The 461,373-nt window shown below is 31.0% G+C and carries 423 protein-coding genes, 1 tRNA gene, 1 other RNA gene, 2 pseudogenes and 1 riboswitch (2 of these 428 running past the window's edge); of the genes and pseudogenes, 211 read left to right on the forward strand and 216 right to left on the reverse strand.

The genetic code is table 11. The features are described from left to right. The 4 genes from ACVC3Y_RS10790 to nfsB all read right to left on the reverse strand — a co-directional run. Nucleotides 1-127 carry the start of an enoyl-CoA hydratase/isomerase family protein gene (locus ACVC3Y_RS10790; RefSeq protein WP_452226890.1) on the reverse strand. The gene continues 719 nt to the left of window position 1, outside the view, so the window shows 127 of its 846 coding nt (coding positions 1-127); its start codon is at nucleotides 125-127; the stop codon falls past the left edge of the window. Nucleotides 128-260: 133 nt separating this feature from the next. Then, on the reverse strand, nucleotides 261-1,124 hold the full coding sequence (locus ACVC3Y_RS10795) for an AraC family transcriptional regulator (protein ID WP_452226891.1): 864 nt from the start codon (nucleotides 1,122-1,124) through the stop codon (nucleotides 261-263). 114 nt (nucleotides 1,125-1,238) lie between these two features. Then, the gene (locus tag ACVC3Y_RS10800; protein ID WP_452226892.1) at nucleotides 1,239-2,078 is read right to left on the reverse strand and encodes a DUF4437 domain-containing protein; all 840 of its coding nucleotides are present in this window, start codon (nucleotides 2,076-2,078) and stop codon (nucleotides 1,239-1,241) included. Nucleotides 2,079-2,105: 27 nt separating this feature from the next. Further along, on the reverse strand, nucleotides 2,106-2,765 hold the full coding sequence (gene nfsB, locus ACVC3Y_RS10805) for an oxygen-insensitive NAD(P)H nitroreductase (protein WP_303423429.1): 660 nt from the start codon (nucleotides 2,763-2,765) through the stop codon (nucleotides 2,106-2,108). A gap of 246 nt (nucleotides 2,766-3,011) precedes the next feature. Here nfsB and ACVC3Y_RS10810 point away from each other — a divergent pair, with 246 nt between their 5' ends. The 8 genes from ACVC3Y_RS10810 to ACVC3Y_RS10845 all read left to right on the forward strand — a co-directional run bounded on the left by ACVC3Y_RS10810 (nucleotide 3,012) and on the right by ACVC3Y_RS10845 (nucleotide 13,107). Next, on the forward strand, nucleotides 3,012-3,356 hold the full coding sequence (locus tag ACVC3Y_RS10810) for a winged helix-turn-helix transcriptional regulator (protein WP_303423431.1): 345 nt from the start codon (nucleotides 3,012-3,014) through the stop codon (nucleotides 3,354-3,356). Nucleotides 3,357-3,570: 214 nt separating this feature from the next. Continuing rightward, entirely contained in the window at nucleotides 3,571-3,957 is a 387-nt protein-coding gene (locus tag ACVC3Y_RS10815) for a hypothetical protein (protein WP_303423433.1), read from the forward strand. Next, a complete protein-coding gene (locus ACVC3Y_RS10820) occupies nucleotides 3,941-5,578 on the forward strand; it encodes a hypothetical protein (RefSeq protein WP_452226893.1) in 1,638 nt (545 codons plus the stop codon). Before ACVC3Y_RS10815 ends, ACVC3Y_RS10820 begins: the two co-directional genes overlap by 17 nt. Nucleotides 5,579-5,593: 15 nt before the next feature. After that, nucleotides 5,594-6,973: a hypothetical protein gene (locus ACVC3Y_RS10825; protein WP_452226894.1), complete on the forward strand. Its 1,380-nt coding sequence runs from the start codon at nucleotides 5,594-5,596 to the stop codon at nucleotides 6,971-6,973. A gap of 7 nt (nucleotides 6,974-6,980) precedes the next feature. Further along, nucleotides 6,981-8,459, forward strand: a complete 1,479-nt coding sequence (locus tag ACVC3Y_RS10830; protein ID WP_452226895.1) for a hypothetical protein — start codon at nucleotides 6,981-6,983, stop codon at nucleotides 8,457-8,459. Further along, complete coding sequence (locus tag ACVC3Y_RS10835; RefSeq protein ID WP_303423436.1) at nucleotides 8,452-9,468, forward strand: M56 family metallopeptidase; 1,017 nt, start codon at nucleotides 8,452-8,454, stop codon at nucleotides 9,466-9,468. Before ACVC3Y_RS10830 ends, ACVC3Y_RS10835 begins: the two co-directional genes overlap by 8 nt. A gap of 8 nt (nucleotides 9,469-9,476) precedes the next feature. After that, the gene (locus ACVC3Y_RS10840; RefSeq protein ID WP_452226896.1) at nucleotides 9,477-10,925 is read left to right on the forward strand and encodes a tetratricopeptide repeat protein; all 1,449 of its coding nucleotides are present in this window, start codon (nucleotides 9,477-9,479) and stop codon (nucleotides 10,923-10,925) included. A 1-nt stretch (nucleotide 10,926) separates the two neighbouring features. Continuing rightward, complete coding sequence (locus tag ACVC3Y_RS10845; RefSeq protein WP_452226897.1) at nucleotides 10,927-13,107, forward strand: sel1 repeat family protein; 2,181 nt, start codon at nucleotides 10,927-10,929, stop codon at nucleotides 13,105-13,107. A gap of 215 nt (nucleotides 13,108-13,322) precedes the next feature. On the opposite strand, the gene ACVC3Y_RS10850 is transcribed toward ACVC3Y_RS10845, so the two are convergent. The 19 genes from ACVC3Y_RS10850 to ACVC3Y_RS10940 all read right to left on the reverse strand — a co-directional run bounded on the left by ACVC3Y_RS10850 (nucleotide 13,323) and on the right by ACVC3Y_RS10940 (nucleotide 31,127). Further along, nucleotides 13,323-17,012: a metallophosphoesterase gene (locus ACVC3Y_RS10850; RefSeq protein ID WP_452226898.1), complete on the reverse strand. Its 3,690-nt coding sequence runs from the start codon at nucleotides 17,010-17,012 to the stop codon at nucleotides 13,323-13,325. 75 nt (nucleotides 17,013-17,087) lie between these two features. Next, on the reverse strand, nucleotides 17,088-17,753 hold the full coding sequence (locus tag ACVC3Y_RS10855) for an SCO family protein (RefSeq protein WP_452226899.1): 666 nt from the start codon (nucleotides 17,751-17,753) through the stop codon (nucleotides 17,088-17,090). 4 nt (nucleotides 17,754-17,757) lie between these two features. Further along, nucleotides 17,758-18,375 carry a toxin-antitoxin system YwqK family antitoxin gene (locus ACVC3Y_RS10860; protein WP_303423445.1) on the reverse strand — a complete coding sequence of 206 codons (618 nt, stop codon included), beginning with the start codon at nucleotides 18,373-18,375 and terminating at the stop codon, nucleotides 17,758-17,760. Further along, a complete protein-coding gene (locus ACVC3Y_RS10865) occupies nucleotides 18,376-19,266 on the reverse strand; it encodes a YHYH protein (RefSeq protein ID WP_452226900.1) in 891 nt (296 codons plus the stop codon). It abuts the gene before it with no gap. Nucleotides 19,267-19,332: 66 nt separating this feature from the next. Continuing rightward, complete coding sequence (locus tag ACVC3Y_RS10870; RefSeq protein WP_452226901.1) at nucleotides 19,333-19,686, reverse strand: EF-hand domain-containing protein; 354 nt, start codon at nucleotides 19,684-19,686, stop codon at nucleotides 19,333-19,335. Between the two features lie 19 nt (nucleotides 19,687-19,705). Beyond that, nucleotides 19,706-20,836, reverse strand: a complete 1,131-nt coding sequence (locus ACVC3Y_RS10875; RefSeq protein ID WP_452226902.1) for a YHYH protein — start codon at nucleotides 20,834-20,836, stop codon at nucleotides 19,706-19,708. 114 nt (nucleotides 20,837-20,950) lie between these two features. Next, the gene (locus ACVC3Y_RS10880; RefSeq protein ID WP_452226903.1) at nucleotides 20,951-22,153 is read right to left on the reverse strand and encodes a YHYH protein; all 1,203 of its coding nucleotides are present in this window, start codon (nucleotides 22,151-22,153) and stop codon (nucleotides 20,951-20,953) included. 12 nt (nucleotides 22,154-22,165) lie between these two features. Continuing rightward, nucleotides 22,166-22,708, reverse strand: coding sequence for an EF-hand domain-containing protein (locus ACVC3Y_RS10885; protein WP_452226904.1), 543 nt, complete (start codon nucleotides 22,706-22,708; stop codon nucleotides 22,166-22,168). A gap of 3 nt (nucleotides 22,709-22,711) precedes the next feature. Beyond that, nucleotides 22,712-23,314 carry a hypothetical protein gene (locus ACVC3Y_RS10890; protein WP_303423457.1) on the reverse strand — a complete coding sequence of 201 codons (603 nt, stop codon included), beginning with the start codon at nucleotides 23,312-23,314 and terminating at the stop codon, nucleotides 22,712-22,714. A 1-nt stretch (nucleotide 23,315) separates the two neighbouring features. Beyond that, the gene (locus tag ACVC3Y_RS10895) at nucleotides 23,316-24,293 is read right to left on the reverse strand and encodes a YHYH protein (RefSeq protein ID WP_452226905.1); all 978 of its coding nucleotides are present in this window, start codon (nucleotides 24,291-24,293) and stop codon (nucleotides 23,316-23,318) included. Beyond that, entirely contained in the window at nucleotides 24,290-24,901 is a 612-nt protein-coding gene (locus ACVC3Y_RS10900; protein WP_452226906.1) for a hypothetical protein, read from the reverse strand. The genes ACVC3Y_RS10895 and ACVC3Y_RS10900 overlap by 4 nt, the downstream gene beginning before the upstream one ends. Nucleotides 24,902-24,931: 30 nt before the next feature. Further along, a complete protein-coding gene (locus ACVC3Y_RS10905) occupies nucleotides 24,932-25,930 on the reverse strand; it encodes a YHYH protein (RefSeq protein WP_303423463.1) in 999 nt (332 codons plus the stop codon). Nucleotides 25,931-26,001: 71 nt separating this feature from the next. After that, nucleotides 26,002-26,754 carry a DUF6090 family protein gene (locus ACVC3Y_RS10910; RefSeq protein WP_452226907.1) on the reverse strand — a complete coding sequence of 251 codons (753 nt, stop codon included), beginning with the start codon at nucleotides 26,752-26,754 and terminating at the stop codon, nucleotides 26,002-26,004. A gap of 100 nt (nucleotides 26,755-26,854) precedes the next feature. Further along, complete coding sequence (locus ACVC3Y_RS10915; protein ID WP_452226908.1) at nucleotides 26,855-27,142, reverse strand: EF-hand domain-containing protein; 288 nt, start codon at nucleotides 27,140-27,142, stop codon at nucleotides 26,855-26,857. 117 nt (nucleotides 27,143-27,259) lie between these two features. After that, entirely contained in the window at nucleotides 27,260-27,790 is a 531-nt protein-coding gene (locus ACVC3Y_RS10920; RefSeq protein ID WP_452226909.1) for a Spy/CpxP family protein refolding chaperone, read from the reverse strand. 5 nt (nucleotides 27,791-27,795) lie between these two features. Further along, nucleotides 27,796-28,107, reverse strand: coding sequence for a hypothetical protein (locus tag ACVC3Y_RS10925; RefSeq protein WP_303423471.1), 312 nt, complete (start codon nucleotides 28,105-28,107; stop codon nucleotides 27,796-27,798). A gap of 36 nt (nucleotides 28,108-28,143) precedes the next feature. Further along, nucleotides 28,144-28,722, reverse strand: coding sequence for an RNA polymerase sigma factor (locus ACVC3Y_RS10930; protein WP_303423473.1), 579 nt, complete (start codon nucleotides 28,720-28,722; stop codon nucleotides 28,144-28,146). 37 nt (nucleotides 28,723-28,759) lie between these two features. Continuing rightward, a complete protein-coding gene (locus ACVC3Y_RS10935) occupies nucleotides 28,760-29,878 on the reverse strand; it encodes a DEAD/DEAH box helicase (RefSeq protein WP_303423476.1) in 1,119 nt (372 codons plus the stop codon). A 22-nt stretch (nucleotides 29,879-29,900) separates the two neighbouring features. After that, nucleotides 29,901-31,127, reverse strand: coding sequence for a class I SAM-dependent rRNA methyltransferase (locus ACVC3Y_RS10940; protein WP_452226910.1), 1,227 nt, complete (start codon nucleotides 31,125-31,127; stop codon nucleotides 29,901-29,903). Between the two features lie 153 nt (nucleotides 31,128-31,280). Here ACVC3Y_RS10940 and ACVC3Y_RS10945 point away from each other — a divergent pair, with 153 nt between their 5' ends. Then, nucleotides 31,281-31,589, forward strand: a complete 309-nt coding sequence (locus ACVC3Y_RS10945; RefSeq protein ID WP_452226911.1) for a hypothetical protein — start codon at nucleotides 31,281-31,283, stop codon at nucleotides 31,587-31,589. A 134-nt stretch (nucleotides 31,590-31,723) separates the two neighbouring features. Continuing rightward, on the forward strand, nucleotides 31,724-32,578 hold the full coding sequence (locus ACVC3Y_RS10950; protein WP_303423482.1) for an OmpA/MotB family protein: 855 nt from the start codon (nucleotides 31,724-31,726) through the stop codon (nucleotides 32,576-32,578). Nucleotides 32,579-32,645: 67 nt separating this feature from the next. Here the strand turns inward: ACVC3Y_RS10950 and ACVC3Y_RS10955 are convergent, their stop codons facing one another. Then, nucleotides 32,646-35,510, reverse strand: a complete 2,865-nt coding sequence (locus tag ACVC3Y_RS10955; RefSeq protein WP_452226912.1) for a M16 family metallopeptidase — start codon at nucleotides 35,508-35,510, stop codon at nucleotides 32,646-32,648. Nucleotides 35,511-35,638: 128 nt separating this feature from the next. On the opposite strand from ACVC3Y_RS10955, the gene ACVC3Y_RS10960 reads away from it, so the two are divergent. The 3 genes from ACVC3Y_RS10960 to ACVC3Y_RS10970 are packed head-to-tail and all read left to right on the forward strand — an operon-like array spanning nucleotide 35,639 to nucleotide 39,361. Further along, the gene (locus ACVC3Y_RS10960) at nucleotides 35,639-37,831 is read left to right on the forward strand and encodes a T9SS type A sorting domain-containing protein (protein ID WP_452226913.1); all 2,193 of its coding nucleotides are present in this window, start codon (nucleotides 35,639-35,641) and stop codon (nucleotides 37,829-37,831) included. Nucleotides 37,832-37,872: 41 nt separating this feature from the next. Then, on the forward strand, nucleotides 37,873-38,160 hold the full coding sequence (locus ACVC3Y_RS10965; RefSeq protein ID WP_303423488.1) for a DUF3817 domain-containing protein: 288 nt from the start codon (nucleotides 37,873-37,875) through the stop codon (nucleotides 38,158-38,160). A 28-nt stretch (nucleotides 38,161-38,188) separates the two neighbouring features. After that, a complete protein-coding gene (locus ACVC3Y_RS10970; protein WP_303423491.1) occupies nucleotides 38,189-39,361 on the forward strand; it encodes a TlpA disulfide reductase family protein in 1,173 nt (390 codons plus the stop codon). 1 nt (nucleotide 39,362) lies between these two features. Here the strand turns inward: ACVC3Y_RS10970 and ACVC3Y_RS10975 are convergent, their stop codons facing one another. The 3 genes from ACVC3Y_RS10975 to ACVC3Y_RS10985 form a co-directional block, all read right to left on the reverse strand. Continuing rightward, a complete protein-coding gene (locus ACVC3Y_RS10975) occupies nucleotides 39,363-40,724 on the reverse strand; it encodes a T9SS type A sorting domain-containing protein (protein ID WP_452226914.1) in 1,362 nt (453 codons plus the stop codon). Between the two features lie 118 nt (nucleotides 40,725-40,842). Continuing rightward, entirely contained in the window at nucleotides 40,843-41,232 is a 390-nt protein-coding gene (locus tag ACVC3Y_RS10980; protein ID WP_303423495.1) for an acyl-CoA thioesterase, read from the reverse strand. A gap of 3 nt (nucleotides 41,233-41,235) precedes the next feature. Continuing rightward, a complete protein-coding gene (locus tag ACVC3Y_RS10985; RefSeq protein ID WP_452226915.1) occupies nucleotides 41,236-42,126 on the reverse strand; it encodes a DUF72 domain-containing protein in 891 nt (296 codons plus the stop codon). Nucleotides 42,127-42,254: 128 nt separating this feature from the next. Here ACVC3Y_RS10985 and ACVC3Y_RS10990 point away from each other — a divergent pair, with 128 nt between their 5' ends. Then, on the forward strand, nucleotides 42,255-42,671 hold the full coding sequence (locus ACVC3Y_RS10990; RefSeq protein WP_303423499.1) for a glyoxalase: 417 nt from the start codon (nucleotides 42,255-42,257) through the stop codon (nucleotides 42,669-42,671). 58 nt (nucleotides 42,672-42,729) lie between these two features. On the opposite strand, the gene ACVC3Y_RS10995 is transcribed toward ACVC3Y_RS10990, so the two are convergent. The 8 genes from ACVC3Y_RS10995 to ACVC3Y_RS11030 all read right to left on the reverse strand — a co-directional run bounded on the left by ACVC3Y_RS10995 (nucleotide 42,730) and on the right by ACVC3Y_RS11030 (nucleotide 48,085). After that, nucleotides 42,730-43,407: a DUF2461 domain-containing protein gene (locus tag ACVC3Y_RS10995; protein WP_452226916.1), complete on the reverse strand. Its 678-nt coding sequence runs from the start codon at nucleotides 43,405-43,407 to the stop codon at nucleotides 42,730-42,732. Nucleotides 43,408-43,514: 107 nt separating this feature from the next. Further along, nucleotides 43,515-44,069, reverse strand: a complete 555-nt coding sequence (locus ACVC3Y_RS11000; protein ID WP_452226917.1) for a hypothetical protein — start codon at nucleotides 44,067-44,069, stop codon at nucleotides 43,515-43,517. Nucleotides 44,070-44,124: 55 nt separating this feature from the next. Beyond that, a complete protein-coding gene (locus tag ACVC3Y_RS11005) occupies nucleotides 44,125-44,325 on the reverse strand; it encodes a hypothetical protein (protein WP_452226918.1) in 201 nt (66 codons plus the stop codon). A 57-nt stretch (nucleotides 44,326-44,382) separates the two neighbouring features. Beyond that, nucleotides 44,383-44,547 carry a DUF1328 domain-containing protein gene (locus tag ACVC3Y_RS11010; protein WP_303423507.1) on the reverse strand — a complete coding sequence of 55 codons (165 nt, stop codon included), beginning with the start codon at nucleotides 44,545-44,547 and terminating at the stop codon, nucleotides 44,383-44,385. A gap of 55 nt (nucleotides 44,548-44,602) precedes the next feature. Further along, nucleotides 44,603-45,508, reverse strand: a complete 906-nt coding sequence (locus ACVC3Y_RS11015) for a mechanosensitive ion channel family protein (protein WP_303423509.1) — start codon at nucleotides 45,506-45,508, stop codon at nucleotides 44,603-44,605. A gap of 54 nt (nucleotides 45,509-45,562) precedes the next feature. After that, the gene (locus tag ACVC3Y_RS11020) at nucleotides 45,563-46,063 is read right to left on the reverse strand and encodes a Dps family protein (protein ID WP_303423511.1); all 501 of its coding nucleotides are present in this window, start codon (nucleotides 46,061-46,063) and stop codon (nucleotides 45,563-45,565) included. 123 nt (nucleotides 46,064-46,186) lie between these two features. Further along, complete coding sequence (corA, locus tag ACVC3Y_RS11025; protein ID WP_303423513.1) at nucleotides 46,187-47,269, reverse strand: magnesium/cobalt transporter CorA; 1,083 nt, start codon at nucleotides 47,267-47,269, stop codon at nucleotides 46,187-46,189. Between the two features lie 33 nt (nucleotides 47,270-47,302). Then, a complete protein-coding gene (locus tag ACVC3Y_RS11030) occupies nucleotides 47,303-48,085 on the reverse strand; it encodes a tRNA pseudouridine synthase A (RefSeq protein WP_303423515.1) in 783 nt (260 codons plus the stop codon). Between the two features lie 99 nt (nucleotides 48,086-48,184). On the opposite strand from ACVC3Y_RS11030, the gene ACVC3Y_RS11035 reads away from it, so the two are divergent. Next, on the forward strand, nucleotides 48,185-48,601 hold the full coding sequence (locus tag ACVC3Y_RS11035) for a hypothetical protein (protein ID WP_303423517.1): 417 nt from the start codon (nucleotides 48,185-48,187) through the stop codon (nucleotides 48,599-48,601). A gap of 64 nt (nucleotides 48,602-48,665) precedes the next feature. Here the strand turns inward: ACVC3Y_RS11035 and hisIE are convergent, their stop codons facing one another. The 19 genes from hisIE to ACVC3Y_RS11130 form a co-directional block, all read right to left on the reverse strand. Then, the gene (gene hisIE / locus ACVC3Y_RS11040; RefSeq protein ID WP_452226919.1) at nucleotides 48,666-49,265 is read right to left on the reverse strand and encodes a bifunctional phosphoribosyl-AMP cyclohydrolase/phosphoribosyl-ATP diphosphatase HisIE; all 600 of its coding nucleotides are present in this window, start codon (nucleotides 49,263-49,265) and stop codon (nucleotides 48,666-48,668) included. Nucleotides 49,266-49,367: 102 nt separating this feature from the next. Then, entirely contained in the window at nucleotides 49,368-50,123 is a 756-nt protein-coding gene (hisF, locus tag ACVC3Y_RS11045) for an imidazole glycerol phosphate synthase subunit HisF (RefSeq protein WP_303423521.1), read from the reverse strand. A gap of 4 nt (nucleotides 50,124-50,127) precedes the next feature. Continuing rightward, entirely contained in the window at nucleotides 50,128-50,844 is a 717-nt protein-coding gene (hisA, locus tag ACVC3Y_RS11050) for a 1-(5-phosphoribosyl)-5-[(5-phosphoribosylamino)methylideneamino]imidazole-4-carboxamide isomerase (RefSeq protein ID WP_303423523.1), read from the reverse strand. 93 nt (nucleotides 50,845-50,937) lie between these two features. Further along, nucleotides 50,938-51,519, reverse strand: a complete 582-nt coding sequence (gene hisH, locus ACVC3Y_RS11055; RefSeq protein ID WP_452226920.1) for an imidazole glycerol phosphate synthase subunit HisH — start codon at nucleotides 51,517-51,519, stop codon at nucleotides 50,938-50,940. A gap of 18 nt (nucleotides 51,520-51,537) precedes the next feature. After that, complete coding sequence (gene hisB, locus ACVC3Y_RS11060; protein WP_452226921.1) at nucleotides 51,538-52,674, reverse strand: bifunctional histidinol-phosphatase/imidazoleglycerol-phosphate dehydratase HisB; 1,137 nt, start codon at nucleotides 52,672-52,674, stop codon at nucleotides 51,538-51,540. Beyond that, nucleotides 52,674-53,720 carry a histidinol-phosphate transaminase gene (gene hisC / locus ACVC3Y_RS11065; RefSeq protein ID WP_452226922.1) on the reverse strand — a complete coding sequence of 349 codons (1,047 nt, stop codon included), beginning with the start codon at nucleotides 53,718-53,720 and terminating at the stop codon, nucleotides 52,674-52,676. The genes hisB and hisC overlap by 1 nt, the downstream gene beginning before the upstream one ends. Nucleotides 53,721-53,770: 50 nt before the next feature. Further along, a complete protein-coding gene (gene hisD, locus ACVC3Y_RS11070) occupies nucleotides 53,771-55,054 on the reverse strand; it encodes a histidinol dehydrogenase (protein WP_303423531.1) in 1,284 nt (427 codons plus the stop codon). Between the two features lie 36 nt (nucleotides 55,055-55,090). Then, complete coding sequence (hisG, locus tag ACVC3Y_RS11075) at nucleotides 55,091-55,948, reverse strand: ATP phosphoribosyltransferase (protein ID WP_303423533.1); 858 nt, start codon at nucleotides 55,946-55,948, stop codon at nucleotides 55,091-55,093. Nucleotides 55,949-56,206: 258 nt separating this feature from the next. Continuing rightward, nucleotides 56,207-57,019: a prohibitin family protein gene (locus ACVC3Y_RS11080; RefSeq protein ID WP_303423535.1), complete on the reverse strand. Its 813-nt coding sequence runs from the start codon at nucleotides 57,017-57,019 to the stop codon at nucleotides 56,207-56,209. A 9-nt stretch (nucleotides 57,020-57,028) separates the two neighbouring features. Then, a complete protein-coding gene (locus ACVC3Y_RS11085; RefSeq protein WP_452226923.1) occupies nucleotides 57,029-59,062 on the reverse strand; it encodes a VWA domain-containing protein in 2,034 nt (677 codons plus the stop codon). Nucleotides 59,063-59,104: 42 nt separating this feature from the next. Next, nucleotides 59,105-59,851: a 3-oxoacyl-[acyl-carrier-protein] reductase gene (fabG, locus tag ACVC3Y_RS11090; protein WP_452226924.1), complete on the reverse strand. Its 747-nt coding sequence runs from the start codon at nucleotides 59,849-59,851 to the stop codon at nucleotides 59,105-59,107. Nucleotides 59,852-60,030: 179 nt separating this feature from the next. Further along, the gene (gene sucD, locus ACVC3Y_RS11095; RefSeq protein WP_303423541.1) at nucleotides 60,031-60,903 is read right to left on the reverse strand and encodes a succinate--CoA ligase subunit alpha; all 873 of its coding nucleotides are present in this window, start codon (nucleotides 60,901-60,903) and stop codon (nucleotides 60,031-60,033) included. A gap of 120 nt (nucleotides 60,904-61,023) precedes the next feature. Next, nucleotides 61,024-61,416 (reverse strand): nuclear transport factor 2 family protein, encoded by a 393-nt coding sequence (locus tag ACVC3Y_RS11100; RefSeq protein WP_303423543.1) that lies wholly within the window; start codon nucleotides 61,414-61,416, stop codon nucleotides 61,024-61,026. Beyond that, complete coding sequence (locus ACVC3Y_RS11105; RefSeq protein WP_303423545.1) at nucleotides 61,417-62,352, reverse strand: UDP-3-O-(3-hydroxymyristoyl)glucosamine N-acyltransferase; 936 nt, start codon at nucleotides 62,350-62,352, stop codon at nucleotides 61,417-61,419. 70 nt (nucleotides 62,353-62,422) lie between these two features. Continuing rightward, nucleotides 62,423-62,989 carry an elongation factor P gene (gene efp, locus ACVC3Y_RS11110; RefSeq protein ID WP_303423547.1) on the reverse strand — a complete coding sequence of 189 codons (567 nt, stop codon included), beginning with the start codon at nucleotides 62,987-62,989 and terminating at the stop codon, nucleotides 62,423-62,425. A gap of 42 nt (nucleotides 62,990-63,031) precedes the next feature. Continuing rightward, the gene (gene lpxA / locus ACVC3Y_RS11115) at nucleotides 63,032-63,817 is read right to left on the reverse strand and encodes an acyl-ACP--UDP-N-acetylglucosamine O-acyltransferase (protein WP_303423549.1); all 786 of its coding nucleotides are present in this window, start codon (nucleotides 63,815-63,817) and stop codon (nucleotides 63,032-63,034) included. A 92-nt stretch (nucleotides 63,818-63,909) separates the two neighbouring features. Then, nucleotides 63,910-65,316, reverse strand: a complete 1,407-nt coding sequence (locus tag ACVC3Y_RS11120; protein ID WP_452226925.1) for a bifunctional UDP-3-O-[3-hydroxymyristoyl] N-acetylglucosamine deacetylase/3-hydroxyacyl-ACP dehydratase — start codon at nucleotides 65,314-65,316, stop codon at nucleotides 63,910-63,912. Further along, entirely contained in the window at nucleotides 65,303-66,331 is a 1,029-nt protein-coding gene (lpxD, locus tag ACVC3Y_RS11125; RefSeq protein WP_303423553.1) for a UDP-3-O-(3-hydroxymyristoyl)glucosamine N-acyltransferase, read from the reverse strand. The genes ACVC3Y_RS11120 and lpxD overlap by 14 nt, the downstream gene beginning before the upstream one ends. Before the next feature lie 49 nt (nucleotides 66,332-66,380). Then, complete coding sequence (locus ACVC3Y_RS11130) at nucleotides 66,381-67,610, reverse strand: HD domain-containing protein (protein ID WP_452226926.1); 1,230 nt, start codon at nucleotides 67,608-67,610, stop codon at nucleotides 66,381-66,383. A 35-nt stretch (nucleotides 67,611-67,645) separates the two neighbouring features. Here ACVC3Y_RS11130 and porX point away from each other — a divergent pair, with 35 nt between their 5' ends. The 5 genes from porX (at nucleotide 67,646) to ACVC3Y_RS11155 (ending at nucleotide 71,036) form a co-directional block, all read left to right on the forward strand. Then, a complete protein-coding gene (porX, locus tag ACVC3Y_RS11135) occupies nucleotides 67,646-69,199 on the forward strand; it encodes a T9SS response regulator signal transducer PorX (RefSeq protein WP_303423557.1) in 1,554 nt (517 codons plus the stop codon). Between the two features lie 95 nt (nucleotides 69,200-69,294). Then, nucleotides 69,295-69,699 (forward strand): tRNA (adenosine(37)-N6)-threonylcarbamoyltransferase complex ATPase subunit type 1 TsaE, encoded by a 405-nt coding sequence (gene tsaE, locus ACVC3Y_RS11140; RefSeq protein WP_303423559.1) that lies wholly within the window; start codon nucleotides 69,295-69,297, stop codon nucleotides 69,697-69,699. 195 nt (nucleotides 69,700-69,894) lie between these two features. Continuing rightward, nucleotides 69,895-70,041, forward strand: coding sequence for a hypothetical protein (locus ACVC3Y_RS11145; RefSeq protein WP_452226927.1), 147 nt, complete (start codon nucleotides 69,895-69,897; stop codon nucleotides 70,039-70,041). After that, complete coding sequence (locus ACVC3Y_RS11150) at nucleotides 70,001-70,528, forward strand: hypothetical protein (protein ID WP_452226928.1); 528 nt, start codon at nucleotides 70,001-70,003, stop codon at nucleotides 70,526-70,528. The genes ACVC3Y_RS11145 and ACVC3Y_RS11150 overlap by 41 nt, the downstream gene beginning before the upstream one ends. 148 nt (nucleotides 70,529-70,676) lie before the next feature. Continuing rightward, nucleotides 70,677-71,036: a hypothetical protein gene (locus ACVC3Y_RS11155; RefSeq protein WP_452226929.1), complete on the forward strand. Its 360-nt coding sequence runs from the start codon at nucleotides 70,677-70,679 to the stop codon at nucleotides 71,034-71,036. Nucleotides 71,037-71,044: 8 nt separating this feature from the next. On the opposite strand, the gene ACVC3Y_RS11160 is transcribed toward ACVC3Y_RS11155, so the two are convergent. Beyond that, nucleotides 71,045-71,671 carry a hypothetical protein gene (locus tag ACVC3Y_RS11160; RefSeq protein ID WP_452226930.1) on the reverse strand — a complete coding sequence of 209 codons (627 nt, stop codon included), beginning with the start codon at nucleotides 71,669-71,671 and terminating at the stop codon, nucleotides 71,045-71,047. A 2-nt stretch (nucleotides 71,672-71,673) separates the two neighbouring features. Next, nucleotides 71,674-72,276 carry a hypothetical protein gene (locus ACVC3Y_RS11165; RefSeq protein ID WP_452226931.1) on the reverse strand — a complete coding sequence of 201 codons (603 nt, stop codon included), beginning with the start codon at nucleotides 72,274-72,276 and terminating at the stop codon, nucleotides 71,674-71,676. Between the two features lie 117 nt (nucleotides 72,277-72,393). Between ACVC3Y_RS11165 and ACVC3Y_RS11170 the strand changes: the two genes are divergently transcribed. Both ACVC3Y_RS11170 and ACVC3Y_RS11175 read left to right on the forward strand, forming a co-directional pair. Further along, a complete protein-coding gene (locus ACVC3Y_RS11170) occupies nucleotides 72,394-73,593 on the forward strand; it encodes an alanine dehydrogenase (protein WP_303423569.1) in 1,200 nt (399 codons plus the stop codon). Nucleotides 73,594-73,596: 3 nt separating this feature from the next. Beyond that, entirely contained in the window at nucleotides 73,597-73,965 is a 369-nt protein-coding gene (locus tag ACVC3Y_RS11175; protein ID WP_452226932.1) for a hypothetical protein, read from the forward strand. Nucleotides 73,966-74,020: 55 nt separating this feature from the next. On the opposite strand, the gene ACVC3Y_RS11180 is transcribed toward ACVC3Y_RS11175, so the two are convergent. Continuing rightward, on the reverse strand, nucleotides 74,021-75,541 hold the full coding sequence (locus ACVC3Y_RS11180) for a T9SS type A sorting domain-containing protein (protein ID WP_452226933.1): 1,521 nt from the start codon (nucleotides 75,539-75,541) through the stop codon (nucleotides 74,021-74,023). A gap of 442 nt (nucleotides 75,542-75,983) precedes the next feature. Here ACVC3Y_RS11180 and ACVC3Y_RS11185 point away from each other — a divergent pair, with 442 nt between their 5' ends. The 10 genes from ACVC3Y_RS11185 to asnB (ACVC3Y_RS11230) are packed head-to-tail and all read left to right on the forward strand — an operon-like array spanning nucleotide 75,984 to nucleotide 88,779. Next, entirely contained in the window at nucleotides 75,984-77,078 is a 1,095-nt protein-coding gene (locus tag ACVC3Y_RS11185) for a glycosyltransferase family 4 protein (protein ID WP_452226934.1), read from the forward strand. Next, entirely contained in the window at nucleotides 77,079-78,026 is a 948-nt protein-coding gene (locus ACVC3Y_RS11190) for a glycosyltransferase family 2 protein (RefSeq protein WP_452226935.1), read from the forward strand. Between the two features lie 4 nt (nucleotides 78,027-78,030). Then, nucleotides 78,031-79,368, forward strand: coding sequence for a murein biosynthesis integral membrane protein MurJ (gene murJ, locus ACVC3Y_RS11195; protein ID WP_452226936.1), 1,338 nt, complete (start codon nucleotides 78,031-78,033; stop codon nucleotides 79,366-79,368). Continuing rightward, nucleotides 79,365-80,480: an O-antigen ligase family protein gene (locus tag ACVC3Y_RS11200; RefSeq protein ID WP_303423578.1), complete on the forward strand. Its 1,116-nt coding sequence runs from the start codon at nucleotides 79,365-79,367 to the stop codon at nucleotides 80,478-80,480. The genes murJ and ACVC3Y_RS11200 overlap by 4 nt, the downstream gene beginning before the upstream one ends. A gap of 2 nt (nucleotides 80,481-80,482) precedes the next feature. Further along, a complete protein-coding gene (gene asnB / locus ACVC3Y_RS11205) occupies nucleotides 80,483-82,327 on the forward strand; it encodes an asparagine synthase (glutamine-hydrolyzing) (RefSeq protein ID WP_452226937.1) in 1,845 nt (614 codons plus the stop codon). After that, a complete protein-coding gene (locus ACVC3Y_RS11210) occupies nucleotides 82,327-83,421 on the forward strand; it encodes a glycosyltransferase (RefSeq protein WP_452226938.1) in 1,095 nt (364 codons plus the stop codon). Before asnB (ACVC3Y_RS11205) ends, ACVC3Y_RS11210 begins: the two co-directional genes overlap by 1 nt. Then, on the forward strand, nucleotides 83,411-84,820 hold the full coding sequence (locus ACVC3Y_RS11215; protein WP_452226939.1) for an MBOAT family O-acyltransferase: 1,410 nt from the start codon (nucleotides 83,411-83,413) through the stop codon (nucleotides 84,818-84,820). Before ACVC3Y_RS11210 ends, ACVC3Y_RS11215 begins: the two co-directional genes overlap by 11 nt. 5 nt (nucleotides 84,821-84,825) lie before the next feature. Further along, nucleotides 84,826-85,761, forward strand: a complete 936-nt coding sequence (locus tag ACVC3Y_RS11220; protein WP_303423585.1) for a hypothetical protein — start codon at nucleotides 84,826-84,828, stop codon at nucleotides 85,759-85,761. Beyond that, nucleotides 85,754-86,905 carry a glycosyltransferase gene (locus ACVC3Y_RS11225; protein WP_452226940.1) on the forward strand — a complete coding sequence of 384 codons (1,152 nt, stop codon included), beginning with the start codon at nucleotides 85,754-85,756 and terminating at the stop codon, nucleotides 86,903-86,905. The genes ACVC3Y_RS11220 and ACVC3Y_RS11225 overlap by 8 nt, the downstream gene beginning before the upstream one ends. Continuing rightward, the gene (gene asnB, locus ACVC3Y_RS11230; RefSeq protein ID WP_303423589.1) at nucleotides 86,893-88,779 is read left to right on the forward strand and encodes an asparagine synthase (glutamine-hydrolyzing); all 1,887 of its coding nucleotides are present in this window, start codon (nucleotides 86,893-86,895) and stop codon (nucleotides 88,777-88,779) included. The genes ACVC3Y_RS11225 and asnB (ACVC3Y_RS11230) overlap by 13 nt, the downstream gene beginning before the upstream one ends. Here the strand turns inward: asnB (ACVC3Y_RS11230) and ACVC3Y_RS11235 are convergent. Both ACVC3Y_RS11235 and ACVC3Y_RS11240 read right to left on the reverse strand, forming a co-directional pair. Then, nucleotides 88,776-89,702 (reverse strand): ATP-grasp fold amidoligase family protein, encoded by a 927-nt coding sequence (locus tag ACVC3Y_RS11235; protein WP_452226941.1) that lies wholly within the window; start codon nucleotides 89,700-89,702, stop codon nucleotides 88,776-88,778. The genes asnB (ACVC3Y_RS11230) and ACVC3Y_RS11235 overlap by 4 nt on opposite strands. Nucleotide 89,703: 1 nt before the next feature. Beyond that, nucleotides 89,704-90,657, reverse strand: coding sequence for an ATP-grasp fold amidoligase family protein (locus ACVC3Y_RS11240; RefSeq protein ID WP_452226942.1), 954 nt, complete (start codon nucleotides 90,655-90,657; stop codon nucleotides 89,704-89,706). 81 nt (nucleotides 90,658-90,738) lie between these two features. Here ACVC3Y_RS11240 and ACVC3Y_RS11245 point away from each other — a divergent pair, with 81 nt between their 5' ends. The 4 genes from ACVC3Y_RS11245 to ACVC3Y_RS11260 are packed head-to-tail and all read left to right on the forward strand — an operon-like array spanning nucleotide 90,739 to nucleotide 94,605. Continuing rightward, nucleotides 90,739-91,833 carry a glycosyltransferase gene (locus ACVC3Y_RS11245; protein ID WP_303423595.1) on the forward strand — a complete coding sequence of 365 codons (1,095 nt, stop codon included), beginning with the start codon at nucleotides 90,739-90,741 and terminating at the stop codon, nucleotides 91,831-91,833. A gap of 5 nt (nucleotides 91,834-91,838) precedes the next feature. Continuing rightward, nucleotides 91,839-93,044 carry a DegT/DnrJ/EryC1/StrS family aminotransferase gene (locus ACVC3Y_RS11250; RefSeq protein WP_452226943.1) on the forward strand — a complete coding sequence of 402 codons (1,206 nt, stop codon included), beginning with the start codon at nucleotides 91,839-91,841 and terminating at the stop codon, nucleotides 93,042-93,044. After that, a complete protein-coding gene (locus ACVC3Y_RS11255; RefSeq protein WP_452226944.1) occupies nucleotides 93,041-93,631 on the forward strand; it encodes a sugar transferase in 591 nt (196 codons plus the stop codon). The genes ACVC3Y_RS11250 and ACVC3Y_RS11255 overlap by 4 nt, the downstream gene beginning before the upstream one ends. Beyond that, nucleotides 93,628-94,605 carry a polysaccharide deacetylase family protein gene (locus tag ACVC3Y_RS11260; RefSeq protein WP_452226945.1) on the forward strand — a complete coding sequence of 326 codons (978 nt, stop codon included), beginning with the start codon at nucleotides 93,628-93,630 and terminating at the stop codon, nucleotides 94,603-94,605. Before ACVC3Y_RS11255 ends, ACVC3Y_RS11260 begins: the two co-directional genes overlap by 4 nt. Here the strand turns inward: ACVC3Y_RS11260 and ACVC3Y_RS11265 are convergent. Beyond that, nucleotides 94,602-95,834: a GNAT family N-acetyltransferase gene (locus ACVC3Y_RS11265; RefSeq protein ID WP_452226946.1), complete on the reverse strand. Its 1,233-nt coding sequence runs from the start codon at nucleotides 95,832-95,834 to the stop codon at nucleotides 94,602-94,604. The two genes, ACVC3Y_RS11260 and ACVC3Y_RS11265, sit on opposite strands and share 4 nt — an antisense overlap. Nucleotides 95,835-96,220: 386 nt before the next feature. Here ACVC3Y_RS11265 and ACVC3Y_RS11270 point away from each other — a divergent pair, with 386 nt between their 5' ends. The 4 genes from ACVC3Y_RS11270 (at nucleotide 96,221) to ACVC3Y_RS11285 (ending at nucleotide 102,399) form a co-directional block, all read left to right on the forward strand. Continuing rightward, the gene (locus ACVC3Y_RS11270; RefSeq protein ID WP_452226947.1) at nucleotides 96,221-97,309 is read left to right on the forward strand and encodes an aminotransferase class V-fold PLP-dependent enzyme; all 1,089 of its coding nucleotides are present in this window, start codon (nucleotides 96,221-96,223) and stop codon (nucleotides 97,307-97,309) included. A 199-nt stretch (nucleotides 97,310-97,508) separates the two neighbouring features. Next, nucleotides 97,509-99,200: a polysaccharide biosynthesis protein gene (locus tag ACVC3Y_RS11275; RefSeq protein ID WP_368389412.1), complete on the forward strand. Its 1,692-nt coding sequence runs from the start codon at nucleotides 97,509-97,511 to the stop codon at nucleotides 99,198-99,200. A gap of 30 nt (nucleotides 99,201-99,230) precedes the next feature. Next, nucleotides 99,231-100,019 carry a polysaccharide biosynthesis/export family protein gene (locus tag ACVC3Y_RS11280; protein WP_303423609.1) on the forward strand — a complete coding sequence of 263 codons (789 nt, stop codon included), beginning with the start codon at nucleotides 99,231-99,233 and terminating at the stop codon, nucleotides 100,017-100,019. Nucleotides 100,020-100,029: 10 nt separating this feature from the next. After that, the gene (locus ACVC3Y_RS11285; RefSeq protein ID WP_303423611.1) at nucleotides 100,030-102,399 is read left to right on the forward strand and encodes a GumC family protein; all 2,370 of its coding nucleotides are present in this window, start codon (nucleotides 100,030-100,032) and stop codon (nucleotides 102,397-102,399) included. A 79-nt stretch (nucleotides 102,400-102,478) separates the two neighbouring features. Here the strand turns inward: ACVC3Y_RS11285 and ACVC3Y_RS11290 are convergent, their stop codons facing one another. Then, nucleotides 102,479-103,651: a proline dehydrogenase family protein gene (locus tag ACVC3Y_RS11290; RefSeq protein WP_452226948.1), complete on the reverse strand. Its 1,173-nt coding sequence runs from the start codon at nucleotides 103,649-103,651 to the stop codon at nucleotides 102,479-102,481. A gap of 90 nt (nucleotides 103,652-103,741) precedes the next feature. Between ACVC3Y_RS11290 and aroB the strand changes: the two genes are divergently transcribed. Further along, nucleotides 103,742-104,809 carry a 3-dehydroquinate synthase gene (gene aroB, locus ACVC3Y_RS11295; protein WP_452226949.1) on the forward strand — a complete coding sequence of 356 codons (1,068 nt, stop codon included), beginning with the start codon at nucleotides 103,742-103,744 and terminating at the stop codon, nucleotides 104,807-104,809. An 81-nt stretch (nucleotides 104,810-104,890) separates the two neighbouring features. Beyond that, entirely contained in the window at nucleotides 104,891-105,163 is a 273-nt protein-coding gene (locus tag ACVC3Y_RS11300; protein ID WP_303423617.1) for a hypothetical protein, read from the forward strand. Here the strand turns inward: ACVC3Y_RS11300 and ACVC3Y_RS11305 are convergent, their stop codons facing one another. From ACVC3Y_RS11305 to ACVC3Y_RS11315, 3 genes are all read right to left on the reverse strand, one after another. Beyond that, the gene (locus tag ACVC3Y_RS11305) at nucleotides 105,164-105,679 is read right to left on the reverse strand and encodes a DinB family protein (protein WP_303423619.1); all 516 of its coding nucleotides are present in this window, start codon (nucleotides 105,677-105,679) and stop codon (nucleotides 105,164-105,166) included. A gap of 55 nt (nucleotides 105,680-105,734) precedes the next feature. Beyond that, on the reverse strand, nucleotides 105,735-106,214 hold the full coding sequence (locus ACVC3Y_RS11310) for an Lrp/AsnC family transcriptional regulator (RefSeq protein ID WP_303423621.1): 480 nt from the start codon (nucleotides 106,212-106,214) through the stop codon (nucleotides 105,735-105,737). Nucleotides 106,215-106,278: 64 nt separating this feature from the next. Continuing rightward, a complete protein-coding gene (locus ACVC3Y_RS11315) occupies nucleotides 106,279-107,436 on the reverse strand; it encodes a M14 family zinc carboxypeptidase (protein WP_452226950.1) in 1,158 nt (385 codons plus the stop codon). 304 nt (nucleotides 107,437-107,740) lie between these two features. Between ACVC3Y_RS11315 and ACVC3Y_RS11320 the strand changes: the two genes are divergently transcribed. The 4 genes from ACVC3Y_RS11320 to ACVC3Y_RS11335 all read left to right on the forward strand — a co-directional run bounded on the left by ACVC3Y_RS11320 (nucleotide 107,741) and on the right by ACVC3Y_RS11335 (nucleotide 110,831). Beyond that, complete coding sequence (locus tag ACVC3Y_RS11320) at nucleotides 107,741-108,196, forward strand: helix-turn-helix domain-containing protein (RefSeq protein ID WP_452226951.1); 456 nt, start codon at nucleotides 107,741-107,743, stop codon at nucleotides 108,194-108,196. Between the two features lie 128 nt (nucleotides 108,197-108,324). After that, on the forward strand, nucleotides 108,325-108,693 hold the full coding sequence (locus ACVC3Y_RS11325; RefSeq protein ID WP_452226952.1) for a DNA topoisomerase IV: 369 nt from the start codon (nucleotides 108,325-108,327) through the stop codon (nucleotides 108,691-108,693). 63 nt (nucleotides 108,694-108,756) lie between these two features. Continuing rightward, a complete protein-coding gene (locus ACVC3Y_RS11330) occupies nucleotides 108,757-109,542 on the forward strand; it encodes a TerC family protein (protein WP_303423629.1) in 786 nt (261 codons plus the stop codon). 110 nt (nucleotides 109,543-109,652) lie between these two features. Then, nucleotides 109,653-110,831: an IPT/TIG domain-containing protein gene (locus tag ACVC3Y_RS11335; protein ID WP_452226953.1), complete on the forward strand. Its 1,179-nt coding sequence runs from the start codon at nucleotides 109,653-109,655 to the stop codon at nucleotides 110,829-110,831. Here ACVC3Y_RS11335 and ACVC3Y_RS11340 read toward each other — a convergent pair. From ACVC3Y_RS11340 to ACVC3Y_RS11365, 6 genes are all read right to left on the reverse strand, one after another. Beyond that, nucleotides 110,828-113,551, reverse strand: a complete 2,724-nt coding sequence (locus tag ACVC3Y_RS11340; RefSeq protein ID WP_452226954.1) for a DNA gyrase/topoisomerase IV subunit A — start codon at nucleotides 113,549-113,551, stop codon at nucleotides 110,828-110,830. The two genes, ACVC3Y_RS11335 and ACVC3Y_RS11340, sit on opposite strands and share 4 nt — an antisense overlap. Next, complete coding sequence (locus tag ACVC3Y_RS11345; protein ID WP_452226955.1) at nucleotides 113,551-114,033, reverse strand: hypothetical protein; 483 nt, start codon at nucleotides 114,031-114,033, stop codon at nucleotides 113,551-113,553. Before ACVC3Y_RS11345 ends, ACVC3Y_RS11340 begins: the two co-directional genes overlap by 1 nt. A gap of 30 nt (nucleotides 114,034-114,063) precedes the next feature. Next, nucleotides 114,064-115,923 carry a DNA topoisomerase IV subunit B gene (locus tag ACVC3Y_RS11350; RefSeq protein ID WP_303423637.1) on the reverse strand — a complete coding sequence of 620 codons (1,860 nt, stop codon included), beginning with the start codon at nucleotides 115,921-115,923 and terminating at the stop codon, nucleotides 114,064-114,066. Nucleotides 115,924-116,063: 140 nt separating this feature from the next. Then, the gene (locus ACVC3Y_RS11355; RefSeq protein WP_452226956.1) at nucleotides 116,064-116,963 is read right to left on the reverse strand and encodes a DMT family transporter; all 900 of its coding nucleotides are present in this window, start codon (nucleotides 116,961-116,963) and stop codon (nucleotides 116,064-116,066) included. A gap of 238 nt (nucleotides 116,964-117,201) precedes the next feature. After that, entirely contained in the window at nucleotides 117,202-118,296 is a 1,095-nt protein-coding gene (gene ychF, locus ACVC3Y_RS11360) for a redox-regulated ATPase YchF (RefSeq protein WP_303423641.1), read from the reverse strand. Between the two features lie 179 nt (nucleotides 118,297-118,475). Beyond that, entirely contained in the window at nucleotides 118,476-118,829 is a 354-nt protein-coding gene (locus ACVC3Y_RS11365; protein ID WP_303423643.1) for a 4Fe-4S dicluster domain-containing protein, read from the reverse strand. A gap of 180 nt (nucleotides 118,830-119,009) precedes the next feature. On the opposite strand from ACVC3Y_RS11365, the gene ACVC3Y_RS11370 reads away from it, so the two are divergent. From ACVC3Y_RS11370 to ACVC3Y_RS11410, 9 genes are all read left to right on the forward strand, one after another. Beyond that, nucleotides 119,010-120,068, forward strand: a complete 1,059-nt coding sequence (locus ACVC3Y_RS11370; RefSeq protein ID WP_452226957.1) for an acyl-CoA reductase — start codon at nucleotides 119,010-119,012, stop codon at nucleotides 120,066-120,068. Nucleotides 120,069-120,175: 107 nt separating this feature from the next. Continuing rightward, nucleotides 120,176-121,240 (forward strand): 3-phosphoserine/phosphohydroxythreonine transaminase, encoded by a 1,065-nt coding sequence (gene serC, locus ACVC3Y_RS11375; RefSeq protein ID WP_303423647.1) that lies wholly within the window; start codon nucleotides 120,176-120,178, stop codon nucleotides 121,238-121,240. 77 nt (nucleotides 121,241-121,317) lie between these two features. After that, on the forward strand, nucleotides 121,318-122,274 hold the full coding sequence (locus tag ACVC3Y_RS11380; RefSeq protein ID WP_452226958.1) for a D-2-hydroxyacid dehydrogenase: 957 nt from the start codon (nucleotides 121,318-121,320) through the stop codon (nucleotides 122,272-122,274). Nucleotides 122,275-122,411: 137 nt separating this feature from the next. Next, nucleotides 122,412-123,050, forward strand: coding sequence for a DUF937 domain-containing protein (locus ACVC3Y_RS11385; protein ID WP_303423651.1), 639 nt, complete (start codon nucleotides 122,412-122,414; stop codon nucleotides 123,048-123,050). A 76-nt stretch (nucleotides 123,051-123,126) separates the two neighbouring features. Then, entirely contained in the window at nucleotides 123,127-123,558 is a 432-nt protein-coding gene (locus ACVC3Y_RS11390; protein WP_303423653.1) for a DUF6146 family protein, read from the forward strand. A 35-nt stretch (nucleotides 123,559-123,593) separates the two neighbouring features. Beyond that, a complete protein-coding gene (locus ACVC3Y_RS11395; RefSeq protein WP_303423655.1) occupies nucleotides 123,594-124,085 on the forward strand; it encodes a DUF6787 family protein in 492 nt (163 codons plus the stop codon). A 3-nt stretch (nucleotides 124,086-124,088) separates the two neighbouring features. After that, nucleotides 124,089-124,424 (forward strand): hypothetical protein, encoded by a 336-nt coding sequence (locus ACVC3Y_RS11400; protein WP_303423657.1) that lies wholly within the window; start codon nucleotides 124,089-124,091, stop codon nucleotides 124,422-124,424. 33 nt (nucleotides 124,425-124,457) lie between these two features. After that, a complete protein-coding gene (locus ACVC3Y_RS11405; RefSeq protein ID WP_452226959.1) occupies nucleotides 124,458-126,860 on the forward strand; it encodes a TonB-dependent receptor in 2,403 nt (800 codons plus the stop codon). A gap of 18 nt (nucleotides 126,861-126,878) precedes the next feature. Further along, entirely contained in the window at nucleotides 126,879-127,448 is a 570-nt protein-coding gene (locus tag ACVC3Y_RS11410) for a type 1 periplasmic binding fold superfamily protein (protein WP_452226960.1), read from the forward strand. 84 nt (nucleotides 127,449-127,532) lie between these two features. On the opposite strand, the gene ACVC3Y_RS11415 is transcribed toward ACVC3Y_RS11410, so the two are convergent. Together ACVC3Y_RS11415 and folE (ACVC3Y_RS11420) are read right to left on the reverse strand one after the other, a co-directional pair. After that, complete coding sequence (locus ACVC3Y_RS11415) at nucleotides 127,533-127,820, reverse strand: hypothetical protein (protein WP_303423663.1); 288 nt, start codon at nucleotides 127,818-127,820, stop codon at nucleotides 127,533-127,535. Between the two features lie 86 nt (nucleotides 127,821-127,906). Continuing rightward, on the reverse strand, nucleotides 127,907-128,503 hold the full coding sequence (gene folE / locus ACVC3Y_RS11420) for a GTP cyclohydrolase I FolE (RefSeq protein ID WP_303423665.1): 597 nt from the start codon (nucleotides 128,501-128,503) through the stop codon (nucleotides 127,907-127,909). A gap of 211 nt (nucleotides 128,504-128,714) precedes the next feature. On the opposite strand from folE (ACVC3Y_RS11420), the gene ACVC3Y_RS11425 reads away from it, so the two are divergent. The 3 genes from ACVC3Y_RS11425 to ACVC3Y_RS11435 all read left to right on the forward strand — a co-directional run bounded on the left by ACVC3Y_RS11425 (nucleotide 128,715) and on the right by ACVC3Y_RS11435 (nucleotide 133,658). Further along, on the forward strand, nucleotides 128,715-131,150 hold the full coding sequence (locus ACVC3Y_RS11425; RefSeq protein ID WP_452226961.1) for a DUF5916 domain-containing protein: 2,436 nt from the start codon (nucleotides 128,715-128,717) through the stop codon (nucleotides 131,148-131,150). 51 nt (nucleotides 131,151-131,201) lie between these two features. After that, nucleotides 131,202-131,870: an ABC transporter ATP-binding protein gene (locus tag ACVC3Y_RS11430; RefSeq protein WP_303423669.1), complete on the forward strand. Its 669-nt coding sequence runs from the start codon at nucleotides 131,202-131,204 to the stop codon at nucleotides 131,868-131,870. Nucleotides 131,871-131,960: 90 nt separating this feature from the next. Next, complete coding sequence (locus tag ACVC3Y_RS11435) at nucleotides 131,961-133,658, forward strand: LIC_10190 family membrane protein (protein ID WP_452226962.1); 1,698 nt, start codon at nucleotides 131,961-131,963, stop codon at nucleotides 133,656-133,658. Between the two features lie 12 nt (nucleotides 133,659-133,670). Here ACVC3Y_RS11435 and ACVC3Y_RS11440 read toward each other — a convergent pair whose 3' ends face one another. After that, the gene (locus tag ACVC3Y_RS11440) at nucleotides 133,671-134,180 is read right to left on the reverse strand and encodes a DUF3124 domain-containing protein (RefSeq protein ID WP_303423673.1); all 510 of its coding nucleotides are present in this window, start codon (nucleotides 134,178-134,180) and stop codon (nucleotides 133,671-133,673) included. 154 nt (nucleotides 134,181-134,334) lie between these two features. Here ACVC3Y_RS11440 and ACVC3Y_RS11445 point away from each other — a divergent pair, with 154 nt between their 5' ends. Further along, on the forward strand, nucleotides 134,335-134,904 hold the full coding sequence (locus ACVC3Y_RS11445; protein ID WP_452226963.1) for a hypothetical protein: 570 nt from the start codon (nucleotides 134,335-134,337) through the stop codon (nucleotides 134,902-134,904). Between the two features lie 13 nt (nucleotides 134,905-134,917). Next, nucleotides 134,918-135,691, forward strand: coding sequence for a TIGR02757 family protein (locus ACVC3Y_RS11450; protein ID WP_452226964.1), 774 nt, complete (start codon nucleotides 134,918-134,920; stop codon nucleotides 135,689-135,691). Here the strand turns inward: ACVC3Y_RS11450 and ACVC3Y_RS11455 are convergent, their stop codons facing one another. Then, nucleotides 135,692-136,024 (reverse strand): DUF6799 domain-containing protein, encoded by a 333-nt coding sequence (locus ACVC3Y_RS11455; protein WP_303423679.1) that lies wholly within the window; start codon nucleotides 136,022-136,024, stop codon nucleotides 135,692-135,694. A 189-nt stretch (nucleotides 136,025-136,213) separates the two neighbouring features. Here ACVC3Y_RS11455 and ACVC3Y_RS11460 point away from each other — a divergent pair, with 189 nt between their 5' ends. After that, nucleotides 136,214-137,410 (forward strand): sensor histidine kinase, encoded by a 1,197-nt coding sequence (locus tag ACVC3Y_RS11460; protein WP_303423681.1) that lies wholly within the window; start codon nucleotides 136,214-136,216, stop codon nucleotides 137,408-137,410. A gap of 55 nt (nucleotides 137,411-137,465) precedes the next feature. Here ACVC3Y_RS11460 and ACVC3Y_RS11465 read toward each other — a convergent pair whose 3' ends face one another. Next, on the reverse strand, nucleotides 137,466-139,355 hold the full coding sequence (locus tag ACVC3Y_RS11465) for a M61 family metallopeptidase (RefSeq protein WP_452226965.1): 1,890 nt from the start codon (nucleotides 139,353-139,355) through the stop codon (nucleotides 137,466-137,468). A 132-nt stretch (nucleotides 139,356-139,487) separates the two neighbouring features. On the opposite strand from ACVC3Y_RS11465, the gene ACVC3Y_RS11470 reads away from it, so the two are divergent. The 5 genes from ACVC3Y_RS11470 to ACVC3Y_RS11490 all read left to right on the forward strand — a co-directional run bounded on the left by ACVC3Y_RS11470 (nucleotide 139,488) and on the right by ACVC3Y_RS11490 (nucleotide 144,735). Continuing rightward, a complete protein-coding gene (locus ACVC3Y_RS11470; protein WP_452226966.1) occupies nucleotides 139,488-140,495 on the forward strand; it encodes a glycosyltransferase family 2 protein in 1,008 nt (335 codons plus the stop codon). 62 nt (nucleotides 140,496-140,557) lie between these two features. Then, nucleotides 140,558-142,480 (forward strand): BatA domain-containing protein, encoded by a 1,923-nt coding sequence (locus tag ACVC3Y_RS11475; RefSeq protein WP_303423685.1) that lies wholly within the window; start codon nucleotides 140,558-140,560, stop codon nucleotides 142,478-142,480. Beyond that, nucleotides 142,477-143,730 (forward strand): dihydroorotase, encoded by a 1,254-nt coding sequence (locus tag ACVC3Y_RS11480; RefSeq protein WP_452226967.1) that lies wholly within the window; start codon nucleotides 142,477-142,479, stop codon nucleotides 143,728-143,730. The genes ACVC3Y_RS11475 and ACVC3Y_RS11480 overlap by 4 nt, the downstream gene beginning before the upstream one ends. Before the next feature lies 1 nt (nucleotide 143,731). Beyond that, the gene (locus ACVC3Y_RS11485) at nucleotides 143,732-144,079 is read left to right on the forward strand and encodes a hypothetical protein (protein ID WP_303423689.1); all 348 of its coding nucleotides are present in this window, start codon (nucleotides 143,732-143,734) and stop codon (nucleotides 144,077-144,079) included. Next, a complete protein-coding gene (locus tag ACVC3Y_RS11490; protein ID WP_452226968.1) occupies nucleotides 144,079-144,735 on the forward strand; it encodes an alpha/beta hydrolase in 657 nt (218 codons plus the stop codon). Before ACVC3Y_RS11485 ends, ACVC3Y_RS11490 begins: the two co-directional genes overlap by 1 nt. 72 nt (nucleotides 144,736-144,807) lie before the next feature. Here the strand turns inward: ACVC3Y_RS11490 and ACVC3Y_RS11495 are convergent, their stop codons facing one another. Both ACVC3Y_RS11495 and ACVC3Y_RS11500 read right to left on the reverse strand, forming a co-directional pair. Then, nucleotides 144,808-145,311 (reverse strand): hydrolase, encoded by a 504-nt coding sequence (locus ACVC3Y_RS11495; protein WP_303423693.1) that lies wholly within the window; start codon nucleotides 145,309-145,311, stop codon nucleotides 144,808-144,810. An 11-nt stretch (nucleotides 145,312-145,322) separates the two neighbouring features. Further along, nucleotides 145,323-146,084: an MBL fold metallo-hydrolase gene (locus ACVC3Y_RS11500; protein ID WP_452226969.1), complete on the reverse strand. Its 762-nt coding sequence runs from the start codon at nucleotides 146,082-146,084 to the stop codon at nucleotides 145,323-145,325. 95 nt (nucleotides 146,085-146,179) lie between these two features. Between ACVC3Y_RS11500 and ACVC3Y_RS11505 the strand changes: the two genes are divergently transcribed. Next, nucleotides 146,180-147,634 carry a TonB-dependent receptor gene (locus ACVC3Y_RS11505; protein WP_303423697.1) on the forward strand — a complete coding sequence of 485 codons (1,455 nt, stop codon included), beginning with the start codon at nucleotides 146,180-146,182 and terminating at the stop codon, nucleotides 147,632-147,634. Between the two features lie 61 nt (nucleotides 147,635-147,695). Here the strand turns inward: ACVC3Y_RS11505 and bcp are convergent, their stop codons facing one another. Beyond that, entirely contained in the window at nucleotides 147,696-148,148 is a 453-nt protein-coding gene (bcp, locus tag ACVC3Y_RS11510; protein WP_303423699.1) for a thioredoxin-dependent thiol peroxidase, read from the reverse strand. A gap of 31 nt (nucleotides 148,149-148,179) precedes the next feature. Here bcp and ACVC3Y_RS11515 point away from each other — a divergent pair, with 31 nt between their 5' ends. Then, on the forward strand, nucleotides 148,180-148,833 hold the full coding sequence (locus tag ACVC3Y_RS11515; protein ID WP_303423701.1) for an endonuclease III domain-containing protein: 654 nt from the start codon (nucleotides 148,180-148,182) through the stop codon (nucleotides 148,831-148,833). A 284-nt stretch (nucleotides 148,834-149,117) separates the two neighbouring features. Here the strand turns inward: ACVC3Y_RS11515 and ACVC3Y_RS11520 are convergent, their stop codons facing one another. Beyond that, nucleotides 149,118-149,702 carry an RNA polymerase sigma factor gene (locus tag ACVC3Y_RS11520; RefSeq protein ID WP_303423703.1) on the reverse strand — a complete coding sequence of 195 codons (585 nt, stop codon included), beginning with the start codon at nucleotides 149,700-149,702 and terminating at the stop codon, nucleotides 149,118-149,120. A 237-nt stretch (nucleotides 149,703-149,939) separates the two neighbouring features. On the opposite strand from ACVC3Y_RS11520, the gene uvrA reads away from it, so the two are divergent. Further along, nucleotides 149,940-152,726 carry an excinuclease ABC subunit UvrA gene (uvrA, locus tag ACVC3Y_RS11525; RefSeq protein WP_452226970.1) on the forward strand — a complete coding sequence of 929 codons (2,787 nt, stop codon included), beginning with the start codon at nucleotides 149,940-149,942 and terminating at the stop codon, nucleotides 152,724-152,726. Here uvrA and ACVC3Y_RS11530 read toward each other — a convergent pair. Continuing rightward, nucleotides 152,723-153,814 (reverse strand): DUF3667 domain-containing protein, encoded by a 1,092-nt coding sequence (locus tag ACVC3Y_RS11530; protein WP_452226971.1) that lies wholly within the window; start codon nucleotides 153,812-153,814, stop codon nucleotides 152,723-152,725. The two genes, uvrA and ACVC3Y_RS11530, sit on opposite strands and share 4 nt — an antisense overlap. A gap of 169 nt (nucleotides 153,815-153,983) precedes the next feature. On the opposite strand from ACVC3Y_RS11530, the gene ACVC3Y_RS11535 reads away from it, so the two are divergent. The 5 genes from ACVC3Y_RS11535 to ACVC3Y_RS11555 all read left to right on the forward strand — a co-directional run bounded on the left by ACVC3Y_RS11535 (nucleotide 153,984) and on the right by ACVC3Y_RS11555 (nucleotide 157,765). Beyond that, nucleotides 153,984-154,685, forward strand: a complete 702-nt coding sequence (locus tag ACVC3Y_RS11535; RefSeq protein WP_303423709.1) for a hypothetical protein — start codon at nucleotides 153,984-153,986, stop codon at nucleotides 154,683-154,685. 180 nt (nucleotides 154,686-154,865) lie between these two features. Beyond that, complete coding sequence (locus tag ACVC3Y_RS11540) at nucleotides 154,866-155,909, forward strand: GMP reductase (protein ID WP_452226972.1); 1,044 nt, start codon at nucleotides 154,866-154,868, stop codon at nucleotides 155,907-155,909. Between the two features lie 79 nt (nucleotides 155,910-155,988). Further along, nucleotides 155,989-157,281, forward strand: a complete 1,293-nt coding sequence (locus ACVC3Y_RS11545) for a DEAD/DEAH box helicase (RefSeq protein ID WP_452227132.1) — start codon at nucleotides 155,989-155,991, stop codon at nucleotides 157,279-157,281. Between the two features lie 6 nt (nucleotides 157,282-157,287). Next, nucleotides 157,288-157,500, forward strand: a complete 213-nt coding sequence (locus tag ACVC3Y_RS11550; RefSeq protein WP_303423715.1) for a DUF6500 family protein — start codon at nucleotides 157,288-157,290, stop codon at nucleotides 157,498-157,500. 37 nt (nucleotides 157,501-157,537) lie between these two features. Beyond that, nucleotides 157,538-157,765 carry a VF530 family protein gene (locus ACVC3Y_RS11555; protein ID WP_452227133.1) on the forward strand — a complete coding sequence of 76 codons (228 nt, stop codon included), beginning with the start codon at nucleotides 157,538-157,540 and terminating at the stop codon, nucleotides 157,763-157,765. 52 nt (nucleotides 157,766-157,817) lie between these two features. On the opposite strand, the gene ACVC3Y_RS11560 is transcribed toward ACVC3Y_RS11555, so the two are convergent. The 6 genes from ACVC3Y_RS11560 to ACVC3Y_RS11585 form a co-directional block, all read right to left on the reverse strand. Continuing rightward, nucleotides 157,818-159,518 carry a phytoene desaturase family protein gene (locus tag ACVC3Y_RS11560; RefSeq protein WP_303423717.1) on the reverse strand — a complete coding sequence of 567 codons (1,701 nt, stop codon included), beginning with the start codon at nucleotides 159,516-159,518 and terminating at the stop codon, nucleotides 157,818-157,820. Nucleotides 159,519-159,566: 48 nt separating this feature from the next. Further along, complete coding sequence (locus tag ACVC3Y_RS11565; RefSeq protein ID WP_303423719.1) at nucleotides 159,567-159,935, reverse strand: methylglyoxal synthase; 369 nt, start codon at nucleotides 159,933-159,935, stop codon at nucleotides 159,567-159,569. Beyond that, entirely contained in the window at nucleotides 159,935-160,798 is an 864-nt protein-coding gene (locus tag ACVC3Y_RS11570) for an N-acetylglucosamine kinase (protein ID WP_303423720.1), read from the reverse strand. The genes ACVC3Y_RS11565 and ACVC3Y_RS11570 overlap by 1 nt, the downstream gene beginning before the upstream one ends. A gap of 61 nt (nucleotides 160,799-160,859) precedes the next feature. After that, a complete protein-coding gene (gene gap, locus ACVC3Y_RS11575) occupies nucleotides 160,860-161,861 on the reverse strand; it encodes a type I glyceraldehyde-3-phosphate dehydrogenase (protein ID WP_452226973.1) in 1,002 nt (333 codons plus the stop codon). A gap of 60 nt (nucleotides 161,862-161,921) precedes the next feature. Then, the gene (gene pfkA / locus ACVC3Y_RS11580) at nucleotides 161,922-162,908 is read right to left on the reverse strand and encodes a 6-phosphofructokinase (RefSeq protein WP_303423724.1); all 987 of its coding nucleotides are present in this window, start codon (nucleotides 162,906-162,908) and stop codon (nucleotides 161,922-161,924) included. Nucleotides 162,909-163,061: 153 nt separating this feature from the next. Beyond that, nucleotides 163,062-167,465, reverse strand: a complete 4,404-nt coding sequence (locus tag ACVC3Y_RS11585) for a translocation/assembly module TamB domain-containing protein (RefSeq protein ID WP_452226974.1) — start codon at nucleotides 167,463-167,465, stop codon at nucleotides 163,062-163,064. 102 nt (nucleotides 167,466-167,567) lie between these two features. On the opposite strand from ACVC3Y_RS11585, the gene tsaD reads away from it, so the two are divergent. The 9 genes from tsaD to ACVC3Y_RS11630 all read left to right on the forward strand — a co-directional run bounded on the left by tsaD (nucleotide 167,568) and on the right by ACVC3Y_RS11630 (nucleotide 175,182). After that, nucleotides 167,568-168,590, forward strand: coding sequence for a tRNA (adenosine(37)-N6)-threonylcarbamoyltransferase complex transferase subunit TsaD (gene tsaD / locus ACVC3Y_RS11590; protein ID WP_303423728.1), 1,023 nt, complete (start codon nucleotides 167,568-167,570; stop codon nucleotides 168,588-168,590). Between the two features lie 37 nt (nucleotides 168,591-168,627). Next, nucleotides 168,628-168,954, forward strand: a complete 327-nt coding sequence (locus ACVC3Y_RS11595; protein ID WP_303423730.1) for a TfoX/Sxy family protein — start codon at nucleotides 168,628-168,630, stop codon at nucleotides 168,952-168,954. A 100-nt stretch (nucleotides 168,955-169,054) separates the two neighbouring features. Then, nucleotides 169,055-169,678, forward strand: a complete 624-nt coding sequence (locus ACVC3Y_RS11600; RefSeq protein WP_303423731.1) for a peptidylprolyl isomerase — start codon at nucleotides 169,055-169,057, stop codon at nucleotides 169,676-169,678. Beyond that, complete coding sequence (locus ACVC3Y_RS11605) at nucleotides 169,678-170,385, forward strand: 16S rRNA (uracil(1498)-N(3))-methyltransferase (RefSeq protein WP_452226975.1); 708 nt, start codon at nucleotides 169,678-169,680, stop codon at nucleotides 170,383-170,385. The genes ACVC3Y_RS11600 and ACVC3Y_RS11605 overlap by 1 nt, the downstream gene beginning before the upstream one ends. Further along, nucleotides 170,375-171,079 (forward strand): DUF4159 domain-containing protein, encoded by a 705-nt coding sequence (locus tag ACVC3Y_RS11610; protein ID WP_452226976.1) that lies wholly within the window; start codon nucleotides 170,375-170,377, stop codon nucleotides 171,077-171,079. The genes ACVC3Y_RS11605 and ACVC3Y_RS11610 overlap by 11 nt, the downstream gene beginning before the upstream one ends. A gap of 92 nt (nucleotides 171,080-171,171) precedes the next feature. Continuing rightward, nucleotides 171,172-172,347 (forward strand): MFS transporter, encoded by a 1,176-nt coding sequence (locus ACVC3Y_RS11615; protein WP_452226977.1) that lies wholly within the window; start codon nucleotides 171,172-171,174, stop codon nucleotides 172,345-172,347. A gap of 5 nt (nucleotides 172,348-172,352) precedes the next feature. After that, nucleotides 172,353-172,883, forward strand: coding sequence for a TrmH family RNA methyltransferase (locus ACVC3Y_RS11620; RefSeq protein ID WP_452226978.1), 531 nt, complete (start codon nucleotides 172,353-172,355; stop codon nucleotides 172,881-172,883). 21 nt (nucleotides 172,884-172,904) lie between these two features. Then, nucleotides 172,905-173,993, forward strand: a complete 1,089-nt coding sequence (locus ACVC3Y_RS11625) for an AI-2E family transporter (RefSeq protein ID WP_452226979.1) — start codon at nucleotides 172,905-172,907, stop codon at nucleotides 173,991-173,993. A gap of 7 nt (nucleotides 173,994-174,000) precedes the next feature. Then, the gene (locus ACVC3Y_RS11630) at nucleotides 174,001-175,182 is read left to right on the forward strand and encodes a THUMP-like domain-containing protein (RefSeq protein WP_452226980.1); all 1,182 of its coding nucleotides are present in this window, start codon (nucleotides 174,001-174,003) and stop codon (nucleotides 175,180-175,182) included. Nucleotides 175,183-175,217: 35 nt separating this feature from the next. Here ACVC3Y_RS11630 and ACVC3Y_RS11635 read toward each other — a convergent pair whose 3' ends face one another. The 3 genes from ACVC3Y_RS11635 to ACVC3Y_RS11645 all read right to left on the reverse strand — a co-directional run bounded on the left by ACVC3Y_RS11635 (nucleotide 175,218) and on the right by ACVC3Y_RS11645 (nucleotide 179,778). After that, nucleotides 175,218-176,477 (reverse strand): aminotransferase class I/II-fold pyridoxal phosphate-dependent enzyme, encoded by a 1,260-nt coding sequence (locus tag ACVC3Y_RS11635; protein WP_303423742.1) that lies wholly within the window; start codon nucleotides 176,475-176,477, stop codon nucleotides 175,218-175,220. A gap of 136 nt (nucleotides 176,478-176,613) precedes the next feature. Then, entirely contained in the window at nucleotides 176,614-177,654 is a 1,041-nt protein-coding gene (locus ACVC3Y_RS11640) for a PLP-dependent cysteine synthase family protein (protein WP_452226981.1), read from the reverse strand. A gap of 63 nt (nucleotides 177,655-177,717) precedes the next feature. Next, complete coding sequence (locus ACVC3Y_RS11645) at nucleotides 177,718-179,778, reverse strand: S9 family peptidase (protein ID WP_452226982.1); 2,061 nt, start codon at nucleotides 179,776-179,778, stop codon at nucleotides 177,718-177,720. 82 nt (nucleotides 179,779-179,860) lie between these two features. Between ACVC3Y_RS11645 and ACVC3Y_RS11650 the strand changes: the two genes are divergently transcribed. Next, nucleotides 179,861-180,184, forward strand: coding sequence for a YbaB/EbfC family nucleoid-associated protein (locus ACVC3Y_RS11650; protein WP_303423748.1), 324 nt, complete (start codon nucleotides 179,861-179,863; stop codon nucleotides 180,182-180,184). 68 nt (nucleotides 180,185-180,252) lie between these two features. On the opposite strand, the gene ACVC3Y_RS11655 is transcribed toward ACVC3Y_RS11650, so the two are convergent. Continuing rightward, nucleotides 180,253-181,929 carry an OmpA family protein gene (locus ACVC3Y_RS11655; RefSeq protein WP_368389414.1) on the reverse strand — a complete coding sequence of 559 codons (1,677 nt, stop codon included), beginning with the start codon at nucleotides 181,927-181,929 and terminating at the stop codon, nucleotides 180,253-180,255. Between the two features lie 211 nt (nucleotides 181,930-182,140). After that, nucleotides 182,141-183,160: a threonine aldolase family protein gene (locus tag ACVC3Y_RS11660; protein ID WP_303423750.1), complete on the reverse strand. Its 1,020-nt coding sequence runs from the start codon at nucleotides 183,158-183,160 to the stop codon at nucleotides 182,141-182,143. Nucleotides 183,161-183,251: 91 nt separating this feature from the next. Between ACVC3Y_RS11660 and prfB the strand changes: the two genes are divergently transcribed. The 4 genes from prfB to ACVC3Y_RS11680 all read left to right on the forward strand — a co-directional run bounded on the left by prfB (nucleotide 183,252) and on the right by ACVC3Y_RS11680 (nucleotide 187,656). Then, nucleotides 183,252-184,362, forward strand: a protein-coding gene (gene prfB, locus ACVC3Y_RS11665; RefSeq protein ID WP_452226983.1) for a peptide chain release factor 2 whose coding sequence is annotated in 2 segments (ribosomal slippage) — nucleotides 183,252-183,314 and nucleotides 183,316-184,362 — 1,110 coding nt in all. Because the reading frame shifts where the segments join, the coding sequence is not laid out codon by codon here. A 13-nt stretch (nucleotides 184,363-184,375) separates the two neighbouring features. Continuing rightward, the gene (arsC, locus tag ACVC3Y_RS11670; RefSeq protein ID WP_303423754.1) at nucleotides 184,376-184,720 is read left to right on the forward strand and encodes an arsenate reductase (glutaredoxin); all 345 of its coding nucleotides are present in this window, start codon (nucleotides 184,376-184,378) and stop codon (nucleotides 184,718-184,720) included. A 51-nt stretch (nucleotides 184,721-184,771) separates the two neighbouring features. Next, nucleotides 184,772-185,134 carry an ArsC/Spx/MgsR family protein gene (locus tag ACVC3Y_RS11675; protein ID WP_303423755.1) on the forward strand — a complete coding sequence of 121 codons (363 nt, stop codon included), beginning with the start codon at nucleotides 184,772-184,774 and terminating at the stop codon, nucleotides 185,132-185,134. A 113-nt stretch (nucleotides 185,135-185,247) separates the two neighbouring features. Next, nucleotides 185,248-187,656, forward strand: coding sequence for a TonB-dependent receptor domain-containing protein (locus tag ACVC3Y_RS11680; RefSeq protein ID WP_452226984.1), 2,409 nt, complete (start codon nucleotides 185,248-185,250; stop codon nucleotides 187,654-187,656). Nucleotides 187,657-187,818: 162 nt separating this feature from the next. Here the strand turns inward: ACVC3Y_RS11680 and ACVC3Y_RS11685 are convergent, their stop codons facing one another. Then, nucleotides 187,819-187,992, reverse strand: a complete 174-nt coding sequence (locus tag ACVC3Y_RS11685; protein ID WP_303423758.1) for a hypothetical protein — start codon at nucleotides 187,990-187,992, stop codon at nucleotides 187,819-187,821. A 309-nt stretch (nucleotides 187,993-188,301) separates the two neighbouring features. On the opposite strand from ACVC3Y_RS11685, the gene fumC reads away from it, so the two are divergent. From fumC to ACVC3Y_RS11705, 4 genes are all read left to right on the forward strand, one after another. Then, the gene (fumC, locus tag ACVC3Y_RS11690; RefSeq protein ID WP_303423759.1) at nucleotides 188,302-189,699 is read left to right on the forward strand and encodes a class II fumarate hydratase; all 1,398 of its coding nucleotides are present in this window, start codon (nucleotides 188,302-188,304) and stop codon (nucleotides 189,697-189,699) included. 97 nt (nucleotides 189,700-189,796) lie between these two features. Then, a complete protein-coding gene (locus ACVC3Y_RS11695) occupies nucleotides 189,797-191,224 on the forward strand; it encodes a T9SS type A sorting domain-containing protein (RefSeq protein WP_452226985.1) in 1,428 nt (475 codons plus the stop codon). Nucleotides 191,225-191,309: 85 nt separating this feature from the next. Further along, nucleotides 191,310-192,545 (forward strand): imidazolonepropionase, encoded by a 1,236-nt coding sequence (gene hutI, locus ACVC3Y_RS11700; RefSeq protein ID WP_452226986.1) that lies wholly within the window; start codon nucleotides 191,310-191,312, stop codon nucleotides 192,543-192,545. Further along, nucleotides 192,529-193,098, forward strand: a complete 570-nt coding sequence (locus ACVC3Y_RS11705; protein WP_303423764.1) for a hypothetical protein — start codon at nucleotides 192,529-192,531, stop codon at nucleotides 193,096-193,098. The genes hutI and ACVC3Y_RS11705 overlap by 17 nt, the downstream gene beginning before the upstream one ends. A gap of 56 nt (nucleotides 193,099-193,154) precedes the next feature. On the opposite strand, the gene ACVC3Y_RS11710 is transcribed toward ACVC3Y_RS11705, so the two are convergent. Continuing rightward, the gene (locus tag ACVC3Y_RS11710; RefSeq protein WP_303423765.1) at nucleotides 193,155-194,039 is read right to left on the reverse strand and encodes a chromosome partitioning protein ParA; all 885 of its coding nucleotides are present in this window, start codon (nucleotides 194,037-194,039) and stop codon (nucleotides 193,155-193,157) included. A gap of 131 nt (nucleotides 194,040-194,170) precedes the next feature. On the opposite strand from ACVC3Y_RS11710, the gene ACVC3Y_RS11715 reads away from it, so the two are divergent. Together ACVC3Y_RS11715 and ACVC3Y_RS11720 are read left to right on the forward strand one after the other, a co-directional pair. Then, complete coding sequence (locus tag ACVC3Y_RS11715; protein ID WP_303423767.1) at nucleotides 194,171-195,193, forward strand: formimidoylglutamase; 1,023 nt, start codon at nucleotides 194,171-194,173, stop codon at nucleotides 195,191-195,193. A 340-nt stretch (nucleotides 195,194-195,533) separates the two neighbouring features. Then, nucleotides 195,534-196,010 carry a GNAT family N-acetyltransferase gene (locus ACVC3Y_RS11720; protein WP_452226987.1) on the forward strand — a complete coding sequence of 159 codons (477 nt, stop codon included), beginning with the start codon at nucleotides 195,534-195,536 and terminating at the stop codon, nucleotides 196,008-196,010. A gap of 16 nt (nucleotides 196,011-196,026) precedes the next feature. Here ACVC3Y_RS11720 and ACVC3Y_RS11725 read toward each other — a convergent pair whose 3' ends face one another. The 3 genes from ACVC3Y_RS11725 to aceB all read right to left on the reverse strand — a co-directional run bounded on the left by ACVC3Y_RS11725 (nucleotide 196,027) and on the right by aceB (nucleotide 200,567). Beyond that, nucleotides 196,027-197,202 carry a pyridoxal-phosphate-dependent aminotransferase family protein gene (locus tag ACVC3Y_RS11725; RefSeq protein ID WP_452226988.1) on the reverse strand — a complete coding sequence of 392 codons (1,176 nt, stop codon included), beginning with the start codon at nucleotides 197,200-197,202 and terminating at the stop codon, nucleotides 196,027-196,029. 58 nt (nucleotides 197,203-197,260) lie between these two features. Continuing rightward, nucleotides 197,261-198,883 carry an isocitrate lyase gene (locus ACVC3Y_RS11730; protein ID WP_452226989.1) on the reverse strand — a complete coding sequence of 541 codons (1,623 nt, stop codon included), beginning with the start codon at nucleotides 198,881-198,883 and terminating at the stop codon, nucleotides 197,261-197,263. An 85-nt stretch (nucleotides 198,884-198,968) separates the two neighbouring features. Next, complete coding sequence (gene aceB, locus ACVC3Y_RS11735; protein ID WP_452226990.1) at nucleotides 198,969-200,567, reverse strand: malate synthase A; 1,599 nt, start codon at nucleotides 200,565-200,567, stop codon at nucleotides 198,969-198,971. A 127-nt stretch (nucleotides 200,568-200,694) separates the two neighbouring features. Between aceB and ACVC3Y_RS11740 the strand changes: the two genes are divergently transcribed. Then, on the forward strand, nucleotides 200,695-202,170 hold the full coding sequence (locus ACVC3Y_RS11740; RefSeq protein WP_452226991.1) for a helix-turn-helix domain-containing protein: 1,476 nt from the start codon (nucleotides 200,695-200,697) through the stop codon (nucleotides 202,168-202,170). A 17-nt stretch (nucleotides 202,171-202,187) separates the two neighbouring features. On the opposite strand, the gene ACVC3Y_RS11745 is transcribed toward ACVC3Y_RS11740, so the two are convergent. The 12 genes from ACVC3Y_RS11745 to ACVC3Y_RS11800 all read right to left on the reverse strand — a co-directional run bounded on the left by ACVC3Y_RS11745 (nucleotide 202,188) and on the right by ACVC3Y_RS11800 (nucleotide 214,967). Then, nucleotides 202,188-202,649, reverse strand: a complete 462-nt coding sequence (locus ACVC3Y_RS11745) for a VOC family protein (protein WP_452226992.1) — start codon at nucleotides 202,647-202,649, stop codon at nucleotides 202,188-202,190. Between the two features lie 197 nt (nucleotides 202,650-202,846). After that, on the reverse strand, nucleotides 202,847-203,497 hold the full coding sequence (locus ACVC3Y_RS11750; RefSeq protein ID WP_452226993.1) for a peroxiredoxin-like family protein: 651 nt from the start codon (nucleotides 203,495-203,497) through the stop codon (nucleotides 202,847-202,849). A 204-nt stretch (nucleotides 203,498-203,701) separates the two neighbouring features. Next, complete coding sequence (locus ACVC3Y_RS11755) at nucleotides 203,702-204,178, reverse strand: DinB family protein (RefSeq protein WP_303423782.1); 477 nt, start codon at nucleotides 204,176-204,178, stop codon at nucleotides 203,702-203,704. Nucleotides 204,179-204,331: 153 nt separating this feature from the next. Beyond that, nucleotides 204,332-204,775, reverse strand: a complete 444-nt coding sequence (locus ACVC3Y_RS11760; protein ID WP_452226994.1) for a GNAT family N-acetyltransferase — start codon at nucleotides 204,773-204,775, stop codon at nucleotides 204,332-204,334. 130 nt (nucleotides 204,776-204,905) lie between these two features. Beyond that, nucleotides 204,906-205,661: a YoaK family protein gene (locus ACVC3Y_RS11765; protein WP_452226995.1), complete on the reverse strand. Its 756-nt coding sequence runs from the start codon at nucleotides 205,659-205,661 to the stop codon at nucleotides 204,906-204,908. Between the two features lie 62 nt (nucleotides 205,662-205,723). Beyond that, nucleotides 205,724-207,436 (reverse strand): hypothetical protein, encoded by a 1,713-nt coding sequence (locus tag ACVC3Y_RS11770; protein WP_452226996.1) that lies wholly within the window; start codon nucleotides 207,434-207,436, stop codon nucleotides 205,724-205,726. A gap of 94 nt (nucleotides 207,437-207,530) precedes the next feature. Beyond that, complete coding sequence (locus ACVC3Y_RS11775; RefSeq protein ID WP_303423788.1) at nucleotides 207,531-208,076, reverse strand: hypothetical protein; 546 nt, start codon at nucleotides 208,074-208,076, stop codon at nucleotides 207,531-207,533. A 43-nt stretch (nucleotides 208,077-208,119) separates the two neighbouring features. After that, nucleotides 208,120-209,355 (reverse strand): DUF6638 family protein, encoded by a 1,236-nt coding sequence (locus ACVC3Y_RS11780; protein WP_452226997.1) that lies wholly within the window; start codon nucleotides 209,353-209,355, stop codon nucleotides 208,120-208,122. Nucleotides 209,356-209,472: 117 nt separating this feature from the next. After that, on the reverse strand, nucleotides 209,473-210,054 hold the full coding sequence (locus ACVC3Y_RS11785) for an NUDIX domain-containing protein (protein ID WP_452226998.1): 582 nt from the start codon (nucleotides 210,052-210,054) through the stop codon (nucleotides 209,473-209,475). A 123-nt stretch (nucleotides 210,055-210,177) separates the two neighbouring features. Beyond that, nucleotides 210,178-212,133, reverse strand: a complete 1,956-nt coding sequence (locus tag ACVC3Y_RS11790; RefSeq protein WP_303423791.1) for an AAA family ATPase — start codon at nucleotides 212,131-212,133, stop codon at nucleotides 210,178-210,180. Between the two features lie 244 nt (nucleotides 212,134-212,377). Continuing rightward, nucleotides 212,378-213,415 carry a hypothetical protein gene (locus ACVC3Y_RS11795; protein WP_303423792.1) on the reverse strand — a complete coding sequence of 346 codons (1,038 nt, stop codon included), beginning with the start codon at nucleotides 213,413-213,415 and terminating at the stop codon, nucleotides 212,378-212,380. A gap of 205 nt (nucleotides 213,416-213,620) precedes the next feature. Continuing rightward, nucleotides 213,621-214,967: a microtubule-binding protein gene (locus ACVC3Y_RS11800; RefSeq protein WP_452226999.1), complete on the reverse strand. Its 1,347-nt coding sequence runs from the start codon at nucleotides 214,965-214,967 to the stop codon at nucleotides 213,621-213,623. Nucleotides 214,968-215,139: 172 nt separating this feature from the next. Between ACVC3Y_RS11800 and ACVC3Y_RS11805 the strand changes: the two genes are divergently transcribed. The 3 genes from ACVC3Y_RS11805 to ACVC3Y_RS11815 all read left to right on the forward strand — a co-directional run bounded on the left by ACVC3Y_RS11805 (nucleotide 215,140) and on the right by ACVC3Y_RS11815 (nucleotide 216,458). Continuing rightward, nucleotides 215,140-215,925, forward strand: a complete 786-nt coding sequence (locus ACVC3Y_RS11805; RefSeq protein WP_303423794.1) for an MBL fold metallo-hydrolase — start codon at nucleotides 215,140-215,142, stop codon at nucleotides 215,923-215,925. Between the two features lie 80 nt (nucleotides 215,926-216,005). After that, a complete protein-coding gene (locus tag ACVC3Y_RS11810) occupies nucleotides 216,006-216,254 on the forward strand; it encodes a hypothetical protein (protein WP_303423795.1) in 249 nt (82 codons plus the stop codon). Beyond that, nucleotides 216,255-216,458 (forward strand): hypothetical protein, encoded by a 204-nt coding sequence (locus ACVC3Y_RS11815; RefSeq protein ID WP_303423796.1) that lies wholly within the window; start codon nucleotides 216,255-216,257, stop codon nucleotides 216,456-216,458. It abuts the gene before it with no gap. A gap of 55 nt (nucleotides 216,459-216,513) precedes the next feature. Here ACVC3Y_RS11815 and ettA read toward each other — a convergent pair whose 3' ends face one another. The 6 genes from ettA to ACVC3Y_RS11845 all read right to left on the reverse strand — a co-directional run bounded on the left by ettA (nucleotide 216,514) and on the right by ACVC3Y_RS11845 (nucleotide 220,693). After that, nucleotides 216,514-218,205 (reverse strand): energy-dependent translational throttle protein EttA, encoded by a 1,692-nt coding sequence (gene ettA, locus ACVC3Y_RS11820; RefSeq protein WP_303423797.1) that lies wholly within the window; start codon nucleotides 218,203-218,205, stop codon nucleotides 216,514-216,516. A gap of 71 nt (nucleotides 218,206-218,276) precedes the next feature. Next, nucleotides 218,277-218,459 (reverse strand): CAL67264 family membrane protein, encoded by a 183-nt coding sequence (locus ACVC3Y_RS11825; protein ID WP_303423798.1) that lies wholly within the window; start codon nucleotides 218,457-218,459, stop codon nucleotides 218,277-218,279. Nucleotides 218,460-218,536: 77 nt separating this feature from the next. Beyond that, on the reverse strand, nucleotides 218,537-219,259 hold the full coding sequence (locus ACVC3Y_RS11830) for a pirin family protein (protein ID WP_452227000.1): 723 nt from the start codon (nucleotides 219,257-219,259) through the stop codon (nucleotides 218,537-218,539). A gap of 16 nt (nucleotides 219,260-219,275) precedes the next feature. Continuing rightward, nucleotides 219,276-219,713: a MarR family winged helix-turn-helix transcriptional regulator gene (locus tag ACVC3Y_RS11835; protein WP_303423800.1), complete on the reverse strand. Its 438-nt coding sequence runs from the start codon at nucleotides 219,711-219,713 to the stop codon at nucleotides 219,276-219,278. Nucleotides 219,714-219,715: 2 nt separating this feature from the next. Then, the gene (locus ACVC3Y_RS11840; protein ID WP_452227001.1) at nucleotides 219,716-220,246 is read right to left on the reverse strand and encodes an NADPH-dependent FMN reductase; all 531 of its coding nucleotides are present in this window, start codon (nucleotides 220,244-220,246) and stop codon (nucleotides 219,716-219,718) included. A gap of 90 nt (nucleotides 220,247-220,336) precedes the next feature. Then, the gene (locus ACVC3Y_RS11845; RefSeq protein ID WP_303423802.1) at nucleotides 220,337-220,693 is read right to left on the reverse strand and encodes a DoxX family protein; all 357 of its coding nucleotides are present in this window, start codon (nucleotides 220,691-220,693) and stop codon (nucleotides 220,337-220,339) included. A 145-nt stretch (nucleotides 220,694-220,838) separates the two neighbouring features. On the opposite strand from ACVC3Y_RS11845, the gene ACVC3Y_RS11850 reads away from it, so the two are divergent. Then, the gene (locus tag ACVC3Y_RS11850) at nucleotides 220,839-222,467 is read left to right on the forward strand and encodes an acyl-CoA carboxylase subunit beta (protein WP_303423803.1); all 1,629 of its coding nucleotides are present in this window, start codon (nucleotides 220,839-220,841) and stop codon (nucleotides 222,465-222,467) included. 52 nt (nucleotides 222,468-222,519) lie between these two features. Here ACVC3Y_RS11850 and ACVC3Y_RS11855 read toward each other — a convergent pair whose 3' ends face one another. The 4 genes from ACVC3Y_RS11855 to ACVC3Y_RS11870 form a co-directional block, all read right to left on the reverse strand. Further along, nucleotides 222,520-224,718 (reverse strand): YfbK domain-containing protein, encoded by a 2,199-nt coding sequence (locus tag ACVC3Y_RS11855; protein ID WP_452227002.1) that lies wholly within the window; start codon nucleotides 224,716-224,718, stop codon nucleotides 222,520-222,522. 95 nt (nucleotides 224,719-224,813) lie between these two features. Continuing rightward, a complete protein-coding gene (locus ACVC3Y_RS11860) occupies nucleotides 224,814-225,887 on the reverse strand; it encodes an AMP-binding protein (protein WP_452227003.1) in 1,074 nt (357 codons plus the stop codon). Further along, entirely contained in the window at nucleotides 225,887-226,852 is a 966-nt protein-coding gene (locus tag ACVC3Y_RS11865; RefSeq protein ID WP_452227004.1) for a CPBP family intramembrane glutamic endopeptidase, read from the reverse strand. Before ACVC3Y_RS11865 ends, ACVC3Y_RS11860 begins: the two co-directional genes overlap by 1 nt. A 2-nt stretch (nucleotides 226,853-226,854) precedes the next feature. Beyond that, on the reverse strand, nucleotides 226,855-227,889 hold the full coding sequence (locus ACVC3Y_RS11870) for an o-succinylbenzoate synthase (protein WP_452227005.1): 1,035 nt from the start codon (nucleotides 227,887-227,889) through the stop codon (nucleotides 226,855-226,857). Nucleotides 227,890-227,970: 81 nt separating this feature from the next. On the opposite strand from ACVC3Y_RS11870, the gene ACVC3Y_RS11875 reads away from it, so the two are divergent. Then, complete coding sequence (locus ACVC3Y_RS11875) at nucleotides 227,971-228,888, forward strand: sterol desaturase family protein (RefSeq protein ID WP_452227006.1); 918 nt, start codon at nucleotides 227,971-227,973, stop codon at nucleotides 228,886-228,888. A 36-nt stretch (nucleotides 228,889-228,924) separates the two neighbouring features. Continuing rightward, nucleotides 228,925-229,716 carry an SDR family oxidoreductase gene (locus ACVC3Y_RS11880; protein ID WP_452227007.1) on the forward strand — a complete coding sequence of 264 codons (792 nt, stop codon included), beginning with the start codon at nucleotides 228,925-228,927 and terminating at the stop codon, nucleotides 229,714-229,716. Here ACVC3Y_RS11880 and ACVC3Y_RS11885 read toward each other — a convergent pair whose 3' ends face one another. From ACVC3Y_RS11885 to holA, 3 genes are all read right to left on the reverse strand, one after another. Beyond that, nucleotides 229,717-230,481, reverse strand: a complete 765-nt coding sequence (locus ACVC3Y_RS11885; protein ID WP_452227008.1) for a GIN domain-containing protein — start codon at nucleotides 230,479-230,481, stop codon at nucleotides 229,717-229,719. It abuts the gene before it with no gap. A 71-nt stretch (nucleotides 230,482-230,552) separates the two neighbouring features. After that, nucleotides 230,553-230,918, reverse strand: a complete 366-nt coding sequence (locus ACVC3Y_RS11890) for a cupin domain-containing protein (protein WP_452227009.1) — start codon at nucleotides 230,916-230,918, stop codon at nucleotides 230,553-230,555. Between the two features lie 76 nt (nucleotides 230,919-230,994). Next, the gene (gene holA, locus ACVC3Y_RS11895) at nucleotides 230,995-231,999 is read right to left on the reverse strand and encodes a DNA polymerase III subunit delta (RefSeq protein ID WP_303423812.1); all 1,005 of its coding nucleotides are present in this window, start codon (nucleotides 231,997-231,999) and stop codon (nucleotides 230,995-230,997) included. 123 nt (nucleotides 232,000-232,122) lie between these two features. On the opposite strand from holA, the gene ACVC3Y_RS11900 reads away from it, so the two are divergent. From ACVC3Y_RS11900 to ACVC3Y_RS11915, 4 genes are all read left to right on the forward strand, one after another. Then, nucleotides 232,123-232,572, forward strand: coding sequence for a type I restriction enzyme HsdR N-terminal domain-containing protein (locus tag ACVC3Y_RS11900; RefSeq protein ID WP_303423813.1), 450 nt, complete (start codon nucleotides 232,123-232,125; stop codon nucleotides 232,570-232,572). 51 nt (nucleotides 232,573-232,623) lie between these two features. After that, the gene (locus ACVC3Y_RS11905; RefSeq protein WP_452227010.1) at nucleotides 232,624-232,944 is read left to right on the forward strand and encodes a hypothetical protein; all 321 of its coding nucleotides are present in this window, start codon (nucleotides 232,624-232,626) and stop codon (nucleotides 232,942-232,944) included. A 49-nt stretch (nucleotides 232,945-232,993) separates the two neighbouring features. Next, a complete protein-coding gene (locus ACVC3Y_RS11910) occupies nucleotides 232,994-233,971 on the forward strand; it encodes a glycosyltransferase family 2 protein (protein ID WP_452227011.1) in 978 nt (325 codons plus the stop codon). Nucleotides 233,972-234,076: 105 nt separating this feature from the next. Continuing rightward, nucleotides 234,077-234,937 (forward strand): OmpA/MotB family protein, encoded by an 861-nt coding sequence (locus ACVC3Y_RS11915; RefSeq protein ID WP_303423816.1) that lies wholly within the window; start codon nucleotides 234,077-234,079, stop codon nucleotides 234,935-234,937. A 152-nt stretch (nucleotides 234,938-235,089) separates the two neighbouring features. On the opposite strand, the gene ACVC3Y_RS11920 is transcribed toward ACVC3Y_RS11915, so the two are convergent. Beyond that, complete coding sequence (locus ACVC3Y_RS11920; protein ID WP_303423817.1) at nucleotides 235,090-235,440, reverse strand: VOC family protein; 351 nt, start codon at nucleotides 235,438-235,440, stop codon at nucleotides 235,090-235,092. A gap of 98 nt (nucleotides 235,441-235,538) precedes the next feature. After that, nucleotides 235,539-236,159 carry an L-threonylcarbamoyladenylate synthase gene (locus ACVC3Y_RS11925; protein WP_452227012.1) on the reverse strand — a complete coding sequence of 207 codons (621 nt, stop codon included), beginning with the start codon at nucleotides 236,157-236,159 and terminating at the stop codon, nucleotides 235,539-235,541. 29 nt (nucleotides 236,160-236,188) lie between these two features. On the opposite strand from ACVC3Y_RS11925, the pseudogene ACVC3Y_RS11930 reads away from it, so the two are divergent. Continuing rightward, nucleotides 236,189-237,073 (forward strand): annotated as a pseudogene (locus ACVC3Y_RS11930) (alpha/beta hydrolase fold domain-containing protein); the annotation flags it as partial. Nucleotides 237,074-237,111: 38 nt separating this feature from the next. Here ACVC3Y_RS11930 and ACVC3Y_RS11935 read toward each other — a convergent pair. Further along, nucleotides 237,112-239,454 carry an ATP-dependent helicase gene (locus ACVC3Y_RS11935; protein ID WP_452227013.1) on the reverse strand — a complete coding sequence of 781 codons (2,343 nt, stop codon included), beginning with the start codon at nucleotides 239,452-239,454 and terminating at the stop codon, nucleotides 237,112-237,114. Nucleotides 239,455-239,605: 151 nt separating this feature from the next. Here ACVC3Y_RS11935 and ACVC3Y_RS11940 point away from each other — a divergent pair, with 151 nt between their 5' ends. Beyond that, nucleotides 239,606-241,153, forward strand: a complete 1,548-nt coding sequence (locus ACVC3Y_RS11940) for an FMN-binding glutamate synthase family protein (protein ID WP_303423820.1) — start codon at nucleotides 239,606-239,608, stop codon at nucleotides 241,151-241,153. 180 nt (nucleotides 241,154-241,333) lie between these two features. Beyond that, complete coding sequence (locus ACVC3Y_RS11945) at nucleotides 241,334-242,362, forward strand: T9SS type A sorting domain-containing protein (protein ID WP_452227014.1); 1,029 nt, start codon at nucleotides 241,334-241,336, stop codon at nucleotides 242,360-242,362. 74 nt (nucleotides 242,363-242,436) lie between these two features. On the opposite strand, the gene ACVC3Y_RS11950 is transcribed toward ACVC3Y_RS11945, so the two are convergent. The 9 genes from ACVC3Y_RS11950 to ACVC3Y_RS11990 all read right to left on the reverse strand — a co-directional run bounded on the left by ACVC3Y_RS11950 (nucleotide 242,437) and on the right by ACVC3Y_RS11990 (nucleotide 255,839). Next, complete coding sequence (locus ACVC3Y_RS11950) at nucleotides 242,437-243,177, reverse strand: LytR/AlgR family response regulator transcription factor (protein ID WP_303423822.1); 741 nt, start codon at nucleotides 243,175-243,177, stop codon at nucleotides 242,437-242,439. A 2-nt stretch (nucleotides 243,178-243,179) separates the two neighbouring features. Continuing rightward, nucleotides 243,180-246,125: a histidine kinase gene (locus tag ACVC3Y_RS11955; protein WP_452227015.1), complete on the reverse strand. Its 2,946-nt coding sequence runs from the start codon at nucleotides 246,123-246,125 to the stop codon at nucleotides 243,180-243,182. A gap of 98 nt (nucleotides 246,126-246,223) precedes the next feature. After that, a complete protein-coding gene (locus ACVC3Y_RS11960; RefSeq protein WP_452227016.1) occupies nucleotides 246,224-246,550 on the reverse strand; it encodes a hypothetical protein in 327 nt (108 codons plus the stop codon). Nucleotides 246,551-246,553: 3 nt separating this feature from the next. Beyond that, nucleotides 246,554-247,006 carry a hypothetical protein gene (locus tag ACVC3Y_RS11965; RefSeq protein ID WP_452227017.1) on the reverse strand — a complete coding sequence of 151 codons (453 nt, stop codon included), beginning with the start codon at nucleotides 247,004-247,006 and terminating at the stop codon, nucleotides 246,554-246,556. Between the two features lie 37 nt (nucleotides 247,007-247,043). Beyond that, nucleotides 247,044-247,706 carry a hypothetical protein gene (locus ACVC3Y_RS11970; protein ID WP_452227018.1) on the reverse strand — a complete coding sequence of 221 codons (663 nt, stop codon included), beginning with the start codon at nucleotides 247,704-247,706 and terminating at the stop codon, nucleotides 247,044-247,046. A 157-nt stretch (nucleotides 247,707-247,863) separates the two neighbouring features. Beyond that, on the reverse strand, nucleotides 247,864-248,292 hold the full coding sequence (locus ACVC3Y_RS11975) for a hypothetical protein (RefSeq protein WP_452227019.1): 429 nt from the start codon (nucleotides 248,290-248,292) through the stop codon (nucleotides 247,864-247,866). A gap of 116 nt (nucleotides 248,293-248,408) precedes the next feature. Next, nucleotides 248,409-250,796 (reverse strand): DUF7619 domain-containing protein, encoded by a 2,388-nt coding sequence (locus ACVC3Y_RS11980; protein WP_452227020.1) that lies wholly within the window; start codon nucleotides 250,794-250,796, stop codon nucleotides 248,409-248,411. 275 nt (nucleotides 250,797-251,071) lie between these two features. Continuing rightward, nucleotides 251,072-253,684 carry a T9SS type A sorting domain-containing protein gene (locus ACVC3Y_RS11985; protein ID WP_452227021.1) on the reverse strand — a complete coding sequence of 871 codons (2,613 nt, stop codon included), beginning with the start codon at nucleotides 253,682-253,684 and terminating at the stop codon, nucleotides 251,072-251,074. Nucleotides 253,685-253,898: 214 nt separating this feature from the next. Beyond that, nucleotides 253,899-255,839, reverse strand: a complete 1,941-nt coding sequence (locus ACVC3Y_RS11990) for a T9SS type A sorting domain-containing protein (protein WP_452227022.1) — start codon at nucleotides 255,837-255,839, stop codon at nucleotides 253,899-253,901. Nucleotides 255,840-256,092: 253 nt separating this feature from the next. Between ACVC3Y_RS11990 and ACVC3Y_RS11995 the strand changes: the two genes are divergently transcribed. Next, nucleotides 256,093-256,614: a DUF7935 family protein gene (locus ACVC3Y_RS11995; RefSeq protein WP_452227023.1), complete on the forward strand. Its 522-nt coding sequence runs from the start codon at nucleotides 256,093-256,095 to the stop codon at nucleotides 256,612-256,614. Here ACVC3Y_RS11995 and ACVC3Y_RS12000 read toward each other — a convergent pair. Together ACVC3Y_RS12000 and ACVC3Y_RS12005 are read right to left on the reverse strand one after the other, a co-directional pair. Then, on the reverse strand, nucleotides 256,611-257,522 hold the full coding sequence (locus ACVC3Y_RS12000) for a patatin-like phospholipase family protein (protein WP_303423831.1): 912 nt from the start codon (nucleotides 257,520-257,522) through the stop codon (nucleotides 256,611-256,613). The two genes, ACVC3Y_RS11995 and ACVC3Y_RS12000, sit on opposite strands and share 4 nt — an antisense overlap. Before the next feature lie 14 nt (nucleotides 257,523-257,536). Then, nucleotides 257,537-259,516, reverse strand: a complete 1,980-nt coding sequence (locus ACVC3Y_RS12005) for a M1 family metallopeptidase (RefSeq protein ID WP_452227024.1) — start codon at nucleotides 259,514-259,516, stop codon at nucleotides 257,537-257,539. Nucleotides 259,517-259,653: 137 nt separating this feature from the next. Between ACVC3Y_RS12005 and recG the strand changes: the two genes are divergently transcribed. After that, the gene (recG, locus tag ACVC3Y_RS12010) at nucleotides 259,654-261,756 is read left to right on the forward strand and encodes an ATP-dependent DNA helicase RecG (RefSeq protein ID WP_452227025.1); all 2,103 of its coding nucleotides are present in this window, start codon (nucleotides 259,654-259,656) and stop codon (nucleotides 261,754-261,756) included. 132 nt (nucleotides 261,757-261,888) lie between these two features. Here recG and ACVC3Y_RS12015 read toward each other — a convergent pair whose 3' ends face one another. The 3 genes from ACVC3Y_RS12015 to ACVC3Y_RS12025 form a co-directional block, all read right to left on the reverse strand. After that, nucleotides 261,889-263,109 carry a TlpA disulfide reductase family protein gene (locus ACVC3Y_RS12015; RefSeq protein WP_452227026.1) on the reverse strand — a complete coding sequence of 407 codons (1,221 nt, stop codon included), beginning with the start codon at nucleotides 263,107-263,109 and terminating at the stop codon, nucleotides 261,889-261,891. Between the two features lie 86 nt (nucleotides 263,110-263,195). Then, a complete protein-coding gene (locus ACVC3Y_RS12020) occupies nucleotides 263,196-263,693 on the reverse strand; it encodes a hypothetical protein (protein ID WP_452227027.1) in 498 nt (165 codons plus the stop codon). Then, nucleotides 263,680-263,889: a hypothetical protein gene (locus ACVC3Y_RS12025; RefSeq protein ID WP_452227028.1), complete on the reverse strand. Its 210-nt coding sequence runs from the start codon at nucleotides 263,887-263,889 to the stop codon at nucleotides 263,680-263,682. Before ACVC3Y_RS12025 ends, ACVC3Y_RS12020 begins: the two co-directional genes overlap by 14 nt. Before the next feature lie 104 nt (nucleotides 263,890-263,993). Between ACVC3Y_RS12025 and pheT the strand changes: the two genes are divergently transcribed. Next, nucleotides 263,994-266,420: a phenylalanine--tRNA ligase subunit beta gene (gene pheT, locus ACVC3Y_RS12030; RefSeq protein WP_452227029.1), complete on the forward strand. Its 2,427-nt coding sequence runs from the start codon at nucleotides 263,994-263,996 to the stop codon at nucleotides 266,418-266,420. A 13-nt stretch (nucleotides 266,421-266,433) separates the two neighbouring features. Beyond that, nucleotides 266,434-266,625 carry a hypothetical protein gene (locus ACVC3Y_RS12035; RefSeq protein ID WP_303423838.1) on the forward strand — a complete coding sequence of 64 codons (192 nt, stop codon included), beginning with the start codon at nucleotides 266,434-266,436 and terminating at the stop codon, nucleotides 266,623-266,625. Between the two features lie 91 nt (nucleotides 266,626-266,716). On the opposite strand, the gene ACVC3Y_RS12040 is transcribed toward ACVC3Y_RS12035, so the two are convergent. After that, on the reverse strand, nucleotides 266,717-266,911 hold the full coding sequence (locus ACVC3Y_RS12040; protein ID WP_303423839.1) for a cold-shock protein: 195 nt from the start codon (nucleotides 266,909-266,911) through the stop codon (nucleotides 266,717-266,719). 190 nt (nucleotides 266,912-267,101) lie between these two features. Here ACVC3Y_RS12040 and ACVC3Y_RS12045 point away from each other — a divergent pair, with 190 nt between their 5' ends. Next, nucleotides 267,102-267,356 carry a DUF2007 domain-containing protein gene (locus tag ACVC3Y_RS12045; RefSeq protein WP_452227030.1) on the forward strand — a complete coding sequence of 85 codons (255 nt, stop codon included), beginning with the start codon at nucleotides 267,102-267,104 and terminating at the stop codon, nucleotides 267,354-267,356. A gap of 105 nt (nucleotides 267,357-267,461) precedes the next feature. Here ACVC3Y_RS12045 and ACVC3Y_RS12050 read toward each other — a convergent pair whose 3' ends face one another. Next, complete coding sequence (locus tag ACVC3Y_RS12050) at nucleotides 267,462-269,078, reverse strand: ABC-F family ATP-binding cassette domain-containing protein (protein ID WP_303423841.1); 1,617 nt, start codon at nucleotides 269,076-269,078, stop codon at nucleotides 267,462-267,464. Between the two features lie 221 nt (nucleotides 269,079-269,299). On the opposite strand from ACVC3Y_RS12050, the gene ACVC3Y_RS12055 reads away from it, so the two are divergent. Next, nucleotides 269,300-270,733 (forward strand): TlpA family protein disulfide reductase, encoded by a 1,434-nt coding sequence (locus tag ACVC3Y_RS12055; protein ID WP_452227031.1) that lies wholly within the window; start codon nucleotides 269,300-269,302, stop codon nucleotides 270,731-270,733. A 4-nt stretch (nucleotides 270,734-270,737) separates the two neighbouring features. On the opposite strand, the gene ACVC3Y_RS12060 is transcribed toward ACVC3Y_RS12055, so the two are convergent. From ACVC3Y_RS12060 to ffs, 3 genes are all read right to left on the reverse strand, one after another. Next, nucleotides 270,738-273,185: a choice-of-anchor L domain-containing protein gene (locus tag ACVC3Y_RS12060; RefSeq protein ID WP_452227032.1), complete on the reverse strand. Its 2,448-nt coding sequence runs from the start codon at nucleotides 273,183-273,185 to the stop codon at nucleotides 270,738-270,740. Between the two features lie 21 nt (nucleotides 273,186-273,206). Further along, the gene (locus ACVC3Y_RS12065) at nucleotides 273,207-274,010 is read right to left on the reverse strand and encodes an SDR family oxidoreductase (RefSeq protein WP_303423844.1); all 804 of its coding nucleotides are present in this window, start codon (nucleotides 274,008-274,010) and stop codon (nucleotides 273,207-273,209) included. 124 nt (nucleotides 274,011-274,134) lie between these two features. Continuing rightward, nucleotides 274,135-274,233, reverse strand: an RNA gene (gene ffs, locus ACVC3Y_RS12070) — signal recognition particle sRNA small type. Nucleotides 274,234-274,321: 88 nt separating this feature from the next. Between ffs and ACVC3Y_RS12075 the strand changes: the two genes are divergently transcribed. The 4 genes from ACVC3Y_RS12075 (at nucleotide 274,322) to ACVC3Y_RS12090 (ending at nucleotide 277,988) form a co-directional block, all read left to right on the forward strand. Next, complete coding sequence (locus tag ACVC3Y_RS12075; protein ID WP_452227033.1) at nucleotides 274,322-275,356, forward strand: glutaminyl-peptide cyclotransferase; 1,035 nt, start codon at nucleotides 274,322-274,324, stop codon at nucleotides 275,354-275,356. A 1-nt stretch (nucleotide 275,357) separates the two neighbouring features. Continuing rightward, nucleotides 275,358-275,747, forward strand: a complete 390-nt coding sequence (locus ACVC3Y_RS12080; RefSeq protein ID WP_452227034.1) for an acyl-CoA thioesterase — start codon at nucleotides 275,358-275,360, stop codon at nucleotides 275,745-275,747. Nucleotides 275,748-275,959: 212 nt separating this feature from the next. Beyond that, complete coding sequence (locus ACVC3Y_RS12085; RefSeq protein WP_303423847.1) at nucleotides 275,960-276,349, forward strand: acyl-CoA thioesterase; 390 nt, start codon at nucleotides 275,960-275,962, stop codon at nucleotides 276,347-276,349. Between the two features lie 85 nt (nucleotides 276,350-276,434). After that, complete coding sequence (locus ACVC3Y_RS12090) at nucleotides 276,435-277,988, forward strand: hypothetical protein (protein WP_452227035.1); 1,554 nt, start codon at nucleotides 276,435-276,437, stop codon at nucleotides 277,986-277,988. A gap of 86 nt (nucleotides 277,989-278,074) precedes the next feature. On the opposite strand, the gene glyA is transcribed toward ACVC3Y_RS12090, so the two are convergent. Continuing rightward, nucleotides 278,075-279,349 carry a serine hydroxymethyltransferase gene (glyA, locus tag ACVC3Y_RS12095; RefSeq protein ID WP_303423849.1) on the reverse strand — a complete coding sequence of 425 codons (1,275 nt, stop codon included), beginning with the start codon at nucleotides 279,347-279,349 and terminating at the stop codon, nucleotides 278,075-278,077. 231 nt (nucleotides 279,350-279,580) lie between these two features. Between glyA and fahA the strand changes: the two genes are divergently transcribed. Then, complete coding sequence (gene fahA / locus ACVC3Y_RS12100) at nucleotides 279,581-280,873, forward strand: fumarylacetoacetase (RefSeq protein ID WP_303423850.1); 1,293 nt, start codon at nucleotides 279,581-279,583, stop codon at nucleotides 280,871-280,873. A 66-nt stretch (nucleotides 280,874-280,939) separates the two neighbouring features. On the opposite strand, the gene ACVC3Y_RS12105 is transcribed toward fahA, so the two are convergent. Further along, complete coding sequence (locus tag ACVC3Y_RS12105) at nucleotides 280,940-281,785, reverse strand: DUF2911 domain-containing protein (protein WP_452227036.1); 846 nt, start codon at nucleotides 281,783-281,785, stop codon at nucleotides 280,940-280,942. Between the two features lie 285 nt (nucleotides 281,786-282,070). On the opposite strand from ACVC3Y_RS12105, the gene ACVC3Y_RS12110 reads away from it, so the two are divergent. From ACVC3Y_RS12110 to ACVC3Y_RS12170, 13 genes are all read left to right on the forward strand, one after another. Continuing rightward, nucleotides 282,071-282,727 carry a TetR family transcriptional regulator C-terminal domain-containing protein gene (locus ACVC3Y_RS12110; RefSeq protein WP_303423852.1) on the forward strand — a complete coding sequence of 219 codons (657 nt, stop codon included), beginning with the start codon at nucleotides 282,071-282,073 and terminating at the stop codon, nucleotides 282,725-282,727. Then, the gene (locus tag ACVC3Y_RS12115) at nucleotides 282,727-284,037 is read left to right on the forward strand and encodes an ABC1 kinase family protein (protein WP_452227037.1); all 1,311 of its coding nucleotides are present in this window, start codon (nucleotides 282,727-282,729) and stop codon (nucleotides 284,035-284,037) included. The genes ACVC3Y_RS12110 and ACVC3Y_RS12115 overlap by 1 nt, the downstream gene beginning before the upstream one ends. Before the next feature lie 5 nt (nucleotides 284,038-284,042). Beyond that, nucleotides 284,043-285,467: an SDR family oxidoreductase gene (locus tag ACVC3Y_RS12120; protein ID WP_452227038.1), complete on the forward strand. Its 1,425-nt coding sequence runs from the start codon at nucleotides 284,043-284,045 to the stop codon at nucleotides 285,465-285,467. Beyond that, entirely contained in the window at nucleotides 285,464-285,736 is a 273-nt protein-coding gene (locus ACVC3Y_RS12125; protein ID WP_452227039.1) for a TIGR03643 family protein, read from the forward strand. The genes ACVC3Y_RS12120 and ACVC3Y_RS12125 overlap by 4 nt, the downstream gene beginning before the upstream one ends. Before the next feature lie 53 nt (nucleotides 285,737-285,789). Further along, complete coding sequence (folE, locus tag ACVC3Y_RS12130) at nucleotides 285,790-286,482, forward strand: GTP cyclohydrolase I FolE (RefSeq protein ID WP_452227040.1); 693 nt, start codon at nucleotides 285,790-285,792, stop codon at nucleotides 286,480-286,482. Between the two features lie 3 nt (nucleotides 286,483-286,485). After that, nucleotides 286,486-286,710, forward strand: a complete 225-nt coding sequence (locus ACVC3Y_RS12135) for a hypothetical protein (RefSeq protein WP_303423857.1) — start codon at nucleotides 286,486-286,488, stop codon at nucleotides 286,708-286,710. A gap of 2 nt (nucleotides 286,711-286,712) precedes the next feature. Beyond that, nucleotides 286,713-287,396: an SDR family NAD(P)-dependent oxidoreductase gene (locus ACVC3Y_RS12140; protein WP_452227041.1), complete on the forward strand. Its 684-nt coding sequence runs from the start codon at nucleotides 286,713-286,715 to the stop codon at nucleotides 287,394-287,396. Nucleotides 287,397-287,513: 117 nt separating this feature from the next. After that, nucleotides 287,514-288,032, forward strand: coding sequence for a glutathione peroxidase (locus ACVC3Y_RS12145; RefSeq protein WP_452227134.1), 519 nt, complete (start codon nucleotides 287,514-287,516; stop codon nucleotides 288,030-288,032). 4 nt (nucleotides 288,033-288,036) lie between these two features. Then, nucleotides 288,037-288,207 carry a Lacal_2735 family protein gene (locus ACVC3Y_RS12150; RefSeq protein ID WP_303423859.1) on the forward strand — a complete coding sequence of 57 codons (171 nt, stop codon included), beginning with the start codon at nucleotides 288,037-288,039 and terminating at the stop codon, nucleotides 288,205-288,207. 1 nt (nucleotide 288,208) lies between these two features. Beyond that, complete coding sequence (locus ACVC3Y_RS12155) at nucleotides 288,209-288,664, forward strand: TspO/MBR family protein (RefSeq protein ID WP_303423860.1); 456 nt, start codon at nucleotides 288,209-288,211, stop codon at nucleotides 288,662-288,664. Then, a complete protein-coding gene (locus tag ACVC3Y_RS12160; RefSeq protein WP_303423861.1) occupies nucleotides 288,664-289,128 on the forward strand; it encodes an SRPBCC family protein in 465 nt (154 codons plus the stop codon). Before ACVC3Y_RS12155 ends, ACVC3Y_RS12160 begins: the two co-directional genes overlap by 1 nt. Then, a complete protein-coding gene (locus tag ACVC3Y_RS12165) occupies nucleotides 289,128-290,438 on the forward strand; it encodes a cryptochrome/photolyase family protein (protein ID WP_452227042.1) in 1,311 nt (436 codons plus the stop codon). Before ACVC3Y_RS12160 ends, ACVC3Y_RS12165 begins: the two co-directional genes overlap by 1 nt. Before the next feature lie 65 nt (nucleotides 290,439-290,503). Then, on the forward strand, nucleotides 290,504-290,866 hold the full coding sequence (locus ACVC3Y_RS12170; protein ID WP_303423863.1) for a SnoaL-like domain-containing protein: 363 nt from the start codon (nucleotides 290,504-290,506) through the stop codon (nucleotides 290,864-290,866). A gap of 80 nt (nucleotides 290,867-290,946) precedes the next feature. Here ACVC3Y_RS12170 and murA read toward each other — a convergent pair whose 3' ends face one another. The 3 genes from murA to ACVC3Y_RS12185 all read right to left on the reverse strand — a co-directional run bounded on the left by murA (nucleotide 290,947) and on the right by ACVC3Y_RS12185 (nucleotide 293,282). Continuing rightward, entirely contained in the window at nucleotides 290,947-292,263 is a 1,317-nt protein-coding gene (murA, locus tag ACVC3Y_RS12175) for a UDP-N-acetylglucosamine 1-carboxyvinyltransferase (RefSeq protein ID WP_452227043.1), read from the reverse strand. A gap of 6 nt (nucleotides 292,264-292,269) precedes the next feature. Next, nucleotides 292,270-292,923, reverse strand: coding sequence for a DUF4290 domain-containing protein (locus ACVC3Y_RS12180; protein WP_303423865.1), 654 nt, complete (start codon nucleotides 292,921-292,923; stop codon nucleotides 292,270-292,272). Between the two features lie 65 nt (nucleotides 292,924-292,988). Next, the gene (locus ACVC3Y_RS12185; protein WP_303423866.1) at nucleotides 292,989-293,282 is read right to left on the reverse strand and encodes a DUF493 family protein; all 294 of its coding nucleotides are present in this window, start codon (nucleotides 293,280-293,282) and stop codon (nucleotides 292,989-292,991) included. Nucleotides 293,283-293,373: 91 nt separating this feature from the next. On the opposite strand from ACVC3Y_RS12185, the gene ACVC3Y_RS12190 reads away from it, so the two are divergent. From ACVC3Y_RS12190 to ACVC3Y_RS12210, 5 genes are all read left to right on the forward strand, one after another. After that, on the forward strand, nucleotides 293,374-293,916 hold the full coding sequence (locus ACVC3Y_RS12190) for an ATP-binding protein (protein ID WP_303423867.1): 543 nt from the start codon (nucleotides 293,374-293,376) through the stop codon (nucleotides 293,914-293,916). Then, a complete protein-coding gene (locus ACVC3Y_RS12195) occupies nucleotides 293,916-295,817 on the forward strand; it encodes a RecQ family ATP-dependent DNA helicase (protein WP_303423868.1) in 1,902 nt (633 codons plus the stop codon). The genes ACVC3Y_RS12190 and ACVC3Y_RS12195 overlap by 1 nt, the downstream gene beginning before the upstream one ends. Further along, the gene (fmt, locus tag ACVC3Y_RS12200; protein ID WP_452227044.1) at nucleotides 295,817-296,764 is read left to right on the forward strand and encodes a methionyl-tRNA formyltransferase; all 948 of its coding nucleotides are present in this window, start codon (nucleotides 295,817-295,819) and stop codon (nucleotides 296,762-296,764) included. Before ACVC3Y_RS12195 ends, fmt begins: the two co-directional genes overlap by 1 nt. Before the next feature lie 187 nt (nucleotides 296,765-296,951). Next, nucleotides 296,952-297,227 carry an HU family DNA-binding protein gene (locus ACVC3Y_RS12205; RefSeq protein ID WP_303424035.1) on the forward strand — a complete coding sequence of 92 codons (276 nt, stop codon included), beginning with the start codon at nucleotides 296,952-296,954 and terminating at the stop codon, nucleotides 297,225-297,227. A 122-nt stretch (nucleotides 297,228-297,349) separates the two neighbouring features. Next, entirely contained in the window at nucleotides 297,350-297,910 is a 561-nt protein-coding gene (locus ACVC3Y_RS12210; protein WP_303423870.1) for a YqgE/AlgH family protein, read from the forward strand. Here the strand turns inward: ACVC3Y_RS12210 and ACVC3Y_RS12215 are convergent. Beyond that, nucleotides 297,903-298,748 carry an aminotransferase class IV gene (locus ACVC3Y_RS12215; RefSeq protein ID WP_303423871.1) on the reverse strand — a complete coding sequence of 282 codons (846 nt, stop codon included), beginning with the start codon at nucleotides 298,746-298,748 and terminating at the stop codon, nucleotides 297,903-297,905. The two genes, ACVC3Y_RS12210 and ACVC3Y_RS12215, sit on opposite strands and share 8 nt — an antisense overlap. Nucleotides 298,749-298,805: 57 nt before the next feature. Further along, on the reverse strand, nucleotides 298,806-299,192 hold the full coding sequence (locus ACVC3Y_RS12220; protein WP_055442267.1) for an START-like domain-containing protein: 387 nt from the start codon (nucleotides 299,190-299,192) through the stop codon (nucleotides 298,806-298,808). Nucleotides 299,193-299,318: 126 nt separating this feature from the next. On the opposite strand from ACVC3Y_RS12220, the gene ACVC3Y_RS12225 reads away from it, so the two are divergent. The 6 genes from ACVC3Y_RS12225 (at nucleotide 299,319) to ACVC3Y_RS12250 (ending at nucleotide 315,540) form a co-directional block, all read left to right on the forward strand. Beyond that, nucleotides 299,319-299,392 (forward strand) — tRNA-Met (locus ACVC3Y_RS12225). A gap of 190 nt (nucleotides 299,393-299,582) precedes the next feature. Continuing rightward, nucleotides 299,583-301,118, forward strand: a complete 1,536-nt coding sequence (locus ACVC3Y_RS12230) for a T9SS type A sorting domain-containing protein (protein ID WP_452227045.1) — start codon at nucleotides 299,583-299,585, stop codon at nucleotides 301,116-301,118. A gap of 75 nt (nucleotides 301,119-301,193) precedes the next feature. Next, nucleotides 301,194-305,306 (forward strand): LamG-like jellyroll fold domain-containing protein, encoded by a 4,113-nt coding sequence (locus ACVC3Y_RS12235; RefSeq protein WP_452227046.1) that lies wholly within the window; start codon nucleotides 301,194-301,196, stop codon nucleotides 305,304-305,306. 196 nt (nucleotides 305,307-305,502) lie between these two features. Further along, on the forward strand, nucleotides 305,503-308,064 hold the full coding sequence (locus ACVC3Y_RS12240) for a M14 family zinc carboxypeptidase (RefSeq protein WP_452227047.1): 2,562 nt from the start codon (nucleotides 305,503-305,505) through the stop codon (nucleotides 308,062-308,064). Nucleotides 308,065-308,241: 177 nt separating this feature from the next. Then, entirely contained in the window at nucleotides 308,242-314,355 is a 6,114-nt protein-coding gene (locus ACVC3Y_RS12245; protein ID WP_452227048.1) for a choice-of-anchor D domain-containing protein, read from the forward strand. Nucleotides 314,356-314,694: 339 nt separating this feature from the next. Next, the gene (locus ACVC3Y_RS12250) at nucleotides 314,695-315,540 is read left to right on the forward strand and encodes a T9SS type A sorting domain-containing protein (protein ID WP_452227049.1); all 846 of its coding nucleotides are present in this window, start codon (nucleotides 314,695-314,697) and stop codon (nucleotides 315,538-315,540) included. 55 nt (nucleotides 315,541-315,595) lie between these two features. Here the strand turns inward: ACVC3Y_RS12250 and hisS are convergent, their stop codons facing one another. Then, the gene (gene hisS / locus ACVC3Y_RS12255) at nucleotides 315,596-316,978 is read right to left on the reverse strand and encodes a histidine--tRNA ligase (RefSeq protein ID WP_303423877.1); all 1,383 of its coding nucleotides are present in this window, start codon (nucleotides 316,976-316,978) and stop codon (nucleotides 315,596-315,598) included. Nucleotides 316,979-317,173: 195 nt separating this feature from the next. Here hisS and ACVC3Y_RS12260 point away from each other — a divergent pair, with 195 nt between their 5' ends. Next, complete coding sequence (locus ACVC3Y_RS12260) at nucleotides 317,174-318,415, forward strand: ABC transporter permease (RefSeq protein ID WP_303423878.1); 1,242 nt, start codon at nucleotides 317,174-317,176, stop codon at nucleotides 318,413-318,415. 26 nt (nucleotides 318,416-318,441) lie between these two features. Next, nucleotides 318,442-318,798 carry a bleomycin resistance protein gene (locus tag ACVC3Y_RS12265; protein WP_303423879.1) on the forward strand — a complete coding sequence of 119 codons (357 nt, stop codon included), beginning with the start codon at nucleotides 318,442-318,444 and terminating at the stop codon, nucleotides 318,796-318,798. A gap of 13 nt (nucleotides 318,799-318,811) precedes the next feature. Here ACVC3Y_RS12265 and ACVC3Y_RS12270 read toward each other — a convergent pair whose 3' ends face one another. The 5 genes from ACVC3Y_RS12270 to rpsF form a co-directional block, all read right to left on the reverse strand. Beyond that, on the reverse strand, nucleotides 318,812-319,279 hold the full coding sequence (locus ACVC3Y_RS12270) for a DUF6495 family protein (RefSeq protein ID WP_303423880.1): 468 nt from the start codon (nucleotides 319,277-319,279) through the stop codon (nucleotides 318,812-318,814). A gap of 49 nt (nucleotides 319,280-319,328) precedes the next feature. After that, on the reverse strand, nucleotides 319,329-320,231 hold the full coding sequence (locus ACVC3Y_RS12275; RefSeq protein ID WP_452227050.1) for a glycerophosphodiester phosphodiesterase family protein: 903 nt from the start codon (nucleotides 320,229-320,231) through the stop codon (nucleotides 319,329-319,331). A 109-nt stretch (nucleotides 320,232-320,340) separates the two neighbouring features. Further along, nucleotides 320,341-320,784, reverse strand: a complete 444-nt coding sequence (gene rplI / locus ACVC3Y_RS12280) for a 50S ribosomal protein L9 (protein ID WP_303423882.1) — start codon at nucleotides 320,782-320,784, stop codon at nucleotides 320,341-320,343. A 12-nt stretch (nucleotides 320,785-320,796) separates the two neighbouring features. Beyond that, nucleotides 320,797-321,096, reverse strand: coding sequence for a 30S ribosomal protein S18 (rpsR, locus tag ACVC3Y_RS12285; protein ID WP_055442298.1), 300 nt, complete (start codon nucleotides 321,094-321,096; stop codon nucleotides 320,797-320,799). Nucleotides 321,097-321,098: 2 nt separating this feature from the next. Next, nucleotides 321,099-321,437, reverse strand: a complete 339-nt coding sequence (gene rpsF, locus ACVC3Y_RS12290) for a 30S ribosomal protein S6 (protein ID WP_303423883.1) — start codon at nucleotides 321,435-321,437, stop codon at nucleotides 321,099-321,101. Between the two features lie 208 nt (nucleotides 321,438-321,645). Between rpsF and ACVC3Y_RS12295 the strand changes: the two genes are divergently transcribed. Further along, complete coding sequence (locus ACVC3Y_RS12295; protein WP_303423884.1) at nucleotides 321,646-322,341, forward strand: LytR/AlgR family response regulator transcription factor; 696 nt, start codon at nucleotides 321,646-321,648, stop codon at nucleotides 322,339-322,341. Between the two features lie 51 nt (nucleotides 322,342-322,392). Here ACVC3Y_RS12295 and priA read toward each other — a convergent pair whose 3' ends face one another. From priA to ACVC3Y_RS12315, 4 genes are read right to left on the reverse strand one after another with little or no spacing between them, the layout of a single operon-like run. Next, nucleotides 322,393-324,846 (reverse strand): replication restart helicase PriA, encoded by a 2,454-nt coding sequence (priA, locus tag ACVC3Y_RS12300; RefSeq protein ID WP_452227051.1) that lies wholly within the window; start codon nucleotides 324,844-324,846, stop codon nucleotides 322,393-322,395. Between the two features lie 58 nt (nucleotides 324,847-324,904). Then, a complete protein-coding gene (locus tag ACVC3Y_RS12305; RefSeq protein ID WP_452227052.1) occupies nucleotides 324,905-325,789 on the reverse strand; it encodes a hypothetical protein in 885 nt (294 codons plus the stop codon). Between the two features lie 20 nt (nucleotides 325,790-325,809). After that, nucleotides 325,810-326,241 carry a hypothetical protein gene (locus tag ACVC3Y_RS12310; protein WP_452227053.1) on the reverse strand — a complete coding sequence of 144 codons (432 nt, stop codon included), beginning with the start codon at nucleotides 326,239-326,241 and terminating at the stop codon, nucleotides 325,810-325,812. A 29-nt stretch (nucleotides 326,242-326,270) separates the two neighbouring features. Beyond that, a complete protein-coding gene (locus ACVC3Y_RS12315) occupies nucleotides 326,271-327,407 on the reverse strand; it encodes a T9SS type A sorting domain-containing protein (RefSeq protein ID WP_452227054.1) in 1,137 nt (378 codons plus the stop codon). A gap of 162 nt (nucleotides 327,408-327,569) precedes the next feature. Between ACVC3Y_RS12315 and ACVC3Y_RS12320 the strand changes: the two genes are divergently transcribed. Together ACVC3Y_RS12320 and ACVC3Y_RS12325 are read left to right on the forward strand one after the other, a co-directional pair. Continuing rightward, entirely contained in the window at nucleotides 327,570-329,660 is a 2,091-nt protein-coding gene (locus ACVC3Y_RS12320; protein WP_452227055.1) for a tetratricopeptide repeat protein, read from the forward strand. Continuing rightward, complete coding sequence (locus ACVC3Y_RS12325; protein WP_452227056.1) at nucleotides 329,661-330,398, forward strand: LytR/AlgR family response regulator transcription factor; 738 nt, start codon at nucleotides 329,661-329,663, stop codon at nucleotides 330,396-330,398. Here ACVC3Y_RS12325 and ACVC3Y_RS12330 read toward each other — a convergent pair. The 3 genes from ACVC3Y_RS12330 to nadC all read right to left on the reverse strand — a co-directional run bounded on the left by ACVC3Y_RS12330 (nucleotide 330,395) and on the right by nadC (nucleotide 332,709). After that, nucleotides 330,395-330,823, reverse strand: a complete 429-nt coding sequence (locus ACVC3Y_RS12330; protein ID WP_303423891.1) for a DUF2147 domain-containing protein — start codon at nucleotides 330,821-330,823, stop codon at nucleotides 330,395-330,397. The genes ACVC3Y_RS12325 and ACVC3Y_RS12330 overlap by 4 nt on opposite strands. Continuing rightward, the gene (locus tag ACVC3Y_RS12335; RefSeq protein WP_452227057.1) at nucleotides 330,816-331,763 is read right to left on the reverse strand and encodes a YihY/virulence factor BrkB family protein; all 948 of its coding nucleotides are present in this window, start codon (nucleotides 331,761-331,763) and stop codon (nucleotides 330,816-330,818) included. The genes ACVC3Y_RS12330 and ACVC3Y_RS12335 overlap by 8 nt, the downstream gene beginning before the upstream one ends. Before the next feature lie 85 nt (nucleotides 331,764-331,848). Next, on the reverse strand, nucleotides 331,849-332,709 hold the full coding sequence (nadC, locus tag ACVC3Y_RS12340; RefSeq protein ID WP_303423893.1) for a carboxylating nicotinate-nucleotide diphosphorylase: 861 nt from the start codon (nucleotides 332,707-332,709) through the stop codon (nucleotides 331,849-331,851). A 92-nt stretch (nucleotides 332,710-332,801) separates the two neighbouring features. Between nadC and rlmH the strand changes: the two genes are divergently transcribed. After that, nucleotides 332,802-333,275, forward strand: a complete 474-nt coding sequence (gene rlmH / locus ACVC3Y_RS12345; RefSeq protein WP_452227058.1) for a 23S rRNA (pseudouridine(1915)-N(3))-methyltransferase RlmH — start codon at nucleotides 332,802-332,804, stop codon at nucleotides 333,273-333,275. A gap of 23 nt (nucleotides 333,276-333,298) precedes the next feature. On the opposite strand, the gene hpf is transcribed toward rlmH, so the two are convergent. After that, nucleotides 333,299-333,598 carry a ribosome hibernation-promoting factor, HPF/YfiA family gene (gene hpf, locus ACVC3Y_RS12350; RefSeq protein WP_303423895.1) on the reverse strand — a complete coding sequence of 100 codons (300 nt, stop codon included), beginning with the start codon at nucleotides 333,596-333,598 and terminating at the stop codon, nucleotides 333,299-333,301. Between the two features lie 158 nt (nucleotides 333,599-333,756). Then, nucleotides 333,757-334,770, reverse strand: coding sequence for a DUF4421 family protein (locus ACVC3Y_RS12355; protein ID WP_452227059.1), 1,014 nt, complete (start codon nucleotides 334,768-334,770; stop codon nucleotides 333,757-333,759). Nucleotides 334,771-334,811: 41 nt separating this feature from the next. Here ACVC3Y_RS12355 and ACVC3Y_RS12360 point away from each other — a divergent pair, with 41 nt between their 5' ends. Further along, nucleotides 334,812-335,390, forward strand: a complete 579-nt coding sequence (locus tag ACVC3Y_RS12360; RefSeq protein WP_452227060.1) for a non-canonical purine NTP diphosphatase — start codon at nucleotides 334,812-334,814, stop codon at nucleotides 335,388-335,390. On the opposite strand, the gene ACVC3Y_RS12365 is transcribed toward ACVC3Y_RS12360, so the two are convergent. Further along, a complete protein-coding gene (locus tag ACVC3Y_RS12365) occupies nucleotides 335,387-336,430 on the reverse strand; it encodes a flavin-containing monooxygenase (RefSeq protein WP_452227061.1) in 1,044 nt (347 codons plus the stop codon). The two genes, ACVC3Y_RS12360 and ACVC3Y_RS12365, sit on opposite strands and share 4 nt — an antisense overlap. A 374-nt stretch (nucleotides 336,431-336,804) precedes the next feature. Here ACVC3Y_RS12365 and ACVC3Y_RS12370 point away from each other — a divergent pair, with 374 nt between their 5' ends. Then, nucleotides 336,805-338,676, forward strand: a complete 1,872-nt coding sequence (locus ACVC3Y_RS12370; RefSeq protein WP_452227062.1) for a DEAD/DEAH box helicase — start codon at nucleotides 336,805-336,807, stop codon at nucleotides 338,674-338,676. Nucleotides 338,677-338,763: 87 nt separating this feature from the next. Next, nucleotides 338,764-339,546 carry a carboxypeptidase-like regulatory domain-containing protein gene (locus ACVC3Y_RS12375; protein ID WP_303423900.1) on the forward strand — a complete coding sequence of 261 codons (783 nt, stop codon included), beginning with the start codon at nucleotides 338,764-338,766 and terminating at the stop codon, nucleotides 339,544-339,546. 66 nt (nucleotides 339,547-339,612) lie between these two features. Here ACVC3Y_RS12375 and ACVC3Y_RS12380 read toward each other — a convergent pair whose 3' ends face one another. Then, nucleotides 339,613-340,272 carry a TrmH family RNA methyltransferase gene (locus tag ACVC3Y_RS12380; RefSeq protein WP_452227063.1) on the reverse strand — a complete coding sequence of 220 codons (660 nt, stop codon included), beginning with the start codon at nucleotides 340,270-340,272 and terminating at the stop codon, nucleotides 339,613-339,615. An 82-nt stretch (nucleotides 340,273-340,354) separates the two neighbouring features. Between ACVC3Y_RS12380 and ACVC3Y_RS12385 the strand changes: the two genes are divergently transcribed. Beyond that, nucleotides 340,355-341,032, forward strand: coding sequence for an SIR2 family NAD-dependent protein deacylase (locus tag ACVC3Y_RS12385; protein ID WP_303423902.1), 678 nt, complete (start codon nucleotides 340,355-340,357; stop codon nucleotides 341,030-341,032). Between the two features lie 15 nt (nucleotides 341,033-341,047). On the opposite strand, the gene ACVC3Y_RS12390 is transcribed toward ACVC3Y_RS12385, so the two are convergent. Genes ACVC3Y_RS12390 through ACVC3Y_RS12405 form a run of 4 tightly spaced genes read right to left on the reverse strand, consistent with a single transcriptional unit; the run spans nucleotide 341,048 to nucleotide 344,814 of the window. Further along, on the reverse strand, nucleotides 341,048-341,431 hold the full coding sequence (locus ACVC3Y_RS12390; protein ID WP_303423903.1) for a VOC family protein: 384 nt from the start codon (nucleotides 341,429-341,431) through the stop codon (nucleotides 341,048-341,050). 24 nt (nucleotides 341,432-341,455) lie between these two features. Next, the gene (locus ACVC3Y_RS12395) at nucleotides 341,456-343,024 is read right to left on the reverse strand and encodes a serine hydrolase (protein WP_452227064.1); all 1,569 of its coding nucleotides are present in this window, start codon (nucleotides 343,022-343,024) and stop codon (nucleotides 341,456-341,458) included. A 36-nt stretch (nucleotides 343,025-343,060) separates the two neighbouring features. Beyond that, entirely contained in the window at nucleotides 343,061-344,296 is a 1,236-nt protein-coding gene (locus ACVC3Y_RS12400) for a glycosyltransferase family 4 protein (RefSeq protein ID WP_452227065.1), read from the reverse strand. A gap of 44 nt (nucleotides 344,297-344,340) precedes the next feature. After that, nucleotides 344,341-344,814: a heme-binding domain-containing protein gene (locus ACVC3Y_RS12405; protein WP_452227066.1), complete on the reverse strand. Its 474-nt coding sequence runs from the start codon at nucleotides 344,812-344,814 to the stop codon at nucleotides 344,341-344,343. A 37-nt stretch (nucleotides 344,815-344,851) separates the two neighbouring features. On the opposite strand from ACVC3Y_RS12405, the gene ACVC3Y_RS12410 reads away from it, so the two are divergent. Together ACVC3Y_RS12410 and purB are read left to right on the forward strand one after the other, a co-directional pair. Beyond that, nucleotides 344,852-345,412: an adenylosuccinate lyase gene (locus tag ACVC3Y_RS12410; protein WP_303423907.1), complete on the forward strand. Its 561-nt coding sequence runs from the start codon at nucleotides 344,852-344,854 to the stop codon at nucleotides 345,410-345,412. A 175-nt stretch (nucleotides 345,413-345,587) separates the two neighbouring features. Beyond that, on the forward strand, nucleotides 345,588-346,931 hold the full coding sequence (purB, locus tag ACVC3Y_RS12415; RefSeq protein WP_303423908.1) for an adenylosuccinate lyase: 1,344 nt from the start codon (nucleotides 345,588-345,590) through the stop codon (nucleotides 346,929-346,931). Between the two features lie 75 nt (nucleotides 346,932-347,006). On the opposite strand, the gene ACVC3Y_RS12420 is transcribed toward purB, so the two are convergent. The 4 genes from ACVC3Y_RS12420 to ACVC3Y_RS12435 form a co-directional block, all read right to left on the reverse strand. After that, nucleotides 347,007-347,549, reverse strand: coding sequence for a DUF4252 domain-containing protein (locus ACVC3Y_RS12420; protein ID WP_303423909.1), 543 nt, complete (start codon nucleotides 347,547-347,549; stop codon nucleotides 347,007-347,009). Between the two features lie 13 nt (nucleotides 347,550-347,562). Further along, nucleotides 347,563-348,153: a DUF4252 domain-containing protein gene (locus ACVC3Y_RS12425; protein WP_452227067.1), complete on the reverse strand. Its 591-nt coding sequence runs from the start codon at nucleotides 348,151-348,153 to the stop codon at nucleotides 347,563-347,565. A 101-nt stretch (nucleotides 348,154-348,254) separates the two neighbouring features. Further along, nucleotides 348,255-348,692 carry a hypothetical protein gene (locus tag ACVC3Y_RS12430; RefSeq protein ID WP_452227068.1) on the reverse strand — a complete coding sequence of 146 codons (438 nt, stop codon included), beginning with the start codon at nucleotides 348,690-348,692 and terminating at the stop codon, nucleotides 348,255-348,257. Further along, nucleotides 348,679-349,188 (reverse strand): RNA polymerase sigma factor, encoded by a 510-nt coding sequence (locus tag ACVC3Y_RS12435; protein WP_303423912.1) that lies wholly within the window; start codon nucleotides 349,186-349,188, stop codon nucleotides 348,679-348,681. Before ACVC3Y_RS12435 ends, ACVC3Y_RS12430 begins: the two co-directional genes overlap by 14 nt. 134 nt (nucleotides 349,189-349,322) lie before the next feature. Between ACVC3Y_RS12435 and ACVC3Y_RS12440 the strand changes: the two genes are divergently transcribed. Beyond that, nucleotides 349,323-350,744, forward strand: a complete 1,422-nt coding sequence (locus ACVC3Y_RS12440; protein WP_452227069.1) for a S41 family peptidase — start codon at nucleotides 349,323-349,325, stop codon at nucleotides 350,742-350,744. 65 nt (nucleotides 350,745-350,809) lie between these two features. On the opposite strand, the gene ACVC3Y_RS12445 is transcribed toward ACVC3Y_RS12440, so the two are convergent. Beyond that, the gene (locus ACVC3Y_RS12445; RefSeq protein WP_452227070.1) at nucleotides 350,810-351,874 is read right to left on the reverse strand and encodes a YncE family protein; all 1,065 of its coding nucleotides are present in this window, start codon (nucleotides 351,872-351,874) and stop codon (nucleotides 350,810-350,812) included. Nucleotides 351,875-351,877: 3 nt separating this feature from the next. Continuing rightward, complete coding sequence (locus ACVC3Y_RS12450) at nucleotides 351,878-353,713, reverse strand: TonB-dependent receptor plug domain-containing protein (protein WP_452227071.1); 1,836 nt, start codon at nucleotides 353,711-353,713, stop codon at nucleotides 351,878-351,880. A 27-nt stretch (nucleotides 353,714-353,740) separates the two neighbouring features. Further along, nucleotides 353,741-353,936: riboswitch (cobalamin riboswitch) on the reverse strand. 192 nt (nucleotides 353,937-354,128) lie between these two features. On the opposite strand from ACVC3Y_RS12450, the gene ACVC3Y_RS12455 reads away from it, so the two are divergent. From ACVC3Y_RS12455 to ACVC3Y_RS12495, 9 genes are all read left to right on the forward strand, one after another. Further along, the gene (locus ACVC3Y_RS12455; RefSeq protein ID WP_452227072.1) at nucleotides 354,129-355,286 is read left to right on the forward strand and encodes an ABC transporter substrate-binding protein; all 1,158 of its coding nucleotides are present in this window, start codon (nucleotides 354,129-354,131) and stop codon (nucleotides 355,284-355,286) included. Next, a complete protein-coding gene (locus ACVC3Y_RS12460) occupies nucleotides 355,287-356,303 on the forward strand; it encodes a FecCD family ABC transporter permease (RefSeq protein WP_452227073.1) in 1,017 nt (338 codons plus the stop codon). It begins immediately after the preceding gene. After that, entirely contained in the window at nucleotides 356,303-357,097 is a 795-nt protein-coding gene (locus ACVC3Y_RS12465) for an ABC transporter ATP-binding protein (RefSeq protein WP_303423918.1), read from the forward strand. Before ACVC3Y_RS12460 ends, ACVC3Y_RS12465 begins: the two co-directional genes overlap by 1 nt. Nucleotides 357,098-357,214: 117 nt before the next feature. Next, nucleotides 357,215-358,942: a tetratricopeptide repeat protein gene (locus tag ACVC3Y_RS12470; protein ID WP_452227074.1), complete on the forward strand. Its 1,728-nt coding sequence runs from the start codon at nucleotides 357,215-357,217 to the stop codon at nucleotides 358,940-358,942. An 81-nt stretch (nucleotides 358,943-359,023) separates the two neighbouring features. Then, complete coding sequence (gene rmuC, locus ACVC3Y_RS12475; RefSeq protein WP_452227075.1) at nucleotides 359,024-360,409, forward strand: DNA recombination protein RmuC; 1,386 nt, start codon at nucleotides 359,024-359,026, stop codon at nucleotides 360,407-360,409. 12 nt (nucleotides 360,410-360,421) lie between these two features. Then, entirely contained in the window at nucleotides 360,422-360,787 is a 366-nt protein-coding gene (locus tag ACVC3Y_RS12480; protein WP_303423921.1) for a 6-phosphogluconate dehydrogenase, read from the forward strand. 1 nt (nucleotide 360,788) lies between these two features. Continuing rightward, nucleotides 360,789-361,352, forward strand: coding sequence for an acyl-CoA thioesterase (locus ACVC3Y_RS12485; protein WP_452227076.1), 564 nt, complete (start codon nucleotides 360,789-360,791; stop codon nucleotides 361,350-361,352). Between the two features lie 179 nt (nucleotides 361,353-361,531). Then, a complete protein-coding gene (locus ACVC3Y_RS12490) occupies nucleotides 361,532-362,146 on the forward strand; it encodes a transcriptional regulator (protein ID WP_303423923.1) in 615 nt (204 codons plus the stop codon). After that, nucleotides 362,143-362,847, forward strand: a complete 705-nt coding sequence (locus ACVC3Y_RS12495) for a DUF3307 domain-containing protein (RefSeq protein WP_303423924.1) — start codon at nucleotides 362,143-362,145, stop codon at nucleotides 362,845-362,847. The genes ACVC3Y_RS12490 and ACVC3Y_RS12495 overlap by 4 nt, the downstream gene beginning before the upstream one ends. A 55-nt stretch (nucleotides 362,848-362,902) precedes the next feature. Here ACVC3Y_RS12495 and carB read toward each other — a convergent pair whose 3' ends face one another. Both carB and rpmH read right to left on the reverse strand, forming a co-directional pair. After that, a complete protein-coding gene (gene carB, locus ACVC3Y_RS12500) occupies nucleotides 362,903-365,755 on the reverse strand; it encodes a carbamoyl-phosphate synthase large subunit (RefSeq protein ID WP_303423925.1) in 2,853 nt (950 codons plus the stop codon). A 100-nt stretch (nucleotides 365,756-365,855) separates the two neighbouring features. After that, nucleotides 365,856-366,017, reverse strand: a complete 162-nt coding sequence (gene rpmH, locus ACVC3Y_RS12505) for a 50S ribosomal protein L34 (RefSeq protein WP_034059443.1) — start codon at nucleotides 366,015-366,017, stop codon at nucleotides 365,856-365,858. Between the two features lie 188 nt (nucleotides 366,018-366,205). Here rpmH and ACVC3Y_RS12510 point away from each other — a divergent pair, with 188 nt between their 5' ends. Beyond that, complete coding sequence (locus ACVC3Y_RS12510; RefSeq protein WP_452227077.1) at nucleotides 366,206-366,784, forward strand: DUF2892 domain-containing protein; 579 nt, start codon at nucleotides 366,206-366,208, stop codon at nucleotides 366,782-366,784. A 60-nt stretch (nucleotides 366,785-366,844) separates the two neighbouring features. Here ACVC3Y_RS12510 and ACVC3Y_RS12515 read toward each other — a convergent pair whose 3' ends face one another. Both ACVC3Y_RS12515 and ACVC3Y_RS12520 read right to left on the reverse strand, forming a co-directional pair. Next, nucleotides 366,845-367,774: a lytic transglycosylase domain-containing protein gene (locus tag ACVC3Y_RS12515; RefSeq protein ID WP_303423927.1), complete on the reverse strand. Its 930-nt coding sequence runs from the start codon at nucleotides 367,772-367,774 to the stop codon at nucleotides 366,845-366,847. Between the two features lie 55 nt (nucleotides 367,775-367,829). Further along, nucleotides 367,830-368,492, reverse strand: a complete 663-nt coding sequence (locus ACVC3Y_RS12520; protein WP_303423928.1) for an alpha/beta hydrolase family protein — start codon at nucleotides 368,490-368,492, stop codon at nucleotides 367,830-367,832. Between the two features lie 116 nt (nucleotides 368,493-368,608). Here ACVC3Y_RS12520 and ACVC3Y_RS12525 point away from each other — a divergent pair, with 116 nt between their 5' ends. After that, the gene (locus ACVC3Y_RS12525; RefSeq protein WP_303423929.1) at nucleotides 368,609-368,905 is read left to right on the forward strand and encodes an N-acetyltransferase; all 297 of its coding nucleotides are present in this window, start codon (nucleotides 368,609-368,611) and stop codon (nucleotides 368,903-368,905) included. 50 nt (nucleotides 368,906-368,955) lie between these two features. Here the strand turns inward: ACVC3Y_RS12525 and mtaB are convergent, their stop codons facing one another. Both mtaB and ACVC3Y_RS12535 read right to left on the reverse strand, forming a co-directional pair. Then, nucleotides 368,956-370,281, reverse strand: a complete 1,326-nt coding sequence (gene mtaB, locus ACVC3Y_RS12530; RefSeq protein ID WP_452227078.1) for a tRNA (N(6)-L-threonylcarbamoyladenosine(37)-C(2))-methylthiotransferase MtaB — start codon at nucleotides 370,279-370,281, stop codon at nucleotides 368,956-368,958. Nucleotides 370,282-370,371: 90 nt separating this feature from the next. Then, nucleotides 370,372-371,232: a T9SS type A sorting domain-containing protein gene (locus tag ACVC3Y_RS12535; RefSeq protein WP_303423931.1), complete on the reverse strand. Its 861-nt coding sequence runs from the start codon at nucleotides 371,230-371,232 to the stop codon at nucleotides 370,372-370,374. Between the two features lie 53 nt (nucleotides 371,233-371,285). Between ACVC3Y_RS12535 and ACVC3Y_RS12540 the strand changes: the two genes are divergently transcribed. Beyond that, nucleotides 371,286-372,869, forward strand: a complete 1,584-nt coding sequence (locus ACVC3Y_RS12540) for an ABC transporter substrate-binding protein (protein WP_452227079.1) — start codon at nucleotides 371,286-371,288, stop codon at nucleotides 372,867-372,869. Nucleotides 372,870-372,872: 3 nt separating this feature from the next. Here the strand turns inward: ACVC3Y_RS12540 and ACVC3Y_RS12545 are convergent, their stop codons facing one another. The 4 genes from ACVC3Y_RS12545 to ACVC3Y_RS12560 all read right to left on the reverse strand — a co-directional run bounded on the left by ACVC3Y_RS12545 (nucleotide 372,873) and on the right by ACVC3Y_RS12560 (nucleotide 376,250). Continuing rightward, nucleotides 372,873-373,595, reverse strand: coding sequence for a lysoplasmalogenase family protein (locus ACVC3Y_RS12545; RefSeq protein WP_452227080.1), 723 nt, complete (start codon nucleotides 373,593-373,595; stop codon nucleotides 372,873-372,875). A 136-nt stretch (nucleotides 373,596-373,731) separates the two neighbouring features. Next, nucleotides 373,732-374,649: a TolB family protein gene (locus ACVC3Y_RS12550; protein WP_452227081.1), complete on the reverse strand. Its 918-nt coding sequence runs from the start codon at nucleotides 374,647-374,649 to the stop codon at nucleotides 373,732-373,734. A 21-nt stretch (nucleotides 374,650-374,670) separates the two neighbouring features. Then, entirely contained in the window at nucleotides 374,671-375,849 is a 1,179-nt protein-coding gene (locus tag ACVC3Y_RS12555) for a GlmU family protein (RefSeq protein ID WP_452227082.1), read from the reverse strand. A gap of 149 nt (nucleotides 375,850-375,998) precedes the next feature. Then, nucleotides 375,999-376,250 carry a type B 50S ribosomal protein L31 gene (locus ACVC3Y_RS12560; protein WP_303423936.1) on the reverse strand — a complete coding sequence of 84 codons (252 nt, stop codon included), beginning with the start codon at nucleotides 376,248-376,250 and terminating at the stop codon, nucleotides 375,999-376,001. 252 nt (nucleotides 376,251-376,502) lie between these two features. On the opposite strand from ACVC3Y_RS12560, the gene ACVC3Y_RS12565 reads away from it, so the two are divergent. The 7 genes from ACVC3Y_RS12565 to ACVC3Y_RS12595 all read left to right on the forward strand — a co-directional run bounded on the left by ACVC3Y_RS12565 (nucleotide 376,503) and on the right by ACVC3Y_RS12595 (nucleotide 383,435). Then, complete coding sequence (locus ACVC3Y_RS12565; RefSeq protein ID WP_303423937.1) at nucleotides 376,503-377,018, forward strand: DUF4199 domain-containing protein; 516 nt, start codon at nucleotides 376,503-376,505, stop codon at nucleotides 377,016-377,018. A gap of 3 nt (nucleotides 377,019-377,021) precedes the next feature. Further along, nucleotides 377,022-377,978, forward strand: coding sequence for a glycosyltransferase family 2 protein (locus tag ACVC3Y_RS12570; protein ID WP_303423938.1), 957 nt, complete (start codon nucleotides 377,022-377,024; stop codon nucleotides 377,976-377,978). A gap of 51 nt (nucleotides 377,979-378,029) precedes the next feature. Further along, nucleotides 378,030-379,760, forward strand: coding sequence for a phospho-sugar mutase (locus tag ACVC3Y_RS12575; protein ID WP_452227083.1), 1,731 nt, complete (start codon nucleotides 378,030-378,032; stop codon nucleotides 379,758-379,760). Next, nucleotides 379,760-381,586 (forward strand): ABC transporter ATP-binding protein, encoded by a 1,827-nt coding sequence (locus tag ACVC3Y_RS12580; protein WP_303423940.1) that lies wholly within the window; start codon nucleotides 379,760-379,762, stop codon nucleotides 381,584-381,586. Before ACVC3Y_RS12575 ends, ACVC3Y_RS12580 begins: the two co-directional genes overlap by 1 nt. Nucleotides 381,587-381,899: 313 nt before the next feature. Beyond that, entirely contained in the window at nucleotides 381,900-382,442 is a 543-nt protein-coding gene (locus ACVC3Y_RS12585) for an RNA polymerase sigma factor (RefSeq protein ID WP_303423941.1), read from the forward strand. Nucleotides 382,443-382,486: 44 nt separating this feature from the next. Next, entirely contained in the window at nucleotides 382,487-382,981 is a 495-nt protein-coding gene (locus ACVC3Y_RS12590) for a hypothetical protein (protein WP_452227084.1), read from the forward strand. 10 nt (nucleotides 382,982-382,991) lie between these two features. Further along, nucleotides 382,992-383,435 (forward strand): sensor of ECF-type sigma factor, encoded by a 444-nt coding sequence (locus tag ACVC3Y_RS12595; RefSeq protein WP_303423943.1) that lies wholly within the window; start codon nucleotides 382,992-382,994, stop codon nucleotides 383,433-383,435. Between the two features lie 67 nt (nucleotides 383,436-383,502). Here the strand turns inward: ACVC3Y_RS12595 and ACVC3Y_RS12600 are convergent, their stop codons facing one another. Continuing rightward, entirely contained in the window at nucleotides 383,503-384,576 is a 1,074-nt protein-coding gene (locus ACVC3Y_RS12600) for an oxidoreductase (RefSeq protein ID WP_452227085.1), read from the reverse strand. 113 nt (nucleotides 384,577-384,689) lie between these two features. Next, on the reverse strand, nucleotides 384,690-387,482 hold the full coding sequence (locus ACVC3Y_RS12605; protein WP_452227086.1) for a CotH kinase family protein: 2,793 nt from the start codon (nucleotides 387,480-387,482) through the stop codon (nucleotides 384,690-384,692). Nucleotides 387,483-387,707: 225 nt separating this feature from the next. On the opposite strand from ACVC3Y_RS12605, the gene ACVC3Y_RS12610 reads away from it, so the two are divergent. The 13 genes from ACVC3Y_RS12610 (at nucleotide 387,708) to ACVC3Y_RS12670 (ending at nucleotide 407,272) form a co-directional block, all read left to right on the forward strand. Continuing rightward, nucleotides 387,708-388,922, forward strand: coding sequence for an RsmB/NOP family class I SAM-dependent RNA methyltransferase (locus tag ACVC3Y_RS12610; protein ID WP_452227087.1), 1,215 nt, complete (start codon nucleotides 387,708-387,710; stop codon nucleotides 388,920-388,922). 6 nt (nucleotides 388,923-388,928) lie between these two features. Next, on the forward strand, nucleotides 388,929-390,056 hold the full coding sequence (locus ACVC3Y_RS12615; protein WP_303423947.1) for an endonuclease: 1,128 nt from the start codon (nucleotides 388,929-388,931) through the stop codon (nucleotides 390,054-390,056). A gap of 169 nt (nucleotides 390,057-390,225) precedes the next feature. Beyond that, nucleotides 390,226-393,897, forward strand: coding sequence for a phosphoribosylformylglycinamidine synthase (gene purL / locus ACVC3Y_RS12620; protein WP_452227088.1), 3,672 nt, complete (start codon nucleotides 390,226-390,228; stop codon nucleotides 393,895-393,897). A gap of 208 nt (nucleotides 393,898-394,105) precedes the next feature. Further along, the gene (locus tag ACVC3Y_RS12625) at nucleotides 394,106-394,906 is read left to right on the forward strand and encodes a helix-turn-helix domain-containing protein (RefSeq protein ID WP_303423949.1); all 801 of its coding nucleotides are present in this window, start codon (nucleotides 394,106-394,108) and stop codon (nucleotides 394,904-394,906) included. Between the two features lie 254 nt (nucleotides 394,907-395,160). Further along, a complete protein-coding gene (locus ACVC3Y_RS12630; protein ID WP_303423950.1) occupies nucleotides 395,161-396,933 on the forward strand; it encodes an AMP-dependent synthetase/ligase in 1,773 nt (590 codons plus the stop codon). A 110-nt stretch (nucleotides 396,934-397,043) separates the two neighbouring features. Beyond that, entirely contained in the window at nucleotides 397,044-397,499 is a 456-nt protein-coding gene (locus ACVC3Y_RS12635) for a MarR family winged helix-turn-helix transcriptional regulator (protein ID WP_303423951.1), read from the forward strand. 1 nt (nucleotide 397,500) lies between these two features. Continuing rightward, complete coding sequence (locus tag ACVC3Y_RS12640) at nucleotides 397,501-399,909, forward strand: 3-hydroxyacyl-CoA dehydrogenase NAD-binding domain-containing protein (RefSeq protein WP_452227089.1); 2,409 nt, start codon at nucleotides 397,501-397,503, stop codon at nucleotides 399,907-399,909. 6 nt (nucleotides 399,910-399,915) lie between these two features. Continuing rightward, a complete protein-coding gene (locus ACVC3Y_RS12645; protein WP_452227090.1) occupies nucleotides 399,916-401,106 on the forward strand; it encodes an acetyl-CoA C-acyltransferase in 1,191 nt (396 codons plus the stop codon). Between the two features lie 26 nt (nucleotides 401,107-401,132). After that, nucleotides 401,133-402,941: an acyl-CoA dehydrogenase family protein gene (locus ACVC3Y_RS12650; RefSeq protein WP_303423954.1), complete on the forward strand. Its 1,809-nt coding sequence runs from the start codon at nucleotides 401,133-401,135 to the stop codon at nucleotides 402,939-402,941. A gap of 79 nt (nucleotides 402,942-403,020) precedes the next feature. Next, nucleotides 403,021-403,761, forward strand: coding sequence for a sugar-binding protein (locus tag ACVC3Y_RS12655; RefSeq protein ID WP_303423955.1), 741 nt, complete (start codon nucleotides 403,021-403,023; stop codon nucleotides 403,759-403,761). A 19-nt stretch (nucleotides 403,762-403,780) separates the two neighbouring features. Beyond that, entirely contained in the window at nucleotides 403,781-405,424 is a 1,644-nt protein-coding gene (locus ACVC3Y_RS12660) for a M1 family metallopeptidase (RefSeq protein ID WP_452227091.1), read from the forward strand. A 5-nt stretch (nucleotides 405,425-405,429) separates the two neighbouring features. Then, a complete protein-coding gene (locus ACVC3Y_RS12665) occupies nucleotides 405,430-406,002 on the forward strand; it encodes a YdeI/OmpD-associated family protein (protein ID WP_452227092.1) in 573 nt (190 codons plus the stop codon). Between the two features lie 58 nt (nucleotides 406,003-406,060). Further along, nucleotides 406,061-407,272, forward strand: coding sequence for a bifunctional alpha/beta hydrolase/OsmC family protein (locus ACVC3Y_RS12670; RefSeq protein ID WP_452227093.1), 1,212 nt, complete (start codon nucleotides 406,061-406,063; stop codon nucleotides 407,270-407,272). 56 nt (nucleotides 407,273-407,328) lie between these two features. Here ACVC3Y_RS12670 and ACVC3Y_RS12675 read toward each other — a convergent pair whose 3' ends face one another. The 3 genes from ACVC3Y_RS12675 to ACVC3Y_RS12685 form a co-directional block, all read right to left on the reverse strand. Next, nucleotides 407,329-408,795: a magnesium chelatase gene (locus tag ACVC3Y_RS12675; protein ID WP_452227094.1), complete on the reverse strand. Its 1,467-nt coding sequence runs from the start codon at nucleotides 408,793-408,795 to the stop codon at nucleotides 407,329-407,331. Nucleotides 408,796-408,867: 72 nt separating this feature from the next. After that, the gene (locus tag ACVC3Y_RS12680) at nucleotides 408,868-409,995 is read right to left on the reverse strand and encodes a vWA domain-containing protein (RefSeq protein WP_303423960.1); all 1,128 of its coding nucleotides are present in this window, start codon (nucleotides 409,993-409,995) and stop codon (nucleotides 408,868-408,870) included. A 54-nt stretch (nucleotides 409,996-410,049) separates the two neighbouring features. Continuing rightward, the gene (locus ACVC3Y_RS12685; protein ID WP_303423961.1) at nucleotides 410,050-410,727 is read right to left on the reverse strand and encodes a Crp/Fnr family transcriptional regulator; all 678 of its coding nucleotides are present in this window, start codon (nucleotides 410,725-410,727) and stop codon (nucleotides 410,050-410,052) included. A gap of 106 nt (nucleotides 410,728-410,833) precedes the next feature. Between ACVC3Y_RS12685 and ACVC3Y_RS12690 the strand changes: the two genes are divergently transcribed. From ACVC3Y_RS12690 to ACVC3Y_RS12745, 12 genes are all read left to right on the forward strand, one after another. Beyond that, nucleotides 410,834-413,212, forward strand: coding sequence for a heavy metal translocating P-type ATPase (locus ACVC3Y_RS12690; protein ID WP_452227095.1), 2,379 nt, complete (start codon nucleotides 410,834-410,836; stop codon nucleotides 413,210-413,212). An 85-nt stretch (nucleotides 413,213-413,297) separates the two neighbouring features. Next, nucleotides 413,298-413,486: a cbb3-type cytochrome oxidase assembly protein CcoS gene (gene ccoS / locus ACVC3Y_RS12695; protein WP_303423963.1), complete on the forward strand. Its 189-nt coding sequence runs from the start codon at nucleotides 413,298-413,300 to the stop codon at nucleotides 413,484-413,486. 5 nt (nucleotides 413,487-413,491) lie between these two features. After that, nucleotides 413,492-415,669 (forward strand): cytochrome-c oxidase, cbb3-type subunit I, encoded by a 2,178-nt coding sequence (gene ccoN, locus ACVC3Y_RS12700; RefSeq protein WP_303423964.1) that lies wholly within the window; start codon nucleotides 413,492-413,494, stop codon nucleotides 415,667-415,669. A 10-nt stretch (nucleotides 415,670-415,679) separates the two neighbouring features. Further along, a complete protein-coding gene (locus ACVC3Y_RS12705; protein ID WP_303423965.1) occupies nucleotides 415,680-415,871 on the forward strand; it encodes a CcoQ/FixQ family Cbb3-type cytochrome c oxidase assembly chaperone in 192 nt (63 codons plus the stop codon). Continuing rightward, the gene (locus ACVC3Y_RS12710; protein WP_303423966.1) at nucleotides 415,868-416,755 is read left to right on the forward strand and encodes a cbb3-type cytochrome c oxidase N-terminal domain-containing protein; all 888 of its coding nucleotides are present in this window, start codon (nucleotides 415,868-415,870) and stop codon (nucleotides 416,753-416,755) included. The genes ACVC3Y_RS12705 and ACVC3Y_RS12710 overlap by 4 nt, the downstream gene beginning before the upstream one ends. 20 nt (nucleotides 416,756-416,775) lie before the next feature. Then, nucleotides 416,776-418,200, forward strand: coding sequence for a cytochrome c oxidase accessory protein CcoG (gene ccoG, locus ACVC3Y_RS12715; RefSeq protein ID WP_303423967.1), 1,425 nt, complete (start codon nucleotides 416,776-416,778; stop codon nucleotides 418,198-418,200). A gap of 173 nt (nucleotides 418,201-418,373) precedes the next feature. Then, nucleotides 418,374-418,820, forward strand: a complete 447-nt coding sequence (locus ACVC3Y_RS12720; RefSeq protein ID WP_303424036.1) for a FixH family protein — start codon at nucleotides 418,374-418,376, stop codon at nucleotides 418,818-418,820. Beyond that, on the forward strand, nucleotides 418,821-419,522 hold the full coding sequence (locus ACVC3Y_RS12725; RefSeq protein ID WP_303423968.1) for a sulfite exporter TauE/SafE family protein: 702 nt from the start codon (nucleotides 418,821-418,823) through the stop codon (nucleotides 419,520-419,522). 58 nt (nucleotides 419,523-419,580) lie between these two features. Further along, nucleotides 419,581-421,008, forward strand: coding sequence for a pyridoxal phosphate-dependent decarboxylase family protein (locus ACVC3Y_RS12730; protein ID WP_452227096.1), 1,428 nt, complete (start codon nucleotides 419,581-419,583; stop codon nucleotides 421,006-421,008). A 95-nt stretch (nucleotides 421,009-421,103) separates the two neighbouring features. Beyond that, entirely contained in the window at nucleotides 421,104-421,523 is a 420-nt protein-coding gene (locus ACVC3Y_RS12735; protein WP_303423970.1) for a CBS domain-containing protein, read from the forward strand. 178 nt (nucleotides 421,524-421,701) lie between these two features. Then, the gene (locus ACVC3Y_RS12740) at nucleotides 421,702-422,523 is read left to right on the forward strand and encodes a universal stress protein (protein ID WP_303423971.1); all 822 of its coding nucleotides are present in this window, start codon (nucleotides 421,702-421,704) and stop codon (nucleotides 422,521-422,523) included. A gap of 42 nt (nucleotides 422,524-422,565) precedes the next feature. Then, nucleotides 422,566-423,000, forward strand: a complete 435-nt coding sequence (locus ACVC3Y_RS12745; protein ID WP_303423972.1) for an RrF2 family transcriptional regulator — start codon at nucleotides 422,566-422,568, stop codon at nucleotides 422,998-423,000. 316 nt (nucleotides 423,001-423,316) lie between these two features. Here ACVC3Y_RS12745 and ACVC3Y_RS12750 read toward each other — a convergent pair whose 3' ends face one another. From ACVC3Y_RS12750 to hemN, 11 genes are all read right to left on the reverse strand, one after another. Next, nucleotides 423,317-423,769 (reverse strand): hypothetical protein, encoded by a 453-nt coding sequence (locus ACVC3Y_RS12750; protein ID WP_303423973.1) that lies wholly within the window; start codon nucleotides 423,767-423,769, stop codon nucleotides 423,317-423,319. Nucleotides 423,770-423,781: 12 nt separating this feature from the next. After that, the gene (locus tag ACVC3Y_RS12755) at nucleotides 423,782-424,564 is read right to left on the reverse strand and encodes an ABC transporter permease (RefSeq protein ID WP_452227097.1); all 783 of its coding nucleotides are present in this window, start codon (nucleotides 424,562-424,564) and stop codon (nucleotides 423,782-423,784) included. Beyond that, a complete protein-coding gene (locus ACVC3Y_RS12760) occupies nucleotides 424,557-425,264 on the reverse strand; it encodes an ABC transporter ATP-binding protein (RefSeq protein ID WP_452227098.1) in 708 nt (235 codons plus the stop codon). Before ACVC3Y_RS12760 ends, ACVC3Y_RS12755 begins: the two co-directional genes overlap by 8 nt. Then, nucleotides 425,258-426,493 (reverse strand): nitrous oxide reductase family maturation protein NosD, encoded by a 1,236-nt coding sequence (locus tag ACVC3Y_RS12765; RefSeq protein WP_303423976.1) that lies wholly within the window; start codon nucleotides 426,491-426,493, stop codon nucleotides 425,258-425,260. The genes ACVC3Y_RS12760 and ACVC3Y_RS12765 overlap by 7 nt, the downstream gene beginning before the upstream one ends. A gap of 4 nt (nucleotides 426,494-426,497) precedes the next feature. Beyond that, nucleotides 426,498-426,935, reverse strand: a complete 438-nt coding sequence (locus ACVC3Y_RS12770; RefSeq protein WP_452227099.1) for a nitrous oxide reductase accessory protein NosL — start codon at nucleotides 426,933-426,935, stop codon at nucleotides 426,498-426,500. Nucleotides 426,936-426,961: 26 nt separating this feature from the next. Then, nucleotides 426,962-427,582, reverse strand: coding sequence for a hypothetical protein (locus tag ACVC3Y_RS12775; RefSeq protein ID WP_452227100.1), 621 nt, complete (start codon nucleotides 427,580-427,582; stop codon nucleotides 426,962-426,964). Between the two features lie 151 nt (nucleotides 427,583-427,733). Continuing rightward, complete coding sequence (gene nosZ, locus ACVC3Y_RS12780) at nucleotides 427,734-429,704, reverse strand: Sec-dependent nitrous-oxide reductase (RefSeq protein WP_303423979.1); 1,971 nt, start codon at nucleotides 429,702-429,704, stop codon at nucleotides 427,734-427,736. A gap of 28 nt (nucleotides 429,705-429,732) precedes the next feature. Continuing rightward, the gene (locus tag ACVC3Y_RS12785; protein ID WP_452227101.1) at nucleotides 429,733-430,302 is read right to left on the reverse strand and encodes a fasciclin domain-containing protein; all 570 of its coding nucleotides are present in this window, start codon (nucleotides 430,300-430,302) and stop codon (nucleotides 429,733-429,735) included. A 6-nt stretch (nucleotides 430,303-430,308) separates the two neighbouring features. Further along, entirely contained in the window at nucleotides 430,309-430,812 is a 504-nt protein-coding gene (locus ACVC3Y_RS12790; protein ID WP_303423981.1) for a c-type cytochrome, read from the reverse strand. A 190-nt stretch (nucleotides 430,813-431,002) separates the two neighbouring features. Then, on the reverse strand, nucleotides 431,003-431,836 hold the full coding sequence (locus tag ACVC3Y_RS12795) for a universal stress protein (protein ID WP_303423982.1): 834 nt from the start codon (nucleotides 431,834-431,836) through the stop codon (nucleotides 431,003-431,005). Between the two features lie 21 nt (nucleotides 431,837-431,857). Next, nucleotides 431,858-433,222, reverse strand: a complete 1,365-nt coding sequence (hemN, locus tag ACVC3Y_RS12800; RefSeq protein ID WP_303423983.1) for an oxygen-independent coproporphyrinogen III oxidase — start codon at nucleotides 433,220-433,222, stop codon at nucleotides 431,858-431,860. A 153-nt stretch (nucleotides 433,223-433,375) separates the two neighbouring features. On the opposite strand from hemN, the gene ACVC3Y_RS12805 reads away from it, so the two are divergent. The 5 genes from ACVC3Y_RS12805 (at nucleotide 433,376) to ACVC3Y_RS12825 (ending at nucleotide 437,485) form a co-directional block, all read left to right on the forward strand. Beyond that, nucleotides 433,376-434,005, forward strand: coding sequence for a YceI family protein (locus tag ACVC3Y_RS12805; RefSeq protein WP_452227102.1), 630 nt, complete (start codon nucleotides 433,376-433,378; stop codon nucleotides 434,003-434,005). An 85-nt stretch (nucleotides 434,006-434,090) separates the two neighbouring features. Then, nucleotides 434,091-434,642: a superoxide dismutase family protein gene (locus tag ACVC3Y_RS12810; protein ID WP_303423985.1), complete on the forward strand. Its 552-nt coding sequence runs from the start codon at nucleotides 434,091-434,093 to the stop codon at nucleotides 434,640-434,642. 107 nt (nucleotides 434,643-434,749) lie between these two features. Continuing rightward, entirely contained in the window at nucleotides 434,750-435,280 is a 531-nt protein-coding gene (locus ACVC3Y_RS12815; protein ID WP_303423986.1) for an RNA polymerase sigma factor, read from the forward strand. Nucleotide 435,281: 1 nt separating this feature from the next. Then, complete coding sequence (locus ACVC3Y_RS12820) at nucleotides 435,282-436,088, forward strand: anti-sigma factor (RefSeq protein ID WP_452227103.1); 807 nt, start codon at nucleotides 435,282-435,284, stop codon at nucleotides 436,086-436,088. Nucleotides 436,089-436,114: 26 nt separating this feature from the next. After that, nucleotides 436,115-437,485, forward strand: a complete 1,371-nt coding sequence (locus ACVC3Y_RS12825; protein WP_452227104.1) for a hypothetical protein — start codon at nucleotides 436,115-436,117, stop codon at nucleotides 437,483-437,485. A gap of 257 nt (nucleotides 437,486-437,742) precedes the next feature. Here ACVC3Y_RS12825 and ACVC3Y_RS12830 read toward each other — a convergent pair whose 3' ends face one another. From ACVC3Y_RS12830 to ACVC3Y_RS12840, 3 genes and pseudogenes are all read right to left on the reverse strand, one after another. Continuing rightward, nucleotides 437,743-439,971 (reverse strand): TonB-dependent receptor, encoded by a 2,229-nt coding sequence (locus ACVC3Y_RS12830; RefSeq protein ID WP_452227105.1) that lies wholly within the window; start codon nucleotides 439,969-439,971, stop codon nucleotides 437,743-437,745. A gap of 24 nt (nucleotides 439,972-439,995) precedes the next feature. Then, nucleotides 439,996-441,288, reverse strand: coding sequence for a tetratricopeptide repeat protein (locus ACVC3Y_RS12835; RefSeq protein WP_452227106.1), 1,293 nt, complete (start codon nucleotides 441,286-441,288; stop codon nucleotides 439,996-439,998). Between the two features lie 95 nt (nucleotides 441,289-441,383). Then, nucleotides 441,384-442,634: pseudogene (locus ACVC3Y_RS12840) on the reverse strand (DUF4331 family protein). Nucleotides 442,635-442,771: 137 nt separating this feature from the next. On the opposite strand from ACVC3Y_RS12840, the gene ACVC3Y_RS12845 reads away from it, so the two are divergent. Further along, nucleotides 442,772-443,947, forward strand: coding sequence for an LETM1-related biofilm-associated protein (locus ACVC3Y_RS12845; RefSeq protein WP_452227107.1), 1,176 nt, complete (start codon nucleotides 442,772-442,774; stop codon nucleotides 443,945-443,947). A 2-nt stretch (nucleotides 443,948-443,949) separates the two neighbouring features. On the opposite strand, the gene ACVC3Y_RS12850 is transcribed toward ACVC3Y_RS12845, so the two are convergent. The 6 genes from ACVC3Y_RS12850 to ACVC3Y_RS12875 all read right to left on the reverse strand — a co-directional run bounded on the left by ACVC3Y_RS12850 (nucleotide 443,950) and on the right by ACVC3Y_RS12875 (nucleotide 449,638). Continuing rightward, the gene (locus tag ACVC3Y_RS12850; RefSeq protein WP_303423992.1) at nucleotides 443,950-444,705 is read right to left on the reverse strand and encodes a LytR/AlgR family response regulator transcription factor; all 756 of its coding nucleotides are present in this window, start codon (nucleotides 444,703-444,705) and stop codon (nucleotides 443,950-443,952) included. 25 nt (nucleotides 444,706-444,730) lie between these two features. Then, nucleotides 444,731-445,075: a 2TM domain-containing protein gene (locus ACVC3Y_RS12855; protein ID WP_303423993.1), complete on the reverse strand. Its 345-nt coding sequence runs from the start codon at nucleotides 445,073-445,075 to the stop codon at nucleotides 444,731-444,733. Between the two features lie 10 nt (nucleotides 445,076-445,085). After that, nucleotides 445,086-445,403: a 2TM domain-containing protein gene (locus ACVC3Y_RS12860; protein WP_303423994.1), complete on the reverse strand. Its 318-nt coding sequence runs from the start codon at nucleotides 445,401-445,403 to the stop codon at nucleotides 445,086-445,088. A 2-nt stretch (nucleotides 445,404-445,405) separates the two neighbouring features. After that, nucleotides 445,406-446,743 carry a 2TM domain-containing protein gene (locus ACVC3Y_RS12865; protein ID WP_452227108.1) on the reverse strand — a complete coding sequence of 446 codons (1,338 nt, stop codon included), beginning with the start codon at nucleotides 446,741-446,743 and terminating at the stop codon, nucleotides 445,406-445,408. A 25-nt stretch (nucleotides 446,744-446,768) separates the two neighbouring features. After that, nucleotides 446,769-447,389, reverse strand: coding sequence for a tetratricopeptide repeat protein (locus ACVC3Y_RS12870; RefSeq protein ID WP_452227109.1), 621 nt, complete (start codon nucleotides 447,387-447,389; stop codon nucleotides 446,769-446,771). Nucleotides 447,390-447,487: 98 nt separating this feature from the next. Then, a complete protein-coding gene (locus tag ACVC3Y_RS12875; RefSeq protein ID WP_452227110.1) occupies nucleotides 447,488-449,638 on the reverse strand; it encodes a TonB-dependent receptor in 2,151 nt (716 codons plus the stop codon). A gap of 139 nt (nucleotides 449,639-449,777) precedes the next feature. Between ACVC3Y_RS12875 and ACVC3Y_RS12880 the strand changes: the two genes are divergently transcribed. Both ACVC3Y_RS12880 and ACVC3Y_RS12885 read left to right on the forward strand, forming a co-directional pair. Beyond that, nucleotides 449,778-450,488, forward strand: coding sequence for a hypothetical protein (locus ACVC3Y_RS12880; protein WP_452227111.1), 711 nt, complete (start codon nucleotides 449,778-449,780; stop codon nucleotides 450,486-450,488). Nucleotides 450,489-450,563: 75 nt separating this feature from the next. After that, nucleotides 450,564-451,508, forward strand: coding sequence for an alpha/beta fold hydrolase (locus ACVC3Y_RS12885; RefSeq protein ID WP_452227112.1), 945 nt, complete (start codon nucleotides 450,564-450,566; stop codon nucleotides 451,506-451,508). Nucleotides 451,509-451,604: 96 nt separating this feature from the next. On the opposite strand, the gene guaB is transcribed toward ACVC3Y_RS12885, so the two are convergent. Both guaB and ACVC3Y_RS12895 read right to left on the reverse strand, forming a co-directional pair. Continuing rightward, nucleotides 451,605-453,077: an IMP dehydrogenase gene (gene guaB, locus ACVC3Y_RS12890; protein ID WP_303424000.1), complete on the reverse strand. Its 1,473-nt coding sequence runs from the start codon at nucleotides 453,075-453,077 to the stop codon at nucleotides 451,605-451,607. Between the two features lie 71 nt (nucleotides 453,078-453,148). After that, nucleotides 453,149-453,853: an Insecticidal toxin complex protein gene (locus tag ACVC3Y_RS12895; RefSeq protein ID WP_452227113.1), complete on the reverse strand. Its 705-nt coding sequence runs from the start codon at nucleotides 453,851-453,853 to the stop codon at nucleotides 453,149-453,151. Between the two features lie 182 nt (nucleotides 453,854-454,035). On the opposite strand from ACVC3Y_RS12895, the gene ACVC3Y_RS12900 reads away from it, so the two are divergent. The 3 genes from ACVC3Y_RS12900 to ACVC3Y_RS12910 all read left to right on the forward strand — a co-directional run bounded on the left by ACVC3Y_RS12900 (nucleotide 454,036) and on the right by ACVC3Y_RS12910 (nucleotide 457,845). Continuing rightward, nucleotides 454,036-455,256, forward strand: coding sequence for an imelysin family protein (locus tag ACVC3Y_RS12900; protein WP_452227114.1), 1,221 nt, complete (start codon nucleotides 454,036-454,038; stop codon nucleotides 455,254-455,256). Between the two features lie 89 nt (nucleotides 455,257-455,345). Further along, entirely contained in the window at nucleotides 455,346-456,758 is a 1,413-nt protein-coding gene (locus tag ACVC3Y_RS12905) for a di-heme oxidoreductase family protein (protein WP_452227115.1), read from the forward strand. 4 nt (nucleotides 456,759-456,762) lie between these two features. Next, entirely contained in the window at nucleotides 456,763-457,845 is a 1,083-nt protein-coding gene (locus tag ACVC3Y_RS12910; RefSeq protein ID WP_452227116.1) for an imelysin family protein, read from the forward strand. Between the two features lie 158 nt (nucleotides 457,846-458,003). Here the strand turns inward: ACVC3Y_RS12910 and ACVC3Y_RS12915 are convergent, their stop codons facing one another. Continuing rightward, nucleotides 458,004-460,433: a TonB-dependent receptor domain-containing protein gene (locus ACVC3Y_RS12915; protein ID WP_452227135.1), complete on the reverse strand. Its 2,430-nt coding sequence runs from the start codon at nucleotides 460,431-460,433 to the stop codon at nucleotides 458,004-458,006. Further along, on the reverse strand, nucleotides 460,414-461,373 hold the 3' portion of the coding sequence (locus tag ACVC3Y_RS12920) for an HTTM domain-containing protein (RefSeq protein ID WP_452227117.1). 405 nt of this gene lie beyond the right edge of the window; the window shows 960 of its 1,365 coding nt (coding positions 406-1,365); its start codon lies off the right edge, out of view; its stop codon occupies nucleotides 460,414-460,416. The genes ACVC3Y_RS12915 and ACVC3Y_RS12920 overlap by 20 nt, the downstream gene beginning before the upstream one ends.

A 461,373-nucleotide genomic window follows, 5' to 3' on the forward strand; every position in this document is an offset into this window, starting at 1 on the left:
AGCAAAGACTGCTTAAATCTGCTAGCATTTCTTGTCCCTGTACGTTTACTGGTCCGAAGTTAATGTCAACCGTTAATATTGCTCCTTTTTGAGTTGCGGTAAATGTTTGAAAGTTCTTGTAGTTCATGATGTTATTTTTAAATTATTGTGTGTTTATTAATTACACTGCAAATTTAAAATAGACACCAAGCTTTTATTTGGTAGAAAACAAAGTGGTATTAGTAAAAAAAGAGGTTTCTTGTAAAAAACTAAGCTAAAAACTAGGCTAAACTCGCTTTAAAAGCACTTAAACTGGTGCCTTTATAGGCTTGAAAGGTTTTGTTTAAATGACTAGAATCTGTAAAACCGAGTTCTGCAGCAATTTCAGAATATTGCAAATCGGTATACTTCAACCTTGTTTCTACTAATTTTAATTTATAATTAATGATGTATTTTTTTAACGACACATCGGTATGTTTTTTAAAATATTCACTGATGTAATTATCTGCCATATGAAATTCTTCTGCCAAACTTTTGGTAGATAATACTTCGGAATTATAAATATTAGAATGAATATAATTGATGATTTGCTGAATTTTTGAAGACTTTACTTCCTTTACCGAATCTGAAGTATTTATAAACTGAATATTTCTGGCAATTAAATGAAGGATTACCGATAATGAATTTTCAATAATAAAAATATCGAAAGATTGTTTGTTTAAATATTCGGTAGCCACCATATTAATTAAGGATACTAAATGTGATCTGTCTGCATCGGTTTCTAATTGCATTTCACGAAGTTCGTGACTTTCGCTATTTAGAATTTCCTCAATTTTACGAAACCAATCGTTTACTGGAAGATTCGAATTTTGCGAACTTGTTTTTCTGAAAAAGCTCTTTAAAAACTTTATAGCTACTGTAGTTGTAGCCGATTCGGCATTAACGATATAAATATCATCTGGAATAAAAACAAAGACACTCTTTGGTTTGTAATTTACCGTTTTACCATTAATTTTTATGGTTCCTGTACCTTTTTCAAAATAAAGAATTTCGAAAAAACGAATGGTAGTATATTTACAAAACTCAAAAAATGTTTGGTCTTTGTATTGCGCAATGACAATATTTTCGATAATCGTTCTTGGCATGTAAATCTTTTTTTAAAGGTACTAAATATTTAAAATAGAAGAAGCCACAACATGGTGACTTCTTCTTGCTATTAATCCATAATTAGGGATTCAACTATTTTTTTAATTTAATATTTATTTTGAAATCACTTTATAATTTCCATTACTTCTAATATATAGAACCGTTTCTTTTTCTGCTGAAATTATTGAAGTAGCATTTTCTTCTGCTCCAAAATAAGATGGTGCGTTTAATTCCTTTTTGGCTTCTTTTTTAGAAAACTGGTGTAAAATTCCACCAGAAATAACTACAGCTCTAAAATTTGGACTTAAATTTTTAATTTTTCCTTTAAAACCAGCTGGTAATTTTATTAAAGAAGCACGTAATTGATTTTTTTCGTGGCTTCCCCATAAAAAAGCAGTTTCTACATTACTTTTTTCTGAAATCCATTCCATGTCCTTAGCGTTTAACCATACTAAATTGGTTTTATCTACATTAATTGGTCGTTCCCCATTATCAAAAGCTTCTTCTGTTGGTTGTACTAAATATGGTCCTTCTTGTATATCTAAAAAAGCCATATTTTCTTCACCATCTGCTGCAGTAATATGCGCTTCTCCTGCTGGTTGTTGCCAGTAAGATCCTGCTGGTAGCCATTGTTTCTCTGCATTTTCATCATCATTATGCAATAAACCTTTAATGACCACACCACGATACGTAATGTTGTGAATGTGTGGTGGCGAAGAAAACCCTTTATTGAATTTTACTAAAAAACCTGCTGGTTCATTTTTGGTTCTGTCTCCCCAAAGTTTTCCTGCGGCTGGACTTTTATCGCCTCGTAACGGATTTAACCATCCCCATTCTACAGCATCTGCAGTTACTACTTCGTTTATAGACTTAATATTGTCTATTGTTGGTGTCTGTGCGTTTACAAAAACTCCTGAGACTAGTGCTAATGCGATTAAAATATATTTTTTCATAGCGTTTGATTTGAATAGAAATAAGAATTATATTTCTGTGAATAATTCACTTTCTGGTAACCTAGATTTCGGTGTTTTATCAGTTGAATTAAAGTCAGATTCTGCTCTGTAACCTATTGAAACGGCAACTAAAGCAGTGAAACCTTTTTCTCTTAAACCAAATTCTTCATCTAAAGCTTTTACATCTATACCTTCCATTGGAGTAGCATCAATACCTAAACTAGCAACGCCTAATAAAAAGCTTCCTATATTTAAGTATACTTGTTTTTCCATCCAGTGTTGCTGGTCTTTTAAATCGTATTTATGAATACCTGCAAAAGCTTTTACTGCACCTAGGAATCCGTTTTTTATGTCTTCATTTGGAAATCTTCCATTTTTATCTTCAGTATCTGCAATATGATTAAAATACGTATCGTCAGCATCAGTTTTAACACAAAATAATACAACGGCTGAAGCGTTGGTTACTTTAGGTTCATTAAAATGAAAAAAACCCTGTGTTCCTTTTGCTATACGTGCTTTACCTTCTGTAGTTTCTGCAACAATAAAATGCCAAGGTTGCAAGTTTACACTCGATGGACTCATTCTTAATAAGTTTTTGACTTCCCCCATATCTGCTTCAGATATTTTCTTAGTTGCGTCATATTCTTTAGTTGTGTACCTCCAGTTTAATGTTTCTGATAAATTCATTTGTATATGTATTTTTTAGTTGACTAATAATTATACTATAAATAGTATAGTGCAAATGTAATTGTAGTATCTATTTCTCACAATAACGGTCAAAAAGGATAGTATAAAATATTGCACTTAAAAAAAATGTAAACCCAACAATATCAACACTTTTAGTCGAATGTTAAATTTACTATAAAAAGTATAGTTGTATAAATAAGTATAGTATTCTATCTTTGCTAAAGATTTAATACTTAAAAAATAATTATGTATACGTTTAAAGGAAAGGAATATCCATGTTGCGCCAGTTTAACCATGGGAATTATTGGAGGAAAATGGAAAACGGTAATTATGTTTCATTTAATTGATAAAACACTTCGTTATAATGAATTAAGAAAAGAAATGCCATCTGTTACCGAACGTACATTGAGTTTACAATTAAAAACTTTAGAAGAAGATGGAATAATTAAAAGAAAGGTTTACACCACTAAACCTCCTTTAAAAGTCGAATATTCGTTAACCGAATTTGGTAAAACATTGATTCCGGTTGTGCAATCTATTGCAGATTGGGGCGTTTATGCTGTTTCAGAAAAAGTTGCTATTATGGAATAACCTTTTTTAATAATAGTGTACTTCCCTTGCTTATAACCTAAATAAAACTGTTTTTCTATTTTTTTAAAAAATTTAAATAAAACACTAATAAACAAATAGATACATGTAATTTAGGTGGTGTTTTACATTTAATAGTCCTTCTACAGCACTAAAACTATTTTATTATTCTAATAATATATATATCTTAGTAACGCTATTAAATCAATTTACACTTATGAAAAACGTACTTTTAACGTACTGTTTGTGCCTTTTTTCCATCCTTTCATTCTCTAAAAACAAACCAGCTTCGGGTCTGTTATTTGATTATGATGTTTACGAAAAAACACCTACTAAAGCAAAAAACGTCGCATTTCAAGATGCGGATGCAAAACAACCTTCTACTTCTTTAAAAGAATTTGTACCAGAAATAAATAATAAAAGTGATTACGATGCATTTTTGGGTGGGTTTTCTACCAAAGAATTCCCATTAAAACACAATACTACACGAGCAAATATTTTTGTAGATCCAAATAAAGCATTGATATCCTTTATTAATCTAGATAGTCAAAATATGATATCTATAGCTACTAAATTAGAAACGTCCCTTGAAAAAATTCAATAAACATATATCTCATCTAATTCTTGCTTTTTTGGTTTGTACCTTTTCTTCTGCACAAGAACTAAAAATGTGTGGCTATTTAGGATATCAAACCATAGACGAAGTTAATTCTGCTTGTGATTTACAAGGTTTTAAAACAGGAGATAATAACACGACGGCTGCTAGTAATGCGGTAGACGAAATATTAAACAAACTCGGTCTTTTTAGGAATTTTAAAATTGAAGAATGCACCAACATCAATAATGCAATTGCAGTAACCATGCCGGATGCTACTGGAGGATTTGAGCGCTATATTTTATACGACAATAACTTTTTTGATGCTGTGTCCTCTTCTACAGGAAATGACTGGGGAAAAACAAGTATATTGGCGCACGAAGTTGGTCATCATTTAAACGGACATACTCTTACTGGAAAAGGAAGCTCGCATAAAGTAGAATTACAAGCAGATGAATTTGCTGGTTTTGTATTAGCAAGAATGGGATGCTCTCTAGAAAACGCCCAAGCAGCCATTAGTAATTTACTTCCCGATAAAGCTTCCGCATCGCATCCTGCAAAAAAAGATCGATTAAATGCCATGGGGGAAGGCTGGAGTCGTGGTTATGGTAATGCATTTGACCCATCTGATTTTAACCGTAAAAAAGGAAGTATTCTAGAGTCGGATGAATATATAAATGCTTCCGAAGAAGTACGAAAACAAAATGCCATCAATGCTAAAGAAATACTAAAAAATGAAGAAGCTATTTCAGATTCTAGCATGAAAAACAATATCATTATTGAAAAGCTTTCTAATAGTGATGCGCTAATTCAGGAAATGACTGCCTCATTAGTTTTAGCAAATTATATTGAAGCTATTGGCGGTTTTGATAGAATTTCTAAAGTAAGAACGCTGTACAAAAAATCGAACATAAAAGAGCAATACATAACGGTTGAAGAAGAGCAAACTTTTTTAAATCCGCAAACCTATAAAATTGTTACTTACGAAAATGATTTAAGTCTAATAAAAGAGTTAACAAAAATTATTAAAGACGGAAAAATCTATGAAAGAGAGGCTCATAAAATGAGCAAGAAAAAGAAAAAAGATATTCAAGATTATGTTTTCGAAACCAAAAAATTGGAAGGTAGTTACCAAACAGATGTGAGTTACTTTAAAGAATATGGAGCCATTATTAGTAATGCAGATATTCAATTAGATGGTGTATATAATGTACAAGGAGATTTATGTTTTCTAGTAATAATGCCATCTCAAGAAACTATTTTAACAGGTGTTAAAGGAAGAATAAACAAAAGAGTTCAAGCTGAATTAGGAGATACTCCTATTAAAAAGTACGAGCTAATTTCTACCTACAATTATTACCATATAGAAACTGGCCTACTAACTTGTAGCCAAGAAGTTAAAGGTTCTTTATATAGAAATGAAGAAGGCAAGGAAAAAGAATCTAATATTAAATCGAAAACAACAACCTTTTTTGATGCTTATGATACTTTTGAAGGCATCAAATTCCCAACCACAAAAATGGACCTAGGAAGATATACAAGTTACAATAAGACACACACATTAGTTGAGATTAATATCAATCCAAGAGTACATCCAAAAGATTTTAAAACCATAAAACCACAACCCTAACTAAATCCATTATTTATGAAAAAATTAAAATTATTTTTTGCAGTAGCTTTTCTTTTTACTACCATGACCACTACGCTAGCCCAAGAAGTTAGAATGTGTGGCTTTTTAGGATACCAAACTGTAGAAGAAGTTAATTCTGCTTGCGACTATCAAAACGCAGAAGCAGGTGGAGATTCTACTGAAGCAACAAAAGTAGTAGATCTAATTCTAGCTAAAACGGGCCTTATTAGAAATTTTAAGGTAGAACAATGTAACGATATTAATAACGCACTTGCTGTTACTATGCCTAATGATGGTGGTATGGATCGTTATATTTTATTTGATAGTGCTTTTTTTGATAAAGTTTCAAGCACCACAGGATCTGACTGGGGAAGCACTTCTATTTTAGCCCACGAAATCGGGCACCATTTAAATGGACATACTTTAAACGGCAGCGGAAGTAATCATGCTATCGAACTAGAAGCAGATGTGTTTTCAGGGTTTGTATTAGGAAGAATGGGATGTACTTTAGAAGATGCGCAAGCTGCAATTTCTAAAATTTTGCCAGACGAAGGTTCTAGCACACATCCTGCAAAACAAGATCGATTAGATGCTATTGCTAAAGGATGGGAAAACGGAAAAAATAAAATTATTGAAATACCCATGCCAGAAGATGTTGCAGAAGATGCAATTACTGCCCGCATGATAATGGCAAAATATATTGATGCTATTGGGGGTCAAGAACTAATAGGAAATGTAAAAAGCATAAGAAGTGTATCGGAATCCTCTATTGCTAAGTATGGTAGCAGTACAGTTCTTAAACAAACCTATGCTTCACCACATTTATGGCGACAAGATATAGATATCTTTGTTAAAGGAAAAAAATCAGCAACAACAGGAGGTTTATATAAAAATGGTTATGGCTATAGTTTAAAATTAGATGGTAGCGGCTGGGTTAAAGGCGCTAGACTTTCCGATTTTTATATCAACGATATTAGTTTTTTCCCTGAGTACTCTGCATTATTAAGTGATAAAGGGGTTAGCTATGAAGGTGTTGAAGATATTGCTGGTACACTTTATTACAAAATAAAGTTTGACCCTTTAATTACTGTGGTTAATATATCGAACGGTCAAAGCACTAGTAATACCACACAATACAAATTCTATAATATGGAAACAGGATTATTAGAACAAACTGAAACATTGGTTAAAATCGTAACTGTTTCTGGTAAAAAGAAAAAAGAAAATATTGTTGAGAGTGCTCAATTAATGACACACTCCGAATACACAGAAGTGGATGGTGTTTTATTTCCTTTTAAATCAAGCCTAAAGCTACCACAATTTGAGTCTATTACAATTGTTAAAGAACAAGAAGTGAACCCAGAAGTAGATATGACACTATTCGATTTAAACTAAACCAATAATGACGCATTCTAAAACAAAGTTTCTAAAATACACCATCTTATTTTATTTTTTAAATGTATTTGCATTGCAAGCACAAGAAATAAAAATGTGTGGTTACCAAGGTTATCAAACTGTAGACGAAGTAAACTCTGCCTGCGATTTACAAGGTGCAAATGCTTCTAGTTCTAGCACAGAAGCTGCCACTATGGTCGTCGACAATATTTTAGATAAAGTAGGTCTTTTTAGAAACTTTTTAATAGAAGAGTGCGAAGATATAAACAACGCTCTTGCGGTTACTATGCCGCTAGAAGGTGGTGATATAGAACGCTATATTTTATACGATCAAGATTTTTTCAGTAAAGTATCTGCATCTACTGGTACAGATTGGGGAAACACAAGCATTTTAGCTCACGAAGTTGGGCATCATTTAAATGGACACACCTTAAAAAGTGGTGGCAGTAATCATAAAATAGAATTACAGGCCGATGAGTTTTCGGGTTTTGTTTTAGCAAGAATGAAATGCTCATTAAAGGACGCACAAAGTGCAATTAGTAATTTATTACCCGATGAAGCTTCATCTACACATCCTGCAAAAAAAGACAGATTAAATGCAATAGAAAAAGGCTGGAATCGAGGTAACGGAAAAGTAATTCCAATTAAAAAAATTGAAGATGTAAAAAAGGAAATTGAAGAAATTATTGTTGAAGAGAAAAAAGAAGAAAATAATAATGATGAAAATGAAGTAGAAGAAATCATTGCTAACACCGAAGAAGAACTTATTCAAGCTATTCTTGGTCGTTATATTGAAGCTATTGGAGGTCAAGAAAAAGTATCTCAAATAAAAACCTTTTATCAAGAACGCAAAATTATTTCTAATATAAAGATAAATGGTGAAGAAATGAAATCTGAATTAACGAGCAAACTACACTTTTTAAAACCTTCACGATTGTACCAAAAAATGACAACTAAAACAAAAGAAAATGAATCCGAATTGGAGAGTTTAATTGTTGATGGCAAAACTTATATTAAAATGAATTTAAATAAAGATTGGGTTTTTCAAAAGGATATCCAATCTACTTTTGTAAAAAATAGTACCAGTTATGTCATAGAATATTCGCAACTAATAAATAATGCAAAAGCTACGTATCTTGGAATAAAAACAATTAACAATATTAAATGTCATGCCGTAGAATTCGATAAAATAGAATTAGCAACAAACATGGAAATGATATCCACCAAATATTTTAATTTAGAAAGCGGATTATTGTATTATGAAGATCAAATAATTATAATGAAAACTACTTCAACTGAAACAGTTTCTAAAATAACCTATACTGATTATAAAGAAGTAGACGGTATTCTTTTTTCGTTTAGACAAGAACAAGAAATGGAAATAAAAACGCAAAACCAAAACATGAAATCCAACGCTACTACCCTATTTAGTGATATACAAATTAACCCAACAATGGATACTTCAAAATTTGAAATAGATGATTAAAAAGTTAACACTAATAGGCTTATTTTTTACTAACATTGCGTTTTCACAAAACTACCAAACCACAGAAGAAATAGACAATGCTTGTGCACAATTAGGATTTATGGCAGATGAAGAAGCTGAAATTGCTGTCGATAGAATTTTAGAGCAAATTGGTTTGTTTAGAAACTTCGTTCTACAACAATGTCCTGATATAAATAATGCAGTAGCTAAAAACATTAAAACATCAACGGGTGATGTTATGCGCTACATTTTATATGATAATGATTTTTTTAACCGTATCAATGACAAAGCAGCTAACGATTGGGCAGCAATAAGTATTTTAGCACATGAAATTGGACATCACTTAAACGGACATTCACTTAACAATAAAGGTAGTAACCATAAATACGAGTTAGAAGCAGATTATTTTAGCGGTTTATCTCTTGCCAAAATGGGAGCTACTTTAGAACAGGCTCAAAGTGCAATTAACACTTTAAAATACGAAAAAGCTACACGAACACATCCTGCTAAAAAAGACCGATTATTACAAATAGAAAAAGGTTGGAGCTTTGCAAATGATATTGAAAATCAAGAGGAAGAAGAAGAAGTGGTTTCTAAAAATATAATTGAAGATTTCCCTGTATATCCAGGATGTTCAGGAACCAATTCTGAATTAAAAAAATGCTTTAATTTAAGTCTTAGAAATCATTTAGTTAGTAATTTCAATGCAGGTATAGCAAATGAAATTGGTTTAACCTCTAGATGCATTAAAAAAGAAAAAGAATACAATGAAACCACCAATGAATATACCGAAAAATGTACTAAATATCAACCCATAAAAATTCATAGTATGTTTAAGGTTTCTAAAAATGGCGACGTCGTATTTATTGGAGCAAGAGCTCCACATACAGAATTGCAAAATGAAGCAGAGCGAATTATTAATTTATTACCAAAGATGATTCCAGGAAAACTAAAAGGTAAAAACGTTAGTGTTCCTTTTTCTTTACCCATCGCATTTATAATTCAATAATTAGAAATATGAAACTAAAATTATTATTTTTTCTGCTTCTTTGTACACAAATTACTATTTCCCAAAACTACCAAACCATCGAAGAAATAGACGATGCTTGTGCACAACTTGGCTTTAGCAGTAATGAGGAAGCAGAAATAACAGTCGATAAAATATTAGATGCTGTTGGATTGTTTAGAAATTTTATCATTCAAGAATGTCCCGATATTAATAATGCAGTAGCAAAAGTTATTGAAATATCTGAAGGATATAAAGAACGCTACATTTTATATGATAATGGCTTTTTCAACAAAATTGATAATACAGCCAAAACAGATTGGGCTTCCATTAGTATTTTAGCGCACGAAATTGGGCATCACTTAAACGGTCACTCATTAAATAATGAAGGCTCTAATCATAAATTTGAATTAGAAGCAGATTACTTTAGTGGCTCTGCCCTAGCAAAAATGGGTGCAAGTTTAATAGAAGCGCAAAGTGCCATTGCAACCTTAAGATATGAAAAAGCAACACGTACACATCCTGCTAAAAAAGATCGTTTAATTGCCATTGAAAATGGTTGGAAAAAAGCAAACCATATAAAAAAGGTTGTAGTTAATACTAAAGAAAACGATAACATTATTGTTTTTGATTTAAACAAAGATTTACAAGAAAAAAATCTCAAAAAAGGTTTAGATTTATATAATTTAAGCCAATATATTAGTGCTGCAGAACACTTTGTAAAAGCATTTCAATATAGTAATGGTAAAGAAACAATATACTTATATTATGCAGCTTCGGCATATGTTTCAGAAAAAAATTACGATCAAGCACTAAAGTACTATTTAACTATTTTAAGAACTGGAATAGAAACATTAGATGCTGAAAAACAAAATTTAGTATATAAAAATATAGGCTTAATTTATAGTATTCAAAATCGTAATGATGAAGCATTAAAATTCTTTGATTTTATATTGCGAAAAAATCCAAATGATGTTATTATTCTTCAAAATAAAGCTAATGTATATTATAATTCTGGTGACCTTGTAACCTTTGAAAAGGAGCTAAAAAAAATAGAACGTATCACTCCTGAAAATATAAATGTTATATATAATCTTGGTGTACTGTCTATGGAAAAAAAGAACATAAACGATGCCATTACATATTATAAAAAGGCACTAAAAATTAACCCAGAACACAAAAACTCCCTATTAAATATTTCTGCCGCTATTTTATCTCAAGAATTGCCAATTGTTGAAGAAATGAATAACCTAGGTACTACTCCTTCCGAAAACAAACGTTATGACGAATTAACAGTAAAGCGCATAGCGCTATATAAAGAGGCAACAGTGTATTTAGAGCGCTATATTGCTGTTGATAGCAGTAATATGGAAGTATTAAACACCACATTAAACGTGTATAAAACAATTGGAGATCAAAAAAACATAAAACGCATAATGAATTTGCAAAATCAACAATAATATGAATGTTACGCATCAATTAAAACTATTTCTTTTTATTAGTATCCTATCAAGTATTAGCATTGCTTATTCACAAAATTACCAAACTATTGAAGAAGTAAACGATGCTTGTTCTCAACTAGGTTTTAATAGTGATGAAGATGCAGAAATTGCTGTAGATCGCATTTTAGATGAAATCGGTTTATTTCGAAATTTCACCATTCAAGAATGCCCTAATATTAATAACGCAGTAGCTAAAAACATTGAAATATCTCCAGGTCAGAAAGAACGTTATATCTTATATGATGCAAACTTTTTTGACAGAATTGAAGAAAAGGCAAACAATCGTTGGGCAGCAATAAGTGTTTTAGCACATGAAATTGGGCATCATTTAAATGGGCATTCTTTAAATAATGAAGGTTCTAATCATAAGTTTGAATTAGAAGCCGATTATTTTAGCGGACTAGCTTTAGCTAAAATGGGTGCCTCTAAAGAAGAAGCACAAAGCGCTATTATGACGATAAAATACGAAAAAGCTACAAGTACGCATCCTGCTAAGAAAGATAGGTTAATAGCTATAGAAAACGGATGGAACAAAGCAAAAGGTATTACCAATGTAAAAACGGTAGAAGAAGAAAACGAAGACATTGCATTTGATTTGTATAGAAAAGGTGAAAAATCATTTGAAAACCATGAATTTAGTAAAGCTTTACAGTTTTTTGATGAAGCGAAATCATTAGGCTATAAAGATGCGTATTATTATTTATCACATATCTATTATACAGGATTATCTGTAAAAGTAGACTATAAAAAAGCATATACCTATGCAAAAGAAGGCTACGATTTAGGGTCTATTCCTGCAACCTATCAGTTAGGTAAGTATTTGGCAAACGGAACAGGTGTTTCTAAAAATAAAACTGAAGCAAATCGCTTGTTTCAAAAAGAATATCAAATAAAATGGTTTAAAGATCAATACAGTAAATACAAAACACCTTTTCATGCCTATGCTATTGGTTATATGTATTCTGAAGGATATGGAGGTGTACAAAAAGATGAAGAAATTGCCGTAATGTGGTATAAACATGCAGCTGTTAGTGGTAGTCTTACTGCCATTGGTAATTTAGGGGTATTATATGAAGAAGGTAATGGAATATCAAAAGATATAAACGAAGCTGTAAAATACTATAGAAAAGCAGCAGAACTGGGACATGTTAACTCCATGACTAATTTAGGCTCTAAATATAGAGCTGGTGAAGGAGTTACAAAAAATATAGAAACTTGTATTTATTGGTATGAAAAAGCGCTAGAAAATGGAAGCCCAGAAGCCATGGCGAAATTAGGTAGTATGTATATTAAAGGGAAAGAAATAGAACAAGATATAACATTGGGACTCTCCTATTATGAAATGGGATTAGCTTATAAAACATCTTTATATGGCGATATTGGAAATTATTATTTTAATAACTTTAATAGACAAAAAGCATATGAATATTATAAACTTGGTGCAGATCTAAATGACGTAACAAGTATGTCTAATTTAGGATTGTGTTATGATGGAGGTTACGGAACAGAAACCAATTGGGAGAAAGCTGTTTATTACTATAAAAAAGCAGCAGCGCAAGGTAGTGCTTTTTCCATGCGAAACTTAGGCGAATTTTATTACTTTGGTGTAGGTGGTTTATCTCAAGATACCTATAAAGCTAAACGCTTGTTTCAAGAAGCTGCCGATTTAGGTAATGATTTGGCAAAAACCTATCTTAAGGTTATTAAACATATAGAAAATAGAGATTACGTGTTGGTTTCTAATTCTAATTATGATAATCGTTTATATATTACTGAAGAAGAAATTGCTGAAGAATACCCAGCTTATCCGTACGTTTATGAGAACTATTATGGCAATTGGGTTCTTAAAGTAAATTACCAATTTGGTAGTAATACGCGAGCGGTTCAAATTTTTCCAATTACGCAAGAAACAGAAGATAATGATGAATTATATTTTAAAAATTATTCTCCTTGCGCTCCTTTATATAAACCAAATGGATCGCATGATGTTTCTATTAGAAATGTAGATAGCAATGGATATAGAGCAATAAAATATCTTTATTATCAAGGAATATTTCATCTAGATTCTGGTAAAGATAAAGTAATGATAAAAGCACCTGTTGCCTTATGTTGGGTACCTAAAGAAAAGACTATAGACTAATGAAGATTTCTAAAACCAGAAAACTACATATTTAGGACACGATACAAAACCAAAGTTGGTATCGTTTTTAGAACTAACAATTTGGTTTTATTAGAACCCTTTAATAGTGTAAAATTATATTCTTAGGAAACAAAAGAAATACTTTGTAGCTATTGCAAATGTACTGTTAATTAAAAGCACTACACTTCTAGTTATATTCTTTTGTTTCCTAAGTATTAAAACCCGAAACCAAGTTTAAAAGCTACACGCGTTCCATCATCACTATTAAAGGCAGAAACATTTGCAGTAAACATATCTATCATTGTTACAAAAACACCACCTCCAAAAGAAGTATTCCAACGATCATTATTATAAGTAGTATTGGAAACTAAATCATTATCTACCCAAATACGACCGTAATCTGCACCACCATAAACACCTAGACTTATTGGTATTAATTTTGTTTTAAGGCTTAAAAATTGAAGACGTAAATCGGTACTTTGCACCAAAGCACTTTTACCAGTAAAGCGTTCGTTTCTATATCCACGTAAACCTGTGTTTGCCCCTAATGTTGCCGCTTGATAAAACTCAAAATTATTCCCTAAATTAAAATGTCCAGAAAAATTAGTAGCTAAAACTAATTTACCACTTGGTATTAATTTATAATCAAAACCTAGTTCTGGTATAATATAACCAAAGCCTTTACCAGAGTCTACATTATTTTTAAAACCGATTTGTAAGCCAAATTGCATACCTAAAGTAGGAAATGCTTCATTATCTTTATTTTCAAAAGAATATGTTGCATCTGCACCATAAAATGCATCACTTACTTCATTCCCTTCACCAATAAATTGATTTATAAACCTTCCGTTAGTTCTTTCTACTTCATTCGATTCGTACAAAATTCCTGCTTTAAAATAACCACCTAACTGCCCTCTCCATATTAAAGCTGGTTGTATTCCAAAAGATCTTATTTTAACACGATTATAATCCATATTTACGATGTCATCTGCTTCAAAATTAGGAGTAGAATTACCATAATCAAAAAAGTTGATTGCATAATTTGGACTATTAAAATGCATATCTAATCCAAAATTTAAGCCTTTAAAAACATTAGCAAATTCTCCATTATAATTTAATTCAAAACCATTGGTAGCAAAATAATACGCTGCTGAAACGGTATGCTGAGCAGTAAATGGGTTTCGCTCAAAACCATAAACAGTATAAGTGTTTGAAAGTCCTATTTTTAAACCATCATCTGGATTAGAACCAATGGTAGGCAAAAGTTCGTTTACATTATTTTTTAATTTTTTATAATCGTACACATTGGTTTCATAATCATCTGTGAATTTTTGGTGTCCATTTTTAGTTAGTATGGTGCTTTCTTTAGACTTATAATCATAAAAAGTTATTTTTTTTCCTTGTTCAATATTATAAACATCGTGGTTTTGCCCTCCAATTAATCGCACTCGCATTTGATTTTTAGTATCGTTTCCATATACATGAAACGTATCATCATCATCTAAACCATAAATCCATACTTCTTTTGTTTGCTTATTATCATAAATGCATTCATGGAAAACATCTGCTTTTTCCCCTCCTTTAATTCTATATGCAGTAACCTTTGTTTTTCCGTTAGGTAAACGCTCAATATCAAACCAATCGTCTTTATTTGTTCCTTTTAAAACTGCATATTTATTCACTAAATTGAAATAACGATCTGCTATTTTTTGAAGATTTGCACGACGTGCTTTTAAGGTTTGTTTAATTTTATCGGTTACAGCACCTCTAACTTCTTCCGGGAAATTTAAAAAAGCTTTGTCTATAACTTCATCTGTAATTCCTTCTTGAATAGTTTTTACTTGTGCATTCCATACTGCTTTATCCGATTGCACAATAAACTCCATATCAAGCGGGTACGGTTCTACATTTACCCCTTTAACATCTACTAAATCATCATCATATTTTCTTAACAATCTGGCCATTGGTAGCACTGTTACAGCTGATGTAAGTAATGCTCCGTCGGACATGATAGAAAAAACCTGATCTCTATCTCTTGGTAAAGGTCGGTATATTTTTTTTCCATTTTCTTTAAACTCTAACCAACGCCATTGATCTTGGTGTCTATCCCAATCGCCAATTAACATGTCGAATAATCTTGCTCTAATATAAGCAGCTTCATCCATTACTAAATCTTCATCTTTATGCAACATAGCCATAACATCCGAAGTACTTAAAACCGTATTTGAGAACCCAAAACTAGCTTGGTCTCCATGCCCATCAGAGGCATGTTCTTCAATCATATATAACTCATCACCAAACTGTGCATTAAAGTCACCTAAAGCATTTTGTTTTGGCACATAATATAATTTTGGATTTAAATGATATACTCCAATAGCATCCGACAAATCACCAACTGTAAGAAGTGCATAAGGATGTGAACCTGTAAATACATCTAGAATTAAATCTTCGGCTGCAGTATCATCAAAATTCCCGTCCAAATACTGGTCTTTAAAAAAGGCAGCTTGTAAATACTGTGTACCTTGTTTACGAACCGCACGCATTACATATTGTTTTTTACCATCTTTTGTAATTAAACGAAGGGATTTAGACTGTGTTCCTCCTCCTCTTCTACCAACAGTTACACCTCCAAAAAGTGTATCTAAATTTACTGTTGGAGCAGTAACTTTAGTACTATAAGTATCTCTATACCTTTCTCCCCAAAGAAACTTAGTAAAACCTGATTTATCGGTTTCTTCTTCGGTGTAAATTGAAGCTGTTTTTTCTTTCGGAAAAGTTTCTGGGTATATTGTATCTATTGTATTAACATCTGGCTTTAGCACTTGGGTTTCAAATACTATTTTATCCTCTTCAACCGAATAAAAACGTACATACGAAGAACCATCGTTAAACACATCAAGTCTTGCATACCCTGGAGTTCCATATGAGAATTGCCCGCCTCCAACGTTTCTAGTTGGTGTTACTTTAGAACCAGAACCACTAACTATTTGACGCATATTGTCTTGCACCAAATATTGTAAATTATGTTCGTGACCGGAAACAAAAATGATTTTACTATTTTCTTGCGAAATAGTAACCAGACGTTTTCTTAGTTCGTTATATCTTTTGTTTTGTATATCGGCATTAGAAACTCCTGTGGTAATACGCAATAAGTTTTTTAGCGAACCTAAAACTGGAATTGGAGACATATGACTTTTAAAGCTATATTGCCCTCCATGTAAACCATTAGTATAGATAGGATGATGTAATGCAACAATGGTAGTTTTACCTCTAGCTTTTTTTATTAAGCTACTGTATTCGTTAAAAAAAAGTTCTCTGGTTTTAATTTCACAATCATCATTAATTGTAGGATGATTATTCCAGTTTGTTACAAACCATTGTGTATCTATTAAAATTAATTCCACATCATTAGATACATGTACTTTTTCTATAGGGCAACCATTTTCTGGTAAAAAGGTGTCTTTTCCTAAAGCTTTTTCAATAAACTTTTCTTGACGTTTTAATCCTTTGAGACCATCACTATACCAATCATGATTACCAGGTACAAAAATGGTGTTTCCTTTAAAATCTGCAGTAGTTTGTGTCTGCATATTTAATTGATGCTCTGCAAACTCTCTTTCTTTATGGTCTTTACTCGGTAAGCCTTTTGGGTAAATATTATCGCCAAGAAAAATAGCTGTACTGTTTTTTGAAGCTTTAGATAACTCTTTTTTAAATACTTGCAGTGTTTTTGAAGATGTACCTAAAGGAGAATTGCCTCCATCACCTATTAAATAAAAAGAATGTGAAATTTCTTTATTTGGGAAATTGGTTTTTACTATTGTAGTGTCGTACTGAGGTTTAAATGTAGCACAAGAACTTATCAGTAAAAAACAAAATAATTTATAGAGGGATTTTTCAGTCATTTATCCATAGAATTTAAAGCTCTAAGATAAAGATAACTGCGCTTTAAAAATATGCAAATACTAAATAATTATGTTTTATTCGGCTTTTAGTGATTTAATATCTGTAATCAGTTGAGCTACAGAAGCTCTGTTTAAACCATTATAGATTCCACGTATATGCTTATTCTTATCAATTAACAAAAAGTTTTCGGTGTGCAGAAAATCATCGATACTTTTTGGTTCACCTAAATCGTTTTCAACAAAATAATGATCTCTTCCTAGGTTATAAATTTGATTTTTATCGCCTGTAACCAGATGCCATTTATGGTCTATAACGTCGTAGTTTTTAGCATAAGTTTTTAAAACTGAAACGGAATCTGTATTTGGCATTACCGAATGCGAAAGCAATAAAACATCCTTATCCTCTTTAAAAACTTCTTGTACTTTTGCCATGTTTCCTGTCATTTTTGGGCAAATACCTGGGCAACTAGTAAAAAAGAAGTCTGTTATATAAATTTTATTTTCGAATGTTTTTTGCGTAACCTTTTCACCTAATTGATTCGTTAATGAAAAGTCTGGAATTTTATGAAACGCTTTTTCTCTAGCTGTGTTAGGAGTTATCCATTTAGGAGTAAAAGATTCTTCATCGTAATATGGTAGATACTCTACCCTACTATTTTCGACTACTTTAATATTTTCTTTTTTCAACTCTTTTTTACAGCTGAAACACATTAAAACAAAGAGGATAGGTAGGTATTTCATCTTATTATTTCTTTTTTCTAATTACAACCTCATCTTTTAATTGGTAACAAGAATTTGCTCGTCGCATACCAAAGATACGACCATTTTTTGCTTCGTAGTTTACATAAAGTTTTCCGTTTTCTAACCAAGCTTGTTGCAAACCATCTTCTTGATCGTTTAACAGGTTTCTTTTTTTAGAAAGTTTACCATTATAAAACCACTGACGCTGTAGACCTTGTTTTTTTCCGTTAACGTAATTAGATTCTGAGGCTAAATTACCGTTATTCCAAAATGCTTTATAAGTTCCTTGCAATACATTCTGATTGTAGAATGATTGTAATTTAAGCGCTCCTGTTTTATACCAAACACGATATACTCCTTCTTTTTTTCCGTTATAAAAACCCGTTTTTTCTTTTATAGAGTCGTTGGCATAATACTTAACAGCGAAACCATTAAACGGACTATTATTATAATACCAAACCCCCTTATTTCCATTTAAAACTAAACTATCTTTATGTACAATATTTGCTTGTATCTCTATGGTGTTTTTAGAAATAGTGCTCTCCTTTTTTGTTTTAGTTGCAGAATTACAACCAATACAAAGTAGGACACTTATACATAAAAATAGTTTAATAACTTTCATTTAGTAACCTTGGTAAGGTCCAGCAAATGCAATATATGAACCAGTGTTAGAGTATAATTCATTTATAATATGATAGTGATATTCTTCAGCACCATCTGTATATTGTGTTGTACTAGTATGACCTCCTGAAGTATCTAGATCTGTAGGATATGCTCCTGTTGAAATACATTTTCTTCCGTAAAGAAAAACACCATCTAATAATACACCAACTAAGTTATCATCGTCATCTGAAAATGCAACAGGTTCTAAATGATAATGATACACTCCAGGGCCTATATGAGCTCCTGTCCAATCTAAACTAGCAGCAGCAGCATCTAATGTTCCTCCGCCTTCTTGATCATTAAAAATAGACGCACCACTAACTGCAATTCCAATAGTATCAAAATTTGTACTAACCGAACTACCAGATAAATCTGGAGTTGCATCTACTGTAATTGTTACTGCATTATTATTACTTGACATGATAGAAGGTGTCCTTTCTACATCTGGTTCTTCTCTATATAATTCATTTCCTTCTCCCCAATATACGGTTTCATGATCTGGCAAACCTGTAGTTTCAATGATTACAGATTGTCCATCATTAGACAAATATATGTCTGTTGCGTCTGTATTAAATGCTCCAAATGCTGCATGTAAAGTTGCCGCTATTCCATCTTCAGAGTCGGCATCAGTATCGTCTGAATCGGAACTATTACTAACATAACCATCTGGTTGGGTTGCTGAAGTAATTGAAACATTTAGATTACCAAAACCATCTCCATCTAAATCTTGATACCAAGTAAACTCTACTATTTCTTCGTCTTCACTAGAACCATTATCGTCACTTGAGCATGCAATAAACCCTATTACTAAAAATAAGGATAGCAGGGTAATTTTAAATAGGTTTTTCATCTTATAAATATTTAGTGTTTTATTTTTAGATGCATTAAACAAAAAAAACTTGCGCTATTTTAAAATTTAATTTCTGCCTCCTTGTGGTCTTCCGCCCTGACCACCTCCTCTTTCTGGCTTTGGAGCATTTTCTAATTCTTCTTTAGAGATATAATTATCTTGGTTTGTATCTATTTTTGAAAACTGTTCTTGTAAAGGACCTTTTGCTTCTTCTTTAGAAATTTTTCCGTCTTTATCTGCATCCATTTGAGCTAATATTTGTGCTGTATCTGGGCGTTCTCCCCTTTCTTTTTGCTGTTCTTTCTTTTCTGTTTTTTCAGTAGTGTTACTTTCTATATTTCTTTTGTCATTACTTGACTTGCAACTTGTAAATATTACTATTGAGGCAACTATTACTAAGTTTAAAAATTGTTTTTTCATATACTCTTTTTTAATTATTTTAAGGTCTATTCCTTTTTTGTGTTTTTTCTATTTCGGCTTTAGATAAGTAACCATCTTTATTAGCATCCATTTTATTAAAATCTTGTTTCAATGGTCCTTTTACTTCTGTGGCCGAAAGCTTTCCATCTTTATTGGTATCCATTTTTTTTATAATTTCGGATGCATCGGGTCTTCCTGCTGTTTGATTTCCTTTTGGCCCTCTTCTTTCTCCATTAGGTGGAGGTCCTTGCTGTTCTTGTTCCACTTCTCCCATTACACAACGACCAACATATGGAAATTCGTTAGTTACTAAATACATATAATTACCATCTATTTCTATACCGTTGCATTCGTCTAAATCTCCATAACCAGCTACATATTCATAATCGGAACCATAAGTACCATCATGATGCCCTTTAGCTTCGATAGTGATAGTTCTATGTGTAGTATAAGTACAATCTTCACCTTCTCTATCGCCATCTACAAGTTTAAAGCTTGACTTGTATTTACCACTTTTAGAATAATACATAGGGAATCCATCATGAGCAAAACCAATATGTACTAAATCCTTTCCTGTATCAAATGTTTCAATCATTGAAGTTGGTGTACCATGATAATGGTATTCTCCTGTAGGTTGAACATGTGCATGATTAAAATCTAAGCCTAAATCTATTACATTCTGTATGGCTTCTACTCGATAATTTTCTCCTGTTTCACATACTACAACTTCGGCTGTTTGTGGTTCAAATTTCACTCCATTTAAGGCGATTCCAGGTTCTCGCATCCATTGAGATTTCCCTGTGTATTTTGGTTTTATTGGAAAGCTATAAGTCTTGTTTTGCTTAGAAATGGTATTGGGATTTCCTGGGTTTGGAAAATCTCCCGTTTTATGATTCGGTAAGGAATTAGTTATCATGACACGTTGATCGCCAACAATAGTAACCTTAGTTTTTGTTCCGTAGGCTGTATCTTCTACTTCATAATCACCAAAATAATCTGATGTACTACCTGTATTAATACTGTGTTTATGATTCTCTTCTTCATGCGAATGACTCTCTAACCCGTCATGACTATGTGAGCTACTGTTACTTTTACAACCAATAAAACCAGTCACTAAAAGAATACCAAGGAATGTATTTAGGTTTTTCATTTTAATATATTATAAATTTATCTCTTAATTACACTTTTTCACCATTCTCTTCTTTAATATCATTATTAAAGAAAGAGTATAACGAACAGTTTCTTTTTTGTTATTTGATGTGTGTTAGCCTTTTACCGAAATTGACCCAGAAACACCATGTAAACATCCTAATATTTGGTTACTTCCAGCATCTCCTGCATGGTAATGGTAACCTCTAATATCATCATAATGTCCATTACAAGTATCTAGATCTTTATAGTTATTACCATTTTTATCTTTATGTGCATAAATACCAAATCCATCCATTGCATAACCAAGCATAGGTGCATGAGTATCTTTTTGTTCTATCTCTTTTGTTGCACCAGTTACCGCATGATAATGATAGCCAGCATGTGGATTTACATGACCTCCATGATCATCTAATGGAGCAAGCGTATGCGCAGCAAGAATAGCGTGTGTTGGTGCTGGAGCTTCGAAATTAACACCATTAAAAGCGATACCTATTCCATCTCTTCCTAATTTAGAAGATGTTTCTAAATACAAAGGTTTTACAGGTATAATGTATGTAGATTGTTTTTCGCGATAATATTCTGGCATACACTCTACACAATAATTATGGTATTTTTCGTCTACATCAGGTTTTGCAGCACCTTCACATTCTTCTTGCGTTTTTGTGACTTTTATAGATCCATCCTCTCTAAATAAAGCCCACTCTTCATCACTATAAAATTCTTTAAGGTTTGCTATAAAATGACCATCTACATCATATACTTTTCCATCTTTAAACCAAATACCTCCTTTATCATTACCATCATTAATATGCGTAGGACACCAAGGCCCCATTTTATGTTCTTGAGGTTGAGAAGCTGTTGTAATTACATAGCAAAGTGCTTTCGTTCCATTAGATAATGTACGTTCTTCTTGAGTTATTTCGTTAAGTAAACTCTCTTTAATAAATAATGTAGGATTAACATTAATAGTTACATCAAAATCTTTTTGTACATTATTTACTGTATTAATATCATTAGGTGCTCTTCTTTCAGGTCTGGGAGCATTTTCTAATTCTTCCTTAGAGAGAAAACGATCGTTATTTTTGTCTATTTTAGAAAAGTCGTTTAATAGAGGTCCCTTTACTTCTGAATTAGATAATTTACCATCTTTATCGGCATCCATTTCGTCTAAAAGATTTTTAGTAGTTGGTCCTTGATTTTCTTCCTTTTGTGGCGCAATTTCTTCCACAGACTTTGTTGTATTTTGCTTACAGTTTACTAATAGAATACTAAACAGTAGTAAGATTACAAATTTTAACTTTTTACAATAATTCATATTAATTGATTTTTAATCTCTTTGTTTTCTTTTTTTCTTAGGAATGTCATTTTTCTCGAAAAATATCTTTAATTCTTCTACATCTAATTCTGCATCCTCATTAGTATCTATTTCATTAAATTTTTCGGATAGGTCTTTATTTCCTTTTGCAGCAATTTCTAATTCATTTAATTTTCCATTTCCATCATCATCAATCTGTTTTATTAATTTTTCAGGATCCATTTTTTTTGGTTTTTTTCTATTATTTAATGAATCTTCAAGTTCTTCTAAATCTATAAACGTATCACTATTTGTATCTATCTCATTAAAATCTTCCGCAATTTTTCCTCTTTCATCATTTGACGCTTCCTCTATATCAATAAGGTTATCTTTATTTGTGTCTAACTTTGATAAAATTTGTGAGGCATCTGGTTTACCACCTTCTCGATCCCCTCTTCCTCCTCCTTGTCCTCTTCCTCCACCTTGCCCTCCTCCTGGAGGTCCTTGAGCAAAAACACTAATTGTAAGCAGTAATGTAAAAAGTGTAAATGTTATTTTTAAGTAGTGTGTTTTCATATTTTATTTATTTAAGTTGTTCGTATTTTTTTTCCAAATAAGAAAAATAGGTATCATTAAAAATGGCCATAAATAGTTTTTATTAAACACCTTTTCTCCTTTAACCATAATATTATTTTTAAATACTACTGTAGTTTTATAGTTATTGATTTCGTTTAAAATTACTTTACTAGTATTTTCATTCAATACCAATGAAAAAACAGTTTGATGATGCTTATTTTGAACAAATGCTTTTATCTCTACATCTAGACTTTCAAAGTTTTTAGGAAGTTGCGAAAGGATGAATTTAACATCTGTTTGATGGTTTCCAAGTTTTATTCCACCATCTAGTAGTGCTACCGATTTATTATTTATATTTAAATTAAAATTTTCTTTTAAATATTTTATAGCTAATTGTTTGTATTCTATACTAGATAATGTTTCCAAATCTATATTCGAATAGTGTTTTTTTAGAGCTTCATTTAAACCACTTTGGCTTAAACTAATATTTAAAACACTTACACCTTCATTAACCTCTAGATAATACATTGCTGACAAGGGATTATGAGCAAATACACTATGTAAAGTAGCAAAAAAAACAAATATAAAAATTCTATATTTTTTCATTTTATTCCAATCTAAAGTTATTTGTTGCTGCAACACCTTTTAAGCATTTTGGTACATTAGGAGCTTCAGTATTACTTGCAACATAATGGTAGACACCATCTGGAAACTCTGTTGTACTTCCTGTAATCCCTCCACATTCATCTAGATTAGAAGGTTCCACTTGATACGCATATATAGGAAAACCATCTTTTGCAAAACCTATGAGCTTAGTTCCTGAAACTTGATTTACTAAAGTACAGCTAACATCATCTATTTCATTAGCTTCAAGAACTTGATTCATTGTTTCAGCAACAAAATGCCAGTGATAATATCCCACAGGATCATGATGTCCTCCACACGGGTCTAATGAAGGTATATTTCCTGCAATTTCATTTCCAGGATTAGCTACAGAAGGCGGATCTCCATTAATTGGTACACCATCCACAGAAACACCAATTAACTCTACGGTATCTATAGTGTTATTACTCGAAGCTAATATTGGTGATGCAGGAATTAAAAATATTAATAATAAATTATTATCTGGAGCTGCTTCAAGGCAATAGGAATAATCTTGATTCACTGGCCCAGAATTAAAATCATCTATATTAATATTACCAGCGTCATCAACAATGTCATAACCATCAGTTTCCATGGCATTAAAAAGACTAGCTTTCATTACTTGAAAACCTGGGTTTGTAGCTCCATCATAAACTCCTAAGCCTCCAATATCATTAATAGTTGTAGGACAATAAGGACCATTATCAACAGGGTTACTAGTAAAAACTAACTGATAGCAATCTCCAGTAGACCCGTCTTCTAAAGAGCAGTCTATTTTTTCAAAAGAAACAAGAGATGTAGCATTAAAATACGCTTCCTGTAAGATATCTTCAGACAAGTCTACCTCATAACTATTAATACCATTATCGTCACTACTACATCCAATATAAGTAAAAATGGATAAGAAAATGCTTGTGATTCGCATTATTTTCTTTGAATTCATAATTGTATTTTTTTGAAAACTAAAACTTTTAACAACAAGCTAGCGCCTAACATAACGAGTAAAACAAGTAACAATTTATATGAAAAAAGGCTAGCCTCTTTTATTGTTTCAACAACAAATTTATTTTCATTTACTACTAATTTTAAAGTATGCTTGTTTTTATTATTAAGTATAAAATGTTCTTTATTAAAACCGTTTTTTAAAAGTACTAAAGCGCTTTTATTATTATAAACATCTTGGAAAGTACTATTTTTAATGGCTACATTTTTAAACTCTGAAGGCACACCAAATACTTCAAAAACCACTTTTGTTTCATGTCCTAATTTGACAATTCCTGGACTTAATGTTATGTTTTGATTATTATCAAATTTAATTTCTAAATTATTTTTAACAAGATCTAAAACCATTTGCTGAAACTCTTCAGGTGTTTCATACGATGCATAATGAGTTTTAACTTCGTATTGAAAAGCGGTTAATGATGCACTAATTTGAAGTATCCATGTATTATTTTCTTTTTCAACCAACAAGGTTGTAGATGTTTCTGGCTGATGTGCAAAAACGGAAATATTAAGAAATAGGAAAATAAATACTATTTTTTTATAAAGCATAATTATAGTTTTTAAAATGGTTTTAGCTATTTAATCCATTGCATAAGCACCTTGTAAGCCATTAATAAAATTGTTATTACCTGCATAATCTACGTGATAATGATAACCACGAGTATCATCGGTATGCCCAAGTAAGGTGTCTAAGTCATTATATTCGTTACCATCTGAATCTAAATGCTCATAAATACCATGACCATCTAATGCATAACCAATTAAAGCTGCATGTCCATCTGTTTGTTCTATTTTAGTACTAAAACCAGTTGCAGCATGATAATGGTACCCTTGATTAACATTAATATGACCTCCAGCATCATCAAATGGAGCTAAAGTATATGCACCAAGGATGTTGTCTACAGGTGCTGGTGCAGAAAACTCAATACCATTTAGTGCAATTCCTCGAGTTGAAGGAACTGTATTAGCTTGTCCTCCAGGGCCTGTAGCAAAAAACACAGCATTATCTTGTAATACAGGAGTTATAGGTATAAGCCATGTTTGTGTTAAATCTGCTATATAAGAAGGTAAACACTCTACACAAAAGTTTTCGTATTCATCACCAACATTAGGATTTGCTGCATTGATACAATCTTCTTCAGTTTCAGTAATATAAATATCACCATTAGCATCATACATTTGCCAAGTTGTATCGTTATAAAATGTTGCCATATTTTCTACAAAAGCACCATCTACATCATACACTTCACCATCTTCTAACCAGATTCCTCCAGCTGAAGCATCGTCTGAAATATTATCTGGACACCAAGGCCCCATTTCATGATCTGAAGGAGCACTACTTGTTACTATTTGGTAGCAATTTGTAGAAGTACCATCGGATAAGGTACAAGGAACTGTTGTTATAGTTACAGATCCATCAGCAGTTGAAAAATAAGATGCATCAACTAAAACTACAACATCATCTGTGTTTGTATCCTCTTCTAAATCGGATAACGTATTACCATCGTCACTACTACAAGATAGCGTGCTAGATATTAGTATAATTAATAATAAACTTTTAAAAAATAGCTTTTCCATAATTTTAGTTTTTAAGTGTTTTATATTTAGATGAATTATTATAAAAATACTTGCGCTTACAATTTGTATTTTTATAAACTGCTTAATTCTTTATTCAATTTAAAGGCAATAGTTTCTGTTTTAATCTTTAAAACTTTACTATTTAACAACTGTATTTCTGTTTGCAAAAGTCTATCTATCAATGCGTTTTGATATGACCTGCTGTTTAAAAGGGATAAATAATTAGATTCTTGAGAAAAAGATTTCGCTTTTTTAAAATCTAAACCACGTTTCGAAATGATATCGATTAAAGACACATGTGATTCTATTGCTGGCTGTAAACGGTTAACAATAATGTTTTCAATTTTATTTTCTTGACTTTCAAAACTATCTAATTCGTTAGGATAAGAAGCGATAAGATCTTTTAATAAAATACTTTCAATAAATTCGAACTTATTGGTGCTATTTACAGAGTTTATTGCGCCATTATGTAATTGTGTTGTTTTATAATTTAGCGCAACAATTCCTTCTTTTATTTCATTTGTTAAATCTTTTTCTTCTAATCCGATACTTTTAATAGTTGTATTTATACTTTCTAAATCCTTTGTATATCTTGCAATAGAAGAATCTAAAAGAATTAAATTAGAATTTAACTCTTCATTAAGGGATTGATAAATCTTAAACTCTACAATTTTATTTTTTCGTATTTCATTTAAGTTATTAATTTTCCATGCAATTAAAATACCAATAACGATTAGAATAATTTCTCCTAACGCATAAGCTATATAGCTTTTTGTTTTGCCAGAAATCAAGACGATACGTCTAATTTTTCTAAAAATCTTCATATTTAAAACTCTTTTTTAGTTATGGTTATAAGTATAAAAAAAGCTTCATATTTACGTATGAAGCCTTTTTTTTAACTAACTAATTCAAAAAAACTATACTTTATTTTCTTTTCCCTCTTCCTTTTGGTTTAGGAGCTTCTTCTAATTCTTTCTCTGAAATAAAACCATCTTCATCTGTATCAATTGTAGAAAATTCATCTTTTAAAGGTCCTTTTACTTCATCTTCAGAAAGCTTACCGTCTTCATTGGCGTCCATTTCTTCTAACATTTCACTAAATGTAGGAGGAGTTCTTTGCTGTCTGTCTTGCGATTGTGCAAAACTAGAGTTCGACATACATACTGTTAATGTAAATACGAATACTATTGTTTTAAATGTGTTACTTTTCATAATTAAAATATTTTATTGTTATGTAGTTTTAGATGCTAGTATATGGATTTACTTGTGGTGTTTATTGTTAAATAAAAGCCAAAAAAAAACACCTCATTACGAAGTGCTTTTCTATTTTTATTTAAAATCTTTAGGAGGCGGAGGTCTATGGCCATCTTTTCCTTCTGGACCTCTTTGCCCATTTCGAGGTGGAGGTCTATTTTCTCCCTCTCCTCTACGAAGCGCATCTTTTAATATTTTTTTTAATTTTTCTTTTTGTTTATCATCACATAAATCTTGAAGACTTTTAAAGTGGTAGAATATTTCTGTCTCAATGGCTTTTTGCTTGTTTCCAATTAACGATGTTATAGAGTCTACAGTTATTTCATTTACTACGGAAGCATTAGACATATTATTAAATAAAGCATCTTTTAGTCCTCTTAAATCGTCGTTAATTTGCATCATTTTAGCATGATGTTTATTATTTAAGATTTCAAAATCTTTAGATTGAGAATCACTAAAATTCAGTTCTTTTTTTATAAAACGAATAGGGTCTTTAGCTCCTTTATTTTGGTTTGTACTAGAATTATTCAAAAAATTAAATAGGAAAAATCCATTTACTAGTATTAAAAAAGCAAGTAAAATATATAAAATGGTATTTTTTTTCATGTTAATTAATTTAATAGCGAATTGTCTTCATTAACAGATAAACCATACGATTCTGCAAACTGATTTACATTTTCATCATAGGTTGTTACTTTTAACTTGGTAAAAGCGATTACATTTATTGCAACGACACAAACCAAAGTCGCAAATTGCAGTTTTGGTGAAAACCAAGACCAAGCAATATTTTCTTCTTCCTTTTGAGAAAACAATCGTTGCATGGTTTTATCCTTAAAAAAAGGGGAAACAGTAACTTGTTCAATAGACGTAGCTGCTTTTAGCGTACTATCAATCTTTTCTTGTATGTTATTATTAGCGTTCATATATATTAAGATGCAAAAAAATTAAAAAACTTGCGCTTATTTTTCATTTTTATAAAAATGTTCTAATGATACTTGTAAATTCTTTTTAGCTCTAAATAATAAAGACTCGATAGAGCTAATACTCTTTTCTGTAATCTCACTAATTTCTTTATAGCTTTTATCGTCAATTTTATTTAATGTAAATACTATTCTTTGTGCTTCTGGCAATTTATTGATAGCGTAAAACAAAGTATTACTAGTTTCTTTTTGCTCTAGTACAATTCCTGGATGGTTTATTTCTGTAAAATAGTTGGTTTTATCTATTTCTATATCGTTTCCGGTTAGAGATTGCAAAAAAGCAAAACGTTTTTTAGTATTCTTTTTTCGAATAAACTCTAAGCATTTATTGGTTGTTATTCTATAAATCCAAGTAGATAACTTAGAATTCCCTTTAAATTTATGAATGGAATTAAAAACTTCTACAAAAACATCTTGTGCTATGTCTTCGGCATCTTCTTTATTAGGCACAAAGGAGATACAAGTAGCAAATACTTTTTGCTGAAAAAGATCCATAAGCTTTCCATAAGCAAATTGCTTTCCTGCTCTTAAGTCATTAATAAAATCTTGTTCTTCCAAATACTTATATTAAAAAGTGTAAAGTATAAAAAATAACTTAAACTGTTTTTTGTTTTATTTTAATCCCTAGTTTTTTTTCTATTTCTTGTACTCTAGAAAACTCATTAGCTAGTATTAAAGCTATAGATTCGCCTTTTTTACCTGCTCTTGCAGTTCTTCCAGATCTGTGTGTGTAATATTCTAAATGTTCAGGTAATTGGTAATGTATAACAAAACCTAAATTATTAACATCAATACCTCTAGCAGATACATCTGTAGAAATTAATATTTGCAAACTAGTATTTTTAAAAGCACGCATTACTTTTTCACGATCTCTTTGTTGCATATCTCCTTCAAGAGCACCAACATTAAATCCTTCTTGTTGTAATTGATGTGTTAAGGCTTGTGTACCAGCTTTAGTTTTACAAAAAATAATACCACGTTCTTCCGTTCTTTCTTCTAAAACAGATACTAATACATTTATTTTATTTTGCAAGGTAGTTTCAACAAAAAAGTGTGCAATATTGGCATTAACAAGGCTGTTTCTATTTATTTCCAGTCGTACAGCGTCTGGTTTTATATAACGTTTTACAATATCTTTTAAGGTTTCTGGCATGGTTGCAGAGAATAACCAAGTGTTTTTTGATCCTTTAGTTGTTTTTAAAATGGTTGTTAAATCGTCTTTAAACCCCATGCTAAGCATCTCGTCAGCCTCGTCTAAAACCAAAGTTTCTATGTTTTTTAAATCAATAATATCTCTATTAATTAAATCCACCAAACGCCCAGGAGTTGCGACAATAATATGCGTGGTACGCTTTAGGTTTTTAATTTGAATATCAATTTTTTCACCACCATAAACACCTTCACAAAATATTTTTGTATCGTTATACTTTGTAAATTTAAAAAGTTGTTTTTTTATTTGTTGCACTAGTTCTCTGGTTGGCGACAAAATTAGTGCCTGTATCTCTTCTTTTTTGGGGTTAATATTATGGAGAACAGGCAATCCGTAAGCTGCAGTTTTCCCTGTTCCTGTTTGTGCTAAACCAATTAAATCTGTTTTAGAATTAATTAAAATAGGAATTGCTTGTTGCTGAATTTCTGTAGGTTCTTTTATGCCTAATTCTTTTAAAGATTTTACATAATTTTTATGAATACCTAACGCTGAAAATGATGCCATATTTATATATTTTTCTCTTAATTTATCCTTGTAATTTATAATAACCACACTTTAAATAAGCGCCTTCTGGAAAACCTACTGGATGATCTGTATCGTGCTCTGTTTTTAAAATCACTTTATAATTTCGATTAGATGCTCTTAAAACCTGTGCATTTATATCGAAAAAAGTTTGTGCTAGTATTCTGCTAGAACAAGAAGCTAAAACTAATAAACCGTTTTTTGCTGTTAATTCTATACCTAAACTTGCTAATTGCGCATATTTTTTCTTTGCTAAATCTATTTCGCTTTGTTGTTTAGCAAAACTTGGAGGATCTATAACTACAACATCAAAAGTAATGTTATCTGTTATTAACTTTTTCATTGCTACAAAAGCATCACCTGCAATCGTTTTATGTTTGCCAGAATACGTATTTAATTCCCCATTAGCAACCGCCATTTCCAATGCTTGTTTACTAATATCTAAGCTAGTAACTTCTTTAGCTTGATTCGCTAGTGCATGTACCGAAAAACCACCAGCATAACTAAAAACATCTAAAACGGTTTTACCACGACTCCACTCACCTACTTGTTTTCGGTTTAATCTATGGTCTAAAAAATATCCTGTTTTATGTCCATGAATTACATTTGCCGAAAATTGTACGCCATGCTCTACAAATTGTACTACTTCATTTGTTAAAACACCATAAACGACTTCTCCATCTTTTAAATCATGCGCTTTACTTTGTTCTAAGCTTCTGCTTAAACGTAAAACAACCGTATTACAATTGCTTACTTTTATTAAAGATTCTAGAGTATTTTGTAAATAATTTAGCCAAATTTCAGAATATACTTTTACCACTAAAACCGTATCATACACATCGGCAATAAAACCAGGAAAGCCATCATTTTCGCCAAAAAGTAATCTATAACTATTGGTATTCGTTTTTAATAAAGAGCTTCTTTTAAGAAAAGCTTTCTTTATTTTCTGATTAAAAAAAGTAGCATCTATAGCAATGGCTTCCCCATGATGAATCATTTTGATTCGAATAGGTGAAGCTAAATCGAATAAACCAAAGCCAATTATTTTGTTTTTATTCTTCCCAAAAATAATCGCTAAATCCCCAGTTTGTGGTTCTTTATTCGTTTTTATTATACTATCCGAAAAAACCCAAGGATGTTTTTGTATTACAAACCTCTCTCCTTTTGCATTTAATTTTACTGCAATACGTTGACTTGTTTTTAAAGTAGAAAAAGTTCTTTTAAAATGCATAAAAATATTTTTGTAAAAGTATGAAATATGCAGCTAGTGATAGGTAGTAATTTGTAATAGATTTAAAATTGTTAGATATGTTAATTATTGATTTGTACAAGTCTAAAAAATCTGCTGTAACGTATATAAAATATAATTTTAAAAACTTAAAATATGAAAACTCTATTAATTACCCTAGTTACTATTGTGTCTTTATCATTTTCTAATATTCAAGACACGTCTACAGTTCATGCTACATTTGATGGTATTGAAAATGAAGCTTATTATTTTAGTGATGATGAAGATACTGTACATGTTTTTGATACTGTTTCTGAAGAGGTTACAAAAACGTTTGATCTTACAGATGAAAAATATAATGGTATGAAATTTAAAATCACCTATTCTACAGAAACTATTATAGACGAAATGGAAGATGAAATTATAATGCTAACCATTGTAAATTTAGAAACTTTAACAAAATAAATTATCTTTTTAAACTTCTATAAAGCAGCCTTTTATTAGGCTGTTTTTTTTTATCTAATTAAAAACATAGTCGTTAAATAATCTATTACTGCTTTTTATGCGTAGATAAAGAAAACAAAAACGATATATTTATTATGAAAAAAAATTCAATACTATTACTTGTTGCTATTGTTTTAGCTTCTTGTGTTTCTAAAAAAAAATATCTTGCTTTAGAAAATGAAAATGGAGAGATTAAAAGTGAATTAACTAAAACTAAAGTAGAAAAAGAAGACCTTGAAAGTAAGTTTGCAGCGATACAAGAACGTGTAGACCAATATAATACTAAAATAAACACTTTAGCTTCTTTAAATAATTCTTTAAGTGAAGAGAACAACTCTAAAATGGAAAATGTAGCTGGAGTTGCTATAATTTCTAATAACACCAAAACAAAGATGCGTGAAACGCTTACTAAAGTAGATCCTTACTTAGTTAGCCAAGCTAAAACCTTAAAAGACTCTATGGATTTAGCGGTATCGTACAACTTAAAGAAAAAAATGAATACAACATCTTTTGATGAAAGTGATGATATTGCAATTAATATAGATGAAACTGTAGTAATGATTTCAATTTCCGACAAAATGCTGTTTAATTCTGGAAGCTATAAAGTTGGTAATAAAGCAGATGCTCTTTTACAAAAAATTGCAGATGTAATAAATTCGGAGTCTAGTATTGATGTTATGGTAGAAGGTCATACAGACGCTAGAAGTATTAATACAGATAAAATACAAGACAATTGGGATTTAAGTGTTTTACGAGCTACTTCAGTTGTAAGAAAATTACAAAACCAATACCACGTTGCTCCCGAAAAATTAATTGCCTCTGGACGTAGTAGTTATCAGCCATTAGTGAGTAATGATACTCGTGAAGATAGAGCAAGAAACAGGAGAACAAGAATCATTATCTTACCAAATATTGATAAATTCTTTGCATTAATGTCTGCTGAGAATTAAGACCATTTATTTGATAAATAAAAAAGCAACCTAAAACTTAGGTTGCTTTTTTTGTATAATCTATTATTTATAAAATAGATTCTATAACATTTCCATACTTGTCATATTCTACTACATTCCCATTAATATCAAGTTCTATAATTGGTTTTCCTAATTTTTCAATTTCTAGTAGTTGTGTTTTTCTATCGCCAACAATTACATAAATCATTTCTTCTTCGTTTAAATAATTCTTAATAGTAGTTTTATAATCCTCTAAAGTCATATTTACTAATTCGTTTTGTTCATCAACAATATAAGTGTCTGGCTTATGGTATTTACTAATATTTCTTAACACATTTAATTGTGACCCTAAACTTTCGAAAGCTCTTGTGTTTCCTTTTAAAATTTTGTTTTTAGTTAATGCAACTTCGTTATCTGAAAAACTAGCCTGATAATTTGTTAGCATCGCTTTAATAATTTCTAAAGACTTTAAAGTTGCATTTGCTCTCACACTAGATCTAACAGTAAAAGGTGCAACTTCATTACTTGCAGAAAACCCCGAATATGCACCATAAGTATATCCTTTTTCTATACGTAAGGTTTGAAATAATCGACCACTAGATCCTCCTCCTAAAATTTCGTTTGCAAATTCAAGTTTATTTGCATTTTTATCTTTTGTTGAAAGAGCTAATTTACCGATTTGTAAAACCGATTGTTTAGCATCTGGAACATCAATAAAATAGACATTCCCTTTTAAGTTATTAATTGGTAAATTATAATGCGGAACAGCAATTTTATAACCATTCCAGTTATTTAATACACTAACTACATTTTCTGTTTGTTCTTTCGTAATTGCTCCTGCTATATGAAAATTGGCTTCTTTTGGAGAAAGATTATTATAATATGCTTTTAAATCTTTAATTGTAATGTCTTTTGTGCTTTCTAATGTTCCGGAACCAGGTGTGCCAAAACGATGATTTTCGCCATAAATCAATTTATTAAAAGCATTAGCAGCAATTGCATTAGGATTTGCTTCTCTTCCTTTTAGATTCGTTTCTAAAGCTAATTTTAGTCGTTCGAATTCTGCTTCGTCCCAACGTGGTTCTAAAATAATTTCTTTTATTAAAGCCATAGTGCCTTCAAAATTCTTGGTTAAACAAGAACCGGTAATATGAAAATCTTCTTTTGCGCTATACATACCTATAGAAGCTCCTAGCATACCAATTGCTTCTTCTAATTGTGCAGGAGTTTTTGTTGCTGTTCCTTCCATCATTAAATCGCTTAATAAACTTGCGACTCCTTCTTTACCTATTGGATCTAGCAATTGTCCTCCAGGAATAGTAATATCGAACTGTACTAAAGGGACTTCCTTGTTTTCAATGCCAAATAAGCTTAAACCATTTTCAAGGTTACCTGTCCAAACTAATGGTGCTTTAAATAAGGGTAACTCTCCAAATTCTGGTTCGCTTCTATCGTGCTTTGATGGTGTTTTATCATAGACTGCTTCTGCTCCTTGACCTACTTCTTCGTTTGCTACATTATAACGAACTTTTTCTATCCATACCTTGGCAGGTTTAGCATTTGTAACTGCTAAATCTAATTGTCCTTTAGGTACGACACTGGTCATTACATAGTTTTTATCTTTAATATATTTGTTAAATACTCGCATTACGCTTTCTGCAGTAACAGCTTCTGTTAATTTAGCACTTTCTACAATAAAACCAGGGTCTCCTTTAAACTCGTTGTCTTGAACTAATTGAAATGCTTTGTTTAAAACGGTACTTACTCCTTGATACAAATTGGTTTCTAATTCTGCTTTTATACGTTTTAAATCTGTTACATTAACCCCGTTAGTCTCAAATTTGGTTAAACCTTCATCAATAGCGTTTTTTACACTATCCAAATCTACTCCAGCGTTTGCACGAATTCTAAAAATAAATTCGCCTGCTATTTCACTACTAGATTGGTAGGTGCCAACATTTGGTGCTAGTTTTTGTTCTTCAACGATAACATTATATAGAGGTGCATTTTTACTTCCGCTTAAAAGTTGTCCTAAAATTTGCAATGCATATACATCTTTATGGTATTCTTCAACAGTAGGAATTACTATTCTTAATTCCGGTAATTTCGCAAAATTATCTTCAAAATATAGAGATTTAGTCTCTTCTAAAACAACGGGGTCTGCTTTTAATTCTGGTACTTCTGGTCCACTAGGAATTTCACCAAACCATTTTTCTACAAGTGTTTTAGTTTCTTCTATATCAATATCTCCAGCAATTACTAAAGATGCATTACTCGCTCCATAATACTGCTCGTAAAATTCTTTAACGTCATCTATAGTTGCTGCTTGTAAATCTGGAAGCGCTCCAATAACTGTCCAACTATAAGGGTGTCCTTCTGGATAGAGATTTTTTCTAATAATTTCGTCTGTATATCCATAAGCTGCATTATCTACACGTTGTCGTTTTTCGTTTTTAACGACTTGTTTTTCGCGTTCTAAAGCTTCTTTTGTTACCGTATTAATCATATAACCAAAACGATCGGAATCTATCCATAAAATTTTCTCGAAAGCATCTTTAGGTACTACTTCATAATATACGGTTCCATCACTCCATGTTCCTCCATTTCTACTTCCACCCCATTCTGGAATCATTTTTCTATTTGCTCCTACAGGAACATTTTCAGAATCGTTAAAACTCATGTGTTCAAAAAAGTGAGCAAAACCTGTTTTCCCTGGTTTTTCTCTATTAGACCCAACATGCATCATCGTAGCAACAGCTACTATAGGATCACTATGGTCTTGATGTAGAATAACTTCTAATCCATTATCTAAAACAAATTTTTCGTAGTCGATTTTAAACTCTGTGGTTTCTTGAGAAATAGGTTCTGGTTCTTTTTTACAGGAAATAAATACAAATGCAATAAGCATCAATATTAGCTTAATTATTTTCATAAGATTAGTTTGTGATTAATACGTTGCAATAAATATACTAAATCTAGTATAATTGTTTTTCAATGATGCATTAAACTTATACACCTATCCTAATATTATTTTCTTATTTTTGGTGAAATTTATTATAAATGAATAAAGAAATCGTAATATTTTATTGTTTCCTATTTCTAATTCCTACAATTAATTTTGCTCAACATTCTGTGGCTAGAGAGTGGAATGAAGAAGTATTAAATGCAATACGGTCTGATTATGCAAGACCAACAGTACACGCAAGAAATCTATTTCATACCTCGTCACTAATGTATGATGCTTGGGCTATATTTGATGAACAAGCCGAAACTATTTTTTTAGGAAAAACTTATGATGGATTTGACTTTAGTTTTAGCGGTATTACTACTCCTGCAAATGTAAACTTAGCTAGACAAGAAATCATTAGCTATGCTATTTTTAATTTAATAAAGCATCGATTTCAAAACTCCCCTAATTATGGAACAGAAATTTATCCTTCAATAGAAAACCTCTTTCTTAGTTATGGTTATGACATTAATTATACCTCTATAGATTATAGCACTGGATCTTATGCTGCTTTAGGAAATTATATGGCAGATCAAATGATCACTTTTGGTTTACAAGATGGATCTAATGAGGGAAATCAATATGCGAATATTAATTATTCGCCTACTAACGAGCCTTTAATTTTAGATTTATATGAAGATAATACAGATATTAACCCTAATGTATGGCAACCTTTAGCATTTGATGTTTATATAGATCAGAGTGGAAATCCTTACCCTTTAAATACTCCGGGGTTCTTAAGCCCAGAATGGGGAGAAGTTAGTCCGTTTAGCTTAAAAGCTTCAGATCTAGATATATATAATGACCTAGGCTATGATTGCTATGTGTATAAAGATCCGGGTCCTCCTGTATATATTCAAAACTCTAATGAGGATGGAATAGATGATGCATACAAATGGCATTTCGCGCTTGTTGCATCGTGGTCATCTCACTTAGATCCTAATGACACTACACTAATAGATATTTCACCGGGAGCAATTGGAAATTTTGATTCTCAAAATTTCCCTGAAACATTTGAAGAATATAAAGTATTCTATAATTTTGAAAATGGTGGAGATTCTAGTTCGGGACACACTGTAAACCCGTATACGGGTAGCCCATATGAGCCGCAGATAGTTAAACGTGCAGATTATGGTCGTGTGCTAGCTGAATTCTGGGCTGATGGACCAGATTCTGAAACTCCTCCTGGACATTGGTTTACTATCTTAAATTATGTAAGTGACCATCCACTTCTTGAAAAAAGATTGCATGGAGAAGGCCCGATATTAGATAACTTAGAATGGGATGTTAAAAGCTATGTAACCTTAGGAGGTGCAATGCATGATAGTGCTATTAATACCTGGGGAATAAAAGGTTATTATGATTATATAAGACCAATATCTGCAATAAGATATATGGCAGGAAAAGGGCAAAGTACAAATGCATCTTTACCTAGTTATGACCCACATGGTTTACCATTAATCCCTAATTTTATAGAACTTATTGAAACAGGAGATCCACTTGCAGGTGCTAATGATGAGAATGTTAATAAAATTAAAATATATTCTTGGAAAGGTCCTGATTATATTAATGATCCAAATACAGATATTGCTGGTGTAGATTGGATATTAGGCACACATTGGTGGCCTTACCAAAGAGCAACTTTTGTAACACCTCCTTTTGCCGGTTATGTTTCTGGTCACTCTACCTTTTCTAGAGCTGCTGCTGAAGTTTTAACCTTATTAACTGGAGATGCTTTTTTCCCTGGAGGAATGGGAACTTTTGACATTGAGCAAAATAATTTTTTAGTTTTTGAACCTGGCCCTACTCAAAACATGACATTACAATGGGCAACATATCGTGATGCTTCAGATCAAACAAGTTTATCTCGTATTTGGGGAGGCATCCATCCACCTATTGATGATATTAGAGGTCGAATTATTGGTGAAAGTATTGGTGTACAATCTTTTGATTTAGCCACTCAATATTTTGATGGATCCTTACATACAGACAACATATCTGACACAACTACTTTAATAGATGTTTTTCCTAATCCAGCACATAATGTAATTCATATTAACACTTCTATTACAAGCCCTCTACAAATGGAAATATACAGCATTGACGGTAAGTATCTATTTGAAAAAAAGTTACGTAATTCAACAAATAATGTGGATATATCATCGCTAAACTCTGGACTATATTTTATTAAAATATGGAATAAAAATTCGGAAGATTTTATAATTAAAAAAATAATTAAAAATTAACAAAAGAGCTTCTATCATTTTGTTTTAAACAATTGACTACTATGTTTTCACTTAAAAATATTTTCCGTTTAATCGCTTTATTAGAAGGTGTTTCTTATCTTTTATTAATGGCTGCTGCTATTTATAAACGTATGCCAAATGGTAACGATTACTTTGTAAAGCTACTAGGAATGCCTCATGGCTTACTTTTTGTTGCTTATATTGTTTTGGCTATTTTATTTGGAATGGAACTTAAATGGAATAAGAAAACCATGTTTATCGTACTCATTGCTTCTATTCTTCCTTTTGCTACTTTTTATGTAGAAAAGAAATATCTGAAAAATATTTAGTAATATAGCATAATAAACATACTTTAATATGCTAAAAAAATTCCCTCATTTTCTAGTTCTTTCTTTTGTTTTATTGATCTTATCAAATTGTACAAAGGAAAAATCTTTAAAAGTAAATGAAAACCATGAAGCCCCAGAAGCTTTATTGGCAAACGAATTTATTGTTCGAGGAACCACTTTTGATTCTAATTTAAATACAGCTTACATATATAAAATAGAAATGGATACACTTACTTTAATGGATACAATCTCTATTAAAGAAAAGGCATTTTCATTTAAAGGTATTTCTAATCAACCTGAATTTTATGCTATTAAAGTAGATGAAAGTGATGTCATGTATAAATTTTTAGTAGATGCATCCGAAATAAGCATGTTTTTAAATACCAATTTATTTCTTTCTTCTACTTCTTCCAATTCGGAAACACAACAGGTTTATTTTGATTATAAATCTAAAATAGATGCTTTCGATTATAAAGAGCGGGAACTATTTTTAAAATATAAATCTCCACAAACAGCAAGTAAACGAACTTCTATATTGAATACGGATTTAGAAAACTTACAAATTGAAAAAATTGATTTTGTTAAAGAATTTATTGAAAAAAACAATAACTCCCACTTCACTCCTTTTGTACTAAAAGAGAATTTTCATAGTTTTTCTACAGAAAGCTTACGAAAACTTCATGATACATTATCGGATGGCATTAAAAACTTACCTTCGATGAAGCTAATACATAATAATATTATTACTCTTGAAGAAAAAGAAATACAGCAAAATGTAAAAACTACAGAATATAGACCAAAGGCTTATTCCTTAAGTGGTCCTAATTCTAATGGGCAAACGATATCTTTGGCTGCTTTAAAAGGAAAAGTAGTTCTTGTCGATTTTTGGGCAAGTTGGTGTGCTCCATGTAGAGCTACAAATCCAAATCTTGTACAGTTGCACAATAAATACAAAAACAAAGGATTAGTTATTTTAAGTGTTAGCGAAGACAAAGGTGAACCAGAATGGCTAAGCGCAATACAAGTAGATAATTTAACATGGAATACGCATATACTTGATAAAAATAAGACGATAGCTTTTAGGTATGGTGTAGAATCTATACCATTTAAAATGCTTGTAGATAAACAAGGTAGAATTGCAAGTGGCAAAATTTCTGGCAGTAAATTAGAAAACAGAATTATAGAATTACTTAACGAGTAACCTATTGTACTACTAATTTTTTATTTATTATAGTATCTTCCGTTTTAATAGTTGCTACATATAAACCAGAACTTAAATTAGAAATATCCAGTGTATTGTTGCCTAATTTTATTGATTTTTCGAAAAGAAACTGACCATTTATAGTAAACAGTGTAAGCTTTGCAACTGGTGCTTTTAAATTAATTGTTACTTGCGTAGTTGCAGGGTTTGGATACATTTTAAAATCTGCTTCTAAGACAGCATCTACAGATAATGTTTGGCATTCACTTTCATCTGCAACAAAATTACAAGAATCATCTACTTCCCAAGAATGTAAATAACTAGCAGAAGTATTATCAACAAAAACACAACTTAAACCTAGGTTTTGGGTTACCACAAACTCATTAATACGATGGTTATTATTATTTCTTACATCAATAATGCTTAACATATTATTTTCTGCTCTTACATATTTTATATCTGGATTATTAGAAATATCAAGGCTTTGAATTTGATTATTTTGCGCATATAATAAAAACAAATCATGAGCAGTACTTAAACCTAAACTTGTTAGATTATTATTATTACAAAGTAAATGTTTTAAATCATCATTCCCACTAATATCTAAATTACTTAAATTATTATTAGAACAACTTAAATAACGTAAGGAATGGTTATTAGATACATCGATATTATTCAAGTTATTATTATCGCAGGTTATTGTTTTTAAGTCTGAATTTGCAGAAATATTTAAAGAATTTAAATTGTTCTCAGAAATAAATAATTGTTCTAAATTTAAATTATTTGCAAAATTAATGCTACTTAAATTATTCGAATAACACCTTAAATCTTTTAAATCCGGATTACCTGAGGTATCTAAAACAGCAATATTATTAAGATTACAAGATAAATACTCTAATTCAATATTACTTGTAACATCTAAAGCATTTAGAGTATTATTACTAATATAAAGTCTTTTAAGGGATGTATTAGTAACAATATTTAAAGTAGATAAGTTATTGTTGTCTAAATCTAGAACTTCTAAATGTGGATTATAACTTAAGTTTATAGAAGTTAATTGATTATTATAAGCATATAAATTAACCAAACTTTTAAAAGCGTCAATTCCTGAAAGATCCATAATACCAATATTACCAATAGATAATGTAGTTACAGGAAGTGCATCACTATTTAAAATATTACCATTTAAACCATTGGTATCTATATTTAAGGATATAAGTGCCTGCTCAAAATTTGAGTCAGGAATTAAAGTAGTTTGAGAATGTAGGTTTCTACTATTTAATAAAACAAGCGCAAAAAATATAAGGAGCTTAAAATTAAAAAAATAGCTAAACACTACATTACGAAAAGCGATTAATAGCATGTTTTTTTTCTTAACGTATTGATAGTGTAACACTAAACAATTAATATATTGCAATATGCTAACTTATATTGTAATTTCCACTTATTATCGTTATTATGGTTTTTTACTCGTTTAATTACTAATCACTTAGCCTATCTCCTACAAATTCGACCTTTGTTTTGTTATGAGGTAATGTATTACCGTCTTTATCCAAGTTTACCATTATTATTTTTTCTATGGTAATAATAGTTTCTCTAGTCATCATATTTCTAACTTCACAACGCAACGTTAATGAGGATTTCCCAAAGGTAACAGGTTCAATCCCAATCTCAATAATATCGCCTTGTCTTGCAGAGCTTTTAAAATCTATTTCTGTAATAAACTTTGTAACTACGTGCTGATTTTCTAGTTGTACAACCGCATAAAGTGCAGCTTCTTCATCTATCCATTCTAAAAGTCTTCCACCAAACAAAGTTCCGTTTGGGTTTAAATCTTCTGGTTTAATCCATTTTCTGGTATGAAATCTCATATATTATAATAATTTTTGTTGCAAATCTTGATTAGGTATTTTAAGATTGCTGTTTAATTTTTTGTTTAATTTTTCAATAAAATATGCGGAAAGCAAAGGCGATTCTTTTTCTATATTTTGATGAATAAAAAAATCAATTTCTTTTATTCCTTGGTCGTTCCATATTTTTAACCTTTCAATCCAATCGTCTAATCTGGAATAATCACTTACATGATTTGCGCCAACATAACGAATAAAAGCAGTACTATTAGTTAATCGCATATGCATTAAATCTCTTCTTCCTGCAGTATCCACAATAACATTAGAAATATTATTTTCTTCTAATAGTGGATATAAATCTTCAGCTACAGCTGTATCATTGTACCAATTTGTATGTCTAAATTCTATAGCTAACGGGATTTCTTTTGGCCATGATTCTACAAACTCTACAACTCTATTAAAATCCTTTGGGGAAAAATTACTATGCATTTGCAAAAAAATGGTTCCTAATTTTTCTTGAAGATTTACCGCATTATTTAAGTAGTTATTTACAACCTCTCCTACTTCTTGTAAACGTTTCCAATGGCTAATCTCTTGGTTTAGTTTTGGAAAAAATTTAAATCCATCAGGTGTTTTATTATACCAAGTTGCAAATTGTTCTGCCGAAAAAATCCGATAAAATGTGGCATTAAGCTCAATGGCATTAAACTGACTAGAATAATATACCAATTCATCTTTAGTTCCTCTAGGATAAAAACCTTTTAAGTCTGCTCGATTCCATTTTGCGCAACCAACATAAATTTCAGGTTTTGTTTCTTGTTGTTTTAAATCCTTAAAAAACCGAAAGGAGTCTTTATGATCTTTAGGTAAAGTAAAATCTACTAATTCTGGATTTGTAACGCTTCCAAACTTCATGTTTATATATTAAAAAACTTTAGGTAAAGATACCAAAATATAGCTTGTTAATAAACCCGTTAACAAGTAAAATGCTAATACCATTTTGCCTTTTAAATTATATTTAATTTTAATAAAAACTTTTAATCATGAATACTAGAGACTTAAATTTAAAGCAAGCAAGACCAGAAATTGCATCTATTATTATTAATGATGATATGACAAGTGATGAGCGTTTTCAAAACCTTGTACTTAGACCTATTGCTAAACTACAAGTACCATTATTTGTGGAAGTTTTTAAAAATTATGCTAAGAAACATAAAAATGTTTTTTACGATTTATCTGTTGAAAAACGTATCGTATATATTGAAAATGCACTTCAAAAAGATATGAAACTTAGAAACTCTTTAAAAGGAATGGTAATCGGTTTATTTACTACCGAAGAGTATCTTATTTATATTAAAAACTCTTCTGCTTTAAACAAACGTATGATGGGAATAGTGAAAGACCAATTAGTTGGAAACATTCAATTATTAGAAAAACCAGAGTTGCTAACTGCCGTTTAATTGCTTAAAAGTATTCCTATTGGCGCCATTTCGAAAAAAAATATTTTAATTTAGGTAATTAAATTAATGAAACACCATTTAGATCGGTTGTAAGTACATCACTCATATAATTAAAATAAGGTCTAATTGCTTTAAACGCTGTATCTACTTCTGTTAAAAAATTAGCTGAAGTAACTTCTTTATCTGTATATTTTTTAGTGAAGATAAATTGCTTTTTCTTTATTAAATCGATGGCTTTGTGTTCTTTATCAAAGCCTCTAGGAGCTGTTTTTACTTCGTCTCCAACAAATGTTCCCCAAATATCTTTAAACATTTTATTATCTATTATTTCACGAATTTCATCATCATCTTGTTCAAATTCTTTTCTAATACGCAATAAATCTTCTTTGTTAGGGTCCCAAAAACCAGTGGCAATAAAACTTTCGTTATTAGGTTGAATATGCAGGTAATACCCACCTCTTAAGCTTGGTTTTATACGACTAAACGAGCCTCCAAAATGGGTTTTATATGGTAATTTATTTTTAGAAAAACGAACATCACGATAAATACGAAACATTTTCATTTTATCTATTTCATCATGTATATTAAGCATTTGGAATAATTGGTTATAAACCTGCTTTACCTCTGCTTCTATTTCTTTAAATTCCTTTTTATTTTCATTAAACCAATCACGATTATTATTTTTTTCTAATCGCTTAAAAAAGTCAAAAGTTTCTCTTGGTATTGTTTCGTTCATTTTTCAGTTATTAAATCTGTTTAAAAATACAAAAAGCCTCGAATTTCTCGAGGCTTTTTTGCTATTAATCTAGGTCGTTTATTAAAAACGACTTAGTATCTAAATAATTATTTAGAAATTTTAAACTCTTTAGTTACAAGTCCGTCACTTTCCCCATCATAATATTCAATTACAAAGGTTTTATTTTTGTCAAAATAACCAACACCAGTATATTCATCTGTGGTAACAATATAACTCATATTATTAGCAGAGTATCTTGCTTTACCAAAGGCTTTATCTTTATCCCCATTTTTTACTGCAACGATAAATCCTTTTTCATCTGGAATAAATGCATAATCTGCATTATCAAACTTATAGTAAGTTACTTTTGTTTTGGTTTCGTAATTGGCATCTTTATCATTGTCGACTGAAACTGTTTTTGTAACTTTTATAGGAGTATCCATTCGGTTTCCATTAAGATCATATCTATCTTTTGGGTCTATTTTCACTTCCTGTTTTTGTACAGTATTGACTTTAACTTTCTTTTCTATTAGTTTTCCGTCTTCTTTTACTTTCACTGTTTTTACTTTAGTTTCTTCAATAACATCTACTGGATTATTGCTTTGTGCATAAGCAGTAGTTGTAAATACTAGTAAACTAAATATATATATTAAATTTTTCATTTTTATTTTTCTGTTTTTTAGGATTAAACTTTTGTTAGTTTTTAGTGATAAAATATTATTTCACTTTATCATCTATTTCATCTTTCACATCTTCCATTTTATCTTCTACATCGTCTGCAGCGTCTTCAATGGCATCCCCTGTATCATCTACAGCTTCTTCAATTTTTTCACCTGGTGTTTTCTTTTCTTCTCTACAACTTGTAAATACCGTTGAAATTGAAAACATAAGTACTAGTGCTATTATTAATTTTTTCATGATTTTATTGTTTTTAAATGGTTATTAATGGTTATTAATGGTTATTAATGGTTTAGCTTAGGCTTTTCTTATTACATCTTTAATAAGAGATAGAATAAATAATACTATAAATACAAAGAATAGTATTTTTGCTATTCCTGCCGAAGCTCCTGCAATTCCGCTAAAGCCTAATACTCCAGCTATAAATGCAATTATAATGAATGTGATTGTCCAACGTAACATATCTTTTTGGTTTTAAAATTTTTATAAAATAGAATATACTTTGTATACTCTTACTCTAGTTATTAGAGAATTCTTCTTGAAGTGTTCCTGATTTTTGCAATGCTAATTTGTTATCAAATTGCAGAGTTCTAATAGGAAAAGGAATATTAATATTTTCTTTATCATAAGCCTTTTTAATTTCAATAATGGCTTTACTTTTAGATTTTAGTTTTTCTAATGCGCTATCGGCATCAATCCAAAATCTACATAAATAGTTTATAGAACTACCGCCAAACTCTGTGAAGTAAAACTCTACTTCGTTTGGATCTTTTACTTGGCTAAAAATATTAGCTATAGTTTGTTTGGTTAGTTTTTCAACTTTTTCTAAATCCGATTCGTAACCAACTCCACACTCCAACATAACTCGCATTCTAGTAGTAAGGGAGTAGTTTTTTAAAGGATTTTCTAGAATGGTTTTATTTGGGATAATAACCATATTATTATCGGCTTCTTTTAGGGTGAAATCTTTAAGATTAATATCTATAACTTCACCTGAATATCCATTAGTCTCTACCCAATGACCAATTTCAATTTTCTTTTTAAAGGAAAGCACTAATCCTGCAAAAGTGTTAGAAAGTGTTCCTTGCAAAGCTAGACCAACTGCTAAACCAACAACACCAGCACCAGCTAGTAAAGAAGTTAGCGTTTTTCCGAGGTCTAAGATCCCTAATGCTAAAAATAAACCAGCTACGACTATTGCAACTGCTGCTATTTTACCAATTATTTTACTAATGGAATCTTGTTCTACTTTTTTTGAAACTAATTTTGTTACAAATTTATTGATGTATTTTGCTGTAAAGTAAGCTACTGTCATTACCAAAATTGCAAGTAATAGGTTTGGTAACATTTCTACTGCAGTTGTAAACCACCCTTGAAGTTTTTCTATTAGGGCTTTTATTGCAGTTTCTAATTGCGCTTTCATATGTATAAGTTTTTAGAGTTTATATTGATTTTTGTTTTAGTAAAAACTAAAAACTTAATCCACCATAACACTCTGTAACTTATCGGAAGTTTTTTTAGTCCAAGCATCTAGCATCCAGCTTGCTTTCTCTAATTCTCTAATGTAAGCACCAATAAGATCTATGGTACCTTCATCGGAAGCTTTTTCTGCTTTAACAATGACATTAGACATTTGCTCTAATAAGATTTTATGGTCTTTTAATATTTCGGCAACCATATATTTATCCGATTTTAAAGACTTTGCTTCTTCAATAGAAGAAATTTTTAAATAGTTGCTATACTTACTCATTGGATGAAATCTTAAAGTAAGAATACGCTCTGCAATCTCATCAATTTTTCCTTGAGCATCTTTATATAACTCTTCAAATTTATTGTGAAGATCAAAAAAGTTTTCTCCAAGAATGTTCCAGTGAAAATTTCTTAGTTTCTGATAATAAATGTGGTAATCTGCAAGTAGTGTATTTAGTTCTACAACTACAGGTAATAATTTCTCATCTTTCATATTCAAATAACTCATAATTATATTTTTGGTTAAACAATTTGTTTTGTTCGAACACTATATAAACTATGGGAAATATGAGTTTTGTCAAGTCCTTTAACACCCTTTAACGGTCTTAAGTTTTTTTTAACATAAATTATGTTAAAGCCACTTCTTTCTTCTAAAATAAATTAACATAATTATGAGTATTATTAGCATTACAGCCCAAACAATATAATATCCATACGGACTATTAAGTTCTGGCATATTGGTAAAATTCATACCATAAATACCTGCAATAAATGTAAGTGGAATAAATATAGTAGCAATAATGGTTAGTACTTTCATAACCTCATTCATTTTATTACTAATATTGGTCATATATAAATCCATTAGTCCCCAAATCATTTCACGATATAGATCTATACTTTCGTTAACCTGTATCATGTGATCGTATAGGTTACGAAGATAGTTTTTGGTTTTATCTTCAATAAATTCGATTTCAGATTTTTCCAATTTATTAACTACTTCTCGAAATGGAAAAACGGTTCTTCGTATTTTTAAAATTTCTCTTTTTTGGTCTTGAATACTTGTTGTGGTTGTATTTGTATTAGATTCTTCAATAAAAAGAGTTTCCTCTAAATCTTCAATTTTATCGCCTTCAGCTTCAATAACCGTAAAATAGTTATCTACAACAGCATCTAAAATGGTGTACATTAAATAATCTGCTTTTGCATTTCTAACTCTACCTTTTGCATTTTTAATTCGATCTCTTAACTCATCAAAAACATCACCATCAGCTTCTTGAAAAGTAAGTACATAGTTTTCTCCCACTACCATACTCATATGCTCATAAACAATCTCATCTTCGTTTTTAAAGTGTAGCATTTTAAAAACTATAAAAAGATAATCTTCATATTCTTCTAGCTTTGCTCTTTGGTTTGTGGTTACAATATCTTCTAAAACCAAAGGATGCAAATTATAGTGCGCTCCTAATTTTTCTATCTCTGTAGTATTATTTAAACCATTTAGGTTAATCCAAGTAACGTGTTCTTGTCCCTTAAAATGAAAAGCATCTTCAATATTTTGCGAAGATTTAAAATCACAAGCTTCTTTATTATAATTAACAATATCTATAGTAGTTTCTAAAGTTTGTTTACTACCAGTATACGATACAGTTCCAGGTGCTGTATTTACAGCTTTGTAAGATTTTTTTCTTTTATTTTTACGATTTTTCTGCGCCATATACTATTTTGTTATTCTTAAAAATACTAAAGATTATTCAAATTCTATGTTATTTAATACCAAACCAGAAGCTGGTGCAATATAATCCATAACTTCTGTGCTTTCTGGTAGCAACGTATTTTTAATATAGGCTAAAGTAATATCTCCTCTACCTAATTTTATTAAAGCTCCCATCATTAAACGTATTTGATTTCTACCAAAACCTTTTCCTTTTACACGAAGCATAAATGTTTTTTCTGGAAAAAAATTGGCACTAAAAATCGTGTTTTCTACTAATTCACAAGTTGTTATTTCTCTAGTATATAAACCTTCTTCTGTAGCACGATAACAGTAGGTTTTAAAATTATGAGTTCCTTGAAAGAGCTTTGCTCCTTCTTTCATGATTTCAATATCTAGTTCCTCTAAAATAGTCGTTAAAATTGGAGCACAAAACGGATGACATTTTTCACTATGCGTAAATAAATACAAGTATTCTTTAATTTTTGAATGCTGAATAATATTAAACTTTGCATCTACTTCTTCTATAGCTAGAGCACGAATATCTTGAGGTAAGTTATGATTAAAAAGTGCCAAGAAAGCATCTAAATCTTCAATAGGTTCATAAAGAAACAACTCGAAAGCAGAAGCATTAGCAGAAACCATAGCATCTGTTCTACCTGAAGCTAAAGTTTTAAACTTTGCACCATTTAAAATAAATTTAAAGGTTCTATCTATCATTAAATGCACCGTTTTTAAATTTGGTTGTTTTTGCCAACCATGAAAACGATAGCCTAAATATTGCACTTTTATTAAATAATAATAACGTTTATTAAACATCTTTTAAAATATCTTAGAGTTAGCAAGTAACCTAATTTTATTGCATCTAGCAAAATTTTTATAAATTGTAATTCTAATAACTAACTAAAACTTAAAATTATGAACGAAACAACGACCAGTAAACCACCTATTTGGTTTTGGATTGTAAGTGTTATTGCGCTTATTTGGAACCTATTAGGTGTTGGTGCTTATTTAGCACAAGCATACATGGATGAAGAAACGCGTGCTGCCTTAACAGAAACCGAACGTAGCATGTATGAAAATTTACCTGCTTGGTATACTGCAGTATTTGCTATTGCTGTTTTTGCAGGCACTTTAGGTTGTATTACTTTATTATTAAGAAAAAAATGGGCATACATTATTTTCTTAATTGGAGCAATAGCAGCAATTATTCAAATGAGTTATGTAGCCTTTTCTTTACAAATGGCAAATGCAATGACGCCAATGATTATAATTGTTGCAATTGCACTTCTTTGGCTAGCTAAGCATGCAACCAAGAAAGAATGGATTTCTTAAACAACCACTATTTAACTAACTAACAAAAAAGGCATCTAAAGAATAGATGCCTTTTTTACTACTGTTATTTTTCTCTAGATTTTAAAACGGAAACAATATCCTTTAGTTTAAACCCTTTAGCTTGAAGAAGCATTAAGTAATGAAACAGTAAATCTGCACTTTCATTAAGGAATAAATCATCGTTATTATCCATAGCTTCAATAACCACTTCAACAGCTTCTTCTCCTACTTTTTGTGCTACTTTATTAATACCAGAAGCAAATAAGGAAGCAACATAAGATTTTTCTGAATTGCCATCCTTTACTCTACTTTCGATAGTGTTTTCTAGTTTAGAAATAAATACGAAATCATCTTGATTTTCTTGATTCCAACACGTACCAGATCCTGTATGACAGGTTGGGCCTATAGGGTTTACCTGAATGAGTAAGGTATCGTTATCACAATCTAGTTTCAAATCTACTAGATTTAAAAAATTACCACTCTCCTCACCTTTTGTCCAAAGGCGTTGTTTGGTTCTACTAAAAAAAGTAACCTTGTTTGTTTCTTTTGTTTTCTCCAAAGCTTCTGCATTCATATACCCTAACATTAAAACATTTTTTGTTGTTGCATCTTGAATGATTGCTGGTACTAATCCGTCGTTATTTTTATTAAAATCTATATTCATTGAAACTTATTATTTTCATTTCCGAAATACGGTAACTTATTCCTTTTATTTAAACACTATGGTACTTATTATAAAATCACTTTTTACAAAATAAAATGCCTATTACAATCTTACTGCTATTTTATTAGCTTTTAAATCTTGTTTTAAATCTTTTATTTCAATTTCTGCAAAATGAAACACACTAGCTGCTAAAGCTGCATCTGCATTTCCTTTTTGAAAAGCATCTACAAAATGCTGTATATTTCCTGCTCCTCCTGAAGCGATTATGGGTATATTTAATTCTCTAGAAAGCTTCGCTAACGCATCATTTGCAAAACCATCTTTAGTTCCATCATTATTCATAGAAGTAAAAAGTATCTCACCTGCACCACGTTTTTCTGCTTCTTTTGCCCAAGAAAACAAGTCTAATTTAGTAGGAATACTTCCTCCTGCTACATGTACAATCCAATCTTCATTAATCTGTTTTGCATCAATAGCAACAGTTACGCATTGACTTCCAAATTTGTTAGCCAACTCGTTTATTAACTCTGGACGTTTAATTGCAGATGAATTAACAGAAACCTTATCTGCTCCACATTTTAAAAGCGCATCGACATCTGCAATAGAAGAAATCCCTCCGCCAACAGTAAACGGAATATTTACATGTTCAGCTACTTTTAGGACCATATCTAACATGGTTTTTCTTCCTTCTAAAGTTGCCGAAATATCTAAAAAAACTAACTCATCTGCTCCTTTTAAAGCATATTGTTTTGCTAATTCTACAGGATCTCCTGCGTCACGTAATCCTTTAAAATTTATTCCTTTTACTGTTCTACCATCTTTAATATCTAAACATGGAATAATTCTTTTTGTAAGCATATTGTTACTGTATTTCTAAATCGGATAATTTGATATTTCCTTCGTATAATGCTTTGCCAATAATTACACCTTCGCAACCTATTTTTTCTAATACATTAATATCCTCTAAAGAGGTTACTCCTCCAGAAGCGATTAATTTAATAGCGCTATCTGAACTAGATAAAATATTTTTATATAATTCTATCGAAGGGCCTTCTAACATACCATCTTTAGCAATATCTGTACAAATTACATATTGTATACTTTTTTTCTGATATTCTTTTATAAAAGGAATTACTTCTAAATTGCTTTCTTCGGTCCAGCCACTAATCGCTATTTTTTCGTTTCGACAATCTGCCCCTAAAATAATTTTTTGAGCACCATATTTCGTTATCCAACCATTAAAAGTATCTGTATCTTGTACTGCTATACTTCCACCTGTTATTTGTCTTGCTCCAGAATTGAAAGCAATATGTAAATCTTGATCCGCTTTTAAACCACCACCAAAATCAATTTTAAGGTTAGTTTTAGATGCAATTTGCTCTAACACCTTATAGTTTACAATATGCTTCGCTTTTGCACCATCTAAATCGACTAAATGCAAATATTGAATTCCTGCTGCTTCAAATTGTTTGGCTACTTCTAACGGGTTTTCATTGTATATTTTCTTGGTATTGTAATCCCCTTTGGTAAGACGGACACATTTTCCTTCGATGATATCTATTGCTGGTATTATTCTCATATTCATTTTCCACGAAAGTGGAAATCTATTTTAATTAAACTTTTATTTGTAATGTAGCCTTTCGACTGCCCTCAAGTTGATATTTATCTTTCTTTATAGCTTCAAGAAATTCTTTAAAATTTCTTCTCCTGCTATGCTACTTTTTTCTGGATGAAATTGCACACCATAAAAATTATCTTTCTGCAGTGCAGATGCATAAGCAAGACCATAGTTTGTTGTTGCAATAGCTTCATTGCAGTTTTCTGCATAATAACTATGAACAAGATACATGAACTCTTGGTTTTTAATTCCTTTAAATAAATCCGATTTTAAATCGGAAATCGTATTCCATCCCATTTGTGGGACTTTCACTGTATTTTCAAAGCGTTTTACCTGTACATCAAAAATACCTAAACCTGTGGTATTACCTTCTTCTGTAGCTTTACAAAGTAATTGCATACCTAAACAAATCCCTAAAACAGGTTGTGTTAATGTAGGTATTAAAGCATCTAAAGTACTTTCTTTAAGCATTTGCATAGCACTACTTGCTTCACCTACTCCAGGAAAAATAACCTTGTCTGCGGCTTTTATTTCTTCGGGATTATTAGATAGAATAGCATCATAGCCTAAACGCTTAAAAGCAAATTGTATGCTTTTGATGTTTCCTGCTCCATAATCTATAATTACAATTTTCATTTTTTTGGCTTTTACTTTTTAAAGCATTCCTTTAGTGCTTGGTAAAATCATTTTTTCCACATCGCGTTTTACGGCTACTTTTATTGCTTTTGCAAAAGCTTTAAAGATGGCTTCAATTTTATGATGCTCATTGGTACCTTCTGCTTTAATATTTAAGTTGCATTTTGCTCCATCTGTAAAAGACTTGAAGAAATGCATAAACATTTCGGTTGGCATTTTACCAATCATTTCCCGTTTAAAATCTGCTTCCCAAACCAACCAGTTTCTTCCACCAAAATCAATTGCTACTTGTGCTAAGCAGTCATCCATTGGTAAACAAAAACCATAACGTTCTATACCTAATTTATTACCTAAAGTAGTTGCAAAAAGTTCCCCTAAAGCAATTGCTGTATCTTCAATAGTATGGTGCTCATCTACTTCTAAATCCCCTTTTACTGTAATATTTAAATCTAATTGTCCGTGACGTGAAATTTGGTCTAACATGTGATCGAAAAAGGCAATTCCTGTATCAATATTGCTTTTTCCTGTACCATCTAAATTAAGATCGATTTGTATTTTAGTTTCGTTGGTATTTCTAGTAATTCTTCCTGTTCTAGCATCCGTTTTTAATAAAGCATAAATAGCTTCCCAATCATTACTTTCTAGAGCTATAAAAGCATCTAAAGATTCTCTTTTTACAGTAATTTCATCGGTTCCCAAGTTAGTTTCATCATTAATGAAAATTCCTTTAGCCCCTAAGTTTTTAGCAAGTTCAATATCTGTTAAGCGATCACCAATAACAAAAGAATTTGCTAAATCATAATCTTCAGAAAAATACTTTGTAAGCAATCCTGTATTAGGTTTACGTGTTGGTGCATTATCTTTTGCAAAGGTTCTATCTATAAATTGCTCATTAAAAACAATACCTTCTGCTGCAAAAGTTTTAAGAATAAACTCATGAACTGGCCAGAACGTATCTTCTGGATACACTTCTGTACCTAAACCATCTTGGTTGGTAATCATCACGATTTCAAAATCTAATTCTTTAGCAATTTTACTTAAATATTGAAATACTTTTGGGTAGAATTCTAGTTTTTCAAAACTATCAATTTGTTCATCTGCAGGCTCTTTTATAATTGTCCCGTCACGATCTATAAATAATACTCTCTTTTTCATTATAAACTTTTTAATGCTTGAATTAGTGTTTGGTTTTCTTGCGCTGTACCAACAGTAATACGCAAACAATCTTCGCATAATACTTGATTGCTTCTATTTCTAATTACAATATTTTTATCTATTAATTGCTGGTATCTTTGGTTAGCATCATCTACTTTAAGTAATAAAAAATTAGCATCTGATGGATATATTTTTGAAATATATGAAACGTCTTTAAGCGCAGAAATTAAAAGACTTCGTTGTTCTTTTATATTGTTAATTTCTGAGGTAACCGCTTCCATATTTTGCAAACGACTTAATGCTTTTTGTTGCGTTAATGCATTAACATTATAAGGTGGTTTTATTTTGTTAAGAATGGCTATTATTTCCGCGGAAGCGTAACAAACACCTAAACGAATTCCTGCCATACCATAAGCTTTAGACAAGGTTTGTGTAATAATTAAATTAGGAAACTCTGCAAGTCTTTGCATCCAACTAATGTTTTCAGAAAAGTCAATATATGCTTCATCAATAACTACCAATCCAGGGAAATTATTTAATAATGTTTCCACCTCTGAAGTGTTGAAACTATTTCCTGTTGGATTATTTGGTGAACATAAAAACAAGATTTTACTCTTGGTGTTAGCTGTTTCTAAAACCTGTTTTACTGCGGGTTGAAACTCCTTAGTTAATGCTATTTTATTGTTTTGTATCGCATTAATATTGGCTAAAACACTATACATTCCGTAGGTTGGCGGTAATGTTATAACGTTATCTTGATTAGGCTCACAGAAGGCTCTAAAAATTAAATCTAACACTTCATCGCTTCCGTTACCTAAGAGAATATTAGCAACCGATATGTTATTTATTTTAGATAATTCCTGTTTCACAAGGTTTTGCTGTGGATCTGGATATCGATTTACGTTTGTACTAAAAGGATTTTCATTCGCATCTAGAAAAACCATTTCTTGACTAGAAGCTGTATACTCATCCCTTGCAGAAGAGTATGGTTCTAGAGACTTAATCGTTTCTCTAGTAATGTTATTTATGTTGAAATTTTGTTTCATGTTTTCTTTATATGGAGACCTCTTTACTTTTCTCGAGGTAACAAAAACTCTTATTTTAAATCTTTTAAACGAATAGATACTGCGTTTTTATGTGCATCTAATCCTTCGGCTTCAGCCATTAATTCAATCGTATTACCAATATTTAATAATCCTCTTTTTGTAATTTTTTGAAAAGTAATACTTTTTAAAAAGCTATCTAAATTCACTCCAGAATATGCTTTACTAAAACCATTTGTAGGCAAAGTATGGTTGGTTCCTGAAGCATAATCTCCTGCACTTTCTGGTGTGTAATTACCAATAAAAACAGAACCAGCGTTTGTTATATTATCTACAAAAAAACTGTTATTTTTTGTCGCAATTATAAGGTGTTCTGCTGCATATTCATTTACAAAATCTAAAGCATCCTCTGCTTCTTCTAGTAAAATAGCTTTAGCGTTTTGTAATGCCTGAGTTGCTATTTCTTTTCTTGGTAATTCCTGAAGTTGTTTTTCAATTTCATTAGTAACATCTGTAATCATTGATTTAGTATCTGACACTAAAATAACCTGACTATCAGTACCATGCTCAGCCTGACTTAACAAATCGGAAGCCACATAAGCAGCATTTGCAGATGCATCTGCCATAACTAACAGTTCACTTGGTCCAGCAGGCATATCGATTGCTGTTCCGTATTTTGTAGCCAATTGTTTTGCTACCGTTACGAATTGATTTCCTGGTCCGAAAATTTTATACACTTTAGGAATACTTTCTGTACCAAAAGTGAATCCTGCAATAGCCTGAATACCTCCTACTTTAAAGATTTTAGTTACACCACAAAGTTGTGCTGTATATAAAATTTCGTTTGCTATTTTACCTTCTTTATTTGGAGGTGTACATAGAACAATTTCTTTACAACCTGCAATTTGTGCAGGAACAGCAAGCATTAAAACAGTAGAAAATAAAGGTGCAGTACCTCCTGGTATATATAAACCTATTTTTTGAATGGCACGTTTTTCTTGCCAACAGCTTACTCCTTCTGTAGTTTCTACTTCAACTTTATTGGTTTTTTGTGCAGTATGAAACTTTTTAATATTTGCTTTTGCTTTATTAATTGCTTCCTTTAAATGTTTTGGTACTTTATTAGATGCTTCTTCTATTTCTGTAGTAGAAACCAAAATATTTTCTATGGCTACACCATCAAATTTATTTGTATACTTAGCAATTGCTGTATCTCCATTTTTAGAGATATCGTTAAATATTTCGGTTACTGTAGCCTCAATATCACTTACCTTTTGTGTTGGCCTTTCTTGAATGTCTTGCCAATCTTTTTTATTTGGGTTTTCTATTATTTTCATTGTTTCAACTTAAAAAAATAGTATTAATTAAGATACTTATATTACCATGTTTTCTATTGGGCAAACTAAAATACCTTGTGCGCCTTTAGCTTTTAATTCGTCAATAATTTCCCAGAAATCATTCTTATTAATTACAGAATGAATAGAACTCCACCCAGATTCTGCCAAAGGAAGAATGGTAGGACTTTTCATTCCTGGAAGAATATTTTTAATTTCTTCAACTTTATCATTTGGTGCATTTAATAGCACGTATTTATTTTCTCTTCCTTTTAAAACAGCTTGCAATCGAAATTGAATTTTATTTAAAATGCTTTTATTTTCGTCTGAAATTAAAGGAGAAACTGCAAGAACTGCTTCCGATTTAAGAAGTACTTCAACCTCTTTCAATCCGTTTTTAAACAAAGTGCTTCCGCTAGAAACAATATCTACAATAGCATCTGCTAAGCCTATATTAGGAGCAATTTCAACAGAACCATTAATTATGTGCAATTGTGCATCTACATTATTTTTCTTTAAAAATTGATTTACCGTATTTGGATACGATGTCGCTATGCGTTTGCCTTCTAGATCTTGAATAGATGTGTAAGAAGCAGATTTAGGTATAGCAATAGATACTTTGCATTTTGAAAACCCTAATTTTTCTACTACAGGAATGTCTTCTCCTTTTTCAATTAGTACGTTTTCACCAATAATAGCAGCATCTACGATACCATCTTTTAAGTATTGAGGAATATCTCCATTTCTTAAATAAAACACTTCTAAAGGAAAGTTTCTAGCAGAAGCCTTAAGTTGATCTTTTCCATTATCAATAGAAACGCCAATATCTTTTAAAAGTTTAAGGGAATCTTCGTTAAGTCTACCTGATTTTTGAATTGCAATTCTTAATTTACTCATACTGTTTGCCCACAAAAGTGGATGTTTTTTTAATTAGTTATCTAATTTTGTTGGAGTAAATCGATTGGAAATAAAAAAAACCGTTTGATCTACTCAAACGGTTTTTAAAATATGTTGGTTTTATTCAATACATTTTTAGCTCGCTTGATTGCCAGTAGTAAAATGATGATGATGTAATTGAATAAAATTCATGTTCTTTTTTTGTCTGTACAAATATTTGTAAAATATAATTACAAATCCAAACCTTTTGTGATATTTTTATTGATTACCAAGTATAATAGGCATTCCTGAGTCTCCAGAACCAATAACGATCACTTTGCTATTAGGAGATTCTGATAACTTAACTGTAGCTTCAATACCTTTATCTTGAAGAATTTTGTCGGTTAACGATGCACTTAAAATACGATTAGATTCAGCTTTACCTTTAGCATCAATAATTACTTTTTGAGCCTCTTTTTCTGCTGTAACTAATCTAAATTCATATTCTAAAGATTCTTGTTCTTGTTTTAATTTACGTTCAATAGCTTCTTTAATAGTAATTGGTAATTTCACATCTTCTACTAAAACTCTTTTAACTGTTAAAAATTGACCATCTAGTAAAGTAGTTACTTCTTCTAAGATTTCTTGTTCAATAACATCTCTTTTACTGGAATATAATTGTTCTGGTGTATAACGCCCAACAACACTTCTTGCTGCAGCATTTACAGCAGGATCCAATAACTCTCTTTCGTAATCTGCCCCTTTTGTTTTTATTAGTTTCCCAAGGTTTGAAAATTCTGGTTCATACCATATTGTTCCGTTTACTTTTACTTCTAATCCGTTAACGGAAAGCACATTCATTTCATCGGAAACAGATTGTTGACGCACTCTGTGTACTAACATATCATTCCACGGTGCAACAATATGAAACCCTTCTCCATAAGTACGTTCGGTGTTAATACCATCTCCAAAACGTTCAAATAAAACACCTCCTTCTCCAGGACCAATAGTTACGGCTGATTTAGATATTAAAATAATTAGTAATACGAGCCCTATAATAAAAGGCATTGCAATTTTAGGTAATTTATCCATGTTTGTTTTTTATATTAATCCGTTATATTTTCTTAAAAACCACTCTAAAGCTAAACTTAAAATTAGTAAAACTAGTAGGTATTTAAAATCGATTAAAGGTACAACATTTTTACTGCTTTTCTGTATTGTAGCAAAGCGTTCATCATTTAATAAATCTGTAATCAACGTATTGGTATTTGCAATAAAGTAACTATTTGCCTTTGTATTTTTAGCTACTTGTTGAAGCTTTACGACATTAGCATTTAAAAATTGTTGTTCAATATTATATTCTAAAATTTGAAAAGTACCTGATTTCGATATGTTTTCGTTAGTTGCTTTTACAGTAAAGCTATAATCTCCAGCAGGTAAATTACTTAAATCTACTTGATAATTATTTCCTTTTAAAATTAAAGGAAAGGTATTAGTTGTTTGTGATGTTTTATTTTTTATAAAAATATTTAGTGCTTCTTTTGCATCAAATTCATAGTTTTTATTGAAAAATTGTGCCTTTACAATAACATTTGAGTTTCCTTGATAAAAAGACTCGAAATCTACATTTAATCTGTTTTTTCTTTTATTAGAAGCTAAATACTGAATAATCTTACCCATAAAATTATCAAAACGATTAAAGGTATTATTGTTTAAATAGCTTTGTGCTCGCCATTTCCAGATATTTTCGCCAAAAAGAACAGCTTCTCTCCTACTATTTGTCTCAAAAGTTGCAAGCAAAGGTTCTTGGGTTTCTAGACTTCCTACTTTTTTATTTAACATAGTCTCCATTGGAATAGAAAAAGTAGCATTACCAAAAGAAGATTGTAAAGGAGGAAAAGATTGAAAATCTAAATCGTCAATAATAAATGTATTATAATTGGTGTTTAAATCTGGTTGGTATTCTTCGGTTTGTTTTACAACATCCTGTTCAAAATCACTTTGAATTGCATTTATAAAAGTATAGTCGGTTTTTGTTCCTAAAACTAAAAACGTATTCGCATTGTTTTGTTTTAAACTTTCAAAAACTAATTTAAAGTTATTATTTGGCTGATACAGTATAACTAATTGATAATCATTTTTTTGTAATAAATAATCATTTGGAGACACTATAGATACCTCTCGTTGTTCATTACTTTCTATGCTCTTTTTAAAAGTTCCTAAATCTGGATGCATAATATCGCTAATAATAGCAACATTTGTTTTCTGATCGATCACTTCTACTGCAAAATTCTTATAATTATTAATGGTGTTTTTTTCGTTTTCTATTGGAAGAATTTGCGCTTTATACAATTGTACTCCTACTCGATTAGCAGGCAAAGTAAAGTTTAAAATTTTTGAATTTGATGTTTTATTGAAGCTTAGGTTTTGCGAATACACTGTAGATTTACCAGATGTAACTACAAATTTTGAATCTATATTATTATGGCCATTGAAAGAAATAATAACCTCTACTGGGAATTTATTTTTTAAAAAAGCATATTTGTTTACATTAAGTTGCTGGATTTTTAAATCGGTATATGTAATTGTATCTCCAAGTATAACAGGTAAAATTGGTTGTTTTACTTTTTCAGCTGAAAAAACATAGTCGTTTCCATAGGTTTGATTTCCATCTGTTATTAAAAGTATTGGAGAAGTTGTGTTTTTATAGATTTGCGAAAATTCTTTAAAAGCCTTATCTATATTTGTTTGTTTTTCTACAAAACCTAAAGAGTCTAATGGTTCTATATGGTTTCCGAAGGAGAAAAAATCCAGATTAAACTTTTCGCTTAATGCTGTATTACTTTTAATAGATGCAACGAGTTGCTGCACATTATCTTCCTTATTTAAATGCACAACAGATGCAGAATTATCAATTGCGACTACTAAATTAGGTTTTTCGGTATAGTAGTTTACTTTTTCAAACTTAGGATTGATTAGTAATAATAAAAGTAAAAAAACAGAAATAAACCGCAAAAATGCATAAAGCATATTGTTTTTACTTGTTTTTTTCGCTTTTACCTTATACTGAAAAAGCGCTAGTAATAGCGCTATAATTCCAGATAGTATAATGTATAAAATTGTTTCTGTTTGCATAAAAGATTCTTCGACAAGCTCAGAATGACATTTTCTAATTTATTAGGTTAGCATTCCTCCATCTACGTTTATGGTTTGTCCTGTAACGTAAGCAGACATATCGCTTGCTAGAAAAACACAAACATTAGCGATATCTTCTGGTGTACCACCACGTTTTAAAGGGATTGCATTTCGCCAACCTTTAACAGTGTCTTCATCTAATTTTGCTGTCATTTCGGTTTCAATAAAACCTGGAGCAATCACATTGCTTCTAATGTTTCTAGAACCAAGTTCTAAAGCTACAGATTTTGAAAAACCAATAATTCCTGCTTTTGAAGCGGCATAATTGGTTTGTCCAGCATTTCCTTTAACACCAACCACAGAACTCATATTAATAATAGAGCCTTTACGTTGTTTAAGCATGGTACGCTGTACAGCTTTAGTCATATTAAATACCGATTTTAGGTTTACTTCTATAACCTTATCAAAATCTTCTTCACTAATACGCATTAAAAGATTGTCTTTAGTAATTCCTGCATTATTAATAAGAACATCTATACTTCCAAATTCTTTAACTACTTCTTCAGCAAGTTTTTGAGATTCTTCAAAATTTGCAGCATTACTTTTATATCCTTTAGCTTTAATGCCAAAAGTGTTTAATTCTTTTTCTAATGCATTAGCTGCTTCTACAGAAGAGCTATACGTAAATGCCACATTTGCACCTTGTTGTGCAAAAACCTGAGCAATTCCTTTTCCTATTCCTCTACTCGCTCCTGTTATTATGGCTGTTTTTCCTTCTAATAATTTCATATTTAGTAACTACTTTTAATTAGCTTCCTTATTTTCAAAGGAATGATAATTTTAATATTTAAACTTTAATGTGCTTTTTAAAGTATATTTTTATATTCAAATATAATAAATACAAACTGTATCAAATAAAAAAACCTCACAAAATAATGTGAGGTTTTTAACATGTATATGTATGCTGCTTAGCCTAAAACTTCAGCAACTTTTTTTCCTATTTCTGCTGGTGAATCTACCACGTGAATACCACAAGCTCTCATAATTTTCTTTTTAGCTTGTGCAGTATCATCACTACCACCTACAATTGCTCCTGCGTGTCCCATTGTACGTCCTGCAGGTGCTGTTTCTCCAGCAATAAAACCTACAACTGGTTTTTTACTTCCACTAGCTTTGTACCAGTTAGCAGCGTCTGCTTCTAATTGTCCACCAATTTCACCAATCATTACAACAGCTTCTGTTTCAGGATCGTTAATTAACAATTCAACAGCTTCTTTAGTTGTAGTTCCAATAATAGGATCTCCACCAATACCAATTGCAGTCGTTATACCTAAACCTTGTTTTACTACTTGGTCTGCAGCTTCATAAGTCAAAGTTCCTGACTTAGACACAATACCCACTTTACCTTTTTTGAAAACAAATCCTGGCATAATTCCAACTTTTGCTTCACCCGGAGTAATAACTCCCGGACAGTTAGGTCCTATTAATCTACAATCTCTATCATTAATATAAGCAGCTGCTTTGATCATATCTGCAACTGGAATACCTTCTGTAATAGTAATAATTACTTTAATCCCTGCATCTGCAGCTTCCATAATAGCATCAGCAGCAAAAGCTGGTGGTACAAAAATAATGGTTGTGTCTGCGCCTACTTTTTCTACAGCTTCAGAAACCGTATTAAAAACTGGTCTATCTAAATGTGTTTGACCACCTTTTCCTGGAGTAACACCACCAACAACATTTGTTCCGTATTCAATCATTTGACCAGCGTGAAAAGTACCTTCACTACCAGTAAATCCTTGAACTATTATTTTTGAATCTTTATTTACTAAAACGCTCATTTATATTTAGATTAAAATTGTTTAATATATATTTAAGAATATCTTTACTACGATTTAGAATTCTTACTGCAAAAGTAAGTTTTTGAAAAGAAAATATAAAGTGATTTGTATTTTTATTTCTTAAAAAGAATTTATGCTTTCTGAACTACTATCTGCTAGTTGACTCATTTGAAAACCTTTAATTATTTTGTCTCCTTTTACTTCCCAGATAGTGGAGAAATGAGCCAAAGGCATTTCCTCATTAGGATTTTCAATAGTTGTAACATGCGAAGTATAACGTATAGCTACAAAGTTCCCATCCTGTAACAGATGACTAGTTTCAAAACGTAACGTGTTATACATTTTTCTAACCTCTTCAAAAACTACTTTTAAAGCGTTAAAATCTAAAACATTAAACCCTTTACTACTATGCCAACTTAAAGTGCAATCTTTATGAAAACAAAGATTTACAGCTTCTGAATTATTTGCTAAATCGGAACTATAAAATTTTTGAACAACTTCTTTAGGTGACATTTATTTGTTTTTTAATTGTTTTACAATTTCAGGAATTTTCTTGATATAAGCTAATTCTTTTAATTTAACTCTAGATTCTTCGATTGGAGTACCAAAATAAGATTTTCCGCCTTCAATAGATTTTGTAACTCCAGTTTGACCAAGCACAACAGCCTTGTCTCCAATTGTAATACCACTTGTTGTACCAACTTGCCCCCAAATGGTCACTTCGTCACCAATAATACAGCAACCAGCAATACCAGTTTGCGATGCTATTAAGCATTTTTCTCCAATAATAGTGTCGTGTCCAACTTGAATTTGATTGTCAAGTTTTGAACCTTCACCAATGGTAGTATCTCCTGTCACTCCTTTATCTATTGTACAAAGCGCACCGATGTCTACATGATCTTTAATTACAACTCTTCCTCCAGATATTAAAGGATCAAAGCCTTCTGGTCTTTTTTTATAATAAAAGGCAGAAGCGCCTAAAATAGTTCCTGCATGTATAGTAACATTATTACCAATTACAGTATCATCGTAAATACTTACGTTGGAATGAATGATACAATTTTCACCAACAACTACATTATTACCTATAAAACAATTTGGTTGTATAATAGTGTTTTTTCCAATTTTTGCTGAAGGAGAAATAGCTACATTACTAGATTGAAAAGGTTTAAAGTGTTTTGTGATTTTATTAAAGTCTCTAAAAGGATCATCGCTAATTAGTAATGCTTTTCCTTCTGGACATGCAACTTCTTTATTGATTAAAACAATTGTTGCTGCAGATTCTAATGCTTTATCGTAGTATTTAGGATGATCTACAAAAACAACATCACCAGCTTCAACCACATGAATTTCATTAATCCCAAGAACGGGAAAATCTGCATTACCAATATATTTACAGGTAATTAAATCTGCAATGTTTTTAAGTGTTTGTGGCTTTGGGAATTTCATATATTCAGTTTACAGCTTTCAGTCTCAGTTTTCAGTATTGTTAACTGAGACTGAGACTGTAAACTGAATTTTATTCTTTTACACGTTCTTTATACGTTCCTTTTTCTGTTTCCACTTTTATCTTATCTCCTTCATTAATAAATAATGGCACATTAACAGTTGCTCCTGTTTCAACAGTTGCTGGCTTTGTTGCATTAGTAGCTGTATTCCCTTTAACTCCTGGCTCTGTTGCTGTTATTTCTAATATTACACTTGCAGGTAAATCTACAGACAATGGCATATTGTCTTCTGCATTAATCTGTATAGTAACGACCTCTCCTTCTTTCATTAAACCAGGATTGTCTAGCGCAGACTCTAAAAGTCTTATTTGAGAATAATCTGCTTCATTCATAAAATGATAAAATTCACCATCGTTATACAAATATTGAAATTTATGCGTTTCTACACGAACATCATCTAATTTATGTCCTGCCGAAAACGTATTATCTAATACTTTTCCACTAGTTACACTTTTCATTTTTGTTCTAACAAAAGCTGGGCCTTTACCAGGTTTTACGTGTAGAAATTCAATAATTTTATAAATATCATTATTATATTTAATACAAAGTCCGTTTCTAATATCTGAAGTTGTTGCCATAGTATTTCCCACGAAAGTGGGTATTTTTTTAATTAATAAATTTTAATTTGATTTGAAGTATCCTTTCATAATACCACGATGTGAATTCTTAATAAATTGAAGAATTTCATCACGTTCATGTGTTGCTTCCATTTCTGCTTCAATTAAATCGGAAGCCTGTGTGTTATTATAATTTTTTTGATATAACATTCTGTATATATCTTGTATTTCTCTAATTTTTTCGGTGGCAAAGCCTCTTCTTCTTAACCCTACAGAATTAATTCCTACATAGGATAAAGGTTCCCGACCAGCTTTAACAAAAGGAGGAACATCTTTTCTTACTAAAGAACCTCCAGTTACAAAAGCATGATTTCCAATAGAACAAAATTGATGTACCGCTGTCATTCCTGCTAATACTACATAATCACCAACTGTTATATGTCCTGCTAATGTACTATTATTAGAAAAAATGCAATTATTACCAACCACACAATCATGAGCTATATGACAGTAAGCCATTATTAGACAATTGTCTCCAATTACCGTTTTCATTTTATCTGTAGTACCACGATTAATAGTTACACATTCTCTAATGGTAACGTTATCACCAATTACTGTTAATGTATCTTCGTCTTTATATTTTAAGTCTTGCGGTACACCAGAAATTACTGCACCAGGAAAAATATTACAATTTTTACCTATTCGAGCTCCTTCCATGATAGTTACATTACTACCGATCCAAGTTCCTTCACCAATTATCACATTATTGTGTATGGTTGTAAAGGGATCAATTACTACATTTTTAGCAATTTTTGCTCCTGGATGTACATACGCTAAAGGTTGATTCATTTTATAAATATTTATATTACAAAGCGACAAAATTGGTCGCTTTTCACTTTCAAACTTCAATAATTATTTTGAAATCTGCTAGATTTGTATCGTTATTTTATTTTAGAAATTTGCGCCATTAATTCTGCTTCTGCACATAATTTTCCATTAGCGTACGCATAGCCTTGCATATGACAAATACCTCTACGAATTGGAGTAATCAAATCACATTTAAAGATTAATGTATCCCCAGGAACTACTTTTTGTTTAAACTTAACTTTATCAATTTTCATAAAGAAAGTTAAATAGTTTTCTGGGTCTGGAACTGTACTTAACACAAGTATCCCACCTGTTTGCGCCATAGCTTCCACTATTAAAACGCCTGGCATAACTGGTGCTCCTGGAAAGTGACCTTTAAAAAACTCTTCGTTCATGGTCACATTTTTCATACCAAGTACATGAGAATCACTAAGCTCAAACACTTTGTCTATCAACAAAAACGGTTGTCTATGTGGTAACATATCCATTATTTGGTTGACATCCATTAAAGGTTGTTGATTTAGGTCTACCGCAGGAACATAATTACGCTTTTCGTTTTTTATAATTTTAGCCAGTTTTTTGGCAAATTGTGTATTTACATAGTGCCCAGGTTTATTCGCTATAATTTTACCTCTTATTCTGGTTCCAACTAATGCTAAATCACCTATAACATCTAACAATTTGTGTCTAGCCGCTTCATTTGGATGGTGTAGCGTTAAATTATCTAAAATCCCATTAGATTTCACTGCAATTGCCTCTTTATTAAAAGCAACCTTAAGTTTTTCCATAGTTTCGGAAGACAATTCTTTATCTACATAAACTATTGCATTATTTAAGTCGCCACCTTTAATTAATCCGTTTTCCAAAAGCATTTCTATTTCATGTAGAAAACTAAAAGTTCTGGAATCTGAGATTTGTTCTTTAAAATCTGAAATATGATTTAAAGTAGCATTTTGAGTACCTAAAACTTTGGTGCCAAAATCTACCATAGTAGTAATTTGATATTCTTTAGAAGGCATTACTAGAATTTCACTACCAGTTTCTTCGTCTACATAAGAAATAATATCTGTAACTACATATTCTTGCCTAATTGCATTTTGTGCTACAATTTCTGCTTTTTCTAGAGCCTCAATAAAGAATTTCGAAGAACCATCCATAATTGGTGGTTCGGAAGCGTCTAACTCGATAAGAACGTTGTCTATATCTAAACCTACTAAAGCAGCAAGTACATGCTCACAGGTTTGAATAGTAACACCGTTTTTTTCCATGCAAGTACCACGTTGTGTATTTGTAACATAGTTTGCATCTGCCTCTATTATTGGCTCTCCTTCTAAATCGATACGTTTAAAACCAAATCCGAAATTCTCTGAAGCCGGTTTAAATGTTAGTTTCACATCCTTTCCAGTATGTAAACCTACACCACTTAAAGACATTTCATTTTTTATTGTCTTTTGCTTAATACTAGTATTAACTATTGCCATCTACTTTTTTTTCGATTTCACTTATATTTTTTACAATCTTTGGAAGGTTTTTGAAATATACATATGATTTATTCCAATCTCCATAATTAAAAGAAGGAGAACCTTGAAGCGTCTCATTATCTTTTACGTTTTTACCAATTCCAGATTGTGCTTGTACTCTTACACCATTTCCTATGGTTAAATGTCCTGCAATACCAACTTGACCTCCAATCATACAATTCTCGCCAATTTTAGTTGACCCAGCAATTCCTGTTTGTGCAGCAATTACAGTGTTTTTACCAATTTCTACATTGTGCGCTATTTGTATTTGGTTATCTAGTTTTACACCTCTTTTAATTAAGGTAGAACCTAAAGTCGCTCTATCTATTGTTGTTCCTGCTCCAACATCTACAAAATCTTCAAGAATAACGTTTCCAGTTTGTGGTACTTTAGTAAATTCTCCTTTTTCGTTTGGTGCAAAACCAAAACCATCTGCTCCAATAATTGCACCAGAATTAATAACACAATTTTTACCTATAATACAATCGGAATACAATTTCGCTCCTGCATAAATTATAGAATCATTATCTATTGTAACATTATCTCCTATATATACATTTGGATATATTTTTACATTTTCACCAATAGTTACATTTTCACCAATGTATGAAAAAGCTCCAATATACACCGTTTCTGGATACTTCACAGATTCTGAAATATAAGATGGTTTTTCTACACCTACTTTATTGTTCTTTGCTAAATTGTAATATTCTAACAATTTAGAGAATGCTTTATAGGCATCTGCTACTTTTATTAAAGTAGTATCGATGCTATTTTCAGGCTCGAAAGTTTTATTTACTATGGTTATAGATGCTCTAGTTGAATATATATATGGTGTGTATTTAGGATTAGAAAGAAACGTTAATGATCCTTCTGTTCCTTCTTCGATTTTTGAAAGTTTAGATACTTCAACATCTGGGTTACCAACAATGTCTCCTTCTAAAATTCCTGCAATTTGTTCTGCTGTGAATTTCACACTTTTTTGTTTAGTTTTTTGTAATTCTAGCAAAAATAAGAAAAATGTGCTAAAGTTTTTGTTTTGGATAACATATATAATATTTAGTCACTGGTTTTGAAAGTGCTTTTAGGTTTAATTGATCGGAAGCTTTCACGATATCTTCTATCTTTCCGTTTTTATGTAATATATTAATTTTTTGTTTTTTTTGTTGATATGCTTGATTTGAAATCTCTCCTGTAAACACAAAATAAGAAGCTTCTTCTTCCGAAATTTGAAATTTCTCTATAAGCGTCTGCTTGTGTAAGTTTAAATTTTCTGTTTTAATTTTTTTCTTTTTCAGCTTCACCTTCAGCAAATCTCTATTTATTATCATTTCACATAGATTTTTCAACACAAAATCCTCATGAAACTGCCAAGCTTTCATTGCAGAAATAATATCATAATCATCTAGCATTGCAAAAGTGTTTAATGTTTCCACATTAAAATCATTTAAAGAAATTTCATTTTTTAAAAAGTACTGTAAAGGTTTGCTCGCATCTAATTTTACTCCTTTAAAAGTCAGTTCTTTTGCTCTTTTTAAAACTCTAATCAATAACTGTTCTGCAGCTAAACTCGTTTTATGTAAATACACTTGCCAATACATTAAGCGTCTAGCTACTAAAAATTTTTCGACACTATAAATCCCTTTATCTTCTACTACAAGCACATCGTTTACCACATTAAGCATGGTTATTAAACGTTCACTATTTATATTGCCTTCTGCGACTCCTGTATAAAAACTATCGCGTTTTAAATAATCTGCTCTATCCATATCTATTTGACTAGATATTAACTGGCACATAAACTTTCTATAGTATTCGCCTTTAAAAATTTTAATGGCTAAAGTTAAACTTCCGTTAAACTCTGCATTTAAAGTTTCCATAAAAAGCAACGAAATTTCTTCATGGGATACATTATTAACGATACTATGTTCCATTGCATGAGAAAATGGTCCGTGACCAATATCATGTAATAAAATAGCGACTAACAATGCGTTTTTTTCGTCTTCAGATATTTCAACACCCTTAAAACAAAGCACTTGTATTGCTTTTTGCATTAAATGCATGCAACCTATAGCATGATGAAAACGTGTGTGATGCGCTCCTGGATATACCAAGTAAGACATGCCCATTTGGGTAATTCTACGTAGCCTCTGAAAATATTTATGTTCAATTAAATCGAATATTAGCGAATTAGGTATAGTAATAAATCCGTAAATTGGGTCGTTTAATATTTTAAGTTTGTTTTTAGTATGCAAGCTTTACTTTTTTACAATTATATAAACAAATATACATGAACAATATAAATATTCTTTGGGTTGACGACGAAATCGATTTACTTAAACCTCATATTATCTTTCTGGAACAAAAAAACTACAAGGTAACTACTTGTAAAAGTGGTACAGAAGCACTAGAAATTTTAGATGACACCAATTTTGATATTGTTTTTTTAGACGAAAACATGCCAGGACTTACCGGACTAGAAACTTTAAATGAAATTAAAGAAAGAAGAGATACACTTCCTGTGGTGATGATAACCAAAAGTGAAGAAGAATATATAATGGAAGAAGCTATAGGTAATAAAATAGCAGATTACCTTATTAAGCCTGTAAACCCCAACCAAATATTATTAAGTTTAAAGAAAAATTTAGATCACTCTAGATTAGTCTCTGAAAAAACGACTTCAAATTACCAACAAGAGTTTAGAAAAATTGCTATGGATTTATCTATGGTGAACTCTTTCGAAGAATGGGCAGCACTATACCAAAAGCTAATTTATTGGGAGTTACAATTAGAAGATATTGAAGATATTGGTATGTTTGAAATTTTAGAATCCCAAAAAAACGAAGCAAACACTCAATTTGGTAAATTTATTGATAAAAATTATCCTACTTGGTTTGATGCTCATACAGATGCACCAATCATGTCTCATACTTTATTTAAAGAAAAGATAGCTCCAGAAATAAGCAAAGAACAACCTACCCTATTGGTCGTTATAGATAATTTGCGGTATGACCAATGGAAAGCTTTTGAACCTATAATAAACAACTATTATAAAAAAGAAAAAGAACTTCCTTTTTACAGTATTTTGCCAACAGCAACACAATACGCTAGAAATGCTATTTTTTCTGGTCTAATGCCTAGTGATATGGAGAAATTACATCCAAATTACTGGAAAAACGATACAGATGAAGGTGGTAAAAATTTACATGAAGCTGATTTTCTAAGAGAACAATTAAAACGCTTAGGTTTATCGAACTTAAAACATGAGTATTATAAAATTACTAATTTAAAAAATGGAAAAAAGCTTGTCGATAATTTTAAAGGACTAAAAGACAACGATCTAACTGTTGTTGTTTACAACTTTGTAGATATGCTTTCGCACTCTAAAACAGAAATGGATGTTGTAAAAGAACTCGCTTCTAATGATAAAGCTTACAGGTCTTTAACTCAAAGTTGGTTTAAAAATTCTCCCTTACTAGAAATGATACAACAAGCGCAACAGATGGGCTTTAAATTAATATTAACAACAGATCATGGTACTATTAATGTAAAAAACCCTTCTAAAGTTGTTGGAGATAGAGATACAAGCTTAAACTTAAGATATAAAACAGGAAGAAGTTTAACTTATGAAGACAAAGACGTATTAGTAGCAAAAGATCCCAAGAGCATTCATTTACCCTCTCTATCCATGAGTAGCTCTTTCATATTTGCAAAGAATGATTTGTTTTTTGCTTACCCAAATAATTACAATCATTACGTAAGTTATTTTAGAAATACATATCAACATGGAGGTGTTTCATTAGAAGAAATGATCATTCCGTTTGTAGTATTAAACCCCAAATAACGATAGACGTAATACGTTTTAAATCGATGAAATACATAAAAATTAGTTTTTAATGAAATATTTGCTTAATATTGCATGTTTAATTTAAGATAGGTTTGGAGTTAAACTACACAATTAACGATCTTGATAAAGTTGTTAAAACACTATTAAAAAATAGTGATAGTAAAATTATTTTATTTCATGGTAGCATGGGAGTTGGCAAAACAACACTCATAAAGGCCTTAGTTAAAGCTATAGGAAGTACAGATGAGGTACAAAGTCCAACCTACTCTTTAGTTAATGAATATCGATATAATAATGCAAGTATTTTTCATTTTGATTTATACCGAGTTAATACAATTGATGAACTATACAATTTTGGCTTTGAAGAATACGTACAACAAAACCAATGGGTTTTAATAGAATGGCCAGAATTAGCTGTAGAATTTATGCCTGAAAATACTACAAATGTATTTTTAGAACTAAATGAAAATGAAAGTAGAAAGATTATAATAAAGTAACCTAAATCTATATAAAATAATGATTGAGTAAGTAAATTCTTACGTGTTTTTTATGATTCTTACTTGTTTTATGGATAATCCGTAAGCAAAAAAGCGAATTTTGTTAATTTTAACATAATTTTAACATTTAGCACAAAATTGAGAGTCAGTGTTTATATAATTTTAATGTATTAATTAATTTAATCCCTTATAATTATGAAAACTAAAAAGTATTTAATTGCAATTGCAATTTTCGGAGGAGTATTGTTTACAGCTCAAGCAACAAATCTTATTGACATTGATGGACAAACCACAACAGAAGTTGAAAAAAGTAAAATTAAAATACCAGGAAGAAGCCGTTAAAAATAATGGAGTGGTTTTAGGTAGTATTATTGCTACTTTAATCGCTTTAACTCCTTTTATATTTAACTTATACGAAAGTGTCCCAAATGTAAAAGTTTGGGACACTTATTTTTTTACATATGATAGTTCATATTATGAAAATATTGCTGTTCTTGCATGGACATTAACAGGAAAAGTAGTTCCATTATTTTTAATAATAATTTGGTTCTTCACTTGTCGCCATTGGTGGTACCATACTTTGCTAATTCCAATAGGAATGTTTATTTATCAAATAATCATTGTGCTCGATGATGATTTAAAATTTGCCGATCAAAAAGAATGGTTAATATTACTACCAATAATGGTCATTATTATCCCTTCCATTTATTTAATAAGAGCAAAAATGTTTGACAAATTAAACACAGCAAACAAAACGTTAGAAGACTTAGAAGCAGAATTTACCGTTAGACCTAAAACAGTTTGGGGAAAAGTGAAGCAGTATTTTTAACATTCTTTTTTTAGATAAAACCTACACCAGAAAAGCAATTATTTTAATACAAAAACCTCGTAAATTTACATTACGGTTTTTCCGTAATTATAATTTATTTGTATATTTATAGAATATTTTCTTCGTAAACCGAATACAAATAAATTACATGAGCAAAACAATCCACAGAATAATGCTAGTTATCAAACACTTAGGTATTAGCGCTAGACAATTTGATATTTCTATAGGTACTGCAAATGGCTATATATTACGCATGCAAAAGAACAATGCATCTGTTGGAAGTGATGTTATAGAGCGAATTGTACAATTATATCCACAAATAAATTTAGTTTGGCTAATTACTGGTCAAGGAGAAATGTTATTAGAAGATCCTAAAAAGAAATCCAGTAAAACAAACCTTGAAATTGAGCAATATATAAATGAAAGGTTAAGTGAAAAATGGAGTACTGAAAAAAAACAGCTTTTAGATGAGATTTTAATGGAACTAAAAAACATTGACACGAAATAAACTTATTTCTAATTCGAATTAAAAGAAAAGTCTTCGCGTAATTTTATCAACTTTATTAAATATTCTTTTTTATCTAGAGTTACTTTTTGTTTTCTTAACTCCGATAATTTTCTTTTTAACTCTTTATAATCTTGTTTATTATAATTATAAAATTTGTTTGTCAATAGGTTTATTTCCTCGTCTATTTGTTTATTTATAGTTTTAGATAAAGAATAGTAATTCAATTTTTTAGAGATTAAAAAAAGTGCCATTATTAATGGAAAGCTTAAAATTAAACTATAAAAAATCGTATAGTTTTCTATATCATAATTAAACTCATAAAAAGCCAAAGTGATTTTATTTAATTCAATAAATATTGGCACCAAAATTAAATATTTCCACCAATGTTTACAAGTTAGGTACCAAACACAAAAAATTATTGTAGTCAAAATCTTATAACTAAAATACCACAATAATGTATCTAACTCAAAACCAGTGCCCCTTAGATTTAAATAAAAAAACATTGTTTTCCATTCCATTACATTTTCTGGAAAAAAAGTATATAAATAGAACAAAAAAGGAGAAACTACAATAATCAGTATAATAACAAAATCACTAAAAAAGTTTACTCTACTATATACAAATAGTTTTTTCATATTTATTTTTCAGCTAATTGTTTTCTTAAACGTAATAACTCATTTTTATATTCTACCTTACTTAAAAGTGATTTCTTTTTTTTAAGATTTTTAAATTCTTCTTTCACTAAGCTATTATTATTATACTCTAAATCAGACAATATACTTTCTACTTCATTATTCATTTCATTATACAAATCAATATAATTAGAATAATAATTTATTTTTTTTGAAATAAAAAGAATAAACAAAATGACTGGAATTATAAATGGCAAACCTTGTAAATACTCTATTTCATCAATGACCTCACTTTTTTTATAAAAAGAACTAAACTTAAATAATTCTATAATCAATGGTACCAAAATCACATATCGCCACCAATGTTTACAAGTAACAAACCAAATTGACAAACTAATAATTATTAATAGTTTGGTACAAAACAACCATAAATATAAATTTGCACTTTCCCAGATACCTGAATCTATTAATAACCAACCTGTATCCCAAATTGGAGTATCTGGAGCAAGTTTATACAAATAAAACAAAAAAGGCAAAACCAAAATTAACAAAGCAACAACTACATCTTTTGTTTTTAATGCCTTTATATTTGCAATAATGTTTTTCATATCTAGTATAATAATACAAAAAACAGAGCATATTTTCTACAGAAATCTTTTAATTTTTAATTTTTATATAAATTAAATTTATTCGTAATTTGACTAACCAACTTAATTGGTACATATATGTCTAAACCTTTATCGCCTTTTACTAAGCAACAATTACTTCCGCAAGAAGAAACATTAGAGATTTTTAAACAAAAAGGGAATCTTTTTATAGGTATACCTAAAGAAACTGCTTTTCAAGAAAAAAGAGTTTGTTTAACTCCAGATGCCGTTTCGGCACTTGTTAGCAATGGGCATCGGGTTTTAATGGAAACTGGCGCTGGAGAAGGAGCCAAATTTAGTGATAAAAATTATAGCGAAGCTGGAGCAAAAATCACAAACGACACTGCTAAAGTATATGGATGTCCTATTGTTTTAAAAGTAGAGCCTCCTACTCTAGAACAAATAAACCTATTAAATCCGCAAAGCATTTTAATCTCTGCTTTACAATTAAAAACACAAAACAAGAAATATTTTGAAACCTTAGCAAACAAACGGATTACAGCACTTGCATTCGAGTTTATTCGAGACCAAGATGGCTCTTACCCAGCTGTGCGTTCTTTAAGCGAAATAGCAGGAACTTCTGCAGTACTTATTGCATCTGAGCTATTAAGTAATGTAAATGAAGGTAACGGATTAATGTTTGGTAATATTAGTGGTGTGCCTCCTATTGAAGTTGTTATTATTGGAGCTGGTACTGTTGGCGAATTTGCAGCCAGAAGTGCTATTGGACTTGGTGCAAATGTAAAAGTATTCGACAATTCTATTACTAAATTACGAAGAATGCAAACCAATTTAGGAATGACGATTTACACCTCTACATTGCAGCCTAAAAATTTAGCAAAAGCACTAAAAAGATGTGATGTTGCTATTGGTGCGGTTAGAGGAAAAAATAGAGCTCCAATTATTGTCACAGAAAACATGGTTGGTAATATGAAATCTGGTGCAGTAATTATTGATGTTAGCATTGATATGGGAGGTTGTATTGAAACTAGCGAAGTTACCACACATAAACACCCAACCTTTATTAAACATGGTGTCATTCATTATTGTGTTCCAAATATACCTGCTCGATTTGCTAGAACCGCTTCTATTTCAATTAGCAATATGTTTACTCCATATCTTTTAAAAATAGCAGAAGATGGTGGTTTAGAAAATTCTTTAAGATTTGATAAAGGTTTAAAAAATGGGTTGTACTTTTACCACGGAATTTTAACGAACAAATCGGTTGGAGAATGGTTCGACTTAAAACACAGTGATATTAACTTACTTATCTTTTAAATTTTGAAATTAATACAACGTATTGGTTATTACCTTGGAGGATTCTCTATTGGTTTAGTTATTCTTGCTTTTTTTTTAAACGGAAAAAAAACTTCATGTGCTTATGGTCCTGAAGCAAGAGTTATTAAAAACATAAACACAAAAACATTAGTCTATAGCGAAGCAATTGTTGCTCTTATTGCCAAAAACAAAGCAGATAGCACAACAATTAAAAATGCGCTTTTAAAAGGAGATGTAGATTTTAGCTTGAGTAATACAAGACAAGAACCTTGTGGTATTTACGCTATAGAAAGCTATATTAACGATAAAGAAGTAATGCTTACTGTAGAAAACTGTGATAGCATTGCAACCTTACAAAATATTAAATGGTAAAAAAAAGCTTCCTAATTAATATAGGAAGCTTTTTTTTAATTACCGAAATTGATAATTAATTTCTTATAATTTTCTTCGTTTGCTTCTTTCCGTTAATATTTACAGATAATACATAAACTCCTTTTGGATAAGTAGATAAGTCTATTGTTATTGTATTTTTATTATTAATTACGTTATTAACTAAAGATCTACCTAATATATCATGTAACTGAATTGCAGAAATAGAATTGTTTTGGCCTGAAACTTTAACAGTTACAACATTATCTGTAGGATTTGGAAAAACGGATAACAGATTAGCTTCTACCTCTTGATCTTCTGTACTTAATTGTGTTTGTGGATATTCTAAAACCCAAGCTGGAGGATTAGGATCTGTCATAATGCTACTGTCGTCCCAATTACTTGCAAAAAGTATTTTTGTTCCATCTCTATTTGGCACAGCCATGGTAGAGTGTCCATTACCAGGAGACACATCGTTATTATGTTTTGTATAGCGTTCAATAATTCCGGAGTCATCTAGTTTAATCGCAAATATTTCTCTAGACGCCACATCATGACTTGTACAACATTGCTCACTAACATAAGCCCAACCTGGTCTATCCGTATTTCTACAACTAATATGACCTCCCCAAATTCCTCCCGGATATTGAAATAAAGGAGTAACACCTTGCCCATCCAATCTTGCCGAATAAACATAAGAATCATTGTTCCATCCATTAGGTCCTTCATAAGCAACCATAACATCATTACCTGCTGCATCAATTCCTAAATCACCATGAGCAGTTATGTCGTATAAATGTCTTTCGTTTTCAAAATTCAAATCATACGATTTTAAACCTGCAGTAGGTCCAGAACCATCTGTTCTCCAAGAAACAACCGCAAAGTTTCCAGATTGTGAAACCGAAAACCAATCTAAATCACCACTAGATCCAATATTTTTTGTTCCTACAACTTGATTAGATTCTATATTATAAACGATTAAAGTTCTATCACTTCCATTTTGACCAATTAATCCAACGTATTTATCATCGTTAGATTGATTTCCCTCTCCATAACCAAAGTCTAAACTCGAGTACTCACTAAATGTTTTTAGTGTTACTCTTGTATTATTAAGTACATTAAATTTTACAAATTGATTACCAGGTGTTCCATACATATAATTAGGCTCTGTATTTGCCCATCTTCCATAAGAAGGAATATCTCTCCAAAATAAAAAATCAAAAGTTTCTCCATCCAAAATAGCCGCTGGATAACCAGCCAACTTAATTAAAGAACCGTCAGAATTCCATGTTTGATCTTTTGCATAATTGTGTCGAATTCTTATCGAACTTGTTCCAAAAACATTTTTATCACTTATTCTTGTTATTGTACTTCCAGATAAATCTTCTGTAAAAGATTCTAAATACGCAGGAAGTTCTCCTGTAGGAGCTTGATATGATTGATAATTTACTGTTGAAAGTATAACTTGATTTGGGTAGTTTTGGGCTTTTACATGTACACTACAGGCTAAAAACGCAACCAATAGTGCTTTTGTTAAATTTCTATTGAACAGAAATTTAGTAATTAAAATTTTCTTCATTTCAGGGATTTTGCTATTAATCTTTGACTAAACTATAATTTCAATTTCATTTCTAGGTTAAAGAGTCATTTTTTTCGATGAAATACATATAAAATGTAAGTTTATGCTTACTTATTTTATTATTTGTAAGTGTTTATCTATCATAAATAACAAATAATCAAAACATTAGACTCCTTTAAAAGATAAAATCAAAACCTATATACGCAAGATAATATAGATTGGATTTTTCAAAAAGGAAAAAAATTAAAAAAAAATAAAAAAACTTAAATAACTGACTATCTGTGTGTAAGAAAAATAACAATACAGTTTATATAGAAAAGAGGTATTTCATCTAATAAGTTTAAAGTATTAGCACTACAATCTAAAAAAGCACTATTTTTATTGAGCTATTAATCATGATTATGTATTTCCCTCAGTACCTAATCCTACAATCAAGAATTTCTTGAAAAGAAAAAAACTTGCTTTTATAATACCTAGCCTTAAAGCTGGAGGTGCGGAGCGTGTAGTTTCTACACTTGCAAATCAATTCATTAAAGAATTTGATATCGTTATTGTGGTTTTATACAAGTGCAAACCTTTTTATCCATTAAACACAAACATTAAAGTTGTTTTCTGTAAAGAGACTTACAATAGCGCACCTACTTTTTTTCAATCGATAACGAATCACTTCCATTTAATAAATACTTGTAAAAAAATAATTTCAAAGGAGAATTCAGATATCCTTATTGGTTTCACCACAATTGCAAATATATATAGCGTTTTAGTTGCTAAAAGACTTAGAATTCCTTCTATAATTAGTGAGCGTATTCATCCAAAATTTGGAAGCATTAGCAATTTTTGGGTAAAAACAAGAAAGCTAATATACCCTAAAACCGATACTTTAATAATACAAACCGAAGACATAAAAAGCTATTTCACTTCATTTATAAAAGAAAGTAAAATAAAAATTATCAATAATCCTTTAGCTGAAGAATTGGTAGCAAAAAGGGACCTAGAGGCAAAAAAAACGAATCAAATTATTTGTATTGGCAGATTAGAAAATCAGAAAAACCAAGAACTGCTAATCCGTGCGTTTGGTGCTATAGAAAGAAAAGATTGGAGACTTTTATTAATTGGTGAAGGAAGTAAAAAGGAAGATTATAAAAACCTTGTAAACACTTTAAAACTTAATGACAGTATCGATTTTATTGGTAACATAAAAGATGTATCTTATTATTACAATAATGCAAAAATATTTGTGCTTCCTTCTAACTACGAAGGTTTCCCAAATGCATTAATAGAAGCGATGTTTTTTGGTTTACCTTGTATAGCAACCAATTGTCCTTCTGGACCTTCAGAAATAATTAATGATGGTGAAAATGGTTTTTTAATTCCTATTAACGATCAATTATATTTAGAAAAGAAACTTTCGCTACTAATAAATAACACCGATTTACAAACTCAATTTAAACAAAAAGCAATAAAAAGCACCACCATATTTAAAGCCGATTTTATAGCAAACCAATGGAAAACATTAATTTATAAAATCTTACAATAAATGCAATTAGTTAATTTATTACCAACATATACAAAGCAAGAGTCTCAAAACTTTAGCTATACATTTACGGTTTTTACTCCTGTTTACAACAGAGCAGATACTTTAGAGCGTGTTTTTAAATCATTAAATGCACAAACTTTTAAGGATTTCGAATTGGTGATGATTAATGATGGGTCTAAAGACAACTCACATGAAGTTGCTCTAGAATTAATAAAAACCGCTACGTTTCCGGTAAACTATATAAACAATACAAATAACAAACATAAAATGGCTTGTTTTATGCAAGCAATTCAAGTCGCTAAAGGTACCTTTATTTTACCTTTTGATTCGGATGACGAATGCACAGCAGATGCTTTACAAGTTTTTAAAGACGAATACGATGCTATTCCAAAAGAAAAAAAAGAAAATATTAGTGGAGTAACTTGTTTATGTAACGACCAATTTGGAAACCTAGTTGGAGAACCTTTTAAAGAATCGCCATACTATAGTAACACCTTCAAACAGCAGATGTTACAACCAAATGCATCCGAAAAATGGGGTTTTACAAAAACAGAAATATTAAAAAACATTCAAGTTAATGATCGTATTTTTTCTCGTGGGTATATTCCAGAAGGAGTTATTTGGGAACTAATTGCCAAACAAGGATTTGAAACAAAATATATTAACACCACCTTACGAACTTATTATTTAGATACAGAAAACGCCATCTCTATTCAAAATCATAAAAAAGATGCTTTTGGTATGGCTATTTATTCTTTATCTATTCTTAATTGGTATTACAAAGATTATATATTTAAAAAGCCAACACTTTTTATTAAACGTATCTATACTTTATTAAGAGCATCGCAATATTTAGAATTTAATTTAAAAGATTATCAACAAGCAATTAAAAGTAAACTACTACGATTTTGTTTTACTATAGGTTGGCCTTTAAAAAAATTATTTTAAACTATTGAAATTAACCAACTACATAGAAACGCTTAAAAAAGCAATAAAAAACCCAACAGTCATTAATGTTGTTACGGTTGCTATTATTGCCATTTTTGTAAAAGGCTTAGGTTTTTACAAAGAGATTATTGTTGCTGGATCTTTTGGCTTATCGGAGCTTTTAGATACCTTCTTTATAGCTGCATTACTACCTGGTTTTATAAATGAAGTATTTTTAAATGCCTTTAAATCGGTATTTATTCCTAATTATATTGCCGAAAAAAAATCTACAAATCGCATTGGTGCATTTCAATCCTCAAGTTTCATTGTAACCTTAAGTATTGCATTAATATTTATTGGTATTTCTTATTTATTTACAGACGTATTTTTAGAAACATTTTTTGAAGGACACACAACAGATTACTACCGTTTAATTAAAATACAGTTATACTACTTATTACCATGCATCCTGTTTTGGGGTTTTGCATCCTTATTAAGTGGCTTACTAAATGTATACGACGAATTTAGGTATGCATCTATATATCCGGTTTTCACCTCTATTGCAATGATAATTTGCTTACTATTTTTTAAAGAACAGCTACAAGAAAAAGTACTCGCAATAGGAATGCTTATTGGTAGTATTTCGCAATTCGTCTTTTTATTAATAGTTGCCATTAATAAAGGCATACTAAAAATAGATACTCCAGATTTTTCTGGTTTACATACACAAACCATGTTTAAACAAGTTCCTGCAAAGGTATCTTCTGGGTTTTTAACAGGTCTTATTTCGGTTACAGATCAGTTTTTTGCTGCGCAACTTATTATAGGATCTATTGCCGCATTAAATTATGGTTTACGTATTCCTGCTTTTTTTACAGCTATTATAGTAATGGCTTTAGGCAATGTGCTTCTACCCTATTTTTCTAAATTATCTTTAACCAATAAAGAAGAAGCATTTAAAACCTTATACTATATTTTGAAAAGACTATTTATTGGATTAATTCTAGTTAGTATTGTACTTATCTTTTTATCCGATTTTATAGTTGCCTTATGCTTTGAAAGAAATGAATTTTCTTCAGAAGACACCAAAGTAGTAGCAAATATTCAACGTATGTTTTTAATTGGTTTACCTTTTACCATCTGCGGAAACATTATCGTTCGATTTTTAACGAGTATAAATAAAAATGCTTTTATGGCATATATTTCTTTTGCAACGGTTATCTTAAATATAATTTTAGATGTTGTTTTAATGAAATTTTATGGTGTATTTGGTATCGCTTTATGTACCGCATTACTACAAATGTTTAGAAGTTTAGTATATTTAAAATATACCACAAACCAACAAAAAGTTTTAGCTACATGAAAGAAATACTAAAACATACCATTCTTGCATTAACCATATTAAATCTACCAACTTTTGGTTTAATATCTTTTAACCCTGCTTTAGGTTCTTTAGCAGCAGCGTTATCTTTAGTTTCCTTAGCATTATACTATTTCTTTATTAAAAAAAGCAAACCTTTGTTAGCCTTACTTTTAATAGGAATACTCTACTATTCTATTTCTGGATTCAGTTTTTCTGGAGAATTAGAGACCTTTATAAAAGATATTTTTAGATATTTTTTATTTATTCTATCTGTTACAGAAGTTGCAAAAAACACAACAAATGCAGAAGCTTGTTTTTACTTAGTTATTGGTGCTTTGAGTGTTGTGTTAAACGCGTTGGTTTTTTCAGATGAATACGGTAGATATGCTGGTTTCTACATAAACCCCAATCGCGCAGGATTGGTTTGTATTTTAGGCTTTGCATTTACTTATAGATTAGCAAATAAAAAATATAAAATACTCGCGCAATTAATATGCACTCTGGCGGGAATTGCAACACTTTCCCGTTATTTTCTATTACTTCTATTACTTGTAAATATAACATCTCTATTTGCAAACAAAAAGAATATTATCGGCTTGATGGTTGGTGCAATTGGTATTGTTATAATAATTAATACGCCAGCTTTTAACCTAAATAAAGATCGATTTGATGCACTTAATAGCTTTTTTAGTGAAGGAGAAGTAAAAACTACTACTATTACTAGAGAATCAAGACAAGAAACTTGGGCACTTTATACAGATGCTATTGTTAACAATGCTATAATTGGTAATGGTTACGGGTCCATGCAAGGGCATCAAGGAGACACTTTGGGTATTAAAGTTGGTGTTCATAACACCTATTTAATGGTTTTAGGAGAAGCAGGAATACTTCCTTTTTTACTATTGGTGATTTTTTATACTAGTATGATTTTTAAAAGTCTGAGATACTTTACTACACATCCCGAATACCTCTATATGTCATTAATAATGGCATCCTATTTAATGGTTTCGCATAACTATTTTTATAACTATATCATTCTATTTTTTACTATTTGGCTATATACTCGATTTAGTATGGAAAAAGAAAAAAATGAAAACTTAATAACAGAATAATTATGTGTGGTATATACGGATCTACAATAAAATACACACCTTCACAAGTTAAAGAAAAACTTGCAAGCGCCGCATTTAGAGGTCCAGATGCGACACATTTCACATTTAACGGTAAGGACAAAAACATCATTTTTGGTCACAATAGATTATCGATCATCGATTTAGACCCAAGATCCAACCAACCATTAACATATAAACACATTCATATTGTTTTTAATGGAGAAATTTATAATTTTTTAGAAATAAAAAAACAGCTCCAAACTCAGGGCTATATTTTTAATACAACTAGCGATACAGAAGTACTTTGTGCAGCCTATTTAGAATATGGCGAAGCTTTTATAAACAAGCTAAATGGTATGTTTGCCTTTGTTATTTACGACGAAAAACAGCAACGTTTATTTGGTGCTAGAGACCGAATGGGGCAAAAACCATTTTACTATTATTTGGGTGAAAATGGTTTTGAATTTGCTAGTCAGATTTCCTCCATTCAACTACATAACAGCAATTTATCTATTTCCAGCAAAGCAATCTCTAGTTATTTAACCTGGGGAAACATTCCTGATCCAAACTCTATTTTTAACGAAGTGCATAAATTAGAAGCTGGCTACTCCTTTATCTTAGACTTAACAAATAATAGTTTCAAAAAATCACAATATTGGGATATTTCTAAAAACAATAATTCATTATTTACAGGTTCTTACGAAGATGCAAAACAGGAACTTTCCTATTTAATTAAAGACGCTTCCACTATTCGATTATTTGCAGATGTTCCTGTTGGCGTTTTTCTTTCTGGCGGAATTGACTCTTCGGCAATTGCAGCATTAGCTTCAAAAAGCACAAACAGTAAAATAAAAACTTTTTCTGTAAAGTTTAATGAAAAAGGCTTCGACGAAAGTAAATATGCACAACAAGTAGCAGATCATTTAAATACAGAGCACCATGTAATTGATTGTAATTATTCGGAAGGATTAGATTTAATAGAAAACTTTTGTCAATTTTACGATGAACCTTTTGCAGATGCTTCTGCAATTCCTTCCATGTTATTAGCAAAACACACTAGAAAACATGTAACTGTGGCGCTTTCAGGAGATGGTGGCGACGAGAGTTTTATTGGATATACGCGTTACAAATGGATGAAGCAAGTACAAGCACTTTATGCTGTCCCTTCTGGTTTAAGAAAATTCTCATCCAACCTTATTGGAAGTCTTCCGTATTACAAATTAAAAATGATTGCGCAAGGTTTACAATATGATTCCCTTAACGATTTATACTTAGGGATTAGCAGTGGAATTGATAATTCTTGGCTACAAAACACCAATAATTACACCAATGTTTCCGAAGTAAAATACTTGAAAGAAACCGATAAAAATTTATTAGAACGAATTTCAGATTTCGACCTAAAAACCTACTTAAATTGGGATATAAACACGAAAGTAGATAGAGCAACAATGGCATATTCTCTAGAAGCAAGAGCTCCGCTTTTAGACTATAGAATTGTAGAATTTGCTCGTTCATTGCCTACAGATTTTAAATATCAGAAAAACAATCAAAAACGCATTTTAAAAGATGTTCTTTATGAGCATGTGCCAAAAGAAATATTTAATAGACCAAAAGCAGGTTTTACTATGCCTTTTTCTAATTGGTTTAAAAACGATCTTAAAGATTTTGTGTTAGATACTTTAACCGAAGACACCTTAAAACAAATACCAAACATAAACGTAAAAGAAGTACAATTACGCATTAAACAACACATGGATGGTACTTGGAATAGATATCCACTAATTTGGAAATTATTAGTACTTAAACAATGGTTAGATAAAAACGGCAACACTTTTACTATAAAATAATGAGTAAACAAAAGATTAAAATAACATTTGTAATTCCTTCGCTAGCTGCTGGTGGAGCAGAACGCATATTATCTTTTGTTGCTAAAAACATAGACAAAAACAAGTTTCAACCTACTCTATTAGTTGTTGGTTTTGAGAAAGATACTGTATATGATGTTAGTAATCTTGAGGTTGTTTACCTAAACAAAACTAGGGTTTTAAAAGCTGTATTTGCTATAGTCAAGCATTTTAGAAGCCAAAAACCTCAAATTGTTGTAAGTTCTATTTTTCACCTAAATACGATAATTGCTTATTTATCTATTGGTTTTCCTAAAATAAAGTTTGCAGCAAGAGAAGCTAATGTTTTAAGTGTTTTAGCAGAGCATGATAGAGGTAATAGATTAAGTTTTTCAAAAAAAATTATTGTTAAAGCTTACAAACTCGTGGATTGTTTAATATGTCAATCTAAAGACATGCAAAATGACATGATGGCTAATTATGGGGTTGCACAAAACAAAACGGCATTAATAAACAACCCTATTACCTTTAATGCAGTACCAAAAACAGAAACAAGAAACAGCAATAAACCGTTACAAATTATTACTGTTGGCAGACTAAGTAAAGAAAAAGGACACGCTAGAATTATTGAAGTGCTTTCGAAATTAAAATTTCCCTTTCATTATTTTATGATTGGAGATGGAAATGAAAAAGAATATATTGTAGACTTAATTCGCACCAAAGGAATTGAAAATCAAGTAACCCAAATAGATTACACCAAAGATGTAGAAGGATATTTGAGAAAGAGTGACGTATTTTTACTAGGCTCTTATTCCGAAGGATTTCCAAATGCATTAATTGAAAGTTGCGTAGTTGGCACACCAATTATTGCTTTTAATGCGCCAGGAGGAATTAATGAAATTATTGCTCCAGGCAAAAACGGATTTATTATAAATACAGTAGATGAATGTGTTAAGGAATTAACCAACCTTAACAACAACTATTCATTTTCCCCTAAAACTGTAAACCAAATAGTTGTAAACAACTTTAATAGCAAAAAAATTATTAATCAATACGAAGAACTCTTTATTAAACTAACCACAACCTATGCTATTTAACTCTATTGAATATCTAATATTTCTACCTACAGTTTTTATACTGTATTGGCTGCTAAATAAAGATCTAAAAAAGCAAAATATTTTATTATTAGTTGCTAGTTATTTCTTTTATGCTTATTGGGATTGGACGTTCCTTTCCTTAATTATTTATAGTTCTTTTATAGACTATTATATAGGTATTAAAATCTACGAATCGAATTCCGTGAAAGCTAAAAAAAACTGGCTTCGACTAAGTTTAGTTTCTAACTTAGGACTTTTGGCTGCTTTTAAATATTTCAACTTTTTTACAGAAAGTTTTGCCGAAATGATGCTACTTTTTGGTTGGCAAGTAGATCATGTTACTTTAAATATAATACTTCCTGTAGGTATTAGTTTTTACACGTTTCAAACCTTGAGTTATACCATAGACGTTTATAGAGATAAACTAAAACCAACAAAAGACATTGTTGCATTCTTTACATTTGTTAGTTTGTTTCCGCAATTAGTTGCAGGACCTATAGAAAGAGCTTCTAACCTACTACCACAAATTGAAAATGTACGTAAGTTTAAGCAAAAATGGTTTCATGACGGTATCTTTCAAATTGCCGTAGGTTTATTCCGAAAAGTAGTAATTGCAGATAATTTAGGGGTTTATGTAGACTCTATTTACGCCAGTCCAGACATTCATAACTCGAGTACTTTACTTATTGCTACCATATTTTATTCGTATCAAATATATTTTGATTTTGCAGGATATTCAGATATTGCAATTGGTAGTGCTAAATTATTAGGTTTTAAATTTAACCAAAACTTTAATCTACCTTATTTTTCTAATTCTATTGCAGATATATGGCAACGTTGGCACATATCTTTATCCTCATGGCTCCGCGATTATTTATACTATTCTTTAGGAGGAAGTCGTGGCACCGCATTTATGACCTTTAGAAACCTAATGCTTACCATGATTCTAGGAGGTCTTTGGCATGGAAATACATGGAACTTTGCAATTTGGGGAGCAATTCATGGCTTACTACTAGTTACCGAAAAAATACTTTTCACGGCTTTTAAAATAAAACACACAGGATGGATTGGTTATATATACCCTTTCTGCTTAGTACTTGTTTCTTGGGTTTTCTTTAGGGCTAAAGATTTTGAAGCTGCAGGATTAATCGTGAAAAAATTAATTTTCTTCGATTTTAAAATTCCATTTATAGGAGATACAAATGCTATTGTTACTGGCTTATCTATGTTATTAATTGGTATGTCTTTAGACCTTTACCTGTTTCGATCTAAACAAGATTTAGAAACTTTAGGTCGTAAACTAAGCCCAATAAAACTTGGTGCTGCAGTTTCTGTTATCATACTTCTTATTAGTTTATTCTACTCGACATCTAATAACTTTATTTATTTTCAATTTTAAGTATTATGGATAAGAAACAAATTATAAAATCAGTAAAGCTTATTGCTTTCATTATTGTATTATCTTTTATTATAGATAAAGCAGCATACTTCACTATTACTAAAATTAGCGATACGGTTTTTTCTGGTCAAGCAATTGGAAAATTAAACCATTATTTATCGATAAAAGACACAACAAAACTTATTGTTTTTGGGAGCTCTAGAGCAAATCACCATATTGATGTTAAAAAACTAAAACAGTCTAGTTATAATATGGGTGTGGATGGTAAATTTATAGCATACAGTGCTACATTAATTAAAATGCTACCCAAAGATGTTAAGCAAACAGTTATACTTCATGTAGACCCTAATGTCGCATATAGAGAGTATTATAATAGAGAAGAAACGAAAACGTTAATGGTAAAATACCATACCAACGATATTATAAAAAAAGAGCTTCAAAGATCCGATTTAGTGAACCCCTTACAAGAATTTTATTGGTGTGTAGATTATAATGGGTTGGTTTTAGGTATTCTTAAAAATGCAATTTTTCCTAAATATGACTTAGAAACCTATTATGGGTACGACCCTATGGAAGTACACAGTACTCAAAAAGAAATATTTCAAAATATATTAGCTAGAAACGATAGTATTAAATGTAAAACGGACTTAAAACTCAATCCGTTATTTAATAGTTATCTAAAAGAAATTGACTCTTTTTGCAAACGTAACAACAAGAAGCTTATCACTATAACTACACCTATTTATATCGATAAATGTAAGAACGATAATATTGCGTTGACAAAAGTTTTAAAAGACTTAAACATTGAGTATCATGATTACAGTGATTTTTTTAAAGATAACAACCATGTAGATTACTGGGCAGATATTGCACACATGTCTAATGTAGCTTCTGAAATTTTCTCGAAAGCTTTAAGCGAAGATTTATATATTCATGATTAAGAAAAAAAATATAGCTTTATTTGTTGCTTCTATTGGTTTTGGCGGAACAGAACGTGTGGTTGCAAGGTTAGCGAGTGAACTTGTAAAACATTACAATGTAACTTTGGTGCTTATATACGAAAATATAGACTTACCTATACATAAGGATGTAAATATTATTTGCATGACCACAAAAAAGGAACATTATGATAATTCTTCCTTTTTTAAATTTGGCAGTTTTTTATTAAGTGCTTACAAGTATCCAAAAATCATCAAACAAAATGGTATCGATATTAGCATCTCTTTTCTAATAAAACAAAACATTATTAATGGATATACTAAAATGGTAAATCCAAAATTAGAAACGATAATTAGTGAGCGGTGTTTCCCTTCAAAAACCTATGGCAGCTTTGGGAAACAATTAGTGAAACATTTTTACAATAAAAACGGTTCCCTTTTCTCTAATTCCATACATATTAATCAGGATTTACAAAACAACTTTGAGTTAAAAATTCCTGCACAAGTGGTTTACAACCCAATTTATACACGTGAAGAAAAACCTGCTTTTCTAGATTATTCAAATTCTAAAACACCTTTTCAAATTGTAGCAGTAGGAAGGTTAAACCCTGTAAAAAACCAAGAGAGTTTAATAAAAAGTATTGCACTAATTAACGAATTAGTTTCCTTAAATATTTACGGAATTGGCGCGTTGGAAGAAGAATTAAAAACACTTTCAACATCATTAAACCTTAATAAAACAATAACTTTTAAAGGAAATAGCAATACTATAGACCAAGAAATAGTAAAACACCATTGTTTAGTATTAACATCGCTTTCGGAAGGTTTTCCTAATGTGATTCTAGAAGCTATGTCACTTGGTGTTCCTGTTATTGCAACCAATTGCATGTCTGGGCCTTTAGAGTTATTAAATGACAATGAAGAGGTACAAATTAAGCAAGGAGATTTTTATAAAGCTAAATACGGATTACTAGTAAATGTAAACGATAACAAAGGTTTAGCAAAAGCAATTACCTATTATAAAAACAATAATTCGGTAAGAGAAAACTACAGTGCTTTAAGCTTTAACAAAGCAAAACAATACGATATTTCTGTAATAGGAAAGCAACTAAAAACACTAATAGACTCGCGTGTATGTGTGGAATAAATGGCATAATAAGTAAAGACAATAATCGCGAAGCGATAAGCAATTCATTAAAAAAAATGAATCAGCTCATCTTTCATCGCGGACCAGATGAAGATGGTTTTTGCATAGAAAACCATAAACAAATCACTGTTGCAATGGCAATGCGAAGACTTTCTATTATTGACTTAAGCACAGGAAAACAACCCATTTATAATGACGATAAGAGCATCGTAATTGTATTTAATGGCGAAATTTATAATTACCAAACTTTAAAAGCACAGCTAGAAAACAAAGGTGTTATTTTTAAAACAAAGTCTGATACTGAGGTCATTTTAAGACTATACGAAACAAAAGGGGAACGTAGCTTTGCCGAACTAGATGGCATGTTTGCTTTTAGTATTTATGATAAAAAACGAAACAAGGTTTTTATTACACGAGATTTTTTTGGAGAAAAACCCTTATATTATTATCAAGACAAACAAAATTTCTTTTGGGCTTCCGAATTAAAATCTATCGTTAGCAATCTAGTTACAAAACCTCAAATTTCTAAAGAAGGATTAAACTTATATTTCCGTTTAACCTATACTCCTGCGCCGTTTACCATATATGATAAAATTTTTAAACTAGAAGCTAATCATTACATCGATTATGATTTAAACGAAAAGCAGTTCACTATTCATAAAATAAACGCGGTTAAAAAAGAAAAGCAAGATATCGCTTTCGCGGAAGCTAAAAAGCAATTAAAAAACCGAATGCTTCAAAGTATAGAAAGCCGTTCTATTAGTGATGTTCCAATAGGCACTTTTCTTTCTGGAGGAGTAGATTCTTCCATTGTAAGTTTAGGGTTATCTCAAATGAACAATCAAAAAATAGACACTTTTTCTATAGGATTTGATAAAGCTTCATTTGACGAAACAGACAAATCAAAACTAGTAGCCAAGCGGATTAACAGCAATCATCATGAATTTATAATTTCTGAAAAAGATATTGCAAAAAACATTCATGAAATTCTTTTAAATTTCGATGAACCTTTTGCAGATTCCTCTGCGCTACCAACCTACTTGGTGGCGAATAAAACAAGAGGCTTTGTAAAGGTAGCCTTAACGGGTGATGGTGGCGATGAAGTTTTTGGTGGTTATAATAAATACTATATTGGCAAACTAAACAGCAAGTACACAAGTATAGTTCCAGAATTTTTACATAATGCTTCCAAAAGTGTTTTAAACAAACTATTAAACACCAAAGACGATAATCGAGGAAAGCGATTTAAGCTTAAAAAAGCAGTTAATGCAATACATTATAATAACGAACATTATTGGAATATCATTTCTTTAGGTTTTTCGAACGACACGGAAAAACTTTTAAAACCGGATAGCATTCAGTTAAACACTTTTAATTACTATAAAGAGAAATCTGGTATTAAAAAACCAAAAACCGTTCATGAGTATCGCGAAATAGATAGACACATGAGTCTAGAAGGAGATATGCTAGTTAAGGTTGACAGAACAAGTATGCAAAATTCGTTAGAATGTAGAGCTCCTTTTTTAAACAAAACCCTTTGGGAATTTGCAAACAGTTTACCAGAAGACTATTTATTAAAAGGATATAGCAAAAAGCATATTTTAAAAGAAGCTTTTAAAGAAGAGTTTCCAGAAAATTTTTTAGAAAAATCTAAAAAAGGATTTGTGGTTCCTGTTGGAGATTGGCTACGTTCTGGTTTAAAACTAGAATTAGAAAGCTATATTGAGACTTCGTTTTTAGAAAAACAAAACCTTTTTAACATAGACTATATTAAGCAATTGGTAAAAAACCACTTAACAGGTAAAGAAGATAACAGCTATAAGGTTTGGACGTATTATACCTTTCAGAAATGGTATGTTAATTTGTATGTTTAAGAAACCACTGTTTTATGTAATTGCAATAACTTTCCAAAATCTGCATCATAATGTTCTGGAGTAAAAGCACCACAACCAGACTCGGCATGAAAGGTTAATTCGCCAAAATAAATGGTATCGTTTACGTGATAAAAATCTACTCGTAGATAACAAAAGTCTTTTGCAAAAACTTCACCTAAAGTGACCATTTTATCATATAGTTTCGGTTTTTTCACTTCACTACCTGCTTTATAAACCCATTGTAAATCCATTAAATTCCAATTTATATCATACAAATTTCGTTTATGGTTTTTCTCTCTATCAATATCTACTTGTGTAAAAACAAGTTTTCCATTAAAATAATGCATTTTATAATCAAAAGGAATGCCGCCACTTTTATCCATTAACAATTCCTCAACAACTACTCTACGCTCAATATTTTTGTATTGCCACTCTTTATACCTATAGTAATAATTAATATTTAAAAACTTAGACAGTGTGTTTTGTACATTAATCCAATTATGTTGCGTTTTATCTCTAACAATAATACCTCCAGAACTATCATGATTCGTTTTAATAATAAATGGATAATCTGGTAAGTTTTCTGGTACAATATCTCTAACGTTTTTTGTTTCTAACACTAAAGGAATCAGGTACTCCTCACCTATTTTATCTTTTACATATTCTCGAACCTTATATTTATCGGCACAAATGGTATGCACAGAAGTTCTATCGTTTAATTTTAACCATTGTAGTTTTTCGTTAAAAGTCTTTGGATTCTCTAAATCTGGCACATAGCCTAAATTCTTTATAAACTCACTTTTTATAACAGTTTCATCTGAAACTAAAGCATAACGAAAATATTCATACACGTTTTTAAATGGCTGAATAACAGCAAAACCCAATCGGGTATTATGATAGATATTAGATATAAATTGCTTCATTTTAAGCTTTTGTTTTTATCTTAGTTAAATCTAATAAGTTTCCTAATTCTAGATCATATTTTTCAGGATGAATGGTTTCTAAACCACTACCATGATGAAAAGTAACTTCACCAAAGTACACAGTATCTTCAAAATCATACACATCTATTCTAGCATAGCAAAAGGGCTTCGATAATTTTTCAGCAACACTTATCATTTCGTTTAAATTCTTTGGTTTTTCTAAATCTCTTCCGTTATCCCAAAGTATTTTTCCTTTATTCCATAAAGACCAAGTAAAAGGCAATAGTTTCCAATCGGTATTGTATAAGTTACGTTTATGATTGGTATATCGATCAATATCCACTTGAATCACTTCAACTTTACCATGAAAACAATGAATTTTATAATCAAAAGGAATTTCGTCTGCATCATTAACCAATAATTTTTCTGCAATAATACAAGGCTTTATATTTTTGTATTGCCATTCTTTCCCAGAATAATAATAGTTTTTACTAAGGAGCTTTTTAAAATGTTTTTGTGTTTTTTTCCAATTAACAACTGCTTTATCACGAACAATAATTCCACCAGAACTATCATGATTTGCTTTCATAATAAAAGGATATACTGGAAAATTAGAAGCAATTACATCTTTTGGATGATAACTTTGAAACACTAACGGAATTAAATATTGTGATCCAACAGCCTCCTCTACATACTTCCTAACTTTAAATTTATCTGCACAAGTAGTGTGTAAAGCTGTTCTATCATGTAGCTTTAGCCAATTAATTTTTTCATTTAAGGTTTTCGGATTGTTTAAATCTAACGATCTACCAAAGCGTTTTTTAAAATTTTGTTTTAAAAAAGTAGCATCGTCAAGATAATGCGATCTGTAGTAATGATGTATTTGTTCTACAGAATCGATTACAGTTTTTCCAATCCAAGTATTATGGTATAAATACTTAGCAATCTTTAACATAAATAGCGTTTTGTCCATTCTAAAGTAGCACAAATTTTAGTAAACAAAAAACTTATCTTATTTTAGTTGTAAATTTAATTCATGAATAAAAAAATCTGTCTTGTTGGTGGCGAAGATGTACATAAACGCATAGCCTTATCTAACTATCTTAAAGAAGCCGGTTTTCAGGTTACCATTCTTGGAACAAGTACTCGTGAATTCCCCGATTACATCACTTATGTTCCTTATAATTTGGTTAGAAGCTTCTCTCCTTCAGCAGACAGAAAAACATTAAAATGGTACAGGAAGTTTTTTGCAGAAAACGCATTTGATGTTATTCATACGTTCGATACCAAGCCTGCCTTTTTATTGCCAATTGCTTTAAAAAAAACAAAAACACCAATAACAAGAACAGTTACAGGACTAGGAACGATATTTATGTCTAATAGCTTGTTTAGCTTTGCTTTAAGAAGGGTTTACTATACTCTTCATCGAAGTATAAAACACCGAGTTTTTAAAACTGTTTTTCAAAACTACGACGATAAAGATCTATATAAGTCACATCAACTTATTACAGAAAAAAACTATGAGCTTGTATTTAGTAGCGGAATTGAATTAAAAAACATCAACAAAAAAGCAAAACGAAACAACACACCTTTCACCTTTATTTGTGTTGCAAGATTGGTTTACGAAAAGGGAATTATTAACCTATTAGAAGCTGCAAAAATTTGCAAAAGCAAAGGGTTCGAATTCAAAATACTACTCGTTGGCCCTTTAGAAGAAAATAGCAAACGCTTAAACCAAGAAATACTAGACCAATACAAAGATATTATTGATATTCTTGGAAGCAGAAATGATGTTTTTGAGCTACTTTTATCTTCAGATGCTTTTGTATTACCAACCTTTAGAGAAGGTTTTGCAAGAGTTTTACTCGAAGCTGCAGCAGTTGGGCTACCTATGGTTGCTACTAATGTTACTGGAGTTAGAGAATTTGCGAGACATGAAAAAGAAGCCTTATTAGTAGAAGTAAAAAACTCTATAGCTCTAGCAGATGCAATGATTAGATTAGCTACAGATAAGGATTTAGCCAGTCAATTAGCCGAAAATGCATTAAAACACGTTGAAAAGTTTAGTTTAGAAAACATTTCTAAACAATATATTAATATCTTTAACCAAGCTATTAATCATAAAATATAACGAAGATGAAAATTCCATTTTCACCTCCTTACATTAACAATAATGTAATTAAAGAAATCAAAGAAGCCTTAGATTCTGGATGGATTACTACTGGTCCAAAAGTTAAAAAACTAGAGGAACTTGTTTGCCATTACACAAAAGCACCTAATGCACTTGGTGTAAACTCTGCTACTTCCGGTTTAATGCTAGCCTTAAAATGGTTTGGTATTGGCGAAGGTGACGAAGTAATTATTCCTGCATACACCTATGCTGCAACGGCTTTAGCTGTAATACATGTTGGAGCAACACCAATAATGGTAGACATAGAAGACGATTTTAATATTTCGTTAAAAGGAATTAAAGATGCTATAACAGAAGACACTAAGGCTATTATTCCTGTAGACATTGCTGGTTGGCCTTGCGATTATGATGCTATAAATAAATTAGTTGACAACACTAGAGATTTATTTCACCCATCCCATGAAAATCAAGAAAAACTAGGAAGAATAATAGTTATCGCAGATGCAGCTCATGCTATTGGTGCAGAATATAAAAACAAATGTATTGGAGCAACTACAGATATCACAGTATTTTCCTTTCATGCAGTTAAAAATGTGACTACCGCAGAAGGCGGAGCCATTTGCTTAAACCTTCCAGAGCCATTCAATAATCAAGAAGAATACCTTTTTTTACGCTGTTTTTCATTAAACGGACAAACAAAAGATGCTTTTACAAAGTCGAAAGCTGGTGGTTGGAGATATGATATTATTTACCCTGGCTTAAAAATGAATCTTCCAGACTTACTAGCCGCTGTTGGCGTAGCACAACTACCAGAATACTTTGAAAGTGTTCTAGATAGACGAAAAGAAATATTTACATGGTATCAAGAATATTTTTCATCTAAAACCTGGGCTATCTTACCTCCTTTTCAAAATGAAGAAAAAACATCTTCCTGTCATTTATATGCTTTACGAATTAAAAATGCTTCCGAAACACAACGTGATATAATTATAGATAAAATTTCTAAAGAAGGCGTTTCGGTTAATGTACACTTTCAACCCTTACCATTATTAAGTTTATTTAAATCTTATGGCTACAAAATAGAAGATTACCCAAATGCTTTTAACAATTATAAAGCAGAAATATCTTTACCTATTTATCCGCAATTAACAGGTAAAGAATTACAATATATAGTAAGCACAATTACAAATGCTGTAGAATCTACATTATGACAAAACGATTGTTTGATATATGCTTTTCCTTATTAGGATTAATAATATTATTTCCTGTTTTATTGGTAATTGCTATACTAATTAAACTAGAATCTAAAGGTTCTATTTTTTTTAGACAAATACGTGTTGGGAAAAACAATCAGGATTTTAAAATTTTTAAATTCAGAACCATGTTTGTTGGATCGGACAAAAAAGGCTTATTAACATTAGGAGACAACGATACTAGAGTTACAAAAATTGGCTACTTTTTACGAAAATATAAGTTAGATGAAATACCACAACTTATAAACGTTTTACAAGGCACAATGAGTTTTGTTGGTCCAAGACCTGAAGTACGCAAATACGTTAGCCTGTACTCTAAAGAAGATTTACAAATACTTCAAGTAAAACCAGGAATTACAGACTATGCCTCTATTGCTTTTAGAGATGAAGCAGAACTTTTAAAAGATACAGTAGATCCTGAAAAACTTTATATAAAAGAAATTATGCCTCAAAAAATTGCTCTAAACAAGAAATATATTGTTAACCCTTCTGTGTTTACAGACATTAAGATTATTCTTAAAACATTTTTAAGTATTATAAAATGAAACTCGATCAAGGACATTTAGTAATCTCATTAGACTTCGAATTATTTTGGGGCGTTTTTGATGTTCGTTCTTTAGAAAGTTATAAATCACATCTTGAAAAAGTTACAGAAATTGTACCAAGATTATTAAAGCTAAGTGACAAATACAACATTAAACTAACCTTTGCTTCTGTTGGCTTCCTTCTTGCAAAGAATAAAGAAGAAATCATTCGGTTTAGCCCAAAAATAAAACCTAGTTACAGTAATTCTAATTTTAGCCCTTATCGTTTATTGAATGAAATTGGCAACAACCAACATGAAGATCCTTATCATTACGCAACTTCATTAGTTGATATAATTAAAAAAAATAAAAACCACGAGATTGGTTCACACACCTTTTGCCATTACTACTGCAACGAAATAGGACAAACTGCAAAAGAGTTTGAAGCAGACCTGTTAGCCAGCATAAACATAGCTAAACAACAAGACATTACTATAAAAAGCATTGTATTTCCTAGAAATCAAATAAACGAAACATATCTAAAAATATGTGCAAATCATGGTATTTTAAATTATCGAGGAATTGAAAAACACTGGATGTACAACACAAAAGACACGAAGCAGCTAGGCAAAACAAAAAATAGAATTTATAGATTATTAGATACTTACTTTAATATTTCTGGACATAATACACATGAATTAGAAATACATTATGGTTTAGTAAATATAGCTTCTAGTAGATTTTTAAGACCGTACAGTAATTTTTTGAGCTTTTTAGAACCTATGAAAATCCAAAGGATTAAAAGAGGAATGACATATGCTGCAAAAAAAAAACAAGTATACCATTTGTGGTGGCATCCACATAATTTTGGAGATAATACAGATAAAAATTTTAAAGCTTTAGAAACACTTTTCATACACTATAGCATGTTAAAATCTACGTACAATTTTAATTGTAAAACCATGGCGCATTTATCTAAGCTAACAAAAAATTAATCAAACAACACCATATAACTAGATTTCTCTCCTACAACACAATAACTATCTTTACTTGAATCTTTAATTTCATACACACACAATCCTGAAATCGCTTCTGGATTCTTGTATAATTCATCAAAAACTATTGGTTTCAAAAAAACATAAGTTTTATTTTCTATATCTATTAACCGCATTGCATTAACGTCTGCATACGCTTCTAATTTTTCAATAACATATTTTCTTCTAACAACAGTTTCTGTCTTTTTACCTTTTAATACAAACTTAAGCTTTACGTATTTTTCGTTAACATTTTTATCTCTCAAATATTGCTTAAAAGCATACTTGGTTTTTATAAATTTTGCTATTGCAGACGCTATAATACTAGTAGAATCGTATAAAACATGATTTTCATAAGTATACGCATTGTTAGTCCAACGGTTTTTATACTCATACTCTCCTTTCGAAAAATCATAAATAGTATATCCATTTTCAAAACACCAATGAAACAACTTAATAATTGTAGTATGACCAAGATTAAACCTATAATAATCCGTATCAAAAGATGTTATTGCATAAAACATCGTAGTATCAGACAGAAAACTTAAAGAAACACCTATTGGTTTATCTTTATTACTAATCGTAATTAGTAATGCGCGTTTTTCCTGAAGCATATGAAATATTAAATCATAATAATACTCCCAAGTTTCTAAAATATCATTATCCTTTTGTAATGCATTAAAACGTTTCGTTAATAAAGCTTTAAAACCATTCATAATTACTGAATACGTTTCAGTGTCTATGGACTCGTTATAAATAGAATAGGTAATATCGAAGCATGCTTCTAGCCTTTCTTGGTTTCTCCTAAACTTATATCTTGTATTCGATTTAAATTGACTTTTTGCAAAAGCATCATAACTTTCAAAAGCATTTAATTCTGCTAAAAAACCTTTGTATTGCGGAATCTTAAAACATTTTAAAGAAGAAGGGCGCTGGGTTTTCAAATCAAAATACGTTGGCACATCATGTATTAAAAAAGCTTTTCCCTTAAAGTCTTTTTCTTCTACATCTACAGAATAAGACATCCCATTAGTAATGTTTTTTCCAACATTATAATACAACGGAAACACACTGTTTTTCACAAAACCAACATTTGCGATAGACTTAAAAATCAAACCTTGTTTAGAGGCGTTAAAATGCTTTGACCAAACAGCAGTAAAGGTCCTGGAAACGAATGGATTATTTTTCATAAAATGATTAATAGCAAGCACTAAATTATTATTTAAAAAGAATATATCCTAACACAACACTTTATTAAAAACAAAAAAACAACAACTCTAATCTTATAATTTTGTATATTTATCACCATCTATAACTAGAAGCTATAGAGTCTCTCCTAATAACACATTGATCTAGCAAAAAAGACGAAATAAATAAACTGTTGTTTTATATATTAATAAAGCATAAAAGCGTGTATAAATTTAGATAAAACTTAATACCTTTAGTATTTAAATCAAAGAACGTTTAAATGAGTTCTTTGTCGTATTTTTTTGATTAATACTTTAAAAACAACAATATTTATATGGCTATTAATGAATCTAATCTGAATTCTAGAATCTGGTTATCTCCACCTCATATGAGTGGACACGAACAAGAATTCATAAAAGAAGCATTTAAATTAAATTGGATCGCACCAGTAGGACCTAACGTAAACGGTTTTGAAAAAGACATAGAAACATATCTTGATCAAGAAAGTTACGCAACGGTTCTAAGTTCTGGCACTGCAGCAATTCATCTTGCATTAACATTGTTAAATGTTAAACAAGGTGATGAGGTGATATGCCAAACAAAAACGTTTGTAGCATCTGTAAACCCAGTTGTTTACCTAGGAGCAACACCAATTTTAGTCGATAGTGAAGAACAAACATGGAACATGTGTCCTGTTTTATTAGAAAAAACAATAAAAGACAGAATAAATAAAGGGAAAAAACCCAAAGCTATTATAGCTATTAATTTATACGGAATGCCATACAATGTAAAACAAATACATGCAATATCTAATCAATACAATATCCCAGTTGTAGAAGATAGCGCGGAAGCATTTGGCAGTCAAGTTAACGGTCAAAAATGCGGCACCTTTGGAGATTTCTCTATTCTTTCATTCAACGGAAACAAAATAATAACCACTTCTGGCGGTGGTGCTTTAATCAGTAAATCCGAAACTTTAAAGAAAAAAGCCCTCTTTTTAGCTACACAAGCAAAAGAAGAAGGACTAGAATATGAACACAAAACGATTGGCTACAATTACAGAATGACAAATATTATTGCTGGTGTTGGAAGAGGACAAATAAAAGTACTAGACAAATACGTAGCACTAAGACAAAGAAACTACAACCACTATTGTAAGCAATTACAAAATATAGATGCAATTACATTTTTACAAGAACCAGAAGGTTTTTCCTCAAACAGATGGCTAAGTTGCATGCTATTAGACACAAAACAAACAAGAGACGATTTAATAAAACTATTAAAAAACAACAATATTGAATCCCGACCTTCATGGAAACCAATGCACCTACAACCTTTATATAAAGACGCCCCTGCCTATTTAAACGGAGTATCAAATAATTTATACGAAAAAGGCCTTTGTTTACCAAGTGGATCAAGTCTTACCGAAGCAGAATTAAATAGAATAACAAAATTAATTATATCCTATTTTGATTAATTATAATGACATATTAAGAAAACTAACAGAGCGCTACGCATCAAAATGGCTTGTACTCCTGTTTGACTCTTGCATTGTACTTTTTACTTTTTTTATAGCATATATAATTAGATATAATTTTGTAATAGATTTTAATTTTTACACCTTTTTAAAACAACTCCCTTTCGTATTCACAGCAACAGTAATAAGCTTTCTAACGGTGAGCTCTCACAAAGGTGTGGTTCGATTTACAGGAGTTAAAGACGTAGTGAATGTTGTTATTGGTTTAAACATACTAGCAACCATATTAATAATCACTACATATATAAGTAGAAAATACAATTTTGATAGTGTTTTTGATATTCCAGGCTCTATCATATACATACATTTATTACTTAACATATTCTTTATTATTGGCGCAAAATTCTTTATCAAACACATATATAAAAGCTTATTTCATGATTTTGACAGCCTAAAAACGGTTCTTATTTATGGCGCTGGAAATTCTGGAATGATCACATATGATGCCATAACAAATGATGCAAAAAGCAACATTAAAGTTTTTGGTTTCTTAGATGATAAAGAAGGGAAAATTGGAAAAAAAATAAACATGCTAAATGTTTATAACCCCAAAAAAATCAACAAAGAGTTTGTAGAAAAAAACAAAATTGACGAAGTAATTATATCTATTCAAAGCATTGATTCCAATAGGCTATTAGAAATTTCCGGTTCTTTATTTGCTTTAAACTTGAAAGTGAAAATTGTTCCAGATGTACAACATTGGATTGATGGCGACTTAAGTATTGGTCAAATTAAAGACATAAAAATTGAAGACCTCTTAGGGAGAGAACCAATAAGAATAGATAACCCACTACTAATAGACGAATACAACAACAAAGTGCTACTTGTAACAGGAGCTGCAGGATCTATTGGTAGCGAACTAGTTAGAAAACTAAGCTATTATCAATTCAAAAAACTGGTGATTATAGATAATTCGGAATCTGCTTTATACGATTTACAACAAGAACTTAAAAGAAATAAGATAACAAACATCGAAACCATTATTGCTGATGTAAGAAACAAACAGCGTTTAGATCAAATTTTTAACACCTTCAAACCTGAAATTATTTTTCATGCAGCAGCATACAAGCACGTACCTTTAATGGAAAAAAATCCCTTTGAAGCGGTTAGCGTAAATATATTTGGCACCTATAACACCGCCGAATTAGCAATGAAACATGGCGCCGAAAAATTCATACTAATATCAACAGATAAAGCTGTAAACCCTACAAATGTAATGGGAGCCACAAAGCGAATTGCCGAAATATGTATATTCTGCCAAAAAAATATAGTAAAAGGAAAAACAAAGTTCATTATTACTAGGTTTGGTAATGTATTAGGATCTAACGGCTCAGTAATTCCTTTATTTAAAAAACAAATTGAAACTGGTGGCCCATTAACAGTTACTCATAAAGATATTATACGATATTTTATGACTATTCCTGAAGCAAGTCAGCTAGTATTAGAAGCCGCAGCCATGGGATTAGGTGAAGAAATATTTGTTTTCGACATGGGAAAACCCGTTAAAATAATTGATTTAGCAAAAAATATGATTGCACTTTCTGGATTAAATTACCCAGAAGATATCGATATAAAAATAATAGGATTAAGACCTGGAGAGAAAATTTTTGAAGAACTATTAATAGATGGCGAAAACACCAAACCAACCTACAACGAAAAAATAATGATTGCTCGATGCAAAGATGTTAACGAAAGTCAATTAGAAAAAATCAGAAAATTACTAAAACTAGATTCTACTTCTTCAAATATCGAAATAGTTTCTTTAATTAAAGACATAGTACCAGAATACAACCCTAACAATACCAAATACGAAGTTTTAAACATAAAATAAACTTATAAAAAAAAAAAAAAGCTATTAATCATGAAATCTATCTTTAATCAACCAAAAACTAGTATTATCACCTCCTTACTCTTTGTTTTTCTGTTTGCATCTTGCGCAACCACACAAGAGATAACATACTTTCAAGACGAAACGCTTGCAGACTACCAACCAATAGATTTTGATACAGATATTGTTTACAAAACCAACGACAAAATCTCTATCATTGTATCATCTATAGACCCTGAAGCTGCAAGACCATTTAACCTTCCTACAATTTCAGAAGGACAATCTGCTATTGTAACACAGGGTAGCACTAAAATGCAAACCTACTTAGTAGATAAATTTGGAAATATAGAATTCCCAGTGCTAGGGCAACTAAAAATAGGAGGCCTAAGTAGAACCGAAGCTACAGAATTACTCAAAACAAGATTAAAAGAATACCTAAAAGACCCAATTGTAAATATTAGACTAATAAACTTTACAGTAACTATTTTAGGAGAAGTACGTAACCCAGGAACTTTTGTTTTAGAAGATGAAAAAATATCTTTATCTGAAGCCTTAGGATATGCAGGAGACTTAACTATTCATGGAAGAAGAGATAATGTTTTACTTATTAGAGACAATAATGGCAAAAAACAGTACGCACAATTTGACTTAACATCCATTGCTGTATTAAATAACCAAAGCTACTATTTAGCACAAGACGATGTTATCTATATTTCGCCAAATAAAGCTAGAGTTCGCTCTTCCACTTATAATCAAAATACAGCAGTTGTTATTTCAGCACTCGCTGTTCTTGTATCATTAACTGCCATTATTGTAAATTAAAAAGCCCGTAATGAATAATAACGCTGCAAATCAAAAAGAACATTTTAGAGATTTAGTAGATCCATATTTAAGTAAATGGAAACTAGTAATCCTATGCGTAATTGCTGCAATAGCTTTAGCACATTTATATTTAAGATATGCTACCTACCAATACAAAGCAAGCGCTACAATACAAATTAAAGACGAAAGACAGAGCACAAAATTACCAGAGTTATCTTCTTTACAAAATTATGGTTTATTTAAAAAAGACCTTAATAATGTTTTAGATGAAGCTGAAATTATTGGCTCAAGAGAATTAATAGAGCAAGTAGTTAAAGACTTAAAATTCAACATTCAATATTATGTCGAAGGAAGAATACAAAATCACGAAGTATACGCCAATCCTCCTTTAAACTTAAATTTTAGCGCAACAGATTCTATTCTTTTTCTAGCAGATACTATCATGAATGTAAAAATTCATTCTAAGACTCAATTTCTACTTAAAGGGGTAACCGAAGGTGAAAAAGTCTGGAAATCTAAAGATCAAAACATAGAAGACCAAGGAACATTACACAGTTTTGGTCAACCTATAAAAACAGGCTTTGGAGACATTATTATTACCCCAAATCTTGGACAATACGCTGCAAAAATAGGGTCTAATATTACCATTCAAATTTCTCCAGTCACAAAAATAACAGGTGACTACAAAGGCAACCTACGTATTGAAACAAAAGAATATTCTAGCATAATCAAACTATCTATAACAGACAACAATAGAGACAAAGCTTCTTTGTTTTTAAGTAAGCTAATAGAGGTATATAATAAAGACGTAGTAAAAGACAAACAACAAGTAGTGGAAATCACTTCCGACTTTATTAATAGCAGACTTGAAATTGTTTCAAGAGAATTAGGCCAAGTAGATTTAACAGCAGAAACCATTCAAAAAAGAAACAGACTAACAGATTTAGCTACACAATCTAACATATTCCTACAATCGGAAAGAGATAATGAAACACAGATCATCAATACAAGTAATCAAATTCAGCTAATAGATTACATGAAAGATTTTGTGGATGAAAATAGTGGTTCTTCCGATTTACTACCTGCGAATATTGGTATTGCCGAAAATTCTATTGGAGAAATCACAAGACGACATAACGATTTAGTAATTGAGAGAAACAGATTACTAAAACACTCTAGCGAAAAAAACCCCACTGTTGTAAACTTAACGAACCAAATTAATGAGTTAAAAGGCAATTTAAATCAAAATTTAAACAACATTAAATCCTCTAACGAAATTACGCTAAGTGCTTTAAGCGAAAAAGCAAATAAAATTAGCGGTAAAATTTATACAACTCCAACAAAAGAAAGACAGTTTAGAGACACACAAAGACAACAAAACATTAAAGAATCTCTTTACTTGTATTTACTGCAAAAACGAGAAGAGGCAGCTATTTCTCATGGTATCTCCTCTCCTAACGCAAAAGTTGTAGACAATGGATTTGCTGGAAAAAAACCAATTTCACCAATAAAACCAATCGTTTATTTATCTGCACTTATTTTAGGAGCAAGCTTACCAATTGGCTTAATTTATTTATTTCAATTATTAGACTCTAAAGTTCACACTATAAAAGATATTAAAAAGAATATTGATGTACCTTACTTAGGAGATATTCCAAAATCAAACAATCGAAAAAAACTAATAGAAAAGGTCGATTACTCTGCAAAAGCAGAAGCTTTTAGAATGGTAAGAACAAATATTGATTTCATGCTTCAAGACATCACAGACAGAGCTAAAATCATTTTTGTTACCTCTACAACTAGTCAAGAAGGAAAATCGCATACCTCTATAAACCTAGCCTCTTCCCTTTCTTTTTCTGAAAAGAAAGTCCTTTTAATAGAAACAGACATTAGAGTACCTAAAGCAACAAATTATTTAAAAATTAAAAATGAAACTGGCATAACCAACTACATAGGCAACAAAAAACTTACCGCTAAAGCTGTTACCACAAAGTTAGAAGACAACCCTTTTCTAGATGTAATTCCATCGGGAGTTATTCCTCCAAATCCTTCAGAGTTATTAATGAATGATCGCGTTGGAGATCTTTTTGAAGCTGTTAAAAACGAATACGATTATATAATTGTAGATACTGCTGCTGTTGGTTTAGTTACAGATACTTTACTAATTAGCAAATACGCAGACATGTTTGTTTACGTAGTACGAGCTAACTATATTGACAAAAGACAACTTCACATTGCACAAACAATGTATACCGAAAAACGCTTGCCTAACATGGCTATTTTATTAAATGCTGTAGATCATAAAAAATCTGGAAGTTACACCTACGGTTATGGCAAAAATCCCATAAAGAAAAAATGGTGGAAGTTTAGAAAAAACTAATGAAAGCAATAAAAAATCCCGAAACGTTTCGGGATTTTTTATTTTATATTAGAAATATTCTTTAATTAACGCACACGAACTAACACTTTCTTCGCTTTTTTTCCTGTTTCAATAAAGTAAGCTCTCTGCCTGTCTGTCCTGCAACAGAAGTATTTTCTTCTGCCCTACGAATAAGATAAGGCATCACATCTTTTACAGGCCCAAAAGGAATATACTTTGCTACATTATACCCATAATGCGCAAGGTTATAACTAATATGATCACTCATACCGTAAAGCTGCCCAAACCAAACTCTAGAATCATTATTTGCTATATTTTTTTCTTTCATTAAATCCATAACCAAATAACTACTAGATTCATTATGCGTGCCAACAAAAACTGACATTACATCTAAACGATCCAACATATAAGCTACAGCTGCATTAAAATTCTCATCCGTTGCTTGCTTACTAATACAAATTGGAGAAGTGTAACCTTTCTTTTCTGCTCTTTCATTTTCTTTTTCCATATAGGCACCACGAACCAATTTATACCCAAGAAAGTAATTATTGGTTTTTGCTAAAGCAGTTTCTCTTTTCAAAAAAGCCATCCTATCATGCCTATACATCTGTAAAGTATTATAAACAATAGGTTTTTCAGTATTATAAAGCTGCATCATTTGCGTAACCAAATCATCTGCTGCATCTTGCATCCAGCTTTCTTCACCATCAATTAAAACAACAACATCTTTTTCTTTTGCTACCTTGCAAACAGTATCAAATCTTAGCACGACCCTATCCCATTCTTCTTGCTCTTGTTCTGTTAGTTCCTTCCCTTCTCCCAACTTTTGATATAAATAAAACCTACCAAAACCTGTAGGCTTAAACACTACAATTGGCATGCTTTCTTTTTCATCAGCAAAATTTACAATCTTTAATATTTTTTGCATTGCTGCATCAAATTCTGCTTCATTTTCTTTTCCTTCTACCGAATAATCTAAAACAGAACTCACTCCTTTTGTGTACATGTTTTCTATCACAGACAAACAATCATCTTCATTTACACCACCACAAAAATGGTCAAAAACCGTAGAGCGAATCAAACCTTCAATAGGCAAATTAGCTTTTAAAGCAAAGTTGGTAGCCGCTGTACCAATACGAACCAAAGGCTCATTAGAAATCATTTTAAATAAAAAATAAGCACGCTCTAATTGCGAGTCATTTTTTAATGCGAAAGCAATTTCTGTATTTTCAAAAATTTTATCTGAATGCATATTATTAAAATTAATAGAACAAATATAATTGAAGTCTATCATATTTGATTAATTTCTCCTTATTTTTACATCAAAATAATTTTATTATTAATGACACCAATTACCACTCAGGATTACAATATCTATTTTAATGAAAACGCTTACAGCTCTTTAAATGAACATTTAAAAGCTTCAAATTATTCAAAGATTTTCTTTTTAGTAGACGAAAACACGAACGCAGATTGTATTCCTTTTGTTTTAGCAAATATAGAGGCAGAAATCACATATGACATTTTAGAAATAGAATCTGGTGAAGAAAACAAAAACCTAGACATATGTTTAGGCCTTTGGGAAGCATTATCTGAGTATGGTGCAGACCGAAAAAGCTTAATGATTAATGTTGGTGGTGGTGTGATTACTGATTTAGGCGGCTTTGTTGCTTCTACCTTTAAAAGAGGTATTAGTTTTATTAACATACCAACCTCGTTACTTGCAATGGTTGATGCTTCCATTGGCGGAAAAACTGGAATTGATTTAGGATCTTTAAAAAACCAAATAGGCGTTATTAACACTGCCGAAATGGTATTAATAGATTCTGCTTTTTTAGCAACATTACCAGAAAACCAAATGCGCTCCGGTTTAGCCGAAATGCTAAAGCACGGCTTAATATCTAGTGAAAAATACTGGAACGAATTTTTAAATTTATCGGAACAAACAACCAAAGATTTAGACAGACTGATTTACGAGTCTATAATTATTAAAAAAGATATTGTTGAACAAGATCCTCATGAGGAAAATGTGAGAAAAACTTTAAATTACGGACATACTTTAGGGCATGCAATAGAATCATACTTTTTAAGTAATGCAGACAAAACGGCACTACTACATGGCGAAGCGATTGCTGTTGGAATGATATTAGCTAGCTATATTTCTACAAAACTCACAGGACTAAGCGATACAACTAACCAAGAGATAAAAACCGTAATCACAAACGTTTTTGGCAAAGTGATTTTTAAAGAACAAGACTATACTCCTATTATCGAACTACTTATTTACGATAAAAAGAACGAACACGGAAATATAAATTTTGTACTTCTAGAAGAAATTGGTAAACCTAAAATTAATTGTAAAGTTTCTAACGAGCTAATACTAGAAGCATTTAATTTTTACGCTTCTTAACCTTTTAAATTAAAATTTTTGTAACTTTAATTCGCTTATAAAAGAAAAAACTACGGTTTTATTAACTTAAACACTATAGTTATGCGAAGATTAATTGTAGACTACAAAAAGTTAACTCCAGAACTTTTGGAGTTATTAACACAAAAATTCCCTGATGGCTACGGGGATAATGACATCATTATTTTCGACAATCACAAAAACGAAACGATTGAAGCTGTTGAGGTTAAAACGAAAGACTCCATATACCTAGTAAAAGTGAGTAGTAAACTGCATTACACTATGAATAATTTCGACATTAACGAAGACTTACTTTTAGACGATGCTGGTCATATTGTAATAGAGGAAGAAGAATAATTACAAATACCGCTCTGCAATTATACCGCAATGATGCTTTTCATGTCCAATATTAATAAAGCCAATTGCTCTAACAGACATGCTACCACCACTTGCCATTCCTTTTAATAAAAGCATTTCATTTGTAAAACTTTGAAATAAATTTATTGTAGATTTTCTAACATTAACATACTCTTCAATAAGTGACTCTTTAGTTCTTCGATTTGCTTCACTAGAAGGTGTATATGCATTTTCATCAAAACCGGGTAATTCTGTCGTATCCCTTCTTGAAAAACGCAATGCACGATAAGCAAAAACACGTTCGGTATCTATAATATGTTGTATCACCTCTTTTATAGTCCATTTACCTTCCGCATAAGCATATTCCATTTTATCTTCTGGTAATGCATTAAAAAAGGCAAGGGTTTCCGTAAAACTTTCATTAAAGCCATCTAACAAACTTAAACTAGTTGCTTTACTAATATAAGTTTCATAATAAGTATTATACTCATTAACATTTAAATCTTTTACTTTCATCTTTTAAAATAAAAAAAGCCCTTAAAAAGGGCTTCATTAATATTGAATGTACATTCTATAATTCACTAAAAATAGAGTGCATTAATCGTTTTTTATCATTTATACTTTCTTCTAAAGAAATCATAGATTCTGTTCTGTAAATACCATCAATATCATCTAATTTAAAAATAATATCTTTTGCATGTTCCGTATTTTTAGCTCTTATTTTACAGAAAATATTAAACTTCCCTGTTGTTATATGTGCTACGGTTACATTCGGTATTTCATTGATACGCTCTAACACAAATTTAGTTTGTGAAGTATTTTGTAAAAACACACCAACATAAGCAATAAAAGAATAGCCAAGTTTTTTATAATCTAAAGTTAATGAAGAACCTTTAATGATTCCAGCATCTTCCATTTTTTTAACTCTCACATGAACAGTTCCTGCAGAAATCAATAATTTTTTTGCTATATCTGTAAAAGGAACTCTCGTATTTTGGATCAACATATCCAAAATTTGATGATCTATTTCGTCTAACTTAAACTTTGCCATTTTATTGTATTATTAAATTTAATTCAAAAATAATACATTTTTATTGATTTTTACGCACTAAATATTAAGATTCTGCTAATTTTAGTGAAATAGACTCGCCATTAAGCATCACTAAATCGTTTTCGTAACCCTCAAATATAGGCTCCTTTTTCATTGTCTTTAACACACCACCTCTAGCATCGTATTCTTTATGAGAAAAATACACATTTAATTTAGTAAATTTTTCAATTCTCGGTAAAAATACTACTCGATTATTAATTAATTTCTCTTGATACTGTATTACTACATCTAGCAATTCACCTTCATCTTCGATCCTAGCGCTTCTAATTATAATATCATAAAAGCACTTTTGGTTTTCTGGAATAGCCAAATAACCTACATAAGAATCTCCTAAAACAGCGGTATTAGCAATATAACTCAAAGAAACCAATAAGGATTGAAAAATATATTCCCTAACTATTTCTCGCTTATAATCTCCCTGATAATGACCAGCTTCAAAGAGAATAGTAGGAACATTATACGTTTGAAATGTATCCCCTACACAGTTAATATTAAAAGCATCATCATAAATACCTACTTGATTTGGAATTTGAAGCTGTAAATTATCGTTCATAACAGCAATAACCTCCATCGCTCTCTTTCTATTACTCGTAACAGTACAATTTTCGTCTTGCGCTGGAGCTAAAAAAGATACCGTTGCACTATTATTAGTATTTCCCGCTGAAAAAATAGTACGCTGTCCATGCAAATTATAGCAAAAATCTGGTTTAAAAACATCAAAACAGTTTTTAAGAACCATACTTTCTGGTTGTGTTAAGTTTTGTGCATCTCTATTTAAATCTACTTGATTGGCATTTATACGTGTATACGCTTTTGCTCCATCTGGACTTAAAATAGGAATAATTTGTATTGTACATGCATTTAAAATAGTATTAGAAACTTCGTTTTTATCTATTAAGAGGTTTAATAAATCGAAAATTGCTTTGGTTGTGGTACTTTCATTTCCGTGCATTTGAGACCACATTAATATTTTTTTTGGTCCAGAACCAATAGTTATAGTATAAATATTTTCCTGAAGAACAGATTTTCCAACCACTAAAACTTCACATTTTAAAGCTAGTTTTTCAAGCAAAGGGGTAATGTTTTCGGAGTGAATATATCTATTAAAAAGAGATACTTCTTTGTGTTTTTTAAATAACAATTTTAGGGTTTCTAATCGCATAAACTTTTTGTATTGATTACAAAGGTAAACAATTGATAATTTACAAATGTAAACAAAGAAATACCATCCAATTGGTTACATTGTTAAACAAATATATACCATGCTACAAAGTTGAACAGAGTTTGAAGATAAAAATTTTAACAAATCGCAAAACAAAAGTATAATTATTTATTTTTCAGTGATTTAAGATTAACTATATAAAGCTTTAAGTCAATACCTAAAAGATATAACAAGTAAATATGTTTATAGTACAATAATAATGTTTACATTTGTAACGTTACAAATATAAAAATACTTGTTTACAATGATAAACACACAAGCGTTTACAAAAAGATTACAAAAAGTGATAGATTTTTACGGGGAAAGCGCCTCTTCTTTTGCAGAAAAAGTTGGTGTACAACGCTCCACTATTTCGCATATTCTTTCAGGTAGAAATAAGCCAAGTTTAGATTTTGTAATGAAGGTTCTTTCCTCCTTTCCTGAAGTAGAATTATATTGGTTAATGAATGGAAAAGGAGTTTTTCCAAATGAAAATAAAAACGAAGCGAAAATTCAAGAAATTGAAAAAGTAGAAAAAAAACCAACTGCTTCTAATAATGAAAATATAGAAATTTCAAATTCGTCTCCTCCATCTTCTTCTTCGAATTCGAATTCGAATTCGAATTTAAATTTACCTCTACATTCTTCCGAAGGAAAAAAAATTGAACGCATTGTTATTTTTTACACCGATGGTAGTTTTCAAAATTTTAACAATTCGTAAAAGCGTCCACAAAAAAATTAAATACACGATTCTCAGGAAAAACAAAAAAATGAAGATTTAAACTTCTTTTTACAAAAAGTAACTTATCAAAATATAAAAGATTAGTAATTTTGTATAAAACCTTTTTGATGAGATATTTTCTGTTTGCCTTCATTATTTTAACTTTTTCTAATTGTTACCAAGTAGAAAGAAATTGTAAAGATTTTAAAACTGGTGTTTTTTATAGCGAAGTAACTATTGATAACAAAGTGTACACTTCTAATTTTACAAGAACAAAAGATTTACAAGTTGAGGTTTATGATGGGAAAACAGATTCTACTCAAGTTCGTTGGATTAACGATTGTGAAATGATTTTTAAAACCATTAATCCAAAAAATATGGCTGCACATAAAGATGTGCATTTAAAAATTCTTACAACAACAAAGAATTCATATACATTTGAGTACTCTTATGTTGGCGAAAAAACAAAACAAAAAGGAGAAGCTTTTAAAAAATAATTTTTTAAAACAATTTGATACAATAAGTGATTACATGTTGTATTAATCAACACCGAAATAATTATGTTAGAATTCTTATTTACCAGTGACGCGATTTTTGCATTACTTACCTTAACTTTTTTAGAAATTATTTTGGGTATAGATAACATTGTATTTATTTCAATCGCTGCAAACAAGTTACCAGAACACCAACGCAACAAGGCTACTAATATAGGATTATTGCTTGCCATGGTACAACGTATTATTTTATTATTCTTTGTTTCGTTTTTAGTTGGCTTAAGTAAACCCTTTTTTCATTTTGAAAGTTCTTGGTTACAAATTGCGGTTAGCTGGCAAAGTATTATACTATTTGTTGGAGGTTTATTTTTAATTTATAAAAGCACTTCTGAAATTAGAGAAAAAGTAGAAACTCCTAATCATGATGAAGACGAAGTGAAAAACAAAAAAATCACTTCCCTATCGCAAGCCATAACGCAAATTGTAATTATTGATTTTATTTTTTCTATAGATTCTATTTTAACTGCAGTTGGTATGACTAACGGTTTACATGAAAACCACTATTACACGTTAATTTTAATGATAATAGCTGTTGTTATTTCTATTGGCATTATGATTGGTTTTGCTAACCCAATACGCAAGTTCATAGATGCACATCCAAGTATGCAAATTTTAGGCTTGTCATTTTTAATACTTATTGGTTTTATGCTAATTACTGAAGCAGCACACCTTTCGCACACAAATTTATTTGGAAAAACAGTTGGCGCAATACCAAAAGGATATCTTTATTTTGCAATTGCCTTTTCTTTAATGGTAGAGTTTATTAATTATAAGATTACTAGGAAGAAGTAAAACTCTTGTCTTTGCTGGTGCAAAATTAATAAATGCTTGAAAACAATATTTTTCTAATCTAATATAGTTTGCTTTTTTTATTTACTTTTAATGTTATAAAATTTTCTACTATGAAAAAATATTTCTATTTATTCTTATTATCACTAGTATTTACTTGTGCTAACGATGATGAAACGATAGTTCAAACTAGCACGACTAATTTTCCTGTTATTACAGATCAACAAGATGAATTATTAATTCCGAATACATCCTATCGTATTAATGGATCTGGTTTTAACCAAAACACTTCGTCTTCCTATAGTGTGTATTTTAATACTGTGGAAGCTGAAATTATCGAAGTTACTGAAGAATACATAGAAGTACTTGTTCCTGAAGATGCTATTTCTGGTGATCTTATTTTATTTATAGATTCCGAAGAGTACCATCGCTCCAGTATATTAGTATTTACAGAACATTTTTATGTGTTAGCCTCTATTTCAGATGGATTCTACACCATATTAGAAATCAACATTTTAGATGGTAGTGTAATTCAAGAAATAACCCCTTCTATACTTGGACCAACTTTTTATTACCTTTTTAATTTTGATTATTCCAATACAGATCAAACCTTCTTTTTTAAAACATATTGGGAAGAACATACTGGGATGGGCGGAGATATTTACTATTATCATTCCTATAATAGCCATAATAAAATAACAGGGAGTCAATTTAGAGACAATAACCCCGAATATCCTAATGCTCAATATTTTACAGCTTCTAATGGTGATTTTTACGTACATAGAACTGGATCTGGAGTGGATAATCAAATCTATCATAGCAACGTTTCAGATGGAAGTACAGCTGAAGTAATTCCTAATCCAAATAATTTTTCAGAACCTGTTATGATTTACAATCCGGATGCTAACGAAATGTTAGGACATGGCACAAGCACTAGGTTTTCAAGGTTTAATATAGATACTGGAGAAGTCTTTTATACATATTCTGATGTATTAAGACCTAAAGATTTTGATTATCATAACGGGAGATTATTCATCTTAAATCCATCTACACTTTATGAAACTAGCCCTTTCGATTACAATGCTATCTATTCTAGTGTAGATATGGAAACAAATTACGACAATAGCGTGAGAATGCTTTTTAGTGATTCTACAAATGAAATTTTTATTATAAATTTTGATGATTACACTTTTCATATAAAAAGAATTAACATGAGTACCATGCAAATAGTATCTGAATACGAAGTCCCAACGACGTATTATTATGCTTATTTTACCTTTGGAACTAATTAAAATAAAGTAATCTGACCGTCTTCTCCCTCAGTGAAATCTTTATCCTCCTTAGGTTTTATAGCTTTTTTATTAGAATCTTCTGATTTTGGATTTTCCGTTGATTTTTCTTTTTTAGGTTTTTCATCTGTCTTTTTTTGTGTAACCAATTCTTCGGAAACATTTTCCTCCTCTACAACTTCAATTTCTTCTGTAGGCTTTTCTTCTAGCGCTTCATAAGGCAAAGGATCTAGTAAACTTACTTGGTTTACTTTATCTTTTGTAAGTTGGTTTCCTAAAGCAGAAATTCCTTTTATAGCAATAAACTCTTCTAAATTAACTTCTAAATTATCTTTTCTGTCTTTTCCTCTTTCTTTAGTAAACTCTACCTCAGCCATTGGTTTCCAATCGGTAGAAACAATTTCTAATTGCGATTTTGGGTGTTCAGAAATAAAGGTTTCTTCCTTACCTTCTGTTTCAATTAAAAATCGTTTCACATAGTAAAGTTCTTTTCCTCCATCAAAATAAATGGCAGATATTGGTTTTTTTGGAATCCATTTTTCTAACACAATCATGTCATCATCAAAGTGTGTCGTTATTTCTGGAAGAATTGTTTTAACTGTTCCAGATTGTGTAATAATTAAAAGCCTGTCTTCGCCTCTAAATTCACCAATTAACTCACCTCGTGCATCGACGTTTAACCTTTGTACAGTATCATCAAACCAGATTTTACGTGGTTTTAATGTAGAAACGCCTTTTTCTTTAAGCTCCACTCTTTTAATGGCGTGTTTGCTCACCACATTACCCTTAGACGCTCTTCCTTTTATAAGTACATCGCTAAAGTCTAAATCCCATTTTAGCTTTTTAATACTTCCAACTTGTCGCAGTAAAATAGACACTACTTCTGCTTCTCCATTTGGGTTCGCAGAAAAATACCAAAGAACGGATCCTTTATTTCCATTTGTTAAATCGTATTCTCTGTCTCTAGTCATACTAGTTACAGCAAATCGTTTTACATAAGAAGGACCTCCTTTTCCATCGCGATAAATTAAGTTGTAAATGGTACGTTTGTCTTTCTTTTTAAAGATAGCTACATGTATAATATCTTTACCTATAAAGGTTTTACTGTCTACTTTGGTTACCATCATTTTACCCGTTTTGGTAAAAACAATAATATCATCAATATCACTACAATCGCAAACATATTCGTCTCTACGTAATGATGTGCCAATAAAACCTTCTTCTCTATTAACGTATAGTTTTGTGTTACGAATAATTACTTTTGTTGCATCTACGTCATCAAAAACGCGAATTTCTGTTTTACGTTCACGACCTTCTCCATATTCCTTTTTCAACCTTGTAAAATAAGCAATCGCATAATCTATAAGGTTTGCAAGATGATGTTTAACTTCTGCTATTTGATCTTCTAAAGCATCAATTTTTTGTTGTGCTTTATCGATATCGAATTTTGAAATACGTTTGATTCGAATTTCAGTTAAACGTGTAATATCTTCTTCGGTAACAGCACGTTTTAAATGTTTTATATGTGGCTGTAATCCTTTATCAATAGCCTGAATTACACCTTCCCAAGTTTCTTCTTCTTCAATATCACGATAGATTCTTTTTTCGATAAAAATACGTTCTAAGGAAGCAAAGTGCCATTGTTCCTGGAATTCACCAAGTTTAATTTCTAATTCTTGTTTTAATAATTGTACTGTATTATCTGTAGAACGACGAAGCATTTCAGAAACACCAACAAAATAAGGTTTGTTATCTTCAATTACACAACCTAAAGGAGAAATAGAAGTTTCGCAATTGGTAAATGCATACAAGGCATCAATGGTTTTGTCTGGTGAAATACCGGAAGGCAAATGCACTAAGATTTCTACATTAGCAGCAGTATTGTCTTCAATTTTTTTGATTTTTATTTTCCCTTTGTCGTTTGCTTTTAAAATAGAATCTATTAATGATGAAGTATTTGTAGCAAAAGGTATTTCGGTAATTACTAAGGTGTTCTTATCATATTGCGAAATTTTTGCTCGAACACGAACTTTCCCTCCTCTTAAACCATCATTATAATTTGTAAAATCTGCAATTCCTGCAGTAGGAAAATCTGGTAAAATGGTAAAACGTTTTCCTTGTAAGTGTTTTACAGAAGCATCGATAAGTTCAATAAAATTATGTGGTAATATTTTAGTAGATAAACCAACTGCAATACCTTCTCCTCCTTGTGCTAAAAGCAACGGAAACATTACTGGAAGGTTTACGGGTTCTTTTCTTCTACCATCGTATGAGGCTTGCCATTCTGTTATTTTTGGGTTAAAAACTACGTCTAGTCCGAATTTAGAAATACGCGCTTCTATATAACGAGAAGCTGCAGCTCTATCCCCTGTTAATATATTTCCCCAGTTTCCCTGTGTATCTATTAGTAAATCTTTTTGCCCTATTTGCACCATTGCATCAGCAATACTTGCATCTCCATGCGGATGATATTGCATCGTATGTCCTACAATGTTTGCTACTTTATTGTAACGCCCATCGTCTAGGTCTTTCATGGAATGCATGATTCTACGTTGTACAGGTTTAAAACCGTCTTCTATTGCAGGAACAGCTCGTTCTAAAATAACATAAGATGCATAATCTAAAAACCATTCTTTATACATACCAGTAACTCTGGTAATGGTTTCTTGTGGTTCTAGGTTTTCGTTTTGTTCGTTTACCAAATCATCATTTTCTTCTATCATTAACTAGCTAATTTTTTATTAATCTTAATCATTTTAGTTAAAGATTGTTTAATGTATTTTCGTTTTTTCCTAGAAACTAAAGTAACATTAAACCTTTCTTTTATAGATGCCCCACTTCTATCTTTTATTAGTAATACCAAACTAGTATATACGATATAATTATTAATCTTAAAACCCTTTAAGTCCGTTTTATCAAATTCTACAGTATGCTCTCTATAATTAAATCTATCGGGAAGTAATAAACCTTTATTCGTTACAACTACTTTCATGCCATCGCTATCGTATTCAAAAAATTTAGATACAGAATGTACAATAAAAAACAAAATTCCAAAACTTAATGCTATAATAAAAAATAGTACTAGTGGGTTATTACTAATTGCATTAAATGTTCTAAACATTATTGCAAAAATAATAGCTAAAAATACAAGTATGAAATATACAGAAACTATGAATTTTCTTGCTTTATTATTGTTTGTTCTCATTTATATTATTTTCCTTAAGATATAATTTATTTATTTTTCTTCTTCTATTATATCTAACTCCACTTTTAAATTATTAATAATAAACTCTTGTCTTGTAGGCGTGTTTTTCCCCATGTAAAAATTTAGTAATTCTTCAATAGACATATCTTTATCTAGCATTACAGGGTCTAAACGAATATCTTCACCAATAAAATGTACAAACTCATCTGGAGATATTTCACCAAGACCTTTAAATCGAGTGATTTCTGGTTTTGGTTTTAATTTGTCTATTGCACTTCGCCTTTCGTCTTCGGAGTAACAATAAATTGTTTCCTTTTTATTACGTACTCTAAACAAAGGTGTTTGTAGAATATACAAATGCCCTTCTTTTATTATTTCTGGGAAAAACTGCAGAAAAAAGGTTATTAATAATAAACGAATATGCATACCATCAACATCGGCATCTGTTGCAATTACAATATTATTATATCGCAAATCTTCTATGCTTTCTTCAATATTTAAAGCTGCTTGAAGCAAGTTGAATTCTTCGTTTTCATAAACTATTTTTTTACTTAATCCATAGCAGTTTAACGGTTTTCCTTTTAAACTAAATACAGCTTGTGTATTAACATCACGGGATTTTGTTATACTACCAGATGCAGAATCTCCCTCTGTGATAAACAAGGTTGTCTCAAGGTTTCTTTCGTTTTTAGTATCTCCAAAATGCACACGACAATCGCGTAGTTTTTTATTATGAAGATTGGCTTTTTTTGCTCTATCTTTTGCTAGTTTTCGAATTCCAGAAAGCTCTTTACGTTCACGTTCTGCTTGTAATATTTTACGTTGAATACTTTCCGCTACATCGGTGTTTTTATGCAGAAAGTTGTCTAGATATTTTTTTAGAAAATCGTTAATATAGGTTCTTACCGTTGGTAATTCGCCTCCCATATCTGTAGAGCCTAATTTGGTTTTTGTCTGACTTTCAAAAACTGGTTCCATTACTTTTATAGCAATAGCACAAACTACAGATTTACGTATATCTGAAGCTTCATAGTTTTTACCAAAATACTCTCTTATGGTTCGTACCAATGCTTCTCTAAATGCAGCTAGATGCGTTCCTCCTTGTGTGGTATTTTGTCCGTTTACAAAAGAATGATATTGTTCACTATATTGTGTTTTACTGTGTGTTAGTGCTATTTCAATATCGTCTCCTCGTAAATGAATAATTGGGTATGTACGGTCGGTTTCATTTATGTTTTCGGATAATAAATCTTTTAAACCATTTTCGCTGTAGAATTTTTCGCCATTAAAAACAATTGTTAATCCTGGATTTAAATACACATAATACTTAAGCATTTTTTCTACATACTCGCTTCTATACTTATAGTTTTTGAAGATAATTTCGTCTGGTACGAAAGACACTTTGGTTCCCTTTCGTCTGGAAGTATCCTCTAATAATTCTTGATTGGTAAGGTTACCTTGCGCAAATTCTGCGGAAGCGCTTTTACTATCTCGAGTAGATTCTACTCTAAAAAATGAAGATAAGGCGTTTACTGCTTTGGTACCAACACCATTTAAACCTACCGATTTTTTGAAGGCTTTCGAGTCATACTTTCCTCCTGTATTCATTTTAGATACTACATCTACCACTTTACCTAAAGGTATACCACGACCATAATCACGAACAATTACTTTACTTCCTTGAATAGAAATCTCAATGGTTTTTCCTGCTCCCATAACATACTCATCGATAGAGTTGTCTAATACTTCTTTTAAAAGAATATAGATACCATCGTCTGGTGAAGAGCCATCACCAAGTTTCCCAATATACATTCCTGGACGCATACGTATATGTTCTTTCCAGTCTAATGAGCGTATATTATCTTCGGTATAATTGGTTTCTTGAGACATAATTGAGTGAAAAAGTATGATAAGTTGCTAATATAGTATTTCGCATTAAAAAATGAAATACCCAAGGCACAAAGTAATTAACAATAAAATAGTAATGTTGTTGAGAACATTAATTAAATAGATCGTTGAGTTATAACGTGTTATTTCTTCTTGCTTTTTGAAACCAATAATACTCCTAAAATAACGACTACTGTTCCTAGTATTTGTAAATATGTAAGTTTTTCATTTAAAAAAATAACTGCAAGAATAATTGTTGAAATAGGTCCTATTGCAGCAACTACTGCAAAGTTAGAAGAGTTTATTAATTGTATAGATTTTGAAACTAAAAAAGAGGGTATTACTGTAGCAAAAAAAGCAACACAAAAACCTAAAGCATAAACTTGCCATGGATAATTTAAAATTTCCTTATTTAATGTTATTCCAAAATGAATAAAAACACAAATACAAGATACTATCATGGCATATGCTGTAAAACGTATTACTCCAAACTTAGGTATTAACCAACCACTACCAACTAAATAGGATGCATAAGTTAGAGCACTTAAAAAGACAAATAAACCTCCTAAATAGACATTGTTACCATGCAAACTAACTTCGCTTCCAAAAGTTATTATAATACCAATATAAGTAATAAAAATTGCTAGTTTTTGTTTCTTTAAAATTGGTTTTTTTAAGAAAAACTTATTAAATAATAAGACGATTGTTGGATATACAAATAAAATGATTCGCTCTAAACTAGCTTTAATATATGTTAGTCCGATAAAATCGAAATTACTAGCTAAATAATACCCTACAACACCAAAAAATATAAGCCATAAGTAATCTTTTTGTAGATTGGGTATGTCTGTTTTTTTACTGCTATAAAAATAGGCTATAGCGATATAAAATGGAAAAGAAAATAACATCCTTAAAAATAATGCACTAATAGCATCTATCTTATATTGATACATTAGTTTTACCATGACTGCTTTAGAAGAAAACATAACAATACCTAAAACACCTATTAAAATACCATATGTAAGTTTTTTTCTATCTTTCATAAGATAAAAGTAAATACTTAAATTTTAGACAAAGATATTTATGAGGCTTCTTTACGATAGTCAAACGATTAATATTCTTGTTTTCTATATCTTAAGAACTTATTTCTAAGGAGTAACAGCTTTAGAGTATGTGATTTTAAAACACCATAAAACGCATATAAAATTTTACAAAACAAAAAACGAGATGAAAATTCATCTCGTTTTTTGTTGTATTCTCTACTCTATTTTCTTTAACCTTTTACACGTTAAATAAGAAGTGCATTACATCGCCATCTTTAACTATATAATTTTTACCTTCTACTCGCATCTTACCAGCTTCTTTTACTTTAGCTTCACTACCAAAAGCAACATAATCATCGTAAGCTATTACCTCTGCTCTAATAAAACCTTTTTCAAAATCGGTATGTATAACTCCTGCTGCTTGTGGTCCAGTTGCCCCTACATTAACTGTCCAAGCTCTAACTTCTTTTACTCCTGCTGTAAAGTAGGTTTGCTGATTTAATAACTTATAAGCCGAACGAATTAATTTTGCTGCTCCAGGTTCTTCTAATCCAATATCTTGAAGAAACATTTGTCTTTCTTCATAATCATCCAATTCATTTATATCTGCTTCTGTACCAACTGCAAGCACTAATACTTCTGCATTTTCATCTTTTACAGCCTCTCTAACCTTCTCTACATAATCATTTCCAGAAACTGCCGCTCCTTCGTCTACGTTGCAAACATACATTACTGGTTTGTCTGTAATTAATTGACTAGGCTTAACAAACTCTAGATAATCTTCTTCACTAAACTCTAAAGCTCTAACCGAAATTCCTGCTTCTAAGTTTTCTTTTATCTTTAATAAAATAGCTTCTTCTTTTTGGGCTTCTTTATTCCCAGTTTTAGCGGCTCTTTTTACTTTTTCTAATTTTTTATCTACAGTTTCTAAATCTTTTAACTGTAATTCCATATCTATAGTTTCCTTATCTCTAATAGGATCTACATTACCATCAACATGCACAATGTTATCATTATCAAAACAACGTAAAACATGTAAAATAGCGTCGGTTTCTCTAATATTTGCAAGAAATTGATTCCCTAAACCTTCTCCTTTACTTGCTCCTTTAACCAAACCTGCAATATCTACAATCTCTACAGTTGCTGGTAAAACACGTTCAGGCTTTACCAATTCCTCTAACTTTTCTAATCTTGGATCCGGCACATTTACTACTCCAATATTTGGTTCAATAGTACAAAACGGAAAGTTTGCACTTTGCGCTTTAGCATTAGATAAACAATTAAATAAAGTTGACTTTCCTACGTTTGGTAATCCTACAATTCCTGCTTTCATATGTGTTTTTCCGCATTTGCGGAAACCTTTAAATTAAACTTCTTTTTCCTACTAAAGGCATGTACCTTTAAGGAAACTATTTTTTATTAGCGATTGCAAATATAGTTAATTATATACTTTTTTAAACATAAAAAAACCGAGCAATTGCTCGGTTTTTTTATTAAATATATATTAAATATTTAATCTTCTGGATGCATAAATTTTTGCTTTCCTAAAAGTACTTCTTCAGTTTCTACATGATCATCATCTGGTACACAACAATCTACTGGACATACAGCAGCACATTGTGGTTCTTCATGAAAACCTTTACATTCTGTACATTTATCTGGTACAATATAGTATATTTCGTCACTTATAGGTTCTTGTGCTTCATCTGCATCTACCGATTTTCCATTTGGTAAAACCAATTTACCATCTAAACTTGTTCCGTCTTTGTATCTCCAATCGTCAGCACCTTCATAAATTGCTGTATTTGGGCATTCTGGTTCACAAGCACCACAATTAATACATTCGTCTGTTATTATTATTGCCATAGCGTAATATTTCTATTAAATTTTATAGTGTTAAAAAAAGATTCCAATTGTACAAAATTGAAATTTTTATTGAATCCATTTTATTCCTTTTAAAAAAATAGAATTAAAAAAAATTCGTTCATTTCATTTTTCTAACTTTGCGCAAAAATAACGCCAAAAGTATTCATAACCAAATACAAGATGAATTTAGACCAAAGAATTACCGCTTTTGCAAAATTAGGAGCCTTTTTAAGCCAATTTACTTCTGAAAACTTTCAGAAAAAAGAAAATATTACGCATAATGAATTATTCTACGAAGGATTCAAACATCAAATAAAACTAGCACAAGAACATAATGGCTGGTTTACTAAAAAGAACCTCATTTTTACTTTTAATAATTGGTCTAGATCTTTAACAACCCAAAACATAAAAAGCTGGTTAGGAGTCTATGATCTTAAAGCAGTAAACACACAAAAAGTAGCGATAATCATGGCAGGAAACATCCCGCTTGTTGGTTTTCATGATTTTTTATCTGTTTTAATTTCGGGACATGAAGTTTTAGTTAAGCAGTCTAGTAATGACAAACACCTTCTACCCTTTTTAGCAAAATACATAGAACATGTAGAACCAGGTTTTAAAGGAAAAATAACTTTTACAGAAGAGAAGCTTCAAGATTTTGATGCAGTAATAGCTACAGGAAGTGATAATACTGCACGTTATTTTGAATATTATTTTAAAGGAAAACCTTCAATCATTAGAAAAAATAGAAATTCTGTTGCCATTTTATCAGGAAACGAAACAGAAGAAGAACTTAAAGCCCTATCGGAAGATATTTTTAGATACTATGGTTTAGGATGTAGAAATGTATCTAAGCTTTTTGTACCAAGAGCCTATAATTTTGATAGTTTTTTTAAAGCAATGTATCACTGGAGTCCAATAATAAACGAAAGTAAATACGCCAATAACTACGACTATAATAAAGCAGTATATTTAATGAGCGAATTTGAAATGCTAGAAAACGGTTTTTTAATGATTAAAGAAGATCTAAGTTTTGCATCACCAATAGCTACTGTTTTTTATGAATATTATAATAGTCCAGAAGCGCTTAAAACATATATTGATGCTAACACAGACAACATTCAATGTATTGTATCTAATGGTTTTAACGAAAACGAAATAGTATTTGGTAAAACCCAGCAACCTGAACTTTTTGATTATGCAGATGGTGAAGACACAATTGCATTTTTATTAAAAATTTAGTGAATAATTATCATTTTAATAACATAATTCCCTTCAAAAATTAGCACCTTTGTAACTGTTTAAAAATAAAAATTTCCGGTTTTCGGAAATGAAAAATAAATTTTTCAATGAAAAAACATAATTTTAGTGCAGGACCTAGTATTCTTCCACAAGAAGTATTATTAAAAGCTTCAGAAGCTATAATGGATTTTAACAATGATGGATTATCCTTATTAGAAATATCACACAGAAGTAAATCTTTTGTAGATGTTATGGAGAAAGCAAGATCATTAGCTTTAGAGCTTCTTGGTTTAGAAGGTAAAGGTTATAAAGCTTTATTTTTACAAGGTGGAGCTAGCACGCAGTTTTTAATGGTTGCACTTAACCTTTTAGAAAAAAGAGCTGCATATTTAAATACTGGAACCTGGAGTGATAAAGCTGTAAAAGAAGCTAAGATATATGATGATATTCTAGAAGTAGCATCTTCTAAAGATGCTGGTTATAATTATATTCCTAAAGGATTTGATATTCCTAGTGATCATGATTACTTACATATCACATCTAATAATACCATTTTTGGTACACAAATGAAAACAATTCCTAACTCTCCTATTCCACTTGTTTGTGATATGAGTAGTGATATTTTTTCAAGAACTTTAGATTATTCAAAGTTTGATTTAATTTATGCTGGAGCGCAAAAGAATATGGGACCAGCTGGAACGACTTTAGTGATTGTTAAAGAAGATGTTTTAGGAAATGTATCTCGAAAAATACCATCGATGATGGATTATAAAGTGCATATTAGCAAAAGCAGTATGTTTAATACACCTCCTGTATTTGCTGTTTACACATCTATGTTAACCTTAGAATGGTTAAAAAACCTTGGCGGAATTAAAGCTATAGAAGAAGTAAACGAAATGAAAGCTCGTGTAATGTATTCGGAAATAGATCTAAATCCATTATTTAAAGGATATGCAAACAAAGAAGATCGTTCTAACATGAATGCAACCTTTACACTTGCTAACGAAGACTTAAAAGAAACCTTCGAAACCATGCTTAAAGAAGCAGGTATTAGTGGTTTAAATGGTCACAGAAGTATTGGCGGTTATAGAGCATCTATGTACAATGCATTACCTTTAGATAGTGTAAAGGCATTAGTAGAAGTAATGAGCGAACTAGAAACAAAAGCATAAAATAAATTTTAATTTAAAGTGGAAATGGTAATCGTGTAAAAACGTTTTGTTTTCCACTTTCATATAATATATAAAACATGAAAGTATTAGCAAATGACGGAATTTCTCAAAGCGGAGTAAAAGCTTTAGAAGAAGCAGGTTTTGAAGTTTCAACTACTACAGTAGCACAAGAACAACTAATAAACTACATTAATACAAATGATATTAGCACATTACTAGTTAGAAGTGCAACAACAGTACGTCAAGATTTAATTGATGCTTGCCCAAGCTTAAAAATTATTGGTCGTGGTGGTGTTGGTATGGACAACATCGATGTAGATTATGCACGTAGCAAAGGTTTAAACGTAATTAATACTCCAGCTGCATCTTCACAATCTGTTGCCGAATTAGTTTTTGCACACTTATATGGTGGTGTTCGTTTTTTACATGACTCGAATAGAAATATGCCACTAGATGGAGATTCTAAATTTAAAGCATTAAAGAAAAATTATGCTAAAGGAATCGAATTAAGAGGAAAAACTATTGGTATTATTGGCTTTGGGCGTATTGGTCGTGAAGTAGCAAAAATAGCTTTAGGTGTAGGTATGAAAGTAATAGCTGCAGATATGTTTATTGAAAATGCTGAGGTTGCTCTTGATTTCTTTGATGGACAGTCATTAAAATTTAATATCGCAACACAACCTTTAGAAACGGTTTTAAAAGAAGCAGATTTTATTTCTTTACACGTACCAGCACAAAAAGACTATGTTATTGGTAAAGCACAATTTGAATTAATGAAAGATGGTGTTGGTATTGTTAATGCAGCAAGAGGTGGTGTTATTGATGAAGTTGCTCTAATTGAAGCTTTAGAGTCAGGAAAAGTTGCCTTTGCAGGTTTAGATACTTTTGAAAACGAACCAACTCCAGCCATTCCAGTTTTAATGAACGGAAGAGTTTCTCTTACTCCTCATATTGGTGCAGCAACAAATGAAGCACAAGATAGAATTGGTACTGAATTAGCAGAACAAATTAAAAACATACTTTTAAACGTATAAAAGAAACACTTTATCGTTGATTTTATGTGAATTAAAAAAACAAAGCCTTAACAAAAACGTTAAGGCTTTTTTTGTGTAAATTAGTGGTATACCTTTTGGTATATAAATTTTATTATTAATTTAAATACAAAATAAAAATGTCAGGAATTTTAGACTTATTAAACAGTGACCTTGGAAAAACTATCATTAGTGGTGTATCAGGTTCAACTGGAACAGATCAAAACAAAACTAGCAGCGTATTAACTATGGCTTTACCAGTTTTAATGAAAGCTATGGAGCGTAACGCTTCTACTCCTCAAGGTGCCGAAGGTTTAATGGGAGCCTTAAGTGGTAAACATAATGGAAGCATACTAGATAACCTTGGTGGTTTATTTGGAGGTGGTGTTGATGATGAAGTTACTAATGATGGTGATAAGATTTTAGGTCATGTTCTTGGTGATAAAAAACAAGGAGTTGAAAAAATTCTTGGTGAAAAATCTGGTTTAGATGCTGGTTCTGTTGCCAATATCTTAAAGGTTGCAGCCCCAATTTTAATGGGAGTTATAGGAAAGCAAGCAAGTCAAAACAATGTTAGCTCTTCAGGAGATTTAAGTGGATTATTAGGTGGATTACTAGGTGGTAGCGGAGCACAAGAAGAACAAAGTTTCCTTGAAAAAATATTAGATGCTGATGGAGATGGTAGCGTAATTGATGACGTTGCAGGAATGGTTCTTGGTAATGCCAACAAATCTGGTGGACTTGGTGGTTTATTAGGTGGTCTTTTTGGAGGGAAATAATTATTCCTCATTTAATTTAACTTAAATGCCAAACGAAAGTTTGGCATTTTTTGTATTTTTATATAAATAACTTCATATGAAATCTTTAATCTATATACTATTTATTTGCACTTTATTAGTTGCTTGTAATACAACTAAAAATAAACCTGTTGTACAAGAAACAAAACATGCAATAGAAAACGATACGGTTAGTATAATAAACAAAGAATTAGAATATGAGGTAATAATTATTGAACCTGGTTTTAATACTTGGCTAGTTAGTAGAGCTAAACCAGAAGGTTATTACACACAAAGTTATTTAGAGAATAAAAACATTCTATTTGTAAATGAATGGAATACACGTGTTCTTAACCCAAGTAAGTATGATCCCAATCTATATGAAATGAGAATAAATTACGAATATGGTGTCGATTATGGCTATGAGGTTAATTATAAAATATACAACTACTTTATATTCTTTCAATTACAATATAATCAACAATTAACAGGTTTTATTCCTAGAAATTAAACTCTGTTATGTATTTTTGCATGGAAATAAAATGCATGGAAAAATTTAAACAACGCTGGGAAATTCAAAAAAATTGGCAATTGCTTTTTCCTTTACTAGGTATACTAATAATTTTGTACTCTGCTTTTAAAATTTCTAATAGATTAGCTGCAAATTTTCATACTAGCATTAAAATAGTTCTAACTATAGTTTTAGCTTATGCATTAATGCATTTCTTTTTATATCTATTTAAAAAAGTAAAAAATAAGTGGCAAGTAACCTATAGGTGGGAAATGATTACCATTTTTATTGTTTTTGCAATAACGGGTTCTTCTTCCTTATTTGTTGGAAGACCATTAATGAAGTGGATAGGAATTACTAAAGAAAACCTAAACATATTTGTTTATTGGATTCTTTATATTATTATTGGGCTAATTTTCTATCAAATACTATTAGTAACATTTGGTTGGCTATTTGGACAACATAAATTCTTTTGGGAATTTGAAAAGAAAATGCTAAAACGATTTGGCTTAGGTAGATTTTTATAATACATGAAACCCTTTCAAGAACATAGCGTCTTTAAATTACTATCTATAATCTTGATAGTAACTTTACTTACACCAAGTTTGGTGAAAGTAGGACATGTTTTTGAAAACCATAAACACGATGTTTGTACAGATAATTTAAGTCAAACACACCTTCATGCTCTAGACCTAGATTGCGAATTTTACAAGTTTAAGTTAAATACAAAATATTATACCGTTTTAAATAATTTTAGATTAAGTGTTGAAGAAAACTTCTCTAAAATTAACAATACATTTTATTACTTTCTTAATAATCATCAGCAATTATCTTTTTCTCTTCGTGGACCGCCTTCTTTAGTTTAATAAAAGTAATTATTTAAACTAAATTTATTTACAATGAAATATTATGTAATGATTTTGTGTTGTTTTTTATTCAACATAACACAAAGTCAAAACTGTAATTCTTCTTTATATGGAGAAATACATGATTTTCATGATGGTACAGCAATATCAAATGCTACCATATTTATTGAAAATCTAAACAAATATACAACCACAGATATTGATGGAAAATTTTCTGTAGCTAACCTTTGCGATGGTCAAATTACTATTGTTGTCTCACATCTAGCATGTGAAACCAAGAGATTAGAAATACAGGTTAAAGGAGAAACTTTTAAAACCATTAATTTAGAGCATCATATAGAAGAGCTTCATGAAGTAGAAGTTAAAGGAAGTGCAAACTCCAAATTAACCAAAACCTCTCAAGAAACACTCTTAAAAACAGAAACTATTGAGCGCTATAGTTCTCTTAATCTTGGAGATGCTTTAAAACAAGTTAGTGGTATATCTTCTATTAACACAGGTAGTACTATAGTAAAACCTGTAATCAATGGATTACATAGTAGTAGAATTATTGTAATGACAAATGGTGTTAGGTTACAAGATCAAGATTGGGGTATTGAACACGCTCCAAATATCGACTTAAATACAGCTGGAAGCATTACTGTTTTAAAAGGAGCTAATGCTTTAGCTTATGGAGGAGATGCAATTGGTGGTGTAATTGTAATTGAGCCATCTAAAATTAGATTAAATGATTCGCTTTACGGAAAAACAATTATTAGTGGTCATACCAATGGCAGAGGCTATAGTTTTAATACTTCATTAACCAAAACCTATCAAAAAGGATGGTATCTAGGTGCACAAGCTTCTATGAAACGTTTTGGTGATTTTGAAGCTCCTGACTATAGTTTAACCAATACTGGCTTAAATGCTAAAGGATTTTCTATTAATGGAGGTTATAAAACATTTGAACAAGGTTTTAATGTAAATTACAGCTATTTAGATAATGAAATTGCAATTTTAAGAGCATCTCACATTGGAAACATTGAAGACCTTGTCAATGCCATTAATAGTCCACAACCCCTAGTAATCAATGATTTTAGTTATGATATAGAGGCTCCAAAACAAGAAGTGACACATCAAATTTTAAAAACCTCTTTTTATAAACGTTTTAAAAATTTTGGGAGATTAGAAATACAGTATGACTTTCAAAACAACCAACGCTATGAGTACGACGTAAGACGGGATAGTGATGACAATGATAAGCCTGCTGTAGATTTAACCTTAAAAACACACACTTTAAAAACAAGTCTAAAATTAGATGCTAAAAGTAATTTCACCTATAATTTAGGTGTTAATGCTGGTTATCAAAATAATTTTGCCGACCCAAGTACAGATGTTAGACGTTTAATTCCGGATTATGATAAGTATGACTTAGGTGCTTTTATTATTACGAATTACAGAATAAATAATGACGTGCATTTGGATTTTGGGATTCGATATGATTTTAACCAAATTGATGCAAAGAAATACTATCTAACTAGTCGTTGGGAAGAACGTGGTTATGATGTCGATTTTAATGATATTGTTATAGAAGATTTAGGAACACAATTATTAACAAATCCTAAATTTGAATACCATAATATCTCTGCTTCTGCAGGAGTTTCTTATAAAGTAAACGATAAAAATAGTTTCATTTTAAATTATGGTTTATCCAATAGAGCGCCAAATCCTTCCGAATTATTTAGCGATGGATTACACCATTCGGCAGCAAGAATTGAATTAGGAGACTTACGTATTCAAAAAGAGACTTCTAATAGAATTTCTGGAACTTACCATTATGAAAACAAAGGACTTTCATTAAATTTTGAAGCATTTTACAATCATATAAACGACTATATTTTTATAAAGCCAACTGGAGTTGAATACACTAATCGTGGTGCTTTTCCTGTATGGAGCTATAATCAAACCAATGCTGCTTTATATGGATTAGACTTAACTGCAAACTATAATTTTAACACGCAGTGGTTTTATAAAAACAAATCGTCTTATATAAAAGGAAACGATTTAAGTCAAAACGAAGACTTAATTGACATTCCATCTATAAAGACAGTCAATATTATTGGGTATTCTAATGAAAAATGGTTGCATTTTAATACCGAATTACAAAGCGAGTTGGTGTTGAGACAAAAGGATTATCCAAATAATAATTTTGAAGTTTATATTCCAACAACTGAAGAAATGGTAGAATTAGATATTAGTTCTACTCCACCAACCTATCACTTATTACATTTACAAAGTAATATTACACTAGATCTATCTAAAAAAACAGATGTAAACATAGGTCTTAATATTACCAATATTTTTAATACTAATTATAGAGAAAACCTGAATAGATTACGATATTTTGCTGATGATCTAGGAAGAAATATCATGTTACAATTAAAATTAAATTATTAACAAGTTAAAAAACACAAAATGAAAACATTAAAAAACACATTATTTATATTATTAGCAACTGTAGTATTTTCGGCATGTTCAAGCGATGATGACAATCCTGATCCAGTAAACGAAGAAGAAGTGATTACTACTTTAACTGCAACTTTAACACCTGTTGGTGGCGGTACAACGATTACTTTAAAATCACAAGATTTAGATGGTGATGGTCCAGATGCTCCTGTTATTACGGTTTCTTCTCCTATAGCTGTGAACACTACTTACAATGGAAGTTTAGAATTATTAAATGAAACAGAATCTCCTGCAGAATCTATTAATGAGGAAATTGAAGAAGAAGATGACGAACACCAGTTTTTTTATCAAGCATCTAATAGCATAGCTACTTTTGCTTATCTTGATTTTGATGGTGATGGTAATCCTGTTGGGTTAGAATTTACGGTAACTACGGCTGCAACAGCAGGTTCTGGAAATATTACTATTACATTACGTCATGAACCTAGTAAAGATGCTTCTGGTGTAAGTGATGGAGATATTACGAATGCTGGTGGAGAAACTGATATTCAAGCAGTATTTCCTGTTACTTTACAATAGGTTTTATTTCTTTAAAGTAAAAAATCCTTTCCATTTATTTGGAAAGGATTTTTTGTTTTTATGGTAATTGTTTTCTAATATTCGCTATTCTGCATCGACTTCTATAATGGTATCTTCTGGTTTTGTTTTTTTTATCACATTGGTATAAAACCACATAATAGTAAATGTTGGTATAAAATCTAACCCAGGAATCGCTTCTTCTATAAAAGTAATTATCCCAGCGTATTTTCCTATTTCGCCTTTATATAGCTTTGTCATTATATAACCAGAAAGTGGAGCCCAAACGATATCGATAAAAGGTATTAAACCAATAGCATCTAAAATGATACTAAAAGCTAAAAGTTTGTATTTATTTTTAAATTGTAAATTCATAGTAATTATAGTAAACAAAAAAAGTGCCAAGATTATTTGACACTTTATTAGTATATATTATTACCAAAATGTTACAGTGTAAGCGTTTAAGAAAGACTTGAACTAATCAATTTTAAAAATTCGTTTCTAGTTTCTATTTTTTCAAATTGTCCTCTAAATCCAGATGTTGTAGTTACAGAATTCTGCTTTTGTACACCACGCATCATCATGCACATGTGAGACGCTTCAATAACAACTGCAACCCCCTCGGGTTTTAAAGTATCATTAATACAATCTAATATTTGATGTGTTAATCGTTCTTGTACTTGTAATCGCCTAGCAAAAACATCCACAATTCTTGGTAACTTACTTAATCCAACAATTTGCCCATTAGGTATATAAGCTATATGTGCTTTTCCGAAAAATGGCAGTAAATGGTGTTCGCATAAAGAGTATAATTCTATATCTTTAACAATTACCATATCCTTATAATCTTCTTTAAACATAGCACTTTTAAGAATATCTTCTGGCTCTTGATTATAACCTTGTGTTAAAAACTGCATTGCTTTTGCTGCACGTTCTGGAGTTTTAAGTAATCCATCACGTTTCGTGTCTTCCCCTAAATCTTCAATAATGTTTTTATATTGGTTTTTAATCCCTTCGGTGACTTCAATATTATACTCTTCAAATTGTTTGTATGGCATTTTTTATAAATTATATATGTAAAAATAAGTAAAAATAAATAGTCGTAAATAAACATTCATAATTACGTTTATATCTATATTTAAGACGTTTGTCCAGTTATTTTCAGTATAACAATATAGTTATGTATTTTAGTTTTTTTAGATATACTGTAACATTTATTTTTTTTAATGGTCTTTAGAATATCAATTAAAAAACGAAACACTAAACCAAATGAGACATTTATCTATCTTCTTACTTGCAATGATTACTGCTATTACTTTGCAAGCACAAGAAAAAAAGTCCCTTAACATTAAAAGAACAGATCAAGCACCAAAAATTGATGCCATTTTAGATGATACTGCATGGCAAGATGCTGAGGTTGCAAATGATTTTATTCAATTTAGACCAGATGCTGGAGCTTTAGAAAAAGAATATCAAAAAACCGAAGTAAGGGTGACTTATAATGATAATGCTATCTTTTTCGCTGCATATTTGCATGATAAACCTGAAGAAATTATTAAACAATTTTCGCAACGGGATAATTTTGGTATTTCCGATTTTTTCGGAATTGTATTGAACCCAAATAATGATGCTCAAAACGATGTCGAATTTTTTGTTTTCCCTACAGGACATCAAGCAGATGCAATTGCAAACCCTTCCATAGGAGAAGATTTTGGTTGGAATGCCGTTTGGGAAAGTGCAACTAAAATTGTGGAAGATGGTTGGATTGTTGAAGTAAAGATTCCCTATTCTACCCTTCGATTTTCGAATCAGAAAGTGCAAACTTGGGGTTTACAATTTCATAGAAGATTTAGAACAAATGGTTCTCAATATGCATGGAACCCAATAAATGTAACTAAAGGTAATATTGGTTTATATCATGGTGAAATTAATGGTATAGAAAATATAGAACCTCCTACTCGATTAAGTTTTTATCCTTTTGCCTCTGCAACTTACAATAGTCTTCAAAGTCCCGATTATGGTTTAGGTATGGATCTTAAATATGGAATAAGTGAAAACTTTACTTTAGATGCAACACTAATTCCAGATTTTAGCCAAGCTGGTTTTGATGATGTACAACTTAATTTAGGCCCTTTTGAGCAACAATTTTCGGAGCAAAGACAGTTTTTTACCGAAGGTGTCGATCTGTTTTCTAAAGGAAACTTATTTTATTCTAGAAGAATTGGTAGTGCTCCAATTGGAGAGGTTACTTTAAACGACAACGAAGAAATAATAGAGGAGCCAGAAAGAGTAAATATGCTTAATGCTATTAAGGTTTCTGGTAGAACTAAAAACGGCTTAGGTATTGGTGTTTTTAATGCTATTACAGAAAAAACAAAAGCACAAATAAAAGATAATGTAACCAACGCTACTCGGGAAGAAGTAATTGAACCTTTAGCCAATTATAATATACTAGTTGTAGACCAACAGTTTAATAAAAACTCTTCTGTAAGCTTAATAAATACAAATGTTACAAGAAATGGGCATGCAAGAGATGCAAATGTTACAGGATTACTTTTAGATCTTGTAAATAAGAATAATACCTATGGTTTTATAGCACAAGCTAAAAGAAGTGATTTAAATCTTCCAGATGAAAATAATCAAGTTGGATATAGTACAAATCTTGGTTTTGGAAAAAATAGTGGGAAATATAGATTTTATTTTGAGCATGAAGCTGTTGATAAAAAATATGATATTAACGACATGGGTATTTTATTTAGAAACAATTACAGTAATTTTTATGCAAACGGAAGCTACAGAATATTTGAACCTACAAAAACACTAAATGATTTTCAATTATACGTTAATGCGAATGTGAGTTACTTATTTAAACCACATACGTATACCGGTAAAAATTTTAATGTAAACTTTAACTCCACTATAAAAAAGAATTTAATGGGCTTTGGTGCCTATGTAGCAATTCAACCAGGAAAACAGTATGATTATTTTGGTCCAAGAGCAGAGAATCGCTACTTTATTTCTGAAGATTGGTTAAACATGAATGGATGGATTTCTTCAAATTACAACAAGACTTTTGCTTTAGATGCAAATCTTGGCTACGAAACACTTTTTGAAAGTGGTAGAGATTATACAAGCTACTTCTTTAGTTTATCACCTCGTTTAAAACTTGGAGATAGATTTATTATGCAATATTCTTTTGATTACGATATCGAGTTAAAAGAACGCGGTTATGTAGAAACTCTAGATAATGACGCTATAATTTATGGTCAACGTGATCAAGAAACAATAATTAACAGCATATCTGGAAGCTATAATTTTAATTCTTTTCATGCCTTAAACCTAACGTTTAGAAACTATTGGAGTACCGTTACTTACGAGGACGATTTATATGCGCTACAAGAAAATGGAAGACTAAATCAAGACGATGGTTACACAAAAGAAGATGTTGATAATCCAGATGTTAATTTTGATACTTGGAATTTAGATTTATCCTACTCATGGCAATTTGCTCCTGGAAGTCAATTAACTGCATTGTACAGAAATAATTTGCTTAACTTTTCTAATGCTTCTGAAGAGGATTACTTTACGAGTTTAGACAATTTATTTAAAGAAGACATTAACCACACATTTTCTATTAGAATGGTATATTATATAGATTATAATAATGTAAAAAACATCTTTAAATCGAAACCTAAAAACATTTAAAGTTGCTGGATTAAGCATAAAGTAGTACTTTCATAGCTTGATAAAGAGATCATGATTCAAGCCAAAAATATTCATAAATATTACGAAGATTTACACGTTTTAAAAGGTGTAAATCTTCATATTAAAAAAGGAGAAATTGTATCAATCGTTGGTGCTTCTGGAGCAGGAAAAACTACACTTTTACAAATTCTTGGTACATTAGATAAAGCTTCAAAAAAAGAAGATACAAGCTTTAAGATTAAGGGAACAGATATTCCTTCATTAAACGATAAAGCATTAGCAAAATTTAGAAATGAAAACATTGGTTTTATTTTTCAATTTCATCAACTTTTACCAGAATTTACTGCATTAGAAAACGTTTGTATTCCTGCTTATATAAAAGGAACAAAACCAGCAGAAGCTGAAAAAAGAGCTAAAGAACTGTTAGATTTTCTTGGTTTAAGTCACAGATACAAACACAAACCAAATGCCCTTTCTGGTGGCGAACAACAACGTGTTGCTGTAGCAAGAGCTTTGGTGAATAATCCAGATTTAATTTTTGCCGATGAACCTTCTGGAAATTTAGATAGTACTTCGGCAGAAAACTTACACAATCTCTTTTTTAAATTACGTGATCAATTTGGGCAAACCTTTGTTATTGTTACACATAACGAAGAACTTGCAAATATGGCAGACCGAAAACTAACCATGGTAGATGGAAAAATAGTAGATAGTTTGTAATAGTGATTTAACACTACTTCAAAACATTATATTATAATTGCACTTGTTGGAGTATCTTTTTTATTTTACATTTATGAGCTAATAAAACCTATGTTTTTAATTCTTCTTTCTTGGCTCTATATTCTTGCAATAAGCAGCATTATTGGAATTAGCATAAATCGTTTTTTACAACTTCAAAAAAAAGATAGTATAATCACTATTTTTTTTGGCTTTTTTGGCATTACACTAATTGCTAGTATTTGGGCAATTCCGTTTGCTATTAACAGTTATTTCCATGCTTTATTACTAAGTATTACTATCCTTTTAGGATATAAAATCAGAAAAAAAGTTATCCCATTCTGGCTAGAATTAAAAACAAGCCTACTTAACTTAAACACTTTTTTTAAAATCTTTATAGGTGTTATTAGTATTCTCATTTTAGCGCAAAGTGCTTCTCCTCCATTTATTATTGATAACGAATCCTATTACATACAAACCATAAAATGGCTTAACGAATATGGTTTTGCAAACGGACTAGTAAACCTACATGTGTTTTTAGGCCAAACTTCTGGTTGGCACATTTTACAAAGTGCTTTTAACTTTAGCTTTATTTACAACAGATTTAACGATTTAAGTGCTTTAGCACTACTACTTGCTAACGTATATGCTATTGGATTATTAAACAATTATTTCACTAAAAAAGAAGATTCAAAACTAAACCTAATATTTGGGTTGTTTCCGCTATGGAATGTGTTCTATTTCCAATTTATATCTGTTCCTTCTCCAGATATTGCCATTTATATATTAAGCTTTATTCTTTTACATCAATTTATTTTGTGCTATGCTAGTTATACAAAACAAGCATTTCTTGCCGTTGTAATGCTCTCATTTTTTATGATATTTATTAAGCTTACAGCTTTACCTTTCTGTATTTTCGCTTTGGTTTTATATAAACGATATTATGTATTTACAAGAAGTACATCTTCAATTATTATATTGTTTGGAAGTCTAACCTTATTCCTTTTTGCTATTAAAAATATAATAGTAACTGGAAACTTATTATTCCCACTACAAGGAATAGAAAGTTTGAAAACTTCGTGGAGTTTACCCGAAAATATAGAAACTTATTTTGCTAATTACACAAAGCCTTATGCGTTTCATTTAGCTGCAGATACTTTTGAAAATGCTTCGTATTTAACTCGCTTAAAAAGTTGGTTACTTGCTCCAAGCCTTCATGGTTTTTTCAATAAACTAATCCTACTTTGTTTGGCTATTAGCCCTTATACAATCTATAAATCAAAAAACAAAAAAGCATTTTATACTATATATTTTGTTGCCATTTTAACGATGCTATTCTTGTTTTTAACTTCTCCTCAATATCGCTTTTTCTTTCCGTTTATATTATGTTTTAGTTTACTGTTAGTTTCAAAAATAATACTACATAAAAAAAGCATGGAAGTAGTTTTAGTAGTTTGCACAATACTTACTACTATACCATTGTTTTTTAAAGTAAATAATCAGCAAATAACAAATAATAAGCAGCTTGCAGTGTCAAGTACTTTTTCTTTAAAATACATTATAACTCCGTATAAAAACAGCAAGTATTCTGAAGATTATATAACCATACAACTAAAAGAAACTAATATAAACACACCAACAAATGTTGACTTTTTTTGGGGAACTGGAGATATTCCGTTACCAGCCTTAAACCAAGAACAATTAGATTTTTTTAAAACCTATTTCCATAGGATTCCGCAACAAAGGACAGAAAATTTAAAAGATGGTTTTATTAGCAAAAAAACCAAATAAAGGATTTAAATATTATTTAATTCGTTTCGCTTCTGTAGTAAAAGACAAACCTTGTTTTCCCATTGTTGAAGTCATAATACCTTCAAATAAAGGTTCTGGAGTATTTTTAGGTATCTTCCATTCAAAAATAAAGTTAGAACCAGTTCCGCCAGCAATATCAATTTCATCTATAATAATTTCTGCGGTTTCTAATGGAGCCAAATAAATTGGTGAATCAAAATATTTTCTAACAGATGTTCCATGTGTATCAAAATACTCGGCTTTTAATATATAAATAGTATCTAAATCGCTAATATTTCGCATACTCACCATAACTGTTAAATTATGAGTCTTATGTTCGGATAAACTATAAATTTGCGAATAAGTGCTTAGGTAAGATTTACCATATTGCAAGGAATCTTTAGTGCTAATTTTCGTCATTCTTTTAGACCAGTTCTCGACATTAATAGAACTAACTTCTTTTTGCTCATCACAACTTATCAGGATGAAACTTACTAAAATAAATACGATACCCTTTTTCATTATTACTATTTTGAATTGAATTTTAGAATAAAATGAAAGTTAAATTATTTTCATAGAATTACAAAGAAGAGTAGTCTATATTTATTTGTTATTTTATTTTTTAAGTTGACGCAACCAAAAGCTAAAATTTACATCTAGTAATAAACAAACCTTTATGATTAAGAAAACCATTCAATCTTTTGTCTTTTTTGCACTTTTTCAAGTCTTTATTTTTTCGTGTTGTACAGAAGATTATAATATGTATTATGAATCTTTATATTTTGTTGCAGAAGACCAACTCGATGGAGATACCACAACAGTAAAGTCTGAAGATTTGTTCTTAAATTTTGAAACGTTGTTTGATTATGTAGTTGCATCTAACTACAAAGAATTAAAAAAATTCACAAATGCAGCTTATGCTACTACATGTGATGAAAATTACACTTTAAAAGAACACGTTTCCCAAATTATAATTACTTCAAATGAAGATGTTTTTGGCGTTCCTGCAGGAAATTCTTTAAATAGCAAATTATCGTTTTTAAACCCAGTAACACTAGAAAACGAACCTGTAGAAAATATTATTTCTGTTTTAAATCAAACCGAAGGCTATTATTACAACAGGAAAGATTTTGTATTCAATGAAACTATTCCTGAAGGAACTATACTTGCATTTACCATTACGATTATTATTGAAGAAAACGGCAGAATACTAGAAGCTACAACAGATATGGTTACTATAGAATAACTATATTTGTGCTGTGAAAAAACTAAACCAAAAAGAACTCAAAGAATTTCTTGATACTAAGGTAGCGGAATATAATAACCCTAAGTTTATTGAGAGCGATCCAATTCAAATTCCACACGAATTTTCTAAAAAAGAAGATATTGAAATCGCTGGTTTTTTAACTGCTACAATTGCTTGGGGAAATAGAAAAAGCATCATTAATAATGCAAAGAGAATGATGCAAATGCTAGATCATACTCCTCATGATTTTATTTTAAACCATCAAGAAAGTGACCTAGAAAAATTAGAATCTTTTGTACACAGAACTTTTAATGGCTTAGACTTTATAACTTTTGTAAAAGCTTTACAATACATTTATTTAGAACATGAAGGCTTAGAAACAGTATTTGCTAATCATATAGAAATGGGTTCGATGCAAAAATCGATTCATTACTTTAAAAAAACCTTTTTTGAAATTGAACATCTACAAAGAACTCAAAAACATGTAAGCGATCCGCTAAAAAACTCAGCAGCAAAACGCATCAATATGTTTTTAAGATGGATGATTAGAAACGATAATGCAGGAGTAGATTTTGGCATTTGGCAAAGCCTCTCTCCTAGTCTGTTATCTTGTCCTTTAGATGTTCATTCTGGAAATGTAGCACGAAAACTAGGATTACTTAAACGCAAACAAAATGATGCAAAAGCTTTATTAGAGCTAGATACCGCATTACGGAAACTAGACGCTAAAGATCCTGTAAAATATGATTTTGCGTTATTTGGACTTGGTGTTTTTGAAGGTTTTTAATTACTTTCTATGCTTTTTAAACTTTTTATATAATGCAACATTTAATGCATCTTGACTTTCATAAATTTTACCACTAAAACCAATACATTCTCCTTCTTTTAAAAAAAACTTCTCTTCATTTGTTAATCGATAACTACCATTAGGATAAACAATAGTTCCATTGTTTAACTTGAAAATTTTCTCTAATAAATCAATTTTACCGTTTTGGTTTTTAAAAACTTTTCCGTCTATCGAAATGCAAAAATTAGCATCTTCAATTTCTGTTTTATCTTGAGCAAAAAAACTTCCAGTTGTAAAAAATGCAAGTAGAAATAATAAATAAATATTTTTCATTTTAAATAAAGATTAATTAATAGCGTATTTAAATATAGTATTTTTTCAATTCATTTAAGATATTTTACTAATCTATTCTTAAAATAAGAATATAATTTTAGTAAAAAGAAAAAAAATAGATACATTTACATTACTAGGTTTAAATAAATCATAAAACTCCCTGTTTATTTTTTTAAAACCATTAATAAAATGATTGAACCCAAACTACCAAACAATGAAAAAGAACGCATTAAATGTGTTACAGAGTCTGGGCTACTAGACACTTTACCAGAGAGTGACTTTGATAATATTACAGAGTTAGTAGCTGCAATATGTAATGTTCCAATTTCTTTAATTACGTTATTAGACGCAGATAGAAATTTTTTAAAATCACATCATGGTTTAGATATTTCAGAATCGCCTAGATCCATTTCTTTTTGTGGCCATGCTATTTTACATGAAGAAGATATTTTTATTGTAGAAGATTCAAGAAAAGACAAGCGCTTTCAAGGCAATCCCTTACTAGAAGGCTTTAAAGCTATTTTTTATGCTGGCGTGCCTTTAAGAAATCCGGAAGGGTTGGCACTAGGAACTTTATGCGTATATGACCACGAACCAAGAGAATTAACAAAAAGTCAGATTAATGCATTGATTTCTTTAGGGAAACAGGTAATGAATTTATTTGATTTAAAAAAGAAGAATGATTTACTAGAAGGCCTTCAAAAGGAACTTGCAAATAGAAATAAACATTTAAGAAGTTTTGCAAGTCATGTTTCCCATGATTTAAAATCTCCTCTAGCAAATATTAGTTCTCTAACCGAGTTATTAAAAGATGAAAATAAAGATAAATTATCTGAAGAATCGTTACAATACATTGATTATATTGATGAATCTGCCGAAACATTAAGAGACTATATAGATGGTATTTTAATGCACTATAAAGCAGATGAGCTTGTAAACAAAGAGTTTGAAGATGTCGCTGTACCTAAGCTTTTTGAGAAAATTAAAACCATTTTAATGCTTAAGGATACTAACTTTCAATATTCTAAAGATGGATTTATACATAATCAAAATGTCGCTGCTATAACGCAAGTATTACTTAACTTAGTAGATAACGCCTTTAAATATAATAATAAACCAAACCCATTAATTTCACTAGATTTTTCTAATACGGATAAAGAGTATGTTTTTAAAGTAACAGATAATGGAAAAGGAATTAAGCCTGAAAAACAAAAAGATATTTTTAATCTTTTTAGCACTACCGGAATTAAAGATATACGTGGAAAAAAAGGTACAGGAATTGGTTTGTATACAGTAAAGACTTTAGTAGAAAAACTTGGAGGTACGATAAAACTAGATTCGGAACCAGAAAAAGGAAGTACATTTACTTTTACAATTGCAAAATAAAAAAACGCCTGATATTATTTATCAGGCGTTTTTTTTAATCTTTATTACTTACTTTTTATCCTTTTAACCAAGCTTTACGTAAAGCATTTTGTGCTTCGGTAGCATCTGCTTTTGGTTTTAATTTTTTTCCTATTGTAAAAGATTCTGTAAGTGCAGTATTTATTACTACTTCTTTACCATCTCTTTCTAGAACAACATTAATTTCTTTTCCAGGTTGCCACATGTACATACCTCCAATAATTTGTTGTGCAGAAGCCATTGTTAAAGCAACACCATCTACAGATTTCACAATATCGCCAGCTTTCACACCATTGTCATTCCAAAAGCTATTGTTCGCAACTGCTGGAGAAAAAGCAATAGTTTGTGTTTCTCTGTTTGGAGCAAAAATAAATTCACCATCATTTTGAATATAGTTTGTTTTCACTTTACTTTCTTCAAATGCTAATCCTGCTTTTTCAAAAAACATATTATAATCAATAGGAGTTGTCCCTTCAACATGTGTCTTTAAAAATGTTCCAATAGATGGATATGTCATTGCTGTTATTTCGTCAATAATGGTATCATCGTTAAAAGGTTTGTTTTTTCCGTACTTAGCAGAAAGTTCTTTCATTAAAGTAAGCATACTTCTATTACCATTACTTTCCTCACGCATTAAAATATCAATACACATTCCTATTAAAGCACCTTTCATATACACGTTATAATATTGTGGTGCATAAGGTTCTTCCAATACGTTTTCACTCATTTTGGTGAAACTCATGGTATCGTTCATATTCGCTGCAGTTTTTATCTTACCCAACATTGTTGTGTAAAATTCATCTTCTGTCATTAACCCTTCATATACTTGAAAGTGCTGTGCAAAATATTCTGTCACACCTTCATACATCCATAAATGTTTAGAAAATGTAGGTTGATCGTAATCAAAATAATGTACATCGTCACTATGCACACTTAAAGGTGTTACAATATGAAAAAACTCATGGGCAACCACATCCGTCATGCTTTTTGCTAAACCATCAGCAGGAGAAGATTCTGGCATTACTACAACAGTAGAAGTATGGTGTTCTAAAGCTCCAAATCCTTTTGGAGAATCTTCTTTACCTTCACTTAAATACAAGAAAATATCATAACGAGGTGTACTATTTACATCGCCTAAATATTCTTTTTGAGCTTGCATCATTTTATACATCGTCTCTTTTAATGAAGCTGCCGTATGTACTTTATTTGGTGAGTATACACTTAATACCACTTTAATATCTCCTACTTGAAACTCTTCAACATCTAGATTACCATAAAACATTGGGTTATCTGTAATATCAAAATAACGAGGTGCAAAGTAGCTAGTTGTTGTAGAAGCTCCATCTTTGCTAGTTGTTGCACCTACTTCTTGAATTGCAGAAGAACGTTTAAAACTAACTGGTGCAGTTACATCTAACTTGTATTGTGCATTTTTTAAAGAATCGAAATAACCAATAAAACCATGTAAATTTAATACATAATTTGTAGGTTCAATATTTGTTCCTGCTGGTGAAAATGGATTGTCTCCTCCTATTCCTCCAGAGCTTTCTGTATCGAAAGTATCATTTACATTATAGCTAATTTTGTCTAAAGTAGTTGCATTTGTTATAGTCCAAGAATTATCATCTAATTTAGTTGTAGGTATTTCATTTCCTTTATAGTCAAAAGCTTTAAAATCGTCTACATATTTTCCGAAATCACTTACAGAATATGTTCCTTGCACTACTCTAGGTAATCTATAAGTTACTGTTTCTACCGTAAAACGTCCTGGATTAATTGTTACAGGAACCTTATCGTTAGTAACTTTAGTTAAATCTAATGCCGTTTCAATTGCTGTACTTGTTGCTAAAGCGTCTGATGTCGTTTTAGAAGTTCCACAAGCTACTAACAATGTACTTAAGCCAAAAATGGCAAATACTCTTTTCATAATTAATAATTTATTTTACTCTCTTTTTAAGAGAAATTGGTTTTAGTTAATCTATTGACGTCCAAAAGTACAATGTGTTACAATTTAAATCCTTAACTTTTTGTTAAAATGAAGATTTCCTATATTCGCCATATGCAAGAACCTCTTATTAGTATAATTACTCCTTTTAAAAATACCGAAGCTTTTTTAACTGCTTGCTTAGACTCTATTCTTAATCAAAGTTATACCAATTGGGAACTTATTATAGTCGATGATAACTCGACGGATTTTAGCTATCAACTTGTAGAACATTACGCTAAAAAAGATACTAGAATTAAGCTATTAAAAAATAATGGTGAAGGTATTATAGACGCGTTACAACTTGCGTTTAAAAATAGTTATGGAACGTATATTACCAGAATGGATAGTGATGATATTATGCATCCAAATAAGTTAAAAATTATGTTGTATAGTTTACTAGAAAAAGGAAAAAAACATGTTGCAATTGGATTAGTAAAGTATTTTAGTGAAACTGGTATTAGTAATGGTTATGCGCGTTATGAAACTTGGATAAATGATTTAACTCGTAAAGGAACCAATTATTCTGAAATATATAAAGAATGCGTAATTCCTTCTCCATGTTGGATGTTACATCGTGAAGATTTTATTGCAGCTGAAGCTTTTAATCCTAATCGTTATCCTGAAGATTATGATTTAACGTTTAGATTTTATAAGCAAGATTATAAATGTATTCCTTGTAATCAAGTACTTCATCAATGGCGAGATTATAGTACTAGAACCTCTAGAACGCACGAGCATTATGCACAAAACTATTTTTTAGATATAAAACTCCATTATTTTTTAGAACTAGATTATAATACTAAAAGACCTATAACCATTTGGGGAGCAGGAACAAAAGGAAAAAACATAGCAAAGGCTTTAATCGAAAAAAAAATCCCTTTTTATTGGATTTGCGATAATGAGAAAAAAATTGGAAAACACATTTACAATCAAGAGCTTCATAATTTCGATTACTTAAAACAAATTGAAAATCCGCAATGTATTGTAACCGTTGCAAACGCTGAAGCACAGAAAGAAATAACAAGCTATTTTAATACACACAAAATGAAGTCTATGACAGATTATTTTTTCTTTTGTTAAAACAAAAACAAATTACTCTCAAATTCACAATCATTTTTTATCTTTGACCAATCTAAAATAGTATGCAGTTTAAACACCCAGAAATTCTTTACGCATTATTTGCACTGCTTATTCCTATTATTGTTCATTTATTTCAGCTTCGTAAGTTTCAAACTGAGAAATTTACTAACGTTGCTTTTTTAAAAAAAGTAAACCTACAAACACGCAAAAGTGCCATTATAAAAAAATGGCTAACCTTATTAACTAGATTACTTATACTAGCTGCTGCAATCTTCGCTTTTGCGCAACCATATACTTCAAAAACAAACAGCTTAAATACTAAAAGCGAAACGGTTATTTATTTAGACAACAGTTTTAGTTTACAAGCAAAAGGAGCACAAGGTGAATTATTTAAAAGAGCGATTCAAGATCTCATTACTGAAGTTCCTGAAGACGAAAACATATCTATTATAACCAATAATCAAACTTTTAAAAACACAACACTTAAAGCTATTAAAAACGATTTATTGCAATTAGATTATGCACCAAATCAATTAAGCTACGAAGCTGTTCTATTAAAAAGCAACACCTTATTTACTAAGGAAACTAATCGCAATAAGAATTTGATTTTTATTTCCGATTTTCAAGAAAAAGGAAACAATTTTAATCCAAAGATAGATTCGCTAATACAAATTCATGCAGTTGCTTTAAAGCCTGTAAACACAAATAATGTTTCAATAGATAGTGTTTACATATCCAACACTACAGCAACAAATGTAGATATAAGTGTTCGATTAAAAAATACAGGAATCGCTTTAGAAAATATTCCAGTTTCCTTATCGAATGATGGCAAACTCATTGCAAAAACAGCTGTTGCACTACAAGGCGAAGCGACAACTAGTTTTACTATTCCTATAAATGAAAGTATTCATGGAGAAATTACCATTGAAGACACACAACTGCAATTTGATAATAGTTTCTATTTTAATATCAATAAAGCTTCAAAAATCAATGTGCTTAGTATAGATAATTTTAACGAATCTTATTTAAAACGAATCTTTACAGAAAATGAATTTAACTATTCTAGCTCGAAACTCAATCAGTTAAACTATAGTGTTTTTGACCAACAAAACCTTATCATTATAAACGAATTAAAAGAAATACCAAACGCATTATCTACTGCGCTTACTGCTTTTACAGAGAACGGAGGGTTTCTTATTATTATTCCTAATCAAGAAATAGCGCTTTCCTCCTATAACAATTTACTATTGCAATCTGGTTTAGCATTTAATACTAAAAATACTTCTAAGAAAAAGATAACAAGTATTAATTATTCGCATCCTTTATATACTAATGTTTTCGATAAACAAGTTGCTAATTTTCAATACCCTAAAGTAAATAGTTATTATACGTTTCAAACCGAAAACGCTTCCAAAATACTACAATTTGAAGATGCCAAATCCTTCTTAACAAATAGTAAAAACCTATTTGTATTTGCTGCTGCTTTAAATAGTAAAAACTCGAACTTTGTAAATTCCCCTTTAATCGTTCCTACTTTTTATAATATAGCAAAACGTAGTTTACAAATCCCGAATTTATATTACACCATAGGAAAAGAAAATAGTTATGATGTTGCTGTAACACTACAACAAGATGATATTTTATCATTAGTAAAAGAGGACGTTAATATGATTCCGCAACAGCAATATTTTAACAATAAAGTATCTATTATTACAAACGAAACACCAAACGAAGCAGGAATTTATACTGTAAAAAACAAAGTAGAACGTTTAAAAAACGTAAGTTATAATTTAGATAGAACGGAAAGTAATTTGGTATATCAAGACATTAGTAGCCTTAAAAATATAACCACAAGTAAATCGATAACCCAATTATTTAATACCTTAAAAAGTGACTCAAAAATTAACGAGCTATGGAAATGGTTTGTTATTTTTGCCTTACTATTTTTGATTATTGAAATGGGCATCTTAAAATATTTTAAATGAACGTACTCATAAAATCGGCAACCATTATTGACTCTAAAAGCGAGTTTCATAATACTGTTCAAGATATTTTAATAGAAAAAGGAGTAATTAGTAAAATTGGTAAAAACATCAATAACACTAATGATTACAAAGAAATCATTCTAGAAAACCTACACATTTCACAAGGATGGTTCGATAGTAGTGTGTGTTTTGGTGAACCTGGTTTTGAAGATAGAGAGACTATAAATAATGGTTTGCAAACTGCAGCGCTTTCTGGCTTTACAACTGTTGCCTTGAATGCAAATACGCAACCTGTTTTAGATTCGAGTTCTAATATTGCTTTTGTAAATAATAAAGCACAAAATCATGCCGTACAATTATTACCAATAGGAGCTTTAACAAAAGACAGTAAAGGAGAGCATCTTGCAGAAATGTTCGATATGAAAAATGCTGGAGCCTGTGCATTTCAAGATTATAAAAAACCGATTGCAAATGCCAATATGCTAAAAATTGCATTACAATACGCTAGTAATTTTGGTGGCTTGGTGTACTCTTATCCGCAAGACAATGCTATTAGCAGAAATGGTGTCGTAAATGAAAACATTACAAGTACAACCTTAGGTTTAAAAGGAAACCCTAATCTAGCCGAAGCATTACAAGTAGCTAGAGATTTATTTTTATTAGAATATACCGAAGGTAAATTGCATATTCCAACTATTTCTACTGCAGAAGCTGTAGACCTTATTCGAGAAGCAAAAAAGAAAAAACTAAATGTAACTTGCAGTGTTGCTATACACAACCTGTTTTTTACTGACGAGGTTTTAACAAATTTTGATACGAACTTTAAAGTACAACCTCCTTTACGAATACAAAAAGATGTAGATGCTTTAATAGAAGGTGTAAAAGACGGAACCATAGATATGGTTACAAGTGACCATAACCCATTAAATATTGAACTAAAAAACATTGAGTTCGATTATGCGGACTTTGGAACCATTGGTTTAGAAAGTGCTTTTGGTGCATTAAACACCTTATTTACAACAAAGAAAGCCGTTAGCCTTTTAACCAAAGGAAAAGATCGATTTGGAATAGAAAATAAAACGATTACCGAAGGAAATAAGATGCATGCAACTTTGTTTAATCCGAATACCAAATATATTTTTGGAAAAACGAACATACATTCCAAATCTAAAAATAGTATATTTTTAAACACAAATCTTAAAGGAAGCGTTTATGGTATTATTGCAAACAATAAAATGATTCTTAAGTAAAATGACAGAACAAACAATAGAAGAAGGTAAAAAACTAGCAATTATAGCGTACATAACCATATTTGGTCCTATTATAGCTTATTTTTTAAATAACGAAAAGAAAAACGATTTTTCATCATTTCATATTAGACAAGGATTAGGATTATGGATCTTATTTTTAATGCTAGGAAGAGTCATTTCTTCTTTTGATAGCTGGTTAATAAGTTCTAGTTTCTATTTATGTTTTGCTGTTCTATTTATTTATGGCATTTCGTCAGCAATTTCTGGTAAAATGCAACAAGTACCTTTAGTTGGTGCTTTTTTTCAGAAATTATTCGCAAATATTGGTACATCTGATTCTAATTCATAATGACTACACAAAATCTTTCCCTTTATCATATAATTCGTCAATCCTCTTTAAAAGAAAATGCTCCTTTACTAATTCTTTTTCATGGTTATGGAAGTGATGAAAACGACCTGTTTTCTTTTGCTTCAGAACTACCAGAAGAATTGTTTATTATTTCTGTAAGAGCGCCTCAGGCCATGCAACCTTATGGTAATGCTTGGTACACCATTAATTTTGATGCTACAGGAGCTAAATGGAGTGATGACGAAGAAGCTAAAGCATCTAGAGATCTTATTGCTAAATTTATTGATGAAGCAACTGCTACTTATCCTGTAAATAAAGATAATGTTTCTCTTTTAGGATTTAGTCAAGGTACAATTTTAAGCTATGCAGTAGCATTAACGTATCCCGAAAAAGTAAAAAATATAATTGCTTTAAGTGGTTATGTAAATCCTGCAATTTTACCCGAAAATGTTGCAATTAAAGATTATTCTAATCTTAATTTTTATTGTTCACATGGTAGTGTAGATCAGGTTATACCTGTAGATTGGGCTAGAAAAGCACCAATATTTTTAAAGTCTTTAAATATAAAGCATGAATATAGTGAGTTTCCTGTAGGACATGGTGTTGCTCCACAAAATTTTTATGCTTTAAAAGCATGGTTAGCAACTAAAATATAATAGTAAATAGATTTATTTAATAAAAAAGACCACTAGTTTTAGTGGTCTTTTTATGAATATATCATTCGCTACTTAATTTGTGGGATATAAAAACGAGTCTACAATCTCAAAAGTGAGTTCTCTATTTTCACCTATAGTATATTTTAAAAATAATTCTCCCCAATATTCGCCATCATTAAAATTACAAATTACCCATTTGTGATTTAATACACGAACAGCATTGATAATCATTTTTCCTCCTGGAGACATTGCTGCATAAGGAATTAAAGGGTTTGGTTCTGTTTTTAAATTCAATTCATAAAGAGATTCTTCTATTAACGCTATTAACTGGTCACTTTCATAACCTCGTTTTTCAATATAATTTAATGCTTCCTCCGAATAGCCTAAGCTAAATTCAGAATATTGAAAAGCCTTATCTCCTAATACAGTAATCGAATCTTTATATTTTTCAATTTTCTTTACATAACCATCTAGTTGTACTTTATCTGCTTCAAAAACATTTTTAGAATTTACATATTGAAACACCACAAGTAATGCTGTAAAAATAAACAAGTACATAAAAATCTTATTCTTCATAATAATCTTAATTATAGGTTAATGGTTAATCCATCATAAGCCAGGTAAACGTTTTCTGGAAGTTTTTGTTGTACTTCATCATGAAAACCTAACCAATGACTTATATGTGTTAAATAGGCTTTTTTTGGATTTACTTTTACAATAAAAGCTAATGCTTCTTCTAAATTGAAATGCGATATATGTTCTTTCTCGCGTAAAGCATTAACTACTAAAACATCTACATTTTTTAATTTTTTAATTTCTTCATCTGCAACCGTTTTCATATCCGTTAAATATGCAAAATCTTTAAATCGGAACCCGAAAACTTGCAAATTATTATGCATACCATTTATAGGTATTACTTTTAAATCTTCAAGAAAAAAAGAATTATTTGTAATCCTGTTTACCTGTACACTTGGCGCACCAGGATATTTGTTTTCGGTTTCAAAAATATAATCAAATCTTCTACGAAGAGATTGTAGCACTCTTTGGTGTGCATAAATAGGAATATCCCCTTGTTTAAAAAAGAAAGGTCTTATATCATCTAAGCCAGCAGTATGATCTGCATGTTCGTGGGTAAACAAAATGGCATCTAATTTGGTGGCATTTTGACGAAGCATTTGTGCTCTAAAATCTGGCCCACAATCTATTACATAAACGTTTTTGTTATGCGTAATCATTATAGAAACACGCAGTCTTTTATCTTTTTCATTTTCACTTAAACACACAGGATGTGTGCTTCCAATAACTGGAATACCTTGAGAAGTTCCTGTGCCAAGAAAAGTTACTTTCAATTGTAATAGATTTTAAAAACAAAAATAAGTTTATTTTTTTGTTTGGTATACTAATTTAATACCTTTGTTATAATAGCAAGTAAACCAAATTTAAAATGGAAATAACCATTAAAGGTGATAAAGAGTTTGATGAAATTCCTTCATTAAAAACAAAAGCACTTCGAATAAACTTAAACGAAAATATATACGGAACCTTTGCAGAAATTGGCGCAGGACAAGAAACTGTACGTCAGTTTTTTAGAGCTGGTGGCGCTTCTGGAACTATTGCTAAGGCCATGTCGGCTTATGACAAAGCATTTAGTGATGCCATATATGGTATTGAAGATGATAAGCGTTACGTTACTGAAGCACGTTTACGTAAGATGTTAAACCATGAAGTTCGATTGATGGAAGAGCGTTTAACACGTGATGATAATCCGCATAAACTGTTTTTCTCTTATGCGAATACAGTTGCTACTATTGATTTTGCTAAAAAATACAAAGGTCATGGTTGGGTTGGTATTAAATACCAAATAGAACCAGATCAAGAGTATAATGAAATTATTCTTCATGTTCGTTTTAAAGAAAACGATGCTAGATTGCAACAAGAAACTTTAGGTATTTTAGGTACAAACCTTATATATGGTGCATTCTATAAATTTAATGAACCAAAAAAATTATTAAAATATTTATACGACCATTTAGATAAAGACCAATTAGAAATTGATACTATTAATTTCTCTGGGCCTGTTTTTGAAGATGTTGATAATAGATTAATGAGTTTGCAACTGGTTAAAAATGGTATGACAGATGCTGTCATGTTTGCTCCAGATGGAAATAATGTATTACCAGCAAGAGTATTATACAAAAAAAATATATTAGCACTTCGCGGTAGTTTTAGACCGGTTACTAAGGTGAATATGGATATGTTCCATAAATCTTATGACATGTTTATTAAAGAAAATAAAGTAGATGAAGCAAAAACACAGGTGGTTTTTGAAATTACTTTATCGAACCTTCGTGCAGAAGGTGAAATTGACGAACAAGATTTTATGGATAGAGCTAAACTACTTTGTTCTCTTGGTCAAACCGTTTTAATTTCAAACTTTCAAGAATATTATAAACTAGTAGAGTACTTCTCACAATACTCGAAAGCGAGAATGGGACTTGCTATGGGAGTTAACAACTTAGTAGATATTTTTGATGAAAAATATTATCGCCATTTAAGTGGAGGTATTTTAGAAGCATTTGGAAAATTATTCTTTAAAGATTTACGTGTGTACTTATATCCTATGGAAAATGGAGATGGCACTTTAACTACAAGTGAAGATTTAAAAGTACATCCTAGAATGAAAGAATTATATAAATTCTTTAAATACAATGGAAAAGTAGTAGATATTGCAGATTACGATCCTAAAATACTTTCTGTATTCTCAAGAACAGTATTAAAAATGATTGCAGATGGAGAATCTGGTTGGGAAGGAATGCTTCCTGAAGGTGTATCTAAAATTATAAAAGAGAAAAGTTTATTTAGTTGCGAAACCGAAGAAATTTATAGCGAAGAGCAATAAATTATAACTATATCAAATAAAAAGCGACCATTATTAATGGTCGCTTTTTTTATGATTGCAATTAATCTAAAATCTGCGCTGCGTGATCTTTCGTTTTTACTTTATCAATCACTCTTTCTACTACTCCATTTTCATCTAATAAAAAAGTTTTTCTATGAATACCGTCATAGGTTTTTCCCATAAACTTTTTTTCTCCCCATACACCAAAAGCATTAATCACTACTTTTTCTTCATCTGCTAATAAAGGAAAAGGGAATTCGTATTTATTTCTAAAATTAGTTTGTCTTTTTTCCGAGTCAGCACTTACACCTAGCAATTCATAACCTTGTTCTTGTAATACTTTGTAATTATCACGTAGGTTACAAGCTTCTACTGTGCATCCAGGAGTGCTCGCTTTTGGATAAAAGAAAACAATCAATTTCTTTCCTTTATAATCACTTAAAGATATTGCTTCTCCATCTTGATTATTAACGGTAAAATTTGGAACCGTATCTCCTACTTGTAATGTCTTCATATTTCTTATTTTTGTTACCAAAGATACAATAATGACCAAAAAAGAAAAAGTAGATTTTGTTATAACAACGTTAAACAAGCTATATCCAGAAATTCCAATTCCTTTAGACCATAAAGATCCGTATACTTTATTAATTGCTGTTTTGCTTTCTGCACAATGTACAGATGTTAGAGTAAATCAAATTACACCTTTGTTATTTGCTGAAGCAGATAATCCTTATGATATGGTGAAATTATCTGTAGAAGAAATCAAGGAAATTATTAGACCTTGTGGCTTGTCTCCTATGAAAAGTAAAGGTATTTACGGATTATCTAAAATGTTAATTGAAAAGCATAACGGAATAGTCCCACAAAGTTTTGAAGCTTTAGAAGCATTTCCAGCTGTTGGACATAAAACAGCAAGTGTAGTGATGAGTCAAGCTTTTGGAGTACCAGCTTTTCCTGTAGATACTCACATTCATCGTTTAATGTATCGATGGAATTTAACCAATGGAAAAAATGTTAATCAAACCGAAAAAGATGCGAAACGTATTTTCCCTAAAGAGCTTTGGAATGATTTACACTTACAAATTATTTGGTATGGTAGAGAATATTCTCCAGCGCGTGGTTGGGATTTAGAAAAAGATATTATTACTAAAACGATAGGAAGAGCTTCCGTTTTAAAGGAGTATTATGCTAAAAACTAATACCTACTACTGTTGTAAGAATACAGTATATAGATTCCTGCAGTAACTGGAATAAAAAATCCTGAAAATTAATTCAGGATTTTTTATTTAGTTAAGAACTGTTTCAAAATTCATATTATTAAATTTTAAGACATTCAATGCCTTAGAATAATTAAGAAGAAAATCTACTGTTTCCTGCTTAGGGTTCCTTTTAATTTTTTCCCTTTTGGGGTTTTGAGAGTAAAGTTTTGCCATTTAAAATGTTTTAGTTATACACTGAAAACGAAACAAACTTTATATTATTGTTAGTTTGTTAAAATAATATTATGCTTATCAATAATTTTACGCATATTAATTAATGCATAACGCATTCTTCCCAAAGCAGTGTTTATGCTTACACCAGTTTTTTCAGAAATTTCTTTAAAACTTAAATCATTATACATACGCATTACCAAAACTTCTTTTTGGTCTTCAGGAAGCTCATCCATAACACGTCTAACATCCCGTTCTACTTGTTCTTTAATTAGTGTTTTTTCTGCATCTAAAGCACTATCACTTAATACCGAAAAAATACTAAACTCACCGCTATTACTGAACTTTGGCATTCTGTTACTTTTTCTAAAATGATCAATAACTAAATTATGAGAAATACGCATAACCCAAGGTAAAAACTTACCCTCTTCATTATAAGAACCTCGTTTTAAAGTTCGTATCACCTTAATAAAGGTATCCTGAAAAATATCTTCAGCAATATCTTTATCATATACTTTAGAGTATATAAAACTGTAAATTCGTTGTTTGTGTCTAGTAATTAAAATTCCTAGCGCGCCTTCATCTCCTTTAATGTAGTTACTAACAAGAGTAGCGTCGGTTATAAGTTCTTTTTGCATAATGATTACTTTTTTGCACAGAAGGAAACCTTCTAATACTTGGGGTTAAAATTTAAAAAGTAATGTTATGCTATAAGCTAGTATTTTGTTATTTATGTTAGTATGAGTCAAATATAACAAGAATCATTCCTAAAAAACAAAAAATAAATACTTTTTTTAACATTTTATTACACAATAATCTATTTTTTAAGCTGAACTAGTTATAGTATCTTTGCAGAATTATTCCTTTAAAAGCTTATGAACACTAATATTTCTAAAGTAAATCCAAAAAAAAATATCATCATTAAAGGTGCAAAATTGCATAACCTAAAAAATATTGATGTCGTAATCCCTAGAAATAAATTAGTAGTTATTACAGGTTTATCTGGTTCTGGAAAATCTAGTTTAGCTTTTGATACTTTGTATGCAGAAGGACAAAGACGTTATGTAGAAAGCTTATCTAGTTATGCTAGGCAGTTTTTAGGACGTTTAAACAAACCAAAAGTAGATTATATAAAAGGTATTGCTCCTGCTATTGCTATTGAGCAAAAAGTGAATTCTACAAATCCACGCTCTACAGTAGGTACAACAACAGAAATTTACGATTATCTGAAACTTTTATTTGCTAGAATAGGAAAAACATACTCGCCAAAATCTGGAAAAGAAGTAAAAAAAGATACCGTTGCAGATGTAATTAAATATGTAAAATCTTTCGCTGAAGGCGAAAAACTCTTGCTCCTCGCTCCCATTTTTCTTGAAGAAGGAAGAAAATTACAAGACAAATTGAAAGTTTTAAATCAGCAAGGTTATGCAAGAATTAAAGTGAAGGATAAGATTATTAGACTAGATGAAACTCAAGATATAAAAGAAGATGTAAAAGATATTTTCTTGGTAGTAGATAGAATTATTACTAAAGACGACGAAGATTTTTATAACCGACTAGCAGATGCCGCGCAAACTGCTTTTTTTGAAGGAAAAGGAGAATGTTTTTTAGAAACTTTAAGTGATAATAAACAACAACAATTTAGCAATAAATTTGAACTGGATGGTATTACGTTTTTAGAACCTAACGTGCATTTGTTTAGCTTTAACAACCCGTATGGTGCTTGTCCAAAATGTGAAGGTTATGGTGATGTTATTGGTATCGATGATGATTTAGTAATCCCTAACACAGCACTTTCTGTCTATGAAAATGCTATTTTCCCTTGGAGAGGAGAAACTATGAGTTGGTATAAAGACCAATTAGTCAATAATTCACATCATTTTAATTTCCCTATTCATAAACCTTATTTTGAATTAACTCCAGAACATAAACAGCTTATCTGGACAGGAAACGAACATTTTGAAGGTCTTAACGATTTCTTTGCTGAATTAGAAAGCAAAGCATACAAAATACAAAACCGAGTAATGCTATCGCGTTACAGAGGAAAAACAAAATGCAAAATTTGTAACGGAAAACGTTTACGAAAAGAAGCTGATTTTATTAAAATTGGTAGTGCAACAATTACAGATTTAGTAGAAATGCCTTTAAATAAATTGGCTGTTTTCTTTAAGCAATTAGAGCTCAATGATTATGATGAAACTATAGCAAAAAGGCTTTTAAAAGAAATAAACAACAGGCTTTCTTTTTTATCTAATGTAGGCTTAGATTATTTAACTTTAAATAGAAAATCTAACTCGTTATCTGGGGGAGAAAGTCAACGCATCAACCTTGCAACCTCTTTAGGTAGTAGCCTGGTTGGTTCTATGTATATTTTAGACGAGCCCAGTATTGGTCTACATCCAAAAGATACAGAACGTTTAATAGTAGTTTTAAAAGCACTTCGCGATTTAGGAAACACTGTAATTGTTGTAGAGCATGATGAAGATATCATGAAAGAAGCAGACGAAATTATTGATATTGGTCCAGAAGCTGGAACTTTTGGAGGTAATGTTGTAGCTACAGGAACATTTGCAGATATATTAAATTCAGATTCTTTAACTGCACAATATTTAAATGAAGCGCTAAAAATTGAAGTACCTCAAAAAAGAAGAACCTCAAAATATGCTGTGGAAGTTATAGGAGCAAGAGAAAACAACCTTAAAAATGTAGACGTAACTTTTCCTTTAAATATGTTAACGGTAGTTACAGGAGTTTCAGGAAGCGGTAAAAGTACGCTTGTAAAAAAGATTCTTTTCCCAGCAATACAAAAACATTTAACTGGCTTTGGAGATAAACCTGGACAGTTTTCTGAATTAAAAGGAAACTACACCAATGTTAAACATATTGAGTTTATAGACCAAAACCCAATTGGTCGTTCTTCACGTTCTAATCCGGTAACCTACGTAAAAGCTTATGATGATATTCGTGCTTTGTACGCAAATCAGAAATTAAGTAAAATACGAAACTATGCTGCCAAGCATTTTAGTTTTAATGTAGACGGAGGACGCTGTGAAACCTGTAAAGGGGAAGGCGAAGTTACTATTGAAATGCAATTCATGGCAGATGTGCATTTAGAATGTGAAACCTGTAAAGGAAAGCGTTTTAAAAAGGAAGTTTTAGAAGTTACTTTTGGAAATAAAAGTATCGATGATATTTTAAATCTTACTATAGACGATGCCATAGCTTTTTTTACAGCGCATGAGCAGAAAAAAATTCAAACCAAATTACAACCATTACAAGATGTAGGCTTAGGCTATGTTACTTTAGGTCAGAGCTCTTCTACCCTTTCGGGAGGAGAAGCACAACGTATTAAGCTTGCAACCTTTTTAGGAAAAGGTTCCCGACAAGAAAATGCTTTATTCATTTTTGATGAACCTACTACTGGATTACACTTTCATGATATTCAAAAATTATTAAAATCCTTTTATGCTTTAATTGAAAAAGGACATTCCATTATTGTTGTAGAGCATAATTTAGAATTAATTAAATGCGCAGATCACATTATAGATTTAGGTCCGGAAGGTGGTGAAAATGGTGGCAAACTTGTAGCAGCAGGAACTCCAGAAGAGATTGTAAAAGTTAAAGCATCGGTTACAGGGAAATATTTAAAAGAGAAACTTTAAAATAGCATTACTGCAAACACAAGTACTATACATCCAGCAATTAATGCTACAGGAAAAAATAATAGAGTTATAAGACTTGTTTTTAAATAACTTTTAAACCAACCTTGTTTGTAAAAACGTTTTATTGCTAAAAAAAGGTAAATAAAAGTAGATAGTACAATTAGCCAATCTATCCAATTTGGAATTTCAATTATATAATTCACTCCTACAATAAGGCTAAAAACAGTGAACAAGAAAGAAAAGTAATAAAAACTAAATACCAAATGATGTGAATAGCGACCAGTTTTTCTAAAAAACAACTTGAGTATTAATGCAAAAATTGGTAATATAAAAAACATGGCAATAGACATCGTATCAAAAAAAGATTGAAAAATCCCTCCAACTTTTCGTTGTTTATAAAACTTTACTCCTTGCCTATAAAGACGTTTCGTTAAATTTCCATCGTCTTTTTTTAGTCCTAATTCTTTATAAATAATTGCATCTGGAGTATCTTTTGCTATTAAAGAGTCTAACTTTTTTGTAAAATCAAAAGAAAAATCTACAGCTCTAAAATTTTCACTTGAAACTATAGAATCTATTTGTTTCTCAGAAAATCCTGTATAAATTTTATTTTCTTCTAAAACTTTTTTAACCTCTATTCTATCTATAGAATCTTGTTTCATTCTATCTGCTAACATAATGGAATTAATAGAGTCGATTTTAAAATCTCCTGTATTAGTATCTATATCTTGAACTTGATTTAAAACCTTTCCAATTCCCTTATCAAATTCAGAAGACATCCTATTAATTCTAAAAGAATTTAAAAAGAAAAAAACAATGGCTACAAATAAATACATTTGAGCAGGATGTAAATACAATAAACGTTTACCTGCTATAAATTTTTCAGCTAAAAAACCAGGTTTAAATAGTAATGGGAAAAAGCTTTTAAAAAAACGAGCATCAAAAGAAAAATAATTGCTTATCGTGTTATAAAATAAAAGACCTAAAGTTAAATCGTCTTTATCTTTTTGTCCACAGTGCGGACAAAATTCATAAGCTTCATCAAAAGGTTTTTCGCAATTCTTACAATCTTTTATTTGAACAGACATGGTTTTTGGTAAGTTTTCATAAAAATATAAAAAAGTAAACAATAAAACACACGTGTTAAAATACTAACAATCAAGCTTATACGTTTTTGGCACGACAATTGAAACTAACAAAACAAATAGCGTAAGCCGAAAAGCTAAATGAGTAGGCATAATCTAATACCTATATACTATGAAAAAATTAGTACTATTATTTACAGGAATGTTAATGACATTAACAACTGTAACCGCAGCAGAAAAAATTACTGCAACACAAAAACAAGGTGAAGATTTAAATATTTCACGCTACAGTTTTATACAACCAATTCAGTTTGTAGAGCGTGGTGTGGAGTTCTTAATCTTTCCTGATGGAAGTTTCGATTTTAATACAAATCTTGACTACACACAAGGTGACACATATTATAGAGCGCCTAACCCTAGGACTACAACTACACGTACAAGAAGTGTAAATACCACTTTTGGAGCTCCTGGAACTAGAGTAACGTATAGTAACTCTAGCATTAGACCTACAGGTGGAGTAATTATAACCCATGACAGAGATGGTAAAGTACGTAGAATTGGAAATGTATTTGTTAACTACAACAGAGAAGGTCAAGTAAAACGTTTAGGTTCTGTTTATATCAATTATAACAGACAAGGTTTATTAACACAAGTTGGTGGTTTACAAATACGTTATGACAGAAACAATAATATAATTGCAATTACTGGTCATGTTAATTATAGTAACCAAGGTTATAATGTTTTTAATTCTGGTTACGCTTCCAATAATGATTGGGATAATAACCATAACGATTATAACAATGACGATTTTTACTACTACAAAAAAGATGGTAAAACCGTTAAGCAAGAAAAGCTTAAAACAATAAAGAGATAATATTCTCAATTAAATAAAAGATAACCTCACGAGACAGTCACCCAAGCGACTTCGTGAGGTTTTATTATTTTAAACACCTATCAACACTTGTTAACAATTAATTCTTCCAAAAACGAAATTTCATTTTTACAACTATAGAATATCATTTACATTTGAAAGTAATCCAAAACTTCTACCAAAATGCGCATAGAATACGATATCAAACTCGGTTTTAAAGATGTCATGATAAGACCAAAACGCTCAACTTTAAAAAGTAGATCGCAAGTATCTTTGCAACAAGAATTTAAATTCTTAAATAGTAAAACAATTTGGAAAGGCATACCAATTATGGCTGCAAATATGGATACTGTTGGTACTTTCGAAATGGCTTTAGCTTTAAGTAAAAAAGAATTATTTACAGCGATACACAAACACTACTCTATTGAAGATTGGAAAATATTTTCTAAAAACGCACCAAAAGGAATTGAAGAATACATTGCAATTAGTACTGGAACAGGAAAAAATGATGCTGAAAAATTAGCTGCAATATTTAAAATAAACCCAAACTACAAATTTATTTGCATTGATGTTGCCAATGGTTATTCTGAACATTTTGTAAGTTTTGTAAAACATACTAGAGCACAATATCCTGATAAGGTGATTATTGCTGGAAATGTAGTAACTGGCGAAATGGTAGAAGAACTTCTACTCTCTGGAGCAGACATTATTAAAGTTGGTATTGGACCAGGAAGTGTTTGTACTACACGTGTAAAAACAGGTGTTGGCTATCCGCAACTCTCTGCAATTATAGAATGTGCTGATGCTGCGCATGGCTTAGGAGGACACATAATTAGTGATGGTGGATGTACCATTCCTGGTGATGTTGCAAAAGCCTTTGGTGCTGCTGCTGATTTTGTTATGCTTGGCGGTATGTTAGCAGGACATGAAGAATCTGGTGGCGAATTAATAGAACAAAACGGAAAACAATACAAACAGTTTTATGGTATGAGCTCAAAAACTGCAATGAAAAAACATGTTGGTGGCGTTGCCGAATATAGAGCTAGCGAAGGAAAAACGGTTTCTGTACCTTTTAAAGGAAAAGTAGAAAAGACCCTATTAGATATTCTTGGTGGCATACGAAGTACATGTACATATGTTGGTGCTTCTCGTTTAAAAGAACTTACCAAAAGAACTACTTTTATTCGTGTTGCAGAACAAGAAAACCAAGTTTATACTAAAGAATAAACCAATACACCAAATAAATAAACGTACCTTTGCAACTTATAAAAATGACATATATAATTTGTCATTCAACAATTACTATATGTCATTTAAATCTTTAGGCTTATCAGAAGCCTTATTGAAAGCTATCCAAAAAAAAGGATATACAACTCCAAGTCCAATTCAACAAAAAGCAATACCTCCAGTATTATTAGGAGTCGACGTTTTGGCTTCTGCACAAACAGGAACAGGAAAAACTGCAGGTTTTACTTTACCATTATTGCATTTACTTTCAGAGAATCCGAAACAAAAATACAGACCAATTCGTGCTTTAATACTAACACCTACAAGAGAACTAGCTGCACAAGTATATGCAAATGTTAGAGAATACAGTGAATTTACAAATATTAGATCTGCTGTTATTTTTGGAGGTGTAAATCAAAAACCACAAGTAGCAACCATACGTCAAGGTATAGATGTTTTAGTAGCTACTCCTGGACGGTTATTAGATTTAGAAAGTCAAGGATTATTATCCTTAAAACGTGTAGAAATTTTTGTTTTAGACGAAGCAGATAGAATGCTGGACATGGGATTTTTAAGAGATATTGAACGTGTCATGAAATTAATGCCAGCTAAAAGACAAAATTTAATGTTTTCGGCAACCTTTAGCAAAGACATTAAAAAACTGGCTAATAGTATACTTAATAATCCTGCACAAGTAGAAGCAACTCCCGAAAATTCAACGGTTGATGCTATCAATCAAAAAGTATATCGTGTTGCCAAATCAAAAAAAGCAGCTTTATTATTAAAGCTAATTATTGATGGGCAATGGGATCAAGTATTAGTATTTACACGAACCAAACATGGTGCAAACAACTTGACAAAAAAATTATTAGGAGCTAGTATTTCTGCTGCTGCAATTCATGGAAATAAAAGTCAAGGAGCAAGAACAAAAGCTTTAAAAGGTTTTAAAAGCGGAACTATAAGTGTTTTAGTAGCAACAGATATTGCAGCACGAGGATTAGATATACCTTTATTACCTCATGTTGTAAATTATGAAATACCAAACATTTCTGAAGATTATGTACACCGAATTGGTAGAACAGGTCGTGCAGGAGCAAAAGGAGAAGCGCTTTCGTTAGTTTGCACAGAAGAACTTGGGTATTTACGCGATATTGAAAAATTAGTTGGTATGAAAATACCATCAGAAACATTAGAAGGTTTTGAACCAGATCCAAATGAACCCACAGCTCCTAAAAAGCAAGGTCAAGGAAGAAATAGAAATGCTCGTTCTGGTAATTCTAATTCAAGAGGAAGAAGCAATTCGAATAAAAAAGAAGGAAATAAATCTAATACTAGTAATAGAAACCGAAACTCTAGACGAAGTAGAAATTAATATACAATGACAAAAGCTTTAAAAGATAAAATAATTAAGGTTTGTAATTTAAAAATTCAGCAAAAAGGAGACAATGTAGGTTTGTCTTTTTATGCTTTTTTTGCCAATAAAAATGATAATCCAGAATTACTAATGGAAGCTGCTACTTGGTGGATTATGACGCATAAGTTAGATCATTTTGAAAAAGCAGTAAAAATATTAGCCCTTGTAAATAAATAAAATGAATGAAATTCCTGCATTCACAGGAATGACTGTTATGAGCACACAACCCAACAATCCTTTACATGGTGTAAAACTAGAACAAATTATTAATGATTTAGTTGGACATTATGGTTGGGAATATTTAGGATACACAATAAATATTCGCTGTTTTACACATGATCCTTCTGTTAAATCCAGTTTAAAATTTTTAAGAAGAACACCTTGGGCTAGAACTAAAGTGGAGAACTTGTATTTAAACATGCTTTCTAAAAGAAAAAAATAGAAACTCACACGCTTATAAAAGTTTAACAGAGAGTTAATTTTTAATAATACCTCTATTTTTCAGCACTTGCAAACACGTCATTTTTAGCTAGTCGCAGTTTCTTAACTTCCATTTTTTTAAGCATCCAATCTGGATAATTAGAAGGGTCTTCTGCTTCAAAAATTCGCAATTCTTGTGTAGCATCTTCTTTTAATAAATCATCTTGCTGACAACCTAAAATAGTTGCTGCTGTTTGCACACCAGAATAACCAGCACCTGTAACACCATGAGCAGCAATGGAAGCTCCACACATATATAAATTTTCAATTTCGGTTTTAGGTTTATACGAAAAAGGACCAATATGTCGTAGGCTTTTTTCGGTTCCGTACACACTTCCTTCTGTAGAGTTGATATAATATTCGTTAGTCATTGGTGTACCCAAGTCTTTATGAACAATTTTATTTGAAATTCCTGGAATTACTTTTTCTAAAGTGACTAAAAACTTTTGAATAATTTGCTCCTTAAAGACAAGATATTCTTGAGAACGTTCTTCTGTTTCATTTTTAAATGCTTCAAAAGCATCATAATGAATATAGGTAATTGCTTCTAAAGTGTGATATCGACCATCAAAACTAATTGGATCTTTTAAGGAGGTACAACTAATAAACATTCCAGAGAATTCTTCGCCATCTAAAATGTCTTTCTTTTGCATGTCTTTAAAAGAATCATCCATGTTTTGGTTTGGAATTCGCCAAATATTTCCGGAGTCTAAACCTGCTTTTTTCACATCCATATCTACTGTTAAAAACAGCATTAATGAAGTACAAGAATATGTTGTTTTGTTGAGTTTCTTTAGTAATTTAGTACTTAGATTATCTTTTCCAATAAGATTTAAATAAGTAATTCCTGGATCGGCATTCGAGATTATACGATTTGCATAAATCTTTTCTCCCGAAGCTAATTCTACTCCAATAGCCTTTTTATTTTTTGAGCCTTCTTTTAATAAAATACGTTTAACCGAAGCACTTGTTTTTACTTTTCCTTCATAGGATTTTATTTTATTCGTCATCGCTTTTACTAAAGCTCCACCTCCACCCATTGGGTAAAACCCACCTTCTGCATAATGACACATAATGGCTGCATGCATGATAAAACTTGCTTTTCCAGGAGGCAAGCCATGATTACCAAATTGTATATTTAATATATTTTGAAGTAATGGATCTTTAACGTGCCAATTAATTACACGTTTTAAAGTAAATGGAGAATATTTACCCATATGTTTGGTTCGGAACGGAATAGTTAATTGTTGCCACAACCCTTTAACTTTAGGTATAAGTTGTAATTGTCTACCAACATTTCGAATCAGTTTTAAGTACTTTATAATCCCTTTTTTTTCGTGTGGAAAACGAGTAATAAGATCTTGTTGAAATTCTTCCCAATTTGCAGAATAATTAAAGCGCTCTTCGCCAATCCAACAATGATCAAACCCTTTAGGATTCATTCTATAAAACCCAATGTCATTTGCAATACCTAAACCAGAATATAATTGGTTTGAAGATTCTCCTGGGCTCATTAGACCAACGTAATGTACACCTGGAGTAAAACGGTAACCATTTAAGTAAAAACTGTGACACCAACCGCCAGGAACATCATGCTGTTCTAAAACTAAGACCTTTTGTCCTGCTCTAGCTAAACAAATTGCAGAGGTTAATCCTCCAACTCCGGAACCAATAATTATTGTGTCGTAACTATTTTGAGTAATATTTTCTTGCAAAGCACTTTTTTTTTATGCTTTACAAGATAAATTTAATTTTTAGAATTCTTATAACTTAATTCCTTTTATTAATAATTCTGCTGTTTTAGGATTCGTTGCAAGAGGAACGTCGTGCACATCACATAGACGCATTAACATAAGTACGTCTGGTTCGTGTGGATGTTTTTCTAAAGGGTCTCTAAAAAACAAAACCATATGGCATTTACCTTCTGCCACTCTAGCTGCAATTTGCGCATCACCACCAAGTGGTCCAGAAAGTAATCTGGTAACTTCAAATCCAGCTTTTTTAACTTTTTTTCCAGTGGTACCAGTAGAAATTAAGGAAATTTGCTTTTGCAGTAAAACATCTCTATGTTCGTTTAAAAACTGAACCATTTCTGCTTTTTTTCCATCATGTGCAATAATTGCAATTTCCATTAGCTTAAATTATTTGCGTGAAATTTTAATAAACCTTCAATTGGTCTTCTTTCGAAATTGCCAACAGTAAAACCTAATTCTGCTGCAACTTCTTTTATTTCTTCTTGCGAGAAAAATGCTATAGAACCTGCAAAATGTACTGGAACCGTTTTTAATTCTTCTTTAAATTGAAAAATCATGTTTTTGGCAAAAACACGAATTCCTGATTTAATTAATTCTTTAATATAAGAAGATTCTTTATTTAAAAACATAAACTCTGCAAATGCAGCTAAGTATGCATTTGGGTTTGGTTGTTTATATAAATTGTATTTAATATAATCGGATTCTACATTATACTTACCAGCAAAAGCTACTTTTAAATCTTCTGGCATATGATTAAAATAATAATCACGAATTAATTGCTTACCAAAATAATTACCTGAAGCATCATCCATAAGTGTATAACCTAAAGAATTTACACGCTGATGTAATAGTTGTCCATCAAAAAAACTACAATTAGATCCTGTACCTAGAATACAAACTACAGCAGCTTCGTCTTTAGTATTTAGTGTTGCTCTTACTGCCGCCATAGTATCTTCTTGTACTTCTACAATAGCATTTTTAAAAATAGATTCTAAAACACCCTTTAAGAGCATTTTTGGTTTTTCGGTTCCACAACCTGCTCCATAAAAGAATATATGCGTTACTTCTTTCTTACTTTGCATAAGAACTTCGCTACTTTTTATGGTTTTTTTTAGTTTTTTTTCTGGAAGAATTGCCGGATTTAATCCTTTAGTTCTTACTTTTTCAAAACATTGGTTTCCTTTGTTGTCTACTGCAATCCAATCGCATTTTGTAGAGCCACTATCTACTATTAAAATCATAAGCTAAAAGTAAAAAAAAAGCTGCTCATAATGTATGAGCAGCTTTTTTAAATTATATTAATTAAAGTGAATTAACTTTTAAAGCTAAATCTACTAATTTATTAGAATATCCAAACTCATTATCATACCAAGAAACTAATTTGAAAAATTTTGAATTTAATTCAATTGCTGAATCTGCATCAAAAACACTAGTTCTTGTTTCACTTACAAAATCTTGAGAAACTACAGCTTCTTCGGTATAACCTAAAACACCTTCCATTTCTCCATTTGCAGCTTTTTTAAATGCCGCTTTAACTTCTTCTAAAGAAGTTTCTTTTTTTGTTTTTACAGTTAAATCTACTACAGATACATCTACAGTTGGTACTCTAAAAGCCATTCCTGTTAATTTCCCATCTAATTCTGGAATTACTTTACCTACTGCTTTTGCAGCTCCTGTTGTAGAAGGTATGATGTTGTTTAGTGCAGAACGACCTAAACGATAGTTTTTTCTTGAAGGTGCATCTACTGTAAATTGTGTAGAAGTAGCAGCGTGAATAGTTGTCATTAATGCTTCTTCAATTCCAAAGTTATCTTCTAATACTTTAGCTATTGGAGCTAAACAGTTAGTAGTACAGGATGCATTAGAAACAATATTATCACTTGCTGTTAACTTGCTATCATTTACTCCCATTACAAACATTGGAGCATCTTTACTTGGTGCTGAAATAACTACTTTTTTAGCTCCTCCATCTATATGATATTGTGCGGTTTCTAAAGTTGTGAAAATTCCAGTACATTCTGCAACTACATCTGTTCCAACTTCGTCCCATTTTAAGTTTTTCGGATCTCTTTCTGCTGTTACACGAATGGTTTTTCCATCTACAATTAAGTTACCATCTTTTACTTCGATAGTACCATCAAATCTTCCATGAACAGAATCATATTTTAATAAATAAGCTAAATGTTCTACATCTAGCAAATCGTTTATTGCTACAACATCTACGTTGTCTCTTTTTACAGTTGCACGGAAAACAATTCTTCCAATTCTACCAAATCCGTTAATTCCTAATTTTAATGTTGACATAATTTATTTACTGATTATGTGGTCTTTAATTAGACACACGTTTAATTTTATTTTTTTAATTTATATTGACATGATGTCTGAAACTCTAAGGAGTTCCATATTAATTTTTGATTTACCTTTTACAGCTTGATCAAATGGTGTTATATCTATTACATCATTTTTTAGTCCCACCATATAATTACTTTGACCATCTAAAAGACATTCTACCGCTTTTACTCCCATTCTACTAGCTAGAACTCTATCGAAACAAGAAGGTGCTCCTCCACGTTGTAAGTGCCCAAGAACGGATACTCTTACTTCGTATTCCGTCATATTTTCTTCGACGTAATCTTTTAGTTCGAAAACGCTTTTTCCAATTTTATCACCTTCGGCAACAACGACAATACTTGAAGATTTTCCAGATTGCTTACTTCTTCTTAAAGATTCTAAAAGTCTATCTAATCCTAAATCTTCTTCTGGGATTAGAATTTCTTCCGCTCCAGCGCCAATACCAACATTTAATGCTATATGACCAACATCTCTACCCATTACTTCTACAAAGAATAAACGGTTATGCGAGCTAGCTGTATCTCTAATTTTATCGATTACTTCTACAACTGTATTTAATGCAGTATCGTAACCTAGTGTGTGTGTTGTACCAAAAATATCGTTATCAATAGTTCCTGGAATTCCCATTACTGGAAAGTTGAATTCTTGATTAAAAATCATTGCTCCAGTAAAACTTCCATCACCTCCAACTACGACAAAGGCATCAATACCTGCCTTTATTAGTTGTTCATGTGCTTTTACTCTTCCTTCTTTAGTTCTAAACTCTTTAGATCGTGCCGATTTTAATATGGTTCCTCCTTTATTAATAATTCCTTTTACACTTCGAGCATTCATTTTAATAAAATCGCCTTCGATCATACCTTCATACCCTCTATAAATACCATAACATTCTATATTATGATATGCACATGCTCTTACTACAGAACGTATTGCAGCATTCATTCCTGGAGAATCACCTCCAGAAGTCATTACACCAATTTTTTTTATGGTTTTTGCCATTATTTTCATCTATTATTTAGTAAATCTAATAAAGAAATTTAATAAAAAAGGAAGCTTTTGTCATAATTTAACACAATGTTGAAACTATAACGTTTTAGTTGATAAATTATATGTGAAGTATTTAGTTTTAAGAATAAAAAACTATCAAAAAAGTTAATTTACAGTGTCTTTTTTCTTTTTGAAACCAACATAATCTGGTAGAGCATTAGACTCTTTTTGTTTTGCCTCTTCTTCCTCTTTTTCTTTAGCTATTTTCTTTTTGCCTTTAAAGATAATTTGAATAAGTTCTGAAAAAGTATCAAAATCTACATTATACGCAATACCTAGTCCTTGAGTATACCCAATTTCTTCTCCAAAATTTCGAATACTATTTTCTCTATTAAAAACATTTGCTGTAAAAGTTCCCTCTTCATTTAGTAGAAAATCTATTTGTACATCTCCTGCAACTGCTGTTTGGCTAATCCCACCAATTGGGACACCAACTTTACCATTAATACGAATACGATCGCTAATATTGGTTTGCAGTGTTACTCCTAGTCTATCGTCGGATTGATAATCTGGAGTATTTTCACCAAGTTCTACATTTAAACCTACTTGTAGTTTATTATCGCCATCGGAAAGTAAACCGTTAATTATTCCATTTATTCTTTCTTCTATGGTACCATTTACATTAAGCTCGCTTAAACTACTAGAAAAGGATCCTGTTGCTAATAGATAAAGTGCTTGGTTACTTCTATCGTCTTTAGATTCTAATCTGTAATTTAATTCGGAAATTATTATAGAACTTAAATTTGGAAATTGAAAATTATAATCGATATCTAGTTGTTCTAGTTCTCCTGTTAGTTCTATACCTAGGTTTACAGGAATACGTCTATTTATTGGTGAATCTAATAAAGGAGAAGGATTTGCTTGGGTTTTATAAATTGCTTCGATATCTATTGTAGCCTTTAGTGGATCTCCATTCCAACCTAGAGTACCACCGGGAACTACAGTGAAATCTTTTTGGATAACTCCTCCGTAACGAAATTTATATATTCCTTCAAAAACGGAAAAATCGCCATACATATTAAATTTCCCATTGGTATTAATTTCGGCAAGTAAACCACCTTCACCTCTACCTCTTATAGTACTTCCGCTCTCTTTGTCCATTACAATTTCAATTTCTGCATCTTGTGTTACATCTAAATCGAAATCTAATTCTAGACCAGAAATATCTTCGTTTATTATATCACGTCCTTCTAGTTTTGCTTGTTTTTCTTCTGGGCTTAAAAAATGAATATGAGAATTATCTCCAAAAGATTCGGAATCATTTAAAGGGATTACAAAGACAGTCCCTTTTTTAGTTTCTCCTATAACATTTATCCGTAATTGGCTTGCTGGACCAGAGATACTTGCACTACCTCCTACAAAACCAGTTCCGTAATATAATCTGTCTTCATCTTCTGTAGTATTTAAAACTAAAAGTCTATCGGTTTCTAGATTTAATCGCATTCCCCAATCGCCAAAATTGTTATGGTTTAATCTTCCATCCAATACTGCTTTTGTATTGTAAACCGTATCTGTAATATCGATACTATTAAATATAAAACTTTGGTTTCTTAGAGTAACCGAAGATTTATCTGCGAAACTATAATCTACATTTAATTCTGAAATCCCTAAACCACCTTTATTTAACTCTAATTCACCATCAATACTTGGTTTATTTAAGTTCCCTGTTACTTTAACTTTACCGGTAGCCAATCCTCTAATATCTTTTAAAACACCCTCTAAGAAAGGATTTAAAGGCTGTAAATTAAACTGATTAAAAAGTAATGCTACATCTATACTAGGTGCTTTTGAGGATACATCGATATCTCCTATAGCGCTAAAAGATTTTTTTTCGTCGTCTTTTATACTTGCGTTTATAGTATAGTTAGTTAGTGATTGGTTTCCTTTAATATTTGCTGCAAAAGAGCCTATAATGAGTTCGTTTACTTCTAAGTCATCTATGGTTATACTAGATTCGGGAAGATATTTTCCGTTTTGTTGTATAATATCTAGGTTCCCATTTACTATACCTTTTAAGCTTAAAGATTCAATGTCTGGAGTAATTTTATCTAAAAACACATTCTTAAAATTCAGCTGTAAATCTTTCGTATTATTCCCTTTCATTATTCCCGAAAGTTGAATTTTTTCATCATTATGATTTAGTACAAATTGATCTATATTAAAGTTTTCAAAATTAGTGTCGAAAGTTACTTTGTTAAAATTATTTTTTTCTTCATTAATGTACCATTTATTTCCTTTAAAAGTTACATCCGATTTTTTAAAACCAACTATAGACTGGTTTGCTTCATTTTTAGTATGATAAAAACTTAAATTATATAAATCGTTATTTGTTTTTCCTCCTTTAAATTCGGAACGCATAAATAGCGTATCATTAATAGTTACATTAATTAGATTGAATTTAGAAATATTATAGACATCTGTATGCAAACTATCTACTTCTACGTAGGTGTTAAATAATGGGTTTTTATTATCTACTTGTAACTCAATAGCATTTGCAAAATAATCTAACCATTCTATTTTGGGAGACTTAAATGTTAAAGTAAATTCTTTTTCGTCGCTTTCTACCCTTCCTTTTACAAAAGTGTTTTTACCAAGTTGTAATTCTGGTACAAAAACCTCTATAATCTTATTGTAAATTTTAAAATTGAAGTCTATATATTGATTGGTTGAAACTTCGTAAGGACTATATTTGGTATATAAACTCCCAATAGCATTAATAAATAGCTCGTCGATATTATCGATAAGAAAAACGCCACTCATTTGGCCTTCAATAATATCTGGCGAATTAACATTTATATATCTTACTTTTTCTTTGAAGGAAGAATTTACAGCAAAATCATCGAAGAAGTACTCATCGTTTTCATTTTGATAATAGGTCTTATTAAATTGTATGCTTCCAACAGCATTATCTAAAGTAGTTCCTTGCATTTTCATATCGACGATACCTTTAAACACAGACATGCTGTCTTTTTTAATAAAGTTTAGCGCTTTAAGGTTTGCATAATCTACATTAGCCACAAAATCGAACTTGTTTATTTCTTCAGAAAAATCTGCCAGTCCATTAAATTTAAGTTTAAAATTTTTGTCTTGCGAATCTACCTTTCCATTGAATACTTTATCTTTTAAGTTACCTGAAATATTAATATTTTGATATACATAATCATTATAACTTATAGAATATACATCACCTTTCACTTTAGTATTAAGGTTTTCTTGAGTGAAACCTTTTCCATCCACGTCAAGATTTAAAGAAGCTTTTTTTAAGTTTGGATCATTTAAAAAAGTCCCAATATCAAATTCATCAAAAATGATATTTCCTTTATATGTTGCATTATCTATATCGTCAATTTTTTTCATTTCTAGGTTAGAAATAACATAACCCAAATCTGTATCAATTTTAAGATCTGCTTGTATTGTAGACGTTGTAATAAACGATGTTCCATTGATGCTAAAGTTACCAAGCTTATCAAAAACAGAGGGAATTGCTTCTCCTAAAACATTTGGCAATAATGCTTTTAAATCTTTATAATTAGAAGATAGGTTAGCAAATTTTCCTTTCATAGAAAAATTATTTTCCTCAATATTAAATAAGTTTTTAAAGTCAATATCTCCATATATTCTAGTTCTTGAACTCGTATTTAACTTTAAATTATCTACATGTAAATCATTTAGTGTTCCAGAAATATTTGCATTAAAATTTGCTCGTTGTCCAATACCAAACTCATTATAGAACACATTTAACTCATCTAAAGCGACACTAGCATCTGTAAAATTAGCTTCAACATTTACCTTGTTAGTAAAATCTGAAAAATGTTCTCTGTTATATAAAAATCTTAAATCTCCTTCTAACGACGAACTTGTTGTTTTAAGTTTTAGATTATCCAGCGTAATATCTTCTAACGTATATGCAAAATTTGAAGAAAGATTCTTCATTATTAAACCACGACTATCTTTAAATGCTAATGTGTTTATTCTAGTACTTACATTTGGTCCATTAATTAAAAAGTTAGTTGCATTTATATTGATAGCTGTAAATTCTAAAATTTTTGGTGTTTCTTTATTTTCATCAATAAGCCTGAATATTCCATCATAAATAGAAATATCGCTAGAAGACATTAAAAAGGTATTTACACTTTCTCTTGGATTATCTTCATCAAAACGAGCAACAAAAATGTCTAAATTTGTTTCTTCTTCTCCTTTATACTTTATAATATTAAAAATTAACCCTTCCAAATCAATATCCCCAAAAGCAAGTTTACTATTAGCAAGATTTTTAAAATTTAAAATGGAAGTATTCAGCTCGACTGCACTAATAAGCGTGTCTTTTTTATAATCTCTTATCAGGATTTCTTTAAGTTCGACATCGCCATTAAACTGAAGTCCAACTCTATTAATATTAATATTTGTACCATATTCTGTATTTAACCAATTGGTAGCGTATTTACCAAGCCTTGTTTGAACAGCAGGAATAGAAAGCACCAACACCAATATGATGAAAAGAAGTAGCAATACAGCTACAATTTTTGATGCTATTTTTAAAAATTTTTTGATACGTTTTAAAGTTATAACTTTGAAGTCAAAATTAACAATTATTGTGCCTAATATTTACTAATGTCCTCACAAAATATTTACATACTAGCAATTGAGTCATCTTGTGATGACACTGCTGCCTCTATCTTACTAAACGGCAAGGTTTTAAGTAATGTTGTTGCTAACCAAAAAATACACGAAGAATATGGTGGTGTTGTTCCAGAGCTTGCTTCGAGAGCACATCAACAAAATATTGTTCCTGTTGTACATCAAGCTATTGAAAAAGCAGGAATAACGAAAGAAATGCTTAACGCCATTGCTTTTACAAGAGGTCCAGGATTAATGGGGTCTTTATTAGTTGGTACTTCTTTTGCTAAATCGTTGGCTTTTGGTTTAAATATTCCGCTTATTGAAGTAAACCACATGCAAGCACATATTTTAGCACATTTTATAGACGAAGAAGGATTTAACAAACCTCCATTTCCGTTTCTTGCTATGACTATTTCTGGAGGACATACACAAATTGTAAAAGTTTCCAATTACTTTGAAATGGAAGTTATTGGAGAGACCATAGACGATGCTGTTGGTGAAGCTTTTGATAAGAGCGGAAAAATTCTAGGCCTTGGCTATCCTGCTGGTCCCGAAATAGATAGACGCGCACGACTTGGTAACCCAAAAGCATTTGCCTTTACAAAACCTAAAGTAAATGGTTTAAATTTTAGTTTTTCTGGACTAAAAACGGCTATTCTATATTTTATACAAAAACAAGTAAAAGAGAATCCTAATTTTATTGAAGAGAATCTAAATGATATTTGTGCTTCTATTCAATATACTATTATTGGTATTTTAATAGATAAATTAAAACTGGCAAGCAAACAAACAGGTATTTCACACATTGCTATTGGTGGAGGTGTTTCCGCTAATTCTGGAATACGAGAAGCGTTAAAAAATGGGGAACAAAAATTTGGTTGGACCACTTATGTTCCAAAATTTGAATTCACTACAGATAATGCTGCCATGATTGCTATTGTTGGTTATTTTAAATATTTAGAAGGAAACTTCACTACACAAGGCATTACAGCATCGTCTAGATTGAAAATATAGTTATATTACTTAAGAAATATATTTTATATAATAAGTTATGGCATATAACGAACAATTAGCTAACCGAATTAGAGAACAACTTCAATTTTATTCGGAAGTATTCACAGAAAAGAAAATGTTTGGTGGACTTACATTTCTATATAAAGGAAAAATGACTATTGGCGTTATGAAAGAAAATTTGATGGTTCGAATTATTTCTAATAAAATCGAAAACGAATTGACCAAACAGTTTGTAAGACCTATGGATTTCACAAAAAAACCAATGAAAGAATTTGTATATGTTTCTTTGGAAGGGGTAAGCACCGAAATACAACTTTTACATTTTATAGAATTAGGTTTAGAACACGCAAAAAGCAAACTATAGCTTCTATTGTTGAAATTTCTGTTAATAACCTTATAGAAAATAACACATCTAATCTATAATTTTTGTTTTTTTGCTACTTAAGATTAATTCCCAAACACAAATGAAAAAACTTTTATTACTATCCTTACTATTTACCATTAGTATTTATGCACAAGATGCACAAGTCAAAGATTTTGATTCTATACTCAATATCGAAGATGCTAAAACCTACATTAAAGCAGCGAAGTCAAAAAAAAATAAAATCATTACGTTTAATGAAGCTAAACATCAAACAGGTTTAGCTTTAGAACTTTATAAAAGCGGTAAAGCAACAGTAAAAAGTGATACCGATAAAATAAAATATAAGGTCATTGAAAAATCTACAACTACCAATTATAGAGTCAGTTATATTTTCTTTGATGGGTTAAAAATGACAGTCTCACAAATTAATTCTACCAGAGATAAAATACGTACTAAATACAAAGAAGGAACTCCTTTTAGTCAATTAGCAAAACAATATTCTATGGATGATAATGCAAACCATGGAGGAGATTTAGGCTGGTTTGAAAAAGGTGTGACGCATCCAACTTTTGAAGCAGAGATATCGAATAGTATATATAAAATTGGTGATGTTTTCACCATTGATATTGTACAAAACCAATGGTACTATGTGATTTTAAAAACGCATGATCCAAAAGAAATTCAAGAAATTAAAGTATTAAAAGTTGTAGATCCTTTAAAATAATGCAGTTATTCTATAATCCAGACATTACAGAAAATACCACAGAATTTACTTTTAACAAAGAAGAAAGTAGACATATTATTAAAGTGTTGCGTAAATCTGTAGGTGAAAAATTGCAAATTACAAATGGAAAAGGTTGGTTCTTTAATGCAAAAATTACTATAGCAGATATTAAAAATTGTGTAGTACAAATTTTAGATAAAAAACTACAAGCAAAAAAAGACTACACGCTTCATTTAGCAGTTGCACCAACAAAAATGAATGATCGTTACGAGTGGTTTTTAGAAAAAGCTACCGAAATCGGTATCGACAGGATCACTCCTATTATTTGTGAACATAGCGAGCGTAAAATTATTAAGCCTGAACGTTTTGAAAAAATTATTCAGTCTGCAACCAAACAATCCTTAAACTGTTATCTTCCAAAACTGAATCCAGCAATTCCTTTTAAAGAATTTTTACAACAAGATTTTTCTGGAAACTTATTTATTGCACATTGCGAGGAAACCGCTAAAAAATCACTTAAAAACGAACTACAAGCAAAACAAAATATTACTATTTTAATTGGTCCTGAAGGCGATTTTTCTGTTAAAGAAATAGAAATTGCAATACAAAATAAATTTATTCCTGTAACTTTGGGAGAAACCAGATTACGTACAGAAACAGCAGCTATTGTCGCTTGCCATTCTGTAGCCTTTATAAATGAAGAATAATAACAAAAATTACAACTTATTTCTTTCCCCTCTGGAAAGGTACTTGAAAGGCGGAAAGGGCGTTTTTACTTTTGCCTTTTGCCTTTTTACTTTATACTCATTTTCTCAAGAAATAGCAGTTTTAAAATACAAAGGTGGTGGAGATTGGTATAGTAATCCTACTGCATTACCAAATTTAATTACCTTTTGTAACAACAATATCAACACAAAAATTACAGCAAAACCAGAAACCGTAGAAACTGGTAGTACAGATATTTTTCAATACCCTTTTTTACACATGACAGGTCATGGAAATGTGTTTTTTAGTGCTGCGGAAGCAGAAAACCTTTATAACTACCTAACTTCTGGCGGTTTTTTACATATAGATGATAATTATGGTATGCAACCATACATCGTTAAAGAATTAAAAAAAGTATTTCCAAACCAAGAATTGGTAGAACTTCCTGCAAATCATGAGATTTTTAATATTGCGTATAGTTTTCCAAAAGGCTTACCAAAAATTCATGAACACGAAGGTAAAAGACCACAAGCGTTTGGTGTATTTCACGAAAACAGATTAGTATTACTTTTTACTTTTGAAAGCGATTTAGGGGATGGCTGGGAAGATCCTGCCGTACATAACGATCCTAGAGATGTTAGAGAAAAAGCTTTACAAATGGGAGCAAATATTATTAAATATGCTTTTAGCAATTAGACAATTTGAAAAGGAACTCTTTTACCAAATAAAAGTAAGTTATTATATAAAAAGGAGTCTAAAGTATTTTATATCTTATTGAATTTAATGTATTGAAATCTTTCAAATTAATACTTCCTATCATTGTATTCTCGCAATTTTGCTGTACCTCTCTTTGGTTTGCAGGAAATAGCGTGATACATGATTTAATATTAAACTTCAACTTACCAGCAAATGCTTTAGGCCATTTAACTTCTGCTGTACAATTCGGTTTTATTATTGGTACACTTCTATTTGCAATTTTAACTATTGCTGATCGGTTTTCACCTTCAAAAGTTTTTTTTATTAGTGCTATTTTAGGTTCGCTTTTTAACTTTGCTGTAATCTATGAAGCAAACAACCTAACTAGTTTGCTTTTCCTTCGATTTTTTACTGGCTTTTTTCTTGCCGGAATTTATCCTGTCGGAATGAAAATAGCCTCCGATTATTATGATAAAGGACTGGGTAAATCTCTTGGTTTTTTAGTTGGCGCATTAGTATTAGGAACTGCATTTCCGCATTTATTAAAAGAAATCACAGGCACTTTTCCTTGGAAATCTGTACTAATTGCAACTTCATCTTTAGCATTATTAGGAGGCTTATTAATGGGATTCCTGGTCCCAAATGGTCCTTATTGCAAACCAAATCTGCAAACAGATTTATCCGTTTGTTTTTCTGTATTTAAAAACAAAAAATTTCGATCTGTAGCTTTTGGTTATTTTGGACATATGTGGGAATTATATGCCTTTTGGACATTTGTTCCCATCCTATTAAAAAAATATAGTACAATGCATACAGTAGATTATAATATCCCTATACTATCCTTTATAGTGATTGGAATTGGAGGATTAGCTTGTATAATTGCCGGGTACATTGCGCAAAGAAAAGGAACTCAAAAAATTGCTTTTATAGCTTTATTATTATCTTGTATATGCTGTTTAATTTCACCCTTACTTTTTACTATAGAAAATGAATATTTTTTTATTGGCTTCTTACTTTTTTGGGGAATGGTTGTTATTGCAGATTCCCCTTTATTATCTACACTTGTAGCGCAAAACGCCGAGCCTAAAATTAAAGGAACTGCACTCACCATTGTAAATTGTATTGGTTTTGCAATTACTATTATTAGCATTCAAATTATTACAAAAATGCTAGAAATAACAGACTCGAATATTATTTTTATCATATTAGCTATTGGTCCTATTTTTGGTTTGCTACTACTGAAAAAGAAAAATACATTTAAAATATAATATATTTGTCAAAATTATTTTTTGACGCCAAGTACATGCAACTAAATCATTACAATACAAACTTTAAAAAACGAACTTTCCCAATTACTATTATTTGCGAAAACGTAACCAATGCACCAAATATTGGTAGCTTGTTTAGAACTGCTGATGCTTTTGGTATTGAAAAAATTGTGTTTTGTGGTGCACATATTCCGTTAGGAAGAAAAATGACAAAAACATCTCGTGCTACAGAAAAAGTAATTCCTTTTGAAGTGAAAGAAAATACTTCAGAAGTTGTTTTACAATATAAAAAACAAGGATTTCATATTGTAGCTCTAGAAATAACTAGCAATAGTAAGCCAATTCATTCCTACTCCTTTTCCAAAGAAAAACCAATAGCTATAGTTATTGGAGATGAAAATTTTGGTGTGTCGCAAGATATTTTAAACCAATGCGACGCTTTACTTCATATAGATATGTTTGGACAAAATAGCAGTATGAATGTGGTACAAGCAACCACAATTGCTTTATATGAAATGACGAAGCAAATTATATAACTGTTTTTATATATTTACAGTATGACTTCAAACCAAATATCAAATGGCATTTTAAAAGCACTAGCAATCATTCTTGGTGTCTTTTTAATTCTTTATTTTCTATATCAAATTCAGTCTGTAATTGTTTACATAGCAATTGCAGCAGTAATTTCATTAATAGGAAGACCTATTATTTTATTTTTAAGAAGAAAACTAAAATTTAAAAATACGATTGCAGTTATAGTAACTATGGTATTTCTACTAGGTTTACTTTTTGGTTTGGTACTTTTATTTATTCCTTTAATTATAGAACAAGGTCATAATTTAGCGCTTTTAGATATTAATCAATTGCAAGATAATGTGGAAGGTTTATATCGAGAAGCAATTGCATATTTTCAAATAAACAATATTAATGTAGAGCAGTCTATTAAAGACTCAAACCTACTTTCTAGAATTGATTATTCCCTAATTCCAAACTTCTTAAACTCTTTAGTTAGTGGTCTTGGTAGTTTTAGTATTGGTTTATTTTCGGTGTTATTTATCTCTTTCTTCTTTTTAAAAGACAGCAAACTTTTTGAAAACGGAATCCTTACTTTTATTCCAGATGGAAACGAATCTCGTTGGAAAAACTCTTCCGTAAAGATTAAAGATTTACTATCTAGATATTTTATTGGATTGATTTTTCAAATATTAATTCTCTTTATTATTTACACTATTGGGTTGATGATTATTGGAATAGAAAACGCCATTGTTATTGCTTTTATGTGTGCATTGCTAAATTTAATTCCCTACGTTGGACCATTAATTGGTGCTTTTTTAATGCTAACATTAACGATGACAAGTAATCTTGGCGAAAGCTTTCAAGATGTAGTTTTACCTAAAACTTTCTGGGTTTTTATTGTCTTTTTAATTGGTCAATTAATAGATAATTTTGGTAGTCAGCCCATTATATTTTCAAAAAGTGTAAAATCGCATCCTCTAGAAATATTTTTAATTATTTTAATTGCTGGAATACTATTTGGCATTATAGGACTTATAGTTGCAGTACCAGCATACACAGCTATTAAAGTGATTTTAAAAGAGTTTTTATCGGAAAACAAAATAGTTAGAAAACTTACTAAAGGTTTATAGTTTTATTTTGAACAGCCATCTTTTACATAGAGAAATTCAAGAGTTTATAAACACCAATTTAGATACTAATATTACTTCTTTATTATTTAAGGGTATTACTTTTCCATCTATAGAGACAAAAGAAATGATAGAGCAAATAGAAGCTAAAAAGCGCTGTAAAACGAAGCTTCCTAGTTGGTTTTCTACTAAAGAAATATATTATCCTAACAAACTAAATATTGAGCAAACTTCTTCTGAAACTACAGCAAAGCACAAAGCAAGTTTACTAAAAGGAAATACAATAATAGATATTACAGGAGGTTTTGGTGTAGATTGCTACTATTTTTCGAAGCATTTTAAACAAGTATTCCATTGTGAAATTAATGAGCAACTATCGCAAATAGTAGCTCATAATTATAAACAATTACAGGTTGGTAATATTAAAACAATTGCTCAAGATGGTTTATCCTCTTTAAAAAATATGGAAGCTACTTTCGATTGGATTTATATCGATCCATCAAGAAGGCATGACAGTAAAGGTAAGGTCTTCTTTTTAAAAGATTGCTTACCAAATGTACCTGAGCATTTAAATTTGCTATTTAATAAAGCGAGTAATGTATTAATTAAAACTTCTCCTCTATTAGATATTAGTATTGGTTTAAAGGAATTAGAATACGTTAAAACGATCCATATTATTGCAGTAAATAATGAAGTAAAAGAATTGCTTTGGGTTTTAGAAAAAGATTACAAAGGCAATGTTAGTATAGAAACTTGTAATATTAAGAAAAAAAGTAAGCAAATATTTACGTTTTCTTTAAATGAAGAAGTTTCAGCAAACAGCAACTACTGTTTACCATTAGATTATTTATACGAACCTAATGCTGCAATAATGAAATCTGGAGCTTTTCATACTATTGCAAAAAAACTAGATGTTTTAAAATTACATCCAAATTCACATTTATACACAACCGAAACTTTAATAGATTTCCCGGGAAGGGTTTTCAAAATTGAAAAAGTAATGCCTTACAACAAAAAAATATTAAAAAAAGAAGGGATTGCAAAAGCAAATATTGCGACTCGAAATTTCCCAGAAAGTGTAGAACAAATCAGAAAAAAACACAAAATTAAAGATGGTGGAGATGTGTATCTCTTTTTCACTACAGATTTAGACAATAATAAAATAGTTATTCAAACAAAAAAGGTTGCGTAAATACGCAACCTTTATATATATATTTTCCTTGTAATTTATTCTCCCATTGCTTTCATTAAAGCAGCAGACATACGTTTATACGTTCCGTTTACCAGTCTTTCTCTAATTGCATCAAAAGCATCTAGCGTTTCTGTAACATCTTGTAAAGTATGTGTTGCAGTAGGAATCATACGTAATAAAATTAATCCTTTTGGTATTACTGGATACACAACAATAGAACAGAAAATGCCATAGTTTTCTCTTAAATCTCTAACCAATGCCATTGCTTCCGGAATACTTCCATTTAAGTACACTGGAGTAACACAACTTTGTGTCGTACCAATATCGAAACCACGTTCTTTAAGACCAGATTGTAAAGCATTAACAATAGTCCATAAATTTTGCTTTAGTTCTGGCATTGTACGTAACATATCTAAACGTTTTAAAGCACCAACTACCAATTGCATTTGCAACGATTTTGCAAACATTTGAGAACGTAAGTTATATTTTAAATAATCGATTATCTCTTTATCTGCAGCAATAAATGCTCCAGTACTTGCCATAGACTTTGCAAAAGTTGCAAAATAGACATCTATATCATCTTGTACACCTTGCTCTTCTCCTGCTCCAGCTCCTGTTTTACCAAGCGTACCAAATCCATGAGCATCATCTACAAATAAACGGAAATTAAATTTTTCTTTTAGAGCAACAATTTCTTTTAATCGCCCTTGCTCACCACGCATTCCAAAAACACCTTCCGAAATAACAAGAATTCCTCCTCCTGTTTGTTCTGCCATTTTAGTGGCTCTTTCCAGGTTTTTTTCTAAACTTTCTACATCGTTGTGTTTGTATGTAAAACGTTTTCCCATATGTAAACGAACACCATCAATAATACATGCATGTGCATCAACATCGTAAACAATAATATCATCTTTAGATACTAAGGCGTCTATAGTAGAAACCATACCTTGGTATCCAAAATTTAATAAGTACGCTGCTTCTTTATTTACAAACTCAGCAAGTTCATTTTGTAATTGTTCGTGTAACTCTGTGTGTCCAGACATCATTCGTGCTCCCATAGGATACGCCGAACCATAGTCGGCAGCTGCTTGCGCATCTACTTTACGAACTTCTGGATGATTTGCTAAACCTAGATAATCATTAATACTCCAAGTAATTACATCTTTTCCTTGAAATTTCATTCGGTTAGAAATAACTCCTTCTAGTTTTGGAAAAACAAAATACCCTTCTGCTTGTGCTGCCCATTTTCCTAATGGCCCTTTATCTTTGTAAATTTTTTCAAATAAATCTTTCATCTGCTATCAATCTTAGTTTAGTTGTACAAAATTAAATATTTCTACTCACTAAACACAATATTTTTATGTACTATTTAACAACAAAAAGATAGAAAGCATCTGTGTAGAGACTTTCTATCTTTAATTATGTTATATTTTATTTAACGTATTGAATACTTTCGGCAGCGACTTTGTTTTTACTATCAAAGAAGCCTTGATCTGTCATCCATTTATCGCTATAAATTTTACTCATATAACGGGAACCATGATCTGGAAATAATACAACTACTTTCGAATTTTCATGAAACTCACCTGCTTCATCTAATTGCTTTACAGCTTGCATTGCTGCTCCAGAAGTATAGCCAACAAATAAGCCTTCTGTTTTTGCAATTTGTCTTGCTGTATGTGCGCTTTCTTCATCTGTAACTTTTACAAAAGAATCTATTGCATCAAAATCTGTTGCTGTAGGAATTAAATTTTTCCCTAATCCTTCAATTCTATATGGGTAAATTTCTTTTTCATCAAACTCTCTAGTTTCATGGTATTTTTTAATTACCGATCCAAAAGCATCTACTCCTATTACTTTAACATTAGGGTTTTGTTCTTTTAAATATTTTGCTGTACCAGAAATTGTTCCTCCGGTACCACTACAAGCAACTAAGTGAGTGATTTCTCCTTCTGTTTGCTTCCAGATTTCTGGTCCAGTAGAATTATAGTGGGCATCGATATTTAGTTCATTAAAATACTGGTTAATGTATACCGAACCTTTTATTTCGTTATGTAGACGTTTTGCAACTTCATAATAAGACCTAGGGTCGTCTGCACTAACATTTGCTGGACAAACATAAACCTTTGCTCCCATTGTTTTTAGCATATCGATCTTATCTGCTGAAGATTTTGAACTAACAGCCAAAATACAATCGTATCCTTTAATAATACTAACCATAGCTATACTAAATCCTGTGTTACCAGAAGTAGTTTCTATAATAGTATCTCCAGGCTTTAGAATGCCTTTCTTTTCAGCTTGTTCAATAATATATAATGCAACTCTGTCTTTAGATGAGTGTCCTGGATTAAAAGCTTCTACTTTTGCGTAAAATTCACCTTTAAAAGGAGCTGTTATAGTATTTAGTTTAATTAATGGTGTATTACCTACTAAATCTAAAACGTTATCAAATACTTGATTTTTTTGTGCCATAAATACGTTTTATTCTGCTACAAGAAGTAACATAAACTTGGCAAAAATACGTAAAAATTTTTATTATTCATTAATTCCTTCTAAATCTAATAAAAATGCGTACTCTAAAGCCACTTCTTTTAAGCTTTCAAAACGTCCAGATGCACCACCATGACCAGAATCCATGTCAGTATGTAACAATAATTTTTTATTGTCCGTTTTTAACGCTCTAAGTTTTGCTACCCATTTTGCAGGTTCCCAATATTGTACCTGCGAGTCATGCAAACCAGTTGTAATTAACATATTTGGATATTCTTGTGCTTTAACATTATCATAAGGTGAATAGGAAAGCATATACTCATAATATTCTTTATCGTTAGGATTTCCCCATTCGTCATACTCTCCTGTAGTTAACGGAATTGTATCGTCTAACATAGTAGTTACAACATCTACAAAAGGTACTGCCGCTAGAATACCATGATATAGTTCTGGATTTAAATTTGCAATTACTCCCATTAATAAACCACCTGCAGATCCTCCATTTGCATATAAATGTTTATTAGAAGTGTATTTTTCTTCAATTAAAAACTTAGAACAGTCTATAAAATCATAAAAGGTATTCTTCTTTTGTTTTAATTTTCCTGTTTCATACCAATCTCTTCCTAAATATTCACCTCCTCGAATATGTGAGATAGCGAAAATAAAACCTCTATCTAATAAACTTAATCTAATCGTAGAAAAATATGGATCTATTGTAGAACCATACGAACCATAGGCATATTGTAACAATGGATTTGTACCATCTAATTGCAGTCCTTTTTTATAAACAATAGAAATTGGAATTTTTACCCCATCTCTAGCTGTTGCCCAAATTCGTTTAGAAGTATAATTTTCTTTATTAAATGTACCGCCTAAAACTTCCTGTTCTTTTTTTACTTCTTTCGTTTTTGTTTTAAAGTTATAGTCTATAACAGAACTTGGTGTGGTAAGCGCATTATAACTATAGCGTAATACATCACTATCAAAATCTGGATTATTACCCGTATTTGCAGTATATGTTTCGTTATCAAAAGGCAAATAATAATCTTCGTTACCATTCCAACTAATTATTCTAATTTTATTTAGGCCATTCTCTCTTTCACTTACGACTAAATAATCTTTAAAAATTTCGATATCTTCTAATAACACATCTTTTCTATGTGGAATTACATCTTGCCAATTTTCTTTTTCTGTATGATTTTCAGATGTTTTCTGAAGCTTAAAATTAGTTGCTTTATCTTTATTAGAAATTATAAAAAAACGGTCTTTATAATGTGCTATAGCATAATCTAATTCTCTTTCTCTTTTTTGAAAAATTTTAAACTCGTCATCTGGATTGTCTGCATTTAAAATTTGATACTCGGCAGTTAAAGTACTCGAAGAACCTATAATTAGGTACTTTTTAGATTTTGTTTTGTAGACAAAAGTATTGAAGGTTTCGTCTTTTTCGTGAAATACTTCTATGTCTTCTTGAACTTTAGTATGTAATTTATGTTTAAAAACTTTGAAAGAACGCAAGGTTACTTCATCTTTTCTCGTGTAAAACAACGTTTTATTATCGTTAGCCCAAGTAATACCTCCTGTTGTATTTTTTATTTCTTCGGAATAAATTTCACCAGTAATTAAATTTTTAATTTTTATAGTATATTGCCTTCTACTTACTATATCTGTTGAAAAAGCAGCCATAGTATTATCCGGACTAATAGAAACACCTCCTAATTTAAAGTAGTTAAAATCTTTTGCCATTTCATTACAATCAAACAGCAATTCTTCTGTAGCTTCTAAGGTTTTTTTTCTTCGTGTATAAATAGGATAATCTTTACCTTTTTCATATTTAGTAATGTACCAATATCCGTTTAATTTATAAGGTACAGATGAATCATCCTCTTTAATTCTAGCTTTCATTTCTTTAAAAAGATCTGCTTGAAAAGGTTCTGTATGCGCTAAAACTTCTTTAGTATGTTTATTTTCAGCATTTAAATAGTCGATTACTTCTTGGTCTTCTTTATTATTAAGCCAAAAATAATTGTCTATTCGTTCGTGTTTATGCGCTACAAGTTTTTCTTGAATTTGCTTCGCTTTTGGAGGAGTATGTGCTTTTTTCAAATGAAATAATTAATTCTAAAATTATATTCTTCAAAAATAGAAAAATTAAATAGTTTTGTATGAAATTATAAATTATAAAATTATGTTTGGAGACCTTGCAGGAATGATGGGTAAATTAAAAGAAACTCAGAAAAAAGTAGAAGAAACTAAAAAACGTTTAGATACCGTTTTAGTAGATGAACAAAGCAATGATGCCTTATTAAAGGTTACTATAACTGCTAATAGAGTGATAAAATCGATATCCATTGAGGATACTTTATTAGAAGATAAAGAACAGTTAGAAGATTATTTAATTCTTACTTTAAATAAAGCAATAGAAAAAGCAACACGTGTAAATGAGGCAGAAATTGCTGCCGTTGCTAAAGATGGCATGCCGAACATTCCAGGAATGGATATGTTTAAATAGCGTAAGTTTTATGCAAAAAAAAAAAGGAAGCTAAATTAGCTTCCTTTTTTATTATTATGATACAGTAATTATTGTTGGTTAATTACTCTAAATTGAGTTCTTCTGTTTGCTAAGTGCTCTCTTTCAGTACAAGAAACACCATCAGCACATCTATTTACTAATCTAGTTTCACCATATCCATTAGATACAATTCTTGAAGAATTGATTCCTTTAGAGATTAAGTAGTTAGTTACAGCTTGTGCTCTTCTTTCAGATAAAGATCTGTTAGATGAAGCAGAACCTCTAGAATCTGTGTGAGATGCAATCTCTACAGATACACCATCAGCTAAAGTAGGTAATAATTTAGCGTCAATCTCTCTTTTAGCAGATTCCGTTAAAGTTGCAGAACCTAAGTTCCAGTTTATGTTAAGGTCGTTGTACTCTAATAAAGTACATTCAACTTCTTTCCAAGTAGTTAAACCACCTTTTGTTTGTAAAACTTCTTTAGATACCGTTTTAGTAACAGCAGGAACTGTACTTTCAACTATTTTAGAATCTTCAGCTAAAACTGTTTTCTTTAATGTAGCAGTTTGTTGAGGAATATCGATAGCTCTTGTAGTTGGAGGTGTTACCATTACAGTACGCTTCATCGTTTTAGTTACAGCAGGAATAGAAACAACTTTTGTAGTTTCTGGAATGATTACTGTTCTTGTAACTGTTTTAGTTTCTTGAGGAATATCAATTACTCTAGTTGTTGGAGGTGTTACCATTACAACTCTTTTCATTGTTCTTGTTTGTTGAGGAATCTCAATAACTCTTGTTGTTGGAGGAGTTACCATTACTGTTTTCTTCACGTTAGTTGTTACAGCAGGAATATCAATTACTCTAGTTGTAGCTGGTCTAACAACAGTTTTAACAGTATAAGTAGCCATACCACAATCATCGTTAGAAGAAGATGTATCACAATCTGGAGTTCTTACAAAAGAAGCATCAGCAGATAAATCTGTAGTGTTTATTGTAATGTTTTGAGCAGGAACTGCTTTATAACACCAGTATCTACAATCATTAGGATCAGCAGATTGACATTCAGCAGCTGGAGTATCACTCATTTGCCATTTAGCAGTAGCTGGTTTCGTTTCAATAACTTGGTAGTTAGGAGAAAAACTAGCTGGAACTACTCTTAACGAAGTACCATATTCTCTCTTTTTGTATGTTCTTGTTTCCGTACCGTATTCAGCAGGAACAACTTCTAAACGTTGAGCAGCTTCTTGGCTTACAACAGTAAAGTCTTGAGTTTCATATACTGCAGGTACAATTTCTAATTTTTGACTAGCTGGTTGTGTTACTACTTCAAAAGTTTGCGTTTCGTAAACAGCAGGAACAACTTCTAAACGTTGAGAAGCTTCTTTTGTTACAACAGTTTCTGTTTGCGTTTCTGTTCTTGAAGGTATTTTCTCTAAACGTTGAGATGCTTCTTGTACAGTTACTTCAAAAGTTTGTGTCTCATATACTGCAGGTACAACTTCTAAACGTTGGCTTGCATTAGCAACAACTACTTCTTCATTAACTGTAGTATAAGTTGCTGGTACAGTACTTAACTTTTTGTATGCTGGTGACACTTGAATAGTTACATCTTGATTTACCCAAACGTCTGGTGTTACACATCGAACGTAGCATTTCCCTGGCTCGGGATTAGTTGGTAAATCTTGTGCAAATGCAGAAATGCAAACAACAAAAGATAAGATTGTTAGTAAGGTTTTTTTCATTTTTAAGTAATTTAAATGGTTAAATATTAATATAGTTCTAGTTTTAGATACTTTAAATTAAGTAACAACTACTAATTTCGTACAAAATTAAAACTTATCAAACTTTTAATTACTTAAAAGATTAAGAAGTCTTTAACATTTCGATAAAGTACCTATATATCCGACGAAACATACAATAAACTTGTAAGTTGCTGGTTTTGAGCAAAACACACTAAAAATCGCTTAACAAGTCTAAAACATAGGCATGCATAGTACTGGAATAGTCTAAATGAGTAACTAATCGGAGTTTATTTTCTCCCATACCTACAAGTTTTACTCCTTTGCTATCTAATTTTGAAATGAAAGCACTAGAATTAATATCTTCTTGTACTTCAAAGATTACGATATTCGTTTCTACAGGTTCTACTTTCTTAACATAACTAGATTTATTTAAAAGATAAGCCAGTTCTTTGGCCTTATAATGATCTACTTCTAATCTTAAGATATTATTACTTAAAGCATACATTCCTGCTGCAGCAAAATAGCCAACTTGTCGCATTCCTCCTCCAAAAATTTTACGTATTCGCATTGCTCCTTCCATTATAGCATCATCTCCAACTAAGACTGAGCCAATTGGGCAACCTAAACCTTTACTTAAACAAACAGAGATAGTATCAAATATTTCCCCATATTGTTCTGTTGTTTCTTTTTTTGCAACTAAAGCATTCCAAATTCTAGCCCCATCTAAATGAAAACCAAGAGTATTTGCATCACAAATCTTTCTAATTTTTTGCAATTCATTAAAATCCCAACAAGCTCCTCCTCCTTTGTTTGCTGTATTTTCTATTGCAACCAGACTAGTTAATGGACTATGGTAAAAATCTGGAGGATTAATATTATTTATTACATCTTGTGCAGTAAACATTCCTCTGTTACCATCAATTAGCTTACAAGAGACACCACTATTAAAACTTGCTCCTCCTCCTTCGTAATTATATATGTGTGCATATTTATCGCAAATCACTTGTTCTCCAGGATTTGTATGTAATTTTATTGCTGCTTGATTTGCCATGCTGCCTGAAGGAAAAAATAATGCTTTGCGTTTACCAAACATTTCTGCTATGCGTTCTTCTAAAGCGTTAACTGTTGGGTCTTCTTTATACACATCATCACCAACAGATGCTTTCATCATGGCACTCAACATTTCTGTAGTAGGCTTGGTTACTGTATCACTCCTTAAATCTATTATCATTTGATTTATATTTAAAACTACCGTAAAATTAAATGAAAATATATTTTCTCACACAGTATTAAATTTTATTTTTGTTAAAAATATACTTCATATGATTACTACAGATCAAATTAAAGATCTTAATACCCGTCTTACTGCGCTAAGACAATATCTTTGACTTAGATGCTAAGTTAATTGAAATACAAAACGAAGAAGAACAAACTTTTGACCCTAATTTTTGGAACGACTCTAAAGCTGCTGAATTAATAATGAAATCCATTCGAGAAAAGAAGAAATGGGTTTTAGATTATGATACAGCCAAAACATTAGTTGAAGATTTAGAAGTAATTTATGAATTCTTTAAGGAAGATGAAGCTACTCTTGAAAATGTAGAAACTAGATTTGATAAAGCGACAACTGCGATTGAAGATTTAGAATTTAAAAACATGCTTTCTGAAGAAGGAGACAGTTTAAGTGCTGTACTTCAAATTACTGCTGGTGCTGGAGGAACAGAAAGTTGCGATTGGGCAAGTATGCTTATGCGTATGTATTTAATGTTTGCTGAAAAAAGTGGCTTTAAAGTAAAAGAGCTTAACTACCAAGAAGGAGATGTTGCAGGAATTAAAACTGTTACCCTAGAAATCGAAGGAGACTTTGCTTTTGGTTGGCTTAAAGGGGAAAATGGTGTGCACAGATTAGTACGTATTTCTCCTTTCGATAGTAATGCAAAACGTCATACTAGTTTCGCTTCTGTATATGTATACCCTTTAGTAGATGATACTATTGAAATTGAAATTAACCCTGCAGACATAGAAATTGTTACAGCAAGATCTAGTGGTGCTGGTGGACAAAATGTAAATAAAGTAGAAACCAAAGTACAATTAACACACAAACCTACAGGCATTCAAATATCCTGTTCTGAAACACGTTCACAACATGATAACCGTGCAAGAGCGCTTCAAATGCTGAAATCGCAATTATACGAAATGGAACTACAAAAGCAATTAGCACAACGCGAAGATATTGAAGCCAGTAAAATGAAGATTGAATGGGGAAGCCAAATACGTAATTATGTAATGCACCCATATAAATTAGTAAAAGATGTTCGTTCTGGTCATGAAACTGGTAATGTAGATGCAGTTATGGATGGAGATATTGGTCGCTTTTTAAAAGCATACCTTATGATGATGGGGCAGCAATCTACAGAAACAAATAATTTATAAAATAAAACACTGAATGATAACGATATACCACAATAATAGATGCAGTAAATCTCGTAGTGGACTAGAAATATTAAAGAATTCTGGCAAAGAATTTAAAATAATTAATTATCTTGAAACCTTTCCGGATAAAGAAGAAATAATACGCATTATTAAACTACTAAATATCGAACCTATAGATTTAGTTAGAAAAAATGAAGTTATTTGGAAAGAAAATTACAAAAACAAAATATTAACAGGCTCGCAAGTCATAGATGCAATGGTTAAACACCCAAAACTAATAGAAAGACCTATTGTTATAAAAGGGAACAAAGCAGTTATTGGCAGACCTCCAGAATTAATACTAGATTTAATAACATAATACCTACATTATAACCCCAAAAAACAAAATCCCCAAATCCCTACCTACATTATGATTTTAATTTATCACAACCCAGAATCAATAGACTCTATTGAATGTCTCAATATTTTAAAAAAAATTAAAAAGAGACATAAAGTTATTAGACACATAGACCATCCTTTAACAGAAAGAAAACTTAAAAGAATTGTAAAACTTTTAAATATTAAACCCATTCATTTAATTAGAACTGAAGCTACTATATGGAAAGATCATTACCAAAAAGTAGTTTCCAATATGGATGATTTTGATGATATTGAATACATTAAAATGATGACCGAATTTCCTAGTCTAATAAAAATACCCATCGTTATTAACGGAGATAAAGCTGCAATTTGTAGACCTCCAGAAAAAATATTAAGTATCCTAGCTAGCTAATTTAAAAAGCTTCAAAATGATTACATTTTGAAGCTTTTTTTTATTTAACATACTTTTAACCAAACCCCTTTAAACCAAACTATATTTTTGCGGTCATAAGCTAAAAACTAATCATGACTAAACAACTTTTTGCATTTATTTGCATTTTATTTTTCTCCTTAAACACTTTTGCTCAAAAAGAAGTAAGAATTACTGGAAGTATTCTTGAGCAAGAAACGCTTCAGCCTTTAGAATATGCTACTGTTGCTTTTTTTAGCAAAAAAGAAAACAGAATGATAACTGGAGGTATTACAGACGAAAAAGGTAACTTCAATATTCCGGTTACTGCTGGTCTTTACGATGTATCTATTGAGTTCATTGGTTTTGGAACTAAAACAATTGCAAATCAAAAACTTTTAAAAGACACTAATTTAGGAGAACTGTTTCTTAGTGAAGATACAGAATCTTTAGGTGAAGTTTTAGTTATTGCAGAACGTACTACTGTTGAAATTAAATTAGATAAAAAAATATACAACGTTGGTAAAGACCTTACTGTTCGTGGTGGTACTGTTAGTGATGTACTAGACAATGTACCTTCCGTTTCTGTAGATGTAGAAGGAAATGTTTCGCTTCGTGGTCAAGAAAATGTGCGTATTTTAATTAACGGAAAACCTTCTGGTTTAGTAGGTTTAAACTCTACAGATGCACTACGTCAATTACCAGCAGAATCTATAGAAAAAGTAGAAGTTATCACTTCTCCTTCAGCTAGATATGATTCCGAAGGAACTGCAGGAATATTAAACATTATTTTAAGACGAAGTAAGTTACAAGGTTTAAATGGTGCTATAACTGCTAATGCTGGCTACAATCCTTCCGCTGGAATATCTGGAAATATAAACTATAGAACCGGAAACGTTAATATATTTAATACTTCTGGATATAGTTATAGAGAAAGTCCAGGTAATTCTTTCACAAACACTACCTATAAAGAATTTGGAAATAGTATTAATGAAACCAAAGACTATGATCGTAAAAGAAAAGGTTTTAATACCAATTTAGGTATTGAATGGTATATTAATGATTCTGCTTCTTTAACTACTTCTGTTTTTTATAGAGACAGTAATAACGAAAGTAATACTACTAATAGTTTATTACAATATGATATTAATAATGTGCTAACTAGTTCAAGTTCTCGTTTTGATCCAGAATTAGAAGATGATAAAACCATACAATATGCGGCTAATTTCACAAAAAACTTTGAAACTAGCGGGCACAAACTTACCTTCGATTTTCAATACGAAGACAGTACAGAAGACGAAAGCTCTCTAGTTGAAGTTAACGATGTATTAAACGAAAAAGTAGGAACTCTTGAAGATCAAGAACGTATCTTATTACAAGGTGATTATGTATTACCTATTGGTGAAAATGCACAATTTGAATTAGGGTATCGTGGTAATTTTAATACTATTTCTACAGATTATGTAGTTGAATTTTTAGATAATACAAATACTTTTTATGTAGACAATGATTTATCTAATATCTTAAACTATAAAGAATATGTAAATGCTGTCTATTCGCAATACGGAAGCAAACATGGTAAGTTTTCTTATTTATTGGGATTACGTTTAGAAAATACTAGAATTACTATCGATCAACCTTCTAGTGGAGATTTTACTAAAAAGGATTATACTGGTTTATTTCCAACGGTAAACTTAAATTACGAATTATCGGAAGCAGAAAGCCTAACAATTGGTTACAGTAGACGTTTACGTAGACCGCGTTCTAGATATATAAACCCTTTTCCTTCACGCTCTAGTGTATCTAGCGTTTTTCAAGGAAATCCAGATTTAGACCCTAGTTATTCTGGTACTTTTGATCTTGGATATATAAACCGTTTTGGAAAAGTAACACTTAATACATCTGCTTACTACCAGCATGCTACAGATGTTTTTAATTTTGTGAGCTTTGATACTGGTGAAACCGTAGATGTAGATGGGGAAGAAGTTTCTGTAATACAACGTACTCCAATAAATTTAGCTAGTGAAGACAGATACGGTTTTGAATTTACAGTTATGTACAGACCATCTCGTAAATTTAATACAAGTGCGAACTTTAATGTCTTTAAATCTAAAAGTGAAGGTGTCGATCCTAATGGAGCAGATTTAGGAAATGAAAATACAAGTTGGTTTGCTAGATTAAATACAAAATATACATTACCAGCAGATATAGAATGGCAAACGAGTATGAACTATTCAGGACCTACTGCAGATGCGCAAAACAAAAGAAAAGGTGCCTTTTCAACAAATATGGCATTTAGTAAAGACTTGTTTAATGAAAAAGCATCTATAGCCTTAAGTGTTAGTGATTTATTTAACTCTAGAAAACGTATAATGGATACAGAAACAGATACTTTCTATAGCACTAGTGAATTTCAATGGAGAGAACGTAGTTTCAACTTATCTTTCACGTACAGGTTTAATCAACAAAAGAAAAGAGATCGTGGACAAAGAGGAAATGGTGGTGAAGAGGAATTTGAAGGGTAAATTTAAATTCTAGTTATATAAAGTAATTTTTAAAAAGCTCCTCTCCTATTTTTTAGGAAGGAGCTTTTTTAGTTTTTAATAAATTAAAAAAAGACTACAAATAGATCACAAAAAAAAGGGAGACGCTACGCGTTTCCCTTTTTTTTATATTTAATATAAAGCTTATGCGTTACGCTCTGCTTTTTTCTCTTCTCTTTTTTCTTTTAAAAACTCCATTAAAGATCCACCAATCCAGTAAGGAATAACAAAAGTTAATAAAAATATCATTAGCCAAAAACCTATTGTTAAAATGGTTAAGAAAGCTAAAAATCCTAAATATTGGTCAAATTCAAACATAATTGTTGGTGTCTTATTTAATATAATAATGCAAATATAAACCAAAGTGTTTTTTTATGCAATATAAAATGTAGAATTATTAACAGAGTTATCAAAAGAGTTCATTAACTATAAAAAAACGAATGAAATAGGGTAATCTTTTAATCGTCCGAAATTAAATATTACAATCTCCTTCAAAAAAATACGCAATTAACCAGTCTACAAGCAATTTATAATTATCAACAATATGCTAATAAATTATCAAAAAAAAACATCTGTATTTATGCCATAAATATGTAAATTTGTATTGTTAAAATCAGCATTAAAATTATGGAATATAGAATAGAAAAAGATACAATGGGTAATGTTAACGTTCCTGCAGATAAACTTTGGGGAGCACAAACAGAACGCTCACGTAACAACTTTAAAATTGGTGCTGCTGCATCTATGCCTTTAGAAATTGTTTATGGGTTTGCTTACTTAAAAAAAGCTGCAGCATTTACTAATTGTGAGTTAGGTGCCTTAGACATTGAAAAAAGAGATCTTATTGCTAAAGTATGTGATGAAATTTTAACTGGAATGCATGATGATCAGTTTCCGTTAGTTATATGGCAAACAGGTTCTGGTACGCAAAGTAACATGAACGTAAACGAAGTTATAGCCAATAGAGCACATCAAATTGCTGGAAAAGTTATTGGTGAAGGTGAAAAAACCATTCAACCAAATGACGATGTAAATAAATCACAATCCTCTAATGATACTTTCCCTACAGGAATGCATATTGCTGCTTATAAGAAAATAGTAGAAAACACTATTCCTGGTGTAACACAATTAAGGGATACTCTAAAAAAGAAATCAGAAGATTTTAAAGAAGTTGTAAAAATAGGTAGAACCCATTTAATGGATGCCACTCCGCTTACATTAGGACAAGAATTTTCTGGTTATGTATCGCAATTAGATCATGGTCTAAAAGCTTTAAATAATACTTTAGCACATTTAAGTGAACTTGCTCTTGGAGGTACAGCAGTTGGTACTGGATTAAATACCCCAAAAGGTTACGCAAAACGTGTTAGCGAATTTATTGCTGAATTTACTGGTCTTCCTTTTATCACTGCACCCAATAAATTTGAAGCTCTTGCTGCACATGATGCTTTGGTAGAAACACATGGTGCTTTAAAACAATTAGCTGTTTCTTTAAATAAAATTGCTAACGATATTCGTATGATGGCTTCTGGTCCACGTTCTGGTATTGGTGAAATTATTATACCTGCTAACGAACCAGGAAGTTCTATTATGCCTGGGAAAGTAAACCCTACACAATGTGAGGCTTTAACTATGGTTTGTGCACAAGTAATGGGTAATGATGTTGCTGTTACTGTTGGTGGTACACAAGGTCATTATGAACTAAATGTATTTAAACCTATGATGGCTGCAAACGTATTACAATCTGCACAATTAATAGGTGATGCATGTAGAAGTTTTGAAGAAAATTGTGCTGCTGGTATCGAACCAAACCACGCTGTTATTAAAGAGTTACTTAACAATTCACTAATGTTAGTTACTGCATTAAACACCAAAATCGGATATTATAAAGCTGCCGAAATCGCAAATACAGCTCATAAAAACGGAACTACTCTTAAAACCGAAGCTATTAACCTTGGCTATGTTACTGCCGAAGATTATGATGCTTGGGTAAAACCTGAAAACATGGTTGGTAGTTTGAAATAACGACAAAACGCTTAGTATTTCCGATAAAAAGCATAATCTCGAAATATTTTAATATATTTGTAAACAAATAGTTACAAAAAAAAAAATCCTCAAATACATGAAAAGAAAACTACTTACTGGTTTATCCTTACTTTTAATAAGTTCAATGGCATTGGCTCAAACAACTTTTGAAGCGAAAGCTACAATAAATGCTTCTACAGGAGCTAATCCTTACACCATTGATTCTGGCTTACTAGATAACGACGCTTATGTAGATATTGTTATTGGTACTGATGGAGGAAATACTGTAGAATGGTATAAAAACAATGGAGATGGAACTTTTGCTGCTAGCGTTACTTTAGTAGCTACTGGAGCTGAAGCCTTATTATATGTTGAAGGTGTGCATATTGCAGATGTTAATGGAGATGGTAATAATGATATTTTAGCAACTAGTTATGGTAATAGTAATTTAGTATGGTTCGCCAATAATGGAGATGGTACTTTTGCAGATGCTGTAACTATTGGAACTTCTCTTATTTCCGGTGCTGGTACAGTTACTACTGGTTATATTGATGCAGATTCAACATTAGATGTAGCTGTTGTTGCTTATGGGTCTGGAGATGTATTTTGGTTTGCAAACAATGGCTCGGGAGTATTTACAGGACCTTACACTATTTCCTCTATACCTACAAGCGGACCTGGGGATATTGAATTAACAGATTATGATAATGATGGAGATTTAGATGCAGTCATTGCATTTTCGGATGCTGGTACTATTGAAGTGTACGACAACAACTTACTACCTAGTGGAGCTGGTGTTGTATCCTTTACAAAATATGACAATACAGTAAGCTCAGGAAATGGATATTTATTTGACATCGATGTTAAAGATGTAAATGATGATGGAATTCTTGATATTTTAAAGTCAGATAACAACCCAAGTGGTGGTAATCCAAACATTGCTTATTATACTAAAGATACTAGTGGAACTTCAACTACATTTACTGAAACTACTATTGCAACATCTATCTCTAGAACTTCTTTAGCTACTGTAGCAGATTTTGATAATGATTCGTTTAACGATTTAATAGTTACTAATGGTAGAGTTACAAATCAAGATGTTATCTGGTTTGAAAGTGATAATTTTGGTGGATTTGGATCTGAAATAACATTAGATGATTCGCATTCTTCCATTTTTGATATTACAATTAATGATTTTGATAATGATGGCGATTTAGATTTTGCAACCGTAAGTTACTACCAAAGTGATTTAAACTGGTTTGAAAACAAATTAATTACGCTTGATGTAGAAGATAATACTTTACAAGAAATTACAATGTATCCTAATCCAACGAAAAACAATTTATATTTTAAAGGAAACATTAATGGAGATTTAAATGTATCTGTTTACAATGTTTTAGGAAAACGTGTTATTCATAGTGCTGTAAAAACAGGGCAAGCTTTAGATGTTTCTAAACTAAATAATGGGGTTTACATTATTAAATTTAATGACTATAACACAACATACAAGTTTGTAAAACAATAAACTTTTTACTCTTTATAAAATTTAAAGCGTTGGCAAATTGTCAACGCTTTTTTATTTTGCTAAATTTATACTTTAATACAAAGCTATGTCATTACTAATTACCAATATAAAAGAACTAATACAAGTAAGAGATACTAACCTACTAAAGGTTTCTGGAAGCGATATGAAAATACTTCCATCTATTAAAAATGCATATATCTATTTAGAACATGATACTATTGTAGCCTATGGTAGTATGCAGGACGTAACTTCTATTGAAGCAGATCAAATAATAGATGCTACAGGAAAAATCGTTTTACCAACTTGGTGCGACTCGCATACACACATTGTATACGCAGGAAATAGAGAACAAGAATTTGTAGATAGAATTAATGGTCTTAGCTATGAGGACATAGCAAATCGTGGTGGTGGAATTTTAAATTCCGCAGAAAAACTTCAAAACACAAGCGAAGAAGACTTATATCAACAATCTATACAACGAGTACACCAAGTCATGAAACTTGGCACAGGAGCTTTAGAAATTAAATCTGGCTATGGCCTAACTGTCGAAGCCGAATTAAAAATGCTTCGCGTAATTAAACGCATTAAAAAAGAATTTCCAATAAAAATAAAAGCCACTTTTTTAGGTGCACACGCACTTCCTAAAGCATATAAAGAAGATAAAAAAGGCTATCTAGATTTAATTATTAATGAAATGCTTCCTAAAATTGAAAAAGAAGAACTTGCACATTACATAGATGTTTTTTGCGAAAAAGGCTACTTTAGTTTAGAAGATACAGATCGATTACTATCCGCAGGAAAAAAACATGGGCTTATTCCCAAAATTCATGTAAATCAATTTAATGCATTTGGTGGTATTGCACTTGGTGTTAAACACAATGCGCTTTCTGTAGATCATCTCGAAGAATTAAAAACAGAAGATATAAAAGCATTAAAAGACAGCAGCACTATTCCTGTAGCACTTCCCTCCTGTTCCTACTTTTTAAGCATACCTTACACTCCTGCAAGAAAAATTATAGATGCTGGATTGCCTTTAGCTTTAGCTACAGATTACAACCCTGGTTCTACACCAAGTGGAAACATGAATTTTGTAGTAAGCACTGCTTGCATAAAAATGAAAATGACTCCAGAAGAAGCCATAAATGCAGCAACTATAAATGGTGCATATGCCATGGGAATTTCTAACCAGTATGGAAGTATAACTAGAGGTAAAAAAGCGAACCTTATTATCACGAAACAAATACCTAGTTATAATTTTTTACCTTATGCTTTTGGAGAAAACCATATAGACTCAGTAATTATAAATGGAACCGTCTTATAATTTTAAATTAAATACTTTAAAACCTGTATCTAAATCCTGTATTGCATTAGGACTAACAGATTTTAATTCGGTTTGTAAGTTTGTAAAGCAATTACCTTACGGAAGAAACACAGACAGAAGCAACTACGAATCTATTTTACAAGAAAACAAAGGAACATGCGCTACAAAACACGCATTTTTAAAGGAAATTGCTATTGAAAATGAAGCAACACATATTCAGTTTTGTTTATGTATTTACAAAATGAATGAAGCCAATACTAAAGGTGTTGATGAAGTGTTATCAAAACTCCATTTAGAGTATATTCCTGAAGCTCACACGTATTTAAAAATGAATAATGAAATCTTCGATTTTACTAGAACTAAAGTAAGTACAACATCTTTTAAAGAAGCTATTTTATTTGAAGAAAAAATCCTTCCGAAGCAAATAGGAAATTATAAGTTAGAGTTTCATAAAAACTATATAAAAAAATGGATTATTTCGAACCATATATCATATTCTTTTGAAGAAATTTGGAGCTTTAGAGAAGCCTGCATCCAAAAACTAAGTAACTAAAAAAAGCCTGAAACTAATAGCTTCAGACTTTAAAAAATGGATTAATTTTTTAGGTACTACTTTAAAGTAAACTCATTACTTGAAATTAATTCTTTGTTATTAAAAACATTCACTACGTATCGCCCTTTTTCAAAATCTGCATCACCTCTAGCATTAACAAATTCGCAAACATCTAAAGAATTATTTTCATAATTAAACTTACTAATAACACTATAATTTAAGCTTTGTTCTTCAAATTGTACTTGTGCATTTTCTCCTAAAATATTATTGTTTGGGTCTATTAATTGCACATAGAATTCTTGATCACCGGCTTGTACCAATCTATTTTTAGCAACAGTATAACAAACTCTAATCTTATCTACACGTCTAGCTCTTTCTGTAGGAATTAGTTTTCCAGAACTTCGCTCTATAACACCATATCCTTTTAAACCAACTGTATTTAAAACTGCAGCAGTCTCTACAACTTCAGCTAAAGCGGTATTTTGTACCAATAAAGAATCTGTAAACATAGTACGCTCTTCTAATCTAACCTTAGTACTATCTAAAGAAGTTGCTAGCAATTGATTTTCCACTTTTAATCTATCGTTTTCAACCAAAAGTACATCCATCTCTTTTTGCAGTGATAAATACTTTTGTTTGTATTTCCATAAACTACCAACATTTGCTTCAGACACTTTTAAAGAGTCCATAAGTCCTTGAATTCGCTCTTTAGCATCAATTAATTTTTCATTAGCAATATCATTTTCACCAATAGCAATATCATATTGTTTTGCCATATTGCTTAAATCATTCATTACTAATTGCTTTTCTTTAGTAAGCTGTAATTCATTTTCTTTTTTCTCTTGGTATAAAGTAGAAGTGTAAAATCCAGTTCCTAAAAATAAAGCTAAAGCAATACCTAAAGCTACTTTTAATCCTATGTTATTCTTCTTTTCTGTCATAATTACTTGTTTTTAAGGTTAAAATTTAGAGCGTAATTTTTGTTTCAAATTTTTTGATTATTTAATATTATAATTCTTGTTTCGTTTAAAAATAATGTACTTTTATTTGATTTAAAAAACAGATTTTAATTATGGACAAATTGGTTTTATTTGATAATACAAAACTAAAAAGCGTACTTAACAAAAGACCCAAAGAATCTAAATTTGGCGAACACATTAAAGTATTAACCTCTGTTTCCAATATATACGAGCAACTTATAAATTTAGATGTTAGCTATGTTTTAATTGGCTTACCTGAAGATGTAGGAGTTTTCGCAAATTACGGAAAACCAGGCACTTCCACTACATTTGATGCCGTAATTAAAATTTTGTTAAATATACAAAGTAACACATATACACATGCCAATAAAGTGCTTGTTTTAGGACATTTAGATTTTGATTTCGAATTAAAAAAACTTAAAAAATTAGATCAAAATAAGAAGAAAGATATTGCCAAAGCAAGAAAAATGGTTGAGACAATAGATCAACAAGTGGCTAACTTAGTGCATACTATTGTTAAATCTGGTAAAAAACCAATTATTATTGGCGGTGGTCATAACAACGCTTATGGTAATATTAAAGGGAGCTCGCTAGCATTAAACACAGCTATAAATGTAGTCAATTTAGACGCGCATACCGATTTTAGAGAAGAAGAAGGAAGACATAGTGGCAATGGCTTTCGTTACGCTTTCGCGGAAGGTTTTTTGCATAATTACTTTATTTTTGGTTTACATGAAAATTATAACGCACAAAGTATTATAAACACTATTAAAAGTGAAAAACGAATAGGTTTTAATACCTATGAAGCTATATCTGTAAGGAAAGAACTGAAATTTAAAACAGAAATAGAACGTGCTTTAAAACATGTGTCTGCAAAGCCTTTTGGTATTGAAATAGATTGTGATGCTATAGCAAACACATCGAGTAGCGCTAAAACTCCTAGTGGATTTTCGGTAAACAAAACTAGAAATTTTGTAAATTATTTTGCTAAACACAAAAATGCAACGTACTTACACATATGCGAAGCTATTGCTACACCAGAAAACGAAGCACAAATTGGTAAATTAATAAGCTATTTAATAACAGATTTTATTCGAGCTAACACAAAAAAATAATGTCAAAACTTGTATTAGAATTCTTTCGGTTAGGACTTACCTTTTTAATTTTTTTATTTATAATAACATTATTATTTATGGAAATAAACCAAGTACAGTCTTCTTGGTTCGCGAAAATTTCCCAAACATTTTCCTTACCTGTTTTTATATTAAGCTTTATTATTCCTGTTTGGATGATTATAGACTTAGTACGCAAAAAGGTTATAGATAAATCTATTTTTAACCTTACATTCTTTATATCTACTATATCTATTTTACTCTTGTTTTTCGCCATAGTTTTTATAAAATAATAGTATAAATATGCACAGTAACTCTAAGATATAGCAATAAAAAAAGAAAAATGAACAAACCGGAAGCATTAGAGATTATAGATTTTAAAAATAAGTATGCTATAGATTTTTATACATTAAATATAGAATGGCTTGAAAATCATTTTGAAATAGAACCTTACGACAAAGAGGTTTTAAGCAAACCAAAAAACTATATTATTAATAAAGGCGGATTTATTTTTTTTGCAAAACTAAACAACCAAATTATTGGTACTGTTGCTTTAATGCCAATACAAGACAAAGGTACTTTCGAGTTAACAAAAATGGCTGTTTCCCCTAAATTTAGAGGACTAAAAATAGGACAAAAACTCATGCAATATTGTCTAGACTTTGCAAAGAAACAAGAATTCAACAGACTACTACTCTACTCTAGTCGGAAATTAGAAAACGCTATTTACATATATAGAAAATATGGCTTTATTGAAATTCCTGTAGAAGATAATTGCGTGTATCAACGTTGTGATATTAAAATGGAATATCCATTATAATTGCGTTTTTTTTAATTTATTCCTCAAATTTTAAAAGTTCGGTTTGAAAAGCATTTAAGCTTTTTCCAGTTTCAAAAGGATAATTCAATGCTAGTAAAGCTCGTTCTAAAGCACTTAATACCGCAATAAGATCATTTGGAGATACCGACCCCATATGACCTACTCTAAAATAGGAAGTTTTAATTTCTGAAAGTAAGCCTCCAGCAATAATAACATTGCTACTTGCAATTTTAGAACGCAATGCAACACCATCTATTTCTTTAGGATAATAAACCGCTGTTAAACTGTTAGCGGCGATTTCGGTAGATCTTGGCAAGATTTCTAAATGTAAAGACGCTAATCCTTTTCTAAAAGCGTTAGCTAAAACTTGATGTCTTTTTATTCGCTTTTGTACTCCTTCTTTACAAATAATTTTTAAGCTCGTTTCTAAAGCTACAATTAAATTAACTGCTGGTGTGCCAAAATACGAAGGTTTGCGTGCTTCATAAGCTTTCATTATTGGCAACCAATTTTTCCAATTTGCATAGTAATTACAAACAGGTGTCTTTCTGTTTTCCCACACTTGTATTGCTTTTTCCGAAGCCATTAATAAAGCAAGTCCAGGAGGCACTCCAACTGCTTTTTGAGATGCTGTTAAAACAATATCTAATTCCCATTCGTCTTGATGAATCGTTTCAGCCGCAACAGAGCAAACACCATCTAAAATACTTAATACATGATACTTTTTAGTTAACTTCGCTATCGGTTCTGGATCTACTAATACTCCTGTAGAAGTATCGACATGTGTAATTGTTAAAGCTTTGTAGGTTTTCGTTTTTAGTTCTTTTTCTATAACTTCAAGAGGCACAACTTCACCAACTGGTGCTTCTAAAATAGTAGTATTTGCGCCATAATGGGTTAAAATTTCTTGAAAACGTTTACCAAAATATCCCGTTGAAATCACTAATACATTATCGTCTTTTTCTATAAGATTGGCTATAGCCATATCCATCGCTAATGTTCCTGTTCCAGCAACAATAAAAGGTTGTCCTTTTGGTGATTTCCATACTTCTCGCATGCGTTCTAGACTATTACCAAAAACCTCAATAAAATCTGGAGCAACATGACTTGTTGTTGCCATTGCCATTGCCTGCATCACATCTGGTTCAAATTCTATTGGACCAGGAATCATCAATAATTTTCTACCTTTCATTTGTAATCTTTTTATATAAAATAAAGGCAACATTTTAAAATGTTGCCTTTATTAATAATTATTTATCTAAAACAAGTTCTCTTTTTTGTTCTTCTTTAACTTCAAATTGATTAGAAGTATTATTTTCCCCTCCAGCTTTTAAAGCTTTATCTCCAGCAAAAAATGTTTTGTGATCATCACCAAGGTCCGATCCTGCCATTCTTTGGTGCTTTACACAAGAAACTCCTTTTCTAATTTCTTGACGTTGTACTCCTTTCACATAAGCTAACATACCTTCTTCTCCAAAATAACCTTCGGTTAAATCGTTCATATGTAATGCGGTTGTATGGTAAGTAGGTAGTGTAATTAAGTGGTGAAAAATTCCAGCTTCTCTAGCTCCATCTATTTGGAAAGTTTTAATTTTTTGATCTGCTCTAAAGCATAATTCCGAACCATCATATTGCGCATTCATTAAATTATTTCTATCATAAGCTGTCATGTTCTCTCCTTCGGCAAGCATTTCTTCAAATACTTGTTTACGGAAATTTAATGTCCAATTAAAAGATGGAGAATTGTTGTACACTAATTTAGCATTAGGTACAATTTCTTTTACTCTGTTTACCATATGTGCGATTTGTTTAACGTTTGGAGTTGGTGTTTCAATCCAAAGTAAATCTGCTCCATTTTGAAGACTAGTAACACAATCTAAAACCACACGATCTATATTAGTACCATCTTTAAACTTATACAATCCATTTGGAAGTCTTACTGGACGAACCAGTTTACCTTCTCTTTTTAATAATACATCATCTTCTTTAGCTTCATGTATAGCAATTTCTTCAGCTTCTACAAATGCTAAATATTTAGAAGCTAAATCACCAGGTTCTTGACTTACTGGCAATTTTTGAGTTAAACCAGCTCCTTCTGAATCTGTTCTTGCCACAATAATACCATCCTCGATACCTAATTCAAGAAAAGCATATCGAATAGCATTTAATTTAGCAATAAAATCTTCATGCGGAACGGTTACTTTTCCATCTTGATGGCCACATTGTTTTGCATCAGACACTTGATTTTCAATTTGTATGGCGCAAGCACCTGCTTCAACCATCTTTTTTGTTAGTAGATACGTAGCTTCTTCATTTCCAAAACCAGCATCAATATCTGCTATTATAGGTACGATATGTGTTTCAAAATTATCAATTTGATCCTGAACGTCTTCACCATTTTCTAATCTTTTAAACAAATCGTTTAATTCGATAGCATCTGCTTGACGTAAAAAATCATAAATTTCTGCAATAAGACTAGGAACTGCTGTTTTTTCATGCATAGATTGATCAGGTAATGGTCCGAATTCTGAACGTAATGCAGCAACCATCCACCCCGAGAGGTATAAATATCTTTTGCTAGTGGTTTTATGATGTTTTTTAACCGCAATCATTTTTTGTTGCGCTACAAAACCGTGCCAGCAACCTAAGGATTGCGTATAATTTGAAGGATCTGCATCATATGCAGCCATATCTTCTCGCATAATAGCTGCGGTATATTTAGCTATATCTAAACCAGTTTTAAAACGATTTTGAGTCACCATTCTAGCAGCACTTTCTGGTCGTATTGCATTCCAAGTATTACCATACTTAGCTTTTAGGTTTCGTACTGTTTCTAAAGCAGAACTATAGTTGCTTTGTGCTAAATTTTTCATAATTTTGTTTTTAATTATTAAGGTTATTCTATAATTTGATAATTACGTCTCGCAAACTATTGCAGTAGTTGCGAGACATTTTTTTTTAAATGTATTGGTATGCTGGAAGCGTTAAAAACTCTTCAAATTCTTCTTGTGTTACTAATTTTTCAAATAGCTGAATTGCAATTTCAAACTTGGTGTCTTCAATTTTATCACGACCAATTTCTGTAATAATTTTTTCAACTTCATTGTCAAAAATAGCATCAAATAAGTCTCTAGTAAATGGCCTACCATCTTCTAATTTCACTTCATTTTTTAGCCATTGCCATATTTGTGTTCTAGATATTTCGGCTGTTGCTGCATCTTCCATTAAATTATAAAGGGCAACAGCTCCATGACCTCTTAACCAAGCTTCGGTATACAAGATCCCAACGTTAATATTTTTTCTTATTCCTGTTTCTGAAACAGTTCCTTTTGGCATTGCAACTAAATCTTGTTCGGTAATATGTACATCTTCGCGTAATACATGTAATTGATTAGCTGTTGGCATGTGTTTATTAAACTCCATCATAGCAACTGCTACTAAATCTGGATGCGCTACCCAAGTACCATCATGGCCGTTTTTAACTTCACGTTCTTTGTCTTTGCGCACTTTTTCTAAAGCATTTATATTGGCTTGGTCATTATTTTTAATAGGAATTTGTGCTGCCATTCCTCCAATAGCAAGAATTCCTCTTTTATGGCAACGTTGTATAACAAGCTTTGAATATGCATCCATAAAAGGAGTTGTCATTGTCACTTGATCCCGATTAGGAACCACAAAATTGGCATGATTTCTAAACTTTTTGATATATGAAAAAATGTAATCCCAACGTCCACAATTTAAGCCAACAATATGTTCTTTAAGCTCGTAAATGATTTCATCCAACTGAAAACTTGCCGTAATAGTTTCGACTAAAACGGTTGCTTTAAAAGTTCCCTGTGGTACTTCTAAATAATCTTGAGCAAAAACAAAAACATCATTCCACCAACGCGCTTCTAAATAATGTTCTAATTTTGGAAGATAAAAATATGGAGCAGAACCATTTTCTATTCTAGTTTTTGTGTTATGAAAAACATATAAACCAAAATCTACCAAGCTACCAGAAGCCTCTTCTCCATTAATAAGTATATGCCTTTCATTTAAATGCAACCCTCTTGGCCTTACTAATAAAACTGCTGTTTTACTATTTAACTGATACGATTTTTCCTTTCTAGAATCATATAAAGAAATCGTTTTTTTATTCGCATCTATTAGGTTTTGTTGCCCTTCAATAGTATTAGACCAAGTTGGTGCATTACTATCTTCTAAATCTGCCATAAACGTTTTTGCACCAGAGTTTAAAGCATTAATAATCATTTTTCTATTTACAGGACCAGTAATTTCTACTCTTCGATCTTGCATATCCAAAGGAATTCTAGCAGCAGTCCACTCTGCTTCTCTAATGTTTTTAGTCTCTCTAGGGAATTCTGGAAATTTACCACTATCGAAAACTTTTTGCTCTTGTTCTCGTCTAGTTAACAACTCTAATCGTTTCGCATTAAATTTTTCGTGTAAAGCAGTAATAAAGGCTAAGGCATCATCTGTTAATACTTCTGGATAATAGTTTTTTACGTTTTCAGCAAATTCTATTTTTGTTTGTTTTAAAAGTGTGTTTTCCATGTTGTTATGATTTTACTCTACAATATTAAAACAAACTTTTTTAAAAAACAAGCGAACGTTCGCTAAATTTATTATTTCCTCTTTTTTTAAGTTGTTCGCAATATTTTGTATCTTTGATTTAATAATTATGGAAGAAGAATATATAAAGCTCATATTTGGCTTGAAACTCAAGCAAATACGTACAGACAAGAATTTATCGTTATTTGGGTTATCTAAGCTATCGGGGTTATCTAAATCGTATTTAAATGAAATTGAAAAAGGAAAAAAATATCCGAAACCAGATAAAATTGTAACACTTGCAGAAAAATTAGACATTCCTTATGATCAAATGGTGTCTTTAAAATTAGACAAAAATCTAGCTCCTATTGGAGAGATTTTGCAGTCTAAAATTTTAAAAGAAATTCCGTTAGAAGTATTCGGTATAAAAGAAAGTACTTTAATAGAAATTGTTGCCAATGCACCTGCAAAAGTAAACGCTTTTATTAGTACTATAATTGAAATTGCACAACATTACAACTTTAGCAAAGAAAGTTTTTACCTGGCTTCCCTTCGTTCTTTTCAAGAAGCAAATAACAATTATTTTGACGATTTAGAACAAAGTGTTCTTGCTTTTGCAAAAGCTTATCAAATAGACTTAGACAAACCAATAACCTCAAAAGAGCTCGAAGATATTTTAGTAGAAGAGTTTAATTATACTATTCATAATAAAGAACTAGACAAACACAAAAGCTTAGATAATTTACGTTCTGTTTTTGTACCAAAAAATAAAACACTACTCTTAGCTAGTGAGATAGATGATGCACAACGTACTTTTATTTATGCAAAAGAATTGGCTTATAACTATTTAGAATTAGAAGATAGATTATATACTTTTTCTTGGATTAAATTTGAAAGTTTTGATCAGGTTTTAAATAATTTTTATGCTTCCTATTTTGCTGGAGCATTAATATTACCTAAAGCCTTAATCACCAAAAAACTAAAAGAGGTTTTTGATAAAAAGACTTTTGATACTTCGCTTTTTCTAAAAACAATGGATTGTTTTAATGCTTCCCCAGAATCCTTTTACCAACGTTTAACGAATATTCTTCCAAAAGAATTTAATATTCAGAATTTATTCTTTTTACGATTTACGCACAAATCTGGTAGTGAGAGGTTTCATCTTAAAAAAGAGCTACATTTATCACATCAACATTCACCTCGTGCCAACGAAACCAACGAACATTATTGCAGACGTTGGGTTTCCTTACAAGTTTTAAAAGATAGTAGTAATACTAATGAAAATCATGTGTTTGATATGCAAATATCGAACTACCCAAGTGATAACATGAAATATTTAGTATTATCTTCTGCAACCAAAGATCCTTTTAAAGAAAAGCATTATAGAAGTATTAGTATTGGCTTATTAATTAACAAGCAATTACAACGAAAACTTGGATTTATTGAAGACCAAAAATTAGTTACTCAAGATGTTGGTGTTACTTGCGAAAGTTGTGCTATTCAAAATTGTAATGAAAGAAAAGCGTCTTCCCTTTTATTAGAAAGACAAGATAAAAACAATAAAATTGAAAGTGTTGTTGCTGCTTTAAATAAGAAGTTTAGTTGATTAAAGTTACCATTTTTTTATTGGTTATTTCCTTCTAATGCTTTCCATTTTTCAAAGGAAACGATTCCGTTTTCTGGTTTAGGTTTTCCATCTAAAACACCAATAAACTCTAATACATTTCCGTCTGGGTCGTCAAAATATATTGCTATTGCTGGCATCCATGCAAAAACCATTGGTCTTTCGGTTCCATCATTCAAAAAATTTCGAGGTTTAATATTTCGATTTTTTAAAAATGTAACCGATTCATTTAAAATCCAATCTGGCTCGCAGGTAAATGCAAAATGTCTGCTTTGTATTTCTTTCTTTGGCTTTTCCCATAGTCCCAACATAGATTGTTTAGGCGCTCCTATCCAAAAAAAAGCGACGCTTCTTTCTGCCTCATAATGACATTGTTCTAATTCCATTTTATTAGAATAAAAATCTATAGAACGCTCCAAATTTTCTACAAATAAATGAGTTTCATAAAGTCCTTTAATCATATCTTTTCGTTTTTTATTCCTTTAGTGTCCAAACTAAAACTTTTCTTTTGTAGCTCGAAAGATGGTACTATGTTGTTCGTTTGGCGCATCGAAATACTTCTTTATTAATCTACTACTGGGTCCTTTTTATTTTTCATTTAATTCCCTATAAGTTACATGAACCAGCAAACCAAAGTTTCGATAATTATATATTTTTTTTATGAAAGTTCTTTCAAAGCATCAATAATAGCATCCGGTTCTGCACGTGTTCTATAATCTACATCAACAAAACTCCATTTCACGATTCCATCGATATCTAACACAAAAGTTGCTGGAATTGGTAATATGTTTCTATTTCCATTATTTATTGTTTCTAAATCTAAATTACGATCTACTCGCATATGCTCCATTAAAAATTCTGGCACTTCCCAAGCAACACCATATTGCGAAGCAACTTTTGCATCTTGATCTGACAATACCATAAAATCCATTTCACTAATCTCATTTTTGGTTAGCGAACCGTCTGGTACCTGAGGACTAATTGCAACTAATGAAGCTCCAAGCGCATGAATATCGTTTAATCGCGATTGTAAAGCTCTAAGTTGCAAATTGCAATACGGACACCAATCTCCTCGATAAAAGGTGACAACAACAGGGCCTTCTTTTAGTATCGTATGAAGTGATATTGATTTTCCTACAGGATTAGGAAGTATGAAATCTGGTGCTTTTTCTCCCACTTTAATAGCATTTTTACCTTCTTGAAAGGCTTTTGCTTTTTCGATAATAGTATCGACACCTTTCATAAATTCAGGCTTCGCATTTCGACCAGCTGCAATTTTTGCGTCGGTTTGTTCTTTTAGGGTTTTCATTATAGTTATTTTAATTACATGTCGTTATATATCTATTTTATTTACATAATAAGTACGAAATAAATAGTACTCTAAGTATGTCCTTTAAAATATTAGAATAATTACAGACAAGGTTTATATATGTGATGTGTTGTTTATTTATTGTAGAATCCTCTTTTTCAAAACTTAAACCGAATAGAAAATCCTACCAAGTTTTCGTGTAAATTATAATATTCCGTGTTTGACAATCATTTTTTCAATTTGAAGCCTGTGTCTTAAAATATGAACAATCGCATGTTCGGTAATAGCTTCTAAATCGTAAGTTGTCCAAGATGTTTTGATTATTGTATTCATTAGTTCCTTATAAGTTAGTTGCCATTTATCTTCAAAAGTTTCAACAGTATATTCAAACATTTCATCAAGTTTAAGGATTCCATGCTCTGTTTTTACAATTTCTATTTTTGGAACTACATAACTATTTCCAAATCTTTTTCTAATATGATTGGCATAACCATATCCAGAATTAATTATATGTAGCACTATATTTCTTATGGATTGAAATTCTATATCCGTTTTTTCATTATATATCTTTTCAAATTTATTATCAGGAATCTGTAAAAGCAAATTCTTTAATTCGTTCAGAGCTTTTTCATATTCATCTGTTAAAGCTCCAATCGCACCTTTTCTATATAATTTTTCCATTTTACTTGAATTACTAACAATGCATTTGAATATGCTTTGTATTTTAGTTAAGCGACTAATTTAGCAAATTGGAAACGAATCAAAGGATATTACGAAAGTGCTTTATCAAATTAGAGAAAACTAGCAATTGATTTTATACGGTGTTTGCAGTAATTATTTTTTTAATTCCATATGTAAAGTTGGGTAAGGTTTTCCAGAAGAATCCAATTCAGAGCGTTTTATAGTTTCAAATCCGCAATTTTTGTAAAATCCTACTGCTTGTTCATTCTGTTCGTTTACATCAACTTTTGTTACATTTAATTGGTTAATTGAATAATTCAATAGTGTTTTTCCTATTTTTTCTCCTCTATATTCAGGGTGAACAAATAACATTTCCAAATTTTGGTCAGCCACTCCAAGAAAACCAACTATTTTTTCATCATTATTCCTTATACATCTCAATTCTACTGCGTCTAAATAAGTATTTAAAATTAATGGTTTAAAATATTCAATATCTTCTTCTTTTAAGAAGTGATGAGTTGCCCGAACTGAAGATTCCCAAAGTTCAACTACACTCTTATATTCTTCTTTTTCTATATTATCTATTTTGTTCGTCATTTTTTTCTAATTACTGCCAACGTGTTTGTGTAAGGAACGTTGCGGTTTTGTGTGCGAGGATTTTTCGAAGGAAAATCAGATGTAACAAAAATACAACGACCTTTGGTTTAGCCAAAACAAGCAATGTTTTTTACACGGTATTGTGTGCCGTTTTTTTTCTTTGTTTATATTTTCTTTTAGTTCTGATTAATCTATATCTTAAATCGTCATAAAACAGACTTATTAATAAAATTACAGCTCCTACAATCAGAGTGTTTAATCTCAAGTTAAGTCTTGAGTAAAGAAATCCACCGATTATTCCACCAAGAAAAAAGAAGCAAATTATATAAATTCGCAGCTTTACAGTCGCTTTAATTTTTTCTCTATGTGGATGTGAATCAGGAAAAAATAGTTGCGATAATTCAATTCCTAAATCTGTAAATAATCCAGTAAGATGTGTTGTTCTTACAATTGCATTTGAAATTTTAGTAACAAAAGAATTTTGAAGTCCCATAGCGAAGAGTAGTGAACAAACAATTAAGTCAGGATACTTTATTTCTCCAGTATTGCTTATGATAGAAATTGATAATAAAATTAGGCATTCAATTAATGTTGGTAAAACAAAAACATTAAGTTTTTTATTTCCTTTGAATTTTTCAATTAGGAAACTTGATAAAAAAGAGCCGAAGAAAAAGGAAAAAATATAAAGGAAATAAATTGTTCCTTTCCAAACATCAAAATTGGCAACATCACTGATAAAAAGAGCAAAATGCCCAGTTACATTAGTTGTCAATTGGTTAAAAGCTAAAAACCCTGTAACATTAACAATTCCAGCAACAAAGGATAAAATCGCAGCAATTCGCAGATTATGTTTTATTGTTCTGCTTTTACCTTGATGTCTAAACATTTTGTTTCCATTTAGTTCGGTTTTTCAAATTGCACACAACTCCTTTTATAAGAAACGCTATATCATTTAGTTTCCTCTTTAACTACTTCCTTTAAAGCCTTAATAGAATCTATTTGTCGTTGTAGTTTTTCAATTTGCAAAGCTTCTTTATCTACAGCAGGAATTGATTTTATAGAATCTAATATTTTTTGTGCAGTTTCTATTGTTTTTGTTTCTTCTTCAAAATAATAACCAATTCCTTCACTTGCTCTCCATGCTTCGTTTAATTGATCATACACTGTTTTTTCCCATTGACTTGGGTGTTTAGCATCAATCCAAACTACATCTCTGTATTCGCTATCTATTAAGGCTAAATCTGGAGTTGCTGAACCATCAAACTGAGCACTTTCTTCTCGTACAGCAGAAACTGTTCCTAAAAAAAACATTCTTTTTCTACCTGCAATATCTTTAATATAGGGTCTAAACTCTACTGGTTTATTAACAGACCAATCGTATTCTTTTCTAGATTCTATAACTTTTAATGGCATTGCGGAAACACCAGCATATCCTTGTTTTTTTTCTGCATGATTATAATAATAAAGAGCGTCTGTACCATCAGATGGGATAAAAACACTAAAGGTTAAGCTAGTACGCTCGTCTCCTACAGGCTCTAATCCAAACCAATGGTACAAGCCACTGTAAGCACTAACTTTAGTATCTGAAAAATCAAAATCGGTTACAAAAGGCTGCTGATTTTGGTCGTTTGGTAAGTTTGGAATTTTAACAGCAGTTTTCATATTCCATGGCAATGGATCGCTAAATCCGCCTAAAAATTTTAAAGATTCTGCTTGTAAACGAGAAACCTTTTCAGACAATGTATTTTGTTTTGTTAAATATGGATGGCTCTGCATTTCTTCTGGAGAAATATAAGTTCCTTTTCCAATGGTAATACGTTCTATATAATCGTTAAAATCGTGTTCGCCACTATCTACAACCATAACACCTCCAAAAGTAGGATATGGAAATAAAAAACCTTTCCATTTAATTAGGCTTACTACTTCTACCCATTGTCCGGAATCGTTTTTCATATAAAACGTATCGCTTGGTTCAAAATTAAAAAGCATCCAAGGATTAAAACGCTGTACTACTGCGTTGTATGTATTACGACTAAATTTTAAAGATTCGCCAATAGAAAAGGTTACTGGAATCCTGTTTTCGCTAGAAAAACGAGGAAAAGGTGTTGTGCTAGATACAGCAAAAACTTCTTCTGTATTATCACTCATACCTTGCCAAACGTACTTTTCGGTTGGCTGTATTGCCATTGTCCATTTATTTAAACCGTCTACTCTAACTAGATGTGGAAGCGAAACATCTTTGGTTTCTCCAACACTTTCATTAGCCATAGAATAAATATTTCGCAGTGGTTGTATACGTTCGTTTTGCGTTAAAGGAAGTTCATTTATTTGAATTTTATTTAGATTATTATACACATTATATGTTTTCATATAATCATACATCTTAAAATGCCAACCTACAAGATATAGTAATCCGAAAAAAAGCATCATCATTACCAAAACGCCAATTCTGCTTCCACCGGATGCAGTATTTCTAAATTTTCGCAAACCTAGAAATAGCACAATTGCACTTAATAGAATTACAAAAATGTACTTTCTTACAAATAATAAAGCTGGTTGATAATCGTCTCGTAAAATAAACAATGCGATTATTAGCACAAGTAAACCTATAATTAAAATTGTTTTTTGCTTTGCTCCTTTTTTCCAGTAGTTTTTAATCATTGAAAATTTATTTTTTCATTCCCATGAAAATGGGAATCTATTTTTTTAATATTTGATTTTATATTTAAAAGATTCTAGTCTTCGCAGAAACCTACTACATCAACCCTTTGTCTTTCAATCTTTCTCTTGCACTTTTCGTTTCTGCTTTCGCATCTTCTTTTACTTCTTTCACTTCAGATTCTGTTGTATCAAAAGTTCTTTCTCCTTTTTCTTTTAAATCCTCAATAAAATCTTTTCCTTTTTCTATGGTTTCCTGAAAAACATCTTCTATAGAGTCGCTTTTTTCATCGATTACCTCTCCCGATTTGAAAATAAAATTAGCTATATATGTGCCAATTAGCGTACCAACAATACTTGAGAAAAATATAGAAATACCGTAGTAATTGCTAAATATTTTAAATGGAGTTAAAAATTGAAACAATACAGCAATTAATAAAAATGCTCCAGCTACATAAACTAGTCTTGGCAAAAAAGCTTGTTGGTATACAAAGCCTTTTTTATTGGAAGCTTTCATTTGTAAAGCTTTGTTGTTTAGCATCTTATTAATAAAACGATACAAAGCATTTCCATTAGACTCTCTCCAGTAAATAAATATTCCGAAAAGTATTGCTGCTATAAATATGATAACTTCTAAACCCATTTTTTTGTTTTATATGACTGACTACTAAATTAGTCTAATTTCTTTAAATATTGTTACTAATAGTTTCTATTACCCAATCTTTCATTGAGTCACTGTAAGTTTGATATGCTTTATAAAATGCTTCTTTATCATACCAATACAAAAACAATACATCTTTAGGCGAAACATTAATTAGTAGTTTCCAGATTAAATCTTGGTGTTTTGCATTAAGAGAGGAATGTGGCTGGTGTAATGCATCATAAAACTTTTGATTAACTAAATCATGAATTTTAAAAGTGTTGCTTCGTTCTATTTTTTCTAAATAAATTTCTACCCCATTTACTCTTTTTAAAGCTGTAGCATCTATAGTATTTAAATATCGTCTAAATAAAACATTATCGTCTAAAACATCTTTAATAGGATGCTTTGTTTCTTTTAATTCTTGATAGAGCATCATTTTTTTAACACGTTGGTATTGTGCTTTCTGAATAACTTTTTCTAAATCACATTCTACAATTACATGATCTCGCAGTTTATCCATGAGTTCTGGTTGCTCGATATGAAAAATAATGACTTCATGAATGGTGTCTTTTATTGCTTCTTTATACGTTTTAAGGTCTTCGAAAACAACAATTTCACTGATAAAATCTCGCAATACATAAACACCTCCAAGTGCTCTGGTATAAAAAGAACTTGTTTTAAAATCTATAGGAGGTAATTCTAAATCTCTATGCCTTAAATCGCCATAGGTTTTTGCGGAGTCAAGAAGTTGTTGCTGTAAATCTTCGTCTATAAAATTATTCCCTTCTTTAAATTTTTCAATAAGTTGAAATTGTTCTTTTTGTACATGATACAATTCGTTTATTAAATGAAAATTAATAGAAACCGTATCGTATTTAAGGACATCTAAGGGTTCGTAAAAAGCATCTATATTTTGATCGAAATCTAAACATATTGCGCAATCTCTTGTAATGTCATTAATTTTAGATTCGTAAGTATTAAAAACAAACTTCATCATTTCCCGATCGAACGTATGATACGGAATGTAAACTGGTTTCCCTTTTTGCAGAGGAGAAATAATAATTCCGTGCGGGTTTGCATCTCCATGATTAAGGTAATGCATGTTCTTTTTTTCTTCAGCAATTTCAGGACTCCAACCAATGCCGTCTATAGAAAAACTGGTAAGTGCTGTTGCATCAAAGCCTAATTTCACTAGGCATTTATTATAACGTTCTACCAATTTACCACTTATTGGTATGAGCTCACTTTGGTATAAATTAGCGTTTTTTAATTTTTGCATCTTGTTTCCGCGAAAGCGGCAATCTTATTCTTAATACTATTTTTCGTTTCTAAATAATCACTCACTCCTGGTTACTATTTTCTCCTTCGTCGAAAATCACTCGAAGTGACAATATATTTAATCAATCCATTGATGTATCTGGGCGTATTGCAATAACATAATTGTTTTTGCATCTATAATTTCCTGATTATTCATCATTTGTATTGCTTCATGAAAAGGGATTTCTAAAACTTCAATTTCCTCGTTTTCAATCGCTAATCCTCCACCTTCATTAATTTTCATTGCATCTGAATATTCTGCAACAAATAAGTACATTTTTTCGGTTACTGCTCCCGGAGAAGTGTAAGCTTCTAAAACCTTAGTTGCTTTTGGTATTTTATAACCAACCTCCTCTTCTACTTCTCTAATAATACATACTTCTGGGGCTTCTTGCTTATCTATTGCTCCTGCACAAACCTCAATAGACATGCCTTCATTTTTATTATTCGCATAAGCAGGCATTCTAAATTGTTTGGTTAAAATTACAGTACGTTTCTCTATGTTATATAATAAAATACAGGCGCCATCTCCTCTATCGTAACTCTCACGAGAGATGCGTTTCCAGCTTCCATCTTTAAATTGATAATCGTAATCGATTTGGTTTAAAGTAGCCCATTCATTAGATAATACCTTGTTTGTTATGTTTTTAAGTTTATTCATAATTTAAATATCTACTAAAAATGCTTCTCCTATTATTTCCTTATTCAACAATCACTTGCTTCTTGATACTATTTTCGCTTTCTCTAAAATCACTCGAAGTGACATGAGTTTTCAGGAAAAGATTTATTTTCCAAACTGCTCTCTAGCTTCTAAATCGATATTCATTTGATTCACTCTTGCATCTACTTTTCGTTTAAAATCGGTATCTGCAATGGTTGCCACATTATCTAAATATCGTACTACTTCTTGTCTTCTTATTTCGGAAAAGTCTAAACCTTTCATATTGGCTCGCATTAATTCTTGCAACATATTAAACTTGGTATCGTAATCTTTTTTGAAATAAATTTCAGGATTGTCAAACCAATCTTCCTCTAAATCAAAATCGGTTAAACGAAGGGAAACTGCACTTTGAATATTACGAACATCACGCGAGGAAAAGAATGGAAAGATCTTTTGAATCTCCATGTATAAATTTGCATAAAACAGGTGATGACTTGTCTTAAAATGTTTTTCTACTTTACTGTAAGCATCCAAAACACGTTCTTCTGTTGGTTTATTAGAAACATTTAATATTTCTCCCATACTTTTTGCTAATCCTTGATCTTGTAAGTAGCTATAATTTTCTGGACCTTGCATATTTACAAAGTCTGGCATCGTTGTATCTAGTTTACGCCACCAAAGATGATCTTGATCTAAAAAGTCATGTTCCGTTCGTGCTCCATCAATTTTAAAACGTCCTTGTACACGAGAAATAACGGCTTTATCTAACATTTCTGGAAGATTGGTAAACAAGCCTACAGAACTATTACCATAATTCACCGCGTAAGCACCTTCAGTATATCGTAAAAACACACCAATAACTTCTTTTACTCCTGCAGAAACACCTTGCGCAGTACGTTCTTGCAAATTATTTTCGGCATCATCAATTGGTGCAAATATTAATTTTGTGGGATCTTGTAAAGGTTTCATCCATTCTACCATTTTTTCGGCAGAACCACCTTGAAAAGTACTAATTAAAGTATCTGGCATTGGGTGAAATAAAAATGGAATATCTAAATTATCGCAATGTTCTTTTAAACGTGTTGCAATTGCAGCAATTAACATACTTTTTCCAGTTCCTGGAATTCCATACCCCATAAAAACTGGCATAAAACCTCCAAGTTCTTGAAACGGATTTTTCTTTGCTTCAAAATCGTAACTGAGCATACGTTCAGTTAAACGTCTTGCAAAGTGTTTTGCATCTCTGTTACCAACAATTTGTTCGAATTGAATTTTATTAAACTCGATACTTTTTGCTGTACCAGAAAACACATTATCCCAACCAGAAATCGCAAACTCGCTTTTTTCCAATTTATAAGTTCTATCTACTATAGTTTCTGTGTATTCTAAACTGCTTTTACGAAGTTGAATTTCGTCGATTAGTGCTTCAAAATAAACCACTGTAAAATCGATAACATCTTTATCTGATTTCACAATATCTGGATGCGCTAAATACTTGTCATAATAAAACAACTGACATGCTATTCCTTTTAAAGGAGAAAGTAAAGATACTTCTGGAATACCCGCAAATTTTTGTTTCATAACCGATAAATCGTCAGAGGCATGCGGTTTTAAATCGTGTAATATTTTGTAAGCAGTAGCAAAAAGCATATATGCGGTTGCAGTATGCCTTTTACTTTCGTATTCTCGTTTTCCGTTAGTATCTAAAGCCGATTTATTTTCGTTTAAAGTAGATAAACCAGATGCATCGTAATAACTATCTTTTATCCAAATTCCTAAAGTAATTCCTTCTTGAACCGCATAGAGTGTATGATTTAAGTGAATTGGTATTGCTACAGATTCGGGTAACAAACGTTTTTTTAAAGCTAAAATAGTTTTAGAAACTGAAGTCACATCAACATGACTACCATTATTTGCTCTAGACAAATACAGTAAAATGGATTCGTCTTTGGCATCATTATCTTTATTTTTTGCACGTTGGCTTTGTTCCCATTGTACCGATTTTATATAGCTAGTAGCTTCATCACGAAGCATATCTAGTTCGTTTTGTTTAATAGGGAAAGTTGTGTTGTGTTCCATTTGTTTTTAGTCTTCAGTATGCAATATTGAGTCCTCCGTATTTACTCTAACGGACATCCTTTGCTATTTTTTATTTAATCCTCAGTCTGCAGTGTGCAGTCAGGTTTAGTTTCTATTTAAATTTTTCATCCTCTAATTAATGGGTTTACCAATTTCTTCGCTTCTAATTAGCAATTCTTTTTGGTATGCTAATAATGTTTTAAATGACATTGCTTCTTTTTTACGTTCTGTAACTGCAAACTACCTACTGAATACTACTTACTTCAATTGGTGCTTTTGCTAGTTTATTCATAATTTCTGGTGTTTTATTGTATAGTAATTGTATGATTCTGTGTGGTGCAAACACGTAACGTTGTCTAAAAACAGTATCCCATTTTTGAAAGGTTTGCTTGCTAAAGAAACTCCCTTCTTTAAATTCGCTTTGCGATTTTAATTCGTCTATTTTAAATGAAATTGCATACGAGTTTAACGGAATCGTTTTTCTTGCAATACCTTCAAGAATTGCATGTGTTACTTGGTTCTCATCTTTTGCAAATATATTGTGTATAGGACCTAAATCTACTCTTTTTATGTGTTTAGGAAATACTTTAGGCAAACGTTTATCGATACCATAAGCCATGGTATCTAAATTCATTTCTCTATCTGCAACCGTTTTAAGCGTTTTGTATATTTCGTCTCTTTCTTTTTGCGGATTACTACCATCGTAATCAAAATACATATAACAAATAAATGGTCTATTGTGTGACACATCGTAAAAACTCCAACTTACCAAGTGTTCTGCTGGTGCATTTTCTGGTGCTTCTATAATTTTACCTTGTACAAAACGATTAAATATATATTCTTTTTTTGCGGATGCATAATACACTATTGAAGAAGCTTGAAATAATTTTCGTTTTGCTATTGGTTCTTTTTTGTGAAGTAAGGTGTTTAAAAACTCTTCTTTTAAAGTTTCTATATTGGTTAGTTTACCTAAATACTCTTCACGAAGCTCTAAATCATTAAACAAATAACGAAACTCTAAATAGTTTGGAAAACCAGAATCTGTTAAATCGACTTTCATGTTTTCTTCATCGTCGTACCTATATTTTACACGCATGGCTTCTACAGAATATAACAACAAATCGCTGTATTGCTTAAATAAGAGAATTTCTTGTTCGTTTAATAGTTGCTTTTGTTGTACTGCAACAATAAGTTCTTTAAGTGCAAAGTCTACCATTTTGTGATAGAAAACATATTGCTCTTTGGAGTCAAGTATTGCGGAGTCTAGAGGTGTTACTATCATTGTTTGGCTATTAGCGTATAGCTTTTTTTGTTTGTTTAAGGTTGCGCAAGTGCGTTAAGGATTGAACGGTTTGTTTGAGCTCCTCGCAGAGAGCGAGTAGTGAAAGCCTGACCTAATTTTGCCATGAAAAGCAAAATTAGGCAACGCTATTCTTATCTTCACGATACTATTTATTCTTTTTTAATAAATCACTAGAAGTAACCTATTAAGACAGCATATCGTCGTCGTTAGTTTCTGGTTTTGGAGCATCTGCTGGTTCATCACCTCCACCATTTGAAGGTGCATTAGGATCTGCAGCATAATAATCTTCAAAAATTTCTTTCATATCGATTCCGTAGCGTTCTGCAAAATTCTTTTGAATGGATTTATCTTTCTCACGAATTTCATTTAAAGCCTCTGCATAACTACCGTAAACGCCTTGCATTACTTTTTCGTGTACCGGAATATTATCCATCATTTCTTGACGTGCTTTAGCAGAAGCAGTATGCATAGATGCTAATGTTTCGCCAATATGCTCATCTGTTTTTACTCCTAAATGTTCTAAAATTGCTGCAAATTCTTGGTCTGTTCTCGCCTTTAAAGCCACTACATAACCATCGTAGTATTTAAGACGTTCGTCGGTATCACTTTTTAATTTTGCACGATGCGTTTGTAAATTACTACGTAAAGAAGTTAATACTTTAATAGTTAAATTATGTTTGTGCACAAAACTATCTTTAGAAGCTGCAAGTGTTGTGTAAGCGTTTTTAAGCCCTTCTAACTCTTCTACTTTTTGCTCTAAAGTGGTTACCTTAGATAGTGCATCGGAGTATTCTGTAGATTGTTTATCTGCTACTTCTTCTAGTGCTTGACGTGCTTGTTTTAATAAAGCGTATTGTTCTTCGAGTTTATCTTCTACTTCTTTCTTTTTTTGTAATGCCTTTGTATGGTTGTTAGAAGCTTCTACAATAGCAGTTTTAAGGCTTTCTTCTACTTCTTTAATTTCTACTTCTCGGTCTTTTAAGCGTTTTACAGCTGCTTGACTTTTAAAAGAAAGTTCGTTTAACAAGGTTTGCACATCTGCACTTTCTATACGTTGCTGAAATAATGCTTTTGCTTTATTATCGGCAGCATCACGAGTTTTTTGTGCTTCTTGTAGTTCTAGTTCTGCTTTTTTTATTTTGCCTTTTCTTCCCCAAAGGTTGTTCCAAAACGTATCTGGTTTTGCGTTAGCATCTTCCAGTTCAACTTTTGCACGCTCTAAACGCTTAATAGCATCGTCAATAATTTTTTGTTCTTCGCCATTTAATGCAGAAAAACCTTCGAACATAATACCAACTTCGTCTTGATAATCGGTTAAGTCTTTAATGGCGTCTAATAATGTAGTTCTATCTTTTTCTGCCATATCTACAACATTATCTAATGTTGCATTTAAGATTTTTTGGCGGCTTTCTGGATCGTCTTCTTGTGCCAATTTTGACTTCATTTGGTCAATGGCTTTCCCCCAGTTTACATCTACCTTTTCTGTTTTCTCGTTGGCGTTTGTTTCTAATAAATCAAAATCATCAGACATATTGTATTGCGTGTTTTAAGTTGAACTATATTTGGTTAAGCAATTTCGATAAAAAATATCAGTATCGAAAATGAAATCACTTAAAATATAAGTAGCGAATCATAATATTTTGTTACATTTTTAATTAATTGCTTTTTGATGATTATCTTTAAACTGTAAAAAATTAATACGCATGAAAAACACAATATCCATTTTAATAATTACACTTCTATTTTTTTCTAGCTGTAAAAATAAAAGCAAAGAAAATAATGAGTTAACTACTAATACTGAAATAAAAACGGAAAAAAAAGATATCAAAAAAAGAGAATTAGAAATTACTCCTATAGAACATGCCACTATGGTTTTAACGTATGAAAACACTGTAATTTATACAGACCCTGTTGGTGGTGCCGAAGCTTTTAAAGAACAAAAAAAACCAACCATTGTATTAATTACAGATATTCATGGAGACCATTTAAATGCAGAAACATTAGAAGCTCTAGATTTAAGTAAAGCTACAGTTGTAATGCCAAAAGCTGTTGCGGATAAGTTACCCGAATTAAATTTTTTAGAAAGTGTTATTTTAGATAATGGAAAAACAACAACAGTTAATGGTATTTCTATTGAAGCAATACCTATGTATAATTTACGAGAGGAAGCATTAAAATTTCATAGTAAAGGTAGAGGGAATGGTTATGTAATTACCCTTGGAGAAGAACGTATTTACATTTCTGGTGACACCGAAGATATTCCTGAAATGCGTGCATTAAAAAATATTGATAAAGCTTTTGTTTGTATGAATTTGCCTTATACAATGCCTGTTGAAAGTGCTGCGAGTGCTGTTTTAGATTTTACACCAAAACAAGTTTACCCTTATCACTTTAGAGGAACAGAAGGGTTAAGTGATGTTGCATTGTTTAAAACGATGGTTAACAACAGTAATAAGAATATTGAAGTCGTTCAATTAAATTGGTATTAATATTTTAATAATGAACACTTTAGTTAAAATCTTTTTTATATATTTGAAGAAGATTTTTCCCAAAATCATAATCTAACCCCATGATAATCACCCTTTTTACTATACATTTTCTTGCTTTAATAAGGCAAATGAGTGTGATTACTATTTTAGGAATTTGTGTTGTATTCTTTTCTGTTTTATTAATTCTTGTTTTAAGAAAATCTTACAAACTGAAAGCTGAGAATGAAAAGTTAATGAAAGCTACGGATAATTTGTTAGAAGATGATAATAAAGAATATACGGATTTTACTGAAGGACATATGTATAGCAATACTGCTAAAAAAGAATAAATGCTAACAACTATTTGTACCATTATTTTTGTTGTAACAGTTTTGGTTTTAGGAATCTTCTTAAAAAAAACACTCTATATTCATGAGCATGATGCTTCTATTGAAAAAGAGCTAAAACTGTTTGATGAAAATTTAAAAAAAATAAATGATTTGGATGTAAGTAGTAATTACAAACTAGGATCGAATCATATCTATTCCAAATAAAACATAAAAAAAGCCTGCAAATGCAGGCTTTTTTATGTTTTCAAGAAAATATTTATTATCGTACTAACTTTTTATATTTAATACGTTTTGGCATTAAATCTCCACCAAGACGTTTCTTTTTATTTTCTTCATAATCAGAAAAACTACCTTCAAAGAAATATACTTGAGACTCGCCTTCGAAAGCAAGGATATGCGTACAAATTCTATCTAAAAACCATCTATCGTGACTAATTACTACTGCACAACCAGCGAAGTTCTCTAAACCTTCTTCTAAGGCTCTCAATGTATTTACATCTAAATCATTAGTAGGCTCATCTAAGAGTAATACGTTACCTTCTTCTTTTAATGTCATAGCAAGGTGCAAACGATTACGTTCTCCACCAGAAAGTAATTTTACTTTTTTATTTTGTTCGCCTCCAGAGAAATTGAATCTGCTTAAATAGGCTCTAGAATTCACTTCTTTTCCTCCCATCATTACCAATTCTTGCTCATCACTAAAGTTTTGCCAAATTGTTTTTTCTGGATCAATATTAGAGTGTTTTTGGTCTACGTAGGCAATCTTTGCTGTTTCTCCAACTTTAAACTCTCCTTTATCGGAAGTTTCCTCACCCATTATCATTCGGAAAATAGTTGTTTTACCAGCACCATTAGGACCAATAACACCAACAATCCCTGCTTGTGGCAAATTGAAATTTAAATCTTCATATAGTAATTTATCGTCATAGCCTTTACTTACACCTACAGCTTCGATAACATTGGTACCTAAACGCGGTCCATTTGGAATATATATCTCCAGTTTTTCGTCAAGTTGTTTTTGGTCTTGACTCATTAATTTATCATAATTTTTAAGACGTGCTTTTTGTTTGGTTTGACGCCCTTTTGCTCCTTGACGTACCCAGTCTAACTCACGCTCTAAAGTTTTTTGACGTTTAGAAGCGGTCTTACTTTCTTGGGCCATACGTTTCGATTTTTGGTCTAACCAAGAAGAATAGTTTCCTTTCCATGGAATACCTTCTCCTCTATCTAACTCTAAAATCCAACCAGCAACATTATCTAAAAAGTATCTATCGTGCGTTACTGCAATTACAGTTCCTTTGTATTGTGCCAAATGATGCTCTAACCAGTGTACAGATTCTGCATCTAAATGATTGGTAGGCTCATCTAATAATAATACATCTGGTTCTTGTAAAAGTAAACGACATAAAGCTACACGACGACGCTCACCACCAGAGAGTACACTTATCTTTTTGTCTCCATCTGGCGTACGTAAAGCATCCATTGCGATTTCTAATTTGGTATCTAACTCCCAAGCATTAGCTGCATCTATTTGATCTTGAAGCACTGCTTGACGGTTCATTAACTTTTCCATTTTGTCTGCATCGCTATACACTTCTTCTAATCCAAATTGGTCGTTAATACTATTGTATTCATCAAGAATTGCAACGGTTTCAGCCGCACCTTCTCGCACAATTTCCATAACCGTTTTATCTTCATCTAGCTGTGGTTCTTGTTCTAAATAACCTACAGAATACCCTGGAGAAAAAACAACATCTCCTTGATAATTTTTATCTACTCCAGCAATAATTTTAAGTAAAGTAGATTTACCAGAACCATTAAGACCTAGTATTCCTATTTTTGCTCCATAAAAGAAGCTTAAATAAATATTTTTTAAAACTGGTGTTTGTGCACTTTGGAATGTCTTGGTTAAACCAGACATAGAAAAAATCACTTTTTTATCGTCACTCATTGTTATTATTTAATTATTTTAAAGATACTAAACTCTTCTTTTTAAATTTTAATTTATTCTTTATAGAGTTTTTATACTCTACCTTTTAATGCATTAAAAACCCATGCTATGCAAAAAAAACCAATCCCAACAGTTGCAAAACCCCAACCTGCTACATCATCATAACGATAAGCTCCCATAAGGATTAAAATAACTCCCATTGCCATCATTAAGAAAGTCGCCCAACCTAATACTGTGTTTTTGTTCATTGCCATTTTCTATTTCTATTTTAGTTAGTAAATACAAATATCGCTATTTTGTATAAAAAAAACATCCTAATTGGATGCTTAATTTATATTCTTGGAACTTCAATAAAGAGTATTTCGGAATCCTCTTTAGGTTTTATTTCAAAACGTTCTGTTTCTGAGACTCCAATTGCATCTCTTGCAAGCAAATTTTCTGTGTTTATTTCAATTTCTCCTTGAATATTCATAACATACACCATATGCGCTTTACTTTTTAAGTGGTATGCAAAGTTTTCATCTTTATTAAGTGTTATTCGTGAAATTATAGCATCTTGATGAATTTTTAGACTTCCCTCGTAATCATCATCTATGGAAGATACTAAAACTTGAAGTTTATTTTTTCTTTCATTTTCATCAAAATATTTTTGATCATATCTAGGTGTAACATTTTGTTTATTTGGCATAATCCAGATTTGAAACAAACTTAAATGCTCCTCAACAGAACCATTAATTTCAGAATGTTTTACACCAGTACCTGCTGACATAACTTGTACTTCTCCTGGCAAAACCTCTTGCCATTCTTGATGCATTATATTATCTCTATGTTTAAGGACTCCTTTTAAAGGAATGGTAATAATTTCCATATTATCATGTGGGTGTGTACCAAAACCCATTTTTGGAGCAATAACATCATCATTTAAAACACGTAAAGCACCAAAATGTATTTTAGTTTCGTCATAAAAACCAGCAAAACTAAAAGAATGATTTGCTTGCAACCATCCATGATTTGCAAAACCTCTACTTGCTGCCTTATGTAGTATTGTTTTCATTTCAACTTCTTTTATTTCATCTTATTTTGTCTAATAAATCACTTAATTGTATTGCTTCTTCTTCAGATAAGTTTTTAAGTAAATCTTTTCGATTTGCTCTAGAAATATCTTCTAATAAATGCAACCCTTTAGGAGTGATCTTAATATGAACAACTCGTCTATCGCTAGGGCAAGGAATACGTTCTATTAGTTCTTTAGCTGAAAGTTTATCCATTAAACGCGTTGCATTTGGAGACCTTTCGACCATTCGTTCTTTAATGGTTTGTACTTTTAAAGCTTCACCAGCACCTTTTAATATTCGTAAAATATTGTATTGTTGAGATGATATTTTAAAAGGTTTAAAAAAAGAATTCTGATAACTATTAATCCAATTTGCTGTAAACATAATGTTCAGCATTGCTTTCACTTTATAGCTTGGAAATTTAGAATTAATGTCTTTAGAAATATCTCCCATTATTATACGTTTTCTTTAAACAAGACAACTTTATTTAATAATTCTTCCTGTAAGGTTGGGTTTATAAGCTTACCATCTGAAAAATTATCATTAAATGAAGGCAATGAAAAATCGGCAATTATATTTCCGCCCATATATGGAAAACGTCCTTTAGCAATTTCTAATACCGTTGCTCCTCCTCTAGCACCTGGAGATGTTGCCATAAGTAACATAGGCTTATCACTCCATAATTTTCCATCAATTCTAGACATCCAATCAAAGATATTTTTAAATACTGTTGCATATGCTCCATTATGTTCTGCAAGAGAAAGTACTACTCCATCTGAAGATTTAATCTTCTCTAAAAACACTTTAGCGTTATCTGGCACACCATTTTCTGTTTCATAATCAATTCCGTAGATTGGCAATTCAAAATCATTAAGATCGAGTACTTCTACTTCGCAATTCTCAACTAAATTTGCAGTATATACTGCAAGTTTTTTATTAATTGATTGTTTACTATTACTTCCTGCAAATGCGATAATTTTTTTCATCTCTTTCTATGTATTGGTTTATTTAAGGCACATTTTATTTACTATTAATCCTTTTTAGATAGATCGTTTTTTAAACATGCTTGCTTTAAATTAGTTTTGTATTTTTTTGTTAAAAATATAAGACACAACTAGTAATACCATAGCTACTAAAGCCGTCATTTGTCCGCCATCACTTATCATATAATGTGCAAAAAATGCAAGGATAAATGCAAAGAAGAAACCTGCATAAGCCCATTCTTTTATGGTTTTAAAATTTGGATTCCAAAGCGCAAAAACTCCTAAAAGTTTAGCAACTGCATATGGATAAATAATATAGGTTGGATACCCAAAATTGGTAAACATTAATGCAACATCTTCATGTTTAAAAAAATACATGCTGACTGAAAACAACATGATTAATGTTAATAATCCTGTAGCTACGTAAAAAATAATTTTATCTCTTTTCATAATTTATACTTGTTTTGATGGTGTAAATCTATAAAAAAATATTTTATTTACCTAGGAATATATTTCCATGTAATATTATTTAACAAAACATTCACTTTTAAACCATCAAGTTGTTTTGTAAATTCGTAGCAAACAAAACTTATTTATGGACATCAACTTCAATAAAAACGAAGATCACAATAAACTTTTAGTTTCCGATTTAACTAAAAGATTAGCAAAAGTTAAACTTGGTGGTGGGCAAAAACGTATAGATAAGCATCATGCGAAAGGAAAAATGACTGCTAGAGAACGTGTAGATTACCTACTAGATCCAAAAGCAAAAGCTATAGAAATTGGTGCATTTGCAGGAGAAGGAATGTATGAAGAACATGGTGGTTGTCCTTCTGGAGGTGTTGTTGTAAAAATAGGATATGTTAAAGGAAAACAGTGTATTGTTGTTGCTAATGATGCTACAGTTAAAGCTGGTGCTTGGTTTCCTATTACTGGAAAAAAGAATTTACGCGCTCAAGAAATTGCCATAGAAAACAAATTACCTATCATTTATTTAGTAGATTCTGCTGGTGTGTATTTACCTATGCAGGATGAGATTTTTCCAGATAAAGAACACTTTGGTCGAATTTTTAGAAATAATGCAGTGATGAGTAGTATGGGAATTACTCAAATTTCTGCTGTTATGGGAAGCTGTGTTGCAGGTGGTGCTTATTTACCAATAATGAGTGATGAAGCTTTAATTGTAGACAAAACAGGAAGTATCTTTCTTGCTGGAAGCTATTTAGTAAAAGCTGCAATTGGTGAAAGTATAGATAATGAAACCCTTGGTGGTGCAACTACACATTGTGAAATTTCTGGTGTTACCGATTATAAAGCAAAAGATGATAAAGATGCTTTAGATACTATTAAACGTTTGATAGATAAGATTGGTGATTATGATAAAGCCGGTTTTAACCGAGCAAAAGCTTTAAAACCTAAAGAAAAACAAGAAGACATTTACGGAATTCTTCCTAAAAGTAGAGCAGACCAATATGACATGTTTGAAATTATAAAGCGATTAGTTGATGATAGTGAATATGACGAATACAAAGCTGGTTATGGCAAAACAATAATTACTGCATATGCCAGAATTGATGGTTGGGCTGTTGGAATTGTTGCCAATCAAAGAAAATTAGTTAAAACCAAAAAAGGCGAAATGCAATTTGGTGGTGTAATTTATAATGATAGCGCAGATAAAGCAACTCGTTTTATTGCAAATTGCAATCAGAAAAAAATCCCATTAGTGTTTTTACAAGATGTTACTGGCTTTATGGTTGGTAGTAAAAGTGAACATGGTGGTATAATAAAAGATGGTGCAAAAATGGTAAACGCTGTTAGTAATAGTGTAGTACCAAAATTCACTATTGTAATTGGAAACTCTTATGGTGCTGGAAATTATGCTATGTGTGGAAAAGCATACGACCCAAGACTAATTGCTGCTTGGCCAAGTGCAGAACTTGCTGTAATGAGTGGAAACTCTGCAGCAAAAGTATTATTACAAATTGAAAAAGCATCTCTATTAAAGAAAGGAGAAGAAATTACACCAGAAAAAGAAGCAGAACTTTTTAATAAAATAAAAGATAGATACGACAATCAAGTCTCTCCATATTATGCAGCGTCACGAATTTGGACAGATGCTGTAATCAATCCGTTAGATACTAGAACATGGATTAGTATGGGAATTGAAGCTGCAAACCACGCTCCTATTGAGAAAAAATTTAATCTGGGTGTTTTACAGGTTTAAATTAGCATTAATAAAACAAAAGGCATTTGAAAATTTCAAATGCCTTTTGTTTTTACAAACTTTGGTATGTATTAACCAGTCGTATAAATTCGGAACGATAACCAAGCTTATCTTCTCCCCTTCCTGCTTCAGCAAGATCTATAACATCTTTTATATTAGAATTATTATGGTATTGAGAATAACGCATTTGCATTCCAAATAAAGCTACAGCGGATGCAAATTGCATGTCTTTAGAAGCTTCAACAGCGATGTCTTTTTGAATATGTATCATCTCTATACTTTTTTTACTTTCCGGTTTTTTGTATCTAAATTTAACAGTTAATAATTCGTCTTGAAAATTATCAGAAATCTCTTTTTTGGTATACTTTAAATCAGGAACACCCTTTAAGTATTTGCTTTTTGCTCCTACAGGAATCACTTCGTATAAAGCAGTAACGGTATGTCCGCTTCCTAATTCCCCAGCATCTTTTGCATCATCAATAAAATCTTCATCTTCTAATAGTCTATTTTCATAACCAATTAATCTATATGCTTGCACTTTATTAGGATTGAACTCTACTTGAATTTTCACATCTTTCGCAATAGTATAGAGTGTTCCTCCAAATTCTTTTCCAAACACTTTATTAGCTTCTTGCATGGTATCAATAAATGCATGATTTCCGTTTCCTTTATCTGCTAAAGTTTCTAATTTAGAGTCTTTGTAGTTACCATAACCAAAGCCAAGAACAGATAAAAACACGCCAGATTTACGTTTTTCTTCAATTAAGATTTGCATGTCTTTATCACTGGATGCGCCAACATTAAAATCGCCATCTGTTGCTAAAATCACTCTATTATTTCCTTTTTCTTTAAAGTTTTTTTCTGCTAATGCATATGCTAATTCAATACCTTCTCCTCCAGCTGTAGAACCTCCAGATTTCAATTTATCTAAAGCAGTTAATATTTTATTTTTATCTTTTCCTGAGGTTGGTTCTAAAGCAACTCCTGCTGCTCCTGCATATACAACTATTGAAACTTTATCTTGCTCACGCAATTGATTCACTAATAATTTAAAAGCCGACTTTAATAATGGTAATTTATTCTGCGAACCCATTGAACCAGAAACATCTATTAAAAACGTGAGGTTACTTGGTGGTAATTCTGCATTATCATATGTCTTAGCTTGTAAACCAATTTTCACTAATTTGGTTTCGCTATTCCAAGGAGTAACTGTTAATTCTGTGTCTATAGAGAACGGATGTTCTCCAGTTGGCTGTGTGTAATTATAATCGAAATAATTCACCATTTCTTCAATTTTAACAGCATCAGCAGGAATATGTTGACCGCTATTTATCATTCTTCTCACATTGCTATAAGATGCTTTATCTACGTCTATAGAAAAAGTTGAAAGTGGTGATGACGTGGTAGTTTCAAAATTATTTTCAATTATTTCCTCATAAACTTCTTGCGTATTATTGGCTATATCTTTTGGTGTATTTTCCAATTCTTTAATTGCTCTTTTAATAGCTTTTGGCAGTTTATATTTTCCTGTTTTTGTTTGTACAACAATAACGCCATTCGAACCACGAATACCATACAAAGCTGCTGCATTTGGACCTTTTAATACAGAAATAGATTTTATTTTTTCTTTATTAATTGCTTGCGTATTCAAAATAGAACCATCAATTGGTACACCATCAATTACAAAAAGCGGCTTACTTTCTCTAGAAATTGTAGCGTTTCCTCTTAATATTATTCTAGAGGAACTACCAACGGCATCATTAAACTTTTTCTTTACATGCAAAGGTTTTGAATTGGATAGTCTTTTTACTTTTCGTTTGCCTCTATGCTTCACAGAAACACCACTTACTTTTCCAGATAATGCTGAATTAACAGATGCTGACGTAACTTTAGAAACAGAATAACCTAAAGATTTCGATTCTTTCTTTAATCCTAAAGCGGTCACAACAACTTCGTCAAGTGTATTATCTGGTTTTAACGAAACATTAATTGTATCTGCTTTTCTAACCGTTTTTTCTTCGTTTGAAAAACCTACATAACGAAACAGTAATACGTCTCCAATATGCGCTTTAATAGTGTATTTTCCATCAAAATCGCTAGAAGTTCCAACGGTAGTGCCTTTTATTATTATAGTAGCTCCCGGTAATGGCAAACCATTTACTTCGCTTATTATTCCTGTAATTAATTTTTCTTGTGCATGTAATTGTATTGTTACAAACAACACAAAAACAAATTGTAATACATGTTTCATACATTTTTGGTTTTAAAGTTTAGGTAAAACTATACCTAAGTGCTAGTGTTTAAAACCAGAAATGCGTGAACTGTACGTTTGGGTGAGTAAACCCTTTATTCTAAAGTTTTTAGTGTTTCATGACGAAGAATCTTACCATTATCGCTTTCCATAAATTTTTCTACGGAATAGATTTTCTTAGGAATTTCAAATTTATCTAATCCAGCAAAAACCGATGTATCTACAGTATTGTCTTTACCTTCTACTATTAAAATGATACATTCACCTAAAGTTTCATCCTTTTGTTTACTTATAAAAAAACGATTCTCTATTTTAGATTGTAGCTTTGCTTCTATTTGCTCAGGAAACAGCTTTACTCCTCCAGAATTAATAACGTTATCATATCTACCAAGCCATTCAAAAGTATTTTCTGTATGTAATTTTACAACATCATTTGTTACTATTTTATGATCTAAAAGCGATGGAGCCTCTATTATTAAGCAATTTCTTTCATCTTGAGTAATAATAATATTTGGAAGTGTTTTAAAAACCCCAGCATCCTTCTCTTCGGCTTTACTAAGATTATTTATTTTTTTAACTGCTATATGGGTTATGGTTTCTGTCATACCATAAGTTTCAAAAACGTTTGATTTAGAACTTTGAATTGCTTTTTTTAAACTAGCAGAAACAGCAACTCCACCAACAATTATGTTTTTTATATTATCGCAATATCCTTTGGTTTTTTGAAGCTGTAAAGGAATCATAGCACAAAAATCATAATGCTTATCATAATCAAAAATTGGCTGACTTGTTGGAGCAACTAAATCTAGTTCTAAACCTAAAATCATAGCTCTAATTAGCATCATTTTACCAGCAATATACTCGGTTGGCAAACAATGTAAAGCAACATCTCCAGGTTGTAATTTAAAGAAATCTCCAGTTGCAATAGCAGAGTGTACCATTGCTTGCTTATTTAGTTTTATAGACTTAGGCTTTCCAGTAGAACCGGAAGTATCTACAATAAGATAGTCTTTATTATCTAACCAATCTATTAAAAAATTACCTAGACTTTTTTCATATGCTAAACCTTCTTTAATCAAGCTATAACCTACATCTTTAAGGTCTTCAAAGGTATAGTTATTATTATTCAGTTTAAAACGATTATGTACTTTGGTAAATTCTGGTGTCATTATTCTAATATTTTATAATCTTCTTTTGGTGGCGTAATTACTTTTCCGAAAAGTTTCTCATTCCAATTAGTCCATTTATATTTTTTAGCAAGAATAAAAAGGATAATAGGAAAAACAATAAAAACTGGCATAAATACATCTATAAATCCTGCCGAAGTTGGCTCAGAAATATCTTTAAATAGAGAATCTGTTTGAAAAGCTGTCCAATCTGCAGTTACCAATAAAGCAGTAAATAAATTATTAGCTGCATGAAAACCTAAAGCAAGTTCTATACCATCATCCATAAGCGTCATAACACCTAAAAAGAATCCTGTACCAATATAATATACCATAATTACATAACCTAGTTGCTCTACTTCTGGATTTGCTAAATGCATCAAACCAAAAACAATAGAAGTAAATAGTAATGGAAACCATCTTGTTTTAGTAATAACACCTAATCCTTGCATTAAATAACCTCTAAAAAGGTATTCTTCCATACTAGTTTGTAATGGTATAAACAAGATTGCAATTACCGCAAGTGTTAAAAAAGGCATCAATTCGAAATTCCATACATAGCTTTCTGGCTCCATATAATAATCTAAAAATACAAAGGCAGAAGAAACCGTACCCCAAAGTATAAAAACAAACCAAAACCTATTCCAGTCTATTTTTTTTCTTGCTGTTGTTAATTCTGTAATCGACTGTTTATGCACTACTTTAGAGTTAAAAAACACTCCAATTAAACCAATAGCAAAACTTAATAGCATTAAAAACAAAAATAGGTTACTACCCAAAATTTCGGCCATCCCTGGAATATCTTCAGGGAAATCTCCATTTTTTATTCCTTCAAAACCCAAGGAATAAAAAATACCACCAATTAAAGGAAAAGATCCTAATAATTGCCATACGATACAAATAATGATGAATCCTACTAAATACCTCCACCACTCGTGTAATGATTTAAATGCTTGTTCTATATACATGTTTATAAATTAAATTTCCAATTCTTATTTTGTTGGTATTGCAATGTACCATTTTTTACCTGTAAAGGGCTTTCAAAGTTATTAGTAAACAAAGCTCCAGTTCCCAGCCCTTGTGGTAATGTACTTTTTAAAGTGTAGGTATATTGCGCAATAGCATTTAAACCAACATTACTTTCTAATGCACTTGTAATCCACCAACCAATATGATATTTTTCTGCTAAATCTATCCAATTTTGACTTCCTTTAAATCCGCCAACCAAACTTGGCTTTAAAATAATATATTGTGGCTGTATTGTTTGTAGTAATTCTTCTTTTTTCGTTACATTAAAAACACCAATTAATTCTTCGTCTAAAGCTATTGGTAAAGGGGTTTGATTACAAAGTTTTGCCATTTCTAAAATTTGACCTTGTTTTATTGGTTGTTCTATAGAATGCAAATCTAAATCGGAAAGTATTTTTAATTTTTCTAATGCTTCGGATGGTGAAAAAGCGCCATTTGCATCTACTCGTAATTCAATATCATTTTGCGAATATTCTTTTCGAATAGATTGTAATAACTGAAGCTCTGTTTGAAAATCTATTGCTCCAATCTTCATTTTTATACAACTAAAACCAGCTTCAATTTTATCTTTTATTTGTTGTTTCATAAAAGCTTCTGTTCCCATCCAAATTAATCCGTTAATAGGAATACTATCTTTTTCTTGTGTAAATTCGGAAGGAAAAAGAATAAAAGGGTTTTCATTTTGTAAAGAAATAAAGGCCTGTTCTAATCCAAATTGGATACTTGGAAACGCAATTAATTCTGCAAATAAAATATCTAAACCCAAATGGATATTGGTACAAGTCCATTGTAATTTCTCTTCATAGTCTGGCACATCATCAATACTTAAGCCTCTAAAAACTCCACATTCACCAATACCTTTCTTACCTTTATGCTCTAAAATTAAAAACCAAGTCTCTTTGGTTTTTAAAATCCCACGAGAAGTCCCACTTGCTTGCTTAAAATTTAAAATATGTTTTTTGTAGGCTGCTATCATAATTCGCTCCAAAAATAGACAATAATTTTTGTATTTTGCATACCAAACCACTGCTAGTGATAATAATTTTTTAACAAAAAAATGACAGAGTTTCCCGATATTATTCTTTATGCTATTCCGTTTTTTATAGTTTCTATGCTATTAGAGCTTTATATCACCATAAAAGAAAACATCCAGACTTATGAAACCAAAGATGCTGTTTCGTCTATTGCTATGGGTTTAGGGAATGTTTTTTTAGGCTATTTTAGTAAGGCTTTGGTTTTGATTAGCTTTTTTTATGTGTATGAAAATTTCAGATTATTTACCATCCCTATAGTTTGGTGGAGTTTTATACTTATTTTCTTTGCTGACGATTTTGCGTATTATTGGTTTCATAGGATTTCGCATGAATGCAGAATATTTTGGGCTTCGCATGTGGTGCATCATTCGTCACAACATTATAATTTAAGTACTGCATTAAGACAAACGTGGTCTGGAGGGTTTTACACCTTTATTTTCTGGTTGTGGTTACCAATTTTAGGGTTTCATCCAGGAATGATTATACTACAAATGTCTATTAGTTTATTATACCAATTCTGGATACATACCGAAGCTATTCATAAAATGCCTTCATGGTTTGAAGCTGTTATGAACACACCTTCGCATCACAGAGTACATCATGGAAGTAACCCTTTATATTTAGATAGAAATCATGCTGGCATTCTAATTATTTGGGATAAGCTTTTTGGCACTTTTCAAGCCGAACTAAAAGAAGAAAAGGTTGTTTATGGTTTGGTATCTAATATAAACACCTATAATCCTGTTAAAATTGCTTTTATAGAGTGGATTAGCTTATTTAAAGATGCCTTTTCCGGAAAAAAATCATTAAAAAATAGGTTTTTATATTTAATAAAACCTCCGGGTTGGAAACATGATGGTACCGGAAAATTGAGTGGGGATTTAAGAGCTGAATGGAAAAAAAAGAGTTTTCAATCACAATCGCAGTTTTCAGAAAAATAAAAAGAGACTAAAAATACTTATATTCACAAGTACAAGATGACATTTAATAATAAAGTAGTATGGATTACTGGCGCTTCCAGCGGAATTGGTAAAAGCTTAGCAATTACACTTTCGCAAGAAAATTGCAAATTGATTCTTTCTTCTAGAAGAAAAGAAGCACTAGAAAAGGTGAAAGCGCTATGTAATAATCCTAAAAACATTACTGTTTTACCTTTAGATTTAGCGGAAACAAATTCTCTTAAAAAAATAACTGAAATGGCTATTTCCAGCTTCGGAAAGATTGATGTTCTTATTAATAATGGAGGCATTAGTCAGCGTTCTACAATAATTAAAACTACTATAGAAGTAGACCGAAAATTAATGGAAGTAGATTATTTAGGCACTGTTGCTTTAAGCAAAGCACTTTTACCACATTTTGTTGCTAATAATTATGGCCATTACGTGGTTGTTTCTAGTTTAATGGGAAAGTTTAGTTCTCCTTTTCGATCTGCTTACTGTGGTGCAAAACATGCTTTACATGGTTTTTTTGATGCTTTACGTTTAGAACATGAAGCAGACAATGTAAAAGTCACTATGATTTGCCCTGGATTTGTTAATACTAATGTCGCTAGAAATGCTTTAACAGCAGATGGAAGCAAACAAGGAGATCAAGATGAAATGACCGAAAAAGGGCTTCCTGTAGCTGTATTTACAAAAAAAATGCTTCAAGCAATCCGTAAAGAAAAGTTTGAAGCATATATTGGTAAAAAGGAAAGATTTGGTATTTATTTAAAACGAATTTCCCCTAAATTATTACATAAACTAGTTTTAAGAAGTAAAGTACGATAGTTAGTTTATTTTAACAATTTCCACTTCCCCTATAGAAAGCCCTTTTTCTAAAGTTGCACCTCCTTTATAGGTAATCGTTGGTTCTCCATAAGAAACTATTTTTAGTTTATCGGAAACATTACATTGGTAACTACCATCGCCATACGCAGTAATTTTAGCAAGTTTACTATTCACTTGTAAAAGATCTACAACAGATTCTCCGTAACCAATAACTTTCTGATTTTCAATGCTTCCGTTTTCTATTTTTAAATGACTTTCACCATAAATGGATACTTTCATTTCTTTTAAAGTAACATCTTTCATAATCACTTGCGATTCACCATAAATATTAAAAGTTATTTTATCTGAAATAATAGCATCCTCAAAATTAAAACGTTCTTCTCCTCTTAAAGAAAATGTTTTTACTTTTTTATAATATACAATCGCTTTTGCAACGGTTCCTTTATAAGCAGCAACGGTTCTATTTTTTGTACTTGTTTCTTTATCTTTTTCGGTTACTGTTTTTGCATCATCAAGATATAACTGAAGTGTTTTCCCTTTAACTTCTACATTTATTTCGTCTAAAGGTTCGGTTAACATTTCTATAACCACTTTTTCAACATCTGCGGTTTTAAAGACTACTTCAATATGTGGACTAACAATAACTTTATCGAAAGTCTTTACTGTAAAAGTTTTAGATTGTGCTTGTATTACAGAAGTTTGAAAGAAAAAAATTGCTATAAAAACAAGAAATAAATTCGATTTGTAATTTAAAAAAGTATGCATTGGTTTTGTTTTAAAGGTTAAACACAAACTAAAGACCAGTTTTTTTTTAAACTGTTACAGTTTTAAATAAATTACTTGTATTCTATAATTAAATAAACCGAAGTACTATCTCCAACATTTAAAACTTCATGCTGTGTCACTTTATCTTTACTCCAACTAGTTCCTGTTTTTACATGCACCGTTTTAGTACCACTTGTGTCTTTAATTTTAAAAGTCCCTCCTTTTAAAGTATAACCAAAATGTGGTTGGTGTTCGTGTTTTTCATGGCCAACACCTGGAGCAAATGTGCATTTTAAAACACGTACTTGTTTGTCTTCATGTATCATTTCACAAACACTTTCTCCTTGCCAACCTGCTTGCAAAGGATCTGGGAGTGTGGTTTTTTGTTTGCAGGAGAATATTAAGAAAATGATTATAAAATAAAAAAAGTGTCTCATATTGTATTGTTTATATTTTAGAAAACACTTCGACAGGCTAATTGTGACATCAAACTATAAATTGTCTTCTTTTAAATTAATTCATAATTCTAACCAATAACTCTTTTAGTAAATCACCTTGAGACACCGAGTTACTGCCAACACCTTTACTTTTTACATCAAACTCACGTAGAGTAGCAATTACCACACTAACTTGTCGCATTGGGTAATTTCTAGCTGCTGTTATATATTCGTTTACAAAATAAGGGTTTACTTTTAATGCAGATGCTACATTTCTTGGGTTTTTATCTGTTAAACCATGTAAATGCAATAATTGGGAGAAGAAATTAAAAAGCAGTGAAACCGTTACAACCATTGGGTTATCCTTTGGGTTATCGGCAAAATAGTGTGCAATTTTATGTGCTTTTAAAACATTACGTTCCCCAACAGCTTTACGTAATTCGAAGTTATTATAGTCTTTACTAATACCTATATTTTCCTCAATATGCTCTGGAGAAATTTGTGTACCTTCTGGTAATACAATCTTAAGTTTATCTAACTCATTACTAATTTTACTCAAATCGGTTCCTAGAAATTCTACTAACATTTGTGATGCCTTTGGAGAAATAGTATAATTTTTTCCAGAAAGCACTCTTCGGATCCAATCTGCTACTTGATTTTCGTATAGTTTTTTACTTTCAAAAACAACTCCTACTTTTTTAATTGCCTTGTACAGTGCTTTACGCTTATCAATTTTTTTATACTTATAATTAAGTACCAAAACGGTTGTAGGTTGCGGATTTGCTGCATAAGCAGCAAGTTGTTCTATAGTTCTAGATAAATCTTGTGCTTCTTTAACAATTACCACTTGACGTTCTGCCATCATTGGGTAACGTTTTGCATTACTTACAATATCATCAATCGTTACATCACGACCATAAAGAACCATTTGGTTAAAACCCTTCTCTTCTTCGGCTAAAACATTCGCTTCAATATAATCGGAAACACTATCTATATAATAGGCTTCTTCTCCCATTAAAAAATAAATAGGTTTTAGATTTCCTTTCTTTATGTCTATTATTAGTTGTTTAACTTCGTCCAAAATATTTGTTCTTAACAATCGATGTATACGCTATTTTCTACTTTTATCGAAGTATCTATAAATCTGCGATAATATTTTCTAAGAAAACCACTCGATGTGACATTATAATTATAAATTTGTGTAGTGCAAAAACTAAATTTCCCTACATATTCGTTTCGTTTCAAAAATAGCGAAAATAAAACGCTAATATATGATGAAATACGCAAAAAATTTGTGGTATTACAACCCGAAGAATGGGTTAGGCAACATTGTGTTCGATATTTAATAGAAGAAAAAGGGTTTCCAAAATCTTTAATCAACGTAGAGAAAGAATTAAAAGTAAACAACTTACGCAAGCGTTATGATATTGTTATTTTTAATCCCGATGGAAGTATACATCTAATTGTAGAATGTAAATCGGCAAAAATAAAAATAGATCAAACTACTTTCGATCAAATTGCGCGTTATAATTTAGCTTTAAATGCTACTTATTTAATGGTTACTAACGGAATTAATCATTATTATTGCGAAATGGATTTTGATGCAGAACGATATCAGTTTTTAAAAGAAATTCCAGATTACTGCTTACAATAAAAAGTCGCTCTTAGAACATTAACTCAGATAAATAAAAAACAAGAATTAAAGATGTTAGGATTAGTATTATTATATTGGATTGGAAAATATTTCTACAAATTAGCAGAAGAGTTTAATAAAAACAAATGGGGTTTTGCAATTTTAGGTATTGTTGTTTATTATGCAGGAATAATAATATTTAGCCTTATAATTGGTGTTACTGTCGAGCTTATTTCTCCTGGATTTCTCGATACTTTTAATGAAACCCTTCTTAGCTTCTTAATGTTACCTTTCGGGATACTAAGTTGTTATTTACTCTATAAGTATTTAGAAAAAATCTGGAAAAAGAAAATCCCAAACACAAATCATTTAATAGATCAAATAGGGGAATAGAAGCATTTTAAGATCTTTCTATAAATAGATAAATTAAAAATATTTTTATTTGAAAATCGCAGTAGTTATATTAAACTGGAATGGTAAAGCGCTTTTAGAAAAGTTCTTACCTTCTGTTGTTGCACATTCTAAAGAAGCAACAATTTATGTTGCAGATAATGCATCTACAGATGATTCTGTGCATTTTATAAAGACTACTTATCCAGAAATTAAAATCATACAAAACACTCAAAATGGCGGCTATGCAAAAGGCTACAACCAAGCTTTACAACATGTTGAAGAAGACATATATTGCCTATTAAATAGTGATATTGAGGTTACAAAAAACTGGCTACCTCCTATTCTTGAAGAATTTAAAACCAACCAAGAAACCTCCATCATACAACCCAAGATTTTAGATTATAAAAACAAAACGCATTTCGAATATGCTGGAGCTGCAGGAGGTTTTATTGATAAATATGGCTATCCGTATTGTAGAGGAAGAATTTTTAATACTATTGAAAAAGACACAAACCAATACCCAAATGCTTCTATTTTCTGGGCTTCTGGTGCATGTTTTTTTATTAAAAAAGACGTTTTTAGAACCTTAAAAGGTTTTGATGAAAGTTTTTTTGCTCACATGGAAGAAATAGACTTATGCTGGCGAGCATTTAATTTAAATTACAAAACGAAATATATTACAACGACCACTGTGTATCATGTTGGAGGTGCTACTTTACAAAGTGGTAATCCTAAAAAAACCTACTTAAATTTTAGAAATAGTCTATTCACTATCACTAAAAATGCTTCTGGCTCTTTGTTTACCTTAATCTTTACAAGGTTAGTATTAGATGGTTTAGCAGGAATACTATTTTTATTACAATTTAAATTTTCACATATCCTTGCAATATTTAAAGCACATTTTAGTTTTTATATATCTTTACCAAGGTTATTAAAACAACGAAAAACACTCCCGAAAAAAAAAGGGTATTACACTAAAAAATCTATTGTTTTTTCCTATTTCTTAAAAGGTTACAAGACGTTTTAATTGTTTATAAAAATGTTAAAGTTTTTGTTAATGATTGAATTTTGTATCAATCTTTTGTATAATTTTGGTGCGTTAAATTAACATTATTTAATCCATTCATTTATTATGAAAAAAATTGTATTACTAAGTGCAACAGCACTTTTGCTTTTAAGTTCATGCGTATCTAAAAAAGAATTCGCAGCTATGGAAGCCAAACAAAAAACAACACAAGATTTACTAAATACAGCAACCGTTAAATTAAATAGTTGCTTAGAAGACAAATCTGCAGTAAGTGCACGAGTAGCAGCGCTACAAGAGCAACTTGCAAACTTAAAAGACACCAATAAAGATTTAATACAAACGACACAAGGTATGACTGTATTAACTACAAAAGGTGCCGAGAATCTTGAAAAATCTTTAGAAAGTTTAAAAGAAAAGGACCTTAAAATTTCTAGATTACAAGATGCTTTAACTAAAAAAGATAGTGTAACACTAGCTTTAGTTACTAGTTTAAAGAAAGAAGTAGGTTTAAATGACGAAGACATTGAAATTAACGTAGAAAAAAGCGTTGTATTTATCTCTTTATCAGATAAGTTATTATTTAAAACTGGTAGCTACGATATTTCGGATAGAGCAAATGAAATCTTAGGAAAAGTTGCTACAGTAATTAACAGCAAACCAAACTTTGAAGCAATGGTAGAAGGTCACACAGACAATGTACCATATAACAGAGGTGGTGTTTTAGTAGACAACTGGGATTTAAGTGTAAAACGTAGTACTGCTATTGTTAGAGCTTTACAAAGTTTAGGTGTAAATCCAGCTCAATTAATTGCGGCAGGACGTGGAGATCACTTACCTTTAGTTCCTAATGATACTGCAGAAAATAAAGCAATAAACCGTAGAACAAAAATTTATATTCTTCCAAAAATCGATCAATTCTATGAAATGATTGAAACAGAAATGAAATCGCTTTCTGAAGAAAATTAAATTTTATAAAAGAATATTTTAAAAGCGCAACTATAACGGTTGTGCTTTTTTTATGGCGTTACCTAAAGGTCAGGCTTTTCGTTATATCTTTTTTATCGTACCTCAAAAAAAGGATGCCACTGCAATCCTTAACGCAAATTAAACAAGCATCATTATTCATAACACCAAACAGCAAGCTCGTTACCAGAAGGATCAAAAAACTGAAATCGTTTTCCGCCAGGAAAAGAAAAGGTATCTACACTAATTTTTCCGTTCGCTGCAATTACATGTTGCTTTATAGCATCTAAATCGTCATGATATAAAACCACTAGAACTCCATTTATAATTTCTGCATCTATTTTTTCAAAACCACCAGCTACTCCACTATTTTCAAAAGCAATATATGTTGGTCCATAATCCGTAAATTCCCAACCAAATACTTTATTGTAAAACACTTTCGTTTTTTCTAAATCTATGGCTTTAAACTCAATATAGTTTATGTGTTTGTTGGTTGGTTTCATCATTTGTTCTTATTGTATTAAAATCACTGCGCTTCTCGATACTATTTGCTCCTCCGTCTCCAATCACCAGAAGTGACATCTTTAAGTTAATAAATTTTGGTTTAAAAAATATCTAAACTTCCTTTTCCTTCTCTTACAATTATAGGGTCACCTTCCGAGAAATCGATAACTGTAGAAGCCTCATTATCCCCATAACCACCATCTATTACTAAATCGACTAAATTCCCCCATTTTTCTAAAATTAATTCTGGATCTGTAGTATACTCTATAATAGTATCTTCATCTCGAATAGAAGTAGAAATTATTGGATTGCCTAGTTCTTTAACAATCTCTAAAGCAATATTATTATTTGGCACACGAATACCAACTGTTTTCTTCTTTTTAAAAGCAACAGGCAAACTTTTAGCTCCTGGAAGAATAAAGGTATAAGGTCCTGGAAGTGCTCGTTTTAAAATTTTAAAGGTAGAAGTGTCAATCTGCTTTACATAATCGCTTAAATTACTTAAATCGTGACATATAAAAGAGAAATTCGCCTTTTCTAGCTTCACTCCTTTTATTCTTGCAATACGTTCTAAAGCCTTTGTATTCGTAATGTCGCAACCTAAACCATATACCGTATCTGTAGGGTAAATGATTAATCCTCCTTTTTTTAAAACACTAACCACTTTCCTAATCATCTTATTATTAGGGTTCTCCTCGTATATTTTTATAAATTCTGCCATAATAACTATCTTTAAAAAACGTTTACAAAGTAATTAAATATTTTATCATGAAAACCATCTCTAAAACTTTATTAGTAATTTCTCTATTGTTTTTTACTGTTTCATGTATAGATACAGACGAAACGCTAGATGCTAACAACGAATCATTAGACTATTATGAAGAATTAAATATTTCTTATGGTACAGATAGTGAGCAAGTTTTTGATTTATATCTTCCTGCAAACCGAACCGAATACACCAAGGTTATGCTATTAATTCATGGTGGTGGTTGGATTGCTGGAGACAAAGCTGATATGAATAATTTTAAAGATTATATGTTGCAAAACTTACCTGAGGTTGCTATTGTAAACATGAATTATAGATTGGCAAACAACTCATTAGAGGCATACCCAATGCAAATAAACGATATAACTACAGTTGTAAATTATTTAAAAAATAAACAAAACGAGTATGTCACTTCTAACGATTTAGGTTTTATTGGTGTAAGTGCAGGAGCTCATTTAGCAATGCTTTGGAGTTATGCTTTTGATGCAGATAACCAAACCAAAATGGTTTGTAGCGTTGTAGGCCCTACTAATTTTACGGATCCAGCGTATTTAAACAATACTGATCCTGATTTACAAGTATTATTAGATGTGTTTGACGAAGGAGATAATATTGAGTTTTTAGAAGAAGTAAGTCCGTATCACCAATTAACTGCTACATCACCTCCTACTATTTTATTCTATGGTGGAGAAGACCCTTTAATACCAACAACACAAGGCACTGCTATGCGAGATATACTGGAAGATTTAGGCGTTATTCATGATTTTACACTCTATGAAAATGAAGGACATGGTTGGACAGGTTTAAACCTATTAGACACTACCTTGAAACTACATACATTTATAGAAACACATCTATTAGAGGAATAGCACCGGCAATCCACAAACATCTAATGTTAATATAAAAACTACCCTATAATTTGAAGCTTAGCAAAACGAAGCAATAATTTTTTAACACCACCGGTTTCAAATTTAATTTCGGCTTTCACATCACCACCAACACCTTCTATTTTCACGACTTCACCTTTTCCAAAACGCGTGTGTTTTACTATATTTCCAACAACCAAATCGCCATTAAACAAATTGGTATTTGCTGAAGGTTCTGTGTTACTTTTAGCAACAGGTTTCAGATTTTTAGGTGTAGATATTTTAAAATTCTCTGGTGCTGCTTTCTTTGCACCTTTTTTCTTAAAAGTAAGTTCTTTCGGTTTTTTAAATCTAATTTTATTAGGTTCTACATCTCCAAAAATATCTGCCGAAAGCATTGGGTTTATTCTACGTTCTTCAATTGGAGTTGTGTTTTCAACAAATTCGTCTTCTATTTCTTCAATAAATCTGCTAGGTTCGGAATCTACTAATTTCCCCCAGCGATAACGCGATAACGCGTAGGTTAAATACGCTTGTTTTTCTGCTCTAGTAAGTGCTACGTAAAAAAGACGTCTCTCTTCCTCTAATTCACTACGTGTATTCATACTCATAGCGCTTGGAAATAAATCTTCTTCTAAACCAACAATAAATACATTATTAAACTCTAATCCTTTTGCTAAGTGAATAGTCATTAATGCCACGTGATCCGCATCCCCTTTATCAGCATCTAAATCTGTAGCAAGAGCTACATCTTCAAGAAATTCTGCTAAAGAATCTCCAGCATCTGCAAGTTCTATTTGTCCTTCTACAAAATCTTTAATACCATTTAAAAGTTCTTGTACGTTATCTAATCGCACAATTCCTTCTGGTGTTCCGTCTTTATTAAATTCTCTAATTAAACCACTAGATTTGGTAACGTGTTCGGCTAAATCAAATGCATTTGCAGTTTGATTCATTACTTGGTAACTTTCAATTAAAGTTACAAAATCGCGTAATTTATTTTTGGTTCCGTTATTTATATTTACATCTACCTTATCTAGGTTTTGCAAAACTTCAAAAATTGTTTTCCCATATCCATTTGCTGCTACTACAAGCCTATCGATAGTGGTTTGCCCAATTCCTCTTGCTGGGTAATTAATTACACGTTTTAAAGCTTCTTCGTCTGCTGGGTTAAGAATTAAACGTAAATATGCGGTTACATCTTTAATTTCTTTACGTTGGTAAAAAGATAAACCACCATAAATTCTATACGGAATATCTCTTTTACGTAAAGCATCTTCAATAGAACGCGATTGCGCGTTGGTACGATATAAAACTGCAAAATCACTATTATGCAGTTGCTTATTCATTTTTTCATCCCAAATGGTTCCTGCTACATAGCGTCCTTCGTCTCCATCGGTTAAAGAACGATGTATTTTTACTTTTTCACCTTCGTCATTTGCTGTCCAAACAACTTTATCTAATTTAGTTTTATTATGTTCGATAACCGAATTTGCAGCACCTACAATATTTTTCGTAGATCGATAATTTTGTTCTAATCGGTACATTTGCACATCTTCATAATCTTTCTGGAAATTCAAGATATTATTAATGTTTGCGCCACGAAAAGCATAAATACTTTGCGCATCATCACCAACCACACATATGTTTTGAAAACGATCTGCAAGTGCTCGAACGATTAAATATTGTGAATGGTTTGTATCCTGATACTCATCTACTAGAATATAACGAAATTTATCTTGATATTGGGCTAAAACATTAGGGAAACGGGTTAGTAATTCGTTGGTTCTTAATAGCAAATCATCAAAATCCATACAACCTGCTTTAAAGCAACGATCTACATATTCTTTATAAATCTCCCCCATTCTTGGTCGCCTTGCCATGGCGTCTGCTTCCATTAACTCTGGATTTTTAAAATATGCTTTTACTGTAATTAAATTGTTTTTATAGGAAGAAATTCTACTATATACTTGTTTGGTTTTATAGATGTCTTTTTCTAAGCCCATTTCTTTAATAATAGAACCTAAAAGACGTTGCGAATCTTGGGTATCATAAATGGTGAAATTACTTGGAAAGCCTAAATGATGTCCTTCAAAACGGAGAATTTTAGCAAATACGGAGTGAAAGGTTCCCATCCATAAATTTTTAGCCTCAGGACCAACAATGGAAGAAATACGTTCTTTCATTTCTTTAGCTGCCTTATTGGTAAAGGTTAATGCTAATATATTAAACGAGTCTACACCTTGACTCATTAGATATGCAATTCTATAGGTAAGCACTCTAGTTTTACCAGAACCTGCTCCAGCAATTACTATCATTGGACCATCTTTTTGAATGGTTGGTGCTAATTGTGCTTCGTTTAACTGACTTAAATACTTCTCCAAATCTCTTTCATTTAATAAAACGTGAAAATAACCAATCCTTGTGTTTTAACGCCTCCTAATTATTAATAATTATAAACAATTTCAGGATGTTCTCTATATTTTATTTTTTGAATATCTTTACGGCTCTAATAAATAATAAATTTTTAGAAATATGTTAGAATTCTTAGGTCAAATATCTTGGTGGATGTGGGTTTTATTCGTTTTAATAATTATTGCTATTCGTGATGTTTTTCAAACAAAACATACCATTAGCCACAATTTCCCAATAGTAGGACATTTAAGGTATTGGCTAGAAAGCATTGGACCCGAAATGCGACAATACTTTGTAGCAAACAACAGAGAAGAGCTACCTTTTAATAGAATTGAACGTGGTTGGATATATGCTTCGGCAAAAAAAGAAAATAACTACGAAGGATTTGGAACCGATAGAGATATTTATGCGCACCAGCATCTTTTTATAAATAATGCGATGATGCCCTATCAAATAAAAAAGGACCACCCAAATAGTATAGATAAATCGTTTCTTCCTTGCGCAAAAGTAATGGGGGAATTTAATAAACGTAAACGGCCATATAGACCAGCCTCGGTAATAAATGTTTCAGCTATGAGTTTTGGTTCGCTTTCTGCAAAAGCTATAGAATCATTAAATAAAGGCGTTAAAATTGCTGGTGCTTATCATAATACAGGAGAAGGTGGATTATCTCCATACCACAGTCATGGTGGAGATGTTGTTTTTCATTTTGGAACTGGATATTTTGGAGTACGTGCAGCAGATGGCGGTTTTTCTATGGAAAAAATGATAAAACTTGTAGAAGACAACCCTTTCATTCGTGCCATTGAGGTAAAATTATCACAAGGAGCTAAACCTGGAAAAGGTGGTGTTTTACCAGGAGCAAAAATCACTCCGCAAATAGCAGAAATTCGAGGTGTTGAAGTTGGTAAAGATGTACTTTCTCCTCCAAATCATAAAGCATTTAGTAACGTTCCAGAAATGGTGGATTTCATTGAATTAATTGCTGAAAAAACAGGTTTACCAGTTGGCATAAAAGCAGCTATTGGAAAACTAGAACAATGGGAAGAACTTGCAGATATAATGAAAGCGACAGGAAAAGGTCCAGATTTTATTACTGTTGATGGTGGTGAAGGTGGTACTGGAGCTGCTCCTCCTAGTTTTGCGGATCATGTTTCCTTACCTTGGGTTTATGGTTTTGGCGATTTATATAAATTATTTAAAAATAAAGGTTTAAGTGAACGTATTGTTTTTATAGGAAGTGGCAAATTAGGTTTTCCTGCTAAAGCTGCCATGGCTTTTGCTATGGGAGCAGATTGTATAAATGTTGCTCGTGAAGCCATGATGAGCATTGGTTGCATACAAGCGCAAATTTGCCATACCAATAGATGTCCTGCTGGAATTGCTACTCAAAAAAAATGGACACAAAACGGAATAGATGTTCCTTTAAAATCAGAACGTTTAGCACAATATTTTAAAACCTTTAGAAAAGAATTTATAGAAATAACGCATGCTGCTGGTTACGAACATCCTTGCGAGTTTAAAATGAATGATATTGAAGTAAATGTGGATGACCACAATTTATCTAAAGAATTAAGTGGAACCTATGGCTACGAAAAAACGGTCGTGCCTTTTCATGGTATGCAAAGTTTAAAAGATTGTTTGCATTTAGGAGGAAACAAGGAATAGCGAAACACTTAAAATCTTTAATTAACAAAAGATAAATTAACCGTCGTTTTTTTAATGAATTCGCAATTTAATCCCTAATTAAACAAATAGAAGAAAAACATTAAAACTCTTTCTTATAAAAAGTTTACAACTAATTCTTTTTTATTAATTTTGATTTTAATTCACTAAAAATCAACAAATATGAAGAGAAAAATACTTTTAATTTTATCCTTATCCTTTACAATACTATCCTTTTCACAAAATGATATTTTATTAGTAACGGATAATGATTTTAGCATTAATGATAATTCTACCTTTTACAATTCTATATTAACCACATCTTACACAAGTGTAACTTTACATGATTCTAATACCAATGGAATACCTACTAGTGCAGTAATTGACACTTATGATTTGGTCATTTGGTATACTGGTGATGATAGCTCAAACCTAAATTTTTGGTCTAATGGTAATACAGGAAATACAGTGCTTAGAAGCTATTTAAATAATGGTGGGAAATTATGGATTGTTGGTAGTGACTTATTATTCGGAACGTATTTTGGTGCTCCTGCTACTTTTACTCCTGGTGAGTTTATGTATGATTATGCTTGGTTAGCTTCTTATGACACACAAACTTATGTAGATGATGGCGGTTTAGGAGTTCCTCAAATCGAAAGAAACACTAATGTAAGTTCAGATTACCCTAGTCCACTTACTTGGATTTATACCACCTTATATTATATCGATGGAGTAACACCAAGACCAGAAGGCATTAGCGTTTACGAATTTGGTCCAGCCTCTTATCCTAATGCAGGAGAAACAACTATGACGTTTTATGAAGGCAATACTTTTAGTGTTATGTCTACCCTGTTTAACCCTACAAATATTGATGCATCTGTAACAAATGGGATAACACCAAATAATGATTTAGACTTTTTTATTCAGGCAACTCTAGACCATATATTTACTAGTTCTTTATCTGTTAATGAAGAAGACAATAAGCATATTGCATTTAATACGTATCCCAACCCAAGTACAGACTATTTCCATATTACTTTTAACACAGACTCATTATTAAATAAAGAGTTTAAAATATATTCTATTTTAGGAAAGCTTGTTTTAAAAGGGAAACTTTCAGATTTCAACACAAAGGTTTCTACTAAAAACTTACCTAGCGGAACTTACTTTTTAAAAGTAGAAGACTTAAGCAAGAAAATTATTAAGTACTAATTTAGTATAACACAAAAAAAGCGCTTTAAGATTTTTAAAGCGCTTTTTTTTGTCATATTATAGATACAAAATGCTTAACTAAACAAACTTAAAAAAGCTTTTTTATTGGTTTTAGATATTGGTACACGGTAGTTATTATCTAATACTATATAGCCTTCATTTTCAAAGTGACGCACTTTCTCAAGGTTTATAATATGGGATTTATGGCATTTAAAAAAATTGGTGTTCAGTAATTTTTCAAACTTACCTAAATTATAGGAACTTATTATTGTAGTGTTATGTATTAAGTGGATTTTAGTATACCCTTCATAGCCTTCTAGATGCAAAACCTCATCTTGTGGTATAAAAGAAATTCCTTTTTGTGTAGGTACAATAATCTTGTTGTTTTTAGAAATACTTTCTTCTAATAAGCTTACAATTTTTAAATTACTTTCACTTTCGTTTTTTAATTTAATAATCTCAAATGCTTTATTTACAGCTGTTACTAAATCCTCATTATCTATCGGTTTTAAAACATAATCTACTGCATTTTTTTTAAAAGCTTTAAGAGCATATGCATTATAAGCAGTTACAAAAATTACTTGAAAATTAATTTCATTTAGTTTAGAAAGTAATTCAAAGCCATTCATTCTAGGCATTTCAATATCTAAAAATAGAATATTAGGTTCTTGTTGCTGAATTGCTTGTATAGCATCTTCTGGCTTTTGAAATGCACCAGAAATTTGAATTTTAGGAAACAAATTTTCAAGCTTTCGTTGCAAACCTTTTAGGTTTGAAATTTCATCATCTACCAAAATGGCGGTAATACTATTCATTCTTATTTTTTCTTAATTAAAAATACAGATTTATTTCCTTTGTCTTTTTTGTGTGGATATACTTCTTCTTCTGTATGGCTTATTTCCCACTTTCCTGAATGGTTTAAAAAATGTAATCTATCTTTTAAAACAATAGAAGATTTAACACTTTTATTTTTTCGCTTTTTTGTATTTATAAAACCTACTCCATCATCTATAATTTCTACTTTAAATGATTGTGCGTCGATATAAATAAAATTTAATATTACTATTCCACTTTCCATTTTATTAAAAACACCATGATTTACAGCATTTTCTACTATTGGTTGCAATAGCATGGTTGGTATTTTTGTAGTTTCGGTAACTAAATTAACATCTACATGAATAGTAAAGTTCAGCTTATCTTTAAAACGAAGTTTTTCAATTTCTAAATAGTTATTAAGCAAACTAATTTCTGTTTCTAATGAGATTTCATTTTCTTTTGATAGTTCAAAAAATTGACGAATAAGCTTTGAGAATTTCACCAAATACGTTTCTGAAGACTCAAAATCATTTTCCCCAATATAATACTGTATTGCAGAAAGAGAATTGAATACAAAATGCGGATTCATTTGAGATCGTAATGCTTTAAGTTGTAATTCGGACAAGCGTTTATCTTCAAATATTTTTTGATTTTTTTTAAATTGAGAACGTCTCACAAAAAACCTAGATATAAAAGCGACTAAAAAAATACCTAATAACCCTATTAAAATTTTAAACCAAAATGTTTGCCACCATAATGGTTTTATAGTAAAGCTTAGTTGTTTTTTTATGGTATTTGCAGTAATATATAATGTGTATTCTCCTGGTTGTATGTTATTAAAACTAAAATTATTAGTTGTTGTTGTTACCCAATCTTTATTAATAGGTTCTAATTTGTAATTATAAGTGAAGTCGGCTTCTTTATCTGAAAAATCAATATTAGATATTTTAACATTTAGACTATTATTGCTTTTGTATTTAAATACTGAATTGCTTGCGGAAATATCTTGATTGTTATAACTCGCTTTATCAATATACACATCTACTACTTGCGAAATATTTTCTTGGTGTTTTGGTACAATTGCAATACCATTATTAGTACCTACTATTAGGCTTTCATTATTTACATAAATGGTGTTAATATGGTTTGTTGGTAAACCATCACTAGTGGTATATGTTTTACTTAAATTATAGCTACCATTATCTGCTTCAAATTTTAACACACCAGAGTTCGTTGCTAACCATAATGCATTATCTTCAATAAAAGCTTCTTCAACAATTAAAAATGCTGTTTGTTGCAAAGGTTTTATAGATTGCATATCTGTTATATATGAACCAAAACCGTCTGTATTAATTAATAAATGCGTATCATCAATTACATTTAAGCTTAATATTGATTTTTTTAAGGCTTTGTTTTTAAAAGTAACGGGCACTAACGTGTCCTTTTTTATTTCTTTTAAACCATTGGTAGTAGCAACTAAAAGTTGGTTGTTAAAACGAATAATATCATTACATCCTTTTTGAGTATACTCGTTTTCAGTTTTTAAAGGATCAGGATTTAGCCTATGTATTCCAAACGAAAAATTCCCATATAACTTCCCATTAAAATAGACTAATTTACGTGCAACCTCATTTGAAGCAACCTTTTCATTTAATACCCCTGAAAGATTTATTGTTTCTATTTTTTTATTTACCTCTTTTTGTAAAGCGTGCTTGAATGCATAAAAACTGGTATTTAAAGGCTTAACTTCGCTAGCTCCAAAAATATAATCGTTACTTTCAATAATCTGTTGAAATGATTTTTCTTTTGCATTGTATGTATAGAACCCTTTTTTATATACACCAACAATCAAATTATTATCTATAATATTAAAGCTTTGTACTTTTTCGTTTAGCAATCTATATTTAACTTCTCTTTTTACATAAGGTAATTTATAAACCCCATTATTAAAAGTAGCTAACCAAACCGTATTTGATTTATCGACAAACCCAAAGTGAGACTGTAAATTTTGAGGAAAATATAACGGATTAGATATTTTAAAATCTTTATCTAGTTTAGCCACATAACCATCTACTGAAATTTGAAACGAATTATTAATACTATTGATTTTTGAATATGTAGTTATGCTATTACCATTACTTTCTTTTAAATTATATTGTTTAAACTCTAGTGTATTTAAATTAAGTATGGAATACCAAGCATTACTAGACCAATAAAATAAACTATCATTAATCTGACCTCTTATTCCTATTTTTCCATAAATATTATCCGCTAGAATACTATCTGATTTTACGAAGTCTTCTTTATAAATATTTAGTATTTCTCGATTTCGATTAAAAGACATAAACCGAAAGTCTTTATGCCTAATTTTAACCCAATCTGTTGTACCTTCTATATACTCATTTGACTCTCCATACCATGTACCATCTTTTAAAGTAAATGTTTTTCTAGGTCCAGTAGGATATATGGAATCTCCAACTCGAGAGGTGTATAAAGGATTGATAATCTCATCTTTATTGTTATTAGGAAAAGAGATAACCGTATCATTTTCTATATAACCCAATTTAGTAGATTTAGACATGTACCAAATTTTTCCATCTGGTGTTGGGTAAGCTTCCCAAACATCATTATTAGGCAAACCATTTTTAGTTGTAAAGGTTTTAAAGGTTTCCCCATTATACTTTACCATGCCCTTATCTGTTAAAAACCATATAAACCCTTTAGCATCTTGCGTAATGGTATACACATGATTACTAGGTAAACCATCTTTTGTAGAATAGTTGGTGTATTGTTGCGAAAATGAAATAGTAAATGAGAAAAATAGAAATATTAAGAAAAATTTCTGTTTTGTTATTCTTTCTGACTTAATAAATAAAATAGAAAACTCAGAAAAAAAACGCCATATCAAAAGAGATAAAATTGTGATATAGCTTTTTTTAAGTTTCAATAATCTATTTTTTTGATGTATTACAAAAGTAATGGATTTAAATTCTAAATAAGTTATGTTATAAAACAATTACATTTCTATATTTAAAAGTATAGTTATTACTTCTTGTTTGCATTATAAAATCGAAATGCATCCGAAAACTTGAACGTTTGTGTAGCTTTAAATTTTTTATTTAAAATAACTTTCACTTGGTTTAAGGAGTCGTTTAAAAAAACTATTTCCTTAAACGCTACAGGATTATTACTGTAGTTTTTTAAATAGTATTCTACTATTTCCATTCTCTCTTCTTCACTTAACAGTTTAACTACTTCTTTTTTAGTTTCAATTTCTGTTTCGTTTACCAATGCTTCTGTTTTGTTTTCATCTTTACAATTAAAAAAAAGTAAGCCAATACAAATCACTAGAAATTTAAGCCCTTTTTTCATAATCTATAATACTTCATCTATAATGACACAAAACTCTACTTCTACACTACCGTATACGACATCTAATCTTACCTCATCTCCTACTGCTGTTCCTACACGTTGACAAGTAACAGTAACTGTTTGTTCGGTACCATTATCAATAGTAATATACCCTATTCCTGTATCGTTTAATGCAATTACATTAGTTGTAAAAAACAATGTGGTAGTACCAGTATAAGAAGCAATTTCTATTCCTGGCGCTCCATAAGGTCCATTACTAGCATTTGGAAAATACTGCGTATTTAATTCGGACTCTGATATTAAAGTTTGATCGTTATTATTGTTATCTAAATATGAAAATCCTTGATAATCACATTGTGTTTCATTTGTAGCATCATTATTAGCGTTATCGTCATTATTACAAGAAGTAAAAATGCATAATACAAAAATTAATAAAAGTGTTTTTATTGATTTCATAAATGTTATTTTAAGTTGGTACTTATCTAAAAATTGGTTAATCTAAAATGACACCAAAAGTCCCTTCATAATGTCCAGTAATCACTTCTCCATTTTGATTCATAAAAGTATAATCTACATCGATATTACTTGCTGTTGGATTGTTAGCGTCTAAATTAATAGCGTTAATTGTTATACTTGGTCCTTGTGTGCCAGGAGTATTAAAAACACCTATATTTTCATCTCCTGTTCCAAACTCCACACCATTAATAAAATAAGCAGGATTTAAACCATTTATTTGACCTCCTTCTATAATTACAGAATCGTTTATACTTGAAACCACATACGTATTTCCAGCTGATGGTCCTGTGTTTGCTAAACTAGGATTGTCTACAACCTCAATGTTTAAAAACACCCAATTGGTAGTATTCAAAGAGAATAGATAATCATCATTTAAACCATTTACATTAGCAGGATCATTATCAAACATACGTCCATTAGAAAAGAAGAAACTATAATTATCTGGATAACCATCACCGCCTATATTTGGATCGTCATCATCTTCATCTATTTCAAAATAAGCATTTGGTGTTTCGTAAAATGTTCCGCTATGTGTAAAACCATCTGTAGGGTTTGTAGGATCTGTTTGCGCATCGTCATTATTATCGCAACTAAAAATTGAAATTGCAAGTAGTAGTAATAGTGTTTTTATTGTTTTCATAGTAAATATTTATTTGGTGCTTTTATTTAAATCTATAGTAATACTGGTACTAAATTAGATATAACTTGAATAGTTAAGTCTGTTCAGGTATTTGTAATTGATCATTATTATCAAAGTTTTATACACCTTGATATCCTAAGTAATTTATTTAATTTTATTAATGGTATAAATCAATCAACACACAATATTCTGCTTCTAAACCGGACGCAGTAATATCATATCTAAATTCTTCATTTACTGCATTACCCGCTCTTTGACAAGTAACATTTACATTATAAATAGTACCATTAACACTTAATTGTCCTCCTCCTGTTCCAGGTGTTACAACTTGTGTTACGAACCAAAAATTTCCAGGATCGCTAGTTTTAAATATTTCTACTTCTGGTCCATTAGAAGATGTGTAATAGAAATCTGTGGTTAAATCAGATTCAGGAATTAATGTTTGTGTACTATCTGAGGTGTCTAAAAAAGTAAATCCTGCAAAATTACAATCATCTTGATTATCAGCGTCTCCATCATCATTATCGCAGTTAAACAATACTAATGTTAAAAATAGCAGGCAAAGTGTTTTGATCGTTGTTTTCATAATTTTTAATTTGTTTTAAATTTGTTATTCATTTCCCTTATATCAAAACAAGACAGAAATTGTTACCCCTTAATGGATTCTTTTTTTATTATTTAAAAAAAAGTTCATCTATTGTTTTATTGCTTAATAATTTTTTTAGAGGAAACACCTTCCTTCGTTCGTACTTGTAAAAAGTATAAACCATTAGATAGATTAGAAGTGTTTAAAGTATTCTCTCCTTTTTGAAGCTGTCCATTTTTAATAACTTGACCATTTACGGTTATTAAGCTATAACTAGCTTCTGTTAGTACAGAAACGGTTAACATATCATTTACAGGATTTGGGAACACGTTAAAACCAACTTGTTCAAACGCTGTATTTGAAAGCGTAGCACATTCTGTTTGGTTATTGACATACGTTGAAGCTGCATCCTTAAAAGACCAATTTGTTGTACTCCATGTGGCATCATCTACTTCAATACAAGTTAAGCTTGGATTATTAAAAGATGCATACTGAACAAAATTGATGTTATTTCCGTTTTTAACATTTAATGATTGTAAATTATTTGAAGAAACATTTAATCTATAAACCAATGGGTGCCCTGAAAAATCTAAATGCTCAAACATATTATCATTAAGGCTTAAAAACTCTAACAGTGGATTTTGGGATAAATCTATTGTAGTTAATTGATTGTTATTACAAAGTAAAGTTTTTAACGCTGTGTTATTTGTAACATCCAAACTTATTAAATTATTATTGGAGCAAGTAAGAGATTCTAGAGCAATAAAATCTTCAATCCCTGTTAAATCTGATATATTAGAAAAACCTGCATTTAAACTTAACAATGTATTAATGTTAGCCGTTAACACATAATCATCTAAAGGCCCAGAATCATGACCAAGCTGTATTAAACGTGCTTCAAAATTATCGTCTGGCACGTAGGTTAAAGGAGGAGACACTACAGTTGTAGTATACGTATTAGTCACTACAGCAGGATTAAAATCAAAATAAATATCTGCAGTAGCATCAAAACTATCACCAACAACGACTGTGTTTTTAGGTTTTATTTTATAAAAAATCCAACCATGACTTCCTGGTTCGTTAGTTGTTGCATCGTCTAAGTTTATATTATTAAAAGTATACGTTAGCTCATTTCCATTAACAACAGACGTTGTATAAGCGTGCGAAGCTGAAATTGGCTGAAACGTTGCCCAATCTAAATCTGCATCTAAATCTGTTTTAACCGAAATATTTACAGCAGCTGCTGTTCCTGTATTTTGAAAACGAATTCTATACGTTAAGTCATCTCCTATTTGAGTTGGAGAGATTTCATCTCCTTCCATACACAACACATCGTTAGGATCGTAAGCATTTACAACCACTTGATTTAAGTTTATAGTATTATTAGATGGATCTACATCTGCAATTGGTGTAATATTTCCAGTAAAACTTAAAACGTCTCCTCCGCTTACTGTTGGAGGAGCCAATACGTTAAATGAAAATGTAATATTCCTAAATTCTAAAGAGGTAAGATTTGTATAGTTCCAAGTAATAGAATTACTAGTTACACTTGCAGGTACCACTGATGCCGAATTAGTAACATACGTTAGTTTAGAACTGTCAAAATTTAAAACAATAGTCTCTGCTCCTGTTGTAATATTTCCATTATTTCCATAAATTATGTCATAAGAAGCAACAAATCCTGGTCTAGCTAAATTTTGACTTACCAATTGTGCTTCTACTTCAACTCCCGAAATATTACTTGTAAAACAAAAATCGTTATTTAAATATGACGTAGATGAAGAGTTTATAGTTAAATTAATACCATTTGGTGTGGCAACTATATTTCCGTTATTAACAGGTTCTATTAAAAAATTACCTGTAGTATTTGGTACTATAAAATTATAAACCCCATTAATGGTAGAAGTATATGCTGTTGCATTATCACTTAAATCTGTAATTTTAATTGGAAAATTATTCAACATATTGGCATTAGAGCAACCAGTTGCATTAACACTACCGCTTACAGTAATAGGGTTATGAACTCCTAATTCTACACCATCTAGAAAAAACTGACTAGAAGGTATTGTTATGCGTAATTGGTAATTTCCAGCAGCCAAATTAGCAAACACTAACGTACTATGTTTAGGACTTGGCCAACCGGTACAAGTACCAGTAACCGTATTTATAGATGTAGCACTTATAACTGCACTATTAGAATCTACTAACTCAAATATAGCAGCAGTTCCTGTATAGATAACTGCATATTCTAATTCCAACTCGTAATCCCCAGATAACCCAACACTAAAAACGGAAGACGTTACAGTGGTTGCAGGATTACCTAAATTATCTACAAACATAGATTGGCATCCACCATTAAACCAAGATTTGGTTGCGGTTGACGAAGCAACAGACCAAAAACCAATATCTAGAGCATCACTAAAACCTCCATTAGGAATTAGAACGTTTTGCGATTGTGTTACACTGGTAATAAAAATTGTAAGTAATAGTAGTAATTTCTTCATAATTGTTAAATTTTAAATTTTAAAAAAAGCTTGGTTTTATTCGCTTTCTATCTCTATATCCAAAAACGATTCAAAATGTTACCCTTTATCTAAAAAAAAAAAATCGCCAGCAAAAAAGGCTGTTATTTTACTGACGACTAGGGATATTTAATTAATAGCAACTGCAAAATAGATTGTAATACAAAGACTACATTACTTGATTCCATGAAAAGAGGTTTTGATTTAATGAAAAGAGCTTTTCATGCAACCAACAGATAATTTTATAATAAAATTCGTTATTGCTTCACTATCTTTTTGGTGGTTACACCTTCTACTGTTTCTACTTGTAAAAAGTATAAACCATTAGATAAATTGGAAGTGTTTAAAGCATTCTCTCCTTTTTGAAGTAGTCCATGTTTAATAACTTGACCATTTACGGTTATTAAGCTATAGCTAGCTACTGTTAGTACAGAAACGGTTAGCATATCATTTACAGGATTTGGGAACACGTTAAAACCAACTTGTTCAAACGCTGTATTTGAAAGCGTAGCACATTCTGTTTGGTTATTGACATACGTTGATGTTGCGTCTTTATTCGTCCAGTTCACTGTACTCCAAGCGGCATCATCAACCTCAATACACGTTAAATTTGGATTGTCTGTGCTATCAAAATATATGAAATTTATATTATTTCCGTTTTTTGCATTTAAAGATGTTAATAGGTTATTATCGCATCGTAATGAAACTAAAACCGCATTGTTAGAAACATCTAAATTAGTTAATTGATTATTATTACAAAAAAGCGCCTCTAATATGGAACTTTGCGTAACATTTAGAATAGATAAATTATTAAAGCTACAATCTATAGCAGTTAAAGAAGGTTTTGAACCTAGTGAAAGTGTATTTAAATTATTATCATATACATTTAACACTTCTAACATACTATTACTTGATAAATCCATGCTAATTATTTGATTACTTCTAGCAATAACATGTGTTAAAGAAGGATTGCTAGTAAAATCTATGGTTGTTATATTATTATTGTCAAAATATAAAAATTCTAAGTTACTGTTCATAGAAAAATCTGCACTTGCCACCTGATTATTATAAAATCTCAAATCCTCTAAAGCAAGAAAATCTTCAATTCCTGTTAGATCTGAAATGCTCAAACTATTTACATCTAGACTCGTTACCAAATTAATATTAGCAGTAGTAACATAATCATCATTGGCAACACCATTACCCATACTATTTGTTGCGCCAATTGCTACAACATTACCACTAGCATCGTGGGTTTCTAGGTAGTTTTCAAAATTATCATCTGGTACGTAGGTTAAACCTAATGTCGCACAGTTTTCGCTAAAACTAGTTTGCGTATCTACATCTGTCCAATTAGTAGTAGAATATGCAGTATCATCCACCTCAATGCACAATAGGTTTTGGTTTTGGGTAGCAACAAAATCACCTACATTGTAATTATTGCCATTTTTAACATTTAAATTAATTAACCCGTTATCGCTACAGTCTAATTCTACTAAGCCAGAGTGCAATGATAAATCTAAGCTTTGTATCCCATTTTCACTACAATTTAGAATTGCTAATAATGTATTAGAGCTTAAATCTAAATTAACCAGAAAGTTTACGCTAATGTCTAATTCAACTAAAGCAAGGTTTTGACTTAAATCTACATTAGCAAGTGTATTATCTCCACAATTTAAATTTTCTAAAGAAGTAAAATCTTCAATTCCTATTAAGTCTGCAATATTTTGATTGTTTACATCTAGACTCGTTACCAAATTAATATTAGCAGTAGTAACATAATCATCATTGGCAATACCATTACCCATACTATTTGTTGCGCCAATTGCTACAACATTACCACTAGCATCGTGGGTTTCTAGGTAGTTTTCAAAATTATCATCTGGTACGTAGGTTTCTGCATAATGGCAGTTTTCGCTAAAACTTGCCCAAGAATCTACATTTGTCCAGTTTGTTGTACTCCAAGTTGCATCATCTACTTCTATACAGGTTAAGTTTGGGTTATTGAGTGAAGAAAATACAGTAAAATTAGTATTGTTTCCGTTTTTCACATTTAGAACAGTTAATAGATTATTTTCACAATAAAGAAAAGTTAAATTTGTGTTTAAACTCACGTCCAAACTTGTCAATTGATTACCAATTACATTAAGTACATTTAAAGCTAGATTTTGTGTCACGTCTAAACTTGTTATTGGATTATATAAAGTAAATAGATGCGTTAAGTTTCCATTATGTGTAAGGTCTAAACTTGTTAGTTGATTATTACGAAGATTGAGAATAGTAAGGGATGAATTATGAGAGACATCTAATTGGGTTAATTGATTGGCAGAGCATATCAAATCAGTTAAAGCAGTATTTGCAGATACATCTAATTGGGTTAATCGATTATTATCGCAACGTAAATTTGTTAAGGTAGTATTGGTAGAAATATCTAAACTCGTTAATTGATTATCATGACACCATAAAGATTGTAAAGCAGTGTTTGCAGTAGCATCTAATTGGGTTAATTGATTGCCAGAGCATAACAAATTAGTTAAAGCAGTATTTGCAGATACATCTAATTGGGTTAATTGATTGTTATAACACGTTAACCGAGTTAAAGCTGCAAAGTCTTCAATACCTGTTAAATCTGCAATATTTAGCGAGTTTACATCTAGAGATGTTGTTGTATTAATATTAGCAGTAGTTACATAATCATCATTTGCAACACCATTACCCATACTATTTGTTGCTCCAACTGCTACAACATTACCACTAGCATCGTGTGTTTCTAGGTAGTTTTCAAAATTATCATCTGGCACGTAGGTTTGTTGTGCATATCCAAAAAAGGCACAGCTTAAAAAAAGAAATAAAAGTAATTTTGTTTTCATAATTGTTTAATTAGAAGTTGTTGATGTACAGGATAAAAAAAATCGCCAGCAAAAAAGGCTGTTATTTTACTGACGATTAGGGATATTTAATTAATAGCAACTGCAAAATAGATTGTAATACAAAGACTACATTACTTGATTCCACGAAAAGAGGTTTTGATTTAATGAAAAGAGTTTTTCATGCAACCAACAGATAATTTTATAATAAAACTCATTATTGCTTCACTATCTTTTTGGTGGTTACACCTTCTACTGTTTCTACTTGTAAGAAGTATAAACCATTAGATAAATTGGAAGTGTTTAAGGTATTCTCTCCTTTTTGAAGTAGTCCTTCTTTTACCACTTGACCATTTACAGAAACCATATTATAGGTTCCTTCTATTTCGATGGAAACTGTAATTTTAGTTTTAGTAGGATTCGGAAAAACAGTAAATAAACTTTCGCTAGCATCAATTTCATGTATAGAAAGCGTAGATTCTATCTGCGTTGTTGCTGTATTTGTTATAATTGGTAAGTTATAATCAAAATAAATATCTGCTTTGTTAGAAATAATATCTCCTATAACAAAGGTGCTTTTAGGTTTTATTCTGTAAAAAACCCAACCATGACTTCCTGGCTCATCCGTTGTACTATCTGCTAGGTTAATGTTGTTAAAAACAAAATTGATTTCATTTCCATTACTAATAATTGTATTATAATTATGGCTTGCTGCTATTGGCTGAAACGTACTCCAATCTAAAAACGCATCTAAAGTATTTTCTACAGTAATATTAATAGCAGATGCGGTTCCTGTATTTTGAAACCTAATAATTACACCCAAATAATCATCAGCTTGAGTTTCAGAAATTAAAGGACCTTCTAGAATTGTTACATCATTAGGATCATATGACCCGATAGTAATTTGATTAAAGGTATAAGTATTATTTGTTGGTGTATCATCTCCAGCTATTGGAGTAATCGAAGCTGTATATTCTAAAATATCACCATTATTTACTGTTGGAGGTGTAAAAATATTAAAAGTAACATCTATTGTTCTTGTTTCAAAAGGCGCAAGATTTATGAAATTCCAACTTAAAGAACTTATTGTTGTTACATCTGGAGTTGAAGTTGCATTTAAATAAGTAACGCTTGAATTATCGTAATTTAAATCCACAACACCGCTTAATATTGTGCTACCTGTATTTGTATATTGCAGTCTATAACTAGATGAAAAACCTGGTCTTGCCTCTGAAGTTGGTATTAGAAAAATACTTAAATCATTCCCTACTATTGCAGAAGTAGCACAAAAATCTTGATTTGAAACTGTCGATGGAACGCCACTAACAAAAGTATTAACATGGTTAATTGGCAAAGATGTTAACCCTTGTGTACAAACCTCTGTAGTAACATTTCCATTACCATTAAAAGCAAAGGCATAATCTCCATTAGAATTGGTAGATGCATAATATGTATTACTGGTACCTGTAGTTTTAATTAGAATATTATCTAATGGTACAGAACCTGATGCACAATTGTTATTTCCGTGATCATAATTTACTGTTCCAGTAATTATACTTGGATCTTGATTTTTAACCAGTTCAATTTTCTTGAATTTAAAAACATCAGCATCATATTCATCAGACCATGGATGTTGAAATGTTTGATCTAAGCTACCTATAACTTCTATATAATAAGACCCCGAATTACTCACATTAAACGTACTAGAGTTGCAATTTTGATCATATAATTCATAATTAGTTTCATACATCAAATCACCATCATCACATGCTGACAAATCAAAATCTTTAATAATATTGTTATTTATATCCTTTAATATTATTGAACTAACTAGTGACCTATCAGAGTAAGAAACCCCCTGACCCATTGGGCCTAATGCAATAAAGTAATGCGCATAGATTAAATCCAGATTATATATTTCGTTAGTTAATAATGAAAAATTTGATGATTTTAGAGTGAAAATCTGGTTTGTAACCCCAGAATTAATAATTCTTAGGTATTCATCAGGCGCAGAACCAATAGTTGCTAGACTTAAATTATTTCCAGTTACAGTCCAATTAAAAATACCCTGAGAAAAATCTCCATTGGGAATTATTACCGTTTGTGCTTGCACTGCATTAAAAATAAATACAGCAAATAATAGTAGTAATTTTTTCATAATAAAAAGGTTATTTTTTAAATTGTATTGTATTAACATTAAAAAAATCGCCAGAAAAAAAGCTGTTATTTTACTGACGATTAATTAATAACTGAATAATAGCAACTGCAAAATAGATTGTAATACAAAGACTACATATATAGATTCAAGCAATAGTTGTTTTCAATTGACGAAAAGACCGTTTCATTCAACCAACAGATAATTTGCGCTATTATAAAAAACAGCTTATGTTTGTAATTGTATTTTAAAAATTATGGAACAACAACTTATAAACCTTTTAATGTATATTATTCCTGCTTTGGTTACAGGAGCAATAGCTTTTCTATTTTTTAGAGAACATATAGAAAATGAAAACAACCGAAGAACTTTTTTAATGCATAAAGAATTGCAAAAAGAATCTTTCCCTTTACGTTTGCAAGCATACGAACGATTATCCTTGTTTCTAGAACGTATCGTTCCTGCTAAATTACTTTTAAGGATACAACCAACATCCTCCAACAAAGAAAACTACGAGTCTTTGCTAATTGCATCTATAGAACAAGAGTTTGAACATAATTTAGCACAACAAATATATGTTACCGACGAGTGCTGGAATGTGATTAACGCATCCAAAAATGCAACGATTCAATTAATAAGAAAAGCAGCAACTTTAGAAAAAACAGATTCTGCAAATAAACTTCGTGAAGTAATTTTAACCGAAATAATGGAAGGACATCCTCCTAGCCATGCTGGTTTATCTTATATTAGAGATGAAGTAAGTAAAATGTTTAGTTAATATTTTACTGCAACAGTACTAGATTCTTTTCCATGCTTTTCTTCAGCATATAAAAAACCATCTAACCACCAAGCAGTCATCAGTTTTTTACTAAAAATCAAAGAGTTTTCGGTTAGTTTAGTTGGTGTATAGTATAAGTTTAACTTTACTTGTTTATGCTTTGCAGCCAATTTACCAATAGCAATATCACTTTTTTCTACTTGATCTAATAAATGTCCGAATAGATTTAACATCAATGAAAACGGATTCTTACCAAGTACCTTGTTGTACTCCATATTTTCACTTTCTAAAACAATAGCATCTATTTCTGTTGCGCCTCGTTTTACAGCTTCGCGAATAGGAATTACACAACCAAAAGCACCATCTGCGTACTCAAAACCATTCACTTTAGCCAAAGACATAAATGGAATATAATTACAGGAAATCCAAATCCAATTACAAAATGCATCGTAATCAAAGTCTTTAATCGACTTATACTCTACTCTATTTTTAGACAAATTAGACACAGTAACAACCACATCTTTACCACTCGCTTTAATAGCATTAAACTCCTGCACTGTGAAATTTTTCTGGATATGTCTTTTTAAACTTTTACTCTCTCCAAAAGTTCTTTTTCTTTTTATAAACTGCCAAATAGAATTAATATAGTTTATAGAAACATACTCTCTACCATCTTTTTTATGCTGTACAAAAGGGTTTACACTAAAAATATTATGCTGACTTACATTAGTAAACATATCATACAGTTTACCAATATCATTTACTGCTAAATGTGGAACCAACAGACTACCAGTAGAGGTGCCTAAGAACATATCATACTCTCGTTGTTCGTGCTCTATTAAAAACTGTGCTACTCCACCTGCAAAAGCACCTTTACTTCCTCCTCCAGATATTACTAATGCTCGCATTAATTTATTTTTAGTTAGTTATTTTCTAGTTTAGTTTTATTCTTTTTAGCAAAAGTTTTAGCAAATTTCACCATGCGCCAATTATGATGTTTCTCTGCTTCTTTATAATTGCTAATAATATCTTCATTCATAACTTCTAAAGAATTTAAAAAGGTAAACGCTTGCATCCTTATTTCATAATTAAAAGCTGGAGATGTATACCTGGTTAGCTCTTTTAAATGAATTTCCTTTTCATCAACTCCGTATTCGGGAGTTACCAAAGACAAAGCCAACCAAAGCAAGCGCACATTTTTATTAGGTAAACCAATAATTTCTTTGGTTTTATCTAAATAAATATTTCTGTCTTCTGGAAAATTTACCCAAAGATTATATAAAGCTGCCTCTATAGTAACATAAGATTTATCTTCTAGAAGGGATTCGTATTCTTGTTTTAATTCGGAAGGAATTGTAGTCAAACTTTGGGCTATTGCTTGCCTTACTTTTATACTATTTTTAAATACTTCGGAAGTAATTTTACTAGGAACTTGAAAAATAATTTTGCTTTTCGCTTCATCTGAAATACCCGAAGTTAAGTAATAATCACATTTCGCATTTGAAGCTTCACAATCTACCATTAAATATTCGGTAATAAAATCGGATTGCCTTTGTAATGAAGCTTCCACTTCTTCGTAATAAAACGTTTTATCTTTTAACCATTTAGCCACAAAAAGTTCTAAATCAAAATTACTCGACTTTTCAACTTCTTTAATAAAATTAGAAGTCTCTACATTTTTATACGCATATTTTTCTAAATAAGTTCTAACTGCTTCTTTAAAAGCGATATCTCCAACCTTTTCTCGTAGCATGTGCAAAACCAGAGCACCTTTCTTATAAAAAGTAGTACTACTTGATTTTGGGTTAAGTAGCGCGGTGTTTCCTCCAGTTTGCTCTTGTGTTGCTAATTCCTGTGCATATTCGAATAATCTCCAATAATAATAGTCATCACCAAAGACTTGTTTTTCCACGAGTAACGCATAATACGTTGCAAAACCTTCTTGTAACCAATGGTGCGTTCCAGAGGTTTCGGTCACCAAATCACCAAACCATTGATGCGCCAATTCGTGTGCATTTACGTTTACATAATTTTTATCGATAAAAGCTGTTTCGTCTATCATAAAAGCATCCGAAAAAATAGTACAGCTCGTGTTTTCCATACCTGCATACAAAAAATCATGAACAGGAACTTGTTTGTAATTTTGCCAAGGATATGCAACTCCAATTTCATCTTCTAGAAAATCGAACATCTCTTTTGTATATCTATACGTTGGTTCTACTTTTAAAGAATCTTCAGAATAGTAGTACATTTCTAAAGGAATTCCGCTTTTGGAAATTTCTACATGTTTATCATATTTACCAACTACCAAAGCTGCTAAATAGCTTGCCATTGGTTTTTGCATGTCGTATTTCCAGAGCACATAATCGGAACTCGGATTTTTAAGTATTAATTTTCCATTAGAAACCACTTCATAGTCTTTTGGAGCAGCAAATGTGAGATCAAACTCCATTTTATCATTCATATCATCTATACTTGGCAACCAATTGCTAGTATATTTTCCTTGTCCTTGTGTCCAAATTTGATTTCGTGCTTCATTATCCCAGCCTACAAAATACATGGCTTTTTTAGGTGAAGCAAAAAACAAGAATTGTAATTTATTATCTTCCGAAGGCTTGAATTTATTATAAATAACAAGTTTCTTGCCTTCATTTTTATACTTTACTTTTTTTCCATTTAAAGCTACGTTTTTAAACTTCATATGAACAGCATCTAAATAAATTGAATCTGTTTTTTTTAGGATATCGAAAGTAATTTCATAAGAATCGTAAAGTGTGCTATCAATTTTTATCTGATTAAAAAAAACAACAGCATCTAGCGTTTTAAAATCCACCACTTCTGTTTGTTGTGCCTGAATAACAAAACAAAATAAAGTAGAAATAAAAAATAAGATATGTTTCATAAAACTTTTATTAGCAACCATTAAGCCAAAATACACATAAGTTTTGCAATTTTAAAATTACTAGAAAATTAAAATCGAATATACAACAAGGCTTTTGGAGATTCCTTTTTTCAAAGGAATTGTTTAAATTCGCTTTTATGAGCATAAACTTGCAAACTCCTATTGATTACTTAAAAGGCGTTGGACCAAATCGCGCAGATTTGCTTCGCAAGGAATTGAGCATCCATACCTATCAAGATCTTCTTAATCTATTTCCTAATCGATATATAGACAGAACGCAATATTACAAGATAAACCAACTACAGCGTAATAATGCAGATGTGCAAATAATTGGTAAAATTACTAAGTTCGAAGAAATTGCTCAAAAACGTGGCAAACGATTAGTAGCTAATTTTCAAGACGAAACAGGAACGATGCAATTGGTTTGGTTTAGAGGGCAAAAATGGATTAGAGAAAGCCTAAAACTAAACACAACTTATGTGATCTTTGGAAAAACCAACTGGATTAATGGCAAATTCAACATGCCACATCCAGACATAGAGCTACAAAAAGAGCATGAAAAAAACTTGCGCTCTGCCATGCAAGCCATATATCCTTCAACCGAAAAACTGTCGAACAAAGGAATTACAAATCGCGTGATGACCAAAATCATGCAACAATTATTTTTAGAAAGTAAAGGAAGATTTGTTGAAACATTACCAGAAAAATTACGCGCTGAATTAAAATTAATTTCAAAACCTGAAGCTATTTTTAATGTGCATTTCCCAAAGACACCAGAGCTACTATCTAAGGCACAATTTAGACTAAAATTTGAAGAATTATTTTACATACAATTACAGTTAATTTTAAAAAATTTAATTCATAAATCGAAGATAAAAGGTTTTCCTTTTGAAACCGTTGGGAATTATTTTAATTCCTTTTTTAAAGACCATTTACCTTTTGAATTAACCAATGCACAAAAGCGTGTTTTAAAAGAAATACGTCATGATTTAGGAAGCAATGCACAAATGAATCGTCTTTTACAAGGAGATGTTGGCTCCGGAAAGACAATAGTAGCACTAATGTCAATGTTAATAGCACTTGACAATGGTTTTCAAGCATGCTTAATGGCTCCGACTGCAATTTTGTCAGTACAGCACTACAACGGATTAGTAAACATGTGTAATGAGTTGAATATCAGCATAAAACTATTAACAGGCTCAAGCAATACTTCAGAAAGAAAAATTATTCATGAAGCACTAGAAAATGGCCAATTACAGATTCTAATTGGTACACATGCACTACTTGAAGATAAGGTGAAATTTAAAAATTTAGGGCTAGCAATCATAGATGAACAACACCGATTTGGAGTAGCACAAAGAAGTAAGTTATGGAAAAAAAACACCTCTCCTCCACACATTTTAGTCATGACTGCAACACCTATTCCACGCACCTTAGCAATGTCTGTTTATGGCGACTTAGACATCTCCATAATTGATGAATTACCCGCAGGAAGAAAAGCTATAAAAACAGTCCATAGATATGACGCAAATAGACTAAAAGTGTTTCGTTTTATTCGTGATGAAATTGCAAAAGGAAGACAAGTCTATATTGTATATCCATTAATCCAGGAGAGCGAAAAAATGGACTATAAAGATTTAATGGATGGCTATGCAAGTATTGAGAGAGACTTTCCAAAACCAGAATATCAAATCTCTATTGTACATGGTAAAATGAAACCTGCAGATAAAGACTACGAAATGCAACGTTTTATTAAAGGAGAAACGCAAATCATGGTTGCCACAACTGTAATTGAGGTTGGCGTTAATGTACCTAATGCGTCTGTAATGATTATTGAAAGCGCAGAACGCTTTGGCTTGGCTCAATTACACCAATTACGTGGCCGTGTTGGACGTGGATCCGAACAGAGTTATTGTATACTCATGACTAGCCATAAACTTTCTGAAAACAGCAAAACAAGAATACAAACCATGACCAGAACTAGTGATGGTTTCGAAATTGCTGAAGTAGATTTACGTTTACGTGGCCCTGGAGATATCATGGGAACCCAACAAAGTGGTATTTTAAACCTTAAGATTGCAGATATTATCAAAGATAATGACATTTTACAACTAGCGCGCTTTCATGCTAAACAAGTGCTAAGTAAAGATCCTTCATTAGGAGCTGTTGAAAACAAAAACATATTAAACACTTATAGAGAAATGAGTAAGTATAGAAATATATGGAATTATATATCTTAAATTACATACAACCAAATCTATTTTAACCCATTAACATTAATAAATAAAACCCAAAACATAGTAACATTAATACTGCTAGTATTAATTATTTTTCAATCTAATTTCAAAACTAAAATACATAGCTAGCTTTTTTTATTCTAGCAACAACATGTTTACAAAACCTTCAAATTCCTTTTTAAAAGCTGTAAATTTCTCACCAGTAGCAGGACCATTAAATCCGGTATGAATTTTTCTAACTTTTCCTTTTTTATCTATAAAAATGGTGGTTGGATAACTTAGAACATGATTCAACATGGGTAGTTTTTCTTGTGCTTTAGCTTTACTAGAAGTTCCGGTTTGCGCTAATAAAATAGGATATTCTATAGCTATTCGCTCTTGTAATCTTTGTATATTTTTAAACCCAGCCGCTTCCGTTTTCACATATTCGAAGGCTAAAGCAACAATTTCTAATCCTTTATCTTTATTATTTTTGTAATACGTTGAAAAATATTTGCTTTCGTCTAAACAATTAGGACACCAAGTCCCCATGATTTGCACTAATACCACTTTATTTTTAAAGCGTTCATTTTCTAAAGAAATCATATTCCCTTTCGCGTCTGGAAAAGAAAAGGCAATTTTATTATAACCTTCCTTTAGAAAAGTTAAACCATTAGCGTCTGGTAATTCATAAGTTTCATTTTTTATTGCTTCAAATGGTTCTTCCCAATGTTTTCCAGAATAAAAAGTTCCAATCATAGTAGAATCTGTAACTTTAGCAGTAAACAAAAAAGCATGTGCTCCATCAAAAGTAGATAGTTTCATCATATTTCCATCTACAACACCCTCTAAATATCTATAATCTCCAGTTGTAGTTAAAAAAGTACCTGTAACTTTATTTCCTTTTTGTGAGAATACCCCTTTTGCTATGTATTTTTCAGCTTCATCCTCTGGACTAAAAACAGCTTCCCAGTTTCCTGTTACCATACTTGCTGGTTCATTTAATACATTAAATCTAGTTTCTTGCTTTTCTGCTGTAAAAGGCACCACTCTATTTAAGTTTGGCTTAATAAAACTTCCTGTTAGTTTATCGCCCTGGAGTTTTGCTGCCAAATAGCCTTCAAAAACTGGTGCTTTAATAAAAACAGAATCCTGCTTATAGGTGATTTCATCTACTTCAATAATTTCTTCAGCATTAAATATCTGTAAATGAGAAGCATCAATTACTTTAAAATTAAAGGGTAAATGCACCGAATCTTTTATTTGTAATTCTGCTCGATACACACCTTGTTTCAGGTGGTTTTCAATAGTTTCTTTCGATTTGTTATTGCAAGAGAAAAAAGATATAAGTAAGACTAATAATACTAAATTACGCATGTTTGTTATTGCTTTTTTAACAAAAATAGGATAAATAAAAAAGGTGCTGATAAACAACACCTAATATTATGAATTAATAACTTAAACTACTTCTGATACGTTTTTTTAATCTCCGCTATTTTAAGTTCGTGACTTATTAGTTTTTCTTCCATTTCGGCGAGATTATTTTTTTTAGCTTTTGCTTCGATTTCTGTCATTTCTCCATTAGCTTCTGCTTTTTTAATTCTTTCTCTAAGTATTTTAATGCGTTGTTTTGACTTTTCAACAAATAACACTCTAGATTCTAAGTCCATTTTCTTGTTATCTGCATCTATAACAAGGTTAGAATCATCTTGAATATTATTCTCTTTTTTAAGAATCTTAATTTTTTCAATAATTTGCTCTTGTTGTTCGGGGTTTGCTACTTCGTATTTATCCTCTAATAAAGCTATTTGTTGTTTTGCAAAAACAGAAGCTTCACTAGCGCGTTTTTCTTTATAAGCTATTTCTTTTTCACTTAACACCTTTTTATCTTGGGCAAAACTTGCAGAAACACTTAACATAAACACAAAGCCAAATACTAAAATTGTTTTAAAGTTTTTCATTTTTATTTTTTTCTAATTGGTTTAAATCCTTTTCTACTTTTTTTATTTCAAGCTCAAGCGCATCTGCTTCTTTATCTAGGCTATTCAGCACTTCATTAGTGATATCCTCTTCTACAACATCATCCTTTTTCGTTTCTCTACATGAAGTAAAAACTACCATTATTATAATTAAGAACAACTTGAAAAATCTCTTCATTTACAAACACTAGATAAATTGAAAATCTAATTTACAAAATTTATAACAATGCTTGAATGCTAACTGCATTATTTTATCTTTGCAGTTCAATTTAAAGAAGCCAAATGAAAATATCATACAACTGGATAAAGCAGTTTATAAAAACCGACTGGACAGCAGCACAAACCGAAGAACTACTTACAGATTTAGGTTTAGAAGTAGAAGGTATTGCTGCTTACGAATCTGTTAAAGGAGGATTAAAAGGTGTTGTTGTAGGAGAAGTACTAACTTGTGTACAACACCCAAATGCAGACAGATTAAAGGTTACTACTGTTAATATTGGCACAAAGACCCCTGTACAAATTGTTTGTGGCGCACCTAATGTTGCAGCTGGACAAAAAGTTCCTGTTGCTACTATTGGCACTACTTTATATTCGGAAGAAGGAGAAGCATGGACTATTAAAAAAGGAAAAATTCGAGGAGAAGAAAGCCACGGAATGATTTGTGCGGAAGATGAACTTGGTTTAGGGAAATCGCACGATGGTATCATGATTTTAGCAGAAGATACTGTTGTTGGCACAGCTGCTTCCGAATTATTTAATATTGAAAACGATCAGGTTTTTGAAATTGGCTTAACTCCAAACAGAGCAGATGCAATGAGCCATTACGGAACTGCAAGAGATCTTAAAGCTGGTTTTTTACAAAAAGACATAAATGTAGAGTTAATTACACCTTCTGTAAGTGCTTTTCATGTGGATAACAGAACACTTAAAATAGATGTAGACGTACAAAATAAAGAATTAGCACCAAGATATTGTGGTGTTACTATTTCTGGTTTAAAAGTTGCCGAATCTCCCGATTGGTTAAAACATAGGTTAAAATCTATTGGTTTAACTCCTAAAAATAATGTGGTAGATGCTACCAATTATGTATTACACGAACTAGGGCAACCACTTCACGCTTTTGATGCTGCAAAAATTATTGGAAATAAAATTGAAGTAAAAACGGTTGCTGCTGGCACTAAATTTACAACACTAGACGAAGTAGAAAGAGAATTACATGCAGATGATTTAATGATTTGTGATGCCGAAAAACCCATGTGTATCGCTGGTGTTTTTGGCGGAATCTCTTCTGGAGTTACAGAACACACTACAAGTATCTTTTTAGAAAGCGCTTATTTTAATCCTGTAAGCATTCGTAAAACAGCTAAACGCCACGCTTTAAACACCGATGCTTCCTTTAGATTTGAAAGAGGTATTGATCCAAATATTACAGAATACGCATTAAAACGTGCAGCTTTATTGATTTTAGAGCTTGCAGGAGGTGAAATTACTAGTGATGTAATTGATGCATATCCTAATAAAATTAAAGATTTTGAAGTTCGATTAAGTTTTGAAAATGCAGAAAAATTAATTGGACAAGAAATACCTAAAGAAACAATAAAACGTATATTAAGCTCTTTAGAAATTAAAATAAATAATGTTACAGAAACTGGTTTAGGTTTAACGGTTCCTGCATACAGAAATGATGTACAACGTGAAGCAGATATTATTGAAGAAATTTTACGCGTTTATGGTTATAACAACATAGAATTTACGAATAAATTAAATGCTTCTATTTCTAACTCTTCAAGGTTTGAAGATCATAAACTACAAAATGTTGTTGGTAATCAATTAGCTTCATTAGGTTTTTATGAAATGCTAGCAAATTCGTTAACTACTCCTGAGTATATTAAATTAGATGACCAACTAAAAGAAGAACACAACATAGTAATGTTAAACCCATTAAGTAATGACTTGTCTGTAATGCGACAATCTCTTTTATTTTCTGGATTAGAAGCACTTTCTTACAATATAAATAGAAAACGTAGTACCATTAAGTTTTTTGAATTTGGAAAAACATACCATAACTATAATGAAACTAGAGAAGAGCACAAACATCTTACACTTTTAGTTACCGGAAATAGAACTGCCGAAGCTTGGAATGGCTTAAACAAACCTAATGACTTCTTTTATTTTAAAGGAACTATTACGAGCTTACTAGAACGTTTAGGTATTTCCAGATTTAAGGAAACACCAACCAAAGATGCTATTTTTAGCGAAGGATTAACTTTAGGTCTAGGAAAAAACAAGTTAGTAAGTTTTGGGTTGGTTAAAAAGAATGTTTTAAAGCATTTTGGGATTAATCAAGAAGTTTTATTTGCTGATTTTAACTGGGACAATATCCTAGAGGTTGCAAAACACAACAAAATTAAATTTAAAGAAATCCCTAAATACCCAGAAGTACGCAGAGATTTTGCTTTATTATTAGATGATGCTGTTTCTTTTGAATCTATACATACTATTGCAAAACAAACCGAAAAGCAACTTTTAAAAGAAGTGAATCTATTTGATGTTTATCAAGGTAAGAATTTACCAAAAGGAAAGAAAAGTTATGCTGTTAGTTTTACCATACAAGACGAAAACAAAACACTTACAGACAAACAGATTGATAAAATAATGAATAAGCTACAAGCTAATTTTGAAAAACAGCTTGGTGCAGAATTAAGATAAAAATCATTAAAAAATGGAAAATAAAACACCACAAAAAAGCATCTTTAGCTTAATATCTGGACTAATATTTTTTGGTCTTGGTAGCTTCATTACATATAAATACTTTTTTACAGAGGAAGTAATTACAACCTTAAGACTAGTACTTTCCTTTGTTATGATTGGCTTTGGAGTATACAGGTTATACAATTATTTTACTACTAAATAATAGAACCATTAATAATTGTAATGAATGTTTTAATAACAAAAAAGCCTTTTCGTACACGAAAAGGCTTTTGTTTTTAAAAGAATTGTAATGGTTAGTCTATTACTTTAACGTTTATTGCGTTTAACCCTTTTTTACCTTCTGTAAGCTCAAATTCTACAACATCACCTTCTCTAATCTCATCGATTAAACCAGAAATGTGTACAAAATGTTCTTTGTTTGTGTCGTCTTCAACAATAAATCCAAATCCTTTTGAATCATTGAAAAATTTTACTGTACCTCTACCCATTGTAATATATTATTGATTAATTTATAATGACAAATATAGTTTTTAATATGTTATATAGCTATTTCCTAGCAATTTTAGTGTCATTTTTTTCGTTAAACAGAATATAACAGGAGGTATTATTAGGATAAAACATTGTGGACTCCCAAAAATTTACTTCTAAATATGCTATTTTTTTTGTAACTTTAAAGGAATGCTAAATCGAATAACTATGGAAGAATCTAATTATGTCAAGCTTTATACAGGTAATTTTATTATTACACAATTAATAGTAGATAAACTTAACACTGCTGGTATTAATGCGATAGTAAAGGACGAATCGGAATCTGGTAGATTAGGTGGTTTTGGTACATTTAATCAAGGTACACAAGAATTATATGTAAATAAAGACGAATTAGCTACTGCTTTACCAATAGTAGAAAGTATTTCTGCAGAGCTTCAAGCTTAATTTATATAACTGAATACATTTGCAGATGTCTGCGGTTCGTTTTTCAAGCAAAAAAAATCCTAAAGTAAAAACTTTAGGATTTTTTTTATTTAATTAAGCCTTTTTTTATTGATACATCTTATCACGTAATTCTTTTATTTTAGAATCTTGCATATACTCATCAAAAGTAGTGTATCTATCTATAACACCATTTGGAGTAAGCTCCACTACTCTATTTGCAACGGTTTGTGCAAACTCATGATCATGTGTAGAAAACAAAACAGTTCCTTTAAAGTTTTTAAGCGAGTTGTTAAAAGCGGTAATACTCTCTAGGTCTAAATGATTTGTTGGCTCATCTAATTGTAAAACATTTGCTCTAACCATCATCATTCTAGATAACATACAACGCACTTTTTCTCCTCCAGAAAGCACATTCGATTTTTTAAGAGCTTCTTCACCACTAAAAATCATTTTACCTAAGAAACCTCTAATAAAAACCTCTTCTCGTTCCTCTTCTGTAGTTGCCCACTGACGTAACCAATCTACCAAAGTTAAATCGTTTTTAAAGAATTCACTATTGTCTAATGGTAAATAAGATTGTGTAGTTGTAACTCCCCAAGCAAATTTCCCTGCATCTGCTTGTTCCTTACTATTTATAATTTGATAGAAAGCAGTTGTTGCTCTAGAATCTCTAGAAAACACAACTATTTTATCTCCTTTATTTAAATTTAAATCGATGTTTTTAAAAAGTGTTTCTCCTTCAATAGAAGCCGCTAAACCTTCAATATTTAAAATTTGATCTCCTGCTTCTCTATCCCTTTCAAAAATAATCGCTGGATATCGACGACTAGAACGTTTAATATCTTCAATATTTAACTTATCAATCATTTTTTTTCTACTAGTCGCTTGCTTAGACTTTGCAACGTTTGCAGAGAAACGACGAATAAATTCTTCTAGTTCTTTCTTTTTCTCCTCTGCTTTTTTGTTTTGTTGTGCATGTTGTCTTGCTGCTAATTGTGAAGATTCATACCAAAAAGTATAATTACCAGAGAAGTGATTAATTTTCCCGAAATCAATATCTGAAATATGCGTACAAACCGAATCTAAAAAGTGTCTATCATGCGACACTACAATGACACAACTATCATAATTTGCTAGAAAGTTTTCTAACCATGTGATGGTTTCATAATCTAAATCATTGGTTGGCTCATCCATAATTAAAACATCTGGACTTCCAAATAATGCTTGCGCTAATAGAACACGTACTTTTTGTTTCCCATCTAGATCTTTCATTAAGGTATAATGTGCATCTTCTTTTATACCTAAATTAGAAAGCATTGCGGCTGCATCACTTTCGGCATTCCAACCGTTCATTTCTTCAAATTTAACTTGAAGCTCTCCTATTTTCTCCGCATTCTCATCAGTATAGTCTGCATAAAGTGCATCGATTTCTGTTTTAATTTCATACAAGGGTTTGTTTCCTTTTAAAACAGTATCTAAAACAGTATCGTCATCATGTTTATTATGGTCTTGTTCTAAAACAGACATACGTTTACCTGCTTCTAGGTGTACACTTCCAGAAGTTGGTTCTTGCTTTCCTGCTATTATTTTTAAAAAGGTAGACTTTCCTGCTCCATTGGCACCAATTATACCATAGCAATTTCCGTTATTGAAAGTAGTATTTACTTCATCAAAAAGAATTCGTTTTCCAAATTGTACAGAAAGATTAGAAACTGATAACATATGTATTTTTATTTTTTTGACACCTATGCTTAAGCTTTGGTGAATGAATTTGCAAAAGTAAAAAATTCAAACCATAAGAAGAAACTTCTTATGCTAAAATAATGAGTGCTAAAAGGGAGATTTTTAAGGATTGATTTAACTTTTAACAGTGAATTAACAAGAGGTATAAGTTGCTTACTATACTTTTGTTATAAAGAATTAACTTTGCTTTAAACCTAACTATGAGATTACTTTTTTCAATACTATTAATAATGCTTACCTTTTATTCGTGCAAAAAAGAAGTTGCTACAGATAAAGGAAAAACGGCTTATATTGGTGGAGAAATAATAAACCCTATTAATAAACAAGTAATCATTAGTAAATCGAACACCATAATTGATACTATTTTATTAGATGGTAAAAACAGATTTTTATATCAAGTAAACGATTTAGAGAGTGGCTTGTTTACTTTTAAACTACAAACGCAACATGGTGAAGAATTTCAATTAGCGCTATTAGAACCTAATGATAGTATTATGATTAGGTTAAATACTATAGATTTTGATGAGTCTTTAGTATTTACTGGAAATGGAGCAAAAAAGAATAATTATTTAATTAATATGTTTCTTGAGAATGAAGAAATAAACAAAAACATATTAAACTATTATCAACTAAGCCCCATTGCTTTTGAAAGCAAAATAGATTCAATAAAGAAGCTTAGAAGTACAAAACTAAATTTATTTCTTAAAAAGAATATCGCATCAGGTTTGTTTCATCAAATTGCAAAAGGTAATATAGATTACAACTATTATTTAAACAAAGAAATTTACCCTTTTGCTTATTATGGGGATAATGAAATAAAAAATTTACAGTCGCTACCTAAAAACTTTTATAACTATAGAAAAAATATAGATTATAACAGCAATGCATTAAAAGACTACTTTACCTATAAGACTTTTTTAAGGTATCATTTTAAAAACTTAGCGCTATCGGAACATTTAAAAATCTCTAAAGACAGTATTCTAAAAAGAAATTCATATTGTTATAATTTAGACAAACTAAAACTAATTGATAGTTTGATTACAGACCAAGACATTAAAAATCCACTATTAAGTATTTCATCTATCAATTATATAAATAAGACAAAAAACTTAAAAGAATTGGATAGTTTTTTAAACTATTATTACGAAAAAAGCACCGACGAAAAAGACAAAAACTATATAAAAAAGCTAGTACAATCCTTAAAACAATTAAAGGTTGGGAATAAAATACCAAATTTAACCTTAGTTAATTATAAAGGACAAGAAGTTAATTTGCACAAACTTGTTAGAAAACCTACTGCTTTATATTTTTGGTCTACAGATTACAAATCGCATTTGCAAGAAAGTCACACCAAAGTAAAAGACTTAATGCAAAAATATCCAGAAGTTAACTTTATTTCTATTAATATAGATAGGCCAAACTCAAAATCTATAAGTAAAGTTTTAACGCAATACGGCCTAAGTTTAAAAAACGAATATCAGTTTAAGGACCCTAAAGCAGCAAAAGAAGCATTAGCGATTAATCCAATAATAAAAGTAATGTTATTGGATAAAAAAGGAAAAATAGTAGATCCACATACGAACTTATTTTCAGTGCAATTTGAAGAAGAAGTATTAGGTTTATTAAATCAATAAAACATTATCTTTTAAGAGTAAAATGCGCTGTAAACTCTTTTTTAATATTACTTAATGGCTCTATATATTCTAAGGTAAACCAATAATCTGAAGTTGGCATTTCTTCTCCTTTAAAAGTTCCATCCCAACCAAGACTTGAAGGGCTTAATTGTTTTACTAACTTACCGTATCTATCAAAAATAAAAATCTTTGCAGCAGATTGATTTTCAATGCCTAGAATATTCCATGTATCATTAAACCCATCATTATTTGGTGTAAATACTTTTGGATAGTTAATAATTGCTACTTCGTATGGCAATTGTTCGCAATTATATACATCCCTAACTTTAACGATATGATTTCCTCCTAAAACATTACTAAATACTGAAGAGCTTTGCCAATAACCTTCGTATAAACTAAACTCATACATACCATTTCCTGTAACGGTTACTTCTAACATGCTGTTTTCAGAAAAAGCATCTGTAAGTACTTCTACAGAAATAGTTTCTGGTGGATAAGAAGAAATAACTTCTGTAGTATCTACATAAGTACAATTAGAAATAATATGGGTAACATGCACTGTATAAAAACCAACAACAGTTGCATTATATGTAGATTGCGTTTCTCCAACAATACTATTAGTAGCTATTACATCTTGACCTTCATACCATTGAAAAAGGTATTCTGTTTCACTTAGATTGGTACTTATTGGTGACGTTTGTAAAGCAGTATTTTCTTCTACTGGAGCTAATACACTATCATTTGCTGCAAGACAAATAAGGTATTGTTCGTCTAATCCAATATCAAATAATGGATGCACAATTAGAGTTACAGGTATCACCTGAAAACATGTATTCGCTAGTGGTTGTACACGTGCATATATAATTTGTGACCCTGCAGAGCTATTATTAAAACTAGTTGGTGTAGCAATTTGCAATGCATTACCAAGAATAGCATCTACTTCATTTTCATAATAAGCAAAGGAATAGTTAGCTGCTGGCAAACCATTTAAAATATCGGATTCAGCTAGTGTTACATCGAAGGTATTAAAACCATCAGTATCTGTATCACAAACATGTAATGGTAATGGATTAGATACAGTTAACGAATTAAAAACATTAATATTAAAATCTGCAATGCTGTAGCAATAATTGTAAGTCTTATCTTCTACTCTTACATATATCGTTTCTAATTGATATGCATTTTGGTTGGTATAATCGCTTGTTATTGCACCATTGTCATTCTCTGCATCTAATAGAGATGTATGGTAAGTAACATCGTAATTTGCTGTAGACTGAGCACCTAACACTACATTATTAAAAACCTGAAAATCAAAAACGTGAAACCCATCATTATTATCATCACAAATAAATTGGTCTTCCACAATATTTGCAATCGGACTTTGGGTAAACTCTATAATAATTTCATCTTCAGTTGTACAATTTGTTCCATAGGTTACTTCTACTTTATAAATACCATCTGTATTCACATCTAAGGTTTGGTTATTTTCTCCAATAATTTCAACTCCGTTTCTATACCAGGTATGTGCAGCATCTGTAACTGGAACTTGTGTATCTAAAGTATACAAAGAACTACCACAAGCAGGATTTCCTGAAGCAAAAGTTACATCATCCCCAATATCTAAACCAATATTAAAACTTCCTGCTTCTAAAAAGATAGCAGAATCGTAAGCAGAATCTCCTTGATCGGCAACTACTATTTTTATTTCGTAAACCTGATTCGGTATAACAGTAGCATTTGCTGTTAATACTTTTGTTCGTCCTCCATAATTAGTTCCTACTAAATTATAACCTGCAAAATAATCTATATTTGCTCTGCATGCTCCTGCATTGTTAATATTAGTAACACTAACTGGTGTTCCATCTGGTAAAACTGCTAAATTTGTATAGTCAGTTGTACCGACTTCTCTTAATAAAAATGCAAAACTGTCTGAAAAACTGCATTCTGTACCTCCATCATATTCTTCAGAAGCCATTAAAAATCTAAAATTAAAATCACTAGATGTAGCGGTAAAATTAAACTTAACAAAAGTAGCATCACGTGTATTATTTTGAGTTAGTGCGATTTCTAAATCTAAGTCTCCTGGTAAACCATTACCAAAATCGGGATAAGGATTGTTATTACTTCTTGTATTTCCTGCTGCATAAGCTCTTCCTGTGGTTAGAACTATACCACTCTCAAATGGAAAATTACTATCTGTAGGGGTATTAAAATAGCCATAACTTTTTGTATGTCTATCTAAAGGCATTCCAAACACCTGTTCCGAAAAATCACTAATAACTGCGCAATCACTATCTATTAAGACATCCTCAACTAATTGTTGCAAATCATAAATGGATTCTACAGCATCTACATCATTTATTTCTATAATTTGTGCATAATTAACAAATGTAAAAAACATAAAAACAGAAACTACAAATTTATTTATTTTACTCATTTTTAATGGTTTCATAAAAAGAAGGCTATAGCAACTCTATAATTTATAATGATTTAGCAGCATTTTTTCGTAAACTTTATCTGGTAATATACGCTTTAAAACGATAGAAAACTTTTGCATGAACTCACCAACTTTGTAATGCGTTTTTGGTGTATTTGTATTTATTACTTTATAAACAGCTTTCGCCATAAGAAAAGGATCTTTTCCTTCATCTACATGGGTATCCATTAATTTAAGAGTATTTCCATAAGGTATTTTGTAAGGCGAATTTTCTTGAACAGGAGCATGAAAACGTCCTGATGCAATATTAGTAGCAAAATCGCCAGGAGCAATATTCGTCATTTGTATATTAAAGTCTTTTATTTCCATTCTAAAAGCTTCTGTAATAATTTCTAAAGCCCCTTTACTTGCAGAGTAAATTCCTCTATAAGGAAGCCCCATATAGCCAGCAATAGAGGTAATATTAATAATAAGACCTGATTTTTGTTTTCGCATTTGTGGCAAAACAGCCTTTATAACATTTATTGGTCCAAAAAAATTGGTTTCAAAATTTGCTTTAATTTCTGCTTCTGGTATTTCTTCAATAGGTCCAGTAATACCAACTCCTGCATTATTTATAAGTACATCTAAGCGACCTTCAGTTTCTATTACAGTACGAATAGCAGTTGCAATTGTTTGGGCTTTTGTAACATCTAAAGCTATAATTTTAAAAGCACTTGTTGTATAATTTTTAGGGTTTCTACTCGTACCATAAACGGTATATCCTTTTTCTGTTAAAAACTCTCCAACAGATTTACCAATCCCTGAAGAACCTCCAGTAATTAAAACAACTTTAGACATATTTATATTTTTATAAGGATCAAAAATACAATATTAATGGAGAGATTCCCACTATATAGAGAATACTATAAATTAAAAAATCTTGATTCGCCTAAGCTTTCAAGATTTGAGTTTATGGTACAAAAAAAGGCAAGCTACCTACATCACACTGCTACAACCATTTACCTTTGCTTCGTTCCCGACCTGGAGGATTCAACAGGAGCTAGTTGTGTAGGACTTGCCGAGTGCAAAGATACAACCTTTTAATTTTTTCACAATGTTTTTTTTAACCGAATTTTAATAAATATCTTGCATGAAACTTTTAACACATCATGAGAACATTCAAATTACTCACAATCATATTTTTAGCGTCATTTATTATATCTTGTGGAAGCAATGCTTCGCTGAAAAAAAATGATTTTTCTATCATTACTAATGCAAAAAACAATGCTTTAAGACTTGGAGAAGCCTTAAATCTATCCATAAAAAATCCGAAAAACCATAAAATAGAATCTGTAAGTTACACCTTAAACGAAAAACCTATTACAGAAAAAACGACACTTACAAACACCAAACTTGGTGAGCAAACTCTAGAAGCTACTATTACATTTGATGGAGAAACACAAACTATTTCCCAAAAACTAACCGTTTTAAATAATGCATCTCCAAAAGTTTATACTTATAAAATTATTAATGCGTATCCTCATGATATCACATCGTACACACAAGGATTAGAATTTTTTAATGGCGAATTATATGAAAGCACAGGACAACATGGAGAATCTAAACTTAGAAAAACAAACTATAAGACTGGTGAGGTATTAAAAGATGTAAATTTAGATCAAGCTTATTTTGGAGAAGGCTTAACTATATTAAAAAATAAAGTATATCAACTAACTTGGCAAAGCGGAACTGGTTTTGTGTACGATGTAAATACTTTTGAAAAAACTGGAAGTTTTAAATATAACAATAGCAAAGAAGGTTGGGGAATTTGTAATGACACAAAAACACTTTATAAAAGTGATGGTACCGAAAAAATATGGACCATAAATCCAGAAACACTTACAGAAGCTGGATACATTCAAGCTTACCATAACCAAGGAAAAGTAGTAGGTCTTAATGAATTAGAATGGGTAAACGGAAAAATCTACGCGAATCGCTATCAAAAAAATGGTGTAGCAATTATTAATCCTTTAAATGGTGCTATTGAAGGTGTTATCGATTTTTCGCCATTAAAAAAGAAAGTCACTCAACACAAAGGCTTGGATGTTTTAAATGGAATTGCTTACAACCCAGAAACAAAAACGCTTTTTATTACAGGAAAACGTTGGGATAAACTATTTGAAGTGGAAATAATTAAAGAATAGTTTGCAAACTTTTGAAACTACAATTATTGTAACAAAACAGGATTTAGACAATCTCAATCATGTTAATAATATTCGTTATGTGCAATGGGTAAACGATATAGCTAAACAAAACTGGGAACAAATAGCTCCTACACCTATTAAAAAAGAATATTTCTGGATACTACTTTCACATCACATAGAATATAAACAACCTGCTTTTTTAAACGACGCTTTATTAATAAAAACCTATGTTACGAAGTCTGAAGGAGTAAAATCTACTAGAATTGTAGAAATTTTTAATAAAGATACTTTTAAACTATTAGCTAAATCGGAAACCAATTGGTGTTTTATTAGTAAAAAAACGCAAAAACCAACACGCATAACTACAGCCATAAGTAGTCTATTTTCTTAATATAAGAATCAACAAATAAAACTACCTGAGCATTAGACCATTAACTATTATTGCATAACATCTAGAAAAATGGTTTTATAGCTGATTTAATTTCTAGAAACTATTCACTTCATTACATTTAAATAATTAAACTTTCTAAAAGAGAGTCTTAGATTAATAGCAAATTTTTACGGATTATAATATTAAATTTAATATGCTATTAAATGGACTTAATGAAGACCTTTCAATTTACAGTTACAGTTACACAAGAAGATTTAGACGAACTTAACCACGTTAACAACATTCGCTATATACAATGGATTCAAGATATAGCAAAAGCACATTGGCAACAAATTGCTCCAGATGCTATTTACAACTCCTATTTTTGGGTGGTTCGCAGACATGTAGTAGATTATAAATCCTCTGCACTCTTAAACGACAGAGTAAACATTACTACCAAATTTATGGACTCGCAAGGTGCTACCGCAAAAAGCATTATAGAAATGCATAATGACAGTACACAAAAACTACTATTACGCGCAGAAACCACTTGGTGTTTAATGGGAAAAGAAACAAAGCGCCCAACTCGAGTGACCAAAGAAATTGATGAAATTTTAAAATAAATACTAAAACATAGTTTCAAAAGTTATATTTTTAGCAATTCAAGTGCATTTAATATTTTTTTGCCTTATAATTCGTTTATTACATATGAAAAAGACGCTATACTTTCTAATCTGTTTTACCTTTCTTTTACTTTGGAGTTCTTGCCGAAAAGACTTTAACTTCTCTTCTAGTAATGGCAATCTTGGTTTTTCTAAAGACACCGTTTATTTAGATACTGTATTTACAAATATTGGATCTAGCACATACAATTTAAAAGTATACAACAGAAGTAGTGAAGATATTAGCATCTCTTCTGTTAAATTAGCTTTAGGAGAAAGCTCTGAGTATAGATTAAATGTAGATGGTATTGCTGGAAAATCTTTTGAAAATGTAGAAATTCTTGCAAAAGATAGTATGTATATTTTTGTAGAAACTACCATAGATATAAACGATTTACCAAACTTAGAAAATGAATTTCTATACACAGATAAAATAGAATTTGATGCTGGAAGCAACCAACAAACCGTAGATTTGGTAACCCTTGTTCAAGATGCAGTATTTATTTATCCCGATAAAGACAACACTACTGGTGTTATTGAAACCTTAACTTTAGACATTGGAGGACAGGAAGTTGAAACCGAAATTCAAGGCCGATATTTAGAAACTGATGAGTTAACTTTTACGAATCAAAAACCATATGTAATTTATGGTTATGCAGCTGTACCAAACAACGAAACTCTAAATATTGAAGCTGGAGCAAGAGTACATTTTCATGCAAATTCTGGACTTTTAGTATCCGAAGGCGCTTCCTTACAAGTAAATGGTGAATTAAGTACAGATCAAGAAATATTAGAAAATCAAGTGATTTTTGAAAGTGACAGGTTAGAGCCTGCTTTTGCTAATGTTCCTGGACAATGGGGAACTATCTGGTTGTTAGACGGAAGTAGAAACAACATCATAAATTATGCAATTATTCTAAATGCTGCTGTTGGTGTTTTAAGTGAAGGAAACCCAGACAGCATTATAGATAATCTTACTATAACGAACTCGCAAATATATAACTCTAGTAACTTTGGTGTTTTAGGAAGAAACACCTCTATTTCTGCCGAAAACTTAGTGATAAATAATGCAGGTCAAACTAGCTTTGCTGCCACTTTAGGAGGAAGATATAACCTTACGCATTGTACTATTGCTAATTATTGGTCTAGTAGTTTTAGACAATTCCCTGCTTTATTAATAAATAATTTTCAAGAAACCGAAGATGCCACCTTTGTAGCCAATTTAACGGAAGCTAATTTTAACAACTGTATTATCTACGGAAATGATAATCCGGAGTTTATAATCGATGAAGTTGAAGATGCTGCATTAGTTTTTAACTTTAAATTTACAAACTGCTTGGTTCGATTTAGCGATACCAATAATACGTTTTCTGGTGCTAATTATGATTTCGATGATACTACTAAATATGAAAACATCATTTTTAACCAGGAACCAGACTTTAGAGATTCTAGTGCTAATGATTTAATAATTGGAGATGACTCTGCTGCAAACAATCAAGGAAATACAACTTTTGCTTCACAAGTCCCTTTAGATATCTTAGGAGTAAACAGAACTGCTTCACCAGATTTAGGTGCTTATCAGCATATTACTTTTGAGTAAATAAACAATTTTATCTTTAACATAAAAAAAGCCTACTAAACAGTAGGCTTTTTTTATTCCGCGAAAGCGAAAATATGTAAATAGTATTAATCTACAAAAAGCGGTAAATCATGCATCATAGCATTTACTTTACCTGCAATAACTTGTAATTTATCTTCATCCTGATAATTGGATATTACTTCATCAATTAAAGCAACAATACCTTCCATATCTTCTTCTTTTAATCCTCTTGTAGTAATCGCTGGTGTACCAATACGAATTCCAGAAGTTACAAATGGTGATTTATCATCAAAAGGAACCATATTTTTATTTACCGTAATATCTGCTTTTACCAAAGCGTTTTCTGCATCTTTACCTGTAATATTTTTATTACGTAAATCGATAAGCATCATATGGTTATCTGTTCCTCCAGAAATAATATTATAATCTCGTTTTACTAAAGCCTCTGCCATTGCTGCTGCGTTTTTCTTTACTTGTAGCATGTAATGTAAATACGCATCTGTAAGAGCTTCTCCAAAAGCAATTGCTTTTGCAGCAATAATATGCTCTAATGGTCCACCTTGATTTCCAGGAAAAACAGCCGAATTTAAAAGTGAAGACATTTTTTTTAAGTTTCCGTTCTTCAATTTTAAACCAAAAGGGTTATCAAAATCTTCTCCCATCATAATCATCCCTCCTCTTGGGCCACGTAATGTTTTATGCGTTGTAGTGGTTACAATATGGCAATGTGGTAAAGGATCACTTAAAATTCCTTTTGCAATTAATCCTGCTGGATGCGAAATATCTGCTACTAAAATTGCTCCTACAGCATCTGCTATAGCACGAAAACGCTTAAAGTCCATATCACGAGAATACGCCGAAGCACCAGCAATAATTAATTTTGGTTTTTCGCGTTGAGCAACTTCAGCAACATGATCATAATCAATTAAACCTGTTTCTTTTTTAACACCGTAAAAAACTGGATTATATAATTTTCCCGAAAAATTTACAGAAGACCCATGTGTTAAATGCCCTCCATGAGACAAATCGAAACCTAGAATAGTATCTCCCGGATTTAAACAAGCGAAAAATACAGCTGTGTTTGCTTGACTACCAGAATGTGGTTGTACGTTTACATAAGCTGCACCAAATAACGTTTTAGCTCTATCTATTGCTAGTTGTTCTACTTCATCTACAACTTCACAACCTCCATAATATCTTTTCCCAGGATATCCCTCTGCATATTTATTGGTTAATACAGAACCAGCAGCTTCCATTACCTGGTTGCTTACAAAGTTTTCTGATGCTATTAATTCTATACCTTCTAGCTGTCTTTCTTTTTCAGCTTGAATAAGTTCAAAAATTTGTTCGTCGCGTTGCATATAATTCAGTTTTAATTTCCTTTGAAGTTGGAAACTTTAGTTATAGTTAAATATTTATCAAAAATAACAATTAGATTATTTAAATACATCAAAAAACATATATTTACTTCAAGATTATACTATTTTTTAAAATAGTATAATAGGAACCTACTTTTGTTATATAAAATTAGCTTTAATTTAAAAAGTTATGTAGGTTTGAATAGATTTAATAATTTATAATTAAAATACGATATGCCAATTTCAGCTAATAATCCAGATAGAATTTCCTGGCTGCATGTAGATAAAAATTCAGATTTTCCAATTCAAAACATTCCTTTTGGTGTTTTTCTTACAAGAGATGACATTATTACTATAGGAACCAGAATTGGTGATACTGCTATAGATTTAGGAGCATTACATCAATTAGGTTACTTTGATGAAATCCCATTAACTGATGATATTTTTCTTCAAGATACTTTAAATGATTTTATTGCCGACGGAAGAAAAACATGGAGAGCTGTACGTAATAGAATTGCACAAATTTTTGATGCAGAAAACGATGCACTTAAAAATAATGTTAAACATAAAGAGATTGTATTGTTTCGTTTAGACGAAATTGAAATGCAACTGCCAGTTCAAATTGGTGATTATACCGATTTTTATTCTAGTATAGAACATGCAACAAATGTTGGTACCATGTTTAGAGATCCTGATAATGCTTTATTACCAAACTGGTTACATATACCTGTTGGATATCATGGCAGAAGTTCTTCTATTATTCCTTCTGGAATTCCTGTGCATAGGCCACAAGGGCAAACCTTACCTGCTGGAGCTACAGAGCCAGTTTTTGGCCCAAGTAAATTAGTTGATTTTGAATTAGAAATGGCCTTTATTACTACCGATGCTAATGATTTAGGAGAACCAATTCCTATAGATGAAGCTGAAGAATATATTTTTGGTCTGGTTTTATTTAATGATTGGTCTGCAAGAGATATACAAAAATGGGAATATGTACCGTTAGGACCATTTTTAGCAAAAAGCTTTGCTTCTAGTATTTCACCTTGGATTGTTACTCTAGATGCTTTAGAACCATATCGAGTAGAAAGTCCGAAACCTCTAAAAAAACAATTATCTTACTTACAATATAAAGGAAAAAAGAGTTTTGATATTAATTTAGAAGTAGCCATACAACCACAAAAAGCAAAAGAAACTGTGGTAAGTAAATCGAACTTTAAATATATGTATTGGAACATGGCCCAACAACTTGCGCATCATACCGTAAATGGTTGCCCAATTAACTCTGGAGATATGATGGGAAGTGGGACAATTTCTGGTCCAACTCCAGATAGTTATGGCTCTATGCTAGAGATTACTTGGAGAGGAGAAAAACCAATTAAAATGCATGATGGTTCTGAACGCAAATTTATAAATGATAACGATACAGTAATTATGCGTGGATATTGTGATAAAGATGGAACGAGAATTGGTTTTGGGGAAGTAAGCAATAAATTACTTCCTGTATTTAATCCGAAGAAAGTAAAATAACCCAAGTATACAAAATAAAAAAAGCGACCTGTTGGTCGCTTTTTTTATTTATTGTAGTGCTATAAATTATTTAGACCACTCTGCAATAGACTCTGTATTCATTTTAACGTAATCTGCATTCCCTGCTTCTTCTGCTAATTTTAAAGAAGCTTTAGCTGCTTTAATTGCTCCTTTTTTATCGCCAAATTTTGCATAAATTAAAGCTTGTCTTCTTAATTGCCAGAATTTAGCATCTCCATTAGACATTTCAATAGCTTTATCAATCCAAACTTTAGCTTTGTTTATATCTTTACCTTCTTGTAAGTAATAATCTGCAGCAGCATAGTAATCTCCTGCTGCTGGACCAGCCATTACTTTTTCAATATTTTTAGATACAGCTGCATCTGTTGGCACTGTAAAAGGTATTCCTACGTATGTTTTTTCCCAAATAAACTCTAAAGTAGCTCCACTATTAGATAAGTTATTAAGGTCTATTGTAAAAGTTTCTACGTTAAAAGGAATCTCATGTACCTCTGCAGTAACTCTTGCTGCAACTTTAGATTCATCTAATGTTGCTGGAGCACCTCCACCAGCATATTCTGTATAAAAAATAATTTCCCATTTCGTTGCTTGTGGAATAGTAAATATTGCATAGGTACCTGCTTTAAGTTCTTTACCTCCTATAGTAATAGGATTGTTAAATGTTATTTTAGTTCTTAAGTTTGCTCCTGTTCTCCATACTTTTCCGTAAGGAACAAGATCTCCAAAAACAGTTCTTCCTTTTACTCCAGGTCGAGAGTATTCTAAAGTGAAATCTGTTAACCCAACCTTCTGTTCGACCTTGCTAAAAGGACTTGGCTGTGGTGTTTCAATTTGAGCATTTACAGTAAATGAATACGTAAACACTAAAGCGATTAATAAAAGTTTTTTCATTGCATTTAAGTTTTAATAGTTGATAAATTAATTAGCATAAAATTACACATTAACTAAATCTTATCTGTTAACAAAAGCTTAAATAAATGGTTGCTATACCACATAAAATAATATTCTAACAATAAATTTAATCTAAATAAAACGCTGTAAAAGCTTATGAACAAAACAAAAAACAGCATTTCATTTCTTGCTATATAAGCTTTACTTATAACAGTATAATTATTTTGTCTAATTTTAACACAAAAAAGTTAGACAATTTTGTATATTTACATATAATTTAAAATTATGGCTAAAAAGAAAACAATAAAAGACTCAGATATTATTTCAATGTATATGGATTATGTGTTACAGAATAATGAAGAACCAAACTCTATTTATCAATTTGCAAAAGCAAATAGTTTTACAGAAGGAGAGTTCTATTTACACTACCCATCCTTTAATGCAGTAGAAGCATCTATTTATAATGCATTCTTTCAAAATACTATAAAGACTTTAAATAAAAGTAAAGATTACCAATCCTTTAATGCAAGAAATAAACTTTTAAGTTTCTATTATACTTTTTTTGAAAACTTAACAGCAAATAGAAGTTATGTTATGTATTCCCTACACAAAAATAAAAACACGCTTAAGGGATTAAAAACACTTTCAAAACTAAAGCGTAGTTTTTCGCACTTCATAGAATCAATAGATATTGAGACTATAGATATACCGCAAAAGCAAGTACAGCAAATTCAAAAGAAAATAGTAAAAGAATCTGCTTGGTTGCAATTACTATTTACAATGAAATTTTGGATGGAAGACACCTCTATTTCCTTTGAAAAAACGGACGTATTTATTGAAAAATCTGTAAATACAAGTTTTGATGTTAAAAACATAACACCTGTAAAAAGTGTTATGGATTTTGGTAAATTTTTATTTAAAGAAAAAATGCATAACAACTAATGAAAACAATAGATAAAATACCCATTACAAAAATACAACGTGCATCTAAATTAGTATCTACAGGAGCTAAAGTTGGTGTAAACTATGTGAAATATTATGGCGATAAATTGGTAAACTCAAAAGCAGAAGCCAAAGAACGTCTTAATAAAAACAATGCAGAAGATATTTATGATAGTTTAAAACAACTTAAAGGGAGTGCTTTAAAAGTAGCACAAATGCTAAGCATGGAAAAAAGCTTATTGCCGCAAGCGTATGTTGAAAAATTTTCACTTTCGCAATTTTCGGTACCACCTTTATCTCCAGCACTTGTTATTAAAACATTTAAAAAATATTTTGGCAAATCGCCAAATGAATTATTTGATACTTTCAACGCAACTTCTGTAAATGCTGCTAGCATTGGCCAAGTACATATAGCAGAAAAAAACGGGAAAAAGCTTGCTGTGAAAATCCAATATCCAGGAGTTGCCGAAAGTATTTCATCCGATTTAGCTATGGTAAAACCTATAGCTATGAGTATGTTTAATATTAAAGGAAAAGACTCAGACAAGTATTTTAGAGAAGTAGAAACAAAACTCATAGAGGAAACCAATTACATTCTTGAAATTAAACAAAGTAAAGAAGTTGCAAAAGCATGTGCACACATACCAAATCTACTGTTTCCAGAATATTATGAAGAGCTGTCATCACAAAGGATTATTACTATGGATTATATGGATGGGAAACATCTATCCGAATTTACAGCAATAAATAAAGATAACGATGTCGCAAATCAAGTAGGACAAGCACTTTGGGATTTTTACATGTATCAGATTCATATTTTAAGAAAAGTACATGCAGATCCACATCCTGGAAACTTTTTGGTTTCAGAAGAAGGAAAACTAATTGCTTTAGATTTTGGTTGTATGAAAAGTATTCCCGATTCCTTTTATACGCCATATTTTGAATTAGCAAAGAAAGAAAACATTGAAAATGAAGCTTTATTTCTTTCTAAACTCTACGAACTTGAGATTTTAAAAGAAGAAGATTCAAAAGATGAAGTCTCCTTTTTCACAGAAATGTTTCATAAAATGTTAAGCTTATTTGCTAAGCCTTTACAAGACGAAACTTTCGATTTTTCGGATGCTTATTTCTTTGAAGAAATTGCTGCACTTGGCGAACATTATTCCAAAAACACCGAATTAAGAAAAATGAATGGAAACAGAGGTTCGAAACATTTCATATATATTAATAGAACTTTTTTCGGTTTATATAATTTAATGTTCGATCTAAAGGCTAAAAACATAAAGATTAATAATTTTCATACCCTATAAAATTAATGCATATTCTCGTAACAGGCGCTACTGGATACATTGGCAAAAGACTAATTCCTTTATTGGTAAATGAAGGGCATCATGTTATTTGTGCTGTTAGAGATAAATTACGTGCAGATAAAAGTTACTTAAAAGAAGAACAAATTGATATTATTGAAGTTGATTTTTTAAAACCTGAAACTCTAAAAAATATCCCTAAACACATAGATGCGGCATATTATTTGATACACTCTATGTCGAATACTTCTAGTGATTTTGAGAAATTAGAACAAGAATGTGCTGCAAATTTTAAAACAGCTATAAACAAAACTGAAGCGCAACAAGTTATTTATTTAAGCGGTATTACAAACGACGAGAATTTATCGAAACATCTTAAGTCTCGAAAAAATGTAGAAAACACCTTACAGTCAAACAAATACGCATTAACTGTTTTTAAAGCAGGTATAATAGTTGGCTCAGGAAGTTCATCATTTGAAATCATTAGAGATTTAGTAGAAAAATTACCTTTTATGATTGCTCCAAAATGGTTGCATACAAAAACACAACCATTAGCTGTTCGAGATGTACTTTCATTTTTATTAAAAAGTTTAGGAAACAAAAAAACATATAACAAATCCTTTGACATTTTTGGACCAGAAGTATTAACCTATAAGCAAATGTTGCTGCAGTTTGCTGAGGTAAGAAAGTTAAATAGACACATTTTTACCGTACCTGTAATGACTCCAAAACTGTCTTCTTATTGGCTATACTTTGTAACATCTACATCGTATAAACTAGCATCGAATCTTGTAGATAGTATGGGTGTTGAAATAATAGGAAAGCCAAGTGAAATTAATAGCATTTTAGACGTGCAACCACTAAATTACAAGGAAGCAGTTGCTTTAGCTTTTGAAAAAATTGAACAAAACAGTATCATTTCTAGTTGGAAAGACTCTATAGTAAGTAGCGGAAGATTAAAAAATAATTTTCATAAATATATTAATGTTCCAAAATATGGTTGCTTTCAAGACTATAAAGAACGTGAGGTAAAAAATAATGAAGAAACAATAAATAAAATATGGTCTATTGGCGGAAAAAAAGGTTGGTATTATGGTAATTTGCTCTGGAAAACAAGGGGATATCTAGATAAACTTTTTGGAGGTATTGGTTTAAGAAGAGGTAGAACAAGTCCTACAGATCTAGACGCTGGAGATGCCCTAGACTTTTGGCGTGTTATTTATGCCGATAAAGAAAAGCAAAAACTCTTACTCTTTGCCGAAATGAAACTTCCCGGTGAGGCATGGTTAGAGTTTAAGATTGAAGATAACCTATTAAAACAAACTGCAACTTTTAGACCTCGAGGAATTCTTGGGAGATTATACTGGTACAGTGTTTTACCTTTTCATGGTTTTATTTTTAACGGCATGATAAAAAAACTAACCGATTCATGAAATTAACTACAGAAAATATAGACAGAGTTATTGAAATGGCCTGGGAAGACAGAACCACTTTTGAAGCTATAAAATTTCAATTTCAATTAAATGAACAAGAAGTTATTTCGTTAATGCGAAAAGAAATGAAACCTAGTAGTTTTAAAATGTGGCGAAAACGTGTACAAGGAAGAAAAACAAAACATGAAAAACTTCGCACTTTTGAAAAAGGTAGATTTAAATGTAGCAGACAAAAACAAATAACACACAACACAATTTCTAAACGATAACGTTGCTTTGCTTTAAAATAGTTTTAAAGACAGCACATAAAAAAGATTTTTAAATGAAAACACAAACTTTAAACAACAAATCAGAAAATCTGTTAAAAGATTTTAGCACGGAAGCTATTGGAGACGAACATTTATTCACCGGCTTACAGACGCCTATGAAAGCAGATGCCTTTAAATTAAGCGATGCAGAAAAAAAAGAACGTATTGCCATTTTATTTGAAGAAATAATGGACGTCATGGGATTAGATCTTACAGACGATTCTTTAAAAGGAACTCCCGATCGTGTTGCTAAAATGTATATTGATGAGATATTTTCTGGACTAAACCCTCAAAACAAACCTAAAATAGCATTGTTTGATAATAAATATCAATACCATCAAATGCTAGTAGAAAAGAATATTACCTTCTACTCCAATTGTGAGCATCACTTTGTTCCAATTATTGGGAAAGCACATGTAGCTTATATATCTTCAGGAAAAGTGATTGGATTATCGAAACTTAATAGAATTGTACAATACTTTGCAAAAAGACCACAAGTACAAGAGCGTTTAACCAATCAAATCGCCGAAGAATTAAAAGCGATTTTAAATACAGAAGATATAGCTATTATAATTGACGCTAAACATTTATGCGTTTCTTCCAGAGGAATTAAAGACGATACATCCTCTACAGTTACAACCTATTATGGCGGAGAATTTAATACTCCAAACAAAATCGTCGAATTACAAAACTATTTAAAACAATAAGAAATGGATATTATTAACAAAGCATTAGCGTTTGAAAAACAAAAATTAAACGCACTAACAACAAGCGACAGAGTATTAATTGTTAGAGAAGCCAAAACACTTATTTTAGGTTTAAACGAAATTTATAAAGAAAAAAAAGACGAGAAAATCATGGATATGATGAAACGTCTTACAGAAATTAAACGTAAAGTGGAAAAAAGATTAAAAGGAAGACCTTTAACTGCTTAGTCATGAAAACATATATTATAATTGGTGGTAGCAAAGGAATTGGAAACGCAATACTAGAAACTTTAGCTGTAGATAATAAAGTTATCAATATAAGCAGGTCTACTCCTAACCTAGATCATGAAAATTTATCACATTTCAATTGTGATGTATTAACCGAAGAACTCCCAGAAGTTGAAACTGCAGATGGCTTAATATATTGTCCGGGAAGTATCAATCTTAAACCAATTAATAGATTAAAAATCGATGATTTTAAAGCAGATTTTGAAATAAATGTAATTGGAGCAGTAAAAGCAATTCAAAAGTATTTACCCATTTTAAAAAATGGTATAAAACCATCTATCGTACTATTTAGTACTGTAGCTTCAAAATTAGGAATGCCGTATCATGCAAGCATTGCAACAGCAAAATCTGGTGTAGAAGGTTTAGTAAAATCGCTTGGTGCAGAGTTAGCTCCTGCCATTAGAATTAATGCTATTGCGCCAACTGTAACAGACACCGAATTAGCTTCAAAACTCTTACGAAACGAAAAGATGAAAGAAAACATTACAGAGCGTCACCCATTAAAAAAATATCTAAAACCTAAAGAGGTTGCCGAAATGGCTGCATTTTTACTTTCAGAAAAAGCTTCTGCTATGTCTGGACAAATATTTGAAATGGATTGTGGAATTGTTTCTTTTAAATTATAATCATGAAATTTTTATATCTAATATCTTTAAACAAGAGATATTAATAATATGGAAGCTACAAGTAACCGATAAAAACAATAAAATAGATACATGAAATATCTAATAATTACTTTCATAATGTTCAACTTTTTTAATAAAATAAAAGCTCAAAATACACCTTCTACATCTATTTACAATATAGAAATAAACAGCTTAGAAGGAAACGCTATTGATTTATCAGAATATAAAGATAAAATGCTACTTATAGTTAATGTAGCATCAGAATGTGGATTTACAAAACAGTATTCAGATCTTCAAAAATTATATGATGAATATCAGGACACTTTAATGATTATTGGTGTTCCATGCAATCAATTTGGCAATCAAGAATCGGGAACTGCTAGTGAAATTCAGTCTTTTTGTAAGAAAAATTTTGGCGTTACCTTTTTAATGACCGAAAAAATAGACGTCAAAGGAAGTAACCAACACCCACTTTATAAGTGGCTAACCCAAAAAGAATTAAATGGTAAATCTAACTCTTCTGTAAAATGGAATTTTCAAAAATACTTAATCAACAAAAAAGGGCAATTAGTAGATTCTTATTTTTCTACAACCAATCCTACAAGTAATAAAATTGTAAAACATTTAAACCCGTAATATTATGTTTGGATTATTTAAAAAGAAATCAGAAAAGGAAAAGCTTCAAGAAAAGTACAATAAATTAATGAAAGAATGGCATCAACTTTCAAGTGTTAATAGAGCAGAGAGCGATAAAAAATACGAAGAAGCTAATGCGGTAATAGAACAAATAGAATTATTAAAAAAAGTATAATATGCCATTTTTTAAACGATTAATTGTTTTCTTAATTTTAAACTTTGGAGCACTAGCTTTAGGTCGTTGGCTCATGAATAATGGACCTAAAAGTGAATGGTACACGAGTTTAAACCAAGCACCTTGGACTCCTCCTGGTTGGGTTTTTGGTGTTGCTTGGACAGTAATAATGATTTGTTTTTCTATATATATGGCAAAATTATATTTAAAAACACCAACCCAAAAAGTGATAATGCTTTTTGGCATACAATTTACTCTAAATGTATTATGGAATTTCGTGTTTTTCAATCAGCAACAAATAGCCTTAGGTTTTATCGTAATTCTATTATTAACTATTTTAGTATGCACTTTCTTTTTTAAGTTTAGAAACATCAAAACAAGGTATCTTTTATTGCCGTACATAATTTGGCTTTTCATAGCTACTTCTCTTAACGCCTATATCCTTATCAATAATTAATGAAAATATATACACTACATAAAAAACAAAAACTTCCAATCTCAGTAGATACTGCTTGGGAGTTTCTTTCCAATCCAAAAAACCTAAAAGTAATCACTCCAGATTATATGAGTTTTAATATTCTTTCTGGAGCAGATAGACCTATGTTTGCTGGGCAAATTATTCAATACATTGTTACTCCTGTTTTAGGAATTAAAACAAAATGGGTTACAGAAATCACACACAAAGTAGATAATCATTATTTTGTAGACGAGCAACGTTTTGGTCCATATGCACTTTGGCACCATAAACACTTTATTAAAGAAATTGAAGGTGGTGTTGAAATGGAAGATATTATAGATTACAAAGTACCTTTTGGAATCCTTGGGCAAATCGTTCATCCTTTTCTAGTAAAACCTAAGCTTAAAGAGATTTTTGAATACAGAAAAGAAAAATTAGAAACCCTTTTTGGAACCTATAAATAATGAAAAAATCTATTAATATATTTTGGTTTCGAAGAGATTTAAGAATAGAAGATAATGCTGGTTTATTTCATGCATTAAAAGCAGGAAAACCGGTATTACTACTTTTTATTTTCGATAAAGAAATACTAGAAAACTTACCAAAACAAGATGCACGTGTTACTTTTATAAATAATACTTTACAAAATATCAATAAAGAATTACAAAGCAAATACAATAGTAGTATTGCTATGTATCATGGCAAACCTTTAGAAATTTATAAAACATTAGAAAAAAAATATTCTATAGATACCGTCTTTACAAATAGAGATTACGAACCCTATGCTAAAGATAGAGACTCAGAAATAAATACTTTTTTAGAAACTAAAAACATAGCCTTTAAAACCTTTAAAGACCACGTTATTTTTGAAAAAGAAGAAATAGTTAAAAAAGATGGTAAACCATATTTAGTGTACACACCTTATATGAAGGTATGGAAAGCTACATTCACTAAAAAAGAGGTAGCAACTTACGATTCTAAAAGTTTACTAAATCATGTATTAAAGAACGCTAATCTTCCAAATTTAAGTTTAAAGGATATTGGGTTTGCAAAATCAACTCAAGAAATAAAACCTTATAACGTTAATGCATCTTTAATACAGAATTACGAAGCAACTAGAAATTTCCCTGCACAAGACAGCACTTCTAGACTTGGACCACATTTACGTTTTGGGACAGTAAGTATAAGAAATATGGTACGTAAAGCAATTTCAGAAGCTAATGAAATATTCTGGCAAGAGTTAATTTGGAGAGAGTTTTTTATTCAAATTCTATGGCATTTTCCACAAACAATAACTTACAGTTTTAAACCACAATATGATCGTATTATTTGGCGAAATAACGAAGAAGAATTTAAACGTTGGTGCGAAGGAAAAACAGGGTACCCATTGGTAGATGCTGGTATGCGGCAATTAAAGAAAACAGGTTTTATGCATAATAGAGTTCGTATGTTGGTTGGTAGTTTTTTATGCAAACACCTATTGATTGATTGGCGCTTAGGAGAAGCTTATTTTGCCGAAAAATTACACGATTATGAAATGGCTAGCAATATTGGCAATTGGCAATGGGTTGCAGGTTCTGGTGTAGATGCAGCTCCTTACTTTAGAATTTTTAATCCAACCACACAAATTCAAAAATTTGATAAAAATCTCGAATATATAAAAAAATGGGTTCCAGATTTTCAAGAACTTACCTATCCGAAACCAATTGTCGATCATAGAGAAGCTAGAGAACGTTGTTTAACCACATATAAAACAGCCTTAAACGTACCGTAACTAAATATTAACACCTACTTATTATTAGTTTCCGTATCTTTAAGAAAACAATTAAAACTAAAGATATGAATACTAAAGAGGTTGCCAATAAATGGTGGAACATGTGCAAAGAAGGAAAAAACTTAGATTGCGTAAATGAACTGTATGCCGAAAATGTGGTAAGTAGAGAAATGCCCGGAATGCCAGGAGAAATATTAGAAGGAAAACAGAATATTTGGAACAAAAGCAAAGATTGGCTAGAAAGTGTTGAAGACTTTCACGCTAGCGAAATTAGTGAACCTGTTGTTGCTGGTAACTTTTTTACTGCAAAAATGAGTTTCGATTGCACTTTTAAAGAAAGAGGAAGACAAAAAATGGAAGAGGTTTGTGTGTACGAAGTAAAAGACGGAAAAATTGCCAGTGAGCAATATTTTTATAATATGGAATAAATACACCAATGTGATTTAAAACAAAAAAGCTTCGAAATTACTTTCGAAGCTTTTTTGTTTTAATAAATATAATTATTGTTTTAGTTTCCTTCAACACGTTCAATCTTTGCGCCAATAGCACGAAGACGTTCATCAATATTTTCATACCCTCTATCAATTTGCTCAATATTATGAATAGTAGAGGTTCCTTTTGCAGATAAAGCTGCAATTAACAAAGAAACTCCTGCTCTAATATCTGGAGAAGTCATGGTTGTTGCTTTTAAAGTAGAATTAAAATCATGACCAATAACGGTTGCTCGATGTGGATCACAAAGAATAATTTTTGCTCCCATATCTATCAATTTATCGACAAAAAACAAACGAGATTCAAACATTTTTTGATGTACTAAAGCAGATCCTCTTGCTTGAGTAAGTACGGTTAAAACAATACTCAATAAATCTGGAGTAAATCCTGGCCAAGGCGCATCAGCAATAGTTAAAATAGAACCATCGATATAATTCTGTATTTCATAACCATCTTTATGTGCTGGAATGTAAATATCATCTCCTTGTCTTTCAATAGTAATCCCTATTTTTCTAAAAACATCTGGAATTTGTCCTAAATCATCCCAACTCACATTGGTAATAGTAAGTTCACTTTTAGTCATAGCAGCTAGACCAATCCAACTACCTATTTCAATCATATCTGGAAGCATTCTATGTTCTGTTCCTCCCAATGTCTCAACACCTTCAATGGTCAACATATTAGAACCAACACCAGAAATTTTTGCTCCCATTCTATTCAACATTTTACAAAGCTGTTGCAAATAAGGTTCACAAGCTGCGTTATAAATGGTGGTTGTTCCTTCTGCTAAAACAGCAGCCATAACTATATTTGCGGTTCCAGTAACAGAAGCTTCATCTAGCAACATATAAGTTCCTTTTAGCTTGTCTGCTTCTACACCATAAAAGTGATCTTCGCGATTGTATCTAAATTTTGCGCCAAGATTAATAAAACCTTCAAAGTGTGTATCTAGTCTACGTCTCCCAATTTTATCTCCTCCTGGTTTCGGGATATATCCTTTTCCAAAACGCGCTAATAATGGTCCAACAATCATGATAGAACCTCTTAATCCGCGACCATCTATTTTAAATTGTTCCGACTCTAAATAATTTAGGTTTACTTCATCTGCTTGAAAAGTATAAGAACCTTTTCCTATTTTAGCAACCTTTACTCCTAGTTTTCCTAGTAATTCTATCAGTTTATTGACATCTACAATATCTGGAATATTATTTATAGTTACCAATTCTGGCGTTAATAAAACAGCACATAAAATTTGTAAGGCTTCGTTTTTTGCTCCTTGAGGTTGTATTTTACCTTTTAATTGGTGACCTCCTTCAATTTTAAATGTTCCCATGAAATACTAGTAGCGTTTTCTATTTCGATTTTGGTTGTTATTCTTTTTATAATGCGTTTTCTTAGTATTAGAATTGGTGTATTTCTTTTTACTTCGCATTAAACTGGTAGCGTCTGATAAATCTTCATCAGAACCTTTTAAATTAATTTTACCATCCGACAATTCGAATAAATGATTAAAGATCACATCATCTTCTACGGTATCTTTATTCCAATTTAAAAAACACTTTTTCATGTGATTTGCAATAGTATATACTAATGCTTCTTTCATCTCTCCTTCTTCCCAAGTATTAGCAACATCAATCATCGTTTTTATGTTATTACCATAAAACCTGTATTTTGGAAAATTTTGTGGGTATTTTAATGTTTCTGGTCTTGCGTATAATTCTTCTCGAGACGGTTTAGGGTATGGAGAATCTACATCCAATTCAAAATCTGCCATAATAAAAAGCTGATCCCAAAGTTTATGTTGAAAATCTGGTACGTCTCTTAAATGCGGCTGCATGTTTCCCATTACCGCAATAATCGCTTTTGCTAATTTATTACGTTCTTCTTTGGTTTCTCGAGTTTTAGCATGATTAATCATTTTCTGCATATGTCTTCCATACTCAGGAATAATTAAATGCTCACGCTCTGTGTTGTATTCTAAAATATCTATCAAAATTTAAGTGTAGAGTTATATTAATTGCACGTAGTTATTATGCTTGTGCAAAGTACAAAAAATATTTAAAGGCTAATAACTCCTTCTACATTTTCTGCAACTTCTTTATATTTTGCAATTACAGCTTCTGGATCTTGCATTAACACATGTATAGAAACACTGGTGTATTTTCCGTTTTTTGACTCAATTGTATTAATAACAGCCCCAATATTGTTAAATAAAGCTTCAATTTCTGCAATTTTATGTAAATCAGATTTTACTATAAATTTATATAAATACTTAGATGGCCAAGTTGCTGTGTCGTACAGTTGGGCCTTTAATTTGGTATAAAACTCTTCTGGATTTTGTTTTTCGCTCATGTTTAAATAGTAAGTTGCAAAGATACAGTTTCCTTTACATTTTTTATTTATAATTTAAATTCCGATTTTTACACCCAAAACCTTGCCAAATTTGAATACTAAAAAAATTGTTATTACTGGAGGACCAGGAACAGGAAAAACTTCTATAATTAATGAACTTACTAAACGTGGTTATCATTGTATGGAAGAAATATCGAGACAGATTACCTTAAAAGCTCGCGAAGATGGTATAGAACAGCTCTTTCTAACAGAACCACTTCTATTTAGCGAACTGCTTTTAAAAGGAAGAAAACAACAATTTGTGGATGCAGATGCATTAACTAATGATTTTGTTTTTTTAGATAGAGGTATTCCTGACGTTTTGGCTTATATGGATTTTATAGGAGACGATTATCCTAAAGAGTTTGAAGATGCCTGTAAAGAAAACCTATACGATCATGTTTTTATTTTAGCGCCTTGGCAAGAAATATTTAGTAGCGATAGCGAACGTTACGAAAATTTTGAGCAAGCTATAGAAATACACAAACACTTATTAAACACCTACAAAACATACAATTACAGTTTACTAGATGTGCCTTTTGGTGCTATTGAAAGTAGAACAGACTTTATTTTAAATGTGGTTAAAGCATTATAATGCAAAATGCTATAAACATATTAGAACGCTACTGGAACTTTACTAGTTTCCGGCCTTTTCAAGAAGACATTATTAATGCGGTAATAGCAGGAGAAGATGTTATGGCACTTATGCCTACTGGAGGAGGAAAATCTTTATGTTTTCAAATTCCCGCTCTTGCTAAAGACGGTATATGTATTGTAATTTCTCCTTTGGTTGCTTTAATGAAAAATCAAGTACAAGCTTTAACAGACAAAGGGATTAAAGCTATTGCGCTTACTAGCGGAATACATTATAAAGAATTAGATGCACTTTTAGACAATTGCATTTATGGTAATTATAAGTTTCTTTATCTTTCGCCAGAACGTTTACAACAAGAATTGGTTCAAGATAGAATACGACAAATGCATGTAAATCTAATTGCTGTAGACGAAGCACATTGTATCTCGCAATGGGGAAATGATTTTAGACCTTCTTATAAAAATATCGAATTACTTAGGCAACTTAAACCAAACGCGAATTGTATTGCACTTACAGCTTCTGCAACACCCAATGTAGTTGAAGATATTGTTAAAGAACTCGATTTTATTAATCCCAAAATATTTAAACAATCTTTTGCAAGAACCAATCTAGCTTATATGGTTTTTCATGAAAATGATAAATTTTACAAAATGGAAAGCATTTTAAAAAAACAAAATGCACCTTCTATAATTTATGTGAGAAATAGAAAAGCTACTCTAGACATTTCTAGTCTTTTAACTAAACAAAATATTAGTGCTACTTATTATCATGGTGGACTTAGTAATGCCGAAAAAGACACAAATCTAAATAATTGGTTAAACAATAAAAAACAAGTAATGGTTGCTACTAATGCCTTTGGGATGGGAATTGACAAACCAGATGTAAAAACAGTTATTCATCTTAACCTTCCAGAGAGTATAGAAAGCTATTTTCAAGAAGCCGGTCGTGCTGGAAGAAATGGAAAAAAAGCATTTGCTGTTATTTTAAAAAACAATAGCGATGAAGCATTAGTTAAAAAGCAATTTTTAGACGCATTACCTACAGTAGATTTTGTAAAACAAGTATACCGAAAATTATGTAGCTACTTTCAAATATCATATGGTGAAGGTGTAGACACAACGCATCAATTTAATTTTAACCATTTTTGCAAAACGTATAAATTCAATACTATTTTAAGTTATAATGCGCTTCAATTTTTAGACAGAAGTAGTGTTATTAGTTTATCCAAACAATTCAACAGGCAAACGCTTGTACAATTTACTATTAGTAATACTAGTTTATTTTCCTATTTAAAAAATAATAACCACTTAAGTGTCGTTGTAAAATCAATACTAAGAACCTATGGTGGAATTTTTGACCAGGAAATAAAATTAAACACAACATTAATTGCAGATAAAGCTTCGGTTAAAGAAAATATTGTTATTAAAGTATTGAAGCAACTCGAAAAAGATGAAATAATTACATTAAGCGATTCTAAAACAGATGCAGAAATCACATTCATAGAGCCTCGAGAAGACGATAAAACAATTAATGTGATTGCTTCTATATTAAAGCAACAAAATGCCTTAAAACAACAACAAGTAGCTTCTATTTTAAATTATGTTAAAAACGAAGACATATGCAAAAGTATACAACTACTCTCCTATTTTGGTGAAAAAGACATACAGTCTTGCGGAATTTGCTCAGTTTGTATTACCAAAAATAATACTGGAGTTAAAGATATAAAACTATTAAAAAACGCTATTATTAGCTTGCTCGAAAATGGCGATTTATCCTCTAGAGCAATATTAAAAGAGTTACCCTTTTCTGAAAAAGCTATCAATGAAATGATCCAATTACTTTTAGAACATCATATTATCACCATTACAAAAACAAACACCTACAAATTAGCACATATATAATGAGAAATTTAAGAATAATATTTATGGGAACGCCAGACTTTGCAGTTGCCACTTTACAAACTTTAGTAGAAAACAAATATAACATTGTTGGTGTTATTACAGCTCCAGACAAACCAGCTGGTCGTGGGAGAAAACTTAACGAATCTGCTGTAAAGCAATATGCAAAATCTCAAGATTTACATATTATGCAACCAACCAATTTAAAAGCAGAATCTTTTACCGAAGAATTAGCGAGTTTACATGCAAACTTACAAATTGTTGTTGCATTTAGAATGTTACCAAAAGTGGTTTGGCAAATGCCAGAATATGGTACTTTTAACCTACACGCTTCCTTATTACCAAATTATCGTGGTGCTGCTCCAATTAATTGGGCCATTATAAATGGGGAAACAAAAACAGGAATATCTACTTTCTTTATAGATGAAAAAATTGATACTGGTGCTATGATTTTACAAGAAGAAATTAGTATTGGCGAAAACGAAAATGCAGGAAGTCTTCATGATAAATTAATGTGCTTAGGAAGCGATTTAGTTATAAAAACAGTATCTCTAATTGCTAAAGGAGATGTAGAAACGACTCCACAACTAGAACATGCCGAAATAAAAACGGCTTACAAACTAAACAAAGACAATTGCAAGATTGATTTTAATGCATCTTTAGATAATATATACAATAAAGTAAGAGGATTAAGTCCATATCCTGCAGCGTGGTGTATTTTAGAAAATAATGAAGAAAGATTAGATATTAAAATTTATGCTGCCGAAAAAGAACTAGAAACACATGATTTAGAAATAGGAACAGTAATAACGACTAAGAAAGAGATAAAGGTTTCTGTTCAAGAAGGTTACTTAATTATTAAAGAAATTAAGCTTCCAGGTAAACGAAAAATGGAAGCAAAATCACTTTTAAACGGTTATAAATTGGATACAAACGCAAAAATGCTGTAAAGCCTTATGCTTATTGACTTGTTAAAAATTAGCTAAAATCTGCTAGCTTTATTAACAAAAGGTATAAGTTATTAACAAAATAGCGTATTTCCCTTGCTATTACTTGCGTGATTTGAATTTCCGTATAATTTTGTAGAGGATATAACAATAATGTTTAACCAACAATTTATTAATAATTAAAAATAAAATTATGAACAAAACAGATTTAATCGACGCAATGGCAGAACACGCAGGAATTACTAAAGCAGCTTCTAAGAAAGCTTTAGAATGTGCGTTAATAGAAATTGAAGGTGCTTTACAAAAAGGAAATAGAGTTTCTTTAGTAGGATTTGGTTCTTGGTCAGTTTCAAAAAGAGCTGCAAGAGACGGAAGAAACCCTCAAACAGGAGCTACAATAAAAATTAAAGCTAAAAACGTTGTTAAGTTTAAAGCAGGTTCAGATTTATCTAGCGCTGTAAACTAATTCTTTTTTAGAATATTATAAAAGCCTTCTTACTTAAGAAGGCTTTTTTTTTATCTTAAGCCTAATAAATATTGGTTTATTAATAAAATTTTACTAGATTTAATTAGCCAAAATAAATCTTTATGATTTCAACCAAACCAAAAAAAGGCAATTTACTCATAGCAGAGCCTTCTATTATTGGAGACATGTCCTTTAATAGATCCATTGTATTGCTAGCAGATCACAATAAAGAGGGTTCTATTGGTTTTATTTTAAACAAGCCTCTAGAATATACTATACATGATCTTATTCCAGAAATTGAAGCCGAGTTTAAAGTATATAATGGTGGTCCTGTAGAACAGGATAATTTATATTTTATTCATAAAGTACCAGAATTAATACCGAATAGTATTGAGATTTCTTTGGGTATTTTTTGGGGAGGTGACTTTAATAAAGTTGCAGAACTTATTGCAGAGAAAAAATTAAATGAAAAACATATTCGTTTCTTTTTAGGATATTCTGGTTGGGAAGCAAACCAGCTCAAAGAAGAATTAAAATCTAATTCTTGGGTAGTAACAGAAAATATATATAAAAAAGAAATTATAGAAAAAAACTGTGAAGCTTTCTGGAAAGAAAAAATGGTAGAACTTGGTGGTGAATATAGTATTTGGTCTAATGCACCAGAAAACCCTAGCCTTAATTAGATAATCTTATTTTTACATTTAGTTTTTTCACTAAATCTTGAGCTAGTATATTCTTAAATTCTTTTTTTCTGTATTTTGTTATAGACTGTATTCCAGTAATTACGTTGGTAATAAATAATTCATCTGCTTTTTGCAATTCAAAAGGAGAAATAGAAACTTCTTCTAAAGTTAACTCAGGCATTAATGCTATTATATCCATTATTTGTTTACGCATAACCCCTTTTAAGCAACCATCTGCCAATGGAGGTGTTTTAATAGTTCTCCCTTTTACTAAAAACAGGTTTCCATTTAATGCTTCAATAACATTCTTGTTGGTGTTTAATAATAAACAATTATCTAAAGTGTTTTCTTTTGCATAAATACTCCCTACTACATGCAGTGCTTTATTATTTGTTTTTAAGGTAGATAATAAACTAGGTGACACATAATAATCTTTAAATAAATCCACCTCATATTTTTCCTGATTTATAAGATAAAAATCATTTTCAACTGCTGCAGTGCTAATAACATAATCCACCTCGTTATGTTTTGGCAAATATAAGCCCCCAACAACTCGATTTACCATAAACTTAATTCTTGCAGATGCAGTAGCTAAATGATTTGCTTTTAAAGTTTCTAAAATTTGTTCTTCTAAAAACTCCATAGTAAAATGCATAGGAATTTCCATACGCATAATACGCATTGAAGCCATTAACCTAAAATAATGATCTTCAAAGAACATTAGTTTACCATGTGAATATTTTATGGTTTCAAACAATGCATCTCCATAATTAAAGCCTCTATTATTAAACGAAATAATAACTGTTTCGTTAGTAATATTTCCATTAAAATTTATCATAAAAAAAGTCCCGAAAATAAATTCGGGACAAATATAAGTTTAATAATTGTATTCTTTTTAAGCAGAACCTAATACTTGTTTTAAATCTGAGATTTGATTTTCCCATAACATTTTAGATTCTTCAACTTCGTCTTCATCAGCAAAATCTGTAATCATTATAGAAACATCTTTAGTAATTTCGTCTACCTGAATTCTAATTTCAAAATAAGTAGAACTATCTTCATCATCTAACCATTTAAATTTTATACGTTCTCCACTCTTTTTACTTAACAGTTTTGCTTCTTCTTCAGAACCATCCCAAATAAATTTAAAAAATTCGCCGCGTGAATTTACGTTTTCTGCATACCATTCGGATAAACCGGAAGGTGTAGAAATATATTGATATAATAATTGTGGTGATGCGTGTATAGGGAATTCTAATTCGTATTTAACTTTATCGTCCATATAAAAAATAATATTTTGTTCAATATATACATTTAATTATAAAGTTCTAAAATTTATTTTTAAAATATTTCATTTTGTTTGTTTGCGTGCTTGATATTTGTTTTTATATTTGCAAACTCAAATTATGGCGAGGTAGCTCAGTTGGTTAGAGCGTTGGATTCATAACCCAGAGGTCACGAGTTCAAATCTCGTTCTCGCTACTATAAAAGCTCTTATTAACTTAAGAGCTTTTTTTATACCTAATAATTAAAAAAAATGCATTTTATCGGTTTTTTTTGCTTTTCATGGATGATTTATTGAAAATTTAATTATATTAGCCAAAAGATAAAATTACCTCTCAATTTTGTATTTACATTTAATTACAATTTTGAATTACATAAAGCCCAAATTATGAAACAACTTAACTTAATTATTACAATTATATATAGTATCTTTTTTTATCCTTCTTCAAATGTTTACGCGCAAAACCCTGGACAGTCAGAATTTGATGGAAGTGGAAACAACTATATAGAATATATACATGGTAACCTACCCATAATCATTTCTGCTCCTCATGGAGGCACCATTACTTCTGGTCCTTTACCAAATAGAAGTTGTGGTATCAACGAACCTGACGATAATACCGCAATTTTAATAAGAGCTATACAAGATGAAATTTTTGCGCAAACTGGAGGTTATGCACATGTTATTATTAATAATTTAAATAGACGAAAACTAGACCCTAATCGCGAAGTAAATGAGGCTACTTGTAGTAGTAACACTAATGCGAGCGATACGAATAATGCTTTATTTTATTGGAATGCATGGCATCAATTTATTGATGATGCAAGTAATAGTGTTGAAACAAATTGGGGAAAAGGTTTATATATTGATTTACATGGGCAAAGCCATACTACTCCTAGAATTGAGATTGGCTACAGAATATCACGTGCTAATTTAACAAACAGTACTCCTAACCATTTAAATTCAGTTACAGGGTCTACAATAACAAATTTAGTAGCAGATAATATTAATAATTACACACAAGAAGAATTAGTTAGAGGAGCAAATAGTTTAGGAGCTTTATTTCATAACGCTCCAGGAACGTATTATGCAGGTCAAAACTACCCTGGTTGTGGAAGAAATGGTACTAACGGCTATAGAGCGACTCCAAGCAATTTTAATGGAGGTAGTGGTAGTTGTTATGATTATGCTCCTAACAATAGCAATTATTTTAGCGGTTTTTATTACAATAATGAACGTCATGGATCTGGACCAGCTACCAGTGATGGAACAGGTGGTGGTGGTACAGTTGATGGTATCATGACAGAAGTAAATAGAAGGGTAAGAGATGTAGGTAGTACACTAGAACCTTTTGCAATAGATTACGCAAATGTGGTATTAAATTATATAGACATTCATTATAATGACTTTACAGTATTTAATTACGGTAATACAACATATGATGTAACAGATGCTGATCCTACTCCTATTATTAATGGTGTTTCTGGAGGACAATTTACAAGTACAGCAGGTTTAGCAATAAACATTAATACTGGAGAAATAGATGCTTCAAATTCTATTGCTGGCATATATTCGATTACGTATGCTTATGGCCCAACATCTACTGCTTTTCCAAATGGATATTATAGTACAAGTAGAAATGTTGAAATTACAGATAGCACTTTAAATATTGACGATATAGAAAGGGAACATTTAATATTTGTATACCCAAACCCAACCAATGATTTCATTCGTTTTAAATCTTCAAAAAATATATCTAATGTAATTGTTTTTAATGCTATAGGACAGACCATTGAAAAATATACTCTTAATAAAAACTCAGGCAGAATAGATTTTTCTAATTACCCTACAGGATTATATATAGTACAATTTATGGATGATAGTATGATAAAAATATTAACCAAACAAATACTAAAAAGGTAACTCCTACTTTAGTATTTTTTTAAACATAAGCGTTTACCTTTTTTAAATTTTAGTCCCAAACTAAAACTTAACCTCATGAAAAAAACAACCTTATTACGTTCTAGACGTGCACTATTATTTGCTGCCTTTTTAGTACTAAATATATCTTTTGCACAAGTAAATGTTGCGCCAGGAAATACACCTGAAAACTTGCAACTATGGATGAAAGGAAATACGGGTACTAGTGCAACAGCAAATGGGCAACAAGTAGAAAATTGGATAGATAATTCGTCAAATACTTTTACTGCAACAAAAGGAGGTTCTAATGCTCCTATTTATGTGCATGAAGCAATAAATTTTAATCCTGCATTAAGATTTGATAGAGAAAACAAAAGGTATTACAAAATTCCTACAGCTTCCGTTTCTGGCACAGGTTTAGATATTACTCCTTCTCCTGCTTCGCCAACAGTTTCAAAAAGATCTGATATGACTATTTTTGCTGCTTTTTTAACAGATGGAAGTGGAGCTGGAACCATGTTATCAAGAGCTAGCAACGATTCTAGAAGTTACCAACTATGGTTAGGAGATAGAGATCGAGTGGTACATTACACATTAGGAAGAACCGAAGGAACTAGCCAATCAGACCCAAATAGTGGTATTAATTATGGTATTACGCATGCTAGAAATGACCCAAAAATTTCATCGGTTACCATAGATATTAATACCGACTTAAGTAATGATCCAAATACAAACAAAATACTTCGATATGTAAATGGATATTTAGACCCTTTAACCACACACACAGATGGAGATGCAGGATTTGGTACTGGAGAAACCACTAATATGGATGTGCTTATTGGCGCTAGAAGAAACAGTAATAATAATGACTCTGAAAATGAATTAACAGGAGATCTCGCAGAAATAATTGTATATAACCGAGCATTAAACGCTACAGAAAGACAAAAAGTAGAAACCTATTTAGCAATTAAATATGGTATTACTTTAGGGTATAATGATGAATATTATAGATATGAAAATACTCCAAATCAAATAACAAACTTTGGCTATTCTGGTACAAGTAACAATTACCTCCTATCTAATAGCTCTATCGCATGGTCAGGAAATGAGAATGCAGGATTTGGTTATAATGTTTTTGGAATAGCAAGAGATGATGGTTCTGCATTATTGCAATTAAAATCTAAAAGTGTTCATGTAGAAGAAATCACAAAAAACACCTCCATAATTACAGTAGAAGATGAATCTGGTAGTATTTCAAACGACAAAGATTATTTGTTAATAGGGAATAATGGTGCAACAGTACAATTACAAGCTTCATCTGTACCAGAAAGAGTTACTAGTACAATAAACAGAATTTGGAAAGCTCGAGAAAGTAATAACGATGTTGGAACAGTAAAATTAGATTTCGATTTAAGTCAATTTAATATTTCTGAAGCTGCAAATTTAGAGTTAATTGTGTCCAACAACAGTAACTTAACCAATTATAAAAATTATTCAGGAAGCTATAACAACACATCTAAAACAGTTACATTTACTGGTGTAAATTTAAAAGATGCAGAATATTTTACATTAGCAAAACTTCAAGAAATACAAGCTTCGCAACATTTATCCTTTAATGGTACATCACAATTTATAGATTTAGAAAACAACTTAGATTTGGGAAATACTTTTACTATTTCTACTTGGGTTAACAGACAAACAAGCGCTACTTCTATGTCTATTCTATCAAAAAGAGATGCTAGATTTAGTAATGGAGGTTATGATTTACATATAACGGCAAATGGCAAAATAAATATGTCTTGGAAAAACACCCTAACTACTAACATAACATCTAACACTACTATTCCTGTTGGCAAATGGCATCATGTAGCTATAATTTATTCAGGGAACTTATTAAAAATCTATATTGATGGCATAGAAGATAAGACTTCTTCAACCATTGCAAACCCAATAAACAATACCTATGAAGCTGTTATTGGTGCTTCAAATAAGAAGAATCCTATACAATATTATAAAGGGAGTTTAGATGAATTACGTGTCTGGAATATCGCATTATCAGAAAATCAACTACGTTATATCATGAATCAAGAAATTAGAAGTAATGGAGCAATGGTTTCTGGTGTAATTATACCTAGTACAATTTCTAAAAATGAAGTTGAAACACTTTCATGGGCAAACCTCAAAGCCTATTATCCGTTTTCGTATGTTCGCGGAAATTGTGTATTCAATAAATCATCTAATACAACACAAAACGGTAGGCTTTACAATACTCTAACCGCTGCAATAAACACCCAAACGGCGCCGCTTCCATATCGCTCTACCGGAAATGGAAACTGGAATACTGAAAATACTTGGTTAAACGGAAATACTCAAAATATTCCCGGAACAACTTCTATAGTAGACAACACTAAAACTGTCGACTGGAATATTATTGTAACAAATCATAATATTCCTATGGATAATGCGAACTTACCTAATGAAAACAGAGTTTTACTTGGCTTATTGGTAAATTCAAATAAACTAACACTTAATGGTGATAATTTAACTAAAACAGGAAACGGTCTTACCATTTCACATTATTTGAATTTAGATGGAGAAATTGATTTACAAGGAGAGTCTCAACTAATTCAAACAAACGGTAGTGATTTAGACATTAATAGTGCAGGGTTTATTGAAAAAGACCAACAAGGTACTCAAGATTATTTTACATATAATTATTGGTCATCTCCAGTTGGCGTTAGAAATTCAACATCAAACAATAATAGCTACACTTTAAACGATAATATTTTTAAAGATGGTTCAGATCCTAATACTCCTGTAAACATGAATTTTGTTTCTGGTTATAATGGAAATAACGGAAATCCTATAAGTATTGCAAATTATTGGATATGGAAGTTTAGTAACAGAACCTCACAAGATTATGCCTCTTGGCAGCACATTCGGAATACCGGAACATTATTTTCGGGAGAAGGCTTTACCATGAAAGGAGTTACAAATACAAATAATAATGTAAGCTTAGAACAAAACTATGTATTCGAAGGAAAACCAAACAACGGAGAAATTACACTCCCAATAAATGCTGGTAATGATTATCTAGTTGGTAACCCTTATGCTTCTGCAATAGATGCAGAAAAATTCATTTTAGACAATGGACCTTCTATTGCTGGAAACGGAAATACCACAGGTACTCTTTATTTCTGGGAACATTGGGGAGGAGGATCACATAACCTCGCAGATTACCAAGGAGGTTATGCGACATACAATCTTGCTGGCGGCACTCCTTGTGCTTCTTTAGGAACTAATGATCCAGATCTAGCAACTGGAGGTACTCTTACAAAAATACCAGGTCAATATATTCCTGTGGCACAAGGTTTCTTTGTAACTGGTGAAGCAAATGGTACTTTAAAATTTAATAACGGACAACGTGTTTTTCAAAAAGAAAACACTAGTACTTCTGTATTTGTACGAACTGATCAAGCAAACTCCTCTCCTACTGCTAATGCAGATAATGGAGATGATAGAGTTAAAATTAGACTCGGTTTCAACTCTGTAAACACACTACATAGGCAACTACTTCTTACGCAAGACGAAAGAGCAACTAGCAACTATGACTGGGGATTTGATGCTAAAAACATCAATCTACAAATAGACGACATGTACTGGATAATTGAAGGTGAAAAATGCACAATTCAAGGTATAGATCAAATAACTGAAACCACTATAATACCAATTGGTATACATCTTAGAGACGCAGGATTAAACACCATAACTATTGATGCATTAGTAAATTTTCCTGAAGATTTACAAATATATCTACACGATAAAACCCTTGGTATTTATCACAATTTAAAAACTAGCAACTATGAAATAGAATTGCCTGCTGGTCTTCATTTAGAACGTTTTGAAATTACATTCACCAATCCATCTTTAAGTATTAATGATGTTGAAATGCAAAACCTAGAAGTATACTTTTCAAATAACACTAAAAATATTATAATTAATAACCCAAAAAATCTACAGATTGAAAATACTTCAATGATAAACTTACTTGGACAAAAAATATATAGTTTTAAAAACACTACTAATAAGAATTATATAGAATACAAAATACAAAAACTTAGTACTGGAACTTATATTATTAACTTAGAAACGGAAATTGGTCAAATATCTAAAAAAGTTATAGTTAAATAATTATCCCACAAATTTAGTACTAATAACAGCTAAAATTAATAAAAAAAACCTGTGCAAAAATGTGCAGGTTTTATTATTAAAAATAAAAAAAATGCTTTTTATCGGATTTTATTGCGTTTTATAGATGATTTATTAAAAATTTATATATATTAGCGCCATCTTAATTAATAAATCAATTTATCAAACCCCATATCTGATGAAAAAAATTACTTTAGTTTTAGTACTAATACTAACAACAATCGTTTCCGTAAAGGCACAAGTTTCTGAAAAACAAAAAGCAGAGAAATATCTTTCTACGCAAGGTGAATTAACTTTTACTTTTGAAGTAAATGACCCTAAAAAGATAGAAATGTATTCTAGGGATTTTTCTATAATCAATTATAATGCGCAAACTAAAACACTTATTGCTTGGGCAAATGAAAAACAGTTTAGAGCTTTTGAAGCAAAAAATATTCCTTTCACTATTCCTACAGAAGAAAATGAAGTAGAGGAAAGTTTAATATATGATGTTAGACCTTTAGCACAAAGAACAGCTAGTCGTGCAACATTAAACTTTCCTGTAAACTCCTATCCAACTTATGCAGAATACGCTACCCAAATGCAAGATTTTGAAGATGACTATCCTACATTAGTAGAAAAACTAAGTATTGGAACCACAGGTCAAGGAGATAAAGAATTGTTATTTGTAAAAATTTCAGATAACGTATCCACAGATGAACAAGAACCAAAAATAATGCTTACCTCATCTATGCATGGGGATGAAATTGCAGGATACCCAATGATGCTTTCTCTTATTAATTATATATTAACTGTTTATGAAAATCCTGGACATGCAGATCATGCTAGAATAAAAAACTTAGTTGAAAATGCAGAAATTTGGATTAATCCAAGTGCTAATCCAGATGGAACTTACCATAATAGTAGTACAAACACTTCAGTAGCAAACGCAAGAAGAGGTAATGGTAATAATATTGATTTAAATAGAAATTATCCAGATAACGTAGCAGGTCCTCATGATGATGGAGAAGTTTACCAAACTGAAACTTTAGCTTTTATGGCTTTAGCAGATGCAAATCATTTTGTGATTTCTGCAAATTTTCACGGTGGAACAGAATTAGTTAATTACCCTTTTGATAACGCATATGTAAGTCAATATACACATGCAGATAACAACTGGTTTGAACATATTTCTGTAGAATATGCAACACATGCACAAACAGATGCCAATTCAGGAAGTACTTCTGCAGCTCCTTACAATTACAAATCAAGTTATATGACTGATGATGATGATTGGGATGGAAGTCCAAGTTACAACATACAAAGTCCTGGGGTTACACATGGTGCAGAATGGTACAGAGTATATGGTGGAAGACAAGATTATATGAATTACTACCAGCAATGTAGAGAAATAACTATTGAATTATCTGATGTTAAAAAATTAGCAGAAAGTAGTTTAGATGATTATTGGTACTATAATAGAGATGCATTATTAGATTTCTTAACACAAGGTACTTATGGGTTTAGAGGTGTAGTTTTAGATGCAAATACGAATAACCCAATAGATGCAACAATTACTATTGTTGGTCATGATACATATAATTCACATACAGTTACCGATATTTCTCATGGAGATTATTATAGACCTATTAAAGCCGGTACTTATGATATTTTAATAGAATCACCTTGCTACCAATCAGTTACTTTAACCAATAAGACTATTGCAGATACACAAACCATTACATTAGCAGATGTATTATTAGTACCAAGTAACATTGCTCCAACTGGAATTACAGCCTCTACTGTAGGCGCTACAACCGCAACTATAGAATGGACAGATGATGCAGACAGTTATAACTTACAATATAAAGAAACAAGTGGAGCAACTTGGACAACAGTTTCAGGTCTTACTACAAATACTTATGAAATTACAGGATTAACAGTTGGAGTAGAATACGAAGTACAAATAGCTTCTATTTGTGGCACAAACCCACCTTCAGCCTATTCTTCTTCGATTACTTTTACAACACAAATATTATATTGTGATGCAAATGGAAATGATGACAGTTATGAATACATCAAACAAGTACAAATTGGATCATGGTCTAATACTTCTGGAGATGGTACAGATGGCACGGGTTATTCCAACTTTACTCAAAATACTCCTACCGATTTAGAAGTAGACACACAATACACTATCACTATTACACCAGAATGGACTGGAACTAATTATAATGAAGGTTATGCTGCTTGGATTGATTACAATAGAGATGGTGATTTTACTACAGACGAACGTATTTTTCAAAATGCAGCAAATCAAGACCCTAGTGTTTCTGGTCAATTCACAGTTCCTGACGGTTTAACTGCTGGTACTACTAGAATGCGAATTCTAATGGATGATGCTACTACTCCTAATAATCCATGCGACTCCTTTGATTATGGAGAAGTGGAAGATTACACCATAAATATTGTTATAGGAACTTTAAGTGCAACTGAAAATATTTTAGAAAACCTTGCTATTTATCCAAACCCTTTTAACAATAGCATAAACATTAAATTACCAAGTAGCTTAGCGAATAACCATATCAATATAGACTTATATGATATTAGCGGAAGACTAATTACTAGCTTAAAAAACAAACAAGCTAGTAATAGTATAATAAACATATCTAATTTAGAGCAACTATCTAACGGAGCATATTTTGTTAGAATTAAAGATATTACTTCCAATTTAACAGTAATTCGCAAAATTATCAAATAAAAACATCGATTAAATGCAAATATTAAAGCCAAAACGCAAATGTTTTGGCTTTTTATATTTAACTCAAAATCAATGATTTGCAAATTTAATATGTATTTCATCGAATATATTTGCATTTTATAGGTGTTTATTGTACGTTTACACCCATAAATTAGTCCCAATCTAAATTACCTACAAATGAGAACTTTTATTAACCACATAAAAAGATATGCTATATGTATTAGCATTTTACTTTTAACGAGTTTTACATATTCGCAAACTACAATTGCATCCTATGATTTTGATTCTGGCTTACAAGGCTGGACAGATGGTGGTTCTGATGCTGGAAGGTCTTCATGGAATTGTAGTGGTGCCTATAGTATATATAGTAAAGACAATACCACTGGTAGCAACCTTATGACCTCGCCGGTACTAGATCTATCTTCGTATACTTCTGTTGATTTTTCTTTTTGTGGACTAAACTCTGGAGTAGACAATGGTGAAGGATTTAATTTACTGTATTTTGATGGTACTAATTGGCTAACACTATACACATATATAAGAGGTACCGATTTTACTCAAACTGGATTTGGAAATAGCTATAACTTAAATTTTGTACTAGATAGCGCATCATATACACTGCCCGCAAATGCGCAATTTAGATTTTCATCTACCGCCAATGATAATAATGAATATAACTTATTTGATGATGTTTTAATAGAAGGCTATGCTCCTTCGGGACCAGAAATAAGTATTACTGGTAATGGTCAAAATATAAATGATGGTGATGCTACCCCAAATGTTACAGATGATACTAACTTTGGAAATATAAACCTAGGTTTTCCTGCTTCGCATACATTTACAATTAATAATCCTGGAAGCTTACCTTTAACTATTGGTACATTAACATTTTCTGGGGCTAATCCCGGTGATTTTACAATTACTTCACCTCCAGCTTCTTCGGTAGCTGCATCTGGAAGCACTACTTTTACTGTCGAATTTGATCCTGCTGCGGTTGGAGTACGAACTGCGATACTTACAATTGTAAATAACGATGCAAACGAAAACCCTTTTAATTTTACCCTTCAAGGTACAGGAGAAATCCCATCATATTGTACTTCTAATGGAAACGGTTCAGATGGTTACGATACAGGGACAAGATTAGTTGTTTTTAATACCATCAACAATCCAACTCCTGATGAGGATAATGACTATTCCGATTTTACAGCAATTAACACTACAGTTAATCAAGGAAACACCTATAATTTAACGGTTAATGCCAATACAGATGGAAATTACACAACACAAACGTATGTTTGGATAGATTGGAATCAAGATTTAGATTTTGATGATGCTGGAGAAGAATACAACCTAGGAACCGCAAACAATACTAATAATGGAGCTACTTCATTATCTCCATTAGCCATAACTGTACCAATTGGTGCAACCATAGGAAACACTAGAATGCGAGTTTCTACAAGATACAACAACGCGCCTTCAAATTGTGATACTGGATTTGATGGTGAAGTAGAAGATTATACTATTATTGTTGCATCTGGAACTCCGCAACCAGAAATCAATGTTGTTGGTAATGGTCAAAATATTAATGACGGAGACACAACACCTGCTGCAGCCGACGATACCGATTTTGGAACTGTTAATGTAGTATTTGGTACACAAACCAATACATTTACCATTCAAAATTCAGGATCTGTTGCTCTAAATTTAACTGGTGCATCTCCATATGTTTCTATTTCTGGATTACATCCTGGAGATTTTACACTAAATGCTAATCCTACTACTCCAATTTCTGCTGGTGGAAGTACTACATTTGAAATCACTTTTAATCCTAGCGCAGCTGGACTAAGATCTGCAATAATTACTATAGCAAACGATGATAGCGATGAAGACCCATATACTTTTACAATTCAAGGTAATGGTTTCTCAATAGCGCCTGAAATAAACCTACAAGGTAATGCAACTACTATTCTTGATGGAGACACAACTCCTTCTCCATTAGATGCTACCGATTTTGGAAGTGCTAGTGTTTCTGGAGGAACGCAAGTAAATACGTTCACTATCCAAAATAGTGGATCCCTTAATTTAAATTTAACTGGTGGGGCACCTTACGTTGTTATTGGTGGAGCAAATGCAGCAGATTTTACAGTTACTGCTACTCCTAATGCCTCTATTGCAGCTGGAGGAAGTACAACTTTTGAAATTACTTTCGATCCTAGCGCACTTGGAACGAGAACCGCTACAGTTACTATTGAAAATGATGATAGTGATGAAGATCCATATACGTTTACAATTCAAGGAGCTGGAGCAACTGCTCCTGGTGGAGTAAATTCCGATTTAGCACTGTGGCTTAAAAGTACAGATGGCTTAGGATATACAGATGGACAACCAGTAGCCCTTTGGGTAGATCAAGGTAATGGTGCAGATGCTTCTGTAAATACGGCTGGACAAGAACCAACCTACTACGATAATACTTCAAGAAACATAAACTTTAACCCTGTTGTAGAGTTTGATAATACTTTTTCTACATTTTCTTTAGATAGTGATTACTCCTATGATAACACTTCTACGCAATTTTTAGAAGGTGCTTCTGGTATGTATACACAAGAAATATTCCTTGTAATCATTCCAGACGATACGCCAATAAATAGAAACTTTGGTTTTATGGATGTTTTTTGTGGGGATGCAGATTTTTCAACGAATGCAACAGATGCCACAGGTATTGGTTTTGGTGACTTTACCGGTCGTGTAAGCAATGAATCTATTTGCTTTGCAATAGACACATATACTACTAGTATTCCTGGAGATGGTTATGCGGTAAACGATGGACCAAGCACATCGTATTCTAATGTTGGAATTATTAATGCAAGAAATAATAGCGCAGTAACACAACAAGAATTATACTATAATGCAAATAATATTGAAAGTAATCAAAATGATATTCCTTCATTTGTTAATGTAAATAATTCAAGATATTGGTTAGGTCGTAGTGAAGGATGGGAAGCAACTACAAATGCGAGAATAGCAGAGGTTATTACGTATTCTAACAGAAAAATTGATACAGATTTAACCGTTGAAAGAAATAGAATTCAATCGTATTTAGCTATAAAATACGGAATCACTTTAGGTGTTAATGGTACTACACAAGATTATGTAGATAGTAACGGATCTTTAATTTGGGATCAATCTGAAAATGTTGGTTTTAATTATGACATCGCGGGAATTGGTCGTGATAATGATTCCGACTTAAACCAAAAACAATCCCGAAGTGTAAATAATGCATCCGATGGTTTAGGTAGAACACAGGGTATTCTTACTATGGGATTAACCGATATTTATGACACAAATAATTTAAACCAAACCAATAACTCAACAGACTTAAACGATAAAGAATTTTTAGTTTGGGGTAACAATGGTGCCGATTTAAATTTAGCAGCTTCTACTATTTCTGTAGATATGAGTGCTGGTATTGGCACATTAACTACAAACGTAACTTTTACTGGTATGCAACGTATATGGAAAGTTGTAGAAAATGGTGGTGATATTCCTTCCGTAAAAATATCTATACCGCAAGCTGCAGTGAGAAACATAACGCCTCCTGGTAATTATTATATGTTTATTTCAGATAGTCCTGTTTTTGACCCAACAGCAAGTTACAGATTAATGACTGCTAATGGTGCAAACTTAGAAACAGACTATGATTTTGATGGTACAAAATATATCACTTTTGGTTATGCACCTCAAGTTATAGTAGAACGTTCTATCTATTTTGATGGTGCTGTGGATTATATTGACATGGAAGACAAACTAAACCTAAATGCTTCAGCATTTACTATTTCCGCATGGATTAATAGAGATTCTAGAAATGTATCTATACTTTCTAAAAGAGATGCAGCTTATACGGAAGGTTACGATTTTAAAATTCTAAACAATAGAAGATTAGAAATGTCTTGGGGAGCCTCTGGAGCGAACAGTATTAGTTCTTCGATTGAAATCCCAGAAAACGAATGGCATCAAGTTGCAGTTAGTTATGATGGTACAACTGCTAAAATGTACATTGATGGTGTTTTAGATAACACAGAAAGTTTACCAGCTCCTACTACTACCAATCAATACTTTTATATTGGTGCTGCAGGAAAAAACACTCCAACAGCCCATTTTAGAGGGAATATTGATGAAGTACGTATCTGGGATACTGCGTTAACACAAACCCAATTACAATATATTATGAATCAAGAAATAGTTGATAATAGTGCATTTGTAGATGGGAAAATAATGCCAACAACAGTTACAAAAAATGATATTATTTCCATTCCTTGGTCTCAATTAGCAGGGTATTACCCAATGTCTATTTACACATATACCAATACCGAAGACGAATCTGGTAAAGGTAATCAAGGATACTTAAGAAACTTAAATACCGTTGATCACCAAACTGCTCCACTTCCATATAGATCTAATGCTAATGGAGATTGGAATACAAATGCTACTTGGTTAAACGGAAATGTACAAACCATTCCTGGAACTGCTTCTATTGTTGACAATACAATAACTGTGGATTGGAATATTGTAGTTACAAACCATAATGTTACTATGGATAATGCTAGCCTACCTAGCGGTAATAACGAAAACAGATCGATACTAGGTCTATTTGTTAATTCTAATGAACTTACTGTTGCTGGAGATAATACCACAGAAACTGGTAACGCGCTTACTATATCTCATTACTTAAATTTAGATGGTAAAATTGATTTAGAAGGAGAATCGCAACTTATTCAAACAGAAGACAGTGATTTAAATGTAACAAGTGCTGGTACTATAGAAAAAGACCAACAAGGTACCCAAGATTATTATACATACAACTATTGGTCTTCTCCAGTAGGTGTAAGTAATACTACTTCTAATAACAATAGCTATACCCTTAGTAATAATATTTTTAAAGATGGATCTAACCCATTAGCTCCTGTAAACATGAACTTCATTTCAGGCTATAATGGTGCTACTGGTACCCCAATTTCTATTGCAGATTATTGGATTTGGAAATACGCAAACCTAGCAGATGATTACTACAACTGGCAACATGTAAGAAGTACAGGTACTATATTTGCTGGTGAAGGTTTCACAATGAAAGGTGTCGATGATACAAGTGATAATCTGTCCTTAAAACAAAATTACGTGGTAGAAGGAAAACCAAATAATGGCGTAATAACACTACCTATTAATAACAATAACGATTATTTAGTTGGAAATCCTTATGCTTCTGCTATAGATGCGGATCGTTTTATTTTAGACAATACAAATACAACAGGAGCTATATACTACTGGGAGCATTTTGGTGGTGGCACACACAATACCATAGAATATGAAGGAGGTTACGCAGTATATAATCTTTCTGGTGGTGTACAAGCTATTCAATATGACTATGTTACTGGTGGAGTAGATCTTTCTGGAGGAACTGGTACTAAAACACCTGGTAGATATATACCAGTAGCACAAGGTTTCTTTGTTATAGGAAGTAATAACGGCACAATTAATTTTAATAATAACCAAAGAACCTTTAGAAAAGAAGGTGTTACTTCTACTTTTATAAGAAGTAGTAATAATAATGAAGAAACCGATAATCGATTAAAACTTAGATTAGGCTTTGAATCTTCTAACACTTATAAAAGACAATTATTAATTACAAGAGATGACCAAGCTACAAATGCAATAGATTTTGGTTATGATGCCGAAAATAAAGATGAACAAAATACAGATATGTTCTGGATGATTAATAATGAAAAATTTGTTATTCAAGGTACCAATGTTATCGATGAAGCTACAGTGCTTCCAATAGGAATAAAAACAAGTGAAAGTGGTATCAATACTTTTAATATTGATGCACTAATACATTTCCCTGAAGAATTACAAGTATATATTCATGATAAAACATTAAACACTTATCACAACTTAAAAAATAGTGATTTCCAAATAGATTTACCTGCAGGAGAATACTTAGAACGTTTTGAAATCACTTTTAACAACCAATCCTTAAGTATTGCAGAAGTTAATCATGAAAATATAGAAACATATTTTATAAATGATACAGAAACAATGGTAATAAACAACCCTAAAAGCCTTCAAATCGAGCAAGCAAAAATTATTAATATGCTCGGACAAGAAGTATACCGTTACGATGAAATTACAAATAAAAATTATATAGAACTTAAAACAAAAAATCTTAGTGTTGGTAGTTATATTATAAGCTTAAAAACCGAAATCGGTGAAATTTCTAAAAAAGTTTTAGTTAATTAAATAGACCCCAAATCTACCATAAGGTTAACTAAACTTTGTAAAACCCAAAACATATTGTTTTGGGTTTTTTATGTTTAATAGTATAATATTTCAACCTATCTATATACTATATAACTCACTAAAATTTAATATTACAAACCAATATAATCTAAATCCAACTAGATGCTTCTAAACTATTTATCTCTAAAAAACATGTAGTTTATCCAGAAAATTCGCACATTTTTTCGGTATATCGTTTATTTAAGTTAGTTATAGCTATTATTTTTTTCAAGCTTCAATTGCCCATAAATTTGAATCAGAATTAATACTCAATCCCTCATGAGTTTCAAAATCCTACTTATGAAGACCTTTTCAATTAAAGCAACTATTTTTGCATTTTCATTTCTTCTTTTAGCCAATACACTATACGCTCAAAATAACTCGGATAGAGATAATAGAATGAAAATTCGCTTAGGATTTACTTCTTCTAATAATTTACATAGACAGATATTAGTAACCGTAGACAGTAATGCAACTGCAGGAATTGATTATGGTTACGATGCCGAAAATTTTGAAAATCATATAGATGATATGTATTGGATGATTGAAGATCGAAAATTTTTAATTCAAGGCATTAATTCTATCGATGCTTCCACTACACTTGCTTTAGGTTTACACACAGGAATAAACGGAACGAATGTTATTTCTATTGAAAGTATGATTAATGTACCTGAAGATTTAGAAATTGGTGTTTTAGACACAGAAACAAATACCTATTACAACATTAAAGAAACTACAAATTTTTCTGTTGATTTACTTGCAGGTGAATACTTAAACCGTTTTAAGTTGAAATTTGAAAATATTGAAGATGCTAATAATACTACTTCAAATGAAGAAGAAGAAGTAATAGTTGAACAGATAATAAATAATGAAAATAATTTTGATGCTGATTTAATTAAAGAAGATGTTGCTATGGAACTTAGCTATATAAACAGAGTTAAAAGTATATCCATAAAAAACATTGGAAAACAAAACATCAAACATGTCTATGTATACAGTATTAACGGAAAGCTAATAACAATTTTCGATAATATTAGAGCTGTAGACCAAATACTATTACAAGCATCTCATTTAAATGCTGGAAATTATATTTTATTGCTTACCTCTGATACAGGTAGAATGTCTAAAAAAATAACAGTAAAATAATTAATTTGGTTTTTATTTTTAGTTAAACCTGAACAGAAATGTTCAGGATTTTTTTTTATTTAAGGCTAGCAATCAATCCGGTTAAAGAAAGTTTTAACTGCTCTCCGGTAACCATATTCTTTAATGTATACGTATTAGCATTCATTTCATCTGTACCAACTAAAACTACAAAAGGAATACCACGCTTATTAGCATGATTCATTTGTTTTTTCATGTGTTTTCCGTTAGTTATTTTGTCAGGATATAACTCTGCATTAAGACCATGGTTTCTTAGTTCCTTAATGGCTTTTAAGCAAAATAAAGCTTCCGCATCACCAAAATTTATAAACAGTACATCAATTGTTTTACTAACTGTTTCAGGAAATAAATGCAATTCTTCTAAAACCAAATAAATTCTATCTAGACCAAAGCTTATCCCTACACCACTAACGTCTTTCATTCCAAAAATCCCAGTAAGATCGTCATAGCGTCCGCCACCACCTATAGAACCCATTTTCACGTTTTTTGGTGCAGAAACTTCAAAAATTGCTCCTGTATAATAATTTAAACCACGAGCAAGAGTAACATCCAATTGTAAAATAGCGGTTTCTAGCTGTAAAGCTTTAATTCCTTCATTAATAAATTCTAACTCTTCAATACCTTTTTTTCCTTCTTCGGAAGTATTAAGAATTCCTTTTAAACTTTCTATCTGACTTTCAAAATCGCCAGTAAGACTAAACAAAGGTTGCAATGTATCTATACCACTTTGCGCAATACCTTTACTTCGCATTTCTTCTTTTACCTTCTCCTCTCCTATTTTATCTAGCTTATCTAATGCAACCGTAAAATCGATTAATTTATCACTTGCACCAATAACTTCAGCAATACCAGAAAGTATTTTTCTATTATTAATTTTAATAGTAACACCATCTAATTTTAAAGCTGAAAATACGGCATCATATAATTGTATAAATTCAATTTCTTGAAACAACGAAGTAGAACCAACTACATCTGCATCACATTGGTAAAACTCTCTAAACCTTCCTTTTTGAGGTCTATCGGCTCTCCAAACAGGCTGTATTTGGTAGCGTTTAAACGGAAACTCTATTTCGTTTTGGTGTTGCACAACGTACCTTGCAAAAGGAACCGTGAGGTCGTAACGAAGGGCTTTTTCAGAGATTCTAGAAGTCATTTTTGTAGCATCCTTACTAGTATAAAGCGTATCCTCCACCTTAGATAAATAATCGCCACTATTTAAAATCTTAAAAATAAGTCGATCGCCTTCTTCACCATACTTCCCCATTAAGGTATCACTATTTTCAAAACTTGGAGTTTCAATAGGTTGAAATCCAAAACGTTGGAAATTGGTTTGTATTACATTAAAAATATAGTTGCGTTTTGCTACTTGTTCTGGATTAAAGTCTCTTGTGCCTTTAGGAATGCTTGGTTTTTGTGCCATGTTTACTTCCCACGAAAGTGAGAATCTTATTTTAAAGTATGTAATTCTTTTCTCTTAAAAAAACTACATACTTGGTTAATTCATTTCTACTAGCACAAAAATATCATAAATTTTAAAGAGAGTGATATTTATTTCAGATTTATAGTAACTTTATGGTGATTTAATAGTCTTATAAAAAAACAACCACCACAAACCATGTTTGGATTAGTTAGAGAAAATATAAATATTGCTTTCGATTCTATTAAAAGTCAATTACTACGTACCATTTTAACTGTTTTAATTATCGCCATTGGTATTACTGCACTTGTTGGTATTTTAAGTGCCGTTTCTGCGCTTGAGAATACAATTTCTAGCGATTTTTCTTCCATGGGTTCCAATACCTTTAATTTACAACGTTATGAGTTTACCACGCAACGTAGAGCTCGTGGCGAGGAACGAAAAATTAATCCTATAATTAGCTACAGAAATGTAAAAGAATTTGAAGATAATTATGAATTTCCTGGTACAAAAACTTCGGTTTCTTTTACTGGTACTCGTAGTGCTGAGGTAAAATATGAAAACAAAAAAACCGATCCAGAAGTTACAATTATTGGTGCTAACGAGAATTTTATACAAAACTCTGGTTTAAAATTAGATGCAGGAAGAGAACTCAACTTTTTCGATGTGCAAAATAATAGTAACCTTTGTATTATTGGTAGTGATTTAAATAAAGCTTTATTTGAAAACCTAAACCCAATTGGTAAAACCATTAGTGTTAGAGGTGTAAAATTTACTGTTATTGGCACCTTAGAATCTAAAGGTGCTACTTTTGGAAATAATCAAGATTTACGGGTGATTATACCTGTACAAAATGCACGTTCTATTTTTACTTTACCGAATATTAATTATGATATTAGTATCATGGTCAATAATAAAGAAATGTTAGAAGGCGCACAAGACCAAGCAATACTTACTTTTAGAAATATTCGTGGCTTAAACCCTGTAGAAGAAAACAACTTTGGTATAGAACGTAGTGACGATTTAATTAATAGAATTGGTTCTATAACTGTGTATTTAGAATATGCAGCCTGGATAATTAGTATCATTACCATTTTAGGATCCTCTATAGCACTTATGAATATTCTTTTTGTTTCGGTAACCGAAAGGACTCGAGAAATTGGTGTACGTAAAGCATTAGGCGCAAAAAAGAAAACGATTGCTTTTCAGTTTTTTATGGAAGCCTTAATTATTGGTCAATTAGGTGGTATTATAGGAATTATTTTTGGTGTATTAATAGGCTTATTAGTTGCTAATCTTGCCGATTTTCAATTTACAACACCTTGGTTTGCTATGTTTAGTGCCTTTGCCATTGCCTTCTTGGTAGCAGTGGTTTCTGGTTTAATGCCAGCAATTAAAGCCGCAAAACTAGACCCTATTGAATCTTTGCGTTATGAGTAAAATTTTGTGAATTAAATAATTGAACTATGCTTACCAATATTAATCCGAAATTGCCAATGCGTAACAAAAATGCTACAAAAGCATTTTACATTAATCAATTGGGATTTAAAGTTTTTGGCAGCCCAGATTATGAGGATTATTTAATGCTAGAAAAAGACAAGATCCAAATACACTTCTTTATATTTAAAGAACTAGATATAAAACAAAATTACGGACAAGTTTATATTAGAACAGATAATATTGAGGATTTTTACCTTTCTTTATTAAATACCAATACGCCCATTCACCCAAACGGCATATTACAAAAAAAACCTTGGGGACAAAAGGAATTTTCAATACTCGATCCAGATAATAACCTGCTAACCTTTGGAGAAAGTATTTAGAAACAATAGTAACTTAATTAATCAATTTATTAAAAAACTGGTATAATTCTCCTTTTGTAATGACTCCTCCTTGTTGAATAAGTGTAAACTTATCCATATTCTTATCTTCTGTATATTCTTTTTTTGCTTGTAAAAACTCAACATCTTCATCCATTAAGTTTTCACGTAACCAATTAAAACCTTCTTTAGTCGTTAAATCTAAAGCATTTTTAAGCTGTACTGCAATGACATGCATATTCGCTTCATTTAAAGAAAATAAATGCATTTGCTGTGGCGAAATATGCTCAACATATTTGGCTGTACTTAAAACACCTTCCCAAACCAAATCGCTAAAAACATCTAATTCTTGAACTGCTACTTCCGGTTTGTTTGTTTTAATGTCTTCCCACTCCTCTCCTGTAATAGATTGTGTAGCTAGAAAATTTATAAATTCTTGATGTAATTCTTCAAATTGTTCTTTAGTAAGTCTAGAGTATTTCATAAAAAATTCTTTTTTCATTCCCCAAAAAAGAGGAATCTTTTTTAATGTTTTATTCTGTAATATTTAATGCTTTTGCAACTGCAAAAGGTCTATCTGTCGCAAAGACATCTATTCCTTTTGCTTGCCATACTTTATAGGGTTCATCTCCTTTAGATGCTGCTTGCTTATCTAAATTCCCTAAAGTACCCAAAATAGTTTTAATGCCATACGATTGTACTTTTTTATAAAAGGCATTTGGAGATAATCGAGTACCTGTAAATGCGAGCATATTTTCGGTAGGTATATTAGTATGCAATAACCAATCTAATTCTTTGTCATTTCTAGCCGAAACAGAAAGTAATAAGTCTGGAGCCAATTTGTGTGCTTTTTCTGCTTGTTCTATACTATATGTAATAATTAAGCAAACATCTTCTGCTTTTTCTGCTCTAATTGCATCTATTACTGTTTCTATTGCTACGCTACGTTTTATATCTATAGTTAGTACTACATTATTAATTTTTGCCCATTTTAAAACAGTATTAAATAATGGAATTTTAAAAGTAGTTACATTTCCAAAATCGTCTTCCAAATAAAAATTTTCTAATTCGGAATAAGTATAGTCGATTAACTTTCCGGTTCCTGTAGACGTTCTATCTAGTGTATTATCGTGTAACAATACTAATTGATTATCTTTTGTTTTTGCTACATCAATCTCAAAAATAGCAGTCGGAATACTTTGGTATACATGCGCTATAGTTTCTATGGCGTTTTCTGGATAGAACTCTATACTTTTTCCGCCACGATGTACACTTATTATTGGGCTTGCATTTGGCTTATATTTAAAGGCTTCAATTAATGCAGACTTTTTAATTGTTTCTTTTTGAGTTTTAACTTGTGTTTTAGTATTTGAAACCTCTTTTTTACAAGAAGTTATAAATACTAAAAACAGTATAAAAGAGAAATGCTTTATCATTATTTTTAACAGTTAAAACAGAATAAACTTCTGTAAAAGCAATACTTTTAGAATTAAAAAAACCGTTTAGATTAGCTCCAAACGGTTTATTATTATGTAATTTAAAATATTAAGCTTGAGCAATTACTTCAAAAGGTAAATCAATAGTTACCTCTCTGTGTAAACGTATAGTTGCGTCATACTTACCTAAACGCTTCACTGTAGTAACAGTAATGAATTTTTTATCAATTTCTTGACCTTCTTTTGCTAATGCTTCTGCTACATTAATATTGTTAATAGATCCAAATAATTTGTCTCCAGTACCAACTTTAGCAGCTATTTTAATTTCTAATGCTTTAAGTGCATCTGCAACTTGGTTAGCATCATCAATAATTTTCTTTTCTTTATAAGCTCTTTGCTTAATGTTTTCAGCTAAAACTTTCTTTGCAGAAGCAGTAGCGATAACCGCGTGACCTGTAGGAATTAAAAAGTTTCTACCATAACCGTTCTTAACCGTTACAACATCGTCTTTAAATCCTAAATTTTCAACGTCTTGTTTTAATATAAGTTCCATGTTATGATAATTTTATTTTAATAAATCTGCCACATAAGGCATTAATGCTAAGTGACGTGCTCTTTTTACAGCAACAGACACTTTTCTTTGATATTTTAATGAAGTTCCTGTTAAACGTCTTGGTAAAATTTTACCTTGTTCGTTTACAAAACCTAATAACCAGTCTGGATTTTTGTAATCTACATACTTGATTCCAGATTTTTGGAAACGACAGTACTTTTTATTCTTGTTCGTTTCTATATTAAGAGGAGTTAAATATCTAATTTCTCCGTCTTTTTTTCCTTTAGATTGTTGTTCTATAGTACTTGCCATGATTATGCTTTTTGTTTTAGTTTAGCTCTTCTTCTTTCTGCCCACGAAATCGCGTGCTTATCTAAAGATACAGTTAAGTAACGCATAAAACGCTCATCACGTCTAAACTCTACTTCTAAAGGGTTAATAACTTCACCATCTACTTGGTACTCGAATAAGTGGTAAAATCCACTTTTTTTGTTTTGAATTGGGTACGCTAATTTCTTTAAGCCCCAATCTTCTTTGGATACCATCTTTGCTCCTTTAGAAACAAGAAAATCTTCGTATTTCTTTACTGTCTCCTTTATCTGAGTATCAGATAAAACGGGATTTAAGATGAAAACAGTTTCATAATGATTCATAAAAATCTAATTTATTTGTTAAAATTGGGTGCAAAAGTAAACCTTTTATTTAAATAGTACAACTAATTATAAAACAAATTTATATTAAAAATGAAACGCTAAAAACGTTAATATTATGTTAAAACAATCATTTTGTCGGTGTTTTTTGGTTTTTAACCGAATTATTCGTACTATTGTCGATATCTTAACCGAATAAATTATAAATGTTATGACTTTAAACTGTGTAGTAGTTGATGATTCAGCAATACAACGTCTGTCTATAGTAAAGTTAATAGAAAATCACTCTTCTCTTAATTTAATAGCAGAATATAGTAGCGCACTTGAAACTAAAAATGGTTTAAATACACACAAAGTAGATTTAATATTCTTAGACATAGAAATGCCTGTGCTTAACGGATTTGAATTATTGGATGTATTAAATAATAAACCACAGATTATTTTTGTGACTGGTAAAACAGAATATGCTTTTAAAGCATTTAACTATGATGCAACAGATTATTTGCAAAAACCAATTACAAAAGAGCGCTTTAGTACTGCTGTAGAAAAAGCCCTAGAACAGCATAAATTAAAATTAGATTTTAACGAAGCAGAAGGAGAACACATTTTTGTGAAAAGTAACCTTAAAAAACGTAAAGTTTATATTAAAGACATTAAATGGATTGAAGCTCTTGGGGATTATGTAAAACTAGTTACCGAAGAAACAAGCCTTGTGGTTCTTTCTACTATGAAAGCTTTTGAACATGAACTACCAGAAGGTAAGTTTTTAAGAATTCATAAATCGTATATTGTTAACCTAGACAAAGTAGATCGATTTAACAGTAAAAATGTAGAAGTAGGATCGTATGAAATTCCTTTAAGTAGAAACAAAAAAACCCAACTTGTAGAAGCTTTAAATAACAACTAACCAAGAATTACATATTGCAAATTAAGTCCGACGAAAGTTGGACTTTTTTTATTAGTAATTATCTACATTTAATATTACACGAACAGACCTAAAATCTTTAACAGCATTAAAACTATTGTCTATTTTTAATATTGCTTCTTTTGTTTTTGGTAAAGATTGTTTTTGCGGAATTTTAACAAGAATATTTTTATGAAATTGATTTCTAATTCTAGAAACAGGCGGAAATTCTGGACCTAAAACAAAATCACCAAATACTTGCCTTAAGGATTTTGCATACCAATCGGAAGCCATATTTACACGATTATAATCTTTATGTTTTAAAGTAACTTTTATCTGTCTATATATAGGAGGATATTTAAAATTATAACGCTCATCCATTTGCTCTTGATACATTGCTGCATAATCATTGGTAGAAACCTGCTGTAGTATTTTATGATACGGATTATAGGTTTGTATTAAAACCTTACCCCGTTCTTCTGTTCTTCCTGCTCTACCAGAAACTTGAAGCATCAATTGAAAGCTTCGTTCATGCGCTCTAAAATCTGGAAAATTTAGCATATTATCTGCATTCATAATTCCTACCAATTTCACATTTCTAAAATCAAGACCTTTCGTTAACATTTGTGTACCAACTAAAATATCCACTTCTTGTTGTTCAAAAGCAGTAATAATTTTTTCATAACCATATTTCCCTCGCGTAGTATCTAAATCCATTCTTGCTACTTTATGCTTTGGAAACAGCTCCTTCACCTCTACTTCTATTTGTTCTGTACCAAAACCTTTACTATCTATATCTGGACTACCACAAGCCATACATTTTTGTAGCATTGCAGCATGATATCCACAATAATGACAACGTAGCTGATTTCTGTATTGATGATAGGTTAAACTCACATCACAATTAGGACATTGTGGTGCATTACCACAAGTATTACATTCTACAATTGGCGAATATCCTCTTCTATTTTGAAACAGTATAATTTGCTGACCTGCTTTTAATGTTTCCCCCATTTCTTCCAACATTCGATCGCTAAAATGTCCTTTCATTTTTTTACGTTTATGCTTGTCCTTAATATCAACCAGCTCAATTTCTGGCATCAAAACATTATTAAAACGGGTTGTTAATGCTACAAAACCATACTTGTTTTGCTGTGCATTGAAGGAGCTTTCTAAACTAGGTGTTGCAGATCCTAAAAGTGTTTTAGCTTTAAAAATATTGCCTAAAACAATTGCAGCATCTCGTGCGTGGTATCTTGGTGCTGGATCAAATTGTTTAAAAGATTGCTCATGTTCTTCGTCAACAATTATTAATCCTAAGTTTTTAAAAGGTAAAAATATAGAAGACCTTGCTCCTAAAATGATTTGCGCTTTCGCGGAATTGTTAAGCAAATTATTATAAACCTCTACACGTTCGTGTATGGAATATTTAGAATGAAACACAGCTACTTGTTCTCCAAAATAACTCTGAAGCCTAGAAACTAATTGGGTGGTTAGCGCTATTTCAGGAAGTAAATACAATACTTGTTCTCCTTGAACTAAAGCTTCTTCGATAAGTTTGACATAGATTTCTGTCTTACCAGAAGAAGTCACTCCATGTAACAACGTAACATTATGGGTTTCAAAAGAAGTTTTTACTTCTTCTAAGGCCTTTATTTGGTGTTCATTTAGTTTTTTAGAAGCCTCTTTTTCTTCTCCAGAATAATGAATTCTATCGGTTTGAATGTGATACTCTTCCAATATGCCTTTGTCTACTAGTGTCTTTATTATTGTGGAAGATGCTTGACTAGCTTCACTTAACTCGGCTACTTTAATAGGTTTTTTCGTTTTTGCCGAAAGCATAAACAAAGTCATAATTACTTGTTTTTGTTTTGGTGCTCTATTTAATTCTTCTAATATATTTTGCAATGAAGTTTCCGAAGAAAAATTAGTATGCAACTTTACATATCGTACATATTTTGGCTTATATTTTTCGTAAATCTCTTCTTCTAAATGAATCGCCTTTTTTTCTAAAAGTCTTTTTATTACTGGAAGCACATTCTTTTTATCTAAAATAGAAATTAAGTCTTGGATTTTTAAAGAGGATTGATGGTGTAATGCTTCGTAAACTAGAAATTCATCATCTTTTAAATCTTCGTCTGCAATAACTTTACTTACATTTTTACTAATAATCGTTTCACTTTCTAACATAAACGCACTTGGTAAAGCTGCTCGCATTACATCTCCTAAAGTACACATGTAATATTTAGAAATCCATTGCCAAAAGGTTAATTGTTCTGGATTTATAATTGGTGTTTCGTCTAGAATTTGATGAATTTCTTTAGCATCGTAAACCAAAGGCTTGTTATTATGTATACTTTGCACGAGTGCTGTGTACATTTTGGTTTTACCAAAAGGTACAGCGACACGCATTCCAACTTGTAGGAAAGAGGCTTCTGCTTCTGTAATGCTATAAGTAAATAACTTTTGTAGCGGAACTGGTAGAATGACGTCTATGAAATAATGCATAGACCAAAGATAATAGGTTTATATAAAAAAAACAGCTTTAAAAAAGAGGCTTTTTTAACTATTCTAATTTAAATAATTTTTTGAGTGATGAAGAATCGCTTTTGGATTTTGTTTGTTTTGCTTCTTGTCTTGTTTTTGTTCGCCTTTCTGTAATTATTTCTGTTGTTTTTGTTGTTGTGCTTTTTGGTTTTGGTCGTCTTCTTTCTGTTTTATTTTTTATTACTGGTTCTGTTTTATTTACTGGTTTTGGTATACTGGACATGCTACCTCCTGCTTTTTTATTGGCAAGTGCTCTTAATTCTGCTATTTGCGAATCCAAATCTCCCATATATATTTTATCATATAGCGCTACTGCTTTGGCGAATTGTTTTTGTTCTTCATAAACCAAAGCCAACAGCATCAATTCATGTCTTGTAGATTTAATGTTACTAGCATTTGGATTTACTTCTAAACTTTTATTTATATCTGCTTCGGCTTCTTTTAAATTTGCTAAATTAAAATGTAATTCTGCACGATGAAAGTATGCATAAGCATTGGGAGACATTGCTACCATTTGATTTTTAGCTTCGAGATCGCTTTCTTTAGCTTGTTCTCTAGCTATTAGTATTTTGCTAGTTCGATTTCTATCTAAATAATCAAAATATACTTTACAAGTATAAATTAGCTCGTATTGAAAAGCTAAGATTAAATCTTTTCTAGCAAGTTGGCCTAAGTAATATCTTTTGTTTAAATCTTCTTCAACAATAGCTGCATCTATTTGATTTGCATATTTAGGCAATGTTTCTTTATAACAGTTTTTATATGCATTTGGTGTGAGGTTTCGTTTTAAACTTTCCGTTTCTAAACATTGACAAATGTCTGCTCGAAAAGCACTTTTATAGGCTTGACCATAGGCGCTATAAACAGTTAAAAAAGCGAGCAAAACGATTATATTTGGTTTCATTTTTTTCTTTTTTACATCTTTTATTTTTCTTCTTCTGTACCAACAAAATAAGTTTTCACCATAGTTAAACAGTATCGTAATACTTTTTTTGACTTATTTAAATTTGCTGTTGCTCTCCCTTTTTTCATAAGATTTGCTCTTCCATTTGCCATATCATCAAAAACTTCTGGGAAAATATCCCAAAGGCTGTCGATATCTTTTTCTGCACGTTCCATTAACTCGTCTTCAATTTCTGCAGGAACCTCAACTCCAGCCTGTGTTAAACTGTCGTAAACAAACACTTTATGATATAGATTAAAAGTGTTATCTACAAATTGATCTACACTAATAATATTCGACTCTCTTTTTGGAGGACTTATTCGTTTCTCTTGCGAGAAGACATCCATTGGTAATAAAAAAACAGCTAGGATTATTAAAACCGTATTATAATTTGATTTTTGAAATATTTTCATGATACATTGTTTTGACAGTATGAATAACCTTATCGTTTTATAATCTTTTTAGTAATGATTTGACTTTGATTAGAAATTATTAAAAGGTAAACCCCAATTTTTAATTGCGAAATATCGATTGTATTGTGTTTATTAAATAATATCTTTTTGTGTACTACTCTTCCGCTTAAATCTAAAATTTCGGCTTCACTATTTGCAGTATCTGTAATAATATTTAAAATATCGTGTGCAGGAATTGGATATACAGAAAATGTTACCGTTGCATTGTTTTCGATATTCAGCGTATAGCATTCTGGATAAGTTCTTCTATCTCTTGATGCATGTATCCAACTCCCCAACAGGTAGTTGTCTCTTATAAGCTCTGTATAGTATCCTTGACTATTATTGGCATATAGTTCTCTTCTTTCTAAATCGTAAACTATAGTAGATGCATTCCAATTGGAAATTAAAGTTTCTATTAAAAAATCATTACTATCAAAAGTATAAACCTCTTGGTTATCATTTACCCAATCATTGTTTTCCCAATCTTCAAAAGTCTTTGTGTTTAATAAATTATTTACATCATACACAAAAGTAGTTCTGCCATCATTAATCCAAACTTGGTTAGTTTGATCCCATTCACTACCTAGTGTATTTATTAAAAGTGGAACGGCATTATAGGTAAACTCTTGTTTTGTAGCAGGTATCCATGCATTCATATTTAAGTCTCTATTCTCAATTACACTTTCAATAATTAAATTATTAGTATTGTATGTATTGGTTATTCTGCTATCTAATTGCCAAACATTGTCTATCCATAGATAATTAATAATTTCTATTAAGTTATTTCCTGAATAAGCCTGTGTAGATCGTCTATCATTTTCCCAAATTTCGGTATCTCCATTCCATAACTCATTTACCGTCTCCGATATTAGATTATTTGCATTATAACTTGTTGTTAGCCTAGCACTATCGATAAAAGTATTTGAACTAAAATCTAAAACTTGCAAAACAGCTATAACCGGAAGGCAATCCTGGTTAAAAGTATAATCTACTGTAGAAAAATGCATCCATTGGTTAGAAAGCCAAATATCGTTTTCCCAAGTTTCTGGAACAGGAGGTGCTGCAATTTGAGCAACACTTAAATTCACATTAAAAAAAATAACAAAAAGTAACTTTAGTTTCATAAAAGAGGGATTCGTTAATAGATATAAAATAACATCTCTTAAACGAGGATTACTAATAAGAACTTATAACTGTGCACTTTGACTTTATTTTCGTACAAATATTATGGTCTTTCCTAAAAATTGAACTAAATTTATCTTGCTATTATTTAATCTTAAAAAACTATGAAATCTAGTGTTTACTATATACTTATGGTATGCTCTTTTATTTGCTATGCACAACAGCAAAAAATAGACTCGCTGGAAATTGCATTTAATAGCATAGAACTAGCAAATCTTGAAAAACTTCAAATAGCAAATCAGCTTTCTAGTCTGCTTCAACAAACCAATCCCGAAAAGGGTTTAAAGTTTTCTAAGCAAGCAATCATTCTAGCAAAAAGCCTTCATTTAAATGAAAAAGAAGCAATTGCCTATAAAAACAAAGCGCTTAACTTGGTGGCTTTATCTAAAGATTCTTTAGCAATTGAAGCCTATAATAAAGTCATTGCCATTCAAACAGAACGAAAAGACTGGAATCAAGTCGCTCGTATTAATTATAATAAAGGATTAATCTATTTTGGACAATCGGATTATATCCAAGCAAATGCGCAAAATTTTAAAGCTTTAGACGTTTTTGAAAAAGAAAAAGACAGTTTCTTAATGGCAGTTGTATGGAATAGTATTGGCATAAATCAAATGTATCAATCGCTTTATCCTGAAGCTATAGACACTTATTTAAAAGCTTCTAAAATTCATGAACAAACGAATACCACTAATACAGATCGCTATGCTGGAATTCTTACCAATATTGGATTATTATACTATAGATTAGAAAAAAATGACGAGGCCTTAAAATATTACACTAAAAGTCTGGAAACCAACAAGAAATTAGATTCTAAAATTGGTACAGCAAACGCACTTACTAACATTGGCAATGTATATGATGATATGAAACAGCCTGAAAAAGCGATAACCTATTACAAAGAATCACTAGCAATAATGCATAGCATAAATAACAAATACGGCATTGCAAGTGCACTAACAAATACAGGAATTGCGTATATAAACTTAAAAGAATATAACAAAGCACTAACCTATTTAAAGGATACGAAAGAGTTATTTGAAGCATTAGATAATAGTAACAATTTAGCGATAGTTTATGAAAGTATTGGCACTGCATATTTTAAAAGCGCATTGCAAAACGAAAACAAAAAAGAATTCTATTTAAAAGCTAAAAATAATTTTGAAAACGCACTGGTATATTCAAAAAAAATCCCAAGTATAGAGCGACAAGCAAGTGCTTTAGAGAAGCTCGCTCAAGTAAATGCGTCACTTAAAAATTATAAAGCTGCATATACTAATCAAACCGAAGCTAAAAAACTAAAAGATAGTTTTATGTCTTCCGAAAAAAAAGAAGAAATAGCAAAGTTAGAAGCAAAATATGAATACGAAAAAAAAGAAGCAAACCTAACAGCAATTCACGATAAAAAACAAGCTATAAAAGAAGCAGAAGTATCGCATTATAAATTTATAAAAAACACTTCTATTTTTGTTGGAAGTAGCTTGGCAATTGGTTTAATTGCTGGTTTTATACTTTATAAAAAAAAACAAGAAGCCAATGCTATTGTTAAAGAAACTGCATTTAATTTAAAAGTATCTAACACAGAATTAAAAGCCTTACGAGCGCAAATGAATCCGCATTTTATTTTTAATTCTTTAAATTCCATTAATGCATATATTGCTAAAAATGATATTGAAAATGCAACTAATTATTTAACTAAATTTTCCAAATTAATGCGGGAAACTTTAGAAAAATCGACACAAAAAGAAATTTCTTTAGTCGAAGATATTACTATATTAAAAACCTATTTGGATATTGAAAACAAACGTGCAAATAATGGTTTTATTTATAGCATAAATATAGATGAAGCCATTGATGCAGAAAACACCTTAATACCACCAATGATTTTACAACCTTTTGTAGAAAATAGTATTATTCATGGATTAAGGAAAAGTACAGAAAAAGGAGAAATCCATATTAACTACATTAAAGAAAAAGATATGCTTATTTGTACTGTCGAAGATAATGGCATAGGTAGAGCAGCATCTGCAATTACCAAAACTAATTTCGACAAACATTCCTTAGGAATGCGCATTACCAAAAGTAGAATTGAAATCATTAATAAAATAAAGAATACCAATGGAGATTTGCATATTATAGACAAACCAAATGGCACTAAAATTGAAGTAAAACTACCACTAACATTAGCCTTTTAAATGATTAAAACTCTTATAGTAGATGACGAACAACATTGTATTGACAGTCTTATCAGATTAGTAAAAAAGTATGCAACAAACTTAAAAATTATAGCTACTTGTACAACAGTTGAAGATGCTTTAGAAAAAACAAAAACACTACAACCAGATTTGGTTTTTTTAGATATTGAGATTCATAACAAAACAGGTTTTGATTATTTAGAAGCATTAGGGAACTATAATTTTAATGTCATTTTTACAACAGCATTTAATAATCATGCCTTAAAAGCTTTTAAATATAGTGTTGCAGATTACCTATTAAAACCTATGGATAAAGAGGATTTTATTGAAGCAATGCAAAGGTTTGAGAAAAGAATACAACCTTCAAACTCTGAGGAAGAAATTAAAAATATACTTTATAACTTACAAAAAGAAGACAAACAAAAAACCTTACGAATACCTACTTCTAACGGATTTGAAATACTAGCAATTAAAGATATAATTCACTGCAAAGCAGATACTAGTTATACCTTTATTTATACAAAAACAGAGAAAATATTAGTCTCTAAACCCATAAAACATTTTGAAGAACTATTAACAGACGCTAACTTTTTTAGAATACATAATTCACATCTTATTAATATAGATCACGTTAAGAAATACACCAAAGGAAAAGGTGGTTATGTAACCATGTCTAACCAAGAAACCATAGATGTTTCGGTTAGAAGGAAGGAAGCTTTTTTGAAGCTTTTCAATTAGCTCTCTACTCTTAACCAATATTGAGTTGCATATAAAAAAGAAATATAGCCTCTTACTTGAAGCACATTAGGATTATCGGTATCTAAAGCAATTCTGCATTTATATTTCTTTCCTTGTTCTGGGTCGAAAATACTTCCGTTTTTATAATAGCTTCCGTCTTTAGTAAGATTTTTAATAAGTTCGAAACCTAAAACGGGTTGGTTATAATCTTCCCCTTCACACTTGGTACAAAGTGCATCTTTATCTAACGGGTTAATGATATCTATTATTTTTCCGAAGACTTTTCCGTCTCTTTCATAAATTTCGACAATCGATTTTGCTTCACCAGAAACCGCATCTATAGTTTTCCACTTTCCAAAGATATCTTGTGCGTTTCCAATAAAAGGAAAGAAAAAAAGCGCAATAAACACGACACATCTATGCATTGTTATTAATTTTTCGCAACCTATTTAATGAAGCATTTAACTCATAACCTAATAACAATATATTAGCATTTAACCACAAGTAAAACATTAAGATTAAAATAGCGCCAATAGAACCATACAGCTCATTATATTGTGCGAAATTGTTTATATAAATACCAAAAAGGTAGGACGTTAAAACAAACAATAAAGTGGTTAATATGGCGCCTACTGAAAAGAATTTAGAGTCTTTTCCTTCTCTTGTACCAAAGTAGTACAAGGTTGCAGTTGCTAAATAGGTCATTATTAAAAAGAAAAGGTACTTAGAAGCAACAATCCAGAATACATTAGAATCTACTTCTGTTAGTCCCTCTGCGTTTAGCTTATCAAAAAGAGGTTGTAACAAATATATTTCTACGTAACCAAAGATAATTACGGTTAAAATCACCATGATTGCTAAGATTAGAGCAACACCTAAAGCATACAAATATTGCTTAATCACATTACGTGTTAATTGTACGTGATACGAGTTTTCAAAACCAGAAAACAGTGCATTTACACCATTTGCCATTAAAAATATAGAAAGTAAAAACACCGAAGACAGCAAACCTCCACGGCCTGTATTTATGTTTTCGTAAATATTATCGTCAAAAAACTCGGAAGTATTTGGTGGTAAAAAAGAATTTAGAAAGGAAATAAACTCTATTCTAAAATCGTCAATCGGTATATACGGTATCACGATAAGTACAAATAACAAAAAAGGGAAAATAGCCATAAAAAAACTAAATGCAATAGCACTTGCTCTTGTAGCAAGCGTTCCTCTTGCTATACCAATAACATAAAGTTCTAATAAATCGTAAATAGATAAGCCCTCAAAACCAGGAAGTTTTATTTGCTTTAGTAGCTTTACCAATATATTTACTACTGGTATTTTTTCTAGTTTATCTTCTATTTTCTTGGTCATTAATTTAGACTAGCGCATTTAAGAAACTATTGAATTACTTACTTTAAACTGTGACTGTGACTGTGACTGTGACTGTGACTGAAAACTATTTTACTGCCTTTAAACTCAAATCCATATTATATACAGAATGTGTTAAAGCTCCAGAAGAAATATAATCTACACCACAAAGTGCGTATTCTCTAACGGTTTTTTCGTTAATTCCACCAGAGCTTTCTGTAAGGCATGTATCCCCAATTAATTTTACAGCTTTTTTGGTATCTTCGTAATTAAAGTTGTCAATTAAAATTCGGTATACACCATCACTTTTCAAAATTTCTTCAATTTCATTTAAATCTCTAGCTTCTACTATAATTTTTAAGTCTCTATTGGTTTCTTTTAAATAGTTTTTTGTTTTATTTATAGCTTTAGTAAGTCCGCCAGCAAAATCAATATGATTATCTTTTAACATAATCATATCATACAATGCAAATCTGTGGTTCTCTCCTCCTCCAATTTTAACAGCCCATTTTTCAAGAGCACGAATTCCAGGTGTTGTTTTTCTGGTATCTAAAATTTTAGTTCCAGTACCCTCTAATAAATCTACAAATTTTCTTGTTTTTGTAGCAATAGCACTCATACGTTGCATAGCATTAAGCACTAAACGTTCGGCTTTTAAAATCGATTGTGAAGCGCCTTCTACATAAAAAACAATATCTCCATACTTTACTTTACTACCGTCTTCTATAAGTGTTTCCACTTTCATGTCTTTATCTACGTAAGCAAAAACCTGCTTAGCGAACTCTATTCCTGCAATAACGCCTTCATCTTTTACTAAAAGCTTTGCTTTACCCTTTGCAGTTGCAGGAATGCAAGCAAGAGAACTATGGTCTCCATCACCAACGTCTTCTCTAATGGCATTAGCTATTATTAATTCTATCTCTGTATCCAATTGCGCTTTACTTATCATAAAAAATTTCTTTGTGCTAAAATAAGAAATTGATTTATGAATTACGATTAAAAAAAATTGAAATCATAAATCTGAAATTGTAATTTTGCAACATGCAAATTAAACTCCTTGCCATTGGCAAAACAGACAATAAGCAATTACAAAGCTTAATAGAGGATTATACCAAACGACTTGGTTTTTATATTAAGTTTCAACTAGAGATTATTCCAGATTTAAAAAAAGTTAAAAACTTAAGCGAAGAACAACAAAAACAAAAAGAAGGCGAACTCATTTTAGAAAAACTAAACACTACAGATGTATTAATTTTACTAGATGAAAATGGGAAACAATTAGATTCTGTTGCTTTTTCAAATTATTTACAAAAACACATGAATTCTGGAATCAAGCAATTGGTTTTTGTTATTGGTGGACCTTACGGATTTAGTCCTGAGGTATACCAAAAAGCACAAGGAAAAATCTCCTTATCTAAAATGACATTTTCCCATCAAATGGTTCGATTATTTGTAATAGAACAATTATATAGAGGGTTCACTATTTTAAAGAATGAGCCTTATCATCATAGGTAAACCCTCTAGATATATTACATCGCTTAATGTGCTGTAAAAGTTTCTTTTCGTTTTTTAAGTTGCTTTTCTAAATCTTTAATGGTGTTTTTTACTGCATCTTCATAGTTTTCTTCGTCTGATGTTGCAAAAATACGCGGTCCAGGAGCACTTAATTCTATCTTACAAATTTTTCCGTTTTTCTTTGCATTTTGCTCTACTTCAAAATGCACCTCTGCTTTAATTATCCATTCGTATTTGTTAGCTAATTTTTCTAATTTTTCCGTTACATAAGCATTCATTGTCTCACTTGTAGACATATGCACATATTGAATATTTATTGTCATAATCTTGTAGTTTAATTATTAATAAATTTAATCAAGATTTCAGAATCTAAAAATGATTAATATCATACTTTAATTAGTCTTTATTATTCCTTTCTATTTATACTATGACAATGTTTCTTTTAATAAATGGTATGCCTATAAAAAATAAAGTAGTAGTATTATTTTTTAGCTTTTAACTTATAGCCAATAGCTAATTTTGCGTTAGTTAAATTGAAAAAATAATTATTATCCTTATCAAAATCAGTAGTATAAAAACCGTTTCCGTAGGTTAAACTAGCATAATAACGTTTATAACTATAACCCAAACCAATATGAAAATCTATTTTATATAACATTGGGTTAGATGGCCTATAACTATCCTCTTGAAGGGTGATTTTCTTGTTAATTAAAGCAACTCCTGGCATAAAATTAAAAGTAGCAGTAATATTTTCTGGAAGTTTAAAATACGAAACAAAACCCGCTAAAAGACCAAGTGCTCGACCATTATACCTTTTAATATTTGCCTCTTCATTAAAATATGCACGTGTTTCTTCGTTAAAAATAGTAGGATCCGCAGAAAAATAATCATACACTCCAAAAACACCAAGCCCTCCAGTTATGTAAATATCTTTATTTTTCTTTTGAGGCAAGCCTGCTTTTAATTGCGAGTAGGAAAAGGCAACATCATCTAAAGTATATAAATAATTAAGCCCAAAGGTTACAGAACGAATATCGCTTCTAAAAACTGTAGGTACATCAAAATCATTTTTAACATTAAAGCCTTTATAGGTTTGTATATATGCATTTACGTAATGCTGTTTTTCTAATATGGTTGTCACTTGTAAATCAAACCTTTTCGTTTCGGCTTTGTTTGGATTCTTAATATTGAAAGCCAAATCGATTATAAATTTTTCACTAGCAATACCAAAACCTAAACCGTATCGATTATTAGGTACAAATTTAGATTTGGAATCTTCATCTTTTATGGTGAATTTTTTGACTTTAAAATTAGAAAAAATACGAACCGAATAATTTTCTAAATTTCTATCTATTAACAATGAGTCTACCTCTTCTATAGTTTGCGCATTCATTGAAAATAAATGGAAACAAAAAATAAAGAGGAAAGAGAAACTAAATTTTAAATAATTTTTAAAAATATTTTGTTCTAACAAAGGAGGATTAATTGGATTCATATATTTTTACAAAAGCTAAAATACATTAATTACCATAAACTATGCAACTTGTTTTCGCCACCAATAATTTAAATAAATTAAAAGAAGTACAATCTTTAATTCCGCAACACATAAAACTTTTAAGTTTAAAAGATATTGGTTGTTTTGAAGACGTACCAGAAACACAAAACACTATTGAAGGTAACGCCATACAAAAAGCAGAGTACATTAAAGAACATTATGGCTACGATTGTTTTGCAGACGATACGGGATTAGAAGTTACAGCTTTACATAACGAACCAGGAGTTTTTTCGGCGCGTTATGCAGGAGCACAACGCGATGCTAACGATAACATGAACTTACTTTTAGGAAACCTAAAAGAAAAAGACAATAGACAAGCACAATTTAAAACGGTTGTAGCTTTGCATTTAAACGGAAAGTTAGAAACGTTTACAGGAATTTGTAAAGGAGAAATAACCACAGAAAAACATGGAGAAAAAGGTTTTGGTTACGACCCTATTTTTAAAGCAGAAGGCTATACAAAAACCTTTGCCGAAATTTCTTTAGAGGAAAAAAATAAAATTGGCCATCGTGGAAAAGCGGTTAAACTACTTGTTACTTATTTAAAAGAAATAAATTAATCTTGTTTGCTTATTATACTAGCCAAATAACTAGCATCTTTGGAAACACCTCCCAAAGTTGCAGATCCGCGAGTAAACATCCAAGGTAAACCAATAAAAAACAGCCCGTCTATATTACTTACTCCTCTATAATTTTTCGGGTAGCTATTCTCGTCTAATTCTAATCCTTCAATCCACTTAAAATTAGGACGATAACCTGTAGCCCAAATAATATTTTTAATGCTAGAAACTTTAGAGTCTTCAAAAATAATTTCTTCTTGTAATGCATCTTTAGTTCTTCCTTTAGCAATGACATTTTCTCTAGAAAGTATTTCTTTTACGTCTGTACCAATAACAGGTTGTGAAGAAGCACTAATTTTCTTTCCAATCCAACTGTATTTATTATAACTTAAAAAGCCTACGAGTGTAAACCACCACCATAATGTTTTACCTAAAATTTGTTGTGGTAAAGATCTCACTGCTGTATCTCCAGAAAAATAAACCGTTCTAGAAGTGTTTTTAGAAATTTCATTTAAAATTTGATATCCCGAATCTCCTCCTCCTACAACCAATGCATCTCCTTCTTGTAATTGGTGTATTCCTTTATAATAATTACTATGCATTTGAAGGACACTTTTAGCGATTTTGGTATTACATGGTGGTGTATATGGAATATGAAATGGTCCTGTGGCAACAATAACATTTTTAGCCTGTAATTCGCCTTCTTTATAAGTTACAAAAAAACCTTTTTCTGTTTTACGTACCGAAGTAACTAAGGTATTAAGTTGCACTGGTATTTTAAAGGTTTCTACATAGTTTTTAAAATAATTACTCACTTCTACTTTAGTAGGATAATGCCCTTTGGCTGCATCAAACTTTAAACCAGGAAGATGATTGTACTCGGTAGGTGTAAATAATTTTAGAGAGTCCCAACGGTTTAACCAAGAAGCACCAATTTCATTTTCGCCATCTAAAACAAGAAAATTCTTATTTTGTAGTTGTAAATGATATGCCATAGACAATCCTGCTTGTGCGCCACCAATGATAATATAATCTAACATTTATTTTCTTTAGTAATTATGGCACTAAGGTAAAAACTTTTACAGGAAGACCTAAGACTGTACAGTATAAGATTGTAAAAATCACTCCTATTAATGATAAATAAGAAACGAAAGAAGATGTTGCGTTAACGATGGAGCAATTGTTGGAGCTCTTTTTTTTTTCATAAAAAAAGCGACTTGCGAGAGCGTGTTAAAACGCCCAAAAATTGAATATCGAAAATAATATCGTACCTTTGCACCTTGAAAACGCGAAATGCGTTAAAATGGACTCCTCAGAGAGAGGATGTGTTACTAGAAGTTTTAGGTTAAGTATGTTCAATGCACTTCTATTTGTAACACCAAAATAGATTGACATTGAAATACATAAAACAAGAATGAGCACATTCCAAGATTTAGGTCTTAACGAAGAACTATTACAAGGTATTACAGATTTAGGGTTTGAAACACCATCTGAAGTACAAGAAAAAGCAATCCCAATTTTATTAAACGAAGAGACAGATTTAGTTGCATTAGCACAAACTGGAACTGGTAAAACTGCAGCATTTGGTTTCCCTATGCTACAAAAAATTGATGTAAACAGTCGTACCACACAAGGTTTAATACTTTCTCCTACTCGTGAGCTTTGTTTGCAAATTGCAAATGAGATGAAAGCTTACGGTAAATACTGTAAAGGTTTAAATGTAGTTGCCATTTATGGTGGATCTAGCATTACAGACCAAGCAAGAGCTGTAAAAAGAGGTGCACAAGTTATTGTGGCTACTCCTGGTAGAATGAAAGATATGATTAACAGACGCTTGGTAGATATTTCTAAAATAGAATATTCTGTTTTAGATGAAGCCGATGAGATGTTAAACATGGGGTTTAAAGAAGATATTACCGATATTCTTTCTGGTACACCAGAAGATAAAAACACTTGGTTATTCTCTGCGACTATGCCAAAAGAAGTTGCAGCAATTGCTAGAAACTTTATGAATAGCCCACAAGAAATTACGGTTGGACATAAAAACGAAAGCACATCTAACGTATCGCACGAATATTATTTAGTAAATGCTCGTGATCGTTACCAAGCTTTAAAACGTTTAGCAGATGCAAATCCAGATATTTTTTCGGTAATTTTTTGTAGAACAAAAAGAGATACGCAAAAAGTTGCAGAAAACTTAATAGAAGATGGGTATAGTGCTGGAGCATTACATGGGGATTTATCTCAAAATCAACGTGATATTGTGATGAAGCAATTTAGATCTCGTCAAATACAAATGCTTGTAGCTACAGATGTTGCTGCTCGTGGTATTGATGTAGACGATATTACACACGTAATTAATTACCAATTAAGTGATGAGGTAGAAACCTATACGCACCGAAGCGGAAGAACTGGACGTGCTGGAAAAACGGGTGTTTCTATGGTAATTGTTTCTAAAAGTGAAATACGCAGATTAAAAAGTATCGAGCGTATTATTAATAAGAAATTTGAATTAAAGGAAATTCCGAACGGAATGGAAATTTGCGAAGTACAATTAATGTCTTTAGCAAATAAGATTCACAATACAGAAATCAATCATGAAATTGATAAGTATTTAGAAGATATTAATGGTTTATTTGAAGAAACAACAAAAGAAGAACTTATTAAAAAATTCTTCTCTGTAGAGTTTACTCGTTTCTTTAACTACTACCAAAAATCTAAAAACCTAAACGTTACAGCTTCTGCTAATGATCGTGAAGGTGGAAGAAGCAATAATAGTGGAAATGATTCTAGATACTTTATTAATGTTGGTGAAAAAGATGGTTTTGATTGGATGAAGTTAAAAGATTTCTTAAAAGAAATTTTAGAACTTGGTAGAGACGACGTATTTAAAGTAGATGTAAAAGAAAGTTTCTCTTTCTTCAATACCGAAAAAGTACACCAAGAAAAAATACTTGCCTTTTTTACAGATTATAAGCATGAAGGTCGCTTTGTAAATGTTGAAGTAAGCGAAAACCGTGGTGGAGGCGGAAGAGGTCGTGGTGGAAATCGCGGTGGCGGAAGACGTCGTGATGGAGGAAATGACAGAAGACGAGGTGGATCGGATAGACCAAGAGGTGAAAGACGTAGTTCTGGAAGAAGAAATGATTCTGGTGGAGATTCTAGAAGAAGCGATTCGAACCGAGGAGATAGACGTAGTTCTGAAACTTCTTCAAGAAGATCATCGGATAGAGATAAATCGGAATTTAAAACAACACACTCTAGACCAAGACGCTCAAGACGTTAAACCTTTTTGTTAATTTTAAGTCAAAGTTTAAAAGGTATTATGTATTTATAAATATGTTTGTACCTTTATAAAACGATAACCACAAATATGAAGAACGGCTTTACTTTATTTATTTTACTATTAACCTTTACTTTTAGTCAAGCACAAGACTTGCCAACTAAAGTGATAGGTGTAGTAATTAATGCTGCAGATGACACCACTCTAGAAAGTGTAAATATTGTAAATCTTACACAAGTCGTTGGAACAACTACAGATGAAAAAGGTGGCTTTGAACTAAAAGCGAAAGCGAATGATACATTGCATTTTTCTTATTTAGGTTTTAAATCTATAAAAGTTAGAGTAACAAATGACTGGTTAAAGTACGGAAGTGCTAATATTGCATTAACAGAACTAGCACTAGCATTAGAAGAAGTTGTTGTAACACAGTTCAAATTAACGGGGTATTTAGAAGTTGACATTAAAAATGTTCCAGTAAATAATAATTACCGATATGCTATTTCTGGTTTATCTAGTACTGGTTATGAAGCTGGAAACAATTCGCCAAGTGCTGTTACCAAAGTACTAGGTGCTATTTTTAATCCTGCAGACTTTTTATATAGAATGTTTGGAAGGCAACCTAATGAAATGCGTAAGTTGAAAAAGATGAAACAGGACGACGAAATACGAAAACTTCTTGCTACTCGTTTTGACAGAGAAATGCTTATTGCATTATTACAAGTAGATCGTGTAGATTTAGATGAAATTATAAGTCAGTGTAACTACTCTAAAGAATTTATTAATACAGCTAACGATCTACAAGTATTAGATGCTATTAGTGAATGTTATGAAGAATACAAGGTTTTAAACAGAAATAGGTCTGGAAAATTTTAAATACTTAATATAGTACTATTTATAAAAGCGTAATCCAATTGGGTTACGCTTTTTTTTTATCTAAAATTACTTACTCTCATCATAATAACGAGCTATAATTTGGTCATAGCTTTTAATCGTTTTTTTAACCCAATCTAATCGTTTTGCATTTTGTTCCTCTTGGCTAAGTTGCCAAGCAATATCACTACGTCTTAGTTTTGCTGTTACCTCTTGTAAAACAATCGCAGCACTAACCGATATATTTAAACTTTCAGTAAAACCTACCATTGGTATTTTTAAATAGGAATCTGCTGTATCTAAAACCTCTTGACTTAACCCTTCCGTCTCTCTTCCAAAGAAAAAACAAGACTTTTTAGTAAAGTCAAAATCTTGCAATTCACAATCTTCTGTATGTGGTGTTGTGGCTACAATTTGATACCCTTGCGATTTTACAGCAGCAATACAATCTTTAATAGAATGAAACCTATTTAGGTCTACCCATTTCTGTGCTCCCATTGCTATTTCTCTATCGATACTTTTGGTATTTACCTCTTCTACAATATTAAGTTCTTGTATTCCAAAAACATCGCAACTACGCATAACCGCACTCGTATTGTGTAATTGGTATACATCTTCGGTAGCAACCGTAAAATGCTTGGTTCGCTGTTTTATTACTTTATTAAAACGTGTTCTTCGGTTTTCGGTTAAATAGGTTTCTAAGTATTCTAGGAGTTTTATATCTGTCATTTTTCTTACTAAAAGTCAAATTTAATTAAAAAAGAATGGATTACCACTTTCGTAGGAACGACAAAAAAAGTAATTTTATAAAATGAAGAACATGATAGTATTAACTGGAGCAGGAATAAGTGCCGAAAGCGGTATTAAAACCTTTAGAGATGCAGATGGTTTATGGGAAGGACATGATGTAATGGAAGTTGCTTCTCCTCAAGGATTTGCAAACAACCCAGCTTTGGTTTTAGACTTTTACAACCAACGAAGAAAACAACTTTTAGAAGTACAACCAAACCAAGCACATTATGATTTGGCTACTATAGAAAAAGATTACAACGTTACAATAATTACACAAAATGTAGACGATTTACACGAACGTGCTGGAAGTTCTAACGTTATACACTTACATGGCGAATTATTAAAAGCTCGTAGTGTTAATAATGAAACCAACATTCAAGAATGGAAAAAAGATTTATTACTTGGTGATCTCGATACCAAAGGACATCAAATGCGACCACATATTGTTTGGTTTGGTGAAGCAGTACCAAAGTTTGAAAAAGCTGTAGAAATTTGCCAAACAGCAGATATTTTAATGATTATTGGTACTAGTATGCAAGTATATCCTGCTGCAAGTTTAATGCATTATGTACCAGAAAACACTGCTACTTACTTTGTAGACCCTAAACCTGCTGTGTCTAGTAATAAAAATCTAACGGTTATTGCTAAACCTGCAACTGTTGGTGTAAAGGAAGTAATACGTTTATTGAAGGATTAGATCTTTTCTAAAATTCTAAATAGCATTATTTACTTCAATCCAATACTTATCTGGATCTTGAAAATACACTTGTTGAATACCGTCTTTTCTTACATAATCTTTATTTACAGTACCCAGCCAATCACTATATGCTACATCTAGAGCTTTTAAATGCTGCACAAAAGAATTTAAATCTGTAATCGCTAATGCAAAATGAACTGCTTTATTGGTTTTCACTTCCAGGTTTGGCCTAGGAATTAAGTGCAATTGTTTTCCTGCACCAAAAGCAAGCCATCTCGTTTTAGAATTAGAAGCTGTATTTTCAATTTCTTTAAACTTAAAGACCTTCTGATAAAACGCAATAGATTCGTCTACATTTTTTACAGATAGTGCTATATGATTGAATGAAAAAGTAAACATGGTTTTATAGTTTAATATTTTATTCTACTCTTCTACTCGGTTTAAATCTAAATCATGAAAATCGAAACTAAAATCAATATTTGGAGAAATACCTTTGAGTTTCATGTTTTTTGCTTTTCCGTTTTCATCTAAAGAAAATGTTACAAAAGCATCTGCATTCATATCTTGATATTCCCATTTAACGGCAAAGGTTTCTGCTTCATAAAATTGTAAAGGTCCATTTAGTTTTGGAGATCTATGAAATTGTAACCATAGTTGGTCTTTTTTCATAAAAACTTCACAAGTACCAAACCAATTATCTTTATAAACCCCAATATACTTTTGAGTATCTATAGGGTTACTTGCATTGTTTTTAACTGTTTCCCATACTTTATCTGTAACAGCATCTCCTTTTTTTTCTTTAGATTTTAAGTAATCAGAATATTTATCTATCCATTTAAAATCGTCTAATTTTAAATACTTATCTAAAATAGTTTGAGAAACAGAAGAAAATAATCCTGCTCCATCATCACTTGTATTGGTTAAAATAACAATTCCTAAATTCATATCTGGAATTAAAACCGTTTCCGATAGCATTCCTGGCAAACCTCCTGTATGCTCTACTTTCATGTTCCCTAATACATCGGAAACAAACCAACCTAAACCATAACCTGAAAAATGCGAATTATATCTCGGGTTTTTATTGACTCCCATAACCGTGTGTATTTTCCACATTTCGTCATGATTGGTAGCCGAAAAAAGTTCTTTATCTAGATTCTCCCCGTATTTTCCAGCATGTAATTGTAATAACATCCATTGGCATAAATCGTCTACATTAGAAAAGATACCTCCTGCTGCACCATTCATCATTTCTTCAAAGGTTGGAATTATTTTTATCTCTCCTGTTTCAGTACTGTGTGAAGCAGATAAGTTAGAAGTATCTTTTATTTCTGCTAAAGAAGCATAAGTATTATCCATTCCTAAAGGCTCCAGAATACGTGTTTTAGTAAAAGCTTCCCAAGTCATACCACTTTTTCTAGCAATTAATTCGCCTGCAACAAGATATAGCAAGTTATCATAATCCCATTTGGTTCTAAAAGCTGAAGACGCTTTAAAATGTTGAAAACTGGCTAATAAATCTTGCATAGTAAAATCGGTTCCATCCGGAAAAAACATTAAATCTCCAATTCCTAAAGGTAAACCACTACGATGCGTTACTAAATCTAGAATACTAAAATTTTCTTCTACATAATCATTATACATCGTGAATTCTGGAATATGCGCTTTCACTTTATCTTCCCAATTTATTTTACCTTCTTCTACCAAAATGGCTAATCCAACAGTTGTAAATGCTTTACTATTGGAAGCTATTGCGAATTGCGTATGCTTGTTTACTGGTTCTTTAGTATTTATAGATTTTACACCATAGCCTTTGCTATGAATTACCTTGCCATCTTTAACAACTGCAACTGCAGTTCCAGCGACATGAAACTTAGTCATGGCATAATGAACAATAGAATCGATTTGTTGCGAAGATACTTGAGCATGTGTACTATTAGTCACTAAGAATAAAGTGAAAAGCATGCTTATAATAATTATTTTTAATGGTTTCATATGTTTTATGATTAATAGCTTCTTTTAAATATACAATTATTTCTTATTTTTTTCGGCAATCCACTTACTCATAAATTTGGTGCTCTGCAACGTATGATGCATTAGCATTTGTCCTGTAAAGTTATTTTGCCTGTGCTTACTTAGTTGTGGTATTATTTTTTCAAGAAGTTTTACAAACTCTTTTTCAATTTCAACTTTATTAAATCGATTATTAAGTACTTGAAATCCGTTTTGTTGTTTTTCTTTCCAGAGTATTTCCTCTTTATAAATCGCAACCGCTTTCTCTGCAAACTCGAGCGGTATATTAGTAATAAACCCGTTAGGTTCTAAATTACCATACATACCTTCTGCTCCAATAGTTGTTGTTACGCAAGGTGTTCCGTTTTGCATGGCTTCTACTAGTTTTCCTTTTAATCCTGCGCCAAACCGAATTGCTGCTAAACATACTTTTGCACCTTGCATCACTTGATTTGCATCTTCGGCAAAACCTTTTATTAAAAAGCTTTCTTTTTTATTATGCAACTGATTTACTTTTTGACTTGCATAAGATCCATAAATATGCATTTCTGCTTTTGGTAATTGTTTACGTATTAAAGGCCAAAGGCTTTCTTTTAAATATAAAACTGCATTATAATTAGGTTCATGTATAAAATTTCCTATAGTTATAAAATGTTCTCGTTTTTGAAAAGTTGGTAATCTCTCGATAGCTTCCAAAGCAACACCATCTAACATAAATGGCAAATAATGCAATAAAGTTTCAGCTATTTTAAAACGGTTTTTTAAAATTTCTATCTCTGCTTCCGAAATAATTAAACTTAGATCGCATCTATAAATACTAGCAATTTCACGTTTTGTAGTATCGTTAAACAAATAGGAATCATCAAAAACTTGCTTCTCTTTAAAGGCTTGTTGTCTTCCTTTTCGTAAAAAGTGCAAATCTTCTGTATCGAGTATTCGAAGTGCCATTGGGCAATTTTCGGCAACTCGCCATCCAAATTGTTCTTCCATCATAAAGCGATCAAACAACACAACATTTGGATTTAGGTTTTCTATAAAAACATCAAAACTCGTATTATTTAATTCGATAGAAACTTGCTCAACTCCTATAGATGTTAAGTTAAAAGCATTGTCACTTTTAGCACAAGGACTAGCAAATGTAATTTGATATGCTTGATTTTGAAACACCTCAATGATTTGCATCATTCGACTTCCTGCTGCAGAGCTTTTTGGTTCTGGCCAGACAAAACCAATTATTAAGAGTTTTTTTACCACAAATACACAAATGTTTTTTATACGTACTGTATATTATTTACTAACTACTCTGGTTTTGGAGTTAGACTATATTTTACGCGCACATTTTTTGCCCAATTAATAACAGACTCCATTTGCGCGTCGGTAAGTTTTGCTTCAGTATGTGTCCAGGTATAAGAAGGTAAAGGCATTTCCTTTTCTTCTACCATTTCTATAAGTTCTTCAAATTTATGATCTTTTCGTTTTACCGAATTTGCTTCCCAACCAGAAACATTAAAATGTTTTTTTCCATCATTAACATGACTTGCTAGCCAATAATTTACGGGAGTTATTTTGTTATACCAAGGGTATTTAGTTACATCACTATGGCAATCATAACAACTCGTTTTTAAAATAAGTTTTACATCTTCTGGTGGATTTGTATCTGCTTCAAAAGCGATAATAGAAGTAAGTTCTCCTTCGTTTCTTTCAGGTCCGAAAAATTGAGCAATCACAAATACAACAAGTAAAAGCAATAGTATCTTTTTTATCATCTTCATTTTTATTAGTTTTATTTTTTAAAAATAAGAAAACCTTTTGACTACTGCGCAACTTTATCAAGAATTAAATTATGTAAATCACTCTCGTGAAAAACGCTTGTATTATGCTAATTTGGTAATTAAAAATCCTAGTTTAATCGAGAAGCTTTTAGAAATTCTTTTTATGGTAGACGATAAAATTTCGCCACGAGCAGCTTGGGTTTTTGAGTTTATGTGCAATGAGCATTTGGAAGAAGCGATTCCGTATCTAGATTATTTTACAAAAAACATGCATAAAGTGCATCAAGATTCAGCCGTTAGACCTGTTGCTAAAGTATGTGAGTATTTAGTAAAAGCATATTATTCTAAAAAGGAAAACAGGATTAAAACGGAATTACTTCCGAGACATCGAGAAAAAATTATAGAAGTCTGTTTTGATTATATGATTAATGACGAAAAGATTGCACCTAAAGCTTACTCTATGAATTCGCTGTATTTACTTGGTAAAGATTACGATTGGATTCACCCAGAACTTGTTTTAATTTTAGAGCGTGATTTCCAGATGCAAAGTTCTGGTTTTAAGGCGAGAGCCAAACATATTCTCAAGAAACTGAAATAGAAGCTGAAAATAGGGCTTAAAAAATCATTTCATGCACTTTCCTTAGATTGAAGAAGGGTAGATTTTATTTAATTACAACAAAACAAATTTAAAACCTTCAAAAATCATAATTCGAAATTCGTAATTCGCAATACAAAAACCTATATTTGAAACTTCTTAAAAAACAACACACACTATGTCTTTAAACACACTAAATGCCATTTCACCAATTGATGGACGATACAGAAATAAGGTGGATGAATTAGGTAAATATTTTTCGGAAGAAGCACTTATTAAATATCGTGTTTTAGTAGAAATTGAATACTTTATTGCACTTTGCGAAATTCCTTTACCACAACTAGAATCTGTAAACAAATCGATTTTTGAAGATTTAAGAGCTATTTACAGTGAATTTTCGACCGAAGATGCATTAGCAATTAAAGATATTGAAAAAGTTACCAATCATGATGTTAAAGCTGTTGAATATTTTATAAAAGAAAAATTTGACCAACTAGGTTTACAAGATTACAAAGAGTTTATTCACTTTGGGCTTACTTCTCAAGATATCAACAATACTGCAATTCCGTTAAGCATTAAAGATGCCATGAACGATGTATATGTTCCAGAATATTTTGTAATTCTTAACCGTTTAAAAGAGTTAGTAAAAGATTGGTCGCATGTTTCTATGCTAGCAAGAACACATGGTCAACCAGCTTCGCCAACAAGATTAGGAAAAGAAATAGAAGTATTTGTAGTTCGTTTAGAAGAACAATTTAATTTATTAAATGATATACCAAGTGCAGCTAAGTTTGGTGGAGCAACTGGAAACTTTAATGCACATAAAGTAGCATACCCAAATATAGATTGGAAAGCATTTGGAAGCACATTTGTTGCAGAAAAACTAGGTTTGCAACATTCTTTTCCAACCACACAAATTGAGCATTACGACCATATGGCTGCTTTATTTGATACTTTAAAAAGAATAAATACCATCCTTATAGATTTAGATAGAGATATTTGGACTTATGTTTCGATGGATTATTTTAAGCAAAAAATTAAAGCTGGAGAAGTTGGTAGTAGCGCCATGCCACATAAAGTAAATCCTATCGATTTTGAAAACTCGGAAGGAAACCTAGGAATAGCGAATGCTATTTTCGAGCATTTATCTGCAAAATTACCAATCTCAAGATTACAACGTGATTTAACAGATAGTACCGTTTTACGTAATGTTGGTGTACCTTTTGGACATACTTTAATTGCTTTTAAAAGTACTTTAAAAGGATTAAATAAATTGCTATTGAATGAAGCAAAATTTGCGGAAGATTTAGAAAACAATTGGGCTGTTGTAGCAGAGGCAATTCAAACTATTTTAAGAAGAGAAGCATATCCAAATCCATATGAAGCTTTAAAAGGTTTAACAAGAACTAACGAGAAAATAACGAAACAATCTATCGCAAATTTTATTGATACTTTAGAAGTATCTAAAGAAATTAAAGAAGAATTAAAAGTGATTTCGCCTAGTAATTATACAGGAATATAATCTCTTATATTACATATAAAAAAGGCTTACCAAATATTTGGTAAGCCTTTTTTTATTGAAAATTAACTAAAATTATTATTTAAAAAAATTCATAATTCCTTTTAGTTGCTCATCGTCTACTTTTCCTTTATTCATTGATTCTGCCAGTCGTACCAGTTTTGCAGGACTCATATCGTCGCCCAAAATACGTAAAACACCAAAGCCATATTCTTTAGAGCTTCCAAATACAATAAATTCATCTGCTAAATCATTATCTCCAATATATTTTACAGATAATTTAGAACCAAACATATTAAAATCTCCTAGTTCTATATATCTTTCATCTGCTAAAATAGAAGCAACTTTGGCCATTTCTACTTTATAAGTATTTTGATTGCTAGAGTCTAATTTAAATCCTAAAAAATTTAGTTTATCGATAGAGTTATATGCTTCTTTTTCATCTTCACTAAGGTCTGCATTTTCAAAATCTACAATACTAGTAGGTATATCTACAGTTGTAAAACTTGCAGATTCTTGATTATCTACAAAGTAAGTTTGTAAAGATTCTTTATTGTTACAACTTACTAACAAGGTTATTGTTAGTAAGCTGCACAAGATTGTTTTGATTGATGGTTTCATGTGTATATATTATTTATTTTTTATCTTCTAAATGTTCTCCTCCAGGAATATTCATTTTTTTGGTAAGTTTAGAAACTTGTTTTAAGTCTATATCTCCTGTTAAAGATACAATTACGGTTTCAAATTTACGTTGCGTACCATTTACAGAAACGTCAGATCCTTCCATGTGTTTACTAATTCCGTTTACAAAAATTAAAAGCTCTTTTACGTGATCTTCATCTTTTCCTTCTTTGATATAGAATTTAATAACAGTTCCATCATCTTTAACTTCCATTAATTCTTCTAAACTACTTGCTTTAGAGGTTACCCAAGAAGTTAAATCTGCAGAAATTGCACCTTTTTCGGTAATTATAGTTTTTAAACTAGTAATACTATTTACCATTTCAAGATATTCATTTGCTTCAGGATCATCGGAATCGATATCCATTTTTGCTAACATTTGAAACATTTTAGGTTTAATATTTACATAGGTTACATCTGCATTGTCGCTATATTTGGAAAATATATCTTGAGCCATAGATGTTAAAGGCATCATTAATAAAGCCATTGCGACTAAAATTACATTCTTTTTCATTTTACTTATTTTATTTATTTGTGTATTCATTTTTGTAGTATTTATTTGTTATTAATTGTAAAAATGTGTTCGCCTATTCTTCCTCTTTTAGATTTGTTTTAAAATAAGATAGATGGCTAGGTACATGTTTTCTATTTTTTAAAAATTAGACTAGTAGTATTATCTACTTCTGCTAAATAATTGATACTTGAAGCTCCTTTATTGAACTGCGTAGAGATCATTTCTAAAGATTTTTTCACTTCTAGGTATGCCATTTCAGGATCATCATAAGTACCTAAATCTTCTGCAGAAGTTAGAGGTGATTTAAAATAAAATCCTAACATAAGAACTGCTACTGCTGCAACCGAAATCCATTTATACAAATTGTTTTTGTTAGTTTTTAATGGAACGTCTTTTGTAAACTGCTCTTCTTGACTTACAGAAAAATAGGCAAACATTGGTTTATACATTTCTAAATGTGGCGCTACAGTCTCTTGTTTAAAATAGTTTTTTAACTGCTGCTCTTCTATTAGCGATGTTTCGCCATTGTCGTACTTTTCTATTAATTCTTCTATATTATCTAACACCATAATTGTGTGTTTTTGTTAATTTTTCTCTTATTGTTTTTCTTGCTCTAGACAATGCAACTCGCACTGCTGTATTATTCATATCAAGCATCTTGCCAATTTCGTCAAAATCATACTGCTCAATATCCCTTAATTGCACTACCAGCTTTTGTTGTTCTGGTAAATCTTCCATTATTTTAGCAACCCAATCTACACTATCACTAAATTCTAATTGTTTTTGTAAAGATGTATTGTTGTCTTGGTAATTACTATGCACTAACTTTAAATTTTGTGCTTGTTTCGATTTTAACTTATCTAAACAAAAATTTTTCGTCATGGTCATAGAAAATGCTTCTACGTTTTTATACTCTTGCATTTTTGTTTTATTCTTCCACAATTTCAAAAGCACTTCTTGTGTTGCATCTTCTGCTTCTTCTCTAGACACTAGCAATCGTTTTGCTAAACGAAACACCTTATCTTTAAAAGGCATTACAATATGTAAAAACTCAGTTTGTGTCATTTTTTTGGTTTTGGTTAAAACTGCTTGGTAAGGGCTGTTTGTATTACGACGAACAACTTTACATTTTGTTACAATAAATTTTTATTTGCAGATAAAATAAGTACTTTTAAAAGAAAAAAGAAAACTTTATTGCTATGATACGTTTAAAAAAAATTATACTTCTATGCTTTGCTGCTACTTTATGTACAGCTTGTTTTGAAGATTTAGATGACAACCCTGTAACCGCTTCCGAAATTAAAGATTTTGTTTGGAAAGGAATGAATTACGCCTATTTATATAAAGAAAACAAACCGGACTTAGCTGATAATCGATTTTCTAGTGATGCCGATTATTCTAGCTATTTAAACTCTTTTGAAACTCCTGAGGCATTATTTGAAAATCTAATTTACGACAGACAAAACACCGATAGATTTAGTTGGATTACAGATGATTATATTGCCTTAGAAGAAAGTTTTGATGGCGTAAGAACAAGCAATGGTTTAGAATTTGACTTTTACTATGAACCAGGAAGTAACACCGAAGTTTTTGGAATAATTAAACTGGTTTTAAACAATAGTCCTGCGGAATCTCAAGGATTGCAACGCGGACAAATATTTAATGCTGTAGATGATGTAGCCTTAACCGAAAATAACCTAGGCACTTTATTAAACCAAGATAATTACACCTTAAATTTAGCAACGTATAATGATAATAACACGCCAAATGATGATAGTGATGACAGTATTGAAGCGACCAACGAAACAGCAACTTTAACTAAAGTGGCTTTTACAGAAAATCCAGTATATAAAACGGAAATATTAGAAGTTAACAACCAAAACGTTGGTTATTTAATGTACAATGGTTTTACAGCCGATTTTAACAATCAATTAAACAATGCTTTTGCTACACTACTTAGTAATAATGTGCAACATCTGGTTTTAGATTTACGATATAATCCTGGTGGATCTGTAAATACTGCAACACTTTTAGGAAGTATGATTACTGGACAATTTAATGGAGAAACTTTTGCTAAGCTAATTTATAACACCGATTTACAAAGTAGTAATACCGAATATCGATTCACAAATTCTTTTGATGGCAATAGTATTAACAGTCTTAATTTACAAAAGGTATATATTCTTACTACTGGAGCATCTGCTTCTGCAAGCGAAATGGTTATTAATAGCTTAAAAGCGTATTCGCAATTAGAAGTGATACAAATTGGTTTACAAACTACAGGGAAATCGCAAGCATCCATTACGCTATATGATTCACCAGACTTTGGACGAAGTGGAGCAAGCCCTTTACATAACTATGCTTTACAACCTTTAGTAGCAAAAACTGTTAACAAATTAGATGTAAGTGTACCTAACGAAGGATTAATACCAACTATAGAAATAAACGAAGATCCAAGTAACTATGGTATTCTAGGAGATGCTAGTGAACCTTTACTAGCTGCAGCATTACTACATATTTTACAGAACGGAAGGTTTGCACAAACCAAAACAAATAATTTTAATAAGATTAAAAATAAAGTGGATTACAACCCTTTTGAAAACGGTATGTATTTAGATTAAAATATATGTAAACTAAAAAAAAGCCACTCTACGGAGTGGCTTTTTTTTTATATAATTAAGTAATATTAATTAAAATGAAAACTATTTGGTCCTACTCCTACTGTTATTGTATTTAATAAAGAACCGCTTAAAGAGTATTCATATACATTACTGTTAGAGTTAAAATCTCCTCCATCGGAAATATAGATTTTATTATCTTCTACATTAAACCCATACATAACACCATATGTAGATGTAGAATTATACGTTAATAAAGCGATATCAGAAATAGTAGTACTACTCATAGAAGCACTATAAACCGAAGCGTCTACCGTAAAGTAAAAAGTATCGTCTTCTATTACTAAGTTTTTAGCTGCAACTAATGAAGCTGGAAGATCTATTGTACTTTCAATAGCATTCGTAGCTGTATTGATTTTAAAAATTTTTCCATTAGATCCATAATCATAAGATAATAAGAATAAATCATCATCTTCTTCTATTATGGAATTTGGAGAGTTTCCTACCCCCAAATCAATACTAGTTAATACTTGTGTATTTGTATTTAAAATAGTTACCGCATTTCCACTTCCATAATATCCATTAGAAATATACACATAATCATCATCTGAAGTAATTTTTTCTGAATAATCACCAACAATTATAGTTGTCGTAGAATAATCATTAAGGTCGATAACAGTAAGAAAATCATCTGCTCCTGTGTTCCATTCTGCAGAGTTAGTGACATAAGCTTTTCCGTTTTCAACAGTACCAAATCTAGGTGCAGAAAAATTAGAATTAATAGTTGTTATGTATTCAAAAGTATAACGATCAACAACCGTTACTTGATTTGCAGATCCAGAAATAATAAATGCTCTAGTATCATCAAAAAAGATATCTTGTAAGTAAGAACCAATTTCATCTGCTGTTGGATTTACTAGTCTAAACACATCTTCTACAATAATACCATCATCACCTACAAAAGTAACAGATGCTGTTGCAGGATTACCATTTCCTTCATTCAACACAAAATAACCATTATCATATGCTCCTAAGCTTGAAGAACCGCTATCATCATTATCATCATTACTACATGAAGTTATTAATACACTTAAAAGAAGCGTAAAAGCTAAAAATTTGAATTGTTTTTTCATTGTTTAAAAATTATAGTTAAAGTAAAAATTATAGTTAATTCCAGGCATGTAGCGACTTGCTACACTCTGATAGTTTATATTATAAAGGTTTTTAATTTGTGCTCCTAAAGTAAATTGTTTCTCTTTTCCAAAGGCGTAAGAAAGCCCAATATTAGAAACAAAATAAGCATCTAATATGTATTTAGGATCGTCGTCTTGTAAAGTAAGAACATCGCCCACATAAAGTGTTTGGTAATAAAAAGAAGCGCGATTACGTTGATAATTAAAAGTAGCTGTTGCCTTGTGTTTTGGCACATAAATTAACTGTAAATCTGTTTCTTTATTTTTTGAAACAGTATACGCATACGTTCCTCCTAAAGTAAACTGATGTTCTTTTAAATGATATTTTAAATCTAATGTAGATTCTAAACCATAGGTTTCTACATGGTCTGTATTTATAGGTTGCCAGTTACTTCCTGAAGGGAGCCAACGAATCATGTCTTTTATATCATTATAAAAACCTGTTGCAGAAAAAGAGACGTGTTTAAAATCTAATTGATTTCCTATTTCTATTTGCTTAGAAGTTTCTGGTTTTAAATTGGTATTACCACTTCCTTCCCAATACAAATCATTATAAGTAGGAATTCTAAAATTCTTAGAACCATTTACATTTACCGTATAATACTTCCCAAATTTATATTGCAATCCTAGACTATACAGCAATGGGCTATCATAATTACTAGTAACTTCTTTTCTTAATGTGGCTTCGTAAAAAAAGGATTTAATTTGTTGTTTGTATAATAAACTAAAACTAGAAATGGTTCGTTCGTTTTCACCTATATCAGAACCTTTACCTAAAGTATTTGTAATATCTACAACCCCTTGCAGCATGGCATCTTTAAATACACGATAACTTAAATCGTATTTACCTATAAGGGTTTTTGCTTCACCAAAAGAGAATGTTTCAAAATTACTATTCGCAAAATATTTATACTTTTCGGAAAGATATACTAGTTTTAAAGTAGATATAAATTTTCCATATATACCATTCCATTCTAGCATATTTCTAGAATTTAAATCTTGGTATTTTGTAGGTGTTTCTGAAGCGAATATAAACGAAAATTCACGTTCACCATCGTATAGATAAGTATACAACTTCAGAATATTCTTCGCATTTATTTTATATCCAAAATTTGCAGATATACTCTGATTGTAAAACGCACCATTAAGATTGGTTTTATCACTATCTACATAATCGTAATCATTGTCTGAACTCGACCTGCTAAGTGCAACATCGACGCTAAATTTTTTAGAAGAAAATACAGACTTCACACCAAAATCTAAAGTATTAAAACTCCCGTAATTGGTATAAACAAAATTGTTAAAGCCTTCATTAAAAGCGATATTATTATTTAAGTGAATAGAACCGCCAATAGCACCACTTCCATACAGCACACTCCCTCCACCACTTCTAATACTTACTGCATCAAAATTGCGAATATTAATAGTATTAAAATCAGTCTGTCCATTAAATTGCGAATTGATATTAACCCCATTCCACACTACTGCAGTTTGCTGTGCTGTGGTACCTCGAAATGATGGTGAGGAAACCATACCTAAGCCATTTTCTTTAAAATAAATAGCCGAATTATTATTTAACAACTGGGTTAAAGAAGGAGCGCTTCTATTTAATAATGTATCTTTTAATGTAGCAACTTTTTGTGTGTTAGAAAAAGTTTTTAGGTGCCTATCAGACTTTAAAACTACTTCATCTAAATGTTGTACAGAGTCAAGCTTTGTTTGCGAAAAACAGTGAAAGCTATAAACAATACCAATTAAAAATAGAATACCTTTTTTCATAATCTTGAAATCTTTCTCCCGAAGATTTGTTGAATGCTGAAATTGGCAGGTCTCCTGACTTACGTCTTCATGTTGGTCTTCCCAGAAATTATTTCCAGTGACTTGAAGTTTAACATGAAGCTTTATAGCTTACAGTTGCGGGAACAGTTCTAGATTTTAACTAGATTCCCTTTTAATCGACTTTGCATCATTGCGAAGTCAAACCAAAATTCTCGGCAAAAATAGATTCTTTTTTAAATGCAAACTAATTTAAACTCACTTTTTCTTATTCATTTTATAAATAAGATAAATAAAGCCAATTAAAAAATGTGCAATTATAATCCCCCCTACTATATATATTGTTACATTTGAACCATCTCTCATTACTAAAATTTTATATAAATTTACACGAATTTAATCAGTTTAAATGTCACTAATGTTACAAAACAAAAAAATCACTTTCCTTCTATTTTGTAGTATACTATTCTTTATTTCTTGCAAAAAGGAAGTAAAACTAATTCCGAAAAACAAACAAGATATTGCCTATTCCGATTTTAATTATGCACAAGGATTTTACATTACACATAACGAAAATTTTAAAATATTAACGATAAAAAACCCTTGGCCTAAAGCCGAAAAAGAATACAAATATGCATTAGTACCGAAACACCTAGCTGCTAAAGTCACTTTAAATAAAGATGCATTTGATGGTATAATTACAATTCCTATTGAAAAAATTGTAGTAACATCTACTACACATATTCCTGCTTTAGAATTGCTAGGTGTTGCACAAACACTGGCTGGTTTTCCTGGTAGTGATTATATTTCTTCTGAAGAAACAAGAGAAAACATTGACAATGGATTGGTTAGAGAATTAGGTAAAAATGAAGGTATCAATACCGAAGTTTTATTAGACGTTAACCCAGATGTTGTTGTTGGTTTTGGAATTGATGGAAACAACAAAACTTTCGAAACCATTAAAAAATCTGGAATCCCTGTAATTTATAATGGTGACTGGGTAGAAAAATCACCTTTAGCAAAAGCGGAATGGATAAAGTTTTTTGGTGTACTCTATAACAAACAAAAAGAAGCAGATTCTATTTTTAATACTATTGAAAAAGACTATTTAGAAGCCAAAACATTAGCTGCTAAAGTAAAAAAGCAACCAACCGTTTTATGTGGAGCTATGCACAAAGATGTTTGGTATTTACCAAATGGTACAAGTCCGGAAGCGCAAATTTTAAAAGATGCTAATGTAAATTATTTATGGAGCGAAACCACTGGAAGTGGAAGCTTAGCCCTTAACTTTGAAAGCGTTTATGAAAAAGCGAAACAAGCCGAATTATGGTTAAGCCCGTCATATTATTCCAGTTTAGAAGCTCTTGAAAAAGCGAGTAAACATTACACAAAATTTGATGCTTTCACCAATAAGAATATTTTTTCATTTGTTAATAATACAGGTAAAACTGGAGGTGTTACCTATTATGAATTAGGAACTGCTAGACCAGATTTAGTATTAAAAGATATTATTAAAATCTGTCATCCAGAAGTATTACAAGATTACAAACCTTACTTTTTTAAACCATTAGAATAATTGCCGGAAACAAAAACATATAAACTCCCTTTTTTACTATTAAGTATTCTCTTAATTATATGCTTTTTTGCAAATATTAGTTTGGGTTCTGTGTCTATACCGTTTAAAACTATTTTTGAAAGTTTAACAGGCACAACAGATAATTATATTATACAAGCTTATAGATTGCCCAAGGCGTTCACTGCTATTTTAGTTGGTTCTGGCTTAGGCATTTCAGGGCTATTAATGCAAACCTTATTTAGAAACCCGCTTGCTGGTCCTTTCGTACTAGGCATTACCTCAGGAGCCAGCTTAGGTGTTGCTTTAATTATTATGGGAGCTTCCGTTTTTGGAGGTGTTTTTGCAACTTTACTAATCTCCAAATGGAGTATCGTTATAGCTGCAAGTTTAGGTAGTTTTTTAGTTTTATTAACTGTTTTAATTGTATCTGCAAAAGTGCGAGATACTATGGCTATACTTATTATTGGACTCATGTTTGGAAGCATAACTGCCGCAATTGTAAGTGTACTCTCCTATTTTAGTTCTGCCGAACAATTACAACAATACATTTTTTGGGGATTTGGAAGTCTAGGTAATTTATCTTGGCAAGAACTTGGTGTTTTTTTCATTATTTATTCCTTTGGAATACTTATAAGCATCCTTTCTATAAAAGGATTAAACACATTATTACTTGGCGAAAATTACGCAAAAAGTCTAGGATTAAACATTAAACAAAGTCGTTTAATAATTATTATCGCAACTAGTTTATTGGCAGGAACCATAACAGCCTTTGCGGGACCAATTGCATTTATAGGTTTGGCTATTCCTCACTTAACACGACAAATCTTTAACACGGCTAATCATAAAATATTATTACCAGCAGTGTTTTTATTTGGAGCAATTATTATGCTTATTTGTGATAGTATTGCTCAAATACCCAATAGTGATTATACATTACCAATTAACGCAATTACTAGTTTAATTGGTGCTCCTGTTGTTATTTGGTTATTAGTAAGAAAAAGAAAGATGCTTTTTTAATGGAAAATAAAAACCAACATACCATTCTAAAAACCAAAAATCTAACCATTGGTTATACTTCAAAAAAAGAAGAAAACACAATTGCTACAAACATAAATATTGTCTTAAAAAAAGGAGAATTAATTGGTTTAGTTGGTGGAAACGGTATTGGTAAATCTACCTTATTAAGAACAATTTCTCAAGTACAACCCAAATTATCTGGGTCTATTTTTTTAAATGAAAAGCCTTTAGAAAACTATACCAATTTAGACTTAGCAAAAAGTATGAGTTTGGTTTTAACCGAAAGTATTTCTTCTAAAAACTTATCTGTTTTCGAGCTCATTGCTTTAGGTAGACAACCTTACACCAATTGGGTTGGTAATTTATCTAATACCGATATTACAATCGTTAACAACGCCATTTCACAAACAAATATTGAAGATTTAAAACATAAAAAATGTTTCGAACTTAGTGATGGGCAGCTTCAAAAAGTAATGATTGCTCGTGCTTTGGCTCAAGATACAGATTTGATAATTCTAGACGAGCCAACTACTCATTTAGATATGTACCACAAAGTATATATTTTAAAACTGCTTCAAAAATTGGTAAAAGAAACAGGTAAAACTATATTATTTTCTTCGCATGAAATAGATTTAGCTATACAGTTATGTGACACTATGATTGTAATGAATAAAACCGAAGTAACTTCAAATTCGCCTTGTCTTTTAATTCAGCAAGGAACATTTAGCACATTATTCCCAGAAGATTTGATTTCTTTCGATGCAACTACTGGTACTTTTAGAGTGAAAAAATAATTTTATTAAAACTATCAAATAAATTAACTATATTTATACTGCTCATTTTCAGATATTTAAATCTATTTATTAAAATTTATCCTATTTATTTTAATGGTATTCTAAATTATAGAAACCATGAAAACGAAATTAAATCTATTCTTATTTTCACTGCTTACAGTGACTATAATGTCTTTATTCTTTTTAAATAAAGAAGAAGAAATCGACTACTCTAAAAAATACGGTATGGATGTTATTACATGCATCCCTGCAAAATTTTTATTGGAAGCGGTAGATACGACTAAACAAATTTCTCCGCTATTTGAAAATCTTGGAAATCATGCGTACAAAGTCAGCACAAAAAATGAATTAGCACAACAATTTTTCAACCAAGGCTTACGACTTACATATGCATTTAATCATGCGGAAGCACATCGTTCTTTTATGGAAGCTTCCAGATTAGACCCAAATTTAGCAATGGCATTCTGGGGTCAAGCCTATACTCTTGGTCCAAACATTAACGATCCTTTACCAGACGATGATCGTAAAAACAAATACAACGAAGCTATAAGCAAAGCGAAACAATTAGCTACAAACGCAACTAAAAAAGAGCAAGATATCATTGGAGCATTAACCCATCGATATTCTAAAGATTTGACTGCAGATACTCCAGAATTAAATGTAGCCTATATGCATGCAATGTCTAAACTTTTGGATACATATCCAGAAGATACCAATATCAACACCTTATTTGCAGCTTCAGTTATGAATACGGTACCTTGGAATTATTGGGACAAAGACGGTAATCCTTCACCAAATATTGATAAAGCAAAAGCAGCACTTGAAAAAGCGATGGTTTTAGACGCCAATAATCCTGGTGCGCATCATTATTATATTCATATGGTAGAACTACCAAAACCAGATTTAGCAATTCCAAGCGCAGAAAAACTAGCATTATTAATGCCTGCAGCTGGACATATTGTACATATGCCATCGCATATTTATATACGAGTTGGTAGATACAAAGATGCTGTAGAATCTAACCAAAAGGCCATTTTAGCAGATGAAGATTATATATCGCAATGTTTATCTCAAGGCATGTATCCTTTAGGGTATTATCCCCATAATATTCACTTTTTATGGTCGGCAGCAACATTATTAGGAAACAGTGAAATTGCTTTAGATGCCGCTAAAAAAACAGCAGAAAAAGTTCCTACCGGCGAATTAAAAGAGCTTCATTTTTTACAAAATTTTGCGGCTACACCACTCCTTGCTTATACGCGATTTGGAAAATGGAATGACATTTTAACTATTCCGAAACCAAATGATGAACTCAAACATTTAAAAATGATTTGGCATTATGCACGTGGGATAGCCTTTATTAGAAAAAACAATATTAAAGATGCGCAAGAAGAATTAGACGCAATTGCTAGTTTCCTTAAAGATCCAGAAATGGAAACCATAATTGCCACAGGTTTCGATAATGGTACCAAAATTTCTAAATTGGCATTTCAAGTAGTTGCTGGCGAATTAGAAGCCTTAAAAGGAAACTATGACTCTGCCATTACCCATTTGGAAAGCGCTGTAAAAATGGAAGACAATTTAATATATAACGAACCATCGGCATGGTATATTCCTCCAAGACAGAATTTAGGTGCTGTTTTACTTCAAGCAAATAAATACAAGGAAGCAGAGTTGGTTTTTAAAGAAGATTTAAAAAATTTAAGACAAAATGGTTGGTCGTTAATGGGTTTATATCAATCCTTAAAAGCACAAGGAAAATTGGATGAAGCAAACAAAATAAAGCTAGAGTTTGATACTGCTTGGAAGGATGCTGATATTGAAATTTCTACATCTATTTTATAAATAACCGACTGTTAAATCATTTCTTATTCATTCGTTTTATTTCTGAATAAAAATTTATCTTTGGGTAAACTTCAATTTTAAATGAACGACAGTATTATTCTTATTATTTCTATAGTTATTGCTGCTGCATTTGGTGCATATTTAGGCATGCTATTCACTAAACTTAAAAGTAAAAGCGAAAGGAGTACATTAGAAGAACGCAATAATAACTTACAACAACAGTTAAACGATTTTAAACAGTTTCATAGTACCGAAAACGAAAAACAAAACACCACGTTTACTGCGCAGTTAAAGGAACTTAGAGAAACTATTTCTAAAATTGAAACGGAGCGTGAAAGCATCCGTCGTGAAAAAGATTTCTTAAATCAAGAATTAGCAAGAAAGAATACCGAGTTTGAAAACCTTCAGAAACTAAATTTAAAAAGAGATGAAGAACTAGAAGAACAACAAAAAAGGCTTCGTACCGATTTTGAAAATCTTGCCAATAAAATATTAGATGCGAAATCGGAAAAATTCACTCTTCAGAATAAAGAAAACATCCAACAAATTTTAAATCCATTACAAGAAAAAATTCAAATTTTCGAAAAGAAAGTAGACGATACACAAAAAGAAAGCATTAGTATGCATTCTGCTTTAAAAGAACAATTATTAGGTTTAAAAGATTTAAACCAGCAAATGACAAAAGAAGCAACAAACCTTACTAGAGCTTTAAAAGGAGATAGTAAAATGCAAGGGAATTGGGGCGAATTGGTACTAGAACGTGTATTAGAAAAATCTGGACTAGAAAAAGACAGAGAATATTTTGTGCAACAAAACTTTACTAGAGAAGACGGTTCGCGTGTGCTTCCGGATATTGTTTTGCATTTACCAGATAACAAAAAGATGATTATTGATAGTAAAGTATCTTTAACCGATTATGAACGTTATGTAAATGCAGAAGACGAAGAACGAGAAACATTTTTAAAAGCACATATCCATTCAATTAGAAGACACGTAGATCAGCTTTCTGAAAAAAAATATGAAGATTTATACGATATTGAATCTCCAGATTTCGTGTTACTTTTTATACCTATAGAGCCTGCTTTTGCTGTAGCTATTAATGCCGATAATTCTCTATATAATAAAGCATTTGAAAAAAATATTGTAATTGTTACTCCAGCAACCCTTTTAGCTACATTACGAACTGTTGATAGTATGTGGAATAACGAAAAACAACAACAAAATGCCATTGAAATTGCTAGACAAGCTGGTGCTTTATACGATAAATTTCATGGTTTAGTTACCGATTTAACAGGTGTTGGCAAAAAAATTGATGCAGCAAAAACAGATTATTCGGCTGCAATGAATAAACTAGTAGAAGGAAAAGGAAACCTAGTTACTAGTGTCGAAAAAATTAAAAAATTAGGAGCAAAAGCTAAAAAAACACTACCAGAAACTATTATTAAAAGAGCTGCTGCAGACGATTAACTTGTAAACACTATGATAAAATTTTTAATAAAAGCATTTATTACCATTGCATTACTATTTGTAGCCTATTTCTGCTTCCTTTATTTTGTAACCTATAGCGAAGGCGTTAGAGCTGGAGAACTAGTAAAGTTTAGTAGTAAAGGTGTACTATTTAAAACTTGGGAAGGCGAAATTAGCCAAGGAGTTTCGGAATCGCAATTTTTTAAGTTTTCGGTGGAAGATAAAAACGAAAAAGTAATTCAAGATTTAAATAATTTACAAGGCAAGTTTGTAAAACTAAGCTATTTTGAACGTTACAAAACCTTCTTTTGGCTTGGAGACACCAAATATTTTATAACCAAAGTGGAAGAAGATACTTCACGAAATAATAGATACTAATATGAAACAAAAATTTAAAACAGTCGATTCTTCTCGTATTAGCATTTCATTACTAATGCAACCCTCGCACTCCAATTTTGGAGGAAAAATTCATGGTGGTTATATTTTAAGCTTAATGGATGAAATTGCTTTTGCATGTGGCTCTAAACACTCGGAAACCTATTGTGTTACTGCTTCTGTAAATACAGTAGATTTTTTAAGCCCTGTAGAAATTGGAGATTTAGTAACCATGAAAGCTTCTGTTAATTTTGTTGGAAGAACTTCTATGGTTATTGGTATTCGTGTAGAAGCAGAAAACATAAGAACTGGAGAAACCAAACATTGTAATTCTTCTTATTTTACAATGGTTGCAAAAGATGACAATGGTAAATCTGTTGTTGTTCCTGGGATAATTTTAAATGACAAAACAGAAGTTGTACGCTTTTTAAAAGCTATAAACCGTAACGAAAACCACAAAGCAAGACAAGAAGAATTTAACCATGTAGATTTTTCTTTAGACAACTATTTAAGTGATCTAAATGATCACCGTGTACGCATTGATTTACCAGACCACTTTTCTAAATAACCTTTTTTTTGCTATTGAAAAGAGTAAAACTACATTATTCCCAAATAAAAAAATATGTTTGATTATTCCATAAAAAAGGAATATATTTGATTATCACTCAATAAAGCGATAATTTTAATTATCACATAATAAGATGATAAATAACATTACCTCTTAAAAGAGAACAAAAATCAAAACAAATGACAAGTATACTTACAGGGGATATTATCAAATCCCGCGGACAAAAAAATCCAGAGATTTGGCTTAGTCAATTAAAAGAGAGTCTATCGTATTTAGAACCAAACAATAAACACTGGGAAATTTATCGTGGAGACAGTTTTCAAATAGAAATTAAAGATGCTTTTAAAAGTTTTGAAGCTGCTATTTATATAAAAGCAGCAATTAAAATGATAAAAGGATTAGACGTTAGATTGGCTATTGGCATTGGCGAAAAAACATATCAAGGTAACGATGTAACAGAATCTAATGGCGAAGCCTTTATTTTTTCTGGGGAAACTTTTGAGACTTTAAAAAAGGAAAAACAAAATCTAAAAATTAAAACAAAATCGGAAATACTTAATAAGGAGTTGAATCTATATTTTAAACTAGCATTAATTAGTATGGATCATTGGACAGTCAATTCGGCAGAAATTGTTAAATTAACTTTAGAAAACCCAAAAGCATTACAAGAAGATTTAGGAAAAACAATTGGCATTAACCAAAACGCTATTAGCACTAGGCAAAAACGTGCCAATTTGGAAGAAATTTTAGCATTAAATGGCATGTTTAAGAAAAAAATAAACAGTTTAATATGATACTACTTATTAAACTTTTATTGGCTCACTTTATTGGTGATTTCTTTTTGCAACCAGAAAAATGGGTAAAAGATAAAGAAGTAAAAAAACTAAAATCTCCAAAATTATATTTGCACATATTGATACATGTGCTATTACTTTTTATACTTCTTTGGGATTTTACACTTTGGTCAATCGTACTAATTATTGGTATTTCGCACTTTATTATTGATGCAACTAAACTTAGCATTCAAAAGAAGAAAACAAAACGATTACTTTTCTTTATCGACCAAGTTCTACATATTATGGTAATCTTAATTACCTATTTTGTTTATACCAATTCAAAAATAGATTTTAAAGTACTTCTTTTAGAAGAAAACCTTCTTTTAATAACCTGTTTGGCATTTTTAACGCAACCAGTTGCTATACTAATGAAAATCCTTTTCACAAAATGGGATATTTCAAAACTTACAAAAGGGAATGAATCTTTAAAAGATGCAGGAAAATATATTGGTATTTTAGAACGTATTTTAGTGTTCACCTTTATTGTAGCAGACCATTGGGAAGCTGTTGGTTTTTTAATCACAGCAAAATCTGTATTTAGATTTGGGGATCTTAAAGAGTCTAAACACCGAAAACTTACTGAGTATATATTAATTGGTACGTTAATTAGCTTTGGTATTGCTATATTAACTGGGCTCGTTTTTAAAATAGCCTTATAACAAAAAAGAGAAGCTGCTAAACAACTTCTCTTTTTTGTTATAAACTACAATATTATTATTTACTTAAGTACATTTTACGTCTAGAGTATAAATTATAGAATTCGTCTTCTTTTAAACTATCTATAAATAGAATACTCTCTCCAGTACTTTTCATTTCTGGTCCAAGCTTTTTATTTACATTATGAAACTTATTAAAGGAGAATACAGGTTGTTTAATAGCATAACCTTTAAGTTCCGGTTTAAAATCGAAATCTGTAACCTTCTTCTCTCCTAACATCACTTTGGTTGCAAAATTTACATAAGGTTCTCCATAAGCTTTAGATATAAAAGGAACAGTACGTGAAGCTCTAGGATTTGCTTCAATTATGTACACAATATCATCTTTAATAGCAAACTGAATATTAATTAAACCAACGGTATTTAATGCTAATGCTATCTTTTTAGTGTGGTCTTTAATTTGTTGCATAACAAATTCACCTAAATTAAAAGGCGGTAATGTAGCGTTACTATCACCAGAATGAATTCCACAAGGTTCTATATGTTCCATAATACCAATAATATAAACATTTTCTCCATCACAAATCGCATCTGCTTCAGCTTCTATTGCTCCATCTAAATAGTGATCAAGAAGCAATTGATTTCCTGGCATTCTTCGTAACAAATCTACAACATGCTTTTCAAGTTCTTGTTTGTTAATTACAATCTTCATGCCTTGTCCACCAAGAACATAAGACGGTCTTACCAATATTGGAAAATCAAGAACATCTGCAATTGCTGCTGCTTCATCTGCTGTGGTTGCAATATCAAATTGAGGAAAAGGAATATTGTTTTCTTTTAAAAGATTAGAAAAATGCCCTCTATCTTCTGCTAAATCTAAAGATTGGAAACTAGTTCCTAAAATTTTAATTCCGTATCTATCTAACTTTTCAGCTAACTTTAAAGCGGTTTGCCCACCAAGTTGTACAATAACACCTTCTGGTTTTTCGTGTTTAATGATGTCGTAGATATGTTCCCAAAATACAGGTTCAAAATATAGTTTATCTGCTGTATCAAAATCGGTAGAAACCGTTTCTGGATTACAGTTAATCATGATGGTTTCGTAACCACATTCCGCGGCAGCTAAAACACCATGTACACAACAATAATCGAACTCAATACCTTGACCAATTCTATTTGGTCCAGAACCAAGAACTATAATTTTCTTTTTATTGGAAACGATACTTTCATTATCTGCAAAACGTTTTCCATCAGCAGTTTCTACATCATTCTCGAAAGTAGAATAATAATAAGGTGTCTTTGCTTTAAATTCTGCAGCACAAGTATCCACCAATTTATATACTCTATTTACACCTAATTCTTCACGTTTATTATACACTTGACTTTCTAAACAACCAAGCATGTGCGCAATTTGTCTGTCTCCATAGCCTTTTTGTTTAGCTTCTAGTAACAAATCTTTTTGAATAGTATCAATTTTAAAAGTAGAAATTTCTTTTTGAAGCATATGTAATTCTTCATATTGCTTTAAGAACCACATATCGATTTTAGTAATCTCATGAATTCTACTTAATGGAATTCCCATTTGAATGGCATCATAAATAACAAAAACACGATCCCAACTTGCATATTTCAACTTGCTAATTATTTGATCGTAATCTTTATATCCTTTTCCGTCTGCACCTAAACCATTACGTTTAATCTCTAGAGATTGTGTTGCTTTATGTAATGCTTCTTGAAAAGAACGACCAATTCCCATGACTTCACCAACAGACTTCATTTGCAGTCCTAGAGTTCTATCGCTTCCTTCGAATTTATCGAAGTTCCAACGTGGAATTTTTACAATCACATAGTCTAAAGTAGGCTCAAATAAAGCAGAAGTAGATTTTGTAATTTGATTTTGCAATTCGTCTAAATGATAACCAATAGCTAATTTAGCTGCAATTTTTGCTATAGGATAACCAGTTGCTTTACTCGCTAATGCGGAAGAACGCGAAACACGCGGATTAATTTCGATGGCTATTATGTCTTCGTTTTCATCTGGACTTACAGCAAATTGCACATTACAACCACCAGCAAAATCACCAATACTACGCATCATGTGAATTGCCATATCTCGCATTTTTTGGTACGTTTTATCGCTTAATGTCATTGCAGGAGCAACTGTTATAGAGTCTCCAGTATGAATACCAATAGGGTCCATGTTTTCTATAGAACAAATAATGACTACATTATCGTTAGCATCTCTTAAAAGTTCTAATTCATATTCTTTCCAACCTATTAACGCTTTATCAATCATTACCTCGTGAATTGGAGAAATTTCTAGTCCACGTGTTAATAACTCATCAAAATCTTCTTCTTTATGTACAAAGGAAGCACCAGCACCACCTAATGTAAAAGAAGCTCTAATAATTAAAGGGAAGCCAAACTCTTGTGCTATTTCTTTTCCTTTTAAATAGGAAGTTGCAGTAGCTTGAGGTGCCATTGGCACTCCTATTTTAAGCATTAGTTCTCTAAATTTCTCTCTATCCTCGGTAATATTAATGGCATCAATATCTACACCAATAATTTCTACACCAAAATCTTCCCAAATACCTTTTTCATCTGCTTCAATACATAAATTTAAAGCGGTCTGCCCTCCCATTGTAGGCAATACTGCATCAATTTGAGGGTGTTCTTTTAATATTTGAACTAAAGACTTCGTAGTTAAAGGCAACAAGTATACATGATCAGCCATAGATGGATCTGTCATGATAGTTGCAGGATTAGAATTAATTAAAACGGTTTCTATACCATCTTCTCTTAATGAGCGTAAGGCTTGCGTTCCTGAATAGTCAAACTCACAGGCTTGCCCAATAACAATTGGTCCAGAACCAATAATTAAAATAGATTTTAGTTGCGTGTTTTTTGGCATCGTATTAATTTATAGTGTGTTGCAAAAATAATATTTATTAGATATAAAAAAAGGCGTTACACCTAAGTAACGCCTTTATAATATTAACAATTGTTAATCATTATTTTTTATGTCTTGTTTCCGTTGATACAGACAATTTCTTTCTTCCTTTAGCTCTTCTACGTGCAAGTACTTTTCTTCCGTTAGCAGAAGCCATTCTTTCTCTAAAACCGTGTTTGTTTCTTCTTTTTCTTTTTGACGGTTGAAACGTTCTTTTTGGCATTGTCTTATCTTTTTAAATCTTCTTAATAATAAATTTTAGTCAGTATTGAGTTTCCTCAAATCTGCGCGCAAATATACAAAGCCTTTTTTATTTAACAAACCTAAATTTAAATATTTTTTTTGAATTTTATAAAGCAGTGTTTTACATAAAAATTTAGTTTCTTTGTAATCCAAAAATTTCAGTAAAAAATGTACAACAAAAATTTTAAATTAATTATTGCTGCAGCCATAGTAGGAGTAGCTATTTGGCAGTTTATAGAAGGCTATATTGGTAATGGTATTATGTTTATTTTATTATCCTTAATCTTTATATTCTTATACTTTAAAAACGAATTTATTTTATTAGCTTTTTTAAAATTACGTAAGCAAGATTTTGAAGGAGCCAATAAATGGTTAGATAAAATTAAAAACCCGGAAGCTGCTTTGGTTACAAAACAGCAAGGTTATTTTAATTATCTTAAAGGTATTATGGTTAGCCAAACCGATATGAATGAAGCAGAAAAACGTTTTAAAAAAGCGATTACTTTGGGTTTATCTATGGATCATGATTTAGCGATGGCAAAATTAAATTTAGCAGGAATTGCTTTTACAAAAAGAAGAAAGCAAGAAGCGCAAATCCTTTTAAAAGAAGCAGAAAAACTAGATAAGCGTGATATGCTTAAAGACCAGATTAAAATGATGAAAGATAATATGAAGCGTGCACAAGCACCAAATCAACATTATGGTCAAGGTGGTTCTATGCGATCTCAAAAAAGAAGAAGTAGATAGTTAGAAATACTTTTAAAATAATTTATAAAAAAAAGCCTTGAAAATTTCAAGGCTTTTTTTTTATGGTTGTGATTGATAATATCCTTCATGCGGAATATCAATTAAATATTTTTTTCTTGATGCATTATTTAATTTTGATTCCCGTAACCAAGGATTATGTATTTTAAGAATTTTATAGTTAATACCAAATCCTTTTGCAAAGTTTGCAAAATCTGTTACTACAGTATCTACCTCTACTTTATAGGTTGGTATATAACCATATAAATCTTTATCCCTAAAATTAAAACCATATTTATCTGGATGGCTTAATATTTCTTTTAAAGCTATAATTCTAAATACATAACGACCGGTTTCTTCCCCCAAAAGTAAATCATAATAACTAGAAACGTCTTGTGCTTTTAGTCTTCTTGCCATTCCTGCCATTCCTGCATTATATCCAGAAGCAGCAAGTGTCCAAGAGCCTAATTTTTCTTTAGACTTTTTTAAGTACTCACAAGCAACCTCGGTTGCTAATTCAATATTATAGCGTTCGTCTACATTATCATTAACCTCTAAGCCATACTCTCTTCCTGTGCCTTTCATAATTTGCCAAACACCACTTGCTCCTGCATGCGATCTTGCATTGGTTAGTCCACTCTCTATTACGGCAAGGTATTTAAAATCGTCTGGAATACCATGTTTTGCAAGTATAGGCTCTATAATAGGAAAATATTTTCGTGCACGTTTAAACATTAAAAAACCATTAGATTGCCAGTAGGTATTTACTAACAACTCTCTATCCATACGCTCTAGAATATCTGGATTATGTAAAGGCACTTGCTCACCGGCAAACTCTAAATAACTTGGCACTTGTAAGGCATAAACGTTATAATCGTTAATTATTTTCTTTTCAAAATTTTCATCTGTTGGTGCATCTTGTAAAGCAAAAACAAACATTGTACATAAACCTAACAGCCCAAAAAGAGCCAGTGTATTTTTAATCCATTTCATAGTCCTTAATTTTTTTATAAAGTTAAAAAATAAATAGCAAAATTTACGCCAGAAATTACTGTAATATTAATTGTGGCAAATTTTCATTAAACCACTTATATTTATTAATGATCATAATATGTGTTCCTCCTTTAATAGTTATACAGTCGCAAACATGCCTATGTGGAAAAACTTGATCTTTTTCTCCATGAATATGGATGGCTCCTGGTATTGGTTTATCTTGTTCCCAACAAACTACTTGCTCAATAGCCCAATCTAAATACTGCTTATTATTAACAGACATATATTTTTTATACAATTCAATACGTTTAGTAATACTTTTACCAAATGTATATTTTGTTAATGCATCTATATTACCTGCCAAACTAGTTGGCAACATTTTATATGCTTTAGTAAGCTTTGCTATTTTCATTCGATTTGGTAGTTCGTGCATAGTCTTAACAGAAGATACAACAATTAACTTACGCAAGTTAATATGCTTGCTCATTTCTTGAACTAAGATACCTCCAAAAGATACTCCTAATAAAACAATATTATCTTGTTTTATATGTAGCGTCATACGTTTTGCATACTCACTTATAGATTCGTTTTTGTAAGGGATCATCCATTCTAACCAATGTATTTGAAACTTATCTTTTGGTAATTTTATATTTTCAAAGATAGTAGGATTAGCAGCCATTCCCGGCATTAAATAAACATGTATAAGTTCTTGATCCATTAGTTTTTAAGTTCTTAATAACTTTAAATAACCGATTAATTTTCGTAAATTTACTGCACAAAACTATGAAAAAAGTTTTGACTCCTTAATTTTCCATTGAATTAAAAAAATTAATTATGATTGATGCAGCTGAATTAATTGACAATGCCTTTTTACGTCAATTTGAATTAAAAATTGAAGACCAATTAGCAATAATTGAATACTCGCTTCAAGAACGAAAAATATTTTTAACCAAACTTATTATTCCTGAAAACATATTTACTGAAGATTTTCAAAACGATTTTATTATACTTGCTTTAAATCATATAGAAGAAAGAAATTTAAGTGTTGTACCAACAAGTCCTGAAATAGCTAAGTTTATTCGAAAAAACAGAAAATACAAAAGTATGTTACCTGTAGGTTTAAGAATATAGTAGGAATAGAATTAATGTTAAAAAAGAGGCTACTAAAGTTTCCTTTTATTTTAAGCCATAATATTTTCGTAGGCAAACCTAACTATGCCATCTTCATCAATGTTAGTAAGTTTTACATCGTGAAGTGTATTTACTAATTCTGGATTCCAAGGAGCTTTTACTTTTACATAATTTTCGGTAAAACCATGTATATATCCTTCTTTGTTTTCACTTTCAAATAAAACAGTTCTAGAACTTCCTATTTGACTTTCGTAATATGCTCTTCTTTTCTTTACCGATAATCCTCGAAGCATCTTACTACGTTTAGCTCTTACATTTTTAGGGATTTCTCCTTGCATTGTTGCAGCAACTGTATTATCTCTTTCTGAATATGTAAAAACATGTAAATACGATATATCTAGTTCATTTAAAAAATTATATGTTTCTAGAAATATTTCATCTGTTTCTCCTGGAAAACCAACTATTACATCTACACCAATGCAAGCGTGAGGCATAACTTGCTTTATTTTACTAACACGATCTACATAGAGTTCTTTCATGTATCGTCTTCGCATTAACTTTAAAATAGCATTACTACCACTTTGCAAAGGAATATGAAAATGCGGTACAAAAATCCTGCTTTTAGAAACAAAATCTATGGTTTCATTTTTTAATAAATTTGGTTCGATAGATGATATTCGTAAACGTTCAATACCTGCTACCTGATCTAATGCTTGTACTAGTTCAAAAAAAGTATGTTCGTGTTTTTTGTTTCCAAACTCCCCTTTTCCATAGTCGCCAATATTAACACCTGTAAGAACGATTTCTTTGATACCTTTCTCTGAAATTTCCTGTGCATTTTTTAATACGTTAGCAAGTTCATCACTTCTAGAAATACCTCTTGCTAAAGGGATTGTACAATAGGTACATTTATAGTCGCAACCATCTTGTACTTTTAAAAAAGCTCGGGTTCGATCACCAATAGAATAGCTACCAACATAAAAATCTGCTTCTTCAATTTCGCAGGAATGCACTTCGCCAAAATCGTTTTTGGAAAGGTCGTTTATGTAATCTGTGATTTTAAATTTCTCGGTAGCACCAAGAACTAAATCTACACCATGAACATCTGCTAATTCTTGAGGTTTTAATTGTGCATAACAACCAACAGCAGCAACAAAAGCATCTGGATTTGCTTTTTGTGCTTGCTTTACAATGGTTTTAAACCTTTTGTCAGCATTTTCTGTAACAGAACATGTATTTATAACATAAATATCTGCTTCTTCCTTAAAATCTACACGTTCAAATCCTTCTTCTGTAAAGTTTCTAGCGATGGTAGATGTTTCTGAAAAATTAAGTTTACAACCTAAAGTATAAAATGCGACTTTTTTTTGTGCCATGAATTGAATAATAAAACAATGCAAAATTACATAAAAAGAGCGTTTTAACTAGTAAAACGCTCTTTTTTATAAGGAAAGAAAAATCAACTTTTAACTTCTAATTACTTTTTTAGTTATACTACCAAGATCTGTATCTACTTTTAACATATAAATACCAGATTCTAGATTAGTTAAATCTAAAGTAGTTGTTGCATTTGTTTTTATTACTTGTTTACCAATAACATTATATAATTCGATACTTTTAATAGCAACAGCATTAGAAACATTTAAATTTAGAATATTACTCGTTGGATTAGGATAAATAGAAATACTATTATCTAAAGAAAACTCTTCTACACTTAGAATGTTACCTATTACATTCATAACATATTGATTATCTGAAAAACCAATGGCTGTTGCAGGTGTAGGTGTTGTTATTCCACATGCAGTAGCTTTTAAATAACTATCATCATTTTCGCCTCCAGTATTGATCCCTGGAAAAAAAGTTTCGTTTATATTTGTTCCACTATCTCCTGCTAAAACTTCGAAAGCAATGGTAGCAGTTGTTGAAGGAATTGTTGCTGTTAATGCTACACTAATTAAACTTAAATCATCTGCAGAAGATGATATATGTGTTGCAGTACCAAGTAATGTTAAAGTAGCAGTATTCAAATCATCTGAAGTTGCAGCGTAAATATTACAAGTAATTAATTTACCATCATCTGCAGTTCCTTGACCATATTCTACAGAAGAAATTTCAAAATCTTCAGTAACACTAAAATCTGCTAGATTGTAAGCTCTAAAAAAAGAATTTTCTCTATATTCTCCTGTTCCTGTTGGCGGTTGACTCCAACAACCTACTCCTCCAGCTGTTACACTTATCGCGTCGTTAGATTGAGTTAATGTAATTTGACCATTTATAGACCAAACAAAGAAACCAATCATAAAAAAAAGAATGTAATTTTTTTTCATATTATAATATTTTGGATTAACATTGATTAAATATAACACTTTACTACTTTTAAATGAAATATTACTATCTAATTTTGCTACTTCTAGTTAGTTGCGGTTCTAAAAACAAAGAAAAGGGTAATGTATTTAGATATAATGAACATAAAAACATTGGTTCTTTAGATCCTGCTTTTGCAAAAGACAACGCAGATATTTGGGCAACTAATCAACTTTTTAATGGTTTGGTACAAATGGATGATGCATTAAACGTGGAGCCATGTATTGCTAAAAGCTGGACTGTTTCTAAAGATGCTCTCACCTACTCCTTTTTACTTAGAGATGATGTGTATTTTCATAAACATAAGCTTTTTGGAAAAGATTCTACTAGAAAAGTAATTGCTAGTGATTTTGAGTACAGCTTAAACCGATTGACAGATAAAAAAGTAGCTTCATCTGGAAGTTGGGTGTTAAATAAAGTGGCACATTTTAAAGCGATAAACGATTCTGTTTTTCAAATGCAGTTAAAACAACCTTTTCCTGCTTTTTTAGGATTACTTACCATGAAATATTGCTCTGTAGTACCTAAAGAAATCGTAGAACATTATGGAAGTGATTTTAGAGCAAATCCAATAGGAACTGGTCCATTTGTATTTAAACGATGGGAAGAAAATATAAAACTAGTTTATAGAAAGAATACTAATTATTTTGAAAAGGACACCAACGGAAATAACTTACCTTATTTAGAAGCTATAGCTATCACTTTTTTACCAGATAAACAAAGTGAGTTTTTACAATTCGCTCAAGGAAACATTGATTTTGTTTCTGGTTTAGACGCTTCTTATAAAGATGAAATATTAACTGCTACTGGAAATCTTCGGGATATGTATATTAATGCTGTAAACATGATTCGTGGTCCCTACTTAAACACAGAATATCTTGGTTTTTATATGGAAAGTGATGCAAATGAAATACAATCGAAATTACTTAGACAAGCTGTAAATTATGGTTTTGACAGAGAAAAAATGATGACCTATTTAAGAAACGGTATTGGTATTCCTGCTAATGGAGGCTTTATACCAAAAGGGCTTCCTGGCTATAATGCAACCATAGGTTATAATTACCAACCCAAAAAAGCTAGAGATTTAGTAGTAAAATACATTAATAAAACAGGAAATAAAAATCCAGAAATAACACTTACTACAACTAGTAATTATTTAAGTTTTTGTGAATATATACAAAGGGAATTAAAAAAAACAGGATTAAATATTATTGTCGATGTGGTTCCTGCTTCTGCTTTAAAAGAAGCAAAGGCTAATGGAAAAACAGATATGTTTAGAGCGAGTTGGGTTGCAGATTATCCAGATGCAGAAAATTATCTTTCTTTATTTTACAGTAAGAATTTTGCGCCAAATGGACCTAACTATACCCATTTTAAAAAGGAACAATTTGATATTTGGTATACAGAAGCTTTTACAGAAACAAACCCTATTAAAAGAGAAAATTTATATACAAAAATGGACTCTCTAATCATGCAAGAATCACCTGTTATAACTATGTTTTATGATGAAGTTATTCGTTTTACAAGAAAAAATGTATATGATTTAGGTATAAACCCTATTAACATGCTAGACTTAAAGCGTGTTAAGAAAATAGATTAACTATTAGATTTCTAAAATGTTATCTTCATATAGGTTCTTGTTTTTTTTTATTATTTTTTCGGAAACGATGCCTGTTACTATTAAATACTGTGAAATGCCATAGAGTAAAATAACTGTTACTTTTTCATAAAAAATTCCTTCAGAGTAAAATACATGTAAAACAGAAATGGAATCTGAAAAAACAGAAAACAATACTCCTAATCCAACTATTAGGTAACTTTTTCTATCTACTTCTGATTTTCTTAGATAAGCAAATTGCAATACTAACATCGCTACAAATAGATAAAATAATACTGGAAAAAAATATCCTTCTAATTTATCATATACAATATTTAATATAATTAGAATATAAATAAAACAGAAACTCAATATAGGAAATAGCTTTACTAGTTTAAAGTCATTCTGATTTGAAAATTTAAATGCAAAAAACAGCTTTCCTAGCACAAAACTAAACATTCCTAAAGTAAATAAAACACTAATATTCTTGAATATAAAAAGGATATCTCCAACCAAAAAAAGAGATAAAGCGATAATCATAAATAAAAACTTATTTTTAGACTTCTCCTTATGATTAAGGATATAATAGACTAGAAGAGATATCATTAAAAAAGGTTTTGTAATTAACCTAAATGAAATTGTATCTATATTTAATTTCAATATTATATCTAATAATAGAATAGAAAAATACAGTACTGAAAATATGCGTTTATTCTTAAAAATAAACATAATTATATATTGGGAGTTAAATTTTGAGGGAATTTAGTTTTAAGCAAATTAAGAAAAAAAATGCATGTTTTACAATGTAAAAAGAATAAAACTTAAATAAAAAGATTGCTATTAGATGAAGCTATCTTCAAAATAATTATTCCTTGATAAAATAATACAAATCATCTCCACCTTTGCCTTTAGGTCTTGTAGAAGTAAAATAACCAGTTTTTAAATCATCCTTAATCATAAAACTATAATCATCGAACCTAGAATTTATTGGTCCATCAAGTAATTGCGCTTCACTATAAGTACCATCTTCTAGCATTTCGCTTTTATAAATATCCAATTGCCCTTTTCCTTTTGGTCTATTCGAAGAAAAATATAATGTATTATCTTTTGCTATAAATGGAAAAAGTTCTTTTTTTCTAGTATTTACCTTAGGCCCTACATTTTCTGGTTTTCCAAAAACATTATTTTCATGTATGGCAACTCTAAAAATATCTGTCCCTCCTAAACTTCCACGCATTGTAGAAACAAAATACATAAACTTACCATCTGGACTAATTGCAGGATGACCATAAGAAGAGTTTGGTTTACAAAAGCTTGGTACTTTAAAGTTTGTCCAACCAATACCCTCTATGTATTCTCCTATTTCTATTCTTAATCTGGAAGCTTTCTGAGATAAATTTGCTTTTCTTTCTTTATTATATACATTGGTAGTAATAACTATATATTGTTTATCTGAAGTATAAAAAGTCGAAGCAGACATATTAAAAGCTGCATCACTTAACTTATTAGGTAAAGGTAAAACATTAATAATATCACCATTATTACCAATTTCTCCTTGATATAAAGTTACTAACGGAGTATCATTAAGCATTTGTTGCTTTCCTCTTTTGTTTAATAAATTAGATGTGAAAACTATTTTATTACCCTCTAAATAAGATACTCCAAAATGAGTATTTTCATCATTAACGTTAAGATTAACAATTTTAATAGTATCCTTTTGCGCATACCCTTTAAAACAAATGCAAAAAAGCATTAAAAAACAAAACCAAAATATATTTTTCATAAATTATAAAAAAATCAAAAACTAATAATTACTTCGCCACTTTAGGGTATCGTTAAAAACATGTTCTAAAATTGCTTCATCCGTTTCGGTAAAATCAATGTTTCTTCTAGACATAACTACTTTAGCAACTTCAAAAGCTTTTTTAGTTAAGTATGTTGTAAAACCACTATTTCCTCCCCAAGAAAAGCTTGGCACAAAATTTCTTGGAAAACCGCTTCCAAAGATATTAGCACAAACTCCAACAACTGTGCCAGTATTAAACATGGTATTTATACCACATTTACTGTGATCCCCCATCATCAATCCGCAAAACTGTAAACCAGTTTTAGCAAAACCTTCCGTTTCGAAACTCCATAATCGCACTTCTGCATAATTATTTTTCAAATTCGAATTATTGGTATCTGCCCCTAGATTACACCATTCGCCTAGTACCGAATTTCCTAAAAAACCATCATGTCCTTTATTAGAATAACCAAAAAGGACAGAGTTATTCACTTCACCACCTACTTTACTGTGTGGTCCTACTGTTGTTGGTCCATAAATTTTTGCTCCCAATTTAACGGTAGCATGATTGCATAGCGCAAAAGGACCACGAATAAGGCTTCCTTCCATAATCTCTGCATCTTCTCCAATATAAATTGGACCAGAACTAGCATTTAAAGTTGCAAATTCTAGTTTTGCGCCTTCTTCAATAAAAATATTTTCTGCAGCAATTATATTATTAGAACTAGGTATTGGCTGCGATTTTCTTCCGTTGGTTAAAAGCTCAAAATCTTCTTGAATTGCTTCTCCATTTTTAGAAAAAATATCCCAAGTATTTTCAATTTTTAAAACTTCTTGATCATACTCAATTGCTTCGTAAGTACTTAAATCTATATCTTCTTGTGCTTCTTTTGTAAAAAAAGCAATAACTTCTTCGCCATTAAAAATGGCTTGGTTTTCTTCTAAGTTTTTAATCAACTCAACCAACTCATAATCTGGAAGATAAGATGCATTTATCATTATATTTTTTTCCATTTCTACCATTGGGTATTTTTCAGATAAATAATCTTCAGTAATTGTAGTAGTGGTAGATCCTAAATGTTTTTCCCATTTTTCTCTAATGGTTAAAATACCTATGCGAATATCGGCAACTGGTCTAGTATAGGTAAATGGCAATAGTTGGTTTCGAGAAGGGCCATCAAAAAGAATATAATTCATGATAAAACGGAAAGTTAAATGTTAAATGATAAAAGTTCTTTACTCTTATTAAATCTATTTTTTGATTAATTCAAAAGTAGTCTAAATATTAAAAACAAAAAAGCCTTTCAATATTTTGAAAGGCTTTAATTAAATATTTATAAGCTAAATTATTTTTTAAACTTAGCATATTTAGTTTTAAACTTATCAATACGACCAGCAGTATCTACTAATTTAGATTTACCAGTATAAAATGGATGAGATGTTCTAGAAATCTCCATTTTTATTAATGGATATTCAACACCATCAACTTCTAATGTTTCTGACGTATTTGCTGTAGATTTAGTTAAAAAAACATCTTCATTTGACATGTCTTTAAATGCTACTAATCTATAATTTTCTGGATGTATTCCTTTTTTCATCGCTAAATGCTTTATTATCTTAACTATTTTCGAGGTGCAAATTTAAGTAAATTTTACTAATGCACAATACTTTTTTTAAAAATTATTTAATTAAAATATTCCATTGTAAAAATAATGGCTGCAACAAAGATACTATTAATACTTTCTTTTGCTTAATTTTATTAAGATTTTCACTTTCGTGGGAATAAAATGTAACGTTTTGTTATATTTGTTTACTAACTTTCTATAAACTAAAAAATCAAAAAACATATTATGGAAACACAAAATGAATCAGTAGGGAGTTTTGCTAAAAATTACGGATTAGTACTAGGGTTAATTTTAATATTAATTGCAGTAATAATGTATGTAACAGGCTTGCAACTGGAAGGAGTACAATGGCCAATGTACATTTACTACGTTATTTTTCCTGCCATAATTATTTATGCAATTAGTCAATATAAAAAAAGTAACGCTAATATTTTAAGCTTAGGGCAAGCTATTAAAGTTGGTTTATTAATTGCTGTAATAAGCGCACTAATATTTGCTGTTTACGGACTAATTTTCAACTATTTAATAGATCCAGAATTTCAAGGTTTAGCAATGGAAGCAACAAGAGATAAACTTTTAGAAAATCCTAATTTAACGGAAGAACTAGTAGATCAACAAATGGTAATGATTGAAAAATTCTCCAACCCTTTATTAGGAAGTGCCTTTTGGATTGCTTTAAGTGCATTTTTTGGCTTAATTTATTCTCTAATTGGTGGGCTAGTAATGAAAAAAGAAGCATAATACATGAACATATCAGTAGTCATACCACTACTTAACGAACAAGAATCTTTAACAGAATTACATGATTGGATTGCAAAAGTTATGCAATCCAATCATTTTTCTTATGAAATCATTTTTATAGATGATGGTAGTACAGACGATTCTTGGAAAATTATTTCACAACTATCACAAAAAGATACTAATGTAAAAGGCATTAGATTCTTGAAAAATTTTGGGAAATCACAAGCATTACATGCTGGTTTTGAAAAAGCAGAAGGTAGCGTTGTTATTACAATGGATGCCGATTTACAGGACAATCCTAATGAAATACCAGAACTATATAACATGATAGTTAAAGATGGGTTCGATCTCGTTTCTGGATGGAAAAAGAAGCGTTATGATTCTGTAATTTCTAAAAATTTACCATCTAAACTATTTAATTGGGCTGCTAGAAAAACTTCAGGAGTTTCTCTTCATGATTTTAATTGTGGTTTAAAAGCATATCATAATAATGTAGTAAAAAACATTGATGTAAACGGTGAAATGCATCGCTATATCCCGGTACTTTCAAAAAATGCTGGTTTTACAAAAATTGGCGAAAAAATAGTGCAACATCAAGCTAGAAAATATGGCGAAACCAAATTTGGTATGGATCGATTTATTCATGGTTTTCTAGATTTAATTACTATTTGGTTTTTATCCAGATTTGGAAAAAGACCAATGCATCTCTTTGGTGCTTTAGGTTTTTTAATGTTTGCTATTGGATTTGCTTTTGCTATATATTTAGGCATAGACAAACTATATTTAAATCCTACAGGAAGACTAATCACCGAAAGACCTCAGTTTTACATTTCTTTGGTCACCATGATTATTGGCACACAATTTTTTGTAGCTGGCTTTTTAGGAGAAATTATTTTAAGAACAAAATCAGATAAAAAAAGATACTTAATTAAAGAGGAAATTAATTTAACGGCTATTTAATCTTTAACTTTTAGTATTTCCGTATTTTTACACAAACAATTACTTTATAATATGATACACATAGAACCAGAATTATTAAACAGAGTAAACAAATGGTTAACACCTGCATTTGATGCGGATACTCAAACATATATTAAAGACTTAATTGCTACCAATCCAAAAGAACTTAAAGAAGCTTTTTATAAAGATTTAGAATTTGGTACAGGAGGAATGCGTGGCATCATGGGGATTGGCACCAACAGAATTAACAAATTTACGCTAGGTAGAAATACACAAGGTATAAGTAACTACCTACACCAAGCATTTCCTGGAGAAAAACTTAAAGTTGCAATAGCCTTCGATTGTAGGCACAACAGTAAAACACTTGCAAAAGTCGTAGCGGATGTTTTTTCGGCTAATAATATTGAAGTATTTTTATTTGAAGACTTACGTCCTACTCCAGAACTTTCCTTTGCATTAAAACACTTAAATTGTCATAGTGGTATTGTATTAACAGCATCTCATAACCCACCAGAATATAATGGTTATAAAGTATATTGGCAAGATGGAGGACAACTAGTTCCGCCACAAGACTCCGAAATAATTAAAGAAATTAATAATCTAGATTATGCGGAAATTAAATTTAAAGCAAACGAAGAGCTAATAAAATATATTGGTAAAGAAGTCGATGATGTATTTATTGATGCATCCATTAAAAATGGAAGCTTTGAAACTTCCGCGAAAGCGAAAGACGATTTAAACATTGTATTTACATCCTTACACGGTACTTCTATCACACTTTTTCCAGACACATTAGAAAGAGCAGGGTATAAAAACGTTCATGTTGTGGAAGAACAACGGGTACCAAATGGTGATTTCCCAACCGTTAAATCTCCAAATCCAGAAGAACCTGAAGCTTTAAAAATGGCTTTAGAATTAGCAGACAAAACAAATGCCGATATTGTAATTGGTACAGATCCAGACGCAGATAGACTTGGTGTTGCTGTTAGAGATTTAGACGGTAAAATGATTATTCTAAACGGAAATCAAACTATGGTTTTAATGACCGATTTCCTACTAAAACAATGGAAAGACAGTAACAAATTAAATGGTAAAGAGTTTATTGCTACAACCATCGTTTCTACACCAATGGTTGCTGCATTAGCAAAATCTTACAATACAGATTGTAAAATTGTTTTAACTGGCTTTAAGTGGATCGCTAAAATGATTAAAGACTTCCCAAACCAAGATTTTATTGGTGGTGGTGAAGAAAGCTTTGGTTATATGGTAGGTGATTTTGTTAGAGATAAAGATGCAAATACATCCTCTTTATTGGCTATAGAAATTGCAGCACAAGCAAAAGCTAATGGAAGCTCATTATACCAAGAATTAATTAAATTATATGTAAAACATGGTATGTATAAAGAACATTTAATCTCTTTAACTAAAAAAGGAATAGAAGGTGCGCAAGAAATTAAACAAATGATGATTGATGCGCGCGAAAATCCTTTAAAAGAAGTAAATGGATCTAAAGTTACTAAAATTGAAGATTACCAATTATCTACAACTAAAGATGTAATCTCTGGTAAAGAAACAACCATCGACGTTCCTAAATCTAATGTATTAATATATTATACAGAAGATGGAAGTAAAATAGCATTAAGACCAAGTGGTACTGAGCCTAAAATTAAATTCTATATTAGTGTAAACACTAGCCTAGACAATGTGTCAGCATTTGAGGCTACGGAACAAAAATTGAAAAATAAGTTAGAAGCAATCATTAAAGATTTGCAACTTAATTAATGGATTATTTAAAAAAGATCTCTCAATTTATAATTCCGTATAAAAAATACGGTTACCTCAATATTTTCTTTAATGTACTCTACGCCTTATTTAGCACCTTAGCAATGGTGTCTTTAATGCCAATGATAAATGTATTATTTGGGGAAACTAAAAAATTAAACACCAAACCTGTTTATCAAGGAATTACAGAAATTAAATCCTATGGAGAAGATTATTTAAATTATTTTGTAACAACAACGAACGAAAACGAAGGACCTCAACAAACTTTGTTATATATGATTATTTTAATCATAAGTTTGTTTTTACTCAAGAATATCTTCAATTATCTCGCCCTATTTTTTATAACATTTTTAAGAAATGGTGTTTTAAAAGATTTAAGAGATTCTATTTACAATAAAGTACTAACCTTACCTATTTCTTATTATTCTGAAAAGAAAAAAGGAGATATTATAGCTCGTATTTCTGGTGATGTTAATGAGGTAAAAAACTCCTTGTTAGCTGTTCTAGAACTAATAGTAAAAGAGCCATTAACCATTGTATTTGCAATTGTAACCATGTTTACCATTTCTATGAAACTCACCATTTTTGTGTTTGTTTTTATTCCTGTTGCTGGATTAATAATTTCTAGAATAGGAAAAAGCTTAAAGAAAAAATCTGGAAGAGTTCAACAAGAACAGGGTGTGTTTTTATCTACATTAGAAGAGACATTAAGTGGCTTAAAAGTAATAAAAGGTTTTAATGCCGAAGATCGCTTCAATACTAAATTTCAAGAATCTACGAATAGATTCTATAATTATTCAAATACCTTATTAAACCGACAAAATTTAGCTTCACCTGCAAGTGAATTTTTAGGTATAGCAACTATTGCTGCATTATTATGGTATGGAGGAAGTATGGTTTTAATAGACAAGAGCCTTTCCGGTGGAGCTTTTATTACCTACATGGCTCTAGCATACCAAATTTTAACACCTGCAAAAGCAATTAGCAAAGCTAGTTATAAAGTAAAAGCTGGTAATGCTGCAGCAGATCGTGTATTAGAAATTATTGAAACACCTTCCCTTCTTGAAGACAAACCAAAAGCCATTATTAAAACCGATTTCACAAAAGCTATAACTATTAATAATATTTCCTTTAAATATGAAGAAGATTTAGTGCTTAAAAACTTTACCGTTAACGTACCAAAAGGAAAAACGATTGCTCTTGTTGGACAATCTGGAAGTGGTAAATCTACCATTGCTAATCTTGTTACTCGTTTTTATGATGTAAACGAAGGAAACATATCTATAGATGGAGAAGACATTAGAAACCTTACCAAAAAATCTTTAAGAAGCTTAATTGGTTTAGTAACGCAAGATTCTATCTTATTTAATGAAACCGTAAAAAACAATATATTAATAGGAAACCCAAATGCTTCAGAGGATGAAGTTATTGAAGCTTTAAAAATTGCAAATGCATGGGAATTTGTTAAAAACCTACCTAAAGGCATAGAAACCAATATAGGTGATTCTGGCGGAAAACTCTCTGGCGGACAAAAACAACGTTTAAGTATAGCACGAGCAGTTTTAAAGAATCCGCCAATTATGATTCTAGATGAAGCAACTTCTGCTTTAGACACAGAAAGCGAACGTTTAGTGCAAGTGGCATTAGAAAACATGATGAAAAACAGAACCTCCATTGTAATAGCACATAGACTTTCTACCATTCAAAATGCGGATCAAATTTTAGTGATGCAAAAAGGAGAAATAGCAGAACAAGGAACACATAAAGAATTAATGAATAAAAACGGCGTTTATAATAAGCTTGTAGAAATGCAAAGCTTTGAGTAGAATTAAAATATTTAAATAAAAAAAGCTAGAATTTCTTCTAGCTTTTTTTTTGTTTATGTTAGACTTGGGGCGACTAACATTAAGTAGGTTTGATGGTGTAAATATATAGTAAATAAATATACAAACCAAAAAAAAATGCATTTCAACTTGTAAATCATGCGTTTTATCGATGATTCAAACTATATTACATTGATTTTCAACAACATGGTGAAATAAAAAAAATCAAGTATTTTTCAATTAATTAAAAAATTTGTGTCGATTTTAAACTTTTTGTAAATTAATAAGTCTAATAAATGATAACTAATCTAATGCTGTGCTAAACGAAACCGTTTTTTTACAACAATTAAAATCTAAAACCTCTAAAGAACAGGCTTTTAAAGAGTTGGTTTCGCAATATAAAGAGCGTTTATACTGGCATATTCGTCATATAGTAAAATCTCATGATGATACAGATGACGTACTACAAAATACGTTTATTAAAGTTTTTAAAAATATAGATAATTTTAAAGGAGACAGTAAAATTTACTCCTGGATGTATAGAATAGCGACTAATGAAGCTATAACACATATAAATAAAAACGCAAAAAGATTACAGATCACTAACGAAGAAACACAAACGCTAGCGATTAATAATTTACAGTCAGATGTTTATTTTGAAGGCAATGAAATACAATTAAAATTACAGCAAGCCATTGCAACACTTCCCGAAAAACAAAGACTAGTATTTAATATGAAATATTTTCAAGATTTAAAATACAGTGAAATGTCCGAAATTTTAGAAACCAGTGAAGGTGCCTTAAAAGCATCCTACCATATCGCTGTTAAAAAGATTGAAAACTATTTAACTAATAAATAAGTAACAATTAAACCTTTATAAAAAAAAAGAGTCTAAAAATTGTGATGAATAAAGATTTAAAAAACATACAAGAATCCGGCTTTAAAGTTCCAAAAAATTATTTGGAAAACTTTGAAGCGTCTATATTAAGTCAAGCGAAGTTGAAAGAGAAAGTTACAAACTCTGGATTCACGATACCAAAAGGTTATTTAAAAAATGTAGAAGATACTATTTTAACAAAGGTTCATAAGGAAGAATCTGCAAAAGTAATCCCGTTATTTAGTAAAAGAAATATCATCTATATATCTAGTATTGCAGCTGTAATAGCACTACTATTTAACCTTTCGAATATAAACACAAAAGCAACTTATGACTCTTTATCTCTTGAAACAGTAGAGAACTACATACTTAATGAAGATTATAGCACCGATGATTTAGCATCTTTATTTACCAACGTTGACCTTTTAGAAGAAGATTTTAATACTATTAGTTTTTCTGACGAAGCAATGCAAGAATACCTAAATAACAACCTAGAAATAAACGACTTATATACAGAATAAAACAATAGCAATGAAAAAATCAATTATTACATTATTTATATTATTTCTTTCTGTTACTACTTTTTCACAAAACGACAGAAAAGAAAGAGAAGATAAAATAAAAGCTTTAAAAGTGGCTTATATTACAGAAAACTTAAATTTATCAACCACAGAAGCTGAGAAATTTTGGCCAGTGTATAATACGTACGAAGAGCAAATTCAAAATATAAGAAGTGAATATCACAGTAAGAAAAGAGATATTAATTTTGAAACTTTATCTGAAAATGAAGCACAGAAGTTATTAGATGAAATGGAAGCATTAAACTTAAAACGAAATAACATTAACGATAAATATAAGTTGGCATTAAGAAAAGTACTTTCTGCTAAAAAAACCTTACTATTAAAAAATACTGAAGATAACTTTAAACGAAAAATGTTTAATGAATACAAAAAAAGAAACGATTCAAAAAACTAGAACTTTTCTTTTTTAATACATTTAAACAGCCAATTGCAACATACATTGGCTGTTTTTTTGTGTACATCTATTCTTTAAAACTTAATTTACTAATACGTCCTGCTCCTGCTGCATAGGCAATACTGTCATTTAAAAAACGGAGCGTATAAAAACCTTCATCACTTAAATGTTTCCAAGTATTTCCTGCATCGTTACTAATATCGATTCCTTTAAAACCAACTGCTACTAATACTCTAGCACTACTATTTGGCATGTACTGTACACAACTTCTGTACCCCGGACTTTTATTTGGAGCTACTAACTGCCATGTTTTTCCTCCATCTTGAGTTCTTATTTTATTAGCAGAGCTATCTGCTGCTTTGGTATAATCACCTCCAATAGCAAAACCGTTATCTTCATCATAAAAAGCAACAGAATAAATTCCTGTAGTTTCCAAACCTTGTATTATAGGCGTTTCAAAAACTTCCCAAGTCTTTCCTTTATCTGGTGAGAATAAAATTCTGCTTGCCTTTCCTCCTGTTGCAACCCAAGTTTTGTTTCCAACTATCGCTATGTTTGTATCACTTGCTGCAAAAGCTGCTTCTCCTACTTTAGCCTTTGGTAAATCGCTACAAGATATTTTGTTCCAAGTATTGCCTCCATCACGTGTAATAATAATACTCATACAATCATCTGTAGGATCACCAATGGCAATACCTTCTTGGTCGTTCCAGAAATCTAAGGCATCATAAAATACTTTTGGGTGATTTTCTTGATAAACTAACTCTCCTTCATTATACAATCTTGCTGGACTTGCTATAGATAATGAGAATGTTTTATCCGCTTGAAAAGCAATAGATCTAAAGTTGTTTTTTATAGAATCCTCTAATTCTGAAAAATAATTAGCTTCTTCGAAATTATTCATATCCTCTAAAATACTTCTATAAATTTCTCCATTAGAAGTCGCTGCAACTACACTACCTTCATTAATATCGATAGCCCTAACATTTAAACTAGCATCTTGCAAAAGAGTTTCCATTTCTACTTTCGAAAAATTTTTATGTATTGGTTTGGATACAGGTTCGTATTTATTTTTTATACCACAACCTCCAATTCCTATTACTAAAATAGTGAATACAATAAAACATATTGCTTTTTTCATAAATATCAATTTTCTATAAAAATAGAAAAGCTTTATGACATAATCATAAAGCCTTTCCTGCTATTAATCAAAATATAACATCTATTTTAGGGAAAAGATGCTAAGCGGTACTTCTAATTTTTCATGATTTTTAAAATACTACTATTATTAATATGTATTAAATACATTCCTTTTGAAAAATTAGAAAAGTCTACTACTAGCGTATTCGCATTTACATACTTATTTTCTAGTAATAATTGACCTTGAATATTATATACTTCAATATTTTCAATAGTATAAGCACCATTAACTATCGTTACTATATTATTTGTAGGATTTGGGTAATACTTTAAATGATTACTAAAATCTACTTCATCTATAGATAAAGAATCATTATTAGCGTTGTAAGTTGGTAATTGAATAGCAAAATCACCTGTACCGTTTGGTATTCTTGCATACCCCATATCATCGGTTTGCTCACCAAAAGTAATATTCTCTATTATGGTACCATCTGTATACGATAAAATGGCACTTTCGCCTCCAGACGAAAACTTAATATCTGCATGTAAACCGTCTTGATCTAAATCTTTATCACACCAAACAATTAAATAACTATCTGGCGCTATTGTTAAACCAGTAGGAAATGCCCAAACCAATAAATCATTCGGATCATCTGATAAATACAAATTATCTAAACTTAAGGTTTCTGAGCTATTATTATATAACTCTAACCAATCCTCATATTCCCCATCTTGATCTGTAACGGTAGTTTCATTAGATGCCATAATCTCATTAATTACTAAATCTCCAGGTGTTAATGTAGGGTAACTGGTATCTACTGTTTCATTATTTGCTGCATACGTTGGTTCTTGAATAATAAATTCTCCTGTTCCGTTTGGTACTCTTGCATAGCCCATATCATCGGTTTGCGATCCAAATGTAATATTCTCTATTACAGTTCCATCTGCATAAGATAATATAGCACTTTCTCCACCAGATGAAAACTTTAAATCTGCATGTAAACCATCTTGATCATCATCTTTATCACACCAAACAATTAAGTAACTATCTGGTGCTATTGTTAAACCGGAAGGAAATTGCCACACTAACAAATCCTCTGGATCATCCGATAAATACAGATTGTCTAAGCTTAAGGTTTCCGAACTATTATTATACAATTCTAACCAATCATCATATTCGCCATCTTGATCTGTAACGGTTGCCACATTAGATGCCATAATTTCATTAATTACTAAATCTCCAGGTGTTAATGTTAAATAAGTTGCTTCAATAGAGTGAAACTCATATTCGGCTCTTGCTGGTGAAAAAGCTCCAATATTATTATTTTCAGCATATATATAATATTGCATGTAATCTGTATCTATTGTTACAGCAACACCATAGTTGTTATCACCTGAAGCACCATCGTTATGTGCGCCATCATCATACATCAAAACTTTTGTAAATGGCATCGTTTCATCTGTTCTATAGCCTAAATAAACGGCATCCGTATTTGTATCTGTAACAGAACCCGTAATTGTTATAGTATCTCCTATTAAAGGTGCAGAATCTGAAGGTATAACACTACTAATAGTAGGTTGTGTATTTGTAAAATCTGTTTCGGTTAATAAATAACTACTTCTTGCTGCCATTAAATTTGTTAATCCTGGAGCAGTATTTCCGCCTACATTATAATCCGTATTAATATTACCTGTAAATTGTGCATCTGTATAAAACTTATTAGTATCAGCTGCAACTGCAGTTGCAATAATTGCTTGATAGTCGTTTGCTAATGTTAAGTAGTTCGAATTACTAATGTTCTCTGTTAAAATAGTTTTGTAATGTGCTAAATACATTCTTTTATATTTTGGCACTTCCATTAGCTTAGAAAACAAAGGAAAGTTAGCATCGTTTTCATGTAATAGATGATCTAATTCTGCTTTCTCTGTGGTAGAATTCAAAGTTCCTGTCTGTCCTGGTCCTCCCGGTCCACCTGGCCCTCCCGGTCCACTAGATGTTTCCCCTGTCATGCTAAAAACTCCAAAAGACATATTTAAATCCCATATTACAGAATTAAATTGTTCATTATCATCTTTGTATAAATAATAGTTCTGTTTAAACTGACCGATATAACTATCTAGGTTTACCAATACATTATCTAGTGCTAACATCCATAACGCCATATCTACATCTATCACATTTTCAATATTTGTAATATCACTATCTAATATACTTGTTAATTCTATTAAATCATTCCAATGTGCTTCTGCTATTGTAGGATCTGTATCATCATCCGACTTAATCTCATATGCATCATCATAACTTGAAGAATTAGTCCCTAAGTATTCTAAGTTAGGTAAACTTGTAGATTGTGGCCCTGCACCATCCGGTGGACTACAACTAAAAAAAGCATTGTCTTTAGAACCAAAATGCTTGTCTACAAATGTTTTAGTAATTGCTTCAGTATTAGTATATAAACCAATCAAGGTACCATTTACATAAACGTTTGCATAATTCGCTTGTGGGGCATCCATATATTGGTTAATAATATTATAAGCCACAGTTTCTCTAACAAAAGATGGATCAAAAATCACATTTGCTAACTTAATATCTTTATAGCCTTGGTAATCTTGATCGATATAAGTATCCAATTCGATATGGAATGGATTCTTTGTTTGATTGGCACTATAAGAGCTATTCCCTTTATATTTAACACCAACTTGATTAAAAACAGTGCCATTAATAGTAACAGAGGTAGCTTCTGTGTAATTATTATCTCCTGCCTTTTCTGCATCTAATAAAGCATCCCAATTGCTTTCTGCAAATTCTATTTCTATAGTTTGAATAGTATTTATATCATATAAATCTTGCGCAAAAGAAGTCATAGATATTAACAAAAATAATGTGAGAGTAATTATACGTTTCATGTATTTAAATTTTAGTTATTTATCTTTAGATGCGTAAAAGAAAAAAAACTTGCGCTACTTTATTTATTTTTTTGTTTTACATTATCAACTATAAAATGTGAAAATTAATATCTATAAATAATAAAGAAATAATTATAATTGTTTCTAAAATCATACCTTTGCATGTTCTAAAAGTTTAGCCTATAGATTCCTAAATTTTAAGACTAAACAACTGAATAGATATTTATGAGATTACACAGAAATTTATGCTTTGCAACTGTTGATGGTTTATTACTAATTTTTAATGAAGGTAAGTATGCAGATAAAGTAGTACAACAATTACTAAAACGTGATAAACGCTGGGGAAGTCGTGACAGAGGTTTTGTTGCTGAAACTACTTACGATATTGTACGATGGAAACGTCTGTACGCTGAAATTGCTGAAGTAAAAGAACCTTTTTCTCGTGATGACGTTTGGCGCTTAGTTGCTGTTTGGGGAACCTTAAAAGGGATAAAACTACCAGATTGGAAGTATTTTGAAAATACTCCACAACGAAAAATAAAAGGTAGATTTGATGAATTTTCAAAAATTAGAAAAATTGCCGCTTCCGTTCCTGATTGGATGGACGAAATTGCTACTAAAGAATTAGGTGAAAACGTCTGGACTAAAGAAATTACTGCTTTAAACCAACAAGCAGACGTTGTTTTACGTGTTAATACTTTAAAAATTACTAAAGAAAAACTGCAAGAAGAACTTTCAGATTTAGATATTGAAACTGATGAAGTTAAAAATCATCCTGATGCTTTAAAACTAAGAGAAAGAGCAAATGTTTTTACAACAGAAGCTTTTAAAAAAGGTTTTTTTGAAGTGCAAGATGGTTCTTCACAAAAAGTTGCCGAATTTCTAGATGTAAAACCAGGCATGAAAGTTGTAGATACTTGTGCTGGCGCTGGAGGTAAAACATTACACCTTGCTGCACTTATGGAAAATAAAGGGCAAATTGTTGCAATGGATATTTATGAAAATAAATTAAAAGAATTAAAACGTAGAGCAAAAAGAGCTGGAGCACACAACATAGAGATGCGTGTAATAGATTCAACCAAACCTATTAAGAAATTATATGATAAAGCAGACAGAGTATTAATAGATGCTCCTTGCTCTGGTTTAGGGGTACTACGTAGAAATCCAGATGCCAAATGGAAATTGCAACCCGAATTTTTAGAAAAAATTAGAAAAACACAAGCTGAAATTTTAAACTCGTATTCAAGAATGGTAAAACCCGGAGGAAAAATAGTTTATGCTACTTGCTCTATATTACCTTCCGAAAACCAAGATCAAGTTAAAGCTTTTTTAACATCAGAATCGGGAAAAGATTTTACCTTTGTTAAAGAGAAAAAAATATTATCCTACGAATCTGGGTTTGATGGATTTTACATGGCATTATTAGAAAAGAAAAAATAAATTATAATGAAACAATTTTACACCGTACTATTACTATTATTAACAGTTACCGTTTCTGCGCAAATACCTTCAAATTATTACGACAATGCTACCGGAACTGGCTACACTTTAAAAACACAATTAAAAACTATTATTACGAATGGTCATATAGATCATGGTTACTCTAATAGCTTGTATATTGCGTATCAAACATCCGATAACGATTCGTATTACGAAAACGATAATACCGTTTTAGATATGTATTCCGAAAATCCTTCTGCTACAGACCCATATAACTTTGCACATGATACAGATGGTAGTTCTGCTACAGGACAAGCTTGTGGAAATTATTCTGTTGAAAGTGATTGTTATAATAGAGAGCATATTTTTCCTCAAGGTTTTTTTGACTCTAAAAATCCTATGCGTGGAGATATTCATCATGTAATACCAACAGATGGAAGAGTTAATGGTTTTCGAAATAATTACCCTTTTGGTAAAGTAGGTACAAGTTTAGTTAGTCAAAGCAACATATCTAACCCAACACAAAACGGATCTAAATTAGGTAATTGTATTTCTCCTGGTTATTCTGGAACCGTTTTTGAGCCAATTGATGAGTTTAAAGGAGATATCGCTAGAATGTTACTATATTTTGCGGTTAGATACGAAGATAACTGGAATGATTCAGGTTGGTCATCCCATACAGTTGCTAACAATATGCTTAATGGTACAAGTGATCAATTTTATGAAACTTGGTATATAAACTTACTATATTCTTGGCACCTTCAAGATGGCGTAAGTCAAAAAGAAATAGATAGAAATAATGCTGCATATGCGTATCAAGGCAATGCAAACCCATTTATAAATCATCCAGAATATGTGCAAGCCATTTGGTCAAGTATTCTTTCTGTAGATGAATTTGAAACTGTAGATACTATTAAAATGTACCCAAATCCTACCAACGGAAACACAGTTACTATACAAACGAACAAAAATATTTCGGTAGAAGTTTACGATGTTTTAGGCAAAAAAATAAAACAACAAAACATTACTTCAAGCCAAAACAAATTAAATATTTCAGGGTTATCTAAAGGAGTTTATTTAGTAAGATTTATTTCTTCTACAGGTAGTACGACAAAAAAATTAGTTAAACAATAAACATATACTTAACCACAGATTTAAAAAAAAACGATTCTAATTTTAGAGTCGTTTTTTTTTGTTCAAAACATAGTGAATAACTAAAAAATTAAGCAATTATTTTAGTCGAAAAATAGAACTAAAAAACTTAAATTTGTCTCTTTAAAAACAACACTCAAACCTCTATATAATGATTCATTTCTTCGGAAACCAAAACAGTAAAGTCTTTGCTGTTCAAGCAACAAAAGAATTATCAACCCAAACCATTTCAAAATTGACTTGGTTATTTGGCAACCAGCCAAAAATAGAACAAGCATCTTTAGATGCTTTTTTTGTTGGTCCTCGTGCAGCCATGATAACTCCTTGGAGTACCAATGCTGTCGAAATCACTCAAAATATGGGCATTTCAGATATTATTAGAATTGAAGAATTTAAGGCTGTAGCTGAAGATTTTAAAGACTTCGATCCTATGATTTCTGAAAAATACAAAAACCTTCACCAAGCATCATTTACCATTAATATTGAACCAGAAACTATTCTTAACATTAAAGATATTGCTGCTTTTAACCAACAAGAAGGCTTAGCCCTAAATGACGAAGAAGTGGCATATTTAGAAAGTGTATCACAAAAAATAGGAAGACCACTAACCGATTCTGAAGTATTCGGATTTTCACAAGTAAACTCAGAACATTGTCGTCATAAAATATTTAACGGAACATTCATCATTGATGGCGAAGAAAAACCAACGTCACTATTCAAATTAATTAAAGAAACTTCAAAACAATTTCCAAACGATATTGTTTCCGCTTATAAAGACAATGTAGCTTTTGTAAAAGGACCAACAGTTGAACAATTTGCTCCTAAAACTGCAGATAAACCAGATTTTTACACAACGCAAAATTTTAATTCTGTCATTTCGCTTAAAGCAGAAACACACAATTTCCCTACAACCGTAGAGCCTTTTAATGGGGCAGCTACTGGTTCTGGTGGTGAAATTAGAGATAGACTTGCTGGTGGAAAAGGTTCTTTGCCTTTAGCAGGAACTGCTGTATACATGACTTCGTATTCTAGATTAGAAAACGAAAGACCTTGGGAACTAAAAATGGAAGAACGCCCTTGGCTATACCAAACACCAATGGATATTTTAATAAAAGCTTCTAATGGTGCTTCCGATTTTGGTAATAAATTCGGTCAACCACTTATTTGCGGGTCCGTTTTAACCTTCGAACATGAAGAAGATGCTAGAAAACTTGGTTTCGACAAAGTAATCATGCAAGCTGGAGGAATTGGTTATGGCAAAGCAGAACAAGCTTTAAAAGACACACCAAAAGTAGGCGATAAAATTGTTATTCTTGGTGGCGAAAATTATAGAATAGGAATGGGAGGAGCTGCAGTTTCTAGTGCAGATACCGGAGAATTTGCATCTGGCATCGAACTAAACGCTGTACAACGTTCTAATCCTGAAATGCAAAAACGTGCTGCAAATGCCGTTCGTGGTATGGTAGAAAGCGAAGATAATTTTATTGTTTCTATTCACGATCACGGTGCTGGAGGACACTTAAATTGCTTATCCGAATTAGTTGAAGATACCGGTGGAAAAATCGATTTAGATAAATTACCTGTTGGTGATCCAACACTTTCAGCAAAAGAAATTATTGGTAACGAATCTCAAGAAAGAATGGGATTAGTTATTGCCGAAAAACATATAGATACATTAAGTAAAATTGCAGAACGAGAACGCTCTCCAATGTATACTGTCGGAGATGTTACAGGCAATAACAGATTTACTTTCGAGTCTAAAACTAAAGGAGACAAGCCAATGGATTTAGCACTAGAAGACATGTTTGGTAGTTCGCCAAAAACCATAATGACAGATAAAACGGTAAACAGAAACTATGATGCTGTTACTTATAATTCCGATAATATTTTAAACTATTTAGATCAAGTATTACAACTAGAAGCTGTTGCTTGTAAAGATTGGCTAACCAACAAAGTAGACCGTTGTGTTGGTGGTAAAGTTGCAAAACAACAATGCGCAGGACCTTTACAATTACCACTTAACAATTGTGGTGTAATGGCATTAGATTATAAAGGAAAAGAAGGTATTGCAACCTCGGTTGGACATGCTCCTATTTCTGGATTAATTTCTCCAACAGCAGGAAGTAGAAATGCGATTACAGAATCGCTTACCAATATAATTTGGGCACCTTTAAAAGATGGACTTCAATCTATCTCATTATCTGCAAACTGGATGTGGCCATGTAAAAATGAAGGGGAAGACGCTAGACTTTATGAAGCTGTAGAAGCAATTTCAGAATTTGCTATCGATTTAGGAATCAATGTTCCTACAGGAAAAGATTCGCTTTCTATGAAACAGAAATACCCAACAGAAGAAGTTATTTCTCCTGGAACGGTAATTATTTCGGCTGCTGGAAACTGTAACGATATAACTAAAGTTGTAGAACCAGTTTTAAACAAAAATGCTGGAAATATTTACTACATCAACATTTCACAAGATACTTTTAAACTAGGAGGAAGTTCTTTTGCGCAAGTATTAAACAAAATAGGAAAAGAAACACCTACCATTAAAGATGCTGCACAATTAAAAAATACGTTTAACATCATACAACAATTAATTAAAGACGATAAAATTGTTGCAGGACACGATGTTGCCTCTGGTGGATTAATTACAACTCTATTAGAATTATGTTTTGCTGATACAAATCTTGGTGCAGAATTAGACCTATCTGATTTAGCGGAAAAAGATTCGATTAAACTACTTTTTTCTGAAAATGCAGGAATTGTTTTTCAATCTTCGGATGCTTCCGTAGAAAAAATATTATCGGATGCAAACATTGCATTTTTCAACATAGGAAAAGTAACAAAAAGTGACACTCTAAGCATTATTAACCATGACGAGGTTTTCACTTTAACTGTTTCTAGATTAAGAGATGTTTGGTATAAAACCTCTTTCCTACTCGATCAAAAACAAACCGCGAATGGTTTAGCTGAAGACAGATATAACAATTATAAAAATCAAGCTTTACAATATACATTCCCTAAACATTTCACAGGAAAACTAACTGACGTCATTGCGAACAACGGGAAGCAACCTCGTCCTAAAGCAGCAATTATTCGTGAAAAAGGATCAAACTCTGAAAGGGAAATGGCAAATGCTATGTATTTAGCAGGTTTTGATGTAAAAGATGTACACATGACCGATTTAATTTCTGGTCGTGAAACCTTAGAAGATATACAATTTATTGGTGCAGTTGGTGGCTTCTCAAATAGTGATGTTTTGGGTTCTGCCAAAGGTTGGGCTGGAGCATTTATGTATAACGAAAAAGCAAATACAGCTTTAAAAAACTTCTTTAAAAGAGAAGATACTTTATCTGTTGGTATTTGTAATGGTTGTCAACTTTGGATGGAATTAGAACTCATTAATCCAGAGCATGAAACACATGGTAAAATGACGTATAACGATTCGCATAAACATGAAAGCTCCTTTACTTCCGTAAAAATTCAGGAGAATAATTCCGTAATGCTTTCCTCTTTAGCAGGAAGTACTTTAGGGGTTTGGATTTCGCATGGCGAAGGAAAATTTAATCTTCCGCTTGACGAAAACGAATATCATATTGTAGCTAAATACGGCTATGAAGGCTATCCTAATAATCCGAATGGATCCCATTTTAACACAGCAATGCTTTGTGACACAACAGGAAGACATTTAGTAACAATGCCACATATTGAGCGTTCAACATTTCAATGGAATTGGGCTAATTACCCAGAAAACAGAAAAGATGAAGTGTCTCCTTGGCTGGAAGCATTTGTTAATGCTAGACAATGGATTGAGAAAAAATAGCTTATTTATTTTGTAGAAAAAAAACTATAGTTTCGATATTATACAACAACAACAAATTAAAAATAATTAATTTTGTAAATATTATGCACCTAACATATTTAAAGCGTAATAATATTACTATTAACCACTTACCATAAAAATATTTAACCCTAAAAATTAAAATTCCGTTTAAAAATTTAACAACAAAGCTATTTAGAATCCCTCTTAAATGCAATTAAATTATTTTGAAAACGAGAATACCTCTCCATTAGTGGAAGAGTATTTTGAACTTTTATTTGAAAAATCGATACCATTTCAATCCGCCATTTTACCAAGTGGAAATACAACTATAACTTATATTTTTGCTACTGGACAAAAAGCTGTTGTAAAAAACAAAGAAATACCATTACATAAATTAACCTTAAGTGGTTTATTTTATCAATCTTATAAATTTGTTGTTAACGAAGTTGGCGCTTCTTTTGGTATCTCCTTACACCCAACTGCATTATATAAACTATTAACGATAGATGTATATAAAATTAAAAACAAACATATACCGCTTCATGAAATAAATGCTTCTTTTGCAGAAAAACTAAATAATATATTTCAAAATTACGAAACACCTAAAATAGCAGTTCAACAGATAGAAAATTTATTGCATACAGTTCCTTTAACCATTAATCAAAATACGATACTAATAGATAAAGCTATTGATTTAATAAAAGAAAGTGAAGGATTAATAAATATAGACCAGATATTATTTAAAATAAAAATTTCTCAAAAAACCTTAGAAACACAGTTCAAAAAAATTGTTGGTATTACACCTGGAAAATACATTCGATCTTTTAGATTTATTAAGCTTTTAAAAAAATATGAAAATAATGAGATAAACCTTAAAGATCTTATATATATGTATAATTACTACGATTCTTCTCATTTCAATAAAGATTTTAAACTTTTTATGAATGAATCCCCTACTTCCTTTTTTAAAAAAGACAACGATTTTTTAAAAAAAATATTAAAAAATTAAACTTTACGTTAATTTACAATTTAAAACACATCATATATTCTAATTTTACATGAAATAAGCGAATCATTCTAATATTTAGTACTTAGTTAGTTATTTAGGGATAACATAATATTTTACTACGAATGATAAAGAATCATCGATTCTGTCGGCCAATTTTTAAAGGAACTATAATTTTATAGTTCCTTTTTAATTTAAGTTATTTGAAAACAAGTATTAATTTCATACTTTGCAACTCTTCAAACTAAATTTTCCTAATGACAGAAATTACTAGACTTTTTGATTTTCCATATTATCAACTCGAAAAATATAACTTAGATGCAGCTTTAGTAACTAAGAAAAACGGCGAGTGGGTTAAAACTTCTACCAAAGAATATTTAGATAAAGCAAACGCTATAAGTCGCGCTTTATTAAAAATGGGAATCCAAAAAGACGATAAAATCGCTCTCATTTCTTCAACAAATAGAACAGAATGGAATATCATGGATATTGGAATCCTGCAAACAGGTGCACAGAATATCCCTATTTATCCTACTATTTCTGCCGAGGATTATGAATATGTATTAAACCATAGTGAAGCTATTTTCTGTTTTGTTTCAGATAAAGAAGTATTAGAAAAAGTACGTAAAGTACAAGCTAATACAAAAGTAAAAGAAGTGTATTCTTTTAATGAAATTGAAGGTTGTAAGCATTATTCCGAATTATTTGAACTAGGTAAAGACGAAAGCTCACAAAAAGACGTAGAAGCTAGAAAAAATGCTGTATTACCTTCCGATTTAGCAACCATTATTTACACTTCGGGTACTACAGGAAAACCAAAAGGTGTAATGCTTTCACATAACAACATTACCAGCAATGCGTTAGATGCTTCGCATCGATTACCTTTTATGGCTAATCAAGAAAATAGAGTATTAAGCTTTTTACCAATCTGTCATGTATTTGAACGTGTATTAATATACCTATATCAATATGCAGGAGCTACCATTTACTTTGCTGAAGGAATAGATAAAATAGGAGAAAACGCTAAAGAAATAAAACCAAATCTAATGAGTGTTGTACCACGACTATTAGAAAAAGTTTACGATAAAATTATGGCTAAAGCCGAAGATTTATCTGGTATAAAAAAAGCCCTTTTTCATTGGGCTGTTAGACTTGGAGAACAATGGGAGCCTTATGGAGCAAATGGATCTTGGTACGAGTTTAAATTAAAAATAGCAAACAAACTTATTTTTAGTAAATGGCGTGAAGCACTTGGTGGCGAATTAAACACTATGGTATCCGGTTCTGCTGCTCTACAAGTACGACTATCTAGAGTTTTCTCTGCTGCAGGAATGCAAGTTATGCAAGGTTATGGACTTACCGAAACCTCACCTGTAGTTTCAGTAGAAATGTATCGAGACCAGTTTTTTAGATTAGGAACCGTTGGTAAACCCATTATTAATGTAGAAGTTAAAATTGCTGAGGATGGAGAAATCTTAATTAAAGGTCCAAATGTAATGCTTGGTTACTATAAAGATCCTGTAAAAACAGCAGAAGTAATGACTGGTGATTATTTTCACACTGGAGACAAAGGTGAAATAGACCCAGATGGTTTCTTAAAAATTACCGGAAGAAAAAAAGAAATGTTTAAAACCTCTGGTGGTAAATATGTTATTCCTACACTCTTAGAAAATGAATTAAAACAATCTCGTTTTATTGAACAAATAATGGTCGTAGGTGAAGGAGAAAAAATGCCAGCAGCTATCATTCAACCAAATTTTGAATATATTAAAGATTGGATTGAAAGAGAACACAAAAAGATTACTACAACTAATGAAGCTATTGCAACATCTCCCGAAATAATTGATGAAATTCAAAAAGAAATATCAGTCTGTAATAATCATTTTGGTAAATGGGAACAAATTAAACGCTTTGAGCTAACTCCCGAAGTTTGGACAATAGATTCAGGACACTTAACGCCTACCATGAAAATGAAAAGAACTATAATTAAAAAGATTCATCAAGATCTCTACGATAAAATTTACAGATAAATAATAAAAGCTCCTAATTATAGGAGCTTTTTACATTATACACAATATTTTCATAATTTATTATGCACGCATAGTATATTTTTGTATATTTGGAAATCAAAAATTTCTAAATGAAAGATGCAACAATAGATTATATACTAAGAACTACCTGGTTAGCTGTAACTAAAATGTATAATGAAGAAGCTGCAAAGTTTGAAAGTACAATGGCAACTGGTTTTGCATTATTAAGTATAGATCCTGAAAATGGTACTCCATCTACCTCTTTAGGTCCAAAAATGGGAATGGAAGCTACTAGCCTATCGCGTACTTTAAAAAACATGGAAGAAAGAGGTTTAATAGAACGTAAACCAAACCCTGAAGATGGTCGTGGTGTGCTAATTTTTTTAACCGAATTTGGAAGAAAAAAAAGAAGTTACTCCAAAGAAAAAGTACTAACTTTTAATGACACCATTAAAGCCAATGTAGCTCCAGCAGAACTAGAAAGTTTTTACAAAGTAGCAGAAGTCATTAATAATATGATATCTAACAAAAAAATATACAACAAAAAAGAACATACCTTAAAATAAAATGAGCAAACGTAGAATTAAAAAAGTTGCGATTATTGGTTCCGGAATTATGGGAAGCGGTATCGCTTGTCACTTCGCCAATATTGGTGTAGATGTATTATTATTAGACATTGTTCCTAGAGAACTAAACGACAAAGAAAAAGCGAAAGGCTTAACTCTAGAAGACAAAGCTGTAAGAAACAGATTAGTAAACGATGCCTTAACCGCATCTTTAAAATCAAAACCTTCTCCTATTTATAATCAGGCTTTTGCTAGTCGTATCACTACAGGTAACTTAGAAGACGACATTGCTAAAGTTGCAGATGTAGATTGGATTATGGAAGTTGTAGTAGAAAGATTAGACATTAAGAAAATGGTGTTCGAAAACTTAGAAAAACACAGAACTCCAGGAACCTTAATTACATCTAATACTTCAGGAATTCCTATTAAATTCATGAACGAAGGGCGTAGCGAAGATTTTAAAAAGCATTTCTGTGGTACACATTTTTTTAACCCAGCACGTTACTTAAAATTATTCGAAATCATTCCTGGACCAGATACAGATGCTTCTGTATTAGAGTTTTTAAATGAATATGGTGAAAAATTCTTAGGAAAAACTTCTGTTGTCGCTAAAGACACTCCTGCTTTTATTGGTAATAGAGTTGGTATTTTCAGCATACAAAGTTTATTTCATGCTGTTAAAGATTTAGATTTAACAATTGAAGAAGTAGATAAATTATCAGGACCAGTAATTGGTCGTCCTAAATCGGCAACTTTTAGAACTGTTGATGTTGTTGGTTTAGATACTCTAGTTCATGTAGCCAACGGAATTAGAGAAAACTGTCCTAATGACGAACGTTTAGAGTTATTTGAATTACCAGATTTCATCAATACCATGATGGAAAACAAATGGTTAGGAAGCAAAACCGGTCAAGGTTTTTATAAAAAAAGTGTTTCTGCAGAAGGGAAAAAAGAAATTCTTTCTCTAGATTTAAATACCTTAGAATATCGTCAAGCTAAGCGTGCAAAATTTGCAACTTTAGAATTAACAAAAACGATAGACAAAGTCGTAGATCGTTTTAAAGTATTAGTTAAAGGAAAAGATAAAGCAGGCGAATTTTATAGAAAAAGCTTTACAGCATTATTTGCTTATGTGTCTAATCGTATTCCAGAAATTTCAGACGATGTTTACAAAATTGATGACGCTATGAAAGCTGGTTTTGGTTGGGAACATGGTCCTTTCCAAATTTGGGATGCTATTGGTGTAGAAAAAGGAATCGAATTAATGAAAGCCGAAGGTTTAGAGCCTGCTGCTTGGGTAAATGAGATGCTTGCTGCTGGTAGTACTTCCTTTTATACAGTAAAAGAAGGCGCTTCTTATTATTATGATATTCCTTCTAAAAAACAAACAAAAATACCTGGTCAAGATAGTTTCATCATCTTAGATAATATTCGAAAAACAAACGAGGTATTTAAAAATTCTGGTGTTGTTATTGAAGATATTGGAGACGGAATCTTAAATGTAGAATTCCAATCTAAAATGAATACCATTGGTGGAGACGTTCTTGCAGGATTAAATAAAGGTATTGATTTAGCCGAAAAAGATTTCGCTGGTTTAGTAGTTGGTAATCAAGCGGCAAACTTTTCAGTTGGTGCAAACATTGGAATGATTTTCATGATGGCTGCAGAACAAGAGTATGATGAGCTTAACATGGCTATTAAATACTTCCAAGATACAATGATGCGTATGCGTTATTCTTCTATACCAACTATCTCTGCTCCTCATGGAATGGCTTTAGGTGGTGGTTGTGAATTATCATTACACGCTGATAAAGTAGTCGCTGCCGCAGAAACTTACATGGGACTTGTAGAGTTTGGTGTTGGTGTGATTCCTGGTGGTGGTGGTTCTAAAGAAATGGCTTTAAGAGCACAAGACCTTTTCCAAAAAGGTGATGTTCAATTAAACGTTTTACAAGAACATTTCTTAACTATTGGTATGGCAAAAGTATCCACTTCTGCATATGAAGCTTTCGACTTAAACTTACTTCAAAAAGGAAAAGATGTGGTTGTAGTTAATAAAGATCGTCAGATAGCAGTTGCAAAACAACACGCTATGTTAATGGCTAATTCTGGTTATACACAACCTGTAAAGCGTACAGATGTAAAAGTATTAGGTAAACAAGCATTGGGAATGTTCTTAGTAGGAACAGATTCTATGCAAGACTCTAATTACATATCTGAACACGATATGAAAATTGCAAACAAATTAGCTTACGTTATGGCTGGTGGAGATTTATCGGAACCAACTTTAGTTAGCGAGCAGTATTTATTGGATTTAGAGCGTGAAGCATTCTTAAGTTTATGTACAGAACGTAAAACTTTAGAACGTATTCAACACATGTTAACCAAAGGAAAACCTTTAAGAAACTAAGAAAAAATGAAAACAGCATATATAGTAAAAGCATACAGAACAGCAGTTGGTAAAGCACCAAAAGGCGTGTTCCGTTTTAAAAGAACAGATGAATTGGCAGCAGAAACCATCAAATTTATGATGAAAGAATTGCCAAATTTAGACCCAAAGCGTATTGACGATGTTATTGTTGGTAATGCAATGCCAGAAGGTTCTCAAGGTTTAAACATGGCACGTTTAATCTCTTTAATGGGATTAGATATTGTAGATGTTCCTGGTGTAACTGTAAACCGTTTTTGCTCTTCAGGAGTTGAAACTATTGGTATGGCAACAGCAAAAATACAAGCAGGAATGGCAGATTGTATTATTGCTGGTGGAGCAGAAAGTATGAGTAGTGTACCAATGACTGGTTTTAAACCAGAATTAAACTACGACATAGTAAAAGCGGGTCACGAAGATTATTATTGGGGAATGGGAAATACTGCCGAAGCTGTTGCAAAACAATTCAACGTATCTCGTGAAGACCAAGATGAATTTGCTTACAATTCACATATGAAAGCGCTAAGAGCTCAAGCTGAAAATCGTTTTCAAGATCAAATAGTACCAATAGAAGTGGAACAAACTTATATTGATGCTAACGGAAAAAAAGCTACAAAGTCATATACAGTAACTAAAGATGAAGGTCCTAGAAAAGGAACCAACAAAGAAGCTTTAGCAAAATTAAGAGCAGTATTTGCTGCCGGAGGTAGTGTTACAGCGGGTAACTCGTCTCAAATGAGTGATGGTGCAGCTTTTGTAATGGTTATGAGTGAAGACATGGTTAAAGAACTAGGTTTAGAACCAATTGCAAGAATGGTAAACTATGCTGCTGCAGGTGTAGAGCCTCGTATTATGGGAATTGGACCTGTTGCTGCAATTCCAAAAGCATTAAAACAAGCTGGTTTAAAGCAAGATGATTTAAGTTTAATAGAATTAAACGAAGCATTTGCATCACAATCTTTAGCAGTAATTAGAGAATTAAACTTAAATCCAGATATCATTAACGTAAATGGTGGTGCCATTGCACTTGGTCATCCATTAGGGTGTACAGGAGCAAAACTATCAGTACAACTTTTTGATGAAATGCGTAAGCAAGACATGAAAGGTAAATATGGTGCAGTAACCATGTGTGTTGGTACAGGGCAAGGTGCTTGTGGAATATTCGAATTTTTAAACTAATAAAAGAACTTAATACAAAATATAAAATGGCAGATATAGAAAAAGATATCCTTCGTGGTGGTCAATTTTTAGTGAAAGAAACAAAATGTGAAGATGTTTTTACTCCTGAAGATTTTTCAGAAGAACAAACTATGATGAAGGAAGCTGTAATGGAATTCAACGAACGTGAAATCATTGCACACAAAGCTAGATTTGAAGCTAAAGATTATGCTTTAACAGAAGAAGTTATGCGTAAAGCTGGCGAGTTAGGGTTTTTAGGTGTGGCTGTTCCCGAAGCATATGATGGCCTAGGAATGGGATTTGTTTCTACAGTATTAACTTGCGATTATATTTCTTCTGGTACTGGTTCTTTTAGTACTGCTTTTGGCGCACATACTGGAATTGGTACCATGCCAATTACTTTATATGGTACAGAAGAACAAAAAAAGAAATACGTTCCTAAATTAGCTACTGGTGAGTGGTTTGGTGCTTACTGTTTAACAGAACCTGGTGCTGGATCGGATGCTAATTCAGGAAAAACTACGGCAGAACTTTCTGCAGATGGTAAATCGTATAAAATTAACGGGCAAAAAATGTGGATCTCTAATGCAGGTTTCTGTAGCTTGATGATCGTTTTTGCGCGTATTGAAGACGATAAAAATATTACTGGTTTTATTGTAGAATATGATGGAGAAAACCCAAACGGAATTACTTTAGGTGAAGAAGAGCATAAATTAGGTATTCGTGCTTCTTCTACTCGTCAAGTATTCTTTAATGATACAGTTGTTCCTGTAGAAAACATGCTAGCTGGTCGTGGCGAAGGTTTTAAAATCGCAATGAATGCATTAAATGTTGGTCGTATTAAATTAGCTGCTGCTTGTTTAGATTCCCAACGTCGTGTATTATCCACTGCTGTTAACTATGCGAACGAGCGTAAACAATTTAAAACACCTATTGCTGAGTTTGGTGCTATAAAAACAAAATTAGCAGAAATGTCTGCTAGTGCTTATGCTGGAGAATCTGCTACCTATAGAGCAGCAAAAAATATTGAGGACAGAATCTCTTTAAGAGTTGCTAGTGGAAATACACACCAAGAAGCGGAGCTTAAAGGTGTTGAAGAATATGCCATTGAATGTTCTATCTTAAAAGTTGCTGTATCCGAAGATGTACAAAATTGTGCAGATGAAGGTATTCAAATTTTTGGTGGAATGGGATTCTCTGAAGAAACTCCTATGGAAGCTGCTTGGAGAGATGCTAGAATTGCTCGTATTTACGAAGGTACTAACGAAATCAATAGAATGTTAACTGTTGGAATGCTTGTTAAAAAAGCAATGAAAGGACATTTAGATTTATTAGGACCAGCATCTAAAGTACAAGAAGAATTAATGGGAATTCCTTCTTTTGACACACCAGATTATTCTGTTTTATTTTCAGAAGAAAAAGAAATGATTAAGAAACTGAAAAAGACTTTCTTAATGGTTGCTGGTGGAGCGGTTCAAAAATATGGCCAAAATCTAGAAGATCATCAACAGTTACTAATTGCTGCTGCAGATATATTAATTGAAATCTATATGGCAGAATCTGCAATTTTAAGAACAGAGAAAAATGTTAAACGCACTAGCGAAAAAGAACAGTCTGCTCAAATTGCAATGGCGAAACTATATTTATATCACGCAGTAGATATCGTTGAAGAAAAAGGAAAAGAAAGTATTATTTCTTTTGCTGAAGGAGACGAACAACGCATGATGCTAATGGGGCTTAAACGTTTTACCAAATATGCAAACTATCCAGATATCGTAGATTTACGTATCGAAATTGCAGAAAAAGTAAAAGCAGAGAACAAATACTGCTTCTAATTATTTAAGACTAATTAGATAAAAGCCACTTCCAATGGAAGTGGCTTTTTTATTTTTATTACTTTAGTAAATAAAATACATGAAAAAACACCTATTATTCCTAGTTACTATTATAGTATTTTTAGCCTGTAAACAAGAAATAAATGTAAAACCAGATAATAAAACCACAATAGTAAAAAAAACTTTAGCGCCCATAATTATAGATGGTAAGACTACAGAAACTATTTGGCAAGAGGTAAATTGGCATAAAATAAACCAAAACTGGCTAGGAGATAATTATACAGAAGAAGACTTTAAAGGGCAATACAAATTAACTTGGGATGAAAAAGCACTTTACGCATTAGTTGAAATTCAAGACGATATACTTTACGACCAATACAAAGATCCTTTAAAATTATGGTGGGATGATGATTGTGTTGAAGTTTTTATAGATGAAGATAATAGTGGTGGCGAACACCAATACAATCACAATGCATTTGCATATCATGTTGCTTTAGATGGTAATGTGGTAGATATTGCTCCCGGAGAAATACCAACATTATACAATAATCATGTACAATCCAAAAGAATTACAAACGGAAAATCATCTATTTGGGAGCTTAAAATTAATATACACACAGCTGATTTTGTCGATGGAGCACAAAACACTCCAATTACATTACACACGAACAAAAAGCTTGGTTTTGCTATTGCATATTGCGATAATGATGCTAGCTTAGAACGTGAAAACTTTATAGGATCGGAAATTGTTGAAGGAAAAGATAAAAATAGAGGCTGGATAGATGCTTCTATTTTTGGAACCTTACTTTTAAAAGGATAATTTAAAAAAAATTAAATTCATGAAAAATCTAATTATTATAATTACTTGTTTTATAGCTACTTCTTGTTTATCTCAAAAAAAAGAGGGCTTATTTCAATCAGAAAATAACTTCACAAAACAAGATACTTTAAGAGGAAGTATTACTCCAGAACGTGAATGGTGGGATTTAACTTATTATCATTTAGATATTAAAGTAAATCCAAAAGAAAAAACGATAAGTGGTAAAAACACCATTCAGTATAAAGTTCTAAAACAAAACAACAAATTACAAGTAGATTTACAAACTCCTTTACAGATTACCAAAGTAACGCAAAACAATAAAGAATTAGAGATAGAACATGTTGGAAATGCGCATTTTATAACTTTAAAAAAAACTCAGAATATTGGCGATGTAAATAGTATTGATGTGTTTTATGAAGGTACACCTAAAGAAGCAGTTCGAGCTCCTTGGGATGGTGGTTTTTCATGGAAAAAAGATAATAATGGTAAACATTTTATTGCAACTTCTTGTCAAGGCTTAGGTGCAAGTGTATGGTGGCCAAATAAAGACCACATGTATGACGAAGTAGATAGTATGGATATTAGCGTTACTATTCCTAAAGATTTAATGAATGTTTCAAATGGAAGACTGCAAAGCATTGTTGCTAATAAAGATGAAACTATTACTACACATTGGCATGTAGCAAATCCCATTAATAATTATGGTGTAAATGTAAACATTGGTGATTATGTGAATTTTTCGGAAGTATACAAAGGTGAAAATGGTGACTTAGATATGAATTATTATGTACTTCGTGATAATCTTGAAATAGCAAAAGAACATTTTAAAGATGCTCCAAAAATGATGAAAGCCTTCGAGCATTGGTTTGGACCATATCCGTTTTACGAAGATAGCTTCAAATTAGTAGAAGTGCCTTATCTTGGGATGGAACACCAAAGTTCTGTTACCTATGGAAATAAGTATAAAAAAGGCTATTTAGGTAGAGATTTATCTGGAACTGGAGAAGGTTTAAAATTTGATTTTATCATCATTCATGAAGCTGGTCACGAGTGGTTTGCAAATAACATTACTAATGTAGACATTGCAGATATGTGGATTCATGAAAGCTTTACGAACTATTCGGAAAACTTATTTTTAGATTATTATTATGGTAAAGAATCTTCAGCTAAATATGTTATAGGAACTAGAAAAGGCATTAGAAATGATAAACCTATTATTGGTGAATACAACGTAAATCATGAAGGTTCTGGAGACATGTATAATAAAGGAGGAAATATGCTTCATACTTTACGTCAGCTTATAGAAGATGATGAAAAATGGAGACAAATTCTTCGCGGTTTAAACAAAACCTTTTATCACCAAACTGTTACCACACAACAAATTGAAAATTATATTAGCAAGCAATCTGGAATAGATTTAACTGCATTTTTCAACCAATATTTAAGAGATATACGAATTCCTACGTTAGAATATGAAATTAAAAACAACCAGCTTAAATATAGATGGACCAATATTGTTACAGATTTCGATATGCCTATTCAAGTTACTATAGAAGATAAAGAACAATGGATTTTTCCAAATAATGAATGGAAAGAAATGACTATTAAAAGTAAAAACATTCAAATAGACGAAGATTTTTACATAGAAACAGTTAAGCTTTAACACCAATGGAATTAGAAGAATTATACTTTAAATCTGATACAGAATGGCGAGAATGGCTACACATAAATCACAATAGTAATAAAGGTATCTACCTCATCTTTTACAAAGTAGATCATAAAAACGAAAGTATGCGATGGGAAGAAGCCGTTAGAGTTGCTTTATGTTATGGTTGGATTGATTCTACTGTAAAAAGTTTAGGTAACGGAAAACGAAGACAATACTTCTGCAAAAGAAATCCTAAAAGTATTTGGAGCGCATTAAACAAAAGGCACATTAAAGAGTTAATAGCTAAAGATTTAATGCATCCAAAGGGTATAGAAATTATTGAAGTAGGTAAGAAAAACGGAAGTTGGACTGCTTTAGATGCTGTAGAAAAAGGCATTATTCCGGAAGCATTGCAACTTGCTTTTAATAAAAACCCTAAAGCTTTTGAAAACTACAACAACTTTGCGCCTTCCTACAGGAAAAGCTATTTATATTGGCTACAACAAGCAAAACGTGAAGCGACTAAACAGAAAAGAATTATAGAGATTATTAAACTCTGCGAAGCGAATATTAAATCTAGAGATACTCGCTAATAATCTTATTATTTGAAAGGCTTCTTATTTTTTTCGACTGAATAGAAAATTGTTTAAAATGAATATTCAAAAAGTCAATTTCACAAACGCTGAAGGTCAAAAATTAATTGGTAGATTAGAACTTCCGGTAAACCAGCATCCGCATAACTTTGCCATATTTGCACATTGTTTTACTTGTAATAAAAATCTATCTGCAGTAAAAAATATTACGCGAGAGTTAACTGCTAACGGATTTGGAGTATTACGTTTTGATTTTACTGGATTAGGAGAGAGTGAAGGTGATTTTGAAAACACTAATTTTTCAGGTAATGTAGAAGATTTAATTAATGCTTCAAATTATTTAAAAGAAAATCATACTGCTCCTACTCTATTAATAGGGCATTCTTTAGGTGGAGCTGCTGTTATTTTTGCGGCATCTAAAATAGAATCTGTAAAAGCGGTTGCAACAATTGGAGCCCCTTCTAACCCAAAACACGTGCAGCATTTAATTCAAAATAGTGTAGAAGAAATTAAAACTACAGGTAAAGCACATGTAAATATTGGAGGAAGAGCATTCACCATAAAAAAACAATTTTTAGACGATATTGAAACAAAATCATTACCTGATGTAGCACAAAATTTACGTAAAGCATTATTGGTAATGCATTCACCTCAAGATGCAACCGTTGGTATTGCTAATGCAGAAGAAATCTATGTAGCAGCTAGACATCCAAAAAGTTTTGTAACGCTAGATGGAGCAGATCATTTATTAATGAAAAAAGAAGATTCTATTTACGTTGGAAGCGTAATTGCTACTTGGGCAAAACGTTATATTTCACTACCAAAAAAGGAAACGCTTTCCACTTCTCATCAAGCAGTTGCTAGTTTAGATGCAGATGAAGGTTTTACCACACAAATGACAGTGGAAAATCACACTATGCTAGCAGACGAGCCAACAAGTTATGGCGGAAACGACTTTGGTCCATCTCCTTACGAATTTGTTTCGGCAGGATTATCGGCTTGTACAGCAATGACTGTTCAAATGTACACCAAAAGAAAAGGTTGGGATTTACAAAATATTAAAGTTCATACTTCACATACAAAAGCAACAAAGCAAATTGTTGAAAATGGTGAAAACAAAGAAATTAAAGTAGACACTTTTAATAGAGAGATTAAACTAGAAGGAAATTTAGACGAAAAGCAAATACAACGTATGCTTCAAATTGCAGATAAATGTCCTGTACATAAAACATTGCATAGTGATATAGAAGTGGTTACTAAGCTTGTATAAATAAAAAACGCATCCATAGTATTGGAAGCGCTTTTTATTTATAATTTACTGGATGGTTATAATCCACTAATATAACTTCCGTAAGGGTCTTTAAACTGGATGCCTTCAGTAAATCTATATTTACTCAACAGCTTATATTCTACCAAAGCCCAAAGCACAAATTCTTTTACAAAATAACTTTCCTCTTTAGATAATTTTGGTTGATGTTCTGCTAATAGGTCATCTAAAGGCGAAACAGCATCTAACAAACTCTTATACTCCTTATCTCGCAAACCATCTAATAATTCAAAACCTTCTGAAGCATTAAAAAACCAAGATACAATAGCATCATAAGGACTTTCATCTTCTTGCTTTTTTAACTTTTCAATCTTTGGAAAAAACTCAGGAAACAAGCTTTTAACTGCTTCACCAATTAAGTTATATGCTACTTGAGCTGCCCCTTCTTGTTCTCCTTCATATACCAATTCTACTTTACCTGTTATTGCAGGAATAATTCCTAAAAAGTCTGATAGGCGAATGGTTGTTTTAGCATCATCAGACTTTAAAGCACGCAATTCTGCAGCACTCAATAAATTTTCAAAAGCAGTAATACTAAGACGTGCACTTACACCACTTTTCTCGTCTATAAAGTCGCTATCACGAGCTTCAAAAACAATTTGCTCTAATAAATCTTTAGCTAATTCTGGTACGTGAATACTTTCTTTTTGACGACCATCCGACTTTGCTTCTTGTTGTGTAATGGTTTTTGCGGTTTCAATATCTGTAGGATAATGCGTTAATATTTGCGATCCAATTCTATCTTTTAAAGGCGTAACAATACTTCCTCTATTGGTATAATCTTCTGGATTTGCAGTAAATATAAACTGCATATCTAAAGGTAAACGTAATTTAAACCCACGAATTTGAATATCTCCTTCTTGCAAAATATTAAACAAAGCCACTTGAATTCTAGCCTGTAAATCTGGTAATTCATTAATTACAAAAATACAACGGTTTGCACGAGGAATCATTCCATAATGAATAACACGATCGTCTGCATAACTTAGTTTTAAATTCGCAGCTTTTATAGGATCTACATCTCCAATAATATCTGCAACGGTAACATCTGGTGTGGCTAATTTTTCGGCAAAACGTTCGCTTCTATGCATCCAGATAATTGGTGTGTCGTCCCCTTTTTCTGCAATTAATTCTGTTGCAAAACGAGATATTGGCTGTAACGGATCGTCATTAATTTCTGAACCTTCTACTACTGGAATATATTCATCTAACAAATTAAGCATCAAACGTGCTAAACGTGTTTTTGCTTGTCCGCGTAATCCTAAAAAATTAATATTATGTCTCGACAAAATAGCGCGTTCTAATTCTGGAATTACAGTATTTTCATAACCATGAACACCTTCAAAAACAGTTGTTTTATTCTTTATTTTTTCAATTAAATTATCTCTTAATTCGTCTTTTATAGATTTACTTTTATATTCCGCTTTTTTTAATTCGCTTAAAGTTTTTATATTTTTTATTTCCATAGTTTTTTTAAAATCTTTTTCATTGAAGTGATTCAACCTTTTCACTTATAGCTTTACACTTTTAACTTATTTCTATCCTTTAATTCTTTTTTTTCTGTTTGTTTCGTAATCTTCAAAAATCATTTCACCTAAACCTTTTAATCCTGTATAAAATGCTTTTCCTTGGTTTGCCTTAGTAAACTCTTCAACAAATTGCATTAAATAAGGATCTTGTGCAATCATGAAAGTAGTAATAGGAATGTGTAATTTTCTAGCCTGTTGTGCTTGGGCATAACATTTATTGGTGATATACGGATTTAAACCATTACTGTCTTTATAATAAGTTCCGTCCGGCAAGCGCAAACAACTTGGTTTCCCATCGGTTATCATAAAAATTTGTTTGTTGGTGTTTCGTTTACGTCGTAATAAATCCATAGCCAACTTTAATCCTGCAACAGTATTTGTATGATAAGGGCCAACATTTAGATATGGTAAATCTTTAATTTTAATTGGCCAAGCATCGTTACCAAAAACTAAAATATCTAATGTGTCTTTTGGGTAGCGTGTGGTAATTAATTCGGCTAAAGCCATCGCAACTTTTTTGGCAGGTGTAATTCTATCCTCTCCATAGAGAATCATACTGTGGCTAATATCTATCATCAACACCGTGCTCATTTGTGATTTGTGTGTAGTTTCTTCAACCACTAGATCATCTTCGGTAAGATTAAAATTGCCTATTCCATGATTTATTTGGGCATTTCTTAGGCTTTCGGTTATAGAGACTTTATCCAAACTATCTCCAAATTGATAATTTCTAAAATCGCCTGTATGTTCATCTCCTATTCCTGTCCCCTTACTTTTATGATTCCCTGCACCACTTCGTTTTATGTTACCAAAAATTTGATCTAATGCAGACTGCCTAATGGCACGTTCCGTTTTTGCAGTAATGGCATTGCCTTTTTTTCCATCTGGTTTCATCTCTTCTCGAATATAACCTTTTGCTTTAAGGTCTTCAATAAAGTCATCAATGGTATATTCTGGAGTCGTTAACTCATATTCTTTATCTAAGTCACGAAGCCAACTTATAGCTTCATCAAAATCACCAGAAGTATGTGTAATTAACTCTTTAAATATATCGAAAAGCTTTTCGAAAGGAGATTGTGAAGGAGCTTCGTAAGTTTTAAACACGAAGCCTTTTTTGTGTATACTTTCTTTTTTCATAGCTGTATAAAAATACAACTAATTCCATTTAATTTTTATAAAATTTTTATAAAACTATTCTACTTTTTTTAAAGCTTCCATATCTACAATTTTAATATGCTTACCTTCAGTAGCTATAAGTCCATCTTTTTTAAATTGGGATAGAATTCGTATTGCAGACTCTGTTGCTGTACCAACCAAATTAGCATAGTCATCTCTAGAAAAATGAATAGATAAAAAGCCCTTTTCATTTTCTCCAAAGTTTTCAAACATGTAAATTAGAATTTCGGCTATTCTGTTTTTAACAGATTTTTGCGCCATATTTACTATAATGTTGTCTGAATCCCTTAAATCATTAGCCATTTGCTCTAACATAGAATGACAAAAATCTGGGTTCTTACTTAAATCATCTACAACTTCTCGTTTAGGAATGAAACAAACTTCCATATCATTAAGTGCAACTGCACTTAAATTTGCAGATTCATTACCTATTAAAGAACGCTGTCCTAATAAGTCTCCTTTTACAACCAATTTTACAATTTGATCTCTTCCGTTTGGGCTTAATTTAGATAACTTACAAATACCTTCTTTAATACAGTAAATTCCATTTATCATTTCACCTTCTTCAAAAATAGTTTCTCCCTTTTTTATCGTTTTAGAAGTTTTACAGTTAGAAACTCTAACTAATTCTTCTTTAGATAAACTTTTTAAAGCATTAAACTGCCTAACAATACACTGATCGCAACTACTCATAGTATAATATAAATTGTTTTGTAAAATTAATTAAAACATGACAAATATCATATTATAATTGCACTTGTTTTGTGACTTTTGTTACAGGTATAAAAGAGCAAATATTATGGACAAATCCACTTGTTTTCATTGTGGTGATGATTGTGATTCTACAATTATAAAATTCGACGAAAAGTCTTTTTGTTGTACTGGTTGTAAAACGGTTTATGAAATTTTTTCAGAAAACGATTTAACCTGTTATTATGATATGCAAGCTTCCCCTGGAGCAATACCGAAAGAGATTCAAGGTAAATACGATTTTCTTTCTAAAGAGAACATCATAGAAAAACTAACCGAATTTAACGATGGCACCACACAAATTGCTACACTCTACATACCGCATATTCACTGTAGTTCTTGTATTTGGATTCTAGAAAACGGGAACAAATTAAACCCTGGAATAACAGCTTCTCAAGTTAATTTTGGTAAGAAAACGGTTCGTGTTACTTACCATACCGAAAAAACATCGCTTAAAGAAGTGGTATTACTTTTAAGTAGTATTGGTTATGAACCTTATATTTCTTTAGACGATTTTAAAACAGGCAAAGAACACATAAACAGAACCCTTATGTACAAATTAGGTATTGCCGGTTTTGCATTTGGAAATGTTATGTTCCTCTCGTTTCCTGAGTATTTTGAAGTTGGTGAATTCTGGTTAGAAAAATACAAACATTTATTTCGTTGGTTAATGTTTGCCTTTTCACTTCCTGTAGTATTTTATGCTGCACAAGATTATTTTATTTCTGCTTATAAAGGGCTACGAGCAAAGATTTTAAATATAGATGTTCCTATTGCCCTTGGTATTGCTGTACTTTTTATTCGAAGTACAATGGAAATCATCTTCGATTTAGGCTCTGGATTTTTCGATAGTTTAACCGGTTTAGTTTTCTTTTTATTACTAGGAAAATTCTTTCAACAAAAAACCTATTCCTTCCTATCGTTTGAGCGCGATTACAAATCGTATTTCCCAATTGCGGTAACTAAAATTTCTTCGGAAAAAGAGGAAACTCCAATTCAGGTGTACGAAATTAAAAAAGGAGATAGACTACTTATTAGAAACGAAGAATTAATTCCTGTTGATGGAATACTTATTAACGGAAAAGCCAGAATTGATTATAGTTTTGTTACTGGAGAATCGGAAGCAGTAAGTAAAAAATCTGGAGACAAATTATTTGCTGGTGGAAAACAAACTGCTGGAGTTCTAGAAATGGAAGCTCTAAAATCGGTAGAGCAAAGTTACCTCACACAATTATGGAGTAACGATGTGTTTAGCAAAAACAAAGAAGATGGTTTTACAACCCTTACCAATAAAATTAGCAAACAATTTACTATTGCTGTTTTAAGTATTGCCATAATTGCTACTACATTTTGGTTGTTTTTTGATGCAAGTAAAGCCATGAATGTATTTACAGCAGTACTTATAATTGCTTGTCCTTGTGCTATTGCCCTCTCTGCTCCTTTTACCTTCGGAAATTTGCTTCGCATCTTTGGAAAGCAAAAATTTTATGTAAAGAATGCTTCGGTTATCGAACAATTAGCAGCTATTAATACGATCATTTTTGACAAAACGGGAACTATCACTTCTAATAAAAAAAGTACGGCAACCTATGAAGGTGAAACGCTTTCTACTTCCGAAGAAACTCTACTAAAAAATACGCTTCGTGGTTCTAACCATCCGTTAAGTAGGACACTTTATGATATTTTAGACGAAAACAATATCATTACATTAAATCATTTTGAAGAGCATTTAGGAAAAGGTATTGAAGCTTCTCATAACAACGAAAACATAAAAATTGGTTCTGCTAGCTTTGTGGGTTCTTCAGAAGCTTCGGTTTTAAATACTGCGGTACATATTAGTACAAATAACATATATAGAGGAAAATATACTTTTTATAATAGCTATAGAAAAGGGTTGTCTAAACTATTCAATAAACTAAAAAAACAATATGATTTAGTAATTCTTTCTGGAGATAATGAAGGAGAATTAGAAAATCTAAAAAAAATACTTCCAAGTAAAACGAAATTAATTTTCAATCAAAAACCAGATGATAAGCTAGAATACATAAAATACCACCAAACCGAAGGCGCCAAAGTACTTATGATAGGAGACGGTTTAAATGATGCTGGTGCCTTAGCACAAAGCAATGTTGGTATTGCACTTTCTGAAAATGTAAATGTCTTCTCTCCTGCATGTGATGCCATTTTAGATGCTTCAAAATTTAATCAGTTAAACAAATATATTAAAGCCTCTAAAAGTGCTATAAAAATTATTAAATGGAGTTTTGTATTGTCTTTTATATATAACATTATCGGACTCTATTTTGCGGTAACCGGACAATTAGCTCCAGTTGTAGCAGCAATTCTAATGCCTTTAAGTTCTATTAGTATTGTAGTATTTACAACTATTGCAACCAATATTTTAGGTAAAAAACTGGCAAGAAATTAGAATGATTAAAAATAACCAAACATGATAAAAATCATGTTTTAAGAATGCTATCCAATGTAATTTTGAACCATAACTTCTAATAGGTATGAGTGTTATATATATATTATTAACTATCAGTATTTTAGTTGCAATTGTTTTTTTTGCAGCTTTTATATATGCATTAAAAAAAGGGCAATTTGATGATAACTATACACCATCTGTTAGAATGCTTTTTGAAGACGAACTGGTAAAAGATCAAACTAAATCAACTATAAAAACTAAAAAGACGAATTAATTATTATGGAAGTACAACAATTTTATTACGATAACAAAATCGTTAAAAATTTCCTTTACGCAACCATACTCTGGGGAGTAGTAGGTATGTCAGTAGGTTTACTGCTTGCGTTCATGTTTTTATTCCCAAACTTAACCGACGGAATATCCTGGTTAAGCTTTGGCCGTTTAAGACCATTACACACCAATGCGGTAATCTTTGCCTTTGTTGGTAATGCTATTTTTGCTGGTGTTTATTACTCAACACAACGGTTACTTAAAGCAAGAATGTATAGTGACTTATTAAGCAAAATAAACTTTTGGGGTTGGCAACTTATTATAGTAGGTGCTGCTATTACATTACCTTTAGGTTATACATCAACAAAAGAGTATGCCGAATTAGAATGGCCGTTTGATATTGCCATTGCTGTTATTTGGGTCGCTTTTGGTATTAACCTTATTGGTACTATGCTTAAACGAAGACAACGTCATTTGTATGTAGCTATTTGGTTTTATATAGCAACTTTTGTTACAGTTGCTGTACTTCATATATTTAATAGTTTAGAACTACCAGTAAGTGCAATGAAAAGTTATTCTGTATACGCAGGCGTTCAAGATGCTTTAGTACAATGGTGGTATGGACATAATGCAGTAGCTTTCTTTTTAACGACACCATTTTTAGGATTGATGTACTATTTTGTACCTAAAGCTGCAAATAGACCTGTATACTCTTATAGATTATCAATTGTTCACTTTTGGTCCTTAATATTTATATATATTTGGGCTGGACCACACCATTTATTATATACCGCTTTACCAGAATGGGCGCAAAGTCTAGGTACTGCATTTTCAATTATGTTATTAATGCCTTCTTGGGGAGGAATGATAAACGGACTATTAACACTTCGTGGCGCTTGGGATAAAGTAAGAACAGATCCTGTTTTAAAATTTATGGTTGTAGCAATTACTGGTTATGGTATGGCTACTTTTGAAGGTCCAATGCTTTCTCTTAAGAATGTAAATGCTATTGGTCACTTTACCGATTGGATTATTGCACACGTTCACGTTGGTGCTTTAGCATGGAATGGTTTCTTAACCTTTGGTATGATTTATTACCTAGTTCCTAAATTATTTAAAACAAAGTTATTCTCTACAGGCTTAGCTAATCTACATTTCTGGGTTGGTACATTAGGTATTATAATGTACACTTTACCAATGTATGTTGCTGGGTTTACGCAAGCTAGTATGTGGAAACAATTTAATCCTGATGGAACTTTAGTTTATGGTAACTTCTTAGAAACAGTTACCGAAATTATGCCTATGTACTGGATGCGTGCTATTGGAGGAACGCTATATATAACAGGAATGTTAATTCTTGTTTATAATGTAGTTGTTACCATAAAAAGCGGTAGTAAAGTAGAAGATGAATTAGCAGAAGCTCCTGCATTACAACATGTGTCTAAAAAACGTACTTCTGGAGAAGGATGGCACACTTGGTTAGAACGTAAACCAATTAAATTAACTATTGGAGCAACAATTGCTATTTTAATTGGTGGTATTGTACAAATAGTTCCTACCATAATGGTTAAATCAAATATACCAACTATTGCTAGTGTAAAACCATATACTCCTCTAGAATTAGAAGGGCGAGATATATACATTCGTGAAGGTTGTGTTGGTTGTCACTCACAAATGGTAAGACCTTTTAGAAGTGAGGTAGAACGTTATGGTGAATACTCTAAAGCTGGAGAATTTGTTTACGATCATCCATTCCTTTGGGGAAGTAAACGAACTGGACCTGATTTACATCGTATTGGTGGAAAATACTCAGATAACTGGCATTTAAATCATATGTATGACCCACAAAGTACTTCTTCTGGTTCTATCATGCCATCTTATAAATGGATTGTTAAAAATGAATTAGACAAATCGATGACCGAAGCTAAAATGGAAGTCATGGTTAAATTAGGGGTTCCTTACACAGATGAAGAAATAGCAAATGCACAACAAGCAATGCTAGATCAAGGTACCAAAATTGAAAAAAACCTATATGCAGATCCAGATTTTGCAGAAACCTATGAAGCAGATAAAACTGCTGGAGGTCCAGAATTTATTGAAATGCGCAATCGTGAAATAGTAGCACTTATTGCTTACTTACAACGTTTAGGTACAGATATAAAAGTAAAAGATTTAGAAACCAATTAAAACTAGAATTATGCTAAAATTTGTAAAAAATTATATGGATAGTATTTCTGGAATTGAAGTATATCCAATTATATCCTTATTAATTTTCTTTGGCTTTTTTGTAGTTCTTTTTTTATGGGTTTACACAGCAAAAAAAGAATATATACAAACAGTAAGTAACATTCCATTAGAAAACGAAAACCAAAACCAAACAGAAAAATGAAAAATTTTATACCATCTTGGGTAAGAGTACCTGTTATATTCTTTATCATATTCGGTCTAGTAGAGTATTTTGTAGACTCTGGTAGTAAACCTGCATTTATTGAACAACCTATAATTATGCTATTCTTATTATTAGTATTAGTTATACTTATTGCTACAGAAGCTATTGTAGGTTCTATGGATAATATACTTTATCAAAGTTTAGATGAAGAAGGAAAAGCAAGGTATGCCGCTTCTAAAGAAGTTAAAACACCTAAATCTATTAAATGGTTGCAAGAAACTTACACCAAGTTACTAGGAGCAAAACCAATACAAGAAGAACACGAAATAATTTTAGACCATAATTATGATGGTATTAAAGAGCTAGATAATAACTTACCACCATGGTGGGTATATAGTTTCTATATTTCTATAGTTTTCGGCGTTGTTTATTTACTTAAATTCCATGTCTTTAATGGTGAAAATCAATATCAAGAATTAGAAATGGAATATGCACAAGCTAAAATAGATATTGAAGAGTACAAAAAAACAGCCAAAGACTTAGTTGATTTTAATACGGTAGAAATCTTAACCGATGCTGCTGATTTAGGAAATGGAAAGAAAATTTTTGAAACCAACTGTGTTGCTTGTCATAAAGCAGATGGTGGTGGTGGAATTGGTCCTAACCTAACAGATAAGCACTGGATTTTAGGTGGTGGAATTAAAAATGTTTTTAAAACAATTACAGAAGGTGGTCGAGATGGTAAAGGAATGATAGCTTGGAAACAAAGTTTAAAACCATCAGAAATTAATCAAGTAGCTAGTTACGTATTACAATTTCAAGGTACAACTCCTGCAGAACCAAAAGCAGCAGAAGGTGACATTTGGGAAGAAACTCAAGAATAAGAACCTAAAGAACAAACATTTTGGAAACTCCAGAAAACGAAACATTTAGAGACAGTATTGGAACGATAAATGAAGAAGGCAAACGCGCTTGGGTATACCCAAAAAAACCAAGCGGGAAATTTTATGAAAAGCGTAAAATAGTAAGTTATATCTTATTAGCTTTTCTTATTGCTGCACCATTCATTAAAATTAATGGGAACCAGTTCTTAATGTTTAATATTTTAGAACGTCGTTTTAATATTTTTGGATTTCCTTTTTGGCCACAAGATTTTCATCTATTTGTAATCTCGATGATTATAGGGGTTATTTTTATAGCACTATTTACCGTGGGATTCGGACGTATTTTTTGCGGATGGATTTGTCCGCAAACCATTTTTTTAGAAATGGTTTTTCGTAGAGTTGAATACTGGATTGATGGAGACAGAAATAAACAACGCAAACTAGACAATCAAAAATGGGATGCAGAAAAAATAAAAAAACGCCTGTTAAAATGGTTTATATTTTTAGTCATTTCATTTATTATTGCGAATGTTTTTTTAGCTTATTTAATAGGTAGTGATAAACTATTACAGTATATAACAGATGGGCCTTCTAATCATTTAGGAACCCTTTTCCCTCTATTAATATTTACTGCAGTTTTCTATTTTGTATTTGCTTGGTTTAGAGAACAGGTTTGTATTATTGCGTGTCCTTACGGAAGATTACAAGGTGTACTTTTAGATAATAAATCGATTATAGTTGCTTACGATCATGTAAGAGGTGAAGGAGAAAATGGACGTAAAAAATTCAGAAAAAACGAAGATCGACAAGAACTTGGTCATGGAGATTGTATTGATTGTTTACAATGTGTACATGTATGTCCTACAGGAATAGATATTCGAAATGGTACACAATTAGAATGTGTAAACTGTACAGCTTGTATCGATGAATGCGATCATATAATGGAAAGTATTAACCTTCCTAAAGGCTTAATTAGATATGCTAGTGAAGATGAAATAGAAAAAGGTGAAAAGTTCAAACTTTCTGCTAGAATGAAAGGATATATTGCTGTATTAATTATTCTTATGGGGGTACTTAGTGGTATGTTATTATTAAGAAACGATGTTGAAGCTAGAATATTAAGACTTCCAGGACAGCTGTATGAGCACAAAGGAGAAACCGTTATTAGCAACGTTTTTACCTATAAATTAGTTAATAAAACAACTCAAGAAATAGAGAACGTAAACTTTAAACTTAGAAAGTATAAAGGAACAATAAAACTGGTATCCACATCAGACAATTTTATAGTTCCCGCACAAGGATTAGCAGAAGGCACACTGTTTATTGAAATAGATAAAAGTCAACTAAAAGGAGACAAAAACAAACTCATGATTGACGTGTATAGTGGAGACAAATTGATTGAAAATACAAGTGTGAACTTTTTAGGACCAAGAAGTTATAATTAAAAAAAAATGTTTGTATGCTAAAGCGCATTAAGGATTGAGCAATTTGTTTGAGCTCCTTGAAAAGAGCGAGTTGTGAAAGCCTGACCTGAAGTACAACGAAAGGTAATGCTCAAAAACAAATGAACTAAAATATGTTTAATTAAAAAACTCCTGTTTTGACAGGTAATACTACTATGAAATTTAATTGGGGAACAGGAATAATTATAGCGTTTATAGGATTTATAAGCTTTATCATGTACTTTATTATTACCATGATGACAGACAGTACATACGATCATGATCTGGTAACCGAAAATTACTATAAACAAGAATTAGAGTTTCAAAACGATATTAATAAGGAAACGAATGCTAAAAGTTTAACAAGCAATATTACTTGGAAAAAAACAGAAGAAGGCATACAAATTATATTTCCTGAAGATCTTTCGATTAATAGCATATCCGGGAAAGTGTTCCTATATAGACCATCTAATAAACAATTTGATTTTGAAACGCCTATTTCATTATCAAACCACAATTTGCTCATACCTGACAAACGTTTGTTAGATGGTCGTTGGAACATTATAGTAGATTGGCAATATAACGGAAAAAACTATCTATACAAAAAAGAAATTGTCTATTAAATGCTTTGGTCTGCACTCATATTTGGTCTATTAGGAAGTTTTCACTGCGTTGGTATGTGTGGTCCTATTGCTTTTATGTTACCAGTAGACAGAAGTAATTCTTTAAAAAAAGTAACACAAATATTTACCTATCATTTTGGCAGGCTATTAGCTTACGCAATAATTGGTTTGTTTTTTGGTTTGATAGGAAAAAGCCTTTACATCTTTGGAATTCAACAACAGCTATCTATTTTTTTAGGGATTATTATGATAGTTGTTGTTGTAATTCCGTCAAGAATTTTCAATAAATACAACTTCTCAAAACCTATTTACAAATTAATATCTAAAGTCAAATCTTCGTTAGGCAAAGCGTTAAAAAAGAAAACTGCAGACACTTTTTTAACTATAGGTTTTCTTAATGGTTTTTTACCATGTGGTTTAGTTTATATGGCCGTTTTTGCTTCTTTAGCAATGCAAAATGCATGGCAAGGAAGTTTATACATGGTATTGTTTGGATTGGGTACTATTCCACTAATGACTTCTGCTATTTATTTAGGTAAATTTTTAAATACCAAAATGAAGCAACGTATTCAAAAAGGGATTCCTATTTTTGTAGTCATTATAGGATTATTATTTATTCTTCGTGGTTTAGGTCTAGGTATTCCTTACCTCTCTCCTGCTCCAATTGTAGATATTGCGTCTAGTGCAATAGAATGTCACTAAATAAGTGGTTTTTTATAAATAGTACACCTATTCATTAAAAAAACAAAAAAAGCCCTTAATGAACAATTCGCATAAACTGCAATTAACTAAAGAAGAAATGAAACAATATGGTTATCAAGTAATTGATACAATTGTAGCACATTTTGATACCGAAAACACAAAGAAACCTGTTGCATCTGCTTCTAGAGAAGAAATGGATCTACTGTTTAAAACCGAAGCGCCACAAGAAGCAACAAACTATAAAGATGTATTAGACTTTGTAACCGAAAAAGTATTACCCAACAGTAATATTGTAACACATCCAAAGTCTTATTCTTTTGTACCAGGACCAAGTAATTTTGTTAGTGTTATGGCAGATACTTTAGCTACTGGATTCAATATTTTCTCTGGCGGTTGGGCAGCTTCTCCTGCTGCTGCAGAATTAGAAATTGTAACCATGAACTGGTTATTAAAACTATTTAAATTTCCAACAAAAAAAGGTGGAGGGATTTTTACAAGTGGTGGCTCCATGGCGAATCTAACTGCTTTGGTAACAGCAAGAAGACAACGTTGTGGCGACGATTTTGCAAAAGCTATTATTTATCTTTCCGATCAAGCACATTCTTCTAATATTAAAGCAATTCGTGTTTTAGGATTTAAAAAAGAACAAATTCGAATTATCCCTACAGATATTGAGTTTAAAATGGCTATTAATAAACTTAAAAATGCGATTGCAAAAGATAGATTAGAAGGCTTGCAGCCCTTTTGTATTATCGCTTCCGCTGGAACAACAAATACAGGAACCGTAGACCCTTTAAACGAAATTGCTAAAATATGTAAAGTCGAAAAACTTTGGTTTCATATTGATGGTGCTTATGGTGCTGCTGCAATTTTATCTAAAAAAGGAAGCCAAGAATTAAAAGGAATTGAAAAAGCAGATTCGTTAGCTATAGATCCGCATAAATGGTTATACCAACCGTATGAAATGGGCTGTTTATTAGTAAGAAATCATAAATGGTTAAGTCAAACTTTTACAGAGAAGCCAGAATATTTAAGAGATATTGAAGGGAATACTTCCGAAATTAATTTTTACGACCACGGAATTCAATTAACGCGTCGCTTTAGAGCTTTAAAATTTTATATGTCGATGAAAACTTTCGGGCTTAACGCTTTTAAAAAAGCAGTTTCTTATTCTATCGATTTAGCCGAAGAAGTAGAAGCACATTTAAGAAAAAGCCCTAATTGGGAAGTCGTATCTCCTGCTACCCTTGCTGTAATTAATTTTAGATATAATCCTATTGGAAAAAATTATTCAGAAAAAAGGCTCGATGCCATAAATCAAGAAATCTCTAAAAAAATAGTAAGCTCTAGAGAAGCACTATTGGTTACCACCATTTTACAAAAGCAAATCGTTTTACGCATGTGTTTAATTAATCCTAGAACCACAATTCTAGATGTAAAAGACACTATAAAAACTTGCGAGAATTTTGCTAAAGAAATTGTTTAACTTTATTTAAAAATAAAGCCTTTAAGCTGACTTTTGTCATATTTATTTTTTGGGTTTTAAACTATCTTTAGTATAGAATTTAAAACCAAAACATTATGAGAAAAAGAATACCAGTTTCGACAATTATGACAAGAGATGTAATTACACTTAATCATTCCGACGATTTAGATGTAGCTGAAAAATTATTCAAAAAAAATAATATTCGTCATATTCCAGTGGTAAGTGGAGATAAAATAATTGGTATGTTAAGTTATACCGATTTATTACGAATTAGTTTTGCTGATGCCATTGATGAAAACGAAAGTGATGTGGATACAGTAGTATATAATATGTTTAGTATAGAACAAGTAATGGCTAAGAATTTAACAAGCATTACTTCAAATACAACGATTAAAGAAGTTGCAGAAATATTAGCAGAAAAAGAATTTCATGCATTACCAATAGTAGATAATGATAAGTTAATTGGAATTGTAACTACCACAGATTTAATAAACTATTTAATAGAACAGTTTTAATATTCTTGCTATTAAATAATAGCTTTAATTAGTAAATCCTAGAGCATTTTTTAGAAAATGGTCTAGGATTTCTTCATTTATAACAAATACTACAAACGATTTATGTAGCGAACTGATTTTAATCATATTTTTTTGAAAGCATATTTTATAACTTGATGTATAACAAACAATTAAAATTATGCAAAACATATTACTTCTCACCGATTTTTCTAATAATGCAAAAAATGCAATACACTATGCGTTACATTTATTTAAAAATGAAAAATGTACTTTTCACTTAATGCATGTTTACAAAATAGGCAGTTATATTTCTGATGATTTAATGTACGCTTCAAAAGAAAGTGTTTTTGAATCCTTAACTAAAGAGCCAAAAGAAAAATTAGAAGCACTTGTTGAAGAGTTAAAAAACAAATTTAATAATGAAAATTATGCATTTGAAACTATTATTGATTTTGATGTTTTTATAGATGCCATTAATCAAGCTATTAGGTCCAAACAAATAGATTTTGTTGTTATGGGAACCAATGGAGCTACAAGTGCAAAAGAAGTTCTCTTTGGTAGCAATACGGTGCAAGTAGCTCGAAAGATTAATTGTAAAACATTAATCATTCCAGAAGCCTATTCATTTACTCCTATTAAGGAACTCTTATTACCTCTAGACCCTTTCGATGCTATAGATGGAAAACAGTTTGCAAGTTTATTAGAATTTATAGAAAACAACAAATTACGAATGCATGTTTTACGGGTAAATCCAAACAATGAAAATAGGGATATTGAAGATAAAGATGTCGCAAATTTATACCGTTATAATTGTAAATATTACATTGTTAATGATGTCCCTATGGATTCTGCTATCTCAAGTTATATGCAAACTAACAATATAGACTTCCTATCTTTATTTATTAAAAACGAGGGCTTTTTAGAAAACTTCTTTTCTAAAAAGAATACTAAAATAACTATTGCTAAAATAAATAAACCTATACTTGTTTTACATCCTTAATTAAAATATTGTGTTAAATTTGCATCAGCATTTAAAAAAGATATGTTTTCGAAAGCTTGTGAATATGGAATAAGAGCATCTATTTTTATTGCGAAAAACTCGCAAGAAGGAAATCGTGTATCTCCTAAAGAAATTTCTGAAGAAATAAATTCACCTAAAGCCTTTACAGCAAAGATTTTACAAGCATTAGTAAAACATAACATTGTTAAATCAATTCGTGGTGCTCATGGTGGATTTGAGATTAATAAAGACAAAATTGTTACAATAAAACTTTCGCAAATAGTACTAGCTATAGATGGCAACTCTGTTTATAGTGGTTGCGGATTAGGATTAAAAACTTGTGATGAAAACCATCCTTGTCCAGTACATGATAAGTTTGAAAGTATTAGGAATGAATTAAAGTACATGTTAGAAACTACCAATTTGGAAGAATTAGCCCAAGGCATAAAATCTGGCACTTCCTTTTTAAAGGTTTAAAAAATTTGAATACAAATAGGTTAAATTTATCCTAAATAAAAACAACCTTACTTCAATAAGTAATCAAAAAAAACATATACATTATGCAATGCACTTGTTGAAAATTAAAAAAAAATTAATAATGTGAATTATCGTTTTGAAACGATTTTTATTGATTCAATAACTCAGGCTATCACAAACCATTATATAGATTTTTTTATCTTTATTTGATAAAAATGAGAGTTTTTAGAACATTTATTTTCTAAAGTAAAACGAATATTAACCTTTCAAAAATAAGCAAAGCGGTTTTGGTATTACATCCTAAAAAAGAAATGAATTAGATTTTAAAATAAAGAAAGAAATCATTAATTAATGCTTCTAGTTTTTCCAAATAAACAGCTCCTTCTGTAATATTTTTAGCTTCTTTTAAATTTGAAATTACATCTAGCATAGGAACCAAAACTACATGCAATTGATCATGAGATTCACCAACCATACTGCAGTTTTTAATAATGTATCCTACTTGTGTAGATAATTTTTTACCTAAGCCATTATAGTCTTTACTATTCTCTGCTTTAAACTTTTGGATAATGGCATCCATTTTTACAACTCCACCTTGTGTTTCTAGATTTACAATCCATTTTTTACCATGATTCAACTTTAACTGTAAAGTATCTAATAATGCAACCGCTTCGGTTTCATTTACTTTTATTACTCCTTTTTGATTTTCGGTTTTACAACCAAAAATAAAAACTAAAAACAGTATTAACATTGTTGGTTTTGCTTTCATAAAGTACATTTTTTAAAAGTCTTTTTTCTTCGATTTATTTATTATTCGACAAACTGGTAAAATCACCCAAACAGTTAACATAAAGAAAGACACGATAAGCCCGAAACTGGTCCCAAAAAATTGTTTAAAAACTGCTCCTGTATACCCAAGTAATGCCGAAATATCTAGTTTTAATAAAATTAAAGTTCTAGATAAATCTATAGGATTTAGCATCGTCCCAAATAATGATAATTTATCTAATGGATAATCTTCAAATAGAATTAGTGTCATTAAAAATAATCCGTCATAAATGACAGCAAGAAATAGCCAAAGTAAGATAGCATAGCCAAAGCCTTTGATTTTATTTTCGTTAGAAAGAGCAATATTAAATGCTAATGCAGTAAAAATCAAGGTTAAAAATACTCCTGTAATTAGAAGAAGAGAAAAATCCCAAACAGCACTACTTTCAAACAAACCATAAAACACAAACGGGATTCCTAAACCTAGAATTAAGCTCATAGATAGCGATAATGCTACTCCTAAATATTGTCCTAAAAAGATAGAAGCACGTTTAATTGGTTGTGCTAAAAGTAATTCGGTAAATTCTTGTGAATTATAATAATACATGACACCAAAAATGGTACCTATTAAAGGTACTAAAACAATAATAACATTCATTAAAGTAATAACTGCTTTAGATAAATCATTGTTTAAAAATAGCAAAATAACACCTAGTAATAAATAGAACGCAAAATAGACGTAACTCCAACGACTACGCATCAAATCGAAAAAACTATATCTTAATATTTTAAGCATGATTATTAGTTAATATAGACGCAATTGCATGTTCAAAATCTTGCTGATTGGTCTTGGTTTTTAATTCTTGAATGGAGCCTTTAAAGTAAATTTCACCTTCTAAAATAAATACAATTTCATCAGATATTTCTTCTACAAAACTCATAATATGTGAAGTAATTAGTATTGTTTTCCCTTTTGCTTTCGCTACTTTTATTAGTTCTTTCAAGCGTATTAGAGAAATTGGATCTAAGCCAGTTGTTGGTTCATCCAAAATAATTAAAGGACTATTAAACATAAAGGTTAATACCAGATTTACTTTTTGTTTTGTTCCACCAGAAAGGTTTCCCAATTTTTTATCTAAAAAAGGTTCTAAGCGAAGTAATTCTATTAAACGTTGATCTTCGTCTGTAGGTTTGCGTAAATCCTTAATCATTTTAATTAATTCTTTTACCTTCAAATTACTTGGGAAATTGGCTATTTGTGGCAAGTAATCAATTTTATGTCTGTAATCTGAATTTTTCTTAATTTCTTCACCTAATACAGTGATTTCTCCTTTATCAGGAATAACCATTCCTAAAACTGCTTTAATCAATGTTGTCTTTCCAGATCCATTTGGACCAAGAATGGCAAAAATACCGCCTTCATTAATTGTTAAATTTAAACCACTTAAGACTTGATTCCTTCCGAATTTTTTATGTAAATTTTGAATCGTTACCATGTTATTCTTTTAATTTGTGGGTTCTTGTCTAATAAATTATCTGGTGTAAAAACTGGGGATACTTTTTCAGAAAAATCAATAATATCTATAAACATACTACGTAGTAAAATGATAGTTTCTGGTGTACGGTTTACTATATATGAAAACAATTTCACTGGTCTGTAAGGCACATCTCCTATACCATTTTTATCGAGATCATATCCTGTATAATTGCTCCAATAATTCTTATCAAAAACATTATCGTTTACATTGCTATTGTACGCGATATCAAAAGAGTTATATAAGAAGTTGTTTTCTGTAAAATTATTTGCGTAACACGCTCCTTTTACCTTAATAGCCCATCCGTTATTAGAAAAACTATTGTGTCTATAATTAATACGATTAGAGCCTTCTATGTTAATTCCAATGGTATTATCTTCAAAAATATTGCCTATAATTTCAGCATCATTAATCTCTTTTAATAGCATTCCGTAGGAAGCTGTTCCCCAATTTTCTTTAAAAAGATTGTTATACATTTTTATGCGTTTAGAAAACATAACTGCTACTCCAGCACCATTGTTTTCAAACGTATTATCTTGATATGTATCATCATTAGAAAACATAAAGTGTAAGCCGTAACGCACATTTAGAGTACTAATATTATTTTTAATTAAGCAGTCGTCAGAGAACTCTAAGTAAATACCATCTCTTACATGTTCTACGTAATTATGTTCAATTTCTACATTTTTACTATACCATAATTGAATGCCATTACCAGAGTTGTATTCTTCCACAGCATCTCCAATTATTTTGTTATGATACACTTTTCCATTTCTAGATTTTTCGATATAAATACCAAAGAAAAGTTTTTCTAATACTAAATTCTGAATGACAAAATTTTTGCTGTTTTTAACTCTAATCGCAGCATAATCTTCAGTGTAACTTGTGCCAACATTTATAATAAACAAGCCATCAACGGTAACATTATCTGCTGTTATAGTAATAATTTCACCTTTTTTTTCACCATCAATTACTGGGTAATTTTTACCAATAATTGTTAGTGGTTTGTCTACTACAATTGCATGCTCTTTGTAAGAACCTTTTTCAACTATTATGGTATCAAAATCTTTTGATTGTGTTATAGCCTCTTTTAAAGTTGAAACAGGACAAGTGCTACAAACCTCAATAGTTTGGGCAATACTTATGTTAGCTATGAAAATAGCTATAAAGAAAACCGTTATACTTTTCATGTTACTAGTCTTTTAGGTGAGCTAGTAATTCTGGCCAAGAGTATAGTTTTCCGCCTTTTTCTGTTTGTACTTTTTCTGCTTCAGATTTATTTTCAAATGCTGTTAAAAATGCTCCCATTGGGCTTGGCATGTTTTTACTGATTAAAAACGTTGCTTTTGTTGCATCCGTGAAAGCTTCTGGTTTAGAAAAATAATTAGTGAGGTATAATTCTATTTCGGACGTATCAAATTCATCGAAATAATGAATCATACATTCTGTTGCATCAAATTTATAAACTTTTCCTTTTTTTGTTACAAACTCTGCTGCATGTACTTTATCTACAATGGTCATTTTACAAAAGTGACAACCATCACTTCCATATTCTATGGATTTTGGTGATACATTACAACTTGAAAAAATTAGAAGTAATATAAGAGCTGAATAGTGTTTTAGTGTTTTCATTATTTTAGTGTTTTGAAAATGTAAAATTAGGATGTTGTTTTCTTCAAACTTATTTTTCGGCCTAGCCAAAAAGCAACAAGTGTTAAAGACATTCCTATAAACATTAAGTAACCTCCTGTATTTGGTAAAGAAGTAACATCAAAATTTAATAGTTTTTTAAACCCAATTAATGGTGGTTTGTATGACATTGGTGTACCATCTGGATTTGTTACTTTTATAATAGCGTGTGGGTCTAAATTGCCACCATAATCCGCTAACCAATTATTAAAATCGTACATGCCTAAGATGCCTAAAACAGACATTAAAACAAACCAACCTAAGAAATATTTATAACTCACTTTGTTAAGATATCCCAATGAACCAATAATTACACCTAATAAAGCCATACCTAATATTACTTTAGGAAATACTGAGAATTCCCACATTTCTTCTGCTTTTGGTATGGTTTTCATACCTATGTAGTGATTTAAACCGTCAATATTTTGTAAATCAAATTCAGATACACCTTTTATACCATCGATATAAATATTCATACCTAAAGGGTCTGGATATTGAGGTGCTCCAAGCATAATGTTCCATAACGGGAATTTAAAAAGTCCTAATAACAGTAATGAACCAATTATCATTATAATGCTAGCCTTTTTCATGATGTGTAATATTTAGTATTCTTTTCCGTGAGGTTTCTGTGTTAACAGAATAAAGTGTTTTAAAAAAGAAAGGCGAGAGCGAAAACTCAACTCTCGCCTTAATTAGAGAAATAAACACTAAAACAAAATTTCTCTAATTCTTCAAATTAATTTACTCAATATCTTCTCCTAGAGACCATTTAATTGGCACATCTGAATCTGCAGCAGAAACTCTGATATAACCTTGCATTTCTTGGTGCAATGCAGAACAGAAATCTGTACAATAGAAAGGCCATACACCAACTTGTTTAGGTTCCCATACAGATGATTTTGTTTGTCCTGGCATTATCAATAATTCTGAATTGTTTTGACCAAGTACAGCAAATCCATGAGGTACATCAAAATCTTGCTCTAAATTAGTAACGTGGAAAAAGACTTTGTCTCCTACTTTTACACCTTCAATATTATCTGGTGAGAAGTGACTCCTAATAGTGGTCATATAAATATGAACTTCGTTTCCGTCTCTTACTACTTTAGTTTCAGCATCAGATTTTGCAGCATATGGATGTTTGTTATCTGCTAACTTATAGATTTTTTGAGATTGCTCTTTAATAAGACTTGCTTCCATTGCTGCTGCATAATGTGGCTCACCATGTGTTGGAAAATCTAATAATAATTCCATTTTTTCTCCCGAAATATCATACAACTGGGCAGAATGCTCCATTTCTGGACCCGTTGGTAAATAACGATCTTTTGTTATTTTGTTCATTGCAAACATGTATTTACCTTGAGGTTTCCCTGAGTTTCCTCCAGGAATTGTTAAGTGACCAACAGAGTAATATGTAGGTTTTCTGTCGATAACTTCCCAAGTTCCTATTTTCCATTTTACAACTTCAGAAGAAATAAAGAATGTAGTATATGCATTTCCTTGGCCATCAAACTCTGTGTGTAATGGTCCTAATCCTGGTTGCTCTACAACGCCAGCTAAAACATCTTCGAAATTTAAAATAGGAATGCCGTAAGCTTCACCTGCAAATTTCTCTTTTTCAATAGCATCTAACATTTTTGTAAATGAATGCACGGTTAAATTAGCAGATAATTTTCCGTTACCAACTATGTATTCACCAGAAGGATCAACATCACAACCATGTGGTGATTTTGGTGTTGGTATGAAATAAACAGCTCCAGGAACATCAATTGGGTTTACAACACGAACCTCTTTATTCATAGTAGATTTTGCTGTATGTGTATGCTCATCATATACATTATGTGTATAATTAGCTGGCATCATTTTTCCACCACCATTATTTACATATTCTTCAATTTTTTTCCAGTTTATAGCTGCAATAAAATCTTTATCGTTTTGAGATGCATTCACCTCTAAAAGCGTACTAGCTTCTTCTGTATTATATGTTGTAAAGAAGAACCAACCGTGAGATTTCCCACGTCCTGGATGTGACAAATCGTAGTTAAAACCTGGCATTAAAACTTGAAATTTAATATCCATGTTTCCTGTTTCTGGTGCTACGCTAATAAAAGATAAGGCTCCTTGAAAGTTTCCTTTGTAATCTTTAATTGGCATATCTCGTTGCGGGATTGGCACAGAAAAACGTGTTCCTGCAACTACATATTCTGTGTTTTCGGTTACAAAAGAAGAACTGTGGTTGCCAGCACTATTTGGAACCTCAATAATTTCTTCTGTTTCAAATGTGGTAAGGCTAATTCTTGCAATACGCGGTGTATTATTTTCATTTATAAAAACCCAACGACCATCAATTTCTCCTTTAGATTGCGAAATATCTGGATGGTGAGAATCCCCCCAAGGAATAAATCCGTGAGAAGTATTTAACATAGGTTTAGTCTCTTCAGAATAACCATAACCAGATGTTGGAAACTGTGAAAACACAGGAATCTCTTTAAACATTCTCCCAGAAGGTAAACCATAAACGGTTAAATTACCACTATATCCACCAGATATAAAAGCGTAATGTGAGTCATACTCTCCAGGAGCTATATAAACTTTCTCTGCAATATTATTTGCAAGGGCTCCAGATTTAGAGTTGGATTTGTTCCCGTTATTACAACTTGTAAACCCTAAAAGGATAATAAGTGTTGCAATGCTTGATGTTAGTATTCTTTTCATTATTTTAATATTTTATTTAGTGTTTCAATTATTCAGTTGGTGGCAATAACACTTTGTCTATTATGTGTACAATACCATTACCGGCAGGCATGCTAGCAAGAATTTTAGCTCCTCCAATCATTGGTTCTCCATCTACTACCTCTACTTTTACATAGCCATTATTTGCTTGACCTAGTTTTTTAAATTTCTTTAAAAAGTCTTTAGAATAGTTGCCTGGTGTTACATGATACTTTAAAATATTTGCTAAAGCATCTTTGTTTTCTGGTTTTAATAAATTTTCAACTGTACCTTCTGGTAATGCTGCAAAGGCTTCATTAGTTGGTGCAAAAACCATTAATGGTCCTGCGTTTACTAAAGCATTTTCTAATGCTGCTGCTTGTACTGCGGCTACTAACGTAGTATGATCTTTAGAACCAATTGCAATACTTAAAACGGTTGTACTTCCATCATCTTCAATAAATGCTTGTCCAGTTTTTTGTATTGTAGCTTGTGTTTCTACTTCTGTGCTTGTGTTTGCATTTTCTGTATTACTGTCTTTGCAAGCACTTAATAAAGTCATTGCAGCAAAAACAAAAAGCATATTCTTAATTCGTTTCATAACGATTTATTTAAGAGTTCTAAAATATTCTAAAACAGCTCTTGCTTCTTTTTCAGTAAGGTGTTGGTTTGCCATTGGTGCACCATTAAACTCGATTAATAACTCTTTTGCTAATGGATCTTCTTTTACCATTTGCTCTGGATTTAAAATCATGTTCATTACCCATTCTGGAGTTCTTCTTTCTAGAATACCTTTTGGAGCTGGGCCAATAAATTTTTTGTCTGCTCTATGGCAAGCTGTACACATTTTCTTATAAACATCTTCCCCGTGTGTTGCCATTGCTTGATCTATTTCAGCACCAAGTGTAATAGATTTTATTGGGCCAACACCTTTATTGTCTAAATTTACTTTTTTAGAAGCAGAAACCTTTTCTGCTTTTGGAGTTGCAGCTTTTTCTGTTGTTGCCTTTTTTTGATAAGAGAATCCTTCTTTTTTCTTTTCTTCTTTGCCTCCACAACTTACTAGAAGTGTTACAAATAATACCATCAATAATTTTAGTGTTGTTTTCATCTGTTTTAGTTATTGGTTATTTTAATACTGTAAATTTACTTTGAAAACTTATTTTAAAACATGACATTTATCATATTTAGGACAAAATTGTCTTAATTAAAAATCATGTATAAAAAAGCCGAACATTGTTCGGCTTTTCACTCACTTTAAATTTAATTAATTAACTATTAAGACCTCTTTTAAAGTGAAACTAAATTTTAAATGTCATCACTGGCAAAGTAGAATGATTTGCTATATCTTCAGAAATACTACCTTCAAAGAAATGCGCTAAACCTTTTCTACCATGTGTTGCAACTGCAACTAAATCTGCACCAACAATATTAGAATAATTTAACACTCCTTGTTCAATAGTATAATCATTAACATAAGCAACATTTTTCATCTTGTCTAGATTTCCATCTGCTTTTTTCAAAAAAGTTGCCACACGTTTTTCTATTTCGGTAGAGCTTCTAAAGCGATTATCTGGCAGGTTTACATAGACTAAATGCACTTTCGTATTTAAAGCTTCAAACAATTTACTAGCGTTTAGATATGGAGCTACTGCTTCATCAGAAAAATCGGAAGCAAAAATCACATTTTCAAAATCGGTTAAAATAGGATTTTGCTTTATAACTAATACAGGAATATTAGAATGTCTTACTACTTTTTCTGTGTTAGAACCAACAAGTACTTCTTTTAATCCACTTGCACCATGCGAGCCCATTATTATTAAATCTACATCATGCTCTTTAGCTACTTCACTAACTTCGCTAAACACTTTAAAGTGTTTTACTAAAGGAGTCACATTTACGTCTTGTAAATAGTCTTTATTTAAAAATTCTTGAAACTTTTGTTCTGCTAATTTTAAATAAAAAACGGTTTCTTCTTGTTGCAAGTTTTCTGCACTAGAAATTAAAGCATTCGATAATTCTAGCATGTGTAATGCTAATATTTCTGCATTATATTTTTTTGCTAAAACAGCAGCTGTTTCTAATGCGTATTCTGAGTGTTCCGAAAAATCTATTGGTACAATAATTTTTTTCATGGTTTTTATCGTTTTATGGTTTTAAATGGTCATTGAAAATAGTTGGGCTTCTGGCTTACTACGTTGAAGAAGTAAATCGAAAGCCATACAAATATTTCGAACAAAGGGTTTTCCTTTATCGGTAATTATTATTTTATTGGAAAAGATTTCAATTAGTTCATCTTGTTCCATTTCTTTAAGTTTTATTAAGGTATCTGGTAATTCTGCAAAATAATTTTCTGTTGCTGTCCAAGAAGTTTCAAATTGACACATTAGATTTAAAATATGTTTTCTAATAATTAAATCTTCATCTAATAAAATATGTCCTCGATACACAGGAATTATTCCTTCATCTACCAAATGGTAATACGCTTCAATTCCTTTAACATTTTGAGCAAAACCATACCAACTATCGCTAATTGAAGAAACACCTAGACCAATCATTGCCTTTGTTTTTGAGGCTGTATACCCCATAAAATTTCTATGCAATTCTTTCTTTATAGTTGCTTTATATAAGGTATCTGTTGGTAATGCAAAGTGATCCATCCCTATTTCTACATAATCTGCTTGAAAAAGCATTTCTTTACCCAATTCGTATTGCTTACGTTTACTTTCTGCTGTTGGCAAATCGTTATCTTTATACCCACGTTGCCCGTTACCTTTAATCCATGGTACATGCGCATAGCTATAAAAAGCAATTCTATCTGGTTTTAATAATTTGGTTTTATTAATGGTTTCTTGAACATGTGCTTCGGTTTGAAATGGCAAGCCAAAAATAATATCATGACTTATAGAGGTATAGCCAATTTCTCGTGCAGTTTCTGTTACACGTTTTACGTTTTCAAAAGGTTGTATTCTATGTATAGCTTTTTGAACCGTTTCATTATAGTCTTGTACACCAAAACTTACACGTTTAAAACCTAAATTATATAAGGCTTGTAAATGTTCTTTTGTGGTGTTATTTGGATGACCTTCAAAACTAAACGCATAATTTTCAGCAAGGGTTGCTTTTCTTAAAATTCCAGCAATTAAATATTCTAAGTTTTCTGGTGTAAAAAAAGTAGGTGTTCCACCTCCTAAATGTAATTCTTTAATATTGGGTTTCTTTTCTAATAAGTCACAGTAAAGTTTCCATTCTTTTAAAACAGCTGTAATATAAGGAGTTTCTACTTCATGTCTTTTCGTAATACGTTTATTACAGCCACAAAAGGTGCATAAGCTTTCACAAAAAGGCAAATGGATATAAAGGCTAATACCTTCGGAGTCATTACTTTCTTGAAAAGATTCTATTAAAGAAGCTTTCCATTTTTTTAATGAGAATGTATTGTTATTCCAATACGGAACTGTAGGATAACTCGTATAACGAGGACCTGCTATATTATATTTATTAACTAGTAAATTTGCCATACCTAAAAATTCTACACCAAAATTACACCGCTTATACCTAAAAAAATATGACATATATCATATTAAAAATAATTGCTGTTACTAAGAATTTAATATGTACTTGCAGAAACCCTTTTATCTACTTAACTTTACTGAAACATTTAAAATTTAATCATGAAAATCACAAAACTCCTTACAATATTAGCTGTAATTTCTTTACTATTTACTTCTTGTAAAAGTGAAAAAAAAGACAAGAAAATACAAAATATAGAAAACGCTGAAACAGCAAATCTATTTGTTATAAAGCCAGAGGCAACTGCCGTAAAATGGACTGCATTTAAAACAACCGATAAAGTACCTGTTGGAGGAGAATTTGCAACATTAAATTTTGAAAACAAATCTGGAGCTACTCCTGAAGAAGCTTTAAACAATTTAAATTTTTCAATTCCGGTAAGTAGTTTATTTACCAAAGATGATACTAGAGATGCTAAATTAAAAGCATCTTTCTTTGGAGCGATGTTAGATACTGATTTAATAAAAGGAATTATTAAGTATTCTAATGGGAAATATTTAGCCTCTATAACAATGAATGGAGTCACTGAAGATTTACCATTAGAAGTAAGTATTACTGAGGAAAGACGAGTTGCGATGAAAGCGACAATGGATCTTAAAAAATGGAATGCTTTAAGTGCTTTAGAAACATTAAACAAAGTATGTTTTGACTTACATAAAGGTGCAGATGGCGTAAGTAAAACTTGGGAAGATGTTAATATAGAAATCAGTACGTTTTTAAGAGATAAATAAAAAAGTAAAAAACCATCCTATTACTAATTTGTTATTAGACATAATATATGCTAACTTTAGTATTTCATATAAAACCCATTTAACAATGAAAAGAAGTTCAATTTTTATTTTAGCATTAAGTATCATTTTTGCTGTTAGCTGTAAAAAAGAAGTAAAACAGGAAACAGGAACCACAGAAGCAATGAAAGCTAAAAAAGTAAAAATGAAACTAGAGCCTAAAAGCGACAGTAAAGTAAAAGGTAATATTGCTTTTACGGAAGAAGATGGAAAAATTAGAATGGTTGCTATGGTTGAAGGATTAGAAGCAGGAACACATGCAATACATATACATGAAAAAGCAGATTGTTCGTCTGCAGACGGCACTTCTTCTGGAGGACATTGGAATCCAACGGCACAACCACATGGAAAATGGGGAGATACTGCAGGATACCACAAAGGGGATATTGGTAATCTAACCGCAAATGAAGATGGACGCGCTTTTTTAGAATTTTCAACGAATGAGTGGTGTATAGGCTGTGGAGACAAAAACAAGGATATATTAGGAAAAGCAGTTATTGTTCATGCAGGTGCAGATGATTATGGACAACCTACAGGAAATGCAGGAGGCCGTATTAGCTGTGGTGGTATTATTGAATAACAACAACATAATTTATATTAAAAAAAGGCACAAAGTTGTGCCTTTTTTTATATTTATAATACCTATATTGTTCCATAATTTATTTTAAAACAAATTATTAATACTACATGCAATTAGAACTTCTCGTTTCTAAATTTCAAGAAAAAGACGAAAAAGCTTTCGAAACACTTTACAATATGTATAGTGAAAGTATGCATGGGGTAATTTTTAATATTGTAAGGGATCCTGACATTGCTCAAGAAATTATGCAAGATGTTTTTATAAAAGCATGGCATAAAGCAGATTCCTACTCTGCTAAAAAAGGTCGTTTTTTTACTTGGATCTTAAACATAGCACGCAATGCAGCCATAGATAAAACACGTTCTAAAAATTTTAAGAACACAAAACAAAACCTTAACTCCGATTTTTTCGTAGATATCATTGAAAGCAACGAAAGTTTAGACGATCAAACAGATGCCATTGGTATTAAAAAGTTTGTTTCTAAACTGGCAGATAAATGTAAACAAGTAATTGAACTGTTATATTTTAAAGGATATACACAAAAAGAAGCTTCGGAAACATTAGAAATGCCAATTGGTACAATAAAAACTAGAAATAGAAAATGCATAAGCGAATTACGTAATATGCTAGATGTTTAATATGAATACAAAGGAATACATAGAATCTGGAATCTTGGAACTTTACGTTGCAGGAACCCTTTCTGAAAAAGAAAGTCAGGAAGTCTATGCGCTTACTTTAAAACACCCTGAACTTCTCGATGAAGTTTTAAAAATTGAAGCTGCCATAATTAAACTCACAGCTGCAGTTTCACCAAGGGATAGTAAATTATTTTACACTTCTATTAAAGATAAAATAACGAATAATAACGACACTAAAGTTATTCCTCTAGATAACAAACCTAATAAACAATGGTTTACTTATGTTAGTTGGGCAGCTTCTATTGTATTTGCCGCAGGAATCTTATGGTTTGCTAACCAAAACAACCAACTTAAAGAGCAAATACGAATTGCAGATGTGGATAAAGAATTATTAGAAGTACAAATAGAAAAAGGGAATACCAGCTTAACAGAAGCAAAAAAACTTATTTCTGTATTAAGAGACAAAGACATTATTCCTGTACCTCTTGCTGGACAAGCAGTATATCCAGAAGCATATGCTAAAGTATATTGGGATAAAAAGAGTAATAGTATCGTATTAGATGCACAAGGTTTACCAGAACCTCCTAAAGGAAAAGTATATCAAGTATGGTCTTTAAAACTAAATCCGTTAACTCCAACAAGTTTAGGTGTTATTGCTGATTTTAATAGTGACGAAAACAAACTATTTACTATAGAAAATGCCAATGCATCTGAAGCGTTTGGTATTACTTTAGAACCAGAAGGAGGAAGTGAATCTCCTACTCTAGAGCAACTATACACACTTGGTGCTGTTGCCTCTGCACCTTAGGAAGAATTCAAAATGCGTTCTTTATTATGCATAAATGCGTTACATACTTTACAAAACAAATAGTACTATTTCTATTTATTTTAATTCATCTCGCTTTTCAATCAAAAAATAATTTAGATAATCTTTTTGAGAATTGCCTAATCTCGGATACCGAAAACAATATTTCTAGAAGCAATCCTATTAGAATTATTGCAGTAGACCATGAAAATAATCGTATTAAAACGAATTATATAGCACTGGAAAACTTATTAAATAAAGCGACCGAAAATCAGTCTTGGTTTATCACACAAGGAGAAGAGGCTTCTAATATGGTTGAAATAATTAAAGTAGATGTACACTCTGGTTGGATTACCCTTGGTAAAACATATGCTGGTGTTTTTAATATGGAGGAGGAAGAAACTTTAGAATTTTTTAATCCGTTTGTAAATTATAAAATAATTAAAAACAAACCATTATTTGAAAACTATCCAACCTATATAAAAGACGAATACATTAACTACATTCAGGCTGGTGGTATTATAAAAAGGGCAGATAATGATTTTGTATTACTAACACCTGTTGTTTTTGGTGCACATAATAAACGATCTATATTTTACGCCACAAGTTCGGACTTAGAAAATTGGGAGTTTCAAGAAAAAAAAATACTTAGTACTGATCAAATTTCATTTGCAAAAAAAAACGGAAATGTATTTAGCTCTGGAAATCCTTTAAAATTAGAAAACGACACCTTTCTTGTTTTACTTGGTGTAGAACAACCAAACGGAAACTATACTTCTGCGTATATGATTCTTAACAAACGATTAGAAATAGTACAATCTCCTAAAGAAATAAAAATTCCAGAATGGCATGGAATAGAACAAAATAGTTTTCCTTTAGCAATTACAAAACATAAAGATGTATTTAGAGTATTGTTTCACCGAAGAAGCTCGAAGTTTATAGACACAGAGGTTCATGAAATTACTACCAAAACTATTTTTAAAGTGTTTGATGAAAACCTAGGTATTCTTTCGTCTAAGGTTATTCAAAAAGCAAAAAACTCCTCTGGTTATTTACACGGAAAGGCAGATGATGCTTCTTATATTACATATAATTCGGAATTATATATATTACTTGGTAGCGAAGAATTACCTTCAGAATATCTCACTTCCTTCAATCGAGAATATGGCTTAATGAAGTTACAAAACGAAAAATGGATACACGATACACGTAGCCCTTTAATTGTTAACCCTATTAACATTAACAACAAATACCCAGAATACGACTGGACTTCAGACCATTTGGGTGGTTTTATCTCTCCAATATTTTATAAGGACTACTTATACATATTTTTAAGCTTTGGAACAGATAATCCTGATTATATACTTTCGGGGATTAAAATAAAGACAGTCCAAGAATAAATAACTATGGCTTAATAAATTATAGATAGCTTATTAAAAAACATAGATTTGAGCTCCTTTTGTTTAAGAAAAGGAAAGCTAGTATATAAAAATGTATGCTTCAAAAGGCACATCAAAATTTATTATATAAAGAAAACGCCAGCTTATTTCTAAACGTGACGTTTTCTAACCAACAAAAAACTTCTTCAAAAAAACTCCCTTAAAATTTTTCTAGATTATATAGCAAATATTATTTCTGTTGGTATTTTTATACATTCTTAAAATGTATAACTAATACTTCCCTTTATAAAAAATGGTGTTCCTGGAGTAAAGTGAATTTCTTCCACCGATTGCACTTCATTTTGTAATCTAGATTCTGTTGCAAATTGTGTTTCATTCCAATCTACATCAAATAGATTTTCTATAACCATACCTAATGTAATTTTGTTAAAAGTGTAGTTTACGTTAAAGTCGGTTACAAAATATCCTTCTGCTACAATAGAATTATCTTCGTTTGCTGGTCTATCATCTATAAAGCGATATCTAATTCCTCCAGAAAAACCTTTTAAATCTTTAACAGACAGACCTCCAGCCATAGTAAAATCTGGTGCTAAGGGAATATAATTTTCTCCTTCTGGATCCTCTACACTTCTTGCATGTGTTATTGTTGCATCTGTATCAAAATACAGCCAATCATTTAGTTGGTATCGCAATCCTAAATCCAATCCGTAACGTTCACTTTTTCCGCTTGGTTCTACAATTCCTGCATCTCCAACATATACAAATTCTTGTTCTGAAAACAAATACCATAAAGCAGAATTAAAAACTACTTTTGAAAATGGTTTCCAAATATTTCCTACATCTACACCATATGCACGTGGTAATATTTCTTCTCCTTCTTGTGCTACTACTACTCTAGTATCGTTAGAGTGAAAACCAATCCCAGACTTTACAAAGAGTTGTAAATTATCATTCGCATCGTAGAACAAATTAAGCTTCGGACTAACTATTGCTTTTGTTTCCGATTGTGTGTTTAAACTAGGTTGTAATTGATCGTTATATAAAAACTTAAAATAATCTAGACGTAATGCTGGACTTACTGTAAGTTTACCAAACTCGAAATCTGCAGAAACAAATGCGTCTAAGTTGGTTTGATTTATATCTCCTAACTGTACATTTTCAAGAAGTGTTGTTTTATTTAAAGTTTTAGATAACTCCACATCGTTAGATATATCGTGTCTTAAACCAACTCCGTAATTTAATTGTACTGGCACTGCTCCTAAATACACATCTTTAGTTATTTCTGTATTTACTCCAAAAATGTTTCTATTTTCCTTTTGTTTTATTTGATCTCCATTTACTGGGTCTTCTAAAAAGAAAGTAAAATTAGAATACAATTCAAAAGCATAATGGGAATAAAAAGCATTCGCTTTAAGCGTTGTATTATCCGAAATGTATTTGTTATATACTACATTAAAATTAGTTCGTTCTGTGTTTCCGCCTTCGGTATCATCTATAGCACCAAAACGTGAAATGTTACCGTTATCAACTTCTCTTTGTGGAATTTGTCCAGAAGCATCCCAACGACTTGTAAAATGAGAGGCCGTTAAAGAAAGCTTATTATTATCTGGAGTATACATTACATATTTTCCAAAAAGGTTCAGTCTATTAAAATTTTGAGGAGACTCAAATGGTCCATCTGTTGCAATATATTCTGCTGCTATATAAGCATTTTGATTTTTTTTATCTTCCAACAAATTAAACATAGCCAATGTTTTTAAGGAATTAAATTGTCCTGCGGAGAGTTTAATTGTACTTTCTTTTAAATGGTCTTTTGTTGAAAAGTCTACATATCCAGCAGTATTAAAATCGCCTTGCTTACCGTAATAAGGTCCTTTTCCAAAATCTATATTGTTAATGGTCTCTGGAATTACAAAATGTAAATCACTATATCCTTGACCATGAGCGTGAGACACCATATTTACTGGCATACCATCTACACCAATAGAAATATCTGTTCCATGATCTATATCGAAACCTCTTAAAAAAAGTTGTTCTGCTTTACCACCTCCTGCATGTTGACCAATGATTAATCCTGGCACTTTTTGTAATATTTCTTGTGAAGAATTTACTGGTGTTGTAGCTAAATCTATTTTAGTAATGGTATTAACTGCATTTAATTGTTCGGTAAGAACCAATTCTTCTAACATTAATGTTTTACTTTCTAGGGCTACCTCTAAACCTTCATTTATATGTTTGTTATTTATAATTATTGTCTTCTTTTTAAAACCAAGTAACCCAATATTTATGGTGTCTCCTATTTTGTTATCTAATAAAATAAATGTACCGTTTGGTAAAGTATGTGCGTGTGTGTTTGCATTGGTATTAAACACATAAACATTTTCTAATGGTTGATTAAAGTTATCTGTTACTTTTCCTTTAATATTTTGTCCATTCATTGTAAAAAAAGAACAAAATAAGATAGCTATTACTATTATATTTTTCATATTTAAATTTTTAAAACGGTAAAACTAAATATTTTTTATTTCTTTTTCTACTAAAGGACCAAGTTCGAAACTACTTTCTAATAATTCTTTTTTTAGTTTTTTAGCTTCAGAAATTTTCCCATTCGCTTTATATATTTTTGCTAAATGATACATCGCTTCTGGTTCAAAAGTTTTGTTTAGAACATTGTCTTCTGCTATGTGTAAAGCATTTTCATAATGCCCTTTGTTATAATAGGTCCAAGCCAATAAATCATACGATTGTGCTGTTGGTCTATTATCTATTTCTTCTCTAGAAAGTTTTAATGCTTGATCGGTAAGGTTTAATTCTTCAGCAAATAGTTTTGCATTGTAAGCATTATACATATCACCATATTTTGTATTATTAACTGCGTTTGCATAAAGTGTTAAGTATTTTGTTTTAGCCGTTTTATCGTTCATATATTCTGCAATTTCAGCTTTTAACAAGTAATAATCTGGTGCTTGATGTTGTTTTGCTATGGTGTTTAAAATACGTATAGCTTCTTGTGGGTTACGCTCATAAGAATAAACAATCCATGCTATACCTTTTTTAGCATATGCTTCGTTTGGGTTTATAGCTAATGCTTTTAAATAATAATGGTATGATTTTTCTATTTGTCCGTCATGCCCATAATAATCTGCAATATTGGTATAAGCCCATTGCATTAATGCTTTATTTTTTGAAGACTCTGCAATTGCCATTGCTTTCTCCATATATTTTATGGTTGCAGATAAATCGCCTTCATGATCGCTCCATTTAGACAGGCGAATTAAAAAACCAAAATCACTAAGGTCTTTTACTTGTGCTAAATAATGAGATGCTTTTTTAGTATTACCTAATTCTAAATGTACATCGAATAGCATTTTTTGAGTTCCTTTTAAATTTTCGCCAATAGTTTCGGCTTTTTCTAAAAGATTTAATGCTTCTTTAAATCTATGTTGTGAAATATAATTTCTTGCTAAAGCACGTAAATAACCAGAATTGGTATAATTGATTTTTTCGTTTGCCTTAATTAGGCTTTCTTCTGCAAGAATTAAATAATCTATATTACCAGTCGCTGTAAATAATTGAGATTGAGACGCTGCTAATTTTACTAAATAAGGATATTGATTAGGTTCTTTTTCTAGCTTATTTTCCCAAAAGTCATGATCTCCTTGAATAGTTTGCAGTGTCTCGCTCTCTAATCCTTTTAGATATGTGTTATAGTCGTTTACACTTGTTATTTTGTCTAAAGATTTATTACAGCTTGTTAATACTAGTAATAAAATAAAAAGTAGTTTATAATTTGCTGTGTTCATTTTTTTTGTTTTTTGTTGTTGGTTGTAGGTTGTTTTTGTTGTTGGATTTATAACCATTAGAGTATGGCAGGCACACTCTAATGGTTTAAAAAAATTTACCAAGCAGAAGCTAAGTAAGGAAATGAGGCAGAAAAAGGTTTATCGTTAGCATCTACATTGTCATTGGATAACTGTGGATTTTCGGTAAAGTCTTCACCACCAAAAATTAATAACAATTCTATTGTTATTACATCATCAGTTAAATTTCTTCCGGTTAACAAAGCTCCTGTTGCAGGATTAAAAAAAGTAGTTTCACCATCTAAAGAAAGATTAAGTACATCTGTAGCTAATAGCCCTGTAAAATCTGCAGAAGTTTGCATTAAAGCATTCATATCTCCTGGATTCGCAAAAGCAGGACTTAAACCCTCTAAGTTTGCTTGAAACATAGGTTGAAAAGCAGCTCCTTGAGCATCTGGAGTTGTTACATTAAATGTGTTTTTACTTGCAGCACTAACAAATACCGTATTTACGGCTGGTCTTCCCATTTGATCTTGTTGTGTATATGTTCCTGAAAAATCTGGTTCTATAGACATAGATCCTTCATTATTATTACTATCATCATCACTAGAGCAATTGAATGCAAATGCTGAAATTAATATTGCGCCTAATATTGTTTTTATATTGTTCATAATTGTACGTTTTAAATAAGTTAGTTTTTATTGTTTTGTTTTTGCTTCTACCCAAGTATTGATAGTTCCAGAACCACCAACCATAGTTTTTGGCACTTCAACAACTATAGACATTACATTAGTTCCTTTAAAAGTATCTACTCCTGGACTATTAAATCCCGTTGCATTTCCTGCAATGATTTCACCATATTGTGCAAAATCCATAAAGAAAGGATCATCTCGAGGTCCTGCAAAAAATTTCATTCCAGCATTTGTTGTAGCTGTTGCAGCTTCACCATAAGCAGAAATCGCTACAGATGTTTGTGTTGCATTGGTTTCGATAGCACTATCTACACCTACACTTCCTGGTATAGTTGGTCCAAAGAAATACATTCTACCATCTCTTGGTATCGCTTGTAATACTAAATCTTCAACATTATCTCCAGTGGTATCAATGTTAAACTCTATTAAAACATTTTCATCAAATGCTGCTGAAGCTGTTGCGCTAGGACTTAAAAGTCCTTGTACATTTGCTACAAACACAACATTATTTGGGTCTTCTGCTTGAAAAGCATAGAAGTCTGTGATATCTGCTGTACCACTTGCAACTGCAGGAGCATCAATGTGATCTGCTGCTACCATAAAGAAACTAGCTATTGCTAAAGCTCCAATTCCTAAAATAATTTTTGTTTTTTTCATAATAGTGAGGTTTTTAGTTAATTAATTTTTGACTCTCACACATACCTACGCAAAAAAGTAAAAGAGGGTTTTAAAAAAGTTTAAATATTTTTTATTCAGTAGAAAAAATTATCTTTACACAACTTAATATTACAACCATGAATCCATCGGCAAGTGGCTGGATAAACAAACTGCTAAAAATACTAGAGACCAACAATACTCTAGAACAAACAACAACACATGCTTTTTATTTAGCATTAAGAGAAAGCGGATTTATTTATGGAAATAATATAGATATAGTTAAAAAAATATTTGTAAAAAAAGATTTCACAAATGAAGAAATTTGCAAAACCAATCTCTTTCTATCCTTATATTTCTCTCATAAAAAGTTAGATGATTCTGAAAATTTTATAGATAGTATCATCGAATTCTATACTAAAATTGAAGAATATAAGTCCTCCTACTTTAAAGAGCTTTTAGGAGAAAAAAAATCTGCAGGATTACTAGAAAAAATAATTCATAAACGTGTTTTAATTGATGACAACCTCATCTCTAAAAGCTTTAATTATTTTATTACTAATGCATTATTATATATAGATGTTCTTGCTTACAAGCATTACTTAAAGACTAAAACGATAACCGTAAATTATATTAAGAATTTAGAATCTTCGCTAGAAACTATTGTTTTATCTGCATTAAATGCTAAACAAACCAAGAGTGAATATGATACTAGTTTAATAAAGTTATTTGAGCAATCTTTACGTTTTCAAAAAAAATACAACATTACATATAATGAAGCGATTACATTTATTCAAAGTGAATTAGAAACACAATACATACTAGATATGGCGTGTATGGCTACTTGGACAGACGCTTCTATAGACAAAAAGGAATATGAATTTTTAAATCAGTTAGGAATAGATTTAAAACTAGAACAACAAAAAGTTAACGAAGCTATTACAGCAATAACGTTATTTTACAATACCTATAAAGAACAAATTGTTTTACTTGGATCTAAAAATATTGTAAAAACTTTTTACGATAATTCTAGTAAAATGGTTAGCAAGCTGATTTCTAGAAATAGCAAACGTCTATATAAAGAATTAGGTGAAAGTAAAGAATTGATGCTCTTAATTTCGCAATCTACCATTAGAGATTTAAATGATGAAGAACAGAAAAAAGTACAGGGACAGTTATTAGATATATTTAAATCGATACCAAGTTTAGCTATATTTTTACTTCCTGGTGGCGCTTTATTACTTCCTTTAGTAATAAAATTTATACCCAAATTATTACCTAGCGCTTTTGATGATAATAGAATTGAAGACGATTAAAACTACTCTAACCATGTTTTAAAATCTTTAACTCGCTCTCTAGCAACTATTACCTCTTGCTCGTTATAGGAATTTAATTTTATTTGCAAACGCGAATTAGTATAACTTACCATATCTTTTATTGCCTGAATGTTTACAAAAAACTTTCTGTTAATTCGGAAAAATTGTTGTGGTTCTAATTCGTCTGTTAATTGTTCTAGTGTGGTATCAAGTAAATAATTCCTTCCTTCTGAAGTATGCAAATAAGTACCTTTGTTTTCACTATAAAAGCACTCAATATCTTCAATATTTATTAATTTTAAATGCTGGCCTACTTTTACCGAAAAACGTTTTTTGTATTCGCGTTCTATTGGGTTTACAAGTAATTTTTTAATATCATTAAAATCTAAAGTAACGCTTTTTTGTTCTGGGATTCTGGATTTGTACTTAGAAACTGCTTTTTCTAAATCTTCTTCATCTATAGGTTTCAATAAATAATCGATACTATTTAACTTAAAAGCTTGTAATGCATATTCATCATAAGCTGTTGTAAATATTACAGCCGATTGAATATCTATGGTTTCAAAAATCTCAAAAGACAATCCATCACTTAATTGAATATCTAAAAATATAAGATCGGGATGCGCATTATTTTGAAACCAAGCTATAGACTCTTCCACAGAGTGCAACATAGTATCTGCTGTTAGGTTAAGACTATCTAACATACGCTGCAATCTTCTAGCAGATGGTTTTTCGTCTTCTATAATAAGTACTTTCATAAAAGTGGTATTATCGATTATTAGTTTATTGCCAATTTTGTTGTTGTTCTTCTTTTTCTAAAATTTTTTTAATCTTTCGTTCTTCCCATGCCTTCCCTAAAAATACATTTCTTCCAAAAACACCTAAAAAATGAAAAAATAAACCAATTCCCCAATAAAACACTGTAGAAAAAACATTAAATGTCCAAAAATTTTCTCTTTCTACATTTAATGAAATCATATAAAGAATTACAATATTGATTACTATATATGATAATAAATGCCAGTAAAAACCTTTTATTTGTCCTACACGTTTCTTCGCTTTTAAGTAAGCTTCTTCTTTACTAAATTGGTTATTGTTATAGCTTTCTATATGTTGTGTTTGTTTCATCTTTATTTTGTTAATCCCAGTTTTGAAACTTTTTCTCTTGTTCCATAAACTTTTTAATTTTTTGTTCTTCCCATTTACTCCCAAAAACAAAATTTGGTAAGAAAACAGAAAGCGCATGAATAATTATTGCAATACCCCATGTACCAAATGTTATAAAATTACGAAACTGAAAATAACTTTCCCCTGGATCTAAGTTTTTAATGTTTATAAATACAAGCATGATATTTATAACAATATAAATCATCAAGTGTGTATAAAAACCTTTAATTCGTTTTACTTGTTTTCTTGCATGCGCAATGCGTTCGTTATTTAAATGATTTGAATCCATAATTAGCTCCATTTATTTTGTTGTTCTTCTTTTTCTAAGATTTCATTTATTTTACGTTCTTCCCATGTTTTACCATAACCAAATACTGTAAAAGCATGAATTACTATACCCATTCCCCATCCAAAGAGAGGAAACCAAAACCATTGGAAATTCCAGGATGTGGAGTAGTTAATAAATATTAAAAATGGAATTACTAGACAATACGAGGTTAAATTTCCGTAAAATCCTTTAATTTCTTCTACGCGTTTTTTTGCTCTATAATAAGCGTCTTCTTTTGTGTTTGTGTTTATACGTTCCATACTTGTGATTTGTTTTGTAAGCATTGGTATTGCTACTGCAAAACGGCTTGCTTCTTGATTGATATTTACTTTTTTTGTGGTTAATAATTGGTAGCGTTGCATGATATTACTTAAACCTACTCCACTACTCTTTTTAACTATTTGCTTTACCTGCAAATTATTTTCTACTACTAGATTTCCATTGGTTTCATAAATTTTTATGTGTAATGGCTTACTAGATGTTACGATGTTATGTTTTACAGCATTTTCTAATAAAAGTTGTAACGATAATGGTACTACTTTGCTTTCTGGGTTTGTAGCTTGTTCTGGAATTTCAAAAACAATACTATCTTCAAATCGCATTTTTAAAAGCGACATGTATGTTTTTGCAAAAGCTAATTCTTCATCTACAGTAACTAAATCTTTGTTTTTTTGCTCTAAAACATAACGATATACCTTAGAAAGCGATGTTGTAAATTTTTGTGCATTACCTGGATTTTCTTCAATTAAACTGGTTAATACATTTAAACTATTAAATAGAAAATGTGGATCTAATTGATTTTTTAAAGCATCAAACTTTGCACTTGCCGTACCTGCAATTACCTTTTGCTCTTTTACTTTTTGTTGCTGTAACTTGGCGAAGAAATAAAAGGCATGAAAAGTAATAACAATAGACAATGTAATCCAGATTCCAAAAGAATAATTTCTCCAACTTTCTTTAGCTAAAAAAGCTTCAAAAGTTGTACCATCATAAACCAATGCCGTAAGTACTCTTAATATAAATAAACCAATAATGGTTATTATAATAGAGCCTACAATTCCTATTATAACACGCTTAATGCTAACACCGTTTTTAGTATTCCAAGTTCTTTTTTCTAAATAGTTAAAATAATACATATTAGAATAGCCTAATACAAATGCATATAACTGATAAAAGCTAAAGTTGATTAAAAGTGCATTGGTGCTTTTAAAAGCAAATCCGTTATAAGAGGCATTTCCTATTACAAATACCAGGCAACCAATTGCAAAGGTGATTAGTATATTTTTTATGTATTCATTCATAAGGATTGGTATCTATTTTATACTATTATTTACAGCTTTTTATAATTTCTTGAGCACGTTCTCTTCCCCAGTTTGGATGAAATTCTGTTTCTGGTTTAAAGGTAGTAAAAAGTTGTAAAGCTCTTTCTGCTTCTTTACAAAATGGCTGTATATCATTGCCAAAATAACGTGCACCTCCAATATTCCAATCGGCTTTACTCAAAACAACTCTAGGATTGTTTGGTGCTATTTTTTCTGCTTGCGCATACAATGCCATTACTTTACCAGAAAGCAACATACCATAGGTTGCACCATCACTTGCTACATAAACGGTATGTAATAATGCCTGCATGACCATAATTTCTGGATTATCTTTAGATATTGCTGATGCTTCGTTTAAAAAGCCTTGTGCTTGATTTAATTGTGCTTCTAAAGCTTTTACATCTTTTAACTTAGTAAAACCATCTAAAATTAAAGTTTCTGCTGCATAATAAGGAGGTAACCAATTGTCTGGTTCTGCTTTTGCTATACGCTCAAAAAGTTGAGAAGCCTCAATAGGATTAGTTTTCCAAAGCTCTAATGCTTTATGCATTCCTTGTTCGTATTTGGTTTGTGCTGTAACTAAACTTGTTATTAATAAAGTTACGATGATAATTAGATGTTTCATTTTTAGTTTGCTTTTTATGTTATACAAATATCTATTGTTTTCGGTTGTTTAAAAAAAGTGCATTACTGAACTGTTATTATTTTAGGACAGACTGTTATCTATAAATTATTTAACTGATTATCATTTCCTTTTTCGCTGATAGTCCAGAAGAAACCAACAAAAAAGAATTGATCTGTTGCAGGGCGTAAACTTCTACTAGCGAAATTGCCATTTATATCTGGTGTATTTGCATACTGGTATCCGTTTACATTTTTAAAACCTAAGACATTATTTACCGATAAATACAGTATTTTTTGGGGAGAAAGTAAATAGGCCCAATTTAAACTTAGATTATTATAGGATTTTGTTGTGGCGTTTAAAAAGCCTGTTTCATTAGGGTTGGTATACGTTCTTCCAGAAGCAAAAGCATAACTTAAACCTACTTGACTTTTCCAATTGTCAATCCAATATTTACCAACTACAGATAGATTGTGTGTGTTTGCAAAATTAGGTTGTGCTGCATTAGGATAGTTTTTATAATCTCTTTCACTATCTAAAAGCGAATAACTCACCCAATAATCTACATTTTTTATGTTATTATTATCTCGCCAAAACAAATCAATTCCTTTTGCAAATCCTTTTCCTTGATTATTATAATTAGCATCAAAACTTACAAACTCACTATCGTATTTTACTAAATCTGTATAGTCTTTTAAATATGCTTCCGCTCTAAAAATTTGCTTATTGTTATTATACTGATAGTTTAAAATATAATGAGAAGTATGCTGTGCTTGCAAATTAGTTTCAAACTTTAAAATATCAGAATTCGGATTCTGATAAAAATCACCATAGGCTAAAGAAACTTGGCTTTTCTCTGAAATTTTATACGCCATAGAAACTCTTGGAGAAAGAGTAATGGCATCAAACAAAGCGCTATATTCTAAACGCAAACCTGCTTTTAAGGCTAGATTTTTTGAAAAGAAAATATCTGCTTCTGTAAAAGCTGCACTTATATTATTATTAAATCCGTAATCTACAGAAGGTATCGAGTTATCTTCATAATTTTCATTAAAATCGGTTGCTAAATATTCTGCTCCAAAGTTTAATTTAAAACGATTATTAAATTTATGTTTCAATTTTACTTTACCATGAAAAGAATTTTGAGTGTCATTAATATCGGAAGCATCCAATTTAATTTTATTATTAGCATTTGTATAACTCATTCCTGTTTGTAACGTCCAAGAATCACCTAACATTCCTTTGTAAGAACCATTAAAGTATAAATTGTTATTATTTAGTTTAATAGAAACACCATCTGGGTTATTAATATCTTCCTGAATTAATTCAAAACGACTAGCATCAAAAGCCGTGTATAGTTTTAACATTCCGTTATTTGTTTTCTGACGAAATACAGCCTCTCCAGAAGCCGCTTCTACAGGCTTTATCCATTCATTTCTTCCTTTAAAAATAGCATTATAAGGAGCTAAATTTATATACGAAGCATTTACACTTAACGAATTGTTTTCCCATTTTTGTGTATTACCAAGTCCTAGTCCAACACTCATAATACTAATATCGGTTTTTTCTTGATCTGGTTCTCCTGTAGTATTTAAAAGTAGCACGCTAGACAATGCTTGACCATATTCTGCAGAATATCCTCCAGTAGAAAAAGTAATGCCATCAAACAGAAATGGAGAATAGCGTCCGCGAGTTGGTGTATCATTGGTCGTTGGGCTATAAGGTGTAAATACTTTTATGCCATCAATAAAAATTTGAGTTTCTTCAGCTTCACCTCCACGCACAAAAAGCCTTCCATCCTCAGCAACTGTTGTTGTTCCCGGTAAGGTTTGTAAAGCACCTACAAAATCACCCAAAGCACTAGCTGTGGTTACCACATCTAAAGGTTTTAGCACATTAACTTTAGAATTATCTCCTGCAGAAAATGTTCCTGCAGAAAGAATTACAGCATCTAGAGAATTAATATCTTCTCGAAGTTGAATTTTTAAATCTTTCATATAAGAAATAGCGCCAAGCATTGTATAGGTTTCAAAACCTACAAAGGAAACGATTAAGTTTTGTGTTCCTTTTTCTGTGGTTTTAAATGAAAACTCTCCTTTATCATTAGTTGTAGCTCCATCATAAGTGCCTTCTAAATAGACATTCGCTAGTGCAATTGGATTTTTATTTACATCTGTAACTATTCCATTAATGGTTTGTGCAGAAAGTGTAAAACTGAATAAAAAAATGAAAATTAGTGCTGTTTTTTTCATGTTATTTAGTGGTTTAATTTGATTGATACTACAAAGATGTAACAGAAAGCATATACTAGAAATTAATAATTACCGAATTGTTAAATAACATTACCGAGATGTAAAACAATGAAAACACGTATTTTTTATACTAGATAAAATGTCTAACTTTAAACTAAAATCTAAAAGGATGCTACAAGAACATGAAAATGACAATCCGCAATTAATATCTTATAACCTTTTAAGGCAACTCATTGGACTCCTAGGCATTGTACTACCAATATTATTAGTGGTTGGTGCTTTTTATTATGGCAACTGTGAGATTGTACAGAGTTCTATTAGTGATTACTACCACACCAAAATGCGAAATATACTTGTAGGTGTTTTATGTGCTGTAGCTTTTTTTATGTTTACCTATAAAGGTTATGATATTAGAGATAGTATTGCTGGAAATTTAGCATGTATATTTGCTATAGGAGTTGCGTTTTTTCCAACAGGTGTAGATACTGTTTCAGAATGTGCAGAACAATGTATTATTTATGAAGATTGGATAAAAACCGTTCACTTTACCTTTGCAGGATTATTTTTTGCTACACTTATTTACTTTTCTTTAATTTTATTTCCAAAATCTAAAGCAGAGAAAAATCATTTAAGCAATAAAAAGAAAAAACGTAATACTATTTTTCATATTTGCGGATATGTGATGATCTCTTGTATTGTTTTAATAGCACTTTACTTTTTTTACTTGCAAGAGCGATTCCCTGAATTGCAACATTTAGATCCTGTATTCTGGCTAGAAAGTATTGCGCTTTGGGCTTTTGGTATTTCTTGGCTTACAAAAGGACAATTGATTTTTAAGGATAAGGATTAAATATTTTAAACTTTTTAGAATTTTTAAATCATATTAGAAGATTAATTATCTTTATAAATTAAACCATTATTTTTTTTGAAAAAAACAGGATTCTTCATCGTTTTAGTGCTGCTGCTTATTGTTGTTTGTTTTGGTTATAAAGACATTCCTTTAGATAAGTTAAAAGAAAAATATGCCAATACAGCCTCTAAGTTTATTTCTGTAAATGGCATGGATATTCATTATAGAGATGAAGGAATTGCTAACGATTCTTTACCTATTGTTTTAATTCATGGTACAGGAGCTAGTTTACATACTTTTAATGCTTGGACAGAAGATTTAAAAAAAGAACATCGTGTTATTAGAATGGATTTACCTGCTTTTGGTTTAACCGGTCCTTTTCCAGATAGAGATTACGCCATAAAAAACTATGTGCAGTTTATTGAAAACTTTCTTAGTGCTTTACATGTAAACAAATGTATTTTGGCAGGAAACTCTTTAGGCGGAAAAATAGCCTGGAGCTACACCCTTGAAAACCCTAAAAAAGTAGATAAACTAATACTTATAGATGCCCTAAGTTATCCTACCGAAGCTAGAAGTGTTCCTTTGGCATTTACACTTGCAAAGATTCCGATATTAAACAAAGCTTTAACTTTTATTACACCAAAATTCATGGCAAAATCTAGCGTAGAAAATGTCTATGCAAATAAAACTAAAGTTACAGATGCGCTAGTAGAACAGTATTTTGAACTTCTGTTAAGACCAGGAAACAGGCAAGCATTTGTAGATAGAATCATGCAAGAAAACACTTCTGATTCCTATAAAAAAATTAGTACGATTAAAACACCAACACTTATTCTTTGGGGAAAGGAAGACTTATTAATTCCTGTAAGTAATGCATATAAACTGAAAAGAGATTTATCTAATAGCTCCTTAGTCATTCTAGACCAAACGGGCCATGTACCAATGGAAGAAAGCCCTAAAAAAAGCTTACAAGCAATAAAAGATTTCTTAGGTTTAAGACATACAAAGCATTACTAACTAAAATATAATATCAAAAAAATTCCCGCTTTCGCAGGAATTAATGGTTTTATATACTATTAAAATAGGTTGCTATTTTAACTAGCATTTCACTTCTTACCTAGAATAATTAGGAGATTCTTTAGTAATAGTAACATCATGCGGATGGCTTTCGTTAATTCCTGAAGCTGTAATTTTTACAAACTGTCCTTGATCTTGAAGTGTAGCGATATTTTTAGATCCACAATATCCCATTCCTGCACGTAAGCCTCCTACAAATTGATGAATACTTTCATAAAGTTCTCCTTTGTATGGTACACGTCCAACAATTCCTTCTGGTACTAATTTTTTAATATCATCTTCAACATCTTGAAAATACCTATCTTTACTTCCTTTCTTCATAGCTTCTACAGAGCCCATTCCTCTATAGGATTTAAACTTTCTTCCTTCGTAAATAATAGTTTCTCCTGGAGACTCTTTAGTTCCTGCTAGTAAAGAACCTAACATTACTGTATCAGCTCCTGCAGCTATAGCTTTTGGTATGTCTCCTGTATAACGAATTCCTCCATCTGCAATTACTGGTACACCAGAACCTTTTATTGCTGCAGCTACTTCTAATACTGCAGAAAACTGAGGAAATCCAACTCCTGCAACTACACGAGTAGTACATATAGAACCTGGTCCAATACCTACTTTTACCGCATCTGCTCCAGCTTCTACCAAATATTTAGCTGCTGCACCTGTTGCTATATTACCAACAATCACGTCTAATTGGGGAAATTTCTTTTTTACTTCTTTTAAAACACTAACCACACCTTTGGTATGTCCATGTGCTGTATCAATAATAACAGCATCAACTCCAGACTTCACTAGAGCTTCCGTACGTTCTACAGCATCTGCAGTTACTCCTAATGCAGCTGCAACACGAAGTCTACCATAAGAATCTTTATTAGAAATTGGTTTTTGTGTAAGTTTAGTAATATCTCTAAAAGTAATTAAACCAGCTAATTTAAAATCTTCTTCTACAATAAGTAATTTTTCAATTTTATGCTCGTTTAAAATACCTTCTGCATCTTGTAAAGAAGTTCCAACTGGAGCAGTAACAAGGTTTTCGCTTGTCATCACTTCAACAATTGGTCTTGCATTATCTTTTTCAAAACGTAAATCTCTGTTGGTAACAATTCCTTTTAATGTTCCGTTTTCGTCTATAATAGGTATTCCTCCAATACTATGCTCTGCCATATTTTGCTTAGCATCTAGAACTTTTGCATCTAGTGTTAAAGTAACAGGATCTGTAATCATACCACTTTCGGCACGCTTTACCTTTCTAACTTCATTAGCTTGTTGGGCAATCGTCATGTTTTTATGTAAAACACCTATTCCTCCTTCTCTAGCAATAGCGATAGCCATAGCACTTTCGGTAACAGTATCCATAGCAGCAGATACAATAGGAATATTTATAGTAATATTACGTGAAAATTTTGTTTGAATATTGACTTCGCGTGGTAGTATTTCAGAAAAAGCTGGAACTAAAAGTACATCATCGTACGTTAAACCTTCTCCTACAATTTTGTTGTTGTGTGCTGTCATGTTGCAATTAGAATTAATTGCATGCTAATATACGACAATAATTAGGATATGCATTTTAAGATACAGTTAAATTACTGATAATGTTTTTTGCAATAATCCCTCAAGATATCTAATCCATAGTTATAACGTTCACTAGCTAGAGTGATATCTCCTTCAAATCGAATTTCTTTAGCTAATAGGAGGCTATAAAACCCTTTCCCTTTTGCCATTCGTTCAATGGTTTTCAAACTATTTGCATCCATAGATTGGTATATAGGCGCAATCCATTTATGCTGTTCTTTGTATAAAATGGCTTGATCCCAAAGCAGTGCCTTTTTTCCTTTTAAAATTTCATCGGAAATAAAAAGTGCTTTCATATCTAAAAAAGCACTATTAAAAACGGTTTCACTACCTTGATATGAATAAATTTTTATACTTTTTTTTGTGAATATGGTATACGGAAACATTTTGGTGAGACGCAATTTATTAGAAATGAAATATGCCATTTTTGGCCAAACCACTTCGTGTCCTAGATTTTCTATCTTTGAATAATACCATCTATAAAAATCCCTACGTTGTTGGATTGTTTGATATTCTTCTGGAAAATTATTTTGAAGATTAAAACTATTTGCATGTTGCCAAACTATGGTATTTTGTTTCCTATCTGAACATAACCAATCTTTTTTAGACAAGTTTTCTTTATTTGATACTTTCTGATATTGTTGTATACTTTTCCATTCTTTAGATGAAGAGGAAATACTAGTACAAAAAAATATTAATAATAAAAACTGCTTCATAAATTCATAAAATATACAATCAAAACATAAAGAAACATCAAAATTTTCAGATAAATAACCCTCGTAATATAAAAATATTCATTCCTTCAGTAAATTATCAAGAATTATTCTAAATAGTTTGGTTTTTATCTTCTTGACAAATATATTTGCGCTTTATTTTTAAACAGTCTAAATAAACACAAATGAAATTAACGATTAAAAATTTTCTTACTATTTTATTAATAGCTCTAGTTGTAACAGCTTGTTCAAGTGATGATGATAATAACGGTAACCAAAGTAATGATGAAATTACAAAAACAGAAGTTGTAGAAAATTACGCAGATATAGTTTACCAGTCTTATTTAGACAGTTATAACTCGGCAGTTACTTTGCAAAATACTATTGAAGCTTTTGTAGCAAATCCAACAGAAGTAGGTTTTGATGCTGCTAAAAATGCTTGGTTAGCAGCAAGAGAACCTTATGGACAAACAGAAGCATACAGAGAAGCAAATGGTCCTGTAGATACGGAATCTGATTCTTGGTCTTTAGGTATTGAAGGACAAATGAATGCTTGGCCAATTGATGAAAGTTATATTGACTATGTAGCATCTGGTACAGAAGATTATGCTGGTAGTTACGGAAGTATTATTAGCGATACAAGTATTACTATTGATGAAGCAACAATAGCTGGATTAAACGAAGGTCAAGATGATAAATCTATTAGTACTGGATGGCACGCTATTGAATTTTTACTTTGGGGACAAGATAATACAGTGCCTGCAGATAATTTAGCTGGTCAACGTACTTTTACAGATTATACTACTGCAGATAATGCAGATAGAAGAGCTTTATACTTAACCGTTTCTACAGATTTATTAGTTAGTGACTTATTAGCGCTAGTTAATACTTGGGCTGAAGGTGGAGCATATAGAACCGTTTTTGAAAATTTAGATACAGACACTGCTTTACAACAAGCTATAAATGGCGCATTCTTTATTGCTGGTGATGAATTAAGTTCTGAGCGTATGATTGCTCCTGTTGATTCTACAGACGGAGTGAGTGCTAGTGGCCAAGAAGATGAGCATTCTTGTTTTTCAGATAATACAAATAGAGATGTATTTGCTAATGCACAAGGTGTAATAAATGTTATATATGGTTCTTACGGATCTATTGATGGTCCTTCTTTTTACGATTTAGTAAACCAAGAAAATGCAACGCAAGCATTAGCTTTACAAAATGCTGCTACAGATGCAATGACAAAAATTAATATAATTGGAAACAATACACAACCTTTTGATTATTTAATTACACAAGAAACATCAGATGATCTTTCTGGTCCTGTTATGCAAGCTGTTGAAGCTTTATTTACTTTAGCAGATGAAATTAGTGCATCCGCATCAGTTATAGGGATCAACTTAAACTAAAAATAAAATATAATATTTTATTTTATTTAACATGGATAAATCCTGAACTTTGCTGTTTCGGGATTTATCTATTTAAAATTCATTATACTTTGCTAAATAAAAAAATACACATCCTTTTTTTACTATGTATTACCATAGGTTTTACATCCTGTAAATCTGATGACGACAACGCTTATACTCCTATTGAATACACATACGAAGAAGGGGAAGAGTATTTAACTGGTGATTTGGGAGTTAACAGTACTAGTGCTAATGCTTTTGGTTTTGAAATTGATGGATTATCTTTTACTGAAATCGGACAATTCTCAACTGGTAATTCTTTATTTAATCAAAATTGGGTGTCTTCCCCTGCTTCTACTACTGCAAGAGATGGCTTGGGGCCTACGTTCAATGCTAGAGCCTGTGCTAGTTGTCATTTTAAAGACGGAAGAGGTGGCCCACTGGTTAACGGACAAAACTCGGATGGTTTCTTAATGCGTATCAGTTTACCTGGTCAAGATACTTTTGGTAATCCAAATCTTGTAAATAGCTATGGTAACCAAATACAAGATCAAGCAAATAACAATATTCCTTTTGAAGCAAAGGTTAATGTTTCCTATGAAATTATTGAAGGAGAATATCTTGACGGAACTTCTTACCAATTACAAAAACCAATCTATACCTTTTCCGAAGAGCAATTTGGTAGTCTTGTCGGTGTGCAAACCTCTCCTCGAGTTGCACAACAAACTATTGGATTAGGCTTAGTTAGCGCATTACCAGATAACGAAATTTTACAATTTGCTGATGAATTTGACGCTAATAATGATGGGATTTCAGGAAAACCAAACTATGTATATGATATAGAATCTGGAACTCACATATTAGGAAAGTATGGATGGAAAGCAAACATGCCTTCTCTTAAACAACAAATAGCTGGTGCTTTTAGTGGAGATATGGGGTTAACTACTTCGTTATTTCCCGAAAATAATTGTCCATCACCTCAACAAGACTGTATAGATGCTCCAACTGGTGGAGAACCTGAAGTTACAGACACTCAATTAGATCGTGTTCTATTTTATCAATCTACTTTAGCAGTACCAAATAGAAGAAATTTTACAGACGAATCTGTTTTAAAAGGAAAAGTACTTTTTACAGAATTAAACTGTATTAGTTGTCATGCAATAAACCAAACTACTGGATCTTCAGACGTGCATTCCATTTTAGAAAATGTTACAATAAGACCGTATTCTGATTTCCTATTACATGATATGGGAGACGATTTAGCAGATAACAGACCCGATTTTGAAGCCAATGGAAACGAATGGAGAACACAACCACTTTGGGGGATCGGACTTATATCTACTGTAAATGATCATACTTTTTTCTTACACGATGGACGTGCTAGAAATATAGAAGAAGCAATTCTTTGGCATGGTGGTGAAGCCGAAAACAGTAAAAATAAATTTAAAAACCTAACGGAAGAAGAACGCACCAATCTAATAGACTTCGTTAACTCCTTATAATCTTATGAAAAAATATCTATTTTTAACTTTAACAATCACTTCGCTATTCTTATTTACTTGTAATAGTGATAATGATAATGCTGAAGACAGTTTTAATGTAAAAAACTTATTGACTGATGTTAGTAATCAGCAAATTCTACCTGCTATCAATCTTTTTGTAAGTGCTTCCACTACATTGGAGCAAAGCATAGAAAATTATGTAAATGATACTTCTGAAGCCAATCTAGAAATAGCTAGACAACAATGGAAAGCGACAGCAATCGCTTACGAAAAAACGTACGTACATCACATTGGTATTGCTAGAGATCAATTTATACATACCTCTATTTATAATTGGCCAACTGTTGAAGGTGCTATTGAATTTTTTATTTCTGATAACGACACCATTGATGCAGATTTTATAGCAACTATTAGCGCGCAAGCTAAATCTCTTGCAGCTTTAGAATACTTATTATTTGCTGAAGATACTACTACCATTAATTCTGGTTTTGTTGCTTCCCAAAAACGTCGGGACTATCTAAGATTATCTTCTGCTTATCTTACCTCAAGAGCTGAACGTCTTCAAGAAATATGGGCAGCTTCTGGTGATGCTTATGCTTCTCTTTTTGTTAATAATGACGATTCTGGTATTCAAGGTTCTTTTAATCTATATTATAACGGCATGCATAATGCTTTAGATGTTACTAAAACGACTAAAGTTGGTAAACCTGCAGGTTTAGAAAATTCGCAAGTAATTCTTCCAGAATTAACGCAAGCTTATTATAGCTATACCTCTAAAGCGCTTGTTCAAGCTAGTATAGAAAGTGTAGAAAGTGCATACTTTAACCCTAATGGAATAGGTGTAGATGATTATGTATTCGCTATTACAAATACAACCGATTTAAACGATGCTATTGCAACTAAGATTGCAGAAGTTTACACAGCGTTAGATGCTATAACTATTCCTTTAAGTGAAGCTGTAGAACAAGAGCATAACTTAGTAGAAGATTTACATACTAAATTAGAAGACTTACGTATTTTATTTGCTGTAGATGTTAGAAGTACTTTATCTATTGTTATTACTACAACAGATACAGATGGAGATTAATCCTTATATTTTTCATTGCTTTTAGAATGCATAGCTAATGGTATTTCTTTAAGTATAAAACGCATTTTCTACAATACGATTACGTAAATAGAAAATGCGTTTTTTTATTACACTATAATTTCTTTTAAAAAAGATACAACGTTACAATAGCAAATATCTTAGATTTTGATTTCTAAAGTTGCATAAAAATTTCTTGGAGATGAAGGTAATATTCCTGGTCCTGGATATCCTGTTGCTCTTCTTGTAAAATAAGTGTTATCTAAAACATTATTAACACCTGTTTCTAATTTAAACTGTTTGTATTTATACGAAAGTGAAAAGTCTAAAATATCATACGAAGGAATAACGCCAACAATTCCAGAACTACTTAATGCATCTGATCTTGAGTTTGATGCATCAGAAAACTGATCTGACAAATAAGTGTATTGCATACTTGCTTGTAAATTATTATAAGCAAAACGTAAACCAGTTTTTATATTTAATTCTGGTACAAACTCAACTTCATTACCTTCTACACCAGATTCTTCAGAGTTTACATATTCTGAATTAATTACAGAAGTATTAATAAAATAGTTAAATCTATACTTGTTGTTTTTAATAAATAATTCATTTAAGTTAATATCTATTAAAGACTCTAATCCATAAATAAAGGCATCTCCAATATTGTCTCTAACCTTAGTAACACTATTATCGTTTTGAACCTCTAAAGTAATTCCTATTCTATCATTATAGAAAAGGCTAAAGGCACTAATATCAAACGATACTGCTTTTTTATAGTTTCCTCTAAATCCTATATCTCCTGTTAATCCTGTTTCATCATCTAATGGTCTTACACTAAAATTAGGGTTCACTAAATTAATATCGGAAAAGGTAACCGATCTGTAATTTTGAGAAACATTCCCATAAAATTCTATTTTATCATTAGGTTTAAAACTTGTTCCTAATCCAAATAGCACAAAAGAACGTTCATTTAATTCATCTGAAAATTCTGTTTCATTAAGAATAACATTTCCAGCAGCATCTAAATTTATTCGTTTTGAAAAACCATCACTTTCTGTTTTTATATATTCGAATCTAAATCCTGGTGTTACCGACCATTTATCGTTAAGGTATAGTATGTTTTCGCCAAAAACGGAAACATTCAGATTTGGATTAGAAAAATTAGATTGGTTTTCATAATTAGGATACGCATCTAATTGCAATTCAAAATTAGGACCTGTGCCATCACTTCCTGGTCCTTGAATAGAAGTATTGTTTGCTTTATAGAACTTTGTACCAATTAAACCTGTAGCATCTTTACCAAAAAGCGTGTATTTATTTAATAATCGTGCTTCAAAACCAAAGTTATTATACGCTCCTTTAATTAAATCTCTTTCCCCAAAATTGTCTGGAATATCTTGACGATTGGTTCTAAATCCTAAAGCATCACGTTGTGCGTCTAAACCAAAAAAGCTAAAGGTAAAATTGGTTTTTTCTGAAAACTCGTGTGCAATTTTAAAGTTATAAAGCAACCAATCTACTTGAAACCAATTTCTCGTTCTATTACTTTGAAAAGCATCTTCATTAAACATAGCATCACTTAATCCACCTGCTTGTTGTGCTAAATAGCGTAAATAGGTTAATTCTCCAGTAATTTTAGTTTTATCGGATAGTTGATAGCCTAGATGCAAGAATGCATTTTTAGATTCAAATTCTGAATTTGCTCTAAAACCATCTCCTTTTTTGTAATTGAAATACGTATAATAACTAAACTTATTTTTGGTACCACTCAAACTTGTAAAGTTAGTGTAAAGTCCGTTACTTCCAATGGTATTACGCGTTAGTAACTCTATCGATTTATTAGCATTAGGCGACTTCATTTTAAAATTAACTAGTCCGCCAAACTGTGTTCCATACTGTAAAGAAGCTGCACCTCTTACCACTTGAATTTGCTCTAAAGCTTCCGCTGGTGGTGTATAATAACTTTCAGGATATCCTAAAACATCTGCACTAATATCATATCCATTTTGTCTGGTATTAAAATTAGAGGTTCTATTAGGATCTAAGCCACGACCACCAATGTTTAATTGTAACCCTGCATCATCATTCTGGAAAATATTTAATCCTGCAACTTGACTATAAATTTGCCTAGCGTTATTAGATGCTAAATTAGCCATTGATTGATCTACTAAAATTACTTCTGTTTTTTTACCAGCATATATGGCAGTTTCTTCTACATCTTTTAATCTGCTTAACTCAAAAACCTTCGCTTTTCTTGCTATTATTGCTACTTCTGATAATTCTTCTTGTAAAGGAGCTAATTCTTGATTAACTACTATGTCTGCTTCTAGGGTAAGTGTAACTTCAGAAACTTGAAACTCATAATAAAAAAACAGGAGTGTTAGATTCTTTTTATCTGTTGTAAACGTATAGTAACCTTCTGCATTGGTTTTTGCCAACAAACCAGAAGATTTTTCATATACGGCAACATTAGCTAATGTATTCTTTGTTTCTAAATTAGTAATAACTCCAGATACTTTATGCTGAGCAAATGTACTTGTGACTGTTAATAATATAACTATTAATGTGCTATAAACCTTTAATTTCATCATGGAATGGTAGTATCCAGTTTTTATGTTTGAATGATTCTTTTTCTTTATATAAATCGGTTTCTGGATTTATATATGGCTGACTTAATCTTCCGTTAAGTGCCACGTGACAATTTACAAAAACTTGTATGTTTTGATGTCCTTGACTTTTAAAATGATCTCCAAGATAATGTGCATATTCCAAAATAAAATCGGGCTGAAAACTCATTTGTTTTTCTTGAAAAGCCGTTAAGAAATCTGTGTTATCCACATAAAAGAAATCTTTCGTTTCCTTATTTACTATTTTAAAATTGGCATACCCAGCTTTTTCCATTAGCATCACACGCCAAGAGAAACGATAGCCTTCTTCTGTCCAAAATAATTCGTTAGGATATACTAAATATCGCCATGGAAATACTAATTGCACAGCTAAAAATAAGATAACAACAGGAACTACAATTTTTCTATTTGCAAAGGTATATACTTCGCTTTTAATTATAACATTTCTGCTTTTAAAAAACGGTAATCCCTTTCTAAAAATATTTAAAATTTTCTCATGCACATGGGCGTCAAAAAAGATTAAAGTAGATACAATCATGATGTATGGAAACATCCCTATTGGAAATAAAACCCTTGTAAATACATGAAAAACGACTACCAATACAAAGGCTAGTGTTCTAGTTTTTTTATATAATAATAGAAATGGTATTGCTAAATCATATAGCATTCCAGACCAACTCATTGCAAAATGAAACCATTCTTTATGCATTAATGTTTCTCCTATAAAAGGAATATCATATTTAGATGGCAGCCATATTTTTAATGGCATTGCTTTAAACAGCCAGTCGCTATTTAATTTTGCCAGACCTGCATAAAAATATACTATTGCTAATAATAGTTTAACACTATCTATTGTCCATCGAGGAATTTGTTGATACTGTTTTTTCTTAAGTAAAGCATC

Source organism: Lacinutrix cladophorae (assembly GCF_053604645.1).

Coding starts and splice junctions, on each gene's coding strand:
- ACVC3Y_RS11680 (WP_452226984.1), top strand. CDS start 185,248: ATGACTAAACAACTTTTTGCATTTATTTGCATTTTATTTTTCTCCTTA.
- ACVC3Y_RS12895 (WP_452227113.1), bottom strand. CDS start 453,853: ATGAAGCAGTTTTTATTATTAATATTTTTTTGTACTAGTATTTCCTCT.
- bcp (WP_303423699.1), bottom strand. CDS start 148,148: ATGAAGACATTACAAGTAGGAGATACGGTTCCAAATTTTACCGTTAAT.
- ACVC3Y_RS12795 (WP_303423982.1), bottom strand. CDS start 431,836: ATGAAAAAAATTATTGTACCAATAGATTTTTCGGAACACTCAGAATAC.
- ACVC3Y_RS11940 (WP_303423820.1), top strand. CDS start 239,606: ATGTTAGAATTCTTAGGTCAAATATCTTGGTGGATGTGGGTTTTATTC.
- ACVC3Y_RS11155 (WP_452226929.1), top strand. CDS start 70,677: ATGAGCAAAACAATCCACAGAATAATGCTAGTTATCAAACACTTAGGT.
- ACVC3Y_RS11210 (WP_452226938.1), top strand. CDS start 82,327: ATGAGTAAACAAAAGATTAAAATAACATTTGTAATTCCTTCGCTAGCT.
- ACVC3Y_RS11835 (WP_303423800.1), bottom strand. CDS start 219,713: ATGGGAGATATTTCTAAAGACATTAATTCTAAATTTCCAAGCTATAAA.
- ACVC3Y_RS12115 (WP_452227037.1), top strand. CDS start 282,727: ATGAAAACAATAGATAAAATACCCATTACAAAAATACAACGTGCATCT.
- ACVC3Y_RS12250 (WP_452227049.1), top strand. CDS start 314,695: ATGAAGACCTTTTCAATTAAAGCAACTATTTTTGCATTTTCATTTCTT.
- ACVC3Y_RS10940 (WP_452226910.1), bottom strand. CDS start 31,127: ATGCATTTTAAAAGAACTTTTTCTACTTTAAAAACAAGTCAACGTATT.
- ACVC3Y_RS11355 (WP_452226956.1), bottom strand. CDS start 116,963: ATGAAAGATAGAAAAAAACTTACATATGGTATTTTAATAGGTGTTTTA.
- ACVC3Y_RS10910 (WP_452226907.1), bottom strand. CDS start 26,754: ATGAAGATTTTTAGAAAAATTAGACGTATCGTCTTGATTTCTGGCAAA.
- ACVC3Y_RS11830 (WP_452227000.1), bottom strand. CDS start 219,259: ATGAAAACAATACTACATAAGGCAGCAAGTAGAGGTTTTGCAAATCAT.
- ACVC3Y_RS11030 (WP_303423515.1), bottom strand. CDS start 48,085: ATGTTTAATAAACGTTATTATTATTTAATAAAAGTGCAATATTTAGGC.
- uvrA (WP_452226970.1), top strand. CDS start 149,940: ATGAACACTAATATTTCTAAAGTAAATCCAAAAAAAAATATCATCATT.
- asnB (WP_452226937.1), top strand. CDS start 80,483: ATGTGTGGTATATACGGATCTACAATAAAATACACACCTTCACAAGTT.
- guaB (WP_303424000.1), bottom strand. CDS start 453,077: ATGACAGCACACAACAACAAAATTGTAGGAGAAGGTTTAACGTACGAT.
- ACVC3Y_RS12230 (WP_452227045.1), top strand. CDS start 299,583: ATGAAACAACTTAACTTAATTATTACAATTATATATAGTATCTTTTTT.
- ACVC3Y_RS12875 (WP_452227110.1), bottom strand. CDS start 449,638: ATGAAAAAAACAGCACTAATTTTCATTTTTTTATTCAGTTTTACACTT.
- hisC (WP_452226922.1), bottom strand. CDS start 53,720: ATGAAACAAAATTTCAACATAAATAACATTACTAGAGAAACGATTAAG.
- ACVC3Y_RS12790 (WP_303423981.1), bottom strand. CDS start 430,812: ATGAAAACAACACTAAAATTATTGATGGTATTATTTGTAACACTTCTA.
- ACVC3Y_RS12480 (WP_303423921.1), top strand. CDS start 360,422: ATGATAAAATTTTTAATAAAAGCATTTATTACCATTGCATTACTATTT.
- nadC (WP_303423893.1), bottom strand. CDS start 332,709: ATGATAAGTAAAGCGCAATTGGATACAGAGATAGAATTAATAATAGCT.
- ACVC3Y_RS12755 (WP_452227097.1), bottom strand. CDS start 424,564: ATGCTTAAAATATTAAGATATAGTTTTTTCGATTTGATGCGTAGTCGT.
- ACVC3Y_RS12865 (WP_452227108.1), bottom strand. CDS start 446,743: ATGAATGAATACATAAAAAATATACTAATCACCTTTGCAATTGGTTGC.
- ACVC3Y_RS11020 (WP_303423511.1), bottom strand. CDS start 46,063: ATGAGTTATTTGAATATGAAAGATGAGAAATTATTACCTGTAGTTGTA.
- ACVC3Y_RS12310 (WP_452227053.1), bottom strand. CDS start 326,241: ATGAAAATATTTCAAAAATCAAATTATAATACGGTTTTAATAATCCTA.
- ACVC3Y_RS12720 (WP_303424036.1), top strand. CDS start 418,374: ATGAAATTTAATTGGGGAACAGGAATAATTATAGCGTTTATAGGATTT.
- ACVC3Y_RS12590 (WP_452227084.1), top strand. CDS start 382,487: ATGAATAAAGATTTAAAAAACATACAAGAATCCGGCTTTAAAGTTCCA.
- hisF (WP_303423521.1), bottom strand. CDS start 50,123: ATGCTTACAAAAAGAATTATTCCATGTTTAGATATTAAAGATGGTAGA.
- ACVC3Y_RS12665 (WP_452227092.1), top strand. CDS start 405,430: ATGGAATTAGAAGAATTATACTTTAAATCTGATACAGAATGGCGAGAA.
- priA (WP_452227051.1), bottom strand. CDS start 324,846: ATGCATTATTTCATAGACGTCATTCTACCAGTTCCGCTACAAAAGTTA.
- ACVC3Y_RS10815 (WP_303423433.1), top strand. CDS start 3,571: ATGAAAAACGTACTTTTAACGTACTGTTTGTGCCTTTTTTCCATCCTT.
- ACVC3Y_RS11290 (WP_452226948.1), bottom strand. CDS start 103,651: ATGCATTCAGATAAAATTTTTGAAAATACAGAAATTGCTTTCGCATTA.
- ACVC3Y_RS12425 (WP_452227067.1), bottom strand. CDS start 348,153: ATGAATACACAAATAAATAAAATAAGTAAAATGAAAAAGAATGTAATT.
- ACVC3Y_RS11640 (WP_452226981.1), bottom strand. CDS start 177,654: ATGGCACAAAAAAATCAAGTATTTGATAACGTTTTAGATTTAGTAGGT.
- ACVC3Y_RS12915 (WP_452227135.1), bottom strand. CDS start 460,433: ATGAAATTAAAGGTTTATAGCACATTAATAGTTATATTATTAACAGTC.
- ACVC3Y_RS12675 (WP_452227094.1), bottom strand. CDS start 408,795: ATGGAAATAAAAAATATAAAAACTTTAAGCGAATTAAAAAAAGCGGAA.
- ACVC3Y_RS12060 (WP_452227032.1), bottom strand. CDS start 273,185: ATGAAACCATTAAAAATGAGTAAAATAAATAAATTTGTAGTTTCTGTT.
- ACVC3Y_RS11995 (WP_452227023.1), top strand. CDS start 256,093: ATGGAACAACAACTTATAAACCTTTTAATGTATATTATTCCTGCTTTG.
- ACVC3Y_RS11245 (WP_303423595.1), top strand. CDS start 90,739: ATGAATAAAAAAATCTGTCTTGTTGGTGGCGAAGATGTACATAAACGC.
- ACVC3Y_RS12125 (WP_452227039.1), top strand. CDS start 285,464: ATGAAATTAACTACAGAAAATATAGACAGAGTTATTGAAATGGCCTGG.
- ACVC3Y_RS11650 (WP_303423748.1), top strand. CDS start 179,861: ATGTTTGGAGACCTTGCAGGAATGATGGGTAAATTAAAAGAAACTCAG.
- ACVC3Y_RS11220 (WP_303423585.1), top strand. CDS start 84,826: ATGGATAAGAAACAAATTATAAAATCAGTAAAGCTTATTGCTTTCATT.
- ACVC3Y_RS12025 (WP_452227028.1), bottom strand. CDS start 263,889: ATGAAGAGATTTTTCAAGTTGTTCTTAATTATAATAATGGTAGTTTTT.
- ACVC3Y_RS11495 (WP_303423693.1), bottom strand. CDS start 145,311: ATGAAGAATAAGATTTTTATGTACTTGTTTATTTTTACAGCATTACTT.
- ACVC3Y_RS12705 (WP_303423965.1), top strand. CDS start 415,680: ATGCTAAAATTTGTAAAAAATTATATGGATAGTATTTCTGGAATTGAA.
- ACVC3Y_RS11460 (WP_303423681.1), top strand. CDS start 136,214: ATGATTGAACCCAAACTACCAAACAATGAAAAAGAACGCATTAAATGT.
- ACVC3Y_RS10985 (WP_452226915.1), bottom strand. CDS start 42,126: ATGAAGTTTGGAAGCGTTACAAATCCAGAATTAGTAGATTTTACTTTA.
- rpmH (WP_034059443.1), bottom strand. CDS start 366,017: ATGCCAAAAAGAACGTTTCAACCGTCAAAAAGAAAAAGAAGAAACAAA.
- ACVC3Y_RS11390 (WP_303423653.1), top strand. CDS start 123,127: ATGAAATCTTTAATCTATATACTATTTATTTGCACTTTATTAGTTGCT.
- ACVC3Y_RS10800 (WP_452226892.1), bottom strand. CDS start 2,078: ATGAAAAAATATATTTTAATCGCATTAGCACTAGTCTCAGGAGTTTTT.
- ACVC3Y_RS12550 (WP_452227081.1), bottom strand. CDS start 374,649: ATGAAAAATATATTTTGGTTTTGTTTTTTAATGCTTTTTTGCATTTGT.
- ACVC3Y_RS11300 (WP_303423617.1), top strand. CDS start 104,891: ATGCGAAGATTAATTGTAGACTACAAAAAGTTAACTCCAGAACTTTTG.
- ACVC3Y_RS10845 (WP_452226897.1), top strand. CDS start 10,927: ATGAATGTTACGCATCAATTAAAACTATTTCTTTTTATTAGTATCCTA.
- ACVC3Y_RS12140 (WP_452227041.1), top strand. CDS start 286,713: ATGAAAACATATATTATAATTGGTGGTAGCAAAGGAATTGGAAACGCA.
- ACVC3Y_RS12900 (WP_452227114.1), top strand. CDS start 454,036: ATGAAATTAACGATTAAAAATTTTCTTACTATTTTATTAATAGCTCTA.
- hisD (WP_303423531.1), bottom strand. CDS start 55,054: ATGAAAATAATAGAAAACCCAAATAAAAAAGATTGGCAAGACATTCAA.
- ACVC3Y_RS10840 (WP_452226896.1), top strand. CDS start 9,477: ATGAAACTAAAATTATTATTTTTTCTGCTTCTTTGTACACAAATTACT.
- ACVC3Y_RS11885 (WP_452227008.1), bottom strand. CDS start 230,481: ATGCATACTTTTTTAAATTACAAATCGAATTTATTTCTTGTTTTTATA.
- ACVC3Y_RS10905 (WP_303423463.1), bottom strand. CDS start 25,930: ATGGAAAAGCTATTTTTTAAAAGTTTATTATTAATTATACTAATATCT.
- ACVC3Y_RS12015 (WP_452227026.1), bottom strand. CDS start 263,109: ATGCGTAATTTAGTATTATTAGTCTTACTTATATCTTTTTTCTCTTGC.
- ACVC3Y_RS10890 (WP_303423457.1), bottom strand. CDS start 23,314: ATGAAAAAATATAGAATTTTTATATTTGTTTTTTTTGCTACTTTACAT.
- serC (WP_303423647.1), top strand. CDS start 120,176: ATGAAAAAACATAATTTTAGTGCAGGACCTAGTATTCTTCCACAAGAA.
- ACVC3Y_RS11845 (WP_303423802.1), bottom strand. CDS start 220,693: ATGAAAAGAGATAAAATTATTTTTTACGTAGCTACAGGATTATTAACA.
- ACVC3Y_RS12770 (WP_452227099.1), bottom strand. CDS start 426,935: ATGAAAACACTAAAACACTATTCAGCTCTTATATTACTTCTAATTTTT.
- ACVC3Y_RS11770 (WP_452226996.1), bottom strand. CDS start 207,436: ATGATTAAAAACTACTGGAAAAAAGGAGCAAAGCAAAAAACAATTTTA.
- folE (WP_452227040.1), top strand. CDS start 285,790: ATGAAAACACAAACTTTAAACAACAAATCAGAAAATCTGTTAAAAGAT.
- nosZ (WP_303423979.1), bottom strand. CDS start 429,704: ATGAAAAGAATACTAACATCAAGCATTGCAACACTTATTATCCTTTTA.
- ACVC3Y_RS11655 (WP_368389414.1), bottom strand. CDS start 181,929: ATGAAAAAAACCTTACTAACAATCTTATCTTTTGTTGTTTGCATTTCT.
- tsaD (WP_303423728.1), top strand. CDS start 167,568: ATGTCCTCACAAAATATTTACATACTAGCAATTGAGTCATCTTGTGAT.
- ACVC3Y_RS10925 (WP_303423471.1), bottom strand. CDS start 28,107: ATGAACGCTAATAATAACATACAAGAAAAGATTGATAGTACGCTAAAA.
- ACVC3Y_RS11380 (WP_452226958.1), top strand. CDS start 121,318: ATGAAAGTATTAGCAAATGACGGAATTTCTCAAAGCGGAGTAAAAGCT.
- ACVC3Y_RS10900 (WP_452226906.1), bottom strand. CDS start 24,901: ATGCTTTATAAAAAAATAGTATTTATTTTCCTATTTCTTAATATTTCC.
- ACVC3Y_RS12605 (WP_452227086.1), bottom strand. CDS start 387,482: ATGAAACGTATAATTACTCTCACATTATTTTTGTTAATATCTATGACT.
- ACVC3Y_RS12155 (WP_303423860.1), top strand. CDS start 288,209: ATGCCATTTTTTAAACGATTAATTGTTTTCTTAATTTTAAACTTTGGA.
- ACVC3Y_RS12845 (WP_452227107.1), top strand. CDS start 442,772: ATGAATCCATCGGCAAGTGGCTGGATAAACAAACTGCTAAAAATACTA.
- ACVC3Y_RS12730 (WP_452227096.1), top strand. CDS start 419,581: ATGAACAATTCGCATAAACTGCAATTAACTAAAGAAGAAATGAAACAA.
- porX (WP_303423557.1), top strand. CDS start 67,646: ATGAACAATATAAATATTCTTTGGGTTGACGACGAAATCGATTTACTT.
- ACVC3Y_RS11260 (WP_452226945.1), top strand. CDS start 93,628: ATGAAACTCGATCAAGGACATTTAGTAATCTCATTAGACTTCGAATTA.
- ACVC3Y_RS12455 (WP_452227072.1), top strand. CDS start 354,129: ATGTTACAAAACAAAAAAATCACTTTCCTTCTATTTTGTAGTATACTA.
- ACVC3Y_RS11000 (WP_452226917.1), bottom strand. CDS start 44,069: ATGAAAAATTTAATATATATATTTAGTTTACTAGTATTTACAACTACT.
- ACVC3Y_RS11505 (WP_303423697.1), top strand. CDS start 146,180: ATGGAAATAACCATTAAAGGTGATAAAGAGTTTGATGAAATTCCTTCA.
- glyA (WP_303423849.1), bottom strand. CDS start 279,349: ATGCAACGCGACGAACAAATTTTTGAACTTATTCAAGCTGAAAAAGAA.
- pheT (WP_452227029.1), top strand. CDS start 263,994: ATGAAAATATCATACAACTGGATAAAGCAGTTTATAAAAACCGACTGG.
- ACVC3Y_RS11775 (WP_303423788.1), bottom strand. CDS start 208,076: ATGGGTTTAGAAGTTATCATATTTATAGCAGCAATACTTTTCGGAATA.
- ACVC3Y_RS10855 (WP_452226899.1), bottom strand. CDS start 17,753: ATGAAATACCTACCTATCCTCTTTGTTTTAATGTGTTTCAGCTGTAAA.
- ACVC3Y_RS11120 (WP_452226925.1), bottom strand. CDS start 65,316: ATGGCAATAGTTAATACTAGTATTAAGCAAAAGACAATAAAAAATGAA.
- ACVC3Y_RS12045 (WP_452227030.1), top strand. CDS start 267,102: ATGCTAAATCGAATAACTATGGAAGAATCTAATTATGTCAAGCTTTAT.
- corA (WP_303423513.1), bottom strand. CDS start 47,269: ATGGCGCAGAAAAATCGTAAAAATAAAAGAAAAAAATCTTACAAAGCT.
- ACVC3Y_RS11570 (WP_303423720.1), bottom strand. CDS start 160,798: ATGATTTTAATAGTAGATAGTGGCTCTACAAAATGCGATTGGATTGCA.
- ACVC3Y_RS12610 (WP_452227087.1), top strand. CDS start 387,708: ATGAGATTACACAGAAATTTATGCTTTGCAACTGTTGATGGTTTATTA.
- ACVC3Y_RS12515 (WP_303423927.1), bottom strand. CDS start 367,774: ATGAAATGGATTAAAAATACACTGGCTCTTTTTGGGCTGTTAGGTTTA.
- ACVC3Y_RS11625 (WP_452226979.1), top strand. CDS start 172,905: ATGACTTCAAACCAAATATCAAATGGCATTTTAAAAGCACTAGCAATC.
- ACVC3Y_RS12275 (WP_452227050.1), bottom strand. CDS start 320,231: ATGATAAAGCATTTCTCTTTTATACTGTTTTTAGTATTTATAACTTCT.
- ACVC3Y_RS12820 (WP_452227103.1), top strand. CDS start 435,282: ATGAATACAAAGGAATACATAGAATCTGGAATCTTGGAACTTTACGTT.
- ACVC3Y_RS12215 (WP_303423871.1), bottom strand. CDS start 298,748: ATGATAAATTTTAATGGAAATATTACTAACGAAACAGTTATTATTTCG.
- ACVC3Y_RS11480 (WP_452226967.1), top strand. CDS start 142,477: ATGAACGTACTCATAAAATCGGCAACCATTATTGACTCTAAAAGCGAG.
- ACVC3Y_RS11610 (WP_452226976.1), top strand. CDS start 170,375: ATGAAGAATAATAACAAAAATTACAACTTATTTCTTTCCCCTCTGGAA.
- ACVC3Y_RS11600 (WP_303423731.1), top strand. CDS start 169,055: ATGAAAAAACTTTTATTACTATCCTTACTATTTACCATTAGTATTTAT.
- ACVC3Y_RS11010 (WP_303423507.1), bottom strand. CDS start 44,547: ATGTTACGTTGGACAATCACATTCATTATAATTGCATTTATAGCTGGA.
- ACVC3Y_RS11240 (WP_452226942.1), bottom strand. CDS start 90,657: ATGTTAAAGATTGCTAAGTATTTATACCATAATACTTGGATTGGAAAA.
- fmt (WP_452227044.1), top strand. CDS start 295,817: ATGAGAAATTTAAGAATAATATTTATGGGAACGCCAGACTTTGCAGTT.
- ACVC3Y_RS11490 (WP_452226968.1), top strand. CDS start 144,079: ATGACTACACAAAATCTTTCCCTTTATCATATAATTCGTCAATCCTCT.
- ACVC3Y_RS11565 (WP_303423719.1), bottom strand. CDS start 159,935: ATGGAAATTGCAATTATTGCACATGATGGAAAAAAAGCAGAAATGGTT.
- ACVC3Y_RS11285 (WP_303423611.1), top strand. CDS start 100,030: ATGAATAATAACGCTGCAAATCAAAAAGAACATTTTAGAGATTTAGTA.
- ACVC3Y_RS12495 (WP_303423924.1), top strand. CDS start 362,143: ATGATACTACTTATTAAACTTTTATTGGCTCACTTTATTGGTGATTTC.
- purB (WP_303423908.1), top strand. CDS start 345,588: ATGTCTTTAAACACACTAAATGCCATTTCACCAATTGATGGACGATAC.
- ACVC3Y_RS12240 (WP_452227047.1), top strand. CDS start 305,503: ATGAAAAAAATTACTTTAGTTTTAGTACTAATACTAACAACAATCGTT.
- ACVC3Y_RS10835 (WP_303423436.1), top strand. CDS start 8,452: ATGATTAAAAAGTTAACACTAATAGGCTTATTTTTTACTAACATTGCG.
- ACVC3Y_RS12005 (WP_452227024.1), bottom strand. CDS start 259,516: ATGAAACATATCTTATTTTTTATTTCTACTTTATTTTGTTTTGTTATT.
- ACVC3Y_RS11280 (WP_303423609.1), top strand. CDS start 99,231: ATGAAATCTATCTTTAATCAACCAAAAACTAGTATTATCACCTCCTTA.
- ACVC3Y_RS12660 (WP_452227091.1), top strand. CDS start 403,781: ATGAAAAATCTAATTATTATAATTACTTGTTTTATAGCTACTTCTTGT.
- ACVC3Y_RS12145 (WP_452227134.1), top strand. CDS start 287,514: ATGTTCAACTTTTTTAATAAAATAAAAGCTCAAAATACACCTTCTACA.
- ACVC3Y_RS12805 (WP_452227102.1), top strand. CDS start 433,376: ATGAAAATCACAAAACTCCTTACAATATTAGCTGTAATTTCTTTACTA.
- ACVC3Y_RS12655 (WP_303423955.1), top strand. CDS start 403,021: ATGAAAAAACACCTATTATTCCTAGTTACTATTATAGTATTTTTAGCC.
- ACVC3Y_RS11865 (WP_452227004.1), bottom strand. CDS start 226,852: ATGTATATAGAACAAGCATTTAAATCATTACACGAGTGGTGGAGGTAT.
- ACVC3Y_RS11395 (WP_303423655.1), top strand. CDS start 123,594: ATGGAAAAATTTAAACAACGCTGGGAAATTCAAAAAAATTGGCAATTG.
- ACVC3Y_RS12545 (WP_452227080.1), bottom strand. CDS start 373,595: ATGTTTATTTTTAAGAATAAACGCATATTTTCAGTACTGTATTTTTCT.
- hemN (WP_303423983.1), bottom strand. CDS start 433,222: ATGGCAAATTTACTAGTTAATAAATATAATATAGCAGGTCCTCGTTAT.
- ACVC3Y_RS10825 (WP_452226894.1), top strand. CDS start 5,594: ATGAAAAAATTAAAATTATTTTTTGCAGTAGCTTTTCTTTTTACTACC.
- ACVC3Y_RS11715 (WP_303423767.1), top strand. CDS start 194,171: ATGGACAAATTGGTTTTATTTGATAATACAAAACTAAAAAGCGTACTT.
- ACVC3Y_RS10945 (WP_452226911.1), top strand. CDS start 31,281: ATGAAAACTCTATTAATTACCCTAGTTACTATTGTGTCTTTATCATTT.
- ACVC3Y_RS12295 (WP_303423884.1), top strand. CDS start 321,646: ATGACTTTAAACTGTGTAGTAGTTGATGATTCAGCAATACAACGTCTG.
- ACVC3Y_RS11750 (WP_452226993.1), bottom strand. CDS start 203,497: ATGAAAACCCTAAAAGAACAAACCGACGCAAAAATTGCAGCTGGTCGA.
- ACVC3Y_RS11385 (WP_303423651.1), top strand. CDS start 122,412: ATGTCAGGAATTTTAGACTTATTAAACAGTGACCTTGGAAAAACTATC.
- ACVC3Y_RS12465 (WP_303423918.1), top strand. CDS start 356,303: ATGGAAAATAAAAACCAACATACCATTCTAAAAACCAAAAATCTAACC.
- ACVC3Y_RS11330 (WP_303423629.1), top strand. CDS start 108,757: ATGTTAGAATTCTTATTTACCAGTGACGCGATTTTTGCATTACTTACC.
- ACVC3Y_RS11305 (WP_303423619.1), bottom strand. CDS start 105,679: ATGAAAGTAAAAGATTTAAATGTTAATGAGTATAATACTTATTATGAA.
- hisS (WP_303423877.1), bottom strand. CDS start 316,978: ATGGCACAAAAACCAAGCATTCCTAAAGGCACAAGAGACTTTAATCCA.
- ACVC3Y_RS11760 (WP_452226994.1), bottom strand. CDS start 204,775: ATGACGAACAAAATAGATAATATAGAAAAAGAAGAATATAAGAGTGTA.
- ACVC3Y_RS12815 (WP_303423986.1), top strand. CDS start 434,750: ATGCAATTAGAACTTCTCGTTTCTAAATTTCAAGAAAAAGACGAAAAA.
- ACVC3Y_RS12710 (WP_303423966.1), top strand. CDS start 415,868: ATGAAAAATTTTATACCATCTTGGGTAAGAGTACCTGTTATATTCTTT.
- ACVC3Y_RS12775 (WP_452227100.1), bottom strand. CDS start 427,582: ATGAAAAAGGCTAGCATTATAATGATAATTGGTTCATTACTGTTATTA.
- ACVC3Y_RS10865 (WP_452226900.1), bottom strand. CDS start 19,266: ATGAAAAACCTATTTAAAATTACCCTGCTATCCTTATTTTTAGTAATA.
- ACVC3Y_RS11530 (WP_452226971.1), bottom strand. CDS start 153,814: ATGTCTGTTCAAATAAAAGATTGTAAGAATTGCGAAAAACCTTTTGAT.
- ACVC3Y_RS12235 (WP_452227046.1), top strand. CDS start 301,194: ATGAAAAAAACAACCTTATTACGTTCTAGACGTGCACTATTATTTGCT.
- ACVC3Y_RS12050 (WP_303423841.1), bottom strand. CDS start 269,078: ATGTTATCAGTTTCTAATCTTTCTGTACAATTTGGAAAACGAATTCTT.
- ACVC3Y_RS11165 (WP_452226931.1), bottom strand. CDS start 72,276: ATGAAAAACATTATTGCAAATATAAAGGCATTAAAAACAAAAGATGTA.
- ACVC3Y_RS11320 (WP_452226951.1), top strand. CDS start 107,741: ATGATAAACACACAAGCGTTTACAAAAAGATTACAAAAAGTGATAGAT.
- aceB (WP_452226990.1), bottom strand. CDS start 200,567: ATGGAAAACACACTTTTAAAACAAACAAAAATAGAATTTGCTGAAAAC.
- ACVC3Y_RS12440 (WP_452227069.1), top strand. CDS start 349,323: ATGATACGTTTAAAAAAAATTATACTTCTATGCTTTGCTGCTACTTTA.
- ACVC3Y_RS10885 (WP_452226904.1), bottom strand. CDS start 22,708: ATGAAAACACACTACTTAAAAATAACATTTACACTTTTTACATTACTG.
- ACVC3Y_RS12330 (WP_303423891.1), bottom strand. CDS start 330,823: ATGCATAGATGTGTCGTGTTTATTGCGCTTTTTTTCTTTCCTTTTATT.
- ACVC3Y_RS10880 (WP_452226903.1), bottom strand. CDS start 22,153: ATGAATTATTGTAAAAAGTTAAAATTTGTAATCTTACTACTGTTTAGT.
- ACVC3Y_RS12535 (WP_303423931.1), bottom strand. CDS start 371,232: ATGAAAAAAAATTACATTCTTTTTTTTATGATTGGTTTCTTTGTTTGG.
- ACVC3Y_RS11455 (WP_303423679.1), bottom strand. CDS start 136,024: ATGAAAAATATTTATTTATTATTTCTACTTGCATTTTTTACAACTGGA.
- ACVC3Y_RS12625 (WP_303423949.1), top strand. CDS start 394,106: ATGCAATTAAATTATTTTGAAAACGAGAATACCTCTCCATTAGTGGAA.
- ACVC3Y_RS10990 (WP_303423499.1), top strand. CDS start 42,255: ATGAATACTAGAGACTTAAATTTAAAGCAAGCAAGACCAGAAATTGCA.
- ACVC3Y_RS11340 (WP_452226954.1), bottom strand. CDS start 113,551: ATGATAGAAGAAAATGATGATTTGGTAAACGAACAAAACGAAAACCTA.
- ACVC3Y_RS11335 (WP_452226953.1), top strand. CDS start 109,653: ATGAAAAAATATTTCTATTTATTCTTATTATCACTAGTATTTACTTGT.
- ACVC3Y_RS11960 (WP_452227016.1), bottom strand. CDS start 246,550: ATGAAAAAAGGGCTTAAATTTCTAGTGATTTGTATTGGCTTACTTTTT.
- ACVC3Y_RS11270 (WP_452226947.1), top strand. CDS start 96,221: ATGAGTGGACACGAACAAGAATTCATAAAAGAAGCATTTAAATTAAAT.
- ACVC3Y_RS12490 (WP_303423923.1), top strand. CDS start 361,532: ATGACAAGTATACTTACAGGGGATATTATCAAATCCCGCGGACAAAAA.
- ACVC3Y_RS12210 (WP_303423870.1), top strand. CDS start 297,350: ATGATTTCAACCAAACCAAAAAAAGGCAATTTACTCATAGCAGAGCCT.
- folE (WP_303423665.1), bottom strand. CDS start 128,503: ATGCCATACAAACAATTTGAAGAGTATAATATTGAAGTCACCGAAGGG.
- ACVC3Y_RS12740 (WP_303423971.1), top strand. CDS start 421,702: ATGCAAAACATATTACTTCTCACCGATTTTTCTAATAATGCAAAAAAT.
- ACVC3Y_RS12785 (WP_452227101.1), bottom strand. CDS start 430,302: ATGAAACGAATTAAGAATATGCTTTTTGTTTTTGCTGCAATGACTTTA.
- ACVC3Y_RS11215 (WP_452226939.1), top strand. CDS start 83,411: ATGCTATTTAACTCTATTGAATATCTAATATTTCTACCTACAGTTTTT.
- ACVC3Y_RS12270 (WP_303423880.1), bottom strand. CDS start 319,279: ATGAAATACTCTAGACTTACTAAAGAACAATTTGAAGAATTACATCAA.
- ACVC3Y_RS10795 (WP_452226891.1), bottom strand. CDS start 1,124: ATGCCAAGAACGATTATCGAAAATATTGTCATTGCGCAATACAAAGAC.
- ACVC3Y_RS12910 (WP_452227116.1), top strand. CDS start 456,763: ATGAAAAAATATCTATTTTTAACTTTAACAATCACTTCGCTATTCTTA.
- ACVC3Y_RS12810 (WP_303423985.1), top strand. CDS start 434,091: ATGAAAAGAAGTTCAATTTTTATTTTAGCATTAAGTATCATTTTTGCT.
- ACVC3Y_RS11080 (WP_303423535.1), bottom strand. CDS start 57,019: ATGGATAAATTACCTAAAATTGCAATGCCTTTTATTATAGGGCTCGTA.
- ACVC3Y_RS11945 (WP_452227014.1), top strand. CDS start 241,334: ATGAAGAGAAAAATACTTTTAATTTTATCCTTATCCTTTACAATACTA.
- ACVC3Y_RS11765 (WP_452226995.1), bottom strand. CDS start 205,661: ATGTTTAGACATCAAGGTAAAAGCAGAACAATAAAACATAATCTGCGA.
- ACVC3Y_RS12040 (WP_303423839.1), bottom strand. CDS start 266,911: ATGGGTAGAGGTACAGTAAAATTTTTCAATGATTCAAAAGGATTTGGA.
- hutI (WP_452226986.1), top strand. CDS start 191,310: ATGTCATTACTAATTACCAATATAAAAGAACTAATACAAGTAAGAGAT.
- ACVC3Y_RS11540 (WP_452226972.1), top strand. CDS start 154,866: ATGCGCATAGAATACGATATCAAACTCGGTTTTAAAGATGTCATGATA.
- ACVC3Y_RS12355 (WP_452227059.1), bottom strand. CDS start 334,770: ATGAATCCAATTAATCCTCCTTTGTTAGAACAAAATATTTTTAAAAAT.
- ACVC3Y_RS11785 (WP_452226998.1), bottom strand. CDS start 210,054: ATGAATAAACTTAAAAACATAACAAACAAGGTATTATCTAATGAATGG.
- ACVC3Y_RS10960 (WP_452226913.1), top strand. CDS start 35,639: ATGAATAAAGAAATCGTAATATTTTATTGTTTCCTATTTCTAATTCCT.
- ACVC3Y_RS11415 (WP_303423663.1), bottom strand. CDS start 127,820: ATGAATTTACAATTTAAAAATAAATACAAACTTTTAGCTTTTAGTATC.
- ACVC3Y_RS12055 (WP_452227031.1), top strand. CDS start 269,300: ATGAGATTACTTTTTTCAATACTATTAATAATGCTTACCTTTTATTCG.
- ACVC3Y_RS11920 (WP_303423817.1), bottom strand. CDS start 235,440: ATGATGAAACCAACCAACAAACACATAAACTATATTGAGTTTAAAGCC.
- ACVC3Y_RS12690 (WP_452227095.1), top strand. CDS start 410,834: ATGGACAAATCCACTTGTTTTCATTGTGGTGATGATTGTGATTCTACA.
- ACVC3Y_RS11485 (WP_303423689.1), top strand. CDS start 143,732: ATGACAGAACAAACAATAGAAGAAGGTAAAAAACTAGCAATTATAGCG.
- ACVC3Y_RS12365 (WP_452227061.1), bottom strand. CDS start 336,430: ATGTTAGATTATATTATCATTGGTGGCGCACAAGCAGGATTGTCTATG.
- ACVC3Y_RS11720 (WP_452226987.1), top strand. CDS start 195,534: ATGAACAAACCGGAAGCATTAGAGATTATAGATTTTAAAAATAAGTAT.
- ACVC3Y_RS11745 (WP_452226992.1), bottom strand. CDS start 202,649: ATGATTAAAGGACTTTATGAAACTCATTTATTTGTAGAAAATTTGGAG.
- ACVC3Y_RS11595 (WP_303423730.1), top strand. CDS start 168,628: ATGGCATATAACGAACAATTAGCTAACCGAATTAGAGAACAACTTCAA.
- ACVC3Y_RS11255 (WP_452226944.1), top strand. CDS start 93,041: ATGACAAAACGATTGTTTGATATATGCTTTTCCTTATTAGGATTAATA.
- ACVC3Y_RS12765 (WP_303423976.1), bottom strand. CDS start 426,493: ATGAAAAGTATAACGGTTTTCTTTATAGCTATTTTCATAGCTAACATA.
- ACVC3Y_RS12615 (WP_303423947.1), top strand. CDS start 388,929: ATGAAACAATTTTACACCGTACTATTACTATTATTAACAGTTACCGTT.
- ACVC3Y_RS11100 (WP_303423543.1), bottom strand. CDS start 61,416: ATGTCACCTAAAGAAGTTGTTCAAAAATTTTATAGTTCCGATTTAGCA.
- ACVC3Y_RS12320 (WP_452227055.1), top strand. CDS start 327,570: ATGAAATCTAGTGTTTACTATATACTTATGGTATGCTCTTTTATTTGC.
- ACVC3Y_RS11310 (WP_303423621.1), bottom strand. CDS start 106,214: ATGGCAAAGTTTAAGTTAGACGAAATAGATCATCAAATTTTGGATATG.
- ACVC3Y_RS12195 (WP_303423868.1), top strand. CDS start 293,916: ATGCAAAATGCTATAAACATATTAGAACGCTACTGGAACTTTACTAGT.
- ACVC3Y_RS12870 (WP_452227109.1), bottom strand. CDS start 447,389: ATGAAACATCTAATTATCATCGTAACTTTATTAATAACAAGTTTAGTT.
- ccoN (WP_303423964.1), top strand. CDS start 413,492: ATGGAAGTACAACAATTTTATTACGATAACAAAATCGTTAAAAATTTC.
- ACVC3Y_RS11545 (WP_452227132.1), top strand. CDS start 155,989: ATGTCATTTAAATCTTTAGGCTTATCAGAAGCCTTATTGAAAGCTATC.
- ychF (WP_303423641.1), bottom strand. CDS start 118,296: ATGAAAGCAGGAATTGTAGGATTACCAAACGTAGGAAAGTCAACTTTA.
- ACVC3Y_RS11795 (WP_303423792.1), bottom strand. CDS start 213,415: ATGATAGTAACACCTCTAGACTCCGCAATACTTGACTCCAAAGAGCAA.
- rplI (WP_303423882.1), bottom strand. CDS start 320,784: ATGGAACTTATATTAAAACAAGACGTTGAAAATTTAGGATTTAAAGAC.
- ACVC3Y_RS11465 (WP_452226965.1), bottom strand. CDS start 139,355: ATGAAAAGAGTATTTGCCATTTTTGGCTTAAGTACATTGTTAGTAGCT.
- ACVC3Y_RS11315 (WP_452226950.1), bottom strand. CDS start 107,436: ATGCGATTAGAAACCCTAAAATTGTTATTTAAAAAACACAAAGAAGTA.
- ACVC3Y_RS11180 (WP_452226933.1), bottom strand. CDS start 75,541: ATGAAGAAAATTTTAATTACTAAATTTCTGTTCAATAGAAATTTAACA.
- ACVC3Y_RS11190 (WP_452226935.1), top strand. CDS start 77,079: ATGCAATTAGTTAATTTATTACCAACATATACAAAGCAAGAGTCTCAA.
- ACVC3Y_RS11555 (WP_452227133.1), top strand. CDS start 157,538: ATGAGCACACAACCCAACAATCCTTTACATGGTGTAAAACTAGAACAA.
- ACVC3Y_RS12750 (WP_303423973.1), bottom strand. CDS start 423,769: ATGAAAGCAAAACCAACAATGTTAATACTGTTTTTAGTTTTTATTTTT.
- ACVC3Y_RS11685 (WP_303423758.1), bottom strand. CDS start 187,992: ATGTTTGAATTTGACCAATATTTAGGATTTTTAGCTTTCTTAACCATT.
- ACVC3Y_RS11855 (WP_452227002.1), bottom strand. CDS start 224,718: ATGAAACATGTATTACAATTTGTTTTTGTGTTGTTTGTAACAATACAA.
- ACVC3Y_RS11810 (WP_303423795.1), top strand. CDS start 216,006: ATGATAATCACCCTTTTTACTATACATTTTCTTGCTTTAATAAGGCAA.
- ACVC3Y_RS11235 (WP_452226941.1), bottom strand. CDS start 89,702: ATGAAGCAATTTATATCTAATATCTATCATAATACCCGATTGGGTTTT.
- ACVC3Y_RS11660 (WP_303423750.1), bottom strand. CDS start 183,160: ATGATAATAGATTTAAGGAGTGATACAGTAACCAAGCCTACTACAGAA.
- ACVC3Y_RS12120 (WP_452227038.1), top strand. CDS start 284,043: ATGCATATTCTCGTAACAGGCGCTACTGGATACATTGGCAAAAGACTA.
- ACVC3Y_RS12555 (WP_452227082.1), bottom strand. CDS start 375,849: ATGAATTATATTCTTTTTGATGGCCCTTCTCGAAACCAACTATTGCCA.
- ACVC3Y_RS10975 (WP_452226914.1), bottom strand. CDS start 40,724: ATGCTATTAATCGCTTTTCGTAATGTAGTGTTTAGCTATTTTTTTAAT.
- ACVC3Y_RS12085 (WP_303423847.1), top strand. CDS start 275,960: ATGAAGACCTTTCAATTTACAGTTACAGTTACACAAGAAGATTTAGAC.
- ACVC3Y_RS12650 (WP_303423954.1), top strand. CDS start 401,133: ATGGCAGATATAGAAAAAGATATCCTTCGTGGTGGTCAATTTTTAGTG.
- ACVC3Y_RS10810 (WP_303423431.1), top strand. CDS start 3,012: ATGTATACGTTTAAAGGAAAGGAATATCCATGTTGCGCCAGTTTAACC.
- ACVC3Y_RS12510 (WP_452227077.1), top strand. CDS start 366,206: ATGTACAACAAAAATTTTAAATTAATTATTGCTGCAGCCATAGTAGGA.
- ACVC3Y_RS12575 (WP_452227083.1), top strand. CDS start 378,030: ATGATACACATAGAACCAGAATTATTAAACAGAGTAAACAAATGGTTA.
- ACVC3Y_RS11400 (WP_303423657.1), top strand. CDS start 124,089: ATGAAACCCTTTCAAGAACATAGCGTCTTTAAATTACTATCTATAATC.
- ACVC3Y_RS12420 (WP_303423909.1), bottom strand. CDS start 347,549: ATGAAACCATCAATCAAAACAATCTTGTGCAGCTTACTAACAATAACC.
- ACVC3Y_RS12685 (WP_303423961.1), bottom strand. CDS start 410,727: ATGAGTAGTTGCGATCAGTGTATTGTTAGGCAGTTTAATGCTTTAAAA.
- ACVC3Y_RS12860 (WP_303423994.1), bottom strand. CDS start 445,403: ATGGATTCAAATCATTTAAATAACGAACGCATTGCGCATGCAAGAAAA.
- ACVC3Y_RS12595 (WP_303423943.1), top strand. CDS start 382,992: ATGAAAAAATCAATTATTACATTATTTATATTATTTCTTTCTGTTACT.
- ACVC3Y_RS12600 (WP_452227085.1), bottom strand. CDS start 384,576: ATGAAAAAAGCAATATGTTTTATTGTATTCACTATTTTAGTAATAGGA.
- ACVC3Y_RS11780 (WP_452226997.1), bottom strand. CDS start 209,355: ATGCAAAAATTAAAAAACGCTAATTTATACCAAAGTGAGCTCATACCA.
- ACVC3Y_RS11705 (WP_303423764.1), top strand. CDS start 192,529: ATGGAACCGTCTTATAATTTTAAATTAAATACTTTAAAACCTGTATCT.
- ACVC3Y_RS11870 (WP_452227005.1), bottom strand. CDS start 227,889: ATGATAGCAGCCTACAAAAAACATATTTTAAATTTTAAGCAAGCAAGT.
- ACVC3Y_RS11890 (WP_452227009.1), bottom strand. CDS start 230,918: ATGAGACACTTTTTTTATTTTATAATCATTTTCTTAATATTCTCCTGC.
- fabG (WP_452226924.1), bottom strand. CDS start 59,851: ATGAAATTATTAGAAGGAAAAACAGCCATAATAACAGGAGCGAGTAGA.
- ACVC3Y_RS11005 (WP_452226918.1), bottom strand. CDS start 44,325: ATGAAAAAATTAATAATAGCACTAGTACTTATGTTTTCAATTTCAACG.
- ACVC3Y_RS12390 (WP_303423903.1), bottom strand. CDS start 341,431: ATGTTTACTTTTTCATTCAATCATATAGCACTATCTGTAAAAAATGTA.
- ACVC3Y_RS11250 (WP_452226943.1), top strand. CDS start 91,839: ATGAAAATTCCATTTTCACCTCCTTACATTAACAATAATGTAATTAAA.
- aroB (WP_452226949.1), top strand. CDS start 103,742: ATGACACCAATTACCACTCAGGATTACAATATCTATTTTAATGAAAAC.
- ACVC3Y_RS12760 (WP_452227098.1), bottom strand. CDS start 425,264: ATGGTAACGATTCAAAATTTACATAAAAAATTCGGAAGGAATCAAGTC.
- ACVC3Y_RS12260 (WP_303423878.1), top strand. CDS start 317,174: ATGTTTGGATTAGTTAGAGAAAATATAAATATTGCTTTCGATTCTATT.
- ACVC3Y_RS12160 (WP_303423861.1), top strand. CDS start 288,664: ATGAAAATATATACACTACATAAAAAACAAAAACTTCCAATCTCAGTA.
- ACVC3Y_RS11265 (WP_452226946.1), bottom strand. CDS start 95,834: ATGAAAAATAATCCATTCGTTTCCAGGACCTTTACTGCTGTTTGGTCA.
- ACVC3Y_RS11550 (WP_303423715.1), top strand. CDS start 157,288: ATGACAAAAGCTTTAAAAGATAAAATAATTAAGGTTTGTAATTTAAAA.
- ACVC3Y_RS11445 (WP_452226963.1), top strand. CDS start 134,335: ATGATTAAGAAAACCATTCAATCTTTTGTCTTTTTTGCACTTTTTCAA.
- ACVC3Y_RS11520 (WP_303423703.1), bottom strand. CDS start 149,702: ATGCAAAAAGAACTTATAACCGACGCTACTCTTGTTAGTAACTACATT.
- hisA (WP_303423523.1), bottom strand. CDS start 50,844: ATGAGAATAATACCAGCAATAGATATCATCGAAGGAAAATGTGTCCGT.
- rmuC (WP_452227075.1), top strand. CDS start 359,024: ATGAACGACAGTATTATTCTTATTATTTCTATAGTTATTGCTGCTGCA.
- pfkA (WP_303423724.1), bottom strand. CDS start 162,908: ATGGCAAAAACCATAAAAAAAATTGGTGTAATGACTTCTGGAGGTGAT.
- ACVC3Y_RS10870 (WP_452226901.1), bottom strand. CDS start 19,686: ATGAAAAAACAATTTTTAAACTTAGTAATAGTTGCCTCAATAGTAATA.
- ACVC3Y_RS11160 (WP_452226930.1), bottom strand. CDS start 71,671: ATGAAAAAACTATTTGTATATAGTAGAGTAAACTTTTTTAGTGATTTT.
- arsC (WP_303423754.1), top strand. CDS start 184,376: ATGATAACGATATACCACAATAATAGATGCAGTAAATCTCGTAGTGGA.
- ACVC3Y_RS11370 (WP_452226957.1), top strand. CDS start 119,010: ATGAATTTAGACCAAAGAATTACCGCTTTTGCAAAATTAGGAGCCTTT.
- ACVC3Y_RS11990 (WP_452227022.1), bottom strand. CDS start 255,839: ATGAAAAAATTACTACTATTATTTGCTGTATTTATTTTTAATGCAGTG.
- ACVC3Y_RS12325 (WP_452227056.1), top strand. CDS start 329,661: ATGATTAAAACTCTTATAGTAGATGACGAACAACATTGTATTGACAGT.
- ACVC3Y_RS11985 (WP_452227021.1), bottom strand. CDS start 253,684: ATGAAAACAAAATTACTTTTATTTCTTTTTTTAAGCTGTGCCTTTTTT.
- ACVC3Y_RS10995 (WP_452226916.1), bottom strand. CDS start 43,407: ATGAACGAAACAATACCAAGAGAAACTTTTGACTTTTTTAAGCGATTA.
- hpf (WP_303423895.1), bottom strand. CDS start 333,598: ATGACAATAAATATTCAATATGTGCATATGTCTACAAGTGAGACAATG.
- ACVC3Y_RS12380 (WP_452227063.1), bottom strand. CDS start 340,272: ATGACAGATATAAAACTCCTAGAATACTTAGAAACCTATTTAACCGAA.
- ACVC3Y_RS10830 (WP_452226895.1), top strand. CDS start 6,981: ATGACGCATTCTAAAACAAAGTTTCTAAAATACACCATCTTATTTTAT.
- ACVC3Y_RS12375 (WP_303423900.1), top strand. CDS start 338,764: ATGAAGAACGGCTTTACTTTATTTATTTTACTATTAACCTTTACTTTT.
- ACVC3Y_RS11800 (WP_452226999.1), bottom strand. CDS start 214,967: ATGTCTGATGATTTTGATTTATTAGAAACAAACGCCAACGAGAAAACA.
- ettA (WP_303423797.1), bottom strand. CDS start 218,205: ATGAGTGACGATAAAAAAGTGATTTTTTCTATGTCTGGTTTAACCAAG.
- ACVC3Y_RS12520 (WP_303423928.1), bottom strand. CDS start 368,492: ATGGATCAAGAACTTATACATGTTTATTTAATGCCGGGAATGGCTGCT.
- nfsB (WP_303423429.1), bottom strand. CDS start 2,765: ATGAATTTATCAGAAACATTAAACTGGAGGTACACAACTAAAGAATAT.
- ACVC3Y_RS10895 (WP_452226905.1), bottom strand. CDS start 24,293: ATGAATTCAAAGAAAATAATGCGAATCACAAGCATTTTCTTATCCATT.
- ACVC3Y_RS11730 (WP_452226989.1), bottom strand. CDS start 198,883: ATGAAAAATTTAGCACAAAGCAACTATAGTTCTGCTTTAGAAACAGTA.
- mtaB (WP_452227078.1), bottom strand. CDS start 370,281: ATGGCACAAAAAAAAGTCGCATTTTATACTTTAGGTTGTAAACTTAAT.
- ACVC3Y_RS10915 (WP_452226908.1), bottom strand. CDS start 27,142: ATGAAAAGTAACACATTTAAAACAATAGTATTCGTATTTACATTAACA.
- ACVC3Y_RS12560 (WP_303423936.1), bottom strand. CDS start 376,250: ATGAAAAAAGGAATACATCCAGAAAATTATAGATTAGTAGCATTTAAA.
- ACVC3Y_RS11425 (WP_452226961.1), top strand. CDS start 128,715: ATGAGACATTTATCTATCTTCTTACTTGCAATGATTACTGCTATTACT.
- ACVC3Y_RS12735 (WP_303423970.1), top strand. CDS start 421,104: ATGAGAAAAAGAATACCAGTTTCGACAATTATGACAAGAGATGTAATT.
- ACVC3Y_RS12580 (WP_303423940.1), top strand. CDS start 379,760: ATGGATTATTTAAAAAAGATCTCTCAATTTATAATTCCGTATAAAAAA.
- ACVC3Y_RS11085 (WP_452226923.1), bottom strand. CDS start 59,062: ATGCAAACAGAAACAATTTTATACATTATACTATCTGGAATTATAGCG.
- ACVC3Y_RS12395 (WP_452227064.1), bottom strand. CDS start 343,024: ATGAAACCATTAAAAATAATTATTATAAGCATGCTTTTCACTTTATTC.
- ACVC3Y_RS12745 (WP_303423972.1), top strand. CDS start 422,566: ATGTTTTCGAAAGCTTGTGAATATGGAATAAGAGCATCTATTTTTATT.
- efp (WP_303423547.1), bottom strand. CDS start 62,989: ATGGCAACAACTTCAGATATTAGAAACGGACTTTGTATTAAATATAAT.
- ACVC3Y_RS11695 (WP_452226985.1), top strand. CDS start 189,797: ATGAAAAGAAAACTACTTACTGGTTTATCCTTACTTTTAATAAGTTCA.
- hisG (WP_303423533.1), bottom strand. CDS start 55,948: ATGAGTAAATTAAGAATTGCAATTCAAAAATCAGGTAGACTTAACGAA.
- fumC (WP_303423759.1), top strand. CDS start 188,302: ATGGAATATAGAATAGAAAAAGATACAATGGGTAATGTTAACGTTCCT.
- ACVC3Y_RS12150 (WP_303423859.1), top strand. CDS start 288,037: ATGTTTGGATTATTTAAAAAGAAATCAGAAAAGGAAAAGCTTCAAGAA.
- ACVC3Y_RS12430 (WP_452227068.1), bottom strand. CDS start 348,692: ATGGTGTTAGATAATATAGAAGAATTAATAGAAAAGTACGACAATGGC.
- ACVC3Y_RS12090 (WP_452227035.1), top strand. CDS start 276,435: ATGAAAAAGACGCTATACTTTCTAATCTGTTTTACCTTTCTTTTACTT.
- ACVC3Y_RS12000 (WP_303423831.1), bottom strand. CDS start 257,522: ATGCGAGCATTAGTAATATCTGGAGGAGGAAGTAAAGGTGCTTTTGCA.
- ACVC3Y_RS11805 (WP_303423794.1), top strand. CDS start 215,140: ATGAAAAACACAATATCCATTTTAATAATTACACTTCTATTTTTTTCT.
- rpsR (WP_055442298.1), bottom strand. CDS start 321,096: ATGGCAAGTACTATAGAACAACAATCTAAAGGAAAAAAAGACGGAGAA.
- ACVC3Y_RS11915 (WP_303423816.1), top strand. CDS start 234,077: ATGAAAAAAATTGTATTACTAAGTGCAACAGCACTTTTGCTTTTAAGT.
- ACVC3Y_RS12245 (WP_452227048.1), top strand. CDS start 308,242: ATGAGAACTTTTATTAACCACATAAAAAGATATGCTATATGTATTAGC.
- ACVC3Y_RS11350 (WP_303423637.1), bottom strand. CDS start 115,923: ATGTCTCAAGAAACCAATTATACCGAAGATAATATACGCTCATTAGAC.
- ACVC3Y_RS12670 (WP_452227093.1), top strand. CDS start 406,061: ATGAATATTCAAAAAGTCAATTTCACAAACGCTGAAGGTCAAAAATTA.
- ACVC3Y_RS11980 (WP_452227020.1), bottom strand. CDS start 250,796: ATGAAGAAATTACTACTATTACTTACAATTTTTATTACCAGTGTAACA.
- ACVC3Y_RS11225 (WP_452226940.1), top strand. CDS start 85,754: ATGATTAAGAAAAAAAATATAGCTTTATTTGTTGCTTCTATTGGTTTT.
- ACVC3Y_RS11035 (WP_303423517.1), top strand. CDS start 48,185: ATGAACGAAACAACGACCAGTAAACCACCTATTTGGTTTTGGATTGTA.
- sucD (WP_303423541.1), bottom strand. CDS start 60,903: ATGAGCGTTTTAGTAAATAAAGATTCAAAAATAATAGTTCAAGGATTT.
- carB (WP_303423925.1), bottom strand. CDS start 365,755: ATGCCAAAAAACACGCAACTAAAATCTATTTTAATTATTGGTTCTGGA.
- ACVC3Y_RS12445 (WP_452227070.1), bottom strand. CDS start 351,874: ATGAAAAAACAATTCAAATTTTTAGCTTTTACGCTTCTTTTAAGTGTA.
- ACVC3Y_RS11345 (WP_452226955.1), bottom strand. CDS start 114,033: ATGAGAACAAACAATAATAAAGCAAGAAAATTCATAGTTTCTGTATAT.
- ACVC3Y_RS12540 (WP_452227079.1), top strand. CDS start 371,286: ATGAAATATTACTATCTAATTTTGCTACTTCTAGTTAGTTGCGGTTCT.
- ACVC3Y_RS11970 (WP_452227018.1), bottom strand. CDS start 247,706: ATGAAAACAATAAAAACACTATTACTACTACTTGCAATTTCAATTTTT.
- ACVC3Y_RS11535 (WP_303423709.1), top strand. CDS start 153,984: ATGAAAAAATTAGTACTATTATTTACAGGAATGTTAATGACATTAACA.
- asnB (WP_303423589.1), top strand. CDS start 86,893: ATGTGTGGAATAAATGGCATAATAAGTAAAGACAATAATCGCGAAGCG.
- ACVC3Y_RS12405 (WP_452227066.1), bottom strand. CDS start 344,814: ATGAAGATGATAAAAAAGATACTATTGCTTTTACTTGTTGTATTTGTG.
- ACVC3Y_RS10860 (WP_303423445.1), bottom strand. CDS start 18,375: ATGAAAGTTATTAAACTATTTTTATGTATAAGTGTCCTACTTTGTATT.
- ACVC3Y_RS12570 (WP_303423938.1), top strand. CDS start 377,022: ATGAACATATCAGTAGTCATACCACTACTTAACGAACAAGAATCTTTA.
- ACVC3Y_RS11880 (WP_452227007.1), top strand. CDS start 228,925: ATGACATTTAATAATAAAGTAGTATGGATTACTGGCGCTTCCAGCGGA.
- ACVC3Y_RS11635 (WP_303423742.1), bottom strand. CDS start 176,477: ATGAAAGATTTATTTGAAAAAATTTACAAAGATAAAGGGCCATTAGGA.
- ACVC3Y_RS11815 (WP_303423796.1), top strand. CDS start 216,255: ATGCTAACAACTATTTGTACCATTATTTTTGTTGTAACAGTTTTGGTT.
- ACVC3Y_RS12725 (WP_303423968.1), top strand. CDS start 418,821: ATGCTTTGGTCTGCACTCATATTTGGTCTATTAGGAAGTTTTCACTGC.
- ACVC3Y_RS11790 (WP_303423791.1), bottom strand. CDS start 212,133: ATGGAACACAACACAACTTTCCCTATTAAACAAAACGAACTAGATATG.
- ACVC3Y_RS12680 (WP_303423960.1), bottom strand. CDS start 409,995: ATGAAAAAAGAAAGTATACACAAAAAAGGCTTCGTGTTTAAAACTTAC.
- ACVC3Y_RS11475 (WP_303423685.1), top strand. CDS start 140,558: ATGCAGTTTAAACACCCAGAAATTCTTTACGCATTATTTGCACTGCTT.
- ACVC3Y_RS10950 (WP_303423482.1), top strand. CDS start 31,724: ATGAAAAAAAATTCAATACTATTACTTGTTGCTATTGTTTTAGCTTCT.
- ACVC3Y_RS11965 (WP_452227017.1), bottom strand. CDS start 247,006: ATGAAATCAATAAAAACACTTTTATTAATTTTTGTATTATGCATTTTT.
- ACVC3Y_RS12485 (WP_452227076.1), top strand. CDS start 360,789: ATGAAACAAAAATTTAAAACAGTCGATTCTTCTCGTATTAGCATTTCA.
- ACVC3Y_RS11200 (WP_303423578.1), top strand. CDS start 79,365: ATGAAAGAAATACTAAAACATACCATTCTTGCATTAACCATATTAAAT.
- ACVC3Y_RS11755 (WP_303423782.1), bottom strand. CDS start 204,178: ATGGAAAAATTATATAGAAAAGGTGCGATTGGAGCTTTAACAGATGAA.
- ACVC3Y_RS12020 (WP_452227027.1), bottom strand. CDS start 263,693: ATGAAAAACTTTAAAACAATTTTAGTATTTGGCTTTGTGTTTATGTTA.
- ACVC3Y_RS10970 (WP_303423491.1), top strand. CDS start 38,189: ATGCTAAAAAAATTCCCTCATTTTCTAGTTCTTTCTTTTGTTTTATTG.
- hisH (WP_452226920.1), bottom strand. CDS start 51,519: ATGAAAATTGTAATTATAGATTATGGAGCAGGAAACATCAAAAGCATA.
- ACVC3Y_RS12435 (WP_303423912.1), bottom strand. CDS start 349,188: ATGACACAAACTGAGTTTTTACATATTGTAATGCCTTTTAAAGATAAG.
- ACVC3Y_RS11440 (WP_303423673.1), bottom strand. CDS start 134,180: ATGAAAAAGGGTATCGTATTTATTTTAGTAAGTTTCATCCTGATAAGT.
- hisB (WP_452226921.1), bottom strand. CDS start 52,674: ATGAAAAAGAGAGTATTATTTATAGATCGTGACGGGACAATTATAAAA.
- ACVC3Y_RS12880 (WP_452227111.1), top strand. CDS start 449,778: ATGTCTAACTTTAAACTAAAATCTAAAAGGATGCTACAAGAACATGAA.
- ACVC3Y_RS12855 (WP_303423993.1), bottom strand. CDS start 445,075: ATGAAACAAACACAACATATAGAAAGCTATAACAATAACCAATTTAGT.
- ACVC3Y_RS12830 (WP_452227105.1), bottom strand. CDS start 439,971: ATGAAAAATATAATAGTAATAGCTATCTTATTTTGTTCTTTTTTTACA.
- ACVC3Y_RS12185 (WP_303423866.1), bottom strand. CDS start 293,282: ATGAGCGAAAAACAAAATCCAGAAGAGTTTTATACCAAATTAAAGGCC.
- ACVC3Y_RS11430 (WP_303423669.1), top strand. CDS start 131,202: ATGATTCAAGCCAAAAATATTCATAAATATTACGAAGATTTACACGTT.
- ACVC3Y_RS11325 (WP_452226952.1), top strand. CDS start 108,325: ATGAGATATTTTCTGTTTGCCTTCATTATTTTAACTTTTTCTAATTGT.
- ACVC3Y_RS11015 (WP_303423509.1), bottom strand. CDS start 45,508: ATGAAAGCGCAATTAGAAACTGCAATAAAAGCCCTAATAGAAAAACTT.
- ACVC3Y_RS11435 (WP_452226962.1), top strand. CDS start 131,961: ATGTTTTTAATTCTTCTTTCTTGGCTCTATATTCTTGCAATAAGCAGC.
- ACVC3Y_RS12335 (WP_452227057.1), bottom strand. CDS start 331,763: ATGACCAAGAAAATAGAAGATAAACTAGAAAAAATACCAGTAGTAAAT.
- ACVC3Y_RS12470 (WP_452227074.1), top strand. CDS start 357,215: ATGAAAACGAAATTAAATCTATTCTTATTTTCACTGCTTACAGTGACT.
- ACVC3Y_RS12630 (WP_303423950.1), top strand. CDS start 395,161: ATGACAGAAATTACTAGACTTTTTGATTTTCCATATTATCAACTCGAA.
- ACVC3Y_RS12110 (WP_303423852.1), top strand. CDS start 282,071: ATGGCTAAAAAGAAAACAATAAAAGACTCAGATATTATTTCAATGTAT.
- ACVC3Y_RS11170 (WP_303423569.1), top strand. CDS start 72,394: ATGTCTAAACCTTTATCGCCTTTTACTAAGCAACAATTACTTCCGCAA.
- fahA (WP_303423850.1), top strand. CDS start 279,581: ATGCCAATTTCAGCTAATAATCCAGATAGAATTTCCTGGCTGCATGTA.
- ACVC3Y_RS12360 (WP_452227060.1), top strand. CDS start 334,812: ATGCAACTTGTTTTCGCCACCAATAATTTAAATAAATTAAAAGAAGTA.
- ACVC3Y_RS12305 (WP_452227052.1), bottom strand. CDS start 325,789: ATGAAACCAAATATAATCGTTTTGCTCGCTTTTTTAACTGTTTATAGC.
- ACVC3Y_RS11860 (WP_452227003.1), bottom strand. CDS start 225,887: ATGACACCAGAATTTACCAAAGTACATAATCGTTTTAAACTGAATAAT.
- ACVC3Y_RS12135 (WP_303423857.1), top strand. CDS start 286,486: ATGGATATTATTAACAAAGCATTAGCGTTTGAAAAACAAAAATTAAAC.
- lpxA (WP_303423549.1), bottom strand. CDS start 63,817: ATGAATCAACCTTTAGCGTATGTACATCCAGGAGCAAAAATTGCTAAA.
- ACVC3Y_RS11145 (WP_452226927.1), top strand. CDS start 69,895: ATGAAAACTAAAAAGTATTTAATTGCAATTGCAATTTTCGGAGGAGTA.
- ACVC3Y_RS10920 (WP_452226909.1), bottom strand. CDS start 27,790: ATGAAAAAAAATACCATTTTATATATTTTACTTGCTTTTTTAATACTA.
- ACVC3Y_RS11605 (WP_452226975.1), top strand. CDS start 169,678: ATGCAGTTATTCTATAATCCAGACATTACAGAAAATACCACAGAATTT.
- murA (WP_452227043.1), bottom strand. CDS start 292,263: ATGGGAACATTTAAAATTGAAGGAGGTCACCAATTAAAAGGTAAAATA.
- ACVC3Y_RS11405 (WP_452226959.1), top strand. CDS start 124,458: ATGAAATATTATGTAATGATTTTGTGTTGTTTTTTATTCAACATAACA.
- ACVC3Y_RS11410 (WP_452226960.1), top strand. CDS start 126,879: ATGAAAACATTAAAAAACACATTATTTATATTATTAGCAACTGTAGTA.
- ACVC3Y_RS12170 (WP_303423863.1), top strand. CDS start 290,504: ATGAATACTAAAGAGGTTGCCAATAAATGGTGGAACATGTGCAAAGAA.
- ACVC3Y_RS12265 (WP_303423879.1), top strand. CDS start 318,442: ATGCTTACCAATATTAATCCGAAATTGCCAATGCGTAACAAAAATGCT.
- ACVC3Y_RS11105 (WP_303423545.1), bottom strand. CDS start 62,352: ATGAAATTCCCAAAGCCACAAACACTTAAAAACATTGCAGATTTAATT.
- ACVC3Y_RS11825 (WP_303423798.1), bottom strand. CDS start 218,459: ATGGCAATGAACAAAAACACAGTATTAGGTTGGGCGACTTTCTTAATG.
- ACVC3Y_RS11515 (WP_303423701.1), top strand. CDS start 148,180: ATGACCAAAAAAGAAAAAGTAGATTTTGTTATAACAACGTTAAACAAG.
- ACVC3Y_RS12370 (WP_452227062.1), top strand. CDS start 336,805: ATGAGCACATTCCAAGATTTAGGTCTTAACGAAGAACTATTACAAGGT.
- ccoS (WP_303423963.1), top strand. CDS start 413,298: ATGAGTGTTATATATATATTATTAACTATCAGTATTTTAGTTGCAATT.
- ACVC3Y_RS12385 (WP_303423902.1), top strand. CDS start 340,355: ATGAAGAACATGATAGTATTAACTGGAGCAGGAATAAGTGCCGAAAGC.
- ACVC3Y_RS12825 (WP_452227104.1), top strand. CDS start 436,115: ATGCATAAATGCGTTACATACTTTACAAAACAAATAGTACTATTTCTA.
- rlmH (WP_452227058.1), top strand. CDS start 332,802: ATGCAAATTAAACTCCTTGCCATTGGCAAAACAGACAATAAGCAATTA.
- ACVC3Y_RS10955 (WP_452226912.1), bottom strand. CDS start 35,510: ATGAAAATAATTAAGCTAATATTGATGCTTATTGCATTTGTATTTATT.
- ACVC3Y_RS12065 (WP_303423844.1), bottom strand. CDS start 274,010: ATGTCTAAAGTTGTTTTAATTACTGGAGGTTCTTCAGGGATTGGTAAA.
- ACVC3Y_RS11850 (WP_303423803.1), top strand. CDS start 220,839: ATGGACATCAACTTCAATAAAAACGAAGATCACAATAAACTTTTAGTT.
- ACVC3Y_RS10875 (WP_452226902.1), bottom strand. CDS start 20,836: ATGAAAAACCTAAATACATTCCTTGGTATTCTTTTAGTGACTGGTTTT.
- ACVC3Y_RS12315 (WP_452227054.1), bottom strand. CDS start 327,407: ATGAAACTAAAGTTACTTTTTGTTATTTTTTTTAATGTGAATTTAAGT.
- ACVC3Y_RS12850 (WP_303423992.1), bottom strand. CDS start 444,705: ATGAAAGTACTTATTATAGAAGACGAAAAACCATCTGCTAGAAGATTG.
- ACVC3Y_RS10850 (WP_452226898.1), bottom strand. CDS start 17,012: ATGACTGAAAAATCCCTCTATAAATTATTTTGTTTTTTACTGATAAGT.
- purL (WP_452227088.1), top strand. CDS start 390,226: ATGATTCATTTCTTCGGAAACCAAAACAGTAAAGTCTTTGCTGTTCAA.
- ACVC3Y_RS12450 (WP_452227071.1), bottom strand. CDS start 353,713: ATGAAAAAAGGTATTCTATTTTTAATTGGTATTGTTTATAGCTTTCAC.
- ACVC3Y_RS11975 (WP_452227019.1), bottom strand. CDS start 248,292: ATGAAAACAACGATCAAAACACTTTGCCTGCTATTTTTAACATTAGTA.
- ACVC3Y_RS11950 (WP_303423822.1), bottom strand. CDS start 243,177: ATGAATAGTATTACCGCCATTTTGGTAGATGATGAAATTTCAAACCTA.
- ACVC3Y_RS11470 (WP_452226966.1), top strand. CDS start 139,488: ATGCAAGAACCTCTTATTAGTATAATTACTCCTTTTAAAAATACCGAA.
- ACVC3Y_RS11840 (WP_452227001.1), bottom strand. CDS start 220,246: ATGAAAAAAATTATCGCATTTGCAGGAAGTAATAGTAAACAATCAATT.
- recG (WP_452227025.1), top strand. CDS start 259,654: ATGAGCATAAACTTGCAAACTCCTATTGATTACTTAAAAGGCGTTGGA.
- ACVC3Y_RS12075 (WP_452227033.1), top strand. CDS start 274,322: ATGAGAACATTCAAATTACTCACAATCATATTTTTAGCGTCATTTATT.
- ACVC3Y_RS12565 (WP_303423937.1), top strand. CDS start 376,503: ATGGAAACACAAAATGAATCAGTAGGGAGTTTTGCTAAAAATTACGGA.
- ACVC3Y_RS10965 (WP_303423488.1), top strand. CDS start 37,873: ATGTTTTCACTTAAAAATATTTTCCGTTTAATCGCTTTATTAGAAGGT.
- hisIE (WP_452226919.1), bottom strand. CDS start 49,265: ATGAATATAGATTTTAATAAAAATAACGACGGATTAGTACCAGCAATC.
- ACVC3Y_RS10980 (WP_303423495.1), bottom strand. CDS start 41,232: ATGAGATTTCATACCAGAAAATGGATTAAACCAGAAGATTTAAACCCA.
- ACVC3Y_RS10935 (WP_303423476.1), bottom strand. CDS start 29,878: ATGGCATCATTTTCAGCGTTAGGTATTCATAAAAATTATGTAAAATCT.
- ACVC3Y_RS11740 (WP_452226991.1), top strand. CDS start 200,695: ATGGAAGAAGAATATATAAAGCTCATATTTGGCTTGAAACTCAAGCAA.
- ACVC3Y_RS12105 (WP_452227036.1), bottom strand. CDS start 281,785: ATGAAAAAACTTTTATTAATCGCTTTAGTGTTTACGTATTCATTTACT.
- ACVC3Y_RS12220 (WP_055442267.1), bottom strand. CDS start 299,192: ATGGACGATAAAGTTAAATACGAATTAGAATTCCCTATACACGCATCA.
- ACVC3Y_RS12835 (WP_452227106.1), bottom strand. CDS start 441,288: ATGAACACAGCAAATTATAAACTACTTTTTATTTTATTACTAGTATTA.
- ACVC3Y_RS12525 (WP_303423929.1), top strand. CDS start 368,609: ATGATTGATGCAGCTGAATTAATTGACAATGCCTTTTTACGTCAATTT.
- ACVC3Y_RS11675 (WP_303423755.1), top strand. CDS start 184,772: ATGATTTTAATTTATCACAACCCAGAATCAATAGACTCTATTGAATGT.
- ACVC3Y_RS12165 (WP_452227042.1), top strand. CDS start 289,128: ATGAAAAAATCTATTAATATATTTTGGTTTCGAAGAGATTTAAGAATA.
- ACVC3Y_RS11905 (WP_452227010.1), top strand. CDS start 232,624: ATGTTAGGATTAGTATTATTATATTGGATTGGAAAATATTTCTACAAA.
- ACVC3Y_RS11925 (WP_452227012.1), bottom strand. CDS start 236,159: ATGGCAGAATTTATAAAAATATACGAGGAGAACCCTAATAATAAGATG.
- ACVC3Y_RS11875 (WP_452227006.1), top strand. CDS start 227,971: ATGACAGAGTTTCCCGATATTATTCTTTATGCTATTCCGTTTTTTATA.
- ACVC3Y_RS12035 (WP_303423838.1), top strand. CDS start 266,434: ATGGAAAATAAAACACCACAAAAAAGCATCTTTAGCTTAATATCTGGA.
- ACVC3Y_RS11710 (WP_303423765.1), bottom strand. CDS start 194,039: ATGACAGAAAAGAAGAATAACATAGGATTAAAAGTAGCTTTAGGTATT.
- ACVC3Y_RS11365 (WP_303423643.1), bottom strand. CDS start 118,829: ATGGCAATAATAATAACAGACGAATGTATTAATTGTGGTGCTTGTGAA.
- ACVC3Y_RS11725 (WP_452226988.1), bottom strand. CDS start 197,202: ATGAAAGGTAGAAAATTATTGATGATTCCTGGTCCAATAGAATTTGAA.
- gap (WP_452226973.1), bottom strand. CDS start 161,861: ATGTCAACATTAAAATTAGGAATTAACGGATTTGGTAGAATTGGAAGA.
- ACVC3Y_RS12635 (WP_303423951.1), top strand. CDS start 397,044: ATGAAAGATGCAACAATAGATTATATACTAAGAACTACCTGGTTAGCT.
- ACVC3Y_RS12645 (WP_452227090.1), top strand. CDS start 399,916: ATGAAAACAGCATATATAGTAAAAGCATACAGAACAGCAGTTGGTAAA.
- rpsF (WP_303423883.1), bottom strand. CDS start 321,437: ATGAATCATTATGAAACTGTTTTCATCTTAAATCCCGTTTTATCTGAT.
- ACVC3Y_RS12640 (WP_452227089.1), top strand. CDS start 397,501: ATGAGCAAACGTAGAATTAAAAAAGTTGCGATTATTGGTTCCGGAATT.